Origin of the sequence: Algoriphagus sp. TR-M9 (assembly GCF_027594545.1) — a bacterium.
Taxonomy (GTDB): Bacteria; Bacteroidota; Bacteroidia; order Cytophagales; family Cyclobacteriaceae; genus Algoriphagus; species Algoriphagus halophytocola.
The window spans coordinates 1737745-2199117 of the sequence record NZ_CP115160.1 but is presented as its reverse complement, the minus strand read 5'-3'; the positions used below and the strand labels follow the sequence as shown (position 1 = coordinate 2199117).

The following is a 461373-nucleotide window of genomic DNA, read 5'->3' as shown; positions in this document are numbered from 1 at the left end:
GCGGTTTTTTTCATCTTCCTTGACTAAGGACCGATTGCCTTTTGAGATTAAGGAGGTGTAGAAGATTATTACTCAGGCAAGCGACTCCTCAGCATATTGATTTGTCCCATATGATTGGCCTGATGCTCCATCACATGAAACCAAGCCCAGTGATTACTGACCTTTTCACCTTCGATATTGGATGAAAACCAATCATCATCTTTGGTTTTTAGCAGTTCTTTGGTTTTAACCCGAACTTCTGTCCAGGCATCCAGATAGTAACTAATTGGTTTTCCTACAAACTCATTCCTAGCATCTTCGCCAAGATAAAGTGCCGTCTCCCACTTCGCTTTTTCCTCTTCATTAAAGGATCTTCTTTCGAAAGTGTATGCTTGGTAATAAACTTCCGTAGCTGCCAAGTGCATGATCATAGCACCGATTCGGTTTGCTTTTTCATCCAGCAAAAAGTCTGTTTGGGCTTGATTTAAACCTTCCGTGCTGCGGATTATCCTCGCCCTTAGGTCTTCCAGCATAGAAATCATATTTCCTATGTCATGATCATAGCCTTTAGCAGGAGATATAGTCAGCTGAGCGAAAGAGTATGTGGCTCCCTGAATCAGCATGAGAAGTATTAGCAATGACTGTTTCATTCTATTTAAAATAAGGTTTATTATAAATGTACTAAAATATAGCCTAGCGTTCTGCTGATAAATAAATGTCCACTTCAGCATTGGACCAGTCCTGGCTTCTTTGATCATAGATTTCGAAATCAAAGTGATAGGATCTCCCATAATCAGATTTCCAGATTTCGCGCCAGGCATTGGCCACACAGTCCGGCATTTTTCCACGCGCAGTTAGTTTTAAAAAGGAATCGGCTGGAATTGTCAAAGTCTCTAAACCAGGAGGACATGAAGTGGAATCCTCTACCGGGCATCCTATGAAGTAAGAATAAGGAGCAGTGTGATCGCCCTCATAATCAAAATAAACGGCATAAACCTCTTCGCGTAGTTTTGTTGGAATGGCAGCATAGACTTTCTCCTGTTCAAATCGCTGCCAAAGCGCTCCGCAGTCCTGCATGGCCTGTTCGTTTCGGTTGGTAGTTTTGGAAGGCAATTTTATACCTAGAAGTGTAATTTTGGGAAGAGACAGTTTTTTCATGGATGCAGTTCAAAAATTTAGGTTGAAAATAAGGTTAGTTCGGTAGGGTTTAAACCCGGCATCAAACCTTATATGTATTTATCCCTGCTAATTACAGCTAAAAATAGTATCATCGCAACTGGAATAAAATCAACCCAAATCAAATATGAAGAATAAGTTTATCCTTACTATGGCTGCGGCATTTGCTGCATCCATATCAGTCAGCCATGCTCAGGACAAACTCCAGTCCATGCCTGGCTATGAGCAATATCAAGAAATAGCGCCCCAAATCCGCGGTTCTGTAGAATCCGGAGCATTGAATACCAGCTGGAAAGAGGATGGAAGTGGATTTGAATATGTGAAGGATGGAAAAAAATATTATTACTCCCTAAAGTCAAAGTCAGCCACTGAGGTGGGCGAAGCAGAGCGTCCAGCCAGGAGGTCATGGAACAGGCCAGCGCGTGGTCGCCAGTATGAATCTGCGATTTCGCCAGATGGCAATGTGAAGGCTTACACCCAAGACAGAAACATGTACATCAGTAAGCCTGACGGGAGTGGCGTAGTAGCGATTACTACTGATGGAAATGAGGAAAACCAGGTAAAATACGGCATTGCTACCTGGGTCTATGGAGAGGAGCTCGGCCAGTCCACTGCCATGTGGTGGTCACCAGACAGTAAGAAAATTGCTTTTTACAGATTCGTAGAGAAAGATGTGAAGAAATACTATGTACTGTTGAATCAATTGAGTCTTTATGATTCTTTGGAAATCGAAGCTTATCCTAAGGTAGGCGAACCCAATCTCCCGGTGGATTTAATGGTTTATGACTTGGAAACCAAGGAAATGACTGAATTGGATATCAGAGATGGTAAGCCATATAGTGATGGGGATTTGGGTACCTACATTTACGATATTTCTTGGACTCCTGACGGCAAAGAGTTGCTTTACCATAGCACCAATAGAAGACAGAACATCATGGAACTTCGTGCTGCAGATCCGGAAACCGGAAAGAGCAGAACTGTAATCCGCGAAGAGTGGCTGCCAAGTTTTGTGGTAAATTCTCCGGAAATGAAAGTTTTGGAAGATGGAGAGCATTTCATCTGGGCATCTGAGCGCTCTGGTTTCAATAACTATTACTTGTACAATTTTGACGGGACTTTAGTAAATGCGATTACTACTCATCCTTTTGAAGTTGCCAATATTGTCAAGGTAGATGAGGAAGATGAAACGCTATATTACATGGCTAGATCTGGTGAAAATCACATGCTGATGCAATTGCACAGGGTGAACTTTGATGGTACCAAGGATACTAGATTGACTGATCCTACTTTGAATCACAGTGTGGATATATCTCCTGATGGAAAGTATTTTGTAGATGTAGCGCAAAAGCATGATGTAGCTCCCTTTACCAATTTGGTGAATGCAAAAGGAAAAGTGGTAGCCGAGCTGGAGAAAAGCGACATGAGTAAATTTGAAGAGCTGGGTCTGAAAAAAGTTGAAGTATTTACTTTTACTTCCAAAGATGGAGAAACAGCGCTTCATGGTATGATCCATTTCCCTTCTGATTTTGACCCGAATAAGAAATATCCGGTCATCCTGAGCAATTATGGAGGACCTGCTACCAATGCTTTCCGGGAAAATTTCACGTATCCTGACCCTTTGACTGAATACGGGTTCTTGGTGTTGAATATAGACGGCAGAAACGTGCGTGGCCGGGGTAAAAGACTATTGGACCAATTGTACGGGAATTTAGGTTTGGTAGAAATGGATGATTTTGCCGAAGGCATCAAGTCCCTGCATGACAGACCTTATTTTGACAAGGACCGAGTAGGAGTCTATGGTACTTCTTATGGAGGTACTACCGCTGCCACCATGCTTTTGAGGTTCCCGGATTTGATTCATGCTGCCGTCGCCAATTCATCTGTGACAGATTGGAGACTTTATGACAATATCTATACGGAGCGTTTCATGAGCACCTTGGACAATAATCTAGAAGGATATAACCGGTTTAGCTTGATGAATATGGCAGACCAGCTAGAAGGTGAACTTTTAGTTTTCTTTGGAACTGCGGATAATAATGTGCACCCTTCTAATTCACTTCAGTTGATCAAAGCTTTCCAGGATGCTGGTAAAAGCATAGAGGTTCAGATCGCTCCTGATGGTGGACACACCGCCCTGAATAGGGACAGAATGATGGAGTTCTTTATTGAACACCTAGTGACAGATTACAAAGAAGAGGTGAGGTAAACTAGCCTTGATTTCAATAAAAAACCCTGATTAGAACATTCCAATCAGGGTTTTTTTATGGCCTGGAATAGATCACTATTCATGTTTCTTGATGCGAATGGTATAATTTTTAGAAGAATCCGGCACGTAAGTACGCATGGCAAAATCACCCTGTGGTTCATAAATAGGCATTAAATCTACTTGTTCATCCTGAAGCTCTACTGGAGGTATCTCTCTTCTCAGGTCAAAGTATGAGCCCTTTGGAGCTGCAAACAGTTCTTGTTGATCTTTCAATGAATAGTTCAGCTTGCTATCGAACTCCAAAGTGTCCATGGTAATAGGGGCTTTGATATCAAACGGAATGGTGGGCTTCTCCAATGTCTCCAGGCTTTTAGGGAGGACTCCCTGAGCATAAGAGGAGGTGCCTGCCAGGGTAAAGATGAATAGCGCGAAAAGTAAAGTTCTCATTTTAATTTGCTTATGGTTAACAATCAATGCTACGTGATGCCTCCTAATTTAGTTGAAAAATTAGAGGAAGTGCTAACTTATTGATCACTCATTTGTTAAAAAATGCATAAAAAGAGGCTGTATCATAGTTAGGTTTTCTTGCCGCGCGGAGCGAAAGAGAAACCTTGTTTGCGCTAATTATGCCGAATTTGACTTCGTTCAATGTGACAAGTACGCGTTATGAGACAGCCTCTTTTTTGACTATGTGTTTACTGGAAGAGCATGGGGACAAACTGGGTCAGGTACACCCTCCAGTTTCTCCAAATATGCCCGCCTTCTGACTCTACGTATTCATAAGGCATACCCATTTCGTCAAGTTTAGCTCTGAATTCGGTATTGGCATCATAAAGAAAATCTGTTTTGCCAATGGCGATCCAGTAGAGTTCATAGCCATTGTCCATTTGAGTTTTCAGCGTGCCATCTATATCTGAATAAACCTTGCCTGTAGCATCTTCTCTAGGCATTATCGCCGCTGAGAACAGTCCCATATAATCAAAGGTGTTTGGATAATATCTTGATATATGCATGGTGTGGTAGCCACCCATGGATAGTCCAGCTATGGCTCGATTCGCTTTGTTGGCTTTTACCTGGTAGTTATTTTCTACGAATTTGACAATGTCCATGAAATTTGCTTCGTAGGTTCCGTCCATAGTCTTTGGTACCATGAAATTTGGTTTGTACATCCCTTCACTTCCTTCACCCGGAGCTGCATCTTGGATCACATTTCCATTCGGCATCACCACAATCATTGGTTTAGCTTTACCCTGAGCGATGAGGTTGTCCATGATTTGTGCGGTTCTGCCCAGAGCTATCCAGGCTTCTTCATCACCTCCAGCGCCATGAAGAAGGTAAAGAACCGGGAATTTTTCCTTTGATTGCTCATATCCTGGAGGAGTGTAAACGGTCAATCTGCGATCCATTCCTAGACCGGGTGAGTCGTACCAGCGTCTGCTTACAGATCCATGAGGGACATCTTTGACTTGATAAAGTGCGGCTTGACCTTCACCTACCAGAAAAACATTGGTAACAGAAGCTACATCCCGGATCAAAAATGGATTATTGGGATCAGTGGTCCGTAGTCCATCTACGATGAAGGAATAGGAGTAGAGTTCTGGACTTAAACTTTCTGTGGTAAATGACCATATACCTTGCTCATTTTTGATCAATTCCGCAGCGCCAGGCCCGTCCATTTCACCCATTGGAGTTTCCATTTTTACTGTAGGCAGGAAATCCCCGGTAACTTGTACATTTTCTGCATTAGGTGCTGAAATACGAAATGTCACCCGGGAATCATCATGGATTTCTGGTGAAGTGATCTGCTGTGCACCAAATAAGGCTTCTTGTGCTTTTGACTGAATTCCGATCAAACTTAGGGATAGGAATGTCAGTAGTAATTGTTTTCTCATAGATAGGTTTTTTTGGATTGGATTGAAAAGGTAGGGATTATTTTCTATTGTGTCATAATGACACTTATATAATTTTAAGACTTTGTTTTGAAATTAAGGAGGTAGGCTTCTTGTCAAAACCTACTATTCCAAAGCAGGTTTGTCCGCTTCTTTGCCTATCATCGGACGAAAAGTGTACGCAAGTGAACAAGAGTACAGCCTTTTTATTTTGGCACCCTAGGAAATACATGTTTTTTGAAATTAAATTTCCTTAACAATGCTGGAATGCCGCAACCTGAATTTTGGGGTAAAAACCATAAAAGTGTCCGCTGGCATAGCAATCGAACACTAGACTGACCGATAATTGTGCAGGTTTGGTTAAAAATCAATGAATTTTTCGGAATTAAATTCTGTGATTTCTTAATGACCTTATTTTTCTCAGGTTTTTCTCATCTTCCGGATTTTCAATTGGTATGAGCTTGGCAAGAGGAGAAGCATAACTCTAAACCAACAAATTATTATGAAGACTTTATTCACAGTAGCACTAGCAGGCGCATTATCTTTTGGCGCATTCGCAGCCGATGCAAGCGAAGATTTAAAAGAACTTTCAGCAGTGAATACCAATTTTAAAAAGGTAAATGTAACCTTGAAGGAAGGGGTAGGAATAGCGAGAATTTCTATTTTGACTCCTGAAGGAAAATACCTGAACAGCAGAAAGGTGAAGGTAAAAGATCAAAATGTGGTCGTGCCTTATGACCTGGCAAATCTTCCGGTAGGAGAGTATCAGATTAGAATCGAAACTGAAGACGAAGAGATTCAATACAAAGTTGAAACTAAGGAGCAGCCAAACCCTGCCGCGGCTTTGCCTCTGATGGCCTATGGTAAAATCATGAATGACCACACCATACGCTTATCTGTGGTAGGGCTGCTTGAGCCAGGCGTGCAGGTAAAAGTCTTTTCTGCCATCACAGACAAAGTAATCTATCAAGAGAAGGTAGATCAGCCAGAAGGCTTCGCCAAAAATTACTCTTTCAACGGAATTGGCGCTGATGAAATTTACATGGAACTGACTGACGCAAAAGGAAGAATGAAGACCTTGCACTTTTAAAACTTAAACACTTGTAAAGAAGCCCTGATTTTCGGATCGGGGCTTTTTTTATGGGGTCAATAGCTTTGCCGTAAAACTTGCCTTTTTCTCACTAGCCAAAAAGCCACCACCATATTTGGCACCCAGCAAAGCCAAGCCACCATACGGTAAGCAGGTATAAACTCCCCTTGATGCAAGGTGATAAGAATTGGAAGCCAGATTCTCAGGGTTACTGCCGCAAAACATGCCGCGTAGCTATAGATCATCCAATCCTCATGAGCATCAAAATTTAGACGTTTGGCGGTTACCCAGCCCATCATAGTGGTAAAGAGCCAGATGATTCCAAGAAAAACAAAGCCCATTATACTGACTATTCCCCCCGTGGCATATAGCCCAATATATATTCCGGCAAGGCTACTGAAGAATGCAAATGTGACATATGCCATACCGATTTTCTTGTGGATTTTTCGGTTTTTGTCCCGAAAGGCTTTGGGGAATTGGGTCCATCCAATCAACAAGGAAAGTCCTCCTAAAATGATGTGAGTATAGAAAGCTGCATTCCAAATAGGATTGAGTAATAGTTCTTCAGTTTTGGATTGGAGAAGTCCGAAGTTTCTATCTAGGATAAAATAAAGGGCAGGGTAGAGGCCAATAATGGTACAAAGGAATGCAAATATCCACCAGCCAAATTTCTTGAATATAGCTTTCATGAATGCTTTTAGGTTGAAAGAATTGAGTTTTGAGGTGGTTGAAATGTATTGATTTTTATTTGGAGAGATAGTTCTCTAATTGGTCAAAAGTGCCTCCAAACCCCTGTTCCATATTGCAAATATTCTCTTCGAATACCTGCTTGGAAGCTTCAGAAGCATTGTGAGCTAAAGAGACTAAATCAATTCTTGTTTTTCCAGCTTCTTCATAGAACTCTAGATCCACAATCATTTCCATTGGCCAATTCGGGCCAAAAGGAACTTCAGGAGCTTTGACTGTTTCACCTGCTTCATTAGAAAAGCTATTGATAAACTGAAGTTTGGAAGATTCTTCGATTTCCTGGATGATCCATTTGGCCCACATTTTATAGCCCTCCTTGTTCTTCAATACAAAGTGAACTCTGCCTTCAGGATAAAATTCAAAGGTTTTAACTTCCATTTCAAACCCTGTCGGTCCCCACCATTGCTTTAGGCTTTCGGCGGTAGTAAATGCTTGGTAAACTTCTTCTTTTGATTTGGAAAAGTATCTGGTGATTTCGAGTTGAGCAGACATATCTGGATTAGAATTTTAGAGGTCGATGGTTTTACTGACTGTAGATCCAGCCTTATTTCCTGTAGGTAAATCAAAATCAATGGTTTGATTATTGCCCTTTGAATTAATGCTCAGTGATACTTTGCCTGTTAGTTTTTGGGTAGGCTCGGCTAATGAAATTTTCAAGTGGGTATCCTGCTTTTGAATGAGCACAACAGCTGGCGCTGAGGATGAAATTCTGAGGTCTCCGCTTTCGAAAGCTCCCTTATCATAAAATACAAAACCTACCAGGCCATTCTTCTCATCCTCAACGGCTTGGACTTTTGAAGTGTTGCTGAGGATTTTAATAGTACTTGGGTTTTTGCTCAGGAGTGCTTCTCTATTCTCTACTCCAGGTAATATGACATATGCGTAGCTGTCGTTTTTTGGATTTACTTTATGATTGATCCAAAGTTTAAAAACATCCTGATTTATGGTTTTTTTAGATGAATTGGCATTAATTTCTGACCAGGAAGAAGCTTGATTTTTGGTTGAAAGCATTAGGTTGGAATTCTCTGGAAAATAGTATCCTATTTGGTCATGTAGTACATAGGATACTTTTTTTAGGTTGGATTCTGCACCTTGTGGGAAAATTTCAAAAGACTCTTTTTCAGCAATTTCCACCTCTCCTTTGAGTAGGGATTGATTGACTGTGGTCACTATGTTTTCCTCTCGGTCAGCTTCGATGCCAGCTCCTATACAGATGATTTTATCTTCAAAGAAAAACCAGGATTTGTTTGCTGTGGTTCGGTAAGCCTCCATAGCATAAACTGCGATACCGTTGAGCCCGTTGCTAACTCCTCCTACGAAGTCAGCGTTTCCAGAATCCGCTACCCAATTCGTACGTTTTCTTAATTTTTTGTTTTCAGGAGTAGTAGTACCGGGTATTTTATTCCATTCCCAGTTTGGAAAAATATTGAAATATTCGTTTCCATCTACCGCTATATTCATCCCCCCTTCGGTGAGAAATTGGCCATTTAAGTTTTCTCCATTTCCTGACTCAGTTCTTATCGTTCGGTTTGATGCTATATTCACACTTACCATAAATTCGGGTCTGTGATGAACAGTGTAGTCTGACCTCCAATAATGAATGTTTCTAGGAGTAATGCCGTGGGAGATCGGCTCTTTACCATCAACTCTAGCTATAGCTTTTCTATATTCATCCTGATGCTCTTCCAGGTCTATCTCCATGATTTGTTTGATCAAACCTGAATTGGTTCTGGTGGCATTATTTCTGGCAATGCCGCGGCCTATTACGCTGTAATCCACATATTTGCCTCGCATGCTTTGCAGGTAGCCATTTCTGGTAAAGTCTGAAATCAAAGCGATCTGTTCAGGCGTAAAGGAAAAACTGGTTCCCTTTATATAAACAGCGATATTTCGTATGCCTGAAAGAAATTCACGTCCATAGCCATGCATGTATAATTCAGGCCCATGGGCATGAAACGACATGTCGCTTTGGATACCGTCTTTTGAGCTGATTCTGATATTTGCTGAGGTGGCACTAACTGCCTGTTTTAAAAGGTCAGCGTTTTCCGTCAGTGCAGCTTGCATGATCATATGCTGCGCAATATCCGTGAGATTGGAACCGTCCTTTCCAGGTGATTTTGTGATAGAAGCTGTTTTGCTCATCCAGCTGATTAATTTTTCCTCCAAATCTGCCGGTACCCCAGGTTCTACCGTCCGCATTGCGATCAATAGCTGTCCAATTTCCTTTGGGACGCTAATACTCAGCCACCACCAATTTTTCGAACTTGGTTCAGGAGTTAAATTTGTCCAATAGTTCATGGCGTTGATAATGCGCTGATGTGTACTGGCGCTTAAGTAAAACTTGGTTCCTTTTCGGCTGTAGGCTTTGGCCATGATACCGATTCTCTTGATGTGCAGGTCCGGCTTCCAACCTGTCATGGATTTGTCAGCATAGTTGATGTCCGGCCAACTACCGTCTGGCTGAATTTCCTTTTGTACGGTATTCGCTTCCTTGTCCAGCTGAGCTGAGTTTGGAGAATTTTGATATTCTTGAAATACTCGGTTTCTGATAAGTTCGAAATCTGATACCTGATAGGCAAAAAGAAAATTGCTAGAAAATAGTAGGGAGATTAGGAGTAAAAAGCTAGATAAACGATACATGATTTTAAAATTACTTGGCACAGAATAGAAATATGTTTCTTATTAAAACATAAGATTATCTTTTTAAAAATAGTTGAATTTAAGTAAAAAGACTAGGCAAGTTTACCTAGTCTTCGCGTGTTGATAAGTGGTTTTATCAAAATTTAGTTTTTTAGTCAATAATCTTTTTGCTAGACACAGCCCTCCGCGTGATCCACCATTTTTCCATCCAAAGTCATATAGCCTCCCATCGCATCAGCTGTCATGCAGGAGTGGATTGGTAAAATCCCCAAGATATCGCCTACTTTCACTTGCTCCAGCAATTCATCGGTAGCTTTAATGAGACCGTGCTCCTGCGAGATACTCTTCACGAAAGATTTTTGCTCTGTAATGGTCCAGCCATTTTCATTTAATAAAACTACCTCGCCAAAGTTTTTCAGCCCATTTTCTCCTACTAAAACATCCTTGGCCAAATGTACCCCGCCACCATGGACAAGAATTTCTTTCTTATCCTTTTTGATATCGACCACAGGTACCGCTAAGCAAACTGCTACATCTTCACGATCGCAGCTACCTAAATCCACTTGCATCATATCATAAAACACAAAATTCCCAGGCCCCATCTCATCTATATCGCCAAAGTCCTCCATCACCGCACAGCCTGGGGTGTCGCCGGTTCGGGTGAGTAAATGCGGGTATTCAGAGTTGTATTTATGCTTCAGCATGCTAAGTGCATTTCTCGTTTGCTCATACAACTCAGGAATATCGGGCATGTAATAGGAATGTCCTGCATGCAAGTAAAAGCCCTTAAATTTCAATTTATCTGAATTCTTGGCGATGAGTAGGATTTCCTCGATCAGACCAAAATCACTCACTTCTACACCCGTTCTGCCATAGCCTGCGTCTATTTCTATGAAAAAACCTACGGTATGTTCCAATTGATCCGCAAGCATGCGCGCAGTATCAGCATTGATGAGCTGTACGGACATGGATTGGCGGGCTGCTATTTCGTTAAGTTTGGGGATCTCGAGGGGGTTGAATGGAAATGCGATATGAATATTTACCCAGCCCTGACCAGCATGATATTCGGCCATTTTTACTGAGGAAACCGTAATCTCTGTGATATTATATTCCTTGGACCAGTCGCCTATTTGGTTGGATTGCGCAGTTTTGAAATGCGGAACCAATTTCATGTCGTGTCTAGCGGCTTTGTCTGCCATGCGCTTGATGTTTGCCCGGCAGATTTTCTCGTCAAGAAGTAGGGTAGGAGAGGTTATTTTATCTAGGTAGCTCATTGGTGATTGTTGAGTTATTAAAAATTTTATTGAAAGTAAGAAAGATTTGCGAGGTGAGAAATATGAATTACGAGATTCCTGAGGATGGAGCTTGGGTTTTTTCTCGCGGCGACGCAGCGGAGCGGCGAAGGATAAAAGGTTCTTTCTTTGGCTTAATGGAATAAAAAATCTCCCGCAAGGGCGCAAAGGCGCAATTTCTATTTTCCTTTAGTGTTGAAGGAGGCTTGATTTTATAAATCATTTCAACTGCTCAAAAATCCCGTATATCGTATTTCGTAAATAATCACCTATTAGATTTTCACTAATCTCTTTTATCGCCGCGCCGTTGCGCCGCCGCGAGAAATTTTTTATGGGTTCCGCCCTTGCGGGAGATTTTCATAAGACAGAAATTCTCACCCTCATGCAGGTAACACCGTCAATTCTGTTAATTTTGTCCCCCAGTAAAATCGGCTGTAATTCGGCCTAAATAGCATTCTTAATTGCCTCAAAACCTTCATGGAAGCAAAGAAAATACGGAGCACCTTCATTGAGTTTTTCCAATCAAAGCAGCACCAATACGTTCCCTCATCACCGATTGTGGTCAAAAATGACCCTACTTTGATGTTTACCAACGCGGGAATGAATCAGTTTAAAGATGCATTTCTGGGAAATGAAATCGCCAAATTCCCAAGAGTAGCCAATTCTCAAAAATGCCTTCGTGTCAGTGGCAAGCATAACGATCTCGAAGAAGTAGGTGTAGATACCTATCACCATACCATGTTTGAGATGTTGGGTAATTGGTCTTTTGGAGATTACTTTAAAAAAGAGGCGATTACCTGGGCCTGGGAGTTATTGACCGAAGTTTATGGTTTGGACCAGGATAGACTCTATGTCTCGGTTTTTGAAGGGGATCAAGGTGATAACTTGGGAATGGACCAAGAGGCTTATGATTTCTGGAAGGCTATCGTGCCCGAAGACAGGATCATCATGGGCAACAAAAAGGATAATTTTTGGGAGATGGGTGATGTAGGGCCATGTGGACCATGTTCTGAAATTCACATTGACCTGAGACCTGATGCAGAGCGTGCTCAAATAGCAGGGAAAGATTTGGTGAATAATGATCACGAGCAAGTTATAGAAATCTGGAACCTGGTTTTCATGCAGTTCAACAGAGTTTCGGACGGATCTTTGAAAGCTCTTCCTGCTACACACGTAGATACAGGAATGGGTTTTGAGCGATTGGTGAGAGCTATTCAGCACAAATCCTCCAACTACGATACGGATTTATTTGCGCCTTTTTTGGACGCATTGGCTAAGAAATCGGGCAAAGTTTACGGCAAAGATTTGCCGACAGATATTGCGTTCCGCGTGATTGTAGATCATATCCGTGCAATTTCTTTTACCATCGCTGATGGGCAATTGCCATCCAATAACAAAGCCGGTTATGTGATACGCAGGATTTTGAGAAGAGCAGTTCGCTACGGATACACGTTCTTGGGTTTCCACGAACCGTTTTTATATGAGTTGACAAGTCTTATTGCAGACAATTTTGGAGATATTTTTCCTGAGGTTAGACAGCAGCAGGAGTTTATTGCGAAAGTGATTTTCGAAGAAGAGACATCCTTCCTTCGTACGCTGGACAATGGCCTGAAAATGCTGGATCAGATTAAAGCTGAATTAGCAGAAAAGGGAGAAAATGTAATTCCTGGCAAAACAGCGTTTGAGCTTTATGATACTTTTGGTTTTCCGCTAGATTTGACATCCTTGATTGCCCGCGAAAGCGGACTTTCGTTGGACGAAAAAGGCTTTACCAGGGAAATGGAAGAGCAAAAGTCCCGCTCCAGAGCTGCATCTGAATCAGAAACCGGTGACTGGGTGGTGGTGAATGAGGATGATGGAGTGGAGTTTGTCGGCTATGACTTTTTGGAAGCTGATTCTCGTATAATCAAATACCGTGTGATTTCCGATAAGAAAGGTGACAAGTACCAATTGGTTTTGGATAAAACACCATTCTATGCAGAAAGTGGCGGGCAAGTAGGAGATACAGGAATATTGATTTCTGATACTGAAACAATCAAAGTAATTGACACAAAGAAGGAGAACGACTTGATCGTTCATTTTGTAGAAAAGCTTCCTGCATATCCAGCAGCTAATTTTGGAGCTGAAGTTGACGCTGAAAAGCGGTTTTTGACTGAAAATAATCACACAGCTACACACTTACTTCAGGCTGCTTTGAAAGAAGTTCTTGGGGATCACATTCAGCAGCGCGGTTCCTTAGTGAATCAGAATTTGCTTCGCTTTGACTTTTCCCATTTTAGCAAATTGACGGATGCCGAAATTTCAAAAGTAGAGGATATCGTGAATGAGAAAATCAGACAGAATATTCCTTTAGTGGAACAAAGAAATGTTCCCATCGAAGAGGCGAAAAAACAAGGGGCTACTGCGCTATTTGGTGAAAAATATGGAGACTTTGTGCGGGTGGTTACATTCGATCGAGATTTCTCTGTAGAACTTTGCGGAGGTACACACGTACCCCAAACAAGCCAAATCGGTTTATTCAAAATCGTTTCCGAAGGTTCCAGCGCATCTGGTGTGAGAAGAATCGAAGCGGTAACTGCCGAGGCAGCAGAGCGGTATTATCGAGAGCAGGAAGAGCTTTTGAAGAAAGTTCAAGAAATCCTCAAAAACCCTAAAGATCTGACCAAGTCTCTGGAAGGATTGATCCAGGAAAGAAATGAGTTGAAAAAGGAATTAGAGGAGCTCCATCTGGAAAAGGCAGGAGCAGTGAAGGCAGAACTACTCAGAAAATTTGTGGAAGGTGAAGGGATGAATACCTTAATTGCCCAAGTGACCCTTCCGAACGCTGATTCACTGAAAAAGCTGGCTTACGAATTGAAAAATGAAGTGGAAAAAGCTTTTGTAATCCTAGCTGCAAATATTAGTGAGAAGCCTCAGATAGCTGTCATCATTGACGAAGAATTAGTTAAAAATAAAGCGCTAAATGCCGGTCAAATCGTGAGAGATTTGGCAAAAGAAATACAAGGAGGGGGCGGAGGACAGCCGTTTTTTGCCACTGCTGGTGGAAAAAATCTCGCTGGACTAGAAAATGTAGTAGCCAAAGCGAAGGAGTTGTACCTTTAACTGATCAGAAAAAGAAGCAAAATGCTAAGCGAGGAAATACGGAATAAATACCAATTGGTGATCGGGCTGGAAGTACATGCCCAGCTATTGACAGAAAGTAAAATGTTTGCTGCAGATGCCAATCTATACGGACAAGCTCCAAACACTCAGATTTCTGTCATTACCCTGGGGCACCCCGGTACTTTGCCTAAAGTAAATCGCAAAGCTATTGCCTATGCCATCAAGATGGGCTTGGCTTGTAATTCGCAGATTACACGTCACAATGTCTTTGCCAGGAAAAACTACTTTTACCCGGATCTTCCCAAAGGATATCAGCTCACTCAGGACAAAGGGCCGATTTGTGTAGGAGGAACGGTTCCCATAGAATTGGCAGATGGTACCAAAAAGGAAGTGCAGCTAAACCGGGTACACATGGAGGAGGATGCCGGTAAATCAATTCACTTGGCCGGAGAAGCAGATACCTTGGTAGATTTCAACAGAGCGGGCACTCCCCTCATAGAGATCGTCACCGAACCTGATTTGAATAGCCCGGAAGAAGCCTATGCATTCTTAGTGGAGGTGAAAAAGCTGGTGAAATACCTGGATATATGTGATGGAAATATGGAGGAAGGTTCGCTTCGCTGTGATGCCAATATTTCTGTAAGATTGAAAGAGGCTAGCGAACTGGGCAAGAAGGTAGAGGTGAAAAATATGAATTCCTTCAGAAATGTATTTCGGGCCATCGAACATGAACACGAACGCTTGATTGGATTAATAGAAGCGGGTGAGGAAGTAATTTCTGAAACCAGAACCTTTGATGCTGCTACAGGACTGACTTCGAGTATGCGCACCAAAGAAGACCTGAACGATTACCGGTATTTTCCCGAACCAGACCTCAGTCCGGTGGTGATCTCTGACGAATGGCTCAATGCCGTGAAATCCTCCATGCCGGTTTTGCCTAGAGATTTGCATAAAAAGTTTGTGGAAGAATACGGTTTACCGGCCTATGATGCGAGTTTTCTCACGGAGGCAAAAGAAGTAGCCCACTGGTTTGATGAACTATGTTCCAAAACAAATAATTACAAAGCTGCGTCCAATTGGATGATGGGACCGGTGAAGTCGGCTTTGAATGAACTTGCCCTTCAAATGGATGATTTCCCAGTAAGTAGCCAATCTTTGGCATCTCTGATCAGCCTGGTGGATGAAAACAAGGTGAGCCATACAGCCGCTTCGCAAAAGATATTTCCCGCACTGCTCCAATCTCCAAATGAAAGTCCTTTGGAAATAGCCCAGCGAATGAACCTGATTCAAGAAAGTGACGAGGGATCTCTTAAACCTATCATTGAAGCGGTTCTGGCGGAAAATGCAGCAAAGGTAAAACAGTATAAGTCAGGCAAAAAAGGGCTTATTGGGATGTTTATGGGACAAGTGATGCAGAAATCCAAAGGTAAAGCAGACCCGAAAGTTGCCACGAAATTATTGACCGAATTATTAGAGAATTAAACCCATGCTAAATCGAATTAATGCAATTGCCTTATTACTCATTTTTAGCTTTTCTGCCTGTTCAGAAAAGGAAGTTAAAAATGATGGCACAGTAACCATTTCCGGTACACTAGAAAATGCCCCTGGGGGGGATATTATTCTTTCTCAATTCACCGACACCCGACCGAAGGTTTTGGACACCTTAACGCTGGATGATAAGGGCAGTTTCGAATATCAGGTTTCTGTGGATACTCCTACATTTTATGAGTTGAATCTTTACGGTCAAAAGTCTGTAAGACTAGCACTTCTGAATGAGGATGTTCAGGTAAACTACGATTTCTCCTCTCCAGAAAGTCTGGTGATCGAAGGATCTAAAGATTCTCAGGAAATGGTCAAAATCGAAAAAATGATGGAAGCCTATCAGACCAAGGTCAATGCTTTGAATGAAGCATATTATGAGGCAATGAGTGAAAACGACTCGGAGCGCATCAAGGAAATCCAAGCTGAAGCCATGCTTCTAGAGAGCAATCAAGCTTCCGAAGTCAAAAATGTGATCAACAGCATGGGGGATAGTTTCGCTTCCTTAGCTGCCATAGGACTGATCAACCCGAAGAATGAATTTCAGTTCATCGATAGTCTGGTGGCTAAACTAGACGAAAAATATCCTGAGACGAAGTCTATCATTCAGTTGAAACAGCAATTGGACGAAATGCGGGCACTTTCCATGGGGCAGGTAGCACCTGAAATTGAATTGACAAATCCGCAGGGCGAACTGATCAAGCTATCGGATTTTCGGGGTAAATATGTGATGATAGATTTTTGGGCTGCTTGGTGCAAGCCTTGTAGAGAGGAAAACCCCAATGTGGTCAAACTTTACAATCAATATAAAGATCAAGGATTTGAAGTATTCGGTGTTTCGCTGGACCGTACCAAGGAAGCTTGGGTACAGGCTATAGAAGAAGACGGTTTGACATGGACCCAAGTGTCGGATTTGAAATACTTTAACTCCGTGGCTGCGGAGACTTATCAGATTAATGCTATTCCGGCTACCTATCTACTGGATCCGGACGGTAAGATCATCGCCAAGGATCTTCGTGGACCTAGTTTGCGCGCTAAATTGGAAGAAATTTTCAATTGATAGAAAATTAAATTCTTAAGCCTATCAGCTGCCTCAAGATCCTTGTTGGATACACTTGAGGCAGCTTTTTTTTGCTTACTTTTTCAGATTAAAAATCTTTTTGTGCTTTAGGCTTTCATCAAATTCAATCTTGGTATAGGGGCTGTTGGGGAATACCAATGAGGTCATGACTAATTCGCCCTCGTTGACAAATAGCTCTATAGATGAGGCATCCAGGAAAATTCGGATGTTTTCTGCCTGCCAGCTCATTGGAGCAGAGTGCATAGCTCCAAAGTTTTGCTGGAAATCTACTTTTCCTGAATTTCTCCTGTCTATACTGACCAAATTCGATTCTTTAGAAATTAGCACTTCATCACCTTCCTCGTTAGAGATGCTGATTGAAAATTGATCTGAGCCATCCAGCTCGGACAGGATTTCCACTGCTTCGGATGGCAAGTCGGAAGAGCTTCCATTGATTGGGTAAGCTTGAGCTCTAAGTTTTTCCAGTTCTTTGGCTGGAGCAGATTTCAGCAGTAAAGTACCAGATACGTCAAACAAGCTCAATTCCCGTGGAGTGGTCATGGCAGACCTCCAGGCTTTGGTTGGGACCACATTGCCATAAATCCAATTACTCATCCAGCCTATAAAAAGCGTTCTGTTTTGATCAGCAGGGAGGTTACTCCATGTTACTCCAGCATAATTATCCGGTCCATAGTCAATCCACCTAATCATGCTATCATCCGGGATGAATTGGCCGTCTTTAAAGTCCCCGATGAAATACTGCGTGGCAGATCCTTTTTGCGGTCCTCCAGGATTGATGCTAACCAGTAACACCCATTTTTCCTCCCCGGACGGTGTTTGAAAGGGAAGCAAATCTGGGCATTCCCATACACCTCCATGAGCACCTATATTTTTGCCAAACTCCCCTGAAAGCGTCCATTCTTTGAGGTCTGGTGAAGTGTAAAATCGTATATGATCCCAAACTGCCAATGTCATCACCCAAATTTTACTTCCGTCTTCATTGGAGATCTGGGAAACTTTCGGATCTCGGAAATCCCGGATTCCTGGGTTTTTCAATACTGGGTTTCCTACATATTTTGACCAGGTTCTGCCTTGATCGGTGGAGTAAGCCAAACTTTGATGTTGGAAAGTACTTGATCCAGATTCCGCTCCTTTGGGGTCGTGATGGGTGAATATAGCTACCAAAGGTGGACTGTCTGCTGTACCCAATCCAGAGCTGTTTTCGGCGTCATACACTGCACTTCCTGAGAAAATATAGCCTAGACTATCAGGATAAAGAGCAGTGGACAAATGCTCCCAATGGGTTAAATTAGCTGAAACTGCATGTCCCCAATGCATAGGCCCCCAAACCGTACTGTCTGGATAATACTGGTAGAATAGATGATATTCCCCATCTAAATAAACAAGTCCATTGGGGTCGTTCATCCAGCCGGTCATAGGGCTAAAGTGGTAAGCGGGGCGATATTCCTCTTTTACTTGGCTGGAAAACTGAACTTCAGGGCTAGATTCACAGCTCATGAGTAAGCCTGAAACTAGGAGGGCAAAAATTGTATTTGAATTTTTCATTTTCAGGTGATTCAATTTCTGTTGAGAACCAAATCCAGGACAAAGTTACGTGGTGCTTCCTGTTTCAGCTGATCAGAAATGGTTTTGGCAGTTGATTTATAAGTTGGGTTTTGCCAAAAGTCCAATAGAGCTCGCTCGAAATCTACCTCATCCAAATCATGAATACTAGGTCCCAATGGACCTAGTCCTCTCTTTACGATGATCCGATTCCAAAAATACTGGTCAATAATATGTGGCATAATCATTTGCACACATCCATGTGCTGCTCCGTGGTGAGTAGTGCCGGAACCGCCATGGTGTATGATACCATAAAGTTTAGGTAAAATCCATTCGTATGGAATCTGATCTACATAGAATATAGACTCATCAGTCCCCTCTATTTTTTCCAATCCTCCCCAGGACAAATTTACAATTGCGGGTATTTTGTGTTTTTGAAGCAAATGAATGATTGTAGCAGAGTGTTCTTTAGGTTTGGGATTTCCCATGGACCCAAAAGTGATCAAAATGGCCTTGGAGTACTTTTTCAACCATTTTTCTAGGTTTGGATCTGGAAGAAAGGATTTCATTTGATTTCTGAAAAAATAGCCTACTATGTGTGCGGATTTTGGCCAGTAACCCGGTTTTGGGAAAAGAGTAGGAGAGATAGTATACACCGTTTCCAATTTTTCCTCTTCAAATTTCCTTAAACTAGTGGAGTTTATTTTCAGATCGGGAAAGTCTGAGTAATGTTTCTTCAGGAACTTTTTCATGGTCAATCTTCTCGCACCATTCACCAGCCTGTAGGAAAATAAGTTGAGCTTTTTGCCGAATGGCTTCCATTTTCCTAGGCCGATATGCGGAAATTCCTCCGTGGGATGCGTCAAACAGGGTAGAGGAGTAAGGAAGGTGAATTGGTCTGGTCTTGCCATGGCTGCTACAAAATAGTATAGACACTTGGCGTGAAAAATTACACGGTCTGGCTTTTCTTCCAATAAAACATCCCGCTGCTGGTCAATCAGGATTTGCTGCAGACTCATGGAGCTTTTAGCCAGCTGAATGTAGTTTTTGAATTGATTCCAGGCGCTCCCTCCACCACCCATGATATTCTTACCACTTTGACTATCTATCAGTTCTAGAAACCTCCTGTCAAAACCGAGGAATTTGTAACCAAGCTGAGAGACTTTTTCCCGGAATTGCTCGGGAAACAAGCAGACGATTTCATGACCAGCTTCAGAAAAAATTTCGGCTTGAGACAGAAATGGTTCAATATCACCACGCGTTCCTAATGCTGAGAATACTATTTTCATTGCCTGTATGATTGAATGTTATTTGCATAAATTGACAAAAATGCCAATGGGGTAACACTTGCTTCTTCTGTACCGAAATTCATCCTTAAAATTTAATTTAGTATTTAAACTCCATACATTTGGATTCATTTTTGATAAAAGTTTTCACTAAATAGTTCTTTGCCTTTAAGAAACCGATGACAGTTTCGGAAGGATTTACACCTACAGATCTGAAATTCTTATCTTAATTTAAAAAGAATCAAAAAGTAAAGCAGCTTTTGAAAATCAAACTTTGACAAATGAAATCAAGAATGACTTTGGGTTCTTTATTAGGTTTGATTTTTAGTGGTTTGCTTATTCACTTAGCTCAGGAAGAAATATCTATAAATATATGAAATCGAGCATGTCGAAGATCGTCACACAGTGGGATGACTATAATTCTTGCGAAGATTCCATCCCGTTTCCTTCGTCACGGGACAGGTTATGGCCATTAAAAATCAAATTATAAACACATGAAATCAAGCATGACCCGAAGCGACACACAGAGGGATGATTATAATTCATGCGAAGATTCCATGTGACCTTAAAAAAAATTATAAACACATGAAAGGAATAATTTTGGCCGGTGGATCCGGTACTCGCCTTTATCCATTGACAATCTCTGTGAGTAAGCAGTTGATGCCGGTATATGATAAACCCATGATTTATTATCCATTGTCTGTTTTGATGATGGCTGGCATCAGGGAAATTCTGATTATCACCACTCCAGAGGACAGTGAGGCATTTCAGCGGCTTTTGGGTGATGGCTCACAGGTAGGCTGCAAGTTTCAATTTGCTGTGCAGCCTAGCCCGGATGGATTGGCACAGGCATTTATCATTGGAGAGGATTTTATAGGAGATGATGATGTAGCTCTAATATTGGGCGATAATATTTTCTATGGTTCGGGGCTACACAGAACTTTGCGCGAGCATACCAGTCCCAAAGGAGGAGTGGTATTTGCCTATCATGTCAATGATCCTGAGCGCTATGGTGTGGTAGAATTTGATGAAAGTCAGACTGCCATCAGCATAGAGGAAAAGCCGGCGGAGCCAAAGTCTAATTTTGCGGTGCCTGGGCTTTATTTCTATGACAATAGAGTGGTGGAGATTGCAAAGCAAATCAAGCCTAGCCCAAGAGGAGAGCTGGAAATCACTGATATCAATAACGAATACCTCAAATTGGGTGAGTTACAGGTGGCGATTCTCAACCGAGGGACTGCCTGGTTGGATACCGGTACCCACCAGTCTCTTTTGCAAGCGGGGCAGTTTGTAGAGGTGATAGAAGAACGCCAAGGATTGAAAATTGGCTGTATAGAAGAGGTAGCCTATAGATCTGGCTTTATCGGTAAGGAAGAATTGCTCAAGGCAGCTGATAAACTGGGGAAAAGTGGCTATGGTGTTTATCTCCGTCGTTTGATTAAATAAGCCTCTACCATATTGACTGTTTATTGGGTCATTTCTTGAGAAGCTGTGCTAAACTGGTTCTCATGATTTGGCCCATATTTTTGCAGGCCAGGAAGTCATCATTGTGGTAATACTTAGCCAGTTCCGTCTTGAGGGCTAGCACATTTTCTGGCAAGGCAATGGTGTCATGCTCCATGGCTCGAAGTATATCCTCAATGCCCTGTCTGGATGATTTAAGTCGGGTAGAAATCAGTGCACGCTCTTCCTTCTGATACTGTACCATAGATTCGGGCGTGATGTATTTCATTCCCAATTGGATCAAGGCATTGTTTTCCTTGAAATACTGAGGTAAGTAAATCGTTCTTTTGCCCTCATAGGACTGCTGGTCAAAGTCAATTGCACGGATTCTATAGTGTGTTTCTTCGAAGTCCGGAGTGACGTCTATTACAAAATTCGAAGAATGCATATCTCCCAGTAATCTTACAAAACACCTTTCATTAAACTTTACAAATTCCTTTGCCAAACGGATGGGATTAAGGTGCGGATCCTCCATGTGCAATCGCATAAATTTGTCACCGGGTATCCCGGCAATATGCTCCTCGATCAAGGTGTTTTGGTGAACCAGGTATGAAATTCTATTGGGTGAAAGTAAATGTTCAAGTTCGAGTCCATAAACTCTTGAAGCATCGGCATTTTTGACATAGAAATAGTCAAAGTTATCATTGATCCTATTCACGATTCTCACTCGGAATGGCTGGGTGTTTCCATACACGCAGAGATCGATTCTATCCACGTAAAGGTGTTCCATTACGGTCATATCACCGCCAGCTTTGAGCAGGGCATAGATTTTTTTGACGTTTAGGTGTATTTCTTCCCGGTCAGATTGATCATAGAAAACCGTTTCCCAGAGGGTGTCCTGCTCCTTGGAATCATAAAGCGCAATGGAATTGGAGTAGCGAAGCAGCTCATGATAGTGAATGGGAATATCTACTTCCCGGGAATACTTAATCAGGTAGCGCCTCAGTCCGTTGCTGATGGGGTAGATTCGCTTTTTTTTGCTGATCAGGGCCATGATTTAAAGGTCCACGTGCTGACTTTTCTTCAGATTTCTATCAAAAATAAATGGACCAAATGGAATAACTGCAGCAACTAGCGCAAAGAATGTTCTACTGAAAGTCCATTTTAACTTTCGGGCTGTAGGAAAAACAGTGATGATATAAATGATAAAAAGAGCACCATGAATGGAGCCGACGTAGGTGACTGCTAGCGGATAATCCCACATGTATTTTAAGGGCATGGCGATGAAGAATAGGACTAATGTAGATATACCTTCAATCAATGAAATCCAGCGAAAACGCTTTGCCCAGGTATGTTGTTGAGGAGTGAGGCTCATTATTATTTCGAAATGTTAAATAAGATTTTCAAGGTGTTCCAAAGTTTACCTTTTAAGATTTTGTCCTCTGCGATGCTGGAAAGCGCATCTGCAAATAGGTATTCTACACCGGCTTCATTATGAATATGATACTCGGTGGTTGGAATAGCGTTTACCGGGTGTTTGATTCGCCCAAATTTTAGGATAATATGAGGATTCAGTTCGTAGAGCTCTTCCAGTGATCTGCCTTCTACCTGTTCCGATGAAAGCATTCCTACACTTTTCATGGAGTGGCCTACTGCCCCAATCATTTTCACCAGCATTTCCATGACCGGCTCTGGCAGCTCTACTTCTTCATGTAGAACCAAAATACCCTTTTCAAATGCTCCCCTGACTTGGATAGGCGCGGGTTTTTCCTCGTGATCCGGAACTGGGCTTACTTTGAGCTCAGGTTTTGGTTCCTGTACCAGGTTACTTTGAGGTTCGGTGTCAACGGGTTTTTCAGGCTGTGAAACATCCGTTTTGAGATCTTCCTTGAAAAGAAAAAGGTCTTCGGTGATAATAAACTGGAGCTCTTGGCTGCTCATATTTTCCATGTCGGGAAATTGCCTAAAAATCCCCTTTTCGCAAAAAAAAGCGGGATAATATCGCTATCATCCCGCTTGTTTTATTTTTGAAGATCCAGATTGAAAATGGATTTGAGTTCCACTGCATCTTCAGGCTTCATCCGTTTGGCTAGCACCAAGCGAAGTTGTCTTCTTCGTAATGCTCCCTCAAAGTTTTCTATTTCCTCAGCGGTCTCAGGCACCAATTCCGGGATACGGGAGGGTTTTCCATGCTCGTCCACAGCTACAAAAGTGAAAAAAGCCCGGTGAGTAGTTACTTTTTTCTTAGCAGGAATATCCTCTGCAGTCACTTCGATGAATACCTCCATAGAGGAATTAAATGCTCTGGTAACCTGTGACCTGAGGGTGACTACATTACCCAAGGCGATGGGTTCTTTGAATGAAATATTATCTGCTGATGCCGTTACCACTATGCTGTTGGAGTGCTTTTGCGCAGCAATGGCAGCCACCACATCCATCCAATGCATCAATTTTCCCCCCATTAAATTGTTCAGGGTATTGGTGTCGTTTGGCAGAACCATCTCTGTCATGATCACAGCTGATTCTTTTGCAAATTTCTTCTCGCTCATAATTCTAAATTTCAACAAAATTAAAATTAAAATTCGGCTGTAAAACCATTTAATACAAAAAATCGAAATAATATTCTGAAAAACCCAGTTATATAAGCTTGGGTTGACTTTCTTTGAAAAGCTTATCCCCAGCCGTCCTTGCCCAGTAAGGGGACAAAGGCAAAACCATCAAATTCCTCCCTTGTCACTTTGCCATTCGCTTTTTTAGTCAACCGGAGCATGGTTTGCCGGCGGCGATCACCCACCGGGATTACTAAGATCCCACCTACTTTGAGTTGAGCTACCAAAGCTTCCGGAACAACGGGGGCACCGGCAGTTACGATTATTTTATCATAAGGCGCATAACTGGGCAATCCACCTGTACCATCCCCGTAAAAAAGGTGCATTTTGATGCCCAAGCGGCTTAAAAACCTCTGAGTGCCTTCAAATAATTTTCGCTGGTACTCAATGGTAAAGACTTCCGCTCCCAGTAGATGCAAAATACTACCCTGATAGCCCGACCCGGTACCGATTTCCAAAACCCGATCACCTTCTTTGATTTCCAAAAGTTCTGTTTGGAAAGCTACAGTGTAAGGCTGAGAGATAGTTTGTCCCTCGCCTATGGGAAAGGCCTTGTCTTCATAAGCATGGGAAATCAGTGCAGAGTCAAAGAAAAAATGCCGGGGCAAGGTGTTGATAGCCTGCAATACCCGCTCATTTCTTATTCCTTTTTCTCTCAATAAAGCAACCAGCGCTCTCCGTTTTCCTTTGTGCAGGTAAGTATCTTCGAGTTTGAGTAGGGGCATGGGTGAAATTTGATTCTGCGATCGAAGATAAAAGAATATTTGGCTTAATTTGAACTCTGAACAGGCATTTCTTGCTTAGTCATTGAAACATTGAACCTTAAATTTTCCACATGTTTACTGGTATTATTGAAAGCTTTGGCACCATCAAGGAGATCACTCAGGATGGTACAAATGTTCATTTTGATTTAGAATCCAATTTGGCTCCGGAACTGAAGATCGATCAATCACTAGCTCACGATGGAGTGTGCCTAACCGTGGTTCAGACTACGCCTCAGGAATATAGAGTTACAGCTATAGAAGAGACTATGCAGAAAACCAACCTAGCCAACTGGGGAGTAGGGAAGAAGGTCAATTTAGAGCGATGCATGCCCGCGAACGGTAGATTTGACGGACACATCGTGCAGGGTCATGTGGATCAAGTAGGGAAGATTAAAACCATTTCTAATCAGAACGGATCTTGGCTTTTTGACCTGGAATTTGACCCTGCCTCAGGCAATGTCACTGTGGAGAAGGGCTCTATTACCATCAATGGTACCAGTCTTACCTGTTTTAATTCCGGTCCGGGTAGGTTTTCTGTGGCCATCATTCCATACACTTACGAGCATACGAATTTCCATGAGCTTAAGCCCGGGGATTTGGTAAATCTGGAATTTGATATTTTAGGTAAATACATTCAGCGGATTATCCGTGGATATGAGTTGCCCTAGTGCAGGCTGAAAAACGAAAAAGGCAAGCCATTCCTGACTTGCCTCTTTTCACGCCATTGTCGTATTACTTACTTGCCAACGTTTTGTCTTCAGGATCTTTAACCAGCCTGAAACCTACATTGGAAGTTCCACTGTCAAATGCTTGTCCCTGTCTGGCAGATGGGCGGTAATTCACGCAATAATTATCCGCACAGAGGTATGAACCTCCCTTGATCACGCGCTCCATGGCATAAGGATTATTAGGCACATAGCACTGATTGACATTTGCGTCCAATTTCGGGGCTTGTCCCGCTAGTCTGGCATATTTCAGTGCGTCATACCAGTCATCAGTCAGCTCCCATACATTTCCGATCATGTCATACAATCCGAAGGTGTTCGGAGCAAAAGATTTCACCGGTGAGGTGCCTTCAAAACCGTCTAAGGACTCATTTCCATTTGGAAAATTGCCTTGGAAGGTATTGGCCAGGTATTGTCCATTTGGAGTAAGCTCGTCACCCCAGGCAAACCTTTTACCATTGGCTCCGCCACGTGCTGCAAATTCCCATTCGTTCTCGGTCGGGAGTCTTTTGCCAGCCCAGTCGGCGTAGGCTTTAGCATCTTCATAAGCGATGTGTACCACCGGATGGTTTTCTCTGCCTTCCAGATCAGATCCAGGTCCTTCCGGATGTCTCCAGTTGGCACCAGGGATCCAGGTCCACCACAGGGAGATATCCTGTAATGGTACGGCCTGAGCAGGAGGCGTGAATACCATGGAACCGGCTACCAGTACATCGTCGGCAGGCTTTGGAGTGTCTGGTGGCAATTGTTTTTTTAGATCTTCCCAAACTGGCTTCTTTTCGGCTAAAGTCACATAGCCAGTCTCTTCTACGAACTCAGAAAACTCGGCATTAGTAACTTCATGGGTATCCATCCAAAATCCGTCTACCTTTAATTCTACGGCTGGTTTCTCAGCCGGGTAGGCTTCTGTTTCGTTGGTACCCATGACGAACTCGCCGCCTGGGATCCATACCATCCCCTCTTCTTTGGTAGTAGGGGCGGGTTTGGTGGCGATCACCATTTTATCCTCATCAATTACTTTTTCTGAAGGTTTTTCTGAGCAGGAAGCTACTAGCAATCCTGCCAAGGAAAATCCTATCAGGGTATAAATTTTACTATTCATCATCACGGTTTCGATTGATCCTCTAAATTAATGGATTCTTTTCGCTATAAGAAAAAAATGAACGTCCAGTCAGGTTCATTCTTCAGGCTCTGGTAGTAATTTTATGAGCTCGTAGACTTTCTTACGCAGCTTATTGAAAAACTGCTTTCGTTCTTTTTCGCAGACCACGCTGATTTGAGTGGATTTTTTGATGAGGTTTTCCAGGTTTTTAAACATGGCATCGTTAAAAACCGGGTCAGAGGTTCCGTGAAAATAAATCACACTGTGGTTCAAATAGGTGACTTTATTTTCATCCATGGTGGCAAAGAAGGTATTATCACCGATGATAAATTCATTGACAAAAAAATTGAAATCTGCTCCTTCTATATCTGGGTGTTTAGGAATGATTTTTTTTCCTGTCTCGGCCATGTTTTCCAAATTGTCAATCACTTCCAGTACGCAGTTGTATAGAAATAGTGCATCTTCTGTGCTGGTCATGATGCCCATTTCGTGATAGAGGTCAATTTGCCGTAGTGTGGTGGTGATTCCTTCGATATTCCAGATTTCAGTACTCGGGATCTTATGATAGGCCTTGAGTATTTGCTCTGTTAGCTCAGCGTATTCATCGTAAATGTTGTCTGAAATGCTGAATTTTTTATCCTTTAAACTTTCATTGTACAGAATGGATTTCATCCAAAAAAAGAACTTGAATGCTGCCAATTCTTTATGGTAATAGTGATGGAAGGGCGGCATATCTTTTACCAGCCAGTAGATGTGTTTATTCGTAAAGCTGCTTACAAACTTGAGCTGGGCAAGCACATCTTCCATCCATTCTTTAAAGCTGGTTTCCTGGTAATTATTTTGGTGACCTTTGAACAATATACTGTCTGAATTGAGGCTAAAAAACCTATCCACGGACACATTGAATTTATTGCAAAGGATTTCTATTTCTTCAAAATCTAAAAGCTTTTCTCCTCGAATACGCCGGTAAGCACTGTCTATACTGATCTCTAAAATCTCTGCAATGACATCCACCAGCGAGGTGTAAGAGGGCATGGATGTTTTGATGGATTGGAAAAAAGCTACCTGGTTTTTATTAAATGCCATAGAAACTAGGAAATGAGGTAATTGAGTTAAGTAAATCTTGCATAATTTAAATCAAAGCCTGTGAAGTAAAAATCCTAATCGTACAAAACTTGACTTTTTTGAGAATAATTTGAAGTTAACTGTTTTTTACCCCCATAAAACCCGGTTCCTCATTCTGTTAAAAGCAAAAAAAAAACGATCCTAAGATCGCTTTTTCTTTAAAGATGATATTTGCTTTTATATATCCGCTTTTCTTCCAGTAATGAGGCTAAAGCAATAAAGCACATGTTAAACTTTAGAATTGAGGCCACTTCAGCCTGTCCCGCTCCTGCGGGAGTCTTCGGTCACTTGTACTGAGCGCAGTCGTAGTATCGGTCTTCCGACCAGATATGCGAAGGATCTAAGGTGACGGGCGTCATTGCGGATAATCATATTAACTATTAAGCTTGCTGCGGATGTGCAGCATCGTGGAGCTTGCCTAACTCCTGATCGATGGTCCAAAGTCCAACTCCTTCTTCACCTATAATATCAAATAGCTCCAGGGCTCTTCTGGACATGGTTTCTTCCTCTCTTTGTTCAGTCACATACCACTGCATGAAGCTGAAAGTCGCAAAGTCTTTTTTGGTAAAGGCGTGATCTACGATCAAGTTAATAGACTTAGTGACATTGATTTCGTGCTCCAGGATTAGTTCAAATACCTCGCGTAGTGAATTGAAGTTATGACGGATGTCACTGATCTCTGGCTGTATGGCGTGGCCTCCAGCCTCGTTGATGTATTGGAAGATTTTCATCATGTGCATTCTTTCCTCATCCGCATGGGTGTAGAGGTATTTTGCAGCATTTTCATAGCCCATCATGTGACACCAAGATGCCATAGAAAGGTAGTATGCAGAAGATTTACCTTCCATTGCGACCTGATTGTTCAGCAGTTTTTCTGTATCGACTAATAAGGAACGCTGAAGCGTTACAATTTCTTTAGTTTTCATAGTTTTCGTATTTGTATTATTAAACTAAATATAGTGATTACAGTTCCACATCTAATGCATTCCTGCTGAATTTGGAATGAGTATAATTTAAAATTGTCTGCATATCCAATGTGCTGCAAAGAACCTTTCTTTTGATTGAGTGGCGTGCATCAGGAAGAATTCCCTTACCTGGTCAAAGGTGTCGGGAATACAGCCAAACTCTCTGCACCGGATTCGGACACCGCCTGTACCGCAAAGAAATAGTTGTCTTTGGAATAAGGAACTGTCAAGCTGGTGTCTGTGGTGAAAAATTTCTTTTCCCACATAGGAGAGGAGGTTTCGCGCATGAGTACATAGTAACCCTTTACATTGCCTATTTGAGGTGCTTTCCAAAGCAAACTGGACTTATTGCTTAAGCTACGCACATCGATTCTTACCTCCTCTGGTAGGCTAGGTGAATTGGCAAGATTGGCCAAAGCGGCAAGATTCACTCCGGCTACTTTTCTGAGGTATTCAAAATCCATGAACTCGGGTAAATCGCCGTACTGCACACCATCTTCTACGCGTACATTTTCATGCTGATGAATGTAGTTTTCATTCATTTCGCTGATGCGAACTGCAGTAAAACCATTTCTGGCAAAGGGTGTCTGATCTCCTCCCCGAAGAAATCGATCACTTCTATAGATCAGCTTGATTTCAAATTGGTCTACGTAGCGCTCCCCGACTTCCTTTACATATCGCGCTAGCTGTCGGGATTTGCTGTCATTGTCAGCGTTAGTATATCTGCGTACCGCTGCTTCTCGCTCCGTCTCAGCTAGGGGAATGGTTTCTGAAAATACCCGCAGCTTCAAGTTATCCTTCAGCAAAGTTTCTGAGGATTCACTGTTGCCCACTATGTCATTATTCAGTATAGCAGCTAGGTTCCAATTATTTTCCTTGGCCTTTTCAGCCAGATAGGTGGCGCCTTTTAGCCCCTGTTCCTCTCCGGTAAATGCCACAAAAAGAATGGTCGCGGAGAATTCATGCGAGGCCATAACCCTGGCCAGCTCTATTACGGCAGCCGTGCCGCTTCCATCGTCATTTGCCCCCGGAGCAGGGTTTTCGGCATCCATTACATCTTTATTTCTAGAGTCCATATGCGCCGAAATAATAAAAATACGGTCATCGGCAGGATTTGTCCCCTTCAAAGTAGCGATTACATTGGCGCCGGGGGAGTCAACTTGGATTCTTCTGTCATCTGCTGGAATGGTGAAGGCTTCGATTTCCGCAGACATCCTTCCTCCGGATTGCTTCGCAAAGTGATTAAACTTGGACAAAACATAATTTTGCGCAGCGGGCATACCATTTACTTCATCTTGACTCAAGGTATGACGCGTGTTAAATGATGCCAGTTGCCGGACATGATGCTCTAGGGAATCAGCAGAAATTTCAGAGACCATCTCTTCAATTTCGGCATTTCTATGGATGATGGTTTGGCTGAATGAATTTTGGACCAAAGCCAAAAGCGCAATAATCAGTAATTTTTTAGTCATATTATGGTAGGGGTTTATACTTATGCTTTAAATTTATCACATACTTATTTAAGCGAAAGAATTATTACATGAAAACCATAGAACAACCGAAAGAAGGGGATTATTCAGCTTTTTTTTCGACTTACTTGAAACAAACTTCCGGTAATAATTACGAAGAGCAGCTTTTAGAACAAACAGATCATTTGGTTCAATTTTTCTCCTCCAAAGCTGACGGGTGGGTAGATCAGCCCTATGAGTTGGGTAAATGGACCCCCAAAGAAGTGCTGGGACACATTATAGATACAGAGCGGATCATGGCCTTTCGGGCACTCTGTATCGCAAGAGGGGAGAAAGCTTCCCTTCCAGGTTTTGATCAGGATCCCTATGTGGTGAATGGCAAATTTGGTAAGGTTTCTATAGCGGACCTTTTGGATAATTTTGTAGCTCAGCGTTTGTCATTGATCAGTATGCTGAAAATTCTTCCTGATGGAAGCCTGGATTTGGTTGGCAGTGCAGATGGTAACTCGATTACTCCGAGAGCATTGCTTTGGATCATTCCCGGTCATTTTGCCCATCACTTGCAAATTTTGAGAGCGCGCTATTAATTAAAAAAGTATGGACCAATTTGGGAAAGGTAAAAGACAGGTGAAGTATGTGGTGAATTCCTTCACCAATTATTGGCTGACTGATGCCAGTTTTTCTGTCCTGCTGTTGATCCTGGTGTTCACAGTTTTTGTACTGCCGATTCTGATCGAGTACGGTCATGTGCATGCGCTTTTCGTCAATTCAGCATTTCTGTTTTTGTTCTTTACCGGGATTTGGTCCTCCCGGAAAAAATGGCTAATTGCGCTGACAGCCGTGCTTTTCTTTACGCAACTTACGCTTAGAATTATCAGGTTTTCCAGCTATGATTTTGAATATTACTTGGCCGAAAGAGTAGTAGGTTTACTAAATATGATTGTTTTTATATCATTGAATATTAGGCTTTTGTTTCGGGATTATGAAGTAAATATTTACAGGATTATCGGAGCAATCAATGTGTATTTGCTGGTCGCCATTCTGGGTGCATTTTTGTTTGAAATTATCTATTTGACCACAGGATCAGGAATAGGAGGTGATATCGAGTTGACGGGGATAGACAAGGACTTTGCGCTTTATATTTATTTCAGCTTGGTATCCCTGACCACCGTGGGATTTGGGGATCTGTATCCCATTCAGATTATGGCCAAAATGCTTTCCGTGCTACTGTCTACTATTGGAATACTCTACCCGGCTGTGGTGATCGCCAGACTGGTTTCCGTCGGTAAAAGTTAAACAAGGAAGGCTCCATTGATGTAATAAATCATTTGAATTGAAATTCTAGTAGTAGTTTCAAATTCAGTACACATTAACCCCAACTTTATGAGAAAATTTAGTTTTACATTTCTATTTATGTTTTGTCTGGGATGGGTTCAAGCCCAGGTCGAGCGGCAGATCGAAATAGAGTCCAAAGTAGAAACCAGTCACGAGACGACTATCAAAGGCAAAAAAGTGCCTTACAAAGCAACAGCGGGCACTCAGCCGGTATGGGGCGAAGATGGCAAGCCAATCGCCTCCTTGTTTTACACCTACTATGAGCGTACGGATGTCTCCGACAAAAGCACCAGACCTTTGGTAATCTCCTTCAATGGCGGACCAGGATCGGCATCTATCTGGATGCATATCGCCTACACAGGACCGGTAGTTCTGAAAATCGATGATGAGGGCTATCCTTTACAGCCTTATGGTGTCAAGTCAAACCCACACTCCATCCTGGATGTAGCGGATATCCTGTACGTAGATCCGGTAAATACCGGGTATTCTAGGATTGTAGATCCGGAAGTGGACCGAAAGACTTTTTTTGGGATCAATTCGGATATCAGGTATCTGGCAGACTGGGTCAATACTTTCGTGACCAGGGCGGGTCGTTGGGCTTCGCCAAAGTACCTGATCGGTGAAAGCTACGGTACTACCCGTGTGGCTGGATTGGTCGCAAGACTTCAAAGTTCGCACTGGATGTATTTCAACGGAGTGATCTTGGTGTCACCTACAGAGCTGGGGATAGAGCGTGGGGATATCATTCATACCTCTAATTACCTTCCCTATTATGCCGCTACTGCCTGGTATCATGAGGCACTTGATGCTGACCTTCAAAATCAGGATTTAGATGAGTTTTTGCCGGAGGTAGAAGCTTTTACTATTAATGAACTAATACCTGCCGTAGTTAAGGGAGGAACCCTTTCTGCAGCAGAACGGGAGGAGATCGCTACGAAATATGCGCATTATTCCGGATTGAGCAAGCAGGTGGTTTTGGAGCACAATCTATTGATTCCGACTAATTTCTTTTGGAAGGAGCTACTTCGAGATGAGGGAATGACCATAGGCAGATTGGATAGCAGGTACAAGGGATTTGATTATGCCGGGACAGGTTCCAGACCAGATTTTGACCCTGCACTGACTTCTTGGAACCATGCATTTGCACCTTCATTTCAGATCTATGCCCGTGAGCATTTGAACTATGAAACTGACCTGACTTACAATCTCTTCGGGCCAGTGCATCCTTGGGATCGTTCTAATGAAAACACCGGTTACGATCTGGGTACGGCCATGCGTTCCAATCCCTATTTGCATGTGATGGTACAGTCTGGACTTTATGATGGAGGGACAGACTTTTTCAATGCCAAATACAACATGTGGCAGATTGATCCTACGGGGAGAATGTCAGATAGAATATCCTGGAAAGGCTACAGAAGCGGTCACATGATGTATCTGAGAGCTGAAGACCTGGAGACTTCCAATGAAGACATTCGTGAATTCATCCAAAACTCCATGGTAGCACCGGATATGCCGGCGAAGTATGATTAATGTTATCTTTAAATGGAAAGAAGCCGGCGAGAGTCGGCTTTTTTTAGTGAAAAGGACTAGTCATATTAAATATCCAACAGCTCTTTAAACTCACCATAGCTGGAAACCTGTTCTTTAGCTCCCATCATTTTTCCTAAAATCCGGTATAGGTCTGCAGGCTTTTTGCCTTCCTTTCGTAGAAACTGTATGGAAGTGTCCCCAGCAGATTTGGATAGCTTTTTGTTTTTGGCACCTTTTAATAGGGGGTGATGGTGAAAGGTACTTTCGTTAAATTTTGGCTGCTCCAGTGATCCTGAAAGCATCAGTTGAGCCAAGGTAGAACTCTGCAGATCCTTTCCCCGCACAATCAAATCAACCCCAAAATGCAGGTCATCGACCACAGAGCTCAGTTGGTAAGCGGGCAGTCCATCCCGCTTTCTCACCACAAAAAATGCGGTATCATGAGGCATGGTGTAGGATTTGGTTTCACCCGGGTAGGACTTCATTTTGATGAAATCCGTCTCAAAAGTATCCATTCTCCAAGAGGTGTTTTCTTTGTCCAGAGGAATGCGCAGCGTTTGGCAAAGCCCCAGGTAATAGCCTGAGGAATCGTATTGCTGGATTTTCTTCCGGCTGCATTCACAGGCAAATACTGCCCCTTTAGCACTTAGGATCTCCAATGCTTCCCGGTACTTATCCATTCTGTGGATTTGAGACCATTCCTTTTCAAATTCACTCAGGGTTTTTGGGCCCATATCATACCTGATCTCCATAAAATCCAACGTGTCAAAAATATCCTGAACATATGCTGCCTGATACCTTTCCCGATCCAGATCGTCTATTCTGAGCAGGATTTTAGCTCCGGTTTTTTCTGCCAGCGCCTGGGTAAGCAGAAAGGAATACAGGTTTCCCAAGTGTAAAAAACCACTGGGAGTGGGGGCTAGGCGAGTCAGTTGGTGGTTCATAAAGCAAAATTAGGCAGGATAATTTTGTGAGTAAACATACAAATTCGATTTGCTTAAGTTTCTTTAACTCCCCAGATTTTATCTGTAGCGTTTTCACTCCTAATTTTCAGACTTGATGAAATTTAAGTTACTACTCTTGCTATTCTTTGGCTTTGCGCAGGGAGCTTTGGCTCAGGCCACCTATTCAGGAAATGTGCTGGACTGGTCGGACAAGAATTATTTGGAAGGAGTTTTTGTACAGGTGATAGGCAAGGAATCTTCTGACTCTACGAATGTGCGCGGCTACTTTTCAGTGATTGCAGCGAAAGGGGATACCTTGAAACTGAGCTATCCCGGATTTTTTGATCAGAAACTGGTGCTGGGTGAGGAGCGATACCTACAGTTACAAATCCAGGATCAAGCCAGACTTTTGCCTACGTTTGAGGTGAAGTCTGAACCTTATTCATTTCGGTTCATAGATGGGAAATTAGTTGTCGTGAATCCTGAGGAGGAGCGTATAAAAGGCAATTCTTCAGGAATTACGGCAGGCTACTTAGATTCACCCAATGCCACCGGGGGAGTGGCTATTGCTGGAGTTCTCTCTTCACTCACCAAAAGAGCGCGACAGGAGCGGCAATATCAAAAGAAACTCGAGTGGGAAGCCCGAAGGGAAGGTTACTATGCTGTAGTGGAATCTGATTCTGTACGCAGAAACCTGATGGTGAAACATCAGCTGGGGCGGAAAGATTGGGACTACCTGATCATCCGATTCAATGAAGGAGCGAGTTCCCATGAATTTTTGGATTGGAGCTCTTCCAGGGTTTATGCTACACTGAATGAGTTTATAGCTCGTGAAAAACGCTGGATTCCTTAAGCCTTTCTTTTGAATGACCAGGTGACATAAAATTTCGCGACTTCCTCTCCCTGGGGATTTACTCCCGATGAAATCATGGTGAGTTTGTCTGCCTCTCCCACAGCCAAAGATTCCAGTAATTTTGCCAATTCCTGGCCTTGATTGCATGTAAAAATGATTTTGCTATTGGCTTTTTTGAAATATTCTGCCCGAAAATCTACTACAAGCATGGAGAATTTTCCTTTTCCGCTCATCGCCAATTGGCACAATGCACCTGTACTCAATTCACCTGCTCCTGCCATGGCAGCAAAGTAGATGGATTTGAAAGGATTCTGGGTCCGCCAGGAAAAGGGAAGGCTTACCGCACATTTCTCGGCATCCAGTTTCTTAATTCTCATTCTCCAAAAAACAGCCGAAGGGAGCTTCACCAGCATGGCAAACCAAAAAACAATCGGATTCAGCATCTTTTTTTGATAAGACAAAGCTGCTGAGCTTAAAGGGATTTGAGCATTTGATTCCTTCATTTTGAGTTTCGTTAAGGTTTCAAATTAGTGAAAAATGCTTTCTGGTATTTAATTTGGGTTTATTGTCTTAAAAAAATCCAACGATGAAAAAAATAGCGATACTTTTCTGTGCAGGCCTGATTGCCTATTCCTGCGCCAAAGTGCCTTTGACCGGCAGAAATCAATTAGCCTTAGTGTCCAATGAAGAAATCCAGCCCATGGTCAATGAGCAATACGATCAGGTGCTAAAAGAGGAAAAGGTTGTCACCAATACTGCCGATGGGCAAAAAGTGCTCAATGTGGGGAAACGCATGGCAGAAGCTGTAGAGTCTTATCTAACTGCCCAGGGCTATACCGACTTAGCCAATTCATTCGATTGGGAATTCAATCTTTTACAAAGCGATCAAGTCAATGCCTGGTGCATGCCTGGCGGGAAAGTAGCATTTTATACTGGAATCATGCCCTTGACTCAGGGTGAAACGGGTATCGCTGTGGTCATGGGCCATGAGATTGCCCACGCGGTGGCTTCACATTCCGCAGAGCGTATGTCCAATGGAATGATTGCAAATCTGGGCGTGAGTGTACTATCTACTGCCATAGGGCAAAACCCAACCATGACCCAACAGATATTCCTACAATCTGTGGGTATGGGTAGTGAGTTGGGAATGCTGAGTTTTTCCAGAAAGCATGAACTGGAGGCTGATGAATTGGGCTTGACTTTTATGGCTATTGCCGGGTATGATCCGCGGGAAGCACCGCTTTTCTGGGAAAGAATGCTAGCAAATGAAAATGGGCAAGCTCCGCCAGAGTTTCTATCTACCCACCCTGCTTCTCAAACTAGAATTGACAAGCTGAATAAGCATATGTCTGAAGCAATGAAGTACTATGAGGGAGATTAATTCTAGATTATGATTATCCGTAATGATGCCAGTAGTTAAAGAATGTGGCTGGATAGGTAGCAGATAATCGTCCACCGGAAACAGTCCACTGCCCACAGCACGTAGAAAGAAACCTTAACCCATAATTTCTCTCACTACTGGTAAGAAAGCGGATATCCATATTCTAGACCGTCAAAATCGAGACTTTAATGAAAACTGGAATAATCCTAACAAAAAACCCGACTTAATAAGTCGGGTTTTTTGTTATTGATTAAATCCTCTCAGTTTGATCTGAGTGAGTTTTCGCTTGGTATCCAGTGGGAAATCTCCCCGCATCATCCAGTCGTAATAGCCCGGCTCTTCTTTTAGCACCTGAGTGACCGGTTTTCCTTTTTGCTTTCCAAAATTGAAAACTTCCACTCCTTCTGAGTTAAAGACAAATCTTCCTGCCAGATCCACCATTTTTTCATTGAGTAGATCGTGGAGTTTTTTCATGTCATTTTCGAAAGTCCCCACTACATTGCCCTGTAGGTCTTCCATTTCTTCACCCAAGTAACGTTCTATTTGAGCTTTGAAAACATCCAGCGTGGCCAATGTATCGGCTTCTGCGCTGTGTGCATTTTCCAGTTTTTGACCACAGTAAAATTTGTACGCCGCAGTTAGGTTTCTTTTCTCCATCATGAAAAAGATTTTCTGGGCATCGAGTAGGTTTCTTTTGTCCAGGTCAAATTCAATTCCCGCACGCAGAAATTCCTCTACCAAAAGTGGGATATCGTACTTCAAGACATTAAATCCTGCTAGATCTGCCTGTCCTATAAACTGATAAATATCTCTTGCCAGATCCTTGAAAGTAGGTTCCTCACGTACATCCTTATCATATATTCCGTGAATCAAAGAGGATTCCAAGGGAATAGGGATAGTGGGGTTTACTTTTTTGGTGAAAATGGTCTGACCACCATCTGGTTGCACTTTTACAATGCTTATTTCTACGATTCGATCCGTGGATACATTGGTGCCGGTAGCTTCCAGGTCAAAAAATGCGATGGGGTTCTTTAAATTAAGTTTCATTTCAGTTGAATTTTGCTTTAATAGGCTCCAAGTCCATGTTGTCATACGAACCAGAACTCATCAAAAGTAAGTTTGTATTGCCGTAGTCTTGGGTTAATAGAAACTCCTTCAGGCTACTGCTATCTGTAAATAATTTCAAATCCGGACGCTTAAACCCTGATCTAAGCGTTTCCTCATCCATGAGCTCTAGTTTTTTTAGTGCCACTGCATGAGGATCCAGGTAAACCACAGCTACATCTGCAGCTTCCATAGCGTCAGCATAGTTAGGCAAAAAAGCTTTGTTAAGCGAAGAATAGGTGTGAAGTTCTTGTACTGCGATGAGTTTACGCTCGGGAAACTGGGCTTTCACCGCTGAGACGGTAGCTTTCAATTTGGACGGGGCGTGGGCAAAATCCCGGTACAAGGCTGCATCCCCGCGCGCTACTAATAATTCCTGACGCTTTGCTGCACCTTTGAAGGACTGTATGCTCTGATAGAATTGCTCCTCTGAAATCCCTAAAGCCAGACAAATATTCATAGCTCCCTGGAGGTTTTGCAAATTGTGCTCACCAAAGATCTGGATCGGAAGCAGGCCCTTGTTAGTTTCCAGAAAGGTTTTTCCATCTTGGATTACAGCAGGATGTGCTAGATAAGGTGTTTTCTTGGCGGAAATTTTAGCATTTTCCCCGGCTATTTTGACCAGAGGATCCGCTTCGCAATAAGTCAACTCTCCATCTTTTGGGGTCAGATCCATCAATTGGCTAAACTGATTTTTATAATTGTCAAAATCTGGGAATACATTATAATGATCCCAAGCAATGCCACTCACCAGCAAAATATCATGCTTATAATGGAAGAATTTGGGAGTTCTGTCCAATGGCGAAGTAAGGTATTCATCACCCTCAATAATTATCACAGGTGCGTCCGATAGTTTTACCATCAGGTCAAAACCTTCAATCTGCGCTCCCACCAGGTAGTCAAAGTCCACATTTTGATCTTTCAGGACATGCAGTATGGTAGAAGTAATGGAGGTTTTGCCATGTGATCCCGCGATCACTACGCGTTTTTTATCTTGACTTTGGTTATATATAAACTCCGGAAAAGAATATACGGGAATGCCTAACTCCTGCGCCTTAACCAATTCAGGATTGTCAATTCTAGCATGCATCCCCAGAATGATACCGTCCAGGTCAGAAGTGATTTTGTCGGGGAACCAGCCGTAGGTTTCGGGTAAAATCCCGGCTTGCTGTAGTCGGGTGCGGGATGGCTCGTAGATTTCATCATCTGAACCGGTGACCTGATAGACTTTTTCCACTAATGCAAGTGCTAGATTGTGCATGACTGCACCTCCAATGGCTATAAAATGATATCTCTTCATGAGGTTAGAAACTGGGGATTTACATGGAGGATCAAACTTAAAAATAATTATTGGCTGCGTAGAAGACTTGCTTTTATAATTGACAACATTTTTTCCACATGGGCGAAGAATTTCACTCAAAATGTAATTCTAGATTGAGACAGCTATAGAACTGAAGCACAATGAACAATGGGGTTTTGAAGCTTTAACAGGCGTTTTTTAATGTTTAATCAGCCTGGAAGCGGCTTGATTATTGAGGCTATGGATTGTTGATAAGTAGGGCAAAAGTTGTTTAAAACTCTTGTCTTTTTAGCAATACATTTGTTCCATGTCCGAAAAAAGCACCAACCAACGATTTACCAGAAATAAACCATCTCACACTCCTTCATCCAACCTTGGGAAAGTGCCACCGCAGGCCGTTGACCTGGAGGAAGCTGTGCTGGGAGCCTTGATGCTGGAAAAGGATGCCTTGACCAATGTCATCGATATTCTGAAGGAAGAAAGCTTTTACAAAGACTCCCACCAGGCTATATATAGAGCGATTTTGGATCTCTTTACGGAGAGCCAGCCTATAGATTTATTAACTGTCACTTCCCAGCTCAGGCGGAATGGTACCTTGGAAATTGCGGGTGGAGCTTTTTATGTGACCGAATTGACCTCAAAGGTAGCCTCTGCAGCCAATATTGAATATCACGCCAGAATCATCACAGAGCAATCCATCAAGCGGGAAATGATCAGGATTTCTTCGGATATTCAGCGGGATGCCTACGAGGAGACCACTGATGTATTTGAACTTTTGGACAAAATGGAGCAGAGTCTTTTTGAGATTTCTGAAAAAAACATCCGAAAGAATTATTCGGACATGAAATCCATCATGCGTGAAGCTATTTTGGAACTGGAATCCAAAAAGGATCAAAAGGATGGTTTGACAGGTGTTCCTTCAGGATTGACAGCTTTGGACAGAGTGACTTCAGGCTGGCAAAAGTCTGATCTGGTCATTATCGCTGCCCGTCCTGCGATGGGGAAAACGGCATTTGTTCTCTCAGTACTTCGTAATGCAGCAGTAGATCATAACCGTCCCGTTGCCATTTTTTCCTTGGAAATGTCCTCTGTACAGCTGGTGAATCGATTGATTTCCTCAGAAGCTGAACTGGATTCAGAAAAAATCAAAAAGGGTACGCTGGCAGAGCATGAGTGGGCACAGCTAGTACATAAAACCGCCAAACTATCCAAGGCACCGCTTTTCGTAGATGACACACCGGCACTTTCTATCCTAGAACTTCGAGCCAAATGTAGAAAGCTCAAAGCTCAACACGACATTCAAATGATCGTAATCGATTACTTGCAATTAATGTCCGGCGATACCAAGGGTGGTGGGGCCGGAAACAGGGAACAGGAGATTGCCAGTATTTCTCGTGCCTTGAAAAAAATCGCCAAGGAATTAGAAGTTCCAGTTATTGCACTATCGCAGCTTTCCAGGGCCGTGGAGACCAGAGGGGGTGATAAGAGACCACAGCTTTCGGATTTGAGAGAGTCCGGTGCCATCGAGCAGGATGCAGATATGGTGATGTTCCTATACCGGCCGGAGTACTACGGGATCACTGAGGACGAAGATCATAATTCCACGCAGGGCGTGGGAGAGGTGATTATTGCCAAGCATAGAAATGGTTCATTGGACAATGTGAAGCTCCGATTTATAGGTAGGTACACGAAGTTTCAGGATTTGGATGGCTTTGGTACTATGGAGGAGCCTCCAGGTGGGAATGCCATGTATAGGCCTACTTTTGGAGCTCAGTCTAGCGGTGTTTCTGACTTTGATTCAGGTAATACTATTAAGCTCCAAAGTAAAGCCAACTCCGATGATGGAGACGATTTGCTCAATAGAAACGACAGAACCCCAGAATTTTAAATTCAGATGAAAGCTTTAACCCTAGCAAGTTCTCAAGAATCCAAGCTGTTATTGACTCAAGTTCAAACAGGAGCTTTGAAAGCTCATGAAGTACAGATTAAAGTCAAAGCTGCAGCCCTTAATCACAGAGATGAGTGGTGTAGGCAGGGACTTTATCCGAATATTCAGGATGGAGTAATTTTGGGTTCAGATGGAGCCGGGGTAGTTACTGATCTTGGAGCTGAAGTTGATGCCAAATGGCTGGACCAGGAAGTGATTATTAATCCGGCCTTGAATTGGGGAGATGATCAGCGTGCTCAGGGCAAAGAATTTCAGATTTTGGGTATGCCAAGCAATGGTACCTTTGCAGAATTTATCAATGTCCCGGTAGATCGCCTGCATCCCAAGCCTAAGCATATGACTTGGGAGGAAGCGGCCGCACTTCCACTTGCTGGATTGACCGCCTATAGGGCGCTTAACTATAGAGGGAGATTACAAGCTGGCGAAAATCTATTAGTTACTGGTTTTGGCGGGGGAGTAGCTCAATTTGCTGCACAATTTGGTCTTGCTGCTCAGGCAAATGTTTTTGTAAGCAGCAGTAGCGAAGCAAAAATTTCCAAAGCTTTACAACTTGGCGCTAAAGCAGGGTACAATTATCAAAATGAAAACTGGACAGATCAAGCTTTAGCAGAAACCGGCGGATTTGACCTGATCATTGATGGCGCTGCCGGTGATGCCTTGAATGATTTGGTCAAAGTAGCCAAACCAGGTGGCAGGATTGTTTTTTACGGTGCTACATTGGGAAATCCGGGTGAATTGGCGGCTAGGAAAATATTCTGGAATCAGCTGAACATCATGGGCACCACTATGGGATCAGATTTGGATTTTGAAGAAATGTTAGCCTTTGTCAGCAAGCATCAAATAAAACCCTTAATCGATGAGGTCTATAATTTGGAAAATGCTTCAAAAGCTTTTGAAAAGATGAATAAGGGTAATCAACTGGGCAAGCTAGTTTTGGTGCCTTAAACCCGAATTATGCATTAGCAATTCTATTGCGGCCAGTAATTACTTCAAAATCAGTTACTACGTTGCAGTTTTCGACTTCACTATAGCGGTGCTATAGCTCGGTCTCCAAACAGCCTGATTTTATTGCAATTACTGCCCTCATAACGAAACCTAATGCAAAATCCGGGTTAAATCTCCTTATAAGTTTCTAAGAATTCCTTTTTTGCCACTCTGTAAATTTCATCTTTCTCGGGTGGAACTACCAAAAAATCACCTTCCCGGATGATCATGCTGTCTTTCCATGGAGCCTCAAAACGGACTTCTCCCGCTTTTGGGAAAGCCTCAAAATATTCCATTTTGGCCTCTAAGCCTATTATTCTACCTATAGGTTCATAGCAGCCCCAACCTTGCTCCAGGGATTGAAGCAGTCTGTATTTTTTGGCAAAAGTCTCGGCTTTGACCAGGTATTGCTCATTGGAACTAGTTTGGTTTTCCACCAGCCAATCTCCCTTTTCCGCAGTGTTTTTGGTCTCTATTCCATCGCTGGTTTTGGTGACCACCTGGAGTCCGGGCTGGGCTTTTTTTGCTTTGATTAGGCTCTTCTTTTGGTAGTTTCTCCCGCTTTTGTCAAAAATGGGAAGAAAATGTGCCAGCATTTCTTTCTGGGTGATCATGATACAAAAACGTATGAGTGAATATTTAAACTATCAAGATAATAAAATGGCAGGGATTCTTCCAGCCTTCGGTTAAAGATCATTAAGATTTATGCCATAGTTCAATTTTCATTGAAATTTATATTTGGTTCTACCCTGTATTTACTGCGAATAAAACCCGAGAAATAAATTTGCTATTGTCGTTTGGCCCCGCCAATTCAAACAGAACTCAATAAAATCACTGTGCTGCAATTTACTCATTGTAGGTTTGGATTGATTTATCCTTCGATATTTTTGAAGACTCCTTCTTTGGTGGAAGGTAAAAGTATCCACAAGTCTTGGGAATCGGGTTTTTCGTTCCGTTTATCTGGTTTGCTGCATTCTTGTAATTAGTTCAAAGTGGAATTTTGTTCGGCTATGCCACCCTAAAAATGAATCCTTCCATCCAATTAAACCAAGTCTAACAATACCTACTGGTTTATTTTACGACTTGTCCTATCGATACCCTGTCTACCGGTACGCTTGGGAACTGAGTCATTTATTTCCCAGGCTTCCAAACCAGTCCAAAACCGAAAATCCCGCTTTGCCCATCATACCAGATGCTTTTAGTCAAATTCGCTCATATAATAACCGATGGACTTATGCTAAGTACTGCTCTGCCCAATTCAAACACCTTCCTTAAACTCGATGTACTATCATTTATTGATGCTAGCTAATTTTTGATTTGAAGTTTATAGAAAGTCACTTTGTCCTCCTCTCCGAAATAGTCTTGATTTTTCAATGCAATGATCTCATCATTGTCATTTGAAACACCATTAAAAAGTAGTCCTTGAGGAAGTTGAATATCTTTTTGGATAAGAGAATCATTTTTGTCTAAAATCGCAGCGTATCGGGGTATTCCATTAATAAAACCCATCCATTCCTCAGTTTTCTGTGGATCATATCGATTGGATATTTCCTTTTTGACCCCTTTGGTATAGATGACTACGGTGTGTTCTGACAAGGGATAAAGCCCTTCAATTTTCCCAAAGATATTTGGTTCTGCCTGTTGATTGATTAGCTCTGGATTCTCGATTGGCACGCCTATTATGTCCACAGCATCGGTAATATTTAGATCTATAGTTTTGGAATAAATCAACTCATTCCCCTTTTCTTCATAGACATAGTATTTTCTTTCTGCCAAGAAAAAGAGATACCATTTCTCACCTGATTTTTTAACGTTCTGAAATAGCTTATGATAGAAATTTCCATCTTCATAAATAGTACCAGGAGGAATTGACATCGTGTTATATATTTCGCCAGTCTCAGGATCAAAAACTTCTAAAATCGGACTCTTGTAGATTCTCTGGTTAAATGCACTTGTATTGGAATAATCACTGAGGTCTCTTTCAGGTCTAATGTATGCATATTTATCACCTAGTTTGTAAGCTGAAAAATTTGAGTAGTTGAATAAAAAATACTCACTCGGTATATTTATTTTATGGCTTATATTCCCATTTTGATCATACTGGATTAAGCCATTTTGAAAATCCATTATTGTGTGCTTTCCTTCCAAAAAACTATTTGAAATAGCTTTAGTGATAGCATTTGGTCCATCATTCTTGTAATCATACTGATGGTCGGTGCCTCCTTGTTCTTTAAAAAGCATCACATGATTTAAATTTTGATCTATACCCAGATATAGCCCTGATTCTGGATCATAATCAAAAACATTTAGCTTACCCAAGTAATCAACTTGAATAGAATCTTTGATTTCAAGCGTATAAGAATTGGGTAAGTTTTTAGTAGAGTCACCTGGATTGCAACTGAGAAGAGCTCCTAAGGCAAGAATGAGCAATAGTTGTTTCATACTTTCAAGAACGGGCATTTTTCTAATCCTAAAAAGTTAAAAAAACAAAATTTGATTCAAGCTTCATTAGGGCCTATCTCAGTCCATATCATTTTCAAATAGAAAATTCTGGTATGCATTCTGTAATTCCTGCAGGGTTTTCAGCTCATTTTGGGATTTTGCCAAAGCAATACCTTTTTGAAAAATCTGATCTGCCAGTTCTATTTCTTCCAATTCTGCAAAAAAATGGGCTGCGGTGAAGTAAGTAGGTAAGTATTCGGCGTGCTCTGTTAACAACTTGTTGAATAAGGATTTAGCCAAACCCGCTTCACTTTCCTTGTATTCCAATGCCAAAGCATACCAGTTGAAGGGATTTTCGGGTTCTTCTTCGGTAAATTGCCTCAGCAGCTGAGTCCTGTCCAAATTGGCCATCAATAGTTTTTTTAATTAAGTCGTTACTGTTATTTTCACGAGAAATAAATCTAAAAAAATCTAACGCTAAACCAATGAAGATTCTTGTTTGTATCACCCATGTGCCCGATACTACGTCCAAGATTCAATTCACTTCGGATAATACCAAGTTTGATACGACGGGGGTTCAATATATCATAGGTCCATATGACGATTACGCACTTGCACGTGCAGTGGAGCTCAGAGACCAGACTTCAGGTAAACTTACCGTGTTGAATGTAGGGGAAGCCGAAACGGAGCCTACCTTAAGAAAAGCGCTTGCAATAGGTGCAGACGAGGCTATTCGTGTCAATGCAGCTCCCCAGGATTCTATGTATGTGGCTAAGCAAATCGCACATTATGCCAAAGAAGGTGCATATGATTTGATTTTGATGGGGAGAGAATCCATCGACTTCAATGGAGGTATGGTACACGGAATGGTAGGTGAGCTACTGGGAATTCCCTCATTTTCTCCTGTGATGAAACTGGATATTGATGGAGGTAAAGCCAAAATGGCCAGGGAAATAGAAGGTGGTAAGGAGCTTTTGGAAGCTGATCTACCTTTGGTAGCCGGGTGTCAGGAGCCTATCGCAGAATGGAAAATCCCAAATATGCGAGGAATTATGTCAGCGCGTACTAAGCCCTTGAACGTGGTGGAAGCAATCGCTCAGGAAACCCAGGTGGAAGCAGTCAAATATGAACTCCCTCCGGCAAAAGGTGCAGTGAAATTAGTCGACAAGGACAATGTATCTGAGCTGGTGAATTTGCTAAAAAATGAAGCAAAAGTACTTTAATTGAACCCAAACAACCTCCTTTAAATTAGAATATTATGTCCATATTAGTATATATAGAACATGCCGAAGGCAAAGTAAAAAAGACCAGCTTAGAGGCGGTTTCCTTTGCCCATGCTTTAGCCGCTCAGACCGGTGAAGGTGATGTGGTTGCCGTTGCGCTGGGAACCATCGCTGAAGAAGAGTTGGCCGCAGTAGGATCTGCAGGTGCTTCCAAAGTAATGCATGCCGCGGACAGTAAACTGGACGAAGGTGTGATCCAAGCTCATGCTTCAGCGTTAGCCCAAGCATACAAGCAAGTGGGAGCGAAGACGCTTGTCCTGGCCAAATCCTCTCTAGGTGATGCAGTTGCCGCTAGGCTGGCTGTAAAAGTAGGCGCCGGACTGGCTTCCAATGTGGTAGAGCTACCGAAAACGGATTCAGGATATACCGTAAAGAGAAGTATTTACACCGGAAAAGCATTTGCCTTCTCTACTATTACCACAGACGATAAGATCCTGGCTATCAAAAAGAACGCAATAGATCTGAAAACTGATGGTGAAGCTGCTCAAGTTGAGCAATTTGAGGCAGCGTTGAGTGAATCGGATTTTGCATCCATAATCACTTCTACAGAGCGTGCCACAGGGGATGTTTTGCTTCCAGAGGCAGACATTGTAGTTTCCGGTGGTCGTGGTCTGAAAGGTCCAGAAAACTGGGGAATGGTGGAAGATATGGCGAAAATACTAGGTGCAGCTACTGCTTGTTCTAAGCCAGTTTCCGACCTGGAGTGGAGACCACATCATGAGCACGTAGGGCAAACTGGGATAAAAGTCGCTCCATCTCTTTATATCGCAATAGGAATTTCAGGAGCTATTCAACATCTTGCAGGAGTCAACTCTTCAAAATGTATTGTAGTGATCAATAAAGATCCTGACGCGCCATTCTTTAAAGCTGCGGATTATGGAATTGTGGGAGATGCATTCGAAGTAGTACCAAAACTAAACGAAGCATTAAAAGCTGAATTATAAATTTTTGTGGAAAAACTCATTGAACTTGAGATTTTAGGACTTTCGTCCAATCATTCCCAATCCGGGTCATTTACCCTGGTATTGGGTGAAGTGGGAGGTGTCAGAAGACTGCCTATTGTGATCGGTATGTTTGAGGCACAGGCGATAGCTTTGGAAATCGAAAAAATAGTGCCTAACCGGCCTATGACCCATGATCTGTTTCGGTCATTTGCTACTGGATTCAATTATGAGATTGAGAAAATAGTGATTACGGATATGCAGGAAGGCGTGTTTTATGCCAAAATCCATTGTAAAAGCAGCCTAGCTGAAGTAGAAGTGGATGCAAGGCCTTCCGACGCTATTGCGATTGCTATTCGTTTTGGTAGCCCAGTTTATTGTACCGAAAAGGCAATGTCTGAGGGAGCCGTTGAACATTTTGAGGTGGAGAGTAAGGACGAAAAGGAACCACCTAAAAAACCTGCACAAAAATTTACAACCAAAAAAGAAGCTTCCCTGAAAGATTTCAGCTTGGATAAGCTTAACCAGATGCTGGACAAGGCCATTGCAAATGAAGATTATGAGCGAGCGGCTAGAATCCGAGATGAGATTAATAAGAGAAACTAGAAACTGATAAATCTAAGGCCCGAGCTAGCTCGGGTTTTTTTATTTTTTCACAGGGGAATACTGAGTTGTTCGCAGAGAGCGCAGTTCTCCTGCTTCCTAATTTAGTTTTAGGCTTCAGAGCTGCCTAGCGGCCAGGCAGGTCTGAGGATTTGAACCAAAATGTACTTTCTGAGACAGATCACTGTTCATAATTTATCTCTAATTTTCACATTATAGCTTAACCAACTAGCACATGATTGTTTTATGAACCAGCGTTCCTTATTTTTAGGCCTTAGCTGCAACTATTACTGAATGGATTATTTAAGAGGAGTTTTTGGACTGGCCGTCATCGTTTTGGTGGCTTTTCTTTTTTCATCTAACAGAAGAAAAATAGACTGGAGGTTAGTAGGAATTGGGATACTTCTGCAATTAGTATTTGGCATTTTAATCACCCAGGTACCTATAGTAGAAAGTGGATTTGCATCTGTTAGCCGTGGTTTTGTGAAGTTCCTGAGCTTTAGCCGTGACGGTGCAGAGTTTATTTTTGGGGATCTAGCCGGTGATAGCTTTGGGTTTATTTTCGCCTTTCAGGTACTTCCCACAATCATTTTCTTTTCCACGGTTTCAGCTGGTTTGTACTACCTTGGAATATTGCAGAAAGTGGTTTTCGGCATTGCCTGGGTGATGGCAAGAACGATGAGATTGTCCGGCCCGGAGAGCTTGTCAGCAGCTGGAAATATATTTTTGGGCCAAACTGAGGCACCATTGCTAGTAAGGCCTTTTATCCCGCAAATGAGTAAATCCGAATTGATGTGTCTGATGACCGGAGGCATGGCTACGATTGCTGGGGGTGTTTTGGCAGGTTATGTGGCTTTTTTGGGCGGAGATAGTTTGGAGGAGCAAAGTAAATTTGCAGCCTATTTATTGGGAGCAAGTATTATGAATGCCCCAGCGGCAATCGTGATGTCCAAGATGTTTATTCCTGAAGTGGAAAAGGAATTGGTTCAGGATAAGCTGGAAGTGAATGAGGAGGCGATGGGAGTGAACCTCATCGATGCGATGTCCATCGGAGCATCAGAAGGGTTGAAATTAGCGCTAAATGTTGGCGCTATGCTGCTGGCATTTATCGCTGTAATATCTGCAGTCAATTATCTGTTGATGGGAGTTTTCGGAGAATTTACCGGTCTGAATGGTTTTGTAGTCAGCAGTACCGGAGGACAGTTTCAGGGCTTTTCCTTGGAATATATTTTTGGGCAGGTGTTCCGCGTATTTGCTTGGGTGATAGGGGTGGAGTGGGCAGATGCTTTACAGGTAGGGTCACTTCTGGGACAAAAAACGGTGATCAACGAATTTGTGGCTTACCTCAGTCTTTCCGAAATGAAGGAAATAGGTAGTCTAAGCGCCAAATCTGTGGTGATCGCAACTTATGCACTTTGTGGTTTTTCTAACTTCAGTTCTATTGCAATTCAGCTGGGAGGAATCGCCATTATCGCTCCAAACCAGCAGGCAAATATTAGCCGTTTAGGACTAAAGTCACTGCTTGCTGCTTCACTTGCTTGTTTGATGACTGCTACGATTGCAGGGATGTTGTTTGGGTAATATTTTTGAGTAGTAAGAAGTTAGACGTAAGACATAAGATTCGAGAATCAAGAGTCTCGAACCAAGAAATGAAAGGTATGAGTTGGCTAAAAGAAATAAAAGAGTTCAAATCGTATATAGAATTTCAACAGTTTGTTAACTATTTGGATGATAGGTTAGCTGACCAGGAATTAAATGAAATTGAACCAAAACTTTACTTTCACAGCAAAAGCTAACTTGGTTTAGATAAGGATCTATGGTTCCAAGACAATTCGAGCCTTGAGGTATGGAGACTAGTTCCTCCTGCCTTTCCTTTCAAAGACCTTTTTGAGAAGGTTAACAATCTGAAAGAGAATTAGATAACTATAATTTTTAGTATTAATTGGGAGAAGTAGGAGGATATCTATTTCTATTTACCGATCGTGCCTTTGGCACTCCTAATCCTATTTTGATCTGATAAACCCCGAATTTCGCTTGGCTGTATTCGGGGTTTTTGCTGGAATTGCCTTTGGCAATTTTCCAGAATCAAAATGAGCCATAGATGAATGTGAAAAATGCAATAAAGATTTGGGGTTCGTCTTGTGCTGAAGGCACAATCTGTATCAGCCCAGAATAAAATTCTGGGTTCTAAATTAGTCGGAGATTTTCCAGAGTGCCAACGGCACGATCCGTAAAACAGTCTATAATCTATTAAAAGAGGTGGTAAATTGAATTCATCAGAACCCAACTTACCACCTCTCGCTTTTTTGCAAAAATTATGACTTACAAGCCAAAAGACTTATTTATCCCCATAAAGCTTTTTCCCTGCTTCTTCATATTTATCACCGGCAACCCACATTGGCTGATCTGCGGAGTTGGCGATATTTTGCGCAGCTAGGATGTAGGATTTCCAATACAACGTCACGTAATCCAGATCAAGGGAATCTACTTCATCTCCGGCTTTGTGATAGTACTTATTGATCTCATCATCAAATGCCGTGAAGCCTAAGCTGAAAGTAGGTGCAGGTATGCCATGAACGGCAAAGCTCACATTATCTGATCTATCATAAAGCCCTTGCTCAGGTGCAGGGTCTTCTACAGCTTCTAATCCAAATTCTGCCACTGCCTCAGCCACCAGGTTGTCCGCAGTAGTTCTACCCAAACCGATCACAGTAATAATAGAAGTGTCGTTATACCCTGCACCATCAATATTAAGGTTATATACAATCTGATTTAGCGGGATTAAAGGGTTGGAAGCGAAATACTTACTTCCTAGCAGGCCCTTTTCTTCAGCTGTCCAAAGTGCCAATAGTACGGAGCGTTTTGGACGTTTATTGGCAAAAAACTTCGCAGCATTGATCACGGCTACTGTACCCACGGCATTATCCCGTGCTCCATTGTAAATAGAGTCACCTTCTGCATCCGGACGACCAATTCCTACGTGGTCGTAGTGGGCAGAAAGCATCACGTACTCGTCTTTTAGGTTTTTGTCTGTTCCCTCTATGTAGGCCAGAATGTTTTTTCCTTCGATCAAAGTATTGTTTTTTCCTTCGATTTCAAGTTTGGCTTTTGGTGTATCTCCTGTGGCAATTACCTTGGGAAGTGCGTTTGCCAAGTCTTTCACCCAGATATAAGGGAGCTTGCTGGATTCGCCATTGTCCACACCCATCTGTGGTCGATTGAGGTAGTTGGAGACCAGCTGCCAAGGAATAGATGGAATATTAAAGCGTTCGATTACCGCGATGGCCCCAGCCTTTTTGGCATTTGCAGTTTTTTCTCTACCCAAGGAAAAAAGATCTGCCGGGCTCATTTTATTGGGAGCTCCTACGCTGCTTACCGCGATCTTACCTTTAAGGTCTTTTCCTTCAAAATCTGATTCCAGGCCAAAACCCACATCCACCAATTCAAAGGAACCACTCAGGGCTTCACCATCTAATACCAACAGGTTAACTCCTTGAGAATAAACGGAGTCTTCAATGCTAATCTGTCCTTTGGAAGGGGGGGTAGAAAGTCTGAAAGGGATGTTTTGAAAATATCCATCTGCACCAGGCAATGGCTTTGCTCCAGCCTCTTCCAACTGCATGGATATGTAATTATAGGCCATTTCCATCTCAGGATAGGAAGGATCGCGTCCTTTTAGTTCATCCGAAGTCAGATATGTTAAGTCAGCAATTGCCGATTTTTCATCAAATTTCTTTTCGATTTTCTTCTTCTGTGCTTCGGCAACAAAGGTCACCGACAGCAATAGGCCAAGGCCTACAAGTGATTTTTTCATAGGGATGTTCAATTATTCATTCTAAAGTAATTCAAATTTGGTAAAGTGCCGACTTTAATCCTGTAAATGGAGCTTTTCCCAACCTAGTTTGACTATGGTTTCTTGAAAATGGTTAGGTAAACTAGCTTCAACTAAGATTTCTTCTTTACCTATGGGGTGAGAAAAACGCAATGTCTTTGCGTGTAAAAGCAGGTTTTCCATTCCAAATTGCTTTTCGAAAAACTGGTTTTGTTTATTGTCCCCATGCTTTTTGTCCCCAATAATATAATGTCTCAAATGAGCTAAATGCCTTCTTATCTGATGAGTCCGGCCTGTTTCTGGTTTTACCTCCAGCAAACTATATCTACTGGTAGGATATCTTCCAGTGGTATCAAAAGGGATTTCTGCCTCAGCCAGCACGCTATATTAGGTCTGAGCTTCCTGTAGTCTTCCAGATCGCTCACTTTTAAGCGGGTAATCAATCATTCCTGCTTTTACAGTCGGAATTCCACGAACGATCGCCAAATACGTTTTCTTCACGGATCGCTCAGCAAATTGCTCCTTGAGTAGGGGCAGGATTTCTTCCTTCTTAGAGAAAAGCAAAACACCACTCGTCGGTCTGTCTAAGCGATGCACCGGAGAAACGTGCTGACCAATCTGATCACGCAGCATCTGTAAAGCAAAAACCGTCTCCTCTGCTGCAATGGAAGTTCTATGCACCAGCAAACCTGAGGGTTTGTTGATGGCGATGAGGTATTCGTCTTCGAAGAGAATTTCTAACACTGGGAGAATTTGATGTTGGTGGATTTGAAATCAATAATGTAGTAAAAAGAGGCTAGGGAATTGAACCAAAGTTTTCAATTACCACTAGCCCCGTAAATCGTAAATCGTAAATCGTAAATCGTAAATCCTAAAATATCGTCCCCGAACCTATACATTCCTCACCATCGTACCAAGCGACGAATTGACCGGAAGCCACTCCTTTTTGAGCTTGATCGAAGATAACGTAGAGCCCATTTTCTTTCTGGATCAGGGTCGCTCCGCTGAGTGGCTGTCGGTATCTGATGCGAGCTTCGTATTTTCTGGTCTCTCCCACATTTAGGGTTAAGTCTTCCCGGATCCAATGAACATCTTGATTTTTCACAAAAAGTCCATTTCTGAGTAACCCAGGGTGAGTTTCTCCTAAACCTGTGTATATCACATTTTCTTGAGTGTCTGTAGAAATTACAAATAGCGGTTTTCCAGTTCCTCCTACATGAAGCCCTTTTCTTTGGCCTACAGTGAAATAGTGTGCACCGTTATGTTCGCCCAGCACTTTTCCCTGATCAGCGGTATAGTGAGTAGGAAGAGAAATAGCATCCAAAGTCTCCTGATCGTAATCTTCTGGAGCAATTCCCGCAGGAACCTGTTGTTTTTGGTAGATAGGAAGCTCTTCAGGAATTTGGATGATTTTACCTTTTTTCGGCTTCAGCTGCTGCTGTAAGAAATCCGGAAGTCTAACTTTTCCGATAAAGCAAAGTCCCTGACTATCTTTTTTGTCGGCTGTGATCAAGTCCATTTCCTTTGCTTTGGCCCGTACTTCAGGTTTCTGCAAATGCCCGATTGGGAACAGGGCTTTTGCTAACTGACTTTGGTTCAATTGGCATAAGAAGTAACTCTGATCCTTGTTTGGGTCAGCTCCCGCAAGCATCTGATAGGCAGTTTTGCCATCAGCTCCCATGATTTCACCTTTTTGGCAGTAGTGACCTGTTGCCACAAAATCTGCTTTTAGCTTTTCTGCAGCTTTCAGAAAAATATCAAATTTGATTTCCCGGTTACAAAGAATATCCGGATTGGGCGTTCTGCCGGCCTCATACTCCGAAAACATGTAGTTTACAATTCTTTCTCGGTATTCTTCACTGAGATCTATAGCCTGAAAAGGAATCCCAAGTTTCTCTGCCACCAGCATGGCATCGGTGGAATCTTCCATCCAAGGGCATTCGTTAGAAATGGTAACAGATTCATCGTGCCAGTTTTTCATAAACATCCCGATGACTTCGTAGCCTTGCTCGATGAGTAAGTGAGCGGCGACGGAACTATCGACCCCTCCGGAGAGGCCGACTACTACTCTTGGTCTTTCTTTCATATGGTGTAATGATTAATGGATTCAAGGTCCATTAGGTTACAATGAATTGCAGAACATTATTTCGATTGAAATTGGTTCTGCTTAGCGCAAAGTTAATGAAATATAAGCTGGATTTTTTTATCGTTCGTGATGACACGAACGATGGACGTGGAGAGTATCCTAACCGCTATTGGTTCTGTTCAGAAGAAATTAATCTGAAAGTGGAGAAACTTTAAAACACGATAAATTCTTTAAATTTGAGAAAATCAAACTCTTTGAGGATGAACTTACTAAATAGAATTACGATAGATGCCGAGATATGTCATGGGAAACCCTGTGTACGAGGCATGAGGTGGCCAGTTGAGGTGATTTTAGACATGCTGGGTACTGGCATGAGTGTGGAAGAAATTTTAGATGATCATCCTGAATTGGAAAGACAAGATATATTAGCCTGCCTGCAGTACGCCAAACTTTCTCTTTCGGGAAATAACATCATGGATGTGGCTTGATGAAATTTCTCTGTGATGTTCATATATCGTATAAAATAGTTAATCATCTCAGATCTTTGGAATTTGAAACAGTTCATGTTAATGAAATCTTAGATAGATGGTTCACTAAGGATGGAGCAATTTGTGCCTATGCCGACACGAATGACTTTATAGTGATATCCAAGGATGCTGATTTTAAGAACAGTAAACTCATCAGCAATACGCCAAAAAAATTAGTGAAAGTTAATCTTGGCAATATTTCAAACTCAGTTTTAATAGATGCGATTACTAAAAACCTGGGTGCTATTCAAAAATTAAATGTAAAGGGCGATTTTTTGATTGAACTTGATCAGGTTTCGGCAACTTTCATCAAAAATTTAAAGTAAAATTCAATCCTTTCTTCGGACAAATGCCATCCTTAAATTTTTCTGGCAACTACTCAATTATCAATATATTCTTAATCAGTTTGTGGATACTGCAGGCTGGTATTTGCCATAAACAGCATCTTTAAACTTTTTGTGAAGCTTAATCTGATCGTAAGGAAAGAGCTGAACGAAAAGCACCGCAGTGATTTCATTGACTGGATCTACCCAGAAAAGTGTGCTGGCGGCTCCATCCCAAAAGAATTCCCCTACGATGCCATTCATCTCTTCAGCACTTTTAGGCGGAGCTACTCGTACTGCGAAATCAATTCCGAACCCTACATTGCCTTTAGTGGGAAGCCAAGATCGCTCTGTCACGGAATCCGGAAGATGATTGGTGCTCATGAGTTCTACCGTTTCGGGCTTGAGGACTCTGACTCCATCAAACTCCCCTTTATTTACCAGCATTCTGGCAAATGTCATGTAATCGTCTAGCGTGGAAGTCAAACCAAAACCCCCAGGTGTCAACGGATATTCGTTGATATTGAAATCATGTGCTTCCTCATCTGGCATTTGATCCAATTGACCTTCACCAGTTCTTCTGTACGAGGAAGACATTCTAGCTCTATCTTCTTCTGGGACAAAATACCGGGTTTGATCCATACCCAAAGGATCTAAAACATGAGTTTGAACATACTCTTTATAAGGAATTCCAGCAATTCGCTCTACCAAAAATGCCTGTACATCTACGGATTGTCCATATTCCCACTGTGTGCCTGGCTGAAACCAAAGAGGAATTTCCCCGATTCTCCTGGCCATTTCGTTCAAATCAATTTCAAAACTTCGTGGATCTTTTTCTTCCAAAATAGCACTTAAGCCCGGAATATCAGCCCGATTGGGAAAGCCTGCAGTATGACGTGTGATATCACGAATAGTTACGGGTCTTTCAGCAGCTACCAGTTTGAGTTCTCCATTTTCATCTACACCGTCATATACTTTCATATCTACGAATTCAGGAGCATACTTTGAAAGGGGATCATCCAACTGGAATTTTCCTTCCTCATAAAGCGTCATCAGTGCGGTACCTGTAATCGGTTTGGTCATGGAATAGATCTGCACAATCGTGTTTCTGTCCATTTTGATCTGATTCTCCCGATCAGCATAGCCATAAGCATTGTAATAAACCTCTTGGTTTTTTTCGTAGATCAATGCCGAGACTCCAGCTAAATTTCCACTTTCTACAAAACTCGATAGGGTAGAATCAATTCTAGCTTTGACTTGACTAGTGACTAGTAAATCCTTCGTAGTATCTTGCTTGGTATCGCAGCTGCCGAGAAAAATTATTACTGCATAGGCAGCAAGAAATAGCTTTTTCATAGGGATTAGATTGGGTATAGGTTTGTTTTGAATGGTGTTCAGATATCAATTCCAGCAGGTACTTCAAAAAATGAGAATAAAGGTTTCCATTCTAAAGCTTGAAATCCTCTTCCCAAAACTTAAAACCACCTTTAAATGCATTTTGGTTGGTTCCGAGCCTGCAGTCCTCCGGAACCTCGGTCAGTAACTTCGAATTGCCACCACCGAGCAGGATATCATCTGGCTGGAAGATTCTTCTGAAAATTTTGATGGTTTTTTGAACATTCTTTTCCCAGTGTTCAGGGCCTTTTTTGGCTAGGTACTCCTTGCTGATGTATTCTTCGAAAGTTTTTTTCTTAAATGGCAAATGTCCGCCTTCCATAGGGAGAATGGTATTATGGATCACCATAGCAGTGCCCAATCCTGTACCTAATCCCAAAAAAAGCAGTTTTTTACCCTCGTATCCTCCCAATGCCTGCATGGCGGCATCGTTGATGAATTTGATGGGAAGGTTAAAAGCGGCCTGAAAATCAAATTTATTCCAGCCTTTGCCCAGATTTACAGGCTCACTGATGATTCGATTTTCTTTCACTATTCCCGGAAAACCCATGGTAATCATATCGTATTCCCAATCTGAGGCATTTTCCTTAACTAGTTCTACCATTTCTTCGGGCTTAAAATCAGCTCCAGATGGTATTTTTATTCTTTCTTGAGCACCTGTAGCCAGGATTTTCACATTTGAGCCCCCGATATCTATGACCAGGATTTTCTTCTTGTTTTTTTCCATCCATTGAAACTAAATAGAAATGTTTACTTACAGAAGAAGAATTTGCACCAATTCATGATTTTTTGAAAAAATACAACTGGTACTATATCCTAAATAAACTGCTCTATTGGTATATTTCTTAAGCAAAAAGCTTTGATCCAAGCTGACTTACTTTAAATTACAACTCATATTAATAGCCCAAATACCCGATTGGTCTTCAAAAATTGTTGACTAGATGCTTTTATCAACCAGAATTTTTCCTTTTAGTCTATGTCTATTAAAGTAGCGATCCGGCATTATACCAAGTATGATTACGAAAAGCATATTAGTTTAAGCCCGCAGGTGATTCGCCTTCGGCCCGCACCACATTCACGCACACACATCAAGGGGTATTCTTTGAATATCAAGCCTGAAAACCATTTCATCAATTGGCAGCAGGATCCATTTGGAAATTACCTGGCCAGAGTGGTTTTTCCTGAGAAAGTCAAGTATTTCGAGATCGATGTGGAAGTGATTGCGGATATGGTGGTGCTTAATCCTTTTGATTTCTTTGTGGATGACTATGCTTCCACTTTTCCTTTTGAATATGAGGAAAGTCTCAAAATCCAACTAGGACCTTATTTGGACATCAAAGAAAAAGATCCTCTTCTGCTAAAATTGGTAGAAAAGGCTAAGTCCCTAATCACAAAGGATATCATCACCGTGGATTATCTGGTAGCCATTAATGCCATGATCAACCAAGAGCTGAAGTATCATGTGCGAATGGAGCCCGGTGTGCAGACCTGCGAAGAAACCCTGACTTTAGGATCAGGTTCTTGTCGTGATTTTGCCTGGCTATTTGTACAGGTTTTGAGGCATTTAGGCTTGGCTTCACGTTTTGCTTCTGGTTATTTGGTCCAGTTGACTGCTGACGAGAAATCTCTGGATGGACCATCAGGTCCAGAGGCTGATTTCACAGATCTTCATGCCTGGACAGAAGTTTATGTCCCGGGAGCTGGTTGGATAGGCTTGGACTCCACCTCCGGATTGTTTGCAGGAGAAGGGCATATCCCACTGGCCTGCACGCCTAGTCCACAGGATGCCGCTCCCATCTCCGGTATGGCCGAGCCAGCTGAGACCGAGTTTCATTTCGAAAACAAGGTGACCCGGATAAAAGAAACTCCGCGAGTGACCAAGCCATACAGCGATGAGCAATGGGAGAAAATCATTTCAGTAGGGGATCAGGTAGATCAGGATTTAGTAGATAATGATGTGCGGCTGACTATGGGAGGTGAACCCACCTTCGTAGCCGTGGACAATCAAGATGCTCCGGAATGGAACTCCGATGCTGATGGTGAACATAAGCGTAAGTTAGCCAATATACTGTTTCACAAACTCAAAGATGAATTTGGGAAAGGGGCGCTCATGCAATATGGACAAGGAAAATGGTATCCTGGTGAGCCTTTGCCCCGCTGGAAACTAGCCTGTTTCTGGAGAAAAGATGGGGTGCCGCTTTGGCACCATGATCATCTGATGGCAGACCTGTCTAAAGATTACAAATTGACCTCAGATGATGCGAAAAAGTTTGCTGCTGAGCTAGTAGAGCAGTTGAGTATAGATCCCAAAAATATTCGTCCACTATATGAGGACCCTTTCTACTTTATCTGGCAGGAAGGCAATATTCCTGTCAATGTGGATCCTTATAAGTATGACTTGAAGTCCCCTTTGGAGCGGCAGAAACTATCTCAGTTGCTCAATGAAGGCATGGACAAGCCAGTAGGATTTTCCATTCCATTGGAGTGGGAATATACCGAGCAGAGATGGATGAGTTGCAGGTGGGAATTCCGCCGAAAGGATATGTTTTTGATTCCGGGGAATTCTCCTGCAGGGTTAAGGTTGCCTTTGGACGCTATTGCTTTTACCCCTGCCAAAGAAGAACCCCTTAAGCCTGAGAGTGATCTATTTGCCCCAGTGGATGCGCTTCCTGAGTCTGAGAAGCCGGTAAAAAGGGACCCCATAAACTCTGAACGTGTATTTAAGACCTCTCTGGTGACGGAAGTTCGTGAAGGAAAGCTTTTTGTGTTCTTTCCTCCTGTTTCTTTTATAGCGCATTATCTAGACCTAGTGGCAGCTGTGGAGCGTACCGCTCTAAAACTAAATATGCCTATTCTCATCGAAGGGTATGACCCTCCTGCGGACAAACGGATTGAAAAAATGATGATTACACCAGACCCTGGTGTGATCGAGGTGAATATTCAACCTGCCAAATCCTGGAAGGAGGTTTTGAAAAATTACGGTACGCTTTACGAAAAGGCGCGGGAAACCCGTCTCATCAGCGAGAAATTTAATGTGGACGGAAAGCATACCGGTACCGGGGGAGGAAATCACATCACCCTAGGTGGAGATTCCCCGGAAAACAGCCCACTATTGAGAAGGCCAGATGTCCTGAGAAGTTTCATTACCTACTGGCAGCATCACCCTGCACTCTCTTATCTATTCTCTACCCAGTTCATAGGGCCTACTAGTCAAGCTCCTAGAGTAGATGAGGGCAGAGATGATATGTTGTATGAGTTGGAATTGGCTTTTCAGCAGGTTCCTGAGGGAAAGGAAAATGAAATTCCCTTTTGGATGGTGGATAGGATTTTCAGAAATCTCCTTGTGGATATTACTGGAAATACGCATAGAGCGGAGTTTTGCATTGATAAATTGCACTCTCCGGATTCCAGTAGTGGTAGATTAGGGATTTTAGAATTCAGAGGTTTCGATATGCCTCCTCATTTCCGAATGAGCATGGTGCAGCTACTTTTGATTCGGGCTTTGCTCAGCTGGTTTTGGAAAGAGCCCTACAAGCATAAATTGGTGAGGTGGGGGACTACTTTGCATGATAAGTTCCTGCTGCCACACTATTGTCAAAAGGATATGAAAGAGGTGGTAAATGATCTTAAAGGTGCTGGGTATGGTTTTGATATTTCATGGTTTGATCCATTTTTCAGCTTCCGCTTTCCTTTCATCGGGGAGCTACAAGCAGAAGATATTCATATAGATATGCGCATGGCGATTGAGCCCTGGCATGTACTGGGAGAGGAGATGTCCAGTACGGGTACAGCCAGGTATGTGGATTCTTCCCTGGAAAGACTGCAGGTGAAAATCTCGGGATTGACAGACTCTAGGTACTTTTTGCTTTGCAATGGTTACAGGATTCCACTGAAAAACACAGGAGTTCAAGGGGAGTTTGTAGCTGGTATTCGTTACCGAGCTTGGCAGCCTTATTCTGCGCTGCACCCCACCATAGGGATAGATACGCCCTTGGTGATAGACTTATATGACTCCTGGACCAAGAAATCTGTGGCTGCATGTCAATATCATGTGGTGCATCCTGGCGGAAGAAGTTATGATAACTTCCCGGTAAATAGCTATGAAGCGGAAGCCAGGCGAGTTTCACGCTTTTTTGATTATGGGCATACCATTTCCCAGCCTACCGTACCTTTAGCTCAGGAGCAAAATCAATCTGGGAGATATATTACCGAGACGAAAGCTGACACCGATTATACTGTACTAGTCGAAGAAGTCAACCCAGATTTCCCTTATACCATGGATCTGCGCAGATATAAAAAAAGAGAAATCTGATTAAAATGATGCGGAATTAGTTGATTTTTGGGCTATGATTGAGGCTTATCTTATTGAAAAAATGTTCAATAACGCGCCGTTTCTAGATGAAATGGCCACAGACCAAGGGAAGATCCAACCGCACTGGGAGCGCATCGCAAAATACTACGAACAGATCGGATCTGAGCGCATGGCTCAATTTCATGAAGAAGTAGGTAGACAGCTGCGAGAAAATGGTGTGACCTATAACGTCTATGGAGATCCAGACGGGATGAACCGACCCTGGATTTTGGATCCTGTTCCTATGGTTTTCAGTACCGAGGAGTGGGAAGGGATAGAGAAAGGATTGATTCAGAGAACACAGCTTTTAAATCTGATATTGAGGGATCTATATGGAGATCAGTCTCTGATCAAAGAAGGTCATATACCTTTTGAGTTGGTCTATAATCATAGGGGTTTTCTACGGCAGGCCCATCACATCAAGCTGGATGGCGAGCAGCAGTTGATCCAATATTCTTCTGATCTGGCCCGAGGGCCAAATGGCAAAATGTGGGTACTCCATGACCGCACAGACGCTCCCTCTGGAGCAGGCTATACCTTCGAAAACAGAGCTGCGATGACCCGGGTTTTTCCGGATTTGATCCGGGAAAATCATGTCAGTAAGATCACCTCGTATTATCAGACCTTCAAAAATACGCTTAGCCAGCTTACCACGAATAATAAGGAAAACCCTCGTGTGGTTCTTCTTTCTCCGGGTCCCACCAATGAGACCTTCTTTGAGCATGCCTATATTTCCTCATTTATGGGTTTTACCTTGGCTTTTGGTGAGGACCTGACGGTAAGTGATGGGTATGTTTGGCTGAAAACGATCAAAGGGCTAGAGAAAGTAGATGTGATCATCCGAAGGGTAGACGATGTCTTTTGCGATCCCTTGGAATTCCGAAGCGATTCTCATTTGGGAGTAGTGGGTTTGATGGAAGCGATCCGACAGCGAAAAGTTTTGGTGATCAATCCTTTAGGGTGTCGAGTGATGGAAAACCCTGGATTGATGGCATTTCTGCCCAAGATCTGTAAGTATCTGCTAGGTGAAGATTTGGCACTGCCCTCTGTAGCTACCTGGTGGTGTGGGCAACCCAAGGAGATGGCTTATGTTTTTGATCACATTGAAACCTTAGTCATTCGAAATATTTATAGAGGAACCAATCACAAGTCGATTTTCGGAGGAAATCTCACTAAGGTAGAGCTTGAAAAACTGAAGAAGGAGATTTTGCAAAGCCCATACATGTTTGTGGGACAGGAAATGGTAGAGTTTTCTACCACACCCTCTTGGATCAATCAAAAGTTAGAAGCAAGGAATGCAGTTTTTCGCAGTTATGTGGTGGCTGATTCTGAAAACAATAGCTATAAAGTCATGCCGGGTGGTTTGTCTAGAAGTTCCCCTGAGAAAGGGGCATTTTTGGTTTCCAACCAGACTGGAGGTATCAGTAAAGACACTTGGATATTAGGCAAAGCAAAAACTGCATTGCCTACATCAAAACCCATCAAAATACAGCCACTGGTTAGAAATGTACTGCCTAGCCGTACTGGAGAGCGGCTTTTCTGGCTGGGAAGATATCTGGAGCGGGCGGCTTATACGGTACGTTTGATGCGGATGACCCTACTGACTTATAATGAAGCCGATGAGGACATCCATTTGCATGAAAATCCAGTGCTCAGTACCCTGCTGAGAACGCTTACGGTGATGACGGATACTTTGCCGGGATTCACTGAACCCGAAAAATTGAAAAATCCAGAAGGAGAATTACTTTCTCTGGTTTATGATTCAGAAAAGTCCGGTAGTCTAGCCTTTTCCATACAATGTTTCCTGTCGAATGCCTTTGCGGTCCGGGATAGGTTGAGCTTAGATACCTGGAGGATTTTGGACAGCATCTCCGAAGAACTCCACATCATGAAAAAATCAAGTATCAACATGATGCAAGCCTACCAAAGTTTGGATAATATGGTGGTGAAACTGATGGCTTTCTATGGGTTGAATATTGATAACATGACCCGGGAACCAACTTGGCACCTGTTGAACATAGGAAGGTTTATAGAATCGGCGGCTAATAACTGCACTATTCTCCGCGAAATGTTAGCTACATCATATGATGTAGAGTCAAATAAGGAGCTAATGGAGGATACCTTGCGATGCAATGAAAGTTTGGTGACTTACCGTTATAGATACAGGTCCAACCTGGAGATGCATGGGGTATTGAGTCTATTGATTCTTCACGAGGATAACCCCAGGGCATTGGTTTTTCAATTGAAAGAAATTGATAAACACCTAAAAACCCTGGGTAGTCAGGACGAGCAGGAGCTTTTCAGTAATGAAAGAAAAAGCTTGCTAGATGCCATCACCAAAATCAGACTGTGTGACATGGATGAGCTATGCGCCCTACATCCGGAGCATCAAAAGTTTGAGCGATTAGTCCAGTTGATGGATGAAGTGATAGCGCTGCTGCACCAAACCTCGGATATTATTTATGAAAAATACTTTAGTCACACAGGTAGTGGCTATCAGATGATTCAAAGCTCCTTTATTCCTGAAATATGAAGTATCAGGTCACACATATTACAGACTATATTTATGAGTTTCCGGCCACACTCTGCCATAATCTGATGTTTCAGATTCCCGCAGATCTGGATTTCCAAACTGTAAATAGTACAGGCTATGACATAAGTCCAAAGCCTAGTTTTGAAGTAGAGCGAACAGATTTTTTCGGAAACAAGTATTTGTATTTTTCCATTGAGCGGTCTCATAAGAAGTTGACAGTCAAATCGAAAAGTACCGTCACCTTGAAGAGCCCGGAATGGATTAAGGCCAAACCCGAAGAAACAGAAGCTTGGGAAAAGGTGGTGAACTGGCTGCACAGTACAGCTGCGCCAAATGACACCCGCCAATATTATTTGGAATCACCTCATGTCCAACTGATAGAAGAGATTAAGGAATATGCGTTAAAATCCTTTACTCCCAATCGCCCTATCATGGATGCAGTATTGGATTTAAACAGCAGGATTTTTAAGGATTTTGCTTTTACTCCAGGGTTTACTGATATCAGCACTCCTTTGGTTAAGGTATTTGAGCATAAAAAAGGCGTTTGCCAGGATTTTGCTCATTTTTCTTTGGCTTGTTTGAGAGTTTTGGGTTTGGCAGCAAAGTATGTAAGTGGCTACATAGAAACCTTACCTCCACCGGGTAAACCGAAGTTGATAGGAGCAGATGCTTCCCATGCTTGGATAGCCGTCTTCATCCCAGATTTAGGCTGGGTAGAATTTGATGCTACTAATAATCTATTGGTCAACGATAAACACGTCAGGGTAGCCTATGGGAGGGATTTCAGTGATGTGACACCTCTGAAAGGCATAGTCTACAGTGGAAGTGAACAAGTCATGAAAGTAAGTGTGGATGTGAGGAATTTGAGTCATGTGGAAGATTGAAAGATTACCGCTAGTGAACTTCATTATTCATCATTTAACATTACTCATTCGATATTCAGCAAGACGCCGTAAATCCCAGATCGTCAGTCGTACATTTCGTTTCTAAAGTAGGTTTTGGATGAGTTTTATCAATGCCAATACTACTGATTAAAACACCACCTGTAGGCCTCCTGTCACACCGCCATAGCTTCTGTATATTCCCGTAGAATTGGTTTTTTCCAAAATATTCCAACCATCCGTGAAGTTTTCCTGACCCGGATCTAGGAAAGCAAAATTAAGACTTGGTCCTGCAAATAGTCTGAAGTGTTTGCCCAAGTTTACACCGGGCAATAATCTAAATGACTGTATATGGTTATTTACAGCGACAAAATCACTGGCAGTCATGGCTACGAACTCGGTGTCCAAGGAAAACCTACGAGAAGGAATCAAGTGAATTCCCATCCCTACCTCTAGTGCGTAGGGCGTATCCACCTCCCTGAGCTGGTAAGCCAAACCTACTATCCCGTACATTTTCCGGCCTCCGGATCTGAATCCAAAGTGAGTAAACCCAGATTCGTCAATCGCAAAAGTCAGATTCTTTTCACCGTTTTTGATAAAGTTCAATAGCCCGATGGGGTAGTCGCTCTGCTCTGCGGCATTGATGAGCGCAAATTGAAACCCGTTCACTGATTTTGCCCGGTTGAATATTCCGGAAATTTGGTGGTTGACTTCGCCTGAGCTACTGTTGCTTATCCCAGCCAGCTGAAAGCCGGCCTTTTCTCTACTATGATTAGCGATTCCTGCTATCTGCAAGACATCTGAAGCACTGGCCTGGTTCAAAATACCACCAATTTGTGCATCTGCCGAGCCCTTCACTCTGTTGTTAATTCCTCCGATTTGTAGCCCCTTTACATTGCCCTGTACCTGATTATAAATGCCACCCACCTGCAAGCCTTCCACATTTTTGTACACCAGATTATAGATTCCGCCTACCTGAAAACCTTTGGAACCACCGCCTACCATATTGAAAATCCCGGCGGCCTGAAAAGATTTCACATCCCTTTTGTTGATATTGAAAATCCCGGCTATTTCCATTCCCTCAATGCCAGCAGTGTAACCTCCGATAAGGTTTAGGGAAAAGTTACTAATGGTCTGGCTGTTGAAAATACCTTTGGAACTGATCCCCGGCACCAAGGACATTTGGAAGGGACTCTCTGCAAAAAAGCTTCCGACATTGATACCCTGGAGCCGCTGCCGGAAACCAATAAATAGCCTCCCCATAAAGCTTTCCTCAATGGATTGGGTGGTGCTGTCCCCAGGTAAATAGCGAAACCTTTTGTTTTCCTGATCAGCCACTATATCCACAGTGGGCAGCAGTAAAAAGGTGGTATCTCTGTAATTTTCTTTGCTAAGCGTTAGCCAGATCGAGGAATTGTCTTTCTTATATTTTAGTTCGAAATAGCCATTTTCGTCAGTAAGGGTAGATGCAAGCGTGTTTTTGTCATAAATACTGGCTTGATTGACACCTTCTTGGGTGCGGATATTGGTGATTTGACCTTTGATAGTTACCCTTCTGAATCGGGTTTGCATTTCTGCATCCAGGTCTAATTTTTCGGGAGCAAAACGGATGATAATGTAGCCGGGCAGTTCTTTGAACTCATATTGATCGCCGATTTCCGTTTCTAGAAAATTTCTGATGGTGCCTGAGTAGTTCGGTGTTTTCAATTCCTGCTTCAAATCCAGCAGGCTACTTTCGTAGGAGAAATAAAAGTCGTTTTCAGCAGAAAGTGTATCCAGCACCTGCTTGAGGTTTAAGTCCTCAGCAGCAGGCTTTAGACTGATTTTTTTTTCCAAAAACTGAGAAAAAGCAGTGGATTGGTAAAGCAAAAAAATCAAACCCAAAAATAGGCCTCGAGTAAATGAAACAGAGCTCGTCATTGAAGACTGATTATGAAATTCAAAGTTAACAAAATATAGACTATGCCAGGGATTAGGCATAGTCTATGAGTTTTAAAATCTACTGGTATAAAACCAATTTTCTATTTATTCAATCAGTATTTGATCAGCTGTACGGCTTACTTTAAGCTGTAGTGTTTCTTTCAAAACCTCCAGGTTCTGATCCAGTGATCCATATTCTAAGGTAGTCGTAATAGGCATGTTTTTCAGTTCCTCTCCTTGGATTTTGATATTAGTCCCGTAGGCTTCATTCAGACTGTAGACTAGTTCCTGCAGTGGAATACCTTCTGCCTGGAAGAGTTTGCTCACGTAGTAATTGTAAAGCTGATTTTCAGGAATACTCTTGGTCATTTTGCCAGATTCATGGCTTACAGTGACTTTCTCATTAGGCTTTAAGACTTCTTCTGATTCTCCTATTTGCACTTTTACCGAACCGGTAACCACTATTACTTCCGTAGCTATTTCATTGGTTTTGACATGAAAACTTGTACCCAAAACGGTGATTTCAACTTGCTCTGCGCGAATTTTAAATGGTTTAGCTTCATTCCTTTTTACTTCAAAAAAGGCTTCTCCACTGTCCATACTCACATTTCTTTCTTTTCCAAAGAGCTTTTGCGTATAGCTTAACTGCGTGTTTTTATTTAAAACTATAGCTGTGCCGTCCAAGAGTGGATAAGCCACAGGACTACTTTCTGACTGAAGTTCAACAGAACCAAAGTAGGCTTTCCCCGATTGCGGAAGGAAAAACGTGTAAACCCAAGTGCTGATAAGAATCAAGCTTACGGTAGCGGCTGCCCTGAACCAATTTGATTCCAGGAATCGCTGCTTCTGCTTGGGAATTGAAGCTGACTTTCGGGCTTTTAGCTTGTTGAATTTTTCCCAAGCAACTTGCTCATCTACTTCACTTTTTTCCAACAGAACCTTGCTGGAATTCCAAACCCACTTGATTTGATCAAATTCCTTCTGGTTTTTCTCGTCCGCAGCTATCCAATTTTCTACCGCTTTGGTCTCGTCCACATTGCTTTCGTCAAGCAGGTATTTTATCAATAGTTCTTCCTTCATGATTTCCATAGATTGATCAAAAACAATAAAAGCAATGGGAGAAACTCGGCAAGTTCTACTCGCAAAGTTTTCAATGCTTTACCCATATGGGCTTCCACGGTTTTGATGGAAATTCCCATTCTCTTTGCTATTTCCTGATATTTCAGTTCCTCAAATCTGCTCAGATGAAACACCATTCGGCATTTTTCCGGCAGTTTGCTCAGTGCCAGCTGAAAACGATCGTACAGCTCATTTTCTTGACCTTGGATGGTATCACCTACATTCTCAGGATTGCCCTGAGTCATTTCGTAGTGGGTATGATCCCAATGTTTGCGTTTCACTTTCTGATGGTTGATGTAGTTCAGACTTTCATTGTAAACAGCCCGGTAGAGGTATGCCTTCAGGGAACTGTTGATTTCCAAGTTCTCCCGTTTTTCCCAAAGCTTTAGAAATACGCTTTGGACGATTTCCTCAGCAGCTTCAGAATCTTTGAGAATTGCCTGAGCATAGGCATGTAAGGCTTTGAAGTAGGTTTTAAATACTTTTTCAAAGGCCTCCTCATCCATGCTCGTGAGGGGAGAAGAATGTAGTATATTCTCGGTCACTGGTGATTTTATGATGCTTTCATACTAATGACAAGCTGAACTGATTTTACCCTTAGTGAATCAGGTAAAAATATGAGATTATTATGAAAAGTCTTGGAAAGAGAGAGTTGAAGACCATCTAGTTACCTCATTCTGGGTGCATTTGAGTTTCTTGGGGCAATATTTTCCATGTTTATGCAATGCTTTCTACAAGTCTTAGAATTTAGCGCATAGCCGATGAGTTGAATTCTTACTGAAAGAGGCTAAGCAAGGGAGCTAGGAAATAGCCAATAAACCCTCACATGCCATTCTCCCGAGTACTTTGCCTTCTGATGAGAACTATCGCGCTTGGTAGAAGATCACAAAATTGGCTTGTTAGAATATTAGGTTCGGTTTTGGTATTTGCAGTGCTGTCAAATCATTGAATTACTATGGCGACTAACTTTCATTCTAATATTTTAGATACAATAGCTCAGACACCTTTGGTCCAGCTTTCCCGGCTAGGAACAGCTTTTCAGCTTTTTGCCAAGCTGGAGGCTTTCAATCCCGGAGGAAGTATCAAAGATCGAACAGCTTTGCAGCTGATCAGACATGCCATTACCCACTTTGGACTGAAAAAGGGAGACACAGTAGTGGAATCCAGTTCGGGAAACATGGCTATTGGTTTAGCCCAGGCCTGTAAATTTTTCGGAATGAAGCTGCAGGTAGTAGTGGATCCCATGGTCAATCAGCAAACACTGAAAATACTAAAAGCCTATGGTGCAGGAATTTCCCAGGTCACTCGGCCTGCTGAAGAAGGAGGGTTTTTGCAGGCAAGGCTGGATCGTGTTCAAGAGTTATTGGAGGAAAATCCGAGGAGCTTTTGGCCAAACCAATATGGAAACCCGCAAAATCCCGCAGCCCATGTGCAGACTATGCGGGAAATAACCAGGGATCTCGGGCAAGCTCCAGATTATCTCTTTGCGGCAACCAGCACCTGCGGTACATTGATGGGCTGTGCTGAGTATATTCGTACCAATCAGCTTCGCACTAAAGTGATAGGCGTTGATGCTGCTGGAAGTGCAATCTTCAGTTCGGCACCTAGAGAAAGGAAAATCCCCGGACATGGTGCTGGACGTAAGTCTCAATTTCTCAAAGAGGAATTAGTTCATGATGTAGTCCATGTAGATGATCAGGAGTGTGTCATTGGCTGCCATAGGTTAATGGATGCTGAAGCCATGCTCTGTGGGGGCTCTTCCGGAGCAGTAATCTCGGCATTGGAGAAATATTCTGATAAAATCCCCCGTAACTCCAAAGTAGCTATAATTCTCTGTGATCGGGGAGAGCGGTATCTGGATACTATCTACAATGAGGAATGGGTGAAAGAAAACATCTTAGAAAGTTGCTACGAGGTAGCCTAAGGTCAATTCCAATAACGATTATCCGCACTGCAGCCAATGACAAAAACAATTAAGGAAAAGAAGCGGCAAATCGTAGCTAGGACAAAGGTCAGAGGTTCGGTGCTCGTTTCTCAGCACTTCAATCCTTATTTCTTTAGGCTGCTGGTTAAAAACCGGAGAACTAATTTTCATATCTTCTGAAATTATACACTTTGATGAAAGAACGAGAGTCCTTTAAAATAGCAATAATAGGTAGTGGACCTAAAGGCCTATATGGCTTAGAACGGGCCCTTGCACATCTCAATTGCATTGAACGTAAACTACCTATTGAAATACATCTATTCAATAAAACTGACTCATTTGGTGCAGGCGACATTTACCGCACAGATCAACCGGAATACCTGCTGATGAACTATTCCAATGGATATATCAATATGTGGACAGAGCAGGAACCAAAATCTATAGTATCCAGGACCACAGGGTATTCTGACTGGCTAAAGATTAAATTTGATCATTGTTCATCCTGTAAGACTAGTGATTTTTCTCCGAGAGCACTGGTAGGACGGTATCTCAAAGATGGTTTTAGGAGATTGGTAGATGCTGCTCCTTCGAACTGTGAGATTTACTGCCATGAAGGAGAGGTTTTCGATCTGAAGGAAGAGCAGGGGGATTTTAGAATTCATTGGAAAGGGAAGGCTGGTTCAGATCAGTTTTTATCGGGTATTTCTACTGTTCTAATAGCTTCAGGTCACCCCAATCAAAACTCCGATCAGTATGTGAGTAAACTCGGCTACGTAGATTTTATCTATCCGGTCAGTTCAAAATTGAACAAGGTTCAATCTAATAAAAAAGTAATAATAAAGGGCATGGGGTTGACTTTCATCGATGCATGTTTGGCTTTGAGCGAAGGAAAAGGGGGGCAGTTTGAGCAAGCTGAGAATGGAATGCTGAACTACATTCCCTCTGGTAATGAACCCGAAACAATTTTCCCTTTTTCCAAATCAGGTTTGCCTATGATTCCGCGTGGCAATACTTATGGCCTGCCTGAGCCAAAGCTTTACTTTTTCAATGAGGAGCACATTCACATGGCTATTGCAAACGCAGAGAAAATAGATTTTGACCATGAATTGCTTCCACTGATTAGTTTAGAGTTTAAAGCTGCATATTACCGTGCCTTATTTCACAGCTATTCCCTAGACTTTAGTGAATGGGGAGATGTAGCAAAGTTGGAAGTAGTGATTGATGAGTTTCATGAAAGGTATCCAGAAGAATGCAGATTTGAATTTGAGCAATTTCTTCGTGAATTACCTAGCTCTGATTTGTCCAGAGATGCTCATCTACAGCAACTGATAGCGCAATACATAGCAGCAGCCGAAACCGGTCCAGAAAGCAATCCCATAGCAGCAGTTTCGGCTGTTTGGAGAAGTATGTGCGAGCTGTTTAATAAACTGTATAGATTTGGTCGATTGAAGCCCGAGTCGCATCAATTATTTGATGAAAAATACGCCGGGCACCTCAATAGGATTTCTTATGGCCCGCCTATTCAGAATATGAAAAAGATTTTGGCTTTGGCCAAAGCTGGAATTATAGATTTTTCCTTTTGCAAATGCCCAGAAATAGAATTTGAACCTGAATTCAAACTGAGTTCCAAGGATGGGAAATCCACTATTTCCGAGTATTTTATCGATGCCAGAATACCAAAATCCTGTTTGGTAGACTCCAGCAGCGAGCTCTATATGAATATGATGAAGCAGGGCCTAGTGAGGCCATATGTAAATCGTATGGTGGGCAAACTGGACTATAAGCCAGGATGTTTGGATATCAATGAGCAGGGACATCCCCTGGATGAAAAGGAATTGCCAAATCCAAAGCTGACCTTTATCGGCACACCTACTGAAGGACTTACTTATGATAATGATACCCTATCGAGGAACCGCAATGATTTTGTAAGTAACTGGGGCAAGGAAGTAAGCCAACTGTATATGGATTATTCACAAAGAATTACCCACTCCTCAAGCAAAACCCATTTTCATGAATCACTTACCTAAACTAAGTCCCAAAGTCGCACCCTGGATAAATGAGCTGGAAGCTCAACCTCAGCTTCTTCACCGGCTTTTGGAGAAATATGGTTCACCTGTGAATATCCATTTCCCAAAATCCATGGAGGAGAATTACCGGGATTTTCAACAGGTGTTTGATGAATACAGCATTAAGCATCAGGTGTTTTTTGCCAGAAAGGCCAATAAATCAAAAAACCTGGTGGAGCAAGCCCATAGTCTAGGAATGGGTATAGATACGGCCAGTTTGGGAGAGTTGAAAGACTGCTTGCAGATGGGGATAGCAGCTGAGAAACTGGTAGTCACGGCTGCAGTAAAAAACCGGGAATTGATTCGCCTAGCTGTGGAAAATCAGGTCTTGATTGTTTTGGACAATGCTGATGAATGCGAATTGGCGCAAGAGGTAGCCCGGGAGCTTGATCTACATGTCAATGTGGCCTTTCGCATCAGTGGATTTGAGGTAAAAGGTAAAAAGTTATATAGCAGATTTGGTTTTGATGTAGAAAAAATCAGCGAGTTTATTCTCAGGTATTTACTTCGGAAGAAGCGATTTGACTGTCTGAAATATAAGGGGTTACACTTTCACCTGAACGGCTATTCTACTCAGGAAAGAGCCCTGGCTATTAGTCATTGTCTGGATATTGCGAAGGAGCTAAAACCGCATGGTTTGGTTACGGAATTCGTAGATATTGGGGGAGGTTTTCTAGTGAACTATTTGGAAAGCCAGGAGGAATGGGTGCATTTTCGGGCTGAACTGGAAAAGGCTGTTTTAGGCAATAGAGCCGAGATCACCTTCGAAAATAACGGCCTGGGGCTCTCTAAAGTAAACCATGAGTTGCATGGAGAGTTAAAGATCTATCCATTTTGGAACTCAAAATCAAAAGGTGCTTTTTTGAAAGCAATACTATCTGCTGAGACCAGTCAAGGAAACATGCTCTCCGAACGGATACTAAAATCCGGGATTGAAGTCAGGATGGAGCCTGGAAGATCACTGCTAGACCAGGTGGGAGTTACTGTAGCCAGGGTTGCATTTAGGAAGAATGATTCCCGCAATGACTGGCTGGTGGGCTTGGAAATGAACATGACTCAGTTGCTCAGCGGAAGTGCCGATTTTTTGCTGGACCCCATACTTTTATACCAAAATCCGGATGTAGTGAAAGACCAGGAGGTGGCTGTATATTTTACTGGAGCTTATTGTCTAGAACGAGATGTGATTCTAAAACGAAAAATAGCACTCCCGAAACTTCCTGAAGTAGGAGATTTGGTGATCTTTGTCAATACAGCTGGGTACATGATGCATTTCTTTGAATCCAGTGCGCATCTGTTTCCATTGGCGGAGAATTTATATTGGAATAGAAAACAGGATAGGGTTGAATTTGCTGATTTTCAGACAGATTTATGAAATGTTTACATGGATATACGGAATGAAGCCATTAACGAATATTTCTCTGTTCAACCGGCCAGCAGACCGATACTACGACTTCGCTCAGTACAAGTGACCGAAGACTCCCCGCAGGAGGGTGACAGGCTGAAGTGGCCTCAATTCTTAAGTTTAACATATCCTATGCAGCTTTTGCCTCCTTACTGGCAGAAAAGCGGATTTGCATAACTGTATATTTACTATCGGAATAGCTAACTAGGTTTTACTAAATGCTTGCTATACCCCTTATTCTAATAGGCACTGAACAACTTGGGCTGGATGCAGGTTGCTTTATCAATCCAAACTATCTTTTCTGCTGATTCATGAATAGACCTGACCTTCTTATTTTTAATTCCAAGGGCATTTATTGTCCCAAAGCTCAGGTTTATTTGGATCCTTGGAAACCTGTAAAGAATGCTATTATTACCCATGGTCATTCGGACCATGCCAGAGCAGGGCATAAAAATTACCTGACACACCATTCCAATATTCCTATCATCAAGCATAGACTGGGTGCCATCAATGTGCAAGGGGTAAACTGGAACGAAAGTTTTCAAATTAACGGAGTGACTTTTAGTCTTCATCCGGCTGGACATATTTTGGGTTCTTCTCAGGTAAGAGTGGAGTACAAGGGAGAGGTTTGGGTATTCACGGGCGATTACAAGGACGAAGACGATGGGGTAGCTGTGCCATATTACCCTGTAAAGTGCCATACAATGATTACAGAATGCACATTTGGGTTACCGACTTTTAAATGGAAGCCTCAGTCAAAGGTTTTTGGTGAAATCAATCAGTGGTGGGAAAACAATAAAAAAGAAGGCAAAACCTCAGTTCTTTTTGGTTATTCCCTGGGAAAAGCCCAGCGAATACTCAAACACCTGGATTCTTCCATAGGAAAAATATACACACATGGCGCAATAGAAAATATGACTGAAGTAATCCGTCCGCAATTGGATTTGCCAGAGACCCAACTGGTTACTCGGGATACTACCGGAAAGGAGCTATTGGGGAATATGGTAGTGGCACCTCCGAGCGCACATGGTTCGCCCTGGATGAGGAAATTTGTTCCTTTTGAGACAGGTACCTGCAGTGGTTGGATGGCATTCAGAGGCGCCAGGGCCAGAAGATCAACGGACAAAGGTTTTGTGCTTTCTGATCACTGTGATTGGAAGGGGCTTTTGCAAAGTATCAAAGCCAGCGAGACTGAGCGAGTAATCTGTACGCATGGATACACGGATATTTTTAGTAAATACCTACGTGAAGTGGGCTATGAAGCAAGCGTGGAAAATACTGGTTATGAAGGAGAAAATGAAGATTCTGTCAATTCAGACCCATCGGAAAATTAATGAAGAGGTTTGCAAGTTTGATCGAGGAGCTGGACTCCACTACCAAAACCAATCAGAAAGTAGCGGCATTGGCAAGGTACTTTGAGCAGGCAGATGAGCAGGATAAACTCTGGACCATCGCCATACTTTCGCACAGGCGACCTCCGAGACCGGTGAATACCACCTTGCTCCGGCAATACGCAGCAGAACTGGCGGAAATTCCGCTTTGGCTATTCGAAGATAGCTACCACATCGTGGGTGATTTGGCAGAATCCATCGCACTGATAATTCCACAGGATGAGCATCTCAGTGATCAGTCACTTTCAGAGATTCTGGAAGAACTAATTTTGCTGAAGGCAAAGCCTGAAGAAGAAAAAAAAGCTTACGTACAAGGTATGTGGCTTCAGCTTGATTATTACGCCCGTTTTGTCTTCACCAAATTGCTCACAGGGTCTTTTCGTATAGGCATCAGTCAGAAGTTAATGACTAAGGCACTCTCCAAAGTTACAGCAGTTCCAGAGGATGAGCTTGCCTATAGACTGATGGGGGAGTGGAGTCCGGGCACTAGCAGTTTTGAAGAGTTAATATTTGGTAGAAATGAGCAGGCCTATGTTTCCAAACCCTATCCATTTTATTTGGCTTATGCGCTGGAAGATGAGCTCGAAGCGCTTGGGGAGGTATCGGAATGGGCTATTGAGCACAAATGGGATGGAATCCGGGGACAGGTGATTTGCAGGAAATCTGAGCTATTCATCTGGAGCAGAGGAGATGAATTGGTCACGGATAAATATCCTGAAATTTCCTCACTAGAGGATTTTCTTCCTGATGGGACTGTGATAGATGGGGAGATTTTGCCATTTATAGATGGGCAGATCGGTTTATTTAATGACCTGCAAACCAGGATTGGAAGAAAGAATTTGAGCAAAAGTATCCTGGCCAAAGTTCCTGTGATTTTCAAATCCTATGACCTACTGGAATTTCAGGGAAATGATATCAGAACTCTATCTTATTCGGAAAGAAGAAAACTTCTGGAGGGACTCGTTACAAAAACTAATCATCCTGTTTTACAGCTTTCAGCGCAAATTTCCCCAAATTCCTGGCAGGAAGTAGTAGAGGAAAGGGCACTGGCCAGAGAAAGAAGGAGTGAGGGCCTTATGTTAAAAAGAAAATCAGCAGCCTACCGCGTCGGAAGGAAAAAAGGGGATTGGTGGAAGTGGAAAACCGATCCATTGAGTATAGACGCTGTACTGACTTATGCCATGAGAGGACACGGAAGACGAACCAATTTATTCACTGATTACACCTTTGGGCTCTGGGAGAGGAATGAAAACGGAGAAAAGGAGTTGGTGACTTTTGCCAAAGCCTATTCAGGATTGACGGATAAGGAATTTGCCCAAGTGGATAACATCATTAAGCGCACCACGCTGGAGCGATTTGGTCCGGTCAGGAGTGTGGAACCTACCTTAGTTTTCGAGCTGGCATTTGAGGGGATCGCTTTCTCCAAGCGTCATAAAAGCGGGGTAGCGGTGAGATTCCCGAGAATTGTACGTTGGCGTAAGGATAAATCCATATACGATGCCGACACCTTAGATGACCTTAAAGCACTTATTCCAAAGTAATTCCATTCCTCTGCTGTTCGGCTGGATTATTTAGATTTTCCTTTGATTTTATTCCAGATTTGCTCCCCCCATTTACTCAGGAATCCTTGCTCATCGGGATCGTCTAGATCCTCCTCGCCGAGCGCATAGCCCAGAGGTTTTAAACCATCTGTAGCATCAAAAATGATCTTCATGATACCAGCCACAGGAATGCTAAGAATCATACCAGATATTCCCCAAATGGAACTGCCCAGTACTACGATGACTATGGTAACTAGAGGATTTAAATCAACTTTTTTACCCACCACGTAGGGTTCTAGAATATAAGATTCAACGAATTGTGCCAATCCGTAAGTGAGTGTAACTACGACCAGAGACCAGGTTTCGGCTCCGCCAAATACACTTAAACTTATGGCTAAAAGATAGCCAATGATATTCCCTATAAATGGGATAAGTGAAAGGAGGGACGCGATCACTGCAATCAATATGGCATTTTCTAATCCGGCAATGGACATCCCAATGCTATAGATGATAGCTAAAAATAAGATGAGTGTTAGTCTTCCCACCAAAAAATCTACAGAGAGTTGGATGGACTCTGCCATGACTTTTTTGGCTTTTTCTTTTTTCTCTTCACTGAAAAACCTCAGAATCGAGAGCTTTACCTTATGCCGGTAAAATAGGAGGAAAAAGAAATAGATAAAGGTGAGCGTGGCATTGCCCAGAAACCCAAAAAAATCCATGACTATCAGTCCTATTGTTTTTTTGGCATCTTCGGTAATCATCTCTGAGGATGCCTGTGTGCTTGAACTGGAAGGTGAAGCAGTACTGTCTGATTCGGCGTTTCCATAGATCATTTGCATCTGTTCTTGTGTACTGATTCCGGTTTTTTCTCGGATGAAATTTTGAGCTTTCTCCAGCCTAGGTTTTAATCTTTCTTGTGCTTCAGGCCACTTTTCGGCTACGTTACTGATTTGAGCTGAAACTACGACGAATATAGAAAGAAAAGCGACCAAGCTCAATATGACACAGAGAAACGAAGCAATACCTCTTCCCACCCCAAAATGCTCCAATTTTCTGGATAACGGGATGCAGATCAGGGTCAACATAGCTGCAAAAACCAAAGGAATAAGAAAGGCTGTAGCTGCCACTAAACCTTTGACCAGGAAGTATGATCCCAAGGTAAGAAGTACGAATATGAGCAGTAAATCCTTTGATTTCATGGGTGATCTTTGGTTTGTTTGTAATGAATTCCTTAGTCTTCCTAAATTTCACGTCACTAATTTGATGTGATTTTGAGACCATTAAGCTTTTCATTTAAGTAGCTGAGTTCGGACTGTTTGCTCAGGTACATTGGATTGAAATTTCAGTAAATTATTCCATACCTAATTTAAGGCATTGTTTTAAAGGAGGGATCCTAATTTCCTTTGTATTTGAATTCTTATAATAAGGAGAATTAGAACTAGGGGAGATGGAGAGAACTTTCACACGTTCACCTCAAAAGCATTTGTAGAAGAAAAAAACAGGTAGCTAAGCGTTTCTCAATGCCTGGATGAGTTCATCCTTTGACATTTTACTCCTTCCAGAGATTCCTACTTCCTTGGCTTTGTCATATAAGTCCTGTTTGCTTCTGTCTTCGTAATTCTCTGCTTTGCCACCTTTTTTGCCCGAATTGGGGTCATTTGCGATTCGTGCAGCTTTTTCCTTACTCATTCCTTCTCTTCGCAGTGCCTCGTATTGATCATCGTTTTTGATGCTTGGACCATGGTTTTTAGACATGATAGCTTGGTTTTTAGGGTTAAAGAATTGTTTTTCACTAGTTCAATGGACCTGTTCGGGTTAGATCCATTCCTTGCTAGGTAATTAGTCCAAAAAAAAAGCCGAGTTTGTTTAATTCAGGGAATTAGTTAAAAATACTTCAAGTGAATGCAAGAGAATATGAACCTTTACAAAACCGAAAATCCCGCACGGGCCGGCGTACCGGCAGATTTTAGTCAACTTCATTCATATCAGGTAATAGCAATAACTTAGAGTTCATTATTTCTAGGAACATAAAATTCACCATCTGTAATTTCTACTCTTCCTGTAAGTATACTTTGACCAGTAGTGGTATCGTAGGTTTTCCCGATTGCCGAAAATGTACCTTTCATACCTGTGGCATCTATCCTATCAAATTTGAAAGATGCAATTTCCCACATGGGAAATGCAGGATTGTTATTTGTTGCTAAATAGGTTTTGCCATCATTGTCAATGTAGGTTATTCCAAAAAATTGCGGTAAAACTGATGAAGGAGAAGATATGTTGGAATAGGTAATTCCTGTAGCAATATCTTCTGTATGAAATAGTTGAAGTACTACTGTATTTTGCTGAGGCTGAAAGATGTTTCTATGTCCGGATACCTGGATAATGTGAAGTTGATTCTCTTCATTATAGTATTTACCTCCAGTAAGGTTAATCTGAGTTTCTGGTTGATAGATGTATTCCTCTAAAATCCCATTTACTTTGAATCGAAAGTAGTATTCGGATTTGATTTTTTCGTCGGGTTTTTCATCGCCATCAGAACAGCCTGCCATTATAAAGAAAGTGCTCAGCAGGCAAAAAAGGATAAATGTGAAATTCTTCATACTTGTTTTCTTTTTGAGTTTTTCTCTAAATAATACCCAATGGTGCCACCTATAGCAGCACAAACCAGCATCGCCAAAATGATATTGCTAACTATATCCCAAGCACTGCCAACATAATTATGGTACTCTTCCAATATGCTTGGTAAACTGACCAAATAGCTGATTATTCCGCCGCTCCCTCTCCAGTTTTGTACCATTTCTGTTTGGAAGTAATAGCTCAGCGGTACTCCCAAAAGAGTGCCTGTAAGTGCTAAGTTGATTGCTTTGCTTTTTTTTGATACTATAGCCAAAAATAGAATCAGGTAACTCAGGATAGCTAATGGTATGAAAATGATGGTGAAAGCTATAAAACCTATCCTCAGGGCTAAGGATGGCATATTTGTCTTTATAGACAGGACTGCACAAACTCCAAGCAATAGTTTTTCGGGTTTAGATAAATAGCTTTGAATTTTTTGAGTGGACATTTTTTCTGCTTTTCCAATAAAATTAACTAGTGAATACACACCTGGAAATAGCTAATGATTTGATGTAATACTTAAATAATTTATCGGTTGACTTGACTTATTTTTTGTGCTAAAAGCATAATTTACATAACCTATTTATTTGCCATGAGCCTTTGTGTGATACTGACTATAATACTTCATTTTTTGGGAGATATTCCTCAAGGTTTTTTTGAGGGAAGGGGAGATACTTTAGCGGTAGATTCTGTGGATATCAGTGACCTTGACTCAACAATCATTGATCAGAGAAATGACTTCCTCAAAAAAGCTTTATTTGAAAATCCTGGAGATAGCAAATTGGAAATCTGGGGTTTGCAAACTCTTGAACTTGCTAAAATTCTGGATTATCCTAAAGGAATAATGGTGGCATATGAAAGACTGGGGTTGATCTATCAATACAGCTATTCCAATCCTTTTAAAGCACTGGACTATTATTATACAGCACTTGCCATAGCCGAGCAAAATTCGAAATTGGAAGCCTTCCAATGGAGCATAAAAGGTAATATCGCGACCATTTATTATGAGCAGGAGGAATATCAGAAGGCTTTAAGCTTGTTTGAAGAGGTAGCTACAAATAGCCAAAGTTCAGCATTGAATGCATCCCTGAACATAGCAAATATTTATGGTGCATTGGATCAAAATGATTCGGCTATTTATTACTTCAAAAAGGCTTTGGACTATGATCAGCTCAAGTCAAATCCACTTCAGCTTGCCAACCTGTACAGTAACCTTTCATTGATCTATGTGCAAAATGATCAGCCTGAGGAAGGGGTTAAAATGGCGGAAAAAAGTTTGAATTTGGTAGATTCTCTGGAAATTGATTTTGTTAAGCCCACGGCATACGCCAATGCCGCTATGGCATTTCTTGGAGTGGGAGACCTCGATAAGGCGGAGATTTTAGCAAAAGAATCTCTCCAATTGAGTGAAAATCAAGGAAATATATTTTTGCAGAAATCCGCATGGGGAACTTTGTCTGATGTGTTTGCTGCTAAAAGCGATTTCGAAGGGAGCTTAAAAGCTTACAAAAGATTTTCAGTGTTAAAGGATAGCTTAAACAACCAGAATCGAAGGGTAGCAGTAAGCAGAAAGCAAATGGCATTTGATTTTGATAAAGAACGTGCTCAGGCTCTTGCTGAACTTGAAAGAGAAAAAATAGTACGAAAATACAGCTTAATTCTAGCTAATTTGATTGTCTTGATCCTATTGTGCGGAGTGTATTTTTACAAGAAACGCAGAGATGCCCTAGCAGAAAAAAATGAAGCTGAATTTAGGGCATTGGTCTCGGAAACTGAGCTGAAAGCACTGAGAGCGCAAATGAATCCTCATTTTATTTTTAATTCGCTGAACTCGATCGGAGATTATATCCTCAAAAATGATCTTGATGATGCCCAGGATTATCTTTCCAGCTTCGGTAAACTGATGCGTTTGGTTCTTGAAAATTCAGTTCAAAAGGAAATATCCTTGAGTGATGATGTTGCCTTTTTAGAACTATATCTTCAAGTTGAGAATAAAAGACAACCTGCTAAATTCAACTATACCATCCATCTTGCTGAGAATTTAGAAGCCCAAAATATTTTGGTTCCGCCCATGCTATTACAGCCTTTTGTCGAAAACTGCATTTGGCATGCCTTTCCGGGAAGAGAGGAAAATGGAGAGATTAATATCAATTATCAAAAGCTAGGTGATTTCCTGCATTGCAAGGTAGAGGACAATGGGATTGGTAGAAAAGTAACAAGCTTAGGTTTGGGAAAAAAGTCAAAAGGGATTAGCATTACAGAAAGCAGAATTAGAATCCTCAATGAGCAGTCTGGACTTGAAGGAAAACTTCAGATCACTGATAAGCCGGAGGGTGCGGGGACAATTATTGAAATTATCATACCACTAAATTTAGCTTATTGACTATGGAAATGACTATAGCAATTGTCGAGGACGAACAGCACTGCACAGATAGGATTATGGCATTTTTAAAGCCTTATAGCGATAGAGTCCGGGTTATCTGCTTTAATTCTCTCGATTCAGCACTAGAGGGATTGGAAAGTGAACGGCCAGAAATTTTATTTTTAGATGTGATGATAGGAGAAAAGACAGGTTTTGACCTGCTTTCAAAAATTGCCAATCCGGATTTTTGTTTGATTTTCACTACCTCCTATGAGCAATATGCTTTGGATGCTTTTAAACTCTCTGCTATAGATTACCTGCTGAAACCTATTGATCGGATAGATTTTGATAAAGCTATCACTAAGGCTTTCGAAAAAATAGACCACAAGCAGCTGAAAGAGCGAGTAGGAGTATTGATGAACCACTTATCGCATATCCATACTTCTAAAAAAATCAGTATTCCTTCAAAGGAGGGTTATGTCTTTTTGACTATTCAGGATATTTTAAGGTGTGAAGCAGACGTGAATTATACCCATGTAATAACAGTGAATGCGAAAAAGTATACTGTATCCAAAACCTTGAAATACTTTGAGGCGCTGCTTAAAGACTTTGGCTTTTTTAGAATTCATAATTCCCACTTAATCAACCTCAAATGTGTGAATGGTTATTCTAAAAGTGGATATGTCACCCTGATGAATGGATTGGTGCTTGAAATATCGGTTCGCAGGAAAGATGCATTTGTCCATGCAATTGGAGCATATATGGTAGGCTAAAGTTTATTGTCAGAAGCAGCTGTTTGATTTCTATACGCTGAAACCCTTCCAATTCCGTTCATAGTGTAATGCATTGCCAGTTCCACAATTATTTCACATTATTGAGCCATTGCTACCACAGGACTCTGGGCTGAACTGGATTCCTTTAATTTTCATCATGAACAAAACATTCCTTATTCTCCTGCTCAGTATTTTTACTTATTCTGCCTCTGCACAAACTGCCATAGATGAGGACCAACTGGGTGCATGGTACATGTATTTTTACTCCATGAAGTTTAAAGAAAGTCAATTTGGGATGCAGGGTGATTTTCAATACCGCGCCTGGAATATGGCTAGCGACAAGGAACAGCTACTCCTGCGTTCCGGATTCACCTACTCTCCTCGTGAGGCAAATATTACTTTCACACTTGGGTATGCTTATATTTCTACAGGAGCTTTTGGGGAGTCGAGTGCCAATGTGCTTGAAAACAGAATCTATCAAGAAGCCTTACTTCCTCAGAAAGTGGGAGGTAGGTTTTATTTGACACATAGGTTTAGGTTTGAACAGCGATGGGTTGAGGGGCAAGATTTTAGAACCAGGTTTCGATATAATATTTTCATGAATATACCGCTCAATAAACCTAGTCTGCAAAAGGATGCGGTGTATTTAGCACTTTACAATGAGATCTTCATCAATGGGCAAAAGAATGTGAATGCAGGTAGCAGTGTGGAGCTTTTTGACCGTAACAGAACCTACCTTGGGCTAGGGTATGGCCTAAGGGATAATCTGAGAGTTCAGGCAGGATGGATGAAGCAAACTACCAACAGCTGGGCAAAAGGGCAACTACAGTTTAGCCTTCACCATAGCTTTTGAGGAGTTATGAAATAAAAATCCGGCTGTGGTCAACCCTAATTTGCAGCGTCTGCCAAATCTGGTATTAATGAATTGAAGAGGGGAGAGACTACCAGTATTTCAGCGTAGAAATAGCTCAATTATTGGCGTGATTTGGGTTCAAAGAAAAGATCCAGTATCTAAACAATTTATTGAATTCAGCGGTTGTCAATTCGTAGATATAAATTGACATAACTTTCTTACTTTGGTTTTGGGATTCATAGAATTCAAGCCATTTGATAAGGAAAGTTCATATTAATAATTGATCATGCAAAAAACAGGCTTAGTCATACTTGCCATAGTTATCCTTGGAGCCATTCTTGTCCTTACGTTGGTCTTGGAGATAATCGAATTTTTTTTGGGTGTGATTCTGTTTTTCCTAGCTTTAGTCGTGCTTTTTTATCTCTACACCAAAATCAAAAATAAGGTCTCCTGATCTACGACAAAAATTCCGGTTGTGCTGAGGTTATTGAACTTAGCAACTACCGGTGAAGATTTGCCCTAGAGTTTTGTTTAGCTCAGCCGGCATTTTGGTTCAAAGCATTTCGATAACCCTAAATGAAACAGTAAAATCACATGAGAAGGAAAAGTGAAGTTAAGCGTGTACCATTGCTGAGTTGGGATATCAGTAGTCCCTATTATCGGGTCAAGCAGCAAAAATCAGAGGAATTACAGTTGCTCATGAAGTTTGCAAGGGAGTATTCCTGGAGCATTGACTTGAGAAGGGAACTGTCCACTCCTTACGAGGCATTGGTTTTGACTGATCTGGATCAAAATATCGTTTATGTGAATCCTGGATTTCAGGCGATGACCGGATATTCACCTGATTTTGCTATTGGCAAAAAACCTACTTTCCTTCAGGGAAAATCAACTTCTTTGACTACCAGAAATCAAATCAGAGCGAAGCTTTCTGCTGAAATACCATTTTCGGGTTCCTTGGTTAATTATAGGAATAATGGGGAAGCATACTTATGTGAGATCTCCATTTTTCCCCTGCATAATAGCAGTCATGAATTGACTCATTTTTTAGCAATTGAAAAGGAGTTACCAGCTTTTGTCTCTCTTCAGTAAGCGTTTAGTTGATGCTGAATGGTTTGTAGGTATTAGTTCAGTTTTCGGATTTTCTCGTAAAGCACTTCAATTTTAGCTTGATTGAGTGGCTTGTGGAAATAATGGACCACTCTTTCGTATTGCAAAGCCTTGTTTTTGTCAGCAATATCTACAGAAGAACTATGCATAAAAACTTTAACGATGTTTTCAGGATCTATTTTACTGAGTTTTTCCAAAAACATCCAGCCGTCTATTTCCGGCATGCTGATATCTAGGAGCACGTAAAGTACCATAGGATTAGAATCCTCTTTTTGGTCCTCCTGCAAGTGTTTTTCAATTAGTTCCAACCCCACTTTGGGATCGCTGATTGCCTCGATAGATTTAAGGATTTCGGTAGGGAAATACTTTTCGATCAGCTTTTTGGCTATGAGAATGCATAGGGCATCATCGTCAACTATTATGATATTAATTTTCTTCATCAGGCAATTCTATAAATACTGCGGTTCCTTCCATAGGTTTCGAGGCCAGTCTGATAGTACCTCCCATGGAGTTGATTCTGACCTTGGAGAGGTAAAGCCCTGTTCCTTTGAAGTTGGTGGAGGGAGAAAGGGTATCGTACAGCTTAAAAATTCTGTTCTTGTACAAATTGAGGTCTATTCCGATTCCATTATCTCTAACTTCTATAACGGATTGGTTTTCAGTTCTTTTTGCTCGTATGCTTAACTTAAGCTTCTTGGCTGGATTTCTGAATTTTATTGCATTATTGATCAGTTCCTGTAATATGATTTCCAGGTAATCCTTATTGGTAGTCAGCGTAAATCCCTCCGGAATATCCAGGTCTATCTGTATAGCATGCTGGATCATTTCCTTCCAAAAGTCGGAGAGAATTTCATCTACCAGGTCTTCTAAATGTATGGTTGTTTTTTCATAATTGAAGTTATTCTGAATCGCCAATACCAAGGAAACTATATTTGTAATATTATTAAGGTTATTGACTGTAGTTTCCAGATGGTTGAAATATTCCATTTTCTCTTCTGGAGTCTGCATGAGATCCATAAGTTGGATAAGTCCTTGCAGATTAGCGACCTGCGAGCGTACATTATGGTTGACTATCTTGCCAAACTCCAGAGACCTTTCCTGCTGCTGGTAGATTTTTTCCACTAGCTGTTCGAGTTTTTCCTTACTCTTTTTCAGCTGGGTGATATCTATGCCTATGAGCAGTATGTCCTGTTTCGCATCTTCGCTTCCAATAGTACAGCAATCCCATTGCGTGAGTTTGTGTTCTCCTTTGCTGTCCACTCGATCCAAGTAGAGAGAAAATGAGGTTCCGGGCGCTTCCAAACACCTTGAGATAATGGATTTGATCTTGCTTCTGTTTTTTGCAGAGTAGCTTTCCAGTTCATTTTGACCAAATAACTCTTCCTCTGATTTTCCTTTGGCAAATACCTGATTGTAATGTTTATTGGAAAAAATCAACTTCCCCTCAGGCTGTAGCTGCAAAATGTAGATATTGTTATTGTTGATCAGGGATTTATAAAAACTCACCTGTTTTTCTACATTAGTCTTGAGGATAGAAACCAGCTCAAGTTGTGCTTTATCCTCGGTAATATCCTGAATTGTACCCACTATTCTATTGCAGGTTGAATCTATGAATATAGGTTTACCCTGAACCCTGAGGATCTTGTTTGGCTGGCCTGGAAGCTTAAAATTGTGATCGCCTGAATATTCAGTTTTGTTTAATACTGAATTTCTAAAACCATTTTTCAGTGCCTGGAAATCCTTGACTTTATGCTCCATATCGAGTGATTCTAGAGATGCCGTAGGTTTGGATGCGATATCTAGGATTTTTGCAGCATTTTTAGAAAATCTAAATCCGCTACTTTCCAAGTCAAATTCCCATCCTCCGATTTTTGAGATGGATTCTACCTCTTTCAGAAAACTTTTATTCTTGGAGTCCTGATGGGCCAGTTCCAAAAATCTACTCTCATTCTTAAAGAGCACATGGATGTGATCCCCGTTTCTTTGGTAGATCACGTTTAGGTGAAGGGGTTTTTGCAGTGCAAATTCTAAAGTGTAAAGTCTGGCGTGCTGCGTAAGTTTATCATTGCTGATCAAAGCCTGAAGGTCAATCATTAACTTAAACACATCTTTATTCGCTTTGAGTTGCTTGGAAAAAGTAGGGTTGATCAGATCATTAAACCTCGGGGACCAGCCCACTTTTAATTTCAGCAATTGATTGTTGACAGGATTCCAGATCAATTCATTGGAGCTGGTATTCAAATGAAAACCTCCAAAGTCATTAATGCTCGATACTTTTTGGATTATTCCTGTCTCATAAGGGGTGATCTGTGTCAAATCTTTGAAAGGGCCTTCGGTTTGGCAAAAGAGTTCCCCCACCTTTTTAGCAGTGGATTTCAGGTATTCGAGCTGTTTTTCGGATAGCTGGTGCGGTTTGGAGTCAAATACGCATAGTCCTCCTACCATAATTTCATTCTCCAGTACAATAGGAACCGAAACGAAGAATTTATTGCCTAAGGTGTTATGCAGATAGTGGTTTTTGTATTGCTCATTTTTGCTGAAATCCTCAATTACCAAGTAGGGAAGTTGATTTTCAGCCATTTCCAACGCGAGAGAATGTTCTGGGCTAATATGATCCACATAGATGCCATACCTGGATTTGAACCAAACCTTAGCTTGTGAAAATATAGAAATAGTAGCCCCATAAGCATCAAATTGCCTGGCGATTTCTTCGGTTATTCTATCATAAGTCAGCTCATGTGGAGAATCCACTAAATTGTATTTTTCAATCAGGCTGTATCTTTGTGATTCATTTAGCATTTTAGTTTTGCACTAAGAATTAGTATTTCATAAGAGGTTGGAGCCAAAGAAAAGGTATGAACGGTGGTCAAAATCTGTCATTGTTAGCAAATTTTGAACTGGTTTCTTTGAGCAAGAAGTACAGACTAATTCCTTAACTTTTTCTTTGAACAGATAAAAAACCAAGAATACAGGTTATGAAATTACCTGAATTTTCATTGGTGTTCCTATATAATTTTTCAAAGATAAAGCTTTGATATTCAGTTGCCAGTAACTTGCCTAAAATACGTGTTTCCACTTAGGTGGAGCCTGGAATTAATATGCAGAATATATAGTTTGAAATACATTATTAAACTATTGAAGTATATGCGAATTAGAATTGTTGACTTTTTTTTAAAGAAAAGAAGAGAATTTATTCCTTGAGAGGAAGAAAGCTTTGCTAGGGGAATTTTGAAATACATTGAAGAGCTAGTATAATTATAATGTGTAATTATCTCACTTATTATCAGGTGTTTAGATTAAATAATTTATCAGGATACAAAGGCTCTTTTCCTCCTTCTTCACTAAACCGTGCTTACAAGACAGTCGCTCAGCAAGTCTATAGTCTGTTCGGAATTGACCGATATCATCCCAACTATCGCGGAAAAGGGATGCCTATAGGATCTTTATGGAATGTCCTGATCTCAAGTGGAGCTTTTGGATGCCTTTTAAGCATTCCATTATCTAACTGAAGTCCAGGTTAGCCGTTTATTACATTCACTCGCTTAGCTTGCCTTCCAAGTCTGAAATGGATGCTTTGATCGAAAAATTACAGACGTTGATTAAAAGTTGGCTACAGTCTGAGAGAAGCAGTTTCTTTAAACCTGCGCAAAAAAAAGCCCGGCAGAGTTATGGTCCACTGGGCGCTAGTATAGTTCCTCTTTTTCTCTTTAAGCATTTCTATTTAAGATGACGAGGCAGGTCACCGTCCATTTTTTTCCACTCTTTGGTGAAAAATTTACGCACTAAAATTTTTGCAGAAACACCAACTGCAGCTGTAATCGCAGTGTAAAGGACCACCTTTCCAAAAGATGCCTCCTTAGATTCGGGGTTTTTGGGAGCAGGCTCTCCTGTGATTGCCTGATAACGGTTAGCTATAGCCGCTTTTGCCAGTGCAGCTACTCCTATGGAAAGAGCTGCCGATAGTATGGTGAATTTGTTTTCGCTTAGGTTCATAACATCTTTTTAAAGTATCTACAAACCCCATGCAGATTGGTTTATCAAAGCCAATTTTCTCCTGGTAATTCAGGTGATATTGCGATTTTATTCTTTAACGCTCTGCTTCAACAGCGCTAGCACCAGTTCCTCGGTAAGGGGTTTATTGTTCGCTTTTTCACGGATCGTAGCAAAAGCATACCTAAAGTCACATCCCTCTTTGTATGCACTGCATCCATATGCTGTTTTGCCCTTGATGATGTTACCTTTTTTACATAATGGGCATGAAATAATAGGAGGAGATTTTTTAGTGGCCAAAGGCTTGCTTCCTTTCTTCTCTTCCAATACAAGCTGAAATCTATCGTCGAATTGTACTATTCCTTCCTTGGTTCCGGTTTCGGATTTAAATCCTTTCAGGTTGACGGTAGCGCCTTTCTGAAGCAAACGCAAATATTGCTTATCTGAGATTTTTTTGCCTTCAAATGTAAAGGGAAGTAGAAAATCGCATCCATTTTTATAGGCGCTGCACCCGTAACTGGCTTTACCTTTCAGCAAAGTGCCAGTTTTACATTTTGGGCAAATGAAACCTACTATAGCAGGGCTTGGTTTTTTTTGGTTTGGAAGTTTTTCCTTTTCTGCAAGTTTGCTTTCTATATGCTGGGAAATTTTCGCGTGGTTTTCCTCTCGAAGCACTTCATAGACCAAATGCTGCACCATAAGTTTCATGTTTTTCACAAAAGAACCCGCATGAAAATTCCCTCTTTCGATCTCCTTCAATTGTTTTTCCCACTGTCCGGTCAATTCTGCAGAAGTCAGCAGGTTGTTTTGAATGATAGCTATTAGTTGCACACCTGTTTCGGTGGGCAAAATCTGCTTTTTGTTCCGTTCTATGTATTGCCTTTTGAAAAGTGTTTCAATGATACTTGCCCGGGTGGAGGGACGGCCTATACCATTTTCTTTCATTAACTCCCGCATTTCTTCGTCGTCCACCTGTTTACCGGCTGTTTCCATACCCCTCAGGAGAGTAGCCTCTGTGTAGTGCTTAGGAGCTTTGGTTTCTTTCTCTAGAAAAGTTGGTTCATGTGGTCCTTTTTCGCCCTTTTTGAATAGTGGGAGCTCATCTTTCTCCTTTTTATCTTTGCCCTCAGCAGTCTTAAAAACTATCCTCCAGCCTTTTTCTAAAATGACTTTACCTGTTGCTTTGAACGACACAGTAGCGACTTTTCCTAAAACGGTGGTATTGGCCACCACACATTCCTCATAAAACACTGCGATAAACCGCCTGACAATAATATCATATACTTTGAGGTGATTGCCATGGAGGCTACCCGTCAATCCTGTAGGGATGATGGCATGGTGGTCGGTTACCTTCTTATCATTGAACACCTTGGATGACTTTTTTAACTTTTTCCCCAAAAGGGGTTGGGTTAAATCCTGATAGTCTCTTAGGTTCTTGAGGATTCCTGGAGACTTAGGATACATGTCATTCGGCAGAAAAGTGGTGTCCACTCTGGGGTAGGTGATTACTTTTTGCTCGTAGAGTTGCTGCGCTATTTTGAGGGTCTCATCGGCAGAAAGTCCAAACTTATTATTACAATACACCTGTAATCCGGTTAAGTCAAAAAGTTTGGGTGCGTATTCCTTTCCTTTTTTCTTTTCGATGGATGTGACTTCAAACTCATGTTCTTTTACAGCATTTGCAAAAGTCTCCCCATCCTCTTTTTTTGAAAACTTTCCTTCCTCACAGTTAAAAGTGGTTTCTCTATAGACTGTTTGCAATTCCCAGTAGGGCTGTGGCTTAAAGTTTTGAATCTCCTTAAAACGGTTTACGATCATAGCCAGAGTGGGCGTTTGCACCCTACCTATGGATAGCACCTGTTTGTACCCTCCATATTTCACGGTATACAAGCGCGTGGCATTTATCCCTAAGAGCCAGTCGCCGATCGCCCTGGAATATCCTGCATAGTACAGGTTATCGTATTTGGTGGAAGGTTGGAGTTTTTCGAAGCCTTCCTTAATGGCTTCGGTGGTCAAAGAGGATATCCAAAGTCGTTTGACTTCCCCTTTGTACTCCGCTTGTTCTATTACCCATCGCTGGATCAGCTCTCCTTCTTGGCCGGCATCTCCACAGTTGATCACGAGTGTGGCTGTATCAAATAGCTTTTTTACAATCTCAAATTGCTTCTTGATCCCTTGATTATCAACGATTTTGGTTTTGAACTTTTCGGGAAGCATAGGGAGGTGGCTGATACTCCAGCCCTTCCAGTGCGGTTCATAATCGTAGGGTTCAAAGAGGGTACAAAAGTGTCCAAAAGTATAGGTTACGCTATATCCATTCCCTTCAAAGTATCCATCGTGTTTTGTATTCGCCCCTAGCACGGATGCGATTTCACGGGCTACACTTGGTTTCTCTGCAATACAAACTATCATCTGAAGCAAAAATAGTTAAAATAGCCTAAGCTCAGTAGGCTGAAAGGTTAGTAAAGTAGTGGAAAATGGATTAGAACAGCGAAATAATTCAGGTCTAATATGTATTCTGATGGCTTTCCTTGGCGGAGCACAAAACAGCTGAAGCGACTAAAGAAAAGGAATAAGAATCTGGAATGGGAATTACCGGATAAATCAAATCACCGAATAAGTTAGAAGAGCCAATCTCCCAATTTTTCCTTCAGTTTAGCGAATTGAGCGGGCACCATGGGTTTTTCCCAGAAATCTATCACCCTATCAAACTCTAAGGACCTATCCTTGTCCGACTTACTCAATGAGGAAGTCACGATTATAACCTTGATATCTAAAGTTATAGCATGTTTTTGAAGTAGGGTCAAAAATTCCCAGCCATTCATTTCGGGCATGTTCAGATCTAAAAAAATAAGGATTTTTTGGTCTTCGCCACCTAGTGAAAGGATAGCTTCCAAAGCTTTATTGGCATAGCTAAATACATGGATTTGGTCAAATACCCCTTGTTTTTTGACTTGTAGTTTGTGGAGTAAAAGTATTACTTGATCATCGTCGATAATATAGATTCTTGGCGGTTTATCCTTCATCGTTCTTGATATTTTCGGACTTTGAGTGCGTTTCCCGCACCACTTGATCCAATTCCTCCAGTGTCTGGAGTAGCTCTTTTTCCAACTCCTCTTTACTTAGTCCTATCTCCTGAAAAGATGAATATTGGTTCAACACCTGTGCTATTCCCATGGCTTTGGTGAGCGGAGCCCTGACCAAGTGGGACTGGAACCAGGTGATGTCCAGGAGTACTTTGTTTTTGCTTTCTATTTCACTCAATGCTTTTTTCAGTTGCGCGTTGGCATTGCTCAGTTCGGCAGTCCTTTGACTGACCATGCTTTCCAGTTGGCGCTTCATCCTAATATGAGAATAATATTTCACAATAAAGTAGATCAGGAGCCCAAAGGCCAGCAATATAAAGATTTTGAAAGCCAGAGTTTCAAACCAAATTGCCTCCACTCTGATAGGTAAGGAATTAACCTGTTCGAGATTTCCATGACGGTGAATTTTGACTTCCAGGGTGTATTTACCTGGTTTTAACCCTGTGAAATTCAGTAACCTTTGCTCATTGATAGGTTGCCATTGTTTTGATTTTGAATTGATCCGGTAGAAAAGGGAGTATTGATCCGGGTTATCAAAATCCACTAGACTGAAGGATACCTGAAACATTCCTACACCTTGGGGAATGACGATTTCATCTTGAATATCGGTTTTTTGATCACCTATTTGGAGATTGTCCCAAGTGAAAAGAAAGCGCTTATCCTGTTCTTTTTTCAAAGATGGGTCTGGTATGATACCAATACCTTCTACTGTAGGAATCCAGATTCTTCCCGTATAGTCTTTTAAAGCAGAAGGAAAGATCAGGCCATTGGCTTCTGAATTTGGCATCCCATGGTTTTCATTATAAAAGCTGTTGGCAATATGAAAATCCTCGTCTGTGGTGTTCTTAAATTTTTCCAGTTCCGAATGGGGGAAGTATTGAACACCAAAATTATGAGAAACCCATACCCCAGCACTATCACCTGGGATAATGGAGAAAACACTACGGGATTTTAACCCCTGATGCTTTCTCAAAATCTTAAAATTCCCCTGTTTTAAAAGCACTATACCGCCGTGTGTGGCAAACCAAAGGTCTCCGGCAGGATCTTCATACATGCTATATATGAGGTCTTCTCCAGGAGTCAGCGGCAAGGATTGTGTCTCAACCAATTGTTCACCGTTAAATCGGAAAAATCCCTGACTGATAGAGCCGATCAGTATTTCTTTGTTTTTCAGTTCAAGGATACTGATGAAGCCTGAATTGGAATACTTTTCAGGAAGTTCTACTTGCCTAAAATTTCCACTTTCATCGATATAGTGGATGCCACCCTTCTTGGTTAAGATCCAGAGCCAATTTTTTGAATCCCGGAAGATGGCATATACATAATTACTTCTCAAGCCATTATCCTTGGTCAGATATCCGGTGATTTGGCCGCTCTGCTGATCTATGATTGATATCCCGGCAATGCTACCCACGTAAACTTTTCCACGGGCAGAACCTATGGTATTGACGCGGTTTTGGAGTAAGCCATCTTCTTCCAGCCAGGAATTAATTTTTCCATGCTTGATTTGGTAAAGTCCATCCGATTTGGACCCTATCCAAATACTACTGTCCCTAGCTTGGTAAATGGGTTTGATGTTTTTCTGTTCCAGTACTCCAGTATTCAACTGCTTGATCTTAGCAGGCCTAACTACTGCCAGACCTTTTCCCAAGGTACCCAAGTAGATATTGTCATTTTCCTTGATGATCTTGCGAACGGTATAACTTTGAAGTTCTGGGTAAATAACCTCGCTGACCTTACCTTGGGACATTTTGATCAGCCCATTTTCAAGGGAACCGGCCCAGATGGTGTTTTCAGAATCTACGATGAGGCTGGATGGATTGACCCCATTTGACTGCTCAAAGGAATATATCATTTCCAGATGGTAATCCTCTTCTATGCGAAAAATTCCTTTATCTGGTCCATAGACGTAACGGTTCGAGGCATTGCCAAAAATTTTCAATGCAGAAAAACCCTGCTCGGTAACCCGCCTGGTTTGCTTTGTAGACAGGTTTAGTTCATATATCCCTTTGGAGGTGCCCACTAGCAGGATCGAGTTTCCTGTAGGATAGAAATTAAGGATTTCTAAGGAGGTTTCGGGATTCCAAAAGGGGAGGAGGCTAAAGGTCCCTTCATCCCAGGAGTAGATTTCACCTTTCTGAGTTCCGATAAGCAAACCACCGTTCTCATTTTCGGCAATTGCCCTGATCCAGGTTTGATCGGTTATTTCAGAGCAATCGATTACGGTTTTAAGGTTTTTGTCTATGAGGACTATGCTTCGGTCTCCTGTAGCCCAAATGCCTCCTTCGGTCTTAAAAAATATGTAATATGTTTGCTCGAGCATTTCTGGATAGTTGTCTTCGTCAAACACCTTAATTGTTTTTCCGTCAAATCTGACCAGTCCCTCTTCAGTTGCTGCCCATAAAAATCCAAAATTATCCTTCTCCAGTGCAAAGATGGCGTTTTGGGGTAAGCCTTTGGAGTTATCCCAAATTTCCATTACATAGTTTTGGGGAATTTTCAATTCATTAGTTAATTCGGTTTGCGTTTGTGGAAAGGCCGGTTCAGTTACCAAGCAAGTCAAAAAAATCAGGCTTAGGGAATTATAAAAAAACCAAATTGCAAACTTCGTCATATAAAATGCAAATTTTAGAGGGTATGGGAACCATCCTTTTCAAGCACTGCTTGAGCTGCGCTTAACTTACAAAAAAGACCCATGAAATACCTCATTTTTTCAGGCTGTTGATTGGTTGGGAATATAGGATCATTTTTTATGACTGTATGAACCTTACATAAAAAAAGCGGTTCTACCCTGTATTTAGTTAGGCTACTCCTTAAGACATCATTTTTCTATCGAAGAATGGCTCTCCTAATTCAAAAAAAAGCACATCTAACCTCTCTGTAGTTTAGTTAATTTCTTGGATCCGCGGGATATTTTATCCGTCGATACTCTTGAAAACTCCTCCTTTGGTGGACATAAAAAGTATCCAAAAGTCCTGGATCTCGGTCATTTCTTTTCGTTTAAATCGTTTTCTAAGTCCTTGCAATGGATGTAAACTGGAATTTTGTCCTGCTTTACCACCCTAAAAATGATTTCTCCCCTCCAACTGGTCCATGTCTAAAAATAGCCAGTGGGCATTCATCAATCCCTTTTCTTATACACAGTTACTCCCTCTTTGATGGTTTCCAAGACCTTTATATTCTTGATTTCCTCTACAGCTACCTTCAGGGGATTTTGATCCAAAACTACCAAATCAGCCAGTTTACCGGCTTCCAGGGTCCCTTTATTGGTTTCTTCAAAATGCTGGTAAGCACTCCATATAGTGATTGCCTGAAGTGCCTCATAGGGACTGAGACGTTCTGCTTCTCCTATAATTTCCCCAGATCTTGAACTCCTGCTTACGGCTGTCCAGATCACCCGCATCAAGTTTGGGAGTGCTACTGGCGCATCAGTATGAATGGTAATCGCCAAACCCTTGTTCAAGGCCGTTCTGGTAGGACTAATGAGGTTTCCCAAAGAATCCCCAATGATTTGCTTATGCCAATCTCCCCAGTAAAAAGTATGCAAGGGAAACAAGGAGGCTACTATTCTCATCTCCAGCAATTCGTCCAATTGGTCAAATCGTACATATTGTCCGTGGATCAGGACAAATCTTCGGTCTTCATTTCCGTATGTTTCGCTCAAAGGTTTCAAAGTCCGGATCATCTGATCTATAGCTGCGTCACCATTGGCATGTGTGAGGGTTTGCCAATCATTAACGAAGGCTTTTTTGTAAATTTCCGTTAGGGTAGAATCATTGGGAATAGCGGGATAACCTTGGTAATCGCTGGAAGCTCCATCTGGAGGGATCAAATAAGGCTGGGTTCTCCAGGCTGTTCTACCCTGGGGGGATCCATCTAGTGTCACTTTCATTCCTCCTATTCTGTAATGATTGGAATAGGATTTACTATTCCATTTGGAAGACATGAATTTGTCTACATATAGGTGATCTATATAACTGACCACATCTATTTTTATCTTGTTTTGTTCGGCCATTTTTGCCAGCAATAAATGATTGTCCATCGCACGACCTTCTTGGGCAGTGGTATATCCATAGGAAAGAGCCATGGCCTGTCCTGCATCGAAGAATTTTTGATTGGCCGCTTCAGATTGTGGAGTCATGGCTTTTACTAAATGAGGGATTGCGGCTAATTCCTCCAAAACTCCATTGGGCTCTTGGGAATTCATTTCCCTTCTGATTATGCCTCCCTCTGGATTGGGGGTCTCGGCGCTGATGCCTAAGATTTCAAGGCCTAAGGAATTCACCACGGCAAAATGCCCAGAAATATGCATAATCATTATTGGGAACTCGGTGCTGACTTGATCCAGGTCATGTTTAGTGGGAAATCGTTTTTCCTCCAATACAGAATCATCAAAGCCAGTTCCAAAAACCCAGCCTGTCAATGCTCTATTTTCTGGTGTATTCCAGGCTTTTAGGGTACTGATTAAGTCCGGAATAGTGTTCACTTGGGCATCTGGTGAGGGCAATAAAATAGCACCAATGGCCTGTACAGAAAAATTGGAAAAGTGTGCATGCCCATCTATAAAGCCAGGCAATAGCGTCTTTCCAGCTAGATCTATCTTCAGATGACCTGTGCCGGCTTTATCCTTTGCCTCATTGGTATTCCCTGTAAAGAGGATCTTGCCTTGCTTTATCACTAGCGCCTCTACATATTCAGGTTCATCTCCCGCCATGGTCACTATATCTCCACCATAATAAAGGGTCGCAGGATCTTCTGTATTAGTTGGTGAATTATTACAACTGGCTAAAAGCACTGCCAGCAGGAAAATAAATTGAATGTTTTTCATTGGATTTAAAGTGGTACCTGTATAAATATCCTACTTTTTATTCATTGAAAGTGTGGTTTTCGAAAACTTTCTACTATCGAGCAAATGAAGGTTAGAATTCATTTTCGCCAGCTTTGGATAGTTGAATGTCCTTCTTGGGTAATGAGTAGCATCAATAGCTAAATTGAGTGGTATTCCTTGTGGATATTTAAATCGCTATTCCGAAAAGCTTAAAGGTGGATTTAATAGAAAGTATTTTTAGCTTAGGTAGAAAATAGTAAGGGTATAAAACTATAGTTGATTTTACTTCTGATTATCCTGGACCTTATGTACTCGAGTCTGCCAATGGTGAGGGGTGAAGGATCTAATTTCTAACTGCTTTGATTTCGGCAGGGCCTTCTGACAAAAATAAATACCTGAAAATGTCTATACTCAAAAATATTGGAGCGATTTGGCTTGTACTGATTTCCTTTTCCTGTAAGCAATCGGAAAAAGAGGAGGTGACTGATGTGTTAATTTATGGCGGTACATCCGCTGCGGTTACTGCAGCGATTCAGGCAAAAAAAATGGGGAAAACAGTGATCTTGGTCTCCCCGGATTTACATCTGGGAGGTTTGAGTTCTGGGGGATTGGGCTGGACAGATACCGGCAAAAAAGAGGTGATCGGTGGTCTTGCTCGTACTTTTTACCAAACTGTCTACGATAAATATCAAGAAGAGAATGCCTGGAAATGGGAGGCGAAATCAGAATTTGGCAATAAGGGACAGGGGACTCCTGCGATAGACGGAGAATTTAGAACCATGTGGATATTTGAACCCCATGTGGCAGAGGAGGTTTTTGATGAGTGGGTAGCAGAATATGGGATCGAACTTTATCGGAATGAGAAATTGGATAGAATGGATGGAGTGACTGTTTCTAATTGGGAGATTTCTTCCATCAGGACTCTAAGCGGAATAGAGTTCAAAGCTAAAATGTTTATTGATGCAACATACGAAGGGGATTTGATGGCAGCAGCAGGGGTAAGTTACCATGTAGGAAGGGAAGCAAGCAGTGTGTATGGAGAGGAGTGGAATGGCATACAGACTGGGGTTTACCATCACCGACATCACTTTCAGGTATTAGACACCCCTATCGACCCTTATGTGATTCCTGGCGATCCTAGCTCCGGGCTGATACCAAAAATCAGTGATGAATCCCCAGGGATAAAAGGGGAGGGAGATCATAAGATCCAGGCTTATTGTTTTCGCACCTGCATGTCCAATCACCCTGATAATAGAGTTCCATTTCCCAGACCTGAGGATTACGATTCTACAGCGTATGAACTCCTGCTGAGAGTTTTTGATACTGGATGGAGGGAATGGTTTGATAAATTTGATAGGATTCCCAATAGGAAAACAGATACAAACAATCATGGTCCATTTAGCTCTGATAATATCGGGATGAACTACGATTACCCAGAAGCGAGTTACGAGCGCAGGGAAGCAATAGTCAAAGAGCATGAAAACTACCAAAAGGGGCTCTTATATTTTGTGGCAAATGACCCTAGGGTACCCAAGGAAATCCAGGAAGAGTTTCAGCAATGGGGACTGGCAAAAGATGAATTTCAGGAAAATGGAAACTGGCCGCATCAGATTTATGTACGCGAAGCCAGAAGAATGCTGGGGGATTATGTGATGACTGAGCATGAGCTACTTAGAAAAAGGCCCACTCCAGAGTCCATTGGTATGGGATCCTATACCATAGACTCCCATAATATTCAGAGATATGTGGATGAACATGGGCATGTTCAAAATGAAGGAGATATTGGGGTGGGACTTCCCGGCCCGTATGAAATAGCGCTAGGCTCTATTTTGCCCAAGAAGGAGGAGGTGAACAATTTGATAGTGCCTGTAGCTGTATCCGCCAGTCATATCGCATTTGGATCTATCCGTATGGAACCTGTATTTATGATCTTAGGGCAATCAGCCGCTACAGTTGCTGCCATGTCCATAGACCGGGAGATAGCTGTACAGGATCTTTCCTATGAGGTTTTGAAGGATCAATTGCTCCAAGATGGTCAGGTATTGACCATGAATGATCAGATCAAATAGTACTTTTAGATAAATGACCCTTTTAATATTCCGGCTCCAAATTCACTACTCTAAAGCAACAAAGCGCATTTTCTGCCTTCTTTGACTTACAGTCAAGAGAAGTTTGTTGCTTTTTGTTTTTTTAGGATTCCACAGCTTCGAATGCTTCAATGAAATTTTCTTCAAATGATAGAACAGGAAAAGTGTTAGAGGCTTAATGTATTATTTACCGATACAGTAAGTGTTACTCTGTTGATTTACAGTGTTATTGAGGTGGTAAGTTGTACAGAAGTTGTACAAAAAAAACCTTTTAAGGCTAATTAATCAATACTTCACAGATTACGATTGACATTTTAATGTTCTCCCTAATTTCGCCAGTGTTCTCCCTTTATTTTTATCAAAGTAAGCTCTGTTTTCCTAATTTCCTGACTTGATTTTCAATGGAAAGTCATTAGGCTTTCCGAGCACGGCTTTTGGCTTCTTCTAAAATCTCAGCCATGGATTTATGAGTTAGCCCACTTTCCTCACCTTTAATTAGCTCAGCTCTAACCAATTCTTTACCTGCATTCCTTTCACCTTTCCAAAAAAGCTTTTTCTACTTATTTCTTAAATGTTTAGCCCATTCACCAGAAACAGTTATATGTCCTTTTTTCTTGTGTGCCATAGTCCTGGGTTTTTATAATTCTTTTCTACTTGACTTTCCCGATTAATTACGATTCCTGTTCAGTACACTAATCACCAATTTTTTCACCGTGTCCATTTCTTCAGGTTTACTTGAAGCGATAAATAACGTTAAGCTGGCAAGTGCATCATTGCTAATGATCGCGATTCCCTCCATATTAAGCAGTAGATCGTTTAACTGCAAAAAGAGAAGAAAACAAGCTGCAGCAATTCTTTTGTTACCATCGACAAAACCATGATTCTTCACGATCAAGTAGAGTAGGGTAGCTGCTTTTTCTTCCAGGGTAGGATAGAAGTCTTCTTCACCGAAGCCTTTGCTGATTTGTGCAATTGCACTTTCAAAGCTTCCATCTTTTTCTTTTCCAAATACACCAGATTCAAAATCTGATCTCATGGATTTGATTACCTCTTGATATTCTGATAATTCAGGGTAGGTTGCTTTTCTTTTGCTTAATCCCTTTTTGTCCAGGTTCTCATGATCGTAATCATCCAGTAACTCCAATCCTTTTGCAAAGTAATTTAGCCATTCCAAATCCAAGTGTTGGTCTTCTTCTTTTTGCTGAATTGCCCTGCTTAAAATCCGAATACCATCCTTTAGGGTTTGGACTTCTTGTTGCTTTTGGGCTAGTCTATTTTCATTGATTGCATAGCCTTGGATAAGGTAGTCTTTTAACCGTTTGGTTGCCCAGATTCTGAATTTGGTACCTTGGTTCGATTTTACTCGATACCCAACTGAAATGATTACATCAAGGTTGTAGAAGTTTATTTTCCGGGTAACTTTTCTTTTACCCTCTTGCTGAACTGTCAAGGATTCCTTGACAGTTGCAGTTTTATCCAATTCTCCTTCCTTATAGCAGTTGTTGATATGTAAACTGATATTTTGCTTGGTTTGATTAAACAAGCTTGCCATTTGATCTTGAGAAAGCCAAACAGTTTCCTGTTCAAACTTCACCTCAATTTGAGTCTGGCCGTCACTTCCTTGATAGATTTCGATTTGGTTTTCCATTTTAAAATTTTTTGATACCATTATTTCGGAATCCCCGTAAAATATGCTTCGGATTTAATCCGTTTTTCAAGTCAATTATCTATTCAAATGATCCTTTCTAACAAAATTGGTTATTATGATAAAAGTGAAATTAATTTTTTAAATTCATCTATGAGAAAAATTGCATTTCTTTTTGGCTTATTCTCCTTGATTGGGTGTAGTAAGGAACTAGAAAAACCCCTCATGGATCCTTATGGTATTTATTCTGTGGAATCCATGTTTTCGTCTATTCCGGTTGATATCAGTGATACTGGCGAGCAAAGTACCGAGCACGCGGCTACTTTTTTAATGTGTGGACCAGGAGAATTTTCTATAGAATGGCGTTTAAATAAGCAAACTCCAATTATGGATTTTGATACATTCATGTTTTGGGATTGGTTCAACCCAAAAACAGAGGAGTGGGAAATTATAAAGGGATGTGGATTTTCACGTAGGATTGTGAATCAGAAAGAAAATGGCGAATTGGAATTGATGTTTTACGGGGGTGAAGGAGCTTATTCAACAAACCCAAAAAGTTTCCTTTATCAATTCGAAGTATTAAGCTTGGACTATTTTTCAGAGGATAAATCCATCCAGATGGTGACTCGCCAACAGGTGTATGACTTTTTTACAGAAGAATATGTTGAAACTGAAATTGACTATTTGTTTTCCTTTTCTAGCCCTGTTTTTCCAATACCAAATTAGGGGATATACCAACAAAGCATTCAATGATTTTCATACTTGATTTTTTTGTGAGCCATAGAAAGCTATTCTATAACTCATAATTTTCGTATTATTGAGCTATAGAAATAATTTCAATAGCTCATGCAATGGATTTGGGAGAGACCGGACTGGCCAAACTTTACATTTGACCCAGGCTCATTCACACATTTAGAACGCGAATTTCATCGAAATACTGGTTTGATTTTAGGTTCGCTTAGTTCTGTGTCGTCTGATGATATGGATGAATTGCGGGTGACCTTGTTGAGTAATGAAGCGATGGATACGTCAAAAATCGAAGGAGAAATATTGGACAGGGATTCCGTACAGTCATCCATACGTGGCCAGTTAGGGCTGCAAACTGATGGAAGGAGGTCTGGGCCTAAGGAAACAGGGGCTTCCCGTATGATGGTGGATCTCTACAAAAGTTACAGTGAGCCTCTTGATCAGGCGCGTCTATTCTCCTGGCATCAAATGGTGATGAATGGAAGGATTGATCTGGAAACCATTGGCGGTTATCGAGTTCACGAAGATCCAATGCAGATAGTATCGGGGAGATTGGATTTACCTCAAGTTTTCTATGAGGCTCTACCATCTCACCGAGTGCCAAAAGAGATGGAAAATTATCTTCTTTGGTTCAATCAAGCATTCAGTAAAGGAATGCCTACTTTGATTCATGCTGGATTGGCACACCTATATTTTGAATTGATTCACCCTTTTGAAGACGGTAATGGAAGAATCGGACGAGCCATTGCAGAAAAAGCCTTGACTATGGGAGCCAAACACCCCTTGATCAATTCACTGTCCAGTATCATAGAGCGAAATAAAAAGGCTTATTACCAGGCCTTGGAGCGTGCCAATGGCTCTTTGGAGGTAAACGAGTGGTTGGTTTATTTTTCCGGGGAGATCTTGAAAGCCCAAGTCCATGTTCAAAAACTGATTTTGTTTATAGTAGAAAAGGCTCGATACTTTGAAGACTTCCGGGATAAGCTGAATGAGCGTCAATCTAAAGTTGCGCTTCGGTTATTTCGAGAGGGACCAGCTGGTTTCCAAGGTGGGCTGAGTGCCGAGAACTATATCCGAATCAGCAAAACTTCCCCTGCTACTGCAACCAGAGATCTTACGGAAATGGTGGCTATTGGAGCCTTAAAAAAGACTGGAAAATTAAGGCATACACGCTACTACCTCCCCATGGTGGAAATTTCACAATGAGAATTTATTGTTTTGAATTGAATCCAAAAGTTGCAAGTTTATAAGCCTTTCACTGATTAGGAAGAAGTTAAAATTTGAAAGTTTCGGAAACCTAAAACAGTTGAACTACTCAGAAATATTAGGTAGTTGGAAATTGGTTGAATTCAGGTCAAATAAATTGGTAGCTCTATCGTTTCCTTGGCGAATCAATGGAACCGGAAACGATTTTTGCCACAAGCTGTGGCAAAATTGGAAACGGCGTATTTTCAGTCTGATCTTCAAAGTAGGTCTAATTTTTCGCCTAGTAGTTCATGTCATTTATATTGTGTTATTGAGCTATAGAAGTAATCGCACAGATTAAGGTTTTAGACCCTTCCTCTCTACATCTAAAAAATCTAACCTTCTGAAAAAATGATGGTTAGGGTTTTTTATTTTGAGACAGTAGCGAAATCAGTAGCGTTTTGGTCTTGTTTTGGCCATCAATTCATAGTTAACTTAATAATTTTTAAGGTTATTTTTAATTTTTTTCTTCGTCTTAAAGAATCATGTGAAACCAGATCCTCCCGCCAATATTCTGCAAGAGATAATATCCGAAGATGTATGTTGTTGAAATTGTCTCTTACTGCGAAATCCATCGTATGAAACATCTAGAGGAAGTTAGATAAGCTCGAGGCTTGGGGAGACGGTGGTGAATTGTCTTCTTTTACCATCTACTTAGAAGGAAGTGTATTTATTTGATTGTTTTGATTACTTCCCCACACGTGAGCATGGAAGGTCCAAAATATGGGTTGATTACTTTATCCTCCAAACTCAACCAATCCGCACCTCTGTTACTATCTGCCATAGGACAATGTTGAACATAGATTTTGGATGGATAGGGATGGAATTTCTTTGCAATTGATACCATTTCATCAGAAATATTAAGGAAGTTTTTTCTCACCTCATCAAGTGATTTTTGCTCAACAAACTTATCAAGATGGGTTTTAAGATTGTTTTCATATTTCATCCAACTCATATGGGATTCACCTTTGAATTTGCTCATGTTTACTTTTGAAATGATCGATTTCATTTTCCTTGCGGAGTTCAAAGAGGCTGTTAACTTATCTTGGGTCAAGGCATCTTTTAACTCAAAATAGCTATCAAAAAGAGGCTTTAACTCATTTTTAGCATCTTGAGATATGAATTCGGGATTTGCAGTAGCTGAGGTATTTGAAACAGGCATTGCAATACCGCCATGATTATGCCCAGACATTGCTGAACCTCCATCAGGACTCATCATGCTTGGTTTTCCTGCCAATTGGGCAGCGGCATCTATACTGAATGTGCCATTCACTGCTATTTCTTCTCCTGGCAACAATCCCGATTCTATTTGATAATGATCCCCCAGAGCCGGACCTAGAGTCACTTCTCTAAGTTGGAAGGTTACGGACTGATTTGTAGCTGTCTTAACGTATACTACTGAACGGGTTCCAGTCCACATTACCGCAGTTTTTGGCACCACAATGCTATTATCCTTTGAGGAACCTTCACTCTCAACTTTTCCTGAAACAAACATCTCGGGCTTGAACTTCAGGTTAGAATTGCTCAGTTCCAGCCTTGCTTTCGCAACTCTAGTCTGAGGATTGACCATGGGGTCTATGTAGCTAACCTTTCCTGTAAAAGTCTCTCCTGGAAGTGACTGCACAGTAAATTCAATCTCATCACCTTTATTAATCCATTGTAATTCTGACTCATAAACATCAAACAGCACCCAAACTTTGCTGAGATCAGCGATCTGATAAATAGGCTCTCCACGGTTTACATAATCACCCAGATTCACCATTTTCTCAGTCACGTATCCAGAAACATTAGCTAAAATTGGTACCTGTTCAGTTACTTTTCCTGTTGCCAGAATTTGATCAATTTGACCATCTGTTAATTTCCAGTTTTTCAGTTTTGATTTTGCAGCAGCGAAAAGTGCAGGCTGAGAATCCTTAATTTTCTGAGCCTGAAACAATTCCTCTTGAGCTGTAGCCAATTCCGGAGAATAGAGTTGTCCTAAAGTCTGACCTTTTTTTACATACTCTCCTGTAAAGTTGACTGTCAGATTTTCTATTCTCCCAGAAATATGGGCTGACTGGGTATAGTTTTGGCGTTCATCAGCTTGGATTTTTCCATTAAGTCTTATGGACTTATCACTTGAAGAATTGCCAACGACCAATGATTGGACTCCTGCCAATTGCATAGCAGTAGGAGACATAGTGATAGCCATGGGGTCAGCTTCTACATTTTCATTTTCCAGAGGGATTAAATCCATTCCACAGATAGGGCAATCACCAGGCTCGTTTTGTCTTATCTGAGGATGCATGGAGCATGTGTACGTAATAGGGATTCCTGCAATCGATTCTACATGATCATGTTCATCCACTTCCATGTTCGGAGCTGTATCTGGTTTAGTCAGCCAGCCTACAACTATTCCTACCACCAATACGGTGACAAGCATTACAAGCTTGTTGTTGAGTATATTTTTCATTTTTGCGATCTATTTTTTAATCTATCCAAGAGCCCCCTCCATATGTAGATTTTAGGGTTTTCAATTAATTCAGAGTTTTTAAATAAGTTGTAAGCTCATTCCGTTCAGAATCAGACAATATTGCATCTCTGTGAATCAGTGTATAAGAAGGGATAGGCATTTTTTCTTGCTCAATTTGTTTGATCATACTTTCCAATTTCATCTTTTTCATCCGCCCAAATAGACTACCAAATTCTGAGAAATTCAACTCTGCCATTCCCTCTCGGAAATGCTTATCTAATAGCCAACCTGCTGGCTGAAAATTACTGTACCAAGGGTAGTTGATCTGTTCACTATGACAGTTGTAGCACGATGTTTTAAGCATCTTTCCTATCTGAGCTGGGGTATTATTGAGAATCAGAAAGTCATCGGGGCCTGCAGGTATGTTTGGATTGTGGTTGGTGGGAATGAATTGAATTCCCACCAATACAATTATGAGTATAAACAAGGAAACCCAGATAACCTTTTTCACCCGACTTCAATTACTTTTTTAACAGAACCACAGGTTTGCATCTTTCCAGCGAACAAAGGATTAACAATTTCTTCTGAATCACTCAGCCACATACCCCCCTCATTATTATTGTACATTGGGCAGTATTGCTCATAAAGTTTTCTGTCCGAACCTACAATGGCCAGTAGATCTTCAAAATCCTTACCCATGGCCTGAAAATGTTCAATCTGATGATCCATTTCACTTTTAGCAATGTGTTCACTGTGTTCTTGAATAACTTCAAGAATTTCATTCACAGTTGTTTTATTATCAGCAGAAACCTTATCGAAAGAGATCGTTTTGGCATTTTCAGCAAGTTTGGTGGCTGCTTTGGCAGCATCCTCTTTGTTGTTGGCACTTAGAGCTTTCTTAATTTCCAAGTATTCGTTAATAAGTTCTGTCTTAGATGCAATTCCGGTCATGGTCATTTTTTGATCCATATTTTCCATCGTTTCAGACATAGCCTCATGGTCATGTTCTTCTGATCCTGCAGCGTGATCATCTTGTTTTTTCTCTCCACAGGCGATAAGGGAAATTGACAGTCCGGCAATGAGTGCCAGCGATAAAATTGATTTTTGAGTTTTCATAATTTTTGAGTTTTAAATTGGTTTCTTATTTGATTTAGTTGCTCATAGGGAGTTATAATCAAAGCACGTTCATTTAGGATTTAATTTGTCTTTTTAGTAATTGTGCGTTAAGTGCTACGATCACAGTACTGAGGCTCATCAAAGCGGCACCGATTGCTGGGCTAAGAATAATTCCTGCACCTGCCAATACTCCTGCAGCCAGAGGTACTGCCACGATATTGTAGCCTGCCGCCCACCAGATATTCTGCATCATTTTTCTGTAAGTGGCCGTCCCGAAAAGGATTAAATTGGCAATGTCTTTTGGGTTACTGTTAACCAAAATAATATCAGCTGTTTCAGCTGCTACGTCGGTTCCAGAGCCCACTGCGATTCCCACATCTGCCTGAGCCAAAGCAGGTGCATCATTCACTCCATCCCCCGTCATTGCGACGAATTCACCTTTCCCCTGTAATCCTTTGATTATCTTCTGCTTGTCTTCTGGCATTACTTCAGAATAATAGCCGTCCAGCCCGAGTGTTTCACTTACAGCCTTTGCAACTATTTCATTGTCCCCTGTTGCCATAAGAACTTTTATCCCTTGCTTTTTGAGGGTATCTATTGCCTCATTGGATTCCTCTCGAATTTCATCTGCCAATGCGATGAAGCCGATTAGTTTTTCATCCGAAAGAACAAAAACCACAGTTTCGTCTTCTGTTTTAAAAGCTCTTTCTGGTTGTTCGATTCCTTTTTGTTTTAATCCTCCAGGGCTTAAAATGCTGATTTCTTTTTCATTGAGATTAGCTTCTATACCCATTCCAGTGATATTCTGGAAGTTTTCAGCCTTGTCAAGTTTCAGATCTAGTTCTTTGGATTTCCTAACTATTCCAGCAGCTATAGGATGCTCAGAATTATTTTCAAGAGCAGCTGCGATGGCAAGTAATTCTTGATCGTCAGTTTCTGCATTTACACTTTTGAATCGAGTCACTCCAAATTCCCCTTTGGTCAAGGTTCCAGTCTTATCAAATATGATGGTGGTCAGTTTTCTAGAGTTTTCAAAAGCTGTCCTGTTTCGAATCAATAAGCCATGCTTGGCCGATACGGAGGTGGAAATCGCAACGACCAATGGTACTGCCAGTCCCAATGCGTGGGGACAGGAGATGATCATGACAGTTACCATTCGCTCTAGCGCATAATTGAAGTCTTTGCCCAAACCCAACCAAACGACCAGTGTGATAATCCCTGCTGCCAAAGCGATGTAAAACAACCACCCCGCTGCCTTGTCAGCCAGATTTTGAGTGTTAGACTTAGTTTTCTGTGCTTCTGTCACCAATCCGATTACCTTGGACAAATAGGAGTCTTCACCGGTATGCTTCACCTTGATTTTCAGTGCACCGTTGTCGTTGACTGACCCACCTATTACTTCATCGTCTTTTTGCTTTGCTACAGGCTTGGACTCCCCGGTAAGCATGGATTCATTTACATGACTGCTTCCTTCGAGAACCTGTCCGTCAGCTGGGATTTTCTCACCTGGCCTCACCAGAATGGTGTCTCCAGACTTTAGCTCTGCAATGGGTACATCTTCGGATTCTCCATTGTCCTTAATTCTCCTTGCTTCGGAGGGCATCATCTTTGCAAGTTCTTGCAAGGCATTTGATGCGCCCATAACAGATTTCATTTCTATCCAATGCCCCACCAACATGATGTCGATTAAACTGACGAGCTCCCAAAAGAACATTTTTCCTGATAAGCCAAATACCACTGCGGAGCTATAGAAGTAGGCTACCGAAATAGCCAATGCTACCAGGGTCATCATACCTGGTTTCCTCTTTTTCAATTCATCGACCATGCCGATTAAGAAAGGCCAGCCACCGTAAAAAAAGACTATTGATGAAAGTGCAAACTGTAGGTATCTATCACCGTCAAATCTGAATTCATACCCTACAAGGCTCTGAATCATCGGTGCAAGGACTACTATTGGTAAGGTGATCACTAATGAAATCCAAAATCGTTTTTTGAAATCTTCGATCATATGCATATGATGTATGCTGTGATCATGTCCTTCCATTCCTTTCATGCTTTCTCTTATGTGGAGAGGCATGTTGCGTACTGCTGTGATTTGAATGATCCATAGTAATTCTATTTTTCAGCCTCTAGTCTTTTGATCATATCCTGCATCTGGGCTATTTCACGCTTTTGAGCCTCAATGATATCTTGCGCCAGTTTCTGAGCCTCTGGATCTTGAAGATTCGCTTTTTGGCTAACCATGATTGCTGAAGAGTGATGTGGGATCATTGCTTTCATCCACTGCACATCTGCGATCAAAGTCTGATTTCTTAGCATAGTCAATGTGCCTATGAAGATGATCAGCGCGGAGCCTAGGATGATGTAATTGGCTTTTTTGTTTTCGTACATCCCCCACATAAATAACATCATAGAGATGGCCATGGGAGCCACCATCAAAATGGTCATGTAGGTTCTGGTGGTGCTGAGCATGACATGCTCGAAAAGATCTGCATTCAAAAACATGACTGCATACATAATGACGAATGAAACTGCCATCATTGCTGCGAATTTTACATAGCTTTTGCTTTTCATAATTAGTAGGTTTTAGCGGTTAGATAATTGATTTGTGCCAGGGAAGTCTTGTAAGTCACCATGGCTTTTAATTTCATTTTTTGGAATTCAAGTAATTGTTGTTGTACTCTCAATACCTCTTCGAAGTCTCTTCCAGAATTGCTGTAGCCATTGTAAAGCAACTCTAACGTTTGTTCCGAAGTCACCACTTGCTTGTCATAGAGGCTGATCAAATCTTCCTGGATTTGCATATCGGAAGAATAGCGGTAATAGGAGCCATAGAGCTTGTTGCTCAGCTCTTCCTTTTCCAGTTTGTAAGATTCCTGCATTAGTTCTGCCTCCTTCTGAGCTCCCTTGTATTTTGCTCTGAAAATCGGAAGACTCATCGTGATCATAGGCATCAAGACATTCTTGCCATTGTCCGCCATAACGACATCTGTTCTTTCTCCGACCAGGACATAATCCACTCCAGCTCCCAGCTTTGGCATTCCTTGTTTTTGGGCAACCAGCACAGAGGCTTCACTGGCTTGAATTTTCAGATCAACGCTCTCCAGCAATGGATTTGTGTGAATAGAATCAGGAGAAATCATCCTGTCAGCAGCCGATATTTCCAGCTTTTCTGAGATCTCTACTGGAGAATCATGAGACTTGGCAAGGAGGGAATTGAACCAGGAATTGCTTCCTTTTATTTTCATCTTAAGCACCTCTACGTTCGTCTTGGATGCCTGAATCATGATATCTACTCGTAGTGCATCGGCTAGCGAACCTTGTCCATTTTCTAATTTGGAAGTAGCAAGTGAATAGTAGGTTTCTAAAATTCTCAGATTTTCTTCCTCAATAGCTATTAACTCGTGGGTCTCAAGCAGGGGATAATAGACTGCCGCCAATTGATTGTATAGCTGGTTTTTAGCATCCAAGAATTCCTGATACTTCGCTTCAGCCATTAAGGATGCTACATCTTCTTGTGCACGTAAGGTGCCAAACCAAGGGAACATCTGAGTTAAGGAAAAACGGGCTTGTTGCGGGCCCACACGGGTTTCCACTGGTGATACAAAATATCCAAATGACAGATTAGGATCTTGTAATGACCCAAATTGTGATATTTTTTCCATGGCAGCTTCGAATGCCTTGTATTTGGCTTGAAGCCCCGGATTGTTTTCGGCGGCCACTAGAAAATAGTCTTCAAAGCTTTGCGAAGCAGCTGAGAAACTCATCCCCAGGAGCAAAAGAAAGGAAAGTGTGAAAGTTCTCATTTTCAGCTTTTTTTAAGTTTTCGTTCTTCTCGAATGGAGTAAAGAACTGGTACAATAAAGTAGGTGATAGCCGCTACGATCATTCCTCCAAAGGCTGGAATAGCCATAGGAATCATGATGTCCGATCCCCTTCCAGAAGAGGTTAAAATCGGAAGCAATGCAATGATTGTGGTAGCTGAAGTCATCACGGCGGGCTTGATTCTTCGCTGACCAGCTTCCACAATAGCCATTCGTATCCCTTGTGGAGTATCAGTTTTATTTCGTTCAAAACTTTGATCCAGATATGTGGCCATTAACACTCCATCATCAGTGGCAATACCAAATAGTGCAATGAATCCCACCCAGACTGCTACACTTAGATTTATCTGGTGAACTTGGAACAGGTCTCGCATATTGGTACCGAAGAGATCAAAATCAGCAAACCATCCTTGTCCATAAAACCAAAGTGTGATAAATGCACCACTGAATGCCATGGCTATTCCAGTGAATACCATCAGGGAAGTAGTGACTGATTTGAATTGGAAATACAGAATCAAAAAGATAATAGCCAATACTGCCGGAACGATGATACTCAGCCGTTTCTCAGCACGAACCTGATTTTCATAACTACCAGAAAACTTGTAGGTGATTCCTGCGGGCACATCCAGCTCCCCTGAATCAATTTTGCTTTGGATCAACTGTCGTGCATCTTCAACCACAGTCACCTCAGAATCCCCGTCTCTTTTGTCAAAAAGCACATAACCGACCAAGAAAGTCTCCTCGCTTTTGATGGCTTGAGGGCCACGTTTGTACTCAAAATCCACGAGTTGCCCTAAAGGGATTTGAGCTCCGGTAGGAGTTGGAACAAAGATCTTAGCCAAACTTTCAGGGTCATCGCGCAATTCTCTTGGATAGCGAACACGCACAGGAAAACGCTCTCTGCCTTCTACTGTAGTGGTTATGTTCATGCCACCAATAGCCGTTTCTATAGTTTGCTGCACATTTTCTATCGTCAGTCCAAATCGCGCGATTTTTTCTCGGTTGATATTTAGATGCAGATAAGGTTTTCCCACGATTCTATCTGCGAAAACTGCTTCCTCTTTGACTGATGGAACTTGCTTCAGGATGTTTTCCAGTTGAATACCAAAGTCCTCTATAGTTTGTAGATCAGGCCCATATACTTTAATACCCATTGGTGCTCGCATACCTGTTTGGAGCATGACCAATCTGGTTTCTATCGGTTGTAATTTAGGAGCGGAAGTGATTCCCGGTATTTTGGTAACTGCGATGATTTCTTTCCATATATCATCTGGAGATTTGATGTGTTCCCGCCAGTTTCGGAAATACATGCCTTCCTCGTCAGGAATTAAGTTTTTGGCAGGCTTATTTTGTGCGATTGCATCTTGGTTGGAAAGGGTATCTCCCGTGGAAAAAATGAATCGGTCTTCCTTGTCAGTTTTAAACCGCTGTTTATGGCCCTTTGCATTGAGAAGATATTCTGGTTTATAATTAATGATATTCTCATACATAGAGATCGGTGCCGGATCCAAAGCTGATTCAGCTCTACCAAGTTTTCCGACCGTGAGATCTACTTCAGGAATATTGGTCAGCAGCATATCCAGTTGGCCGATGATTTTTCTGTTATAAGCAATGCCGGAATGCGGCATGGCGGTTGGCATCAGCAGGAAGCTACCTTCATTCAGGGAAGGCATAAATTCCTTTTGCATACCTGGGAAAGTATGCGTTAGACTAGACCAAGGCTTACTGGATTGAATATCCCAGCCAACCAGATTGGTGGTCTTTGGGATTAATCCAAAAGTGGTATTAAACCCAAGCCAAACCGTAGCTCCAAAGAGAATCAAGACTGCCGGTATAGTCAGGAAGATTGCTTTGTGATCCAAGCACCAGGTTAATACACGTTTGTAATTGTATTCCAGCAAGGTAAATGCCCCCAATATCAAACTCACAAGAATAGCAACGAACAAGACATTGAAAAATAGAGAACGTGAAGCACCAAGTGGCAACCAATACGTCGCTAATAACCAAACCACACCACCTATTGCCAGAATAATTTCAAGTTGGTTATAAATAGGGCGTATGCGCTTTGGGATTTCTATCGCCTCTTTCTCTACATATAATTTGGCGAAGGAAATAATGCCAAATAGTAACAACATAATTCCTGCCCAAGTGTAGCCGTAAATCAGTGCGCCTACTCCTAGAATTAGTAATAATCCATTTCCTAGCAGCTTATATCGCTGATTTTTGATTTTGAAACCAAAGAACACATGAGCCAACATGGGCAGAATAAGCAAGGAAACGATCAATGCTGCTATAAGTGCAAAAGTCTTGGTATAGGCTAGAGGTCCAAATAATTTTCCCTCGGCAGCCTCCATTGTGAAAACCGGAATAAAACTCACAATAGTGGTGGACACAGCGGTAAGGATTGCAGTGGCTACTTCTGATGATCCTTTGTAAATGGTCGTGACCAACTTCTGCTCTGGAGGAGCTTCATCGATGTGCTTGATAATGTTTTCTGAAAGGATTATCCCCAAATCCACCATCGTACCGATGGCGATAGCTATTCCAGATAGAGCTACAATATTTGCATCTACCCCAAAATAGCGCATCGCTATAAAAACCATCAGAATTGCAATTGGTAATAAGCTTGAAATCAGAATAGATGCTCGCAGGTTATAGACCATCACAATCACAACCAGAATAGTAATCAGAATCTCCAAAGAAAGCGCCTCCTCCAAGGTGCCTAGGGTTTCCTGAATCAGTGTAGATCTATCGTAAAATGGAACAATGGTCAACTGGCTAATACGACCATCGGCTAAGGTCTTTTTTGGGAGGCCAGGAGCTATTTCTGTGATTTTCTCTTTCAGATTGTTGATGACCTGAAGAGGATTAGAGCCGTATCGCGCGACTACTACACCGCCGACTACCTCAGCTCCGTCTTTATCTAAAAGTCCTCTTCTGTTGGCTGGTCCTAGGCTTACCACGCCAATGTCTTTTATCCGGATCGGCACGTTTTGTTCCACGGCAACCACCGCCTCTTCTAAGTCCTCTACCTTTTTGATATAGCCCAAACCGCGCACTAAATATTCTGCTTGGTTGATTTCTATGGTTTTGGCACCTACGTCCCTATTGGATTGCTTAACTGCCTCCATGACTTTCATCAAGGGAATATTATAGGCTTTAAGCGCGTCGGGATTTACATCTACCTGATATTCCTGTACAAATCCACCGATTGAAGCCACTTCCGAAACGCCTTCCACGGCGTTTAAGCCATACTTAACAAAGAAGTCCTGAACAGTCCTTATCTCGTGAAGATCCCATCCTCCGGTCGGATTGCCTTGCTCATCTCTTCCTTCCAGTGTGTACCAATATACCTGGCCTAGAGCAGTGGCGTCAGGACCCAGTCCCGGCTGAACTGCCTCTGGAAGCAATCCTGCAGGTAATGAACTGAGTTTTTCCAGGATTCTTGATCTAGACCAATAGAATTCTGTGTCTTCATTGAAGATGATGTATATGCTGGAAAAGCCGAAAATAGAAGAGCTACGGATGGACTTTACTCCAGGAATTCCTAATAGATAGGTAGTAAGTGGGTAGGAGATTTGATCCTCAATATCCTGTGGAGATCTACCTGGCCATTGGGTGAAAATAATTTGTTGGTTTTCGCCAATGTCAGGAATGGCATCAACGGGGACAGGATCTGATGGAAGAGAACCTACTTTCCAACCGAAGGGAGCTGTCACAATTCCCCAAGCTATCAAAGCGATAAGCAAAAGAACTGTAACTAATTTGTTTTCAAGAAAATACTTGATAATTGAGTTAAGCATGAAATAATCCTAAGAAAATGGAATACTGGATAAACTTTGCTACAAGCAATTGAGCTCATAGAAAAAGGCGGTCTGTAAGACCTAAGTTTACCTATCCGGATTAAATCAAGAAAGATTGAAAAAAAACAGTATAGTCCTTATCAATCGCAGGGGGAGAAATAAATACGTTGGAATATTCAGTTATAGGAACTGGATCTATTCCAAAAATGAATGTTTGTGTGAAAGCTGCTACAAAAATAAGTTGGGCAGCGTCGAGGTTTATTACTTTAAGATTCTGATCACTGTCATTGTGAATGAGTTCAAAACTATTTTGGCAGCATTCATCAGCATTGCTTAAATCTCCTTGATCACTCGAAGGAGATTCCGATTGATGTTTCATTCCGCAATCCAAATTTTTTGCTGAAAGGCCAATTGCATTTAACATCTCAGATCCCATGCATATATGGCTGCTCTTCGCCAAACCGATGTTTGCGAAAAGAAGTAAGAATGCTAAAACTATGGAAAATGATTTCTTCACTATTACAATTATAGGCTTTTCACATGAGAATGAAAATAAATCCAATTGAATTCTAGGACACGTAATAATCCAGATAAGGTTTAAAGATTATTGTTATGGTGTAATAATTTTGTTGGATGCCAGGGAAATACCAGAAGACTAAGCTACCAAAATCTGTTTTAAAAAACGACCGTTTTATGAGACAAATTTTGGTAAGGGTACTTCCGCTGAAAAGACGCAATTTTCATTCTCATAAACTCATCTCTTTAATCAAGGTCTCAAATATCCATTTGCCCACCTTTTATGAGACGGCTAATGTGCATTCCGAAATGTTAAGCTAGAGTTTATTACCTGTCAACGGTAATCTTTAAGGTCATCACTTTTTTCTGGTTCCAAATCAGTTTCCATCTCACTAAATGAGCTGTTGGTTTTATACTTGATTTTCCCAGCTTGCATCGCCAAGGCTTCTTTGTAACCTTGGGAAATCATCTTTGTGATTTTTCTTGATTTTTTCATAGGTTCTATTTTATCACACCCCTGCAATATTACCTCTTAATCTGATAACTATTCTTTCCCGAGTTTATCTAAAGTTTATCTTTAAGAAATCTTGTGCTTCAAAAAAAAAACTTCCTAATTCGTCCCAATACCTATAAGTAAAGTTTATCTAAAAGTTTGTCTAAAAAATGTTTTTAATCAGTTAGTTAGATAAACTTTTTATCCAAACTGGTTTTCTGTTTGTTCCAGTATTTTCGATCTGGTGTTCCTTCTTAGAAAGGGCGTTCATTAGATTTCTGATTTTGTTGCTTTTTTGCTGCTCATTCAGAACATTCGGAAGCAGGTCGAAAAGTAATTTGTCGATATCTTCTTTTTTTGCCTTCCCATATTTGTCCAAAAATTCAAGAATGAGATTTTCGCTGACGATTTTTATCTGTCGGAAAGAAGGTTTTGCCTGTGTCCACCTAATCTCAGTGAAGGGGGGTAAATATATATACGTATATATCTATGGCCATATATCCATATATACCGATATATGGTCATATATGAAAAGTAGACTTATTAGCGCCCTATGCCTATATTTTTGTCTTCCTTCTTCTTTTTCCTTTTGCTGTCGTCATTTACATTCCCAGTAGTCGAAGCAGCAGCAAGCAGGTCACCAAGGCTAGCAATGGCACTAGGAGCGTGAAAAAAGCTATTTGTACTACCTTGATCACTTGACGGTAAATTTTCCGGTTCTCTATCATTCCCGAAATCAGTTTCTTTATTCGTGGATCTTGTTTCGAAGCTATGATTTGATGATTCGAACGGATTTGATCTTGAAGAATTTTTTGATTCTTCAAGATTTGATTCTGGTAGTTTCGCAGTTCTATTAGACATTCGATCAACTGTTGATTTTCCAGCTGAATAGTCATTTTCTCCCTTTGGGTATGCTGCTCTTGTTCGATGGTTTGCTTCGTCAATTGATTGAAGGTCTTTAGCTTGCTCATAGTGTAGTGTTTTGGATACCTGTCCCCATTTGAATTGATTTCCCAGTGCCTGGCCTTTAGCGACAAATCCGCCATAGCAGTAGGAGATGCCAGATACTCTGCCTGTACTGGCTTGGTTGAATAATACATAGACCCCGCTCTTTTCCAGATGGCCAATAAAGGAGGGGATGTTGTTACTTTTTTTCAAAGCTGCTCCCACCAACTCCTGTAGTACTATTCGTTGGGAGGCTTTACCAGTCCGCAAAGCCATTTCTATTTCATCCTTGTCGGGAGATTTTACCTTTGATTCTTGGCTTGATTTTACCTGTTCCAGATTATACTTAATCTCTAACTCCCTGGCGATTTGGTCGCTTCTTTGGTAGTTCCTGCTGTCTGAGACCACGGTTCCGTCAAATCGGTTGCGTAGCACTAGAATATGGCAATGTGGATGGCCGGTGTCATGATGCCGGAAGATGAAATAAGCATTATTGTCAAAGCCCATTTTCTTTATGTACTCTTCGGCGATGGTGAGCATTTTATCATTAGAAATCACCTCGTCCTTGCCAAAATTGAGGCTGGTGTGAAAGGTGTTTCGCTTCAATCTGGGATTTAAACTTTGCAATAAGCGCAGCTCATTCTTGATAGATTGTTGCTTGAGGCTAGCAAAATTAGTAGCAAGTAACTCAGCTTTTTGGGACTCGTCCTTGGAGTAAAGCTTTTGCAAATTGTAGTTCAACGCTCCCATGAAAGAAGTTCCTATGGATACCTTAGTGATCATTGACTAGAAGTTTGATTAGAAGATTTAGTTTTTCTTGTAAAGCCTGGAAAGCTGCAAGCTTATCAGATGGTACCGGAATATTTGAATTATAGTGTTTTGCGATTTGGTTGATGTTTGTTCCGATCTTCTTTAGCTCTAGATAGGTTTGCTTTTCCAGAATAGGTGTACGTGCTTTCGGTAGTCTGTTTTTGAAGACACAAGATCTGATCACTTCGGAAGCGCTGAGGTCGGAGTATTCACATAGTTTTGCCAATTGCTCATATTCCCCTTCGTCCATTTTGAAGGAAAACTTGATGCTCTTTTTTTCTTTTTGCGGTAGCTTAGGTCTTGCCATATCGGTAAATGAACGAAGTGAGTTTTTGATTTCTGAGCGGAGCGAAGCAAGCGTTTCGGTCTGGCCGAAACATAGCTTGCTTCGCAAAGCGACCCTCATCGAAGAAAGCCCAGTCGACCTTCATGAATTAGCATTTCATTATAGTCCTTGTATCCTGTATAGTCCAGACTTTTGTCTATGCAATGGGAGTGTTCCTTTAGTAGTTCTTTGGTATTTTTCTTTCCCTGATCGTCCCGATCAAGGTATAGCTCCACAGTTTTAAATTGCTCGAAATAGGAGGTGGCTTTTTTGGTATTTGCCAATGAGTTAAGTGACATTAAACAAGAGGGAATCTCCTGTAAATTGTTTCTTTGAAAGTAACTCATCAGGTCAAAAATCCCTTCGAATATTGCCAAGGTTGAATTACCGTTTCCTTTTGGATCTCCAAAAACACTGATACCCTGTCCCGTGCATCCTTTCCAGTATTTGTTGCGAAGAGACCAACCGTTGTTATTCTGGATTCCTACTCCAAAATATTTCTTTCCGTCCACCTCGAAGTACACTTCCTTGCAGAATTGTCGAGCCACGAACAAGGTTAACTCGCGAGATTCTATGTATTCGGAAATAGCATTGTTGGTACCAATTGGTTTGACTGCATACACATGGATTTTAGAACCGGCTTTCAAGTCATGGTGATTGTCTTGCTGTTGAAAAGAAAAAGACTCTAGGTTTCTTTGTGTGAGATGATTCAGGGCATCTTCAATCGAAAATGCAGGGTTTAATTTCAAGACTAGGTCGATCAGGGTTCCACCTTCATTGTCGTTCCCGAAATCGATCCAAAGATTGCTCCTGTGATCTACTTTGAAAGAAGGTGTTTTTTCTTCCCTGAAAGGAGAGAAGTATATGGAATAGCTTCCAAGGTTTTTCGCTGATTGGGTGCCAATTGCTGCGAGATATTCGAGAATGCTGATTTGATTGGCTTGCTTGCAGTTCATGATTGGTATAGTTTGTTAGTTAAAATTGTCAAAGTAGCTTACTACGTTACTACACTAGCTTTAATCGATAGAAAATCAATGTGTTATCTGTAGTCACGTTGCATTTTTATTGGCATTTTAAGCTTACTACGGTTACTACATTTCCGGTTTTGTAGTAAGGTGTAGTAACCTCGTTTGATTTAACCTTACTACAGGTAACTATCAGTATATCAATTATATATATTCATTGTAGTAAGGTAGTAAGTGGATTAGGGGTTTTTATATAATAGCCTTTTACGGGATAGGATTTGTCACCATAGCCTCTTTTGGCAATCCGTTCAAACCCGAGTCTTTTCAGGGCTTTTCCGATTTCCTCCCGGCTGATTTTGAGAAGTGATCCCTCTGCTTTATTCAGGTATTGGATGATGTCTGAGGGAGTCATGAATTCGTCCTTCTTATTTCCTGGCTCAAAGTGTTTCTGGATTAGCTCAAACTCCATGGTGATTGTGCTGAACTGGTTATTGGCCAGTTCGTTTTCCGTGATCTCCTCGGCAGTCATATTGTATTCAAAACCGCTTTTGTAAAGGCTATATGCCTGAGACCAGACTCGGTTGATATCAATCTCTTGTTTGTACTTCCAGTTGATTCCAATCAGGGTAAAGCAAAGCCAACGGACACTCCCTGTATCGTCTGTTAGAATTTCCGCCTTGTTGGTAGAACCAATAATGGATGCTCTACGGGGTTCCATGGTAGGCTTTCTATCATAGGGATGTCGGACTTTGATATAAGAGCGACTCATCAAGCTTTTTTGAGCATTGATTTCCTGTTTGTTGAGTGTTGACAATTCATCCTGGATTATCAGGAAGTTTTGACATAGCGCAATCAAACTGTCTTTATCAATAGAGATGTTTTCGGTCTGGTATTCGCTGAGATCTGGAGGGGTAAGAAATCTTGTCAGGGTCGACTTTCCGCTGTTTTGTTTGTCCTGGACTAAAATCAAGGCCTGCTTGTTGAAGTATTGGTCGTCTAGACTACAAGCGATGCAACGGACTAGCCATTTCTTGAACTGGACTTGGAACCTTTCCTGATCCAGCACTTGGATATAGTTGGTGATGTGGTCTATGTAATCACCATGTTTTTCTTGATTCCAGTGCTGTTTGTGGTGCTCAAAATAGACTTCCAAGGGATTTACCTTCGGAATAAAGTCACTACTCAAGAAGGAATTGATATCGGCAAGGGATGTGTTGTGTCCCGCTGATTTTGCCTCGATCAATAGGGTATGGGGATTGACCCGCAGGTAGTTGTTTTTTTCTTTTTCACTGGCAAAGACTTCGTAGACTACTACGTTGTTGATAAAGTCATATTTGCTTAGCAAGTATCGGATCATCTTTACCATGGGGGAATTGGAGTCATCATCCAATCGTTTGAAAGGATTTCTGTTTTTCATGGAGCTGCTTTAAGAGTTTGAAAAAGAATGCAGAACCAGTATCTTTACGCTGTCAGACGGAGATACTCTTTCCACATTATTAAAAGCGAATTCGAAAGGGTTCGCTTTATTTTTTTCTGGTGTACTGCAAAGCTTCCTTTCTTATTTCTGCTTCCGATTTACTTGGATTTTGCAATAGCCAATCATCAATCTTTTTGCGATCGAAGAAAAGTGCGCCATTATTAGGCTTGGAATAAGGGATTTTGGATTGGCTTACTAGTTTGTAGATGTAGGATACTTTGAAACCTGTATACTCACTAAGTTCCTCAGGATTCAAGATATCCTTAAGGCCAAACATAAATTTCTCAATGCGATTGAGTTTGTGTAGGATTTGTTCGTTTTCCATTGCTGCGTTTTTTTGATGTTGTCCAGCAAAGGAGAATAAAGGAGGCCTGAAAGGACAATAAAAATTAACTATTGTCAATGTTTTAGCGGGTTTCGTTAATGAATTTTTGAAAAAATACCGTCTATTTGATATTCAATTTCAGACTTGCTTCTGGAGTTTTTTGAAATGCTTTTTGAGCTTCGAAGAGATCCGGGTTTTATTGCTTTCCCATTTATGAGAAAAATTTTCGCCAATGTAGGATATGAAAGCCCATCAATCTTATTGTTTAGTTCATCGAAAAAGTAAACCGCATCAATCACAGGAATATTTAAGTCAAATAATGGGGTAGATGGAGTTGTACCCTTTCCAAAACAAACGACAAATTGCTCTCTATGAGATTTTTGTTTCTCAAGGTCTAAATATTCGATAAATCCATATTCCAATAATCCATCAAAAATTTTTTCTAACTGCCCTGATGTATAATGTGTTCTAAATTTCTTTTGGCTTTTATTTAAGGTGTTTTTTACCAGAGGTATATACCGATTTTCAAATCTTTTCTTCCATGTTAAATCTAGAATCAAAACACCAACGATGAATAGGAAAACGAACGGTGCAAAAAGCAAAACATCTTTCCAAAGAGTTCCTGTTGGATTAGAAACGCAAACAACGAAAGTACTTACGCACATCAATGGCCAGAAAATAGAATAAAAAAATATTCTGGGCTTTTCTACTTTTTTTCGAAATCCGGCCATCTTTTCATCAAACATGTAATCGGTATACCATATTGAATATCTTCTAATTAACTTCCATATATAAAATAATTGGATGAGAACCATACTGATTCCAGTTATCCAAACAAAAAGCGTGAAATTGAGATATAGGGTGATGCTAGTATAAAAAATGACAGGCAACAATATTAATAAAGTTGAAATAAAAATTTTGGTGGTTGATTTTTCCATTTTTAAAGTTTCAAATCCAAATTGAGCTTAGGAATTAAGAGGGCTGATTCTTTCATTTTTTTGTCAACCACCTTTGCATAAATAGATGTGGTTCGAATTTCCTTATGTCCGAGTCTTTTTTGGACGGTATACAAATCTGCGCCATTTTCAAGAAGTAAGACAGCGTTGGTATGCCTGGCACTGTGAAAAGTAATATGTTTGAATACCCCGGCTCGGTTGCACCATCGGACAATTTCATTATTGTACACTGCGCTATATTTCAAGCCAATAAAAACTCTGTCACGAGGAGAATGCCGTTCCCCGAGTAAATCTCTTGCCTGCTTTGAAATGTACAAATATTCGACTCCATCCGTTTTTTGCTGACGGAAGTTGACCCGGAAAACACCATCGTCTTCGTCTCTGACTTCTGACCAGGTTAGGGAGTTTATATCTGACCATCTTAGGCCTGTCAAGCATGAAAAAATAAAAGCCCTTTTTAATACCTCATATTTGCAGGGAGTGTCAATTAAACTTTGAAGCTCAGAAAAAGTTAGGTATTCTCGTTGGCTTTCTGCTTGTTCAAACGATTTAGCCCTTTCAGCGTAATTGATATTCAAATAGCCTTCGTTAAATGCGCTTCTCAAGCATGCCTTGAATTTATTGAAATAAGAATATTTGGAATTTAAAGAGAGGGGGAGGTTGCTTTTCGTTCTAGCCACCTCGTCAAAATGCTTTCTAACCCTTTTCAAAAAATGGTCATCAACTTCATCAAAAAGAAAATTTGGACTGATGCAATCCTTTAAATGGACATAGGCAGAAGTCCAGACCCCGTAGTTTTTTTCTGAATGGGATTTCTCTTCCATCTTCTCTTTATAAAAATCCAAAAAAGGTCTTTTGGACTTGCTGAGATTTTTGATGTCAAACTTTCCTTGGATGTATTCTGATTGCCGAATAGCCAGGATGTTTTCAGCCAGCCGAAGCTTTTCTTTATTCTCTTTTTTCTCAACAGCAGACTTGGGTTGATTTTCCAAGTAAATGTTCAGAAACTCAAAATCCCTCAAGTGGACGCGCTTACCATGTTCATTGGTGGTAGATCCTTTATAATACTCGAGGTATAGACTCAAGTTTCCGTTTTTCAGTTTCTTCTGTTTCAAAGAAATTTTCATGATGCTTTAGTTTACCACCTTGGTTGTACGGTTGTACAACCTTTTGTATTAAAGTTGTACTCAAGTTGGAACTAAAGTATAAATGAAAGATTATAAAGTCAAGCAAAAAAGTGCTAATATGTTGAAATTGAGCAGAAAGTAAACTAAAGGAAATCAAAGAAAAGTGTATTTATTTACCGATACAAAAATTCCGAAAAATATTTTCCAAAAGATCGTCCGTGGTAATTTCCCCTGTGATTTCACCCAAGAAATGTAAGGAGCGACGAATATCCATCGCCACAAAGTCATTGGTTACTTGGTTGTCTAAACCACCGAGAATATCCAATAAGGATTCACGGGTTTTGACTAGTGAATCGTAATGTCGTACGTTGGTCACCACCGTGTTGCCAGTCTTAAATTTATCCAGGTTTACCAGTTCGAGTATCTTGATTTTGAGTCCTTCTAAATTCTCTTTATTCCCGGCAGAGATAAAAATAGTATCAGGGTGTTTATCTTTTAACTCGTTAATTAATAGTGAATTAGATTTGTCAATCTTATTGGCTACTTTAAGAAAAGGAACACCTTGATTTTCCAGTTTGTTTACATCTCTATTGATCTCTACCATATCTGTATCGGTCAGATCAAAGAGGTACAAAATCAAGGAAGCAGACTTCATTTTCTCTTGGGTTCTGCTTACCCCAATGGCTTCGATGGTATCTGTTGTTTCCCGCAAACCTGCGGTATCGATAAAGCGGAAGATTACGCCTCCGATATTGATTTCATCCTCAATAAAATCCCGCGTAGTTCCGGCGATCTCAGAGACTATAGCTTTTTCCTCATTAAGTAGCGCATTGAGTAAGGTGGACTTTCCGGCATTTGGCTTTCCGGCGATCACGGTGGGCACACCATTTTTGATCACATTTCCCAGATCAAAGCTCAAAATTAATTCTTCAACTACCCGAAGTAAGCGCTCTACAAGCGCACGTAATTCTTCTCTACTGGCAAATTCCACATCTTCCTCGCCGAAGTCCAGCTCCAATTCTATCATTGAAGCGAAATGAATCAGCTTGCCCCTAAGTTCTTGGATTTCAGAGCTAAATCCACCTCGCATTTGGCTGAGTGCAGCTTGATGGGAAGTTTCGGAATCGGCATGAATCAAATCGGCAACGGCTTCAGCTTGCGCCAGATCAAATTGCCCATTCAGGAATGCACGCTGAGTAAATTCTCCAGGTTTAGCCGGTCTAGCTCCTTTGCGTATCAGTAACTTGAGAACCTGATTGATAATATAGGAAGATCCATGTGTGGAGATTTCCACTACATTTTCTTTGGTAAACGATTTGGGAGCGATGAAAAGGGACACCAGCACTTCATCGATGATCTTTTCCCCATCTCTGATCGTCCCGAAATGTATGGTATGAGAATCCTGTTTGGAGAGATTTTTACCATAAAAAACCTCATCTGTGAGGGTAATGGCATCCTTACCGGAAAGCCTGATTACTGCGATCGCTCCGACACCCTGAGGTGTAGCCAGCGCGATAATGGTGTCATTTTGTTCAGAAAGAGAAAAACTCATTTTGCGCCAAATCCATTTTCAATGATTTGTCCTAGCCCATCAAGGAACTCTGCAGGCTGTCTGTAGCCGGGAAGCTGGGTGATGTTTTTAAGTGTAGGATCTATAATGACAAAGTTTGGATAGGATCGCACACGCATAGTTGCAGCCATTTGGGCTTCACTATATTCCTTGCCTTTAAAGTCAAAAGTCCGTTTGGTATCCTCAGCATTCATTTTTACCGCATAGAAACGCTCGTTGATATATTGGATAACTGCTGGATCTGTAAATGTCTCCTTATCCATTTTTTTGCACCAGCCACACCAGTCCGTGTACACATCCACCAATAGCATTTTTGGATTGGCTTCCGTGGCAGCCACCGCCTCTTCAAACTTTAACCACTCGATTTTTTCCTGTGCTTTCGCAAAGTTCACTGTACACAGCAAAAGACCCAGAATCAGTATTTTTTTCATGCTCATAATTTTCATCTCTCCAACGGATTCACCGGGAGGGAAGTTCCGACTCCCAGCTTGGGCAATACATATTGCACAAATGCACTGCCAAGAAAGAGTAGGCCGCCCACCGTAACCATCATACCAGCGATAGAACTATCCACCAAATATGCCAAATAATATCCTGTAATGGAGATAAAAATACCCAATCCACAGGTAAGTTTGATTAAGGGTATTAATTTTTTGGTCCAGAGAAAGGCAGTAGCAGGAGGTACCACCAATAGCGCGACCACCAAAATGGCGCCTACAGCTTCGAAGCTACTTACTGTGGTATAGGATACCATACTCATCAAAGCTAAGTTAATCGCCCCAGCCGGAAGACCTATCACCATTCCAAAACTTTCATCGAAACTTGTTAGCTTTAACTCTTTGTATAACAGAAATATAAAGGTACTTACTAAAAGTAAATTGAGAATAGCTAAATAGGTGATTCTGGGCCCCATGCTAAAGCCTGCATCGGTGATCCAGAGATCTATAGGAAGATATGCGATTTCTCCATATAGCACACATTCCTGATCCAGATCTACCTTGTAAGCAAGAAGATTGATCAAGATTATTCCTATCGCAAAGAGTAGGGTAAAGGTGATTCCTATGGATGCATCCAGTTGAACTTTTGCTTTTGTCTTTAGCCAATTGATAATCAAGGTCGCGATGATACCGAGTATTCCTGCTCCTATAATCACTTCCAGGCCTCTTTGACTGCCGGATACAAAAAAACCGATGACAATCCCGGGTAGCACAGCATGGCTAATGGCGTCTCCGGTCATGGACATTTTGCGCAGCATCATAAATACACCTAGCAATCCGCACGAAATGGAAATGAGAGATGCGGTGAATATGATCAGAAAGGCATTTTGGTCAAAGCTCATCGTTGTCGCGGGGAATGGCCTCTTGGTGAGGGTCAAGTTTAGGATAATTCAATCTGCTTTCCAGCAATTCCTCCAATTCCGGAGTCAGTATATGCTCTAGTTTTTCGGCGGAATCGTGGACGTGATCTGGAGCGATATTCATGTACTCGTTGAGGTAAAGTTCCCAGAGTCGGTGTAGCCTGACTATTCGCTTTGCCTCTGATTTACCTGCTGAAGTGAAATTTATAATATTCTGATTCATAGTTACTAGACCACTATGTTTTAAATTATTAATAGCACGTCTGGTTTCCTGCTTTTTATGCGAAAAGGAGCCATAGATTTCTTCTATGGTCAAATCTCCTTTACCTTCTTCCTGGGCATGAAAAATAAACTTCAGCAGATGATCCCGCAAGGTGGATTTTAAATATTTTCTCCGGGCTAGGTATCTGGAAAGCACTCCGGTTTTGGGAGCCAAAAGAAAAGAAATCAATGCGAGAAGGGATAGGCTGACGACCACCCATGGGCCGGTGGGCATCTGGGGGATCACAAAGGAAATGTAGGTGCCAATGATACCCGAGATAGCCGAAAATGTACCAGCCAAGATAAGCAGTGGGCCTAGCTTATTGGTCCAAAATCTAGCCGCTGCTCCAGGTGTGATGAGCAAGGCGGCCATTAATACCACGCCGATTGCCTGAATTCCGATTACTACGGAAAGTATCATCAGTACATTGAATACTAGACGAATGCTGGTCATGGGGTAGCCCAGAGCCGATCCAAAATCAGGATTGAATACGAGCATATTAAATTCCTTGCGAAAAAGGCTGAGTGTGATAATGATCAAAATCGCCAGGCCTCCATACAGATAAAGGTCTTCCTCAAGTATGGCAATCGCATTTCCGAAGATAAATTGGTTGAGTCCTGCCATTTCTGGATTTCCGGATTTTTGGATGACGGTTAGCAATACCACCCCAAACCCAAAGAATATGGATAGGATGGATGCAATGATTGCGTCGTCACTCAACCGGGTTTTGCTTTTGAGCCAAGAGGTAAGGAAGGTAGCCAGGGCACCAGATAGGAATGCACCCGTCACGATATACAGGGGATTCTTTTCACCAGCCAGCATAAATCCCAAACAAATCCCAGGAAGTACAGCATGGGAAATGGCGTCACCTAGCAAGGCCTTTTTGTCTAGAAAACTGTAGGTACCCACATATGCTGAACCAATGCCCAAAAGGGTAATCCCTATCACCACAAATGCGATAGAGGAGTCCTGAAAGGTGAAGAAATAAGCGAAATCACTCATATCAACTCTTTAATGGGTTAAAATCCTTCTGTCGGATAATGTCCGTTACTTTTGTCAGTAGGTTGAGTTTGCCTCCGTAGGTTTTCCTAAGCAAATCTTCAGTGACCACTTCAGACTTAGGACCGGAGGCCACCAGGTGTAGATTTAGCATGATAATCCAATCAAAGTAATTCATAGCTGAGTGAATGTCATGATGTACCACAATGACCGTTTTTCCTTCTTTGGTCATTTCAAGCAAAAGATTAAAAATGGCGGTCTCTGTCGCCATGTCCACACCAGCGAATGGCTCATCCATCAAGTAAAGGTCTGCTTCTTGTGCCAAAGCCCTGGCGATAAATACGCGTTGCTGCTGGCCCCCGGAAAGCTCCGAAATCTGCCTGTTTACAAATGCCTGCATGCCTACTTTTTCCAGGCATCTTATGGCAGTTTCCTTTTCCTTTTTGCCAGGCCTGCGAAATAATCCCAGTTTGCCATAAGTACCCATCATGACTACGTCAAGCACGGATGCAGGAAAATTCCAATCCACTGATTCCCGCTGGGGCACATAGCTAATTCTTCTCCTTACATCGTTTAACTCGCGGTCAAAAACTTTTACATAGCCACCTGATAAGGGTACCAGGCCCATGATTGCTTTGATAAGTGTAGATTTTCCTGCCCCGTTGGGACCTAAAATTCCGATTAGTTTTCCCGAGGGTAGGCTTAGATCCACATTCCATAAAACCGGACTTTGATCGTAGCTGACTGTGAGGTCGTGAATTTCTAATATTGGTGATTCTACTTGTTTGATCATGGCTTTAAACTTTGGAAAATGATACTGACATTGGTTTCAACCATTCCTATATAAGTACCTGCAGATGAATCTGGATCTCCTAGGCTATCGGTATAGAGTGGACCTGCAAGAGAAATGTCATGGTTTTGATTGGCGCAGCCTGCCACCACAGCTTCTATGGCTTTTGGGGAGATGGTTTGCTCCGCAAAAACCGCATGGATATTTCGCTCTACTATAAAGCTAACCAAGCTGGTCAGGTCTCTCAGGCCGGGCTCACTCAAAGTGGACAGTCCCTGTAGGCCCAAGACCTCCAGGTCGTAAGCCTTGCCAAAGTAGGAGAAGGCATCATGAGCAGTGATCAGGGCTTGGTTTGCTTTGCGAAGCTCGGCTACTTTGGCGAGATTCTGTTGATGCAGATCTGCCAATTGCTTTAGGTAGATTTTTTCGTTTTCGGTTACTTCAGCTTTCCATTCGGGTTGCCATGCTATGATTTCATCAGCGGCATGAAATAAAGCTAGGGTCCAAAGCGACACATCAAACCATATATGCGGGTCAACACTGTGGGCTTCTGGACCTGAACGAATCAGAAGTTCTTCTGGAATAGTTTCAGATACATTGATGAGATTTTGGCTGAAAGCTAACTTTTCAAAAATCTCAGTCATTTTTCCCTCCAGGAAAAGCCCGTGGTAGACGACCAAATCAGCCTCCTGAAGCAAATCCAGGTCACGAACGGAGGCTTTGTAAAGATGTGGGTCTACACCGGCCGGCATGAGTGCCACCACTTCTGCATTGTCACCGACCAGGTTTCTTATGCCATCCGCGAGAATACTGGTAGTGGCTACGATTTTTGGCTTTATGCGTTCCTCCTTGCTTTCAAATTTGCAAGAAAACGAAAGGGACAAAAGGAGGGCTACTGTGAGGAGATTTCTCATGATTGAATAGCCAGAATATTTGCTGCGACATCCTTGGACATGAAGAGTGTTTTTTTCTGATCCACGAGAATTTCCATGGATCCATCAAACTCGACTTTATCCAATATTTTGATTCGGGCTCCGATGTAAGCGCCTACTTTATCGAGGTATTTTAGGAAGGCCGCCGAGCTGTCTTTTACTGCCACGATCTGGCCAGATTGGTCAATGTCCATTTCGATCAAAGCCAATCTAGGTCTGGCTCTCACGTCACCATATTCATCGGGAATCGGATCACCGTGTGGGTCAAATTTCGGATAGTTCAAAAACGCATCAAGACGCTGGATGAGTAGGGGAGATTGAATGTGTTCCAGCTCTTCTGCCACCTCATGGACCTCGTCCCATGCAAACTGTAATTTGTCCACCAAAAACACTTCCCAAAGCCTATGTTTTCGGATGGTCTGAAGTGCTCTTTTTTTGCCCTCTTCAGTGATGTTTACCCCATAGTATTTTCTGTACTCGATCACGGCTTTGTCTCCTAGTTTGCGGAGCATGTCCGAGACTGAGGCGGGCTTGGTTTTCATCTCCGCGGCCACGTCGTTTGTGGATACACTTTTGGTTCCGCCCTCTGATAGATGGTAGATGGCTTTGAGGTAATTCTCCTCAGCTGTGGTAAGCGTCATGACTGGTGCATTTTTCAATTACCCAAATATAAAAATTTATTTAGATATAGCTAAAAATATATTTTATATTGCCTAAAACCGCTGTGGATAAGTCGAAATTTTATGTGATCAAGGATTTAGAGATGACTAAAAATAAAATTTATACTGTCTAAAAAAGTGTGTAAGTTGTTTTATAACAATGTGTTGTAGATTTGAATACTAAAATAATGATAGGTGATTGGGTGTTTTTTCAGAGTTTCCATTTGGTGGAAATGAGTGTAAAATATAGGATGAGAGTGGATAAGTGTGGATAGCTATCCACATACCTCCTGGGTTTAAAGAGAAGCTATAGCTTGAATAAATTTTTTTTTCTGAGAATCCCAGAGTATGCTATCTGATGGAATTTGGGTAAAATATTCCATGCTTAAGGCAGCTTCGAAAGTTGCAATAGCACTACTTGGATTAGAAAAATCCACAGAAAACCCACCAGAAAAATCAGCTAAAAAATCCTCCCAAATTGGATTTGGACTAATCAAAACCGGCACTCCCAGCGCTGCAGATTCAAATAGTTTTGTGGGCATTTTGTCCCGGATCGCTGCATGATTTTGATAAGGCAAAAGTGCAAAATCTGCCTGCTTCATCGCCTCCAAAATCCTCGAATGGTCCACTGGATTTTCCTGAATATTCAAATGAATATTGGAGTGGTTTAAGCAGGCTTTTTCGAGCTCATTTTTAAACTTGGGCAGGGTGACATGTCCCAGTATTTCCAGGCTGGAATTTGGGAATTTTGCAGCAATTTCTTTGAACCATTTTACAGCTTCCAGACAGCCAAATGCTGGAGTAATAGTACCCGATAGTAAGAATCTAAAACTGCTTTGCCCACCAATATTGATAGGAGATTTCACATGGATTTTTCCAGAGAATTTATTTTCCAGAACCAAAAAAGGCTTCTTCTCTGGCATTTCTATTTGATAACATTTTTCTGCCAAAAGGTATAAATCTACCCCAGAGATTTGCTCAGCTTCTCGGATTAATGCCTTTGCTTTTGACTTTTTGGTTTCTGTCAATTCCGGATTCAGATCCAGGTTTTTGATGTAGTTTTCCTGCACATCGTAAAGTAAAGCATACCCGATTTTCCGCTTAAAAAAGCAGGCTATAGGAAGAAACTCGTAGGTACATACGATGAGGATTTTTGGTCTCACTTTGAGTAAAATTTTCAAAAATCTCAGCTGTGCGTATAGTCTTGCCCAGGTTGATTGGGTACGGGCTAGGGAAGCATAATGGATTTCACCTTCACAATTTTCAACGGGTTTTTGTGAAAATCCCATAAAATTTAAGGTGTATAGCCCTGTTTCTCGCAATGAAAGGCCAAGCTTTCCCCAAGCTCTTGTATCTTTGGCGGGCTTAAGGCTTGAGGCAATCAAGACTGGAATTCGAGAAACAAATTTTCCACTCATAAACGAAACTAACCAAAATAATGGAACTGAAAACAATCATTGAGCAGGCTTGGGAAAACCGAGAACTTTTAAAAGAAGATAACACCCAGCAGGCCATTAGAGCTGTAATCGCCGACTTAGATGAAGGTAAAATCCGAGTTGCTGAACCTACCGAGGACGGAAATTGGAAAGTAAATGACTGGGTGAAAAAGGCGGTAATCCTGTATTTCCCCATCCAAAAAATGGAAACCATAGAGGTAGGTCCTTTTGAGTTCCATGATAAAATGGCATTAAAAAGCGATTATGCTGCTAAAGGTGTGCGTGTAGTACCTCATGCAGTGGCTCGCTACGGGGCTTACCTGGCGTCTGGAGTAGTGATGATGCCAAGTTATGTTAATATTGGTGCTTATGTAGCAGGTGGCACGATGGTTGACACTTGGGCTACTGTCGGTTCTTGTGCGCAGATCGGCAAAGATGTTCATTTGAGTGGTGGAGTAGGGATTGGAGGAGTTTTAGAGCCTATTCAGGCAGCTCCGGTGATCATTGAAGATGGAGCATTCATAGGATCCAGAGCGATTATAGTAGAAGGCGTCAGAATAGGTAAGCAAGCGGTGATAGGAGCAGGAGTGACTTTGACTGCTAGTTCCAAAATCATAGATGTAACCGGAGCTGAGCCCAAAGAATATAAAGGATACGTACCAGAAAGATCGGTAGTGATTCCAGGGTCCATCTCTAAAAATTTTCCTGCTGGTACCTTCCAGGTGCCCTGCGCTTTGATCATCGGTCAAAGAAAAGCCTCTACTGATCTCAAAACATCACTGAATGATGCGCTCAGAGAAAATAATGTAGCAGTCTAATCCAATTAAAATGAAAACTAGTATCAAAGCTTTTTTGGCTTGCTTAATCTACATTTCCCTCTGGTCTTGTTCGGAAAAGAAAACCAGTACAGGAGATGTATATTTCAATCAAGGCGAATACGCCAAAGCAGCTGATGAATATTCTGAAGATTTAAAGTATAACCCCAACGATGTGCGTATGCTCTACAATAGAGGCAGAGCGCTGGAAGAGCAAGGTGATCTGGAAGCAGCTAAGGCTGACTATCAGAAAGCCTTAGAGACAGAACCTAATAACTTTCAGGTACTCCTCAGCTTGGCCAATGTAAACTATAATCAGCAGAACTATACCAATGCCCTGCTTTATTCTAATCAGGCAGCTGATATATCAGGAGCGCCGGCAATGGCTTCATTTATGAAAGCCAGGGCACTTCAGAAAATCGGAAAAACTGAGGAAGCACTCAAAGCTTATGGCAATGCTATTGCAGTAGACAAGGAGTTTGGGCAAGCTTACTTTAACAGAGGTTTATTAAAAATAGCTATGAAAAATATAGCTGGGGCTTGTGAGGATTTTCAATTGGCTTCTGCCCTCGAATACGAAGGTTCAGAAGAAGCACTGGCTAAGTATTGCAAATAAGTAAACCTGATAATCAGAAATGCTGACTTTCGCATTTTTAGATTCCACAGATGAAATTTTCATGTAAGCTTAAATGAAAAAACCGGCCTAGGCCGGTTTTTTTTGGTTTGGAGGTATAGGTTGTGGCGTAGAACAGCTAGTTCAACTTGTGGATTTAATGTTCATGCGCTTCTTCCAGATGATCGCAAAGCGCTTCTGACGAAAGTTTGCCACTTCCCCCGCAGGTTCGGCAGGAGCTTACTTCCTTTAGGCTCCCTTCACAGACCGGACAGGTCAATCTTCCTTTTCCTGCGCAGCGTTCACATTCAAAGTATTCCACGATATTAAAGATGTTTACCTTGGTGATCATGCCTGAACCACTGCATCGGCTACAACCTACTATGCCTTTGGCTTTGCAGTAATGACAATCCTGCTCCACTTGTCTCTTTCCGTCACAGGTAAAACAATTCTGGTATCTATAGCCTCGGCGATCACAGAGCTGACACTCCTGGATCTCCTGAAGTGGACCTGCCAGTTTTTCCTGCAGTTCCTGTGCACCTTGATAGTTTTGACCTTTAAAGCCGCTTAGCTCTAGGTATTTGTTTACAAAATTGGATGCGTTGTCATATTGCTTCAGGTGGTAGAGTGTTTCAGCAAAGTAATAAGGCATTTCTTCTGGCAACTGCTGACCGGAATCTATCATATTTCGGAAGATTCCATTTGCTGTCTCGTAGTCATTTCTTTCAATAGCTGCTTTGGCGCCTTTCATCCAATGATCCATTTGGCCAAGATTAGGGCCTAGCTGCGCCTTAGATAAGTTTGGCAAAACCAACATGAAGCAAAGGATAAGCAGGAGGCTGTAGGTAGTTTTCTTGTTCACAATTAGTCGTTTTCTCAGAGCAATTAAAGTAGAAGTTTCTGCAAGGTAAAGTTAATGTTTCCAAACGGGCAAATCTATCTTTAAACCCATGCTGATATTTTGGAAGTAAAAAAATGTCAGTATTTTGGGGAGATATTCGTTCGAAATATGCCAAGGCTGATTTTTAGAATGGGTATTAGTTTTAGTCAACACTTTAATCCTAAAATTTTAGAAAAATGGGAAAACCAATCACAATGATCGAAAGCATCGGTCCGGTAATGAAAGAAAAGCTTGCAGCTGCAGGAGTGTCCACAGTAGAAGGTTTATTGGAAAAAGGAGCCACAAAAGCAGGCAGAAAATCCATTGCAGATGCTTCTGGATTGGATGAAAGCAAAATTCTTGTTTGGGTGAATATGGCCGATTTGTTCAGAATTAATGGCATCGCCAGTCAGTTTGCTGAATTGCTGAAAGCCGCCGGAGTAGACACCGTCAAAGAACTTAGAAATAGAAATCCAGAAAACCTGCATGCGGCTTTGGTGCAAACCCAAGAGGAAAAGGGATTGACCAGAGTAGTGCCAGCTGCCTCTAAAGTGGCGGACTTTGTGGAGCAGGCCAAGGCTCTTGAGCCTATGGTAACCTATTAAAGACCCCAACTAGTAACTTTTTCATAGAAAACCTTTTTGCCATTGGCATCAAGGTTTTTTTTGTAGTTTGGTTCAGCAATTATTTTTGACATGAGTAAGAAAGAAGCATTTATCACCCATTTGGCCGAAGGCCAGAAGTACAAAAAAGACTCCATCATCCTTGGGACAGGAATATTGGAGGGCCAGCCCATCAATAGAGCGCAAGTCAGAGTGCCCTTGAAAACCATGAACCGGCATGGACTAATAGCGGGAGCTACAGGCACGGGCAAAACCAAAACCCTGCAAGTCATCGCCGAGCAATTGGCATTGAAAGGCGTACCCTCGGTGCTCATGGACTTAAAGGGGGACCTATCCGGTCTGGCAAAGCCTGGAGAGCTGAATGATTTCATCAAAAACCGATCTGAGGTTATAGGCGTGGAGTATGTTCCCATGGGATTACCGGTGGAGTTGATGTCTATTTCTGAGGAGAAAGGAGTGAAGTTAAAAGCCACAGTTTCTGAGTTTGGGCCTGTTTTGATTTCACAGATCCTGGAGCTGAATGCTACCCAACAGGGAGTCATAGCCGTTGTTTTCCGCTATTGTGACTTGAATCATTTGCCGCTTTTGGATCTCAAGGATTTGAAGCGGGTGCTGCAGTTTGTGACCAATGAGGGCAAGGAAGTCATCAAAAAGGAATTTGGACAGGTTTCCTCGGCTTCTGTAAATACCATCATGCGGAAAATCATAGAGCTGGAACAGCAGGGTGCAAATCGCTTTTTCGGAGAGAAATCTTTTGAGGTTGATGATTTCGTGCAGACCCAAGATGGGAAAGGGAAAATATCAGTCATCAGGTTGACTGATGTTCAAAGCAAGCCTAAGCTCTTTTCCACTTTTATGCTCAGTTTGCTTTCTGAGATTTACGAGACCTTTCCCGAGCAGGGAGATGATGACCAGCCAAAGCTTTGCCTATTTATAGACGAGGCGCATTTGGTCTTTTCCAATGCCAGTAAAGACTTGTTGGAAAAAATCGAAGCTATTGTCAAACTCATCCGTTCCAAAGGTGTGGGGGTCTATTTTTGTACTCAAACACCCACAGACGTTCATGATAGTATTCTGGGGCAATTGGGCCTGAAGGTTCAGCACGCACTCAGAGCTTTCACGGCCAAAGACAGAAAAGCCATTACCAAAACTGCCGAAAACTATCCTGAATCTGAGTTTTACGAGGTTTCTGAGACGCTGACTTCCATGGGCATAGGAGAGGCCTTGGTCACTGCGCTGAATGAAAAAGGTATCCCTACACCTTTGGCTCATACGCTCGTTCGCGCTCCCATTTCCAGGATGGATATACTGGAGAGCTCCGAAATAGATGAGCTAGTGAACGGATCCCAATTGGTCGCCAAATACAATGAGGATATGGATAGGGAGAGTGCTTTTGAGCTTTTGGAGGAAAAAATGAATCGGGTGGAGAAAGAACAGGAAAAGGCTGTTTTACCTGGCCCCAAACCCAGAACTGCCAGCAGAACCCCAAAAGAAGAATCACTATTGGAAGAACTCAGTAAAAACACCATGGTTCGCCAATTAGGCCGGACCATATTCAGAGAGCTCACCCGAGGCATTTTGGGTTCTTTCACTAGAAGAAGATAAGGGATACAACTAATTGTAAAACAGTAGATTAAATCCTTTGAAAATAGCAGTAATAGGAGGGGGAGCAGCAGGTTTTTTTGCGGCCATTCATGCCAGCTCGTCTGGGTGCGAAGTAGAGATTTTTGAGAAATCTTCGAAGGTACTTTCCAAGGTGAAAGTTTCTGGAGGTGGTCGGTGCAATGTCACTCATCAGCCTATGGAAATTTCCAAATTGGTCAAAAACTATCCCCGAGGAGAAAAATTCTTAAAGCGGGTGTTTAGAAAATTCAGCTCAGCACATACTATTTCTTGGTTTGAATCCCATGGCGTTCCGCTTAAAGTCGAAAAAGACGGAAGGATGTTTCCGGTTTCGGACTCCTCCCAGACGGTGATAGATGCACTTTTACGGGAAGTGCAGAAACTGAAAGTCGAAGTAAAGCTTTCCTGTGCAGTGGATGCTATTCGATTGATGGAGTCTGGATTTGAGCTGAAAACCAGTAAAGGAACCTTTGAATTTGACAGACTGATCATCGCCACAGGTGGCCATCCCAAACTTACCGGTTACGGGTTTCTAGCAGGTTTAAAACACCAGGTCTTAGCACCCATACCTTCGCTTTTTACTTTTAATACACCCAGGGAATCGCTCAAAGAACTTATGGGGCTATCCGTGGGGAACGGAATTGTGAAATTGGCCGGTACAAAATTCACCTACCAAGGACCGATTCTGGTGACCCACTGGGGGATCAGCGGCCCGGCGGTGCTAAAACTTTCAGCTTTTGGGGCCAAATGGCTTCAGGAAAGCGATTATCAGGCGACAGCCATTATCCAATGGAACGCAAATTTTGGAGAGGAAGCTTTGCAAAGCAATCTCAAGTCTTTTGCGCTCAAGCATCCAAATAAGAAAGTCAGTACCAATGCATTATTTGATATTCCCGGAAGATTATGGGAGCATTTTTGTCATAAAGCTGAAATAGATGCTGATCAGGTCTATGGCTCCCTGGGAAAAAAGCAACTCAATAAATTGGTGCAGAATTTATTTTGCTATAATTTGAAAGTCGAAGGTAAGACCACCTTTAAGGAGGAATTCGTTACTGCAGGCGGAGTTTCTCTAGAAGGCGTCAATCCAGAAACCATGGAAAGTAAATATCACCCAAATTTATACTTTGCAGGTGAGGTTTTGGACCTAGACGGAATCACTGGCGGCTTCAATTTTCAGGCAGCCTGGTCTACCGGTTTTCTTGCAGGCATATCTTCACCCAACTAAAAATTAATGGAAAAAGTGTACCCAGATCTCTCCTCACTCATCGAAGAAATGTCCGATGGAGATCAAGACTTCCAAAAGGAATTGACACAGGCTATTCTGCTTGGTTTGGAAGAGCTCAAAGTCAAATATGCAGCAGGTTTAGAGCAAAAAAACGAGAACATCATTCAGCAGATCAGGCATAAAATCAAACCAACTCTGGTGATGTTTGGCCTGGCACCCATCATAGACGAAATGCAGGTGGGAAAGGAGCTGCTAGAGCAAAAAGGCTTCGACACTGAATTTGAGCTACACTATCAAAAGCTGATGAAGGAAGTAGAAGTGGCGATCCAGTGTGTTACAGCATTGATAGATTAGGCAAAAAAAAGGAGCTGGCACCCGCCGCTCCACTTTTTTTAAACATTACCCTATGAAGAATTTTACGCTAGCAAAGGTATTCGATTCACCTCAGTCAGGCTTTAAGGGAAAATGAAGTTCCTGTAAACTTTTAATTTTGCAGCTATGCCCCTGATTCAATCCACCTATATGGGCCCTCCAGCCTACTTATTTAATGGTCATTTGGAGACTATTATTCCTAGTCTTTTCCGAAATGTGATGGATGTCAACTATTCCCGGGAAAAGATCCATACCACCGATGGGGATTTTCTAAACTTGGATTGGTCTAAGGTGGGAAGTGATCGCCTCCTGTTGATTTCTCATGGTTTGGAAGGGGATTCCCAGCGGCATTACGTGCGGGGAATGGTGAAGTTATTCAATTCACAAGGCATAGATGCTTTGGTTTGGAACAATAGAACCTGTGGTGGAGAAATCAACCTCAAACCGATTCTCTATCACCATGGGGCTAGTTATGACTTAGAAGATGTAGTAAATCATGTGTTGAAAACTCAGCAATACCGGGAGATTTATCTTTCCGGAATCAGCATGGGAGGCGCCCAAACGCTCAAATACCTGGGTGAAAAAGGAGCTGACCTGCCAGCTGAGATTACCAAAGCTGCAGTCTATTCCACTCCATGTAATCTTCCTTCTTCAGCTGCCACACTTAAATACCGGTCAAATCGGTTTTATAAAAATCGATTTCTGGGTAAACTCAAGAAAAAAATGGCTGCCAAAGCCCTTCAATACCCGGAACTTATAGATTTAGAGCTACTGAATACAGTAGAGGATTTTGATACTTTTGACACGTTTTTTACTGCCAAGCTGCACGGGTTTAAAGATGCGGCTGATTTTTATCAGGCTGTGAGTGCAGATCGATGGATGCCTCATATCAGCATTCCTACTCTGATCATCAATGCCACCAATGATCCCTTGCTAGGTCCAGCTTGCTATCCCATTGATCTGGCGGAGCGTAAATCAGAAATTACCCTGGAAATGCCAAAAAGGGGTGGACACACGGGATTTATCAAATATGGCGAGGAGTTCACCTGGGCCGAAAAAAGAGTGTTGGATTTTCTGGTCAATTCCTAGCCAGCCAACTCATATTACTATATTGTAAGCTCAACATCCAAAACAGATTATTATGAGGAAAATGTTCTTTGGGAGCTTGATCCTGCTGACCCTTCTTACCTTTTTTTTGATGTGGTATTTTCAGTTTGTGCAGTTCAAGTTTGGTTATTTTATTCTTGGCCTGTTGTTGGTGCTTTTTGCAATTGGGATATATGACATCACGCAGAAGAAACATGCTATTTTAAGGAATTTCCCGGTCATCGGGCACTTCAGGTACTTATTGGAAAAAATAAGTCCGGAGATCCAACAATATTTTATAGAAACCAATACCGACGGAACTCCCTTCAGCAGAAATATACGCTCGCTGGTTTACAGACGTGCAAAGGGAGTAAATGACACACATCCCTTTGGGACACAGAAAGACATCGGTGGGGAAGATTACATGGCTTTAAGACATTCCATTTATGCGATTCATAATATGGAGGAAGATCCACGGGTGATGATTGGAAATGAGCAATGTAAGCAGCCCTATTCCTCATCTATTTTTAATATATCAGCCATGAGCTTTGGGTCCCTGAGTTCCAATGCGGTAAAAGCCCTTAACATTGGGGCTAGAAAGGGAGGTTTCAGCCATAATACAGGAGAAGGGGGCATTTCTACACATCACAGGCAAGGCGGTGATTTGGTTTGGCAGATAGGTACCGGATACTTTGGCTGTAGAGATGAGCATGGCAATTTTGACCCGGAGAAGTTCAGGGAAAAAGCCAATTGGCCAGAGGTAAAAATGATTGAGATCAAAATCTCACAGGGTGCCAAACCCGGTCATGGAGGAGTGCTGCCCGGAGCTAAAAACACCGAAGAAATTGCTGAAATCCGTGGTGTGGTGAAGGGTACTACTATACTTTCACCTCCGGCACACAGTGCGTTCAGCTCTCCATCGCAGCTCATGGATTTTATCTCCAAGCTTCGGGACTTATCCGGAGGAAAACCAGTAGGCTTCAAGCTTTGTGTGGGTCGTACAGAGGAGTTTACCGCGATTTGCAAAGAAATGGTAGCCAAGAAAGTTTACCCTGATTTTATAACAATTGACGGGGCAGAAGGAGGAACAGGAGCTGCCCCTTTGGAATTTTCAGATAGTGTAGGGCTGCCCTTAGAGCCCGCGCTGATTTTTGTGAGAACTTCCCTGGAGAAATTCCAGATTCGTGATAAGATAAAAATCATTGCCTCCGGCAAAGCTATTTCGGCCTTCGCCATCATCAAAAACATCGCCATAGGTGCTGACCTCTGCAATTCAGCGAGAGGATTTATGTTCAGTGTAGGATGTATTCAGGCTTTGCGCTGCAATACCAACGAATGTCCTACAGGAGTAGCAACCCAAAAGGCCAACCTCGTTGGGGGCCTAGTCATTTCAGACAAGTCTGAGCGGGTGTATAAATTTCACAAAAACACCGTCCACGCCGTGCAGGAATTGCTGGGAGCATCTGGGCACAAGCATACCTCAGAACTCAGTGCGCATGATCTGGTGAAAGGTGATGAGATGATCAAGTTGGCAAATCGATACTTGCCTGATTCAGTGAATACTCAGGTTTAAGGCTATCTCCATACGACGTAAAGATGCTTAGATGGTTCATGACCTGCCTGACGGTAGGTAGGCTTGGACTACTACAGCAGTTTAAGAAAACCTCTTCAGTGCTAATTCAGCGACAGTTCCACCAATAGCCAGAGAACTGGTAGCTGCAGGAGAAGGGGCATTGAGTACATTGATAGCATGCGAGGACTCACGGATAGCAAAATCATCCAACAATCCTCCTGTTCGGTCACATGCCTGAGCACGCACACCTGCGCCTCCATCTGTGAGGTCTGATTCCTGGATTTCAGGAATCAATTCCTGAAGGGCTTTGGTGAAAGCAGCTTTGGAAAATGAACGGTACATCTCCCCAAAACCAGTTTTCCAGTATTTGGCAGCTACTTTCTGGAATCCAGGCCAGGCCAAAGATTCTGTGAGCTCTTGCAGGTTGATCTGGGATTTCTTATAACCTTCCCTGCGGAAAGCTAAAACAGCGTTGGGACCCGCTTCTACGCCTCCTTTCATCATTCGCGTGAAGTGTACTCCGAGAAATGGAAAATTCGGATCCGGGACAGGATAAATCAGGTTTTTTACCAAGTACTCTTTGTCCTTCTTCAGCTTATAGTATTCCCCTCGAAATGGGATAATCTTTACATCTAGAGGATCTGACTCATTCATCTGTGCCACCTTATCTGAGTAAAGTCCCGCACAGTTGATCACCAGTTTACTTTGGAAGCTTTTACTTGAAGTCTCTATATAATTGACTCCTTCTTTGTGCTTAATTTCCTGTACTTTATGTTTTAAAAAAATCTCTCCTCCTAGCTGTACTATCTTTCTCCCATAGGCTAATGCGACCTTGTAATAGTCCACGATTCCGGTCTGTGGCACGTGTATGGCAGCCACTCCCGCACAGTGCGGCTCGTATTCTTTCAGCTCTTCTATACTGATATATTTGGTGCCTTTCAGTCCATTCTGGAGCCCACGCTCATATAGATTGTTCAGCAGGGGTTTTTGCTCTTCGCGTGTAGCCACTACTACCTTGCCGGTGATTTCAAAGGGGATTTTTTCCTCTTGGCAAAAATTGATGAGTTCATGATAGCCATTGATGCAGTTGGTGGCTTTCAGGGAACCGGGTTTGTAATATAGCCCGGAGTGGATGACACCACTATTATTGCCGGTTTGGTGTTTTGCCAATTGGTCTTCTTTTTCCAATATGGCTAACTTAAGATCTGGGCGACTTTTTAGAATTTTAAGCCCTGTAGCTAATCCTACTATTCCTCCTCCGATTATAACTATATCGTAAACCATATATTCCTTTTTGAAAGCCCAAATATACCCATCAGTTTTACAAAATTCCTTTCAGGATAAGTATGCTTTTCGGCGAGTGGTAGGATTTTTTAACTGCATCCATGCAGATTTGATTAAGTATTGAATTTATTTTGCAGCAAATTGTTCTTTGTGCAATCTAGATTTCATGCTCCGAACCACCCTTATTGCCTTACTTTTTCTCATCAGCACCCATTCCTTTGCCCAGTTTATAGTCAAGGGCAAAGTGACTGATTCCGAAACAGGAGACCCTATTCCCTTTGCTTCTGTGATTTTAAAGGGGACTACCACCGGGATTTCCACTGACTTTGAAGGGTACTATCAAATCGAAGCCAGGAGTCTGACAGATAGTATTTCGGCGGCCTACCTCGGTTATATCTCAGCCAGCAAACTCCTGCAAAATGTGGCAGAACAAACGGTAAACTTTCAGCTCAAACCTTCGGATTTTGAAATGGAAGCCTTTGTTTTTGAAGCTGGGGAAAATCCGGCTTTTGAAATTATCCGACGGGCAGTAGACCGGAAAAAGGACTTTGACAAGCGCTCCTTAAGTGCTTATGAAACAAAGAACTATACTAAAATTGAAATTGACATAGATCATGTCTCAGAGGAGTTTACCCAGCGCAAGACCGTCCAGAAAGTGACTGCGGTTTTGGACTCCATCCAGCAACTGACCAATGACGAGGGAGAGAAAATCCTGCCTGTCTTTTTCTCCGAAACCCTCTCCAAATTTTACTACAGAAACAATCCGGAACTCAAGAAAGAGATCGTGGAGAAGTCAAAAATCACCGGAGTAGGGATCACGGATGGCTCGACGACTTCACAGATCACCGGTTCCGCCTTTCAGGAATACAATTTTTACAAAAACTGGCTGAATATCGTAGAAAAGGAATTTGTGTCACCCATCGCAGATGGCTGGAAAAACTTTTACGATTACGATCTGATGGATTCCGTGTTGGTGGGGAAGGACTCCTGCTATATTCTGCAGGTGTATCCGCTCAGGGAGCAGGATCTGGCGTTTTCCGGTACCATCTGGATCAATAAGGAAACGTATGCGCTCAAACAAGTGGACCTGTCTATTCCAAAGGAAGTGAACCTGAATTTCATCGAAAGAATCAAGATTCAACAGGAATTAGTGCCTACTTCTGCAGGACCGTTGATTCCGTCAAAATCAAGGGTACAGATCAAAATAGGCCAGGTAACTCCCAAAACTGCCGGCTTCCTGGCTAAGTTTTACACCTCGGCTGATAGTATCCGAGTAGGTGAACCCAAGCCTACTTCCTTTTTCAACCAGGCGGTAACCCTAAAGGAGGATTATAATATAGCCGACGAGGAATTTTGGGCGGCAAACCGACAGGATCCATTAAGCCAAGAGGAGCTGGCGGTCCTACAAATGGTGGATACCTTAAAGCGCATTCCGATAGTTCGCTTCTTTTCAGAAGGCCTAAAATTCTTTGGTACAGGCTATCTGAACGTGGGGAAAGCAGATATTGGACCCTGGCCAGGCTTTTTTAATTATAATAATATTGAAGGAGTTCGTCTGGGAATGGGTGGGAGAACCTCTTTGAAATTCAGCAATAAGTGGGAAATCAAGGCTTACGGAGCTTATGGATTTAAAGATGAAAAATTTAAATATTCCACGCAGGTTACCCGCATATTGGACCGTTTTCATTGGACTACTTTATCGCTCTCTGCACAGAAGGAAATCGATCAGGTAGGCCTGGAGATCGCAGAATTGCAGGATAACAGTATTTTTCTTGCGGCCAGTAGATTCGGAACCCTTCGAAGGCCATTTTTCAATACCAACCAAAAACTGGAATTCCAGCGGGAATTTTTCAAAGGCTTTCTGTTTTTCTCCAATTTCAAACTAAGTCAATTTGATCCCCTTTTTGACTTCTACTACCTGGAAAAAGGAACAGGGGAGTACAGGTCTGATTTTGAAACAACTGAGGCAAAAGTAGGGCTAAGATATGGCAGGGATGAGATCATTATTATCAATGACAATGAACGTTCCTCCTTTGGTCCTTCTAAATGGCCGATCCTGCAGGCCACATATGCCAAAGGTTTCCAATGGCTGGGAGGAGATATCAACTATTCTAAACTGACATTTTATCTCTATCAGCGACTGAATATGGGAATGCTGGGCGTGTCCAGGTATGAGCTGGATGCCGGGAAGATCTTTGGGGAAGTGCCTTATCCTATCCTCAAAAACCATCTGGGCAACGAGACCTTGTTTTATACCTCTGCTGCTTTCAATACAATGAATTTCAATGAATTTGCTTCAGATCAATATGCAAGTTTGAGGTATAGACATTTCTTTGAGGGGTTTCTCTTGAATAAAATCCCGCTGGTAAAAAAGCTGAAATGGCGCGCCGTGGCCAATGCCAATGTACTATTTGGATCTGTAAGCCAGAAAAATGTAGCTAATTCACCTACTGTGGATCCTTATGGCAATCCGCTGGAGACCTTTGGCCGGTTGGATCCCAAGACTCCGTATGTGGAGCTGGGGTATGGTATAGAGAATATCTTCAAATTCTTCAGAATTGATTTCTTTCATCGGATCACATATCTGGATCATACTGATGCTAAGCCTTTTGCGGTAAAAATTTCGGGACAGATTATACTGTAGTTACTGTTTTTTTTTATCTTAATCAGATGAAAACCTGTATCTATTCAATAATTCCCAAAATAATTTTTGTTTTAATCCTGATTTTTCCGGTTTCGCTTCATTGTTTAGCCCAAAGCGAAGCGGAGACCTTTACCGCAAGAAATGCGCTGTATTTGGAATTCGGGGGTAACTCTGGACGATATGCAGTAAACTACGGGAGAATTATCCATCAAAAGGAAAAGCTAAAGCTGAATGTAAGCGTTGGCTTTTCGATGTGGCGTCATGGGACTCGAAGATCTAACTATTGGTTGCCCGTAGTACCTATGGAAATTTCAGCCTTTTGGGGTAGATCCAATCATCATTTGGAAATAGGAGCCGGAGTTACCTCCATATTAGAACCTAGCCCCACTACAGATCCAGTGACTTCCGAGATTGATGATCAGATCGTATATAGTGCAGCAGTTATTTTCAGAGTGGGTTATCGCTATCAAAAACCGGAAGGAGGGTTCTTTTTCAGAGCAGGTTATACACCATATTTTAATTTTGCAGGGAAAGCTGATGGGAACCCCACATTCCAGGCGATATTGGGAGGTGCAAGTTTCGGATGGAGTTTTTAAGTGCAAAATGTCTATGAAGCCCAGAGATTTAAAGAACCTTTTTAACAAGCATTTAACCAATCAGGATATAATGAAGCAGACTTACACTTTATCGGTACTTTTTATGTGTTATATTTTTGTTTCCTGCTCATCAGGTGAAAAAGGGAATTCAGCTGCGGGAAATGATGAATTGGAAATCATCAAAGTCGACCTCTCAGAAGCGAGAGAGGGAAAACTCTCCGAATTCTTTGAGCCAGAGATCGAATACATCTGGCTGAAGGATGATTCTGAAGAGGCGCAATTGAATGCAGGTTTACATCAAATTAGCTTCTCGGAAGATAGAATTTTTACCTTGGATATTTTTGGTTGTAAGTGTATCAAAGTTTTTGACAGAAGTGGCAACTACTTAAATAACATCAAAGCATACGGGGAGGGGCCGGGGCAGTATTTGGATTTGGATAAGTTTATGGTAGTCATGGATGAAATCATAATTTCAGGTGTACATCCACCTAAGTTGATGTGGTTTGATGTTGAAGGAAATTTTATCCGTGAGGCAAAGCAGAAAATCCATATTTCATCGGTAGCCTATGACGAAAATGCCGAGAGATACTATTTTTTAAAGTCTATCCACGAAGCAGAAGATTTCATGGTAATGAGTTTAAATTCGGAATTTCAAGACACTTTATATATGGTTCCTAGATATCCAGATCAGTATTTTGGGAATTATTCCAGTAGAGATTATTTCATAAACAATCAGGACCATATTTATTTTTCCATGACATATCATGACACTATTTATAAAGTTCAGGAAGGTGAATTTATGCCACAATTGGTTTTGGATTTTGGAGAGTATGGTCAAGACCTTAATGAGTTTAGGAAAAAGATGGATGAATTGGAAGGCTTGGAAATGATGGATTTTATCAATAAAAAGACCAAACTTCAATTTGTCCCTAATTCTTGGTTTCTGAATGAAAACTACTTTTACTCAGTTTTTAAATACGAAGAAAAGTCCTATAATGTCTTTTTTGAAAGGGAAACTCAACAGACTTCTGTGATCGATTGGATTATCCAAGATGATATTGACAAGGGATACAACCCTTATTCTATAAATTATCATTTTGATCAGAATAAAGTTGGAAATAAAGTTTCCGGGAAGTCTCTTTACAAAGAACTACAGAAAAAGAAAGCCGAACTTGGTCAGGAGGGCTTCGAGGAATTTGTAAATGGTAAAGGGAAGAACTTTGCTGAAGCAGCTTTTGCGGCTAAGGACTCTGAAAATCCAGTGCTGATTGTTTATACAGTTAAAAAATAACCTCTCATTTCCATATTCCCTTCCCATATATTTTTTGATTGGAGCGCACTTGTGCATATTTGCAACTTAATCTTTATGCCCCTTTGTATGGGCAGAACTAATTTTACACATGTCACAACTAATTAGAATCACCCTTCCAGATGGCACTGTGAAGGAATTTGAAAAAGGGACTACCGGACTACAGATTGCTGCAAGTATCAGCGAGGGTTTAGCCAGGAATGTTCTAGCCGCAAAAGTAAACGGAGAGGTTTGGGACGCTACCCGACCTATCCATTCTGATGCTTCCATTCAATTATTAACCTGGAATGACGGAGAAGGTAAAAATACTTTTTGGCACTCTTCCGCTCACTTGCTTGCAGAAGCATTGGAAGCACTTCATCCAGGTATCAAATTCGGCATAGGACCTCCGATCGAAACAGGTTTCTACTACGATGTGGATTTCGGTGATAAGACACTGGACGGCTCGGAACTCGAAGCTATCGAGAAGAAAATGATCGAGCTGGCCAGGCAAAAGAATGAATTCATCCGTACTGATATTTCCAAAAAAGATGCAGTAGATTATTACCAGAAGAAGGGCGATGAGTACAAGCTGGATCTTTTGGAAGGCCTTGAAGACGGTTCCATTACTTTCTACCAGCAAGGTAACTTCACAGATCTCTGTAGAGGACCTCATATCCCAAATACGGGTTTTGTGAAGGCTGTAAAGCTCACCAATATCGCGGGGGCTTATTGGAGGGGAGATGAAAACCGAAAAATGCTTACCCGTATTTACGGTGTCACTTTCCCAAAAGCCAAGGAGCTGAATGAATACCTGGCAATGGTGGAAGAAGCCAAAAAGCGCGACCACAGAAAGTTGGGTAGGGAATTGGAGCTTTTCACCTTTTCAGAGAAAGTTGGCATGGGCTTACCTTTATGGCTTCCAAAAGGTACCTTGCTTCGTGAGCGTTTGGTTAATTTCCTGAAGAAAGCACAGGATAAGGCTGGATATCAGCAAGTAATTACTCCGCATATTGGGCACAAGGTGCTGTATGAGACTTCTGGTCACTACGAAAAGTACGGCAAGGATTCTTTTCAGCCTATTGCCACGCCACATGAGGGAGAGGAGTTTCTACTGAAACCAATGAACTGTCCGCATCACTGCGAGATTTATAAGCATAAGCCTCATTCTTATAAGGAGTTACCGATTCGCTATGCAGAATTTGGAACAGTTTACCGCTACGAGCAAAGTGGTGAGCTTCACGGCTTGACCCGTGTTCGAGGATTTACTCAGGATGATGCGCATATTTTCTGTAGACCCGATCAGGTGAAAGAAGAGTTTATCAAAGTGATAGACTTGGTGCTATATGTTTTCAAGGCTTTAGGTTTTGAGGATTATACAGCACAGATTTCCTTGCGAGATCCTGAAAACCCATCCAAGTATATAGGTGGAGACGAAGCTTGGGACAAGGCAGAATCTGCCATCATCGAAGCTGCTGAGGAAAAAGGTCTAGATACCGTAACCGAACTGGGAGAAGCAGCCTTCTACGGACCTAAGTTGGACTTTATGGTCAAGGATGCTTTGGGCAGAAAATGGCAGTTGGGAACTATCCAGGTAGATTATCAATTACCAGAACGGTTCCAATTGGAATACATAGGTTCCGATAATCAAAAGCACAGGCCGGTAATGATTCACCGGGCACCTTTTGGTTCATTGGAGCGGTTTGTAGCGGTATTGATAGAGCACTGCGGAGGTAACTTCCCGCTTTGGCTATCACCGGAGCAGATCAATATTTTACCTATTTCTGAGAAATTTGTAGATTATGCCGAGGAGATCAAGACCATTCTGGAAGAAGCCGGGATTACTGGGTCTATCGATAACAGAGACGAAAAAATCGGCCGTAAAATCCGTGATTCAGAGGTGAAGAAAGTTCCCTTTATGCTGATTGTAGGAGAGAAGGAGCAGGAAGAACGTAAGCTATCAGTGAGAAAACACGGGGAAGGCGATCAAGGTAACTTCTCACCGGAGGAGTTTATAAAGTACTTTCAGGACATTATTTCAGTTTCATTGAGCAAAGGGTAAAAGGTGTATTATTTGCACCGACTTTTCTTAATTGGAAATAATTCCGATATTTGCATCCAATTTCATAAAAACAATCAAAGCAAACTTGAGAAACAACAGACAACCGTATAGAGGTAGACAAGAAGAACCTTACAAAGTAAACCAGAAAATCAGAGCTCGCGAAGTGAGGGTAGTGGGTGACTTTGTAGAAGGAGGCAATCAGCTTCTTCCTACAGACAAAGCAATCAAACTCGCCAAAGAGCAGGATCTGGATCTGGTGGAGATTTCTCCGAATGTCGATCCTCCAGTTTGTAAAATTCTTGATTATGCGAAGTTTAAGTACGAGCAGAAAAAGAAGCAAAAGGAGATCAAGTCCAATGCTGCAAAGATTGTCCTGAAAGAAATCAGATTCGGACCGAATACTGATGATCATGATTTCAATTTCAAATTGAAGCACGCCATCAACTTCCTCAAAGAAGGGGCAAAAGTAAAAGCATACGTACACTTCGTAGGCCGGAGCATTGTCTTTAAAGAAAGAGGAGAGATGTTGTTGCTGAAATTTGCCCAGGCACTGGAAGACTATGGTGCAGTGGAGCAACTGCCAAAGTTGGAAGGAAAAAGAATGAACATCTTTATCGCACCGAAGGCGGGTAAAAAATAAATTTCAACTAAATAAATACAGCAAAATGCCAAAGGTAAAAACCAAATCAAGTGCAAAGAAGCGGTTCGCATTGACGGGAACCGGCAAAATCAAAAGGAAACACGCTTTCAAGAGCCACATCCTGACCAAGAAAGCTACCAAAAGGAAGCATAACTTGACCAAAACTGGTCTAGTACATGAGTCTGACGAAGGTAGAGTAAGAGACATGTTGAGAATCTGATTTTCGACTGTAGCTTAACAAATTAATTAATTAAGGTTTATTTATTCACCAGACGCCCAGGTATTAAAGATCCAGAGAAATCCGGACACCGAGTGTCAAAAAACAAAAAACTATGCCTAGATCGGTAAACGCAGTAGCGTCAAGAGCAAGAAGAAAAAAAGTGCTAAAGGCCACCAGAGGTTACTTCGGAAGAGGTAGCAATGTATGGACCGTAGCCAAAAACAAGTATGAGAAAGGTTTACAGTACGCGTACAGAGACCGTAAAGCGAAGAAAAGAGAATTCAGAGCTTTGTGGATTCAGCGTATCAACGCAGGTGCAAGAATGCACGGCGTATCTTACTCACAATTAATGGGATTATTGAAGAAAGCTGATATCGAGCTAAACCGTAAGGTTTTGGCAGATTTGGCTATGAATCACCCAGAAGCATTTAAAGCTGTTGTTGAAAAAGTAAAATAAGGTCGCACTACCTTGTTTTATAAAAGCCTTCCCTCGGGGAGGCTTTTTTGCTTTTGAGCTATAAATCAAATTTGTGAGTTGACCATCATCCACTACCTTCTTGACTGTGTGCTGGGGCGTAGCGGATATGATGCTGCATTTTATAGTGTAATGGTTTTGAATATTTCTGAAAGCTTTGGATGTAGCTCGGATGCCAAGGTATTTGATTTTTGATCCAATGGGGAAATTAATTCATCCGAATGCCTCAAGACCAGATACCGGGGAAATACGGTCATTTTTAGACAGGCGTATGCTGTAAAACAAAACTGAAAATGGCCTTGGGAGTTCATCGTCTGGTCGAAAGTAGTACTAAATTTTCTTTCGCTGATAGGATCACAATTTTGCACAAATGATTAGGGATTGATTAAATAGATATGTTTTATCTGATTATCCGCAATGATGCCAGTGGCCATATTTTCCTTGGTTTATTGGCTTGAAGACCGATGACGGATGACCGAAGTAGCCTCAATGCTAGTGTTGACCAAATCCTATAATGCTTTAGTCTCTTTACTGGCAGAAATGCGGATATACATATATTTTAAAATTATTTCACATTTGGCTGTATCTTTTTGCAAGAGTTGCATTATATAAATGTGTCTAACCATGAGTTACTTTTTATGCAAAGTGGAATTTCGACGAGTGAAGAATTTCTGATTAAGCAAGCTAAATCAGATCCCTCTCATTTTCGAGCACTTTATGATCTATATTTTGAAGAGATTTTTCGGTTTATTGTTAGACGGGTGGGAGAGCTGGAGATTTCAAAAGATATCACCCAGCAAGTGTTTCTCAAAGCACTGATAGGTTTGGAAAATTACACTTACAAAAACATCCCATTTTCTTCCTATTTATACCGCATAGCTACAAATGAGTGTAATCAGTTTTTCAGAGACAGCAGAAAAGTACGCTATGTATCCATTGATGCTCAGGACCAATCATCTCTTTTCACAAAAATAGAAACTGAAAAATCAATTAATGAAGACGATCTAACTAATCTCCAGGAGGCACTTGAAAAGCTGTCCAGTGAAGAGCTTTTAATGGTAGAGCTTAGGTTTTTTGAAAAAAGAAGTTTCAAAGAGATCGGGTTTATTCTCAATATCAGTGAGAACCTGGCCAAAGTAAGAACCTATAGGATTCTCAAGAAAATTAAAAAGGTACTAGAAAAAGAGTCATGAAAAACAAGGTCGAAATTATAGATTCAGTCTATCTCGAACAACTGGATATTGAAAAACATAAAGATTTTGATGCAATCCTCAGGGACTATAATGCAATGAAATCAAAGTCATTCAATTGGCGCGGCCCTTTCCTTTGGGCTTTGCTGGCACTAATCTTTTGCAGCATTACGGCATTATTGCTTTTAAACGGTACAGATCAAGACATAGAACAGGATGATAAAGTCTCTCAAAGTATGGATCCGCCTACAGATCTGCAGACTGACCATCAGCAAAAATCACGCTCAAGCAGAATAATGGTTGACTCAATAAGCCAAGAAAAGAACAAAAAACCAGAAAAAAGCCAACAAGATAGACAGCATCCATCCTCAACTAAAGCAACAGAAGAACCAGAAGATATAGTTATAGAAGTTCCTCCATTAGTATCTCCGGAAATTGAGATTCCTGAAGAATTATTGTTGGACATGCCTGATGAAACTGAAGTCAATACTTCAAAAGGAGGAGTAAAAAATCCAATGAATGCAGAAATCAAGCTGGAAGAAGCCTATCCAGTTGATGGATTTGAAAATTTATATACCTGGTTTGAGGCGAACATCACATACCCGGAAGAGTATAGAAAAGATGCTATAGAAGGTACTGTGAAAGTATCTTTTCTGCTCAATGAAGACAGCACTATTTCAGGCATCAGCGTATCCCAGTCCTTAGGAGATGCTTTTGATGGTGAAGCCATTCGGCTGATAGAAAACATGCCAAAATGGGTGCCAGCGAAACGAAACGGAATCCCGTTTTCTAAAAGATTTGTTTTACCGATTGGTTTCAAGGTGGAAAAACGGTGAGCAGGTTAACACTATATCTATTTATATTTTTTACGCTAGTAATCAATGCTCATGGACAAGTTTCCTCCAAGGGTTTTTCTGATTTCAAAGGGGAAACACTATCCAGAAATGAAAGGATCGCACTAGCAGAAGAATTCAAATCATGGAGTGCCAAACAAAACAATTTGGGAAGTAGCGCCGATTTGGAAGTTTGGACTGTCCCTATTGTCTTTCATGTTCTTCAGGAAGGAACCCCATCTATTTCAGTTTTTGAAAATGCCGTGAATGAACTCAATGATGCGTTTGCAAACCGGGGGAACTTCAATACCCCTCAGGGGGTGGATACTAGTATTCAATTTTGCTTGGTGGCTACAGCCCCAGATGGAGGAGCGACCACTGGAGTGAATCATATTCCGGGTGATTATCAGAACACCGATATGGATTTGGATCATGCCGGTGTGATTAGCCATTCTACTAAATGGGATGAGACCAGATACCTGAATGTGTGGCTGGTCAATGAAATCACGGGAGAAGCTGTAGCCTACTACGAAGGGAAAAATTGGTGGACAAGAATTGGTGTTGCGGGATATGCATCAGGTGATGGGGTAGTGGTAGAATCTGTCGGTGCTGGACTTTTGGCACATGAAATCGGGCATTATTTTGGCCTAAAACATACCTGGGAAGGAATGGATTGCAAAAATGATGATTGTCTGGTGGATGGAGATATGGTATGTGATACGCCGCCGGATAAAAGTGTATCAGTGCCCTGTGGCGACAATTCCTGCGATACAGATGTTTTGTCGAATTTCAGTAATCAGACATTTTTTACGGATGTCCCGGACATGAGCAGCAATTTTATGGATTATAGTCCCTGCCCAATAGATTTCACTTGGGGACAGGCAGAGCGGATGCGCTTTACCCTTGAAAGAAACTTCCCTTCATTATTTTCCAGGGGAACTTCACATCCACTGTGCGAATTGCCCTGCGACGATGATGCTAGTGTGCAATTCTTCCTTGATAATGAATATCCCAAGCCAGGAGAAAATGTTTTGTTTACCAGCGAACTTTCCGGTAATAGTATCAATCCGATTTACAAATGGTATGTGTCTGAAGATGATGGAGAATGGACAATGAATGATAATGGGTCCAGTGAGGTATCTGGATCAGCAGATTTGACATATTCCTTTCCTCAGGTAGGCTTATTTAAGGTGACACTTCAGGTTTGGGATGCCGACAATAGCTCATGTTTTGTGTCATTTTCCATGAATGTGGATGTCAGTTGCGGAGTGGATGCCAGATTCTATCCAGATAAGCGCTTGATCGCTTCCAAACAGCCGCATGCCTTGTTTACAGACTCTGTGTTATTCACGAACCGTTCTTATGGAGCAGATACCTATGAGTGGGTGGTTTCACATCAAAATTTCAACCCAGCTTATCAGAGCCTGCCTACTTTTTATTCCAACGAGACAGATTTGAGCTATTATTTCAGAGAACCTGGAAATTATCAAATCACTTTGATTGCAAGAAACGGAAACTGCGAAGATGTGAGCAATACTTTTCCGCTAAGAGTAGATGACCCCACCATAGACGGAAAGCCTGAAATAAGTGAGGTAAGCTGTATTAACGAAGATGCTTTTCAAGTTGCCTTTACACTTTACAACTATGGCTACGATACCATTAATGTCAACACACCCGTGGCATTTTACGATGCTGACCCCAGCCAATCCACAAGTGCAAACCTGCTTGGGGTATGGAACTTGCCAAAGATTGTATATGGATTCGACAAAGAGGATTTTTCTGCTTTTATAAATGCAGATATCCGTGCACTTTCGAAAATTTATATAGTGTTCAATGATACAGGTACAACTGAGCTGCCCATCGAGTTTCCGCCTGGAGATTTAAATCAACTTAGTGTAAATACTGTGTTTCCTCCATCAGGATATTCTGAGCTTGACTATGACAATAACTACAGTACGGATACGGTAAGTGTAGAAATTACTTCTCCTATAGAAGTAGCATACGAAGTGGATCAGCCCACCTGTGCAGAAAATGCAGATGGAGCGATCCGGATCAGTGTGAATGGAGGATCAGGAGTCTATAAGTTTGCTTGGGATCATGATCCGGAACTTACTTCAGGTTCTGTAATTGGCCTTGGTTCCGGTAATTATAGAGTCGAAGTAAGTGACGTCTCTTCCTGTGATTTTGAGATATTGGAGATTTTTTTAGAGAGTTCGCCACCCATGCAGGTGACTTTTGTTCAGAAAAACCCAAGTTGCCCAGATACGAGCGACGGAGAATTGGTCGCTGAAGTTACTGGTGGTGTAGCACCCATTAGTTATTTATGGGAAGATGGAAACACTACTAATACACGCACTGGGCTATCGTCTGGAACCTATTCATTGACAGTTACTGACTCTAATGGCTGTGTCATTTCTGCTATGGGTGAATTGGCCAAAGTTGCCCCTCAGGTAAGAATGCCAACTGGATTTCTTCCTCAAGATGGTCTTTATCTCCCTGTTTTTAACTGTGGGATATCTTTTCAACTGATGATCTGGAATAGGTGGGGGCAATTAGTGTTCTCCGGGTCAGAGGGCTGGGATGGACGGGTAAACGGGGAAGAGACTGCTGTGGGAAGCTTTGCCTACCTGCTCCGATATAATTACTCACAAAATGGAGCCATCCAACAGGATGAGAAGAGGGGAGCCTTTGTTTTGATCCGATAGGATCGATTTTGTTTATTCAGAAAATCCAAGTTTTCCATAAATATTTAAAAACAAAAAAAGGCTTCCGTTTCCGAAAGCCTTTGTAGCGAAGACGGGAGTTGAACCCGTGACCTCAGGGTTATGAATCCTGCGCTCTAACCAACTGAGCTACCTCGCCATTTTATAATTTCTTTTTAATATTTCAATTGGGAGATTTGAACTCCCGTCCGCCGTGGCGGATATGAATCCTGCTCCCGATAGCCATCGGGATACCTCGCCAAATAATATTTTAATAGACTGAATTCAAACTGTTTCCTTTTGGTCTGACTTTATTCAGGCATTGATTTTTGAAATTAATGCCTATATTAAAGCGCAGTCGAAAAACAATTCAAAATGGCTGATAATCGTATATCATCAACTCAGAAAACCTCCCTTTCGAATGGGAATGCAAATATGAGGTCTTGTAATGTGAAATGCAAGTTGACGTTCTTTAAAATTTGATTTTTTATCTAATGAAATTACCCAAATCATGGCCAAAAATAAGTTTGTAGCTGATTATCAAATCAATGCCTCCAAGAAAATAATTTTCCAATATTTAAGCACAGCAAGTGGATTGGGGGAGTGGTTTGCTGATGATGTCAGAATCAACGAGGATAAACACTATATTTTCGATTTTGACAATGAAAACCATTACGCTAAATTGGCATCGATCAGAACCAATTCCCACGTGAAGTTTGAGTTTTACGACCCCGGCTCACCCGATGAATCAGATCATGCATACATAGAATTCAAACTGGAGGAAAATGAACTCACCCAGACTATGTTTTTGAAAGTGATCGACTATTCAGATGGCTATGACGAAGAAGAGCTGATTGCCATCTGGGATGGACTGATCGGAAAACTGAAAGAAATAATTGGTGGGTAAATTCAATAGTATTCACCAAATTTGAACTCTGACTCTAGCTGTGACGTAATGCAGTAGGAGTAGTTTGAATAATGAAGAAACTTGATAAACTTATACTTGGGTCTTTTTTAGGCCCATTTTTATTGACCTTTATTGTCGTCGATTTCATCCTGTTGACCGTCAACATGCTGAAGTATTTCGATGAGATTTTTGGTAAAGGACTGAGTTTCTGGATTTACATGGAACTGATCGGTTATTTCGTGATCAGTATTTCTCCCATGGCACTTCCCCTAGCGGTGCTCTTATCCAGTTTGATGACCTTTGGTAACCTGGGAGAGCACTTCGAGCTTACAGCCATTAAAAGTAGCGGGATATCCCTGCTCAGAGCACTTCAGCCTATTGGGATTTTCGTGATCACCTTATCCTTTGCAGCCTACCTATCCAATAATTATCTGGTACCCAAGGTTAACCTGAAAACCTTTAGTCTGCTCTATGATATCCGCATGAAGTCACCTGCGCTGGACATCAAGGCTGGAGTCTTTTATGCAGGTATTCCGGGATATAGCATCAAGGTCAATGAGAAAGTAGGAGAGAATGGGCTGAAAGACATCCTCATTTACAACCACTCCAGTGGTAGGCAAGGTAACCTGAATGTAACTTTGGCAGATTCAGGAAGGATGGAGCCGTTTTTCAATGAAAACTACATGAAGCTGACCTTGTATCATGGTAAAAATTACGAGGAGGCCCGCCAGTCTAGGGGCATACGGGAAAAGCCTGTTGAATTCAATCGTACCACCTTTGATGTGAATGAAATTGTGTTCGACTTGAATTCATTTAAGTTAAATAGAACTGCCGAAGATGCCTGGTCTACCAATCGCTCCATCAAGAATATTTCCGAAATCAGAGTAGGCTTAGACTCCATCAATACTTTGGTCAATGATAAATTGCATCAAAGCTACCTTACAGCGGAAGGGATTTATCCATTTTTCACAAGAGATAGAAAGCTCAAGCCACTGCCACATATAGCAGCCAGAAAAGAGCGGGATGATTCCATAAGAGCCGAAAAGTCAAGGCGGGAAAAGGAGTTGCTCGAGAAAAACAGCCAAGAAGCCGAGGAGGATACTGTATTGGATACTTTGGAAAATGACAAACTCGATCCAGCAGAGAGGCGTCTAGCCGGCGGAATTTCAACTACTGAGCAAAGCCCGAATGCTGTAACTGCCGCTGCGGATGTACCCGTTACCGATTCGCTTTTCCAGGACGAGGATTTGACCACGCCTGAACGTACCGCTGCTGATTCTGCCAGGATAAAAAGAATTGCCGCAAACAAGAAAAAGCCAGAGCTAAGAACTGCCCCGCTCACTGCTGCTGAATATGCCACCCTTGATTCCATGGTGACCAGCAGGGAATATGAGCGTACGGCCATCAATATGGCATTGTCGAACTCCCGCAATTTGAAAAACACCTTTGCGATCAAAAAATCGGAAGTAGAGAATTACCAACGGGAGTTTAGAAGGTATGAGATTGCCTGGTTCCAAAAATACACCCAGGCCTTTGCTTGCTTTGCCATGTTCCTGATCGGAGCGCCTTTAGGGGCTATTATCAAAAAAGGGGGATTGGGCATGCCTGTATTGGTATCCATTATCTTTTTTATAGTGTATTACATGCTTACCATTACGGGAGAGAAATGGGCCAAAGAAGGAATGGTGGACTCTTTCTTTGGAACTGCATTTTCAAATCTCTGCTTATTGCCGTTTGGGTTGTTTTTTGTGAAACAAGCCAGAAAGGATGCCAGACTCTTTGAACCTGACTTTTATGTCAACATTTGGAACAGCATACGGAAGCGGGTAAAACTTCTTCAGTCAAAAGAGAAATAGGTTTTTATTATTTCAAATTTAACGCTACCTTTGTGGTTGTTTTATAAAATTTAGCTAAACATGTATTTATCCTCAGAGAAGAAACAAGAGTTATTCAAGAATCATGGACGGTTAAAATCTGCTACTGACACAGGATCTCCTGAGTCTCAGATTGCCCTCTTTTCACACAGAATCAAGCATTTGACTGAGCATTTGAAGTCAAATAAGAAGGATCACTCCTCAAGACTTGGTTTGTTGAAGCTGGTAGGTAAGAGAAGAAGCCTATTGGACTACCTTCACAAAAATGACATCGAGCGATACAGATCAATTATCGCCGAGCTAGGAATCAGAAAATAACCAATTTAGTAAGGTTCTCTTGATGGAGAACCTTACTTTTTTCATTTTTAAGGTTATCAGAATACTTTTATCACTAACGACGCAAAAACTAACAATTATTTATGTTACCGAATTTAATCACCAAGACCATCACGCTAGAAGATGGCAGAGAAATTACAATAGAAACTGGCGCCTTGGCTAAGCAGGCTGATGGTTCAGTAGTAGTGAAGATGGGCAAAGCTATGCTTTTGGCTACCGTGGTATCCAAAAAAGAAGCTGGAGAAGGGGTGGACTTTTTACCGATGTCTGTAGATTATCAGGAAAAATTTGCCTCCTCGGGTAAAATCCCTGGAGGATTTTTGAAAAGAGAAGGAAGACTTTCCGACTATGAAATTTTGATCAGCCGTATCGTAGATAGAGCGATACGACCTATTTTCCCAGATGATTACCATGCCGATACGCAGATCGCTATCACATTAGTATCAGGAGATGAAGATGTGCTTCCAGACGCATTGGCAGGGCTTGCAGCATCTGCAGCATTGGCCGTTTCCGACATTCCGTTCAATGGACCTATCTCTGAAGTGAGAGTAGCGAAGATCGACGGCAAACTGAAAATCAATCCTACTCCTACAGAGTTGGAAAATGCCTCTTTGGAATTTATCGTAGCAGGCTCCTTGGACTTTATCTTGATGGTAGAGGGTGAGGCCGACGAGATCCAAGAAGATGAAATGGTGGAAGCCATGCAATATGCTCATGAAGAGATCAAGAGACATTGCCAGGCTCAAATCGAGCTTACCAAAATGGTAGGTAAGGAAGTAAAAAGAGAATACAATCACGAGAAGTCTGATCCAGCACTTTTTGATAAAATGAAAGCTGAGCTTTATGACAAGCTTTATGACGTTGTAAGCAAGCAAATCCCGAATAAGTCAGAGCGTTCTGCATTGGTAAAAGAAATCAAAGAAGCTTTTGTAGAAAGCCTGGGAGAAGAGCATGAATATGAAGCAAGTCTAATTGGGCCATATTTCAGCAAAATCCATAAAGAAGCTGCGAGAAACCTGACACTGGACGAAAAGAAGCGACTAGATGGCAGAAAGCTAAATGAAGTACGTCCTATCTGGTCTGTAGTTGATTATTTGCCTTCCGCTCATGGTTCAGCAGTTTTCACCAGAGGAGAAACGCAGTCATTGACCACTTGTACACTTGGTACCAAGATGGATGAGATGATGGTAGATGGAGCTACAATCTCCGGATACAATAAATTCTATCTGCACTATAATTTCCCTGGATTTTCAACTGGTGAGGTAAAACCAAATAGAGGACCGGGTAGAAGAGAAGTAGGTCATGGCAACCTAGCCATGAGAGCTTTGAAAAAAGTGCTTCCGGCAGACACCGAGAACCCATACACCATTCGTATAGTTTCTGATATCCTGGAATCTAACGGATCTTCTTCCATGGCAACTGTTTGTGCTGGTTCACTGGCATTGATGGATGCTGGTATACCGATTAGATCTGCGGTGACTGGAATCGCGATGGGAATGATCTCCGATGCTAAGACCGGTAAGTATTCCATACTTTCGGATATTTTGGGAGACGAGGATCACCTAGGAGATATGGACTTTAAAGTAACAGGTACATCAAAAGGTATCACCGCCTGCCAGATGGACTTGAAAGTAGAAGGCTTAGATTATGCCGTGTTGAAGGAAGCTTTATATCAGGCCAAAGAAGGAAGACTTCATATTCTGGATGAAATTACCAAGACTCTGGCAGCTCCTAAACCTGACTTGAAACCTCATACCCCTAGATCATTCATCATGTATATTCCTAAGGAATTGATAGGTGCAGTGATCGGCCCAGGCGGAAAAGTAATTCAGGAAATCCAAAAGGATACCGGAGCAACTATCGTCATCGAAGAGATCGACAATCAAGGTAAAATCAATATATTCTCAGCCAATCAGGATAAACTTAACGCCGCACTTTCCCGTATCAAGGCGATCGTGGCGCAGCCTGAAATCGGAGAGACTTATACCGGAAAAGTGAAAAATATTCAACCTTTTGGCGCATTTGTGGAATTTATGCCGGGTAAGGATGGTTTACTTCATATCTCCGAGATCAAGCATGAGCGCGTAGAGTCTATGGACGGCGTGTTAGAGCCAGGAGAAGAAATTATGGTTAAATTGATCGATATCGATAAGAAAACTGGCAAATTCAAGCTTTCAAGAAAGGCTTTATTGCCAAAGCCGGAAAAACCTGCACCAAAAGCATAAGGTAATCCGAAACAATTGATTATTTTGATCTATTAAAAATATTAAATTTCACAAATCATTATCCTGAATGAGGCAGCTAAAAATTAGCAAACAGATTACCAACAGAGAAAGCCAGTCCCTTGATAAATACCTTCAAGAGATAGGAAAGGTAGACCTGTTGACAGCAGATGAAGAAGTAGTTTTGGCTAAGAGAATTAGAGAAGGTGACCAGTTGGCCCTTGAAAAACTCACCAAAGCCAACCTTCGTTTTGTAGTATCAGTTGCCAAGCAATACCAAAATCAAGGACTTTCCTTGGGAGATTTGATCAATGAAGGTAATCTAGGATTGATCAAAGCTGCGCAGCGATTTGATGAGACTCGTGGGTTTAAATTTATCTCCTATGCAGTATGGTGGATCAGACAATCCATCCTTCAGGCACTAGCCGAGCAATCCAGAATTGTACGTCTTCCGCTGAACAGAGTAGGATCCTTGAATAAAATCAGCAAAACATTTAGCGAATTAGAGCAAAAATTCGAGCGTGAGCCATCTCCAGAGGAACTTGCAGAAGTGCTTGAGGTGACTGCTAATGAAGTAGTGGACACCATGAAGATTTCTGGCCGTCACGTCTCCATGGATGCTCCATTTGTCCAAGGTGAAGAAAATAGCCTTTTGGATGTTTTGGAAAATGATGGGGATGAAAAGCCAGATGATGGGCTAATGAATGATTCTCTTCGTAGAGAAGTACAGCGCGCACTATCTACCTTGACCCAACGTGAAGCGGATGTAATCACACTTTACTTTGGCTTGAATGGGGAGCACGCGATGACCTTGGAAGAAATAGGAGAAAAATTCAACCTAACCAGAGAACGGGTAAGGCAAATCAAAGAAAAGGCCATTCGTCGACTTAGACACACATCTAGGAGTAAGACGCTGAAACCTTACCTTGGATAGAAATACTACATAAAAGGGGGTTTTTAACCCCCTTTTTTAGTTTTAAGCTATTTGGATAAAATAGCAAACCCGGATTCCTTAGGCTCCTAAGCTTAGGGAATTTTAACAACATGCAACTTTGTTACTAAAGCAGAAATCATAAAATTTGCCAGATTTAATTAATCATTATTAATGAAACCAGAAATCGAAAAAGTAAAGGTCTTAATTATAGGTTCAGGACCAGCAGGTTATACTGCAGCTATTTATGCTTCAAGAGCTGGCTTGTCACCAGTTTTATATACAGGAGGTCAGCCTGGCGGTCAGCTGACGATTACAAATGATGTAGAAAACTATCCTGGATACCCGGATGGTGTGATGGGGCCAGAGATGATGGAAGATTTCCGCAAACAGGCTGAGCGATTTGGTACCCAGGTCAGATATGGTTTGGCAACTTCAGTGGACTTCAGCACTACACCCCGTACAGTGGTAATAGATGAGCAAGTGACTATACATGCTGACACTGTGATTATTTCTACCGGTGCTTCGGCAAAATGGCTAGGTTTAGCCAGTGAAACTAGACTAAATGGCAAAGGAGTTTCTGCCTGCGCGGTTTGCGATGGATTCTTTTTTAGAGGTCAGGAAGTAGCCATAGTAGGAGCAGGGGATACAGCTTGTGAAGAAGCATCATACCTCTCCAATATCTGTAGCAAGGTCTACATGCTGGTACGAAGAGAAGAAATGAGAGCCTCTCAAATCATGCAAAAGCGTGTATTGAATAATCCAAAAATTGAGGTGCTTTGGAGTACTGAAACTGACGAAATACTAGGGGATGAAGAAGTAAATGGGGTGAGAATTTATAACAACAAAACCGGAGAAAAATCAGAAATCGCAATTTCTGGCTTCTTTGTTGCTATTGGACATCAGCCAAACACCGGTATCTTCCAAGATTACATTCACATGGACGATGCGGGTTATATCAAAACCATTCCAGGAAGTACCAAAACGAACGTTGAGGGTGTTTTTGCCTGTGGCGATGCCCAAGATAATATCTACAGACAAGCCGTCACAGCTGCAGGTACTGGCTGTATGGCTGCTCTGGATGCTGAGCGTTATTTGGCTGAGTGTGAGAATGACTAAAATCCGTAAATGAGGAATCTGATTCTAATAATTGTCTTTAGTTTAAACTTGAGCATTGGCGTATTGAATGCCAATGCTCAAATTTTTCCTAAGATAATTAAGAAAAATACTACTACTCAATCCACCACTACTAATCAGGACCGGAGGAATATTGAGCTGAGAGGTTTCGATCAGGATTCCTACTTGCAGACGCTTACTAGCAGAACTGACTCCATTATTTTTGATAATAATGTGAACCTGGGCAGAGTGCGGTCTATCATCAGTGAAGATCAGGACATCATGATCTGGGCACCTACCAATCAGCTGATCAAAGTGTCTGAGCAAATCCAGATCGATAGTATTTGGGTGACTGCCTATGAATATTATTCATCCTGGGATTCTAACAAAATAGACATTTATAACTTTGACCCAAAGACCTTTTCTGATACGGTGAATATTAGACTGTATGACGAATTTTTTGGGTATGACTGGAAGATGCCTTTAGAAACTACCCCTGTGACATCTGGATATGGATACAGATGGAGAAGGTGGCACTATGGTACAGACCTGGACTTACAGACGGGTGATCCTGTTTATAGTGGTTTTGACGGAATAGTGCGAGTGAAAAGTTTTGATCGCTATGGCTATGGTTATTACATAGTCATTCGGCATAAAAATGGACTTGAGACCTTATACGGACACCTTTCCAAACAATTAGTAGATGTGGGCGATGAAGTAAGAGCGGGGGATTTAATAGCTAAAGGAGGAAATACGGGAAGGAGCACAGGTTCTCATTTACATTATGAATTGAGATATAGAGGTCTGGCTTTTGATGCTGAAAAAGTATACGACTTCCCAGCTTACAAAATTCTAGGACCTACCTTTTCCATTACGCCGGATTTATTTGGCCACATAGTCAAAGCCAGGACAAGCGCATATCACCGCGTAAGAAAAGGAGAAAACCTAGGATCTATTGCCAGGAAATACGGAGTTTCTGTCAGTACTTTGACTAGGTTGAATGGAATCTCCACCAGATCCATCTTAAGAATAGGCCAAAACCTGAGAGTTAGGTAAAAGAATAAAATGAACAAATTAGATATTTTAGTATTTGCTGCGCATCCTGATGATGCAGAGTTAGGCTGTTCCGGAACCATTGCCGCACATGTAGCTAAAGGACATAAAGTGGGTATAGTGGATTTTACCCAAGGTGAAATGGGAACCCGAGGTACACCTGAGATTAGGCTCCAGGAAGCTCAAAAAGCAGGAGAAATTCTCCAGTTGTCAGCAAGAGAAAATCTAGGGTTTAAGGATATATTTTTTAAAAACGACCAAGAACATCAACTTGAGCTGATCAAGATGATCAGGAAATACAGACCTGAAGTCGTCCTAGCCAATGCAGTACAGGACAGGCACCCTGATCATGGTAAGGGTGGTAGTTTAGCTACCGATGCTTGTTTTATGAGCGGATTGCGAATGATCGAAACCGAGCTAGACGGTAAAGCTCAAGAAGCTTGGAGACCGAAGTTTGTTTACCACTACATTCAGAACAACTACATCGAGCCTGATTTTGTGATGGATATTACGCCTTTTTGGCAAACCAAAATCGATAGTATCATGGCTTACAAGTCGCAGTTTTACGATCCTAGCAGCAAAGAACCGAAGAGCTTTATTTCTGATCCTGATTTTCTACCATTTATCGAATCCAGAGCTCGAGAATTTGGACACAAAATATTGTGTACTTATGCAGAAGGGTTTACCGTGGAGCGAATGATCGGTACAGACGACCTGTTTGACCTCAAATAATTCAGGGAGCCAGAATAGAAATTTCCCAATTTTCTCCTTTAAGCTCGTACTTGACACGGTCGTGAAGTCTGCTCGGCCGGCCTTGCCAAAACTCAATTGAATGGGGTAAAAGCCTGTAGCCACCCCAATGTCTGGGTCGTTGCATAGGTTCATCCAAGAATTTTCGCTCTACTTCTATTTGCCTTAGACTTAATTCTTCCTTGGATGAAAGTACCCTGCTCTGTGGAGAAACCCAGGCACCTATCTGCGAGCCAAAAGGCCGGGAGAAGAAATATTTATCTGATTCTTCAGGACTCACTTTTTCTATTTTGCCCTTGATGCGGACCTGTCGTTCTAGTTCCGGCCAAAAAAACGTAATGGCGCCTGCATTGGATTGTTGGATTTCCTGGCCCTTTTCACTCTCATAATTGGTGAAAAACACAAAACCATGATCCAATTCTTTCAAAAGCACAATTCTGGCATTTGGGTTTCCGTCCAGTCCTAGGGTAGAAATGCACATGGCATTCACTTCCAATACTTGGGCTGCTACTGCCTCTTCAAACCAGGCCCTAAACTGATCAAGTGGATCAGTGTTTACATCACTGATATTTAGTGATTTAAGAGTGTAGTCTTTACGTATAGCTGAAATATCCATTGTGCCCGTGTCAAATTATTTTTCTTTGGGATAAAAATACCATTGGCATTGCATTTAAAAAATTATGATCTATATTTTTCAATCAATTAGAAATAAGCATGGATGAATAAAAACAAACTAAAAATTCCTAAAGCGGGCGACTTACTGATTTCTGAGCCTTTTTTACAAGATGAAAATTTTGTCAGGTCTGTTGTTCTACTCTGTGAACACTCAGAGGAAGGTAGTTTTGGTTTGGTGATTAACAAACCCTCCATTCTGAAACTCAATGAGCTCGTTCAAGCCCTGGATTTTCTGGAAAAGGAAGTCTTCGTAGGGGGGCCAGTAGAGCAAAATACACTTCACTTTATATATACAGGTGAGCAGGTTCTGGACGGTAGTGTTTCCCTGGGCGACCATATTTGGTGGGGAGGAGATTATGAATCCTTAGTGGATAAGCTCAAGTTGGGGCTGCTAGATCCTGATTCTGTGCGGTTTTTCCTAGGGTATTCTGGCTGGGGGACTGATCAGCTGAAAGAGGAACTTGACGATGAAACCTGGATAATCTGCCGAGAAAATCTAAACGAGCAGACGCTGAAATTGACTCCTGAGGAGCTCTGGAAAAGTTTACTTAAAAACATGGGGGGAGAGTTTAAAGTAATCGCAAATTATCCTTTGGACCCGAGATTAAATTAGGCAAAATCCCTACTTTTGTCCATATTGCCTTGAAATAGTACCGTTTTTTATGACTGAGAAAAGTAATGATTTATCCGACAAGGATAAGGTGACTCCAACTTCCCAATCAGCGGAAGAAAAGAGTATCGAAAAGAAAGAGAATGTAAACACCGAAAGCTCTGATTCTAAAGAGGAAGAGGTGGAAACTCCTGCATCAAAAAGCGCTGAACCCGAAGGGGATAACGCTGAATCGGCTCAAAAGGATGAAGCCACAGCTACCAACGATGAGGAGGTCCAAACTGAAGCTGAAACTGAAAAATCTGCTGCTCAGGAAGAAGACATTCACGATGATTCTTCCGATGAAGAGGAGGAGGATGAGGAGCATGAAGAAGAAATAGATCTTTCAGTCATGAGTAAAGTTGAGCTGCTCAGCCTACTGAAGAGTAAGGTAAAGGCTGATAAGCCTCAACGGGTAGATAAGCTTATTCATGATATCAAAGCAGCCTTTGATGAGTTTACCAATAAAGAAAAGGATGAAGCTTTAGAAAAATTTAAAGCTGAAGGTGGGGTAGAGGACGATTTTGACTTCCGTCCAAGTGAAGAAGAAAAGGAATTCAATGTTCACTATTACGAATTCAAAAAGCAGCTCAATACGCTGCGAAAAGAAGCTGAACAGCAAAAAGAGTCCAATCTCCAAGCTAAAACAGACTTGCTTAATAAACTGCGGGAACTAGTAGATGGTGAAGAGACTACGCTTAGCATGTCGGCTATCAAATCCATACAGGAAGAATGGAAAAGTATAGGCGCCGTACCTTCCTCCCAGAACAGAAGTCTTTGGGCTAGTTATAACGCCCTGATGGATAGGTTCTACGATAACCGTAGTATCTATTTTGAGCTAAAAGAGCTAGACAGAAAGAAGAATCTGGAGAGCAAATTAGAGTTAGTTGAAAAAGCAGAAGCCTTGAAGGAGGTAAAGGATCTGAAAGCGGCGATTAAAATGCTCAACGAACTGCACGAGGAGTTCAAACACATCGGTCCAGTACCTAGAGACGAGCAGGAAGCATTGTGGCAAAAGTTCAAAGCTGCTTCTGATGCAGTATATGATCGTAGAAAAGACTTCTATGAAGGTCAAAAAGAAGTTTATAAGGAGAACCAAGAAAAGAAAGAAGCCTTAATCGCCTCTTTGAGTGAGTTTGTAGAATTTAAAGCGAGCCGCATCAGAGACTGGAATAACAAAACCAAAGAGATTCTAGAGATTCAGAAGGCTTGGGAAAAAATAGGTCCGGTACCTCGGGAGTCAGGAAAAGAAATCAATAAATCTTTTTGGGCGGCTTTCAAGCAGTTTTTCCACAATAAAAACTTATTCTTCAAAGAGCTGGACGAAATCAGAGCTACTAATCAGACTAAAGCTGAGGAATTGATTGCCAAAGCTGAAGAACTGAAAAATAACACGGATTGGCAAAATACTGCCAACGCCTTGGTTAAACTACAGCAAGATTGGAAAAAACTTGGTCCTACACCTGAGAAGAGCAGGGATGCACTGTACCGGCAGTTTAAAGGAGCCTGTGATTTCTTCTTTGAGAATAGAAGGAATGCCAACAAGCAGTCTAATGCAGAATTTGAAGAGAACCTGGTGAAGAAGCAGGAGCTTTGTAAGAAAATAACTGAAGCAGCGTCAAAAGATGAGGTCAAAGAGGAGGAACTGACTGCTATGGTAGCGGAATTCAACGAGATTGGATTTGTGCCTAGGAAAGCCATGAAAGAGATTCAAGCGACTTTCAAAGAAGCCGTGGATGTGTACCTAGAGAAATTGGATCCACAGGGTGAAGGTAGAGAGGATTTCTTGTTCCGTTTGAACCTGAATAGAATCCAATCTGATCCTAATGCTGTGAAGACGCTAAATAAGAAGGAGCACGGGATCAGAAAGCAGATCACGGAATTGGAAAACAATATTACACTGTGGAAAAACAATCTGGAGTTTTTCGCTTCGTCGCGTACAGCCGATAAATTGAAAGATCAGTTTGATGTGAAGATTCAAAAGGCAGAAGAGGAAATCCAAAAACTAAAGAGCAAACTATCAATTCTGAGAGAGTTTTAAATTTTTCTCTCTCAGAATAAGGAAGATAGGATTTTTCTTTTCTGAGTGTTTGGAGTGAATAAAGTGAACCTCTATATTTGCATCACCAATACGGAATAAGCCTCCTTAGCTCAGCTGGTAGAGCAACTGACTTGTAATCAGTAGGTCATTGGTTCGATCCCGATAGGAGGCTCAAAAAGAGAAACAGAAATGTTTCTCTTTTTGCGTTTTGGGGTATTTTTTTCTTGGATCAGGGATCAGTCCTAAAAGTGAATCAGTCTTAATAGTTGGGGGAATTGATCGAATCTATCTTCTTTGCTGAAAAAAGAATTGGAAGAAAAAGACTACCTCAGATTACTTTTGCCTCAGGGCCTGCTTGAATTTTTCAAGGTTACTTCAGCGTCGCTCAAAGACTATGCTTACCAAATTTATCTGGAAGAGCTCAATATTCATCCCGAGCATCTTCAGGGTTCGAGACTTACCTCAAAGGGTTTTTATGATGAGGTAAGCATTGAAGATTTTCCGTTGCGCAGTAAAGCGTGTTTTCTGAACATTTAAAAAAGAAAGTGGTTCAAGGATTAAAAAGGTATAGATTCCCTGATTGGGTGCAAGAGTCGTAGGGTATTGCCTGGCTTTTTATAAGTTCTATCATATTGTGTCATCTCAAAACAATAATTATATTTAAGCGTACCAAACCCAAAATAAATGACATCAACCAAATTAATTTTAGCCGGTATCTTTTGCTTGCTTTCTGTAATGCTAGTCCAGGCCTCTTCACAACCTTCTGAAGCGTACTTTGAAGGTAAGTGGAATGTTCTAGTGACAGGAACCCCCAATGGTGACGCTACCATTCCTGTAAGGTTCGAAACCAAGGATGGGAAAACCTCAGGTTATTTTATGGAAGAAGGCGTCGCAGAAGAGAAAAAAATGAGTTCTGTGACCATCAATGGAGATGTGATCAACACTGCCTTTACGATCAGTGGCTATGATGTCACCCTTTCCCTTAAAAAAGTAGACGAAGATACGGTCAAAGGCGACTTAATGGGGATGTTCGATGCAGAAGGTACCCGAGTGAAATAAATCATTACCCAATCTATCTATAAAATAAAAAAAGTTGGCTGAACGTTCAGCCAACTTTTTTAGTCTTGTAACCCAATCTATTTTACTATTACTTGTTTTCTAAGGCCTGTTAAAGGCTCAAGATATATCTTACCATATCTTTTGCGTCTTCTTCGCTTAATGATGGGTGTGGAGCCATAGCTGCCTCTCCCCATACACCAGCACCACCGTTAATTACTTTTCCGGCAAGCTTGGTCACATTTTCATCCGTGTTTTCGTATTCAGCAGCGATGTCCAAAAATGATGGACCAATAACTTTTCGTTCCATAAGATGGCAGGACATACAATCTGAACTTTCCATTTTTGCCTTTCCTGGAAGGGCATTACTCTCCGCGCTTGCTACTGCTTCAGTACTTTCTTCTACAGGTTCTGGTTCAGGTGCAGGGGTCTGTACATCGGCAGGTTTAGTTGCCATTACGACTTCTTCACTGGAAGAATTTCCGCCACCGCCACATGAAAATAGCGCCACAGCCAATACTACGGTTGCTAACTTTGATAGGTTTGTAATTTTCATTCTATTCTGGTATTAATATCTAAACGGTAAATTTCATCAAAACTCGGTATCGTTTAGAAGATTAATCATGATTTTTCACATTATTTTGGATAAATGGGGATAGCAAAATGTACTACCCCCATTTTATTATAGCTGATTTTATTCTAGTGTGAATTCAGGCAACGGAATAATTTTTCCTCCGGCCATTGCAGATTCATGTGCCAAAATTCCAACGCAAGTAATGTTTGCTGACTGTTTGGCATCTGGGTAAGGTGCACGCTCCTCATGCAGTGCATTCAGAAATTCATTCACCAAATGCGGGTGAGATCCACCATGACCTGCTCCTTGGATGAAGGAAAGGTGCTGATTGTCATCTCCGTCATATACACCGGCAGTGGTGAATGGCGCGATTTCCTCAGGTAGCAAATGTGCATAATCCGGGATTTTCACTCGCTCTGGAGTCTCTCCGGTATGGATCACTGAATCTTCATGCTCAATCAGTGTCCATTCAAAGGACTTTTCAGATCCATAGACATCAAAACTCTCCCGGTACTGTCTTGCAGTATTGAAAAGAGATCTGGTCACCTCTGCTGCCAAATCAGAGTCTTTAAACTTGATGTGACAGGTTTCTATTGCAAATGGAGATCCATATTTCGGGATTAGTTTCTCATCAATTGTACCAGAGCCCAGGCAAGAAACATATTCTGCCTGTGCCTTTGGCAAAGCCAATACCGGCCCCACACAGTGTGTAGCGTAATGCATAGGAGGGAGGCCTTCCCAATAGCCTGGCCATCCGGCCATTTCCTGCTGATGCGAAGCACGCAAAAACTGGATTTTGCCCAGTTCCCCTTTTTCATACATCTCTTTCACGAAAAGGAATTCACGGCTATAGATCACCGTTTCCATCATCATATAAGTCAAACCTGTACGCTGTACTTCCTCTACGATTTTCTTACAATCCTCTACTGAAGTAGCCATAGGAACCGTACAGGCTACATGCTTTCCAGCTCTCAAAGCTTTCAGAGATTGCTCGGCGTGGTTTTGAATAGGAGTATTGATATGGACGGCATCGATTTCCGGATCTTTAAGTAGTTCATCGTAGTCGGTGTATACTTTTTCGATTCCAAATGCTTTCCCGATTTCCTCAGCTTTTTCTTTATTTCGCTGGCAGATCGCATACATATTCGCCAGCTTGTGCTTTTGATAAATCGGAATAAATTCAGCTCCAAATCCTAACCCAATGATGGCTATATTGATCGGTTTCTTACTCATGTTTTTAATATAAAGGGTTTAAAAAGGTTATTCTAGTTTGTTGTTTCTTAAGCTGGACTACTCAGCAGCCCACTTTTTCAGGAACTGTAATCCTTCCTTGGCAAATCCATCCTGAGATGGCACCAAGGGTTTCCAAATACATACAGCTCCAGCCAATTCTTTCACCTCAGGAGTGAAGCTTTCAATGGATATTACACCTTTGTAATTGATAGCCTCTAACCCGCGCTTGTAGGCATCCCACCGAGTTTGCCCGGTACCTGGAGTACCCCGGTAATTTTCTGAAACCTGCAAATGAATCAACTTGTCACCTGCTCGGCGAATGGCTGCTTCTACGTCAGGTTCCTCAATATTCATATGAAAACCGTCTAAGATTACCTTGGCTTCTGGCTCATTGATATCTGCGATCAGCTGCATGAGTTCTTCACAGGTATTGATTAGATCTGTTTCAAATCTGTTCAGGGTTTCCAATGCAATATCCAAACCTGATTTTCTCGCATTTTGGCAGACAATCCTCAGGTTACTTACTGCACGATCCCATTCCACCTTCTTTTGCTCTGCTGAGATCAAGCGGGCTTTGCCTACAGCAGAGTACATAGGGCCTGCCACAAACTTTGTCCCAAGCCCTGCCGCGATCTCGAAACAGGAATCCAGGTAGTCAAAGCTGGTTTTATGGAAACTTGGATCCTCATTGGTCAGGTCTCTGCTCGTGCCAAAGGCCCCACAGATAACGGCCTCTAGGCCATTATCTGTGAGTGCTTGCTTAACTTCATTTATGTTGATTAAAGCGGGATCTTCCACAGGAATTTCCACCACATCGTATCCAAATTCTTTGATCTTTGGAAGCAAGGATAGCGCTTCTTTTGAAAATGGGGATGTCCAAAGCCAAGTGCTTACCCCGAATTTTACCTCTAACGCCATACTTATATCACTTTCATTATTCCCTTCATAGACTTCCAGTGATTTGGAAGGGTGCAAACGAAAGGATAATCTCCTTTCTCAGAAGGAACAGTCATAATAATTGAATCTTCTGTATTTGGGAACACCAAACCAGTAGCAGCCAAAACCTCAGGGATTTCTGGGACAAAGCCCCTGTCCATCCCCGTCAGATCCTGAGCCATTTGTACAGAAGCATCAGTGATTTTCTCCAAAGATCCAACTGTACCTACGATCAGGTTATGCTGCACGTAGTCTGGATTTTTGAAATCCAAGATCAACTTGCTGCCAGCGTTTACCGCAAAGGTAGACTTGTCAAATCTCATTTCATGGGGTACAGCAGTCAGGGTAACTTTCCCGTCTTTTGCCATTTCTACTTCCTCGATAGCAGCTACAGCCCCAGCATCACCTGAAGAAGGTTTTTTCAAATCCAAACTTGAATCATTGCCTATACGGCCAGAAAATCTCCAGTTGCCTTCGTAGTCACCTACTTTGTTTCCTGAATCAAATTGTCCTACACGAACATTATTTGGTGATAGAGGAACAGTAAATAAACCTTTGGTTTTACCGCTGGCTACTTCACTGTCATTGATCTTCAGGCTCATATTGCCGCCTTCTTTTAGCGTGGCATTGATCGCAAATTTTTCATTTGGAAGATTTCTGCGCGAACTGATGATTTTCACATCTCCATCTTGTGCCACTGCAAAGTGTAATGCATCCTTATACACATACAAGCTATATCCGTTAGTGCCATTTCCTTGGGCCACGATCACCCCATCTAAGGCATCTCTGCCTGGCGTAATTTCCATATCTATGGTGATTTCCTTACCACTAGGATCAGGTGGGAATAAGAGTGCATTTCTTGGACTTAAGGAGTATAACTCAGACACCAAGCTCTTGGCCACTCTATCAGCAATTGCCATTTCCACTCCTTCGGCAGGAGCTTCAGGTACTGCTCTTCCTTCGAATGCGGATGGGTGAGTCAGGGCAGCTGCAAATATTGCCTGAGGCATGTATTCATCTGCTGCATTATCCGCATTTTCAGAGATTGCCAATAGCTTCTGAGAAACCTCATCAGATGTTGGCATTTCAGATACTGCCAAGGTCGCAAATTTCCTCACTTGAAGACTTGGATCCTCCAGCAGATTAGCTGCCATGATAGCGTCTAAGGCTTCTTGGTTTTTAGGAATTACTCTCGCTGCATTTTTTCTAACAGCAGCTGAAGGGTGGGAGAGTGCTTTTTCTACCACATCCTGAGCCTGGGCATTGTTTCCTTCGAGCTCGCCAAGTCCTTTCAAAGTCCAAAGGGCATTGATTGCTGGACCGTTGATTCCTGCTCCGTCTACTTCTTGAGAATTGATCAATTCATAAAGCCCGGCTAAGGTTTCCTTATTCTTGCTTTCTACGATCAATCGCTGCGCAGTAAGTCTCCAGAATAGGTTGTCACTTTTCATGGCATCTAGCAATTCACTCGCACTGGCATCCGTTAAGTCAAAAGTCTCTGAAGCCTCACCACCTTTATACGATAGTCGGTAGATTCTACCATGCTGGCTATCACGTAGGGGATTGATGTAAGCATTTCCTTCTCCGTTTTCAAAACCTCTAGGAGTAGGGTTGTGCTGGATAATAAAGTTGTACCAATCAGCAACCCATAGTGCACCATCAGGTCCAACTTCAGCATGTACTGGACTGAACCACTCGTCTGAACTAGCCAAAATATTGAAGGCGTTTTTCTCTCTGTAGCCGGATCCTTCTTCGATTAGTTGAGCATTATGAAGCACACGTCCAGTCGGCTCAGCCACAAAAGCCATTTTGTTCCAATATTCCTCTGGGAAGCTTCTCGCAGTATATACATTGTGTCCCGCAGCAGCGGTGTAACTTCCATGCCAGTCCACCTGTCTTAGGAAAGGAGTGAGGTGAGGCATGTCAAAGTGAGAGTCTATCCCGGTAGCAGTATTTGGAGTGCCTTTATAAACAGTTCGCTTTAGGTATTTATTGTCCATAGCTAGGTAAACAGAGTGCTGACCATTTGCTGTGGAAATGAAGGTTTCGAAATCTTCAGAGAATCCCAGTCCCCAAGTGTTATTACTGGTACGACCAAGGAATTCCATGTTTTCTCCTGCCGGATCAAATCTGTAAACACCCTGGCTGAAGTTGTGTTGCTGGCCACTCACGGTACCGTTGAATCCAGAGTAGCCTAAAACTCCCCATATTTTATTGTCAAATCCATATCTTAAATTGGACGGGCCGGCATGGGTATCATAGGTACCCCATCCTGTGATCACGGTTTCGCGCACATCTGCTACGTCATCTCCATCAGTGTCTTTGAAGAACACAAAATCAGGAGCCATAGATACCATCACACCGCCATTCACGGCTACTATAGAGGTAGGAATATTTAAGCCTTCGGCAAAAACAGTTGATTTATCCGCTTTACCATCTCCATCGGTATCTTCCAGGATTTTAATCACATCATCTCCGCTTTCTTTGCGGACTTCGTTGGGATAATCCACGGTCTCTAGCACAAATAATCTTCCCTTCTCATCCCAGGTGAACGCGATGGGATTAATAATCATAGGTTCAGAAGCGAATAGCTCCAATTCAAAACCTACGGGTACTTGTACCAGCTTCATTGACTCCTCAGGCGACAGTGGTAATTGATACCTTGGAGCTGGGTCCCTCTGCTCATAATTAGGAATATCTGCATCCTCAAACTGTGGCTGAGGAATATCATAAGCAATCAGCTGCTTGTTGACCTCATTTCCAACGGCCCAAAGTATACCATTAGCGATCAACTGCTGGAACTCATCTTTTTCCCAGGTTTTTTCATTATGACCATAAGCGGTATAGAATACCCGGCCTTTTCCTTCATCTCTTACCCAGGTGTAAGGCTCTCTGTGGTCACCTTCTACACGCTCCATCAATACCTGCATGTCTGGATTTACCTGTGAATGAACGTAGGTTTCATCCCATGTCTCGAATTCAGAAATCCCCTGCATAGCCGGATGATCCGCATCTACGATCTCAGCAGTGAAATCTCCTGTCTCATGTGTACTGAACTGACCACCTACGGCTTCTACAAACCAAGGTGAATTTCTAAAGCAAAAAGATGCACTATGAATAGGGATCAAAGCCTTACCACTCTGAATGTAATCCTTCAGTGCTGATTCTTGCTCTGGACTGATCTCATCATGATTGGCATAAATCATCAATCCGTCATAGTTATTTAATTTGGTTGAATTCAGGTCATTTACATCAGTAGTATAAGTGAGGTTGATACCCCGCTGAAACAAAGGAGTCTGCAGGTACATCATCAGTTTTTCTGAATTGTGATGCTCACTTTCATGACCTAGTACTAATATCTCAACTCGCCGTGGTTCGGTCGAGGAGAGGAAGTTCTTGCTCTTGTTGCCATTACAGGCTACGAGCATAGAAACGACCATCAAGAGCAAGAAAAAGCCTGCCCTTTGGGTTATTTGTTGGGTTTTAGAAAACATATAATGGGTTATAATTTTTGATCAATTAAAAGTCTAAATAATATTCTAGCTATTCTCCCTGTTTCAGCTTGAAAAATGACTGAATTATGATTAATTACGAGCAATATTGAGTTAAAGAATAAACTAAATCAGATAGAAATCATGAAGAAACCGCTTCAGAAATCCAAAATTCCGGAAAATAAGGTGTTCGTTATCAAGGAATTAAGGGAGCAGTATTTGGACAAATACTGGCATTCTCATGAAGAATATCAATTAAACGTAGTATTGAAAGGCAGAGGCACCCGGTACATAGGGGATCACATGAAACCTTTCAAAGAAGGTGATATGGTACTCACCGGGCCCAACCTTCCCCATGTTTGGCGGAGTGACAATATCTATTTTGATGTGGAAAACGGCCTTGAAACCCATGATATCGTAATTTACTTCCCCGAAAACTTTCTCGGCGAAAACGCCTTTATGAAAGAAGAGTATGAGGATATTGAAAAATTACTGTCCCGGGCTAACAGGGGCCTCGAGATCACTGGGCCTACCAATCGCCAAGTGACCAAGATGATGAAAGAGCTATTGGACAAACGAGGAACTTCCAGGATAGTAGGACTACTTCAGATTCTGGATCTCCTGGCTCACTCCTCAGATCTTTCGCCTATTACTCAACTCGGTTATAAAAATAACTACGCCGCAAATGAGAAAGATAAAATATCAGAGATTCTAGAATATGTCCTGAAAAACTTCAAGGATAAAATCACCCTGCAGGATGTAGCCGCCATGGCCAGCATGTCGGAAAGTGCCTTTAGTAGGTATTTTAAATCCAGAGTCAATAAATCCTTCTCAGATTTCTTAGGGGATGTCCGTATCAGCAATGCGCGTAAACTTCTGCATGATGAAGACTTGAACGTCAGTCAGGTTTGCTTTGAAAGTGGTTTTCCTACGCTCTCTAATTTCAATAAGCAGTTTAAAGACAGAACTGGAAAGACTCCCTTGGCCTATAAAAAGGAATACATGGACACATTTGAATAGTTCAGCGCTTTTCGAAGAAGCCTGCCACCTGGTCCATAAAGGAAAGACTCACGGGGAAATTTTGGTTTTCTGCGATCAGCTGATGCCTTTCTACCTTATCCACCAAAGCAGCATTGACTATATAGGAGCGATGGGTCCGGATAAAAGAGGAGGGTAGGGACTTTTCTATTTCTGCCAAGGTGACCCTACTGAGCACTTTTTCATTTCTCAGGTGAAAAGTCACATAGTTTCCTGTAGCCTCGCAGCAGAGTAGCTCGGAGAATTTGATCTTCTGCTGGCCTTCGGAAGTTTTCAGGTACATGAATAGAGATTCATTTCCTGGACGCAACTCGGACCATTCCTGGGCTTTTTGGCAAGCTTTCAGAAACCTACCCAAGTTGAAAGGTTTGAGTAGGTAATCGATAGCGTCCAGTTCAAACCCTTTCACCGCATAGTCAGAGTAGGCAGTGGTAAAGATTACCATAGTCTCACCCGGCACCAGGCCAGCAAAGTCAATTCCCGAAATATCCGGCATATTGATATCCAGAAAAATCAGATCTATCGCATGACACTTGAGGTACTCCAAAGCGTCAATAGCATCTGTAAAAACTTGTTCTAATTCCAAAAAGGGAACTTTGGAAGCGTGGGACTTGATCACTTCCAAGGCCATATTTTCATCGTCTATTGCGATTGCTTTCAGCATAGGTTAACTCAATTGAATAGCTAAATGTACAAAGTGTTCCGAATCATTTGCCACTAAGGTCAGGCTGTGCTTTTGAGGATAAGAGTGAGCTAAACGGTTTTTGACATTTTCCAGACCTATTCCGGACTCGTCCTTAGGATCCTCTGTGGTTTTTTTAGGGTGAATACTATTTACCACATCCAGATGCACAGATCCCTGCATGCAGCGTAAATTGATTTTAATCCAAGATTTGTTTTTGGTACTGATGCCATGTTTGAAAGCATTTTCCACAAAAGGAATCAGCAGCATAGGCGCAATGTCTCCTTTACAGTGCTCCTCACTTAGCTGGATAGTCACATCCAGGTGGTCTTCTTTTGCGAAGCGAAGCATCTGTAAATCCAGGTAGTTTTTCAGGTAATCAATTTCACGGGCCAGCGGGATTTTGTCCATTTGGTTTTCATGCAGCATAAATCGCATCATATCTCCTAGCTTTTGGATACCATCCGAGGTTTTTTCTGCATTTTCCATCAGTGCAGCGCCATACAGCGTATTGAGAGCGTTGAATAGAAAATGCGGATTGATCTGAGAGCGCAGGAAGCTCAGATTCGCCGAACTCTGATTGACTTGTGTAGAAAGGTCATCGATTCTACCGATATAATCCTCGTACTTTTTGAAAATCAGATTGGATAAGGGGAAAATCACAAATAACAAAAGTAGATCCACCCCAACTCCTATGAGCATGATCTCAGGTACATTTTCATCCAATGCGATAATCAGAAAGATGAATATAATAATGGACATCAAACCCCAGAGAAACCATCGGTAGGCTTTGATATTGCCTGTAAGCTTATTTCTATAGAGTAGATAGTAATTGTAAATCACGAAAATTACTATCCCGGGAATAATCATAAACAAAATGACAAATACTCCCACATTGACAAATAACTGAGCGGATACCAGAAAAACTGTCACAAACAACACTATCGTAAAGAGCCTGGCACCGTTGTAGAGGTGATAGTCTTTAAATGCCGGGGGCAGAAGCATTTTTTGAAGTAAAATGCAGGTAAGCAGGTAACCCGGATACAAGGCTAAAACTGAAAAGTAAAATCTGAAAAACTTTTCCGGATCTATGTCCATACCCGCTGCACAAACTCCTGCCAGCGCCATAGTCAGCAATGCTGTAAGTATGCTGAATAGTATTAATGGTAAAACTTTCTTGTCTTTCAGGTACTTGGGGATAATGACCAAATGCATCGCATAAAACCCCAGATACACAGCGATGGGCATGAAAACCGTCCCGAAAAATTTTTCAATCTGACTATACCGAATACCATCCATGATATTGGTAAGCACTATGACCAAAAACACAAAGCTGGCGATCCACCATTCTATTTCCCTAAATGCAAATCTTCTTGATTTCATATTTCGCTGTTAATTAATGGGTTAAACTACTCTTGCTCAATTAGATTTACTTTAAAGTTTAAGGTTGTCTTTTCTTCCTTCTGCTTATCCTGAGAGGGTGCAGAATACAGCAGTACCATATTGTAAATAACGGCCAAAAGGATTAGCAAATAAAAGACTTTCTTAGTGTTCATCAGTTCACTTTCTAATTGATGTACCAAGATTAGGGCAACTAGAAAGGCTTTTCAAAAGTATGGGACGAATTGCCTGATATATGTGATGAAATGTGGGGAAGCGGTACTGTGTCGAATCCAGGAGGTATAACTGAGGAATAATTTGGACTCGAAACCAATTAGAAATAAGGATAAACAATCCTATGCTACCACCAATAATTACCTTGTCTTTTTCAAAAAGGATTAGCCAACAAATCGATATCCCAAACCACTGGCAGAATAAAATACACCATCAATGTCACCAGAAAAACAGAAATAACGTTCAGCCAAAAACCCGCACGCACCATATCCTGCATTTTCAAAAATCCGGAGCCAAAAACTATCGCATTGGGCGGCGTAGCCACTGGTAGCATAAAGGCACAGGAAGCTGCCAAAGTAGCCCCAACCATTAAACCAAAGGGGTGAAGGTCTAATTTGAATGCTACTGAGGCCAATATCGGCAGCAGCATGGAGGCCGTCGCTACATTAGAAGTAACTTCCGTGAGGAAATTTACAGAAAGCACAATAACCAAGAGCAAAAGTACAAAGCTAACTCCTTCGATCAGCGTAAAGCGCTGTCCTATCCATTCAGCCAGACCCGTTTCTTTAAATCCTTCCGCTAGAGCTAATCCCCCTCCAAATAGAATCAAAACACCCCAAGGAATTTTTTCCGCTGTTTTCCAGTCCAAAATCCTTTTGGTATTGGTGGAATCCGGTATAAGAAAAAGCACTAAAACCCCAGTCAAAACTATGATGGTGTCATTGATTTCTGGGATAAACTTGGCTAAAAAAAAGCTTCTGCTGATCCAGGCTAAACATACCATTGAAAAGACAATAAGAACAGTTATCTCCTCATAACTCATTCTCCCCAGCTCTATTAACTTATTTTTCACGATGTTTTTGGCATTTTCCAGATCAAACTTTTTGGGAAGAGGATTGGCAAAATTCACCAAATAATACCAGCAAATAACAATCAAAACTAAAGAAAGTGGAAAGCCAAAAATCATCCATTCGTTAAAGCCGATTTGATAGTCATATAAGTCTGAAACTACGGCAGCCAATATGGTATTGGTAGGTGTCCCGATCAGCGTGGCCAGGCCACCTATAGAGGCACTGTAGGCTATTCCCAGCATGATATTCTTCCCCAGTTTTTCTCCCAGAGCCTGGTTTTCAGCTCCAAACTGACTTTGAAATTGCTTGACCACTGCTAGCCCTATAGGTAGCATCATCAGTGAAGTAGCAGAATTGGATATCCACATGGAGAGCAAACCGGTAGCGCAGATAAATCCTAATACAATAGTCCGAAGATCAGTTCCGATCAGATTGATGATGCCTAGTGCAATACGTCTATGCAGGTTCCACTTTTCTATACCAGTGGCCATCAAAAAACCGCCCATATACAGCATTACAGTTGGGTGCATATAGTTGGCAGACACATCCCCAATAGGTAAAATCTGCAGTGTGGGCATCAGGATTAAAGGCAAAAAAGCAGTAGCAGCTATAGGTATTGCTTCGGAAATCCACCAGATCGCCATCCATGCCGCCAGGGCCAGCATAGCTTTAGGAGCTGGCTCCAAGCTGGGAATTGGAACTAAATAGTAAATGCAAAAGAATGCCAAAGGCCCTAAAAATAACCCAAGCCAAGCGATTTTTTTTTCCATTGGGACCAAAGCTAAAAAAAATCAGCAAATCCTTTAGCTCCCTACACCATAAGAGTATCAAGCCTAGGCAAATGGTTGATTAAAAGGATGATTTTAGGCTTTCCCTAATCGTTTTTTGATTTCCAAAGTGACTTCATCTGCCAACTCCCTGATACTATCTTTTTCAAAAAAGGTCTGAATACTAATGTCTAGGTTTAACTTTTTACCTAATAATGAAACGATTCGGATTGCCGCGAGCGAATTTCCTCCTAAGGAAATAAAGGAGTCAGTCACGTCTATTGCTTCCAGTTTTAGCACTGCACTATAGGTATCATGGATCAGCTGCTCAATTTTGTTCTTGGGTTTTTGGACCACTTCAGTGTCACTTTTCGACAACTTTACGCGTTCTTTTACAAGGGCTTTTTTATCGACTTTTCCATTGGGAGATAAAGGAAAACTATCTACCTGCTGAAAATAGGAGGGGATCATCGTAGTAGGTAAATGTGACCGGAGATGACTGACTATTTGATCTATTTGTACTGATTGGTTGGCTTTGAAATAAGCCCGAAGTTCCTGGGAGTTTTCCCTAGGATCATAGCCGATTTCCTGCATCAGGTTTTTAATTTCCGCTATGCTCAGGTGATCATTGAGTTCATGAATGGTTTCCTCACGTTTTTTATGCCCTACCCGTACATCCCAGCTGTAAGGGAAAGCATAATTATGATAGCCTTTTCTCCGCTTATGCACATAGATCCCCAGGTCGTTGATGATGCAATTTGTACTTCTGCCGGTATCTTGCGGCCTTTTCCACCCAATATGGGATTCCAAATAAGCTATCAGCTCAGACAGACTCACATCGCTGAATCTGTAAAAATCCAAGAAAGCAACTTTGTCAAAAATCTCATCAGATTCAAACATGGAAACATCCAAATATTGACTGACAGCATCTTTGGTCCTGTGGTAGGATTTACGCGCTTCCAAAATAATCTGATCTATGTCTTTGGGATCAAAATTTTCCTTGATGAAAAGTTCTTCGGTAAGTCTGGTTTCGAAAAATTGTCCCCGAGATAAACCGGTCACAATCACCGGGATGTTTTTTTCCAAAGCCACTTGAGTACTTAGGGTATAAACTGTCTTGAAGCAGCCGTTGCACACATTCTGGTGTCGCTCTATGCTGTCCCGAAAAATCGCATTCATGGCTGAAGTCCTACCATAAATATGATCCACACCTAGTTTTTCCGTAGTATTCCGAATATTTTGTTTAGCATGATCGGAGATAAAACCATTATCCAGCGTGAAAGCCAAAATATTCAGTCCCAGTTCTTTCAGTTTAGCCAGTGCATAGCTGCTGTCTTTTCCACCACTGAGTAGCATCAGGCAATCGTATTTTGCGTCTCTGCCCTGGCCCAATGCTACTATTTCTGACTTCAGGCTATCGTAGGATTTGAAATAAGAGGAGACATTTCGCTGATAGTCCTCAAATGATTCACAAAGACTACAAATGCCATTCTCGTTGAAACTGGCGTCTGGATAGTTTGAAGGTAGGCCACAGTTTTTACAATAATATTCTGGATGATGATATTGATCTTCATTGCTGCGCGCCACTGCCAGATGGACCTCCTCGATTCCTGGTACCTCATTGAGTAATTTCTCTATTTCTCCGGATTCTATTCGCACCCCGTTGATTTTGAGTTGTTCATCCAAGCGGCCCAGATATTCAAAGTTACCAGAGGAATTTAATCTAGCCATGTCACCAGTTTTATACATGACTTGGCCGGCTTGGAAAGGATTTTCGAGAAAATAACTTTTAGTCAAATCAGGACGCTTAGCATATCCACGCGCCAATACCTTTCCCGACAGAAACAATTCTCCGGGAAGACCTTGGGAAACGGGTCTGAGGTTTCGGTCTAAAAGATAAGCTTCACAGCCTAAGATAGGCTTGCCTATAGGCACAGAGTGCAAAGCACTTTCTTTCTGGGTGTATTGGTGGACAATGCAGCCTACCGTTGCCTCTGTGGGACCATATTCGTTAAATATGCGAAGTCCCGGCGCAAAGGTCTGCTGGAGCTCTTCAGCAAGTTGGCTTTCTAGATTTTCTCCTCCCAAAATCAAGGTAGAAACCGCGGATTCTTTTAATTGGTAATCCAAAATCAACCTGGCGTGAGAGGGCGTCAGTTTGACTGTAGTCAAGTCTTTATTTTTAAATATTTCCAAAACTGCTAAGTCTGGACCTGTTTTCTTTTCTGGAAAAATCACTATTTCTCCTCCACAGACTAAGGGCAAAAAGAGGGAGGTAATGGTCAAATCAAAGCCTATGGAAGTAAAAAATGGCATCACCATCTTTTGCTCAACTTGATAAATCGACTTGGCTTGCGCGATGTAATTAGAAAGTGCGGGAAGGGAAACTTCCACCCCTTTTGGTTTGCCGGTGGATCCGGAAGTGAAAAGAATATAAGCCAATCGATCAGCAGCATGAGGTGATAATTCAGCGCTACTTTGAACCTCTACTGGTCGCGGAGATTCACTCCCGATAGTCAAATAACTATGAGCAAAGCCTAGCCCATTGGTAACAACTGCATCTGGTTTCAACTCTCCTAAAATTAACTCTATACGCTTTGGAGGGAGATCTACAGGAATCGGAACGAAGACAATACCTAAACGAATAGATGCCAAAACAGTAAGTAAAAACTCAACGGATCTAGGTTGGTGAATGGCCAAAATAGAACCCTCGCCCAAGCCCTGGTTGGCTAAAATATTGCATTGAGCTTTTATTTTATGCTCAAGTTGTGCATAGCTGAGGGTTTCATCCCCGCAGCGGATGGCTATATTTTTTGAATTTAACTCAAAGCCTTTTCGGAGCTGCAAGACCAGGCTTTCCGGCTGAAACTCTTCTGACTCAGGTTTTTCATGGAGCGTTTCCTGAATTTCCTGCTTTGTGATCAGGTTAATCTCATCTAAGGAGGATTGATCATTTGCCAAAAAAGCTTGAAGCAGGTTTTGAAAATGTAGGGGAATAAGGTTTGCCTGACTTTCAGTCAAATGCTCCTCATTGATCTCCAAATAATAATTTTTATTGGTAGCATCATTGAAATCAAAAATCTGCAAACGCATATGATGCACGGAGTCCAGTTGGTCAGGAAATAACCACTGCGTGTTACATTCAATGTCACCAAAGTTTCCAAAATGGAGCGGGATAAAATTGACCACAAAATGGATTCCCCTTGAGTTTTCAGGCGATTGGGCACCGGCTTGTCCATATTTGAAAAAGTCAAAAAGCTCATTTTTAACCTTTAGAAATAGGCTTTGAAAGGTTTCATTTTCATCTATAAATAGGTCCAGAGGCAATACTTCGATCAGGAGCCCAGCCGTTTGTTTGAACTTTTGTAGGTTCCGATTAGGATAGGGGCTTCCTAATCGAATTCTACTTTCTCCAGAAGTTTTGGCTATAAAGGCCGCAAATAAAGAGGTCCAAAGGGTGTATTGAGCTAAATCCTGATTGAATGCCCGGTAAGTCTCTGAGCTCAGCTTTTCCTGAAGTTGTTTTTTATCGGTTTCAGTGAGCAAAAGCTGAACCCTGCGGGCGCTTTTTTTCCCCTTATGAGCGCTGTTTCCATAAAGTTGAGGGGTGTTAACAGGCTCTTGGGCTTTCAAGTCCCAATAACTACCTGCTTCTTGTTTACTTTCATAAGCCCTGAATTCCTGAAAGGAAGCCGCTTGATAGGGTGCAAGGGGTATTTGATTCAGTAAAGCAAAGTAACGCCCAGCCATTTCATTAAATAGTACTTTGAACGTGCTGGCATCCGCTACAATGTGGTGCATGGATAAATACCAAATCCACCTATTTTCGTCAATCGCGATGAGTGAAGAATCAAAGCAACATCGGCTAAGGTCAAAGCTTTTATTGATTTGATTTTTTAGGTAAGAATCCAACTCACCTTCATTAATCCTAACCAATTCCAATTGATCAGAGGTAGTCTTCTGGATCTGTTGGATAACCTCCCCATCTTCATTTTCGAGAAAAACGGTTCTAAAAATTTCCTGGGACTGAATCAAACCCTGAAATGCATCTTTAAACAGAATAGGGTCAATTTTCCCTTTCAGTTCAAAGATGTGAGGAAGATTGTTTGCGCATGAATCCGGAGCCATTTTTTGGCCGGTCCAGATGGCAAGTTGACTTTGGGTTAAACTTTGGGAATCAAAGGTTGTAAATTCTGACATTTATAGTTTTGCCTTCAGTTGGGTGACATAATCGGAGATTGAATTGACGGTATTGAAATTCTCTATTACCATGTCTTGAGGGGGCACTTTCACCTGATATGTTTCTTCCAGATAGGCAATCACCTTCATGATAGTTATGCTATCAATCAGGCCAGTACTCAACAATTCTTCATCTGCCTGAATAGGCTGATCGATGGCTTTGGTGATATATTGAATAAGTTCTTGAGTCATGAATTAGGGGATAAAACGGCCTTATTTCTTTTGACCATATAGTCTGGTCTGGGATGTTCTACTTCCTGTATGTTTCGGATGGGATTAAATGTAAGCATCAGTAGCTTTCTGTCTAGATACCCCATGTTTTGATAGGAGGCATGTAGCACATTGCTATGGAAAAGCAATAAGTCTCCAGCTTTACCCAGGAGTGGGACTATGGGTTCATATTTCTCACACATGCTGGACAGCGTGGATGGGTGAATCATGTACTTGAGATTTTCATCGTGCACTCCTTCTGGATTGTTGAGATAGGAACTGACTTCACCTTCCTGATGAGTGCCCGGAATGAGCAATATTGGTCCATTGGCGATATCCACATCGGAAAGCAGCACAGCAGCAGTCACAGCATTTGCCTGCAACATTCCATCTTCTTTCCAAAACTTAAAATCCTGATGCCAGGTCCAAACCCCGGATTCCAGGCAGGCTTTGGTATTAAGCTTAGATTGGAACAGATAAAAATCCTCTCCCAGAATCTGGTAGATAATTTGTCTCAGTTCCAACTGGTTGATAAGCTTAGCGATGGTCTGGTCAAATTTTTCCGGAGCAAAGACTGTCCGGATTTTTCCGGAGTTTTTCTCTCTAAAAAACTCAGGCCCATCCAGTTTTTCTAGACGCTCTGTAGCTGTGATCAGGCTTGCCAAAACTTCCCCTTGGTACATCTTCGGGAGGATTAAATAGCCTTTACTAGAATAGTGCTTAAGTTGCTCTTTTGTAATCATAGATCGTTCGGCTACTTGGTTCAGGTCGAAAATATTTTTTCCAGTTCTCTGTAGTGAATCTTTCCATTATCTGACTGGGGAAGTGATTTCAGCTCAAAAATGTTTCTGGGAATGCAATGTTTGGCTAGGTTTTGCTTCAATTTACCTAGAACTTGAGCTTTATCGAATTTAGCTAAATCTGGGACCACAGCTGCGCAGAGTTCCTTCTTTCCGGCAAGGTTTATGGCGAAAACTGCTGCTTGTAATATTTCTTCCAGTTGAAGTAATTCCTGCTCTACTTCCTGAAGCTCCACACGTTTGCCGTCTATTTTTATTTGCCTGTCTTTTCGACCCACAAATACCAATAAATTCTCCTTGTTTTCATAAACAATATCACCGGTTCTATAATACTGAACCAATTCACCAGAATCACGCATTTCGGTAAGAAAAGCTTCTTGGTTCAGCTTTTCATTGTTCCAATATCCAGTCATCATGGTGAGAGAGTGAATCGCCAATTCGCCTTTTTCACCAGGCATCACATTCTTTCCATCCTCATCCAGGATTTGATAAGCGGTATTTTCCCAGACCTTACCAATTGGGATTTCTCCGTTGACCTGATCCGGATGAGAAAGATGGTAGTAAGTACATTGATTGACCTCAGCAGGCCCATAGACATTAGAAACTTTTGCATTCGGAACAGAGCGGAGTAGGTTTTGCAATTTCTTAGGCGGAAAACTTTCACCACCATATTTGATCCATCGGAGTGATGGGAAGTTTAGGTCAAAACCTCCGTCTAAGATGGAAACAAACAGGGATGGAACAGAATAAAGTATGCTGATGTCATGTTTAGCTATCGCAGCACAAAAGCTCCCCAGCATTACCAATTCTCCAGGGCTAAAGACATAGGTAGAACACCCAGCGTAGACTGACGCGAAATACCCAAAAGTACTTTGATCAAAATGCAGTGAAGCTACATTTCCGATCACATCCTCAGCTGTAACTTGGTACAAGCGGACCGATTGACGGGCATAGGCCAAGCCACTCCTATGTGTATGAACTATTCCTTTTGGTTCGCCTGTAGATCCTGACGTGTAGAGTATATAGGCCTGGTCCTGGGGTTCGATGTTTATAGGTGCAGGAGTAGGGGAGTCCATACTAAATAGTTCTTCCCAGGTAATTCCTGGTGAAGCTCCTAGTACTTTTAACCCTGAATGAATCAAATCGCCAATCAATCTCTGGTGGGCAGAAATGGTCAAAATCACTTCAATATTGCAATCCGATAAGATACGGTTCAGCTTTTGAGAAGGCTGCCCCGGGTCTAAGGTGACTAATACGGCTCCTGACTTGAGAATGCCATAAACAGCAAAAGCGGCAGTGCTATTTTTTTCAATCAAAATGCCTACACGATCACCTTTTTTGACTCCTACTGACTGTAGCCAGTGCGCTAGCTGATCGCTTTTTCGGTCCAGGTCCTTATAGCTGATCTTACTGTCACTTGAGATAAACGCTAACTTATCAGGATTTTTCTGCGCAGCGACTCTGAGCATATCGGGTAGTATGACTGTATTTTGATTCACAGTAATCCTTCTAGTTTAGCGATGATATTTCGCTGGATATCCGAAGTTCCTGAATAAATCAACCCGCCTAATCCATCTCTTAAATCACGTTCGATTTCAAATTCGGTCACTACACCTTTGGCCCCAAAAATCCGGATAAAATCCATACTGGACTCCACAAAAGCCTCGCTGATATAGAGCTTTGCCATTGCGGCTTCCTTCATTAAAGGTAGGTCATGATCATCGAGGTAGGCCACTTTGTATAGGTGCATTTTGCAGGTTTCCAGCCTTAGACGCATGTTGGCAATTCGATTGGAAATAGATTGAAAAGTACCGATAGTCTTTCCGAAAGATTTTCGGGAGTTGGCATATTCGACTGCTTTTTCTAATTGCTTTTCCATTCTTCCCACCTGGCTGGCAAAGATATACCCTCGCTCAGACTCCATAGCGGAAGAAAAGAGGCTAAGCCCAGCCCCTTCTTTTCCAAGTCGGTTAGATTCAGAGACGAAGCAGTCCTTAAAATATAAATTCCCCATGGGTGTGGTGCGCATTCCTACTTTTTCTCGCACCTCACTGACCGTAAAACCATCACAGGATCGATCCACAATGAAAGCGGTAATTCCCCATTTACCCAGTTTAGGATTTGTGGTGGCAAAAACTACGGCAATGTCACAAATGGGGGCCAGGGTGATGTAATGTTTTTCTCCATTTAAAACATATCCTCCATCCACTCTTTCAGCGCACATTTTAAGACTGTAAGTATCGGAGCCCGAATCTTCTTCTGTAATACCAAATGCACCTATTTTACCAGCTATCAAAGGCTTGAGGTACTTTTGTTTTTGCTCCTCCGTACCAAAGGCATTGATAGCCATCTGAGTACTCCACAGCTGAGAGTTAAGTGAAAAGGGGAGACCATTATCTTCACTTCCAAAGCCTAAACCCTCTAGCATCAAGATGCTGGTGGACATTTCATACCCAGCCCCGCCGTATTCCTTTGGAAAAGGCCATCCCAAGACGCCGAATTCAGCACACTTTTGCCATTCTTCCAAAGGAAAACTATTGGTCTGTTCCTTTTGGGAGACCTCACTATTCAGGTGCTTTAAAGCAAAATCCTTGGCTTTCTTCTTTAATTCTAATTGTGCTTCGCTCCAGCCGAAATTCATATATTAAAATGTAAACTTTACAAACCCTCTGAAATTGAATGGAGTACCTGGTGTAAAGTGAATCTCGCTAACAGGCTCGGGTTCTAACTGTCCATTTGCCAATCGAATGCGCGATTCAGTATCAAACTGTGCTTCCCTCCATTCTGAATTTAGGAGGTTTTCTATGAAAAACCCAAAGGTGAATGCATTAACCCTATAGTTAGCATTCAGGTCCAAAATGGTGTAACCTTCTGCGATTACACTGTTGTCCTCATTCGCTGGTCTATCCTGTAAATACCTCGCTCTAAGCGCTCCTGAAAGCCTATCCTTTTCAAAGCTCAGTCCACCTGTGGTAGTGATCCTCGGAGCTAAAGGAATGAAATTTTCTCCCTCAGCATCATCTATACTTCTGGCATAAGAATAAGTGAAATCCCCATCTAAATAAATCCAGTTATTGGCTTGCCATCTCAAGCCCAAGTCAACTCCTCTTCTTGAAGTTCTGCCACTCGGCTCTACTATGCCAGCATCACCCACATACACGAATTCCTGCTCCAGGCGAAGCACCCATAGCGCTGAATTCAGGATCAACCTGGGCATCAATTTGAAACTTCCTCCCAAATCGGCACCGAAGGCTCTGGGTAGTATAGATTCGTTATTTGGTCGTTCTAGAACTAGCCTGGTGTCATTGGAGTGAAAACCTATTCCCGACTTCAAAAACAGCTGAACGTTGTCCGAAGCTGTGTAGATGAAGTTAAGCTTGGGACTGACCACAGCGGCATTGAGTGATTTGGGGTCGTATGCAGGAGTCAGTTCGTCTTGATACAGGTAATTGAAATAATCTACACGCACTCCAGGGTTAATTCGTAACTTATCAAATGAGACATTCAAATTCAAATAGGTGTAGTAATTGGACTCTGTAATATCTCCCCGCTGAGTAACGAACCGTACACTATCCCGATTTTTGGTACCTGCTAACTCATTGTCCCGGATATCGTCATTTCTCAAGCCTACACCAAACTGCAGGTCATACTCCCCGCCGGAAAACAGCTTGCTATAAGTCAGCTGGGATTCTGCCCCAAAGATCGCTCTATTTTCACGCTGGCGAATTTGATCCCCATTCACGGAGTCTTCTAAAAAGAAGGTGAAATTGGAAAATAGTTCGAAGTCGTAATTGCTGTAATAAACATTGTTTTTGATAAACAGTCGATCGTTAATCTGTTTGGCATGTGTTAGTCCTAGATTTGTTCTGCTGGTGTACCCACCTTCAGTATCATCCAGCGCTCCAAATCTTGAAATTTGACCACTTTCCACAGCCCGAATAGGGATCTGACCAGAGGCATCCCACTTACTGGTAAAGTAAGAAGCGATCAAACTGATATCACTACCATCATCCAAACTCAATCCATACCTACCCATAAGGTTGATTCGGTTGAAATTTTGACTGGCTTCAAATGGCCCATCGCTGGCCAAATACTCAGCTGCTATGTAAGCATTGTTCTTTTTCTCATTGATCAAGTTAAAAAGTCCTACTGTCCTCACGGTGTTAAAACTACCACCCTGTACCGATACAGAGCTTTTGTCTAAGCCTCTTTTGGTCTGAAAATTCACATATCCTGCAGTAGCAAAATTACCTTTGTCAGCATTGTAAGGGCCTTTGTCAAAATCCACTCGCTCTACCGTCTCAGGTATTAAAAAGTGCAAATCGGAATAACCCTGGCCGTGGGCATGAGATACCATATTGACTGGCATCCCATCTACAGTAATATTAATATCCGTACCATGATCGATATCAAATCCCCTTAGAAAAATTTGCTCTGCTTTACCACCACCGGCATGCTGGCCTATAAATAGTCCAGGTACCTTCCTAAGTATATCTTGCGAAGTATTCACCGGATTGGTCCTCAGGTCTATCCTGGATAAGGTGTTCAGAGGATTTAAATCCTGACTAAATACCACTTCTCCCAGCTCAATCGCCGTTTCTCTCATTCTAATAGTGAACTCACGATCAAGTGCTTCTACTTTCAAATTTTGAGTTTCATAGCCCATGTGACTTACTTGAATAGAATCACCTATGGATACCCCCTGTAAAACAAAATAACCAGAGCCATTGGTATGGGCATGGTGCTCTGATCCGTTATGAATGACATAAGCCCCAATCACCGGGGAACTGGTTTGGTCTAAAATCCTTCCTTTGAGAGCTTGTGCTAGACTAGAATAACTAACTCCTAAAAGCAGGAAAATCGTGAATAGTAGCGTTTTTTTCATGGATTTGATTTAAAAATTTTAACTCAAGAATATTTATCAAATGATAATTTGTACTGATTCACAATGAAACTTAGTACAACTGTAATTGTTTGAAAGAAGTTGAAAACCATATTTATTTACTTTTGCAGCGATTTAGCAGAAGAATAAAGCATACCATATGGGTTCTTTTCATCGGCCGAGTAAGATTCCAGGTTCACTTTTTCTCCCAAACCCAATTTTTCCGCATAGTCCGCAAAAAGGTTGGCTACTACCAAATCCTCCAAAGCCCAGCCCGTAGAATCAAAAACACTCAAACATTTCTGGTAGGCGGTATGTGATTCTTTTGATTGCATCAATTTCACCCAGGAAGGTCCTATTTCCTCCGGAGCAAGTTGCTGGCATTCCCCTTCAACTACTGCTTGCTCCAAGAAATCCGGACAAACCTTTGCTTTCCTCAAAAACGAAAGCGGAAGCTCTATTTTACCCGGAAAATCTGCGCCTACGGCATTGATGTGCAGATGTGGTTTGCATTCGTAATGCTCGAATAGGGGACCCTTCTCAGGCGCGATAGAGGTAGCTGTGCAGACTATGTCCGAAGTAGCAATGATTTCGTCTATATCAGAAAACTCCAGATTGATAGGTAGATCGAGGGGAGCAATTCTAGCTTGCAGGCTCTTCATGGCTGATGGATCAGTATCAAAAATCCTGATTTCCTTCAGGTCAAATAGTCGAGACAAGGCATGGATCTGGGTGACCGACTGAGCTCCACAACCTATAATACCTAGCGAGGTAGAATCCGGATGAGCCATTAATTGAGAAGCCAAAGCAGAGGATGCGCCAGTACGAAGCGCTGTAAGCAATACTCCATCCACAATGAAATTTAAATGCCCGGTGTGCGAATCATAGGAAGATATGGTGGATAGTATGGTGGGGATTTTAAAAAGTTTAGGATTATCCGGGTGATATCCCACTACTTTGATGATTACTTCATGCCCTTTTTTCATCACAGGCATCCATTCTACTAATCCAAGAAATGGTTTTTTATAATTAAAGCCCGATCTAGCCGGAACTTCGATTTCTTTTTCTGAAAAATTGACCAATGATTCCCTTAGCTCGAAAATCAAATCTTCCATCACTTGATGTAAGCCTATAGTCTTGATGATCTGAATTATAGCATCGCTGTCTATAATTATAGTTTCTCTACTCTTGAACATTAATACTTTGAAATATAAAAATCACTAATTATGATTTAATGGACATTTTCACTTTTTTAGGTTGAAAGTCAAACATACCAAGCTTGTTTTTGTTATGCATTTTGTCAAAAATTCTAACCTTCACCCAATGAAAATAACCAATTTTAATCGTGCTTGCTTCTTATTTTTTTCCCTCTTTTTTCTTTCCCTGCTCCAGGCCGCCGCTCATAAACCTAACCAAAATTATATTTATCTCAGTATTTATGAGGGAGAAATGGACTGCCGTGTGGAGTTGAAAAAGACTGACATAGAAAAAGTTTTTGGATATTCTTATGCCCTGGGTGAGGTTCCTGATGAGAACAGCCCTGAGGTGCAAGCTATGGTAGCCTACATTTTAGATCAACTCAAATTCAGTTCAACGCTTGGGGAACATGCCTTGACTTTTGAAAACATTGACATTTTAAACTTAAAGGATGATGATTTTCTGCTCTTTAATTTTGGGATGAGCAATATGGATCCTGTTCCCTCAGAACTGGAAATATATGATCAGATATTCGTTAAGGAATTGGGTAATAACCATGAGTCTCTGCTACACATAGAGCGTAACTGGAAAACCGGTGTGCTGGCAAACGAATCTCTGCCATCCTTGATTTATGGCACTTCCAATCCTACTCAGACCCTGAATATTGAAGAGGGATCTGTCTTTACAGGTTTTATGGCCATGGTCAAATCCGGAATTTATCACATTTGGATTGGTCTAGATCATATTCTCTTTTTAATTGCCCTGCTGATTCCATCTGTAGTGGTGTATAACTCTAGCAACCCTAAAAAGAGATGGTTAGGGATCAAATACACAGATTTTGAACCCGAGCCTAGTTTTAAGGCCGCTTTTCTATCGGTGGTTAAAATCATCACGATTTTCACTTTGGCGCACTCGGTTACCTTAAGTTTAGCGGCGCTAGGAGTGATTAATTTACCTTCTAGACTGGTCGAGTCCATTATTGCCATTTCTATTGCAATGGCAGCTTTCCATAACATTGTCCCTTTTCTCAATAAACGCGAATGGCTGATTATTTTAATATTCGGACTATTCCATGGCTTTGGCTTTGCCTCAGTTTTAGCCGAGCAATCAAGAGGAGGGGAGTACCTTGTGTATTCCTTGGTAGGCTTTAATCTAGGAGTTGAAATCGGACAATTGGCCATCATCATTGTCGCATTTCCGGTGCTCTTTCTATTGAGTCGATTAAAGGCATACAACATCATCTTGGTAGGCTTTTCTATCTTGTTAATCTTAATTTCTACCTACTGGATCATTGAAAGAGCCTTTGGATATGATTTGACACTTCATACTTGGTTGCTTGAAAAAGGAATCCTTTAGTAGCTTTTCTTATGGAAGAAAATTCGGATGATCTTCTGGATCAGTGGCTTAATCTAAGTGAACCTGAACAAGCGGCTGATGAAAGTAATAAGGAGCAGATTCCTAGAGCTCCCCAGGCTTCCTATTATCCTTTATCGATTGCTCAGCAACGTCTTTGGTTTGTTTATCAAAAGAACCCGGAAAGCCCTGTTTATAACTACTCAGAAGTCTGGAAGTTTCAGGAAGGGGCCTTTCATCTGGAGACATTTACCAAAGCCCTAGACCGCCTTGTTGAAAAACACCGTGTTTTAGCCAGCAATTACATTATTCTTGAGGAAGAAGCCGTAATGGTCTTTCGGGATGAGAATAGTTTCAGCCTTCAGGTACACGATCAAGAGTTTAGTGTAGAGGAAGCTAGACAAAAACAAAAGGAATTAGCCAGCAAAGCCTTTAGACTAGAGTCAGATCCTTTAATTCGGATAGGAATTTTTCCATTGGAAAATGGGGAGTATTCCATAGGAATTACTTTTCATCACATCATCATAGATGCCTGGTCCATAGGGATTTTGAGGTCTGATTTTGCTGCTTTTTATAAGGAATTAAATGGTAAAGAGGAAAGTCAAAAAATTGAGTTAAGAAATACTGAGTTACAGTACTCGGATTATTCCCATTGGCTAAAGGAACAGCCAAAAGATATTGCTCTAGTGAATCCATCCCAAGATTTTATGGACTCTTTTTTGGAACTTCCTTTGGATTATGCTAGACCCGCTAGGCCGAGTTACCGAGGTCAATTGCTTCGGTTTTCACTGCCTAAAAGTCTTACTCCAAAAATTGGAGGGCTACTTAAAACCTTTCAAACCACAGATTTCAATTTATTTCTGGCTGCTTTTCAGGTTTTGCTTGGCCGATATGGGAAAAGTAAGAATGTGAATGTGGGCATTCCTGTTCTCAATAGAGATAGGGAAGAGTTTAAGTCCATGGTTGGCTATTTTGTAGATACTCAGGTGATTGCTGCTGAACTGAATGATTCAAAGAAATTTGATGAACTCATTGCCGAGGTAAAAACCGATGTACTGAAAGCCATTTCTTCACAAAAACCCAGCTATGAACAACTGTTACTAGCAAGTAAAGCATCAAAAGATCAGAGCTATAATCCAATCTTTCAAGCCATGTTCGTAGGGCATTCAAGCGGAGAAAATCCTTTCCAAGAGTTGGGTATCCCTGTTGATTTTGAAGTCCTGGATCTGGATGTTTCTAAGTTTGACTTGACTTTACATCATTTTGGGTTGAAAGATGGGGCTTATCAAATTGGGATAGAATTTAGCCAAGATTTGTTCTCCACCGTCTTTGCGGATCGTATGAATAGGCATTTTGCAACCCTCCTCAAGGAGATTTGTGATCATCCAGATTTGCCTATCCACGCTTATTCTCTGATCTCAGAAGAGGAAAGAAGCTTTTTAACTTCAGGTTTAAGCCCGGATTTTCATCCCGAAAATGAAGGAACGGTTTTAACAGCGATTCTTGATAACCTGCAAAATAAAAGAGATCAAGTCGCTGTGGTTTGCGGATCGGAGCGCTTGACTTATGGAGAATTGGGACATAGAAGTGCTATCATTTCCAAGGAACTTGAAAAGCTTAATCTAGACCCTGAGTTACCGATAGGAATCTATATGGAAAGGTCCGTTGATTTCCTTGTTTCCCTATTGGCAATTATGAAATTTGGAGGAGCATATTTGCCGCTGGATCCAGAATATCCTGACGATAGAATTATTCACTATTTGGCAGAATCCGGAGCCAAATATGTGCTTACTCACCGAGGATTATTAGCTTCCAAAACCTCTATAAAAGAGTCCATCCATTCTCTAGAAATTGATTCACTTGATTACAATCAAAATACTGTAAATCAAATTGATAAGAATATTTCTGAAAATAGAAATGCTTATCTTATTTTCACTTCGGGAAGTACAAATAAACCCAAAGGAGTTTACGTAAATCATCAAAATTTATATTCATCCGTTGCTGCTAGAAAAGCTTATTATCAAGAGTCTCCAGAAGCCTTTTTATTGTTGTCCTCCTTTTCATTTGATAGTTCGGTTGCGGGGATTTTTTGGTCACTCTGTACTGGAGGAAAATTGGTTATTTCTCAGGCCAATGAAACTCTGGATTCTACCGCACTTTCCACACTAATTAGTAGAGAAAAAGTAAGTCATACCCTAATGCTTCCTTCCCTGTATCAGGCATTGATGCAAGGGAGTGAAAATTCATGGGATTCTCTTAAAATAGTGATATTGGCAGGAGAGGAGTTCCCCAATGAATTGATTTCATCACATTTTGAAAAACAGCCGAAAACAAGGCTTTTTAATGAATATGGGCCTACCGAAGGAACGGTTTGGTGTACTGTTCAAGAGCTAAAAGCCGGTGAGTCATTTCATAAAGTGCCCATAGGTCTGGCAACTTCCAATGCTTTGGGCTACGTTTTGGATGAGCAGCAAAAGTTAAGTCCAGTAGGGATTTCGGGTGAACTTTGCATTGCCGGAGCAGGGTTGACAAAAGGCTATTTATCGAAAAGTGAAACCGATGAAAAATTCCTAAAAAACCCTTATTCAGAGGTTTGGGATAGGATTTATAGAACCGGAGACCTCGTTCGCATTCAGAAAGACGGCTTGATAGAATATCTGGGAAGAACCGATAATCAGGTAAAAATTCGGGGTCATCGAATCGAGTTGGGTGAAATACAGGAATTGGCGCTGCAATTCCCTACTGTCCAGACAGCAGTGGCTCTGGTTAGCACAGCTAAGGAACCTCAGCTAATTTTAGCTTACTCAACATCCGCGGGTTTAGAAGAAAGTGAGCTGAGCAGGTTTTTGCGTCAAAAGCTCCCCAACTATATGGTGCCGGAAATCTTTGTAGCATTGGATGATTGGCCGCGTTTGCCTAACGGGAAAGTGGATTTAGCCTCCATTCAAGAGCTTGCTCAATCCCAACCAAAAGCTGCTGAATCAGCCTTTAGAGGGCCATCTACCTACCTGGAACGCCAAGTTGCTGGTATCTGGGCAGATGTGATGGGAGTAGAGGAAGTGCCGGTCAACAGAGACTTTAATGACCTGGGAGGTAATTCTTTGCAAAGTATTCGCATTATTTCCAGGTGTAGAAACATAGGTATTAAGGTGACTCCTGCTCAATTTCTTCGCTATTCTACGGTGGAATCTCTAGTGAAATCCCTTCATCATGAGGAGTATGCGCGGCCAGAAAATTTGCTGGAGTTGGAGATATTAAAAGTTTGGGAGAAGTATTTAGGGCAGAAGTTGATCGGAGTTAAAGATAGTATCCAAAAAAATGGAGGGGCTGAATATGAATGGAAGTTGGTAGAAAAGGAACTAAATGATAGTTATGAATTCCAAAAGCCAATTCAACTAACGGATTCAATTCAGGATATTTCAAAGAAGATAGTAATTAAAAAAGAGTTAGTTGAATCCCTTTCCAAACCTATAAAAAGAATCATACCTGTTAAGACTACTGGAGATAAATTACCGGTTTTCTGCATACACAGCGAGTTTTACTATGAAACCGTATATAGTCAGTTAACCAGACATTTACCTGCTGAATACCCTGTTTATGGGGTTTTATCGGTTAGTCCGGAATTGGTGAAGGACTCTGTTCCGAGAAGCATAGAAGAGATCGCTGCGCTTTGTCTGGAAGAAATCAAATTGATTCAGAAGAATGGCCCTTATCGGATTTTATCTTATTCTATTGGGAATGTGGTGGCATTTGAGTTAGCTAAAAGACTAATGCAAGAAGGGGAGAAGGTCAATCTGGTGATGATAGACCCACCTCTGTTTTTCGATAAATCACGGGTGTTTGGTAAGGGAGGCTATAGAAAATTATTCAAGTATTTAGACTATTGGAATAAACCTTCAGTACTGATCAGTAAATTGATCAAAAAGGTAAAAAAAGATAAAAATCAGCCTGTATTGATCCGGGATACAGGTTTGTTGAAAAAGTATTTGCTCTCTTATAAACCTGAGAAAATTGACTGCGAAACCTTGCTTATTACCACGCCCAGGGAGTTTAAGCATGCTTTCGGCTGGGAGCCTTTGGTAAAGATCGTAGATCATGAGGAGATTTTGGGACCACACTTGAAATTGATGCGTGAGCCTTATACAGGGCAAATGAATGCTGCCATTGCCAGAAACCTGGAAAAATGGGATCAGATCAGATAAGTATGAGAGTAGAGCTATGGGTAGGTAATCTTTCGACTATTCCGGATACCAATCCTGAATATCTTTCAAATGATGAACTCAAAAGGCTGGAAAAATTGGTGTACCAAAAACACCGGGACTTATTTATTAAAAGGCGGACTATGCTGCGAAAACTAGCTGCATCATACCTAGACCTAAGCCCAAAGTCCATTCGTTTTGGTTATAGCCCATTGGGAAAACCATTTATTGCCTTCTCAAAGGAAAAACTCTATTTCAATTCCTCGCATTCCCGTGATCATGTAGCCATTGGTTTTTCCCGTGAGGGAAAACTGGGGGTGGACTGTGAATTTTTGGACCCCGAGGTGGAAGCAGAATTGATTTCTTCCCATTTTTTCGCGCCTGAAGAAATCTCAATCATCCAAAATTCCAGTGAAAAGAAGCTAAGCGAAGTTTTCTTTAAACACTGGTGTATAAAAGAAGCCCTGATAAAGTATCTGGGTAAAGGATTAAGTTTTCCACTTGATCAGGTTTTGGTTCGTTCTGTAAATCAAAATCCTTGGCTAGAGATTCGGGAACATAATTCAAAACCTCCTAAACAGATATACGCAGTAAAATACCTGAGTGCTATTCCTAATTACGGATTAGCCGTGGTGGGGGGAGCAGAAGAACTGAAAGTTGAGATAAAGGATTGGAAGGGGTAAAAATCATAAATCAGGAATAGTATTTAACATAATATAAATTATGTAACAACATTAGTGATTTGCGTAATACAAAGTATTATTCTTACCCTGCAAAACCTCTTCCTAATTCAGCTTGCTCATAAAAATGTTGAAAAACTACCTCAGATTTTTCGGTAAAAACCTTTCTCGTATAGCTATCTGGCAATGTTTGATCCAGAATTCTCATAATTTCCTGACGAACTATCTCCTGCGTATTCTTATCCTTATGCCATTCTTGAATTAAGATCCTATTCTTAGCATCGAAGAGAATTTTAAGCAAGCCACTAGCAGCCAGTTTTACACTCTTTTCTTCCTCCTTTGTTAGTTTTTCCTTTTTAAGAAGATCAAAGAGTTCCAATTCAGTTTCATCCATCTCATTTTTCGCAGCTCGCTCCAGCTCCTCGGATAAATCTTCTGCCTGTTTTATCAGCTCTTCATAAGCTTCTTCGATGGATAAACTGCCTGAATTATAATCTTCAATTACCTTTTCAAACCGTTCTAAAAATGAACCACGAGTTTTGTTTTGAGCAAGCATCTGCTTCAGCTTGATTTCCATCAATTCTCGCAAATCAGCAAACTGTATATTTTTATGTTTCTTTTCAGGGAATTCTGCTCTGAGTAGTTCAAAGTTCAGCTTACTTAAATCAATTTGCTTTCCTTGTTTTATGAGATAATTAACCTTAGGATCAGCAACTAAATCGCCCTTACCCAAGACGCTTGAATCTAATAAAGCATCTATTTTCTTCTTAGCTCGTTCTATTGCTTCATCCTGGTCTACATGCCTGTCAACTACTTTCTTCAGGTATTCGAATACGTCTCTTGACTTCTTAATATCCGGATAATTATAGATTTCAGGTTTTGCTGAATCATAAAGTGAAGCGATGGTGTTTACAAAAAGACCTAGCTGCTTACTGTAATCATCCTTTGTAAGAATGATATTGGCAAATTCCTGAAATAACTCAATTTCTTTAAAGCCTCTTTCACCAAGGTTGATAATTTCATCTATATCAGCACCAAGTTGCTTAAAATAGCTTTTTGCCTCAGATATCCCATTCTTTAACAATGTTAAGAGCTCTTCAAACTCCTTAACTGGAAATTCATCTGAGTCATCCTCTGTCGATTTCCCCTTGCTTCCCTCTGCATAAGCGGCAAGTGCTTTTTTAAGGTTTCTAAATACACCAAAGTAGTCAATGACTAATCCGTTTTTCTTACCCTCCATAACACGATTAGCCCGAGCGATGGTCTGCATCAAGGTATGGTTTTGAAGGGGCTTATCAAGGTACAATGTAGACACTGAAGGAGCATCAAATCCAGTAAGCCACATAGCAGTTACAAATACAATCCTATAGGTATTATTTGGGTCTTTGAAGTAATCTTCAATATTCCTCCCATCTTTATCGGGATAATCCATCAAATTACGATGAGGTGTAATGTTGAGCCCTTCTTTTTCAAATACCTCCTTTTCTTCTTTATCGGAACCCTCCTGACTGATTACAGCTGACATTCTGGTTTCCTCCATGAATGCAATTGCGCGTTTATAGCGTTCCTTTAGCTCAGGATTCTTTTCCTTTACAATCTTTTTGCGGAGTTCTTTAATTTCTTCTTTTTGAGCGGCTTGAACAAATTCAAACGTCCTGACTGCTGTAAATTTGTCAATACAAACCACCATGGCTTTCATAGGTTTGCGATGCTGGTTATCATCAAGCACATCAAGACGATACGGGTAATGCTGCACAATATGCTTAGCAATTTCCTGAAGCCTGTCTTCCCTCCTAACGACTTCAAATAACGTAGAATACTCTTTGTCTAATTTCTTTTTTTGTTCCTCACTTAGATTTTCTTCTTCCAGAATTTCAGCCGCATCACCTACCAAGTCTTCATTGACCTGCTCTACTCTTGGGACACTTTTCTTGTAGTACAATGGCACAGTGGCACCATCTTCTATACTTTGAGCAAAGTTGTACTCCGATACATAAGGACCAAACCAGTCTTTTGTTTGCTCATTTCTGAGTAATGGTGTCCCTGTAAAAGCAATGTATTGTGCATTTGGTATCGCTATGCGCATATTTTCTGCCAATCCCTTGTATTGCGTACGATGCGCCTCATCAACGATGACAATCCAATCTTCTCGGTCTGTCAGTTTTGGATAGGTCTTCCCTTTTTCTATTCCAAATTTATGAATCAAAGCAAAGGAATGTGTCAGGTTACTTTGCAGATCAAGTTTTAATTGGGCTCTGTTTTTGGGTCGGTATTTGTTCTTTTTGGGATTTTCGACTTTGGGGATGGCCTCAGTTTCTAAGAAATTCCTGAAAATTTGATCGTCTAAGTCTTTGCGGTCTGTAATAATTAGGAATGACCAATTTCCATTTACTTTGCGATGAATCTTTCTTGAAAAGAAGATCATTGAGTAGGATTTACCAGACCCTTGGGTATGCCAAAAAACGCCCAACTTCCCGCCTTTACCCTCGCGATTATTTAAGGAAACAATGGCATTATTAACTCCAAGGAATTGATGGTTCTTAGCTATGATTTTAACCTTGTTTTTGTGATACAAGACAAAATTTTCAAAGTAATCGAGTAAGTTATTCTTTTGACATAATCCACGCCCAAATAACTCAAGGCTTAAGCGGCTACTAGCATTTCTACTTTCAGCTTCTACCTCTTCCCTATTCATCTGGTTATGCGTCACCGCTGTGTCTTCCAGTTTGACCCACGAAAAGAAATGCCCCCAATCAGCATCAAAAGCGCCTACTCGTGTTTGAATTCCATTGGAAATGCAGACAAAACAATTGTACCAGAAAAGCTGGGGAATATCTCTACGATAGTCCTTGAGATTTTTGTCATAGCCCACCTTGACCTTTTCTGTGGCATTTTTCAACTCAATCATCACCAGCGGTAGCCCATTCACATAGAGCAGTAGATCCGGTCTACGTGTGATATTGTCTGTTTGCAAGTATGCTATGCTCAGCTGAGAAACAACAAGAAATTCGTTGTTTGCAGGTTCATCGACATCAATGACTTTTACGTAATCATTTTCTTCTCTGCCAGCTTTATTTAAGTAAGTAACCGGCACTCCACCTTTAATTAATTCATAGACTTCTTTATTGGCTAAAACAGGTGTCAGCGTTGCACGACTTTTACAAAGCTCTTGTACTGCATAATTGATGCTTTCCTCAGGAAGATGAGCATTGATTTCTGAAAGCTTAGCTCTTAAACGATTTTTCAGCACCACATCTTTAAGCGTATCTCTACCAACCAACTTCTTTTCCCAGGCATTGAGGTGTTCATAGCCCAGTATCAATTCGAAAAACTGGATATCTGCTTCTTCAATATGTGATTCGTTCAGAAAGGCCATTATTGCTCTAGTTCTTTTTCAATTTCTTCTACTGTTGGTAAGCTACTTTTAAGTGATTCGGGTAGTGTTTCTGTAAGCGCAAACTCACTTACGCCCATGGGTTGACTCATTCCTCGAAGGGCAAATTCTACCTCCAAATTGTTTTTGTCTCTGCAAAGTATGATTCCTATAGAGGGCTGATCAGCATCCGTTTTGAGTGCATCATCTATGGCAGACAAGTAAAAATTGAGTTTGCCGGCATACTCAGGAGTGAACTTGGTGTTTTTCAACTCGATGACCACATAACACTTGAGGACTACATGGTAAAAGAGCAGGTCCAAGTAATAATCCTGATCAGCAACAGTGAGGTGGTATTGCTTACCTATGAATGCAAATCCTTTGCCCAGCTCAAGCAAAAATTTAGAGACATGATTGACCAGTTGGTCTTCAATATCTTTTTCTCGAAAAGGCGCTGTGAGCGCCATAAAATCAAATACATAGGGGTCTTTGATGGTTTGCTGAGCCAAGTCTGACTGTGGGGTGGGCAAAGTAGAGTCAAAGTTGGTGATGGCTTTTCCCTGACGGTGGTATAGTTTGGATTTGACCTGCAAAAGCATGGTATCTCTGCTCCAGTTGTTTTTGGCCGTAGCTACGATATAGAAGATACGCTCTTCTTCGTCTTTGACCTTGGTGAGTAAGCTGATGTGGTGGTACCAGGGAATTTGTGCAAGCGACACTTGCATTTTCTCTTCGCTATTTTGTGCAAGTGGTACTTGCACAATTGGAAAGTCTGGATAGGCAACCGCAAAAGCCCGCATGTATTTCAAATTGCGGACAGAGAACCCTGTAGATGATGGAAAGCTTTTTTTAATGTGCTTGGCCAACTGATCGATGACTTGACTGCCCCAGCCTTTTTCTGCCTGCACTTTCAGTATGGAAGTACCTATTTCATAATAGAGCTGAAGCAGGTCCTTATTGATAGTAAGTGCAGTTTGCTGCTGGGCTTGTGCTATTTTGTGCTGAATAGCTTCAAACCAATCTTGCGCTGAGGTTATTTGATCATCTGCCATGCGTCTGTTCGGTTATCCATTTGATAAGTTCCTTCCGGCTCAGCAGCCATGCTCATATTTTCAGGTTCATTTATACCCAAATCTGATACATCCAGCTTGCCACTGATCAAACGTGGTAAGAGTAAGTCTCGGGTTTCTTGAAGGATTTGGTTTTTATTTTTCAATACACCTATTTCGGTGTAAAATGGATTAATCAAATTTTCAAATTTCTTTAAAAGCTCATTCTCAGGTAAATTCAGTTTAAGTCCCATAATATCCTTGGGATATACATGTGGCTGCGCTGATCCTTTTTGTAAATGAAAAACTTCCTTTTGTCTGACCCTTAGAGTTGAATAAAGAAAATAAAGGAGGTCAGTCATTTCAGAATCCACGTAGGAACAATCAGAAGCCCAAATGTCTTCATAGTAAAGATTTACATAACCTGAGTTAGCACCAGAAGCACTAACAGTAATAGTTGGTGATTTCGTATTTGGAGTGTCATGATAATAAGCTGGAGTTAGTCCTCCAGCAACAACTGGAACTTTCCCTTCTCGAATGGTTGAAGCTGTAATGTTCCGTCCCTTTTTTACCTCAACCAAATCACCAAACACACCATCCCTCCACCCCTCCGGCAAAGCACCTGGCGTTCCATGCGGCACTTCTTTACCCTCTTGATCAAAGAACTTACAATCCTGATAACCTGGCCTGCCTGCCGTGGCAGGGAAACGCATGCGTACAAACCACTCTTTGGAGATTTCCTCGGCCATTTCTTCCAACAGCTTGATGCGCTGGTTGTTGTTTTCGATCAGGTCGTCATAGGCGGAGAGAGTTGTTGTTATTTCATCTTGCTTTGATCGTGGAATATCCGGGATTTCAATTTTTGAAATGATTTCCTGATTTAAAGAACCCATTGTGGCTCCAAATGAGCCAAGGTTAATCATCCATTGCTGATGTGCATAAGTTCTGAAAAAATAAGAAATAAATTTGGGGTTAAATTCATCAGTAAGAATCCTTAATCTGATACAATCTGATCCTTGAATCCAGCCATTCTCATTTTCGGTTATAAATGAGTGTCTCTCTACAGCACCTTTTCTTCCAAAAACAATATCATCTTTTTTAAGTCGATGGGATTTTAACTCTAGAGCTTTTGAATCATTCAGGTATTCCAAATTATCAGAACGGACATCACCCATTCCAATATTTCTCACATTGATTACTGGAATTCCAAAATCAACATATTCAGAAGCTTTCAATTGCGTGCCAAAAGGTCCTGTCTGAGAATGTGCTTTTTTCTCACGAATCAACTGCCCTATTTTGATTCGCTTAAGCATTCAGAACTGATTTTAAAGAAGAGTAAATTTGTTTTTCTATTCCGTGGGATTTTTTATTTAAATCATCTAATTCAATAAGCTTACCAGTAACCTTCTTCCTAAATTCTTCTTCAGTCATATTGTCGGCCTCAATTTCAACACCAACATACCTTCCTGCATTCAAAGAATAATCCTGCTCCTCTGCATACTCTGATCGATCAGCCATTTTGCAGAGTCCGATCACATCCTGGTACTTGGCATCCGGGAATCGCTTTTGCAGCCAGTGGATATTTTCATACCAGTAGGTGGTTTGCGCTACGGCTTCTGAATAAGGTTCAAGCTTCGCTTCCAGTACTTTGTCAGCACGGATTAAGTCTTTGGTAGTCCATGCTTTATCATTCTTAAGCTTGGCGTGTTTATCGGCCAGTTTCCAGAGTTCACTGAGTGAATTCACATCCTTTTTTAAGGCATCCCCCTCATTTTTGTATTGTACAATGAGTGCTTTTAGGTACTCGCTTGCCTGATGTTGGGCTGCATTTTCTTGGGGCGTTTCTTCCAGTGGTTGGGAAAGAGCCTTTTGATTTATGTTTTCAGGTTTGCTTCGCTCCCATTCTGCCAGTTTGTTGTAAAAATCAGCTTCTTCCAGGGCTTGTTTTTTGGCTGGGGTGCGCTTTTCATTTTTTGTTTCCTCGGCATAGGCTTTCAATCCCTTGCTAAGTTTCTCCAATACCTTTTCCAGCTCGGCCTTTGCAGGGGATACCGCTTTGATGGCTTCATCAGCATCGATGATATAGTTGTGAATGAGTTCTAGAAAGCGATCTGTTTCCCCACGGTACAACCGTACAATAGCAGCTAGATTTTGCTGATGCTCCTCTGTCCACTCTCTGTGGGCTCGGTCAATTTGTCGGTAAACATTTCGCGCATCCAAAAACAAGATTTTGTCTTTGCGACCGGTATTCACCTTTTGCTTATCAAAAAACCAAAGGGTAGCGGGAAGGGTCACCGTAAAGAACATGTTGGAGGGCATACTGACCATGCAGTCCACTATGCCACTGTCAACTATCTTTTTCCTGATCTCATATTCAGAATTTCTGGCATCACTGGCAGAGTTGGGCATCACAAAACCTGCTCTGCCTGTTTTGTTTAATGAAGTGGCGAAAAGGGAAATCCAGAGATAATTGGCATCTGAGATTTTATCTTCTTTCTTCCCTTGGTTTTTGGGTAAACCATAGTGGTAGAAACGCTTGTCTCCCTTAACTGTACTTTCCTTTACCGACTTCACATTGAATGGCGGATTAGCCATCACATAGTCAAACTTCCCAAAGCTCTCATGTGGATCTTCCTCGTAAGAGTTGGTTTCTATGATCTCTCCCCTTAGGTTGTTAACCATGAGGTTCATTTTGGCCAATCGTACTGTTTCGCCCATATACTCTTGTCCACAGACGTAGATATCGCTGAGGTCATGATTCTCATGTTGCAAGAAATGAGCAGATTGTACGAACATACCACCAGAACCACAGGCAGGATCAAAGATTTTTCCCTTGTAAGGCTCAATGACTTCTACAATGAAACGTACCACTGATGTTGGCGTGAAGAATTCACCACCTTTCTGCCCCTCGCTCATGGCGAACTTGCCTAAGAAGTATTCGTAAATCTTCCCAAACACATCACCAGAAGCATCTTGAGGTATGTCGGAAAATGCCTTTAAAAGTTGCGGTAGGATGTCCTTCTTTTTCTTTTCAATATCAAAGTATGCCTCCTTCGGCAGTACATCCTGAAACTTAGCATCCTGATGCTTTTCTATGCCTTCCATGGCTTCCCGTAGTGCTTTGGCCATGCTATCCTCACCAGGCAGATTCAGCAAATAATTGAATCGAGCATTGTCAGGTAAGTAAAACCCACACTTGGCTAACGCAATCTTTTGAATCGGCTGCTCCATTCTGGTGCCTTTAGACTTTTGATATTCATCCAAAATATCAGATTCATACTGGCTGTATTTGTTTTCTGCAAACTTTAGGAATATCAATCCCAATACTGGCACAGCATAATCGGATGCCTTGAGTCCACCATATGCTCTCAAAGCATTGGCCGAATCCCATAACTTATCTTCTAATTCCTTGAGTTGTTCGTTTGTCATTACTTCTTTGTCTGCACCATTAATTCTCTCACATCAACATCTAGAATATCTGCGATCTTTATCAAATCATCTAGGCTTGGCTGCCTCCTATTCTGGACATAGCTATTTACCATGTTATAGCTCTTTTCCAGCTTTTCAGCTAACCAAGTTTGCTTTATTCCCTTTTCTTCTAAAACTGCTTTAATGCGGTTCATCTTCTCCAAAATTTTAAGAAGTCGAATATAACTAAATGAAAGGTATTTATCTCATGAAGTGAGATATAAATAAGACATCAAGTCAGTTGAAGAGCCTGCCAGCACAATTCGTTTCGGCAAAGCCAGATGCGGGGCTGGAAGGTTTTAAAACTGATATTGATTCTGCCGCAGGAACAAAGCTCTCCCATCATTATATTATCTTGCGAAAATTTTCAAAACAAGATCTTTTATCATGAGGCGAAAAATTCCTGAATCAACGCTACCCAAACTCAACCGCTCACAATTGATTACTCCTGAAGGCTTGCAAAAGTTAAAGGAAGAACATGATCACCTGTGGCGAGTGGAACGTCCAGACGTGACCGCTAAGGTGGCATGGGCCGCCAGTTTGGGAGATCGATCAGAAAATGCCGATTACCATTACAACAAAAAGCGTCTTCGTGAAATTGATAATCGCCTACGCTATTTGCGGAAGTGTATCGATGATTTTAAGGTGATTGATTACCACCCCAACCAGGAAGGGAAAGTGAATTTTGGTGCTTGGGTAGAAATTAAAAACGAAAAGAAAGGTCTTCAAAACCGTTTTCGTATTGTGGGTTACGAAGAACTCATCGGTAATAAGGATTATATCTCTATGGACTCCCCTATGGCGAAATCGCTTCTTGGTAAAGCCGTTGGAGATGAGGTGATAGTAAAAACCAAATTGGGTGATTTTGTATGGAAAATTCTTAAAATAGAGTATCAAAAATAGGATGGCCAAATTGGTCCCAGGTTTATCCCTAAATCCCCCTACTTCATTAGAGATGGCTTCTTGCCAGCAAATAAATCACACCTTGTTGATTTCAAATTTACGTACCGTGGCCTATGGACTGTCGACGATTATCCGCTTGTAAAGTCATTATTTAAGCCTCCTGGTAAAGTAGCGGATAATCACATCGATTTTTTATGTTAGCGAATTCAAAATACTTTTGCATTTCGTTTTTGACCCCAACCTATGTTTTTATCCATTGCCTCAGAGATCAGTACCACTTCATGGATTTTGAGTTTTTTAGCAGCTTTTGTTATCGGCCTGTCCAAAGCCGGAATCAAAGGCATCGCCATTATCAATGTGACTTTTATGGCGATTGCTTTCGAAGCTAAGCAATCTACCGGCATCGTACTGCCACTTTTGGTGGTGGCAGATGTGTTTGCGGTGATCTATTACAACAGACATACCCAATGGAAATACGTGGCCAAATTCCTTCCCTGGATGATTCTGGGTATACTTTTGGGCAGTTGGTTTGGGATGGATCTCCCTGAACAAGCCTTTAAAATCTGCATGGCCATCATCATCTTTCTGACCATAGCCTTTATCGTTTGGTGGGACAGTAAAAAAGTGAAAAAAGTACCTACCCACTGGGCTTTTGCAAGCGGTGTGGGGACTTTGGCAGGCTTTACCACCATGGTCGGCAACTTGGCCGGTCCCATCTCTAACATTTACTTTTTAGCTATGCGATTGCCGAAAAACCACTTTATAGGTACTGCAGCCTGGCTTTTTCTCATCATCAATGTGTTCAAATTACCCTTTCATTTCTTTATATGGAACACTATTTCCACCCAGACCCTCCTACTCGATCTGAAACTGATTCCTGGAATTATTCTCGGGTTTATTTTGGGAATCAAAATCGTCAAAATGATTAACGAGGCCTTTTTTAGAAAAATGATTTTGGTCCTGACGGCTCTGGGAGCTGTGATTATTCTGTTTAAGTAAGTGTTGTTGATTGCCTTTTGTGCAGCTTCTGGAGAAGCAGCATAACTTGAGTCTTTGCCTTATTGTGCTGCTTTTGGAAAAGCAGCATAACTTTAGGCTTTCCCTTATTTGTACTACTTCTGGAGAAGGAAAACAGTGTTTGAAATCAAAGCTTTGCTTCCCCCCTATAAAAAACATCCTGAATGGCCTCCCGAATCTTCAAACTATACAACTTTCGATGGTCTCTGGATGGATAAACCCGATTGGACAGAAAGATAAAAGTGAGTTTTTTCTCCGGATCGGCCCACACAAAAGTCCCCGTAAATCCAGAGTGACCAAAACTTGTTGGGCTGGCCAATGGTGAAGGATAAGCTTCCGCTAAGGGCAGCTCAGTATTATCCAAATAGGGCTTGTCAAATCCCAGTCCACGGCGGTTTTCGTTTGCAGGAAATTGTACTTCGGTAAACTCTTTCACCGTTTTGGCGGAGATAAGTTGCACTCCATCGACTTCGCCATAATTTTGGTAAAAGAGCATCAGTTTGGCTAGGTCATCAGCCGTGGCAAATAAACCTGCATTGCCCGAAACTCCTCCTTTTAAAGCAGCGTTTTCATCATGAACCCATCCTTTTACCAAGGTTTTTCTAAATAGGGAATCCACCTCGGTAGGCACAATGTGGTTTACATAATTTTTGCCCTGAGGTAAATACCCCAAGGTATGGGCACCTAGGGGCTGATAGAAATTCTCCTCCAAATAGCTTTGGTATGCTGTCCCAGTCAGTTGCTCGATCAAACTAGGAAAAATCAGGAATGTGAGGCCAGAGTACAGGTATTTCTTTTCATCCGATACTTTGGAGCGCTTGATGATCCTGTTCATTTTCCGTTCGAACTTATCCTTGATAAAAAGCCCGTCGTACACTTGTCTTTGGAATCTTTTGCCGGAAGATTGATGGACCAAGCGCTTTTTGATTTTGCCATTTTTCTTAACCACTTTATCCAGGAATACGATGTACGGAACCAATCCTGCCTGATGCGCCAAAATCTCCCGGAGACTTAGGTCTTTTTTGTCCTTTCGGTTTCTCCAGGGCTTCCAATAGTTGCTAAATGGTGCGTCTAGATCAAGCTTTCCTTCGTCCACTAACTTCATCAAAGCAGGCAATGGCCCGGCAATTTTGGTCACAGATGCCAAATCGTATAAGTCATTCAAAGCGACCGGCTGAAGCTTGTCGTAAGTATGGTATCCGTAAGCTTTGTGAAAAATTACCGTGTCGTTTTTTGCCACTAAAACCTGTGCTCCCGGAAATGCCAAACTGTCTATGCCCATTTGCATAATAGAATCCACCTTTAGGTTGATGTAATCTTCATCAAACCCTAAGGCAGATGGCTTGGCTTGGATCAGATCCTGCTTCGCAATACCTAGTGATATTACTGATGTAATGAGGAAAAACGAAAGGATTAATTTTTGCATGTTTGAGAATGGTTTATCCTTAAAATGTATAGCCGCTTTTCTGCCAATCTGAATTAGTTACTAGCTTCCTCTATTTTCGTCAGTAGTGCAAAAGGATGGTTTTGGATGGATTTTTTCTCCCGATTGGACTTTCTGATCTGCAACACTAAGTCTCCCAAGATGGGAATACCAGCCGCTGCTATTCCTTCCATTGCCCCTGCCAGTTGAACGCCCGCAAGTGCGGAAATTATAGAAGCCGTCAGGTTTTCTTTTTTTAGGAATACTTCCAGTATCCCGTCTTTATAACTGGCCCCGTGTTTCTTCAAACTGCTTTTGTAATCTTCCATATTACTCAGTATCAGATCCTGAGCGGCTGCAAAGCTTTTGGACTTCACCTCAGTATGAAACCAAACCCTCATTCTACGTACTTTTTCCAGACTTTCCTGGTCCTTTTTCAATTCGCTGATCACCTCCCAACTGGTATTACGGGCATCTAGCTGAGGTACATTTTCCATCAAAGCTGAAAAAGCCTCCATTGCATTTTCCTCCGGTAGCAAGTAATCCAATTCAGATCGATCATTCCAAGTAGGAACTACGGATAAGTGCTTGGAACTAGCTGCTTTATAGCAGGAATCTGAAATATCAGTTAAAGACTGTCTATGGCTTTCGATGAGCTTTCTAGCTTCGGCCTCGCTGTCAGGTCCATTAAAATAATCGGCTATGGAGCCGCCGGTTTCGAAATTTGGATTGCGGATTTGGTGAATAATCAGTTTGACCCCGGATTCATAAGGAATATACGGCACATCATGATCCAAAGGATCGTAATATAAATTGCTGAAATGGGACACATGTACCAGGACCACGTTGTCATAGAGCAAGGAGGCTGTTTTCACGGTGTCATTGGTAGCGAATCCTACAAAGCCTCTAGGCAAAGTGGACAGGACAGACTCGAAGACCTCTTCCAAAAAATTAATTCCTTTAATCCCGGAAAAATACCTGGGCCAAGATGGGTCCTGCCTGAAGATCATTCCTGAATGCTTATCCGGAGTTCTAAAAACCAATCTGGGAGGATCTATGTAAGTAGCGCACATTTTATAAAGTATTGGACTGTAAAGTGAAAAATAAACGGAGTTAAGGATACCCCCCAATGCCGATAGAGAATCATTGGACTCAAAATAAGAGGATCTGCTTAGATAAGCAATTGCCAATGTTCTATCTTTTTAGATTAGCATCAATATCCACTTCCTTGGAACGCTCTTTGCATTTTTTAGACTAATGCAATTCAAATACAAAATCTTAGCGGGAGCACTGACCTTACTATTAATAGGGCTGTTTTCATATTATATCAAAAACAGTTCATCTCCCGCCACCGACTCACCATCATTCTCTGAAGGAATAAACCAAAAAGTTAAAACGGCTTTCTTAAAAGTTTGGCAGAATTACTCGGAGCTCCATTCCTATAGTTTCGAACTGGTGCAGAAGCATCTCAGCGCATCCACTATGGAAGCTAGACCTGTGATAGATTTAGGCGACCTATTCAGCAATAAACGCAGGTATAGGATCAATGTAGCTGAGAAAGTACTGGATTCAGGTGATCTGTTGATCAGCGATTTGCCCGAGCGGGTCTTAGAGGGATGGTTTGCTCACGAACTCGGTCATATCATAGACTATGAAAACCACTCTAACTTGGGTATGGTAGTTTACGGAATACGTTATTCTCTTTCAGATGAATACAAAAGGCAGCGAGAACATGAAGCAGATAGCATTGCCATCAGGCATGGGTTTAGAGCGGAGATTGTCGCCACGAAGAAATACCTGCTCCACAATGATTTCATCTCCCCTACTTACCAGGCACAACTCAAGAAATATTACATGTCTGTACGCGGTGCCGAACTATGTCCAGATGAACGTATTCCGGTATTGCCTGAGGTTAACTTATAAAGTCAAGTAAGCTTCTCATCTTCTCAGGCTTCATGACCTTAGGAGTTTTAGTCTGCCCGCCTTTTTGGTTGGTTTGAGCCAAAAAAGCTGTGTATTGAGCCTTTGAGATGACTTTTACATCTATTCCTTTCAGGGCTTTTGTACGGGCTACAGCGTAATTTTTATTGGCAGACTTCAGTAGTTCATCCAATTGACCGGCCAAACCCTTTGACTCCAGGTCAGTCACCAACACCCATTGATGGATGTAATCTCCGGCCTCATTTTTCAAGGCGGAGACCATGTATTCATTGATGGTTTTACCCATTCTTTCTGCCAGTTCCAAAATGGCCGTATCCATCTTTTCTTCGGAAAGCTGAGACCCTACCACGTTCAGGAAGAATTTGGTCCTTCCGGTAATTTTGATTTGTGGCGGAGCCAAGCTTTCAAAGCGAATCACATCCCCGATCACATATCTCCAGGCACCTGCACAAGAACTCAGCACAAGCGCATATTCCTGCTCCAACTCTACCTCCTCTATGCCCAAGACCATCGGTTCGCTCAGCAGCTCTCCTCTTTCATTTACGCCACGATGGTCAAATGGAATAAATTCGAAAAAGTACCCATGGTGTAGTGCCAATTTCATAGCCATGGTTTCCGGCCTGCTTGTATAGGCTATAAATCCCTCAGAGGCCAAATAAGTATCCAGAATAGTTATTGGTTTTTGACATAGCGCTTCAAAGTCCTCCCGGTAAGTTTCAAAGGCAACTCCACCTGAGGCATAAACTTGAAAATTAGGCCAGATATCATGTATAGTCTGCAATTGATGCCGCTCGATGATGCGCTTTAGCATCAGTAAAACCCAGGAAGGAATCCCGGCAATAGCTCCAATATTCCACTCAGGAGCTTGCTCGGCAATGGCGTTTACTCGCTCATCCCAATCGGAAATGGCTGCGATGTCTTTTCCCGGTCTGTAGAAAATGTCATACCAATCGGGGAAATTACTCACGTTGATACCGGAGATTTCACCTTCCTCGAAACCCTGTTCGTTGTGTTCCAAACTAGCCGAACTACTCAGCATTAAAATTTCTGATTCAAATAGTGTCTCCGGGAAATCAAAATCATGCAAGGAATTGATCATGGATGTACCCACCGATTTCATGGACCCCAAAAACTCCTCCGTAATTGGAATTCGCTTGCTGCTTTTACCGGTAGTTCCACTGCTTCGTGCAAAGAAATCCGGCTTTCCGGGCCAAGTGATATCCGCTAGTTTTTCCTGCCTGCACCACCATTGCGCATGCATCTGCTCATAATTGAAAATGGGAACCTCTCTTCTGAAGGCTGAAACAGGATCATCAGCTTTCAGAATTTCTGCAAAACCATAATACTTCCCAAATGCAGTTTCTTTTGCCTGTTCCAAGAGTTCTCTCAACTGTTTTTCTTGCGAATGCTGCGGGCTTTCTTCCGCGGAAGTGAGGATTGAAGTAATGTCTAGTCCTGCTTTTACCAGCTTTCCTATGATGGCCATATATTCTTTTTACAGGGGAAAAGGCAAAGCCTGTGCCTCCTGCGGATTTATTAAGATACTACTTCAAAAGATTTAGCGGAATTGGCGATTCAGAATTAATAGTTTGACTTTGCCTAGCTGTGCTCGCCAAGGACATAAAATGGAAGTTACAGCAGCAGTTCAAAGCTCCTCCTTCTCCGCAATGTTGTAATCAGGTGCCTAGAAAAAGGAAAAGCAGATCTTCAGCTTTACGCTAGTGGAAAAAGCATTTTTAAATCATTCAATTTTGAAACCTTTCAATAAGCCTAGGCTGATTGCTTTTCAAGGCAATTGCCTTAATTTTGATTTTCAATTTTGACCTATGACTGAAGAACACGCCTCACTGAATTTTATAGAACAAATCATTGCTGATGACCTGGCTGCAGGTTTTGACCCGAACAAACTTCGATTCAGATTTCCACCTGAGCCCAACGGCTATCTGCATATAGGACATGCAGCTTCGATATGCCTGAATTTCGGCCTGGGCGAGCAGCACAATGCCCCGGTAAATCTTCGTTTTGATGATACCAACCCCAGCAAGGAAGAGCAGGAATATGTGGACGCTATCAAATATGATATCCAATGGCTAGGTTTTAAATGGGCCAAAGAATGCTATTCCTCAGACTACTTTCAGCAGATGTATGACTGGGCTATCCAGCTGATCAAAGAGGGAAAAGCCTATGTAGATGAGCAGTCTGCCGAAGCTATGGCTGAGCAAAAAGGCACCCCTACTACCCCAGGAGTTCCTAGCCCTTATAGGGATAGATCGGTGGAAGAAAATCTGGATCTTTTTGAGCGCATGAAGGAAGGGGAATTTGAGCAGGGTTCCTATGTGCTTCGGGCGAAAATAGACATGGCCTCTCCTAATATGCTAATGCGTGATCCGCTGATCTACAGGATTGTAAGAAAAGCACATCACCGTACCGGTACAGCGTGGTGCATTTACCCTATGTACGACTGGGCCCATGGAGAATCAGACTATATAGAGCAGGTTTCGCACTCCCTATGTACCTTGGAATTCAAGATGCACCGGGAGCTTTACGACTGGTTTTTAGATCAGATTTATGATCCTTCTTTGCTGCGACCAAAGCAAAGGGAATTTGCTCGTAGAAACCTAAGCTATACCGTGATGAGCAAAAGAAAACTGCTCGAATTAGTACAAAGTAAAACGGTCTCGGGCTGGGATGATCCACGCATGCCGACCATCTCCGGACTGAGAAGAAGGGGCTACACGCCAGAATCCATCCGTAAATTCTCAGAGGTTTCTGGGATCTCCAAGCGGGATTCTGTCACGGATGTCTCTCTGCTGGAATACTGCATCAGGGAGGACCTGAACAAAACTGCTACTCGGGTAATGGCTGTGCTGGATCCGGTGAAGCTGGTCATCACCAATTATCCGGCAGGGAAAACTGAGCTCTTAACTGCTGAAAATAACCCTGAGGATCCGAATTCGGGAACACATGAGTTGCCATTCAGTGGTGAACTATACATAGAAAGAGAAGACTTCAAAGAAGAGGCCGGAAACAAATTTTTCCGTTTGACACTGGGAAATGAGGTAAGACTGAAAAGTGCCTATATCATCAAAGGTGAATCAGTGGTAAAGGATGCTGCAGGAAATATCACCGAGATTCATTGTACAGCTGACTTGGATTCAAGATCTGGATCAGGGACAGAAGCAAGCACCAGAAAGGTAAAGGGAACATTGCACTGGGTTTCCATTCAGCACGCCATCAAGGCGGAAGTTCGAGAGTACGATCGTTTGTTTCTAGATGAAGCTCCGGACAGTCATGAGGACAAAAGCTTTATGGATTTTATAAACCCAGAATCCTTGAAAGTGATCAAAGAAGCTTATTTGGAGCCATTTCTGCAAGGTGCCTCCATGGAGGACAAGTTTCAGTTCCAACGCTTAGGCTACTTCACTTTGGATAAGGACTCCAAAGCTGAGCACCTGGTATTCAACAAAACCGTAGGATTAAGAGATTCATGGGCTAAGCAGCAGCCTGCTCCCGCCCAAAAGAATCAGGCCGCTAAACAACCCAACCAAGGCGGTGGACAGGCGCAGGGACAGCGAAGCGCCATCAATGAGATTCAAAAGATTGCCAAAAAGTACACCAATCTCTCTGGTGATAAACTAGCTGCCGCAAGAGCGACTATTGCCAAGCTAGCTGAAGAGGTGTCCTATGAAGAATTGGAGCCACTTTTCAATACGGCGGCCAAAAAGGTAGGTACGAGAATCGGGGTGATGATTGCCCTGGGGGTCTTACTGAGCAAAGGGCAGGAAAGAACTACTGAAGCGGAAGCCTTTATAGCGGCTGGTTTAGCGGATGGTAATGAAGAACTAGCAGGAGAAGCTGCAAAGCTTTGAAATCAATAGTTTGAAACTTAAGATTAACGCTCGTTGGACTATCCGGCGAGCGTTTTTTAGTGTAAACCTATCGAAATCCAACAAATCCCAGCATAATCCTAAAGTTGGATCCTTCCTTCTGAATACAAATCATACGCAGCAATCAAAGCTTCTGGTCCACGGGCATTGGGATATAACTCGTAACTGCTGATTTCATCCCGGGTTTCCACATAAACTGAATTATACTTTTCGTCATATACGTTCCAGACGATGAGCAAATAATGATAACCTATCACATGTGCCCTGCCTTCTTCCAGCCAGGATTCAAATAGTTCTTCTTTAATAGATTGAGGGTAATCCGGTCCGTCAAACATGGGGTAATTCGCTTTGCTAATGAGCCGGTAAAGGTAAAGATTAGATCCAGAATCAAAGTAAAAACCCCGCTCCCCTTTTTACTTCATTTCCCAATGTATCCGCAAATTCTGCCAAATAAATAATGGCGATATTCCGTGAGAAATACCGCCATTATTTTTAAGTGCTAAGCCAGTCCTACTTCCGGATCCTGTCCCGGAGGCAGTTCTTTCACATTTTCTTTTTCTCCCCCAGCAGCTAGTTCTATTATCTCACCCGCTAGGGATGTGATCAGTCCACCTGCACGTACCAATATCACAATCGCATAGTAGGGTTGCTTATTGATTGGCGGAATTCCCAGGCCTGCCGGTATGTAGTAAATCACTTTACCAATGTATTTTACATTGAAGAGCTTTTCCGGAAAAATCGCCATCAAAGGAATTATGGCTACCCCCATCAGGCTGTAGGCAATGGGTTTGACATATTTCAAACCAAACTCCAGGCCTTTTTTCAAGCCTCCCTGTCCGAAGCCCAACAGCCCAAATAAACTGAGGATCACCGCTACGTGTACAATAATCAGGGGAACCAGCAGCCATTTGATGATCAGAGGAATTTTTGCATTCCTATGATAAAGCATGCCTACTGAGCCTAAGATGGAAAGAACGCCCACCCCTGCCAATACCTTGGAGGCTGTTTTCAATACGCCCAAATCTGCTTCTGTAGCTTCAGCTACTTCCTCTATTGGAAATAACAATACTTCTAAACTGGTCAATCCCACACTAGTGAAGTCCAGGATTCTATCTATTTCATCTTCTACACTCATGATATTATTAGTTAAGATTTAATTGAAAAACTCGTTCACCAGATTTGACAAAGGCATCTCTTGTTTCCGAAGATTCAAAAGGAGCTTTTCCTTCTGCGATTTTGTAAAGAATGGTACTTGGAATGGCTACAAACAGACACATGACGTCTAGGAAGGTCAATGCATCTCCACCTGAAATCTGCTTGTACAATTGTGAAAGAATAGGGATTTGCCATTCCTTATTCAGTCCTACATAGGCAACTTCTACCAGGGCTTCCAGTGCTCTCATGATCACATCGATCAGCTGCTTGAGGAGGAAAAGCCCAGTTCCTGCTAGTTTTTGAAGTGCAAACTTGAGAAAGTCCCCGAAGGTAGTTTTTCCGTGAATCACCTTGGTAAATTCCTTCCCCACCAGTTCGATCTGACTTAAAAGTCCCACTCCGGTTTTCTCTAGGATAGGCTTTAGATCATTTATCAGGCTTTCAAAGACATTCGAAAACTCTGTGGGCATTTTCTTTTTAACTTCCCCTTCTTTGCCCTTGTCCAGGTAATCTTTCTTGGAATTGAGCCAATTGGCGCGGGGATCTGCCTGGGACTCCTTCGGAGAATCCGTCACATCTACCTTGTTCATTTGGTCGGGTATATTGACCAGTTCGGGGGAGAATTTTTCGATTTCCCGCTCCAAAGTTTCATCTATGAATTTTCTGATAGTACCTATTTCACTTTTCAAACCTTCCAGCGAATTGTTGACGAAACCCTTGTAGGCTTTTTTGGTAGCCAAAATCGAATCCCAGTCAAACAGAAATGCCAGGAATTCAAACAAATCCTTGAAAAACACCTTGATCGCTTCAAAGACTTTCTCTATAAAGCTGCCTATCTCATGGATGGTTTTCACGATCCAATTGAAAACCTGCTCCCCTATTTTGATGATAAATTTCACCCCATTTGCTACCTTCTCCATCACAAACTCAAAGGCTTCCTTGGCTTTGTCCCAGATGGAATGTAAAAAGTCACCTAAAGTATGCCCCGCATCTGCCAAGGAATGTAGACTGACTCCACTGGTCAAGGTAGTAGCAGATGCTGTCGCTCCTACCGTAAAAGCAGTATTGGCGAGAGAAACGGGCTTTTTGGCGCCCATATCTTTGGCCACACTCAGCATTTGGCTAATGCCCTCCTGGGCTCCTTTGACAGCTGATGGGTCTACACCGGCAGGCACAAGAGATTGTCCATTGGCTTTTTTGACTTTGTCTAGGCCCTTGGAGGCATTTACTCTCTCGTTCATCCGCTCCAGAACTTTGCCGCTGAGACTGACTAGCTTTTCTTCTTGAAGAAAATCAGCATTGATCCTGACCACGGAAGAACCCAGGCCTTTAACCGGGCAAATTATGGTAAATTCCGGAACCAATCCCAGCGGTATGGCCACCTGATGATCTGGTCCCAGGTGATAGCTCTGGCTATTGATGTACACAAAAAGGTTACTATCTGCACTGAGCATGACTTTTTGCCCTGCAAAGCTTTTCAGGCTGGTATCGGCATTGAAGCGAATCTGCGCGGAGTATGACTCTACCTCCTTTAGGCTATCCATATCCGATAAGGTGACCTGATGGGAATTCCACATGGTGGTGACCTCATCTTGCCAAAGGCGGGTCAGTTCGCTTCCATGACTGGTATTGACAGCAAACAGTTGATTTCGGGCTCCTTTTCCTTTTGCGCAGCTAAACTGCTCTGCCCCATCCACCATCAGCAAGGGAGCAGTCCATTTACCTACTTCAAAGGATTGGGAATTTTGGTCAAAAAACCTGTTGGTTTGGTAATGCAAACCCCGACTGTCCAATGCCCACACCGAATGTTCATTTTGATACGAGGCTGCCCGGATCTTAGTGATTTTATCCAAAGTACCCGGTAAGGTTTGGATGGCAAAGGTACTTCCATCCTCAGCGGCCTTGATTTCGTGAACCTGATTACCGGCTGCATACACGATGTCATTTCCATCCTCTGATTCCAATAATGCGAAGCTATTGATGGATTCACCAGGTTCAAATCTATACTGATCTACCTTGTTGTATTTGGGGTCAGGAAAAGACTGGTAAAGCATACCCTTTTCCTTTCCGATTTGATACAGGAAAAACACACCGTTGGAGTACAGAAAATTTCCCAGTTCAAAATGATAAATGACCTTGGCGTGTTCTGGCAAGGTGTAGGCCTTTGGGTTTAACTCCTCTAGGTCGGCGAGATAATAAAGTGCATCCTTTCCTGCCTCCGAAGTGGCAAATAGTAAGTGTTTGGTACCTATGGAAACTTTATCCACCTGCTCTTTATAGGACCCTGGGGTCACACCCGTCCAGGACAGGAGTTCACTCAACTTATCAAAGTCTGTACTGCCAATAGGCAAGCTCTGGGAAACCCAAACCTGATTGTCCTCTACTTTGGCGATTTGGAAGCTTTCCTCAGTTCTATTGTATTCAAACTCATAGGATTTGACAGCACCCTTAGATAGAGATATGTTCACCCATCCAGATTCAGATCCTTCCTTTCGTAGGAGGGCGTGAAGTTTGTCCTCCTTGTCCTGGTAGAAAACCAAAGGTTGATCGGGACCTATCATCAAAGTGCGGATTTCCTTACTGCCTTTAATACTGGATTCCGGGAAGTAATTACTCATCAATTCACTGTATGAATTGACTTGAACATTATCATCCCTGCTGATTTTATTTTCTTCTGATTGCATGATTTTGAGGTTTATTTTTCAACTACTATTGCGTAAGAGATATCATAAGCCACCATTGCCTTATCCTGCAGGAAGCGTAGATTTTTATAAGTATAAGTTTTACCCAAAGGCAGAATCACCTTATTGGTCTGATTGAGCACATCGAGGCTTCGCAACTCTTCTATTCTTTTGTTTTCCTGGGAAGTGGAGCTAGAGCCTAGATCTACAGCGATTTGATTGATGATGCCTTCCACAATCTTGATCGGCCATAAAAAAATGAAAGAAAGTATCTGTAACAACACTGTAAAAAAGTCCCCTCCTATGATTTGGGGATTGGAGTCAAAAGCTATTTTGGGGGCATCCAAGGAATGTTCCAGATCAAATCTTCCCTCTTTCCCATTCTTGATCAGGAACTTAAAACTGCCTACTTTACCCTTTTCCTTTATGTCATTATAGGTGTATTGACCAGCGGTGGATAGGTCAATTCGCTTGACCTCAAATTCTCCTATAATCTTAGCAATGATGTGGACTTCTATGTGAACATGAAATTCATACTCCACAGTAATTCCCAGTTCAGAATTTGAAATAGGTTTTCTGATCAAAGTATAAACGGTTTTGATCTTGTCATCTTTCCGCTTGCCATCATGACTGGCTTTCATAGTCCATTTTCCGTCCACATTTTGAAAGGATCCATTTTCCACAGTTACATCCGGCTTACTTTCAAATACTCCCACCAGGTAATCATCCAGGCTTTTGAGGTAATCTTCAAATTGCACCGACCCTATCGCAAAAACCCCATCTGTGGTAGCAGTGGTATCCTTCCCCAGTTCTATTAGACTGGACGGGAGAACTCCGGTGCTTTGGCTTTTCTCAGGAGAATCCCCATCCAGCATCATCATAAAGTTAAATGCACTGAATTGGCCTGGAAGCGGAGTTTTAGGATCAGTTTTGCTGCTGAATGAAGTGGAGTACTCCAAGGAGGTAGGCTGAAACATGGCCTTTGTACTTTTGATTTCCGGTCTGGTCACCCCATAGCCCAGCACGTAGGGGTTTTCACTTCCTGCTAGCATGAGGTTGAAGTAGCTTTCAATGGCGATCTGTAGGGGAAGTGTGGAGTTTTCAGGAAACCTGCTTCTGTCCTTGTCAAAGGTGGAAATATTCGCATTTTCGAAGTTCAGGAACAGACTTTCGATCCTAAAATCTGCCTCGCTGATCCCACTGTTTCTGATCAGGTTGCTCATTTCATTATCAGCCTCCATAATCATTTGATTCTTATTGATCTTAAGTCTACCAACTGGAGTAGTGAATGAATAAAGTGTGTCTTTGAGCGAAAAGATTTTAACCTCTGAGGTCTGCTCTGCCCTGTAATAGAGATTCCCACTGCTAAAGGACAAGTTGAAATACAGGTTGTGCGTGTCCTTACTGATAATTTCAACAGTTGGTGCTTCCAAAACAGCATCCCAGGCATAGTCAAAATTCAGTTTTTCTGCATTTAGCGTATCCACTAGTTTTCCTATGTCCGCCCATTTTCCTGCTTGCCTGGCTTCTGCAATTTGCTTTTGCAGGACTACCCATCTGTCGAGTTTGCCCTTAAACTGTGCATCCGTTGCTTCCTCATGAAAGGGTTTTTCGCCTTCAGGAGGGTTTAATACATTTCCTACCATTACAGACCACTTCCTTTTGATGAAGTTGCGCTGGTGGAGTTTCATGAACTGGTAATTGATCGTGTTTTGGGATAAGCCCAAAACCATATCAAAACCACCCAAATTTTGATTTTTTGACATGATTTTATTGGTTTTAGCTCCCAAATACCCTTGTCGAAAAAGTCAAAGTACTGCACTAGCTACCCGATGAACTAGAGGGATAAAACATTAGTGATGGAGTTTTATCCAAATAAAGGAATAGTGACTACCAGTACTTTAAATTAAACAATGGATATTCAGAAAAATTAAGAATGAATTGATGCTATAAAACTAGCTGGATCAACTAAGAATTGAAATACGTGTAAACACGTATTTTGTAGAGCAATCTGATTGATACTCAAATAGATCTTAAGTCTAACCTATGTTTATGTATCCCTTTGCCCACATCCATTTTCCAGTAAACCCGTTTGTGGTATCATATCTACAACTTTCAGCTTAAAATCATGACGAGATTTGCCAATGGATTTCTACTTGCTGTGCTCCTACTAGGAAGCATCTGGTATTTTTTGGATAGAAATGCGCAAAAAAATGAGCTACGTGCAGCCTCAAATATGATCCAGGAGCAAATCCAGCAAGTCGGCAAACTAATCGTCACAGAAGCTAACTACTCGCAGGTGTTCACCTACAAAAATTCCCAGAACCTCTTTCTTGACATGATCACCTCTGATAAAAAAGCGCTGGTCGTAACCCATGCAAAAGCAACGGTAGAATATGATCTGAGAGCTTTGGAAATAAGGCTAGACGAGAAAAACAAAACTGTAACCTTACTGAGCATTCCAGATCCGGAGATCAATATTTATCCTGAATTTGAGTATTACGATGTGAAGCAAGATTACTTCAATAAGTTTGAAGCAAAAGATTACAACAAAATCAAAAATAGCGTGACAGACTACTTTCGTAAAAAAGTAGAGAGTAGCAACCTGCGTGCTGAAGCTCAGGACAGATTGATGGAGGAGCTGTTGAATATCTATATTCTTACCAATTCTCTGGGTTGGACTTTGGTTTATAACGAACAGCCCATTACCGCCGCAGAGGAAATGGAGCGTTTAAAACAATAACTATCAGCTTACCGGAAAGTAAAGCATGATCTCAGTACCCACTCCCAATTCACCTTTTGCCTGAATATGACCTCCGTGATTGCGCATGATCTTTTTACATAGAGCTAGTCCCATGCCGGAGCCTGGATATTGGGATGCATGGTGGAGTTTGGTGAAGATATTGAAAATAGAATCTGCATATTTCTGCTCAAATCCTATCCCATTATCCTGAACTGAGATCACTTGATAAAGCGCATCTTCTTTCTCAAAAGGGAGTTTTTCATCCCATGCAGTAATTTCAATCCTAAGATGTACACCTTTCTTGGCATATTTGATGGAGTTTGATATCAGGTTGGAAAAAAGCTGCTGTATCAAAAATGGGACGCCTCGCAACACAGGGAGCTTGTCCCAGGAAATGTCCACAGCAGCCTCCGCATTTTCCAGTGCATTACGCTTGACCTGCTCCAAAATCACTCCCAGCTCAACTTCCTCAAATGGATCTTCCGAGGCATTTAACTTGCTATATTTCCTGATATCAGCCAGCAAAGTCTGCATTCTTTCTGCTGAAGCATTGAGTCGGTTAAGGGAGTGTTCAACGGCTGATGACACCTCTTCTTCGGCTAGTAAATGAGAAGAAATAAGCTGAATCTTTCTTAATGGTTCTTGAAGGTCATGCGAGCTGATCCAGTTGATATTTTCCAGTTCTGCATTCTTTTCTTTGAGCAATTCGGCCAGTTTTCTGTATTTCTCTTCTTCCTTAGTCAGTAATATCATATTCAACTGACGCTGAAGACTGTAAGAATAAGCAGCGCAAGCTTCAATTTCAGATTGATACCAGGGTTTACAGGTACATTCTACGATTTCTTTCCATAGCTCAAAAGACCTCCTTGGGGATAAGCCCTTTTTGTCTTTGATGATGGATTTGCTAGGGTCACCAGCCCATTTGACTTCAGTTTTGGTCTCAGGTCTATACCAAATGATACAGTTATTGGTATCCATATCCAATGCATGAAAAATCAATCCTGCTATTTCTCCACACAATTCAGCTCGGTGAGGAAGGTGATCTATGAGTTTCTCTGTTACAAAACTGCTGTTCTCAGTTTGCTCTGAAAAGTAGTCTGCCAAAAACAAAACCTCATCGTCTGCGGGTGCAAGTCCACTTTTGTACACCACCCCATCCACTACCAAAGAGACTCCAGCAGCATTGCAAAGCGTGATAAGTTCAGGAATCTTTACCAACTCTTCGAAGGATGCATTGTCCACGGTAAGGTCAAACATATCCACTTTATCAAATGATGCATTGACTTTTCGGGCTATTTCATATTCCTCCTGGGACTGACGCAAATCAATCTGTGAGGTAATAAAATGACCTTGCAACTGTGCCGCCAGCCTAATCTCTGGCGTCAGGTTTTTTGGGGAATAGTGATGGCATGCGATCAAGCCCCAAAGCCTGTTTTTATAAATCAAAGATATGGTCAGCGTAGCTCCTACGCCCATATTTTGTAAGTACTCCACGTGGATTGGAGAGGTGCTGCGCAAAATCGATAGACTTAAGTCCAGATTCTTCTCTTCCTGGTCATCTATGGTATAGATGGGAACAGGAGTATAATCTATATCTGTGATCAACCTCAGCAGGTTCTTCATGTAGAGATCCCTGGCCTGCGGAGGAATGTCTGTATGTGGATAATGTAAGCCCAGAAAAGGTTCTAAATCTGCCCGGCAACTTTCCGCGAAAACCTCACCATTATAGTTTCTATCAAACCGGTAAATCATTACCCTATCATAACCGGTGATTTCCCGGGTGCCTTCAGCCACTAGATGGCAGAGCTCCTTCAGGCTGTTGGTAGTATGTAGATAGGTTAAAAACTGTGAGGTATGGTCATACACTTCATGGGGCTGTTTTGCTTGATCATTGACAGGCTCTGCTTCTAAAATGTAGATAGTACCACTCTTATGCACTGTGCATAGAAATTCCTTATCGCTTAAGTTAAGTTTCAAAAGCAAGGAAGAAAGCATCTTATTATCAGCTATATAATCCAGAAGCTTAGCGAGAACCTGATCTCCAAAAACCTCATTTAGGGTTTTGCCAAGAAGCTTGGTATGAGACTGGGAAATGAATTCTTCTGTGTTTCCGCTGCAAAAATCAATACTAAAAGACTCTTGCTTCAGCCCCAATAGGAAACCATGTGGCTGAATACTACCGGGAATATGAATGGGCTCTTGCTCACAGTTGGTGAGGTTCACTATGTCCCGGTTTACGATGTCTTTTACTATCATGCAATCAAAAATGTGAATACGCTATAAAGTGCTGTTTGATCTGAGAAAAAGCATGATTGGCACCTGAGATAATCTCCTCCCCCTCAACACTCTTCTCCTCATAAGCGGTAAGTTCTGCAATAAATCTTTTCCAAAAAAGACCAGTTTGCGCTGCGTATCCAGAAAAATAGGATGCTCCAGATTCCGCGTCTAGGGCTAGGTTTTTTTGAACATGCGAGAAAATGACCTTTCCACCCAGAGTAGATCCTTCTATCACATATAGCATACCCATTGCGAAGCTTTTCGAGTAGCTTTTTTCCCAAAAATCAACCATAGCTCTAGGCTTAATTTTCGCGAAACCAAGTGCACGAAAATCATTGTTCAGGAGATGCGTCTTCTTTCGCTGAGCAATATCGGGGATTTCGGATGTCAGGACCGGAAATACAGACTGCTCCATGGCTAGATGCACATCATGCATTAGATCTAGATATAGCAAGTACTCACTTAACTGAAGATTTGGATCTAGAATCGCCTTGGATAAGGGAAGTTCTTCTAATTCTTGGTGAGCTTTGGAAGTGTATTCCTTAAGCCTCTTTGGGAAGGGAACACGGGCTGAAATACTACTCATGTAGCATTAATTACTGTTATACAGAAAATTATTTGGGTTTGGAATGAAAGTATTCCAGTTGATCTGAAGTGCATGCTCAATAGAATCCTGCAACTCCTTAAAACCAGATGATTTGGTCACATAATAGTTTGCTCCCAGTTCCAGGGTTTTCTGAATGATGGTGCCGTCATTGGTGGTAGATAGCATGATCACCGGCAGTTTTTTGAATTTCTCAGATTCACGTACTTTTTGGAGGATTTCCATCCCGTTCATTCCCGGCATATTGATATCCAGAAAGAGCACATAAGGATTGGGCGGTGGATTTTCCAAAGCATGCAAAAGCTGCGGTCCATCCATATGGGTGACCACGTCATATTCCGCACTGATTTTCCCCACTATGATTTTGAAAAACTCAAGATCATCGGGATCATCATCAGTATAGAATAAGGTTAATTTCTCGTTAGACATAGGTGGTGACTGTGGTTTAGCTTTCACAAATATACCTAAAATTACTGCCAAGCCCAGAACCGACCGTCTCCTGCTGAAAAATGGTTTTGAAAGGGGATTTATTGCTCTTCATCACATGTTTTAGCGATAGTGGTGGAGACAATCAGTCACCTATTCTTTTTTCGAGTTGAGTTACCCCAAAAACCATCTCTGACTGATGGGCCGCTGCGATAGCCTGGATTTCTGCTATGATTTCAGGGTTTTGCCCAGCCAGATCAAAGCGCTCGGAAGGATCTACGGAAAGATTGAACAAGGTTGGTTTTTCCAGTTTCTCCAGTTGCTCCGGATACCCTGCCGGATTGTTTTGGTAGAGATACATTTTGAAATCCCCTTTGCGCACAGCAAAAAGCCTGTCTCCATGATAGTAAAACATTTCCTCCCTTGGGGTTTCAGAATTGCCCTTAAAAACCGGGCTTAGGTCATAACCATCATAAACTCTATCTTGGGGCAGATTTCCACCAGACAAACTCAAAAACGTAGGGAGTAGATCCAGTGTGCTTCCCATTTTACTGACCACGCCTGGCTTTACATTTCCCGGTCCCCAGATTACAGTAGGTACACGCACGCCCCCCTCATAACTCGTGCCTTTCCCTCCAAACAATAGCCCGGAACTCCCCCCTTGCTCATTGTACACCAGCCAGGGGCCATTATCTGAAGTAAAAACCACATAAGTATGCTGCTCAAGACCTTGGGATTTCAAAGCTGATAGAATTTCTCCTACACTCCAATCTATCTCCTCTATCACGTCGCCATAGAGCCCCCGTTCACTCTGCCCCAGGAAATTTGTAGAAGCAAAAAGCGGGACATGTGGAAGGCTATGTGCCAAATACAGAAAGAAGGGCTGGTCCTTATTTTCCTGAATAAATTTAACAGCCTCTTCGGTGTAGCGCCTGGTGATGGTGTTTTGATCTGCTGGTCGCTCTATGATTTCCTCGTTTCGCATGAGTGGAACGTTGAAATATTCAAATTTGGGGTCTTGAAAAGCAGTTTTAGCATCTAGATCATTGACTCTGTCCATATCATTGCTGTAGGGAATTCCAAAGTAAGAATCAAAGCCATGACTGGTGGGGAGGTACTCAGGAAGGTGACCCAAATGCCATTTTCCAATGGCCGCCGTGGCGTACCCGGAGCTTTTTAGTAGCTTGGCAATGGTCAATTCATAGGCTGGCAAGCCACCATCCGAATCCGGAAATAAGACCCGACGCTTATTGCTATACATTCCGGTGCGGACAGGTAATCTACCCGTTAAAATAGCCGATCTGCTTGGGGTACACACATTGGCAGCTACGTAAAAGCTGGTCCATTTTTGCCCCTCTACTGCCATTTGATCTATATGGGGTGTTTTGATGGTAGGGTGACCAAAAGTGCCCAAATCACCATATCCCTGGTCGTCTGTGAAGATGATGATAAAGTTAGGCTTGGATTCCTGAGCGAAAAGTTGAACCGAAAAAACAAAAAATATGACCAAATTGAAGAGCTGCTTCATGGGTTACTTGGGTTGGATTTAGTGTTTAAGTCACTTTTATGACATGCTTAAAATTAAAGGATTATGAATCAGAAACAAGAATCAAAACCAATAGCTCAACTAGAGCTACAATTCTAAGTGTAAAATAGGATATGGTTTGCCTGTACCATCCAATTCAGATCTTCCAATGACCTTAAAACCAAATCTCTGATAAAAAGCCAATGCCTGAGGATTCTGCTCATTTACATCTACTTTTTTCACTTCTAATTCAGACACAGCATAGCTTAGCAAGCACCTACCAATGCCTTTCCCCATAGCATCTGGATGTACAAACAGCATCTCCAGATTTTGATCTGCTACTCCCAAAAAACCTAAAATCTCTCCAGTAGCTCCCTTTACACCTCGCAATGCTACCGCATCAAAGTAGGTATTTAATATAAGTGGCTTAAAATACATTATATCAGACTCTTGTAGAAAATCATGACTAGCCCGTACGGAAGCCTCCCATAGCTCCAGTAACTCCACATAATCATTTCTTTCTAAAGAATTTATCTGGTAAGTCATTTCAATTTCTGTGTTTAGTTTCCTTTAAGAATCCCATCAAACGTTCCATTGGAAGTACTACCTCCGGTGTCCCATCTTGAGTGATTTTTCCATTTTCCAGCAGAAGCACACGCTTGGACATTTTGGCTACTTCCAGTAAATCGTGGCTGATCAAAATGGTAGTCAAATTGAACTCCTTGTGGAATTTGAGGATATAATCCTGCATTTTGGACTGCATCTCCAGATCGAGAGCTGATAGCGGTTCGTCCAGCAACAATAATTTTGGCTTTCTCACCAAGGCTCGGGCTAGGGCTACGCGTTGTTTCTGTCCTCCGGACAGTAGATTAGGTTTAGTGTCTGCTAGCTGCCCAAGTTCAGCAAGCTCCAGCAATTCATCAATGATTTCCTTGCTTTGATTTTTCTCCAATGCATAAGCTAGATTTTCGCGCACATTCATATTGGGAAACAGGGAATAATCCTGGAATACCATTCCTATGTTTCGGTGTTGAGGTTTGACATGGATCTTTTTCGCTTTATCAAACCAGATCTCTTGCTCAAACTGAACCCTACCTGCATCTGGAGCCAACAATCCACATATCATCCTAAAGATGCTGGTTTTGCCAACTCCTGAGGCTCCATAGAGCGTGACCAGTTCCCCAGCCTCTATTTTGGCATCAAAGGAAAGCTGAAAAGTACCAGCAGCCCCCTGGAGCTTCTTTTGCAGTCCAATCTCTATCATCCTATGTAGTTTACTTTCAGCATGCGATGATTGAGCAGGTAAACTCCGATTAAAACCAAAAAGGAAAAAAGGAGTAAAATCCCCGCATATAGATTTGCCTGAGCGTAATTCATCGCTTCCACCTCGTTATAAATAGCCAGTGAAATCACTCGTGTTTCCCCTGGAATATTGCCCCCTACCATGAGTACCACTCCAAATTCCCCCATGGTATGGGCAAAAGCGAGAATACAAGCGGTAATCAGCGCATTTTTCATATTGGGAAGTAACACCCGGGTAAGGGTGGTCAGTTTGCTTTTGCCCAAAAGCATGGAGGTTTCGATCAGATTTTTGGGATTCATCACAAAACCTGATTGTAGAGGCTGCACCATAAATGGCAGGCTGTAAATCACAGATGCGATCACCAAACCCGGAAAGGAAAAAACAAGACGAACATCAAAATACTGATCCAAAAAACTACCGAACCAATTCTCCGGACTAAAAGCTAAGAGCAGATAAAACCCCAGCACAGAAGGAGGCAAAACCAATGGCAAGCCTACCAGGGCCTCGATGATGACCTTTCCTTTTGCCTTGCTAAATGCCAACCAATAGGCCAGCGGTATCCCAATCAAAAACAAGAACATGGTGGTCACCAGGGCCAGTTTAATAGTCAGGTAAAAAGGCTCAAAATCCATGTTTCCTATGGTTTGGTAAATCCATAATAACTCAATATATTCCCAGCTTCTTGTCCTTTGACGAAGTCCAAAAAGTCTACTCCGAGTTTTTTCCCTTGGCCAAACTTGGTGATGACTGCCCCTTGGACTAAGGGTTTGTGGCTTTCCGCCGGAATCAAATAGTAGTTTCCCCCCTGCTTTTGCATGTTGGGCGAAAGTGCTAAGGATAATGCAACAATCCCAATGTCAGCAGCTCCGGAGGTGACAAACTGGGCTGTTTGGGAGATGTTTTCTCCGAAAACCAACTTGGATTCTACTTCAGTCCACAATTTAAAGTGCAACAAGGCTTCTTCTGCGCGCATCCCGTAAGGCGCATGAGCAGGATTTGCAATGGCAATTTTTCTGATTCTCGAGTTCTTGAAAGCATGCATTTGCTCCTTGACTACAGCTATCTTTCGGCTCCAAATCACTATCCGCCCAAGCCCATAAGCATACACTTCAGAAGCTGCAAGGCCATTTTCGGCCAGTTTTTGTGGATATGCGATATCTGCGGAGAAGTAGAGGTCAAATGGCGCACCGTTGGATATTTGCTCGAAAAGCTTCCCCGATGAACCATAAATCACATCTACTTTAACCTGATGCCTTTGATTGAAAACCTGGATCACAGAATCCAGCGCAAATTGTAAGTCCGACGCCGCTGCAATTACCAACCTCCCTTGGGCATTGGCAAACGTTCCAACTAATAATAAGATTGGAAGCAATAAACTACATTTGGATTTGCTGGATAGGAACATGCTCAGGTAAGAAACCAAATATATCAAACGCCGATATATACCCAAATATATATCGAAATGCTATGATACGAAGATCTCAACTAGTTTTTCTAAAAACAGCACTTAAAGATTCTTCAGTAAATCTGTTTCCGACTCTTTAAGTGCATAGAGCTTTTCGGTAAATTGACGGTATTGCTTGAGCACAGATTCCCCATGTGCAGTCACCGCCGCTCCCCCTCCCTTTTCTCCTCCTTTGTGGGAAATCACATACGGCTCTTTGCCCCTGCTATTCAGGTCAGCCACGATATCCCAGGCTTTTTTATAGGACATTCCCATGGTTTTAGCGGCTTTGGCCAGGGATCCCTCCTCGGCTATCAGCTCCAATAGCTGCGCTGGCCCCGGCCCAAAAAATTTTCTTCCGTCCATTTCCACCCATACCCGTAATCTGATTTCCTTGTTTTCCATGATCTAAAAATAAGAATACTCCAATGGATTGAAATTGAAAAATGAATAGGAAAGCAAAGGGTCGAATTGATTATATTGGTGATAGATCAAGGTGAACACGAAATGCCCGAGTTATACGCCTTGCTTTGTCAGGTATTTTTCATCGAACTAACCTTTGCTTTTATTATGAATGCTTTTCAAAATCGAATCATAAATCTTCAAAAAGCCGTACAGGCAGCAGAAACTGGAGAATTTGACGCTCAAACTACCCTAGCCATTATGGATTTTCTGGACTTAAAACAGCCCACCGATGCAGATTTTTTAGAAAATAAAAAGACTCTCCAGCGATTTCTAGAATTTCGGGGAAATGATGTGGACGGAATTATGGGTTCTAGGACGCTTTCTAGGCTGGAAATGATCTTTAGCAAAGAACTTCCTAAAATCCCACCTGGAGCAAGTTTGATCGCTTCCAAAACATCTCTGGACATCATCGTGGAATTTGAAGTTTCGTCCAAATCCGTTTATCAAAGAAAGTATTCCCATCCTATTTTACCCGGAGAATACAGCGGAATCACCATTGGAATCGGTTATGATTTAGGCCATGTCAATGAGGCTACTTTTCACGAAGACTGGTCAGATTTGATTTCCCAAGAAGACTTTGATACTTTAAAACAAGCACTGGGCAAAACCAAAACAGCAGCCAGGGCCGCACTCCATGGTAAAATCCTAGAGGTGGATATTCCATGGGAAACGGCCATTGAGGTGTTTTATACCAGGTCTTTGCCCATTTGGGCCAGGCGCTGCATCAAAATTTATCCAGGTTTAGAAAAACTCCCCCCAGATGTTCAGGGCACCATGGTTTCTTTGGTTTACAACAGAGGTACCAGTTTATCAGCCTCAGATAGCAGAAGGGAAATGAGAAACCTGCAAAAACATATCGCAGATGCCAATCTTAGGGCAATGGCTGAGGAATTTCGTTCCATGAAAAGGCTTTGGCCAAATAGTGCAGGACTGAGAAGAAGACGGGACAAGGAAGCAGACCTGATCGAAAATGCCACTTATGTATTGAAGCCGGCAGATTATGTTTTTATCTAAATCGATTTTCTAAAGGCTAGGATTCCTCCATTTTTCTTGGGGCAGGATAGTCAAAACTATTTCTTTTGCTATTTTACGGGTTCTCCAAAGATCCATTAGAAACTACAGTTTTGTAAATGCATAAGTTTTATTCCTCTCCGTATTTCAAGTTTTTTATTCTCTGTGCTTTATTAATTAACCTGACTGCTCTTACCCCTCAGATGGAGCAAAAGCGCACCATCTACCTCATCGGTGACTCCACGGTCAGAAATGGAGGCGAAGGGAATTTGCAGCGTGGATGGGGCAATTTTTTGGAAGAATTCTTCGATACCACTCAGGTAAAAGTCAGTAATCAGGCTATGGCCGGCAGAAGCACCCGCACATTTATCAAAGAAGGACGCTGGGAAAAAGTAATGCAAAGCATCCAAGCTGGTGATTATGTCATCATGCAGTTTGGCCACAATGAAGGCAGTGTTCCGGACACCACCCGAGCAGGATATCGCGGAGTTCTTCGAGGTATGGGAGATGATACTAAGGAGTTGACCTGGCCTGATGGCAGTAAGGAGACGGTGCATACCTATGGGTGGTATTTGGAAAAATTCATACAGGATGCGAAGTCAAAGGGAGCAATTCCTATCGTGGCTTCCATGATCCCTAGAAACAAGTTTCAGGACAATGAAGTAGAAAGGGCCAACCAGGATTTTGGCAAATGGGCAAAAGATGCAGCAAGAAGGCAAGGTGCTTTTTTCATTGACCTAAATTCAATAGTAGCTGATCAATACGATAAATGGGGACCTGATGTAGTCAAAGGGCTTTTTGAGCGGGATCACACCCACACCAATGAAGCTGGGGCCCGGATCAATGCCTGGTCTGTTACTGAAGGAATCAGAAGTTTAAAGGAGTGTGATTTGAAGAATTACCTGAAGAAAGATAAGCCTACCTTATTTCTCATCGGAGACTCTACGGTAAAAAATGGTCAAGGTGACGGCGCAGGAGGACTTTGGGGATGGGGGGACTTCATCGCTCCCTATTTTGATTCAGAAAAAATCAAAGTACAAAACCATGCCCTAGGCGGCACCAGCAGCAGGACTTACCAAACCTACGGACTTTGGCAAAGAGTTATGGACAAAATGGAGCCTGGAGACTACCTCATCATGCAATTTGGGCACAATGACTCCAGTCCTCTGGACGATGAAGCCCGAGCTAGGGGTACTATCAAAAGTGCAGGTTTGGAGGCCAAAAACATTTACAATCCCATCACTAAAAGCCAGGAAACGGTATATTCCTATGGGCAGTACCTCCGGCAAATGATCCTAGCTGCCAAATCCAAAGGAGTGACCCCCATCGTTTGCTCCCTGATCCCAAGAAACAACTGGGAAAATGGAAAGGTCCTCACAGCTGAAAATGACTATGCCCTCTGGGCTAAACAAGTGGCCGAAGATACGGAAACGGCATTTATTGACCTGAATTCCATAGTTGCCCATCAATATGATGAACTGGGAGAAACCCATGTTAGAACCCATTTTTTCAACGAAACTGATCATACCCACACCATATTAGAAGGCGCAAAATTCAATGCAGAACTAGTGGTGGAAGCCATCAAAAAGTTAAATGAAAACCAGTTGAGTTCTTATCTAAAAGATTAGGATCTCCATCCAGAACTTAACTTAAACTACCCAAAATGAATAGAACCATTGCTTTCCGAATGAAGCTAATTCAAGGATTCGAAGAAGAATATGAGCGGCGGCACAATGAGATCTGGCCGGAATTAGCCCAACTGCTAAAAGACAGTGGGATAGTAGATTATCAGATTTTCTTAGACCAGGAGTCTTCTACCTTATTCGCTATTCAGGTGGTCAAAGGCGATGCCTCCTCACAGGACCTGGGCAATACCGAAATTGTCCAGCGCTGGTGGAAATACATGGCTGATATCATGGAAACAAACCCGGACTACTCTCCCACTTCTGTAGAACTCCAGAAAGTTTTTACGCTGAAATAACCTTAATACCATGCATTCAAAAACCTACTTAATCCTCTTGCTGATTCCTGTATTTCTATTTCTGGGATTTCAATCTCTAGAAGAAAAAGCTGCTCCAGCAGATCCTTGGCCAGAAATCACCCAGACTGCAAAACCCTGGACACGCTGGTGGTGGATGGGAAATGCCGTAGATGAGCCAAATCTATCCATGCTGCTCGACGAATATGCCCGTGCAGGTTTGGGAGGGGTGGAAATTGCCCCGATCTACGGAGCCAAGGGATATGAGGACCGTTACCTGGAGTTTCTTTCCGAAGACTGGTTGAACATGCTGGATTTTACGGTTCAAAAGGCTAATTCTCTGGGAATGGGTGTGGATATGACGCAGGGTACGGGATGGCCTTTTGGTGGGCCACAAGTAAGCGTAGAAAATGCAGCGACAAGTATGGTAATCCAGGATTACGAGAAGCGGAATGGTGTTCCGTTTACAGATCAGATCGCTTTCGAGAAAAGAAGAGAAAACCAACACAATGCTGAGTTAATAGCAGTAATGGCTTATGATCAGCAAAATCAAGCCGAGGAAATTACAGCTCATGTGGATAAGCAGGGCAAGCTCAACTGGGACAAAGAGGGAGACTGGAAGATCAAAGCCATTTTCTTGGACAAAACCGGGCAGATGGTCAAAAGAGCTGCTCCCGGAGGTGTAGGATTTACCTTGGACCATTTCAGCAAATCTGCCGTAAATGCCTACAATTCACATTTTGAACAAGCCCTTAGTGGAAAAGATTATGGGTTTCGGGCATTTTATAACGACAGCTTTGAGGTCTACGGAGCGGATTTTACGCGGGACTTTTTTGATGAATTTGAAAAAAGAAGAGGCTATGATCTCAAGGAATTCCTTCCTTTTCTGGAAAGTGAAGAAAATAACGAAAAGGTCCGCCGCATCAAATCAGACTATAGGGAAACTATCAATGACCTACTTCTTAACAACTTCACTGAAAACTGGACTGCCTGGGCCCATGAGCAGGGAAAACTGACCAAAAACCAAGCGCATGGCTCCCCGGGAAACCTTCTAGATCTATATGCAGCGGTGGATATTCCAGAATGTGAAACTTTCGGCTCCAGTTACTTTCCCATTCCGGGATTGAGAAGAGATAGTGCAGATATTCGGAACGTGGATCCGGATCCGGTCATGCTGAAGTTTGCTTCTTCAGCAGCTCATCTTACGGGAAAAAACCTGGTTTCTTCAGAAACCTTCACCTGGCTGGGTGAGCATTTTAAGTCTTCTTTTTCGCAAATGAAGCCTGAGGTTGAGCAGGCCTTTTTGGCAGGTGTAAATCACATCTTTTACCATGGAGTCACTTATAGCCCTGAAGATGTGCCTTACCCGGGCTGGCTTTTCTACGCCTCTTTAAACCTGACCCAGCAAAATAGTCTTTGGTCCCACTTTGATGGCTTCAATGACTTTATTACAAGATCCCAATCTATTCTTCAGGCAGGAAATGCCGATAATGAATTGTTGGTTTACTGGCCTGTTTACGATGTTTGGGCAGAGCCAAAAGGCAAAATGGAAATGATCACCGTGCATGCAGTGGATGAGTGGTTGCATCCCACAGCTTTTTACAAACAATCCAAAAAACTGATGGAACAGGGCTATTCCTTGGATTTCATTTCAGACGATATGATCCAAAATTCCAGGACTAAAGATGGACTGATTGCCACTTCAGATTCAAACCAAGCTAAGGTGCTGATCATTCCTGACACTGAATTTATGCCAGCAGAAACGCTGGGAAACATCTTGAAATTGGCAGAAGCCGGGGCTAAGGTGATCTTTCAATCCAAACCTCAATCCACGCCTGGGTTAAGTCCAAAGGGCTCTTCAGATACTGCCTTCCACCAACTTTGGGATACCATCGATTTCGTATCCGGGCAAGCCAAAGTGGGAAATGGCCAGGTAATTCTCTCCGAGGAAATTGATCAGGCTTTAATGGATTTAGGCATTTACAGAGAAACTTTAGTAGATACGGGTTTGGACTTTATCCGCAGAAAAACCGCTGATGCCACCTATTATTTTCTGGTCAACCATAGCGCAAACTCGATCTCGGATGAGCTTGTTTTGAATGCAAAAGGAAAGTCCGTAGTGGTCTTAGATCCGCTTACCGGTAAGGCAGGGGAAATTCACGCGCAAATTGAAAATCAAAAAACACGAATAAAGCTCCATCTGAAATCCGGTGAATCGCTTTTCCTCAAAGTAATGCACCATGAAGGGCAGGTTGAGCTTCCAGATTGGCCAGACTACCAGCAAGCATCTTCAGTGCTTGATATTTCATCAGATTGGAAATTGACTTTTGATAAAGGCCTACCTAAGCTTCCTGCTGCCCAAAATCTTAACAAAATCGCTCCATGGACCGCAAGCAAAGACCCAGACGCTGTTGATTTCTCGGGTACGGGCAGCTACACCAGTGAATTTCAGCTAGCAAAATCCGCTGCTAAACAGTATGTACTGCGAATAGATAAGGTGTACGAATCTGCCAAGGTTTGGGTAAACGGAGAATTTGCAGGAGCTATCTGGAGTATTCCTTACCGGCTGGATATCAGCAAGCACTTACAAAATGGTGAAAACACCATCAAAATTGAAGTGGCCAATTTGATGGCTAATAGTATCAGGTATTTAGACAGAGCTGGGATAGAGTGGAGAAATTACCATGAAATCAATTTTGTAAACATTGATTATAAGCCATTTGATGCAAGTAACTGGGAAACTATGCCATCTGGAATCGAAGGAAAAGTAGAGATTCTTGAATTCGATTGAATGTGAACACTTCGAATAATATGCCCCCAAACCCATATAGTACAGGATACTTCAAAAATTCCCTTGGTCTATTTTGAGAGTTCGCCCAAAGAAAAACCTATGAACCAAAAGCAAAATCTAAAGCAGCGCCTCGAAGCTGTCAATGAATACGAGCGTACCCCCATTCCCAAAAACAAACTCAAAGGCTGGAAAAGCTTTATAGGAACCTATGCAGGGGAGCATACCGCAGGAACAGAGTTTGTGTTAGGGCCACTTTTTGTAGCTCATGGAGCATCTGCCGGCGACTTGGTGAGTGGACTGATAGTCGGTAATATCCTGGCGATTCTCAGCTGGGCATTTTTCACGGGTAAAGTGGCGGTGAAAACCCGTACAACCCTTTACTATCAATTGGAGAAAATAGCCGGGAATAAGTTTACGATCATTTACAACTTGGTCAATGCGGCTTTGTTCTGCTTTTTGGCCGGTTCCATGATTGCGGTTTCAGCCACCGCTGTAGGCATTCCATTTAACATTCAGATGCCTTCTTTGACCGATGTTTACCCGAATAGTGTAGGATGGGTGATCACGGTTTTTTGTATAGGTACGATCACCACTCTAGTGGCCATGTTTGGTTTCAATGTGATCTCAAAGTTTGCAAATATTGCAGCTCTATGGATGATTATGGTGTTCATCGCGGCGGCTATCGGTGTTTTGCCAAGGTTAGGCATTACTTCTTTTTCGGAGTTTTGGCCTGTGGCCGAAAGTACCATTTGGAATGGAGTACCCCTGGAAGGGCAGAGTAAATTTACCTTTTGGCACATCATGTTCTTCTCCTGGTTTTGCAACATGGGAATGCACATAGGAATGGCTGACATGTCCATATTGCGCTACGCCAAAAAATGGACTTATGGATTTTCTGTCTCAGGAGGAGTGTTTTTGGGACATTTCATCGCTTGGATGGCCTCTGGGATTTTGTATTCACTGTTCCTTTTGGAGTCCAATGGAAGTCTGGTTTTCGCTCCTGGGCCTATAGCTTATGAAGCTGCAGGGATAACAGGTGCAGTTTGTGTGGTGATTGCAGGCTGGACCACGGCCAACCCTACCCTTTACCGTGCAGGACTAGCCATACAATCCATCAATCCCAAATGGAAAACCTGGAAGGTGACGCTTTTTGTTGGTCTGGTGACCACCATTGCGGCATGTTTTCCAGCGCTTGTGATGCAGCTTTTGGAGTTTGTAGCACTTTATGGATTGATTTTGATGCCTCTAGGTGCAGTGATATTCTTGGATGTATTCGTACTTCCTAAGCTGGGCCTAGCCAGTAATTATGCCGAGTTGACCAATTCCCGCTTCAATCCTGCTGTGGGTATCACTTGGGCTATAGCACTGGTCTTTTGCTTAGGTTTAAATATCTATGGAGGAATAGAAATCTTCTTCCTAGGTTTACCGGGTTGGTTTGTTGCTGTGCTGGTTTATTTGGCAGCTTCTAAAGCGATTCAAAAGAAAGTGGCTAACACCTCTACTGTATCACCATTAAACTATTGATTTTGAAAACCTTACTAAAACTCATTTCATTCCTTAGTCTAGCCCTGACGCTCCTTCCCTCCTTGCTGGTAATGAAAGAAATAATCAGCCCGGAGCTATCTAAAAACATCATGCTTATCGGCACGATCACTTGGTTTGTAAGCGCCTCTTTCTGGATGAATAAATCTGAAAAAGAGGAAGCTGAAGGTTAGGCTTTTCAAAGAAATTATAGCGAAAAGTAAAAGTCCAGCTGGCACAAAAGCAGGAACATGAAAACTAATACTAAACTTATTACCCCAAGCGGTTTATAAAACAAGACCATGAAATTATCTCTCGACCAAATTCAAGATCAAAACTTATCCCAGATTTCTGAACACGCTAGAAATTTCGAGTTTTTGGCTGAAAGCCTGGAGAAAGAAGGAATAAAAGTAGAGGAGTTAATCTCCAAGCTCCAAGAACTTCAGATTGCCATTCCCAGTTGGGCTCTGGGCACTGGAGGAACCCGTTTTGGCAGATTTTCTGGCGGAGGTGAACCGGCCACATTAATTCAGAAAATCCAGGACGTGGGCATTCTTCACGCACTCAATCAATCCTGCAATGCAGTTTCCCTGCATATTCCCTGGGACATCCCAAGCGACTTTCAAGCGATAAAAGACAGTGCTGCGGATGTTGGGATCGGGTTTGATGCGGTCAACTCCAATACCTTTCAAGACCAAGCAGAGCAAGCAAACAGTTACAAGTTCGGATCTCTGGCAAATTCTGATTCGTCCGTACGTGAGCTGGCCATTGCACATAACCAAGAGGTCATAGCAATCGGTGAAAAGCTAGGGTCCAAAGCTTTGACAGTTTGGCTGGCCGATGGTAGCAGCTTTCCCGGACAACACAGCATGCGGAAAGCACTGGAAAACACGCACCTTGCACTCCAAGAAATCTATCAGGCTGTGCCGGAAGACTGGAAGCTTCTCATCGAGTACAAGCCCTATGAGCCGTATTTTTACAGCACTGTGATTCAGGACTGGGGGACTTCCTTTTTGCTCGCAAATAAGCTTGGCAAAAAAGCCTATACGCTTGTGGATTTGGGACATCACTTACCCAATACCAACATAGAACAGATAGTCAGCACCTTGATGACAGAAGAGAAATTGGGCGGTTTTCACTTCAATGATTCCAAATATGGAGATGATGATTTGACAGTAGGCAGCATCAAACCCTATCAACTGTTTTTGATTTTCCAGGAACTGGTCAAAGGTTTCGAAGAAACCAAAAACCCTCAGCTGTCGTGGATGATTGATGCCAGCCACAATCTTAAAGACCCGATGGAGGACCTTTTGCAATCCGTACAGGCTATCAAACTGGCTTATGCCCAAGCCTTGCTGGTAGATAGCCAGGTCCTGCAACAAGCCCAGGAAATCCATGATATTACCGCTGCTCAGGAGATTTTACAAGATGCCTACCGGACAGACCTACGTCCTCTACTGGCTGAAGCTATGCGTAGAGCAGGCGGAGCTATCAACCCAGTCAAAACCTTCAGAAACTTGAAGGTAAGGGAAACTTTAATCCAAGAAAGAGGCTTGAAATCCATCGCATCGGGGTTATAGTTTTCATTTCAATAATCACCAAACCAAGAGCTGTTTAATCCTTAGACAGCTCTTTTTTTTATTTTTTTCTCACTCGACTAAGGGCAAAGCTAGCTATGGCTGTCATTATTCTAAGAACACAAAAATGACACTATGGGAAAATATAGCCAACTCAGAAAAATCACCCAGGTATTCAGCGAATACGGCATAGTATTGACCGGAGAGCGCAAGCACGATCACTTTCTATTTGACCTGCGCATGGACAAGATCTTCTTGAACGGATTAATCTACGAGCTGGAGTTTGCGCTAGATAAGGAACTCGAAGATCACAAAATCCTAGGGGTGAGTGCACCCTCCCAATTAATCGCATTGCTGCTCGATTAAGCTCAGCTCAACATTCAACATCATACCAATCAATCAGGAATAGTAGGGCTCGATGTCCTTCTCCTGATATCTCAATCTATCAAAATGAAAACATTAGAACTTAAACTTACTTTACTTACAATTCTGTTTTTCTCTCTGATTTCCAGCACTAAAGCTCAAGAGAAAAGCCCGGCACACATAGGATTCTTCTACCCTATTTCCACTCATGGAACCCAGGCAGAGAACTATAGCAATAATTTTAGTTTGCATGTGCTTACCGGTCTTTCAGGTGGTGAAAACGGATTGGCGATTTACGGCCTGGCTGGCCTGGTCAAGGGAAATATGAACGGGGCGCAGGTCTCTGGTCTTTGGAACAATGTATCCGGGGATGTGGATGGAGTGCAAGTGGCTGGTATACTCAATCAAAGTCAAGATGCGGCCCAAGCCTTGCAGGTTGCGGGAATCACCAACCTAAATCAAGGAGATGCAGCAGTACAGGTCAGTGGAATCTTCAATGCTGCGAAAAATGTACAAGGAGGCCAATTTTCAGGAATTACCTCCCTAGCAGCTGATCTAGACGGTATTCAGGTGTCTGGTGTAAGCAGTATAGCAGACAGTGTCAAGGGATTACAGACTTCGGGTATTATTAACATCGCAGAGGAAATTGATGGGGGTCAAATTTCAGGAATAACTAACGTAGCAGAAAATGTCAATGGCATGCAAATCTCAGGAATCTCAAACGTAGCGGAGCAGGTAGATGGGGTACAGATTTCTGCTTTGATCAATCGGGCAAAGTCAGTAAAAGGCTTACAACTAGGCCTAATCAATATCGCCGACAGTAGTGAAAATACCATTGGCCTGATCAATATCATCAAAAATGGAGATCATAGGATAGGCTTATCCATTGATGAAAACTATAACTCCTTTTTGACTTTGCGATCTGGAGGCAAGCGAGTGTACGGAATCTTTGGATTGGGCAGTAACTTTGAACTAGATGAACGAAGATATGGGCTTGAAGCAGGTTTGGGATTAGGCTTGGCCGAAAGCCGGGTGTTTCGTCTAGATGTGGAAATAGTGAGTAAGTATATGACGGATTTCGATTGCCATGATTACAGTAAATCCAGTTTCCAGTTGATTCCCAGCCTGAAAATCACCAATGGAATACACCTGTTTGCTGGCCCAAGTCTATCCTATTTGCATTCCTACGACTCCCCTTTAGGTGAAAGCATGGGATTAACCATTTGGGATGATATCTGGAGGGACAATTACCAGGCGATTATGTTGGGCTTCACCGCAGGGTTGAATGTGAGGTTTTAGTATGCATATATCTGATCATCGGTAGCCTGTGGGAGGAAAATGAACGTCTCTTTTCCTCCTGCTATCAGGTTGATGGATATCGTGAATCTTAAAAGATCTAAACGAAATTTGAAGTTCACTTGTCTTCCCGCATATTGGATACTCAAACCATAATTTAAAAATCATGAAGAGACTGCAAGTGCATTGGGCTAAGAAACATACCGCTGGGACTTCCATGGGTGAACTTCGTACTATAGGTGGAATCGACATACATGGCAATATCTGGAATATACAGGTGGAGGAGGCCATTGCCGGAATAAGAGCTGGCAAATGGGAATTTTACCTACAGGAAAACTACCTGGAAATACCCATTACCGTTCATTCACTGAATGAATCAGAAACTTTTCTACTTTCACAAGGCCATGGCTACCTCCCAAATTTGCTTGATGAATTGCCCGAGATTAGCTTTTAGTATTTGAATAAAAACTCCGCTCACTGAAAGCTCAATCTGTCTGCTTTATTGCCAGCTAGGGAATTCAACAAAACCATACCTATTCCACAAAGCCTGTAGCCATATCTCAGGATTTGACTTACTTTTGATAGTAAGAGATGAATTCAAATCCGAAGCTTACATTTTCTTTTTCACGCACTAAAATAGTGCTGTTTGCAGGCCTGTCCTTCCTTGGTTTGTACTGGATTCTTGGCTTTGACGGGATCACTTTCAGCGACGATGTGTACTACTTATTAGCTGGGAAGAAATTCTGGGAAGGCAATATGGAAGTTAATGACTATCACTTTTCCAGCAGATGGGGAGCTTATGTACCATCAGGCTTGATTGGGTTTTTATTGGGGTTTGATCCCCATACCATCTCTTTGATCTCCCTTTTGAGTTATGGTTTAAGTCTTTATTTATTGCTCAGAATTCTGCCAAAAGAGCAGCCAGCATGGGTGCTGGCGCTCTGGTTTTGTACGCAGGTTTATTTTCTTCACTTCCTTACCAAGGTTTATCCAGACAGTTTATTGGTGCTTTTTACCAGCATTGTGCCTACGGCGGCAATTTCCAGAAGGAGTAAACCTATACTTTCAGGATTTATACTATTTTTTAGTTTGTTTTGTGGTTTTCTGACTAAGGAAACCATCATTCTCTTAGCTCCATTTCCAGTCCTACTTTTTATATATGATCTCAAAAAAAACCAACTTAAAGGGGCATTTTACTATTCGATAGCATGTACTGGAGCTATTTTACTGGCTCTGTATTTAGGGTATTTCTGGATCAAATTTGGTGATGCATTCCATAGAATAAGCTCCATCAATTCGGGGCACTATATCTCTGAGTTTACTTATGCAGATAAGGGATTTTGGTCGGTGGTACGAAGACTTACGGTTTTGCCCATTGTCACTTTTGTAGAGCGGGCATACTGGGCCTGGATGGTTTTTGCGATGCCTGGAATCCTACTTGGGTGGAAATCCGGTAAAAAAGTTACGTTTGAATTTGCATTGGCTTTCCTTTCCCTCCTCTTTGGTTTCTGGTTTATGAGTTCTACGCTGGAATTCTACAATCCCATTTACCTCAATCCAAGGCATCTAATCATACTCATTCCCATGCTGGCAATGCTGATTACTTTGGGTTGGAAGTATTGGCAGGAAAACCTCAAGCTTAAGCGATGGATGATGGGATTTTTGCTCTTGGGAGTAGGTATAAGTTTGCTAGGGTTGGATCTGAAAATGGCCGCCTTCAATTTTGGAATGTTTATGCTGGTTCGGTTTTCCCAGTGGAAATTTCAACCTATCCTACTAGCGCTAATTTTGATAATACCAGCAGGATTGGCCATACCTTATCAGCAGAATCTGAAGCAATACCAAACTTTAATAGATACATTAACTCAAGAAACTCAACACACAGATAATCAGAATATTTTGCTTAGTAATAATTTTCTGGAGTTTAGTGAGCAAATACTCCTTTCTGAAGACAGCATGAAACAGAAAAGACTTCATGGATTGGAGTATTTCTTAAAGGAAGATAAAGTGGCTACAGATACAGTTACCTTATTGCTCTACACCTACTATGAGCATGCTTATCCACAGGAACAAAATGGAATTGACTCGGTGAGGCAAAAGCTTATGAAACTAAATTTTGAACTCGTGGAAGAACAAAGGGAAAAAGTGATATGGAAGCAGCTATTTGTAAAAAAATAGCAGTCAGGAGTCCTTTTTAAATCAATCTAAAAATACTTTCTGTCCAGGATTTCCTTCATAACTACCGCATCCCTGATGCCCTGCGGATTTTTAAGCATACGAGCATATTTACTGCTTGCTTGGTAGCTTTTCTCATCCTTTGCTTGCTTAGCAGTAGGAATTTCAGGTACTCCTTTAGAGGTTTTGCTCAGCTCAGATTTGGTTTGCTCAAAAGCCCCCGAGTAATACTGGATTTCATCATCTGCAGGTTCAGCTTCATAGATTGGTTTTTTCTTTTTCCACTCTTGCTGATATTTTTCCTCAGGCTCATCGTCTCTCCAGGGATATGACTCTTCTGGCTTAGGTTGCTCTATATTACGGGCAGGAGCCGGTTTTTTATGAGATTTAGGCTGCTGCGCCTCTCTGATTTCGCGTAATAAATCTTCAAAACTGGTTGGCTTACCCGATGACTCATCCGTCATAGGTTCACTATCCGGTTCTTGATTCCGCTTTTTACCCTTGGTAGCCTGATAGATAAAATATGCCAGAACGGCGACGATATAAACAATATTTCCTAAATCCACAGTCGTAAGATAATTGATTTGCTCAAGTAAAACATGTTTTTTTCCATAGAGTACACAGAGATTGCCAAAGCCCCTGTAAATTTTCTAGAAACTTGAAAATAGAACCTTGTATTTGACCACTGAGACTGAAAACTGAACAATGAATTCCTTGTACAATCTCTCAAATGATCTTATTTTGTTTGATTCATTTCATACAATTTCAAAAGGATGCTGCTCAGTAAGCTGGAGATCAAAGGGTTTAAGAGTTTTGGGGATAAAATGGTGATTAACTTCGACAAGGGAATCACCGGTGTAGTAGGGCCAAATGGCTGCGGTAAATCCAATGTAGTCGATGCAATCCGCTGGGTACTTGGTGAGCAAAAAACCCGCATGCTGCGCTCAGATAAGATGGAAAATGTCATCTTTAATGGGACTAAAAACAGGAAACCTTCCAATCTAGCGGAGGTGTCTTTGACTTTTGAAAACACCAAAAACCTACTCCCTACCGAATATACCCACGTCAGCATTACCAGAAGGTACTATAGATCCGGTGAAAGCGAATACCAGATCAACGGCGTGACCTGTAGATTGAAGGATATCACTAATCTCTTCATGGATACAGGGATCAATTCTAATTCTTACGCCATCATCGAACTCAAAATGATAGATGAGCTCCTGAATGACAAGAATAACTCCAGACGGGATCTATTCGAGGAAGCAGCCGGAATCTCTAAATTCAAGAAAAGAAAGAAAGAAACGCTACGTAAACTTCAGGATACTGATGATGACCTGGCCCGAGTGGAGGATGTGCTATACGAAATAGAGAAGAACCTAAAAAGCCTGGAAAAACAGGCCAAACAGGCATCCAAATACTTCGAAATCAAGAAAGATTACCGGGAAGCCAGTATCAACCTGGCCAAAAAAAGCATAGAAAAGTACAGTAAATCCTTGATCGAAGCCAATCAGAAGATTCAGCAAGAAGGCGATAAGAAACTGCAGATTCAAACTCAGGTAACGGATAAAGAAGCCCTGCTTAGCCAGCTGAAAACGGATTTGATCCAAAAAGAAAAACTGCTTGCCAGCAGGCAAAAAGCATTGAATGAGCATGTCAATAAGATCCGAGCATTCGAATCCGAAAAGAAAATCAAAAATGAAAGACTAAGGTTTCTGGAAGACCGGTCCCAAAAACTCAGGGAACAAATAGATACTGACCGAAAGTCAAATGATAGAGCAGGCTTCAGTATTCGTTCTTTACAGCAGGAAAAGGAGTCCGCGGAGAAGATGCTTGCAGAGAAAGAACTGATCGTAAATGAACTCCGAGAGGCCTACGAAAGCCAAAAGCTTATCCAAGCCGAAAAACAAAAAGCGCAGAAGGAAATCAACCACAATTTCGAAACCCTGAAAGAAAAGGTTTACCAACTGAGCAAAGACATAGAAATCAAGCAAATCCAGCTTTCTACACTAAAGCAGGAACTGGAGCGTACTTCTTCCGACGATTCCTCCCAGGAAGCCAATCTGGTGGATTTTGAAGAAAAAATCATTGAATTAAAAGCTGAACTAGACCAGGCTACTCAGGAATACCAGATATTAAAAACCAAGCAAGAGGATTTAGATCAAAAAATAGAAGACACCAATCGGGTGATCGAAATGATCCGCGAAGAACTCACCGCCTCATCCAGGAAACTGGACTCCAAAACCAATGAGTATAATCTCACCAAATCTCTGGTGGAGAACTTAGAAGGTTTCCCAGAGGCGATCAAATTCCTAAAGAAAAATAACTCCTGGGGAAAGGATGTACCCCTACTCTCCGACCTGCTTACCACCTCGGAAAAATACCGGGTTACCATAGAGAATTACCTGGACAGCTACATGAACTATTACGTGGTGGATACCGAGGCTCAGGCCATTGCAGCTATACAACTTCTGAGTGATTCTGCTAGGGGCAAGGCCAATTTCTTCGTTTTAGAGCATTTTGAGCGCTTCAAGTCCAGCCAGAATAAGCTTTTCTCCAATGCCATAGCGGCTACGGAGATTATAGAATTTGATGTCAAATATTCCCGTCTGATCAACTTCATTCTCGATAATGTATACATAGTTCAAGGAGAGCATCGGGATTTTCCGGAGGATACTGAAGCTGTTTTTATCTCTGAGAATGGCAAATACACCAAGCGTAAATTCAGTATTTCAGGTGGTTCTGTGGGCCTTTTCGAAGGAAAAAGAATAGGCAGGGCCAAAAATCTCGAAAAGCTAGACAAGGAAATCAAAGAACTGAATAAAAAAGTCAGCAGCACCAGAAATAACCTGGACAACAAGCTTTCCGAACTAATGAAGCTGAAAGAAATCAGCTATAAAAAGACCTTGGAAGAATGGCAAAACAAAATCAATGGAATCAATCAGGAGTTTGTTTCGGTGCGGACCAAGAAGGAGCAACTGGCAGAGCTATTGAGTTCCAACGCCAATAAACGAGAGGACATCCTGGAGCGGATCGCATCCATAGAGGAAAGTCTGAGCGAGACGCAGCCCCAGCTCTTTGAGGAGCGGGCGGAGTTTGAAGCCATGCATGAAGAGCTGGAAGAGCTAAACGAATCATACGAAAAGGAATCAGCCCTGCTTTCTGAAAAATCGCAAGCTTTCAATGCTGAAAACATTCTGTATCATCAGCATCTGAACCGGGTGAATAGTCTAGATCAGGAGATAGAATTTAAGCAATCCGCTTACGAAAGCAGCAAGGAAAGGATTGGAAAATCCCAAAGTGAACTTTCCAATTTGGATACTGAAGTCAAGTCTTTATTGGATAATAATGAGGTGAAAGATGATGAGCTGATTGAGCTTTATGCTGAAAAAGAAGGCATAGAAAAAGGCGTTCAGGAGGCAGAAAAGGATTATTATGCATCCAGAGGAAGCATAGATGACACAGATCAGCAAATCCGTAGCCTCCAAAAGTCCAAGGAAACCTATGATCAATTGGTTCATGAACTGGAAAATGCAGTGAATGAGATCAAGCTGAAGATGACCGGTATGAAGGAGAGGCTTAGCGTCGAGTTTGAACTGGATTTGGACGAACTGATGGCTGAAAATCCTGAGATTGCGGAGGAATTCAGGGATTTTGCTGAGGACAAATTGCGCGAGCTGGTTCAGAAGCAAAAAGAAAAACTGGATAAGATAGGCCCCATCAACCCAATGGCCATGGAGGCTTATGATGAGATCAAGGTTCGTTATGATTTTATTATCACGCAAAAAGAGGATCTGATCAAAGCCAAGGAGTCATTAGTCACTACCATCAAAGAAATCGATCAGGTAGCCAAAGACACCTTCCTGGAGGCTTTTGATAAGATCAAGGAGAACTTTGTGAAGGTGTTCCGCTCACTCTTTACTGAGCAGGATGACTGCGATCTGACTTTAGTGGATCCCAGTAATCCACTGGAGTCTGCCATAGAGATTATGGCTAAGCCAAAAGGAAAGCGACCACTTACCATCAATCAGCTTTCCGGAGGAGAAAAGACCCTGACAGCTACTTCCTTACTCTTTTCTATCTATCTGCTGAAACCTGCCCCTTTCTGTATTTTTGATGAGGTAGATGCTCCACTTGACGATGCGAACATCGACAAATTCAATCAGATTATTCAGAAATTCAGTGAAGAAAGCCAGTTCATCATCGTGACGCATAACAAGCGCACCATGGCCAGCACGGATATTATCTATGGTATTACCATGATAGAAGCTGGAGTATCAAGAGTGGTTCCGGTGGATTTACGGGAGTTAGCTTAGGTGCCGAATGTAGATGATAGAAATCAAAGTTTTAGCCTAGCCTTCTTGCACAGTTCCGAGATTGTTGTCCGAGTAGAACTTGTCTCTATACGCTTTAAACTCCTGTTCCAGTTCGATGACCAATACCAAATTGTTATTTACATTCTGCCACATTTTCGGCAATTTCTCTTCTAGCAGCTTCACTCCCAAATTAATATTATCTACCTCTATCTTGGAAATCTTATTTAAAACCGAGGTTTGACTATGCTTCAAATCGTCAAATTCCCGTAGAATTTTATCCATCAAATCCAATTTTTCTAGCTTATCCATGATTGTGTGATTTTGGTTTTTTAAATTGATAATCAGATAGAATATACAATAATTATCATTCAAATTAAAAATACCGGAATCTCACCTAAACTTTTTTTCTTCTTCACAACTAGCATGAAGCTTAGTCCCAATCCAAATAGTTCTGCCAAGGATGCTTTTCCTTGAAGCCCAGCATTTCACGGATTTTTCTATTAGAATACAACGCCTCATGCTCTCCCAGTTCCCGGGTAATCCGAACACCGGGGAAGAATCGTTCCGCCAGTTCCTTACTAGGGATTACGGCTCCATTTTGATCATTTGCCGCATTGAATACCTGAAATCCCAAGCTGTCTTTTTTCAGACATAAATCTACGATTTGCCCCAGATCCCGAGCATCTATGTAGTTAAAGGCATTTCTGCGTCGAACCTCAGGATGCTTGAAATAATGTGGAAAGAGCTCCTGGTACTCATGTGGCTCTACCACATTGCCTATGCGAAGTGCGTAAATATCAATTCCGGATCTACGCTGAAAACTTCTGGCGGTTTGCTCATTGACGACCTTGGACATGCCATAGCTATCCATAGGATTCACATCATAATCTTCTTCCAAGGGCAGAAAATCTGGATCAGCTTTTCCATCCGCAAAACAAAACCCATAAGTAGTTTCCGATGAAGCGATAATGACCTTTTTAATCCCCAGTTTCACAGCCGCCTCGATCACATTATAGGTACCAATGGTATTGACTCTAAAGGTTTCATTATCCGGATTGATCAGAATCCTGGGCACTGCTGCAAAATGCACCACGGCATCAAATTTTGGGACTCCATTGCCAGGTTCCAATTCCCCAAGATTAGCATAAGAACTCATGGCATTGAACATCTGCCCGGAATCTGTGATATCCGCGATGAGGTTATCTACCCCAGGGTGATCTAGGGGTTTGAGATCCACATTCATCACTTGATGTCCCTGATCTAAAAGGTACGGGATGACATGTTTACCTGCTTTGCCTGATCCTCCGGTAAAAAATACTCTTTGCTTATTCATTTCTATCTTGGATTGTATGTTTAGTTTCTAAGGAAATACAGTTGGCTTTGGCATAAAAACCCTGCTAGCTCAAATGCAACTCACCACTGGAAAATATGACGGCATCACTTCGAATACTCACTGAATTTGCTACTATTTCCACCTCCATACTACCCGTTCGTGAGGAGCATTGAAATGCGTTTAAAGTGTTTTTGCCCAATATCTCTGACCAGTATTTTGCTAAAAAACTCTGAACTCCACCGGTAACCGGGTCCTCATCTGCCCCAGACCAAGGGAAGAAATAGCGGTATTCGTAATCAAAGTCGGCCCGCGATGATTTTGCGGTCACCACTACCCCGTTGAGCGAGGTGTTGATAGTTTTGAGTTTGCTGAAATCAGGCTGTAGCTTTTCCAAATCCTCGCTACTTTCCATTTGCAGTAGCAACATATTGTGAAAAACATTATACCTGGAATCCTGCACCTCACCAATTCCCAAGGTCTCACTTAGCTCTGGATCATACCCGCAAGCTTCTGTGGGATGTAGTGGAAAACTCATTTCTATCTTCCCATTGCGCTGAACCACGGTCAGATCACCTGCCAGTTTGGTTTGGAATGTGATTTTGCTTAGTTCAGGAAACTCAAAGAAAAGCGCTTTGGAAGAAGCCATGGTTGCATGACCGCATAGGGGGATCTCTTGTACCGGTGAAAAATAGCGAATGGCAAATTCAGCAGTATCTTTTCTCATTACAAATGCAGTCTCCGAAAAGCCAAATTCCTTGGCTATAGACAACATAAGTGACTCTGAAAGTCCCATGGGTATTAGACATACTGCCGCTTGATTTCCTTTGAAAAGCTCCGCGGTAAAAGCGTCAATGATAAAGGTTTTTATGTGCATGTACTGTTCTTGTGGTGGATTGCCCCGGGTAAAAGGTAGCTGGAATGATTCTTTTGCAATTTAGTAAATGTACTAAGTCCTAAAATTACATGAAGCCATTTATTGATTTGGTTCGAATAAAGCTTTGGGTTCTATCTGTTTGCCAAATGCTAAAAAATCACAGGAAATCCCCAGAAGTACATTGCTGCTGGAGTTACTTTTCGTCTTTCAGGCCCTCCTTCTTTTCCTTCTTTATCTTTTTGATCCGGCTTCTAAAAACCAAATAAAGGATCAGGATAAGCAAGGGAATGGCTATGAAAATAACTTGGTTACTGGTATCCGAAAAGTCGATTGGCCCGCTGGGTTTGGGAATATTTTCTTGATACTGTGCAAAGGATAAGCTAGGTATCAGTAGCAAGAAAGTCAGGAGTAAATTCGAAATTATAGTATTTTTTCTTAGGAAAGTATTCATCATCAGTTGTTTAGTCAAGTTCAATTTTGTTCTGTCAATGGGATGACAATAAAATCGATCAAAGCCCCTTATTTTTTCAAGAAAGCCAGTAACAATGCATTCAATTCCGCCTTGTGAGTTAGGTTTAATCCATGTGGTGCATTGAAAATAAGGTGATATTCATTGTCCTGAATTCCTTGGGCAGCCTGTTTTGCCGAGGTTTGAAAGGGCACGATGTGATCTGCATCTCCGTGTACAATCAGGGTAGGTACATCTATATTTTTTAACTCAGATCGGAAATCTGTGTTGGCCCAAGCTTCCGCTGTTTTTAGAGTTGCTATAGGTGAGGCATGGCTGGCGATGGAAAAATCATAGTCGAGATTTGCCTGGGATACCCGATCTTTCAATTCCTGAAAATTATAGAAGTTCTCGTGGAAACCTTTCAGAAACCCAATGCGATCGGTTTTCAACTTAGCCATGATTTCATCTAGGTTCGATTGAGGAACTCCCCCTGGATTGTCATCTTTTTGAGCTACCAAAGGGATGATTGAGTCAATCAAAGCAGCTTTCACTACCCGGTCTCCTTCGTAATCTGTGAAATAACGAACCACTTCTCCTCCTCCCATACTGAAACCCACCAAAGTCACATTGCTCAGGTCGAGTTGCAGGATCAGTTCCCTCAAATCCTCAGTCAGTGAACTATAATCAAAATCGTTGAGCGGCTGTGAGGATTTACCAAATCCCCTTCTGTCATAGGCAATTACCCTATAACCTGCATCCACCAAAGTAGAGATTTGTCCTTCCCAGGCCTGATGACTCAGCGGCCAACCGTGAATTAGGATAACAGGATCTCCTTTTCCATAATCCTGGTAGTAAATTTTGACTTTTTCGTTTCCGTTTTGATGTTTTAAGAATGGCATAAGCGGTTGGGTTTTGTGGTTAGGTACCTCATAAACCCCAAAAGCAATGCCATGGAAATAAAAGGGCTATTTAAGCGAATTAGGCAGGAAACGTCATAAACTTTGCTTTGTTAAAGTTCTCTTTTCGGGAAGATAATTCCCTACTGTCCAAGAGCTTTCCTGACTGCAGGAGCTACTACATTACCATATAATTCTATAGCTTTCATCAACTTGTCATGAGGCATAGTGCCTACGCTCAAGTGTAACAGGTAGCGGGTCAAGCCCATCATTTCCTGCTGTGTCAGAATCTTGTCGATAACCTCTTGCGGATCTCCCAAAACCAGCGAACCTTCCTTTGATCTCATGGCATCATACTGCCCCCGGTTCATGGGAGGCCATCCTCTTTCTTTCCCCAATTGGGTCATCACCAAGGAATATGGACCGTAAAAGTCATCCGCTGCCTGCTGGGAATCTGTCCCTATAAAACCATGGGAATGAACAGCTATCTGTATGTCTTCAGGCTTTCTTCCCGCTTTGGCCCAGGTTTGTCTATATAAGTCTGTGAAATAAGTAAACCGCGCTGGACTTCCTCCTATAATAGCCAGTGCCAGCGGCAACCCTTTTTCGGCAGCTCGGATCACAGACTGGGGTGTACCTCCCACAGCCAGCCAAACTGGAATTTCTGCTTGGAAAGGTCTTGGGTAAACGCCTCTATTGGCGATGGCAGGTCGGAATTTTCCTCTCCAGGATATTTGCTCAGATTTGTTCACTTGCAAAAGCAAATCAAGTTTCTCAGCAAAGATCACATCGTAATCATTCAGATCCTGGCCAAAAAGCGGGAAGGATTCTATAAATGATCCTCGTCCAGCCATGATCTCTGCACGGCCTTCTGAGAGCAAATCCACATGAGCAAACTGCTGGAAAACACGAATTGGGTCCTCAGAGCCTAGAACCGTGACAGCTGAGGAAAGCTTAATATTTTTGGTAGTAACAGCCGCTGCAGCCAAAACGGTAGCCGGTGAGGAAACCACAAAATCCGGGCGGTGATGCTCTCCTATTGCATATATGTCCAAGCCCACCTGATCGGCCAGCTGGATTTCTTCCATCAGATTTTTCATGCGTTGGGCAGGGGAAAGCGTTTTTCCTGTGCTCGGATCTGGGGTGAGTTCGGCAAAAGTACTGATTCCTAATTCCATGTGTTTTGTGCTAAAATTTGAAGGGACAACAGGATTCTGGGGGTAAAAAGTTTGGTGGGTACAAAGATTTATGGAAGGCTTTTCCTGCCAGGGGGATCTACGATTGGAAGTCTAATGAGTTTTCACAGTAAAAAGTAGGCTTTGTCAAAATTGAATACGCTACTATCTTTAAGTTATGAATCCTCAACCCGAAGTCTGGCTGAGAGGGCCCCTACCCGATTACCCGTCAGCACTACAGCCAATTGCACATGCTATCCTGCAAGCTCAGGAAGAAATCCATCGATTGATGGAAGATTTCCCTTCAGAATTGCTTTGGGAAAAACCTGCTGGATTGGCATCACCTGCATTTCACCTTCAGCACATTGCAGGTGTACTGAATCGCATGGCTACCTATGCCAGAGCAGAGCCACTCACCGCGGTGCAGTTTGCCTACCTCAAAAGTGAAGGAGTGAAAAATCAGGAGTTTACAACTGCCGTGTTGATTCAAAACTTAGATCTGTACATCTCCCAATTCCTAGAGGTACTAAAGCAGACCAATCCTGACACATTAAATGAATTTAGAGGTGTTGGTAGAGCGAAACTACCCTCTACGGTTGGAGGCTTGTTATTTCATGCCGCAGAACATATGCAGCGGCATTTCGGTCAATTATTGGTCACTGTAAAGGTGATTTTATCCGAACAAAATAAGAGCAAGCCTATATCAAATTAACTTGCATTGATCACAAACTCCTTCTTCACATATTCACCCAAAAGAAAAACGTCTGTGTTTTTGTCTTTACACCTCTTCAAGTAAAGCGGAACTGTCCACTGATAATCAGGTAAATCCACACATTGAATGACCTGAGCTGCCCGATTGAAATCACCTAAATATCTAAACAACTCAGCCATCATGACCAATTGAAGCGGTTCCTTAGGATCTAATAAATCCAACAAGGCTTTGGTATTTTCCATCCAAATCGCCCATTCCTGCGGTCTGAGAAACATAGCTGAATCATTTCTGACCCTATCATTGAACCTCCAGCAGATTTGCTGACGCAAAAAAAGCTCGTCCGCGGGCTTGCTCATGAATTGTGAACGTACCACGTGGACTAACTCATCAATGGTAAGCTCGTTGGGTACCTGGGCATGAGTGAGATGACTGGGCAAACTAATCCGAAGCCAGGAACGCTCCGTCCAATAATGGTAGGTGCTACGGGCCAAAATCGGCGCAGTCTGCAGCCATAAATATTCTCTGCAGCACTGACAGGAAACCAGTACGTTAGTAGGATTATGAATGCCAACAGATTTCCCGTCAGAATAGAATTTAGCTTGGCTGTCATTCTCTTCCCCAGGAAGCAATTCTGCAATATGATGCTTGCAATAAATGCACTCACGAATATGTACTACACCTGTATTCATCTTGTAGGTATTAAAAAATGGACCTGAAAATTGACTGACCACATTCCTTTGCTTTTAGCTAAAAAGCACTGTCCAAAGCCCAGTCTACAAAAATTATACTTTTCTGTGTCAGAATCAAATCCCGGTCAAAAAATATTTAAGTATTTACTGACCTAAGTTCAATAATGATTTATATAATTGAATACAAGACACTTACAACTTAGTCTAAAAATATGCCTGGCAACTCCCCCTGCATGGATTATAGCTAGAATAACATGATAAACTTAGTTTCTTTACAAATAGGAAAAACTTATCTACCCTATAACTAAGTAGATAAGCATATGATTTCAGATCAAATTCCAGTCTAGTAATAGCCACAGCAACAGTTTTCCTAAGCTGTAATGTATTCTATACAAAAAGGCCTATTTTAAATTAGGTACGACTAATCATGTCCTGAGCGCTACTTTTATCATTAGGCTTCAAGCCAGCTAGGATTTTCACCTCCCCAGTGCTTAATTCTTGTATCTCTATGCGATGCGGGTCTAATGAAAAAACCTTAGGTGTAAATACATCCTGATTTGCTGGCACAGCATACTGCAGTTCCCCAGTCATCTCGTTAAAGACTGAAACCAGAGGATTCTGAAACGCTTTTAGATCCACAGGAGGAAGATATGCTTTGGCTTTTTTGGCAAAATTGTCCTGCTGGGAAACCGTAATTGGCCAGCCCTTATATTGACCATCTGGGTTTTCCAGAGGATGAACATTGCGTGGCCAGCATTCGATTTCCATGGTCCTCTCTTTTTTGTCAAACGTAATGATCCCATATCCTGTACCTCTATCATAAATTCTGGAGGGTTTAAACCCGGATTTATAAGGATTTGCCACAGCCATAACTGTCATTTTATTTCCAAAACCATCTTCAAAATCCCCGGTATTTTTGGCTGAGGTATTATATGGTTGATGTTCTGCAGAAATTGGTGGCCACCAGCGTCTCGGCCAGAGATTATTTAGGGCCGGTCCAGCAAAAGCAAAACCGGAATCCCGGAATTCTTCCACTCCATATTGAACCGTACTGGCCAGGTGTTGATCTCCAGCTATATGAAGTGCAAAAGCTTTTCGGATAATGCGAACGGCCTCATCCCTTCCTTTTTGCGGCCAGCCATTGCTATCCATATCGGTGGTAGGAGCATCACCAGTTACATATTCGCCTTTTTCCGGCGTTGGCAGACTAGGCACTATCCCATCGCTTATGCTTCCCTTGGGCAAAGTAGCTACCGTACAAAAGTTAGTCTGTGATAACACCGCCTTCATCTGCACATCTGGGTTCCAGTTGGAAGCCCAGTTTTCTAAAAAGTTGAGTTGTCTTTTACCTAGTAGTTCGGCTTCTATATGGTAGTGTTTTTTGATATCAAAATCTGGATTTTGGATAAATCCATTCTGAATTTTGGCTTCATCCGGCAACACATTTTTAGGAGCTGATTTGAATTTTCTGTCTTCTAAAATGGCAAAACTCACTCCACCATATTCCCAATCGGTGTAATAGACCTCAATTCCCTGCTTAACTGGAGTCGGGTCATAAGCATCGGGCAAATGGCTGGTCTGAGTGCGCTGGATCATGTTCACCCATTTAGGCGGCATTTTGTAGCCTCCCTGATCTTGGGCCACATAACCCCAACCCTCGTCAGATGGAGCGTGAGCCCCTCCTTCTCCCCACACATTACCATGATAGACATCATGATCATCCGGGATGATCGCTGCAGGGATGGTTCTGAAAATATCACGATACGACCAGCCAAACATATACCACTTGTGCAAATAGTCTAAATAGGACTTTTCTAGTGGGCTAGTCTGTATACCAAAACCACCTGTACCTTCGTAAAATTGATCCCCTAAAAACACCGCCATATCTGGCTGGTGGAGTTTAACATGAGTTACTACTTCTTGATCTGGAAATCCATGATCTGCATTGCAACTGAAAACGGCTACTTTAAGCTGCTCATCTGCTTTGGGCTGTCTGGCTATCTCCCCATAATAACTAAACTCATGAGGCTTGTTCTTTAGCGGCAATACGATATGTACCCGGTAAGGTACCATTTCTTCATGAAGCCAATTCTCAATTCTAAAGTTGGCAATTCTACCATCTGGATCTAAACCAACTTCTTGGATACTCTCCCAGCTATTTCCATTACGGATTTGCAGGGAGACTTTAAGGCCTTCGATCAGCTCTAGAGGAGCCAGTTGAGCAGTTAATTTCAGCGTGTTTTTATGTAGTGTGTATTGGGCAAAAACAATAGGCCCAAACTGCTGGGTTGGGTTTTCAGAAATTTTATCACCTTGAAAAACCCAATCTGAGAACGACACCATTGAATCGGTAGATGACTGATCTTTAGACACATGAGATATAAGTGCTAAATTTCCACTTAAATCTTTGGCATCCACTGAATTCAGACTCACAGAAACTTTGTTCTCTTCTGCTCCTATATTGAATCCTGAAAGCAGGATATTGTATTTACCTTGGGAATAGGTTGCCTGTAGATTTAGCTTCACGGGCTTGCTGAGGTCTAATTTGAATTCACTCACCAGCTCTCCTATCCTCACCTGCCCAGCTCCATTGATGCCAGCATCCAGCCCTTTACCAAAGACAGCCGCTGAACGGTAATCATCAAATATTCCTTTGGCTCCCAGCCTAAATCCGGTGTAGGCTGCCGGATTACCTATCAGCTTTTCATTTAGCCAATGGATGGAAACAGATTCTGTGAAGTCAAGTAACTCATCACCCAGCTGATGGGTTAAAACATGTAAGGCCCGATTGGGAGCAGAAATATTACAGAGGGCTTTGCCTTCTTTAATCTCCCAGTCCTGCAGTCTGTTTCCCCAAAATTCAGGTCCGATCCAGCGCATATCCGGCCAGTTTTCCCAATTACTTTTAAAGGAGGTTTCTGAAGAAGAAAACAGTTTATTGATGCTTGTAAAGCTTTGAGAAAATATAAATGGGGTTGAAAAGGTGGTCAATGCCATTGCCTTAACTGCAGATCTTCGCTTCATAGTATGGGTCAGAATTATAAAATTGAAGGACTAATATAAAAATTAGGTGATTGCCCTAATGAGTTTTATAGATAAACGGGGAATTTTTCTTCTAAGGATTTTATCCTAAATCGATTTCAGGGAAATTGTTTCCTACAAATTACATTTTCGGTATCTGCAATTCGACGCGAAAATTTTAATTTACCAGATTGAATACTTGATAGCTATGCGCAATAATTTCATTAATAACCCAAAGTCTTGCATGCGTAATTACCTAATAAACCTTTTATCCTTTGCAGCTGTAGTTGCGTCCATTTCCAGTTGCACCCCGGAAAAATCTCCCTTTGACATTTCCCCAGCAGATGCTTTGGACCCAAAACGCGCTCAGGAACCCTACCCTAATATAAGCCTTCCGGAGGATATAGATCTTGAGTCCCCTATTTGGAAAGGAATTGATTTGTCGCCTCAGCCGCCCGTGGTCCCACTTTCGGCAAATGAGCAATTAAAAACATTTGTGATGCAGCCTGGCTACCAGTTGGAACCTGTACTTTCCGAACCTCAAATCCGAGAGCCGGCAGCTATTCAATTTGACGGTAACGGCAGAATGTATGTGCTGGAATTAAGAACTTATATGCAGGATATTGATGCTAATGGTGAACTGATGCCTACCTCTAGAATCTCGCGCTGGGAAGACACTGATAACGACGGGGTTTATGATGCCAGTGTGATTTTCTTGGACAGTTTGGTATTTCCTAGGTATGTGGTTCCTTTTGGAAAGAACACCATCTTGTCCATGGAATCCAATGAGGACAATGTATACAAATACACCGATACCGATGGGGATGGCAAGGCAGATAAAAAAGAGCTTTTCGCTTCGGGCCTGGGAAGGTCTGGAAATGTAGAGCATCAAACCAGCTTTCTCACTTGGTCACTAGACAACTGGATGTATAGCACCTATAATTCCAGGAGAATACGCTGGACGCCGGATGGAGTGATACAGGAGCCAACTGGAAATCCATGGGGACAGTGGGGTGTCACTCAGGATAATTATGGACAAACCTGGTTTCAGGACGGGGCTGGCGGCGTGCCACAAAGTTTCCAATTTCCCCTGGTTTATGGCAATTTTGGGGTAAAAGGACAGTACAAAGACGGTTTCAGGGAGCCTTTTAGCTTAGTGAAACTGGCCGACTTTCAACCTGGTATGCGGGAAACAAAGCCTGATGGATCATTGAGCAATGTGACCGGGTCTGCTGGCAATGATGTATTTAGAGGAGATAGACTTCCAAAGGAAATCCAGAACAAATATTTCTATGGGGAACCTGTAGGAAGGATAGTAAGGCAGGTAGAAGTGGAAAAAACTGAAGGCTTGTCCTATATCCAAAATCCTTATCGAGACGCGCAGTCGGAGTTTATTCAGTCCACAGATCCGCTTTTTAGACCCGTGGATATGGCCACAGCTCCGGATGGCACCATGTACATTGTGGACATGTACAGAGGGATCATACAGCAGGGCAACTGGACGCAGGACGGAAGCTACCTACGGGCAAAAATCCAACAATACCAAATGGATGACATCATAGGAAATGGTAGAATCTGGAGATTGACTTATGAGGGAATGGAGAGAAATAAGGAAAAACCAAGAATGTATGAGGAAACCTCAGCTGAGTTGGTTTTGCACCTCAGTCATCCCAATGGATGGTGGAGAGATATGGCTCAGAAACTGATAATCCTAAACCAAGACAAATCAGTGGTTCCAGACTTGGAAAATATCGTGAAAACCTCAACTAATGAGCTCGAAAGGATCCATGCCTTATGGACTTTGGAAGGTTTAAATTCACTTCGAGTAGATTTGGTGAGGCAGCTCATGGGCGACTCTAATCCTGCCATACGAATGCAGGCATTACGAACGAGTGAAACACTATATAAATATGGAGACAAAAGCCTAGCCGATGATTATAAGGCCATGGTGAATGATTCGCACGTAGAAGTCGCACTTCAGGCCTTGCTCAGTGCTTACATTTTGGACATTGAGGGGCTGGAAGACTTGATCAAGAACAGCATACAGGCTAATCAAACTCAGGGTTTTCAGGTGATAGGTCCGCAACTCTTAGAAAAATTGGCCGAAAAGGAAAAACTATCCGAAACCCAATTTGAGCCTGAACAGCTTGCACTTTTCACCCAAGGCAAAACAATTTTTGACAGCTACTGCTCGACTTGCCATGGAGCGAAGGGGCTTGGTACTCCCACAGGAGGTGGTCAATTGATCGCACCTGCTTTCTCAGGTTCACCTCGCCTAATGGGCCACCCGGAATATGCAGTCAAAACGCTGCTTCATGGTCTCACTGGTGATTTGGATGGAAAAGAATATGAAGGTGTGATGATCGCCATGGACAGCAACGACGATGAGTATATTGCCGCTGTGCTCTCCTACATTAGAAATGATTTCGGGAATTCGGGAAGCTTTATCAGCCCTGAGTATGTTGCTGAGATAAGGGAAAAAACTGCGGGACGCGATGAAATGTATCAGTTTGATGAGCTGGTGCAAGAAGTGCCAAAAGCTATGATTTACCAAGATAACTGGAAGACTAGCGCAAGCAGTACGGCTTTACAAGGGGTAGGCTCTACCAAAGATCCATCCTACGCCTTTAGCTTTAAAGGCTGGAAAACAGATGGGGCTCAAGCACCTGGCATGTGGTACCAAGTGGAGCTTCCTCAGGCCAAAAAGGTAACTGAATTACAGTTTGATGCCGGGCGAAAAGAGTTTCCTATAAGTTACGCAGTTTCTATATCAAGTGACGGTGTGGATTGGCAGGAGGTCGCTACGGCTCAAGGTCACGAAGGCTTGAATACTGTTCAATGGGAAAGTGACAGCAACTCCAGATTCTTAAAGATTGAGTCAAAAGAAAATGGAGATGAGCCATGGGCCATGAAGCAATTGACACTATTTGCGCGCTAAGAAATGGGTTTCGGAAGGTTAGTGATAGTAAAGTTGAAAACTATAAAGACTGTAAATCCGAAAGATCCGAAGGAAACCTTAACAAATCCTTACCGCTCCGCTCTTCAAGCAGTGAATTGGAAAAACTGGTAAATTTTAGAATCAGGATCTGTAGCATAAAACCAGCGCATGGTTACCTTTAAGCTTACAATTATGAAACTGATGAAAACACGAATTTCCCTCCTGTTCTTAACTGTGCTTGCCTTAATTCAATTCTCGGCTAATCCCCTTTTTAGCCAGAGTGTTCAGGCTCTTTCCATTCCTCTTGGTGGAAATGCCTTTCAGAGTCAGGGAGCTAAGCAAGAGAAAATTAGTACAGATGGCATTGCAAGTTGGACAGAGAAGGATTCGGAGTTTTCCGTGTATTTCAAATCTTCAATAAGAGATTCCCTCACGCTAAATCTGGCACTAATGGCCCAAAGTCATGTCAGTACTATAGCCTTGGAATTGAACGGAAAATCCCAAGTTTTGGAAATCAATCCGGGTCAAGCTAGAATTGTTTCCGCCGGCAAATTTCAGATTATCGAGGGGTACAATACATTGAGGCTGAATGGACTGGAAAAATCAGGGGATAACTTTGCCAAAATCAAAAGCATAGAACTTTTGGGGGAAACTAACCTGGAACTTGACTTTGTGAAAGACAATGAAAACAACCGTTTTTACTGGGGACGCCGAGGCCCTTCTGTTCACTTGTCTTACCAGCTACCCGAGGACAGGGATTTTCAGTGGTTTTACAATGAAGTAACTGTACCTCAAGGCTTAGACCCCATAGGTTCTTACTTTATGGCAAACGGTTTTGCCGAAGGTTATTTCGGAATTCAGGTCAATTCGGCACAAGAACGAAGGATACTTTTTTCGGTCTGGAGCCCCTTCAAAACCGATAACCCAAAAGAAATCCCTGAAGCTGAAAAAATCAAACTGCTGAAAAAAGGCGAAAGAGTCTATACGGGTGAATTTGGAAATGAGGGCTCTGGAGGCCAAAGCTACCTGGTCTATCCCTGGAAAGCTGGTGAAACTTATAGTTTCCTGAATTCGGTGAAACCTGACGGACAGGGAAACACCATTTATACGGCATATTTTAAAGATCCAGATCTAGGGGAATGGATTTTGATCGCGAGCTTTTTACGTCCAAAAACAGATACCTGGTATCAAAGACCTCATTCATTTTTGGAAAACTTCATACCTGAATCCGGGCATTTGGAAAGGACAGCTAGGTATGCGAATCAATGGGCTAGAGATCGTGAAGGTAATTGGCTGGAGCTGACCGAAGCAAAATTCACCGGGGATGACATCGCGCGAAGGGGTTACCGACAAGATTATGAAGGAGGTGCAAAATCAGCTCAATTTTATCTGCGAAACGGGGGCTTTTTCAATAGATCCGAAGCGCTAAATAGCCTTCATAAACGGCCCGCGGTTGGAAAGCATCCAGAAATAGACTTTTCGAAATTGCCGTAAAATCACCCTGGTGGAGCGTTATATCACAATCACAAAATCATCAATGAATTATTCAATCCAATCCCCTGAGTTGATAGTTGAGATCAATCCAATAGGAATGGAAATTTCTTCCATCCGCTCAAAATCAACGCAAAGAGAGTACCTCTGGCAGGGAGATCCCACTTTCTGGACAGGACAAGCCCCAGTGCTTTTTCCTATTATAGGAGCTTTGAAAGAGGGCTACAGCATGATTTCCGGTAAAAAATACAAAATCCCAAAACATGGAATAGTACGAAATTCCACTAAGCCAAAATTGATCGAAAGCAGTGAAGATTCACTTAGATTTCGACTAAGCTGGGACGAGGAGACCTTGCTGGAATATCCTTTTCAGTTTCAGTTGGACCTGATCTTTTCTCTAAGTGGCAAATCTCTCAAAGTAGATCATGAGATTAGTAATTTGGGAGAAATTCCTATGCCCTACTCCCTAGGTGCACATCCAGCGTTCAATTGTCCACTGGAAGCAGGTGAAAAATATGAAGAATATAGAATAGAATTTCCGCTAGCAGAGACAGACTCGACCTGGATGGTTAATGCTGACGGCTTGATAGGAAATGAGCAGAAACCCTTATTGAAAGACAGTAAAATCATTCCTCTGACCAAAACCCTATTTGACGATGATGCTTTGATTTTTAAGCATTTAAATTCAAAAAAAGCCAGTCTTTCGCATGTGGAAAAAGGTGCGATCATCTCTGTAGACTTTGAAGATTTTACTTATCTGGGAATTTGGGCAAAGCCCAATGCGCCATTTGTCTGCATAGAACCCTGGCTGGGAATAGCGGACTCCTATGATTCAGACCATGACTTTGAGCATAAAGAAGGCATTAGGCTTTTGGCCCCAGGTGAAAAGGAAACAAAAAGCTATACGATCTCTGTTGAGCAGTAAATCTTAAATGCTGTCATGTCGGAAATGATAGTAGGATTTGGTGGAGGTTGTCACTGGTGCACGGAGGCTGTTTTTCAATCCTTGCTTGGAATAAATCAGGTGCGGCAGGGCTGGATAGCATCCTCGGGAGAGTATCAGGATTTCTCAGAAGCCGTGAAAGTGCACTTTGATCCTGAAATTATTACGCTCCAAACATTAATCGAAATACACTTGTTAACCCATTCCAGCCAGTCTGATCATAGCATGCGGGGCAAGTACAGATCGGCGGTTTACTTTGCGCAACACGCTGAAGAAGAGCCGGTAAGAAAAGCATTTTCCGAAGCAAAGAAAGCCTTAGCAGTAGAGACTATTTCGAAGATTCTACCCTTGGCTATATTCAAGGAAAATGAGGAGAGGTTCTTGAACTATTACCAAAATAAACCGGATGCTCCTTTTTGTGAAATTTACATTTCCCCTAAACTTAAGCTGTTGGGAGAGCGTTTTTCAGAGAATATTAAGTCACCAAACCAATAAAGTAATGCTTACCTGGAATGATATCATAAAATTTGCCAATAACGGAAATCCCACTCCACCGAAGAGAGTGGTCAAAACCGATGGAGAGTGGAAGGCTTTGCTGACGGCAGAAGAATACCACGTCACCCGGCAAAAAGGCACTGAGCGGGCTCACAGCTCAGAGATGTGCAGTTTATTTGAGCCAGGCTTATATGCTTGCAAATGCTGTGGAACACCGCTTTTTGATTCTCAGGAGAAATTTGAAAGCGGAACAGGATGGCCATCTTTCACTCAGCCTGTGACTGTGGAGCATGTAGCTTATCACAAAGACACCAGTTTTGGGATGATCAGAGTGGAAGCGCTTTGCAATGTCTGTGATGCTCACTTGGGACATGTCTTTCCGGACGGTCCCGCTCCTAGCGGCTTACGCTACTGCATGAATGCCGTTTCTTTAGAGAAAGTCTCAGAAGAATAACTACTTGCGTAAAATGGGATAAAAGTAAAGGCTAGCCGATTGAATCGGCTAGCCTTATTTGTTGTGGGGCAAGGCTTGACTCTTACAGTTTTCTTACCCAGATATTTCTGAAGCGAACAGGATTACCATGATCCTGAAGCTTAATAGGCAATTCCTCTGGATGTGCCTTATAGTTTGGTATACCAATATACTCAGTTGGACCACGAAGTACTACGTGATTTTGAACCAAAACTCCGTTCATCAAAACAGTAACTGTAGCTGGAGATGTAAGTATGCCATCTTTATTAAATCTAGGAGCTTTGAAAATTATGTCATAGTAATTCCACTCTCCCGGAGGACGAAGCGCCATAGCCAAAGGAGGAAATTGCTTGTAGATACTCCCCGCCTGTCCATTGGTGTAGGTTTTACTTTCATAGCTATCCAATACCTGTACTTCATATAGGCCCATCAAAAAGAACCCTGAATTACCTCTACCTTGGCCCTCACCTACTATTTCTGTAGGAGCAGACCATTCCACATGGTATTGTGCATCACCGAATGGAATTTTGGATTGGATATCGCCTTTGCCTCGGGTGACTACCAATTCTCCATTTTCTATGGTCCATTCTGCAGGACTACTTCCATCTCTTGCACTCACAAATCCATTCAGATTAGACCCATCAAAAAGAACGATCGCATCAGAAGGCGGTGCTGTATTATTGGCCCCAGGCGTGACTCTAGGTGGTACAGGAGTGTAAAATTCTGTAGCCTCAGGTTTCATAGGAGGAGGCGTTTTTTCTTGGGCTGTAGCCAAAGAACTTAACATCATTCCACTCGCTAAAAGCGCAAGTGTTAGATTTGTCTTTTTCATACAATAGACTTTAAGGATTTATTATTAAAGTGGGAAATTAATCCAAAACAGCTCAAAGGAAAAACCATTGATGGATTTTAAATCTGGTTTGGTCTGATTTCCAGCTTTCAGCTAATTGTTACTTTGCCCAAGCTTTAAAAGCCCGGTCTGGGTTATCCGCTGCCACCTGATCATTGGAATTGACTAGAATTCTATAGCTGAAAGTCGCAGATTCACCCTGAGCCAGCTTGAAATTAAGTTCTTCCTTACCATCACTAAGTGCTTTTTGGCCAAGTGGGTTTGCTGCAAACAAGCCATAACCTCTGGCATGCCAATAGGTAGGATAGCCAGGATTGGATGGTTTATCCAGAATAATAACTGAAATTTTCTCTCCTGCAATTTCCCCGCTGAGACTGGTCCATTCTCCTCTGGTGCCCCAGACATCGTTTCCTTGCTTACCATTGCTGCTGAGGTACATGCCGGTGACCCCTTCATTGTTCATAGTAGGTACATCGGTGGTTTTGCCGGAGGCATCAGTAAATATTTCGGGCTTTTCAGATGGGTGTTCCAATTGCCTTGCAGTTCTAAGACCCAGCATCCCCTCCTTATTATCAGTCAGTTTCACCTCACCATTTGGAGCGGTCAGGGTAGCTATTCGGTCGATGGTTCTTTGGTCATCTTTACCAGTGAATATAAAAGTGGTATTTTCTGTCAAAAGAACTTCATTCTTGCTATTCATCCAATCTAAGCTTACTTCCAGCCTGCCCTCATTTTCTCCGTTTTGGATGGAATTGACAGCTCGATGTACAATGTGTCCATAGTTGGTTTTGTCCTCTATATCAGATGAATTGTTCCAAAAGTCCAAGCCATTGACATCTCCATAATTAAACCAAAGTCCTAAATGATGCGGGTGATCCACTCGCTCGCCTGGCCTAGGTGCAATAGGCCAGCCCCTAGTGATGGCATTACCATTTGCGGTATGGATAGGGTATAAAACCGGTTTCTCCAGGGAATCGGCATACATGTATGTAGTGAACAATTTACCAGCAATGATTACATCCACTTTTTGGGCTTGTTCATCATGCACAAGCTCTACTTTAGCATTTTCAGTCACTGTCTGATCTTCAGTTTTGTCAGTTGATTCTTCGGAATTTGTGTTGCTACAGGCCGTGCCCGCCATCAGTATTGCTACTGCCAATCCACTTAATAATTTACTCTTCATAGGAGTCATTCTAGGTTTATTATAATTAAAGTATAATTTACACTAAACTACTTAATAGTTTGTATTACAAATAGATACAGCTAATTTTAATTTGTTAATTTATGAAAGATTCTTTTCTGCTCTTCCAAGGCCTTTACTCTATCGGCAGGAGCCGTACGAGCTTCCATTAAGATCCATCCCTCGTAGTTTATTGCATTAAATAACTTGAATAGTTCTGGATAAGGATAATCCCCCTCATCGAATTCGCGTACGTGAACGGTATCTCCAAACCATTTTTTGACCGAATGGAAATTGGCTTCCAGACCGGGAGGCAATAAATCTTCAGCATTGCAATTCCAACAGATTTTCACAGCAGGCTCAGTGACTTGCTCAAAAATCGCCTTCATGGTTGGAAGCTCCTGAGTCAGGTGCCCATGCACTTCCACACGAACCAACTGACCCAAATCTGCAGCATACTTTCCCACTTCATTGAATGATGCTGCAATCTGCGTGATAGTCTTCTCAGCTGGAACTCCTTCGGGAAGCGTATTTGGCTTGACCTTAATCCCTGTGGCGCCAATATCCTGGCAGAGCTTTAAGTAGGCTTTAGTTTCTTCAATATTCTTTCGCAAAACTTCCGCATCTGGACTATGGTATTCGTAATTACTCCCATACCCAATACAGGTGACCTGGCTATCCGCAAATCTCAGCTTTACGGCTTCCCGCTCGGCAGGGCTCAAGCTAGTCTCTACTCCATGTGCATGCTGGGTGCGAAGTTCCACCCCTAGCACGCCGGCTTTTTCACAGTTTGCTATCAAAGTGGGCAAATCCCAATCCCTTCCCCACTGGTAAGTGACTAAGCCAAATTTCATTTTGGACTTTCTCAAATCCATGGCCTGAAGAGATGCCGGCAAAGCCGCCAAGCCTAGACCTGCAGCCATGCTTTTTTGCACAAAACTTCTTCTTGATAAACTCATTTTGTCTTTTTTCACTTCAATCAAACGTTTTTAGGAACTGTATATGGATCTCTATATTTTCTGGTCAGCATTTTATCAGCCTCCTTGTCTTTGACAAATTGCTCAGTGCTTCCATCAAACCTTAATTCACGCCCGGTCAGGTAAGAGACATTGGCGATCAAGGGTAAAACCGAAGACTTGAAGCCCTCTTCTATGTCACAGTGCAGGGCTGAGTCATTTCCAGCTCTGATCGCGTCTAGGAAGTTGGCATAATGCTCGGCTCCTCCGGGTGCTGCCAGTACCTGATTGCTAGGTGCTGGAGCTGCTTCAGATTTGGATTGGGCGAAAGGTTCTTTTTCTCGTTCTCTGAAAGCCTTCCAAGTGCTTCCATTCAGTTCCAAATAGCCTTTTGTGCCATAGAAGACATTGCCAATGTGAATTCCCAAACTGGATTCCCCGTTCGTATATCTACCTCTGGTTTCAAACTCCAGCATAGTTCCATCAGCATATTTGAACACCGAATTTTGGGTATTTGGAGTTTCCTGAGAGCATTCATTGGGGTCAATGCCATAGATTCCACCCGTAGAATACACTGAGACTGGATGTTCATTTTTATTCATTCCCCAGCGCGCTACATCAAACTGGTGTGGTCCTTGGTTTCCGGTATCGCCATTACCTGTAGCCCAGTGCCAGTGCCAGTTGTAATGTACTTTTTTTTCATTGTATGGAATCATTTCAGCCGGTCCCCTCCAGTAATCGTAATGCAAGGATGCTGGCGGAGTGCTGTCCGGTACTTTGCCAAAGGAATCCCTTGGTTTGAAACAAGTGCCTCTTGCCATATACACTTCCCCTATTCCTCCTCCGTGTAAAAATTCCATTGCTTCCATCACATTTGCTATGGAACGATTTTGAAAGCCCACCTGTACTCTTCTATCGTATTTGCGGGCAGCTTCCACCATTTTCCTTCCTTCCCAAACGTTATGACTGGCTGGCTTTTCTACATACACATGCTTCCCCGCTTGGCAGGCCCAGATGGTTCCAAGCGCATGCCAGTGGTTTGGCACTGCAAATGAAACCGCGTCAATCTCCTGGTCATCAAATACCTTCCGCATATCCCATTCGGTCTCAGGAGTGATTCCGGTTTTCTCTATCACTTCTTTTGACTTGGGTTCGAAATATTGCTCATCTGCATCGCAGAGCGTCTTTAGCCTCACATTCCGATTGTCTTTCAGCGCGCACCATTGGTTGATATGATTGCTTCCTTGACCTCTGATTCCGATCACTGCCAGATTGATGCGCTCATTTGCCCCTAGGATAGAGGCATAGGACTTGGCACTCATACTCATCCCAGCCATCGCTATCCCGGCTGTACCCAGAATGCTTTTTTTGATAAATTCTCTTCTATGAGACATTGTTGATTTTGGTTAGGGTTTATTGGATTGAAATACTTATTCACTAAGAATGCCTATAATCTAACTATTCTGATTGTTAGTAACAACGCAAATTATTGGAATCCTTGGACAAGGAGCGCAAACGATTGCATATATGTTTATCTGCTTATGAATTCTACATAATGCTTATCACCATTTACAGTGATGTTTTAGACTATCACCATTTACAGTGATATTTTGAATTATCACCATTTACAGTGATATTTGAATTATGATTGCAATACTAACAGCGGACATTATCAATTCCCGGGACCTGGAGAACCAAAACCTTTGGATCAGCCCATTAAAGAATCTCTTGAGAACTTGGGGAAATACACCAAAACAATGGGAAATATTCCGTGGAGACAGTTTTCAACTGGAAATTACAGATCCAATGGAAAGCCTATTGGCAGCATTACAGATCAAGGCTCTGGTTAAAAGCCTGCCTTTATCTACTGGAAGCAAAAGAATATCTCCCATAGATGTGCGGATGGCGATTGGAATAGGTGAAAAAAATCATGATGCTGATAGAATTTCTGAAAGCAACGGGGAAGCGTTTATACGATCTGGTGAAAAGTTTGAACAGCTGAAAAGTGAAATGACTAATCTGGCAATCAATTCCCCCTGGAAAGAATGGAATACCGAAATAAACCTTTATTTAAAATTAGCAGGGATACAGATGGATAGCTGGTCGATTTCCTCCGGAGAAGTCATGTCTGAAATCCTCCACAACCCGGACCGCACACAGGCCCAGATCGGAAAAACTCTAAATATCAATCAAAACTCTGTAAGCAAAAGGTATAAAGCTGCCCATGGACAAAACATCCTGGAGCTGGAAAAACTGTTCAGAAAAAAACTCAGCCAACATCTCTAATGCTAATTCTAATTAAATTGATGTTTGCTAGCTGCCAAATCTGTTTTTAGATTTGGCGATCTAAAAAAAGCAAAAGAGCGAAAACTAACCGAATATATACTGATCGGAACCTTACTGAGTTTTGGCACAGCCATGATCTCAGGTCTGGTTTTCTTATCCATTTCCAATTAAATGAACCCAAGCAGCGAACTGGACTCCATCCAGCTGAATTTTTCTCCCAGTGACTTACTACTACTGAACCTGGCCCTGGCTCTGATCATGTATGGAGTGGCTTTGGATATTCGAGTTGAAGATTTCAAGTACCTGGCAAAAAACCCTAAAAGCTTTTTCCTGGGCGTTTTTTCCCAATTTCTTCTCTTGCCCTTCCTTACCTGGTGTCTGGTGTTGGCCATGAAGCCACCACCCTCAGTGGCCCTGGGAATGTTTTTGGTAGCTTCCTGCCCCGGCGGCAATGTTTCTAACTTCCTGTCAAATCTCGCTAAAGGCAACACCGCGCTCTCCGTCAGTCTCACTGGGTTTTCGAGCATACTATCCATAGTCAGTACACCATTGAACTTTGCCCTTTGGGCGGGGTTTTACCCTCCTACCTCCAAGCTGCTTCGCGAAATCAGCCTGGACTACGCAGATGCATTTGGTACGGTGGCATTGATCCTGGGCATACCTCTAGTACTGGGGATTCTCTCCCATAGGTATTTACCCGGCTTTGCGGAGAAGGCCTCCAAAATCCTCAAACCGCTGAGCATCCTGATCTTTGCGGCATTTGTGATCATAGCCTTTGCCGGAAACTTCGACTTGTTTGTCCAGTACATTTCCTTGATATTCTTATGGGTTTTGGCACATAATTTTATCGCTTTAGGCTCTGGGTTTTTGACAGGAAAACTCTTTAAAATGCCCCTGGCCGATGTTAAAACTCTGACCATTGAAACCGGAATCCAAAACTCAGGTTTGGGGCTGGTTCTGATTTTTACTTATTTTGATGGCCTTGGAGGAATGGCTATTATTACGGCCTGGTGGGGCATCTGGCACCTGATCTCAGGCATGACTGTCGCAAGTCTTTGGAAATCAAAAATCTGAAAAAATCGCATGACCAAAATGCAACTCAATACATGAAGTACCTATTCAACTTTATCCTCAGACTCTTAGTCAAAATAGCATTGAAGGGGTATTTCAAAAGCATCATTGTAGAAGGAAAAGAAAATATTCCCAAAAATGTGCCTGTAATCCTAGTGGCAAACCATCAGAATGCCCTCATCGATCCACTCCTCCTGGCCACGCATACTAGGCTCAACCCTTACTTTTTGACCCGGGCATCGGTTTTCAAAAAGTCATTTGTCGCCAAAATGCTGAATTTTATCCGCATGCTACCGGTATATCGGGTTCGGGACGGATTTTCTACCATACATCAAAATCAAGGCACCTTTGATCTGACCTATGAGGTGCTTCGCAAAAATGGAACCGTGATCATATTTGCCGAAGGCAGCCATTCCTTGATCAGAAACTTAAGACCATTGAGTAAGGGATTTACCCGAATAGCATTTGGGCTGAAAGAAAAATACCCGGACACCAAACCGGTGATCTTGCCGGTGGCATTGGATTTTTCTGCTCACAAACATTCAGGGAGTCGTGCCAGGTTGACTTTTGGGAAAATTATCCCGGTAGATATGCCAGCATCTAAATCCGGACTACTTACCAAATCAGTAGAAAAAGCGGTTAAAGAGCTCGTGGTAGAAATTCCACAGGAGACTTATGAACAGGATCTGGAGCGATTGATAGCCAATCATGTGGATCTGACCAGTAGCGCAGATGTAAAATTATTCCTGGAAACCGGAGAGGTCTCAAATCCGGTATCTGAACCTGCTGGATTTTGGAATAAGGTCATGAAAATATTCCATTTCCCGCTATACTGGTTATGGCTGGGTAAGAAACCATCCGTCAAGGATCCGGTATTTTCATCCACTTGGAAATTCCTTATAGGCTTTGCTTTAGGTCCGATTTATTACCTGGTGCTGATCTTGCTGGGACTTTATACACCCTTGGGGAGCTGGGCCTTTGCCTTTTTGCTTTTAGCTTGGGTTTCCTTGCTTTTCAATAAAAACCCGCAGGAATAAAGCCTACGCGGCCCAACTATTCTTTGGGATATTTTATAACTTTGGTTTTATAGAATTAACCCAAAAATAGCTTTAATATGAGTCAAGATTTTCTTCCCTTAAATGGGACAGACTACGTAGAACTGTACGTAGGAAATGCCAAGCAATCGGCACTTTACTATCAATACGCCTTTGGTTTTGAGTTGGTCGCCTACGCCGGACCAGAGACCGGCATCAAAGACCGGGCTTCTTATGTCCTCAAGCAAGACAAAATCAGGTTGGTTTTAACCACGCCCTTGCATCCTGAAGGGGAAATCTCAGCCCACATCAAAAAGCATGGGGATGGGGTGAAAGTACTGGCCCTCTGGGTAGATGATGCCGCAAAATCCTGGAAGGAAACTACCTCACGCGGAGCAGAATCTGCTCAGCAACCGACCAGCATAAAAGATGAATTTGGCGAAGCGGTGCTGGCCTCCATCAAAACTTACGGGGAAACCATTCATACTTTCGTAGAGCGAAAAAACTACTCAGGCCCCTTCCTTCCCGGTTACAAAGCCCGAAAAAGCGAGTATCAGGCTACCCCTATAGGGCTAAAGTACATAGATCACTGTGTAGGCAATGTAGAACTCGGAGCCATGAACCGATGGGTGGATTTTTATGAAAATGTCATGGGATTTAAGCTGCTCATCACTTTTGATGATGAGGACATTTCCACGGAATATTCTGCGCTGATGTCCAAGGTGGTTTCTAATGGCAACGGTTACATCAAATTCCCCATCAATGAACCCGCCGAAGGAAAAAAGAAATCCCAGATCGAAGAATACCTGGATTTCTACCAGGGGCCTGGAGTACAGCATATGGCTATTGCTACCGATGATATTATCCATACCGTCGCCGAACTGAGGAACCGAGGGGTTGAGTTTCTAGTAGTTCCTCCGGCTTATTATGACGATTTGCTGGATCGAGTGGGAGAAATCGACGAGGATATCCAGCCCCTGAAAGATCTGAATATTTTGGTAGATCGGGACGATGAAGGCTATTTGCTACAGATTTTCACAAAGCCCGTTCAGGACCGTCCTACGCTCTTTTTTGAAATTATCCAGAGAAAAGGAGCCAAATCATTTGGCAAAGGAAACTTCAAAGCCCTTTTTGAAGCCATAGAAAGAGAACAAGAACTCAGAGGAAACCTTTAGATACGGAGGCTGGCTACAGAGTCAGCCTTTTACTTTTTCATTTTTCGAAGAAAACCATTAATTTCTCTAAATTTTTAACCCCCTAAGAACATGCTTTCCATTATCAGTAATACCATCAAGGGAGGAATATTTTTCCTTTTTCCCATTGTGCTAATTCTCATATTTTTTGAGAAAATCATTCATGTTTTAAAACCCTTAGCCAGCAAAATCAGCGAAGCGCTGGGTCTGGAGAACAGCTTTTTTGATGCACCTTACCTTATCGCAATTATCATCATTCTGCTGTTTTGCTTCCTAGCTGGCACTGTTGCTAAGCTAGGCGCTGGAAAATGGATGGTTTCATGGATTGAAGATCACTTGCTGACCTTGTTTCCAGGATATCAGCTGATGAAAAACACCCTACAGGCCAATGCAGGTTTGGAAAGCGATAAGGATTTTCCCGTGGTCTTAGTCCCAATAGATGGATGGATGATCGCATTTCTGGTAGATACCTTACCAAATGGAGACCTGGTGGTCTTTGTCCCTTCTGCTCCGAATACCTGGGAGGGAAATGTAAATATTTTTCATAAAGAGCATGTAAAACCGTCAAACCTGACTCAGAAAGACGCTACTTTGATTATGCGAAGATTAGGTGTGGGAGCAGCAGAGCTCTTTGCAGCGCACCAAAACAGCAGCAAAGAGTGATACTTGCATGAGACTTGTAATGAAGTTGGAAATTACCTCCAACTCAAAAGTTTATGGTCACTGCCGCCGAACTCCCAAAAGGTCTCACCTATATTCGTGACACACAGCACGGTTTCATTCGCAAAAAGCGAGGCCGGGGATTTACATTTTTTGACCAAAACAAGCAAAAGCTGACCGATGAATCTCAATTGGAGAGAATTCGGAATTTAGTCATTCCTCCAGCCTGGAAAAACGTATGGATCAGTCCTAAAAAAAGCAGCTATCTGCAAGCCACAGGGATGGATGAAAAAGGCAGGAAACAGTACCTGTATCACGCAAAGTGGTCCGAATATTCCCAAAAACTCAAATTTGATGATCTTCTCAAATTTGGGCTTTATTTACCCAAACTGAGAGCGAGGTATAACCATGACCTGAGACAGAAAAGCTGGAATAAAAAGAAAGTTTTGGCTTTAGCTACTGCCCTATTGGATGAATTACACTTGAGAGTAGGGAATAAACAATATACCCAAGCCAATAAAACCCATGGCTTGACCACTCTTCGCCGTAAGCATCTGCACGAGGACGGGAGTAAGCTAATGATCAATTATACTGCGAAAAGCGGTAAGGAACGTTCTGTCTCACTCAGCAATAGAAAATTGATCCGTTTGCTCAAAGACTGCTCCCAGCTCCCCGGGTATGAGCTTTTCCGCTACCAGCAAGACCATGAATGGCACAATGTGAACTCTTCAGAACTCAATGAATATATCAGCTTGGAAACCACTGAAAGTGAATATTATACTGCAAAATATTTCAGAACCTGGGGAGCCAATTGCCTCTGCATACAGCAGGTAGAGCATGTAGAAAAGCTTTGTGAAGGAAACAGGAAGAAACCTGAAACTACTTTGATAAAATTAGTTGCGGAAAAAATGGGGCATACTCAGGCAGTTTGCAAAAACTCCTACTTGCACCCAGAAATACTTTCCTACTGCCTGGAAAAACAAGCGATTAAAAATTGCCTACCCAAGAATTTTTCCCCTGATCATTACAAAGCCGAGGAAGTAGAACTTCTCAAAATACTTTGTACCAAATTGAACTAGAAATGCCGCCAGCTCTTGGCATGCTTTTATGACTTTAAGAGGAAAAACTTAAGCATAATATGAGTATAGCTGAAATTTTCGGGTACGATACCCAAAAGATATTTTCAAAAATCACAGAGAAACTCAGCGGCTGGCTGGATATATTGGTAGAGAATCTCCCAAATTTCGTCCTGGCGGTAATTCTTTTGATTTGTACCATTTTTATTGCCAAATCAGTCAAAGGAATTTCGGCCAAATACATCAGCAAAGTAGGGACAAATGAGACCATCAGTCGTTTTCTCAGTCAGTTGATTTTTCTGGGGATTTTGGTATTGGGTATTATGCTGTCCCTTTCTGCGATGGACCTCACTAAGACCGTATCCTCCATCCTGGCTGGTCTGGGTATAATCGGATTGGCATTAGGATTTGCCTTTCAGGATACAGCTGCGAATTTCATTTCCGGAGTTTACATCACTTTTAACCAACCGTATAAAATCGGAGATATAATAGAGACGCATGACGGGCACGAAGGTGCTGTGATCGACATCAACTTGAGAGTCACCAAAATCAAAACGTATAACGGGCCCATTGTATATGTGCCCAATCGCTACCTCTTTCAGGAATGCTTCACCAACTACACTGAATTTGCCCAGCGAAGAGTACAAGTGGAGTGTGGGGTAAGCTATGGAGAGGATTTGGAGCAGGTGGAAAAGGTAGCTTTAGAATCGGCCAGAAATGTTTCCAGTCGATTAAAATCAGAGGAGCCAACTTTATTCTGGACAGGTTTTGGGGATAGCTCCATAAACTTCACACTGAACATTTGGTGTAGATTCAAGGGTAGTAACCTGGATTTTATTCCGGTAAGAAATGAAGCGATAATCTCCTTGAAAAAAGCTTTTGATGAAAACGATATCATGATTCCATTCCCAATTCGTACACTGGACTTTGGTATCAAAGGAGGCAATCAATTGAATCAGCAGCTCACAGACTTATCCATTTCTACCAAAAATGGATCTTCTGAAGATGCTGAAAGTTAATGGAAACTGAAATTAAGGACATGAATAAAATCACCCCTTCGAGGTTCAAAGTCACACATATCCCCAGCTTAATGGTGGAGAGTTTTAAGCAGTGGAACCATGCCGAGCCCTGGAGGCTAAGTGCCGTAATTGCATACTATGCTGTACTTTCACTGCCAGCCTTGATGGTAATCGTGATCAATACTGTGGGAGCTATTTGGGGCGTAGATATAGTCACTGGAAAACTCACAGACGAGATGGCTTCTGCATTGGGGCCGGAAACCGCAGAATTTCTCCAAAACATGGTAGCGCAAACCCAAACTAGTGGAAAATCTACCATTGCCTCCATTATAGGTATTGGCGTACTGATTTTCGGGGCCTCCGGAGTATTCTTCCATCTGAAAATTTCCATCAATGACATCTGGGGCCTGAAACAAACAGACACTGTAAAGTGGTATTACACCTTATGGGAACGTGCCGTAAGCTTCAGTTTTGTGCTTGTTTTGGGATTTTTGCTTTTGATCAGTTTTGTACTGACCGCCTTGCTCTCCATGTTTAGCGATTTTATCAGGAGTATCCTGCCGGAATTCGTAGTGGTGTTCGCCTTTATGGTTGATTTTATTATTTCCTACGGAGTAGTTGCAGTACTTTTCGCTTTGATTTTCAAATATTTACCTGATGCCAAAATCCGGTGGAAATCTGTTTGGATCGGCGCATTACTCACGGCCTTCCTTTTCTCTATATCAAAGTTCTTACTTGGAGTTTACTTTGGAGCCGCAGAACCGGGTTCCACTTATGGCGCTGCAGGTTCTATTATTTTGGTACTGCTTTGGGTATCGTATTCTTGTCTGATATTCTTCTATGGAGCTGAATTTACCAAGGTTTTCTCCATCAGATATGGTTATGGGATAATACCGAAAAAGCATTATTCAAGGGTTAAAAAAAAAGAATCAATAGAGCAGGGTGAACTCATTCCTCCCCCACAAGACCCGCTACCTGAAGGAGAAGAGGATGATTTGGAAGAAAGAGCTTAATTCCTCTGAAAAATATGGGAAAAAGAATATCGAAAACTAAACTGGAGTTTGGTAGCCTGACTGGTAAACCCATCAGAGAAATTCCTCCTGTTGATAAATATCACCTCTGCAGCACCTGTCACATTTGGAAATGGGTGGTACATTAAATTACCCGACACATAATCACCCCGTTGAAAAGCTGAAGGGATCAACTGATCTGTAAGCCTGGCATTTGAAACTGACCATCCAAAAGCGCTGGTCAGTTTCTCGCCCCAGGAATGGTTATAGTAGAGCACTACGCCAATTTGAGGCATGGCCACGCCTTCAAAAGGTCTGTCACTTGGGCCATCTGGATTGTCCACTACGCCAATATCTGCAGAAGCATCGTCCAGGTAACTTTGGAATGCCTCCCCACCTACCACCTGTCCTTTGATCACCCCAAAATCACCCACTTTGATATTCGTGCTTAGATTGATTCCCCATCCCCAGGCACTACCATTCAGATCAATACCATCCTCCTGATAATCATCCCAAACTATCCTTCTCACTATGCCTGCCACCTCTGCATAACCCCAGTCTCTACTCATGCGAAACTCGCCGGAAACATCGGGCATGGGAAAGCGGAACCTCACTCCTTCCAACTCCTGCCTATCTGCATAAATCCCTTCATCTGCACTGGCCCCTGGCCGCTCTATGGCGAAGGTCAATCTATTCCTGCCTTGAAGTGGCATATACCTAAACTGTACATTTCGAAATGCCACCACTCCGGATGGCCCCCAATATTCTACCGTATTGGGGAAAACATCTACATCTTGAAAAGGAGAATCTACCTGGCCTATGCCGAACTTGCCAAGCTGTAAATATGCGTAACGAAGGTGAAATGCTACCTCCCCTGCCATTTTACCCACACCGAAAAAATCAAAATCAACAAAGGTCATCAACTCCCCCAGCTTGGTGGGAGTCTTTACCTTAAAACCTAATTTGGTCTGTCGTATAGAAAAATAAACACTCCCATCTCCGCCGAATTCATTGGGGTAAGCCGGTAATTTAGATGGGCGCATTACATCAAACCAAAGCGGGTCAAGTTGACCAAAATTATATCCAATATCGGTCATGAACTGCCCATAAATCTCAAGTGATGGCTTCTCTTCAGTCTGAGCAAAAACCTTAATAGGCAAAAGCAAAAGCGTTAAAGCAAAAATCTTTTTGAACATACTGTCTAAAAATAGGTACCCTTTAAGTTAATTGAAAAATATTTTCATTCCCTAAATCTAAATCGAAAATGGTGCGAATTCACTAATTTTCAAAAGAACCTAAACCAAATGACGGTTTCCTCAACCTTTCTCGCTACTTCCTTAGACACACCATTCTCTTGGTTTTCAAAGCTAGATGTAGGTTCGATCCACAAGTCTAGGTTTTCGAATGCCCTGGAACTTTCTGCCAAATCCATTTTCTCCCTAGCCATATTCTGTAAACTTACTGCCAAGCCTTCAGTTTCTGTCCTGAGCTCTATTGTACTTCTATCACTTATCAACTGAAAAGCATGGATGTCGGGAAAATTGCCATAAGCCTTACTTTCCCATGGCAAGGAGGGTAAATTCAGATGTTGTGGGCTAGTGCTTTGCTGCCAAAGACCAAAATTAACACGTTGCTGGCTTGGCTCTGAAACTGGCAAGGGCCCATTTCCAATCCACTTAACTTCCTTCAAACCAGACACTTTATATCTAAAACCAAGCTTTGAAAAGCCAGAGTCTCCAAGCCCATAACCGGCCTTTAGCAAAACTTCCCCGCTAGGAAAAACGGTCCATGAATAATACGCTGAGGTCTCCGTATTCAGCGACAAAATCTTCACAGAACCATCGTCCTGTTGCTTCCAAGTGACTTCACGTTGAATCGATAGACCTTGACTTTCACCAACATACTGACTTAGGTAAATCAAATCTCGATTAATTTTGACCATTTGCAGTAAGCCATCAGTTTTCCCAAAGACGAACAAACGCTCTCCGACCGAAAACTGCAGATCTGTAGAAGATTCCCGAACTAATACCGCTTGCTCATCCCATACTGCTCGGCTTTTAAAATAGGCTGCATTTCCAGCCTGTGGCCTTCGCAGAGGGACGGACCAAGGATTGAATGCTTCAGCGTTTTCACTTGCAGGCGTGACACGGAGCAGATCTCCATCCCGCCAATTTGCCGGCAATTTCACATCCACCCAAACAGAATCTCCAGATTCTGTTTTTGGTAAAGTAAGGCTTCCAGAATACAAAGTTCTGCTTTGATCCCAAGCCTCTATTTTATCCACAGCCCAAAGAATTTGAGAAGTACTTAAGTCACTAAAGTGGAAATTATTTCGAACCAAGACTTTTGTTGAAGCATCATCTTTGAGGTCAAAATCTAAAATTTGGATCGGCGACCAGTTCGATTGATAAGAATAATATAAAGCGCTTTTACTTCTATATGGCCCCAGTAAAGCTGCCGGACTTGACTGCTCATCACAGTCCAAAACACCCCCTAAATCATCTCTGACCACCGCTTCGAAGGTTAGTTTTCCGGCATTTTCCATGCGAATGGAATTTAAGGATCTTCCTTCCAGGTCAAGCAAAGAGGGATTGAAATTGTTACTTTTAATCCCTGGAATTATCAACATACCAAGGGAATCGGCCAGGTCGAGAAAATACTCCTCCGCACCTATAAGCGGCATCACTACTGCGTTTGCGTTCATCGCTTTTAGCAGTTGGATATCCTCAAGAATATGCTGCTTGCTAAGTGTTCTTGCCGTAGTAGGATAAAAAGAGACCCTTTCAACTGCCTTTATTTTCAATGGTTTGCCATTGAAAATTACTTCATTTGATTCAGTCCAATTGAAAGTTTTAAAGCCTATAGTTTCGGATTGTTGATAGCGTATTTTACCTCCTTGTACCACTGAAAATCTAGCCTCATAAAGCTTGGGGTGCTCAGGACTCCAGGACACAATCCCACTGAAATTTTGATCAATAAAAACTGATTTTCCTGTTACTTGCTGTGAAGAACGGCCTATAGATTCACCTGATTTCAGGTCATAAAGCTCCAGCAGAACTTCAGCTGAATTTGAAGTATCAAAAAAATCAAGCTGTGCTTTCAGCGTACCCTCAGCCCGGGCTTCTAAGCTAGAAATTGAAAAGTGAAACTTTGGTAAAATCTCTAAATAAACTGGCCTATAAATCCCGCCAAAAATCCATTGACCCTTAGTGTTAAAATATTTTTTAATATACTGTTTATCAAAATATTTATAAACTTTTACCTCTAGTACATTTTCACTTCTGAGATCAATATTTTCAGAAATAGGATAAACGGTTTTTCCTAGGTTTTCAGAATAGGTAGGCACTAAGTTTTCTCCATTTAAAGTCACTTCAAATTCAGCTAGCACTCCTTCAAACACCAAGTTTATCTCTTTTCTTTTCCATGCTGAATTTGCAAAAAACCGATGTCTATATATCCCGGTCTCTTGCTCTGCATTTAGAGGGTTTTCGACTTCCCTTGAAGGAGGATGAAACTTCCCAAATCCCTGCATTTCCCAGTTGGAGGGTACCAGAATTTTTGACCAATCTCCACTTTTTCTACCACTAGAAACCTTAAAATCCCAATACACTTTAGTTTCAGCCCCTTGTCCACTGAGATAGAACCTATGAGCAGAAATATTTTTGGTTGGACTTTGTGCAGAAAGAAGGGTGAGCTGAAAAAAAATAAATAGGCCTAAAAGCCAAGTCCTGTGGGTTTGCATAGATGAATACTCCTGAAATGTGCTCAAAAATAGCTGAATCTCTACGCTAAAAAAATATTGCAGGGTATGTGAGCAAAGCTACTTAGCGAATAGACCTCCATAATTTATTCTCATCATTATCAGAAGCTCAGCAATTAACGGATGGCATATTTTATGAATTTATATATCTTAGAACTCAAACAATTTTTAAAACATGACAAGCATAGACCCTAGCATCTTAGCCAAAGCAAATTCATGGCTAAGTGGAAACATCGATCAGGACACAAAACTTGAAATTCAAAAACTGATTGATGAAAATCCTTCGGAACTCATTGACTCATTCTATCAAGACCTGGAATTTGGTACGGGTGGGCTCCGTGGCCTGATGGGCGTAGGGACAAACCGGATGAATGTGTACACCGTAGGGATGGCCACCCAAGGATTGGCAAATTACCTTTTGAAATGCTTCCCAGGAGAAACCATCCGTGTGGCAATCACCAATGACTGCCGTATTAACAATACGCTTTTTGCTACCACCACAGCAAATGTGTTGACAGCAAACGGTATTCATGTGATGTATTTCAAAGAAATGCGCCCCACCCCCATGCTTTCTTTTGCCGTGAGGCATTTTGACTGCAAAAGCGGGGTGATGATCACTGCATCTCACAATCCTAAAGAGTACAATGGCTACAAGGCCTATTGGGATGATGGGGCACAGGTGGTCGCTCCCCACGACAAAAACATCATTGATGAGGTTAAAAAAATCACCTCCTTTGATGATGTGAACTGGGACAAGAACGATGAGCTTTTTCACTTCATTGAAGAGGATTTTGACCAGATTTACCTGGATTTGGTCAAAGGATTAAGCCTTTCTCCGGAGGCTGTGCAGGCTCAAAATAGCATGCCTATTGTCTTCTCTCCGATTCATGGAGCTTCCGGCAAAATGGTACCAGCAGCACTGAAAACTTTTGGTTTTGAAAATGTAAACATAGTCAAAGAACAAGCGGAACCGGATGGGAATTTCCCTACTGTAATTTATCCCAATCCTGAAGAAGCCGAGGCACTCACACTCTCTCTTAAGTTAGGTAAAGAAGTCAATGCCGAACTGGTTTTGGCTTGTGATCCGGACGGAGATCGATATGCAGCAGCGGTGCCAAATGAATCAGGTGAGTTTGAGCTGCTGAACGGAAATCAAACGGGCTCCTTGCTGACCTATTATTTGCTTAGTAAGTGGAAAGAAGCCGGCAAATTGGATGGAAAGCAGTTTATGGTCAATACCATAGTGACCACAGAATTGATTGATAGAATTTGTGAAGGATTTGGAGTGAAATGTTTCTCCGTATTGACGGGCTTCAAGAATATAGCTGCCATCATCAAAGATCTAGAAGGCAAAGAAACCTTCATAGGTGGTGGCGAAGAGTCATACGGGTATTTGGTGGGAGACTTTGTCCGTGATAAGGACGGTGTAAGTGCCTGCGCCATGGTAGCTGAAGCTATAGCCTATTATAAAACCCAGGGAAAAACGGTTTTTGATGTACTGGCTGAAATCTATTCTCAATTTGGATTCTACAAAGAAGCACTGATTTCAGTAACCAAAAAAGGAAAAGACGGAGCCGAGCAAATTCAGGCACTGATGACAGATTTCCGCCACCATCCGCCTTCAGAAATGAACGGGGTAAAAGTGGTAAAAATCATGGATGTGAAAGAAAGCAGCATCAAAGACCTGCTTACTGGTAAATCTGAAAAGTTAGAAATGGATAAATCCAATGTCATCCAATTTTATTTGGCAGACGGCAGTAAAATTTCCGCCAGACCCTCTGGTACCGAACCAAAAATCAAGTATTACTTTTCAGTTAATGCTCCTCTGGCAAATACCTCAGACTATAGAAAGGTGGAAGCTGAATTGGTAGAAAGACTGGAAGGTTTAAAGCGATATTTCAGCTAAAACGCCTACAATTGAAAAAAATGAAAGCACTGAAAATTCAGTGCTTTCATTTTAATATGCAACAAAATATTTAGTCGGTGCGTACTATCCAGTAATTTAACTTTTATCAATTTTTTTAGCAAAACAAATTTGGCCCTATTGACCATGAAATTTTCTACTGGATTTTATCTCTTGTTGTGCCTGGCACTTTTTCAATATTGTAACACTAAAAATGAGACCGAAGTAGTAAAAGGCATCCATCAGATAGAAATCAGCAAAGAATTTTTGCTCGATCATGAAAATGATTTACAGTTTAAGGCAATAGACACTATCGATCTAGAACGCCCAGGTAATCCCCCAATTTCTTCAATACAGTATATTACTTTTGCAAAGGACTATATTTTCCTTTTGGATATGAAGCAAGGCCTTTTAAAGTTTGATCACGATGGGAATTTCATTCAGACTTTAGGAAAAAAAGGTGATGGTCCAGATGAATATAATGTTCCTACTTCCATTTACTTAGATGAAATTAATAGTAGAGTCCTACTTGCTGATTGGGAAAAAATGGTATTGAGTTCCTTTGATTTGGAAGGGGATTTTATAGCATCAAGTAAAAAATTACCCGGACGTCCAATTTCCATCTATAAGGAAAATGATAAGGTATTAGTAATTCAAGAAGGTATTGAATCTTATGGTAGTGGTGCACAAACGGTATTGCTAAGCTTCTTAGAGCCTACCACCCTGGAATTCAACTCACAGGAAACCCCACTCTATAGCTTTTATTCACGATTTTACAGAATCAACACTTTCCTTAAGCCATTTGGTAAAAAAAATGAAAACCTTCTCTTTTATATTCCGCGCGTTCGGTTCGAGGGAATGGTTGATCAAAAGGATACGATTTACCGGGTTGAGGAAGATCACCTAATCCCTGAATATCAACTTGACTTCACAGATTTCGGAAAGTCAGATACCATACGGACCCAGTCAGTGGAAATAAATGATGGAAATGCAAGCATACTCATAGGTTATAAAAAAGATTCCTATCACTTAATCCTTGATTTAAAGAACAGTGTTCCAACATTTAGTAGGCAACTGCCTCGGGAAAGTTACTCTCTTGAAGTTTTTCCAAAACATCTAACTAAGGATACCTATTATTCAATCATTAAAAATATGAAAGGTGCTGAAGAGAAAAACCCTAAAATAGTAATGTATGCGTTAACAAAAGAGTAGAGTAAGCTCGTGAAATTAATTGGGGAATAAATAATTTATTGAAAATCAATTATTTTTTCACCCACAGCACATCAGCAAAATATCCTTCGGAATCCATAAAGTTTTCCTTAACTTCAAAACCTCCTAAGGATGCTAAATGGCTGATTTCAGACAGGCTATACTTCTTGGAAATTTCAGTAAAGATTGACTCAAATTCCTCAAATTCAAATGTTTGATTTAGTGCACCAATAGTAACTTCCTGTGATTTTTGTGAAACCAAATAGCTTCTGCATTCCCCACTGACAGGATCATAGGTCGGCCAATGGCTAAAAGACTCCCGATCAAAATCCGCATCTAACTCCCTGTTAATTCTATCCAAAAGGTTCAAATTGAACTCCCGGGTTACTCCTTGTTTATCGTGATAGGCATTCAGAATAACCTGGGGATCTTTTTTCAGGTCAAAACCAATTAAAACAAAGTCTCCCTTTTTTGTTCCTACCCTTAGATGATCAATGATATTCTTAGCTTCATCGGCTCCAAAGTTTCCAAGATTTGCCCCCAAAAATAAAATCAGGTTTGGCTTTCCATTTTCCCAAACTTGCTTCTTGAGCGATTCTCTATACGTATCCTGGATAGGTTTTACTTCCAAAGCTGGGAATTCAAAAGACAGACTTTCCTCCAATTCCTCCAATACTGAACCGGAGAAATCCACTGGAAAATAAGTGAATTCGACTTCCATTTTGGCAAGATACCTCAATAGGATTTTTGTTTTCATACCATCTCCAGCTCCCAATTCCACCAAATTGAATGTTTTGTCTAAGGCAAGAATTTCAGCTAGAATTTGCTCGTGTTGGCCTTCTAAAACATCATATTCTTTCCGTGTGAGGTAATACTCCGGCAACGCCATAATCTTCTGAAACAGTTTGTCTCCTTTGGCGTCATAGAAATATTTTGAAGGTAAAGTTTTCGGAGTTGAATTAAGACCAAGCATTACATCCTGGGCAAAAGTCCCGAAATCCGTGTTTTTTGCGTTCATAAATTATAGTGATTTGGCTAGGCGGATGCCCATAAATTGCCATCTGTATTTTGGATGAAAAAAGTTTCTATAAGTCGGCCTTGAATGACCTTCAGAAGTGGCTACAGACGCGCCTCGAAGTACCATCTGATTAACCATAAATTTTCCATTGTATTCCCCAATTGCTCCTGGAGCTACTTTAAATCCAGGGTAAGGTAAATATGCCGAGTTAGTCCATTCCCACCTCTGCCCCCAGTCAAATTGATCCTGGGCTACTTCCCATTCAAATTCCGTTGGCAATCTCATTCCTTTCCAAGCAGCATAGGCTGAAGCTTCGTAGAAATTAACATGGGATAATGCTGCTTCAGGAGTGATAGACTTTAATCCATCCAACGTGTAATAAACCCAGGAGGCATCTTTCATCTCCCAATAAAGAGGAGCTTTTACCTGAAGTTCCTTAACCCAAGCCCAGCCCTCATCATGCCAATAGGTTGGGTTCTCATAGCCTCCGGCATTCATAAATTCCAAATACTCCTGATTTGTAACCAGAGCTGTAGAAATCGCAAAATCATTGAGGTAAACTTTATGAGGGTTTAATTCATTATCGTAGCAAAAGTCATTGCCCGTATATCCAATTTCATATACTCCAGCATCTACAGAAACCCACTTTGAATTTGGTTCAGAACCGTATTCCTGGATATCCATCACACTTGGATTCAGTGGATTAAACCAAAGGCTGTACTTTAAATCCGTAATCAATAACTCTTGATGTTGTTGCTCGTGGTTCAAACCTAGAGTTACCAATTCATTTATTTCAGCATTATTTTTCTGAATCAACTTCTGCATTGCGTCATCTACATATGCCCGGTAAACTTTCACTTCTTCCACCGAAGGTCGTGACATGAGCCCGCGCTGATTTCTGGCAGTTCGGGCACCGAGCGAATTGTAATAAGAATTGAACAGAAAGTTAAACTGGGGATGCTTGACCTCATAACTGGGATCTTTTGGTACCAAAATAAACTGCTCAAAAAACCAAGTAGTATGCGCCAAATGCCATTTTGGGGGACTGACTTCCTCAGAAGCCTGAAGGCTAAAATCCTCCGTAATCAGGTGGCTACAGAGGTGTAATGAATGTTTTCTTACTCGTTGGTACTTGGCTAAAACTGTCATATAAAAGGCTGATAAATAGCTTACAAGTTAAAGTTTTCGAATTTTTATTCCTTTCCTATGTGAACCAATGCGTCTCCAGTATTGATCACAGGCATGTTGTTCATCCCAATGATATGGCCATTTGTAGGAGCTTTCACTGGTATTTTTACTTGCCCATATGGATCCGAAATCCGTGCCAGTATCTGTCCTTTTTTTACCGACTCACCTACTTTCACGCTGGAATTAAAAATGCCTGAAGCCTTGGCTCGTACCCACCTGCTTTCCTTTAGGAAAACAGTATTTGGAGCATCCGGTACTTCTGCCAGCATTCCCAAATTCCCCAGTAATCGCTTGGTTCCATTGACTCCTTCTTCTATCCCATATTCGTCCAACCGCATAGATTCTCCGCCCTCATACACCAAAATATGCTTTTTGGCTTTGAACGCCTCCTTTCGGAAGGATTTCTCTATGTATTTGGAATTGACCACGTAGTGCGTACCAAAGGCTTTAGCCAGCTCCATAGCCACTTTATCTTTATAGTCCACCCGAATTTGCGGGAAATTGGTCAGCATTCTACCACCGGTATGAAAGTCTATCCCGTAGTCAATCTGAGGAATAATTTCATTGCTTAGGATAAAAGCTATGCTTGCAGCCAGGGATCCTTTTTTGCTTCCGGGAAAACTCCTGTTCAAATCCCTCCCATCGGGAAAGGTCCGGCTATTGGACAGAAAGCCATAAATATTCACCAAAGGCATAAATATTAAGGTTCCTTTTAGCAACTCTAGCCCTTCGTCCACCTCCTCTAGCAGGCGTTTTGCAGTGACTACACCATTGATCTCATCACCATGCACACCTCCGCTGATCAGGACTACAGGCCCTGGCTCCCTACTGGTGCGAATAAAAATAGGTAAATCAATTAAAGTATGAGTGGGAAGCTTTGCTATGGCAATGTCAATATTCATGGACTGTCCGGGACGTATTCTCACCCCGTTGATGACCAATTCTTTCATGCAGGACTTATCTAATGGCTAAATTGATTTCTTATTCGGTCAAAATCTTGCTTAATTCGCAAGGCATTTTAAGGTTATGAATATACAAGAAAACATTTCCCTCAAGCAATTCAATACTTTCGGAATAGACAAAAAGGCTAGATTTTTTACTGCCGTACAATCTGTTTCCGATCTCAAAATGGCCCTGACATGGGCTAAAGAAAAACACATCAACACACTGATTTTGGGAGGGGGAAGTAATATTCTTTTGACTCAAGACCAAGAGGCTTTAGTTATCAAGAATGAAATCACCGGGATAGAGCTAGTCAAAGAGGATGAGAAATACTACTGGGTAGAAGTAGGTGCAGGAGTGGTTTGGCATGATTTCGTACTCATTGCCATCCAAAATGAATGGGCCGGAGTAGAAAATTTATCCTTGATTCCAGGCACTGTTGGCGCCTCCCCTATGCAGAATATTGGAGCGTACGGAGTAGAGATCAAGGATGTATTCCATAGTTTGACCGCTTTGAGAAAATCAGATCTTAAGCTGGAAGATTTTGATGCTAAGAGCTGTGCTTTCGGGTATAGGGAAAGTGTTTTCAAACATGAACTGAAGGACAAATATGTCATTTGCTCCGTGATATTCAGACTCAATAAGGTGGCTGCATACCACACCGACTACGGCGCCATTAAAGCCACCCTTGCCCAAAACGGTATAGAGCACCTTAACCTAAAAAGCATCTCTGATGCGGTGATTCAAATACGGCAATCCAAACTTCCTAATCCAAAGGAAATAGGAAATGCAGGTTCATTTTTTAAAAACCCGAGTATCCCAGCTTCTCAATACGACTCTTTAAAAGCCGATTACCCGGAAATCCCCGGCTACCCTAATGATGAAGGGGTCAAAGTACCGGCAGCATGGCTGATCGAGCAGTGTGGCTGGAAAGGAAAACGATTGGGTGAAATAGGAGTCCATAGCAAACAGCCCCTGGTTTTGGTGAATTATGGAGCAGGCGATGGCAATGAAATCAAAAAACTGGCTGAGAAAATCCAGAAGTCAGTTTTGGAGAAATTCCAGATCGAGATCCACCCTGAAGTGAATTTTCTCTAAATCAACTCGTCGTGAACCTCTAGGTTTTTCTCATATTTATCTACTTTCACACCGAATTTTCTTAAAAAATCCACTCCCTCATCAGAACCTATTCCCTTATATTCTGCATAGGAATAGAGATAAATCACTCTGGAAATCCCCATGGAAAATATGATTCTGGAGCAGGCCAGACATGGAGACAAAGTCACATATAAGGTTGAGCCTTCCACGGCTGTATTGTTTTTCACAGCGTAAAGAATCGCGTTTTGCTCCGCATGAAGTGCCAAAGAGCAGCTTCCTTTGCTATCTCTAGCACAGCCAGACTGAGGAAACTCTACATCACAATTATGCGTGCCGGCAGGTGGGCCGTTATACCCTATGGAGATAATCCGGGTTTCCTTCGTCAAAACGGCACCCACATGCTTTTTAATACAGTGTGACCTACGGGCCAGGTTCACTGCCAATTCCATGAAAATATCGTCGAAATCTGGTTTGCTCATAACTTGTGCTTTCGCCAAAAGTAAGTAATCATCCTAATTCCAGCCCAAAGCAAAATGAATATTCCTCCTAAATTTACGTTTTATGTGTAAATTCTAACTTTCTATAAAGCTCTTCGTTTTTGAATGCGAAAGGAAAAAATCATGAATTACTCAAAATTAAAAACATTAGTTTATCTCTTAGTAGCAGGGTTTATACTAAGTTCGTGCAGCTCCATAGACATTTTTAAGGAAAATGTAGAGACCCCCGTCAATACTCCTTATGAATCATTTGTAATTATGAATAAAGAGGTGGGCGTCAATGGATTCAACTCCCAGTTTGTGGATCAACAGGTACAAATCCACATAGAAGAAGCCCTGCAAAACCGTGGCATGAGCTATGATAAGCTCAAGCCGGAGCTAGTAATCCGCTACACCTCCAATGAGGACAAGAGACAAAGAGAAATCAACAATAACTATAACCCTTACCCTTTTTGGGGATATCGTGTGTGGAATCCGTGGATGTACAGTCCGTATGGACCTAATTTCAACAACAACTCCAGAAGCTCCTCTTCCTACGAGCTTTTACAGGTGATCGTAGATTTTATTGATCCCAAAGAGGATAAGTTACTCATGACCCTGACTGGAGTCACAGAGGTGAGCAACCCGAAACATAAGAGCAAAAAAGTACTGGCCACTACCGACAAAATCATATCATTTTTTCTGGATGAATTAGAAAATGCAAGGAAATAGGAAACCTTCAGCTTACCAGCGAATTAAATAGCGTTCAAAAATTACTGATTTTAAAACACTTAGAAATTAAGGTAATCCTTTTGGTAAAATATTTGCATAAATTAAATTACATATTAATTTTGTAATACAATTATTGCTTTTTATCCACTTGTTTTTGCATTTTGATGCTGACTATAGTATTAATAGACGACGATCCAATCAGCACTTTCGTGACTGAAAAACTCATTTCTAGAAATGTCAAGGAGCCGTGTACTTTTTTTAAATACCAAAGTGCCAAAGATGCCCTCAAAGAAATCTACTCCATCAGACCCAATTACCTGTTTTTGGACCTGAATATGCCAGAGATGAATGGATGGGATTTTCTGGATAGTTTTAATTCTGAAAAAAATGAAGCTCAAATCTACATTTTGAGTAGTTCTGTGGACGAAAGGGACATCTCTAAAGCCAGTAATTACAGTGTGGTCAAAGATTACCTCTCTAAACCACTCATAAAAAAATACATCAAGTCGATTTTTAATTGATCCACCTTTTTTCGGTCTACCATTCTAACCGCTTAGAAAGAGTAGAGGTTAGTGAGAAAAGTTTTTTAGTCCATACACCTTGCCTACAGATGAGAAATTACCTTTTCATAGAGCGGTTCTGATCTGTCAGGAAAAATTTCAAGAAACACTTTTAGCCAAAGTCCTATAACTTTTTTCATCGAATAGGTATAGGTATGTAGCTACATCACAGGACACTGACTGTCAATAGGATAAGAAATTACAATATTTTTTTCCTGCGGATAATAATTGGAATTATTTTTTTGATTTAATTCGTACCGTTTACTAACTAAAACTCTTAATTCAGACCGTTATGGAGGATTTTGACAACGACTACGAAGAAGACGATGATTTCATCGACGAAGAATTCGAAAATGATTTTGAGGACGAATACGACCTTGATGAAAGCAATGAATTAATGGATGATACCATCCTTGATTTTGACGAAGATGAGTTTGACGAAGATGAAGAAGACTTCGAAGACGATCTATAGCTGGTAAAAAAGACTCATCCAAATGCTTTTTGGTAAAGTCAGCTGAAGAAATTATCTTCGGGCATCATTAGCTAATCAAATCATTGAACATGGTACTACTCGATATTTTCTCCTCCCCATTGGCCGGCGGAGCTCAGACATTTTTAATCATTGTATGTGTATTAATCGGTCTTGGTGCAGGAGTAACAGCAATTGACACCAGAAGTACTTTCACTAAAAAGAAGTAATCTGCTCAATTCGATTCTACCCCATTTAAAAGAGACTTCGGTCTCTTTTTTTATGCCTTTGGTACAATAACTAAAGATCACGAATTTTTTCCATTACCAAGTTGCGCAGATTTGTTCTAGCTTCCTGTAGGTAATTCTCTTGGGAAAAATCTAGGTCTTTCAGCTTCCAATGCTGATCAAAAACATCCCTCCCTTCATCTCCAGAGGTGATTAATGCTATTTTTTTTTCCTGTCTACGTACGATTTGCAGCAGTTCATGACTGGCTTTTCCTGCTTCACTCTGCGAATCGTATCGCCCTTCGCCTGTGATTACCCAATCAGCTTTTTTGACTGCATCCTCCAAGCCTGTTTTTTGGAAAAAGTATTGGGCTCCAAATTCAATCCTGGCATCGAAGAAAGCCGATAAACCCAGGGCAATCCCGCCAGCAGCACCAAAACCATCTTGATCTGTAAATGACTTTCCTGATTTGGCGTACAGCTTATGGGCTATTTGCTGACACTGCTTTTCATATTCTTCAAATAAATCCGGATTTAGACCCTTTTGCTGGCCAAAAACCGGTACGGCTCCTTTCGGACCAAAAAAGGTATTGCTGACGTCACATAAACAGCTGAATTTTATTTTGGGCAGATTAGGTTTAAGCTGGATATGCTTTATTCTCTTTGTAAAACCAGGTGAGAATAAGGCTAAAGCCCTTCCTTTTTCGTCTAAAAACTCCAGTCCTAAAGCCGCCAAAATTCCCAAGCCCAAATCTATGGTGGCACTTCCACCTAGGCCAAGAACAATATGTTTAGCTCCTAAATCAATCGCTTCTGAAATCAATATTCCTGTCCCAAATGTAGAAGCTATCTGCGGGTCTTTTTCTTCAGGCAAAAGATTACCAACACCTGAGGCAGTGGAAACATCAATATAAGCGGTGAGCGATTCATGGTCCCAGCCAAATTGGCCTGCTATAGGCCTGCCCAATGCATCCAAAGTCCAGGTTTCCTTTTTTTGATATCCTCCAATCTCAGTCAGGAGTTCGCAGGTACCATCTCCACCATCAGCTACAGGCAGTGACTGCGTAAAATAAGTAGGCTTCACTGCTTTGAGACAATGCTCGATAATGCCTGCAACTTCCTGAGCACTTAAGGTGCCTTTAAAGGCATTTGGAGCGACCAGTACATGCATGTCTAGGCATTTTTCATTCGCTGAAAATAATCCTTTGCTGCTGCTTTTACTTTGGGCGCTAGATAGAATGTAGATATCATTGTCGGAACGGCCATTATCGCATACATACCATCCACCAGACTAATGACTACCTCCAGGGATGTCACTGCGCCAGCTACTATGGTGATTAAATAAAAGTAATTGTAGTAGTCTGCTCTTTTAGCTCCAAAAAGATATCCAAAACACTTATGACCATAATAAGAATAGGTAAACATGGTAGAAAGCGCAAAAACCAACACCGCTATCATCAAAAGGTACCGCCCTATGCTAGGAAGCGCAGTATCAAAAGCGGCCAAGGTCAGTCTTACCCCGTCATTATCGGTCACTTTCCAAACACCAGTCAACATGATAACTAATGCGGTGAGTGTACAAACCACTATGGTGTCAATAAACGGCCCAAGCATGGCGATAAGTCCCTCTCTGATCGGTTCATTATTTTTAGAAGCTCCATGGACCATAGGTGCAGTTCCGATTCCTGCCTCATTGGAAAAAGCAGCTCTCCTAGCTCCTGTGATGATCACTGCCCCTACTGCCCCTCCAGCTACTGCCTCTCCTGTAAATGCATCTGTCACAATTTTCACTAGCATATCCGGAACAGCTCCAAGGTTTTTAAAAACAATTATTAGTACGGTGACAAAGTACAATGCTACCATAAAAGGTACCATCTTAGATGCTACTCCAGCTATTCGTTTGATTCCGCCGAGGATTACAATGGCGACCAAAATCATCATCGTAATTCCTATGATCCATCGCGTTTTTTGTCCTTCATCCAAACCTGCAGGCTCTAGAATCACTGTTCTTAAAACCGCTGTAAGCTGATTAGCTTGAAATATTGCCAAGAGCCCCAAGACTCCGGCTCCACAGAAAATCACAGAAAGAAACTTCCACTTCTTCCCCATCCCTTCTTGGATCACATACATCGGACCGCCCTGGATCTGTCCTTCTGAGTCTTTCCCTCTATACATGATAGCCAAACTACAGGTATAAAACTTAGTAGCCATTCCTACAAAAGCCGAAACCCACATCCAAAAAATCGCCCCCGGGCCGCCCATATTGATTGCGATAGCTACTCCGGAGATATTTCCTAATCCTACAGTGGCAGCAATAGCCGAAGATAAGGCCTGGAATGAGGTGATTTGACCTGGTGCTAAGTCATCGTCATATTTCCCGCTTAACAAACCTATGGCATGGCCGATTTTTCGGAATGGGACAAAACCTGAGTGGACCAATAAAATCAGCCCTCCCCCCATCAGCAGAACCAGCATTGGTGTTCCCCATATCCAATTAGCAAAAGAAATAATCAGCTCACCCATTAATAATTTGTTTTGAAATTCTACCTGAAAGTTAATTCAATTTAAAGCAGCATAATAGCCTGTATTTACCCATTTTCAAAGAATGAAAGTACAAGAATCAACAAAAAGCCCGGAACTAGCCGGGCTTCTCGTGATTCTATTTTCTTACCATTCCACTTTTGGTGATTTATAATAGCCAATGCCCCTTATATCCCATCTTTTCCCTTGGGCGGAGATTCGCTTGGCAAAATCATCCCAGTTGCGCTTGCTTTCTGGCGCCCAGGCAATCTCTGCGATGGCAGCTATTCTTGGAAATGCCATGTATTCCAAATCCGCTCTGTCTGTGATGGTTTCTGTCCAGATGGGTGCTTCTACCCCAAATATATCGGCCTTGGTAATCCCAGGATATGAACTCACAGGATCCCAATCGTAAGCCGCATCCAACTCTATGTAAGCCGCCCAGTGCAAGCCTATCCTAGTGGTAGAATCGTATTGCATATCCAAGTAGGCATACTTTGCTGGCGAGATCAACACCTGGTTACCCTGCTCTATGGCCAGTTCAGCATTTTCTTCTTTGGCCCAAAACTGTGAAACCGTACCAGGTAATAATTCGGCTGTTGCTATCTCATCCCATCCTATGGAGGTTTTGCCATGGCTCTTTACTATTTCCTGTACTCGCTCTATGAAAAAGATGTAATCATCCTTCTCCGTCACATGAGATTCATCCCCACCAATATGAAAGTATGGTCCGGGAGTTAATGCCGAAAGCTCTCTCACTACGTCATCCACAAATTCATAGGTTATCTCTTTATCCGTAGCGAACGTGGAGAACCCAACCTCTATACCGGTATACAATTCAGCAGGCTCCGGCTCTTTATCCAAAATATCAAAATCTATTTTTCCTTCGGTCATGGTAGAAAAATCTCCATCTGGCAAGTTTACACCTGGATTGAGTTCGGCATAGGATGCCAAAGCAGCATTGGTATGACCGGGCATATCGATTTCCGGCACTATGGTGATAAACTGGTTTGCTGCATAAGCCACCAATTCCGCATAATCTTCTTGAGTATAAAATCCTCCTTCGGTACCTCCTACTTCAGTTTGTCCGCCAATTTCTGTAAGTTTTGGCCAGGATTTGATTTCAATTCTCCAACCTTGATCATCCGTAAGGTGCAAATGCAGGTAGTTCATTTTCAGTCGAGCAATCTCATCTATGTAATGCTTGACCTCCTCTACTGAAAAGAAATGCCTTGCCACATCGAGCATTGCACCCCTGTAGGCATACTCGGGTTCATCTATTATGGTGCCACTGGGGAAAATCCAGTCACCAGCTACTTTTTCAGTACTTTCAATCTCGGCAGGGAGGGTTTGTAAGAGTGTCTGAACACCATAAAACAAGCCTGATGCACTACCAGAGCTGATTTTTACTTGATCAGAACTAATGTCAATCAGGTATTTTTCTGCTGGTTCACCAGTTTTCAGTTCTAAAATTATATTGCCGGATTCAGCTACAATTGGGATTTCAAGACCGGTAGCAGGTTGAATCTTTTGAGCTAGGTATTCGCCCACTTTTTTTAAATCTCCGGAAGCGCCTACAAGCTGAATACTTGCATCCGAATCCAATTCAAATCCTCCAGAGGAAGATGAAACACTGAGCGGTATAGGTAAAAAACTAACCTCAGTCAGAGGTGAGACTGCTTTTTGACAGGAACTTACCGTCACCCCCAGAGCTAGGGCAAGTATCCAAAGTGATTTTTTCATCTGTTAATTGTCGTTTTTAGGGTTTTAGGCAGGTACTATAATTGCCCAAGTCTAGCATATCACAGATTTACCTACATGGGTAGATTGCTATCATGAAGGATTGGCAAAGTAAACCTGAAGAGTAAACTTAATGTAAATTTTTAAAAATCTTTTTCTTCGAATTAAATTTTATTCAAAAACCAAAATTTCTGAATTTTGATAGAAATGACTAAACTAATTTCGATTTTTTACACCAGTGAATGCGCAGTTCTTTTCAGTTTTTCTAATTTCCCATTTGGAAAATAAAGTACCAGATAACCTATAATTTCAAATCTATCTCGAAATGGATAATAAACAGTCAACTTCAGGGAATTCTAGAAGGAAATTTCTGAAAGGATCTGCACTAGCTGCTGCAGGATTTTACATCGTACCAAGGCATGTTCTGGGAGGAGCTGGTTTTGTGGCACCAAGTGACAAACTACGAGTAGCCGGAATTGGTGTAGGAGGCATGGGAGGAAGTGATGTGCGAGGTATTACCCGAACGGAAAAAGCAGATTTTATCGCTCTTTGTGATGTAGATGATACCCGAGCGAAAGGAAGTCGGCAGCTACACCCAAAAGCCAAATACTACCATGATTTCCGCGAAATGCTGGAAAAGGAAGAAAATAACATTGACGCAGTTTCTGTTTCCACGCCCGACCACATGCATGCTGTAGCAGCTATGATGGCTATGAAGATGGGCAAACATGTTTACGTACAGAAGCCTATGGCCCATGATATTTATGAAGCAAGAATGCTCACCGAGGCAGCCGAAAAATACAAGGTAGTCACTCAAATGGGTAACCAAGGTGCCTCCGGAGATGGAGTGAGACAAATGGTGGAATGGTATGAAGCTGGCCTGATCGGAGAAGCGACTAAGGTATATTCTTGGACGGATAGACCGGTATGGCCTCAAGGCATAAAGTGGCCAACAGAGCCCGTTAAACCACCTATTGATCTGGATTGGGATCTTTGGCTGGGCACAGCACCTTACAAGGATTACGTTGGAAATCTTGTACCCTTCAATTGGAGAGGATGGTGGGATTATGGCACTGGAGCTTTAGGGGACATGGCTTGTCATATCATGGAACCTCCGTTTAGGGTATTAGGATTAGGTTATCCTACTTCTGCAGAGTGCTCTGTGGGCTCTGTCTATGTAGGCGAATTCCAAAGAGGCTACTTCCCGGACAGTTGTCCTCCTTCCTCTCATATTACTTTAAGATTTGACAGGCCTGGCAAAGATGAACTAGAATTTCACTGGATGGATGGGGGTATACAGCCCACAAGACCCGAAGAGTTGGCACCAAATGAACAAATGGGTGACGGAGGCAATGGAGTGATAATAGAGGGAACCAAGGGTAAAATGATGTGCTCAACTTATGGTAAAAACCCGCAACTTCTTCCTACTAGCAAGACCAAAGAAGCAAATGTACCTCAAACCCTTCGCAGAGTTCCAGGCGGAGATTCAGGACATTATAATAACTGGGTAGAAGCTTGTATTGCCGGTCATGGCTCAGAAGAATATCAAAACTTGAGCTCTCCGTTTTCAGTAGCGGGACCTTTGACAGAGTCTGTTTTGATGGGAAATCTAGCCATCAGAAGTTATGACTATAGAGAGCCCCGTGAAGGTAACAATTCACAGTTTGACTATCCAGGCAGAGGTATCAAACTCCTTTGGGATGGAGCCAACATGAAAATCACCAACTTCGAACCTGCCAATCAATTCGTAAAAAGGACTTACCGCGGTGATTATACACTGTAATAAAAAAGCAAAAAGCCTTTGGAAGCTAAATTCCAAAGGCTTTTTTCATTGAATTACCTCCAGTTCTACTCTCCGGTTTTTTGACCTTCCTACCTCAGTGGCGTTGGAGGCAATTGGTCTAGTTCCTCCCCAACCTGAAATCCTAATACTTTCGAATGGAACACCCTGCTCGATCAAAAAATCCCTTACACTTCCTGCCCGCTCAAAAGACAAAGCCTTATTTAAGCTTGGATCTCCTGCATTATCCGTATGGCCGTGAATTCTAAGTTTCATCTCTGGGTTTTCCAATAAAAACGTGGCCAAATCTTCAAGTGAGGCTTTTGTATCTAAACCTTCCAGTTCAGCAGTTCCCCGTTTGAAATTCACATTGTCCAGCAATACAATGCTACCCGATTCAGCTTTGGTCATCAGAACGACTGTCGGCTCACCTGATTTTATTTCATTGATAGATAGCTTTTTAGGAAAGTAACCTGTAGCTATTACTTTAATCTCATTCACTCCCTTGCTTCTCAATTGGGAGATAGTCAATTTCTCAGGACTAATGGAGTCTAATCCGGCCAATTCACCTGTCCATTCCAGCCCATACGGAACCAAGGTTTTATTCTTGGCATCCACCACAAACCAAGAAATGGGTTCCTCCTCTAATTCCACTTCTTTTTCTACCACCTTGATCTCAGGCACTCCTACTGAGGAAGAGGGATATATGGGCTCTATTGAACTAACTTTTTGTCTGGGTTTATCTTGAGGTTTTTCAGTTGCTGCCGGTTTTGCCAAAGCGAATTCTTGAGGGATGTCCAGAGGAACAGGGTTTTCAAATGTTAATAAGTCCGCAAATCCATCGCTGTTCTGAGTACTGGTCCATACTACCTCTTCTTTGCTCACAAAAGTCAGAGAAACATCTGATCCAGGAGAGCTCACTTGCTTCCAGATCATGGGTTTACTCCAAGTATTCCACCCCTCTCCCATTCTTTTGGCAATAAAAATATCCTTTCCCTGTGCTCCCTCATGCATGTTGGAAGAAAAGTACAACTCCTCCGTAGCGAGGTCAAAATATGGACTCATTTCCTGTCCGGGTGTATTGATAGCCGAACCCAGATTGACAGGTTTTGACCACGAAATCGGGCCAGTCTTTTCACTTACATAAATGTCTTCATTTCCTATGGTTTCACTTCCTATCCCGGAAAGCATGATGACCTTTCCTCCATTTGCCACCCTTCCGCTAAGCTGACCTTTCAGTTCTAATAGACCTGCAATGTTAACCTGCCGAAGGAAATTCCACTCAGTTCCAAATTTAGAATACTGGTAAATCCCATATCGCTCACCCCCACTGTGATACACCAGCATGGTAAGCAGATCTTCTAGTCCTAAAGCAAAGTCATAACCATCTGTACTCAAATCTGCTCTATGCACAGCCTCCAGCCATTCTCCTGTATCCGATTTTTGGGTCATCCAAATATCACCTGGATCGGAAATTCCGCCTAGGTTTTGGGGATGAAATGCACGGGTAAATATCAGAGTATTGTCCCCAATCCAGACTGGATTCATATCATCCTGAGGGGAATTGGCTCCTGATAGCGAAACTACCTGCTGAGCACTCACCTGATTAGAAATACAAAAAGCAAGCAGCAGGAAGCCACTTGCTTTTAGAAATACGTTCTTAAATTTTCTCATAGTTTACTGATCCAGCACAATGGCAAATACCAAAGGTGCTACGATCGTTGCATCTGACTCAATAATGTACTTTGGAGTATCTATTCCCAGCTTACCCCAAGTGATTTTTTCGTTTGGCACAGCTCCTGAATAAGAACCGTACGAAGTGGTCGAATCAGAGATCTGGCAGAAGTACCCCCAAAGCGGCACATTTTCACGCTGAAGATCCTGATGCAACATCGGCACCACACATATTGGGAAGTCTCCTGCAATTCCCCCGCCAATCTGGAAAAACCCGATAGTACTTTCATCTGTAGCAGTTTCAGTGTACCAATCTGCCAGATACATCATGTACTCTATTCCTGATCTCACCGTATGTACATTTTTCACATCTCCGGAGATCACATGACCGGCAAACATATTACCTAAAGTGGAATCTTCCCATCCTGGTACTATAATCGGTATGTTTTTCTTGGCAGCTTCCAGCAACCAACTGTCCTTTGGATCAATCTGATAAGAGCCTTCTAGTTTACCGGAAAGCAATATTTTGTAAAAAAACTCGTGCGGGAAGTAGGCTTCTCCAGCTTGATCAGCTTTGACCCATTCCTCCAAAATCACATCCTCAATTCTCCGCATCGCTTCCATTTCCGGAATGCATGTATCAGTCACGCGGTTCATATGACGCTCCACCAGGTCTTGCTCCTGCTGTGGAGAAAGGTCTCTGTAGTTTGGGATTCGCTCATAATAATCGTGGGCCACTAGGTTGAAAACATCTTCTTCCAAGTTGGCACCGGTACAGGTGATGATGTGGATTTTGTCCTGTCGGATCATTTCTGCCAAAGAAATCCCCAGTTCTGCTGTGGACATGGCGCCTGCAAGCGTCACCATCATTTTACCTCCATTATCCAGGTGACTTTTATACGCGTCTGCAGCATCTATCAATGCTGCTGCATTGAAATGACGATAATTATGTTTTAAAAATTCTGTGATTTTCATTCTTTAGCTTTTCGTTTGAGGCCTAAAATTACCAAATTTTTGGCACAAAAAAACCCGGCCTAAGCCAGGTTTAAGTATTCCTGTAGGAAAGTAAACTTACTTTGCTGTATCTGTAGGATTTGCATTGTATTCCTTGTTCAGACCCTCAATCACTGATTCAGTCAGGTCAATGGCATCATTTGCATACCAAACCGCACCGCCTCTGGTGTAGCTCAGGATGACATCCAGATTGTTTGCTTCCGCATAGGTTTCCAGGTATTTCTGCACGCGATCATACACTTCACTGTAAAGCGCCGCTTCGTCTGCTGACAATTCCTGCATCAAATTGTCACGGTAGGTCATCAGGTTCTGCTCTTTTTTGGCTAGTTCTTCCTGCTTAGCTCTCTGTTGGTTTACAGTCATATTGCCTCCAGTTTGCTGAAAAGCTTGCACTTCCTGCTGGAATCCGCTGGCACGACCCTGAAGATCTCCTTCAAATTTCTTCCCCTTCTCGGTCAATTCTTCAGACTTCATTTTGAAGTAGTCGTACTTATTGATCACACTGTCCGTAAAAACAAATGCCACATTTACCTCTGATTTCACTTCAGATGATGGCTGATCGTTAGATGCTGTTGTTGATGGCGTACCAGAATTGTTACAACCGTATAATAGCACAGAAGCCAAGCCTAGTGCACCAAGTAGATTTAATCCTCTTTTCACTGTATTGATGTTATTGATTACAAGGGCGCAAATATAAAGAAAGTATTGACTTTACAAGAAAGGAGTGTAAATCATCGGCTATTTTTTGATTCTAGGACTTTTAGAAGAACAACTCCTGAGCAGCCCTATACAGCTGAGTATGAGCATCTATGATAATTCGTATATCTTCGGAATATCCACCACCCATGCAGCACATAGTTGGAATATTTTGTGATTTTGCCAGATTAAGAACAAAATAGTCTCTTTCCTTCACTCCTTGCATACTCAAACCTAGCCTTCCCAGTTTATCCGAAGCAAGAATATCTACTCCTGATTGATAAATGATAAAGTCAGGCTGGAACTGCTCCAGTACATCCACCAAGTTTTTCTTCAAAACCTCAAGATAAACCTCGTCCTGAATCCCATCCACTAGGGGCAGATCCAAATCTGATTGCTCCTTTCGATGTGGGTAGTTTTTTTCACCATGCATGCTAAAGGTAAACACCCTCGGTTCCTGCTGAAAAATCTCTGCGGTCCCGTTGCCTTGGTGCACATCTAGATCTACGACCAGAACCCGGCTTGCAAGCTTTTGGTCCAAAAGATAATGGGCAGTCACTGCAATGTCATTCAATAAACAAAAACCCTCTCCCCGATCCGTAAAAGCATGGTGGGTACCGCCGGCGATATTCATCCCTATGCCAAACTCTAGTGCAAATTCTGCTGCCTGCACTGAGCCCTGCACTATGGTCGTTTCACGATCCACAAGGGCTTTGGAAAGCGGAAAACCTGTCGCACGGATTTCAGACTTGCTCAGGGATAGAGATCTTAGTTTATCCCAATATGATTTACTATGCGCCTTTAAAATCCATTTCTCAGCTATTTGCTCAGGCTGAAAAAAATTCTCCTGCGACACTATACCCTCGTACAAAAGTTGTCCCGGAAGCAGTTCATATTTCTCCATGGGAAATCTATGCCCTGCCGGCAAAGGGTGACAATAATTGGGTGCATAGGCAATTTTAAGCATTTTCTTTAGTTTGGAACTGCTCAGTAAACCGCTCTGGTCGCATCCTGTTTGTGCAATAGGGACAAAAAAAACGCCTGTCGGAAACAAGCGTCTGAAATTTCGAATTTCTAGTTTTTTTAGTCCTCAATATCTTCTTCTTCGGATTGAAAAGCATACAGCGTATCATCCAGTACCAAGGTATCATCATTAAAATCCTGAATGAATTTGGAAATAAACGCTGGCGTGATGGCTTCCACATTTAAGGCGGCGTCTAAGCCTATGCCAAAATCGTGATGTGTATCTATATCCACGAACTCCTGAACCTTCACCGTTTCCTCTTCTTCCATTTCCATGATTATCTCGGTAATGAACCAGCCGATTTCTTCTTCGGCACTGGTAAGCGGTTTCATATTCCCATTCTCATCTTCTTCATAGGAAATACCATTGAAATCAGGGAATTTCTGAGCAGCTTTGTGTTCAGCTATTTCATAGACCTCACTGGAGTGGTGCAGTCTCAGCGTGTAGAGCGCAGCATCATAGATCACTTCTCTGCCTTCATACATTCCTATGAAATAAAAATTTACAAACTCATCAGAGTTCTCATCGTCTGGGATTATTTTAAAGTTTTTCCCATGCTTAGCGAGCTCTTCCTTAAGCTCAGCTATGTGGTTTGGATCAAAACCTGGGTTGGAAAGTGACATAGGGCAAAAATTTTTAGATATACTTTTAAGTGATTAGCACCCCAATAGTACTAAATGAAGTAGTAATATAACATCAAAATCTAATCGATTTTAATTAAATCCACAATCCTTAATGAAGAAATTGTTAAAAAATTGATTAATTCCAAGATTTGCAGCGAGCTAGTAATCAGTAGTTAAGCTTATCACACCTGTCTCAATCCGTGGAATTTAAATTATTTCCAAAAAGGGAATTAATGATACTGACTACTATCGCAAAAAGCACGGCCCACCAAAATCCATCCAATTGAAAGCCGGGGATAAGCTCATCAGCCAAGAGAAACATACAGGCATTGATTATCAAAAGGAACAGACCCAAAGTGAGAAATGTGATCGGTAGCGTCAACAAGATCAAAATAGGCTTCAGAGTCATATTGATCAAAATGATCACTGCCGCCAGCAAAAACCCCGTAATCACAGAATCAATGTGCACTCCACTGATGAAATACTCCGCTATAAGCACCGAGATCCCTCCCAAAAGAATTTTGACCAGGATATTTAATGGTTTTGAATTATTTGCCATGTGGGTAAAAATATACAATTCGGTTAAATATTCTCAAAAACTGACTTTTATCAGGCAAATTATCCGTAAATGAGCTAAGCTGGCAATTCGTTAGTTGCCTCACATGCATTATATTTGCATTCCAACATTAAATCCTAGACCTAGTGATCATTATCCTTTTCTTTCTCCTTCACTGGTATTTCTCTTTGTTTTGCCAGAGTTTCTTCCTGCACCGCTACGCAGCCCACCAAATGTTCTATATGAACAAGTACTGGGAAAAATTCTTTTACATCTTCACCTGGATGTGGCAAGGTAGCTCTTATTTATCCCCAAGAGCTTATGCTATCCTGCACAGAATGCACCACGCCTATAGTGATACCCCCAAAGACCCGCACAGTCCGCATCATACAGAAAACCTCTTTACCATGATGTGGAAAACCAAAAACATTTATAATGAATATTTTTCTTTCAGACTTAAACCTGAAGAAAGATTCTCCAAGGATATCCCGGATTGGAATAGATTTGACAAGTTTGCAGATACCATGCTTGTGAGAGTAAGCTGGGGTTTATTATATGTAGCCATCTATGTATTGTGTATTTCTGTATTTGAGCTACCGGGTACACACTGGTGGATGTACTTTTTACTCCCTATTCACTTTTTGATGGGACCGGTTCATGGCGCTATCGTGAACTGGAGCGGCCACAAATACGGCTATGCAAACTTTGATAATAATGACAAATCGAAGAACAGTTTGCTGTTAGATGTGCTGATGCTGGGGGAGCTTTTCCAGAACAATCACCACAAACTACCAAACCGTCCAAACTTCGCCGTGAAATGGTATGAATTTGACCCAACGTACCCGATCGTAAAATTATTGCATGCTACTGGAATAATTAAACTACGTCCAGCGTAAGTACAAAAACCTCCTTAAGGCCTCATTAGAGGCCTTTTTTGATCTAAAACGGTAAAAAGATTATTTAAAAGCCGAAAGTCTGAGGATAAAAAATTTAAAACTAAAGCTGATTTTTTTTGCAAATAAGAAACTAAACGAATAATTTACTTGCATTATTAAACTTAACGCCTTTTTTATGAAACCATTAACAAGAGCAGAAGAAGAAATCATGCAAATCCTTTGGGATATCGAGCGGGGCTTTGTCAAGGATATCTTGGCTCCAATGACCACAGAGCCAAAACCAGCCTACAATACCGTCTCGACAATTGTAAGAATCCTAGAACGTAAGGGTTTCGTAAGTCACAAATCCTATGGTAAGAGCCATGAGTATTTCCCAATAGTATCTAAGGATGAATACCGATCTTTCATTATCAAAAAGATGCTTGACGGGTATTTTGAAAGTTCATTTGGGAAGCTAGCCGACTTCTTTAAAAATGATGAAACGTTGAACAAAAAGGAGTATCAGTAAAATTCATCAAAAGTAACCCACCAAATCAAAAAAGGGGAAATCCATCAATATGGGTCTCCCCTTTTTATTTTTATTGAATCCGCTTTTAATCCAAAATAATTGGTTGCCTTGCTTCCAGCAAATGGTAGGATGCGGCCTAGGGTACGGATAATATCTACCTAATGCTTTTACGCAATCCTTCTTTCCTTTCACAGACAAACCTATATTTGCACTTTGAAAAATCAACCTACAAGATGAACTCATTTATAGAAGAATTACGCTGGAGAGGAATGCTTCAGGATATGACCCCCGAAATCGAAGAACATTTGAATAAAGGAATGGCATCTGCCTATCTTGGTTTTGATCCTACAGCTGATTCTCTTCACATTGGGCACTTGGTAGGGGTAATGACCTTATTGCACTTTCAGCGTGCTGGTCACAAACCCTTTGCGCTGGTAGGCGGTGCCACAGGCATGATCGGAGACCCTTCCTTCAAGTCAGCAGAAAGAAACCTGCTGGACAAGGAAACCCTGGACCATAACGTAGCTTCTATACAGGCTCAGCTGGCTAAATTTCTAGACTTTTCTGAGTCAGGTGAGAACAAAGCAGAACTGGTGAACAATTATGACTGGATGTCTAAATTCAGCTTCTTAGATTTCATCAGAGATATTGGGAAGCACATCACAGTAAACTACATGATGTCCAAAGACTCTGTCAAAAGACGTCTGGAAGATGGAAACGGACTATCCTTCACAGAATTTACCTACCAGTTGATCCAAGGGTATGATTTCTACCACCTCTGGAAAAATGAAAACTGTACCGTACAGCTAGGAGGTTCGGATCAATGGGGAAATATAGTGACTGGAACCGAACTTATCCGAAGAATGGGCGGAGGCAGTGCATACGCCCTCACTGTGCCACTGATCACCAAGGCGGACGGTACCAAATTTGGTAAAACAGAAGGAGGGTCTGTATGGCTGGATCCAGAAAAAACATCCCCATACGCATTTTATCAGTTCTGGCTGAATGTTTCCGACGAAGATGCTTCCAAATACATCCGGATCTTCACAGTATTGGATCAGGAAACCATAGAGGGACTGGAAAACGAACATGCAGAAGCCCCGCACTTTAGGGTACTTCAGAAAGAAATCGCAAAGCAGATCACCATCATGGTACATGGGGAACCCAACTATGAAATGGCGGTGAAAGCTTCTCAAATCCTTTTTGGAAAATCTTCTACCGATGACTTGGCTGCGCTAGATGAGCGTACCTTTTTGCAGGTTTTTGATGGAGTGCCTCAAGTTCAGATAGAAAAATCCCAATTTGAATCACTCGTATCTATTTTAGACCTTTTTGGAGAAGCTACCCAGGGGGTGATTTTTGCTTCCAAAGGCGAAGCGAGAAAAATGATCCAAGGAGGAGGCGTAAGTATCAATAAGGAGAAGCTAAGCGATCCCAATGCAGATCTAAATTTGACCCTGCTTCAAAACAAATACCTTCTTATCCAAAAAGGCAAGAAAAACTACTTCATAGTAGAAGTAAGATAAGTCATCATAACTCCATAAAAAAGGCATCAGGATACTCCCTAATGCCTTTTTTTAGGTATTCTACTGAAAAACTAAATGACTTTGCACGATATTGACCGAAGTTTAATATCTTTAGGTTTTTAACAGATATTCCCAATAACATGGCTGGAGAGAAGAACAAAGAAAAGGTAATTTTAGACTCTGCTGTATCACTCTTTACCTCAAAAGGATATTTGGCTACGAGAATGGAAGATGTGGCCAAAAGTGCAGGAATCAGCAAGGGACTCACCTATTTCTACTATAAAAACAAAGAGGACCTGTTCATGGCTTTGACCAAAAAAGCTTTTGATCAATTCAAGGATGAATTCAGGGATATATATAGATCCAAGGGTAAATCTGGTCTGGAAATGGTTTCAGATCTGCTCGTAAGAATTGTGCAATTCGCCAGGACCAACCAGGTTTATTACGACTCCATATTGAACTTCCTAGACTTACTGAAAAAGTACAACAACCCAAAAACCAGAGCACAAATCGACCCTAAGATTCTAGAAAGTCAGCACTTTCAGAAGTTATTGGAAATCCACCATGAACCGGCAAAAATCGGCATTATGATGGTTAGCCAGGGCATCAAGGATGGTAGTATACGTCCACAGTTGCAGCCCGAAATCACATTTTATACCATTTGGAGTATGATTATTGGGTATGAGAAAATGCTAGGCCCTATAGAATACGAAGGCAAGGAAATGAAGATCCACGCCGAAAACTGGGAACCTGGATTTCTTCGCTTAATGCAGGAAATGCTCAAAGGAACCATCCAAGCCACAAAGCCGGCAACAGTACAGGGAAGCTTGTTCTAAATCAATGCCCCATATACGAAAAGAGGATGTTCAATATCAATTGAACAGCCTCTTTTCTTTACCAGAAAATGCTAAAGCTTAGTGCACATCCCCCATTAGCTTTTTAATAAATGGTCCTGCCAAAAGCACCAATAAGCCAGCTCCAATAGAGTACTTGGCAATAAGCAGAAAGCCTTCTGTATAGACATAAAGCGTATCAAAGCCTCCAATGTTTTTGTCCGTACTTTCAATGGAGAGCTGCTTTCCTATGAAACCTACTACCTGAAAGGCAAATGCTGAGGAAAGGAACCATACTCCCATCATAAATGCTACAATCCGCTTTGGTGACAAATCAGTGATTTTTGACAATCCAACAGGGGACATAAACAACTCCCCTACAGAAATCAAGAAATACATCAGTAATAGGTAGGCAAAAGGAACCAGTCCATCTTCATTGGCACTGCCTTCGGAAATAGAAAGTATGTAAAAACTAATACCTGCAAACAATAGTCCCATTCCAAACTTATAAGGAGTTCTAGGATTTAGGTTTTTCTTCGAGAGCGTAGTCCATAAGAGGGATATAGGAATAGCCAATATGATAATCCACATCGAGTTCAGTGAGTTAGTCTGCGAAGCAGTCATGACTCCGGCTAAATCTACGTTTCGGGCAGCAAATAAGGTGATGACACTTCCGGAAAGTTCATGAAAACCCCAGAAAATAGTCATAAAAACAGTAATTAAAACGGCTACAATCAGCTTCTTGCGTTCCTCCTTTGACGATTGGAAAATGATATAGCCAAGATATACTAGTATACTAACACCTATGATTTTGAAAATGATGTTAACGATATTCTGATCTGCAAAGAAACCATCCCCACTGCCAAGGGGCTTATAAGAAGACAATAAATAAGCGATCACGGGAACAGCTAAGAATGATACAGCAGGGATAAAGTACCGCTGCTTTACGCCCATGATTTTGTCATCTATTCCTCCATTTACAGGTGGCATGCCACGGTCGCCAAATACTCCGTTTCGGATACCTGACCAAAAGAAAATAAGTCCGGAAAGCATTCCAATACCAGCTAAGCCAAACCCATAATGCCAGCCATAAGCTACGGCTAACCAGCCACAAAGAAGCGGGGCTACCCATCCACCTATATTGATACCCATGTAGAAAATGGTAAATCCAGAATCTTTTCTAGGATCCCCATCTTTATAGAGGGTACCCACGAAAGTAGAGATATTAGGCTTGAAAAAGCCATTTCCTACAATGATCAGGGATAGAGCGAGGAAGAAGGCCACGTTGTTTTCTACCGCAAGCACAAAATGTCCCAGCGACATCAAAATGCCCCCCAGGAAGATAGAATTTCGCATACCCAGGACTTTATCAGATATTCTTCCCCCGATCACCGTGGAGGCATATACCAATGATCCATAGGATGCGTAAACCGCCGCAGTGGCATAATCTCTGTCACTTAATGCTTCAAAGATGACATCCACCATGTACAAGGTGAGCAATGCCCGCATGCCGTAGAAGCTGAATCGCTCCCAGAGTTCTGCAAAAAACAAGTAAAATAAGCCTTTGGGATGGCCAAATAGCATTGGCTCTTCAAATTCAGGAGTAAGGTCTTTTTCCAAGGATAGTTTTATTTGGGTGAATTTAATTTTACAATGATAAAGTATTTTATCTCTTGTTCCCAAAGTTAATACACAGCAAATCAAGCTGAATCAGCAAATACACTAAGAGGCTGTGCGCCTGTATTAATGGCTTTATTTCTCTTCCAGATGCCTCACCAAATAAAAGTCTGTTTTTTCTACGTAATCGATTGAATAGCCAAAAAAAGCACATTTTATTGATTTTATTAAATCAGTTTTGCTTAGTTTTGGGGAGACAATTTTCAGATTGTAAACCCAAATAACATATGCAGGAAATAGCGCTGGCTCCCCAGACCTCTGACCTGGCTTTTCTTGACTCAAATCAAAGCAGAAAAGTTCACTACAACCTTTCACCAGCCGAATTGATAGAAACGGCTTTGGCTCGAAAGGAAGGATTTCTCACCTCTACTGGTGCCTTCATGGCTGACACCGGCACTTTCACAGGGCGTTCGCCCAAAGACCGGTTTATCGTCATGGACCATAAAACCAGAGATAGTGTATGGTGGGGCGATATTAATATCCCCTTTGATCCGGAGAAATTCGAAGCACTCTATGCAAAAATGAAAAGCTTCCTGGCAGACAAGGAGCTTTTTGTCAGAGATGCCTTTGCTGGAGCTGACCCGAATCACCGCCTGAATTTAAAAATCGTAAACACCCTGGCTTGGCACAACCTGTTTTGTCACAACATGTTTCTGCGGCCTAATGAAGATGAAAAAGCTCAATTCAACGCTGATTTCACCATTATTTGTGCACCGGATTTTCAGGCAGATCCAGCAACCGATGGAACCCGAAGTGCAAACTTTGCCATCCTAAATCTGTCCAAGCGTATCATCTTGATCGGCGGGACTGGCTATGCAGGTGAAATGAAAAAGGGAATTTTCTCCGTGCTCAACTTCATTTTGCCCCATGACAAGCAGATTCTTTCCATGCACTGCTCTGCCAATGTGGGAAAAGATGGAGATGCAGCTATATTTTTCGGATTGTCGGGCACAGGCAAAACCACTCTTTCAGCAGATCCAAATCGAAATCTCATCGGTGATGACGAGCATGCGTGGACCGAACATGGCGTTTTCAATTTCGAAGGTGGGTGCTATGCCAAAGTAATCGATCTCAGCAGGGAAAAAGAACCTGAGATATGGGACGCTATTCGGTTTGGAGCTGTTGTAGAAAACACGAGATTCAAACCAAACACCAGAGAAGTGGACTACAGTAACAAAAGTGTTACAGAAAACACCAGGACGGCCTACCCTATTACGCACATCGATCACGCCATCATCCCTTCTATTGCAGGAATACCCAAAAATATATTCTTTCTGACCGCAGATGCTTTTGGGGTTATGCCCCCTATTTCCAAACTGAACAAAAATCAGGCGATGTATCATTTTATCTCTGGCTATACTGCCAAGGTAGCTGGAACAGAAATGGGCATCACGGAACCAAAGCTAACCTTTTCTGCCTGTTTCGGGGCAGCTTTTCTTCCCTTGCACCCTTCCGTTTATGCCAAATTATTGGGCCAGAAAATGGAACAGCACGATACCCATGTGTGGCTGGTCAACACCGGATGGACAGGAGGTGCTTATGGAGTAGGACAGCGTATGAAGCTTAGCCATACCAGAGCCATGATCAGTGCAGCTTTGAACGGCAGTCTGGCAAAAGTGGCATTCCAGAAACACCCAGTATTTGGATTCGAAGTACCGCTCACATGCCCAAATGTACCGCATAACATTCTGAACCCTCGGGATACCTGGGCTGATCCAAACCTGTATGATCAGAAAGCTGTAGAACTGGGAAAAGCTTTTGAGCAAAATTTCGAAAAATTTAAAGATCTCACCGCTGAAGAAATCCTTCGTGGAGCTCCTTTTCATTCATCCGGCAATGAAGAAATTTGATAAAATTTAAATTTCACAGGAATTGCAAACCGAAATATGGACATTTGTTCCATGAATTATGATATTTTTGCATTCCTAATTTTGTAATGCTCCCTAAATAATTGACCATGAGAACAGCAGAGATAGTAACAGAAAAAGGCGCCATGAAAGTGGAGTTTTATGACAATGACGCACCGATAGCTGTGCAAAATTTTATAGACTTAGCCAACAAAGGCTTTTATAACGGCCTTACATTTCATAGAGTAATCCCCAATTTTGTAATCCAAGGGGGCTGCCCCAAAGGTAATGGTACCGGAGGTCCTGGCTACCACATCAAATGTGAGCTAGATGGCGAAAATCAGTACCATGACCGAGGTGTACTTTCCATGGCCCATGCTGGAAGAAACACCGGTGGATCCCAGTTTTTCATCTGTCACAGCAGAGACAATACGGCTCATCTAGATAGAAATCATACTTGCTTTGGTAAAGTTGTGGAAGGATTAGATGTCATAGATGAGATCAAAGCTGGAGACAAAATCGAAAAAATCGTGGTATCTGAGTCTTAAGAAAACGAATTAACACTAACCATTGCCCTCATTTGCTACATGCTTTTGAGGGCTTTTTTATAGAAGTATATGGATTTCAATCCTAATTAACCTTGGGCTGAGTGCTAGCCTGAGATACCCCGGGCTTTTTTTAGCTCTGTTTCAATTTCGCTCAAATAAACTTTATCCGCTATGTGCGTGTATCCATCTAGCATAATCCTACCTTGTTTGTACATATCAATAGCCTTTTCCAAGTGAGCAATGTATTCACCTCGATGGTTTAATTCGCGATACACCATAGCGATATAGTACTGATTTTCAGCCAGGTCATTCTCTTTTTCTTGCTTGGTAAATAAATCCAATGCTTTTTCACATTCATCATTTTCTAGGTAAAGCACACCGAGATGCAGGTAATCATATTTCCCAACAAAATGCTCAGCATCGGCTAATTGTGTTTCAATAATCTCAATAGCTTTAGCCCTATGCCCAAGAGCTTTGTAAGATAATGCTCTGGCAATCTGTAAATGATAATCCCCGTTTGCGGATGTTCCAATATCATAGTTGATCAAGGAATCTAACCGTTCAATATCTTCTATAGCTCCTTCATAATCCCCAAAAAACTGATACCTGCACCAGCCACGATAGCCCAGATTCCCAACAGGATTGTACAATACTGCCTTATCTATCAGTTTTTTCCAAGTTAAAAAATCACCACTTTTTAAGTACCCCACAGATTTTGCCCGATAGGCATAATCATACGTTGAGTCGATGGCAAGAGCTTCATCTAAAACTTCTTGGAACTCTTTGCTAAACTGATAGAGGCCTGCAAGACGTTCAGTAACCAAGCACGCTTCATATTTCAAACTATCTCCATTGTAGAGGTAGGAATTGCAGTTTTGCTGGGCATGGATTTTCCCAAAGGCTGATATAACCAAAAGCGTAACAATCAATCTAATCTTCATGGTAAAATTTCAACAACATTACCCTTCTCAATTTTGAAAATGAGGTATTGGTAATAGTCCAGTGGTTCCTCTAAAGTTGGTAGAATCTTCCAGCCATCAAGTTGCTTGGTTATTTGTAGAAGCTGATTCGTAATACGCTCATCGAAAACCATCTCCTCATAGTTATTGTCCATAGCAATCACCCGAAATCTACCCGATTCTCCTTTACAGTTTACGAGGAATCGAATTCTAATTAGACCGCTGTCATCTACTCCAACAGGTTCGTAGCTGCTTTTGAACTCCTGAACCAGTGCTAATTTTTCTCCCTCATACTGAAAACCCTGACTAAAATTAAAATATTGCCTGGCATTCGAATCACCATGGCAGAGTTCAAATTCAGGATTATCAATAGCCGGATCAAATGGGATATCCCCCACCCATCGAAGGTATTCCTTATGTGTTGTAGAAACCTCCTTGGACTCGCAAGAAATGGCAGAGAAGCAAAGGGCAAAAAAAATAATCCTGATCATAGATTTGCAAAATGTAGCTTAGTAGGACTTTGTTAATCTCACGTGAATAGTAAAACTTTCCTGAAATGCTGTAAGTACGAAATTATTAAAACTGAACAATAATCCAATTCATCAACCTTGGAATGGTTATTGAACTGTGGTCATTTCTTTTGAAAATAACCTATGAAATCAAGCATGATCCATAGCGACACACAGAGGGATGATTATTATGCATCCGAGATTCCATCCCGTTTCCTTCGTCACGGGACAGGTTATGGCCTTTAAAAGACAAATTATAAACAGATGAAAGAACGCCTTACCCTACTCACCATCATATTTTTTGTCTCGCTCACCACTACCCAAGCTCAGCGCTATGGTACCGCGGTAGGTCTTAGATTTGGCAATAATAACCTATACAGGACAATTGGGCTAAGTGCGCAGCAGAGGATCACTAAAAGGCTTAGCATCGAAGGAATCATTCAATCAGACTTCAAACTCAATTCTACCTTTTCAGCTTTATTGGAAAAACACCACCCGATCCTATCCAAACGCTTCAATTATTATTACGGAGCTGGACCATCTTTTGGAATGGAAGAAAGCTTTGTAAAAGACGCTGAAAATCAGCAAATCATCCATACCTATGGCAATGCCACATTTGGTCTGGACTTACTCGCTGGACTAGAACTTACAGTGCTGAACACAGTAATTTCTCTGGATTATAAACCCAACATCAACTTAACGGGCAGACAGGAGTTTTACCGTGGACAAGTGGGGATTTCTGCACGAATGGTTTTGGTAAAAAGTAAGGAACAAAAAAAACGTCAGAGAAAAAGGCAAAGAGCCAAGAAGAACGCAGAGAAGACTCCTTTAACAGAGCAAATTCAGTCGATTTTTAATTCCGATAATTAAGCACTCACTGGGCAGAATCTACTCCTTCATAGACTTTAAGAAAGCTTTCTCATGCAGATCTGAGCGCTTTACTACCTGCCTATACCACTTCAAGCGGAGGATTTGTTTCTCTGTTTCTGATAAAAAATAATCTGGAAGCTCCTGTTCCTGGGCCTTTTTAACCAGCTCATATAAAATGATAGATGCGGAAACTGAAATATTAAAGCTTTCCGTAAAGCCCAGCATGGGGATGTGTACCAGGCCATCTACATTAGCTTTCACCTCTGCAGAAATCCCTTCATGCTCGTTGCCAAAAACCAAGGCACATGGCTCCGCTACTGGCAGATCATAGAGAGAGATGGATTGCGCAGAAGGGCTGGTCCCATAAATTTTATACTTTCTACGCCTCAACTCCGAAAAACAATCCTGGACCGCAGATCCGCTGGGATTATAATATTTGTGCAAATCTACCCATTGAGATGCACCCCTGGTCACATAGGGATTGATTTTGTACTGGTTTACCTTTTCAATGATATGCACATCCTGCACGCCAAAACAATCGCAGGTTCGTAAAACTGCACTGGCATTGTGCGGCTTAAAAATATCTTCCAAAACCACCGTAAAATGCCGGGTTCTGTTGGCAAGCACTTCTCCCATCACTTTTTTCTTGTGGTCAGTGATGTAAGCCGCCAGATAATCCAGCAATGCTTGGTCGATTATTTCAGCACTTTTTTCTTCAGACATAGGCAGAAAAGGAGCTTTTTAAAATAACCCCAATTGTTCTTCATCATCTTCATCTTTCTTGACCGACAAATCTATAGTAGTTCCCACGTCTAGGTCTTCATCATCTTTTTGCTCCTCTGCTTTACCCACCGGCTTTTTGTCCTTCACTGACTCAAGCAACTGGATAGATTTGACCTCATAGGTGGATAGTTTATTTCCTACCGCTCTCCAGCCTTTCACATCGATGAGCATATCCAGGTCATACTCCATTTCCTCTTCTTGCTTATTCTTCATCAAGAGCACTTTCACCTGAGGTTGTTTTTCAGAAGAAATCACCGCTAAATGGGAATTTCTATGATCAGAAATAAAGTTGAATTTCTTGTTCAGGGTAGTAGTTTCCACTTGGAATCTCTTTACATAATAGCTTTTACTAGCCCCGTCAAAGTAAATGGCTGATAGCACTTTATCGGGATCAAACTTCTCGATCAACAATACATTTGGTGCATCGTACCTATTGGTCAGCTCGAAACTGGTCAGCTCATAATCTCCACTCTTATAGCATACAATTACCCGGTCATCACCTAGGAAATTCCCTATTTTTTTACCTCGCTCTTCGGTATTCAGTCTGCCCACTACCGAGTCGTAATAGATGTCCAGACCTCCAAGTGTGGATACACCTTCCATTTTGAGTTGGATTTTGCGGACTGGATATCTGGTCATGATATTCCCACCTGCTCCACGTCCTTTGATATCTATGGAAGCAAAATCAAAATCAAAAACTTTCACCCTGGCTTTTGCCCCCTGGGTAAGATAAACAGTAACGATTTCTGCCTCTCCGTTTGAATTTGCAGTCAAGTAGAGCACTTTACTTCCTTTGGTTCCTTTGGTGAGCGGATACTCTTTATCCCGAGTCACTGCCAAAACCTGGAAACGCTTAACCATTGCTCTGCCCGTGGCTCCATCAAGGTAAATAAGGTTGTAAACCATTCGCTCGTCACCCTTGCGGAAAACTCCTACATAGAGAATATCCTTGCCCATGAAGTTCTTTTCCTGAATTTTGGATACCATACATACCCCGTCCTTTCGGATCACTATGATATCGTCCAGATCCGAGCAATCACTGACGAATTCTTCTTTCTTTAAAGCATAGCCCACAAAACCATCCTTACGATTGACGTAAAGCTTGGCGTTGTTTGCTGCTACTACATTGGCCTGTATGGTATCAAACTCTCTGATTTCAGTTTTACGCTCCCTGCCTTTGCCATACTTGGCTAGCAAATTCTGATAATAGAGAATCGCATAGTCCGTCAGGTGCCTCAAATGGTGATTGACTTCCTTGAGCTCGTCCTGAAGTTTTTTCATCAGCTCATCAGCCTTGAAAGCATCAAACTTGGATATTCTCTTTATCTTAATTTCAGTCAATCGAACCAGGTCGTCTGTGGTGATTTCCCTATAAAAATCAGGCTTATATGGATCTAGCCCCTTGTCTATGGCTTCCAGCACCTCTTCCCAAGTGGTACACTCTTCTATATCTCGGTAAATTCTGTTTTCAATGAATATTTTTTCCAGGGAAGAAAACAATAATTTCTCCATCAGTTCACCTTTACGGATCTCTAGCTCACGTTTCAGTAAGGCTTTGGTCTGCTTGGTGTTGTATTTCAGGATATCATTGACAGTCAGGAATACCGGCGTGTCTTTGACGATCACACAGGCATTGGGAGATATAGAGACCTCGCAATCCGTAAATGCATATAGGGCGTCAATAGTGACATTTGGGGAAGTACCCGATGCGAGCTGTATGGCAATCTCCACATCCTTGGCAGTATTGTCTACTACTTTTTTGATTTTGATCTTGCCTTTATCGTTTGCCTTCAGGATAGATTCTATCAAAGAATCTGTAGTAGTACCATAAGGTATCTCTTTGATCAATAAAGTCTTGCTATCCTCCTCTTCTATCCTTGCTCTAACCTTGATCTTACCGCCACGAAGTCCTTCATTATATTCAGAAAAATCTGCCAGCCCGCCTGTAATGAAATCCGGTAAAATATTGGTTTCATTTCCTTTCAATACCTCAATAGAAGCTTCGATCAACTCACAGAAGTTATGAGGTAGAATCTTGGTAGAAAGCCCCACAGCGATCCCTTCCACTCCCTGAGCTAGCAATAAGGGGAATTTTACCGGGAGGGTGACGGGTTCTCTTTTTCTTCCATCATAGGAAACCTGCCATTCAGTGGTCTGCGCATTGAAGAGGATTTCCAAAGCAAACTTTGAAAGCCTGGCCTCGATGTATCTTGCCGCTGCTGCACGGTCACCGGTGCGCACATCTCCCCAGTTACCCTGGGTTTCTATCAACAGTTCTTTTTGGCCCAGGTTCACGATGGCATCTCCAATGGAAGCATCTCCGTGCGGGTGATATTGCATGGATTGACCGATGATATTGGCCACCTTATTGAACCGGCCATCATCCATCTCCTTCATGGCATGCAAAATCCTGCGCTGCACTGGTTTCAATCCATCCTCTATCGCAGGTACTGCCCGCTCCAATATCACATAAGATGCATAGTCTAAAAACCACTCCTTATACATTCCCGTCACCGGGACTGCATTCTGCATCGCATCATCTGAATTTTCTGGTAATTCCTTTTCTTCACTCATCGTATAATCCAATAATTATAAAGCCGGAAAGTCAAAAAGACCAAGCCAGCCGAGATCATAATTCAAATAATTATTTATTTCACCTAAACCCGAAGCGCAATTACTGCAGCACCAGAGCATATTTATTAAGCCGCCTCATTCTCATCGCTTTCTCCTACATTATTTTTAGGATCATCCAGTGCCAAGTCCTTTTCGATCTTCAGATTCTTGATGATGAAATTCTGCCTGTTTGGTGTATTCTTACCCATATAAAAGGTCAAGAGATCTGCGATCTTGGTTTCCTTATTGAGGATAATCGGCTCCAGGCGGATATCTTCACCTATAAACCCGCCAAATTCCTCCGGCGAAATCTCTCCCAGCCCTTTAAATCGGGTAATCTCGGGTTTACCTCCCAGTTTGTGAATGGCACGCTGCCGCTCCTCATCCGAGTAGCAATAGATGGTTTCCTTCTTATTTCGCACTCTGAAAAGTGGGGTTTCCAGAATAAACAAATGACCATTTTTTACCAAGTCAGGAAAAAACTGTAGAAAATAGGTCATCACCAGCAGTCGAATATGCATTCCATCAACATCGGCATCCGTGGCAATCACAATTTTTCTATAGCGAAGATTTTCAATGCCATCTTCTATATTCAATGCATGCTGCAGAAGGTTGAATTCTTCATTTTCATATACCACTTTTTTGGTCATACCAAAACAGTTCAGTGGCTTTCCTCGCAGTGAAAATACCGCCTGAGTCTGTACATCACGGGATTTAGTAATGGAACCTGAGGCCGAATCTCCCTCGGTAAGGAAAAGCATGGTATTATTCTTTGCATCTTCATTTGCCTTCGGATCATCGTAGTGCACCCGGCAATCTCTCAGCTTTTTGTTATGTAGATTGGCTTTTTTAGCCCGCTCATTTGCCAGCTTTTTAATTCCCGAAATTTCCTTTCGTTCTCTTTCTGATTGTAAAATCCTTTTCAGGAGTGCATCTGCCACCGCCGGGTTTTTATGCAGGTAATTGTCCAGCTCCACCTTTAGGAAATCATTGACGAAAGTACGCACAGTAGGCCCATCAGGTCCTACAGATTGAGATCCTAATTTGGTCTTGGTCTGAGACTCAAAAACCGGCTCCTGAACTCGTATAGATATGGATGCTACTATACTCTGCCGAATGTCGGAGGCATCATAATCCTTTTTGAAAAACTCCCGAACGGTACGGACTACAGATTCCCTAAATGCCGCGAGGTGTGTACCACCCTGGGTGGTGTACTGCCCGTTGACAAAAGAATAATACTCTTCCCCATATTGATTGGAGTGAGTGATTGCGACTTCTATATCATTGCCTTTGAGGTGAATGATGGGATATCGCTGACTTTCCTCGTCTATTTTATTGGATAGTAAATCGTAAAGCCCTCTGTCCGAGAAATACTTTTTACCATTGAAATTTATGGTCAGACCTGCATTTAGATAAGCATAGTTCCAAATTTGGTTTTCCAGGTATTCTGGAATGAAGTGATAATTCTTAAAAATGCTTGCATCTGGGCTAAAAACCACCTTAGTCCCATTTCGGTCGGAGGTTTTGGTCACCGGGGCGTCATTTACCAGATTACCCTTTTCAAATTCTGCCACTTTGGTTTGCCCATCTCTGTACGCTTGTACTTTGAAAAAGTCGGACAGGGCATTCACAGCTTTTGTACCCACACCGTTTAGTCCTACTGACTTTTGGAATGCGCCGGAATCATACTTACCGCCGGTATTGATTTTAGACACACAGTCTATAACCTTCCCCAGAGGGATGCCACGGCCATAATCCCGTACTTCCACCTTATGCTCAGAGATTTTGACTTCTATGGTCCTGCCATACCCCATCATGTGTTCATCGATAGAATTGTCCAGAACCTCCTTGACCAATACGTAGATGCCATCATCCTGAGCACTTCCATCTCCAAGCTTACCGATATACATCCCTGGCCGCAGACGGATATGCTCCCTCCAATCGAGAGATTTGATACTATCTTCTGTATATTTTACTGAATCTGCCATAGTTAGTTAATCTCAGGTTTGACTTATGACTTATTTTTTACCTGTGTGAATTTGCCCACCAAAATGATGAAGAAACTGACCACCCAAACCGCAAAGAGAATAGGTATCAGGTAAAAAAACAGGTTGTATTCGCTGGCAGCGAGTTCTTCCTGATTGTTCAGCGCATGAGTATAAAACACCAAAAACGCCAAACTGAAGTTAATAATCCCCCCAAAAGAGTAAAACCAGGTAAGGAAATAATCGCGGTAATTGTCTCCCTTTGGAAAAACACTACTCAGACTTCTGTTACTTTTTGTCTCCAGCAACTTAGGCGGGAGTAGAACTGCCAGGTTAATGATAATAAAGGCCGCGATCATTCCATAGAAGAATGAACTCCTGCTGATCAGCTCAGCTCCACTGTCCAGGCTATAGCTTACCTTTTCCGGTAAAGCTGCATAGAAGTACAATAAGAAGAAAACAAATAAGGCAATGCTAAGAAAATAGAAGGATTTTCCGAATCGGTGATACATAATCGAAGGGTATTGAATGCGCTAATATAAAGGATTTGAGCAAACAGATTCGGACTATTCGTACATCCTTTTATCTTTATATTTGCCAATTAGCGTCAGAATAAAGCCCAAAATAATGAATCTCAGTCCAGTAGTAATTGCCATCCCCATGTATTTCATTTTGATGGCTATTGAAATGATCGCCCTGCGATTTCAAAAACATCCGGGTTACCGGCTAAATGATGCCATCACTAATATCAACTGCGGCGTACTCTCCCAGGTGACCGGAGTTTTTATCAAAGTCCTGTCCATAGGCATTTATACCTTGATTTTTGAAAAAGCAGCTCTTTTTCAAATTCCCAATACGATATGGACTTTCCTCCTCTTGTTCTTCCTTTATGACTTTTGCTATTATTGGGCACATAGGATGAGTCATGAAATTAACCTGTTCTGGGGAGGACACGTAGTTCATCACTCCAGCGAAGAGTATAATCTCTCTGTAGCCTTGCGGCAAAGTAGTACCCAGACCCTCTGGACCTTCTTCTTTTATTTTCCTCTAGCTTTTCTGGGTTTTGATCCGGTTATGTTGGTGTTGGCCTCTGGTATTAATTTGCTGTACCAATTCTGGATTCACACCGAAGCCATCGGCAAAATGGGTTTTCTGGAACACTTCCTCAACACGCCTTCTCATCACAGAGTGCATCATGGACGAAATCCTAAATACATAGATAAAAATCACGGTGGCACATTTATACTTTTCGACAAGTGGTTTGGTACATTTCAGAAAGAAGAGGAAACACCCACTTACGGAATCACCACTCCGGTCAACAGCTGGAACCCGGTATGGGTAAACCTGGCACACTATGCTACTATGAAGCAGGAGCTAAAGCAAATCAAAAACTGGTCTGACAAGGTAAAGTACCTGGTCAAGAAGCCGGGCTGGCTTCCAGAGTACCTTGGCGGATACCGTAGCCCAAAAGAAATAGAAAGCAATTACCAGAAATTTGACACCGTAGTGCCCAGCACGATGAACTGGTATGTACTTGTACAATATACCCTCCTACTGGTGCTCACTGGATATTTCCTTTTCGAAGTAAACAATTTCACCTGGCTGCCAAAGGTGCTCATCAGTGCCATCATCATTTGGACTACGGTAAGTTTCTCAGGTATATTCGAAAAGAGAAGCTGGTACTTTCCGCAGGAGGTTTTGCGAATTTTAGCTTTTGCAGGCATTGTGTTTTTCATCGGTCAAACTCTCCTACCTTTGCCAATTCTTTATCCTGCATTGGGTACCTTTGCAGCATTCTCTATCACCTGGCTGTGGAAAAACCAACAGCTCAATTCAAAAATCCCTTCGGCCTCGCTTTAAATTCATGCGCAGAATCAACTTCACCCTTCTAGTCATCAGTATGCTTTTTGCTTTTTCCTGCAGTTCCAAGCTGGAAACTGGAGCCATTAACATTTCCAACTGGAAAGCAGACCGCTATGGTTGCAAAGGCCTTAGACTACAGGATTTGGATGCTTTTGAAGAAATGAGGCATACTTTTCTGGGTGCAGATAACCAGGCTATCATCAAAACATTTGGTAGGCCAGACCGAGTGGAATTGGCTGACAAAAGCCAAAGCTTCTTTTTTTACTTCTTGGAGCCTAGCCAGACGTGTGAAGGGGTAGAAATAGAAAAAGAACCTCTGAAGGTTCTTTTTCGAATGAATTCATTGAGCAGGGTATCTGAGGTTACAGTTACAAACCTGAACCCATAAAACACAAAGCCGCAGCTCCAAGGGTGCCGGCATTGTTTTCTAAAGTTGCTTTTTTCAGTACCAAGTCTTTACCATAATACTGGGAAAGGTACTGCTTGATGGTCCGCTCTAGCGTAGGCATCATAAACTCCAATCCGGCGGATATCCCACCTCCAAAATACACGTCGGTGACATCCAGAATACGAATAGCAGAAACTATAGCCTCCCCCATGATCATTCCTACTTCCTCGAAAACCATCAAAGATACCGGGTTACCGGCCTTGGCAGTATCCACTAAGAGGTGAGTTCCTAGGGTTGCCCCCACCAGTTCTCCTGCTTTCTCAGGATAGGCTGCTATCATTCTGGACATGATATTCAGGATTCCCTGTCTACCGATCAGCGTCTCTAGTCGGGCACTGCCTTTGGAAAGCATGTGACCCATCTCCATGGCATTACCTCTGGAACCTTTGAACACCTGGCCATCTAAGACCAGGGCACTACCTATGCCGGTTCCCATAGTAATGAAAAGAAAATTTTCAGCTGGATCATCTTTCCCAAAATAAAACTCACCAATAGCTGCTGCAGCAGCATCGTTTTCCAATGAAAACTCATGATCTGGGTAAGCTTCTTCCAGTCCGCCTTTTAAATTGAAACCGTTTAAGTCTGGGATGGCAGGGATTTCAATGGCCGTGGTTCTGTCTTTGGAGATCATACCGGGCAGGCCGATCCCAATATTTTTGACTTGGGGATATTTCTTCAAGTATTTGCCTAAACCTTTAATAAAACACGGTCCAAAACCATCAGGATCATCACGGTAAGGAGTGGTATCCTCTTTTTCAAAGTCTAAAATATTTCCTTGCTTATCTACAAGTCCGATTTTCAAATGGGTTCCCCCCACGTCCACACCTAGGAAGTGCGCCTCCTGATTTTGCATAGTATTATTAATAGGTTTATGTCTTCAAAAAAGCAAAAGAAATATTTTACTTCCTATAATCCTTCCCAATCTGCTGGAAAATTTTGAAAACTGCAGGGCAAACAAGCGTATTTTTAAGCGTTAAAGTTAAAATTCCGTGCATTTTTTTACGATTGGTATGGGGATATTCTCTGCAGGCCTTGGGCCTATCCTCGTACACCAGGCATTTATTATCCTCATTCAAGAATGGACAGGGCGAAGAATTCAATACAAAATCCCCTTCTTCATCCCGGTGCAGATACTCCTCGATAAACCCACTGCTTTTCATCCTGAAGACCTTGGCCAATCTATCAATATCCGTATTCAGAAAAATAGGACTGGTAGTCTTGCAGCAATTAGCACAATCCAAACAGTCAATTTCCTCAAACACTTCGTCATTGAGCTGACTGAACTGCTCATCCAGCACCTTTGGTTTTACCTTTCTGAGACGGTTCTTCAATTTCTGATTAGAAGAATATTCTGACTTACTCTCTCTCCTGAAATTTTCAAGGTCTATTTCCAATTTTTCAGAATTTATTACTTTTTAAAAACTTAATTCCCAAAGGGAAATTTTGCATAATTGATAGACTTTCAGTAACTTATAATACACTAAATCACTCCAGCTATGAAAATCCATCCCTCAGAATTGTATTTCTATCATTCGCCGTCGCAGCCAGTAGATAAGCAGACTCTGGCATACGCCAAATCCATTGCGCCCTTTGTCAATTCCATTGATTTGTCCAAGGAAAAGCTCACACCCACCCAGTGGTATAGCCTCTTGCTCAAGCTGCAGCTGAGAGCGAAAGACCTGCTCAACCGTGCAGATCCGGAATACCAGCGAAATATCGCCGGCAAAAACTGGGACGAGGAAAGTTGGCTGAATATATTGGTGAAATCTCCCAATCTGGTGAAGGCACCTATCGCTTTACTACGAAATCACGCGATACTCTGTCTAACTCCCACGGATATACTCAAGCTCAATTCGATCCGTTCAAACTAATCCCATCTGGCTGAATCTGAATCATGCGGGCTTTATAAAGTTGGCCTATGCACTGTTTAAAATGCTTCTTACTCATCCCCAGTTCAGCCTTGATCGCCTCCGGATCAGACTTGTCATGCAAAGCCAAAAATCCTTTTGATTCCAAAATCGAAAGGATTTTTTCTGACCCCTCGTCATATTTTGCGCGGCCGGGAGCCAATAACTGTAAGTCCAGCTTTCCGTCCTCTCTGTTTTTCTTGATAAATAGCTTGCGCACCTCTCCCATTTCCAGTGGCTGAAATACTTCATTTTTATAAAGCAGCCCCTCAAACTCATTTTCCACCAGCACTTTAAAACCCAAATCCGTCTCTTCAAAAATCATCCCGCTCACTTCCTTGCCAGCCTCCCAGTCCAAAGGCGAAAGCCGGATAAAATCTCGGTACTTATTCACCCCGATCAGTCTATTGGTTTTATAGTCCAAGCAGACTTTTACCAGATATTTCTCCCCGACTTCCATGTTTTTGCCCATCTCTGAGTTGGGAACCAAGAGGTCTTTTGGCAAGCCCCAGTCTAAAAAAGCACCAAAGGAGGTCACTTCTTTCACTTCCAGAACCGCAAATTCATCCAATAAAACCTTAGGTTTTTGGGTCACAGCCACCGGCCGATCTTCGCTGTCTGTATAGACAAAAACTTCTACCTCATCCCCCTCTTTTTCCTCTCCCTTTAGATAGCCTTGGGGCAAAAGCACTTCTTCACCTGAACTTAAAGCTAAATAAGCCCCGAAATCCGTGAAGCGATTGATGGGTAATTTTGAAATTAAACCGAGTTCGTTCATAGCTCAAAGGTAGGTAATTCTATCAGTTTGAAAGGAATCTTTAAGCACATTGCCAAGCATTAATCCCACAGCAAAAAAATTGGAATTAGACATTTACGCCATTAGCTTTGGGCAGGTCTTCGGATCAGTTAAACCCAAATAAATCACTTTTCAACTCACGTACTTCATGATAAACAATATCTCAGTAATAGGTTCTGGTACCATGGGAAATGGCATTGCCCATGTTTTTGCACAGCACGGATACCAAGTCAATCTGATTGACCTCAAAGATGATTTCTTACAAAAAGCCCTCGCTACCATTAGCAAGAATCTGGATAGGCAAGTGAGTAAGGAAGTGCTTACCGAAACAGAAAAAATGCAAGCCCTGGACAGAATCAATACTTTCACTGACTTGGAAGCTGGCATACAAAACGCAGACCTAGTAGTAGAGGCGGCCACAGAAAGCATGGACATCAAGCTTGATTTATTTAGAAAAATAGATCAATTCTCCCCTGCTGCAGCCATTTTAGCGAGCAATACTTCCTCTATTTCCATTACTAAAATAGCTGCCGTCACCCAACGTCCAGCGCAGGTGATCGGCATGCACTTTATGAACCCAGTACCGGTGATGAAACTAGTGGAAGTGATAAGAGGGTACGCGACTTCTGATGAGGTTACCTCTACAATCATGCAGCTTGCCAAAGACCTTTCCAAAGAGCCGGTAGAAGTCAATGATTACCCGGGGTTTGTGGCAAATCGAATCCTTATGCCTATGATTAACGAGGCGATATATTCCCTCTATGAAGGTGTGGCCGGAATCCAGGAAATAGATACCGTGATGAAACTGGGCATGGCGCATCCTATGGGACCATTGCAACTGGCAGATTTTATAGGGCTGGACGTTTGTCTTTCTATCCTGCGCGTACTTCAGGAGGGTTTTGGTAATCCCAAATACGCCCCATGCCCCCTACTCGTGAATATGGTAACGGCAGGCTACAAAGGCGTAAAAACAGGCGAGGGATTCTACAAATACACCAAAGCAAGCAAAGAGTTAGTGGTCTCGGATAGATTCTTAAAGTAAAAGAAATGCACATAGCAGTATCTGGAAACATCGGCAGTGGTAAGACCACACTGACCGAAAAACTAGCCAAACATTATGGCTGGAAAGCTGAATTTGAAGCTGTAGATAACAACCCTTATCTTCCTGATTTTTATGAGGATATGAAAAGATGGGCTTTCCATTTGCAAGTTTATTTTCTGAATTCTAGATTCAACCAAATCAAAAAGATTCAGGATAGCGAAAACCCCACCATTCAGGATAGAACTATCTACGAGGATGCGTATATTTTTGCGGCCAATCTGCATAAAAGTAAGCTCATGACTGAGCGGGACTATGCCAATTACCTAAGTTTATTTGACAGTATGATCTCGCATGTAAAAGCACCCGACCTGCTGATCTACCTCAAAGCAGATATTCCTAAACTGGTCGGGCAAATAGAAAAGCGAGGAAGAAGCTATGAGACCACTATGCGGATCGATTACCTGAAAAACCTAAATAGCCACTATGAAGACTGGATCAATGGATATAAGGAGGGTAAACTACTGGTAATCGATGTGAACAATTTGGATTTTGTGGAGCGGGCAGACGATTTTGCTTTCGTAGTTGAGAAAGTGGACCGGGAGATCTTTGGTTTATTCGCTTAGGATTTGGGCCCATTCATGGGTTCCTACCATATTTTGACTGACCCTCACACCCATTTTCATGTTGTGAAAGAGAGATCAGTCTTGATACTTTCTATTAAACCAGTTCAATAGCATCACGCGCTGTTCTTCTTTGGGATTAATGAGCAACTGATCCAGTCGCTTTAGAGATCCACCTGTCATCAGGGTTTCGAAAGGAGTAATTCTATGCAACTTATAGCCATGAATTCTGGTTTGGAGATCCATTTGAGCGTCGTTATAAGCAAATAATTTCCAGCCTATAGCACCATTTCCTGAAAAGTCACCTGGCTCACTTCCGGCACCAAAACAGTGCTTGGCAATGGGAGGTCCATACCAAACCCTTTCTTGCATACCTACCTTGAGACACTCCTTTTCAAAGCTCCTACAAAGCCGTCGTTGAGCATCTACAAATTCAAAATTCAATTCATTATAGAGATCTGATCTAAAAGAAATTAGCCTATATCTATTAAAGTGGAGTTCATCGTCATAGAGGAAGAGGTTTCTGCCGATTTTGAAATCGAACCTAAACTTTTCCAACAAAGGTCCCCCTTTTTTTCCACCCAGGTCTTCATATATTTCTGCAAGCCAGTTTTTTCCTTTTTGGTCCAGAAAATCAGGCTTGGCTACTAACTCAAACTCACGCTCGAAATCCACCTCGCCTTCCCTTAGGATCAGGTCTAGCTGCCGAGTCATTAGATTGTCCATTTTACTTCTTTTTTCAGCTTTTGCTGCTGCTATTAATTCTTCTCTTCCTTTACTTCCGAACCTATTCTTTCTTCCAGGTTTCCTTTGGAGCCTGGGAAAGTAGTTCTTTGGGAAATGTCATATCCTATCCATAGCATGATCAACATGAACAGCACAAATAGTATCAGAAATATTTTCTTGTTCTTCTGCATCTCAGATTTCCTTTAAACCAGAATGGCGCAAAATTAACCATTCAGCGGTCTTTTTGTTGCTTTTATACTAATAATATCAAACTCTCCCCCGCTTAATTTATGCTTTTTGAAAAATGTGATTAATTTTAGAATAAGTGCCAAACAGACTTTTTCCTATTCATACCATTTTGTAAGCAATATGTACCAACTCATCAGTGAGCAAGCCATCTACCAGTACTTTGGAGAAGATGATCCGGAAATGATCCGGGAAATGATCCAAATCATACTCGACACCAACATTGTGGATCTTAAAGAGCTAGATGGATTTTACCAAGAAGAAGACTTTGCTTCCATCAAAAAACGCTGTCACAAAGCAAAACCCAGTATGAGCTACATAGGTGCCCTGCAAACCCGTAAATTATTGGAAGCTATTGAAAATGACTTAAGGAATTCGCAAGCTCTCAATGAGGAGCTTCAAAGTCAATTGCAACTCATCGAAAGCGAATTAGCAGCCTTTCTAGCTAAGATTTAAGAATATCAGCATAAAACCAAACCAACTAAATATGCAGCGAAAACTAATGTTTCTGCCTTTGCTTTTTATTGCCCTGTTTCAGGCCAAGGCACAGTCCGAATTGAGTGTAGAATACATCATGAGAGATCCCAGCTGGATGGGTACTTTCCCTTCCAGTGCATCATGGAGTGATGATTCTGAAACTATTTATTTTCGGTACAATCTGGATCAGGATCCGGCTGATTCCTTATACAAAATCCAGCTGAATCGGGACCAAAAAATCTCAAAAGTATCCTGGCTGGAACTACGGTCCAGAGAACGTGACGAGGCGAGCTATAATGCGGATAAAACCCTTCGTTTATATCAGATCGATGAAAAACTAATGTTAGAAGACCTATCTTCCGGCAACACTGAGGTACTGCTGGAGTGGCCAGAGAATTTTGCAGACCCCAAGTTTCTTGCCAATGAAGAAGAAATCGCCTTTAGCTCAAAGGCAAATATCTACATCTATAACCTATCCAGTAAAACCATACGCAAAGCCACCAATATTTCCACAAGTTCCAAACCAAAGGATAATTCAAAGGGAAATGCTACGGACTTACCTTGGCTGGAGTCGGAAAACCTAGAACTGCTCGCTGTAGTCCGTGAAAGAGAGGAAAAAAGTAAAATGAGAAAAGACTACCGGGAATCCTTTCAAGACGGGGAGGTAGAGGAGTTTGTGTATTACACAGAAGGAAAGTCCCCGGTAAACCTACAGCTTTCTCCGGATGGCAAATTTGCCAGTTTTACCATCTATAATTCCTCCAACAGTAAAAACACCAAAGTGCCCGACTATGTAGATGCATCAGGCTACACCGTGGATCTTAATGCCCGGGCAAAAGTGGGAACCTCTACTCCTGCCCAAGCGGAAATCGGAATCTACGATTTAGAGCAGGATACGGTCTATTTCCTGACCGCTTCGGAACTTCCTGGTATCAAAGACCTACCCGATTATGTATCCGATTACCCAGACAAAACCTGGGAGGAAAAAGAAAGAACAGTCAGTTTTTCCAGTCCATATTTTTCTCCAGATGGCAGCAGAGCAATTATCAATATTCGATCTACAGATAATAAAGACAGGTGGATAGCAGAAATTGACCTGAATTCAGGTAAACTTAAAACCCTTGATCGCCAGCGTGATGAGGCATGGATCGCCGGTCCGGGCATAGGCTGGTCATTTTCTGGGGGAACCATGGGATGGCTACCGGACAACAAGCACATTTATTTTCAATCTGAAGAAAGTGGTTATTCCCACCTGTATTTGCTGGATGTGAGCACTGGGGAAAAGAAAGCTTTGACCTCAGGAAAATATGAAGTCTTTGATCCTTTCCTCTCCAAAGACAAAAAATCCTGGTATTTCACCAGCTCAGAAGTAGATCCAGGCGAGCGTCATTTTTATCAAATGCCCTTGATGGGCGGTAAGGCGGTCAAGCTGACTTCCATGACTGGAAACAACGATGTAAGTCTTTCTCCAGATGAGAAAAAGCTCGCCATTGTATATTCTTATAGTAACAAGCCTGCAGAGCTTTACCTACAGGACAATAAAGCTGGTGCAAAGGCTGTTCAGCTCACAGCTGGTCAAAGCGATGAATTTAAAGCTTACAACTGGAGGGATCCGCAAATTGTAAGATTTACTGCTGAGGATGGCGCTCAGGTGCCTGCTAGACTGTACACGCCCGACCCAGCCAAAAAGAACGGTGCTGCAGTAGTCTTTGTCCATGGTGCCGGATATTTACAAAATGTCCATAAATGGTGGAGCAGTTACTTTAGAGAGTACATGTTTCATAATTTATTGACAGATTTAGGTTATACTGTTTTGGACATAGATTACCGTGGTTCTGCGGGATATGGGAGAGATTGGAGAACAGGCATCTACCGCCATATGGGTGGCAAAGACCTTTCTGACCAAGTGGATGGAGTGAAATATCTCATCGAAAATCACGGGGTAGATCCAGACCGCGTAGGCTTGTATGGAGGCAGCTATGGTGGTTTTATCACACTTATGGCACTTTTCAATGCTTCTGACACATTCAAGTCCGGAGCAGCACTCCGCTCAGTGACAGATTGGGCGCATTACAATCACGGCTACACCTCCAATATCCTGAACACACCCGAAGAGGACCCTATTGCTTACCGACGTTCCTCTCCTATTTACTTTGCCGAAGGACTTAAAGGAAACTTACTAATGGCGCATGGCATGGTAGATGTAAATGTTCATTTTCAGGACGTAGTGAGGCTATCCCAGCGGTTTATCGAGCTGGGAAAAGATAATTGGGAAATGGCGATTTATCCTGTGGAAGATCACGGATTCGTAGAGCCAAGTTCCTGGACAGATGAGTATAAACGGATTTTGAAGCTGTTCAATAACACCTTGCTGCAAGAGTAAAAATTGGTGTAATGCATAAAAAAAAGAGTCCCGGACACCCGGGACTCTTTTTAGTTTAGGTATGAGCAACCTTGCCCATACAGAACTTAACTCATCAACAATTCAATAATCTGTGCCGGGGCTTGTACTCCAGCTACTTTATCATCTTCCAGCTCTTTGTGAAGCTCATATTCCAACTCGAATATCAAGCCTGAAACGAACACCTTGTCCATCTGCAGATCGCCTTCAAATGATGCATATTTTCCTTTTCCAGTCAGGTCTATTCCATATTGGGTGAACACCTTGGAAATCTTACGGAGGTTAGCAATATTATTCATTGGGTATTTATTTTATCCGCTTACCGTATAAGTCCGGTAAGCGGGTTATTGTTTATTTATAGGTTAAACGTAAGCAGCAGCTTCAGATTCAAACTCCTCTACGTCAGTCTCTTCTAGCTCAATCTGTTTCTTTTCAGACTTCCCGATTTTGAACATAAACCGATCGAATAAGTAGTAAATCACCGGAACCACTACCAGCGTCAAAAACATAGACGAAAGTAGGCCCCCAATAATTACCCAAGCCAAGCTATTTTTCCATTCGGCACCTGCTCCAGTAGCCAATGCAATAGGCATCATACCTATCACCATCGCGATGGTAGTCATCAAAATCGGACGGAAACGAATCTTAACTGCCTTTTCCAAGGCGGTCTTGACTTCCACTCCTTCAGCTTTAAGCTGATTGGTGAAATCGACCAATAGAATCGCATTCTTTGCCACAAGTCCCATGAGCATAATCAACCCCATGATGGAAAAGATACTGAGCGTGCCTTTGGTGAGTGCCAAAGCCAATAAGGAACCGATCAATGCCATAGGAAGTGAGAACATCACCACCAATGGATAGACATAGGAATCATACAGGGCAACCATGATCAGGTAGATCAAAATGATAGATGCCAAAAGCGCAATTCCTAAGGAACCAAAACCTTCTGCCTGGTTTTTCATATCTCCATCATAGTTGATCTGCACTTGCTGGGGAAGGTCCATCGCCTCTATCGCAGCAGTCAATTCTGCCCCTACTGTTCCAGAAGGAACACCGGCTACCTGAGAAGTGATTTTCACAGAAGAAACACGGTCCCTTCTTTCCAGCTTGGTAGGGCCTTCCGACTGATTAACTGTCGCAAACTGCTCGAGTTTCACCAATTGACCGCTTCTATTCAGGAATGTAAGGTTCTGAACATCAGAGATTGACTTCCTGTCAAACTCATTCAGTTTTACCAGAATATCGTATTCGTAATCACCATCAGTATATTTCGAATCGTCGTTCCCGTTAAATGCTACTTGAAGTGCTCCGCCCACCATGTCCATGGAAAGCCCCAGCTCATTCATTTTATAGCGATCTACTTCCACACGGATTTCTGGGTTACCATCTTCCAGCGAGCTTTCTATCTTTCTTGTACCTTTTAATCCGGCTAGAATCCCTTCAATTTTTTCAGAAACTATACGAATAGAATCCTTATCCGGACCAGATACGATTACCTGAATCGGTGCATCATTCGCAGTACCCATGATAGATATAGGCACTCCGGTGTATTCTGCTCCTGTGATATTTTCTTCCAGATAGTTTTCAAGTTGTCTGGCATAATCAGGCCCGGTCATGCTTCTATGCTCTGGCCCAACTAGCTTCACCAAAATCTCAGATGTAAATGAAGAAGATTGGGAACCCGTAAACTGGCCAGAAGTCACACCTACTGTGGTAAACACCTCTGTGACCTCAGGAAGCGTTCTCAGGTAATCTTCTACCTCGCGAGTCTTGAAATTGGTTTGCTCCAATGTGGCATCCTTAGGGAGCTCCAGTCTAAGTAGGAATTCCCCTCTATCTCCTTCAGAAACGAATTCGGAACCTATAAATCCTTTGATCACCAAAAAGAAAGAGGAAATGAAAAGGACAAGGGTGATTCCTAATAAAGCGATTTTGTGTGCAAAACCCCATCTCAAAATCCCGATCAACCAATCCACAAATGCATCCAAACCTGCTTCAAACCCATAGACAATTTTGCCAAAGAATGAATCCTTATCCAAATGCTCCAGTTTGGAGAATCTAGAGGTCAAAAGAGGAATCAAAGTAAATGCGACTAACAGGGAAATCAGGGTAGCAGCAGCTACTGTAATACTGAACTGGGTCAAAATACCCGAAATCAAACCACCCGTCATCGCAAGAGGCACGAACACCACTACAATAACCAAGGTAATGGAAACCACCGTAGCTCCGATTTCGCGGATACCGTCATAGGAAGCCTGTGCGATATTTTTCCCCATTTCCAGGTGCCTGTAAATATTTTCTATCACCACGATGGCATCATCCACCAGGATACCTACCACCAGCGAAAGTGCCAGTAAGGACATCAGGTTCAGGGTAAAACCTGCCAGGAACATCACTGTAAATGTTGCTACTATGGAAGCCGGCACAGCTACCATTACGATGATCGCATTTCGTATACTGTGTAGGAACAGCAGCATGATCAGCGCCACCAATACTACCGCAATAACCAAATCCGTGATCACATGATTGGCTGCTTCCAATGTAAACTCAGATGTATTTTGGGAGATCTGGAAAGAAACGCCCTCAGCGGTATAGGTCTGCTCCAGGATTTGAAGCTCCTGCTCCAACACCTCCGAAACTTCTACTGCATTGGCATCAGACTGCTTTTGTACTGTTAAACCAATCGCCGATTTACCATTTAATCTGGTCAGGATTTCCTCGTCTTTAAAGGAATCCTGGACTTCAGCTACTTCTTTCAATTGTATAGGAGATTCGTCATTACGGTAAGCAATCACGAGGTTTTCTATATCCTGAATATTCTGAAATTTACCTGCAAGACGAATCAACACCTGTCCCTCATTATCTTTTAGCCTACCCGTGGGAAAATCCAGATTACTGGCATTGATAGTCTGAGCTACAGAAATCGGTGAAATACCGTAAGCGTCCAGTTTATTCCGGTCCAAGTTAACTTTGATTTCACGCTCGGTACCACCTAGCATATTCACTTGGGCCACACCTTTTATCTGAGCTAGAGATGGTTGGATTTTGTTTTTTACCAAATCATAGAACTCTGATGGATTTAAGTTGGAGTACACTGCCAGCTGCATGATAGGCAAATCATCTAAATCAAATTTGCCCAAACTCGGTGGATCTGCATCATCTGGCAAGTCGCCTAGGATGGCGTTGATTTTACGCTGTGCGTCCTGTAAGGAATAATCTACGTCTTCGCCTGCTTCCAATTCTATGGTGATAATGGAGATACTTTCCTGTGAAATGGAATTCATGGATTTTATCCCTTCCAAGGAAGCCACTGCATCCTCGATCTTCTTCGTCACTGAGGTTTCTACTTCCGTTGGTGCTGCTCCAGGATAAACCGTAGAGATGGTCACCACGTTGGTTTCCATTTTTGGCAAAAGCTCATAAGACAGCTGGGTGTAGGAGAAAATCCCCAGTAAAGTCAGTACGGTAAAGAGGACGACCACCATGGTCGACCGCTGAATGGATATTTTAGTGATTTGCATGGTTTACTGTACTTTGACTTTGGTTCCTTCTTTCACATTGATCAGACCTGAGGCGATCACTTCGTCTCCGGCTTTTAAGCCGTCCAAAATCTCCACCGTTCCATCATCCAAAGGGTTGATTTTTACTGGCTGGTAGACTGCTACCCCATTTTTGATCAGGTAAACACCCGGATCTTTTAGGCTTCCTGCGATAGACTTTCTATCGATTTTCAGCACTTTTTCATCCTGAGAAAATTTAAACTGAGCGGTACCAAACATACCTGGTTTGATCTGATCCTGATTTTTGCTGTTCATTACCAGCTCCACTTCGTATTTAAATGAAGCATCAGCCATATCAGAAATGAAATGCACTTTGCCGGTAAATTCCTGATTGGAGATCGCGTTTACTTTAACCGGGATTTCATCTCCGATTTTCACCTTAGAGATTTCGCTCTCGGTCACATTCACGCTAAGTTTAAGTGGCGATTTATTGATGATGTCTGCTAATGGCATTCCTGGACTTACCAAAGCACCCATTTCATAATAATCCTCATTGATAAAACCGGAGATTGGGGCGGTCACCTGAGTATCATCCAGCCTTTTTTGCAAGGCTGCCAACTGAGCATCAGCGATTTTGAAGGCCTTTTCATTTTCTTCCAATTGTTTTTTGGTGATGGCATCTGTATTTGCCAGATTTTCAAAGCGCTTCAGGTCTTTTTCAGCCTGGTCTCTATTCAGCTTGGCAATGGTATACTCGGAGCGGATCAGGCGGTCATCGATCTGCACGATCAAGTCGCCCCTTTTCACAAAGCTTCCTTTTTTCTTATAGATTTTAACTACTGCACCAGAGGTTTCGGACATCAGTTTCAGCTCCTGTGAAGGTTCAAATACTCCATTGGCCTCGAAGTTCCTGTTTACCGTCTTCTCTTCCACCTTTTGGACAGTCACCGAGATATACTCGCTGGATTTCATGGCCAGGGTGGCAGCTTCGTTCATTTCTTCTTTGTTTGTGTAGAGTGTGAAGGCCACTGCTCCTACTCCTACTAGAAGTAAGGCTATGATGATTAATTTTTTCATGGCTGGTATTAGTTTTCGATTATTGGATAAGGTTTTTGATTTTCCCGGTGGAATTAAGAATTTCCAACTGCGCTATTCTCACCTGAATGATTTGATTATTATAGTTGGTTTGTGCTTGCCGCTGGGTAGTCTCTGCATCCAGCAGATCAGTAAGCGGGCTGAGTCCTTCCTTATATAGCAAGGTGGTTTCGTCCAGCACATCTTCTGCCAGGGCTAGGTTGTCCTGAAGAGATTCCAAGGTGCTCAGCGAAGAGTAATATTTGTTTATCGCATTCTGATATTCCAGGGATGCAGCGTCTTCAGCTTGCAATCTATCCAGCTGAAGTTGGGAGGCTCTCACCTTAGACTGTGCCGCTTTGTTTTTGGTAGTGAATCCATCAAAAATCGGAATCTGAAGCTTTAAGCCTATCAAAAACCCCTGATACCATACCTTATTTTGGCTGATGAAATCAAAGTCCTGGGAAAAAGCATTTTTATTAAAATCTGCAAATCCAACCAAGGAAGGCTGATGCTCCGCTTTGATATTTTTGTATTCATACTCGTACAGCTGCTCCTGAACTCCCAAAATCTGAATATCCTTTCGGTCAAAAATATTAAAGTCCTGGATCTTAAAATCCTGTACTTTTTGATTCATATCAGCGATGGATCTATCCAGATTGATCGGAGTATCCACCGGAATTCCCATGACCAATTTCAGGTAACCTTCCCGCTGATAGATAGAGATCTCCAGGTTTTCCAACTCACTTTTGATGGAAGTCAGGTTGACCTTCACCCGATTTAAATCCACTTTTCTGGCCAGGTCATTTTCATACTGCGCCTGCAGGATTTTCTCCAAACTTTGCAGCTGATCTATATTTGCCAGAAGGTTTTCCTTTTGAAGTTCAGCCTGAATGGTGGCCAGGTAGTTCATGGAAATCTCATGAATCACATCCTCTTCGGACTGCTGCGCCAGCAAGCGGTAAAACTCCTCTCCTGTCTTGGCTGCTTTCAGGCCTATGAGGTAAGAATTACTGAAAATCAGCTGATTCAGTTCCAAACCCGCCTTAAGTGACTGGGGCACACCCAAAGAGATCACCTCTATATCCCCAGGGTCTCCACCGAAAATCCCCCCTGGCACAGCCTGAGGAAACACATCGATGAAATTATTGTATTGACCATAGGCGGATAATTGTGGCAGGCCAGCTCCACGGATCTCATTTCGCTGATACATGGCGGATTCTTCATCCAAGACCGCTTTTTTGAAATCCCGGTTATTTTTCAAACCGATCTGTATGCTTTCCTTCAGCGTCAAAGTGTCCGGTAATGCAAACTGCTCCGATTGATCCTGTGCAGACAGCGTGACAGGACCTAGAAGGAATGTAGAGTAAATTAGAAACTTTCGTAACATTCTATTTTGTAGTAGTTATTTTTGAAAATAATAGTTGGTTCTGTGTTTAAAGAACTTAAAATTCAAATTTTTTTAAGCTCTTTGTCTTTTAAATCTTTCGAAAAGAACGGGGATTTCTTTTTTGAAGAATGCCAGAAACTCCGAAAAATCCTTCATTTTACAGTTGAACTCAGGGGTTTTATCTGTTCTCACCTCCAAAACCTCATCGATGAATTTTTGAATTTCGGCGATATTCTCCAGCTCTTTTTCGAAATCGCTTCTCCAGTCACTCACCTTAAGCGCAAAGTACCTTTTTCGATCTCCGGGTCGGGTAGAATACACACATCTACCTTTTGCCTGTAAGAAGGTTAAAGCATTACTCACGGCGCTTTTACTTACCCCAAGCTGCTCTACGATTTCATCAAATGAAACCTCTCCTTCATCATGTACCAAAAGCAGTCCGATAATCCTTCCCACCAAAGGCTGCATTCCTTTATGCTCATGGAAGACTCCGATTCGCTCGATCAGCTCCTTATGTTTTTCTGTTAAAATCATCTACAATTAATTTGGGTCATGCAGGTACAACGGGACAAATATAGAGAAAGTTCAGTTAGTTCTGCAAATAGAGAACCGAATAATTTTTCAAATTGTCTAATTGAAGGAATAGATAACATAAAAATGAAAATATAGAGGCTACCCAAGGTGACTTTTATCTACTGGATGATGAACTAGACCTGCGCCAAAGATTTTTTGACGGTGTTTTTCTCCCCAGATATGAAGCGCAGAGATTACATCCTTAAGCGTCTCCCCATAGGGAGTCATGGTATATTCCACCGTCACAGGAAAGGTATCATAGACTTTCCGCTTCACCAGTTGATTTAATTCCAAATCCCGTAATTCCTTTGAAAGCATGCGGTCGGTAATGCCGGGAACCTGTCTGGAAATTTCAGAAAACCGCTTGTAGCCGTGAAGCAAAGCTACGATGATTGGAAGCTTCCACTTTCCACTTAATACATCCAATGCATCCTGAACCGGACGGATTATCCCGGTGCATTGGCTATGGTTTGACTTATCTGGTTTTTCCATATGGCAAATATTAGAAGTGAACTACTGAACTATACCAAAGTATAGCACTATACCAGAGTATAGTACTTACAAATGTATAGCTAATTACGATAAGTTTGTGCCAAATAATAACACTATGACTAATAAAATTATCTATTGGACTGCCACAGGCTTAATCTCACTCATGATGCTATTTAGCGCTTATGCTTATTTTGCCGACCCGAATGTTTCCGCAGGATTTACGGCTATGGGATTCAAGGATTTCTTCAGGATAGAACTAGGAATCGCAAAAATTCTGGGAGTCATCGTACTTCTAATCCCAGCTTTTCCAAAGTTGGTAAAGGAATGGGCTTATGCAGGTTTTGGCATCACATTTATCTCAGCATTCATTGCTCATGCTGCGAATGGGGATCCAGTTTCGGCTTTGATGATGCCGTTGGTAGCGTTGGGATTACTGGTCGTGTCCAGGATTTTCCTAGCAAGGATCAATGGTTAAACCTCTTATCCAAAAAGCATCCTATGAGGAATCCCAGGACGCTTTTTGGATTTTTTACGAGTAAAGGGTGAGAACTAAAATCGGAACAAATACATTTGATGTACGACTAATCCTTTGAATTATGGCTCTGATTTACGTTAAAAATATGGTTTGCCCTAGATGCATTGCATCTGTATCAGATACATTAGACCAACTTGAAATCACCTTTACCTCAGTTGATTTGGGGAAAATAAGGCTGGAATCTCCTTTAAATAGCAGACAAACGATCCAATTGGCTGAAACCTTAAAAAACCATGGTTTTGAACTCCTGGAGAACGGCAAGTCAACTTTAATTTCCCAGATCAAAAGTATCCTTATCGAGCGCATACAGCATTCTGATGAAAATAAATCTGAAAACTATTCAAGTTTTATCTCCGAAAGCCTAAACCATGAATACACTTATCTGAGCAGGCTATTTTCCCAAGTAGAAGGAATCACCATAGAGAAATACATCACTAAATTAAAGGTAGAGCGGATTAAGGAATTGATTTTTTATCAGGAAAAAACACTTTCTGAGATTGCTGACCTCTTGAATTACAGCAGCGTAGCTTACCTTTCTGCCCAGTTTAAAAAAGAAACAGGGATGAGTCCAAGCCAATTCAAAAAACAAGGCTTAGGTAAACGAAAAGGATTGGACGAAGTGTGAATGGAGTAATTTCCCAAATGTGTAAATCCAGTTTAAAGGCTTCTACAATGTTTACAAGTCAAATCACATGACATCCAGCATTTTTTTACAAATCAACTGCTGGATATGTAATTTTTATAGCAATTGTACACTTCAAAGACAAATCATTTTCTTCGCCACTTATCAATTATAAATTTTTATTGCCTTTAAAAATTCCTTTACTTGCTTTTTCAAATTAACTAACCCAAGATTAAATTGTCTTATTTTTATACAAATGCCCTAGAAGATAAATCTATCGAGAGCTTGTGGTCAGGCTTGCGCTCGGGAGACAAATCTGCCCTGGAGGCTATTTACAGGCAATTTATACACGATTTATTCAGCTTTGGCATGAGCCTACATGCAGATGAAACCTTGGTTAAGGATGCTATACAGGATGTGTTTATTGATATATGGAATTATAGAAGTAAACTTTGCCAGGATGCTAATGTCAAGCAGTATCTTTTTAAGGCTCTTTCCAATAGAATTCATAAGGAACTAGGTAAAAATGCCAAAAGAACGGCACTTCACTGGACTACAGACCAAGAATCACTGAGCGATTCTGCAGAGGAGATTTTGATCCAAAATCAACAGCAATCCGAAACCACTGCCAAAATGAAAGTAGCCATGGAGAAATTACCGATTCGGCAAAAAGAAGTATTGCAATACCTCTACTTCGAAAAGCTCAGCTACGAGGAAACTTCCAAACTTTTGGACATCAATATCCGCTCCACCTATACCTTGGCCTGGAAAGCTATCAATGCACTGAAAAAGGCTATTCTACTTTTAGTTATTTTTTTCTGAAATCTTTTTTTTAAAAACCTCGGAGAACGCAGAGAATGACACAGCGTACAAAGGTTTGCTAAAACCCAAATCTGCCTTGAGGTCATTTACGATTTACGCTTTCATCTGAACCACTACACTTATTATATGCGCCACATTGGACAAGTCCTTCTGATTTTGTTTTAGCAGAATTAGTGAGTTTGAGTTAAATATTCCTTTACGATTTATTCAAGACAAACCTAGATTTCATATCTATTCCGCAATCGATTGAGAGATTTATTGAAAAAGCCATAAAAGTTAAAAATTTTTAAAATTTTGAAGGATAACTTTTGCCTGTACTCTCCTTAATGTAGTGAATCGACTCATTATGGATAAATCAAATTTCTCAGTAGAAGATTTTGTCTTGGACACAGAATTCAGGGAATGGATCCTTTCCCCGAATAATAAGAGAAATCTTCAATGGGATGAATATATAAAAAACAACCCCCAGAGTTTAGAGCATATTCGCATCGCCAGAGAACTGGTACTGAACATGCCTTCTCCTTCTCGTCAACTTGGTAGTGTGAAAATAGACCAGCTCTGGGACAAAATAGATAAGAAACTGGATGGAAGAGAACAAAAGCAGGAAGCCAAAAGCTTCCCCATCCACGCTGAAGCGACTATTAATCATTATTCCCGACAAAAAAGCACCAAGCCAAGCCGGAAGATAAACTTCCAAATGGTAAAAGCTGCTGCCATTTTGCTTTTGGCATTCACCCTCGGCCTCATGTATTTCACTGCCCCGGAGCAAGAAGAAATACAAGAGCTTAAGTGGTTGACTTACTCTACCAAGCCAGGTGTAAAGTCAGCGATTACCCTGAGCGATGGCTCTGTGGTCAAGCTGAATGCAGGAAGCAGCATTCGCTATGTACAGAATTTTGTAGGTGATACGCGGGAGGTATATCTGGAAGGCGAAGCTTTTTTTGATGTGGCTCATAATGCGGACAAACCTTTTATAGTACATACTAAAGACATTACTACCAGAGCACTGGGCACCACCTTCAATATCAAAAGTGGAATAGGTGGAAAAATCGCAGTTTCCCTGATCACAGGAAAGGTGGAAGTTAAATCCGCACAAGTGCCGGAATTTATAGACTACCTGACTCCGGGGGAACAGATCAATACCTTGGCATCCGGCGAAGCCTGGGAGAAACGCGCATTTGATCCAGAAATGATTATGGCCTGGCTGGATCAGACCATAATTTTTGACAAGACCCCCCTACCCGAAGCCATTAAAATGTTGGAAAACTGGTTTGGTGTGAGCATTACGGTATTGAACTATAAGGACCAACACCTGACCCTATCTGGCAAATACAAAGGAGAGACTTTAAAAAACATTCTGGAAGGCTTGAGCTATACAGCCCGCTTCAAATACGAAATCGAAGGCAAAGAAATTCAAATCAATTTTCAACAATAACCCCCTCTTATCTATGCAAAAAAAACCCAAGAATGTAAATGTGCAAAAGACCAGAGATGCGTCAACATCTCCGGTCTGAGGTTGCAGCATGTTTCGTCAAAAACATGCTGGATTTTAGTATAAACCAATCCTAGTAGTTTAAACCAAATTTAAAGTTATGAAAAATGACAAAAGGTTACGCATTTTAACTATGTCTAAGAGATTTTTCCAAATAATCTTAGTGCAATGCCTCACCCTGTCCGTGCTGATGGCCGCTCCTGCAAAGGTTCAGGACAAGAGAATGGACGAGGTACACATGAGTATGCATTTAAGCAATGCAACTATTGAGGAAGCATTCAAAGCAATTGAAGTAGCTTCCGGATTTAACTTTGTCTACACCAATAAGGAAATCAAAGGGAATTCAAAAGTGGCACTTCAGGTCAATACCAATGTATTTGATGCTTTGGTGAATTTGTCCAGACAAACCAGACTTGAGTTCAGACAGATCAATGAGAATATTATCGTAAGGAAAAAGGCCGTTTATGTGCCTGAAACTGCGGTAGTCATAGAAGAAGCTGCTGCCATCACCGTAACAGGTACAGTAGTAGACGAATCTAACATGCCACTTCCTGGTGTGACTGTGATAGAAAAAGGAACCACCAATGGTACCGTGACTGATATCGACGGTAATTTTAACCTTGATGTCACCTCCGGGGAATCAGTGTTGACCTTTTCATTTATCGGCATGGAATCCATTGAAATGGCCGTCGGTGACAGAAGAACCTTCAACATCACCATGATGGACGATGTGCAATCGCTCAATGAGGTAGTGGTAATCGGCTATGGTACCCAGACTAAAAGAGAGATCACTTCTGCAGTGGCGAATGTATCCAGCGAAGAATTTGTACAGACTGGTGTTCGCTCTCCTATGGAATTGATCCAAGGTAAAGTAGCTGGTCTGAACATCATTAGAACTCAAGGTAGCAACCCGAATGCAGGCACAGATATCCAGCTAAGAGGTCTTACTTCAGTTTCCGGTACTACTCAGCCATTGATCGTGATTGACGGTATTCCAGGTGGTAACCTAGATCTATTGCAGCAGGATGACATCGCAACGTTTGACGTATTGAAAGATGGATCTGCGGCCGCTATCTATGGTACCAGAGGTAATGCAGGTGTAATCTTAATCACTACCAAAAAAGGGAAATCAGGTCAAGCAAGATTTGATTACTCTACTTACTTCCAAAGAGAATTTGTAGATAGAAGACCTGACAACCTAACTGCTGACGAGTACCGAGAGCTAATTGCGCAGGGATTGGTAGATGAGCAGAATGACTTTGGTTCTTCTACAGACCTTTATGATGAGCTTTTGAATAAGCAGAACCTGAGCCAGTATCACAACTTTGCTGCTTCAGGAGGAAGTGAAAACAGCAACTACCGCGTGTCTTTCTTCTTCAATGATGCAGAAGGTATTGCAAAAGAAAACAGCAGAAAGCAGTATGGTGGAAGAATGAGCTTTAGTCAAACAGGGCTTCAGGACAGGCTTACATTGGCTACAAATATGGCCGTAAACCTATTTGATGCCAATAGACTTGGTGGTGGCGGAGGTGACTTCGAACAAGCCATCCAACGGAACCCTACAGCTCCAATCTTCAACGAGGATGGTTCTTTCGTAGAAACTGAAGCTTACAATAACTACAATCCACTATCTAGATTTGCTAATAGAATCAGTGAGCGTAAGCAGCTCAACTTATCAGGTGATGTGAGGTTGACTTTGGAAATCATGGAAGGTTTGACTGCTTCAGTATTTGGGGCACATCAGAGAACTACCTATAACGATAGATACTATCAGTCTATGAATGACTTTGCCAATCGTCCTGCTTCTCAGTATCAAGGGACTGGCTATGCATCCAAATCCAACTACCTCAACTGGAACAACACCTTGGAAGCTACGGTAAATTACAAGAAGAACTTCAACATGGATCACAATCTAGATGTGATCGGAGGTTACAGTTACCAGTACTTCACTACGGAGACATTCAATGTGAACAACAGTGGTTTTACTACTGATGGCTTCTTGGATTGGAATCTAGGAGCAGGTTCTGCTATCAATAATACCTTACTTCCTAGACCAGGTATGGGGTCCTTTAAGGATGACAATACGTTGATCGCTTTCTTCGGTAGAGCAAGTTATTCTTACAAGGACAAGTATTTTGCTCAGGCTACTTTGAGAAGAGAGGGTTCTTCTAAGTTTGGGGCTAACCACAAGTGGGGTAATTTCCCAGCTGTATCCGTGGGTTGGGCACTGACAGAGGAAAGCTTCTTGAGCAGCAGTTCTACTATCAACAACCTAAAAATGAGATTAGGTTATGGTGTTACGGGTAACCAAGGAATCGGAAACTACCTATCCTTAGTAACGTTAGGCACAGGTGGGGTTTACCCACAAGAAGGCGTTTACTATCAGACTTATGGTGCAGCCAGAAACCCTAACCCAGACCTAAGATGGGAGAAAAAGAAAGAATGGAACCTAGGTTTTGACTTCTTGCTTTTCAACAATAAGTTGAACGGTTCATTGGACTTCTATACCAGAAATACAGAAGATCTTCTTTACAACTACACAGCTCAGCAGCCTGCTTTCGTAAAAGGCTCCCTGTTCACTAACGTAGGAACGATTAACAACCGAGGCGTGGAGTTATTCTTGAGCTCCATGATTATGGAAAGAGGAGACTTCTCTTGGCAGATGGATTTGACTGCTAATACGCAGATCAACGAAATCACTTCACTTTCAAATGACGTCTTTACCGTTTCTTGGATCGAGACAGGAGGGCTACCTAGCCCGGGTAACTTGGGTAATGCCATCCGTGTAGAAGAAGGTGGTGCTGTAGGTAACTTCTATGGTAAAAAATTCGCAGGATTCAATGAAGATGGCAAATGGTTGTTCTATAAAGCTGACGGGTCTACCGGTACAGCTGGTGAGATGAGCCAGGAAGATCTTACAATTATCGGTAATGGTGTACCTAAATACATGGCGTCTTGGAATAATGTCTTGAGATACAAAGGATGGGATTTCACCGTCTTCTTTAGAGGTAAATTCGACTTTGACATCTTGAACACTAAAGAAATGTATTTCGGAAACAAAAGATGGTTGCCAAACAACCTGCTTTCAAGTGCCATCGACAGACACGTAGAACTTGATGATGATCCTCAGTATTCGGATTACTACTTGGAGAATGGATCATTTGTAAAACTGGACAACATTACCCTTGGCTATACTTTTAAAGTAGGGGGTGAATATGTGAAAAACCTACGGGTATATGCTTCTGGACGTAACATCGCCACCTTCACAGGATATTCCGGATTGGACCCTGAACTTCAGGATGCTGGATTTACTACTGGTATAGATGGCAGAGGCTTCTACCCTCGTACCAAAAGCTTTACAGTAGGTCTAAATGTTGGATTTTAATTAAGGAAAATCATGAAAAAATATTTCAATAAACTATCCGCTGCACTCACTCCAGTTGCCCTTTTGGCTACGGTATCTTGTACCGACCTGGATGAGACGATCTATAGCGAATTATCGAAGGATAATTTCTACAACAGTAAGGTAGAAATCATGCAAGGAGTACTGAGACCATTTACCCACATGCAAGCTTGGCTGGCTCCTACCGGGCAAAGTGGCTATTACTACCACTCAGAGTCTGCTGCAGACCAGATTGCCTGGCCTCAAAAAGGACGTCACGGCTACGATGGAGGTGACCACGTACGTTTGCATCGTCACGAGTGGACTCCCCAGGAAAACCGCCTAAGAGGATCCTGGAGTCTGATGTGGGAAGGCTTGGGATATGTCAATGCACTTTTGGCCGATTTCGAGGAACTGGATTTTGAGGCAGCAGGCCTTACTCAGGCAGAGATGGAGTCCATTATCGCTGAAGTAAAGGTGATGCGTGCTTTCCACTACATGAAAATCATGGACATGTGGGGAAATGTGCCTATCGTAACTACTGTAGGTCAACCGACCAATCCGGAAACCCGACCTAGTGCTGAGGTATTCCAATTTGTAGAGCAAGAGCTTTTGGACAATGTGGAAAAACTACAGCCATTATCTCAGGCATTGGTGGGCAGAGTATCCAAAGCGGCAGGCTATGCCATGCTTTCTGAGCTTTACCTAAATGCTGAAGTTTGGTCTGGCACTCCTAGATACGATGACTGCATTACCTATTCAGACAAAGTGATCAATGGTGAAGGGGGAAGCTTGATGGGTGAAATGAGACTTGATCCTTCTATTTTGGGTCCATTCTCCAATCAAAACCAGTTCTCTCCTGAAAACATCTTCCAGTTTGCCTTTAGTCGTGATGGTGGATTTACCTTCAACTGGGCTGGTTTCTTCTTTGGCTACGGCAATATGTCCCGGGCTTTGAATGTAACCTACAGCGGTTGGAATGCCTTTGTGGTCACTCCTAATGCTTTCAGTTCATTTGAAGAAAATGATAATAGAAAGAGCGAGTGGTTTCTATTCGGGCCTCAGTATGACTACGAAACAGGAGAGCCGATTCTAGGAACTGAAGAGTGGGCAGATCAGCCTTTGGTGTATGTAAACAATATCCGCAGAAACTCTGAAGGTGCTACCGGAGAAGGTTCTATGACCGAAGGAGAAGAAAACTCCGGAGCTAGATTCCACAAGTACAGATCTGGAACCTCTGATGAAGAAGGCACCTACTGGGAAAATGATTATGTGATCTACAGGTTGACAGAAATCTATTTCAACAAAGCAGAAGCATTGATGAGAAAGAACGGTGGTACTGCTACTGCTGAAGCGGTAGCACTGATCAATGAATCTAGACAAAGAGCTTTTGACGATGAAGAATGGGCTTCTGAAGCTTATACCACAGGAACACTAACTATGGACGAACTCCTTGCAGAAAGAGGAAGAGAGTTTATCTTTGAGGGCAAAAGAAGAACTGACTTGATCAGATTCGGTGAATTCACTTCTGGTACTTGGTGGGACAAAGATACCTCCGAGCCTACTAGAGCACTATTCCCGATTCCTCACATTCACCTTTCTTTGAACCCTAATCTAGTTCAAAACCCTGGCTATTAATTTGAATTTAGTCCGATGATATGAAGAAGTTTTGTGGGAGGGCGTGTAGCTTCTCCTGCAAGACTTCTTCTTTTATTACCCCATCATAGCCTAGTAGTAATTAATTAACCCTAAAATCACATGATTTTGAAAAAACATGTTTGCTTGCTGACTGCCGCTCTGGCTCTACAGATCGGCTCCCTGCAGGCGCAGCAAAATCCTGTCAAGCTGGACCTGAGTGCCTTTGAAGGCAACAAAGGCAGCTGGTCAGAAGTAGGAAAGGTCTGGGCTGACCCTACCGTTCCTAATGAACTCCAATCTGCAGAAGGATCCGGAGTGATGGCAAATATCCCTGCTAAGAAAAAACCTGGGGCTGACATCATCACCAAAGAAAAATTCGGAGACATGGATCTTTCTTTGGAATTCATGGTCGCCCCTAATTCCAATTCGGGAGTTTACCTTCAAGGAAACTACGAAATCCAAATCCTAGACAGCTGGACTTCTACCACTACCAAGCCCGGTGAAAATGGAGGAATCTACCAGCGATGGGATGACAGCAAACCAGAAGGCCAAAAAGGCTATCAAGGCTATGCTCCCCGCCAAAATGTAAGCAAGGCTCCCGGTGTATGGCAGAAACTCGAGGTATCTTTTCAAGCCGCGAAATTTGACGCTGCGGGTAAAAAAATTGAAAATGCCCGCTTCCTTTCTGTAAGACTAAATGGCGTAACTATACACGAAAACCTAGAGGTCTTCGGCCCTACCCGTGGCGCAATGTCTGCTGAAGATGTGGCTTTAGGTCCATTGAGAATCCAGGGAGATCATGGAGCAGTGGCTTTTAGAAATATCCAGATCACCCCGTTTGAAGCCAAAGTTCCTACCATTTCGAATGTCTCCTACGAAACCTTCCAGGGTTCATTCAATAGCCTGGAAGATATAGCTGGCCAAACAGCGGTAGCCCAAGGCACTGTGACTTCCCTAGGTGATGTTCCGGCTTCCGTTTCTGATGTAAACCTTACCAAATACAGCGCAAATCTAAATGTGGAGAAGGCTGGTGAATACCAAATCATGCTTCAGGTTCCAGGAGGAATGTCCGGCTTAGCAGTAGGCGATGAAAGCGTGACTGAGCTATCCAGCAGAGGAGCACGCGTGAGCAAGCAATTGAATGCCGGTGATAACCCCATTCACATGGTGGCTTCTAAAAATAGAAATTGGTCTGTGGACGGATTCAATCTTTACATCTCAGGCCCCGGGCTGAGATCTACAGAACTATTGGTTTCCGAAGCTGGAGCTTATCAGGAAACTGACCCCATCTTGGTAGATGCGGATGAAACTCCTGTTTTGCGAAGCTTTAGGGATGTTCCTAATCACAAAAGACTGAGCCATGTAGTATCAGTAGCCAGCGAAGAGCAGGTGAACTATGCCTATGACATGGAAACAGGAACCTTGATCCAGCTATGGAGAGGTAAGTTCCTAGATGCTACCCCTATGTGGAATAGCCGTGGAAATGGTGTATCAGTCCCTTTAGGTGCTTTGATCAACTTAAGTGAGCCGGCTATTAATGCAGTTTCCGAAGACTACACCGCTTCTGAAGAGTTTAGAACAAAAGGATACCAATTGAAAAACGGATCTGAGGACATCGTATTCTCTTATTTGCTTGATGGTCAATCTGTAAAAGATGAGATCAAAGTATTGGAATCCGGAAAAGGCCTGAGCCGCTCTGTGTCCGGTTTAGGAAATGGTTACTACAAAGTAGCCGCAGGCGCTGAGATCCAAAAGGTGGACAAAGGCTACTATTTACTACCTGAGACCGGAGTATATCTGCAATACGATGAAGCCACTTATGGGGCTCCTGTGACGCATTCAGTTGATGGTACGGCTGGTATTTTCTTGCCTGCAAAGGGAAACATCGTTTACAATCTTCTCTTTTAAACTAAGGACAGCGCAAAGATGAAAACATTACTGAAAAATAAATTGACAAAAATTGCCTTTGGACTAGCAGCTGTGATCCAGCTGATACCGGGGCAAGTTGATGCACAGGAATCCCCCAAAGAGGAGGATTTCTTTAAAATCATGCGGGTAACAGCTCCGGAAGGAACGCTGTTGGAAGTGGGCGGACTGACTGTTTTGCCAAATGGCGACCTCGGTGTAGCTACCCGTAGAGGAGACGTATTTATCGTAGAAAACCCAACGAGCCCTAAGCCATTCTTCAGAAAGTTTGCTTCAGGTCTTCATGAGGTTTTGGGATTGGTATATGAAGATGGGGCTTTCTACCTTGCCCAGCGAGGTGAATTGACCAAATTGGTAGATACTGATCAGGATGGAAAGGCAGATTTATACGAAACCGTTTATGCCTGGCCGCTTTCTGCACACTATCATGAGTACAGCTTTGGCCCTAAAGTTGGTCCTGACGGCTCCTTCTTCGTATCTGCAAACGTTGCCTTTGGCGATCAGGAATGGTGGAGAGGCGAAAGCCGAGTACCGATGAGAGGCTGGATCATGAAGATCAACCGTGACGGCAGCATGGAACCCTATGCCACTGGGATGAGATCTCCGGCTGGTTTGGGCATGTTGGGCGATCAGTTAGTTTACACTGAAAACCAAGGTGATTACATGGGGTCTGGTGGACTTTGGTTTATCGACAAGGGAGACTTCACAGGACATCCAGCAGGACTGGCTTGGACTAGTCGACCTGATTCTCCGTTGAAGTTGACAGCTGAGGAATTCAACCAGGTAGTCGATCCTCAGAAGATTCCCAATGGACGCGGTGGTTTCCTCAAGCCTGAAAATGTGATCGACGCACCATACATAACTAACGCCCAAGCCAAGGAAAAACTTCCTGATTTGAAGCTTCCGGCTGTTTGGTTGCCTCATGGTATTCAGGGTATTTCCAATGCTGAACCGGTTTTGATTCCTGAAGGTCATTTCGGGCCGTTCGAAGGTCAGGTTTTGATTGGGGACCAAGGTCAAAGTAAAATCATGCGTGTGATCCTGGAAGAGGTGAATGGCCAAATGCAGGGTGCTTCCATAGATTTCAGATCTGGCTTCCAGTCCGGGATTTTGAGAATGGCCTGGGCACCGGATAAGTCATTGTTTATCGGAGAGACTAACAGGGGTTGGGGTTCTGCCGGTGAAGCAAATGAAGGATTGCAGCGTTTGGTTTGGAATCATAACATCCCGTTCGAAATGAGAACTGTTAAAGCTCAGCCTGACGGTTTCCTGATCGAATTCACCAAACCTGTGGACAAAGCTTCAGCGGAAAACCTGACTTCCTATGCCGTAGAAAGCTTTACGTATAAGTATCACCCTGTGTATGGTAGCCCTCCTGTTGACAGCAAGAACCTGAGAATTCTAGGTGTGGAAGTTGCTGCTGATGGCATGTCAGCGAGAATCGCAGTGGAAGGTTTGAGACCATATTATGTTCATAAAATCAGCTTGAATGGTGTGAGAGCAGTAGAGGGAAGTTTCTCATTGGTTCACCCGGATGCATACTATACCTTGAACAGCATTCCTTCTGGTGCCAAAATGGTCATCAAAGCTCCTCCTCCTGCTCCAAAGCCGGAAAAAGAAGTGGCGGCCAAACCAGCACCAGCTAAGCCTGCTGCAGAGAAAGCTCTGGCATCAGCAGTACCTACAGATGCTGAAATCAAGACTATTTTAGCAAAAAACACCTGTTCTGCCTGTCATCAAAAAGACAAAAAACTCATAGGCCCGGCTTATGCAGATGTAGCTAAAAGAAGGTACTCTGACGAAAGAATTGTAGAATTGATCTATAATCCTGAACCTCAGAACTGGCCAGAATATGCTACCGAAATGCCTCCAATGGCTCAAGTATCCAAAGAAGATGCGATGAAAATCGCGAAGTGGATTAATTCCTTAAGGTAATTTTGGCCGGCTGTCAAATGACAACAGTCAACAGCAATTTGGTATTCAGATTGTATTTACAAGTTCGGCTTCTGGAGAAGCAGGACAACTTAAAAGGCTTAGCGATCGTTTCGCTAAGCCTTTTTTTAGTTAGAGTCAAAGCCTTTGGGGAATTTAAAACCCCGTCTTCCAAATCTTATCAAACAATAAAAATCGTTCCGTAGGAACTACTCGTGAAATAATCACACCATGCGTTCCGACGCAACGCTACCAAAAGACTAAACAAATTGCTACAGACCAGATGTCTCTATGGCAAATAAAGTATAACTAAAGCATTGGATAACATCCACTTTTTTCTCTTTGTAGCCTCCATTTGCGGTTCAAAAATTTTCAATGAGCAATTTTCAAATACAATTATCAAAGCCAACAGCAATCCCCCTAACCTTTGTTGCCTTTGTGGCTTTGTGGTTGAAAAAGCACAAAACCAAGTCCTACTTCTGGAGAAGTAGCACAACATCAAAATTTTTCTCTCTGTGTCCTCCGCGTAATCCTTTGTGCTCTCTGCGGTTAATACACAAAATCTCATAACTTTTCCCCAAAATTCCATAACAACCCCCTCCCCTCAACTTCCTAAGTTTGTAATGTCAATCAAAGACAATACAAATGACTGATTCAACAAGAAAATTACATAAACAGACATTCCCGGTTACCGGGATGACCTGCGCTTCCTGCGCATCAAGTGTGGAAACTATATTGGCACATACCGACGGGGTTCAATCTGCCCAGGTAAATTTTGCATCCAGTACGGTTCTCGTGGAATATTCTGACGAAATTAACCCTGTAGAGCTGAATGAGGCGCTTTCTGCCATTGGATACGGACTGATTACAGAAACAGAAGATGCGGATGAAAGCTCTTCCAAGGATAAAGAGGAATATTATCGTCAGTTGAAACGCCAAACCTTAGGTGCGGCAGTTTTGACATTGCCCATTTTCATTATCGGGATGTTTTTCATGCATTGGAAACCAGGAACTTGGATTTCCCTGGCTCTTGCTATACCCGTTTTATCAATTTTCGGAAGGCGATTCTTTATCAGTGCCTGGAAGCAAGCCAAACATAAAAGTGTAAACATGGACACATTGGTGGCACTCAGCACCGGAATTGCCTTTATTTTCAGTGTATTCAATACTGTTTTTCCAGAGTTTTGGATCAGTCGGGGTTTTGAGCCACATGTGTACTTCGAAGCGGCCACGGTGATCATCACCTTTATCCTTTTTGGAAAAATGATGGAGGAAAAAGCAAAATCAAAAACCTCGACCGCTCTCAAAAAATTAATGGGATTACAGCCCAAAACTCTCAAAGCGATAGTGCAAGGGCAAGAAAAAGAAATCCCCATCTCTGAAGTTCAAATGGACTATGAGATCATCGTTCGTCCCGGTGAAAAAATCCCGGTAGATGGAAAGGTGATCTCAGGAAATTCCTTTGTAGATGAAAGTATGATCAGCGGTGAACCTCTCGCAATTGAGAAATCAGAAAACGACCAGGTATTTGCTGGGACTATCAATCAAAAAGGAAGTTTTCATTTCAAAGCAGAAAAAGTCGGAAGCGAAACCCTACTGTCCCAAATCATCAAGAGAGTGCAGGAAGCACAGGGATCCAAGGCGCCCGTTCAGAAGTTGGTGGATAAAATCGCGTCTATTTTCGTCCCTACAGTCATTGCGATAGCGGTCCTCACCTTTGCCGTATGGATGTTTATAGGTGGAGAGGATGCACTTTCCCACGCGATTCTAAATTCTGTTGCCGTCCTGGTCATCGCCTGTCCTTGTGCCTTGGGTTTGGCTACGCCTACGGCAATTATGGTGGGAATCGGAAAAGGCGCAGAAAACAATATCCTGATCAAGGATGCGGAAAGCCTGGAAATAGCACATAAAGTCAACGCCGTAATATTGGACAAAACCGGGACAATCACAGCAGGCACACCAACTGTAACCAATTTGCAATGGGAAAGTGAGGATATCAGAACTGAATTTGCTCCTATTCTACTAGCGATTGAATCCAAGTCAGAACATCCCCTCGCAAATGCAGTAAGCAAGAAATTAACCGAGGAAGGATTTAAATCAGATACAATCCAAAACTTTCAGAGCTTAACTGGTAAAGGTGTTGAAGCTGAAGGAAAAACCGGTGAATCCTTCTACATTGGAAATTCTAACCTTATTCAATCACATGGAATCAACCTGAAACCTGAATTGGATACTAAGGCAAATACCTGGAGTGATGAAGCCAAAACTGTGGTTTTCTTTGCTAATTCAGAAACAGTACTAGCAGTAATTGCCATAGCTGATCAAATCAAGCCTAGTTCTAAATCAGCCATCCAAAAACTGAAAAAGCAGGATATTTCAGTTTATATGCTGACTGGGGATAATCAGCAAACCGCTGCTGCTGTGGCCAGGGAAGTTGGGTTAACAGACTTCAAAGCCGAGGTAATGCCATCTGACAAATCAGACTTTGTCAAGGAACTTCAAGCCAAAGGAAAAGTAGTCGCGATGGTGGGTGACGGTATCAATGACTCAGAAGCTTTGGCACAGGCAGATATTAGCATCGCCATGGGACATGGTTCCGATATCGCTATGGATGTGGCGAAAATGACAATTATCTCTTCAGACTTGGAAGTAATTCCAAAAGCATTCAATTTATCTGCTATGACCGTACGAGGAATAAAAGAAAACCTCTTTTGGGCATTTATTTACAATTTAATCGGAATTCCAATCGCTGCAGGCCTGTTGTATCCCATCAATGGCTTCCTGCTGGACCCCATGATCGCCGGAGCAGCAATGGCCTTTAGTTCGGTGTCAGTTGTACTGAATAGCTTAAGGCTGAAGGGGAAAAGTATTTAGACGTAAGTAGTTAGACTTAAGTATCAAAACACAAGAATTAAGATTCTAGAACCAAGAATCTAGAGCCAAGAATCAAGAAATAACAGTCAAGATTTGAAATTATATGTTACGTATTAAGTACAAAGTCCGACGTAGCAAGTGTGGAAAATGAAGGAACCAAAACTTTACAACCAGTGTACTTTACAACTGTTCTAAATCTTCCAATATTTCAATTTTAAAATATTTAAATCTTTACCAAATGAAAACTCAAAAATTCAAAACCAACATCGCTTGTAGTAATTGCCTGGCAAAGGTCACTCCTATTCTAAACGCTGAACCAAAAATCAACTCCTGGGAAGTAGATTTACAAAGTGAGGACAGAATCCTGACCGTAGAATCAACCGACATGACTGAAGAAGAGGTTTTCAAAGCAGTTTTGAAGGCTGGGTTTATCGCCAAACCAGAATAATTGCTGAAATTTAGTGCATGAAGTTATTACTAAAACTCACCATCACTGCTGTATTCCTATGTATTTCTGGAGGAATTATGGCGCAACAAAACGCAGCTTTACCCATCGTGAAATCCAACATCAAAGGAATAAATATCTATGGAAAAACAGTGGACAACCAGACCCGATGTCAGCATTGGCATTCGGATCTGGATGTCATTGCCATCAAGTTCAAATGCTGCGAAAAGTACTACCCCTGCTTTTCCTGCCATGAAGAAGAGGCTGATCACAAACCTCAAGTTTGGCCAAAGTCAGAGTTTGACAGTAAGGCTATTCTCTGCGGAGTTTGTGGCTCGGAATTGACGATCGCGGAGTACCAAGCCAGTGGAAATACCTGTCCGAATTGCACCGCAGCTTTCAATCCAGGTTGTAGCAAGCATTACCATTTGTACTTTGAAACAGAGAATTAAAAATAAATAGGATTACTCGCAATGATGCCAGTAGTTAAAGAATGTGGCTAGATAGTAGCGGATAATTGTCCGCAGACGACAGTCCACTGCCAACAGCACGTAAAAAGAAGCCTTAACCCCTAATTTCTCTCGCTACTGGAAAGAAAGCGGATATACATAAAAAATTAATTTTCAATAATCAAATTCAATGATCAATGATCAATGATCAATGATCAAGGAAAACTATTAATTGCACCCTCCGCGTAATCCTCTGTGCACTCAGCGGTTAAAAAAACTAATTAGAAAGTGTAAACCTCACACCCAAAAATCCTCTAATCCCCTGATTTGGTGCAAAAACATAGGTGGGGTCAAAGGTTAGCCCTTTGGGATTGTTTGGGGTTGGCAAAACATTTCCATTAGGTCCAAAAACCACATCCTTATCGAAAGGATCAAAAGCTCGGGCAATGCTATTCGCCGGAGGCGTAAAGTTCAGGAGGTTTTTTACCCCACCATAGCACTCCCACTTCTCTCCCAATTTCTTTGTCAACTGTATATTTTGAATACTGTACCAGGGAGAAAATTCCGGTCTATCATCCAAAGGTCCAAGCAATGGTAATCGCATCGGGCTGTAAACATTTCCAGTATAATCCACCGTCAAACCCAAGCGGAAAAACTCATAGCCTAATGACCAAACTCCGGAAAATCGCTCCGTTAATAATTGTCGAGTTTTGACTCCTTCCTCTTCTATACTCACATCCATGAGCGTACCGCCAGCCGTGAGCGTGAAACCATTGGCCCAGGCCGCATCCAGATTAAGAGAGATCCCCTTTGAGACCGCCGAGCCATTCAGGTTAGCGTAAATAATCTGATTTGGATTAGTTTCATAGTCCGGGATGATACGGTTGGTGAAGTAGGTATAAAAAGCCGAACCGTCGAGTCCGATAAATGTCCCCTTATCCGTATAGATTTTCTTAACCAGATTGGCATTTACATTCCAACTTTGCTCTGGCTTCAGTTCTTCTGTAAAGATTACCTCCCTCGCACCTGTAAGTGCCGCATGATCTTCGGTGAATACATTGGCTACACGAAAACCATTTCCTGCGGAAAGCCTAAATACCGTGTTCTTGTCATCTGAGGATAGTTTGTAATTTATACGTGGAGAAAAAATTGACCCATGGATGGAATTGTAATCGTAACGTACCCCCAAAAGCAAACTCTGACTTGCAGTCAATTTGACCTCATCCTGAAGAAAAACTCCGGGCAAATGGATAATGGAAGGTTCATTTCTAGCTGAACCAGGATCGGCAGTTGCCGGAGTATTGTCATCGTAGTAAGTATAGCGATAGGCCAATCCAAGTAATAAACCGTGTTTTTCTGCGGTTTTAGCCCACGTGAATTGTCCAAATCCTATGTACTGATCAGCTTTAAATATTGTGGTCCCATAAACCGAGTTTTGATTGTGCCCATTGGCAGAAAACTGGAAGTTCATAGACTCCGCTGTTGGCAACTCCCATGTACCAAAAGTTTCCCAGCGACTGGTATAAATACTTTCACCATAAACCTCATCTCCTCCCCGGTCTTCTTTGCCCCAATTCATCTCTCCGCCCCAGCGATCCTCATACACATATCTTGCTGCCATGGTGAATAATCTATTTTCAGGTCGCTGAACATTGATTTTTTGGAAAAATGACAGGCGTTTAGACAAGGTTACGTCTATAAATCCGTCCTTATTTTTATCAATAGGATTATCATAATAAAAGGCATTTACGCCTGTCAATGACTGGATATTTTTGCCCCAGCTTGATCTCAGTCCTAAATCCAGATTCATCTCACCCCATCCTGTACCGAAAAAATCCGCTGATGCCAATGGTGCAGCATTTGGCTTTTTGGTAATTACATTGATCAAACCTCCCACCGCTTCCGATCCATAAAGCGTAGAGGCCGGCCCTTTCACCACTTCTACTCTATCGATCAAAGCCTGAGGTATCCCCGTCAAACCGTAAACCGTAGCCAAACCACTGACAATGGGCATTCCGTCTATCAATACCATGGTGTACGGCCCCTCCAGACCATTGATATGGATGTCACCCGTGTTGCAGACATTGCAGTTGATCTGTGGCCGTACTCCGTTTACATTTTGAAGGGATTCGAAGACCGAAGGAGTAGGATTGGCTTTGAAAAAATTGGCAGTGTAAACTTCTACTGGCACGGGACTGTCGAGTTTGGAAACTTCCTGCATGGTACCGCTGACCACCACTTCATCCAGTCCTCCATCCATTTCTTTCAGATGAAAAATCAATTCAATATCCTCTGAGCCTGGGATCCTCACTACTTGCTGTGCAGTCTGAAAGCCCACCATGGATACCTGAATTGTAAATGTTCCCTCTTCATCGATTTGGATCGCAAAGCTACCTGATGCATCCGAAACAGCTCCTTTCCCAATCCCCTTTACATAGACATTGGCAAATTCTACCGGCTCATTCTGAATGAGCACCTTGCCTCTCAACGTAACAGTCTGGGAAAAGCCTACTGTAGTCAGAAGAATGAAACACAAAAAAAACAGATACAACTGTCGCATGGTGAAGCTGGTGAATTAATATTAGATACGACAAATCTATATTGTTAGATCATTCTAACAAAATTGTTTTACAAAATATTTTATCATATTTGAATACTAAAGCAATAGGAAATGGCATCACCCACCGAAGAAAATTACCTGAAATCTCTTTTCAACCTGGCAAATGAAGATGGCGAGGTCAATGTCTCTGAGCTGGCCACGCAAATGCAGGTCAGCATGCCTACCGTAAACAGTATGGTCAAGACCTTACAAAAAAACGGTTGGTTGATCTACGAAAAGTATAAGCCTGTCACACTTACGCCAACTGGAAAAAAGGAGGCTGCATTGGTGATTCGAAAGCATAGGCTTACCGAAATGTTTTTGGTGAACAAAATGGGTTTTGGATGGGAAGAAGTACACGAAATCGCCGAGCAGGTAGAGCATATTCATGCCCCAAAATTCTTTGAGAGAATGGATGAAATGATGGGTTTTCCTACGATTGATCCGCATGGGTCCCCTATTCCGGATAAGCAAGGCAGGGTTCAGGAAAGAAACTATATTCCGCTGAGTAAGTGTACCAAAGGACAACAAGTCAAACTCGCAGCCCTCACTAATTCCTCAACAGAATTTCTGGAATTTTTAAATAGCCGAGCGCTAAGCTTAGGCACAGAACTAACGATCAAATCTGTAGAATCCTACGATCTGAGTATGGTGGTATCCTATGAGGGACATAGTTCAGAAACTCTAAGCGAGAAGGTATGCGAAAGACTGTTAGTAGGCGTGATAGGTTAAGAGTAAGCATGCAGTGATCCCCTATCCTTATCCCTTGAAAAAATAGTATCCACTTTTTATATCCCTTACTATTTCGAAAAAAAGCCCTAAAGCTTTACGTTTAGCTTTAGGGCAAGGACTTTAGAAGGAATAAAAGCTATTTGCTGGAGCTAGGATGATTTTTGAAAAAATGATCCGTGATGAAATGTACCAATTCATGTATTCCTTCCTTGATTAGATTCTTCTCCGCACTGAAAGGCGTATAATCAAAATACCTGGGAACTGTCCCAGGACTGGTAGGAGCTTGATGGTTTACGTCAATGGACTCCCTCCATCGCTCTGCATGCTCCGCCCATTCTTTCCTGTCCACTGCACCCGGATGGGTAAACCACACATTCCAGGTCAGGATATTCCCCGCCTGAAGCATATTACCAGAGGCCATATTGAAAAGTTTCATAACCAACTCATTGAATTCATTTACAAACTTATTTCCAGAATCCTTCACCTGACCGATTTCCACTTGAAGGTTAGCTACGGTCCAAGCTTCAGGATGCCTAGCAAATCCCGGACTTTCGAATTTATCAGTTTCGCCTTTTCGCAATGGAAAAATAGGTTGCTGGGCATTACCTGCCTCATAGGTGTGTAGCTGAATGGCATTTGCCTTACTAAATGGAAAAGGGACAAAGATCGCCAAGTCCTCAAACAAGGACCAAAGATGTTTCACCAGCTTATTATCATGGGAATCTTCGCTAAACCAGATTTTAGGCGACACGGTCAGGTCAGCTGCCAGTTCCTTGCTATCCTCATTGGCCCAGCCCCGCTGACCAGTCACGGTGACCTCTACATTCAAAGTCCCAAAACCAGGAATAAAAACACCCTGCTGGGGACAAATGATAGAATAAACCCTGCCCTTGTCCGTATAGCCCAACCTGGAAATATAAGGTGAAAACATCTGAAAGCAGCGATTGTGTTTGGATGGATTATTTGGATCTGCAGCGCTTTTCTCTGTGAGCCAGCTGAATTCCGGCCATTCCACTCCTAGCTGCCGCTGTAGAAGGTTGATGTGGTCCAGATTACCTAGCATAGGTAAGGAGCTCAGATCTGGATTTGGATAGGAAAATGCTGGATTTGATTGCTCAAATCCTCCTTCCCAGGAGGAATGGCAACTGGAATCTTGCTTACTTGACATAAAAGTTATGTTTATTGGTGAAAGAATGATGAGCATAAGCCCACCTTGACGTAATCGCAAAATGAAACAGAATACAGCAGATCGGCTCTGCCTATTATATGAACTAAAAATCACTGCTTCTGAAGGCAGCAAGTGTTTAAATATAAGTCAAAGCGCTCAAAAGACCTAAAGACACCCTGATAATCAACACAATAAAAACAAAATAGATTATCCGTAAAAATCCTCTCCGCCTTAAACTCTTTACTTATCTACACGGAAAAACTATGACCGAACAGGCATCGCTAAAAAAGTTTAGCATCTCCTACTTTGCTGGAGTCCGTTTACTCCTAGAAAAGTGGAAATCCATCAATTAAAATATAGCTTTAACTACAGGTATAGCTTTAACTACAGGTATAGCTTTAACTACAGGGAATCTAGTTACATAACAAAGCCTTCAGACTACAAAAAATTACTTCTCAAGCCCTCCTCGGATTTTCTCGGCAATCTCTGCAAATTCCTCTTTGGATAATTTCAATTTTGGTCTGGTGAAATTGATGTCATCCATGGTATTCAAGGGAACCAAATGAACATGAACATGTGGCACTTCCAGGCCAATTACTGCCACTCCTACCCGGGTGCATTTGATGGTATTGTCTATAGCCTTTGCTACCTGCTGGGCAAAAAGGTGTAAGCCGGACAGCACTTCCGGTTCCAGATCAAAAATATAATCTACTTCCTGCTTGGGAACTACCAACACATGTCCTTTTACCAAAGGCATAATATCTAAAAATGCAATGTAATTTTCATCCTCTGCTACGATCTGAGCGGGAATTTCTCGATTGATGATTTTGGTGAAAATAGATGCCATGCTTTCAAAAGTAAAAATCCCGACATAAGCCGGGATTGGATTTAAAATGTAATGTCTAAGATTTCGAATTGTAATTTACCTGCAGGCGCATTGATTTCAGCTATTTCGCCTACTTTTTTACCTACCAGACCTTTTCCAAAGGGAGAGCCCAGGGAAATCTTACCGGCTTTCAGATCAGCCTCTTCTTCAGACACCAGTGTATAACTCACGGTCATGCCGTTTTTCACATTTTTGATTTTCACAGTGCTGAGGATTCCTACTTTGGAAGTATCTAATTGTGAATTGTCCAAAACACGGGCATTACCTACCACAGCTTCCAATTTCGCAATTTTAAGCTCTAAGTGCCCTTGTGCATCTTTAGCAGCATCATACTCTGCATTCTCACTCAGGTCCCCCTTGTCTCTTGCCTCGGCGATTTGCTTCGCAATGTCCTGACGGCCTTTGGTCTTCAAGTTCTGAAGTTCATCCTTCAGCTTGCGTAATCCTTCTTCGGTATAATACTGAACTGTTCCCATAGTAATCATTTTTGAAAGCCTCAAAAAACAAAGTAACGGTCGCAAGACGTGACCGTTACCTTGAAATGAGTTCTTTATTTGATCTACAAAGATAATAATCCTTTGAATTAAAGCAAAAGTGCTTTTTGCCCAAAAATCATTTTAAAACAGCATTTCAGCTGCCAAATGCTTTCTTGATTCGCTTAGCCAAAACCTTATTTATTTTCTCATAAGACTCAAAAGTCCATCCGGCCACATGTGGACTAAACAGTACATTTTCCCGTGCGGCCAGCTGCTCAAATTCAGCCTTTTGAGCTGTGGTAAACTTCTGGAATTTTTCGATTTCAAGTACGTCCAGCAGCGCACCTCTGAGAATCCCCCTATCCAAAGCTTCATTCAAAGTTTTGAAACTGATCACCTCTCCCCTCGCCGTGTTGATCAGCCAAAATGGCTTTGCGAAGCTTTCCAGTTCTTTCAAGGTAAAAAAGCCTCTGGTCTCTTCTGTCAAAGGCACATGTATACTCAGAATATCCGCTTCTGCTTTCAGTTTTTCCCAAATCACCTCCTGCACATGATCATCCCCAAAGTCCATTTTATATTTATCATAGGCCATTACGTTGACTTTGAAACCTTTTAATCTATGGGCAAAGGATTTACCCATATTGCCAAAGCCCATGATCCCCACGGTTTTCCCCGCTAGCTCCACTCCACGGTTACCTTCTCGATCCCAAATCCCCTTTCTCACTTCCGAATCAGCTTTTTTCACATTGTTCAGCATAGCTAAGAGCATTCCCATGGCATGCTCAGCCACGGCGTCTCGGTTTCCTTTGGCTGCATGAAAAAGCTTCACCCCATGCTGCTCTAAGTAGTCCAGGTCGATTTTGTCCAGACCCGCTCCGGCTCTAGCGATAAACTTCAGTTTACTGGCCCGCTCTAGGAGTTCACGGTCCATGGGGGTCTTTGACCGGATGACCAGGCCATCATAGTCTACCACCTGCCTCATGATCTCAGCCCGGGTGATTTCAGGTGAATAGATGACCTCATGCCCCTGCTTCTCCAGCAAAGGCATAATGCTTTCATGCATTTCGTCAATAATCAGAATCTTCATGCGTAAATATTAAATGTGTAATAGAGACATGGCTACCAAAAAGTAAACTGCCAGCCCCAACAAGTCATTTGCTGTGGTGATAAAAGGCCCGGAGGCTAAAGCCGGGTTGATCCCAAACTTATCCAACACAATAGGGGTAATCGTACCCATGAATGAGGAGAGAAGAACCACTGAAAACAAAGCAATGGAAACGACCAGCGCAAAGGCCACATCACTATGGTAAAGCAATACTACCACCCCAAAAACAAATGTGGCCAGAATCAACCCATTTAGAATAGCTACCAAAAGCACTTTCAGAAACCTTTTGCCCAGTGAGTCATCAAAGATGGATTTGTTGGCCAGAGATTGAACTACTATGGAGGAAGACTGAATCCCTACATTTCCACCAGTAGCCGTGATCAAGGGAATAAAAAACGCCAAGGCGGTCACTTTGCTAAGTCCCTCTTCAAAAAAACCTATGAAACCCGCCCCCAACAATCCGCCGCAAATCCCAATCAAAAGCCAGGGAAGTCTCGCTTTGCTGAGCTTGACCACGCTGTCATATTCGTCCACCGTATCAGAGATACCGGTCATGGCCTGCATGTCCTCTTCTGCCTCCTCACGGATGACATCTAAAATATCATCTACTGTGATACGACCTACTAATTTGTTTTTTGCATTGATCACCGGCACTGACTCCAGGTCATATTTACGCATGATCTCAGCTACCTCCTCCTGATCCATATGCGTGGGCACTGAGATCACTTCTTCTTCATAGATATCTTCAATCTTGGTGTTTTCTGATGCCAAAATGATCCGCTTCAAGGATACCAAACCAAGGAGCTGTTGCTTATTGTCCACTACGAAAATGGAGAAGATCTTATTGACATTCTCCGCTTGACGTCTAATCTCGTTGATGGTCTGGACAACATTCCAGTTTTTATTGGCTCGGATATATTCTTTGGCCATGATCCCCCCGGCTGTATCCTCATCGTAGCGGAGCAGTTCCAGAATCTGATCAGACTTGAGCTTGTCCTGAAAGTGACTGATGATATCTTCCCTTTCCCTTTCCAGAAAAAGGTTCAAAATATCTGCCCCGTCATCTGAGTCCATTAACTCAATCAAGCTGGCCATTTCCTGTACTTCCAGCTCTTTCAGAACCCGGTGTTGGTTGGTGGCTTCCAGCTCAATAATAATATCTGCGGCAAGCTGCCCATCCAATACCCGAAGCACATAGATGGACTCCTCCATGGAAAGCTCATCGAGCAATGCCGCTATATCTGCCACATTGACCCCGTCCATGGACTCCCGGATGAAATCTATATCCTGGGCCTCTATGGCCAGACGTACGCTTTCTAAGTATTCTTTCGAAAGTTCAAACTGCTTAATGATTTCCACGGGAAGCTTCTATTGTTTGGGTCAAAAATATAAAATCGGCCACCTCCAATTGCTCTGCTCGCTGATCCAAAATAGGATGGGAATTAAATTCCGCCGGCAGGTTAAAAGGCTTCAGGCAGTTTCTCAAGGTTTTCCGTCGATTACCAAAACCGGCTTTCACCACTTTGGTAAACAACTTTTCGTCACAGTCCAACTTATCCACCGAATTCCTAGTCAGTCGGATTACTCCAGAGTTCACCTTAGGTGGAGGGTCAAACACATGGGGAGGAACAGTAAAAAGGTACTCTATATCGTAATAGGCCTGAAGCAATACCGATAAGATACCGTAAGATTTGTTCCCTTTCGGTGAGGCAATCCGCTCGGCCACCTCTTTCTGAAGCATACAGACGACCTCGCTCACCTGGTTTTTCACTTCTAGTATTTTGAAGAAAATCTGACTGGAAATGTTATATGGAAAATTACCGGCTATGGCAAACTTTTCTGCAAACAACTCTTCCAAATTCATTTTGAGAAAATCTCCCGCTATAATCTGCTCGTTCAAGGTGGGGTATTTCTTATGGAGATAGGCAACTGACTCTTTGTCAATATCTATGAGATAAAGTTCCAATTCACCCTCCAGCAGAAAATCAGTGAGCACTCCCATCCCCGGCCCGATCTCAAGGACTTTCTTCACCTCCATATGTCCTTTGACCGCTTGAGCTATTTGCTCCGCAATACTCAAATCGGTCAAAAAATGTTGTCCCAAGTGTTTCTTGGCTTTGACCTTTTCCATCGGTTAGCTCTGATAAATTTTTATAAATTGCAGCCTAAAATTAAGACAATATTCCTAAAGGACTAGCCAGATCCTTGAGCAATGCACAAGCAAGCTGACAAATCCATTTTACATTCCATATGAATCATAGAAAGATCAAACCCATTATAGGTATCAGTATAGGCGACCTCAACGGCATAGGTGTAGAAGTCACCATGAAAGCCCTGCTGGACAACAGAACCTATAAAACTTTTACCCCACTGATTTATGCTCATGGTAAAGCCCTGACTTTCTATAGGAAACAGTTGGAGCTGGAAGATTTCAATTTTGCCCAGATCAGAAACCTCGACGAAATCCAGCATAAGCGCATCAACGTCATCAATATCACGGAGGAATGTCCTGAAATCATCCCTGGTGTAGAAACCCAAGAAGCAGGAAAATTTGCATTGAAGTCTTTAGAGACCGCAGTTCAAGATCTGAAAGAAGGTAAAATCCAAGCTTTGGTCACTGCCCCTCTAAACAAAAACAATGTGAACACCCCGGAATTACCTTTTGTTGGGCATACCGAATACATCACTAATGCAGTGGACGCAAAAGACAGCCTGATGCTGATGGTGAGTGAGCAGCTTCGAGTAGGATTGGTAACTGGACATGTACCACTCTCAAAAGTACCGGAAAACGTCACCCAAGAAAGAATCGTACGCAAAGCAAAAATCCTTCTGGAGACGCTCAAAAAGGACTTTGGAATCACTAAACCAAAGGTGGCTATTTTGGGACTGAATCCACATGCAGGAGAAGATGGACTATTGGGTGAAGAAGAAGAGCAAATCATCAAGCCAGCCATTCATTCCTTAAAAGATCAGAACAAAATGGTTTTCGGTCCATACCCGGCTGACGGGTTTTTCGGAATGGCGCACCAGACTAAATTTGATGGCGTACTGGCCATGTACCACGATCAGGGATTGGTTCCCTTCAAGTCCATGGCATTCAGCACTGGAGTAAACTTCACAGCGGGCTTACCCGTAATCAGAACATCGCCAGATCATGGCACAGCCTATAATATTGCAGGCAAAAACATCGCCGATGAAGGCTCCATGAGAGCCGCCATTTTCTTGGCAGCAGACATAATTCAACAACACAACCCGCAGGATTCGGATGATTAATCGGAGGAAGCTCAGAGATTTGCGAAATAAACCAAAGAATATTTTACAAACTCTTTCATCCTTCTACAATTATTCCCTAAATTTGCGGACTTAAATCGAGAGGAGGTATCGTGAAATTCTGGAGAACATTTGATATTGAGGTCATTAAGTTCGTCGAAGGCATCCACGAGATAGACTTCGAAATTGACGATTCGTTTTTTCAACACTTTGAAGACAACGAACTAGTCAGAAAAGGAAACTTGGCCGTACGGGTCAAGATGAACAAAGGAGCAAATTTGATTGAAATGGACTTTCATATTGCAGGAGAGGTTACACTTACCTGCGATAGAAGCCTGGAGCCTTTTCAGCAGCCATTGGATCTACATGAACAGATGATCTATAAGTATGGCGCTGAGGAAAAGGAAATCAATGAAGACGTATACATGATCACCAGGGACACCCCTAAGATCAATGTAGCACAGTTGATATATGAATTCATTTTGCTTGGCTTACCAGCAAAGAAAATACATCCTGATTACAGGAATGAAATGGATGACGAGGAGTATGAAGGAGAAGGAATCTACGCTTATATAGATGGTGAAGATGACTTTGAAAAAGATCCAGACTCAGATTCCGAGGATAATAGTGAAGTAATCGATCCCAGATGGGAATTATTAAAAAAGTTAAAAAACAAGGAATAATCATAAACCACGCATAAAATGGCACATCCTAAACGAAAAATTTCGAAAACCAGAAGAGACAAAAGAAGAACTCATTACAAGTTAGAGGCTCCTGGTTTGGCTAAATGTCCTACTACTGGAGAAATGCACCTACCACACAGAGCTTTCTGGTTGGACGGTAAATTGTACTATAAAGGACAAGTAATCATCGAAAAAGAAATCCTGGCTTAATAAAATCAGCCATTTCAATACTAAATCCATTCGTTCATAGCGAGTGGATTTTTTATTTTATGTATATCCGCTTTCTTACCAGTAGCGAGAGAAATTAGGGGTTAAGGCTTCTTTCTACGTGCTGTGGGCAGTGGGCTGTCGTCGGTGGACGATTATCCCCTACTATCCAGCCACATTCTTTAACTACTGGCATCATTGCGGATAATCAAATTATATTTTAACCCCTGCCCTTTTCCCTCGCCAGCTACAGACAATGTGTTCCAATGATGGAAATGTTTTGGTGGAGACTGACAATTATAATATTTTTGCCTTCCTTACAGGATACAACACATCCATATCATACAGTAAGAGCAGGTCATTAGTGATACGCTCTACTTAAACCCAACAGAATGGACAAACTCAGAGCCATGATCACCGGAATCCAAGGATACGTTCCGGAATACAGGTTGACAAACAAAGAGCTTGAAAAGCTGGTCGAGACTAATGACGAATGGATAGTCTCCAGAACCGGAATCAAAGAAAGAAGAATTTTAAAAGGAGAAAACCAAGGAACCTCAGTACTGGGTGCTGAAGCTGTACGAGGACTTTTGGAAAAAACAGATACAGATCCCTTAGACATAGATTTGATCATCTGTGCCACTGTCACCCCAGACATGCCATTCCCCGCCACCGGCAATCTCATAGCCGATTTGGTAGGGGCTAAAAACAGCTATAGTTTCGATATAGGCGCGGCTTGCTCCGGTTTTCTTTATGCACTACAGATGGGCAGCCAGTTCATCCAGACCGGAACACATAAGAAAGTAATCGTGGTAGGCGCAGATAAAATGTCCTCCATCGTGAATTATGAAGACCGTACCACCTGCATTTTATTTGGTGATGGAGCTGGTGCAGTATTATTGGAGCCTACTACAGAAGAAACAGGGATTATGGACGCCATCCTCAGGGCTGACGGATCAGGTGCTCCTTACCTACATATGAAAGCGGGGGGCAGTCAGAAACCAGCTTCCCAGGCTACACTTGAAGCCAAAGAGCATTATGCTTACCAGGAAGGATCAACCGTATTTAAATTTGCCGTGACTAAAATGGCAGACGTAAGTGCTGAGATCATGGAGAGAAATGGATTGGTAGGCGACGATGTCGCCTGGCTAGTACCACATCAGGCCAATAAAAGAATCATTGATGCCACAGCAAATCGCATGGGAATTGGTTTTGACAAGGTAATGATGAATATTGAAAAATATGGCAACACTACCGCAGCTACCATTCCGCTTTGCCTTTGGGACTACGAAAAGCAACTTAAAAAAGGAGACAATCTTATCATGGCTGCCTTTGGCGGGGGCTTTACTTGGGGGGCTATCTACCTGAAGTGGGCTATTGATCCGAAATAATTAAAAAACTGAACATAAATACATAATGGCTAGTACTTCAGATTTTAAAAATGGACTCTGTCTGGTGATGAATAATGACATTTATTCCATCGTAGAGTTTCAGCACGTTAAGCCAGGCAAAGGCCCAGCATTCGTCAGAACCAAACTTAAAGGAATTACCTCTGGCAAAACCCTAGACAAAACATTCAGTGCAGGAGAAAAAGTAGAAACTGCCCGCGTAGAAAAAAGACCACATCAGTTCATCTATAAGGACGACATGGGGTACAACTTCATGGACACCACCACTTTTGAACAGATCCTAATCGAAGAGAAACTGATCGAGCGAGCAGATCTCATGAAAGAAGGGCAACTTTGTGATATTTTGATCCATGACGAAACAGAAACTCCGCTAGCTGTGGAGCTTCCGCCATTTGTGGAACTGATGATTACTTACACCGAGCCGGGCATCAAAGGAGACACTGCTACCAACGCGCTTAAGCCCGCTACCGTGGAAACCGGAGCTACAGTAATGGTTCCGCTTTTTGTAGAGCAGGACATTCTGATCAAAGTGGACACCCGCGATGGATCCTATTCCGAAAGAGTAAAATAAGTAGGTAAGCTGAGCGATTTTCTTAAATTACTCAGCTTTCCCTTTTATATAACTAACATAATTGCCTGAAGGCACCTTAAAATAAGAAACTTATGAAAGCAAAAGAGATTCAGGAATTGATAGATTATATCTCCAATTCTGGTTTGGCAGAAGTTAAAATCAAGACTGATGAGTTTGAACTTTCCATCAAAAAAGACTCACCGGCATCGAAAGTAGTGGAAGCAGCTCCTGCACCTGCCCCAGCTGCAGCCGCCGCGCCAGCTCCGGCAGCAGCTCCTAATCCTGCTCCAGCGCCTGCACCAGAAGCAGCAGCTTCCAGCAACTTAGTAGAAATCAAATCGCCTATGATAGGCACATTCTACATGACTGCAAATCCAGACGCAGATCCATTTGTGACTGAGGGAGATAGCATCAAAGCAGGCCAAACAGTTTGTATCATTGAAGCCATGAAGCTTTTTAACGAGATCGAGTCTGAAATCTCCGGTAAAATCGTCAAAGTCTTGGTAAGCAACTCTACCCCAGTAGAATACGATCAGCCACTTTTCCTAGTGGATCCAGCTGGTTAATTTTTCACTAAAAGTAAAATAGTTGTGTTCAATAAAATACTGATTGCCAATAGAGGGGAAATCGCACTGAGAATCATCCGTACCTGCAAGGAAATGGGGATTCAAACGGTAGCGGTTTACTCTACAGCAGACAAAGATAGTTTGCATGTCAGATTTGCTGATGAAGCAGTCTGCATAGGACCTGCACCCAGCAGAGATTCCTACCTAAATATCCCCAGAATAATCGCAGCAGCCGAAATCACCAATGCAGATGCCATTCACCCGGGCTACGGATTCCTCTCGGAGAATGCGGAATTTTCCAAAATCTGTGAAGAATACGGGATTAAATTTATAGGTGCCAGTGCAGACATGATCGACCGTATGGGAGACAAAGCCACTGCAAAAGCCACTATGAAAGCGGCAGGAGTGCCTACCATTCCGGGTTCTGAAGGTATCTTGGAATCCATGGAACAAGGCGTAAAACTTGCCAATGAAATGGGGTATCCAATCATCCTGAAAGCTACCGCAGGTGGCGGAGGACGCGGCATGCGTATCGTAAAGGAAGAAGCTGGTTTCAAAAAAGCTTGGGATGATGCCCGAATGGAATCAGGTGCAGCCTTTGGAAATGACGGGCTTTATCTGGAGAAATTCGTAGAAGAACCAAGACACATAGAAATCCAGGTAATCGGAGATAGCACCGGCAAAGCTTGTCATCTATCTGAGCGAGACTGCTCCATCCAGAGAAGACACCAGAAGTTAGTCGAAGAAACCCCATCTCCATTCATTACAGATGACCTGAGAGAAGCTATGGGCAAAGCAGCCATCAAAGGCGCTGAGGCCATAGGCTATGAGGGAGCCGGAACTATCGAATTTCTGGTGGATAAGCATAGAAATTTCTACTTCATGGAAATGAATACCCGTATCCAGGTCGAGCACCCCATTACCGAAGAAGTTACTGATTTTGATTTGATTAAAGAACAAATCAAAGTAGCTGCCGGAGACCCCATTTCGGGAAGAAACTATTATCCAAAGCTTTATGCAATGGAGTGCAGAATCAATGCAGAAGATCCAGCGAACGGTTTCCGACCTAGCCCGGGAAAAATCAACAATCTCCACATCCCAGGGGGTCGAGGAGTAAGAGTGGATTCCCATGTGTATGCAGGCTACATGATTCCGCCAAACTATGATTCCATGATTGCCAAACTGATTGTCAGTGGACAATCACGGGAGGAAGTGATCGTGAGAATGAAACGGGCACTTGAGGAATTTGTAATCGACGGGATCAAGACGACTATACCTTTCCATATCGCACTATTAGAAAACGAACAGTTCAAGGATGGTGATTTCACTACCAAATTCTTGGATGATTTTGATTTCTCCGTGATCAAAGGATAAAATTCACTATCAAATCTAATCTTCAAAAGCTACTCGGTTGAGTAGCTTTTTTTTGTTTTCATAGGCTATCAGAACCAATTTGATTACACCAACCAACTTAGAGTTTAAAGGATAGACTGCTTTCTATTGCACCTGCTAGAAAGAAATAATACCTAGCTTCGTTTATTCTACTTTTTACAAAAGATTATATGGTTCATGCATTTTTTCACATAAGCTATTTTTACTTTTATCAAATAAATCAGAAATTTAACAGGGATTCAGTATGGATTATTAGCTTTTTTTGACTAGGTTATCATACAAACAGCTAAGTACACGACCCAAAATGTCCATTTCTAAAACAATCCGGCTTCTACTGATCTGCGCCATACTGGCAAGTTGCTCTCATGAGCAAAGCCAAGAAATAACCTTAGCTGAAACTGAGCAGATCAGTTACAATTTTCACATACGCCCCATTCTTTCTGACAAATGCTTCGTTTGCCATGGGCCAGATGCCAATAAGCGGGAAGCAGACCTTCGCTTGGATACAGAAGCAGGTGCTTATGCGGCTTTGAAGGAGGATCCTGATCAATACGTGATCAAACCTGGAAGCCTGGAAGAGTCTACTGTTTATCATAGAATCACTTCTGAAGACCCCGGCGAACTTATGCCTCCTCCAGAGTCAAACTTGGCGCTCACCGAAGGAGAAATTAACCTGATCAAGGTCTGGATAGCAGAAGGGGCCAAATATGAACCGCATTGGGCTTTTGTAAAACCTGAAAAATCCAGCCCTCCTTCCGTAGGTGATTGGGCAACCAACGAAATCGATCAGTTTATACTGAAAAAGATGCAAAGTAAAGGTTTGGAACCTAATCCTGAAGCAGAACCGCATGAACTGATCAAAAGAGCGAGTTTAGACCTGACAGGCCTGCCTCCTAGCCCGGAGTTATTGGACAAGTATGGGGATTTTAACGGGGATGAGTCCTATGAAAACCTACTGGATGGGCTGATGGCTGATCCGGGTTTTGGGGAAAAAATGGCCATTCTTTGGATGGATATTTCCCGGTATTCGGACAGCTACGGATACCAAGATGACAATATCCGTACCCAGTGGCCTTACCGTGACTGGGTCATTCATGCTTTCAACCAAAACATGCCATACGATCAGTTCATCACCTGGCAGCTCGCCGGAGATCTTCTTCCCGATGCCAATAAAGAACAGATTCTAGCCACGGCTTTCAACAGAAACCATAAATACACTGAAGAAGGCGGAGTCATAGACGAGGAATACAGGATCGAATATGTGCTGGACAAAACCAATACGGTGAGCAAAGGGCTACTGGGAATCACTATGGAGTGCGCGCAATGCCATGATCATAAATATGACCCCTTCTCCCAGAAGGAGTACTTTGAGATGTTTGCATTTTTCAACAATACCCCAGAAAAAGGCTATGAGGGAGATGTAAGTGTTTCCAAACCTGCTAAAACTCCGATCCTTTGGGTAGACCAAAAAGATCTAAGCGGTGTGCTGGATTTTATTAATTATGCTGATAGCAGTAAACTCAGCATTTCAGTGATGGGAGAGCTGGAAGAAGCACGACCCACCTACATCTTAGATCGTGGGGTTTATGATGCACCTACTACCGAAGTGGAACCCTCTACACCGGCTTCCATAATGGAATTTCCTGAGGATATAGAAAAAAACAGACTTGGTCTGGCCAAATGGATGACAGCTAAGGAAAACCCTTTGACTGCCCGTGTTTTTGTGAATTTGATGTGGCAGGAGGTTTTTGGACAAGGCATAGTCAAGTCAGCCGGGGATTTTGGAATGCAAGGGGATCTACCCACCCACCCTGAGCTTCTGGACTGGCTGGCGGTGGATTTTATGGAAAATGGCTGGAATATTAAACGTCTCTTGAAGCAAATTATGAGCTCCTCGACTTACAGACAATCAGCGAGAATAAAGCAAAAACATTTGAAGGTAGATCCGGAGAATTTATACCTATCAAGGGCATCCAGACTTAGACTTCCTGCGGAAAATATCCAAGATCTGGTGCTCGCTTCCAGTGGACTGCTGGTACGGAAGCTGGGAGGTCCTAGCGTAAAACCATATATGCCAGAAGGGATTTGGGAAGCAGCTTCATCTGGCAGAGGAGAATTAGCCACTTACCAGCAGGACAAAGGCGATAAGCTCTATCGAAGAGGTTTATATAATTTCATCAAACTTACCGTACCGCCTCCGAAAGCCATCATTTTTGACTCCAGTAATAGAGATAGGTGTGAAGTAGGAAGAACTAGAACCAACACGCCTTTGCAGGCATTGGTGATGATGAATGATCCCATGGTCCTGGAAGCTTCCAGAGTTTTAGCCAGCAAGGTATTAGCTGATCATCAAACAGAGAAAGCCGCTTTGGCAGCAGCCTTCAAAAGAATCCTTTGCAGAAATATTACTGAAAAAGAAAGTGATATTCTGACTGCCTATTATGAAGACCAGTTGTATCGTTTTCAGGAACATACTGATCAAGTGAAAGCCGCTTTGGAAGTGGGAGAATACCCGCTGGAAGAAAAAGACATCAACTCCAAAACTGCCGCCATGATGCAGGTCATAGTGAGTATGTATAACCTGGAAGAAACCATTACCAAGAGTTAAGCATGGAAAAAGAAATATTAGAACAGGGTCTGAACAACAACAGGAGAAAATTCCTTTCCAAACTTAGTCTTGGAGTGGGCAGCTTAGCCCTTGGTTCCCTCTTGGTTCCTGACCTATTCTCAGGCAAATCCGAGGCAGAGGAAGCCATGATGAGCGCTTTGCCGCACTTTGCGCCCAAAGCCAAAAGAATCATATACCTATTCCAAAATGGAGCTCCCAGCCAGCTGGAATCCTTTGATTACAAACCCCTTTTGAATAAAAGAATGGGGGAAGAACTTCCAGAGTCTATTCGTGGAGGGCAGCGATTGACAGGAATGACCGCTGGTCAATCTTCCTTTCCTCTAGTGGGATCTTATTATAAATTTAACCAATATGGTGAGTCCCGGGCCTGGATTTCAGATGCCTTTCCACACACCTCCAAAATCGTGGATGACATCTGCATAGTCAAATCCATGCATACAGATGCCATAAATCATGACCCAGCTTTGACCTTTTTTCAGACAGGTGCGCAGGTGGGGAATCGCCCGAGTATGGGCTCCTGGCTCAGCTATGGACTAGGGAGCGAAAACAGCAATCTTCCAGCCTTTTCTGTGTTGCTCAGCCGAGGAAGAGGAAATGGGCAAGGTGTGTACTCCAAGCTTTGGAGCAACGGCTTCCTAGATGCTACACATCAGGGAGTGCAGTTTTCCAATTCAGAAGACCCTGTGCTCTACCTGAAGGATCCAGAGTCGATGAGCCGGGGTGAACGAAGAAAAATGATTGACCAGATCGCGGCGATGAATGAGTTGAATCTGAAGCAGTTCAATGACCCTGAAATAGCAGCCAAAGTCCAGCAATACGAAATGGCTTACCGCATGCAGACGGCTGTGCCGGAAATGACGGATGTCTCCAAAGAACCAGAAAGTATCATTAAACTCTATGGTCCGGACTGTTTGGTTCCGGGGACCTATGCTGCCAATTGTCTTTTGGCCAGAAAGCTTTCAGAAAGTGGGGTGCGCTTTGTGCAGCTCTACCACCAAGGCTGGGACCAGCATGGCAACCTTCCAAATGAGATGAAACTGCAAGCTGAAGATGTGGACCAGGCTTCAGCTGCATTGATTACAGATTTGAAACAACGTGGTCTATTGGACGAAACGTTGGTGATCTGGGGCGGAGAATTTGGCAGAACGAACTATTGCCAAGGCAAAATGGTAGTGGATAATTACGGTCGTGACCATCATCCCAGAGCATTCTCTATTTGGATGGCAGGTGGTGGAGTGAAGTCTGGAATGGTCTATGGAGAAACTGATGAATTCGGGTATAACATTACCGAAAACCCGGTGCATGTGCATGATTTCCAGGCCACTGTTTTGCATCTGATGGGAATTGACCACGAACGAATGACCTACAAGCATTTGGGAAGAAGGTATAGACTGACGGACGTTTCCGGAAAGGTTGTAAAAGATTTAATTGCTTGATTGGTTTATGATTACGCTATCAAAGCTCAGGTCAATCCTGGAAAATCTGCTCTTTGCCTGGATAGGCTTGGTCTTTATTTTCACTTTAGGAGGTGAGGCTTTATATACTCCTCAATGGATACAAGTCATAGGACGGGCTCATCCTCTGATCCTGCATTTTCCCATTGTCCTTTTACTAGTTGGCATGCTGTTTATATGGCTTCCAGATGTAGAAAGAAAACCTGAAGTCAAGGAAGTCATAGAGCTATTCTATTTGACTGGGTGTAACTTTGCAGGCATCACAGTTATTCTGGGATTGATTTTGGCACAGGAAGACTATTCAGGGGATTTACTTACCTGGCACAAATGGGGAGGAATTCTGCTTTTTACAGGTTGTACCCTACTCTATTTTATACGATCGAAAAAACAGTCCCTACTTAAAGTTGGAAGCCTAGTGTTGGCCATGACAATAATTCTAACCGGACATTGGGGAGCAGATTTGACCCATGGGGAGAATTACCTTTTGTCACCAATTTTAAAAAAGCAAGAAGAGAAGATAGCTCTTTCAGATGCAGAACTCTATCCCCACGTGATTCGGCCTATTTTGGAAGCCAAGTGCATCTCATGTCACAAGGAAGGCAAGATCAAAGGAGAACTACGTCTGGATCATTTGGACGGGATAAAAAAAGGTGGGAAATCAGGCCCATTCGTAGTCGAAGGAAAGCTACATGAATCCCTACTCATCGAGCGGATAAACCTTCCACTGGAAGAAGAAGAACACATGCCACCCAAAAACAAGGCTCAGCTGAGCGAGGAGGAAAAAGAGATTTTGAGCGCATGGGTGGCTTCAGGGGCTGACTTTGAGCAAAAGGTGGTGGAGCTTTCTCCGGACACCGAACTTTTCAAATTGACCTCAATTAAATTTGAAACAAATAAAAGTTACAATTTCGACCCAGCTGCTGATCAGGACATTGCTGATCTGAATAATGCCTTCAGAACGGTAAGCCCTAAATACCCGGAATCTCCTGCTCTGGAAGTATCCTATTTCGGGATCTCAGCCTTTCAGCCAGAATCACTTGCTGATCTCAAGCAAATCAAAGAGCAGCTCGTGCTTTTAAATCTAAATAAAATGCCCTTGGCAGAAGTAGATTTGAACTTTTTGATCAACTTTCCCAACCTGGAAGAATTGCAACTCAACTTCACTGATTTGACTCCAAAGCAGCTATCACTGATCTCCAAACTGGAATCTTTAGAAGTATTGGCTATCTCTGGCAACGAAGTTTCAAAGGAATCCTTAGCGGCTTTGGCACAAATGAAAAACCTGAAAAAGTTATACCTATGGAATACCGGATTGGACAGTTCCGATCAGGATTTCATTCAGGAATCACTACCAGAAACAACCATTGACTTTGGCTTCGATGGCAAAGGCATCACTTACGAATTGAACGCTCCCATTATTAAGCAAGAAAAAACCATCTACACGGATAGCCTAAAAATCGAGTTATCCCACCCTATCAAAACGGCTCAAATCAGATATACTTTAGATGGTACAGAACCGGATAGCCTTCAGAGTGCTGTTTATTCCCAGCCGATCTTTGTGAATCAAACCGGTAAAATTAACGCCCGGGCTTTTGCGAAGGAATGGGTAGGTTCTGAAACTGCCAAATCTGTATTCATTCATGCTGGAATTCAACCCAAATCCTATAGCCTGCAATTCCAGCCTGCAGAAAAGTATAGCGCAGCTGGAGCAGCTACCCTTTTTGATTTAGAGAAAGGATTGAACAGCAATTTTAGCCAGAAATGGCTAGGCTATCAGGATGATCCTATGGTACTGACACTTGATCTAGAAGAAGGAAAGCAGCCCAGTGAAGTATCGCTAAGTTTACTTTATCATGAGTCTCCTCACATTTTCCCTCCGGAAAGTGTGGAGATACAAGGCTTCTCTGAAGGGGTTTGGAGACTACTATCCCAAGCATCACCTGAAATGCCCAATGAAACCAAAACAGCGCGAAGCGAAATGATTACGCTCCGTATAGACGATCCGGATTTTGAAAAACTTAGAATAACAGTCAGACCACTCTCTAGACTACCAAAATGGCATCCCAATGCAGGCGATAAAGGATGGGTCTTTGTAGACGAGGTGATCCTGAATAAATAGGTCTAGTTTTCCGGCTTGCTCAGGATCTCCTTATACATCTCAATATTCCTTTTCACCTCATCATCCAACTGGGGTTCCTGTATAGCTTTAAGCTCTTTCACTTTCTCTAAAATTGCTTTGGCCACCAGCACTCTAGCCGTTTCCTTGTTGTCGGAAGGGATAATAAACCAAGGTGCGTGAGGTTTTGAGGTTTTATTGATCGCTTCCTCATAGCATCGCTGATAGTCATCCCAGCGCTCCCGCTCTTTGAGATCTCCCGGGGAAAATTTCCAGTTATGCTTTTCCTTATTTAACCTTCTCAAAAGTCTATGTCTTTGCTCCTCCTTGCCCAGGTGCAAAAAGAACTTCAGGATAATGGTACCGTTTTCGCTGATTTCCTTTTCGAAATTGTTGATTTGCTCGAAGCGCTTTTCCCAAAATCCCTCCTTAATATCATCTACAGTGTCAATTCCAGGAATATTTTCTCCCAAAATATATACGGGATGAACTCGGGTTACCAATACATTTTCGTAATGGGTTCTATTGAAAACCGCATATTTACCGCGTTCAGGAAGGCGGATATAATGCCTCCAAAGAAATCCATGTTCTAATTCTAAAGTGCTAGGTGTTTTGAAACTATGGACTACCACCCCACGAGGATTGAATTCCTTGAAAACCTCACGGATCAGGCTATCCTTACCCGCTGTATCCATGCCCTGCAGGCAAATCAATACGCTGTATTTGTTATGAGCATACATAGTGTCCTGATGATCGCTCAGCTTTTCTCTAAGTTTATTAAGCGCTTTAGCCTTTTTCTTTTCCGAAGCCTCCAGGTCCAGGGCGGTGGGAATATCTTTCAGGCTTATGGTTCCGGTTACTTTAAAATCATCAATTGCTATTTTTTTCATTTCCATGGAGATTTTTACGAGTATAAAAAGTAAGTTTTAAGGTAAAGAACAAGATAATATTTTATCTTAAGCCTACCGAAAACCCAATCTTTAAATCCCATCCCCCCAACCTTAAAATGACTCAAAATGTGATTTCTCCAGGCCTGAATAATCGATACCTGGCCTTAGACGTATTGCGTGGATTGACCATTGCATTTATGATTGTAGTGAACACAGCTGGAGACTGGAGTAATCTTTTTGCTCCGCTCGCCCATGCCAAATGGCATGGATTCACGCCTACAGATCTGGTTTTTCCCACTTTTCTATTTGTAGTGGGTAATGCCATGAGCTTTTCCATGAAAAAGCTACAACAGATGAGCCCAGGAGATTTCTTCAAAAAAGTGGGCAAGAGAACACTCCTGATCTTCCTGATAGGCTGGCTTTTAAACGCTTTCCCTTTCTATGAGACTACAGATTCAGGTGCGATTTCTCTGATAGATTTTACGCAGGTTAGATTATTTGGGGTACTACAGCGCATAGCCTTATGTTATTTCTTTGGTGCTGTGGTGCTGTATTATGGAGGGATCAGAGGCGCTTGGATCTTCAGTGGTCTTGCCCTTTTTGGGTATTGGCTGATCATGTACATTTTTGGTGATTCTACAGATCCTTATGGCCTGACCGGCAATGCAGCAATCAAACTTGACCTGGCAGTGATCGGAGCAGAAAGAATGTACGGTGGAGAAGGAATTCCTTTTGACCCGGAGGGTATTCTCAGCACCTTGCCCGGTATAGTCAATGTCATAGCCGGGTATTTGGTCGGCAAAATGATCCAGAACTTTGGCAACACCATAGAAACAATCAAAAGACTTTTGGTTGGGGGTTTGATTTTAATCGTATTGGCCTATATCTGGGACATATTTTTCCCTATCAATAAAAAAATCTGGACCAGCTCTTATGTGCTCCTCACTGTGGGTATAGATATGCTCTTGATCGGTGTGTTGATAGCAGCGATTGAAATCAAAAACTGGAGAGGATGGACTTATTTCTTTGAAGTATTTGGGAGAAATCCACTTATCCTTTATGTACATTCCGGGTTAGTGATAACACTTTTCTACATGATCCCTGTGGGAGAAACCAGCTTGAAAGGCTTTATTTATTCCAGTTTCTTTACCAGCTGGCTTGCGCCAAAAACAGCATCCTTTCTCTTTGCTTTCAGTTACATGCTACTCATTTGGCTGATCGGGCTGTGGATGGATAAGAGGAAAATTTACATCAAAGTGTAAACACTTGTTTGTAAGACATGTGAAGGAAAATTGTAAATTGAGGTTGCTTTTTATTTAACCTATATTTTTATGATTCTGAAAATTGGTGTGTACAATGTGGAGTGGATGCGTGATCTATTTGATGCTAATGGCATTCCTAAAACATCTGGAAAAGAACATGCGAAAAGTCTTCACCTGGCAGAAGTGATTCAAGCCATGGAACCGGATTTTCTAGGTATAGTAGAAGGACCTAATACCCTGGTGGACGGCTCCAAAACGGCTTCCCACCAAATGGAGGTTTGGACTCAGACCTATCTACCGGGCGCTAACTTCAAAGGAATCCATGGCTTCCCCTCTCCTGGTCAGCAAGAGCTCTGCGCTATTTACAACCCTGATAAAATCCGTGTTTTGTTTACTCCGGAGACTAAGGCAGGTAGGCGATTTGACGAACCTTTTTTGCAGGACACCACCAATCGTCTGATCAAGGAACAGTACAAGCATTACCGCCCACCTTTGGAGCTTAGTATCTTGGGAATTGACGATGCATTCATCACACGGGTAATCATAGCCCACACCAAATCCAAAGGTATTTTTGACATGGTGGACTATGCGCGATTTGAACAAATATCAGCTCGGGATCGGCTGAAGCTATTTGCAGAATGCATGTCCATACGCGAGCGATGCGATGAGTATTTGGAAAAAGACCAGCAAGTCATCGTTATGGGAGATATCAACGATGGGTTTGAAATGGACTTTTATGAAAATAAATTTTCCAAAAGTGCCGTAGAAATCCTGCTCGGTGACCTTTGGAAACCGGAGTTTGTATTGAAATCTGCTTTGCCCAAACCCAAACTCAACAGCTATGGCTACACTCCAAACTCCAGCAGATATACGGACCGGATCACCGGAGACAGCCTCAATGTACTGATCGATCATATTCTGGTCAGTCAAAAACTTCAAATCAAATCCGGCAAGGTGTGGAATCCTTATCTGGAAAAAGACAGCCCGGAAATCCAGGCTGTCAGAAACTCCCTGATCAGAGGTTCTGACCATTTCCCTATTCTCTGTGAAATCGAAACCAACCCCTAATACCATGGATCAAGCAAGTCAAACCATGATAGACAATCTGCAAAAAAACACCGGAAAGAGTCTGGATGATTGGATCAGTATAGTACGAAAGGAAAAGCTGCAAAAGCATGGTGACATCCTTAAATTTTTAAAAACTAACCATCAGTTCACCCACGGATTTGCAAACCTTGTGGCGCATAAAACCCTAAAATCAGATGCCGCCTCTGCTACGGATGAAAATGACCTGATCATGCAGCAGTACAAAGGCAAAGAGCATTTCTTACCCCTCTATCGAAAACTCAGGGCAGATATTGAAGCCATGGGCAAGGACATCGAGTTTGCACCAAAGAAATCCTACATCTCTGTACGCAGGAAAAAACAGTTTGCTATGCTCGTGCCAGCTACCAAAATCAGATATGAACTAGGCATCAATCTGAAAGGACAAGTACCCAGCGGGCTGCTCCTACCCGACACCAAATCCAGCGGAATGGTGACGCATCGAATCGTGGTCAATCATGAAGAACAGTATTCCAAAGAAGTCCTAGACTGGCTTAAAAAAGCCTACGATGCGGCTGGTTAAACCTATTGGTAACAAAAAAGCATCACTATCTATCAATGCCAAGCGTGTTTCTTAGTCTTTTTAGGAATAACTTGAATTTCAAAGTTGCCCTAGAAAATCATGTTCCCATTTACCTATTCCAAATCCTTCAGAAAAGCCTCATTAATTCTGCTATTCTCTATTTGTTACCCGGCAGTATATGCCCAGGTCACGGAGGAAACTTACCATAAGGCTGAATATTTTTTGAGTGGAAATCTCCAAAAAGAAATCTACCATCTGGAAGTAATCCCTCACTGGATCAAAGGTCAAAATGCCTTTTGGCATCAAACGTATACAGAAAATGGAAAGCGATTTTTCATCACAGATGTGGATGCTCAGCAGACACAGGAAGCTTTTGATCATTCCCTATTAGCAGAACTTTTAAGTGAGAAATCCGGACTGGAAAGTACTGCAGACGCCTTGCCTTTCAATTCCATTCAAATAGAATCTAATGAGCTCATCACATTTGAATGGAGCAATCAGAAATGGAAATTTAATTCTGCCGAGAAATCACTTTCCAAAGAAAAAATCCAGGAAAGACCTGAACGGAATTATGCCCTTTCCCCAGACGGAAAATGGAAAGCCTTCACCCGCAACTTTAATCTTTTTGTAGAAAATCTGGAAACTGGAGAAGAAACGCAGTTAAGTTTTGATGGTAAAAAAGACTATGAATATGCCTCTTTCTGGGGTTGGTCGGACATGATCCACGGAGAAAATGGGGAACGCCCCTATCATTTTACAGCTCGCTGGTCTCCGGATTCCAAATACCTTCAAACACAAATCGTAGATCTTCGCCTAGCCGAAAAGATGTATTTGTTGGATTTCAGTCAAGATTCAAAATTTCGCCCCGAACTGCTTTCCTACTATCGTGGATCGCCAGGTGACAGCACTGTCGTGAATTATACACCGGTTTTGTTTGAAATAGAATCTAAGGAAGAGACTAAGTTTCCAAGTTTGACACTCCCACATTTCATAGGCATGTATTTCAATTGGAGTCCAGATAGTAAATCTCTCAATGGCACCTATATCCAGCGAGGCTTTAAAAGTTTTAGTATCCTAGAAATAGATGCTGCTTCGAAAGCAATCCGAAAAGTCTACGCAGAAACCTCTCCCACCCATATCAATACTAACAACATCCTCAGAAGACTGGAAAACGGACAGTTCGTATTGGGCACCGAAAAATCAGGTTGGAACCATCTGTATCGCTACGATTGGAACACCGGGGAATTGGTAAATCAAATCACCAGTGGTGAATACCAGGTCAATAATATAATAACAATAGATGAGGAAAATGAAGTCATATATTTTGAAGCAAATGGAAAGGAAAATTCGGGTAACCCCTATTATTCAAAGGTTTACAAAGTAAATTTTGATGGTTCTGGCCTAGTATTGCTTACACCAGAAAATGCCTTTCATTCAGTAAGTTTTTCTGAGGGAAAGGAATATTTCATCGATAATTATTCCACTGTGGACCAACCGACCACCTCTGTTGTACGGGAATTAGAAACCGGAAAAATTCTGTTTGAGGTTTCCAAAGCAGACATTTCTAATCTGCTCGAGAGAGGCTATCAAAGCCCAAAACAGTTTACAGCCACGGCGAAGGATGGTAAAACTAAGATTTATGGCATATACTATTTGCCTACAGACTTTGATTCAGGCAGGCACTATCCTGTAGTAGATTACACCTATTCTGGTCCTCATACAGCGATCACACCGAAAACCTTCAAAGCTGGGTTATTTGGCTTACAACAACCCATGGCTGAATTGGGGTTTGTGGTAGTGACCGTGGATGGATTAGGTACCTCTGGCAGAGGAAAAGCATTTCGTGATGTATCCTACAATAACCTGGGAAATGGAACCACAGATCATGTACTGGCGATCAAAGAGTTGGCTTCCAAAAACAATTTTCTGGACATAGACAGAGTAGGTATTTTCGGTCATTCTGCGGGGGGATACGACGCCGGACGAGCTATGCTTTTACATCCGGATTTTTACAAAGTCGGTGTAGCTTCTGCAGGAGACCACGATCACAGAATGGAAAAGGCATGGTGGCCAGAAATGTACATGGGATATCCCAGCGGGGAATTTTACCATAATCAATCCAACGTCACCAGCGCAGCCAACCTGAAAGGCCACCTTCTTCTTGCCCACGGGGGAATAGATGAAAATGTGAACCCTTCTGCTACATATAAACTGGCAGAAGCACTGATTAATGCAGGAAAGGATTTTGACTTATTCATTTGGCCGAGCCGAAATCATAGTTTTGGAAGGACCAATGGAGATTACTTTACTAAAAAGCGCTGGGACTATTTCATAGAACACCTTCTGGGCGAAAAACCACTAAGGCACTACCAGATCCAAAACGGAGATTAAAAATTTGAGGTTTGAAATTTCAAATCACAAATTCTTTCACCCCTCTATTTCCGATACTAATTCTGCGTACCACGCTTCTCCATATTTGCGTATCAAAGCATCCTTCAGAAACTTGTAGATAGGCACTTTCAAGCTAGAGCCAAGTTGGCATGCAGGGTCACAAATATGCCAGCGGTCATAATTCAGCGCGTCAAACTGATCGTATTTTGTGACGCGTATGGGATACATGTGGCAGCTGATCGGCTTTTTCCAGGATATCTTTCCATCCAGGTAAGCCTGTTCTATTCCACATTTTAGAATTCCACGCTCATCATACAGGGCGTATGCGCATTCCCGGTTTTCACCAATGGTAGGCGTACCCTTATCGCCATCCTTATCAATCACCCAGGTTCCCTGCTCAGCTATCACTCTTCTTCCCTCCTCGGTGATATAATCTTTGACTATTGGATAAATATCCTCAATGATTTTGGTTTCCTCATCCTCCAGTGGAGCACCTGCATCTCCTTCCACACAGCAGGCTCCCTTACAAGCCTCTAGGTCGCAGACAAAAAAATTCTCCTTGATATCATCCGAAAGTACAGTATCCCCTACTATGATCATGCTTTTTTACGTTTGGGCACAAAGGTAAGCATTGCCCTGCAAAGGAGTACTCCTATTACCTCTGGATATTTGAGATGTCATCCTCTGATTTTTCCTTTTGTTTACACAAAGAGCAAAACTGATAACTAGAAATTACCGTACTTTGCAAAGTGCAAGTCGTCTTGTCGTCCCGATCCCGATTATTTCGAGGCTATCGGGGAGGAAAGTCCGGGCAACATAGAGCGCCATACTTCCTAACGGGAAGGAGGCTGACTGGAAACGGTCAGTTTACAGCTAGTGCCACAGAAAATATACCGCCATTAGACTTCGGGGCTAGCCCTGAGCTGGTCGAAGGGTAAGGGTGAAAAGGTGGGGTAAGAGCCCACCGTCCTGCTGGTGACATCAGGAGCATGGCAAACCTTATGGGTTGAAAGATCAAATAGGTTCCGCGTCGGATTCAGTTCCGAGAAAAGTGGCTCGCTTTTATGCGGAATGGGTAGATCGATGGACCCCGATTGTGAAGTCGGGGCTAGATAAATGACAAGAATCGGAGGCCGAAAAGCCAAGGATACAGAACCCGGCTTATAGACTTGCACTTTTTTATTTTATATTGAAACTATGGTAAAAATTCTGATTATCGATGACGAAAAAGTCATCCGGGCTACGTTAAGAGAAATTTTAGAATACGAAAAATACAATGTCACCGAGGCCCAAAACGGGGAAGAAGGATTGGCAAAACTTCAGGAAGAAGATTACGATTTGGTTCTCTGTGATGTAAAAATGCCGAAAATGGACGGAATAGAAGTTCTGGAAAAAGCCATGGAACTTCATAAGTCCCCACAGTTCATTATGATCTCCGCCCACGGAAGTATAGAAACCGCTGTGGAAGCCACCAAAAAAGGGGCATTTGACTTCATTCCAAAGCCTCCCGATCTGAACAGGCTTTTGCTTACCGTTAGAAATGCTTTGGATAAGAAAAACCTGGTCTCTGAAACCAAGGTGCTAAAAAAGAAACTTTCCAAAAAACTCGACATGGTGGGTGAATCTGCAGCCATACATCAGGTCAAGGAAACCATAGAAAAAGTAGCACCTACCGACGCAAGGGTCCTGATCACCGGCCCAAATGGCACCGGAAAAGAACTGGTCGCTCACTGGGTTCATGCTAAAAGCAACCGATCCTCTCAGCCCTTTGTAGCTGTGAACTGTGCCGCTATCCCTTCCGAGTTGATAGAAAGCGAACTTTTTGGTCATGAAAAGGGAGCTTTTACTTCTGCACATAAGCAGCGTCAGGGGAAGTTTGAACAGGCCCAAGGTGGTACTCTTTTCCTGGATGAAATAGGTGACATGTCCCTCTCAGCCCAGTCCAAAGTACTGCGGGCCTTACAGGAAAACCTGATCAATCGCGTAGGATCTGACAAGGATATCAAAGTGGATGTGCGGGTGTTAGCAGCTACCAATAAGGATTTAAAAAAGGAGATAGAAGAAAATAAATTTAGGGAGGATCTCTATCACAGATTGAGTGTGATTTTGATTCAAGTGCCTGCTTTGAAAGACAGAAAAGAGGATATTCCTTTGCTAGTCAATAAGTTTTTGGATGATATATCCCAAGAGAATGGCGGAGCTAGAAAAAGTATAAGTGACGCAGCTTTGGCCAAACTACAGGAATATCCCTGGACAGGTAATATTCGAGAGCTGCGAAATGTAGTGGAGAGATTAGTGATCCTAGGAGAGGCTGAGATTAGCCTAGAGGATATAAAAAAATACGCTGACTATTAAGTCAGCGTATTTTTTTAGCTATTTGCTTGCTGCGAAGCCGGCGCCTTGGCGTAAGCTGGGCAAGGCTTACTGGAAGCACAGGCTCCCAATGCTAAAATCCCGATTAATAATGCTGCAGTGGCTAATTTTTTCATGTGTTTATTATTTGTTATTAAAAGGCCTTTTGGAAACTTATTGGTGATTTTATCAAGCTTAAGTTCCCTCCTTCGAAATACTCGTTTTCAGTTTTTTCAGTTCAAATATGTCTATTTAATCTTAAGATAGCAATTACTGCACCAATAGATTACAGCCTCTCACTTCGCTGTTGTCAAATCTTCCCAATACCTCTAGCATTCCATGCTCATCCAATTTACCCAAATCCTGGGTTTCTATAAATGCACAAGAATGGAAATTGGCGAGATCAATTACATTAATCCCGCCCTGGGCTCTTGGCGAAGGAGAAAGCGGGTCATTCACATCCCGAAGTATAACGCGCATGGTTGGAGGCAAAGTATATTTTCCTGCCCCTTTTGAGTAAGCCTGAGACATGAGTTCTGTCATTCCATATTCCGAGTGAATTTCATCTACACCGAAAAACGGACGCAAAATATCATGCACTTCTTCGCGGATCATTTCCTTTCTTCTACCCTTCATCCCTCCGGTCTCCATGACCATGAGGTTTTCCGGAGGAATAAAATCCTTCCCAGACTCAGCTAGGTCCAGCAAGGCAAATGTTACGCCCAGCAACAAAATCTTTTTTTTGCTCTTTGCCAAAAGTTCCATTTTCTCCAACAGTTCATCTTGGTTGTAGAGGTAAAATCCAGAATGCTCCGAGTGGCTTTGCTTGATAAAATGATCAGCCATACTCACTAAACTGCTCCCCTTTCTCTCTAAGTAAGCCGGTAAAAGCGCCAATACATGAAAATCCTTCAAAGACCCGTAAAAACCCTCAAAAATCCGCTGGGCATGTGCCAAATACCATTGCTCAGACCAGATATAATGTCGGCTGGTAATCATACCAGTGGTACCACTGCTGGAGAAAAAATCTGAAAAATCATTGGGCTCTCCAGCTACCACCTGCTGATCCTTGAAAAACCGAATGGGTAAAAATGGAATTTGATCCAAAGTATGAATAGAACCCGTATCTATCTTTCTGGCGGCCAGGTATCGCTTGTAGATACCATTATGCTGCGCCTGAAAATGAAATAAGTCTAATGCAAGATTTTCAAATTCATCCGGTTTAAAACTTATAAGGCTGTTCGAAAAACTTTTAAAATCCTGCATCGTTTTATATTTTGCATCAATCCAACCAAAGTATTGGTTTATCTTGGTGGTAAATTTACTTTCGCCTTATGCGTATAAAAAGCTATTTGGGAATATTCTTTTCGATTCTGATTGTTTATGGTTGCATTAGTCCTCCGGACAATCTGCCAACAGTCCCCAGAATTGAGTTTAAAAGCTTAGAATTTGTCCCGGTTTCAGGTGCCTCAGATTCTCTGATTGTTACAGTGGATTTTGAAGATGGTGAAGGTGACCTGGGATTATCCCCTACTGATAATGATCCTCCTTTCAATGCACTGGAATTTCAACGCGACTCGAACGGCGAGCTAATCACCTATAGCAATAGACCAAGCAATGCCCCTCCCTATAATCCTATAGATTGGGTGGTGGATCCCATTGTTAATAATCAGACAGTGAAAGACACGGTGTGGGTGGTACAAAACCCCAATCAGTTCAATATTTTCGTCAAGTTTTTTATTAAGAGAAATGGGGAATTCACTGAATTCAGATGGCAAGATCCTCCATTTTATACCACTTTCAATGGCAGATTTCCTAGAATCTTGACCACCGAAGAAGGTCAGGCAGTGGAAGGCAGCATTCGTTATGGCATGCTTTCTTCAGGATGGCAATCCATATTCAGGACAGATACCTTAATGGTGGAAGTCGCGATTCAGGACCGAGCCTTGAACAGGAGCAATGAGGTCACCAGCTCAGAAGTGACTCTTAATCAAATCACACGAGCATCTAACTAAAAAAAGCCCAAAACTGGGCTTTTTACTTATATTCAAGTATTAAACTATCACTTTAAATAGAAGGGAATTTTTTAGGATTTACCTCATTCATCATCGCGTAGACTTTCTCTACTATATCTTCCTGACTAGGCTTAGAGAAGTAATCTCCATCCGAAGAATATGCTGGTCTATGTGCTTTGGCAGAAATAGTCTGAGGTTCTGAATCCAAATACCTGAATACTTGCTGCCCTTCTATCACTTGCTGCATCATAAACGCTGAACCAGCTCCCGGCACATCTTCGTCAGCAAATATGACTCTGTTGGTCTTTTTCACAGACTCTCCTATTATTCCTGATACATCAAACGGCAATAAAGTTTGCACATCTATCACCTCCATATCAATCCCAATTTCCGCAAGCTCCTCTGCAGCATCCATGGCTATTCTACACATAGATCCATAGGTAACAAAGGTAATATCCTTACCTTCTCTTAAGATCTCAGGCTTACCCATTGGTACTGTAAATTCGCCCAAATTGGACGGGAGTTTTTCCTTGAGCCTATACCCATTCAAGCACTCAATCACTATGGCCGGTTCATCTGATTTCAAAAGTGTCTTGTACATACCCGCAGCTCGGGTCATATCTCTAGGAACACAGACCACCATACCTCTAAGGGAAGAGAGAATCATTCCCATAGGCGATCCGGAATGCCAAACTCCTTCTAGTCTATGCCCACGGGTCCTTACTATCAAAGGTGCTTTTTGACCGCCTTTTGTTCTGTAATATAGACAGGCTAAATCATCCGAAAGTATTTGCAAAGCATAAAGCAAGTAATCCAGATACTGGATCTCGGCCATTGGACGAAGTCCCCTTAGTGCCGTGCCTATCCCTTGTCCAATTATAGTCGTTTCCCTGATGCCGGTATCAGACACCCTGTTTTCCCCATATTTAGCTTGAAGACCTGCAAATGCCTGATTGACATCTCCGATTTTCCCTACATCTTCCCCAAAAGTGAAAAACCTAGCATCATTTTCTAAGGTGTAATCAAAAAAGGCCTGCAATATCTCTCGCCCATCTATAGAGGGGGATTTCTCATCATAAGTGATCGGAACTTCCTTTTGCTTCAATACAGACCATTCTGATTCACTGTATAAATGACTATTGTATCTGTCGTGAATCTGTCCACTCTGATTTTCCAGCCAGGTCTTCAGTTCAGTTTTAGCTTTAGAATCATCCATCCGCATGGTCATCAAGACCTTTCTGACCGTGGAAACAACATCTTTCCGGATAGGATTTATAGTCTTGGCCAGCTCCTCGGCCATTTGATTAATAATGACTTTTCTAGGACTTTGCTGGGCCGCATTTCGTATTAAGCCTACAGCTTCTTGCAATTCTTTTTTAATCTCTCCAGAAAACAAGCTCCAAGCAGCATCCTTTTCCTTCTTCACCTGCACTTTTACTTCTGCTTCTATTTTGTCCAGCGCATCTGGAGTGGCTATCTCATTACTCAGGATGTATTCTCTGAATTTGTTGATACAGTCCCAGTCCTTTTCCCATTGCAAGCGCTCTTTGCTTTTGTATCGCTCATGAGAACCCGAAGTAGAATGCCCTTGGGGTTGGGTCATTTGCAGTACATGGATCAAAACAGGTACATGTTCTTTCCTGGAAAGCTGTCCAGCTTGGTGATAGGCGTTTAGCAAAGCCTCATAATCCCAGCCATTTACACGTATAATTTCTATTCCCTTTTGAGAATCTGTTCTTTCAAAACCCGCCAAAGCATCTGAAATACTGCCTTTAGTGGTGTGAAATTCATTGGGTACAGAAATTCCATATCCATCATCCCAAATCGAAACAACCATCGGCACCTGCATAACGCCAGCTGCATTGATGGTTTCGAAAAACATTCCTTCAGAAGTAGATGCATTTCCTATGGTACCCCAAGCCACTTCATTTCCCCCAAGTGAAAAATTCTTGAACTCTTTTAAGCCCTTATTCTGCCGATAAAGCTTAGATGCGTAGGCCAGCCCCAAAAGCTTCGGCATCTGCGCAGCCGTAGGGGAAATATCAGCTGCCGAATTATATTTTTTAGTCAGATCCTTCCAGCTTCCATCCTCATTCAGAGATCGGGTGGCAAAATGACCATTCATCAAGCGTCCGGCACTTGCAGGCTCTTCCTTGACATTGGTATAAGCATAAAGCTGGGAAAAATATTGCTTAACCGTCAGCTCACCCAGTGCAAACATAAAGGTCTGGTCACGGTAATAGCCTGATCTAAAATCACCCAATTGAAATGCATGAGCCATCGCTAACTGGGCCAGCTCCTTTCCATCACCGAAAATACCAAATTTTGCCTTGCCCATAAACACTTCCTTCCTTCCCATCAGAGAAGCATGCCTACTGAGCATGGCAATTCTAAAATCTTGAAGGATGGTCTCTTTGTCTGGAGCGGGCAAAGCTTGGTTGAGGGGCAAAGAATGAACTTCTGACATAAATCTTAATTTACTAAAGTTATCTGGGTTTGGGTAATAGATCTTAATGATTCACTCAAAAATAGTTAAATCCCTATTTTATACAAATTTCAGCTTGGAGAATATTCAATCAATAATTTTGATTGAAATAACTTTAATTCGATTTTAAAAAATTATATTCCGATAAAATCAGATAAACAAAAACAACCTCCTGATTTACAGCAAATCCAACCTGCTTTATAAGGCATTTTTTACATTGAATCCAACTCAAAATTATCCATGCTTTAAATCAATTTTTTAAAAGAAACATAAAGTAAAATTAATCCAACAGGATAAAATTTTGATTTTGATCTTTTTTCGAAATCATACCAAATACTATTTGCTTTATTGCATTCTGGATGAGCTTTGCTTTGTATCTTTGCCCCAGTAATTGTAATCCCAAATATTAATGCCATGATTATAGGTGTTCCTAAGGAAATTAAAAACAACGAAAACCGTGTAGCTCTTACCCCAGCTGGAGCTAAAGAACTGGTTAAAAGAGGTCATTCTGTGTACGTTCAGCATACTGCGGGCGAAGGTAGTGGCTTTCAGGATGAAGAGTATGAGGCCGCCGGTGCATCCATACTTCCTACCATTGAGGCTACGTACGCAGCAGCCGAGATGATCATGAAAGTAAAGGAACCCATAGAACCCGAGTATAAATTGATCAAGGAAGATCAACTCTTGTTTACCTATTTTCACTTCGCTTCCTATGAGCCCCTAACCAAGGCCATGGTTGAAAGCAAGTCCATTTGCCTGGCTTATGAAACAGTAGAAAAAGCCGACCGCAGTTTGCCTTTGCTGGTTCCTATGTCTGAAGTAGCAGGTAGAATGGCCGTGCAAAAAGGTGCCAATTACCTGGAAAAACCGCTGCAAGGGAAGGGAATCCTACTTGGAGGAGTGCCAGGTGTACTTCCTGCCAAAGTATTGATCCTAGGCGGAGGAATCGTAGGCACTCAGGCAGCCTGGATGGCAGCCGGCCTTGGAGCTGATGTCACTATCATGGATGTTTCACTACCTAGAATGAGATACTTGGCAGATGTGATGCCTGCCAATGTAAAAACCATGATGTCAAACGAATTCAACGTTCGTAAAATGATCACCAATCATGATCTGATCATTGGTGCTGTATTGATCCCTGGAGCTAAAGCTCCGCATCTCATTACCAGAGACATGCTTAAAGAAATGCAGCCTGGAACGGTACTAGTTGATGTGGCTGTGGACCAAGGTGGTTGTATAGAAACTTGCAAACCTACCACGCACCAGGATCCTACTTACATCATAGATGACGTCGTGCATTACTGCGTAGCAAACATGCCCGGAGCTGTACCTTACACCTCTACTTTGGCACTGACTAATGCTACATTGCCTTACGCTATTCAGTTGGCAGATAAAGGATGGAAAAAAGCCGCTCAGAACAATCCTGAACTTGTTCCCGGACTGAACATCATCAATGGAGACATCGTCTATCAGGCAGTAGCTGAAGCATTTGATATGGATTACACTCCAGTAGTAAAATATCTCGCAGACTAATTCCAATAATCCTGCTAAAAGGCCTCCGAAGAATACTTTGGAGGCCTTTTACTTTTAGCCCAGTTGCTTCAAAGCATTCAATAATTTATCCCGTACCTCCCCGGCCAAGGGTTCTATTTCAGGGTTTTCAACCGCTGCCATGGCAGCTGCTGGGTCCATTACAGCTACCTCATACTTCCCTTTTTCAATCTCCCTGATGGTCACATTACACGGCAACAAGGCACCAATATTTGGCTCCGCCTGTAGGACTTTATCAGCAAAAACAGGATTGCATGCGCCCAATATCAAATAAGGAGCATAGTGCTTATCCAGTTTCTTTTTCATGGTAGCCTGAATATCTATTTCTGTCAATATCCCAAACCCTTCCGCTTTCAGGGCAGATTCTACATGGGTTCTTAGCTCGGCAATGGAGTTTGACACAATGTCTTTCTTTTGAAAATAACTCATGGTTCGTTCTGGTTAATTTGAAGATTAAATTTACTTAATCATTCCCAGCATTTCTGTGAGAAATCACACACAAGCCTATCTCCCTACAGCCCACCAAAGCATACGAATTCCAAAAGCTATCATCAATAGGCCTACGCCCAGATTTAGTTTGGACATGACTTGAGGTGTAACTAAAGGTCTTAATTTCTTTGCGATCAAAGCTTTGATTAGATCTATGGTAAAAACAGTACCCAGAATACCACCGTAGTACACGGCTACATCAGATCTGGTGAAATGCTCTTTAACTTGGACTACACTCGCAATGGAAATCCAAAAAAGTAAAACAAAGGGATTGATTCCATTGATACTTAAACCTTTCAAAAAGGCCGTTTTCTTTCTCGCTTCAGAGAGCTGAATTCCTCCTGAGTTTGGTCTTTGTCTGGATATTTTTAAAAAACTCCCTAAACCAAACCCTATTAAAATCACCCCACCTACATAGCCTAAAACTTTTTCATAATTGGGCAAATCCGCTAAAAAAGTAACCCCGTAATAAGTGATCAAAACATACACAGAGTCCGAAACCAGTATCCCTAAAGCCAAAACCGCGGCATATCGAAAACCTTTCTCCAGACTTCCTTGGATTAATGAAAAAAACACCGGCCCCACCATGGCAGATAGCAGCAGCCCCATACTCATTCCCTCTAGCAGTGCTCCTATCAAACTTCAGATTGTTTAGACACATAACTTTGCCAAGAAGTGGCTTTCTCACCTTTCAATACTCTTGGAAACTTATTCTGCCCTCCTTCTTTGCCCTGCTCCTTCATCCACTCGTAAAATGTAGCTACTGGTAGTACAGTAAGTTTCACAGCCTTTAGGGCATGCTTCCGCTCTACAGCATAGTCATCATTCAAAACCTTGAGCGAGCTATCGATTTCTCTACCCAGCTTTTTAGGATTGACATCATCAGCAGTACCCACATACCAATGGTGGGCAAAGAGATTGGCATGCGGAACTCCTAGCACCGTAAACTCCCGAATGGTTACATTTAACTTCTCAGATGCCAGCTCAATGGCTTTGTTCATATTATCCACCGATAGGTGCTCCCCACATAGACTGAGATAATGTTTGGTCCTTCCGGTGATAATAATCTCTGATTCTTCCCGGGACACAAAACGGATCACATCTCCTATCAAATACCTCCAAGTACCTGCACAAGTACTGATTAGCAGTGCATAATCAACGCCTACTTCTACTTCGTCAATCTTTAGGGTTTTGGCCTCAGACTTGATATTTCCTTCCTCATCGAAATTCTCCTCAGTAAAAGGGACAAATTCATAGAAAATCCCATTGTTCAATACCAATCGCATGGATTTTCTATTGGGCAAAGCCTGAAAAGCCAAAAAGCCTTCCGAAGCCAGGTAGGTTTCCATGTAGATCAATGGTTTTCCCAAAAGCTTCTCAAAACCCTTTTTATACGGTTCGAAAGAAACACCTCCATGCACAAAAATCCGCAGGTTGGGCCAGATGTCATGGATATTATCTACCTCATATTTTGCTATGATTTTCTCAAGCAAAATCTGTAGCCAAGCCGGTACTCCCACTATTATACCTATATCCCACTTTTTCGCTTTATCTACAATCTGATCCAGCTTATCTCCCCAGTTTTTGTTTCTGGAAATATCCTTTCCCGGTTTGTAAAACCTTTGAAACCAAATAGGCAATCTACCTGCGGTAATCCCGCTCAAGTCTCCAGAAAAATAGGTACCGTTAAACTCTAAATCGGTACTGCCTCCCAGCATAAGAATGCCCTTGGTAAACAATGAGGCTGGAAGATCATACTTGGAAAGCGAAAGAATCTGCCTCACGCCAGTCCTTCTGATCGCCTTGATCATATCCTTAGTTATAGGAATATATTTAGACGAGGAGTCGGAAGTTCCACTACTCAGGGCAAAATGCATCACCTTTCCCGGCCAGGTGACATCTCGCTGTCCTTCTAGGAGTTTACACCACCACTCATCATAGATTTTGTTATAATCATAGATCGGGACCTGGGCCTTGTACCGCTCATAGAAACTATGATCTCCCCGCTTGGAAGCTTTCAGAATATCCACGAAATTATACTGCTTAGCAATCTCTGTATGAGCAGCTTGAATCATTAATTTCTTTAACTCCCTTCGCTGAAGTTCCAGTGGGCTGGTGTATTCCTGCTCCAAACTCTCACGGAGTCGTATGCCTTTCTTTAGCAAAGTACTGATGATCGCCATATCTTTGTCTGAGCCCTGAGGCTAAAAGTGTGCGCATAAAAATAGAAAATGGACATCAAAGCTAACCTTCAAAAAGTAAAAAAAACTTTTAAGAACCCAGATTGCTTGCTGGTGGCAGTCAGCAAAACCAAACCCCTGCATAATCTTAGAGAAGCCTATGACGCAGGTATCAGGGATTTTGGAGAAAACAAAGTGCAGGAACTGCAAGCCAAACAACCAGAAATGCCTGCCGATGTGCGCTGGCATATGATCGGTCACCTCCAAAGAAACAAGGTCAAATACATCGCACCCTACGTATATTTGATCCATGGAGTAGACTCCTATAAGCTGCTCAAGGAGATCAATAAGCAGGCAGAGAAAAATGACCGGGCCATCAAGGTTTTGCTGCAAATGCACATCGCCGAAGAGGAATCCAAATTTGGTTTTGATCAACAGGAATTGGAAGAAATGTTTTCCGATTCTGCGTTTAGCAAGCTAAACCATGTTCAAATCGTGGGACTGATGGGAATGGCTACTTTTACAGACCGTGAAGATCAGATAAGAAAAGAATTCCGTGGATTGAAGTCCCTCTTTGAGCAACTCCGTAGCAGAGACTTCCCTCCTTTTGTGCAGTGGAGTGAATTATCTATGGGAATGAGCGGTGATTACCTGATCGCTCAGGAAGAGGGCAGCACTATGGTCCGCATAGGTTCAGCTATTTTCGGATCAAGAAACTAGAATCAGACATTTTCTAGTTTAACATTTTGAACCATTAGACCATTAATCAATGAACGGAAAACAAATCATCCAACTAGCAGCAGTTCTTGGTGCTTGCGCAGTAGGAATAGGTGCATTTGGAGCACATGGATTGAAAGATCTACTGGCGGAAACCGGAAGAACTGAGACGTTTGAAACAGCAGTAAAATACCATTTCTATCATAGTTTGGCCGTATTCCTGATCGGGGTGCTAGCTTTAGTCAAACCAAAATGGAAAAAGCTCAGCACTGCGGCAATATTGATGACAATCGGGATTGTAGTATTTTCTGGCTCACTTTATTTACTGTCTCTCTCCAGTATTTCCTGGCTGGGAGCTATCACTCCACTAGGAGGAGTGGCATTCATTTTCGGCTGGGTATTGGTCTTCCTTTCCGCTAGAGCAAACTGAGCATGAGAAATAAAATACTTCTTACCATTCTTTTATGCTATACCAGCTCTGCACTTTTTGCGCAGCTGAATAGAGATCAATACCTTAAACTGGAAAATGCGCTAGGAGAAAGAAGTTTTTTCAATGGGCATCTCACCGGTTTTATGCTTTACGATCTGGATTCGCAGCTTGTGCTGTATGAGAAAAACAGCCATCAGCGTTTTATTCCAGCATCTACCACCAAGCTGTTTACGCTTTTCTCCTCATTGGTAGTACTCAATGATAGCACGCAGACTTTGCGGTATGTTACAGAGGGCAACACGATTCGAATCTGGGGAAGCGGAGACCCTAGTTGGAAGTACAAGGATTTTGTGCAGCCTGATATTAGTGCATTTCTGGCTCCTTACGAAAAGGTAATATTCTCCGACGCCAATATGATGTCACCGGCTTTTGGGTACGGCTGGCAGTGGGATGATTATTATTACAATTATTCTGCGGAGAGATCCTCATTGCCCATTTACGGCAACTTAGTTCAGGTGAAGAAAGTTGGTAACGCCCCTTCTGTATTTCCTACTATTTTTCAAGAATCTGTTTTCCCTACAAATCGAACCATTCGAGAGCTGGAGCGGGATTTTCACAGCAACCGATTTTACTATAACCCAAATAACTTCAGAGCCAGGGAAGAATTTATCCCCTTTATAGTTTCCCCTGAACTTTTGCTTGAACTGGCTTCCGAAGCCACCGGAAAAGAATGGACATACCAGCCGGACAGTTTACCGGTTATTCATGAGGAGTGGCGAGGGGCTCCCCTATTCCCCATACTCAAAGAGATGATGCTGGAAAGCGACAATTTCTTGGCAGAACAGCTAATGCTGATGGTTTCTGACCGATTATTTCAGCGTCTGGATACTGAGCGGGCCATAGAGTACATGCTGAAAACCTACCTCTATGATCTCCCTGACGAGCCCCAATGGGTGGATGGTTCAGGACTAAGTCGGCATGATTTGTTTACTCCCCGTAGTATGGTGGCACTTTTTGAAAAAATCTACCGAATGCTGCCGGATGAGCAATTATGGGAGCTGCTGCCCACTGGAGGTAGGTCAGGAACTTTAGAAAACAGCTATCGGGCCGAGGAGCCATATATTTTCGCTAAAACCGGAACCATGAGCAATAACCATAGTTTAGTGGGATTGATTCGGGGGAAAAGCGGTAGGTATTACTGCTTTGCCTTTATGAATTCTAATTATCCTCACAAAGCTTCTGAGGTTCGCAGGGAAATGGAAAAGGTAATGCTCATGCTAAGGGATATGCTTTAAAGCTTGAAGGTAAAGTCTATTTGAGGAGCAGGATTTCGGCAGCCCCCCAAAGAATTTACTAGGCTATGCCTCACAATTGATCATTTCATCCTTAGCCAAGCCGTGAAAAAACTGTATTTTCACATTTTAGAAAATCGCCAGACCAAGCATGCAAAAACGTACTTTCCTTAAATCCCTCGGACTACTTACAGCCACACTGCCTCTTGCCTCCTGGGCTGGAAATCGTTCAGATTTTGACCCGAAAATTATTTTACCCAAAGGCATCAATAAAGGAGAGACAGTAGGTCTGGTCAGTCCATCCGCAGCCACAGCAGATCGTATGCAATTTATATATGCAAAAGAAGCTTTGGAAGCGTTGGGTTTTCAAGTTAAGCTTGGAGAAAACCTCACTAATCGCTATGGGCACCTGGCCGGTACAGATGCACAGCGTGCCGGAGATTTGAATGCCATGTTTTCTGACCCAGAGGTCAAAGCTATAGTGAGCATCAGAGGAGGCTCGGGAGCAGCCAGAATTTTACCCCTGCTGGATTACCAGGCTATATCCAAAAACCCTAAGCCACTGCTCGGCTACTCCGATATTACGGCTCTTCACTGCGCTATACAAGCACAAACTGGGCTGCTGACCTTTCATGGCCCCATGGGTTCCGGTAGCTGGAACAGCTACAACGTTTCTCAATTTGAGCGAATGTTCTTTGAGCAAGAGCTCATCGAATACATCAATGAACAGCCCGAAAGTGATGATTTAGTTATCAAAACCAATAGAATACAGACACTGAAGGGTGGAAAGGCACAGGGTAAAATCCTAGGAGGAAACCTTACTGTGCTCACTGCTCTTTCCGGCACTCCTTACTATCCGGACTTTAAGGATGCGATTTTATTTTTGGAAGATATAGGTGAGGATCCATACAAGGTGGATCGTATGATGAGTACTTTAAAACTAAACGGCACATTGGATTCCATCAAGGGCTTTATTTTCGGACAGTGTACCGACTGCACTCCTGGCGGTGGCTATGGATCCTTAACTTTTGATCAGGTGATGGACGATTACATACTTCCGCTAAATATCCCTGCTTACACTGGCGCAATGTTTGGACACATTGCTAAACAGTTTATCATACCAGTAGGAGCCCAAGTAGCCATGGATGCCGATGCAGGCACCTTCAAACTGCTGGAACGGGTTTTCCAACCTTAACCAATCGACCATGAAATTAACCCTAATCAGCTTGGCACTTCTGAGTATTTTTTCCTGCTCCAGTACCAAGTCCATGCAACCTGATAACACCCCCGACCCGATGAATCCTGAAATTCCTGACACTTCAAATCAACTTACCTACCTGGCACTGGGCGACAGCTACACCATTGGTGAAGGGGTCAGTGAATCAGGCAGATATCCAAACCAACTCCTAGCAAGACTCAATGCCGAGAACCCTAAATCCTGGGCAGAGGCTAAAATCATCGCCCAAACCGGCTGGACAGTAGATGAGCTGGACAGAGGAATCAATGCCCAATCCATTGAGGGAGAAATCTACGACCTAGTGACCCTTTCCATAGGGGTCAATAACCAGTACCGAGGCCTAGCAGTGGAAGATTACCAAAAAGATTTTGAGCAAATGCTACTTCGTGCTATCCAATTTGCCGGGATTAACTCAAATCATGTGGTGGTATTATCCATCCCAGATTGGGGAATTACGCCTTTTGCTGACCAAAGTGGCAGAGACCAAAATCAGATTGCGGCAGAAATTGATGCATATAACCAAGCAAAAAAAGAAATTTGCGAAAAACATGAAGTAAAGTACATTGACATTACTGCCCAATACAGAAGTGTAGGTGCCCGACCAGAAATGCTCGCTGCGGATGGCCTGCACCCTAGTGCCGAACTCTATAAGCTTTGGACCGAAAAGCTATACGAACATATCCAAACGCTAAATTTCTAAGCCATGAAGTCAATATTTATTCTATTAATAGCAGTGAGTTTAGGGGCAATTTCCTGTCAAAATGAAAATGATGAACTGGTAGAAACCTGGTTTATAAATAGCGCAAAAGTTGATTGCACGGGGGCTGGCCCCATGAAATGCCTTCAAATACAGAAAGGGGAAGAAATCCAGTCTGGTGAGTGGATGTTTTTTTACGATTCCATTGAAGGGTTTGATTACGTTCCAGGCCATATCTACCAGATCAAAGTCAGAGTATCGGACAAGGAAGGAGAAATCCCAATGGATGCCAGCTCAAAGAAATACGAACTAGTGTAGGTTGTGGCTAAGAACCCTGACCCAAAATTGCGCCTGACCAACATTTGGAAAGTGCTTAAAGTAGGAAACATTGAAAACCCAAAAGATTACAAGAGTGGTGAGGCATTGGCTTTTGAATTTGATGCTAGCGCAAAGACCTACTTTGGCAATGCAGGCTGCAACACTATCCGGGGAGCAATCAAAGAAAATGATGGGGAACGCCTGCTTCTAGGGCCGGGCATGAGTACCATGATGGCCTGCCCAAACATGGAGGCTGAAAACGAAATTAAGCAGGCTTTAGAAGCCGCTCGTTCTTACCAGATCCAATCAAATACCCTAAGTCTTCAAGACAGCGTAGGAAATACTTTAATGACATTTCAAGCCATTGATTAATTTTGATTTTAAATGAAAATTATCTGCATAGGCCGTAATTATGCGGCACATATCGAAGAATTAAAAAATGAAACACCAGGCGATCCAGTGGTGTTTTTGAAGCCTGATACTGCACTGTTGAAAAACGGGATGCCTTTTTTCTATCCTGACTTTTCGAAGGACATTCATCACGAGGGAGAGTTGGTACTGAAAATCAGCAAAGAAGGAAAGTACATTCAAGAGAAATTTGCGCACCGGTATTTTGAAGAAATCGGCTTTGGCGTGGATTTTACAGCCAGAGACCTGCAAGCTCAGTGCAAAGCCAAAGGACTGCCTTGGGAGATTGCCAAGGGCTTCAATGGCGCTGCACCGATTGGGAAATTTAGGGCAGTAAGTGACTTTGAAGACCTTGGAAACATTGATTTTCATTTGAATATCAATGGAGAAACCCGTCAAAAGGGTAACACTTCGCTAATGCTCTTTGATTTTGGAACTATCATAGCGTATGTGTCACAGTTTTTTACCTTGAAAAAAGGTGACCTGATCTTTACCGGGACTCCGGCGGGAGTGGGACCTGTGCAGGTTGGTGACCAGTTGGAAGGATTTATCGGGACAGAAAAGCTGCTGGATTTTGAAGTTAAATAACCTACCCTACTCCTTTCTATTACTTTTTCTGGCCATTTCCACAGTTTCCCTGGCACAAGAGATTGATCATGATTACTTCAAATCACCGATCAAACCTGGAGGGAGAAATTACCTCTCTGGAAATTTTGCGGAATTGCGCCCAAACCACTTCCATACCGGGCTGGACTTCAAAACCGGAGGCCAGGAAGGTGAACCCATTCTCGCCGCTGCCGATGGCTGGGTACATAGAATCAAAGTATCCTCTTTCGGGTACGGAAACGTCATTTACCTGAAACACCCAAATGGTAAAATCACCCTCTATGGGCACCTTCGTAACTTTAATCAAGAGCTCAGTGCCTTCATGCGAAAGAAGATGTATGAAGCCAAGGTCAATGAACTGGAAGTGTACCCGGAACCAGGGGAATTACAGGTAAAACAAGGCGAAAGAATTGCTGATAGTGGGAACACCGGAGGTTCTGGAGGCCCCCACCTGCATTTTGAGATTCGGGACAGTTTGGATAGAGCAGTGGATGCACTTCCCTTTGGTTTTGAAGAGGTACTGGACCGCACTCCTCCCACCCCGCAATCCATCGCGATTGTACCGCTGGACATAGACTCCCGGGTAAATGGGAAATTTGAGCGACTGGAAATTACTCCCGTGTCCTCGGGACGAAATTACCGCCTCCCATCCACAGTGAAAATCACAGGGCGAGTAGGCTTAGAAATCCGCAGTTATGATCAACTGGACGGCGCCAGCAATAGAAATGGATATCCCTATTTTGAATTAGCAGATAGTACTGGGACTCTTTTTAAACTGCTGGTCGACAAGGTAGATTTTAACCTAAGCAGGCAGTTTTTACTGCACACTCATCAAAACCGATATACGAAACTGTACAAACAGGAAAACCTAAAATTTGAATTCTTACATCCGAATACACCAACCACGGGACACCTGGAATTGGCCCAGGGAGTGAGAAAAGACTACATACTGACTCTGAAAGATGCCAGGGGAAATAAGCGTGAGATCGGTATTTCCTTAGAGGGAGAAGAGCAGAGTTTTACGGCAAATGATGGCGTGGCACCCTCTAGGGCTAGCATTGACTACCTGGACAATATCCTGAAAATCCAGGCACCCATCAGTCCTAAAGGAGGCTTGGCCAAATTCTTTGTAGGGACCAATACCTTTGAGATGCTACCGGTCTACCAGGATGCAAATAGTAGAACTTACCTATGGGACATGGATTTTGGGATACCGGAGAAAGTGGATATATGTTCGGAGCTATTGACACTTGGGGTTCAGGCAAAGATTCCTGCAGGTAAGCAATATGCCTATGCAGATGAAAATGTGCAGATCCACTTTGGTCAGGAGACAGTCCTGGACGACCTATTCCTACGGGTTTCCCAGTCGGGAAGCTCCTCCGCTCCCACACTCCAAATCAACGATCGCTCGGAATACCTCTGGCGGTCCATGGAGATCAGCTGGAATCTCCCAGGCTACACCGGACCCAAGGATAGAGCTCATGCATATCTGGTCAACGGAAATTCCAAATCCTTTTTAGGTGGGACATGGAGCGGAAATCACCTGAATTTCAACAGCAGGTATTTTGGGGATTTCAAGATTTTGGAAGATCATGCAGCACCTAGTATTTCTGTTGTTCGGGTAAATAGCAGTGATTTACGCTTTGTGATTAGGGATAATTTGTCAGGGATTGATAGCTTTGAAGCTTATGTGGACGGAGAATGGGTTTTGATGCGCTATGAGCATAAGCAGGCCGTGATTTGGTCCGAAAAATTAGAAAATAAGCCTTTCAAAGGAGAAGTTTTGCTAAAAGTTCACGATAATGCTGGCAATACTGCCGAATGGAAGGGAACGATTGGTTAAATTAGACGCCTTAAATAAAACGATATGACATTAAAAGTAGGGGAATTGGCCCCAGATTTTGAAGCAAAAATCGAAACAGGAGAAACCATTAAACTAGCTGATTACAGAGGCAAAAAGGTGGTTTTGTATTTTTACCCTAAAGACAATACACCCGGCTGCACAGCAGAATCCTGTAATTTAAGAGACAATTATGATGCCCTGATCAAAGCCGGATACGTGGTACTCGGCGTCAGTTCTGACTCAGAAAAATCTCATCAGCGCTTTATAGAAAAGCAAAACTTACCCTTCTCTCTCATCGCAGATACTGACCTGAAAGTCCACGAGGCATTTGGCACCTGGCAAGAGAAAAAGAACTTCGGTAAAACCTACATGGGTACCGTAAGGACCACCTTTATCATAGATGAAGAAGGAAAGATCGAAGAGATCATCAGCAAAGTAAACACTAAAGAACATACCTCTCAAATACTCAAATAAACCTATTAAACATGGAAAAAAAATCGATCGAACAACTCGAGCAAATCGCATCTCAGGTGCGCCGGGACTGTCTACGCATGGTTCACGCCGTGCAATCTGGACATCCGGGTGCATCTCTAGGCTGTACAGAGTTTTTTACAGCTCTATACTTTGACCAGCTAAACCACAATTCTGATTTCAAAATGGAAGGAAAAGGTGAAGACCTGTTTTTCCTTTCCAATGGGCATATTTCGCCGGTATGGTATTCCGTATTATCCAGGTCAGGGTACTTTTCTCCAGAAGAAATGAAAACCTTCAGAAAACTGGACTCAAGATTACAGGGACACCCTGCCACAGAAGAAGGCCTTCCAGGCATACGCATCGCTTCCGGTTCTTTGGGACAGGGACTTTCTGTAGCTATAGGAGCAGCGCAGGCCAAAAAGATAGACGGTGATGACAGTACAGTATATGTACTGATGGGAGATGGTGAGCAAGAAGAAGGACAAATCTGGGAAGCAGCGATGTATGCAGCTCACTGGAAAGTGGATAATTTGATAGCCACTATAGATCTCAATAGACAACAAATCGATGGCCCTACAGAGAAGATCATGGATTTGATTGACCTGAGAGCAAAGTATGAATCTTTTGGATGGACTGTGATAGACACCCTGAAAGGAAACGACATGAAGTCCGTAGTAGAAGGTCTGGAAAAGGCTAAGAGCCTAACCGGAAATGGAAAACCGATTTTGAACCTGCTGCATACCGAAATGGGCTATGGAGTGGATTTCATGGTAGGCACACACAAATGGCACGGTGTAGCTCCAAGTGATGAGCAGCTCGCAGATGCTTTGGGACAGCTACCAGAAACCCTTGGTGATTACTAAATCGGATATTTTTAGACCCTTTATTCAAAAGAAAACATGGAAAACACATTGGATTTAAAATTCAACTATACAGAAAAAAAAGATACTCGTTCAGGTTTTGGTGATGGCTTTCTAGAAGCCGGCCGCAAAAACCCGAATGTGGTTGGGCTATGTGCCGATTTGATTGGCTCATTAAAAATGGGTGCTTTTCAAAAGGAATTCCCAGAGAGATTCTTCCAAACGGGAATAGCAGAAGCCAATATGATGGGGATTGCTGCAGGTATGACCATCAATGGCAAAATCCCTTTCACAGGTACTTTCGCAAACTTCTCAACAGGCCGAGTATATGACCAGATTCGTCAGTCTATTGCCTATTCGGGCAAGAACGTCAAAATCTGCGCATCTCATGCAGGATTGACTCTAGGGGAAGACGGTGCTACCCACCAGATCCTGGAAGATATGGGCATGATGAAAATGCTTCCCCATATGACCGTGATTAACCCTTGCGATTATAATCAGACAAAGGCTGCTACTATTGCCATTGCTGAGTATGAGGGACCTGTGTATCTTAGATTTGGACGACCATCCTGGCCGATATTCACTGATCCAGCACAGAAATTTGAGATCGGTAAAGCATGGAAAATGATAGAAGGCACCGATGTGACTATCTTTGCCACAGGACACTTGGTTTGGGAAGCGGTGGTTGCTGAAGCCATGTTGAGAGCTGAGGGCATCTCCGCAGAAGTAATCAACATCCACACCATCAAGCCACTGGACGAAGAGGCAATTCTGGATTCAGTAGCGAAAACCGGATGTGCTGTATGTGCCGAAGAACACCAGTACAATGGTGGCTTAGGTGACTCTGTAGCTCAGACTTTGGCCAGAAACAATCCTGCTCCAATGGAATATGTAGGTGTAAACGACAGCTTCGGTGAGTCCGGCACCCCTACTCAGCTACTAGACAAATACGGACTGGACGCTGCGAATATAGTAGCAGCAGCTAAGAAAGTACTGGCAAGAAAGTAAACAGATACCATGATTGCTGCTATAAAAGAAGGAGCATCATCTTTAAAACCACAGCTTGGAGGTAGGCTGTGGTTTTTTTATATCCAAAAGGCAAATTTCACTTCGGCTTTATTACCAGCAATCATTGGAGATAAAGTCTGAAGTTTTAGGAAAGGAGCAATGAACTATGGTCCATGTTCGCCACGGTGACGGACTGCGTGGACAATTATCCGTTGCTATTCATCCACATTTTGGTGTTACTGGCAGGACTGCGGATAACTATTTATAAAACAACCTACCTGTCCTCAGCTCCATTTACACGAAATACATTTTTAAAGATGTTAATTTCATTAACTCAGTGATTTTAACGATCTTAGATAGGGATTTAAGTTCAGATCCATCCATGGTTATGAGTTATAAACCATGGTGAATAACTTTTCTCAAGCTGACTTTTCACTTAATAGCATGATAGTTATGAAATCTCTCCTTTTTCAATTGGTTTTCGTGTTTCTATCTATGAATGTGATTTCCCAAGAAATCAAGCAATCATCACCAATCCTATTGATCTATGACGCCAGCGGCTCTATGTGGGCACAAATGGAAGGAAAAACCAGAGTTGAAATAGCCCGGGAGGTGCTTTCCACTTCCATTAACAAACTTCCAGATTCCCAACAAATCGGATTGATCGCTTATGGCCATAGGCAGAAAGGCGATTGTAAGGATGTGGAATACCTCGTACCTCTAGCTAACAGTGATAAAACTAAGGTTATAAATGAAATTCAAAAAGTCAACCCTTTAGGAATGACTCCTCTCGCCTACTCGGCAGCTATGGCGATCAATGAATTGAAAAAATCAGGAACCAAAGCTACTATTATCCTAGTGACAGATGGCATTGAATCTTGCGATGGAAATATCTGCCAGGTTATACAACAAGCAAAAGATGCAGGAATAGACTTTAAGCTTCATATTATAGGATTTGGTTTAAAAGAAGAAGAAACAACTGAACTAAGATGTGCTGCAAAATCCGGTGAAGGCCAATACTTTGATGCACTGAATTCTGACGGACTGTTGACAGCTTTAGATCAAGCTACCACTGAAACTGTAGATTTTCCGGCAGGAAACTATGGAATCAAAGTCAAGCTAAACGGGGAGTTAATAGATGCCTTGATCCAAGTCTTAGAGGCTGGAACACATACAAAAGTTTCCTTAAAAAGAACTTATAGAGATAGTGTATTGATTTCTTTGCCTGAAGGCATCTATGACCTGAAAATACAAGCACTAGAAAACACAAATTTACAACCAATTCTACTATCCGGTGTGTCAGCAGATCCTGATGAAATAGTATATAGAGAAATAAGTTTCGATGGAGGCAAGATGGTATGGACCACAACCAATAACGGAAAACCATGGGACTGCTCTATTAAAATTGTCGATTCGGAGACCCAAAGATCTGTAGCTGCTGGAAGAAGTTACGGTGAACCCAAGGAATTTGAAGTCAATCCAGGAACCTATGATGTGGTACTACTGGCATTGGGCATATCGGGTGAAAAAGAAGTTACCAAAGAAAAAGTAGTCATTCGGGCAGGTGAATCCCTAAGTCTTAACCATGATTTTCAAACTGGAACTGCTAAAATCGGGGCAGTGCATGGATCCGAACTCATAGATGCCACAGTTTATATCAAGGAGGCAACATCCAAAACAAATGTAGCTGGTATGAGAACCTACACTGCCCTGAGTAGCAATCATCGTGAGTTTATCCTCACTCCAGGAGATTATGAAGTTACGGTCACCCCGGTAGACAGAGCGTATGCAGGCAAAAAAGAAGTATTCCAAATGAAGGTGAGCCCCGGAAAAACAGTTGAAAAGACAGTTGAATTCTAGCCATGAATAAGTTTATCAAACCTTCAAGTTTTGCGTTCTACCTGCTGCTGTTTTTGCTGTCTTTTATCCTTGGGGCCGCAGGTGCTGGAATTGCAGGCGCCGCCGAAAACCAAGGATTAGCTGGAGGTGCCATTGTACTAGGATATGGGTTAATGACTGCGCTTGGTGGAGTTGTATTGGCATTGATAATCATCTCCAAAACAGAGGTAGAAAGAATCAAAAAGGCCAACTGGATTCTTTTGGGAATATTGCTTTGCATCTTTGCCATGTTAAGCTATAAATCCTATACCCGAGAGAAATCAAAGCAAAACAATCCCATAGATATTCAACCAAAGCGAGAGACAAATCCAGCTCCAACCCTGATGAGTCCAGTACATTATAAATCTGCTGGATCCAGAATGGGATTAGGACTTTTCTCTCCAAATTATCATGAAAACAAAGTTCTATATTTTTATGCGGTACAGCATTCTGACAAACCTATAGAAGATCAGCCTAAGCTGGACAGCATTACTTTTTCTCAAAATGAACATGGTAATTATACGATTGTGACAGCCCCGCCATGGCTAATGCCGGAGCACATGAAGCTCGACTATAATATTTTATACTTTAAGATTCTGCGGATTGGGAAAGACTACTTACAAATTGAAGGCAATACTGATACAAATCAGGCATTTTTCGTGTCCAAATGGAGTGGGGAAACCATTCTTTGGCCAGAATTTATTCTAAGTACTTTCATGTTGGAATTTCCTGAAGGAGAAAAACAACCCCTAAGGATCAAACCTTTAGATAATGCTTCAATCATACCGCATACATCTAGATATATGCGTGCAATTTCAATTCAGGATCATTGGGTAGAAGTAGAGGTATTAAATGAGCAGTGGAAGCCAATAGATTATGGATGGATCAAATGGAGAGATGAAAACAAGCTATTGATTCAATACACCTTACTCTCATAGCACTGGTTTTCATTACTTTATAAGTAATAATCTTAAAACAGCAATAACCTTAATTCTCAAAATCATCGTATATTCAAATGGCAAAACATGATACCATGAAAGAAAGTAAAAACATCAATTCACTGCTTAAGAAATTTAAAGAATCCACAAAATTCCATAGTGATAGAATCCATATTGTAGAAGTTGAAGACGGATGGTCTGCGAAGCGCGAAGGAGAGAAAAATGAAATCTTTACGGTTCCGACTAAAAATATAGCTATGGATGAGGTAATGAAACTCCCTCAGGTGAAAGGCATGGTAGTTCACCCTAAAAATGGAAAAATTGAATATATGGAATTTGAAAAATGAACAGCAAGCATGTTTTCATCAACTGCCCTTTTGACGACGCATATTACCCACTTTTAAAAGGGATATTTTTCACGTTGCTCTACCTGAATTTTAAGCCGAAGATAGCAGAGACCAGTGACTCTGGAGATATCAGGCTGATCAAAATTAAGGATCTGATGATGGACTCCAAGCTCTCAATACATGACCTTTCGCGGATAGATCCTCTTCACACCAACGAATACCCCAGAATGAATATGCCCTTTGAATGCGGAATAGATTTTGGGCTGAAACTATCTGGACTCAATGGCTACTCTGAAAAGAAATTCCTGATTTTAGAAAAAGAAACCTATAGGTACAGAAAAGTACTTTCCGATATTTCCGGAAATGATATCAGAGCACATCAGAATGACACCGAACAGGTAGTCAAAGCGGTGAGGGATTGGATTCGAGTTTTTTCAAATTCTATACCAAGACATCGAGAAATTTATTTAGCACTCAATGAATTCACCGGGTTTTACGAAGACACCTTAGAGAATGAAAACTATGATCCTTCGTCAATTACAGCGTTGACCTTCTCAGACACATTAGAAATAATGATGGATTGGATTAAAAAGTATAAAAAATTTAGATCTAATCCGTCCTGAATTTCCGAATAGGCTCATAAAATAGTATGTGACCCACATTTATTTCTTCGGCAGTCTGCTCCTATTAATCCCCCGACGTAAAATCTCAAAAAATAATTTTTGCAAGATCAGCTAAATTCATTTCTTTGAATAAGAATTAGCTATTCTCAAAGGCAGAAAATTGAAGTTCATTCTTACCCCATCACCTACCTATACCTATTCGAATGCTCAAACTAACTGAAGACCTTAGCATTATCAGGTTAAAACCTGAAGATCAGCCAGAATTATTGGAGCTTATGAAGGAAATATACATTCCTTCTTATAAGCACATTTGGTCTGATAATGGCCAGTGGTATTTGGAGCAGATGTACAATCCTCAGGCATTTCAGCAAGACCTGGCCAATCCAAACAGCCATTACTTTTTCATCATGTTTGAAGGCTGGAAAATAGGCATACTAAAGTATGATTTTCCGGAATCACCAGAATTGATCAATTTCCCAAATGCACTGAAACTTCACAGATTATACCTGAGCAAGGACTTTCAAGGCAGAGGAATAGCTGCCAAACTAATGAAATGGGTAGAGTCCGTCGCCAGAGAAAGAGGCCTGCAATACATGTGGCTAGAAGTGATGGACACCCAGCTTCAGGCACAGAAATTTTACAGAAAAGTCGGCTTTGAGTGGATTTTTACCTACCATCTGGATTATAAAAAAATGCTGACTAAATACAGAGGTATTCAGATCTGGAGGAAAGCTTTGAATTAACATTCGTTTCAAATGCTGGCTTTACTTCCGATTCTCGCTTAGAAATTTTATTTTCATGGATATACGCTTCCTTGCCAGTAAATATAAAGTACGACAGGTTTGAAGTTCAAATTTACGTACCGTGAACTGTCAACTCCGCACTGCCGACGATTATCCGCTGTGTAAAGTCATAAATTCAGCCTACTGGTAATATAGCGGTTCATCATGTTTATTTTTAGAAAAAGCTAAGCCATGTATAAATCTGTATTGTATTCCCTGATTACTGTGTTGGTGGTAACATCCTTGGTCCTGATTTTTTCCGAAGGATCTAGTAAAAACCTGAATTTAAACCCTGTTAATTCTTTCGAAACTGAAGACAAAAACACCTTGCCCGACCAGCAAAATACCAAAAAAGAGCAAGTAGGGGTATTTTATATGCCCAGCTGGAACACTTCTACAGATCCTGCTGTGGACACAGATAGCTTTTGGTCTTGCCTAATGGGTAGAGAGGAATGCTCCAGTATTCATAATCCAGCGATTTGGGGACCTAAAGGCAGAATTTATAATGCAAAATATCCTTATGAGGGGCCCTTTCTGGAAAGAAAGCCCATCAAGGAACTCAAGGGGTTTTACAAGCGTGACGATCCAGAAGTGATCAGAAAACAGCTGGAATATATGAAGGACTATGGGATTGACTTTTTCGCTTATGATTGGTTTTATGGTAGACATTACTACTATCACCTGAATTTTGGCCCCCAATCCAAAATCTATTATCCCAAAGGCTGGAAATCCGACCCGAATATAAGCGGAAGAGTAGCTGTACCGGGAATGGAAGAATGGGGAGATCAGCTTCAGGTACTGCTCAAAGTCAATGCCTCACTCCCGAAAGAAGAGCAACTCAAATGGGCTATCAACTGGTGCGATGACAGTCATGAGAAATGGATGCTTTGGCTGGGCATAGGTTCGCCGGATGCCAGGGCTCGAAAAGCAAACTATGAAGGAGAATACCCGGACAAAGCACTTTACCTGAAAGTCCATGAGAAAATCACCCGCTTATGGATAGACCAATATTTCAATAGGGCAGATTACCTGACTGACCCAAACGGTAGGCCAGTTGTATATTTTTACTTTCCGCAGGATGCAGAGTCCAGGGGTGCTTTTTATGGTTTGAAGCTAAAAGACCTGCTTGACCTCTCACAAGCTACCGCAAAAAAAGCAGGGTTTCCCGGTATAAAATTTATTGCAGTAAGTTCTGGTGCCATGCTGGAAAGAGAAAGAATGTATGGATTACCCACAGTCTGGAAAGCCTATGATCCTAATAAACCTTGGGAAGGAGGTGAATACCAAAACAGACAATTACTTCAGGAGTATGTCCCAAGGTTGAAAAGTATGGGATTCGAAGGCATGACTGCTTACGTATATCATAACTTTTTGGAAAAGGACAACAAATCCTATGCAGATATGCGGGAAACCTACAAAGGACACTGGAATATGTGGAGCGAAAAATTCAAGAATGATCCAAATTTCGAATACCAAGTACCGGCAGCGATGGGATGGGATATGCGACCGGCTGGAGGCACTTGGCCGCAGCCAAGCGGATTCCCCAGTGAACCTCAAAAAGACCAAGTTCACAGCACCAAATCCAGCTTCACCGCGATGCTCCTAGATGCACAGCAAACCTCCAGAAAGTACAGGTCCAGCAACGGAAACACTGTCATGATCTGCTGCTGGAACGAGTACCTAGAAGGAAACTACATAGAACCTACCGAAGGCCATGGCTTTGATTACCTAGAAGCCATTCGGGATGTTTTTGAGAAGTAGAAGGGCTAAGACTTGCCCTCAAAGGTTCTTTTAAGTGTTTCTATAGTCTTATAGATTGCTTTGAAGTTTTTAAATGGAACATCACCCTCTTCCTCCGGGTTTTTTAGTGTTTTCAAGAAGGAAATCAGTAGGTCCAAATGCTCAGTTTCGGCAGCTTTATGTCCAGCATGCCCCGCCTTGGTCCAAAGCATCAAATTGCTTTTTAGTGCTTTCTCATTGTTTTCTTCAGAGTATTCCAGCAAAAGGGAAGTCAAAGCCATGCTGGCTAAATGCGAAACACTCCAATAGTCATCAGTAGGACTTTGTCGCTTGACTGCTTCCTCTCTCAATTTATGTAGTGCTGCCACCCCGGCATTAACATCTGCTTTTCGCCTTGTGGATTTTCCCTCCTTCCACACTTTTAATTGGTAAATCGTCAACCAATTGCACAGGGGATAAGGGTCAGAATGATTGCATTTCTCACTGGCCTCTTGGTAGGCATTCATCGCTTTTTCCAGCGCTTCCATATCCACATCATTTCCAGATAGGCTAAATTGCAATCTTCTCTTGAAAGTGCTTCCCAGCAAAGAAATCCGCTCACTGGTTTCGCCTAGCAGCCGGTTCATATCCTGTAGATCGGAAATGACCTCGTTGATTTTCTTCAGTGTCTCTTCCCTCTTTAATTTCCCTTGGACCTGCTGCTGTATCGCAAATTTTGCCCTGATATTACAGTACTGCTCAAAGGCTCTGACAGAATAACCGGATTTCTCTTGCTCAAATAGTTTCTGATAGCTAGTGCAGGCTTTATCATAATTCATGACACCTGCATACACACTGGCTATCAGCTCTTTGATACGGGAGTTTGACCGTCCTCTTTCTTCCGAAAGTTTGTGTATGTTTTCTATCCTTTCACTCACATAAGCTATATCAAACTCATTGGCAGACATCATTTCCAGGAGATTTTCCAACTCGATTTCCAATTCCTCCCTACAAAGGTTGTGGTCTTGTACTTCCCCTTCTGATTTCTCCACCAATTTATAAAATGGATCTCCATAGCACTGAAATGCTCCCCATGTATTAGTCCTTTTGCTTTTCGGGCTATTGTAAATAAATGCCCTGGCACGTTTGACAGCCTCACCAAATCCATAACCATTGAACATATTTCTGTAAAACTCCATTGAAAAATCCAACGCAGCTGTATCATCCACAGCCCATCCCGCTACGATTACTGCCCTTGCCCCATTGTTGATCAACTGAGTACCGATATTTGCAGCAAACTTATTACTCTGTTGACTTCTCAGTTCAGCTTCATTGTCCATCTGACCCAGATAGCAGCAATTCACAAAAATCAGTTCCGCAGAAGAGCTCATACCCGCAATCTGACCCGGGGTCAAGAAAGTATTGTTTCCGATTACCATTCCGGTGGATTTTCGCTCACCATGCCTGAATACCCCATGTCCTGCCAGATGGATGATTTTATGATTTTTGGAAAACATGCCCAATAGAATATCCGTGGCTTTGGTATTTACTAAGCTAACTATATCGAAATCTTCTTTTCGCAGAACTTCACTTACTGCTAAAGCCTCTTGCTTGGCACCTGGCAGCTGTGGCATGTATTCTTCCAATACCGGATCTCCAATCACCAGAGCGGTAGATTCAGGTACCTTTGCGATTTTTCCCCTGGAATTACCGGTAGCCAACTGACGAACCATGCCTATATTGACGCAAAGCGGCGTAGAATCTACCGCATCCAAAAGCATTTCCCAAGGATAAGCTGCTGACGCGGTATCCAGCACCCAATTGATATTATTTAGCCGCTTGAGCTCTTCCTTAAAAGGTAAGGGCACCAAAAGCTCAAACATGGCTGTGGCAATCTCCGGGGAAAACTGATTGTCCACAGTCATCTGTTTCAACAGAATATCAAGCGTCTGATCGCTGGACGGGATACTTTCCACCTTTTCACTGGCTCCGTTTGTAGTAATAGACATGCGGAGTTTTTCCATAGTCCCTAACTCTTCCAGATGATCTTTAAAATGGCTCACATTGATTCTAGTCCACCAATCGGAAGAATAATCAAAAGGAACCCGGATCTGCTTACCCAGACTATACTTCAGTCCATTTCCTTTGAAATTAATATTATAGTCTTTTTGATTCTCATCATTCAGACGCTGTATGGTCTTAAGAATTGATAGCGCCCTATCGTTGTACAGTTCGATGATTTCGATTTCCTCTATGCCCTTTATTTTTCCCCCGTACGTTTTTTGAACATTTCTGTTGGCACGCTGCACTCCTGAAATGATGGCCCGGATCGAATTGTCCGTAGATAGGCCACCATAATTATTTGCAATGGCGATGACAGAAATTCCATTCAATTGAAGATCAACATCTACTCCCCCATCATTTTCATGATCCTTTTTGATCGTCAGGTATCTAGCCACCCCTTTTTCTACTGAGTTGATTAAATAATAGCCCGAAAGCTCTCCCTGAGTACCCAAACCAATTATAATCCCACCTTTGAAAGTAGTATTAGCATCAGATTCATTCAATACAATTTGATTGGAACCAATTTTACCCGGATAAAGTCCCAGCGAGTACAGTCTGCTCAGTTCTCCGCCCAATTGCTTATCTATAGCCGCCTCAGCATTTAAGATCACATCCTGCTCGAAATGCCCAGCGAGAACGGGGTACTGCGCATATTTCAAATCTCCATGGGTCACGACTACAGAGATTGGTTTTTCATTGTGCCAAAGCTCTTTTTCTTCATTAATCCCCAATAAGGTACCGAAGACATTTTCCTCTGAAATATCAAAAATTTCAGGCTGTACTGGCACGAATTCCTTCTCTACACCCCTGCTTACAGGAAGTCCATTTTGCAGTCGCTTGGTTTCGCCAAAAGCCAAAAGGTCCTCTATACCCTGAAACAGGGTTTTGTCTTTTGAAAGGCTACCATGGGTGACATTGGCGTAGTAGACGGACTTCTTTTCCCGCATACTTTTGGGGATTCCTGAAGCCCAGGTCACACTTTCATCGCCCTCGTTGGTGGCATAGAATACGAGCTTTTCATCTTCGATTTCCAGATTGGATATGGTAAAACTTTTCTTCCCACTTTGCCCTGCGATGTATGAAAAGTTCGAGAAATCAATTTGCTTTTCGTCCTTTTGCTTTTCAGCATTCCAAATCGCCTTTTGGTGCTCTCCAAATTCTTTCAACCGTTCTTTAGAAGGAATGGGCCAGGTATTGTCTCCATGGGCTATACGTAGATTTTCCCAGAGTTTTCGGTCTGAAAAGTCGTACGCCCCATTCTGATCTATAGGTAGTAGATTTAGAATTCCCGGGAAGTCGCAGAATATTTCCAAGAGCTCCTTAGTGGAGTGTTTGATATCAATTTTACCAAGCAATTTGATAATACCATCATGGCCAAATAGCACATAAGGAATGCGGAAAGAACCTCCCAACGGCGAGCCTAAAAACACCCCCTTAAATCCTTTAGATTCATTTAGTCTTTTCCAGGTATCCTTGTGGTAAACCATAAAATCACGCACCAAAACTCCCCCCATGCTATGCGCCACAATTTTGATAGGCTGATTTTTTTTCAAAAGCTGATCAACCTTTTTCTCAAAAATATCCGTGGCTTCTTTTAGCGGCTTTCTCCAGTCAAACTGAAAAGTGACAATATCATAGGTATTCGAAAGTCGTTCTCCCAGATTTTTGTAGGATGTTTTGATCAAAGAAGTGGCAGTGAGCCCTATTTCTTCATCTTTATTGAGATCCAGATTTTCTAAGTTTCCGGAGAAAAACTTCAGATAATTGATCCAAACCAACTTATCCTTATCATCTCCGCTCAGGCCTATATTCGACCCCATAATGCCAGGGATAAGAATCAGAATCGGTCTATCCCCAGTAACCTTATCCCTGGCATAAGATCCGTGCTCAATACCGAAGGCTCCACGGTCTTTGGTCTTGCTACGCAAAGTAAACTCTACCGGAATGCTACCCGATATGGCAGAAAGACCAGCAATTATAGCCTTCAGCGTAGCAGGCGTACAAAAATACTTGAAGTGATCTATTTTACCGCTTTCCTCAATATAAACCCCTACCTGATCATCCACTCTGGGAGATCCCCATTTCATACTCTCTGTATCCACCACCAGGTCATTTTTCCCTCTAAAGAAAAACTTACCCAAAAGCACCACCAGCGTCTTGAAACTTACACTAAGCTCTGCCGAACCACCCACTACGAGCAATGGGAATTTTATTTTGACCTTAGAATTCTGATTGTTCAGGGCCTTGATAAATGGAGACTCTGGGTTCATCGCTTCCAGACCAGGAAGCACATCTACATTATCCTTACAGGCGACAGCGCCCATCACAAATTCCTTGAAGGCAACATAAATGGGATTTCCCACATGCCCCACTGCCAAACCGATCAGGTTAAAAGTGACGTTCAAGTATATATTCAGTCGCTTCGAGGCCAAGGTGGTACCATTGGCAGGGCCGGCCACCCGCACCATGGAAGTTACTTTGATCTCCCTACCTTTTATGACTTCTGAGATTTCTTTGATTACACTCAGGTCCTTATCTCTTTCCGACTTGAGTAAAAGTGCTATCTCCGCATCATCAAAACCTACAGACAGGTCTTCTGAATCCGCACAGCAGCGGGCCAGTAATTCGGCCAAAAGCCCTCCACGCGACTGGCTCAGGAGATGCAGTTCTATACCTTTTGGCAAACTTTTCACTAAATCCAGAATATTCTCCAATGGGCTTGCCGTTAGAGACCTGTGCTGAAAAGCCAGAATATTTTCCTTTTTGAATTTGAAGGTCGGACTTTGAGCGTTGAAAAGATCCAACCATTCCCTGCTTTTTTTCAAATCACCAAAGGAATTCTGAGTGGATGAAGCTGTCCCGTGAAGCAGCAATAAGTAGGGAGCATCCGTCTTGAGTTTGGCTTTGCCATTACTGTCAAACTCCAATGTGCTGAGTTCTATTTGAGGGCTACACCTAGCCAATACCCCCGCATTCACTTGCTCATAATCTTCACCAGGAAATGCCAACTGTTTATTTTCCAGCTTAAAAGCCAGTTCGCGCATTTTGGGCTGAATGACTTTCTTTTTGACAAAAATCTTGACCAGTTTCAGGGCAATTTTCTTAAAAATGCCTCTTTCTTGAGTTTCAGACTCGATTTCATCCGGAAGGTAAAGTACATCACCATCGGCTGAGCGTGTTAATCCATCAGGAAAAATCGTTCGAATAGTCTCGCTATCCCCCATCCAAACGGTATCATCCTCAAACGCCAACTCCACAATGGTGTCATCATCCACTTCAATAATCTGCTCGGGCACATCTCCTCGCGTGGGGCTCAGCACTGTGTATGCCTTACTTAAATCATATAATTCAAAGCCGGCATCCTCCCCAGCCAAAAACGGTAAATGATCTTGCCCTTTTAATCTGATTTTCAAATTTGCCATGGTATAAAAATTTATAAGTTTCAGCTAACTATTCTCCCGAAAAAGATGTGCTTAGGATTTTTGGAGCCTTTGCCTACCAAAGGAGTCAAAGTATCTAATAAAAAAAGACATCAATGTATCCTAAAATGACTTGTTGACGTCATACACACAACAAACTTACCAAGAGAATCTTAGTCCTAAAATAAAGATTATTCAGGAGAAAAAAGTAAAGATGAACATCTAAATTCAGTATATAAAAAACGGAAAAACCATAACTAAAAGTGGCGAAAAACTGATTTATCCTAAAAGGTCAACTCAGCGCCTCACATAAGCTTCAATGAGCTTCTCTGCACATCTCTCTCCATCCATGGCGGCTGATACGATTCCTCCCGCATAGCCAGCACCTTCCCCACAAGGATACAGTCTTTTGATCTGAACATGTTCAAAACTTTCCCTGTCTCTAGGTATTCTGACTGGGGATGAAGTTCTGCTTTCTACTCCTATCAGTTGGGAATCATTGGTATAATACCCCTTCATTTTTTGTCCAAAAGACTTGAAGGCCATGGCAAGCCTCGCAGAAATAAAGTCAGGTAAAACTTCGTTCATATCCACGGAATTCAGCCCGGGTTGGTAGGAGGTGTCCAGCAGCTTGGTACTCACTTTTTGCTCCACAAAATCAACCATACGCTGGGCGGGCGCCACTTGGCTTTTTCCTCCCATTGCCCAGGCTTTCTGCTCTATATCTGCTTGGAAATGCATCGCTGCCAAGGGACCAAACTTACGGTACTTTGGAAGATCCTCCAGTTCCACAGAAACCACTATGCCTGAATTGGCAAATTTCCCATCTCTCCTGCTTGGACTCATACCATTCACCACCAACTCACCAGGAGAAGTGGCCGCTGGGACGATAAAGCCACCTGGACACATGCAAAAGCTAAAAACGCCTCGCTGCTTCTTATTAAACGCTGTCTGCTGCACCAAGGAATAGGCGGATGCTGGCAAATATGGTCCTCTGTCCAAGCCGCATTTATACTGAATGCTGTCGATTAAATTCTGGCTATGCTCGATTCGAACCCCCAGTGCAAAAGGCTTCGCTTCTATTACAATTTGCTTTCGTTGGAGCAATTCAAAAATATCCCTCGCCGAGTGGCCTGTAGCCAAAATCACACCTTCTCCGAGTATCTTATCTCCATTTTGGGTGATTACCCCCTTGAGTTCATTGCCTTCCAATACAAAGTCTTCCACTCGAGTATCAAATAAAACCTCACCACCAAAGGCCAGGATAGTTTCGCGAAGATCCTCCACTAGTTTCGGTAATTTATTGGTTCCGATATGGGGGTGTGCATCGACCAATATCTCTTCGGTGGCTCCATGGGCTACCAGAATCTCCATGATTCTCCTTACATCTCCCCGCTTTTTAGATCGGGTATAGAGTTTCCCATCCGAGTAAGTACCTGCTCCACCTTCCCCAAAACAATAATTGGAATCCGGATTTACAAGGTGCTCCTTATTGATCGCTGCAAGATCACGCCTTCTAGCTCTCACATCCTTACCTCTTTCGATTAGGATAGGTTTTATCCCTAGTTCTATGGCACGCAAAGCAGCAAATAGGCCTGCAGGACCCGCTCCTACAATAACTATAGGGTCTGACTGGTGCACATTCTTGTAACTGGGCTCATAGTCCAGGAGGGCACCCGGGGTTTCATTTACAAAAATTTCGGCCTGTACATTAATTTTGACATTTCTGCCTCTGGCATCAATGGATCTTTTGACTTGCCTTACAAAAACCTGGTCCTTATCCGAAGGGATTTGAGCAGTTCTCAAGGCCACTTCTTTAAAAAGTTCGGGAATATAGGCTACCTCAGGCGCCAGGGTAAGTTGGAGTTCTTTCTTCATGGTAAGGTAGTTATCCTTAAGTTTTACAAAGGTACTCTAATACTGAAATCAAAGTTTAAAATGAAATAGAAAAATGGGGTTTCTTATTCTATTTGCATCAATTCCCGTTTCACTGTAATTCAAAATGCACCAACAAAACACCAACATGATTAGAACCTACAAAAACAAAAATAGCACCGAGTCGAAACCCGATGCTAGCCAAATTTATCCTTAAAAACTATAACGTCTATTCAGGACTAGCCCTTAAGGCATCATCTTTTTTTCCACCGTCCAATCAGGTGATTTAGAAAGAGCGCTTGGATTTCCCTGAAACAATTTACCGGCTTCTTGGTCACCTTTCAATTGCCATAAATACCATGCTGTAGCTACTCTGGCAAACTCTCCTCCATGCTTTTGAGCATAGGTACCACCATGCCCCACATCCATATTTCCCACAAATACCGGAACGTGATTTATTCTATTAAAATCATCCATTCCATTGTTATAAGCTATATCAGATTCCCCACCGAGCAAGTACAAGGTAGGTGAATGTAACTTTTCTAAATGGTCCTTTTTAAGAGCGGGCATACCGGGCATACCCTGTCCGGGATTACCTAAAATACCGCTATTACAAACCACTACAGTGGTAATTCTAGGATCTGGCGCGGCTTCCAGCGTTTGCAAACCTCCGCATGACATGCCACTTACAGAAATTTTCGAAACATCTATTTTACCATAATAGGGACTGCTCGAATCTTCATTTGCGGCTATAGCCCAGTCTATGGCGTCGATCAGCTGAGATGATTTTGATCTATCCCTAGACCGCTCTCCCTCTTCAGGCATGGGACCAATCGCCACTACTAAAAATCCATGTGAAGCTACTTCACTCAGGAAATTCACATGTTCCCAAGGAGAATTTGCACAGGCTCCGTTTCCCCAGGCGATGATGGGAAGCTTTTCTGTTTCGCCAAAGGGAGTCAAGTCTTTTGGTCGGAAAATAGTGTGAGTGCGCAATGAAGGATCTGATTCCATAATAGCCGAATAGACTCCGGTACCACCATCCTCTACAGTCCGGGATTTATAATCCTGAGCTACTGCTACAGCTAAAACTAAGGCAAAGACTAATGAAGTTAAAAAGAACTTTTTCATAGGTTAAGATAGGTTTTTAGGTTTGAAGTGAATATAGGAATTTTACTAAAGCTTCCCATCATTCAGCTAAAGTCAACTCCTTTTTTTCAGACCCTTTGCACAGCTACCCATCCTGTCTTCACTCTCATTTCTGTGGAAGATCCACTATTCCATAATACTTATCGCGAAGCCAAAAAGACACCCGAACCAATAAAATTAATGCGGGAACCTCTACCAGGGGACCGATGACTCCGGTAAAAGCTTGGCCAGACTCCAGTCCAAAAACCGCTATCGCCACTGCTATCGCCAGTTCAAAGTTATTGCCAGCTGCAGTAAAGGCTATCGCAGCGTTTTTATCATAGCTGGCTCCCATTGCCTTGCTGAAGAAAAAACCTATGATAAACATCAGAGTGAAGTAGATCAGCAATGGAATTGCTATTCGCACCACATCCATAGGAATCTCTACGATCAGCTCTCCTTTCAGTGAGAACATGACCACTATAGTAAAAAGCAATGCCATCAGCGTCAAAGGGGAAATAGCTGGGATAAAGACAGTTTTATACCAGTCCTCACCTTTTATTTTCACCAAAACCACTCGACTCAATTGCCCAGCTAAGAATGGAATTCCTAGGTATATGGCCACACTCTCAGCGATAGTCCCTATAGATATGTCAACTATGGAGCCCTCATAACCAAAAAATGGCGGCAGAACCGTAATAAACAGCCAAGCATAAAAACTGTACATGAAAACCTGAAAAATACTATTTAATGCCACCAGCCCAGCGCCATATTCGCTGCTTCCTTCTGCCAAGTCATTCCACACCAAAACCATCGCAATACACCTGGCCAAACCTATCAGAATCAAGCCGACCATATATTCTGGATAATCATGCAAGAAAACCAATGCTAGCACAAACATTAAAACAGGACCGATTACCCAGTTCAGCACAAGGGAAATACTTAGGATTCTGACATTTTTAAAAACCTTTGGCAAAAGCTTATAATCTACCTTGGCCAAGGGGGGATACATCATCAAAATCAAGCCTATTGCAATGGGGATATTCGTGCTGCCTGTACTGAATGAATTGATAATACCGGAACTGGATGGAAATACATATCCAATCCCCACTCCCAGCCCCATGGCCAGGAAAATCCACCAGGTCAGGTTTTTATCCAGAAAACTTAACTTTCTTTCTTTAGTGGCCATGTTTACAGTTTTATTTGACTAAATACATGAAACATTTCTGAGGCGATCTGAAGCGAGCGTTCATCATACCTCGCTTGCTCCTCGGATGTATCGTCATACTTTTTTGGATCCTTATACCGAACGGGGATACGCTGCTCTGTGCCCGGAATAAAGGGACAGTTCTCATCGGCATGCGAACAGGTCATGACTGCCGCAAAACGTTCGACCTTGTTGATAGAATCATCAAAAAGCTTCGAAAAAGCCAGGATTGGTTTGGCACTAGCACTATGCCTGATCATATACCGCGGATTATCATCTCCATCTTTATTGACCTGAAAGCCACTTCTTTTGACGGAATCAACAGCTCTTTCATTAAATGCTGTCACCTCTACACCCCCTGAATAACAATTGACCGGGATATTAAAATAATCCGCTGCGGTTTGCGCCCAAATCTGGGAGAACTGGCTTCTCCGGGAATTGTGAGTACAAATAAAGTTCAAATTCACATCTGAACCCGAGTCAACTTTCTCTTGAATATAGGCTATCAAAACCTGAAGAACTTCTTTTCTGGATCCTTCAATAGGAAGAGATTTCGCTTTCTTGACTGTTTCGTTGAGTGGCTGATATAGTTGCATGACTTGCGAATTAAATGGGGGAAAAATTAACAGCAACCTGATCCAGGTGCACAGGAGGTTCCAGCCAGATCTGAAAGCCTAACCTTTGGTTTCTGAGCAGGAATTCCACATTTATCTTTAGCAAGGCAATCAGTCTGCTTGGTAGTCAAAACGAAATTCACCCCATCAAAATCCAACCCATATTTTCCAATGGTTTCTGACTGGTACTCCACCTCTACTTCCAAATCCTCCAGTCCCAATACTTTTTCTGAAAGCTCAATGATGCTGACCAGTTTTTCGGGATGCAGGCGGTGATTGTAATCGTCCGCATTCCAGAGTTGGAAATTAGCTACATTCTCCGTCCTCACCGTACCTCCACAATCAATGAAATGCTTGGAAACTTTCCCCACTTCGGTAACATGAAAATGGGTCGGCACTAATGAGCCATCTGGCAATTGGAATGCGATACTTTCTAGAGAATTTAAAGCGGATTTTACTTCTGAAATTTTCATAACTCAATATATTTATTGCAATAAAACGATTAAAAGGACCAAAATTTTTCTCTTAACAACAGCTTTTAGGATTAGGTAAAAATTGATCAAAAAGACCATTGAACAGTTGCTGAATTTGCATCCACTTTTCCGGATTGATACAGTAGCTCACTGAAACGCCTTCTATGGTTCCTTGAATGATCCCAACCTGCTTTAGCTCCCGAAGATGCTGACTGATCGTGGCTTGCGCTAGCCCCAGTTCCTGAACCAAATCTCCATTGATGCAGGTATTGCTGCGCAAAAGAAACTCAATAATGGCAACTCTAGCCGGATGTGCAAAAACTTTGGCTACCTGGGCCAATTCATTCTGCTCCTTTGTAAAAAGGTCTGCTTTTGTAACTCCCATAACAAATTATTTCATTGCAATATTACGATATATATTCTTGAAAATCCAATTCAGAATGTTTAAATATCATGCATTAACAGCGAGATTCCAGTGAGCAGAAATTTTTGCTCACCTGGTCAAAAAACCGAAACTGCCTAAATGCTAATGGTGTTAGGAAAATCTTTTTATACCTAGGACTCCTTATTGGTAATAAAGCGTATGACCCTATTAAATCGCCAAGTATCAAATCCTGAAAACTTGTACCCGCTAATATATAGGCTCCTTATTATTAATAATTTAAAGTAATCCACTTTAAGGAACTTGACTTTTACAGCTATGGAGAAAAATTCCCTCCTCATTTTACTAAATTAGAAAATTAAATAGTTCGATATGCCCAAATACACCCTTCAAATAAACGGTACCAGTCACACAGTAGAATCAGAACCTGACACTCCCCTGCTTTACGTATTACGAGATGAGTTAGAGCTAGCCGGACCAAAATTTGGCTGTGGTCTTTCCCAATGCGGTGCCTGCATGGTACTGATCGACGGGAGTGCCACTCCTAGCTGCGTACTCCCTGTTTCTTCTTCAGAAGATACTGAAATCACCACTTTGGAAGGTCTAGCAAAATCACCGAGCCAACTCCATCCCGTACAGCAAGCATTTGTAGATGAACAGGCCGCACAATGCGGCTATTGCCTCAATGGAATGGTCATGGCGACAGTTGGGCTGTTAAATGTAACTCCTAACCCAAGTCTTGATGAAATCAAAAATGGCTTAGAGCGAAACTTATGCAGATGCAGTGCACATTCCAGAATAATCAAAGCCGTACAGAAAGCTTCTAAAAACCTTTAAGGGAATGATTAAACTACCAAAAACCACGAGACGACACTTTCTCAAAAACATTAGCTACCTCAGCATAGGCTTCCCTCTATTCGGTTTCATTAGAATTTCTAAAAAAGAAAACAAAGCTCTAGGTATAATTGATAGCGCACCTGACCATTTAAAAAAGCTTCAGAATGTAAATGCTTGGCTTGAAATCTTGGAAGACGGAACAGTGAGGATTTTTTCAGGGAAAGTTGAGCTCGGACAGGGAATACGTACCGCTATTCGCCAAGTGGCAGCTGAGGAACTGGACCTAGCGCTTTCTCAAGTGGATGTTCACTTAGCAGAGACCGGAGTTACCCCAGATGAAGGCTATACCGCAGGCAGCAGTTCTATTCCCAATAGTGCCATGTCCGTTCGGTATGCCGCGGCTACCGCCAGACAAAAGCTACTAGAATTAGCAGCTGAGAAACTCAATACAACGACATCAAACCTGAAATTCTATAACGGACAGATTACCCATAAAACTACTGCACAAGCACTCAATTTCGCACAAGTACTGGACGGTGCCCAAATCAACATGGAGGTCAGCAAACCTGTACCCATTAAACAAAAGTCAGAAAGACGGTACGTGGGGAAGCCTATTCCTAGAAATGACATCGAACAAATGGTCCGGGGTGAAAAGCTTTACATCCAAGACATGCGTTTGCCTGGCATGGTGCACGCTCGGGTAGTCCGACCTCCTGCTTATCAATCCAAACTAGAGAGCATTGACCTTAGCGGAGTAAAAGCAAATGTGAAAGGAATATTAAAAACGGTGGTCAATGGTAGTTTTGTAGGTGTGATCACCGAAAAGGAATATCAAGCTGTGAAAGCTGAGAGGTATCTGAAGCAGCACTCAAAATGGTCTGCAGGCAAATCATTTCCTCTAGCAAAAGATTTATTCTCACATATTAAATCAATAGCCGAACCTGCAAAAAACATCAAAAACGATGGGGATTTTACCCAAGCGAATGTAAGCGGAACTACTTTCAAAGCATCTTACACCAAACCCTACATCAAGCATGGTTCCATAGGTCCCGGCTGCGGAATTGCACTTTTTGATGGAGAAATTTTACACATTTGGTCACACAGCCAGGGAATTTATCCCATGCGAAGAGCCATCTCTGGCATGCTAAATATTCCCGAAGAAAAAATTCACGTGACTTCAGTTCCAGGAGCTGGATGTTTTGGACACAGTACTGCAGACGATGCTGCTGCTGATGCCTCCATATTAGCGCTAGCCATGCCCAACAAACCTATTCGGGTACAATGGTCCCGCCAAGACGAAAACTGCTGGGAACCCTTTGGCTCAGCCATGATTATGGAACTGGAGGCCCGCCTGTCTAGCAATGGAAAGATTCAGGCCTGGAAATCGGAGGTTTGGACAGATTCACATAGCCTTCGTCCAGACAGAGATCCTGCTACCTTACTGGATACCCGATACCTAGAGCCAGCCCGATCGCTTAGAGGCAGAGGATACCTGGGCGGAGGACATAGAAATGCAGACCCTTATTACAGCATTCCCAATATGCAGGTGAATGCGCACTTCTTTGATGGACCACTGCGGGTTTCTTCCTTGCGCAGCCTAGGCTCCTATACCACTATTTTTTCCATAGAATCCTTTATGGATGAGTTGGCAGAAAAAGCGGGCAAAGACCCCTTGGAGTTTAGAATTGAGCATTTGGAGGATGAAAGAGCCAAAGCCGTAATCCGTAAAGTGCGCAATATGTGCAGCTCAGTACGCACTGGACCTCTAGAAGGAATAGGATATGCTTTTTCCCGGTATAAAAATTCTGCTGCCTATGCAGCAGTGGGCGCCAAAGTCCGGGTAGATGGTGAAAATGGGGAAGTGAAAGTGATCAGCATGTGGGCAGCTGCAGACGTAGGTGAAATCATCAACCTAGACGGAATCAAAAACCAAATCGAGGGTGGAATGCTACAAGCAGCATCTTGGACCCTACGAGAAGAGGTGACTTTCGAAGGCGATAAAATCACCAGTTCTGACTGGAGTAACTATCCCGTTTTTCGCTTTTCGGATATTCCTGAAGTGCAGGTAGAAATGATAGATAGGCCAGATCAGCCAGCTGAAGGAGGTGGAGAAGTGTCCATGCCTCCTACAGGAGCCGCTATAGCAAACGCAGTGTATGCTGCATCAGGGAAAAGGGTATATAGTTTACCCATCAATCCTGCCAAGTGAGCTATGGTTTATTCTTCCTCAGGATTTTAAGCACCTTATTGTAAACAATCTCGTGAACATTCCAGGCCAAGTCTCCACTTGTATTGACAAACTGCACCACTACAGCATCTAAGTCGGGATGATACCTAGCTATGCTTTGATAGCCTGGGAGAAGCCCAGTATGCCCGTACTCATAGACTGAGCTATAAATATCCTGTTCCGCTTGATTCAATAATGTTCCGTCATTCAATGCTCGGATAAAAACACCTGTTTCTTCTGCCGTAGACACCATGGACCCTCCCGGCGTAGTAAAATCATTACTCATCACATCTGGCCCATAGCCGATCACATAACCACTGGTCAGGTCCTTCACATCCACTTCACTAAGCAGACTGTAAGTGTGGTGTAGGTTAAGCGGTTCCAAAATCTCCTTTTTGATATAGCCGTGGTGGCTATAGCCTAAGGTTTTGTCTAGGATCTCACCTATCAAAAGGTAATTGGTATTGGAATAGGCAAATTTTTCATCCGGGGAAAAATCAGCCTGTCGATCTAGCACAAAAGTCAGCGTTTCTTGGTTGTCCTTGGGTAGATTATCCCAAGGAAAATCTTCCTGATCAGTAAAATTGGGAATGCCGGATCTATGGCGAAGCAGCATTCTCAGTGTGATACGCTCTGAATTTTCTATTCTTCCTTTCAAATCCGGTAAATAACTCGCCAAACTTCGATCTAACGAAAGCCGATCATTGGCCACCAATTTAGCAGCTGCCACTGCAATGTAAAGTTTACTGATACTTGCTATCTTAAACAAGGCCTGAGGATCCATAGGAACTTCACTTTCTTTGTTTTTCCAGCCTGCTGCATATAATTCCGGAGCTTTACCTCCCTGATCCACATACACGATGATACCGTCCAGCTTATAGTTCAGCGCATTATCCACTTGCTCCTGTACGGTATCCGGCAGTGGGGCCAGCCAGGCCCTTAGTAACAGCCAGGGGATAAAAATCGACGAGATGATAATGGAGAGACTAGGGATAAGTATGTTTATTAATCGTTTCTTATTTTTCATTTTCTTCAACCACTAGTGGTCCTATTTAATAGATTCAATGAAATGCCGTAGAATCTTGGTTTTTTTGATTTTCTACCGCAGTACCGGAAGTACCTACCTTCGCTCCATCCATCACAGTTTTAGCTTTCGGCGCCACCTTCAGCCCGAAAAAGGGCCTTAACAAGCTATTCCTTCTAATCAAAAGTTCATAAATCCCCAGACACCCTATTCCGGTAAATGCCACTATCAAGATAAACTTCAGGAATACTGGTATTTCTAGCGGCAAAATAAATAATCCTCCCGCATACAGCACCACCATGTGAATAATGTAAATGGGATAAGCTGCTTCACTTAGGTAATTTAGCACCTTGCTTGGCTGGTTCAAGTACTGATAGCCCATCCCAAAAATCGCCAAAATCCAGCAGTTTGACTCAATCGCCAACAAATAGGATGGGGATTGCAAGTTCAATACCTTCCATCTCACTAGGTAAAATGCCATTGCCAAAGCTAGGTAAAACCACTTCCACTCCATCACCGTTTTCCAGAAACTCTTCCCGCTGTAGACACATAGAAAACCGCAGAAAAAAGCCAGCAAGCCTAAAAAGAATCCATGCCAGGTCATTGCATATAATTCAAAAACCTGAGGTTGCACCACAATCGTTTCTAAAGCAAATAAGACTGAAAGTGAAAGTGGGCCTATCGGGTTGCTCATGAATTGAGACAAATAGTGCTGAACTCTCCCAGCTCTTTTCAAATAAAAAAACACAGGGAGTAAAACCGTAACGTAAATGAAAATATTACCTAGAAACCACAGATGGGCCGGATGAGGATAATATCCAATTGGTAATCCATAGTAGTGCTGGAAAACCAGAAAATGTAGTGGTACTATCGCGAGCATTCCAAACAGGAAGGGGATTAAAATCCGCCTTCCCCTTTCCTTCATCAGCTGTTTCCAGTTTCTTCGCTGTATAGCAAAGTACACGCCCATTCCAGAGACAAAAAACAGAAACGGTATTCTCCAGACGTTGAGTAAGGTCATAGGCATCCACAAATCCTCCATGAGCTCATTACTTTTAATGAAGCCCAAAAACATAGCCCAAGGCTGGAAAACTATGGCGATATGATAAATCAGCAGCAGGCCTATGGCGATTACGCGAAGCCAGTCTATGTCGTATCTTCTGTGAGTAGTCATTTTAGATTAGTTTCAAACCTGATCACTGTAGCATCATCGCGATTACTGGACGGCTTTTTTGAAGCTCTTCCATATCCAATTGAAAACCAAGCGGCCCAAGCTGCTCTTTCATCATTTCATAAAGCGGCTTCAGCTCCGCAAATGGTGCTACCACTGTTTCTCTTGGGGTAGCTCCGTAGTTGTTTTTGACTGTCTTATCAGCTTCTGCATCCAGCAGGAGTTGCACGATTTCTACCCTTCCAAAAAAGGCCGCTGAGTGTAAAGGGGTGGAACCATCGTTATTGCCTATTGAAGTGTCTGCACCAGCTGCTAGCAAGGCCTTGACAATTTCAGATTTCCCAAATGTAGCTGCAGAAACCAATGGAGTAGATCCATTGAAAGGTTCCTTGGAATTTATGTCCGTCCCGGCTTTGATATGTTGCTGCACTACTTCTAGATTGCCTGCCAATACTGCTGCATGAATATCCATATCCGGAGCTTCTGCTTTGGTTTCGGACTTTGATTTTTCCGTCGTTTGAGAGCATGCAGGTGTGAAGATGACTACAGAAGCTACAGCCACAAGCATTGCGAGAGATTGAATTTTTAAAGTTTTCATGAGTTGTTTTTTTTGAGTTGTACTTTTTGATTTTGTTTCCCACAAAGCTAGGTCAGGCCCTATTGCGGCATGTAGAAGGCAGGTTGCCAAAAACATAAAGTATCGTCAATGCATAAAAACTATGACGCAAGGATATAAACTATGGCGCAAAAGCAGCTTTTCTAATCCTTTTTTGAGGGTTTACCCAGGTGATGGCTTTGGATATTTTTTTATAAATTCAACATCCGAATTTTGTTATGCCAGAAAGCCCATCGAACAGAGAAGACTTCATCAGTCAAGCCACAGCTCTCATTGTAGAGAATGCCTCTAATGAACAATTCGGGGTATCTGAATTGGCAGATGCTATGAATATGAGCCGATCAAATCTGCTTCGCAAAATCAAAAGTGCCACCAGTCTTTCGGCAAGTCTTTTCATCCGGCAGATACGGCTGGAAATTGCCATGGATCTACTCAAAGAAGGTTCACACACAGTTTCTGAGGTCTCTTACCAGGTGGGATTTGGTTCATCATCTTATTTTATCAAATGCTTTAGGGAGCATTTTGGCTTTCCTCCTGGTGAAGTGGGAAAGCAGCAAAATCCCGTGAAGCCTGAACCATTACAGGAGTTAAAAGCCAAGCCAGAAAGCTGGCCAAAATCAGTGATTCTAGCCAGTGTTCTCGCCATTTTTATCATGGTTATCCTGGCTTTTTATTACCTGCCTTTGCAGGAAAGCAGGGAGATCCCCTCCGAAAAGTCTATCGCTGTACTCCCTTTCAAAAATGAAAGCTCTGATTCATCCAATCTTTACTTTGTGAATGGTCTGATGGAATCCACGCTAAACAATCTTCAAAAGATTAAGGATCTGCGGGTTATCAGTCGCTCTTCAGTCGATAAGTATAGAAACACCCAGAAGAGTTTAGCTGAAATTGCCGATGAATTACAGGTTTCCTATTTCGTTACCGGCAGCGGTCAAAAAGTAGGAGATCAGGTCTTACTCAATATACAGTTGATAGAAGCATCAGGTGATAGGCAGCTTTGGGCAGAGCAATACAATCGGGAGTTTGTGGATATTTTTTCCATTCAAAATGAAGTAGCTATGCAAATAGCAACATCCATAGAAGCCCTGGTCACTCCTACCGAACTGCAACAAATAGAAAAAAAACCTACTGAGGATCTCCTGGCTTATGATTATTACCTTCAAGGCTTAGATCCCTTTCTTTCCAGAACTACAGAAGGCCTAAACCAGGCCATTGGCTTATTTGAAAAAGCTATCGCTCAGGATCCTGAATTTGCCTTGGCTTATGCAGATATCGCCATTTCGTATTATCTGCTGGAAATGTTCCAAGCTGAAAAGCAGTATACGGAGCAGATCAATTCCTATGCAGACAAGGCTTTGCTTTATGATTCAAAATCAGCAGAAAGTCTCTGCGCCAAAGCTTTCTATTATATCCAAACCAAGGAGTACACACTCGCACAGCCCTACCTGAAAAAGGCACTGGAATACAATCCCAATTCTGCTTTGGCCATTCAGATGCTTGCTGATTTTTACTTTCGATTGGCTCCGGATACAGAAAAATACCTGGAGTATGCGCTAAAAGGCGTCAGGTTACAGGTAGTCGCCTCTGACTCCACCACACAAAGTTATAGCTATTTACAGCTTGCAAATGCCCTGGTATCAGCTGGTTTTGTGGATGAGGCGCTTATTTATATCAACCGGTCATTGGACTTTGATCCCAATAACTATTATGCTCCACATTTACGGGCTTTTATTCTCTTTGCTAAGGATGGGAATATTCCCAGAACTCAAAAGTTACTGAAGCAAGAACTGAAAAAAGACCCTAGCCGATTGGATATTTTACAGGATCTCGCAAAGCTTTATTATACTGAAGAAGAATATGATTCAGCATTTCAATACTTTCAAACTTTTGTACAAACCAGAGAAGCTGCAGGGCTGGATATTTACAGATCGGAAGACATCAAAATCGGAATGGTTTACGAAAAAGTAGGGCATCGGGAAGAAGCTGAGAAGCTCTATCAATCTTTTGACAAATTTTGCGAAACGGACCAGTCTGTATACAAAAACTTAAACCTAGCCATGAAATACACCCATAAGGGGGACTTAGAACAGGCGATGGATCACCTCAGACAATTTTCTGAAGAGGAAAATTACCTCTATTGGTTTTTACTCATAGGGCAAGACCCTATATTCCAACCCTTGACAAAACATCCTGACTTTGATAAAAACATTCAAAAAATCAAGGATAAATTCTGGGAAAAACAGGCTAGAATCGAAAAATCCTTAGAGGAAGAAGGGTTGATCTAGTCGGCAATCTTTTCGATAGTATTAGCTTTTTTACCTTTTAAAAAAAACAAAACCTGCCAGAGTAGTCCAGCAGGTTTTTAGGAGTGCAAATTGAGTTTTCTAAACCTGGTCGGGCACTTCAAATCCCGGTCTGTACTCCCGAGTAAGCATGGCGTCTGCTTCCGAGTCGTTCACAAATTTCTCCGTTTGAGGATCGAAATCCAGCACTCTGCCTAGCCTGTAAGCAATATTTCCTAAATGTGCCAAGCCCGATGACAAATGTGCTGTTTCCACTGGTCCGTTCAGAATGGATTTATCATGCTTACGAACGGCCTCTATGAAATTGGCAAAGTGAACATCCGTGCCTCCTGCCCCTCTATCCATGCCAGTAGCTGCCACTCCCCCGTCATCACCGGATTTACCTGGTGTTCGGTCTTCACCTAGAAATGTCTGGTACTTATCGTATCCATCTACCACCAAATAGCCCTTATCACCATAGAAAATATTTCCCACTGTAGCTCCACCTTCTGCATTGGTGTACCATGGTCGAACTTCAAACTGAATGATTTTATTTTCATCCGGATAATTGTAAACCGAAGTCAGCACTTCTGGAACTTCCTTACTGTCATTCCACAGGTACTTGCCGCCCATAGAGGTGATTTTAGTAGGAAAACCCACATCCAGCCCCCACATGCAGAGGTCGGTTTCATGGATGCCTTGATTGCCCACGTCACCATTGCCATAATCCCAATGCCAATGCCAGTTATAATGGACCAAATTACGGGTGAAGGGCACCTTAGGAGCGGGCCCCGTCCAAAGATCGTAATCCAGACCCTCAGGAACCGGAGAAACACCCTTATCTCCTATATCGCCTCGCATTCTAAATACCAAACCTCTGGCCATATATACTCTGCCGATGTAGCCATCCCTCATCAGTTCAATCGCTTCTTGTACTGCCGGAGAACTCCTGAGCTGCACGCCGTGCTGTACAATTCTGTCATATTTCTCCGCTGCCTCTATCATTTTGCGACCTTCGGATATATTGTGCGAGCCTGGTTTTTCCACATATACATCCTTCCCTGCCTGGCAGGCCCAGATCGTAGCCAAAGCATGCCAGTGATTTGGCGTAGCCAAACTTATCACATCAATATCTTTATTGTCCAGCACCTTGCGGATATCTTGCTCTAGTGCTACTTCTTGATTGTATTTTTCCTGAAAGCTTTTTTGGCCAGCTGTCAGCAAATTCATATCCGGATCACAAAGGGTAGTGACCTGCACATCCTTCTGCGACATAAAGCCCTGAATATGGCTTTTGCCCCTTCCGTTTATTCCCAAGACAGCAGCATTAATCCGGTCATTGGCTCCAAAAGCCGATGAAGGTATGAAGGTAGGCAGTACCATGGTGGCCGTACCTGCTATGGCAGACTTCTTGATAAAGCTTCTTCTAGATGATTCTTTACTCATTTTTTAGGGTTTTTAGGTTTATTATTTGACTAAATATATTGAAAAAACAGGTTTAATCCCCATATTCATTACATGTGTGGCCATTTTGTAATGAATTGCTTACGCAAAACCTCGAATACCACAACATATATTTGGAACAGGGCCATGCAAAGGCAAATAACAAAAGGTTCACTTCCATCTAATCCATTCAATTTCAGACCTTTTCTGTAGGGATTTAAAAAAACCAGTAAGTAAATACAATCAAGCTAGTCGAGAACTACAAACAGAGGGCTGATTATTTTCATGGCGCTATTTGCTCCCGTATCCTTCGTTACCAGACGGGATATGACCATAAAAAACAATTCTGAAAATATGAAATCGAGCATGTCGAAGATCGTCACACAGTGGGATGACTATAATGCTTGCGAAGATTCCATGTGGCCATTAAAAATCAAATTATAAACACATGAAACATGTGTCCTCATCCATCACGCTCGTACTGCTCCTGTTTTGCGCAGCTAATGCTCAAGAAAGTCCCAATAATACCACAGCTGCATTTGCAAACCTGGAAATAGAAGAGGCATTCCCTCAGCTCTCTTTTACCAGACCTGTAGATTTCCAACATGCTGGAGACGGAAGCGGGAAACTATACGTGGTGGAGCAAAGGGGAGTAATTTCAGTATTTGAGAATGAAAAAATGATTGGAGCCAAATCAGAATTTTTAAACATCGAGGCTCGAGTAGAAGACTCCTCCAACGAAGAAGGCTTACTGGGCCTGGCCTTTCATCCAAACTTTGAAGCTAATGGCTACTTTTACTTGAATTACACTGCTTCCAACCCGGACAGAACAGTTATCTCTCGGTTCACCGTTTCAAGTTCAAACCCGCTACAGGCAAATGCTGCCTCTGAACTGGTATTATTGGAATTTGAACAGCCTTACTCGAATCACAATGGAGGGCAAGTCGCTTTTGGGCCAGACGGGTACTTGTATATAGGTGTGGGTGATGGAGGTAGATTCGGGGATCCACATGAAAATTCGCAGAACTTGAAGACTTTTTTAGGAAGTATACTCAGGATAGATGTGGACGGTCAATCAGAGGGTAAATTTTACGGAATTCCTTCAGACAATCCTTTTGTGCACAATTCCGAGGGGTATAAAGAAGAGATCTATGCGTATGGACTGAGGAATCCTTGGCGATTTAGCTTTGACTCGCAGACAGGACAGCTGTGGCTAGGTGATGTGGGTCAGAATAAATATGAGGAAATTGACATCATCCAAAAAGGTGGGAATTACGGATGGAATATTATGGAAGCCGATGATTGCTACAAGGGCAGGAATTGCAAACAAGAAGGGCTGCAGCTGCCCGTTTGGCAATATGATCGTAGCCAAGGTGATGTTTCTATCACCGGGGGCTACGTTTATAGAGGAGATAAAATACCTGCACTAAAGGGGAAATACATTTACGCTGATTATGCTTCTGGGAGAATCTGGAGCCTGGATACTTCTAATCCAAACCAAGCCGTTAACACATTGTTGGTAGATGCGGACTTTCCCATTTCTTCTTTTGGGGTTGACCAAAATCAGGAACTGTTCATCTGCGCTTTTGACGATAAGATCTATAAATTCAAATAAATTGACCAGCTACTTTTCGGCAAAGGTGTATTTTGATCAGACGATTGTATGAAAACCGGAAGTAGCAACCTGAAACCAGAAGACCACCCAGTTGCTGTTATTTATAAACGTTTATTTCACTTTGGCACTGACAAAGAAATGCGTTGGCACATTTAACTCAATCAGATCAATTGCTTTGAAAATAATTGTGAAAATAGAGTAAGTGATACTGTACGGCATCCGCCCAGTAGTTCCAGGTATGCCCTCCAGGCCCTGTCATAAAAGTGTGCGGGATATTGTTATAGGTCAGCTCCTCATGTAATTTTAGATTCACTGGGTAGAAAAAATCTCCTGTTCCGCAGCTGACGATCAATGCAAGGTTGTTTTGGCTGAGAAGATGAAGCTGTCCCATTACAGAATAGGATTTCCATCGCTCCGGAAATTCTGCTTTAGCGCCCAGGTAATCTTTCATTTGCCAGTTTTCAGGAAAGGGCCCAATATCCACTCCGCCGCTCATGCTTCCCGCTGCACCAAACCTATCCTGATGCCGAAATGCCAAATAAAGCGCACCATGACCTCCCATACTCAAGCCTGTAATAGCCCGACCGGATCTAGAGGCTATGGTGCTGTATTGCTGATCTATAAAATCCACCAATTCCTCAGCCACATAAGTCTCATACTTTGATTGTGGATTGACCGGACTATCCCAGTACCAACTTCCGAAGTTTCCATCTGGAGTCACAATGATCAGCTCATACCTATTGGCGTAAGATTCAATCGAAGGCACCTTGGTAAACCAATCTTTATAGTTTCCGGAAAAACCGTGCAGCAAGTAAACTACCGGGTAATCCTTAGACTCATCATAAGAATCTGGGGTAATAACTAAGGCTTTGATTTCCTTCTTCATCGAGGCACTGTATGTAGTGACAGTATCGACTGACGCCTCTGCATTGGTGAAGGCAATAAAGGCTACAATAAAAACAATCAGGTGACCAACTTGGCTTCTGAGTGGAAATTTCATAATGGAAAATTATAAATCGTGAATATACGGTATGATGTCAATGACCAATAATTTTTTGCTCATCTGGACAGAAGAACTATGCTTCGACTTCGCTCAGCACAAGTGACGGATGATTCCCGCAGTAGCAGAACAAGCTGAAGCAAGGCAAATACCAGCGTGAAGCAAATCCTAGTATGCTTTAGCCCCATTACTGGAAAAAGTGCCTAATCCTATTGTAAATGGTCTTAAGCAAAAGAACTTATCAACCCATTTAACAATTTGAATGTCATTCTTTTATATGATAAACACCACTTCCTTTAGGCTAAAAAAGCACAGACCACTAGGTCTGTGCTTTTTTTGTTATTTCACTACTTTCAATGTCCCCTGCATGGTATAAAAGTGCCCGGGCACTGTACACACGTAAGTGTACTCGCCAGGCTCTGTAGGAGCCATAAAGTAAATGGTTTCGGAGGTATTCGGCTGTAGAAGAACCGTATTGGCCAGCACCTTCGAAGTATTAGGAATGTAATTTTTCTGTTGTCCTTCCAGACCCATTTTCATGGCCTGTTCTCCTACTTCAATAGCAGTCCCGGGCATCACGACTACTAGATTGTGAAGCATATCATCTACATTATTAAACACCAGTTTCACTTTACTACCTGCTTTGACCTGAACCTGCGCTGGGTCAAATTTCAATCCTGGCTTTGTGCCCATATTAATGGTAATATCTGCTTCTCCATTCCAAGCTGCTGGCATGGAAGTGGTATTTTTGGCCAATTTAGGAGCCACTGGCTTGGCGGCTGCGGCAGCTTTACGCTTGTCTTCAGCGGCCTTTGCTTTTGCTTCTAGTTCTGCTTGGGCTCTGGCAATACTATCCGCACGCATCATTTCCATGTGTTTCGCATGTCTTATTGCCAAAAATGGAGCTGGGTCTATCTTATCTCCCTCAGGAAGATTGTTCAAGGTATAGTATCCCACATTATGCAATAGCTTCTTTCCCGCTGTATTTTCTACACCTTCAGCTGTGATTTCATGGATGTACCCTAAGCGTAGATTGTCTACAAGCAAACGGGCCTTCATACCATCCTCAGAAACCACCACCCCTATTACATCACAAGCTTCATTATTAATCACCGGGCTTCCGTACGCCGCCTGATATTTGTATGAAAAACCTGTCACCTTATAGGAAGCCGGATCCTCTGCCAAGTCTTTATTGACAGGTTCGGTAAATTCAATTTCAAATCCATCGGGTTTAGCTTTGACCGTTTGCATTTCAAATGGCATTCTGCCGGTCCACACCAGCCGCTGCAGGCTAAACAGTTCCTTACCGGTGGAAGACCATCCCCTACTGGTCATCCCTACAAACATAGAAGCATCATTTCCCCAGACCATTCTCAAAATACCTGAAGAGAATCCTTCTCTAAAAGGGAAAACCACACCTTGGTATTCTCCATTTACTTTTTCGAAGTCTACGCGCATGATTTTACTTTGTCCTTGATCACCCACGAACACCTGATTGGCAAAAGGCCCGAAACCTCCTTCAGTATTGTCATTCAAAAACCCTGAAGTAGAAATACCAAGAATTCCATGTGGAAGCCAAACTGCCGGTGCTTTCAATTCTGGTACTCGCTGCGCTACGTCATACATAGGCTCACCAGTATTTGGCACTTCTTCTGGTTTCAAATCCAGAGGAGACCCTGGCAAATCAGTCCAAGCTAAGCTTTCTGCATTACCTAAGAAGTCACCTCGCTCTACATGCGAAATCCTACCAGAACCTACCCAGTCACCCTGATTTTCTGTATAAAAGAAATCACCTGCTGCATTCATTCCATAGCCTGCAGGAGAGCGCATACCGGCCGCATAAGGAGTCATTTCACCGTCAGGTGTAATCTCCAGGGTCCATCCTCTCCAGGGCACCAAGCTCACACCATGCCCAAGGCTATTGCTCCAGCCTACATTTAGAGTCACAAGCATATTTCCATTCGGCAAAAACGTAGGGCCATAAGAATACTCATGGTAATTGCCGGAAAGCGGCCAAGAGTAGATCTTCTCATAAACATCCGCCTGACCATCACCATTGGTATCTCGAAGTCTAGTCAATTCACTTCTCTGGGTCACATAGATGTCGCCGTCCTTATAGGCTAAGCCCAAAGGCTCATGCAGACCAGTGGCAAAGCGCTTAAAAACGGGCTTTTCCGTACCGGAAATATTTGGGCTGGAAACCACCCAAACCTCTCCCCGTCTTGTACAAATTGCCAAACTACCATCGGGTAAAGTAGCCATCCCACCCACTTCCAAAATCACATCTTCCGGAACGGGCAGCGAAATCATTTTATAAAAATCATCCTCGGTGTCCGGCACTCTCATGGATTGCTCCTGAGCCTGAGAAGGCTGAATCCCGGCCAGAAGGCCACAAAAACCTAAAACTGCTATATATTTTTTATTGAATTGAATCTTCATCTTGCTTCCTTTTAATTACCAAACGATTGAATACGAAACCAAACTTTGATTACCGTCCCATTTTAGAGGCAGTATCAATTCTTGCATCCCATTTCCCGAGCTTCGGATCACGGGAGATTCCTTTCCATTCAATTCAATGTAATAGGACTTATCATCTATAGCGTATAAGCTTTTGGACAGCTTTTCTATTTTAGATCCTGAAGCTAGTCTGCACCAGAATTCCTGACTGGTATCGGCTGAATTGACCTGGAGCTGGTGAACCAATTTTTTACCAGCATCTGCAGTGGAAACCTGCGATGAAATTCGCGCCGAACCAATGGAGTAATGAACCATGGGCTCCCCTTGCACATTGACTTTATAGCTTTCAAATGTATAATTAACACTGTCACTAGGCCAGGCTTGATTTTCATTTTCCAGCATCGCTACGCTTGGTCCATCTGTAAATTCTATCAGCGCTCCTTTTGGGAGCATTAATTGAGTTTCTCCTCTTCCGTACCACATAGGAGTAGTCTCCACAAACTCCCCTCTCCATATAGCAAGCAATGCGCCTGTACTCAAATCCATTACATAATTGGCTCCGCCAGGCTCACCTACCGCCACGGTATGCGTACGCTTGCTCCCCTTATGCATGAAAAAACCACGCTGCATCTCTGCCTGATCTTTGACTTGGACCGAGATTTCACCTACTGGATCGGCAGCTTTAATGGGCTTATTTAAAGCCATTTGCGCCACACCTTTTCCTTCTACAGTGAGTAGAATATCATTGCTCGGCGCATACCAGTGGCCAAAAACCTTGAAATAATTCAGGGTAAGTGTATGATCTCCTGCAGTTAATTGGGCGGAACCGTTGGCTTTTCCAGTAACTCCATCTACTTCTACGACTTCCTTGCCATCTATGAGCAAAACTCCTGCTCCATTGATCACACCTGGTGGTGTATCATCGGGAACCCAAGCTAAGTTTAAGTTAAAGAAATACTCGCCTGAAGATGGTATATTCAAGGTACCGGAAACAGAGCCGGCAAATTCATTTCTGCTAGCAGGAGCCAAATGTGCCAGCACATCAATATCCATGGTACCCTTTGGATTGGCTGTCGCAAAATCAGTGATTTTCTTGATGGAATCGTAAGAAGTCAATTTCATATCAGACAATACCACTTGCTCCGACCCGTAGGATTTATAATTGATATTTCTGATCGCCACTCCACCATGATCACCTTGAATCACCAATGGCCCCAATGGCGTCTCGTCCTCAAAGAATGCTGCCCGGGTAGGACCTGTAACTTCTACATTTTTCTGGACCAATACTCCATTTTGGTAAACCGAAACAAATTTGGCATTTGCGATCTTTTTCCCATTAGGATCAAATCTCGGCGCCCGAAATACAATCCTCAATGATTGCCAAAGACCTGGAGCTTTACTGACATTGAGCATAGGTGGATGCCCTTCGAAGCCTGCTCTTCCCGATCCACGTGATTCATCCCAACGCTGATAGATAGCACCTGCATCAGAAAAATCAGGGTTCTGCTTTCCCCATGAATCAAAAAGCTGCACCTCGTAGCGGCCTTGCAGGTAAATCCCAGAATTACTGCCTTTTGGCATCATAAACTCCAGTTCCAACTCAATATCCCCATGATCAAAGGCCGTCATTAAAGGCTGATTTTCGCCCTTCTGAAGCGTATTTAGCAGAATACCTGTACCGGATTCGATTTTTGCCTTCTTTCCTTCTAAATCATAAATAATATCGCCTACCACAGTCCAGTTTCCGGAGCTGGGCTGAAATGCGCTAAGATCATCTAGAGAGATTGGGTTAAATGGGACAGGGCTGTCCTGAGCTTTGCTGCTGAACACGTAAAATAGCAGACAAGAGCAAAATAGAATTAGTCTATTCTTCATTTTAGGTTTAATAGGTTAATACCCCCAAAGGTAACCTACTCTGAATTTTAAAAAAACAGGATTATTTGAAGAAAAAAATTAACTCCTTGGTAAATAAACAATAAAAAAGCAGGAGAAAATCTCCTGCCCTTTATTTGAAAACTAAACCAACTATTATTTAACTACCACAATGAATTCAAAAATAATACAATTCTAATCAAAACAAAATACCAAATAAAAATTTGTTTCGATTATTCCTTTTCAGGGAAGTTCCCTTGCTTAAATGCAATTCCCAATGCTAATCCCTGGCTAAATTGAATTTTGCTATCCTGATCCAGGTCATAAATGCTTAAACTGGTCAGGCTCACATTGACAAAATTGGAAACTTTGGCTGTCAAACCCACATCTAACCTATGGTCAATCGCGTCAAAGGCAAAGGTTTCATAATTAGCATACATCTGATACCTGAGCATCAGGGAAAGGTTTTCAGACAGCTTTTTATTATAATCAGCCAATATGCTCAAGGCTAACCACTCTGTACGGACTTTTTCTCCGATTTCTACCCCATAATTATTGGGTACATCCTGATACAACTCCGTATCGGTCACAAAGGTCCATCTAGGTGAAAAAGGAGAAATTCTAAGACTGAACTCATCATTTGGCTTATACTCCACACCCAAGGAGGTGGTCAGATATGCTGGATTTAGAAATTTTGAAATCATTATCCTCTCCTGATCCTCCGGGAACTCATAACCTGGAGCAAACTGGCTCAAGAAGTTAATTGCAAAGAAGTAGTTCCACTTATCATTGATCTGATAGCCTACCTTAGTATCCAAAAATATTCGGTCATTTGATTTCCTTCCCTCTTCGTCCTTATTTTTTACGATACCGTAAATAAAATCCATGGTGTTGTCCCAAGACCATTTGTCTTTTGCATAATTTGCTCTACCGTTAAGGTAAAATCCAAGGGCAATAGAATTGACACCACCACCTTGCCAATTGCCGCTGAAAGAAGCTTGGTTTAAGTTCATGCCGCCGCCTATTTCTTTAAGCCAATAACTGGTGTCAGCGGGAGTTGGGACTTCATCTACCTGGGCAAATAATTGCCCAGAGAACACAATAAACAGGAAAAGTGTAGAAATTCTTTTCATAAGTAAGAGATGTTGAATTATTTCAATATAAATAAATACCCTGCAAATATGGACAATGACTTGGAAAGAGAATTAATTATTAGAGATTATTTAGCCAGACAGCGTACTACTTTGGCAAATAAAAGGACCCTTTTGGCATTTGTCAGAACCTCGCTTTACTTTTTAGTATCAGGTACGGCACTATTTGAAGTGAAGGAGCTTACGCATGTACGCGAACTCGGATATCTGGCATTTGGCTTGAGTTTGACACTTCTTATAATAGGCTTTGTGAATTATTTCCGCATTCGCGCACGCTTGAAAAAAGGCAATTACCTTAAGATGTAAATTTATGACATTTGAAATCGGTTTGGTTTTCTGCATCATCGGGCTGGCAGTAATCTTATTTTTTACAGAGAAATTTACCATCGATACGGTTTCTATCGCAGTCATGGTGGCCTTTTTGCTCACGGGGATTTTAGATGTAGAAGAAGGACTTTCTGGTTTTTCTAATTCAGCGACAATCACTGTAGCCGCCATGTTTGTGGTCTCCGCCGCCATTTTCAACACAGGTTTGCTGGATAACTTTACCATGCGACTGGGTAAGCAAGCCAAAAAGAGCCAAAACCACCTCCTACTCACTTTGATGCTTTCTGCGGGATTTTTATCCGCTTTCATATCCGATACTGCAGTAGTGGCCCTACTCATGCCTGCTGTCATACGACTTCGCAAGTCCAACGATCTTTCCCCTTCCAAACTTCTCATGCCTTTATCTTTTGGAGCTTTGATGGGTGGCATCTGCACACTACTGGGTACCAGTACTAATATTTTGGTAAGTGGTATAGCTGAGGAGGCAGGTTTGCCAGGTTTTGGAGTGTTTGAGATGAGCAAAATGGGCTTAGTGTTCTTAGCCGTAGGGGTTTTATATATGCTTACCATTGGAAAATGGCTATCTCCAAACAGAGAGTTCAAATCCGGCTTTTCAGAAGGTATAGATTTGGGTAATTACATTTCAGAGCTGGTGATTCTGGATGATTTCGGACAGCTCAACGAACCCATTTTCAAGCAAAATATTTTCTCCAAATTAAATGCAGAAGCCCTCCAAATTATACGTACGGATGGTCGTCAAGTGAGAGTTTACCCCAATACGCCCATTGAGCAGGGAGACCTGATCAAAATCAGTTGTGACAAAGAGTCTCTGGAAAAAATAAAAACCACACCGGGAATAGAACTAAAAGCAGACCTCAAATGGAGCGAGGAAAATGTAACCACTGAAGATGAGCACATCTATGAAGCCTTGGTCACACCTCAATCTTTTTTAATCAATAAGAGTATTAAAAAACTGAATTTCAGAAAGTTATTTAATCAAATATTAGTAATCGGAATCAGAAACCGTACCGGCATGCTCAATGCGCTGATTTCCAAAACCAAGCTGAGAGCAGGAGATATTTTGCTGCTACGTGCTTCCGAAGATTCAATCCAGTCTTTGGAAAATTCAGAAGATTTACTCTTGATTTCGGAGTCCAAAGCCAAGGCATTGAACAAAACCAAAAGTGTTTTGACCTTGGTTGTCTTAGCTTTAATAATAGGGCTGGCTTCCTTTGAAGTCTTCCCCATAGTAGTCACCGCAGTGGCCGGAGCCATTGCTCTGATTATGCTTGGCTCCTTAAGCACCGAACAAGCCTATAAAGCGATAGATTGGAAAGTCATCTTGATGCTGGCAGGAGTGCTTTCCATGGGTTTAGCCTTAGAAAAAACTGGAGGTTCTGCATTAATTGCGAGCTCTATCGTGGATTCTCTGGGACAATATGGCCCCAGAGTGGTGATGAGTGCCTTGTTTGGATTGACCTTTATATTGACCAATGTGATGTCAAATAATGCTACAGCTGCACTATTGGCCCCTATTGCCATCAGTATCGCTAGTGCATTGGAGGTAGACTCTAGACCTATGCTTATGGCAGTTACCTTTGCCGCGAGCCTCAGTTTTATGACTCCTATGGGCTATCAGACTAATACGATGATCTTCACCCCTGGAAATTATAAATTCATTGATTACATCAGAGTAGGCACCCCACTGAACTTATTACTTTGGATAGTTGCTACCTTTGGAATCCCCTATTTTTTCCCTTTTTAAAAGGGCAGGGTTTCTATAAAAAAACGCCCCATACGGGGCGTTTGAGCTTTAGTCTACTAATTCGACTTGCAATACTTGATCTGCATCCAGATCGAAAAACTCCCTATGGACATTGAATTCCGGTTCATCTCCCACTGGCTTTTTAGCAATGTAAGTACCGTCCTCCTGCATGACATAGGCGTTGGTGTTGTCACGTAAATTATAATTTAGAATATTCATCAGCTGTTTTTCCAATAGCGGTGACTCCACCTTGAAGAGAGCCTCTAGTCTTTTGTCAAAACTTCGTACCATCATATCCGCACTCCCAGCATAGGTGCGGGTTTCACCATTGTTGTGGAAATAATAGATCCGTGAATGCTCCAGAAAATCGCCAACAATAGACAATACTTCTATGTTTTCACTCAAGCCTACCCTTCCTGGACGCAAGCAGCAAATACCTCTTACGATCAGTTTAATCGTCACTCCAGACTGTGAAGCCCGGTAGAGTGCATAGATGATCTCAGAATCCTCGAGAGAGTTAACCTTAATGAAAATCCCGCTTGGCAGTCCATTTCGGGCATTTTCAGCCTCTTGTTCTATGTATTCCACTAGCTGGTTTCTCATATCTCTTGGAGCCGTGATCAGATTTTTATACTGAGTAGGCATGGAGTGCCCTGTGATTACGTTGAAGAATTCTGAGACGTCATTGGCAATCACCTCATTGGTAGTCATCAAGCCAATATCAGTATATAGTCTGGCTGTATCTTCATTGTAATTACCAGAGCCGAGATGAACGAACCTGGTAATCTCTCTCCCATCACGCTTTACAATCAACAAGAGTTTAGTGTGCGTTTTCAAATGAGAAATTCCGTAAATCACAAAGCAGCCAGCCTTTTGAAGTTTTTTGGCTTCCCGTATATTGTTCTCCTCATCGAATCTGGCTTTGACCTCAAAAAGCACAGAGACGTGTTTGCCGTTTTCAGCGGCTTTCAGCAGGGCTTTGGTGATCCTACTTTCCTTAGCCAGGCGATAGATGGTCATTTTGATCGCCATTACATCCGGGTCTTCTGCGGCTTTCTCGACCAGGTCAAGAATAGAGTCGATATTATTGTAAGGATGGTGCAGGAGTATATCCTTTTCTTTCAACACATCGAAAATTTCTGCTACACCCTCTTCAGGATAACTAAGCGGCTTTACTGGGGCAGGTGTGTGTGGCAATCTCTCCCGGAATCTCTTGTTGCCTACGATTTGCCAAAGCCCTGTAAAATCCAGAAGACTATCTCGCTTGACCAGGAATACAGAATCCATTTTCAGATTCCATCTTTCCAGCAGGGAATTCATCATCCACTTACTGTACCCCTCTTCTATTTCTATTCGAACCACACGTCCCGACTTACGCTCCATAAGTTTGCGTTTGACTTCCTCCAGGAAGTTGGCGTCCATGTCTTCACTTTCCTCTAGCGTAAAATCCCCATTTCGTATGATTCTGAAAAGGGTGATCCCTTCGATTTCTACATTCCGGAAAAGCGAAACGATATTTTCCCGAATTACTTCTTCTATAGGAACTAGCAAAAGAGAATCTTCTCTTTCGATTTCGAAAAACCTCGGGATATTAGCCGGAATCTGCACAAAGCTCATTTTACGCATGTCTTTCCGATCACCCGGGCTATTCGTCACCACGCCAAATACCAGGAGCTTGTTCATCAAAATCGGGAAGGTTCTATACCCATCATAGACCATAGGTGTAAGCATAGGATAAACCACCTTCACAAAGTAATCATGGACTTTCTCCTGTTCCTTTTCTGTGAGCTTGGAGACGTTGCAAAGTGTCACGCCCTGAGAATGGAGTTCTGGCATCACTACTTGGGTGAACTGCTGGTGCTGATCGGCATGGAAAGACTGGCTCTCGTCCATCAGTTTGGATTTAAAAGGTTCCTCTCTCAATCCTGAATAATCGATTCTTTCCTTGTCGTAGTCCAAATAATTATAAAGTGAGCCCACACGGATCATAAAAAACTCATCCAAATTGGATGCAGTTATGGCGAGAAACTTCAATTTCTCGAATACATTCCGATGTTCTTTTTTGGATTGGTCCAGCACTCGTTCGTTGAATTTCAGCCAACTCAAATCCCGGCTCACCAAGTCACTTTGCTGTATAATTGAATCGTATTTATCTGCCACTGCCAATTTCATAGCGTTCTAGAAGGTTAAAATCGTAGGCAAGTTAAAACATGCGAGCCTACACTAAGTTTATCAATTTGTTAAAAATAAAAAAAAGGGACTAAAAAGCCCCTTTTAAATAATCAAGTATCGATTTTGGCGTATTTAGCGTTTTTCTCGATAAATTCTCGTCGTGGGGCGACTTCATCTCCCATCAGTACACTGAAGAGATGATCAGCTTCAGCGGCCGATTCAATGGTCACTTGCTTGATGGTACGCATCTCCGGATCCATGGTTGTAGTCCAAAGCTGCTCTGGGTTCATTTCACCAAGACCCTTGTATCGCTGTATCCCGACACTGTCTTCCTTGCCGTCTTTGGCCATTTCTGCCACTAGTTCCTTACGTTGATCTTCCGACCAGCAATAGCGCTCGTCTTTACCTTTTTTCAGCAAATACAAAGGAGGAAGTGCGATATAGACATAGCCATTTTCGATCAAGCTGCGCATGTATCTGAAAAACAAGGTTAAAATCAAGGTACGAATGTGAGATCCGTCAATATCGGCATCCGTCATGATGATGATTTTATGATAGCGAAGTCCGGTAAGGTCTAGTTCTTTGTCATCATTGGCAGTACCAAATTTAACTCCTAGCGCTGTCAGTATATTTTTGATCTCATCATTATCGTAGATTTTATGCTCATGTGCTTTTTCTACGTTTAGGATTTTTCCTTTCAAGGGCAAAATCGCCTGAAAATCACGATCTCTTCCTTGCTTGGCAGAACCTCCTGCGGAGTCCCCTTCCACCAGGTACAATTCACAAACCGTAGGATCACTATTTGCACAGTCGGCAAGTTTTCCCGGCAGGCCACCGCCTCCAAGTACATTTTTACGCTGCACCATTTCACGGGCCTTGCGGGCTGCATGTCTTGCCTGAGCAGCTAAAATCACTTTTCCTACAATGATTTTTGATTCTTTAGGGTGCTCTTCCAGCCAAGAAAGCAGGGTGTCTGAAACAGCAGAATCCACTGCACCGACTACATCAGAGTTACCCAGTTTAGTTTTGGTCTGACCTTCAAACTGAGGCTCAGCCACCTTAACGGAAATCACCGCAGTCAACCCTTCACGAAAATCATCCCCGGACACTTCCATTTTCAGCTTCTCCAGCATTCCAGACTTATCGGCATAGGACTTCAATGTTCTGGTCAATGCTCTTCTGAAACCGGTCACATGTGTACCGCCTTCGTAGGTATTGATGGTATTTACGTAGGACACCACATTTTCTGAATAGGAACTGTTGTAGCTCATGGCCACTTGTACAGGAACCCCATTTTGCTCAGATTCTATGTAAATAGGTGTCTCAATGATCTTCTCTTTGCTGACATCCAAATATTCTACAAATTCTACCAAGCCTCCTTCAGAGAAAAACTCATCAGACTTGAAGCTTCCATCATCTTCTTTTTCACGTAGATCTGTAAGAAATATGCGGATACCAGCATTCAAGAATGCCATTTCTCGTAGCCTGTTGGCTATGGTTTCGTACTTGTATTCAGTAACCGTGAATATACTTGCGTCCGGCTTGAAGGTGATAATGGTGCCTCGGCTATCAGTTTTACCAATTTGTCTGGCAGGATACTGAGGAACACCGATTTTGAATTCTTGTTCGGTGATTACACCATTTCGATGAACAGTAGCTTTGAGGTCGGTAGATAGTGCATTTACACAAGACACCCCTACGCCGTGCAGTCCACCGGAAACTTTATAGGTATCCTTATCGAATTTACCGCCAGCGTGGAGAACTGTCAATACCACTTCCAAAGCTGACTTCTTCTCCTTGGAGTGCATATCTGTAGGAATACCTCGTCCATTATCTTCTACAGTAATGGAATTATCCTCATTTACCGTCACTCGTATGGTATCACAATGACCCGCCAAGGCTTCATCGATGGAGTTATCCACCACTTCCCAGATCAGGTGATGAAGTCCTTTGACTCCTACGTCACCAATATACATAGCAGGTCTCTTACGAACTGCCTCAAGACCTTCTAATACCTGAATGTTGCCGGCGCCGTACTCTGCTGGATTCTTAGCTTTTTCTTCACTCATAAGTTTTGGAGAAAACCCTTATAAAGGGCCTAAAAAGGTGATTTTTTGTTCTTTTTAAGATGTGGCAAGATAGGCAAAAAATGTGACTTTGCACAGCTTTTCCCTAAACCCAAAACCAGAAAAAGTCAACAACACAACAGCCTGAAAAACAAGGCACTTAGACAAAAACTAGTATTGATTGGAACTGAGCATGACCAGTGTACAGGCTGGCAGCACTTCGATTCCTTTGGCTCGGGCAGCTGAGAAAAACGCCGGGTTTTCAGTACCAGGATTAAAAATGATCCGTTTGGGCTGTAAGCTGATCAGGTAATCCATCCACTCCGCCTGATGCACAGGCCCTATGTACATGGTGATGGTGTGTATATCTTTCAAGTCTGGCTTGCTGCGCAAATCAAGAATTTCCTTCCCAAACACCTCTCCCTTTTTAATCCCTATTGGAATAAAGTCTACACCTGCCTCTGAAAGGCGACTTGCCGCAAAATAAGCATAACGGGAAGGATTGGTGGTGGCACCAACAATGAGCGTAAGCTTATCAGACATCTCGGCTTCCGTAAGTTTTATCCCGCTCGAAAGTCCCCATGTGTCTATGCTTTTTGGTCTCATAGACATCCTCTAGAGTAATCAGTATCCCTGTTTCCTCTACCTCTCCGAATTCATCATTCAGCGCAGTACCAAACGTCATCATGGTAGGCGAAAGATTCATGTAGGTATTGATCAAAGGAGGGATATTTTCGCCGTAAGTTCTGATCCTACCGTTCAGTAATTTGTACCCCTCCTTGTATTCCAATCCTTCGAATGGATTTCCTTGATTGGGGAGCTCAGTTTCATAACCTAAAGCCAGTTCGGGTTTTGGATTTACCAATCCGTCCTTATCCGGAAAGTAATGGTTCATGAACATCAGCAAAAGATCTCTGGCTTCTCGATTAAAATGCGGATACATGGTGACCTTTCCGAAGAGATATTTGACTTCCGGGTTGAGCAAAACTACCGCGCCCAGACCGTCCCATAAGTTATCTAAGCTGAATATGCCTTTTCTATTGTCAAAAGCTGGCTGATATTTGGGCTGAACAAATGAACGTCCTAACTCAATAGTAAACGGAATATAATCCTTGACAAAACGCTCTGAAAAGTCAAATAGATGCGTGGTAGAAAGGTTTAGGCTACCGTCAGCTTTTACAGAATTTTTACAGTTAATAAGGCGATATCCAGCTACAATTTCCTCGTCCTCAGGATTCCAGGTGACCAATTGCTCGTAACAGTTTTCACAGGTATCGTTTTCATCCAAATCCAGCGCTAAGCCAGTACCACCTCCAGCAGCTCTAAAGGTGATTTCTCTGAGTCTACCTATTTCCTGAACCACATTTGGTGCATTGTGATGATTGACCAGGTAAACCAGATTGTCGCCATTATTGGTGTATCTCAAAAAACGTTCTGGCGTCAGTTCGGCTTTTAAAAGCTTTCTATCTAACGCTGGGATTATCTGTGCTTCTTTATCCATTCTTTTTACCAAGTTCATAGGTCACTTCCTTCAAATGATCCGCCCATTTTCCATCAGTTTTGCTGGAATCCAGAGATTCATGAGAGATCAGGTCACCCACCTTAATTACTACTGTTTGTCCTCTTTGCTTGTAGAGTTCATCTGCTAAATAGAACATTTCTATATTTGCCTGAATGCCTATTTTTTTTCTCCAATGCGCCAAATTGTAGAAAAATTTAGAATTTTTACCTTCAATAAAACAAGGTAAGATATCTTTTTTGTATTTCTTCGCTTTGGAGACAAAGCTCTTTTTCCACTGAAGGTCCCTGATTCCAGTTTCACTTTTCCTGGAAACTAACCCTGCCGGAAAAATCAAAACCGCATATTCCCCCGCATAAGCTTCATCCAGCGCATTCAGAGATGCAGCTGAATTTTTGCCATGCTTATTAATCGGGATAAAAAGCGGCTGAAAATTTTTAAACTGCATCAGCAGATCATTTACCAGAAACCTTTGATCGGTGCGAACCTCTCCTACTGCCTTCATCAATGCGATCCCGTCTATTCCACCCAATGGGTGATTGGCAGCAATGATAATTCCTCCGGTCTTTGGTATCCGGTCTGCTCCTTCCAGCACTACTTCTATCTCCAGTTCAGAAATCAAGGCATTGACAAATTCCATCCCCTTTAGGTGATGAACTCGTTCCATCACTTCATTCATCCAGGACTCATGAGTCACTCTTTTGATATAATTCAGCATAAAGCCAGGCATCCATCGGAGCAAATTGGGGTTTTTGGATCTTATGGCTTTTTCTATATCTATAAATTTCTCAGGCATACTAGGTGATTATGAAAGGGCAGGAAATACCATGCAGAAACCTACTTATCTTCTCTAAAATAAATCTAAAACTACGAAAAAACAGACTTTAGAATGCAATAGATAAGATTTAGGCTATTAGTACACTGATTACCAACAGACTTATTTTCAATGGAGCAAATCACGCAAGGGACAAACTATACAAGTCGCCTGTCTGAATTTTGATCTAGATCAAAAGCAAAAATTCCTCAATATACCCTTTGGAACTTTCCATATCTTTTATTCCTATACATATCATAAACCGATTCTACTGAGGAGCGAGTGCTTTGCCAGGCTTCTAAACTCATCAGGCTATTTACCCTAATCGACGATAAACAATTACCTTTGAAAAGTGGGGTTAAGCAAAAGCCTCACCTTCTTACCCCAAAATATATCAAGTCATGAATAACAGACAACTTTTTCTTCAACACCTCGCCCAAACCACTGATTTTCCTCTGCTGATTGAAATAGAAAAAGCCGAAGGTGTGTATATTTACGGGCCTGAAGGAGAAAAATACCTGGACTTGATCTCTGGAATCGGGGTAAGTAACATAGGTCATCGCCACCCCCGAGTGCTATCAGCAGTTCATGATCAGATGGATAAATACCTGCACTTGATGGTATATGGGGAATATGTACAAAGCCCACAAGCGCAACTCGCCAAGGCGCTTTGTGACACCTTACCAAGTAGCTTGGATAATGTCTATTTGGTCAATAGTGGAAGTGAGGCAGTCGAAGGTGCATTGAAGCTGGCAAAGAGATTTACCGGTAAAGCTAAGCTGGTTTCTTGCGAAAATGCCTACCACGGGAGTTCACATGGGGCTTTGAGTGTGGGCGGAAACGAAATATTCAAACGAGCCTACCGCCCCTTGCTACCGGGCGTTACCAACATTGCTTATAATGATATTTCCAGCCTTGAAGCAATAGATGAAGATACTGCAGCTGTGCTGGTCGAAACCATACAGGGAGAAGCTGGGATCCGGGTTGGATCTGCGGATTGGTTTCAGGCCCTGCGAAAAAAATGTAACGACACAGGCACATTGTTGATTTTGGATGAAATCCAATGCGGTTTTGGAAGAACCGGTAAATTCTGGGCATTCGAGCATTTCGGGATAGTACCGGATATCGTTGTCTGTGCCAAAGGGATGGGCGGCGGAATGCCTATCGGCGCGTTTATTTCCAATAAGGAGGTGATGAGTGTTTTCAAAAACAACCCGCTGCTGGGACACATCACCACATTTGGGGGACATCCGGTAAGTGCTGCGGCTTCTTTGGCGACTATACAGGTGCTAAAGGACGAAAAGCTTATCGCTCAAGTAGATGAAAAAGCCAACCTGTTTAAAACTTTGCTCGTACATCCTGAAATCAAGAGTATCAGAAACAAAGGGCTGATGATGGCTGTAGAATTTGATTCGTTTGCAATCCTAAAGCCTGTAATCGACCGGGCCATTGAATTGGGAGTCATTACAGATTGGTTTCTATTCTGCGACAATTCTATGCGAATAGCCCCGCCCTTGACCATCTCAAAGGAGGAAATCCGTGAGGCATGCTCAACCATCCTTCGGGCAATTGAAGAAGTCAAGAGCCTGGAAGTGTAAGAGGCTACAAGATTCCTTTTTCGGGATGCTTACCTGTGACTGTCCGACCAAATACTTTCAACTCTTCAATCTGGGCATCCATGTTACCATCTGGATTGATCACCGGACCTATACCGGCTTCCTTCTTCTTATAATCCAAATAACCCACCACCACTGGCACATTAGCCCCTAGCGCTATATGGTAAAACCCTGACTTCCATTTTTTCACCTGACTCCTGGTTCCTTCAGGAGTGACCATGATAACCAGTTCATCTCGTTCATTGAGCATGGACACCATTGATTCAGTATAGGTTTGCTTTCTACCTCCCGGTATACGTTTCCTGTCTATGGAAATAGCGCCCAAGCCTTTCAGCAACCAGCCTAAAGGGCCTACCATCACCTCCTTCTTAATGGTAAACCGCACCGGGATATCCATGAGAAAAAAAGCAGCGCGGGCATAGAGTATATCCCAGTTGGAAGTATGGGGAATGGCGATCAATACCGCTTTTTTCAGGCCTTTGGGCCATTGATCGTTTAAGCTCCATCCAGAAATCCAGAACACAAAACGTGACAAGGCTTTCATCATATCCTTATGACTTTATGGTATTTTTATCAACAGCTAATTCTAAAATAGAGGGATTCTCCTCAATATATTGGCAAGTATAATCATAACCTGCCTGAAATAATTCTGAAGCTTTTTTTATATCAAAAACTCCGTATTTCCCCAAACCTGGAGGTTCCAGGAAAAAATCACATTTCCCTTTGCGGCTATATACATTATAGTTCATGGCCATAATCACAGACCGCTCCACCAGGTTTTTCATATTTCTGATGTTACTTTCCTCTGGCAGCTGATTGCAGTTAATCCCGATGACAAAATCACAAATCCCCTCCAGAGGCTCCACAGGTAGGTTATTCAACACCCCACCATCTACGAGGTGCCTTTTCCCGATGATAATAGGGTCAAACATCCCGGGAATGCAAGAAGAGGCCATTATGGGACGGATCAGTTCTCCTTCAGAATAATAGCGAACTTTGCCTTTTTTGATATCGGTGGCGGCCACGGTAAGCGGGGTTTTTAGCTTTGCAAAGTCATCATGATCCAAGTAAAGCTTAAATAAAGTGCCTACGGTATCCATTTTAAGGATTCCCGTCCATGATATAGCCGGGCGAAGAAACTTGAAGTAATTTGTTTCTACTATGATCTTTAAAATCTCTGTAGGTGTATATCCTTGGCAAAACATTGCGCCGGCGATAGCTCCAGCTGAGGTTCCTGAAACTTTGGTCGGTACAATTCCGCTTTCTCCCAAAGCCTGAAGGGCTCCAAGATGCGATATTCCCCGCACTCCCCCTCCTGAAAGTGCAATGCCGATTTTCAAACTAGATTTCATCTAGTTTGAAGGTTTGATCCAAACGAACGCCTTTCTCGGTCATTTTCACTGTGCAGCACTCATGCTGCGCATCATGTTCGAGGAAAAGCACATATTTCTCCCTAGCGGCTTCCTCTAGAAATGCCGCTTTCTCATCCATGGTCACCAGAGGCCGCGTATCATAGCCCATCACATATGGCAAAGGGATATGGCCTACTGATGGCAGCAAATCTGCTACAAATACCAAGGTATGACCCTTGTACTGAATCTTCGGGAGCATCTGCTTGTCGGTATGTCCGTCTACAGTGAAAAATTCAAAGCCTGGTAAAAAACTTTTTTGCTTTAGATCCACAAAGTCCAGCTGTCCTAGTTCTTGCATAGGAAGTATGTTTTCCTCCAGAAATGAGGCTTTTTCCCTAGGATTAGGTGCTGTTGCCCACTTCCAGTGTTCCTGGTTTGACCAGTAAGTAGCCCTAGGAAAGGTCATTTCGTATTGTCCATGGGAGCCATATTTAACTCCACCTCCGCAGTGGTCAAAATGCAGATGGGTCAGAAAGTTATCTGTGATTTGATGAGCGCTTAAGCCTATTTTGCGCAAGCTTTTCTCCAGGGAATCTTCTCCATGTAAATAGTAATGGGAGAAAAATTTAGCATCCTGTTTATCCCCTATACCGTTGTCGATCAGCACTACTCTATTGCCATCAACGGCCAATAAGGAGCGCATCGCCCAGGTACACATGTTATTATCATCTGCTGGGTTGGTTCTGGACCAAAGTGTTTTGGGCACTACCCCAAACATGGCACCTCCGTCAAGTTTAAAAAAACCAGTATTGACAACGTATAATTCCATGATTTGAAAGAAAAAGCCCGGACTCGATAGCAAGTCCGGGGCTGTGATATATTTACTCTACTACTACACCCATCGAACAGAATTTTTCGATGCGCTGATCTATTCTTTTTTCCGGCTTGATTTTATCCAGATCCTTAAGAGTTTTGATCAAAGTTTCCTTGAGGGTGAGCGCCATTTGTTTCATATCCTTATGTGCTCCTCCCAGCGGCTCAGGGATGATATCATCTACTAAACCGTTTCCTTTCATGTCCAGAGCTGTCAATTTAAGAGATTCAGCTGCCTGCTCCTTATAATCCCAGCTTCTCCAAAGTATAGTGGAGCAGTTTTCGGGAGAAATCACAGAATACCAGCTATTTTCAAGCATCATAACCTTATCGCCTATCGCAATACCTAAGGCTCCACCAGAAGCACCTTCTCCTATGATCACACAGATCACTGGCACTTTCAGCATAAACATTTCCTTGATATTTCGGGCTATCGCCTCACCCTGGCCTCTTTCTTCAGCTTCCAAACCAGGAAATGCACCCGGGGTATCTATCAAAGTCACAATAGGCTTGCCGAACTTTTCCGCCATTTTCATGAGGCGAAGTGCTTTTCGGTAACCTTCAGGATTGGCCATGCCAAAGTTTCTCATCTGACGTTGCTTGGTGTTTCGGCCTTTTTGCTGTCCGATAAACATCACTGTACGTCCATCTAGATCTCCAAGCCCTCCTACCATGGCCTTGTCATCTGCTACCGTTCTGTCTCCATGAAGCTCGACAAAATCATTAGTCATTTCATAAATGTAGTCCAGAGAATAAGGTCTGTCAGCATGTCTGGAAAGCTGCACTCGCTGCCAGCGGGTGAGATTTTGAAAAGTTTCTTTTTTCAAAGCAAGAATTTTTTCTTCTAGAGAATGAATATCGGAACTTAAATCGATATTTCTTCCAGTAGCCAACTCCTTCATTTCCTGAAGCTTTTGTTCTAAATCAGCTATAGGTTTTTCGAATTCTAATACCATTTTGGTGATTTTTGGGAAAAACAAAGATAAGCATATACCCTTGGGATTTAAAAATTTTAACCTCAGTCTACATCAATCTTTCATTTTAGCTGCAGCACTTCATTAAGCCAAATCACTGTAAGAGGCAGATTTCACCTGAAGAGGCTAGAAAGGTCAGCTTTCTTTGAAAATTTATCTTGCTGAATTTTAAGTTTATACAGAAATGTAGCAGAAATATTCGAATCACTTTTTGCAATAACAAATCAAAAAACTACCTTTGCATCACTCAAAAACGAGGCAGTCAAATGAGATTTTCTCTTGAGTAAAAAAGGAGTGGTAGTTCAGCTGGTTAGAATGCCTGCCTGTCACGCAGGAGGTCGCGGGTTCGAGTCCCGTCCATTCCGCAAGAGTTTGACAAAAAGTTGTTAAACCATAAAATTCAAAGTACAAATATTGGAGTGGTAGTTCAGCTGGTTAGAATGCCTGCCTGTCACGCAGGAGGTCGCGGGTTCGAGTCCCGTCCATTCCGCTTAAAGCCTTAGAGAAATCTAAGGCTTTTTTGTTTTCAGGGGAATCCAAGGATTGCTACAATACATGCTCAAAATAAAGCCCCAGGAAAAGGGAGGATTTGAGCCCCAGCTAGTAACCACAACTTCGGCAATAAATCAGGGTATTTCGAACTCAAAGTACAAATATCGGAGTGGTAGTTCAGCTGGTTAGAAGCCTGTCCCGACACATCGGGAAGGTCGCGGGTTCGAGTCCCGTCTCCCGAATGATCGGAACAGGCTATTCCGCTTAGAGCCTTAGAGAAATCTAAGGCTTTTTTGTTTTCAGGGGAATCCAAGGATTGCTACAATAAATTCTAAACATTCAGACCCAGTAAATGATAGGATTCAAACCCCAACTAGTAATCACAACTTCGGCAGTAAAACAGGGTAATTCGAAACTCAAAGTACAAATATCGGAGTGGTAGTTCAGCTGGTTAGAATGCCTGTCCCGACACTTCGGGAAGGTCGCGGGTTCGAGTCCCGTCTCCCGAATGATCGGGACAGGCTATTCCGCTTAAAGCCTTAGAGAAATCTAAGGCTTTTTTGTTTTCAGGGAAATCCAAGGATTGCTACAATACATACTCAACATAAAGCCCCAGATGATGGTAGGGTTTGAGCCCCAACTAGTAACCACAACTTCGGCAATAAATCAGGGTAATTCGAAACTCAAAGTACAAATATTGGAGTGGTAGTTCAGCTGGTTAAATATACGAATCCCCCATACTATTCTAGATAGCCATTGTAATATTATTCCAGGCAATTTGATCAAACTAAATCTCTATCAATCAATAATTTAACTAATTCAACTTCAACTTGAATTTTTTCAAATAGCTCCAATACATCAGCATCATCAAAAACCTTCAAATGCTCCAGTTGAAATGCTAATTCAGATAAAGCTTTCATACCTCCTGAAGCAGCTGTACCATATAATTTATGTCCTGCTTCTTTAAGTGGTTTAAGTTCCTTTGCTTCCACTAGGTTGCTAATATTGGAAAGCGACTTTTCTAACTCCTCCTTCACTACTAGTAATATATTCTGAAACATCTCCATATCATGGTCTATGTAATTCAGAAGTTTAGAAGAATTATAATGTAGAATATTAGAATCATCAATCTCCGATGGATTGGTACTTACAGGAATTTCTGGCTCGAGTTCAAGCCATTTTTTAAAAATCATATTGATATTTTCCTCAACGACAGGCTTAACCAGGAAGTCATCCATACCGGCTGCTATACACTTTTCCCGCTCTCCTTTTACATTACCAGCTGTAAATGCGATAATCGGCACATGAGTGTGATAATCCAATGCCCTAATTTTGCCGGTAGCCTCATACCCATTCATCTCCGGCATCTGTACATCCATCAGGATGATATCAGGCATGTTGTATTGGCAATAATTCAAGGCCTCCTTGCCATTAGCAGCTTCTACAAAAGTGGCGTTAGGGGCAATTTTTGCGACAATAGTTTTAGCCAAAAGCATGTTTACAATATTGTCTTCAGCCACCAGCACAGTAAACGCCCTAAATGCCCCTTTGTCTTCTAATTGTTCTGTTCCTTCATATTTAAACCCACTACTATGGATATGTGACAAAGCGGTATAAAATTCCTGTATTTTCAAAGGTTTGATTAACCTATGCATCACACTATACTCCCTGCAAGCGGGGATAATCTTTTGGTCATCTGACGAACTATGCAAAAGCATAATTGGCAATTCTTCAGGGTCAGGCTGGATGGTTTCTCTTATTTTTTGAATGGTCTCCAACCCATCCATAAATGGCATATGGTAATCCATCAACACGACATCATACCGTTCTCCTGCGGCTAGTTTTTGCAGCGCTTCCAAACCATTCGCAGCCTCTAAAGATTGGATATTCTGCAGTAAAAGCATTTGACGAACAATCAAGCGATTATTATCATTATCATCCACAATCAGGACCTTTTTAATTTTACTGACGTCAAACCATTCTAACTTTTCCCCCTCCTCAGTATCCAAAACTATATCGAAATAAAACGTACTTCCTTTATCCACTTCTGAGGTAAGATTTAACTGACTCCCCATCATTTTTAAAAGACTATTGGAAATCGCCAATCCTAACCCAGTTCCTCCATATTTCTTGGTAGTAGAACTATCTTCTTGCGAAAAGGCCTCAAATATTTTGGACTGTTTTTCAGGTTTGATTCCTATTCCTGTATCGCGAACTGAAAACCGGATTTTATTTTTGTTCTCATAGGTTTCAAGATTTTCAATTTTTAGCTCGATCTCCCCCTTCTGTGTAAACTTGGAAGCGTTACCTAGTAAATTAACCAAGACTTGCTTTAAACGAACTGAATCTGCATAAATAAATCTAGGAAGTTCGGGAGCCACATTTAAAAGCATTTCCAGCCCCTTTTGCTGTATTTGATAGGTGATAATATCGGTCGCCTGGGACGAAATTTCATAGAGATCACATTTTTCCACATCTAACTCCAGCTTACCCGCCTCGATCTTAGAAAAATCAAGTATATCATTAATAATGCTCAGTAATGCATTTGCAGATTGATTTACTATGGTGAGGTATTGATTTTGAGTTTCATTCAGTCTGGTTTTCAAAACCAAATCTGTAAATCCTATCACTCCATTCAACGGTGTCCTGATTTCATGACTCATATTGGCCAGGAATTCTGATTTCGCACTACTTGCTTCCTCTGCTAGCTCTTTTGCTCTTTCCAACTCTTCCCGCTGCTTGACAAATCCTGTCACATTTTGAGTAGATATCATAATCCCTCCAATTTCCCCATCAAAAAGGTACCAAGGTCTCATTTCCCAACTTACATACCGCTTTGATGTTTCCCCCGGTAGTTTTACTACATCCTCCTCTTTTCTTTCAATTGCACCCTTCAACACCCGCTGATGCCGGGCTATTGCAGCCTCTGTCAATTCAGGAAAAAAGTCATAGTGAGATTTCCCGATAATATCGAGTTGTTGCATCGAATATTCTTTCTTCCATTGATTACTTGCATTGATATATTTCAAATCATGGTCCAGCATGGCAACTGCAGCTGGAGCATGTTGTACGAAGGCACTTAGTCTACTCTTTTCATTGATTAAGTCCATCTCAAATTTGACCTTCTCAGTGACATCGATCGCAATCCCCAGATATCCGATAATTTCATTTGATAAATCCCTCATCGTGGAAACCACTAGAGAAACAGATTTCTCCTGGCCACCTTTGGTTAAAAAAGTCCAGTTCTTCTGATCAAAACCATTTATATCAGCTCGAATTGTAAATATTTCATGCTGCTGTATTTCTCTGCCAAATTCCTGCTCGAGCTCCTTTACATGCGCTAAAACTTCTGATGGCTTATGTAGAAAATCAGGCTTACGCTTGCCGACTACTTCATCAGAAGTATACCCCAGCATCTTTTCTGCGCCCACATTAAAAACTGTAATTACCCCTTCCACATCCGTAGAGATTACGCAAACCTCAGAAGAGGCATTGATGACATTATCCAGCACCTTCCTGGTATGCTCAAGTTCTATCTCAGCCTTTTTACTTTCATCTATATCCTGAAAAGTACCGAAGACACGCACACATTCTCCATCTTTAAACTCTGCCTGCCCGATAGCCCGAACCCAAAGATCATTGCCTTTAAAAGTTACCAATTGAAGTTCTAGATCCCAGGGTTCCCCAAAATTCATGGCTCTTTCCACTGCTTTTGAAATCTTGGACCGGCTTTCTCCTTCTTTATAAAAATCTATACCAGTACTCACATCAGGGACAAAGTTCTCTGGAACTTCATGAATGGTTTTAGTCATTGGGCTCCAGGTGAGCTCATTTGCTTTTACATTGAGGCTCCACCCTCCCACTTTGGCTATTTTACCAGTTTCTTCCAGCAGTTTCCTGGCCTGTGTCAGTTCATTTTCTAAAGATATCCGCTGAGTAATATCAATCGCATTCCCAATCACATAGTCCACTTCTCCTGTTGGATCACGCTCTAGTACATTATTGTACATCCAAATCAAATATGACCCATCTCGATGACGGGTAACCATTTGTCCACTAGCCTTACCATTTTTCTTAATATCACTCAAATACTGATCAATGAACTCATGCCGGTGTACCGGAACTATATCGTATAGACTTCTTCCTACTACCTGATTCACTTGATAGCCAAGCCTACTTGATCCAGCTTCATTTACTGAAAGAAACACACCAGAAAGGTCATGCGTACACATTAGACCTTGAGAGCTCTCGAAAAACACCCGAAGTCTGTTTTCACTTTGTTCCAATCTGTGTTCCCTTGCTTTCGATTCAGTGGTATTTCGGGCTATGGCAAAAATATCCCCTGATTTGGACTCAGGAGTAGCTACCCATTCCAAATCTACATATTCACCGTCTTTACATACAAAGCGGTGAGAAAATTCAATGGATGACTCTCCCCTGCCCAACTTTTCAATCTCCTTTTTCGACTTTTCAAGATCATCTGGGTGGATCATTTCGAAAAATGAATGGGTAAGTAAAGTAGGCTCATCCCATCCAAGTTGCTTTGTAAAGGATGGGTTGACTTTTTTGAAGAAACCGTCCACGCTCGCTATGCAAATCAGGTCGTTGGAAAGGTTAAACAAGCGTTCTATCTGCGCATATTCAGAAATCAATAATCTTTCCTGAAGTACGACAGTTGCCTCAGCTCTGAGTAAAGCGATACCTCTTTCCTGACTATCGGAGTAAAAAATCTGTTTGGAGCTCAACAAGACTAAATGACCAAGAAAATCTCCAGATTTATTGACTAGGGGATAAAAGGAAAATGAATCCACTTCGTGCTTTTTCAAAAAATCCACTTGAGACTGATCTAGCTCAAAATCCATCAGGGAATTACAATGAAAGGTATCCTTGGAATAAACTGAATTCGAAATGAGGATGGATAATACTTCATGACACTCATCTTTAAATCCGAAATCAGCGGTATAGCAGACTTGAGACCCGTCACGATACAAAAGTGCAACTTTGGGAACTTGTGCTATCTGAGCCGTCAATTCGCAAATTCTGTACAAAGAAACATCTTTATCAGCATCAAGTTTATTAAAGTTATGTGGTGACATCTGGTGATCAGGCTTTAAAAAGCCCATGTTTTTATTCATATCTATTCTTGAAATAAGTCTATATAACCTCCTTCTTCCTAGAAATGTTTATTCTTTCCAAGATCTTCAAAATAGGATACTTTCCTTTCAAAAAGAAAAAATGATGCATAAGTACAAGTAGGATTTATCACTGTAGTACAGATTCACTTAAAAACATTAATCCTAGATACCAAAAAATGAAAATTGCACCTGATTTTTCGCTTCTCACATTTACACCTTATCTATTGAATTTTTTTCACAAATGGAGCCCCACTTTAAAAGTTCTTTTAATAAACAAAGCAGAGTAGTGAAGCCAAAAAAACAAATCCCCTCCAATGAAATTACTCATCAGGAGGGGAGTATTGCTTAAGCAAGATTGATAGGACTATTTAGGGATTAATTTGATAGCTGCCTCTGCCAGTTCCAGCTATCCCGCATGGAGTCTTCCAGCGAATAGCTCGGCTGCCACTTTAGTTTTTCATTGATCTTAGAAGTGTCTGCCCATATTTTCACAATGTCCCCGGGTCTTCTAGGCCCAATTTCATAATTGACTTTAATACCATTCACCTTTTCGAATGCTTTTATGACTTCCAAAACCGTATTGCCATTTCCTGTGCCTACATTAAATACATCATAGAAATTGTCCTCCTGCTTGCTCAGGTATTCAAAAGCCTTTAAATGCGCATCCGCCAGATCCATCACATGGATATAATCTCTAATGCATGAGCCGTCGGCGGTGTCATAATCCGCTCCAAAAACTGTCAGCTTCTCCCGAATGCCTGCTGCTGCCTGGGTTACAAAAGGAACCAAATTCGCAGGAACACCAATCGGCAATTCACCGATTTTTCCACTGGGATGGGCTCCTACAGGATTGAAATATCGTAATGAAATCACACGCAAACCAGACTTACTTTTAATAAAATCGATCAGAATATCCTCACAGATTTTCTTCGTGTTACCATATGGACTCTCCGCATCCTGTCTGGGAGTAGCTTCTGTCACCGGCAACTTATCAGGCTGTCCATAAACCGTACAGGAGGACGAGAAAACTAGATCTTTAATGTGATGATCCTGCATAAACTGCAGTAGAGTGACCAAGGACCCTACATTGTTTCTGTAATACTTCAAAGGGAGCTTGGTACTTTCTCCCACGGCTTTGAAAGCAGCAAAATGAATCACCCCGGAAAGTTCATGTTCTTTGGCTATTTGTTCAAGAAGCTGCCTATCGCCACAGTCACCCTTGTAAAAGCTGATTTCCTTGCCCAAAATCTCTTTTAACCTACCTAGTACTTTTTCTTCGGAATTCGATAGATCATCAATGATGATGGGCTCATAGCCGGATTGAACTAACTGTACTGCCGTATGTGAACCTATATATCCAGCTCCGCCGGTTATTAATATCTTCTTCATGTATTTTTAAAAGTTTGAAATGACAAAACTATCCATTTGCGGCAATAATGAAATCCTTTCTTATTGAATCAAGGTAAAACTTCCCCGCTGTTCAGCACTGTAGGTCTCTTGATCTATCTGATATTCATATTGCACCAAATACGTATAGACTCCGGCATTTACTTCATTGTTCAAAACACCATCCCAACCCTCAGTACCCGAATAAATCAATGCGCCCCAGCGATCGTAAATATTAAGTTGAAATGAGATGGAGCAGCTCGTAACCGGCTCATAATTGCCTGCTCTTGGATCAAATCCCGTTGGCATTCTTACTGCCGGAACAGCCTCAGTAATCTTTCCCGAAAGCGAAATCAAACAATTATTAGCATCCGAAATAGAAACTGAATATTCCCCTGGAAGTACATTTTGCAGGGTTTCTGAAGTAGAACCGTTTTCCCACTCAAAACGATATGGTGGAACACCTCCACTCACAGCAGCCTGCAAGCTACCGCTCATCTCATCACCACAGTTTGGACTATTCGAAATAAATGAAACTGCCAGTGGTTCAATCTGTATTAAAGTCGCATTTACTGTAGCAGAACAGCCATTGGCATCTACCAACATTAACTCATAGGTTCCTGCACTTAGACCACTCACCGTAAGCAATCCACTGTCCCATTGGCTGGCCCTACCTATAACTTCAAAAGGTGCCTCTCCACCAGCTACCTCTATCAAGACCTCACCTGAGAATTCCCCATTACAATCTGGATTACTAACTTCCAAAAGGCTTGCAATTACCGGACCTGGGTCTGTCAAAACCACTTCCACTGTTTTTTCCCCACATCCAAAAGCATCGCTTACAGTGATTTCATACGTACCAGCTGGCAGATCAGTGGCATGAGCTTCTTGAAGCGTTGGATCATGTGACCAAGAAAACTCAAAATCCCCGGTGCCGCCTTTTGCTTCTAGAAGTATCAATCCATCACTTGCTAGCGGGCAGGAAGGATTGACCTGATCCACTATTTCTATATCAATTTCCAGATCTTGCTGAATTTCTAATAACCCGGAAACTCCTTTACAGGTAGGGTAAGCTTCATCTTGTTCCTCGTAATAAACTGCCCACCTGGCAGCTGAGATATCCCATTCTATTTCCACTTGTGCGGTGCCTTGACCAGAAAGTAGCTTCCCTCCAGTGACATACCATTGATAGTCCATACCAGCCAAAGGAAGAGGAATCGTGTAAACACCGGATGTTTGATTGGCACAGATACCTTCAGGACCTTCTGGAATTGCAGCAGTATAATCACTGGCAACTTCTACACTAATTTCCAAAGCTCTTCCTTGACAACCATTTGGCGCAACAGGAATAGCACGGATCAAAGCGGAAGGATTGGAATTCCCCCAGTCTACTGTAAGTTGGAAGTCGGTTTCGGTTACAATATTCCCGCCATCAATTTCCCATATCGTAGAAGAATAATTAAGCGTATCGGTGATGGAATAAATTACTCCTTGCTGATTGGGGCAGACTGCCGATGGGCCTTCAAGCATTGCATCTACTTTATTGACTTGTACCTCAAATGTAAATTCCTCTTGGCTATCACATTCTGCTCCGCCGGTACTAGCAATTACTTTAACTTCAAATTCCCCTTCCGTTTCAAAGGTATGCTTCACTTCCTGTCCGATCACCAGACTGGATTGATCACCAAAATCCCAGGTAAAATCCGTAAAAGCAGGGTTGTCTGGAATAATTTCCCATGTACCCTCCTGCCCGAAGCAAGCCACCCGCTCTCCTATTACTTCAAAGTCATACTCCGAATCTGCCTCAAATTGTACGGCATTCATCCCCCCTCCTATGGCATATCCATAGGATTCAATGGTTCCATTGGCATAGAGGTATCCAAAAAAGCCATCAGGATTACTTACTTGATTTACCCCTTCAGGAACATTTATGCGGGCATAGGAAAAGCCAGAACCTGGCAATGGTGTAAACTCTCCGCCTATCGCCTGTCCATTGAGCGTGGTGAAGTTTTGGCTTCCTGTAGAAACTACCAAGTTTAGGGTATGTACCAGCTCCTGATTCTCATTTGAAACCAGCTGACCTGTGGAAAAATAAACCGATTGGGTGAATTGCGTTGTGGAGCTATAGGTAATCAAAAGCGGGTCACCCAAGTTTCCCCCAGCCGGGCCATTGCATTGTACACTCTTGGCCAAAACCGATACTGCAGATGGTTTAGAAGTCTCTATCAAAGAAACCTGATCATAGGGCATATCCAATTGCAGAAACTCTCCGGCATTCAGCGTACCCAAATTATCACCATCCACGTTCACGGTGGTATTGTCCTGTGAAGCGAGTACTTTCACAAAATCCCCAGAAACTCGTCCTTTTAGTGGTACATGTACGTAACTTTTCCCCCAGGTATCCAAAGGATAAGCTTGCTGGAAAAGATGCTCGCCTGTAGTTCCACATGGACCAACACTGGTCAATTTGTTTCCGGAAAAAACCGCCACTCGCTTACAGTCGTCAGGAGTGTCATTGATCACTTTGACGCGGGTCCCCGTAAGATCACCTACGCCTTTAATTTGATAGCTTTGACCCTTATCCAAACCCAATTCAATAGTAGATCCCTTAGGTACAGAACCGGTAGTACCGGCAGTTAAAGTGACCTCCACGCGGGTTTCATCTTCTACAGCCACGATCAAAAGTGTACTTTCAAAGTTCTCGTTATTACCAGGATCCAAACCTGGAGAAAATTTGTCATAGTGAGCGGTGATTAAGTATTCCTTACCAAGCGAAGAAACGGGTAAAACCACCGTACCATCTGTACTAAACTCCCTCCCATTGATGGCATGTACCGCAATATCTCCATCTGATAGAATATGCACTCCTCTATTTTCAATCACTCCTGCATTCCTATGAATGATATTACCAGAAGTGCCGTCAAACTCCCGAATGAATTGTTCTCCTGCTTTAAGATTAAAAGAAACGGTTTCCTGAAGGGTACGGATCTGTCCAGCGGCATCCTCATTGGCAGTGATCAGGATGATCGCCTTGTCTGGCTGGTTATCCCTTCGGTAATTGTCCATAAAGCCAAAATAAAATTCCCTGCCCACAGTGCTCTGCTGTGCATATGCTGGCAGCAGGCTTAGCAAGCTGATAATCAGAATACAAAATAGCTTAAGGAAGGTGTTCATAGGCTTAGAGACACCAATATAAACAGCAGAAAATTTCTTTCTCTCTAAAAGCCGAAAAACCAGCAGGAAAGCGGCAGAAACCAAGGGTTCTCCCCATGTCCTCAAAAATTAAATCCCTATCTTTGCGCCTCAAAAAAGAAGCAACACCTATATGATTTCAGTAGATAACTTATCCCTTAAGTTTGGCAAAAGAACCCTTTTCGATGAAGTATCGCTAAAGTTTACTCCGGGCAACTGCTACGGTGTAATCGGGGCGAATGGAGCAGGAAAGTCCACTTTTTTGAAAATCCTCTCCGGAGAAATGGACAGCACCAGTGGTTCGGTAAACATCACCCCCGGCCAAAGAATGGCTGTTCTAAGCCAAAACCACTTTGCCTTTGATGAGATAGAGGTGCTGAAAACGGTCCTAATGGGCCACAAAAAACTGTATTCCATCATGGAAGAAAAGGATGCCATCTACATGAAGGAGGATTTTTCTGAGGAAGATGGACTACGCGCTTCCCAGTTAGAAGCCGACTTTGCAGAAATGGACGGATGGAATGCAGAATCCGACGCCGCAGCCCTACTTTCAGGACTGGGAATCACCGAAGACCTGCATTACATGCCTATGAAGGATCTGGCAGGAAATCAAAAGGTACGTGTGCTTTTGGCTCAGGCACTTTTTGGAAACCCTGATATCCTGATCCTCGATGAGCCTACTAACGACCTAGATGCAGAAACCATTGAATGGCTGGAAAACTTCTTATTGGATTTTAAGAATCTGGTAATCGTGGTTTCTCACGACAGGCACTTTCTAGATGCAGTTTCCACGCATATCGTAGATATTGACTTTGGGAAAATCAAGATATTCTCTGGTAACTATACCTTCTGGTACGAGTCTTCCCAGCTTGCGCTGAAACAAAGATCGGATGCCAATAAAAAAGCGGAGGACAAGAAGAAGGAGTTACAGGCCTTTATCGATAGATTCTCTGCCAACGTGGCCAAGTCCAAGCAGGCTACAGCACGTAAAAAAATGATAGAAAAACTCAATATTGATGAGATTGAGCCTTCTATGCGAAAGTACCCGGGCATCATCTTCAAGCCTGAGCGGGAAGCTGGAGATCAGATTTTCATGACTGAAGGTTTGGAGCTCAAAGAGGATGGCGTTACCTATTTTACTGATGTCAATCTGATGGTGGATAAAGGTGATAAAATTGCTTTCATCTCCAAGACTAAACAAGCCGTCAACAAATTTTTCCAGACTATCATGGAAGAAATCCCGGTTCAAAAGGGCAGTATGAAATGGGGAGTCACCATCAACAAGGCCTATTTGCCCAATGATAATTCCGACTATTTCAACAATGGTCTTAACCTCATCGACTGGCTGAAGCAGTATTCTACCAATCAGGAAGAAGCTTACGTCAGAACCTTCCTTGGCAGAATGCTTTTCACGGGTGAAGAATCACTAAAGAAATGTTCGGTACTTTCCGGTGGAGAAAAAGTCCGCTGCATGATCTCCAAAATGATGCTTCAAAATCCAAACCTTTTGGTGATGGACGAACCGACCAACCACTTGGATCTGGAATCCATTACTGCATTTAACAATGCCGTGGTTGAGTTTACAGGCACCGTATTGATGTCTTCTTATGACCACGCTTTTGTGCAGTCATCCGCAAACAGAATCGTAGAATTCACCCCTAACGGAACCATAGATAGAAGAATGCCTTATGATGATTACCTGGAGAGCGAGGAGATCAAAGCTATCCGAGAGAAAATGTATTCCTAAAGCTAAACTTCAATACCAAGCATATAAGACTATTGTCAGCCAGCTAATTTTATCGAAGAAAAATTACTGATTGGGTAAAGGGGCCGAAAGTTTGCGTTAAAAGCACATTCGCTCCCTTTACTTTTATTTAGCCTAGTTTACCGGTCTAGTTCCAACTAGAGCAAATCTAGCTAAGGTATTTTCGAAGCTTTACAATTTCATACTATGGATTATCCTAAAATTATTCTTAAACGCGGCAAGGAAGTCTCACTGATCAGAAGACATCACTGGGTCTTTTCCGGGGCTATCTTCCAAAAGGACGCTTCCCTACAAACAGGGCAACTCGTAGCTGTATATTCCTCTAAAGAAGACCTTCTTGGCGTAGGGCATTATTCGGAAGGTTCCATCATGGTGCGGCTTATTTCATTCGAAAACCGGGAAATAAACCAAGATTTCTGGGATGATAAAATCGCCTCTGCTTTTGCTTTAAGAAAAACCATAGGACTCACAGATAATCAGAACACTAACGTGTACAGATTAGTCCATGGAGAAGGAGATTCCCTGCCCGGATTGATCCTGGACTATTACAATGGCACAGTGGTGATTCAAGCACATCACATTGGCATGCATCAGCATGTAAAAGAAATAGCCCAAGCTGTCAAAAAAATATATGGGGATAAGCTGGTTGCAGTTTTTGATAAGAGCGCAGAAACACTACCCAAAAGTGCCGGTGTTACTTCCAACGAGTGGATTCTCGGCCAGCCAAACACAGACTTGGTCCAGGAATACGGAGCTACCTATCAAATAGACTGGGAAAAGGGCCAGAAAACTGGCTTTTTCATCGATCAGCGAGAAAACAGAAAGCTTCTGGGCGACTATTCCAAAAACAAAAAAGTCCTCAACACTTTCTGCTATTCAGGTGGATTTTCGGTATCCGCCCTTTCGGAAGGTGCCGCAGAAGTGCATTCGGTGGACATTTCTCCCAAAGCCATAGAACTGACGGAGAAAAACCTCACTTTGAACCCGCAGCTTACAGGCAAGCATGAATCCAAAGTAGCAGATGTGGTGAAATACATACGGGAAATTGGTGATGACTATGATGTCATAGTACTGGACCCGCCTGCTTTTGCTAAAAACCTAAGAGCCAGACACAATGCTGTACAAGGTTACAAAAGACTGAATGCAGAAGCGCTAAGGAAAATCAAGCCCGGAGGGATCCTATTTACCTTCTCCTGTAGTCTGGTGGTGGACAAAGCCCTCTTCCGCAATACTATCCTTGCCGCCGCTTTGGAATGCGGCAGAAAAGTAAAAATCCTGCATCAACTCAGTCAGCCGGCAGATCACCCTGTGAATATTTTCCACCCGGAAAGTGAATACCTCAAGGGGCTGGTACTATTTGTAGAATAAAGCAGGTATTCTCCGCTCTTTTCCCCTATTTTCGCTTAGTCAATTTTCAATACTATGTACACAGGAATTCAACATTTACACTCAGGTATCGCATACCTGGCATTGCTCGCTCTAGTGGTGGTTATTATTTACATGCTCATCGGTTCACTTTCAGGTAGAGAGTTTACGGAGAAAGATCGAAAAATAGGCTTGATTGCTTTCATCCTTTGCCACATCCAATTGCTGGTAGGACTGATACTCTATTTCGTCAGTCCCTTGGGTTTTGCCATGCTGCAAACCGGCAATGCTATGTCAGATCCAGCGGCTAAATTATTGGCAGTAGAGCACCCCGTGATCAACATTATTGCTATTGTTCTGATTACTATTGGTTACAGCCGGGCAAAAAAACCGGGGCCTTCCAGAGGTAGATTCCGTAATATTTACATGATGTATGCCTTAGGATTGGTTTTACTTTTGAGCCGAATTCCATGGACACTCTGGCTAGGATAATCGGTAATAGCCTTTAAACTTACATTTCATTCAATACTCAAAACCTTCGTCAAGCATACTGGCGGAGGTTTTTTGCTTCCCCCATATGGAGTAATCGAATAAATGATTCTTCTGTTGAGTTAATTTCTTTTCCGGATTCTAAAATATAGAGGAGACTTCTTCGTGTTAAACTCTACCAGCACCGCTTGTTCTAAAAAAGAAGTCATTTTACCCCATACCTATCTCAGCTATGCCCGGGAGGTGGTCAGGTTATGGATGAATTCTCCTAGTCATAGAAAAAGCATTCTCAATCCACACTACATACAGCTGGGCTGTGGGGTTCAGGTTTATAGAAATCCTGACTTTCATGGCGTTCCATACCTCATCGGGGTACAGAATTTTGGAGGTAAAGCAGCTTACCGGACTGTAAATTGAATCTTGTTTTACTTGAAAAATCCAAAATATAATCCAAAACAGACTTTTTATGATTTTTTCCTGAGCATTTCATTGCAAAGCCATTTCATTTTTGAGAAATTGAATCAAACAAATTTTTCAAATCATGTTAGATCAATTATTAAAAATGGCTGACGGGCCTCTACAGGAAATGCTCGCAGGTATGAATCAGGACAGCAGTGGCGCTTCAGCTATCAAGGATTCTTTACAAAATAGCCTCCAAAAACGGGTAGCAGCTGGTGATACTGCAGCTATCCAGGAAATGTTTTCTGGAAAGGAAACTTCTCCAGACGCGCCCATCATCAACAACCTACAGGGAGATGTGTCGCAAGGGCTCATGGACAAGCTTGGGATTTCCAAAGAACAAGCCATGGGAATAGCAGCCGCAGCCCTACCGATGATCATGAATTTCTTTAACAAACGGGTAAATGATGCCCCGCAGGAAAATAATGACATCATGTCTTCCATTGTATCATCCCTACAGGGCGGACAAGGTAAAGTGGGAACTGCAGATCTACTGGGCTCACTCCTGGGCAATGGTGGAGGAAATGGCGGGATGGATTTGGGGGGATTGATGAATATGGGCAAAGGGCTATTTAAATGAAATGCAAAGTATCTCTTGACAACTTTAATTTATACAACTAGAAAACTGAATTGCCCTAGTGGCCAATTATGCAGCTTTTGAGTTGGATTCCATCCAAAACTTTAATTCGTACAAAATGAAAACAAAAGTAATATTCGCATTTACAGTGCTGCTACTAGCCATTGCTTGGCAAGTAGAGGCACAGACCATCAATCTCCCCTCTCCAGACTTCAAAAAAGACATGCTAGGGGCATTCAGTCCCGGTGATGACCTTGGAATTACAGATAAGCAAAAAGAGGAACTCAACGAAAAGAATTCCGGCTTTTTGGATTCAGTCGTGAATATCGCCGATGGAGATGAATCAGACGATCAAAAAATCGCCAAAATAACCGGACTGGCTAAGGATCAAAACTCTGTTTTTGAAGACATACTAGGAAAAGACACAGTAAAGAAGTACCGAAAGAAAATCAAAAAGCAAATGGGGCCACTACGTAGGAAATACAAGCTGGCTAGATTTATCATCTAAACAAACAGACTATTATTATGAATAAATTCAAAATCGTTTTAGGCCTAGGCTTACTGCTATTCTTATCGTCAAATGTAAATGCACAAGGGCTGAAGATCCCTAAAGTAGATCTTTCCTCTCAGGTATTGGGAATTTTGAATGATACTGACGGACTAGACTTGAATTCGGATCAAAAGGAAAAATTGACCAAAAACAACTCCAGTTTTGTGGATGAACTGACAAACATCAGTAAAAGCGGAAAATCCGACGACGACAAAAAAGCTGCTTTTTTAGGTCTAAAAAACAAGAGAACTAAGTTTCTGACGGATCTACTAGGAAGTGATCTTTTCAAAAAGTACTCTGGGCAGATTCTCAAATCCATCAATCCGCTCAAATCTAAATTAGGGTTGGCTGCTTTGGCGTTTTAGCGAGTCAAGCAATTTCTCTATACGCTATAAAACATAACAAAAGGCTAGTCAAATGATTGACTAGCCTTTTGTTTATAAGTTTTTTTTGAATTAAAATCCTAAGCCCAAGGCCATGGAAGTAGGCATAAAATTGAGGTCTGAAATTTTTGCTGCACTTCCGCTCATCAGGTTAACGGAGTACACTCCAGTGGCACCTCCTACTGTGAACACCCCATAAGCCATATTTGAAGTCCCGCCAATATCAAATCCATTATCATCTGTCAAGTCCATACCCAAGGGGCCGATTTCAACCAAGTCTCCGTCATTAGGAGGAGAAACCTGATACAACATGTCGGTTTGCGCATCGATCACAAATAAAGATGTACTCGTAGTTCCAGCAAAATTTTCCGAATACGCTGCAGCACTTGCCATAGGGGTACCTGGATTTAAACTTCCATCCACTGCTACTACAGTGCCCAAGTCTGGATGTAGCCTTAAGTTTTGACCTTGCTCGGTAATCAACCTGATTCTATCTACAGTAGGGTTAAAATCAAAACCTATGAATGAACCCATTGCCATTGGATCTAGTGGACTACCGACGGCAGTAAGGGCTCCACTCGATGGGTTCACCGAATACAATTGGCTCTTGTTAGACACAGCCAGAAGTTGACCATTCATAGGTCTAAAGTCAAGGCCTACAATCATTTCACCTTCGCCCAAACCAGACATTTCTACTGCAATTGGAGCTGGATTCACAGGGTCAAACCGGTACAAATTATTAGCTGCATCTGTCGCATAAGCGATTGGGTTGGTCTTGAATGCAATACTCACTACCGGTGCGGAAAATGTCCCTACCCACGTGGCAGTCCCAGACGAAAGGCTAATGGTATATAACCTGGATTCTTCATTCATTCTATTTACAGCCAAGGCAACAGAATTGTCCGGTAAAATATCCATATCACCAGGTCCTTCAAAATCCACTCCCAGTTCTCCTACCGCTTCTAATCCTCCATCGTTTGGTGGCACTTGCTTAAAAAGCATATCCTGCTCAAAATCTATATCAAAAAGAGTAGTGCTAGTTGTTCCCGAAAAGCTGTCAGAGTAGGCCACTGCTCCAATTCTAGGATTCATTCCTCCATTTATAGATCCATCAGTAGCCACCACGGTTCCCAGCTCTGGATGAAGACGTAAATTCTGCCCTGACTCAGTAACTAACCTTACTCTGTCTACCGTGGGATTAAAATCCAAAGAAGGATTAGCACCTTGATAAGCCGGTGTAAACGGCTCCATTCCAAGTGCTGTAGCTGCTCCGGTATTTTCATTGATATGATAAAGTCTACTAGAGGAGCTAAGCGCATATAGCTGCCCGGTTGCAGGACGGTAATCTATGGAAACCAGCATTTCACCCGAACCTAGACCTGAAATATCTACTGAGCTAATGGCAGATTTTAAGTCAGTAGCATCGAATTTCAGAATTTTATTATCTGAGGTCAAAGCAGTAAAAGACACGTCAGGTGCTGTACCCGGCATATCTATGCTAGGTTGCATGGTGTCATCTTCCTCGCAAGAAAAGAATATCATAGGTATAGCCATTAGGGCTAAATAAGTAGCTAAAATTCTAAAATTTTTCATGAGTTGAATAGTTGATGTGATGTCATTTACGACATAGCCTATTCATTCGGATTGACTGAAAAAACAAATTTTTTAATAGTATTGTACAAAACCTATCCAGTGCCTTTACCCTTTTTGTCTTACCGGACAGCAGACAGAAAAGGCCACTCGGGCAAGGAAATTAAAATTCCCCTGCCCGAACGGCCTGATGCGAAGTCTCTTGAAGGAAAAGCCCCTAAACTATTCGAAACACTAAAACAATTCTTTAGAAATAATATAAAGTGCCATCACGAGAACAAACCAGCCAAATCCTTTTTTCAGAACTTTTTCATTGATCTTCTTGGAAAGGGAGCTTCCTATAAATATACCTACTATTGAAAGCCCCGTGAAAATCAACAACATCTTCCAGTCTATGACTTGATTGGAAACATCTCCTAGAAAACCGATTAATGATTTTGCCGCAATGATCAACAAGGAGGTGCCTACAGCTTTTTTCATGGGGAGTTTGGCCAGTAATACCAGGGCGGGAATAATCAAAAACCCTCCTCCTGCTCCTACAATCCCAGTAATCGTTCCCACTACCAATCCTTCTATTGCGATAAGTGGAATGTTAAATTTCACTTTGGAATCCTCTTTCACATCCTTTTTGCCGTTTCCCTGGATCATAGATACCGACGCCGCAAACATAATGATGGCAAAAAACACCATAATGCCTATGTTTTTGGTCACTTCTAGAGATCCTAGGTCAAACATGTGCTCAGGAATAGCAGGTACTAGAAATTTCCTGGTTAGAAAAACTGCTATGAATGAAGGTATGGCAAAGACTAATGCCGTTTTGTAATCAACCAGCTCCTTTTTCATATAGGTAAATGACCCTACCAAAGAGGTACTGCCTACCACAAACAGAGAATAAGCCGTAGCCAAAACCGGGTCTATTCCTAAAATATAAACTAAAACTGGGACTGTGAGTATAGATCCTCCCCCTCCTATTAACCCTAAACTGACTCCTATAATAACTGCGGCAGCATAGCCGACTAGCACGATAACATCCATTATTATTTCTTAAACTTGACCCTACAAAAGTAGAGCCCCAGACTATGCAATGAAGTGACAAATGTTACACTTAAATCCACATGCTTCAAATCAATTTTGGGTTTTATGAAGATCCGTACCTGACCCCAGTGTTAAATATGGGCTTTGAGGATTTTGTGTATTCTTCCAGGAGGCAAGTTCACAGTAGGATAGCATTCAATTCTGCTTTTAATATTAGGGAAATTTGATCCCGGTCAAGAAAGTCAAAAGAAAGATTAACAGTTAAAAAAAAGTAACAACTCATTAAGATAACCTAGCTAACTCAAAGTTGATTTTAGCTTGAGTTCTGTAAAGGATTCAGTAAATTAATAAAAACAACCCCGAGCCATGAAAGTAGTTGTCGCTTTAGATTTCTCTGATATATCCCTCAACGCCCTGGATTTTGCAGTTGCACTGGCGGAAAAGAAAGATGGTGAAATCATCCTCGTCCATGTGATTGAAGCTGTATTTGACTTTGCTTCTCAAGCCAGTGTAGCACTGGAAAGCATGCACGCCGATGCTGAGAAATTGATGAAAAAGTCCATAGTTGGGCGAAAAAACACAGGCCTAAAATTCAGATCAGTGATCAAGGAGGGAACAGCTTCTATTTCAATTTCCAAGTTAGCGACTGAAGTGGGTGCCACCCTAATCGTCATGGGTACGCAAGGATCCAGCGGGATATTAAAGAGCCTCATGGGCAGCACGACCATTAATTTGATAAAAGAAGCCACTGTCCCAACTTTGGTAGTGCCAGCAGAGTCTGACCCTAGCTTCATCCAGAAGGTAGCTATTGCTATGGAATTTGCAGATGATGAGACTGATTTTATAGAATGGGTAATTGGTCTAAGCAAGCGCTGGGAAAGTGGATTGGAATTCGTACATGTACAGACAGGCCTGGAAAACAACGTAGATCAAAAAATCTCTGAACTGGTCAAATTCATGGAAACCAACTACCCTAAAACACCCACCAAAATCCATAAATTCTACGCAAAAACTGCAGTTGAGGGGCTTGACCAGTATTTGGAAGAAAATGAAAATGTAGTTTTGGTGATGAGCCACCACCATAAAAACGTCTGGGATCAGATCCTAAGCCGAAGCCAAACCATGAAAATGATTTTTCACTCCAAAGTCCCTATTCTGGTCATGCCCTGACTATTTGCCGATCAATTCCTCAAAATCGTCCCGGATATAAATTACATTTCGCCCCAATTCTATCCATTTCTTCTTTTCCAGTTGTTTTAATAATCTGGATATCACCTCACGTGAAGTCCCCAGCTCATTTGCAATTTCCTGGTGGGTAGTATGCAGTTCATTGGTTTTGTACTGTTTCATTTTGGTCACAATATACCGCATCAGGCGCTCATCCATTCTTTTGAAAGCCACTGCATCTAAGGCTACCAGCATCTCCTGAAAGCGGCTTTGATAAGTATTAGAGACAAAATCCTTCCATTGCTTGAATTCATTACTCCACTGCTCATGAGTGGCGATGGGAATTCCAACCAAGGTAGTTTCCTCTTCTACTATTGCTTTGATTTCACTGGGTTTGGAGGCACTGCAGCAAGTCAGAGAAAGTGCGCAGGTCTCACCCGCATCCAGGTAATACAAAAACAACTCTTTCCCGTCCTCGTCCATTCTCAAAATCTTGATGGATCCTTCCAAAACTATTGGCACCATTTTGACAAACTGCCCAGGTTCCATGAGGACTTTACCTGCTTCGAGGTGAAGGATTTGTCCTTTTTCCAAAATCCCTTCCAATAACTTGGGGTCTGTAAAGTTTGGCAACAATGCATTTAATTCTTCTTGGTTCATGTTTTGCTAAAAATCAAATTTAATCAAGTGCAAATAAGGGATAGGTGACAATAATCACAAACCTGGCACTATTTGCCTTTTAATAAAAAAACTCCCAGATAAATCCGGGAGTTCAACTTCAAAGTCCTTAGCAAGTAGGGCAGCATACGAATGGAACCTTCGTAAGCGGAGAGGTTCTCAGGATCCTGAAGTGTCCTAGCCCTCGACTTAAAGGCCTGATCTCCGAGACCAAGTTGGTGGCTGTTTTCTTTGCCTTTAATCCTTCTCTTACTTCATTGGCTACTGCTTCACCAGCCCGCATGTTTCTATATTGCGCCATATGATCGTGGATATTGGTAATGTTGCCAAAAACCTCCACTACCAAAACACTCAAAGGACTATCCTCGGGCAGCCCCATTGATTTCAGTTTATCTGCGATTTCTTGCGAAGTGACAGTAGCAGTCCCTACAGGATGCTGATCTTTGATCGAAGCTATTTGATTCCCGATTCTGATCATATTGGGATTTAGCGTAACGCTTCCTGTAGTATAATCACCAATAGTAGGTTTAAAATAAACCTGCTGCGTCAAATCATTGATTTCTTTTAGGCGTTTAGGATCCGTATTAATTCTAACTCCTATTTTCATTTCAATCTCTCCAAGCAGGATATTTCTATGATCCTTGCCATCGGCCTGAGCTACCTGAGCATACACCAGAGTCCAAAGACTTGTTCTTGGAGGTTTGGAGGTCACATTCTTTCCCTGATGAACCGCTTTGGCAAAAGGCGCACTGACGTATAAGTGATTTTTACTTCTGTTCAATGAGCAAAGCAAAGTAGGCGCCGGGTGCTGAATTCCAGTTACCCGCAATGGTCTACCATACCTACCTTGCGCTGTGGACCAGAGATTATCCTCGCGATCAGGCCAATGCCCATGCCCAACCCGGAATTCATAAGTGAAAAACCCGAACATCTCTGCACTTTCGGCATGCATGCCCGGAGGGATGGGTAGAATATAATGCGTTTCGCTATCGCTGGCCTTGATCATAGGCTGCATAGCTCCCATTCCTGCCTTGTCATCACTTTGCCCTGGTATTATCTGCCGTGTCAACTCAGGATCCAGACTGATTGGGGCTTCTTCTGGCGGTACCAGTTGATCGCCCTCGTTGCTTGCCAACAATTGATCAGGAGCATTTCCCAGCATTCGGCAATAATAGGTATCGTCAGGATTTTCTACAGGTTGATCAAATTCAACCCACAAATAGCGTTTTCTGGCTTCTGAAGAACTATAGTCCTCCGTTCTTTCATATGGAGAAAAAGCTATTCCCACACTCACTATTTTCGGCACCTGTGCAGGTGGTAAAACGGTAGGTAAGGTCAACTGATCTGTTTCCAGTTCCTCAGGTTGAGGATGGCCGACTCTCACCTTTGGTTTGATTTTGTATGTGGCCCACAATTCGTCAGGGAACCTAAGGTCACCGTTATTTTGCTTCAGTTCGTTCTTCGGGTCCAGGGCGTCTATATAAATGATGCGGGTGTAATTTCTGTTTACAGCATCAAATCTATCCGGCTGTAATGCCTCAAAAGAAACCGTATGCTTAAGCTCAATATCACCCAGATAGGAATTCTTCCTGGACTCTGAATTTAAATCCTTTCGAAATTTAAATTCCCTTTCTATGACAAATGACACATCGTCCAAAGAATCCCAAGCCCAATCTCTATTGAGTTTATAACTCAAAGTAGCCAACCATTGATTATAAAGATCGGATTTAGTTGCAAAGGTGATAGAGCTTCCGTCAGGAGCCAAAGTATGCCTAATTCTAGAACTACAGCCAAATGCTATGCGCTCTCCTTTCGGTGCCACTAGGGTCAACCCTT

382 protein-coding genes, 4 tRNA genes, 1 other RNA gene and 1 pseudogene (1 of these 388 only partly in view) are annotated in these 461373 nt (G+C 42.3%); 188 read left to right on the top strand and 200 right to left on the bottom strand.

The genetic code is table 11. The features are described from left to right. Positions 1–68: 68 nt before the first annotated feature. The gene (locus PBT90_RS09535; protein ID WP_264810192.1) at positions 69–629 is read right to left on the bottom strand and encodes a DinB family protein; all 561 of its coding nucleotides are present in this window, start codon (positions 627–629) and stop codon (positions 69–71) included. A gap of 43 nt (positions 630–672) precedes the next feature. Further along, positions 673–1137 carry a GyrI-like domain-containing protein gene (locus PBT90_RS09530; protein WP_264810191.1) on the bottom strand — a complete coding sequence of 155 codons (465 nt, stop codon included), beginning with the start codon at positions 1135–1137 and terminating at the stop codon, positions 673–675. Positions 1138–1282: 145 nt separating this feature from the next. Here PBT90_RS09530 and PBT90_RS09525 point away from each other — a divergent pair, with 145 nt between their 5' ends. Then, on the top strand, positions 1283–3361 hold the full coding sequence (locus PBT90_RS09525; protein WP_264810189.1) for a S9 family peptidase: 2079 nt from the start codon (positions 1283–1285) through the stop codon (positions 3359–3361). Between the two features lie 75 nt (positions 3362–3436). Here PBT90_RS09525 and PBT90_RS09520 read toward each other — a convergent pair whose 3' ends face one another. Together PBT90_RS09520 and PBT90_RS09515 are read right to left on the bottom strand one after the other, a co-directional pair. After that, the gene (locus PBT90_RS09520) at positions 3437–3808 is read right to left on the bottom strand and encodes a hypothetical protein (RefSeq protein ID WP_264810187.1); all 372 of its coding nucleotides are present in this window, start codon (positions 3806–3808) and stop codon (positions 3437–3439) included. A gap of 248 nt (positions 3809–4056) precedes the next feature. Further along, a complete protein-coding gene (locus tag PBT90_RS09515) occupies positions 4057–5253 on the bottom strand; it encodes an esterase (protein WP_264810186.1) in 1197 nt (398 codons plus the stop codon). Between the two features lie 499 nt (positions 5254–5752). On the opposite strand from PBT90_RS09515, the gene PBT90_RS09510 reads away from it, so the two are divergent. Beyond that, positions 5753–6340 (top strand): hypothetical protein, encoded by a 588-nt coding sequence (locus tag PBT90_RS09510; protein ID WP_264810184.1) that lies wholly within the window; start codon positions 5753–5755, stop codon positions 6338–6340. Positions 6341–6396: 56 nt separating this feature from the next. On the opposite strand, the gene PBT90_RS09505 is transcribed toward PBT90_RS09510, so the two are convergent. From PBT90_RS09505 to PBT90_RS09490, 4 genes are all read right to left on the bottom strand, one after another. Next, positions 6397–7029: a DUF2306 domain-containing protein gene (locus PBT90_RS09505; RefSeq protein ID WP_264810182.1), complete on the bottom strand. Its 633-nt coding sequence runs from the start codon at positions 7027–7029 to the stop codon at positions 6397–6399. A gap of 55 nt (positions 7030–7084) precedes the next feature. After that, a complete protein-coding gene (locus PBT90_RS09500; protein WP_264810181.1) occupies positions 7085–7579 on the bottom strand; it encodes an SRPBCC family protein in 495 nt (164 codons plus the stop codon). Positions 7580–7594: 15 nt separating this feature from the next. Next, a complete protein-coding gene (locus PBT90_RS09495; RefSeq protein WP_264810179.1) occupies positions 7595–9727 on the bottom strand; it encodes a polysaccharide lyase family 8 super-sandwich domain-containing protein in 2133 nt (710 codons plus the stop codon). 170 nt (positions 9728–9897) lie between these two features. Continuing rightward, positions 9898–11001 carry an alanine racemase gene (locus PBT90_RS09490; protein WP_264810178.1) on the bottom strand — a complete coding sequence of 368 codons (1104 nt, stop codon included), beginning with the start codon at positions 10999–11001 and terminating at the stop codon, positions 9898–9900. 495 nt (positions 11002–11496) lie between these two features. Here PBT90_RS09490 and alaS point away from each other — a divergent pair, with 495 nt between their 5' ends. The 3 genes from alaS to PBT90_RS09475 are packed head-to-tail and all read left to right on the top strand — an operon-like array spanning position 11497 to position 16720. After that, positions 11497–14121 (top strand): alanine--tRNA ligase, encoded by a 2625-nt coding sequence (alaS, locus tag PBT90_RS09485; RefSeq protein ID WP_264810177.1) that lies wholly within the window; start codon positions 11497–11499, stop codon positions 14119–14121. Between the two features lie 21 nt (positions 14122–14142). Then, on the top strand, positions 14143–15603 hold the full coding sequence (gene gatB / locus PBT90_RS09480; protein WP_264810176.1) for an Asp-tRNA(Asn)/Glu-tRNA(Gln) amidotransferase subunit GatB: 1461 nt from the start codon (positions 14143–14145) through the stop codon (positions 15601–15603). A 4-nt stretch (positions 15604–15607) separates the two neighbouring features. Then, positions 15608–16720, top strand: coding sequence for a TlpA disulfide reductase family protein (locus tag PBT90_RS09475; protein ID WP_264810175.1), 1113 nt, complete (start codon positions 15608–15610; stop codon positions 16718–16720). Positions 16721–16795: 75 nt separating this feature from the next. Here PBT90_RS09475 and PBT90_RS09470 read toward each other — a convergent pair whose 3' ends face one another. Together PBT90_RS09470 and PBT90_RS09465 are read right to left on the bottom strand one after the other, a co-directional pair. After that, positions 16796–18286, bottom strand: a complete 1491-nt coding sequence (locus PBT90_RS09470; RefSeq protein WP_264810172.1) for a glycoside hydrolase family 32 protein — start codon at positions 18284–18286, stop codon at positions 16796–16798. A gap of 11 nt (positions 18287–18297) precedes the next feature. Continuing rightward, positions 18298–19572, bottom strand: a complete 1275-nt coding sequence (locus PBT90_RS09465) for a glycosyltransferase (protein WP_264810171.1) — start codon at positions 19570–19572, stop codon at positions 18298–18300. 582 nt (positions 19573–20154) lie between these two features. On the opposite strand from PBT90_RS09465, the gene rfbA reads away from it, so the two are divergent. Then, positions 20155–21015: a glucose-1-phosphate thymidylyltransferase RfbA gene (rfbA, locus tag PBT90_RS09460; protein WP_264810169.1), complete on the top strand. Its 861-nt coding sequence runs from the start codon at positions 20155–20157 to the stop codon at positions 21013–21015. Between the two features lie 28 nt (positions 21016–21043). Here the strand turns inward: rfbA and PBT90_RS09455 are convergent, their stop codons facing one another. The 5 genes from PBT90_RS09455 to PBT90_RS09435 form a co-directional block, all read right to left on the bottom strand. After that, a complete protein-coding gene (locus PBT90_RS09455; protein ID WP_264810168.1) occupies positions 21044–22066 on the bottom strand; it encodes a hypothetical protein in 1023 nt (340 codons plus the stop codon). Between the two features lie 3 nt (positions 22067–22069). Then, positions 22070–22387 carry a DUF3817 domain-containing protein gene (locus tag PBT90_RS09450; protein ID WP_270132932.1) on the bottom strand — a complete coding sequence of 106 codons (318 nt, stop codon included), beginning with the start codon at positions 22385–22387 and terminating at the stop codon, positions 22070–22072. Between the two features lie 2 nt (positions 22388–22389). After that, entirely contained in the window at positions 22390–22953 is a 564-nt protein-coding gene (locus tag PBT90_RS09445; protein ID WP_270132927.1) for a hypothetical protein, read from the bottom strand. 80 nt (positions 22954–23033) lie between these two features. Continuing rightward, on the bottom strand, positions 23034–23561 hold the full coding sequence (locus PBT90_RS09440) for an acyl-CoA thioesterase (protein WP_264810165.1): 528 nt from the start codon (positions 23559–23561) through the stop codon (positions 23034–23036). A 122-nt stretch (positions 23562–23683) separates the two neighbouring features. After that, positions 23684–24346 carry a protein-L-isoaspartate(D-aspartate) O-methyltransferase gene (locus PBT90_RS09435; protein ID WP_270132923.1) on the bottom strand — a complete coding sequence of 221 codons (663 nt, stop codon included), beginning with the start codon at positions 24344–24346 and terminating at the stop codon, positions 23684–23686. A gap of 110 nt (positions 24347–24456) precedes the next feature. Between PBT90_RS09435 and PBT90_RS09430 the strand changes: the two genes are divergently transcribed. Then, complete coding sequence (locus PBT90_RS09430) at positions 24457–25053, top strand: riboflavin synthase (RefSeq protein WP_264810163.1); 597 nt, start codon at positions 24457–24459, stop codon at positions 25051–25053. Between the two features lie 64 nt (positions 25054–25117). Here the strand turns inward: PBT90_RS09430 and PBT90_RS09425 are convergent, their stop codons facing one another. From PBT90_RS09425 to PBT90_RS09410, 4 genes are all read right to left on the bottom strand, one after another. Beyond that, complete coding sequence (locus PBT90_RS09425; RefSeq protein WP_264810162.1) at positions 25118–26215, bottom strand: formylglycine-generating enzyme family protein; 1098 nt, start codon at positions 26213–26215, stop codon at positions 25118–25120. Between the two features lie 72 nt (positions 26216–26287). Beyond that, positions 26288–27298, bottom strand: coding sequence for a helix-turn-helix domain-containing protein (locus PBT90_RS09420; RefSeq protein ID WP_270132913.1), 1011 nt, complete (start codon positions 27296–27298; stop codon positions 26288–26290). A gap of 419 nt (positions 27299–27717) precedes the next feature. Then, entirely contained in the window at positions 27718–28263 is a 546-nt protein-coding gene (locus tag PBT90_RS09415; protein WP_264810160.1) for a ferritin, read from the bottom strand. Positions 28264–28427: 164 nt separating this feature from the next. Continuing rightward, positions 28428–29774, bottom strand: a complete 1347-nt coding sequence (locus PBT90_RS09410) for a M28 family metallopeptidase (RefSeq protein ID WP_270132910.1) — start codon at positions 29772–29774, stop codon at positions 28428–28430. A gap of 68 nt (positions 29775–29842) precedes the next feature. On the opposite strand from PBT90_RS09410, the gene PBT90_RS09405 reads away from it, so the two are divergent. From PBT90_RS09405 to PBT90_RS09395, 3 genes are all read left to right on the top strand, one after another. Then, entirely contained in the window at positions 29843–30358 is a 516-nt protein-coding gene (locus tag PBT90_RS09405; protein ID WP_264810158.1) for a DinB family protein, read from the top strand. 10 nt (positions 30359–30368) lie between these two features. After that, positions 30369–31067 carry a potassium channel family protein gene (locus PBT90_RS09400; protein ID WP_264810157.1) on the top strand — a complete coding sequence of 233 codons (699 nt, stop codon included), beginning with the start codon at positions 30369–30371 and terminating at the stop codon, positions 31065–31067. An 87-nt stretch (positions 31068–31154) separates the two neighbouring features. Next, positions 31155–32636: a S10 family peptidase gene (locus PBT90_RS09395; RefSeq protein ID WP_270132906.1), complete on the top strand. Its 1482-nt coding sequence runs from the start codon at positions 31155–31157 to the stop codon at positions 32634–32636. A gap of 65 nt (positions 32637–32701) precedes the next feature. Here PBT90_RS09395 and PBT90_RS09390 read toward each other — a convergent pair whose 3' ends face one another. Further along, a complete protein-coding gene (locus PBT90_RS09390) occupies positions 32702–33580 on the bottom strand; it encodes a glutamate--tRNA ligase family protein (protein WP_270132904.1) in 879 nt (292 codons plus the stop codon). A gap of 115 nt (positions 33581–33695) precedes the next feature. Here PBT90_RS09390 and PBT90_RS09385 point away from each other — a divergent pair, with 115 nt between their 5' ends. After that, the gene (locus PBT90_RS09385) at positions 33696–34433 is read left to right on the top strand and encodes a carboxypeptidase-like regulatory domain-containing protein (RefSeq protein WP_264810154.1); all 738 of its coding nucleotides are present in this window, start codon (positions 33696–33698) and stop codon (positions 34431–34433) included. On the opposite strand, the gene PBT90_RS09380 is transcribed toward PBT90_RS09385, so the two are convergent. After that, a complete protein-coding gene (locus PBT90_RS09380; protein ID WP_270132894.1) occupies positions 34430–34936 on the bottom strand; it encodes a PaaI family thioesterase in 507 nt (168 codons plus the stop codon). The genes PBT90_RS09385 and PBT90_RS09380 overlap by 4 nt on opposite strands. A gap of 83 nt (positions 34937–35019) precedes the next feature. Here PBT90_RS09380 and PBT90_RS09375 point away from each other — a divergent pair, with 83 nt between their 5' ends. After that, positions 35020–35814 carry a M48 family metallopeptidase gene (locus PBT90_RS09375; RefSeq protein WP_264810151.1) on the top strand — a complete coding sequence of 265 codons (795 nt, stop codon included), beginning with the start codon at positions 35020–35022 and terminating at the stop codon, positions 35812–35814. Positions 35815–36057: 243 nt separating this feature from the next. On the opposite strand, the gene PBT90_RS09370 is transcribed toward PBT90_RS09375, so the two are convergent. Both PBT90_RS09370 and PBT90_RS09365 read right to left on the bottom strand, forming a co-directional pair. Beyond that, positions 36058–36861 carry a 3'-5' exonuclease gene (locus PBT90_RS09370; protein WP_264810150.1) on the bottom strand — a complete coding sequence of 268 codons (804 nt, stop codon included), beginning with the start codon at positions 36859–36861 and terminating at the stop codon, positions 36058–36060. A 1-nt stretch (position 36862) separates the two neighbouring features. Beyond that, positions 36863–38218 (bottom strand): UDP-N-acetylmuramate--L-alanine ligase, encoded by a 1356-nt coding sequence (locus PBT90_RS09365; RefSeq protein WP_270132890.1) that lies wholly within the window; start codon positions 38216–38218, stop codon positions 36863–36865. Between the two features lie 307 nt (positions 38219–38525). On the opposite strand from PBT90_RS09365, the gene dnaB reads away from it, so the two are divergent. Together dnaB and PBT90_RS09355 are read left to right on the top strand one after the other, a co-directional pair. Continuing rightward, complete coding sequence (dnaB, locus tag PBT90_RS09360) at positions 38526–40106, top strand: replicative DNA helicase (RefSeq protein ID WP_264810148.1); 1581 nt, start codon at positions 38526–38528, stop codon at positions 40104–40106. A 6-nt stretch (positions 40107–40112) separates the two neighbouring features. After that, entirely contained in the window at positions 40113–41111 is a 999-nt protein-coding gene (locus PBT90_RS09355; protein ID WP_270132887.1) for a quinone oxidoreductase family protein, read from the top strand. Positions 41112–41278: 167 nt separating this feature from the next. On the opposite strand, the gene PBT90_RS09350 is transcribed toward PBT90_RS09355, so the two are convergent. The 3 genes from PBT90_RS09350 to PBT90_RS09340 all read right to left on the bottom strand — a co-directional run bounded on the left by PBT90_RS09350 (position 41279) and on the right by PBT90_RS09340 (position 44003). Beyond that, positions 41279–41764: a PGDYG domain-containing protein gene (locus PBT90_RS09350; RefSeq protein ID WP_264810145.1), complete on the bottom strand. Its 486-nt coding sequence runs from the start codon at positions 41762–41764 to the stop codon at positions 41279–41281. A gap of 691 nt (positions 41765–42455) precedes the next feature. Further along, entirely contained in the window at positions 42456–43592 is a 1137-nt protein-coding gene (locus PBT90_RS09345) for a hypothetical protein (RefSeq protein ID WP_270132884.1), read from the bottom strand. A gap of 78 nt (positions 43593–43670) precedes the next feature. After that, positions 43671–44003 (bottom strand): tetratricopeptide repeat protein, encoded by a 333-nt coding sequence (locus PBT90_RS09340; protein ID WP_264810141.1) that lies wholly within the window; start codon positions 44001–44003, stop codon positions 43671–43673. A 74-nt stretch (positions 44004–44077) separates the two neighbouring features. Here PBT90_RS09340 and PBT90_RS09335 point away from each other — a divergent pair, with 74 nt between their 5' ends. From PBT90_RS09335 to PBT90_RS09320, 4 genes are all read left to right on the top strand, one after another. Continuing rightward, a complete protein-coding gene (locus PBT90_RS09335; protein ID WP_270132881.1) occupies positions 44078–44815 on the top strand; it encodes an electron transfer flavoprotein subunit beta/FixA family protein in 738 nt (245 codons plus the stop codon). A gap of 35 nt (positions 44816–44850) precedes the next feature. Continuing rightward, positions 44851–45819: an electron transfer flavoprotein subunit alpha/FixB family protein gene (locus PBT90_RS09330; RefSeq protein WP_270132878.1), complete on the top strand. Its 969-nt coding sequence runs from the start codon at positions 44851–44853 to the stop codon at positions 45817–45819. 6 nt (positions 45820–45825) lie between these two features. Then, on the top strand, positions 45826–46422 hold the full coding sequence (locus PBT90_RS09325; RefSeq protein ID WP_264810138.1) for a bifunctional nuclease family protein: 597 nt from the start codon (positions 45826–45828) through the stop codon (positions 46420–46422). A 291-nt stretch (positions 46423–46713) separates the two neighbouring features. Next, positions 46714–48000: a NupC/NupG family nucleoside CNT transporter gene (locus tag PBT90_RS09320; RefSeq protein ID WP_270132874.1), complete on the top strand. Its 1287-nt coding sequence runs from the start codon at positions 46714–46716 to the stop codon at positions 47998–48000. A gap of 757 nt (positions 48001–48757) precedes the next feature. On the opposite strand, the gene PBT90_RS09315 is transcribed toward PBT90_RS09320, so the two are convergent. The 3 genes and pseudogenes from PBT90_RS09315 to mnmA form a co-directional block, all read right to left on the bottom strand. After that, positions 48758–50233 carry a M28 family peptidase gene (locus tag PBT90_RS09315; protein ID WP_264810135.1) on the bottom strand — a complete coding sequence of 492 codons (1476 nt, stop codon included), beginning with the start codon at positions 50231–50233 and terminating at the stop codon, positions 48758–48760. Positions 50234–50287: 54 nt separating this feature from the next. After that, positions 50288–50932, bottom strand: a pseudogene (locus tag PBT90_RS09310) (pseudouridine synthase). Between the two features lie 190 nt (positions 50933–51122). After that, entirely contained in the window at positions 51123–52337 is a 1215-nt protein-coding gene (gene mnmA, locus PBT90_RS09305; RefSeq protein WP_264810133.1) for a tRNA 2-thiouridine(34) synthase MnmA, read from the bottom strand. A gap of 260 nt (positions 52338–52597) precedes the next feature. Between mnmA and PBT90_RS09300 the strand changes: the two genes are divergently transcribed. Both PBT90_RS09300 and PBT90_RS09295 read left to right on the top strand, forming a co-directional pair. Then, the gene (locus tag PBT90_RS09300; protein WP_264810132.1) at positions 52598–52825 is read left to right on the top strand and encodes a DUF433 domain-containing protein; all 228 of its coding nucleotides are present in this window, start codon (positions 52598–52600) and stop codon (positions 52823–52825) included. Further along, entirely contained in the window at positions 52825–53190 is a 366-nt protein-coding gene (locus PBT90_RS09295) for a DUF5615 family PIN-like protein (RefSeq protein WP_264811430.1), read from the top strand. The genes PBT90_RS09300 and PBT90_RS09295 overlap by 1 nt, the downstream gene beginning before the upstream one ends. Positions 53191–53265: 75 nt before the next feature. Here the strand turns inward: PBT90_RS09295 and PBT90_RS09290 are convergent, their stop codons facing one another. Beyond that, positions 53266–54543 (bottom strand): serine hydrolase domain-containing protein, encoded by a 1278-nt coding sequence (locus PBT90_RS09290; RefSeq protein WP_264810131.1) that lies wholly within the window; start codon positions 54541–54543, stop codon positions 53266–53268. Between the two features lie 91 nt (positions 54544–54634). Next, a complete protein-coding gene (locus PBT90_RS09285; RefSeq protein WP_264810128.1) occupies positions 54635–55309 on the bottom strand; it encodes an ROK family protein in 675 nt (224 codons plus the stop codon). A 249-nt stretch (positions 55310–55558) separates the two neighbouring features. Here PBT90_RS09285 and PBT90_RS09280 point away from each other — a divergent pair, with 249 nt between their 5' ends. From PBT90_RS09280 to PBT90_RS09270, 3 genes are all read left to right on the top strand, one after another. Next, positions 55559–58894, top strand: a complete 3336-nt coding sequence (locus PBT90_RS09280) for a transglutaminase family protein (RefSeq protein ID WP_264810126.1) — start codon at positions 55559–55561, stop codon at positions 58892–58894. Positions 58895–58955: 61 nt separating this feature from the next. Continuing rightward, the gene (locus PBT90_RS09275) at positions 58956–61466 is read left to right on the top strand and encodes a circularly permuted type 2 ATP-grasp protein (protein ID WP_264810125.1); all 2511 of its coding nucleotides are present in this window, start codon (positions 58956–58958) and stop codon (positions 61464–61466) included. Next, a complete protein-coding gene (locus tag PBT90_RS09270) occupies positions 61463–62350 on the top strand; it encodes a transglutaminase family protein (RefSeq protein WP_264810123.1) in 888 nt (295 codons plus the stop codon). Before PBT90_RS09275 ends, PBT90_RS09270 begins: the two co-directional genes overlap by 4 nt. Positions 62351–62497: 147 nt before the next feature. Here the strand turns inward: PBT90_RS09270 and PBT90_RS09265 are convergent, their stop codons facing one another. The 3 genes from PBT90_RS09265 to PBT90_RS09255 form a co-directional block, all read right to left on the bottom strand. Next, on the bottom strand, positions 62498–64267 hold the full coding sequence (locus PBT90_RS09265) for a carboxypeptidase-like regulatory domain-containing protein (protein WP_264810122.1): 1770 nt from the start codon (positions 64265–64267) through the stop codon (positions 62498–62500). A gap of 105 nt (positions 64268–64372) precedes the next feature. Then, positions 64373–65347 carry a FecR family protein gene (locus tag PBT90_RS09260; RefSeq protein WP_264810121.1) on the bottom strand — a complete coding sequence of 325 codons (975 nt, stop codon included), beginning with the start codon at positions 65345–65347 and terminating at the stop codon, positions 64373–64375. Beyond that, a complete protein-coding gene (locus PBT90_RS09255) occupies positions 65344–65931 on the bottom strand; it encodes an RNA polymerase sigma-70 factor (RefSeq protein ID WP_264810120.1) in 588 nt (195 codons plus the stop codon). The genes PBT90_RS09260 and PBT90_RS09255 overlap by 4 nt, the downstream gene beginning before the upstream one ends. A gap of 410 nt (positions 65932–66341) precedes the next feature. Here PBT90_RS09255 and sbnA point away from each other — a divergent pair, with 410 nt between their 5' ends. From sbnA to PBT90_RS09230, 5 genes are all read left to right on the top strand, one after another. Beyond that, entirely contained in the window at positions 66342–67310 is a 969-nt protein-coding gene (gene sbnA, locus PBT90_RS09250) for a 2,3-diaminopropionate biosynthesis protein SbnA (protein ID WP_264810119.1), read from the top strand. A gap of 194 nt (positions 67311–67504) precedes the next feature. Continuing rightward, the gene (locus tag PBT90_RS09245; RefSeq protein WP_264810118.1) at positions 67505–69337 is read left to right on the top strand and encodes an FAD/NAD(P)-binding protein; all 1833 of its coding nucleotides are present in this window, start codon (positions 67505–67507) and stop codon (positions 69335–69337) included. Then, entirely contained in the window at positions 69321–70748 is a 1428-nt protein-coding gene (locus PBT90_RS09240) for a Y4yA family PLP-dependent enzyme (RefSeq protein ID WP_264810117.1), read from the top strand. Before PBT90_RS09245 ends, PBT90_RS09240 begins: the two co-directional genes overlap by 17 nt. Before the next feature lie 341 nt (positions 70749–71089). Further along, the gene (locus PBT90_RS09235) at positions 71090–72112 is read left to right on the top strand and encodes a ligase-associated DNA damage response exonuclease (RefSeq protein ID WP_264810116.1); all 1023 of its coding nucleotides are present in this window, start codon (positions 71090–71092) and stop codon (positions 72110–72112) included. Beyond that, positions 72112–73710, top strand: a complete 1599-nt coding sequence (locus tag PBT90_RS09230; protein WP_264810115.1) for an ATP-dependent DNA ligase — start codon at positions 72112–72114, stop codon at positions 73708–73710. The genes PBT90_RS09235 and PBT90_RS09230 overlap by 1 nt, the downstream gene beginning before the upstream one ends. 26 nt (positions 73711–73736) lie before the next feature. Here PBT90_RS09230 and PBT90_RS09225 read toward each other — a convergent pair whose 3' ends face one another. From PBT90_RS09225 to PBT90_RS09210, 4 genes are all read right to left on the bottom strand, one after another. Then, positions 73737–74909, bottom strand: coding sequence for an AI-2E family transporter (locus tag PBT90_RS09225; protein ID WP_264810113.1), 1173 nt, complete (start codon positions 74907–74909; stop codon positions 73737–73739). Positions 74910–75216: 307 nt separating this feature from the next. Continuing rightward, positions 75217–75465, bottom strand: a complete 249-nt coding sequence (locus tag PBT90_RS09220) for a DUF7218 family protein (protein ID WP_264810111.1) — start codon at positions 75463–75465, stop codon at positions 75217–75219. Positions 75466–75713: 248 nt separating this feature from the next. Next, positions 75714–76310 (bottom strand): hypothetical protein, encoded by a 597-nt coding sequence (locus PBT90_RS09215; protein WP_264810110.1) that lies wholly within the window; start codon positions 76308–76310, stop codon positions 75714–75716. Further along, entirely contained in the window at positions 76307–76774 is a 468-nt protein-coding gene (locus PBT90_RS09210) for a PspC domain-containing protein (RefSeq protein ID WP_264810109.1), read from the bottom strand. The genes PBT90_RS09215 and PBT90_RS09210 overlap by 4 nt, the downstream gene beginning before the upstream one ends. A gap of 144 nt (positions 76775–76918) precedes the next feature. Here PBT90_RS09210 and PBT90_RS09205 point away from each other — a divergent pair, with 144 nt between their 5' ends. From PBT90_RS09205 to PBT90_RS09190, 4 genes are all read left to right on the top strand, one after another. Continuing rightward, positions 76919–78709, top strand: a complete 1791-nt coding sequence (locus tag PBT90_RS09205) for a tetratricopeptide repeat-containing sensor histidine kinase (protein WP_270132864.1) — start codon at positions 76919–76921, stop codon at positions 78707–78709. A gap of 2 nt (positions 78710–78711) precedes the next feature. Then, positions 78712–79461: a LytR/AlgR family response regulator transcription factor gene (locus PBT90_RS09200; RefSeq protein WP_264810107.1), complete on the top strand. Its 750-nt coding sequence runs from the start codon at positions 78712–78714 to the stop codon at positions 79459–79461. Positions 79462–79618: 157 nt separating this feature from the next. Next, positions 79619–80314, top strand: coding sequence for a DUF2490 domain-containing protein (locus PBT90_RS09195; protein ID WP_264810106.1), 696 nt, complete (start codon positions 79619–79621; stop codon positions 80312–80314). A gap of 594 nt (positions 80315–80908) precedes the next feature. Then, positions 80909–81403, top strand: coding sequence for a PAS domain-containing protein (locus tag PBT90_RS09190; protein ID WP_264810105.1), 495 nt, complete (start codon positions 80909–80911; stop codon positions 81401–81403). A gap of 32 nt (positions 81404–81435) precedes the next feature. Here the strand turns inward: PBT90_RS09190 and PBT90_RS09185 are convergent, their stop codons facing one another. The 7 genes from PBT90_RS09185 to PBT90_RS09155 form a co-directional block, all read right to left on the bottom strand. Continuing rightward, complete coding sequence (locus tag PBT90_RS09185; protein WP_264810104.1) at positions 81436–81861, bottom strand: response regulator; 426 nt, start codon at positions 81859–81861, stop codon at positions 81436–81438. Further along, a complete protein-coding gene (locus PBT90_RS09180) occupies positions 81848–84220 on the bottom strand; it encodes a sensor histidine kinase (protein ID WP_264810103.1) in 2373 nt (790 codons plus the stop codon). The genes PBT90_RS09185 and PBT90_RS09180 overlap by 14 nt, the downstream gene beginning before the upstream one ends. 918 nt (positions 84221–85138) lie before the next feature. Beyond that, positions 85139–85414 carry a DUF4235 domain-containing protein gene (locus tag PBT90_RS09175; RefSeq protein ID WP_264810102.1) on the bottom strand — a complete coding sequence of 92 codons (276 nt, stop codon included), beginning with the start codon at positions 85412–85414 and terminating at the stop codon, positions 85139–85141. Positions 85415–85501: 87 nt separating this feature from the next. Beyond that, complete coding sequence (locus PBT90_RS09170; protein ID WP_264810101.1) at positions 85502–87823, bottom strand: type IA DNA topoisomerase; 2322 nt, start codon at positions 87821–87823, stop codon at positions 85502–85504. A gap of 209 nt (positions 87824–88032) precedes the next feature. Continuing rightward, positions 88033–88437 (bottom strand): response regulator, encoded by a 405-nt coding sequence (locus PBT90_RS09165; RefSeq protein ID WP_270132860.1) that lies wholly within the window; start codon positions 88435–88437, stop codon positions 88033–88035. Next, complete coding sequence (locus tag PBT90_RS09160; RefSeq protein WP_264810099.1) at positions 88427–90976, bottom strand: ligand-binding sensor domain-containing protein; 2550 nt, start codon at positions 90974–90976, stop codon at positions 88427–88429. Before PBT90_RS09160 ends, PBT90_RS09165 begins: the two co-directional genes overlap by 11 nt. A gap of 642 nt (positions 90977–91618) precedes the next feature. Continuing rightward, positions 91619–93325: an amidohydrolase gene (locus tag PBT90_RS09155; RefSeq protein ID WP_264810098.1), complete on the bottom strand. Its 1707-nt coding sequence runs from the start codon at positions 93323–93325 to the stop codon at positions 91619–91621. Positions 93326–93726: 401 nt separating this feature from the next. On the opposite strand from PBT90_RS09155, the gene PBT90_RS09150 reads away from it, so the two are divergent. Next, positions 93727–95394, top strand: coding sequence for an FAD-dependent oxidoreductase (locus PBT90_RS09150; RefSeq protein WP_270132857.1), 1668 nt, complete (start codon positions 93727–93729; stop codon positions 95392–95394). A 685-nt stretch (positions 95395–96079) separates the two neighbouring features. On the opposite strand, the gene rhuM is transcribed toward PBT90_RS09150, so the two are convergent. After that, entirely contained in the window at positions 96080–97060 is a 981-nt protein-coding gene (rhuM, locus tag PBT90_RS09145; RefSeq protein WP_264810096.1) for a RhuM family protein, read from the bottom strand. 87 nt (positions 97061–97147) lie between these two features. Here rhuM and PBT90_RS09140 point away from each other — a divergent pair, with 87 nt between their 5' ends. Next, complete coding sequence (locus tag PBT90_RS09140; RefSeq protein WP_264810095.1) at positions 97148–97783, top strand: hypothetical protein; 636 nt, start codon at positions 97148–97150, stop codon at positions 97781–97783. A gap of 120 nt (positions 97784–97903) precedes the next feature. Then, a complete protein-coding gene (locus PBT90_RS09135) occupies positions 97904–99010 on the top strand; it encodes a Fic family protein (RefSeq protein WP_264810094.1) in 1107 nt (368 codons plus the stop codon). 709 nt (positions 99011–99719) lie between these two features. Here the strand turns inward: PBT90_RS09135 and PBT90_RS09130 are convergent. From PBT90_RS09130 to PBT90_RS09015, 24 genes are all read right to left on the bottom strand, one after another. Continuing rightward, positions 99720–101501: an efflux RND transporter periplasmic adaptor subunit gene (locus PBT90_RS09130; RefSeq protein ID WP_270132851.1), complete on the bottom strand. Its 1782-nt coding sequence runs from the start codon at positions 101499–101501 to the stop codon at positions 99720–99722. A 64-nt stretch (positions 101502–101565) separates the two neighbouring features. Next, positions 101566–101988 (bottom strand): heme-binding domain-containing protein, encoded by a 423-nt coding sequence (locus PBT90_RS09125; RefSeq protein ID WP_270132849.1) that lies wholly within the window; start codon positions 101986–101988, stop codon positions 101566–101568. A gap of 20 nt (positions 101989–102008) precedes the next feature. Further along, positions 102009–102617, bottom strand: a complete 609-nt coding sequence (locus PBT90_RS09120) for a DUF3347 domain-containing protein (protein WP_270132844.1) — start codon at positions 102615–102617, stop codon at positions 102009–102011. A 73-nt stretch (positions 102618–102690) separates the two neighbouring features. Continuing rightward, positions 102691–104694 carry a copper-translocating P-type ATPase gene (locus PBT90_RS09115; RefSeq protein WP_270132842.1) on the bottom strand — a complete coding sequence of 668 codons (2004 nt, stop codon included), beginning with the start codon at positions 104692–104694 and terminating at the stop codon, positions 102691–102693. A 38-nt stretch (positions 104695–104732) separates the two neighbouring features. Further along, positions 104733–105191 carry a DUF305 domain-containing protein gene (locus tag PBT90_RS09110; RefSeq protein WP_264810089.1) on the bottom strand — a complete coding sequence of 153 codons (459 nt, stop codon included), beginning with the start codon at positions 105189–105191 and terminating at the stop codon, positions 104733–104735. A 2-nt stretch (positions 105192–105193) separates the two neighbouring features. Next, a complete protein-coding gene (locus PBT90_RS09105) occupies positions 105194–106423 on the bottom strand; it encodes a TolC family protein (RefSeq protein ID WP_264810088.1) in 1230 nt (409 codons plus the stop codon). A 2-nt stretch (positions 106424–106425) separates the two neighbouring features. Next, a complete protein-coding gene (locus PBT90_RS09100; RefSeq protein ID WP_264810087.1) occupies positions 106426–110244 on the bottom strand; it encodes an efflux RND transporter permease subunit in 3819 nt (1272 codons plus the stop codon). A gap of 100 nt (positions 110245–110344) precedes the next feature. Further along, entirely contained in the window at positions 110345–110761 is a 417-nt protein-coding gene (locus tag PBT90_RS09095; RefSeq protein ID WP_264810086.1) for an HYC_CC_PP family protein, read from the bottom strand. A gap of 333 nt (positions 110762–111094) precedes the next feature. Then, positions 111095–111256, bottom strand: a complete 162-nt coding sequence (locus tag PBT90_RS09090; RefSeq protein WP_264810085.1) for a hypothetical protein — start codon at positions 111254–111256, stop codon at positions 111095–111097. A gap of 540 nt (positions 111257–111796) precedes the next feature. Continuing rightward, positions 111797–112981: a relaxase/mobilization nuclease domain-containing protein gene (locus PBT90_RS09085; RefSeq protein WP_264810084.1), complete on the bottom strand. Its 1185-nt coding sequence runs from the start codon at positions 112979–112981 to the stop codon at positions 111797–111799. Continuing rightward, positions 112971–113315: a MobC family plasmid mobilization relaxosome protein gene (locus PBT90_RS09080; protein ID WP_264810083.1), complete on the bottom strand. Its 345-nt coding sequence runs from the start codon at positions 113313–113315 to the stop codon at positions 112971–112973. Before PBT90_RS09080 ends, PBT90_RS09085 begins: the two co-directional genes overlap by 11 nt. Before the next feature lie 95 nt (positions 113316–113410). Continuing rightward, positions 113411–114289, bottom strand: a complete 879-nt coding sequence (locus tag PBT90_RS09075) for a toprim domain-containing protein (protein WP_264810082.1) — start codon at positions 114287–114289, stop codon at positions 113411–113413. A gap of 223 nt (positions 114290–114512) precedes the next feature. After that, entirely contained in the window at positions 114513–115715 is a 1203-nt protein-coding gene (locus tag PBT90_RS09070; RefSeq protein WP_270132835.1) for a VapE domain-containing protein, read from the bottom strand. A gap of 106 nt (positions 115716–115821) precedes the next feature. Beyond that, positions 115822–116178, bottom strand: coding sequence for a helix-turn-helix transcriptional regulator (locus PBT90_RS09065; RefSeq protein ID WP_270132833.1), 357 nt, complete (start codon positions 116176–116178; stop codon positions 115822–115824). 17 nt (positions 116179–116195) lie between these two features. Next, positions 116196–117038, bottom strand: coding sequence for a hypothetical protein (locus PBT90_RS09060; RefSeq protein WP_264810079.1), 843 nt, complete (start codon positions 117036–117038; stop codon positions 116196–116198). A 2-nt stretch (positions 117039–117040) separates the two neighbouring features. Further along, the gene (locus tag PBT90_RS09055) at positions 117041–118183 is read right to left on the bottom strand and encodes a tyrosine-type recombinase/integrase (RefSeq protein ID WP_264810078.1); all 1143 of its coding nucleotides are present in this window, start codon (positions 118181–118183) and stop codon (positions 117041–117043) included. 169 nt (positions 118184–118352) lie between these two features. Further along, positions 118353–119735: a tRNA uridine-5-carboxymethylaminomethyl(34) synthesis GTPase MnmE gene (mnmE, locus tag PBT90_RS09050; protein WP_264810077.1), complete on the bottom strand. Its 1383-nt coding sequence runs from the start codon at positions 119733–119735 to the stop codon at positions 118353–118355. Continuing rightward, positions 119732–120184: a thioredoxin family protein gene (locus tag PBT90_RS09045; protein WP_264810076.1), complete on the bottom strand. Its 453-nt coding sequence runs from the start codon at positions 120182–120184 to the stop codon at positions 119732–119734. The genes mnmE and PBT90_RS09045 overlap by 4 nt, the downstream gene beginning before the upstream one ends. An 11-nt stretch (positions 120185–120195) precedes the next feature. Further along, a complete protein-coding gene (locus PBT90_RS09040; protein ID WP_264810075.1) occupies positions 120196–121092 on the bottom strand; it encodes a metal ABC transporter permease in 897 nt (298 codons plus the stop codon). Then, complete coding sequence (locus PBT90_RS09035) at positions 121082–122374, bottom strand: metal ABC transporter permease (protein WP_264810074.1); 1293 nt, start codon at positions 122372–122374, stop codon at positions 121082–121084. The genes PBT90_RS09040 and PBT90_RS09035 overlap by 11 nt, the downstream gene beginning before the upstream one ends. A gap of 1 nt (position 122375) precedes the next feature. Next, complete coding sequence (locus PBT90_RS09030) at positions 122376–123164, bottom strand: metal ABC transporter ATP-binding protein (RefSeq protein ID WP_264810073.1); 789 nt, start codon at positions 123162–123164, stop codon at positions 122376–122378. Continuing rightward, complete coding sequence (locus tag PBT90_RS09025) at positions 123161–124075, bottom strand: metal ABC transporter solute-binding protein, Zn/Mn family (protein WP_264810072.1); 915 nt, start codon at positions 124073–124075, stop codon at positions 123161–123163. Before PBT90_RS09025 ends, PBT90_RS09030 begins: the two co-directional genes overlap by 4 nt. After that, positions 124072–124734, bottom strand: coding sequence for a metal-dependent transcriptional regulator (locus PBT90_RS09020; RefSeq protein WP_264810071.1), 663 nt, complete (start codon positions 124732–124734; stop codon positions 124072–124074). The genes PBT90_RS09025 and PBT90_RS09020 overlap by 4 nt, the downstream gene beginning before the upstream one ends. 314 nt (positions 124735–125048) lie before the next feature. Then, positions 125049–126041 (bottom strand): glycosyltransferase, encoded by a 993-nt coding sequence (locus PBT90_RS09015; protein WP_264810070.1) that lies wholly within the window; start codon positions 126039–126041, stop codon positions 125049–125051. A gap of 149 nt (positions 126042–126190) precedes the next feature. On the opposite strand from PBT90_RS09015, the gene PBT90_RS09010 reads away from it, so the two are divergent. Together PBT90_RS09010 and PBT90_RS09005 are read left to right on the top strand one after the other, a co-directional pair. After that, positions 126191–127006 carry a 2,3,4,5-tetrahydropyridine-2,6-dicarboxylate N-succinyltransferase gene (locus PBT90_RS09010; RefSeq protein ID WP_264810069.1) on the top strand — a complete coding sequence of 272 codons (816 nt, stop codon included), beginning with the start codon at positions 126191–126193 and terminating at the stop codon, positions 127004–127006. Between the two features lie 10 nt (positions 127007–127016). Continuing rightward, positions 127017–127619, top strand: a complete 603-nt coding sequence (locus PBT90_RS09005; protein ID WP_264810068.1) for a tetratricopeptide repeat protein — start codon at positions 127017–127019, stop codon at positions 127617–127619. Between the two features lie 154 nt (positions 127620–127773). Here PBT90_RS09005 and PBT90_RS09000 read toward each other — a convergent pair whose 3' ends face one another. After that, entirely contained in the window at positions 127774–128478 is a 705-nt protein-coding gene (locus PBT90_RS09000) for a molecular chaperone DnaJ (RefSeq protein WP_264810067.1), read from the bottom strand. A 215-nt stretch (positions 128479–128693) separates the two neighbouring features. On the opposite strand from PBT90_RS09000, the gene PBT90_RS08995 reads away from it, so the two are divergent. The 6 genes from PBT90_RS08995 to PBT90_RS08970 all read left to right on the top strand — a co-directional run bounded on the left by PBT90_RS08995 (position 128694) and on the right by PBT90_RS08970 (position 134998). Continuing rightward, positions 128694–129101 (top strand): DUF4332 domain-containing protein, encoded by a 408-nt coding sequence (locus PBT90_RS08995; protein ID WP_264810066.1) that lies wholly within the window; start codon positions 128694–128696, stop codon positions 129099–129101. Positions 129102–129191: 90 nt separating this feature from the next. Then, positions 129192–130724 carry a DUF853 domain-containing protein gene (locus tag PBT90_RS08990; RefSeq protein ID WP_264810065.1) on the top strand — a complete coding sequence of 511 codons (1533 nt, stop codon included), beginning with the start codon at positions 129192–129194 and terminating at the stop codon, positions 130722–130724. Between the two features lie 37 nt (positions 130725–130761). Further along, complete coding sequence (locus PBT90_RS08985) at positions 130762–131967, top strand: BaiN/RdsA family NAD(P)/FAD-dependent oxidoreductase (protein WP_264810064.1); 1206 nt, start codon at positions 130762–130764, stop codon at positions 131965–131967. Positions 131968–131973: 6 nt separating this feature from the next. Further along, positions 131974–132321, top strand: coding sequence for a hypothetical protein (locus PBT90_RS08980; RefSeq protein WP_264810063.1), 348 nt, complete (start codon positions 131974–131976; stop codon positions 132319–132321). 144 nt (positions 132322–132465) lie between these two features. Next, positions 132466–133428, top strand: a complete 963-nt coding sequence (locus PBT90_RS08975; RefSeq protein ID WP_270132823.1) for a YheT family hydrolase — start codon at positions 132466–132468, stop codon at positions 133426–133428. 52 nt (positions 133429–133480) lie between these two features. After that, positions 133481–134998: an FMN-binding glutamate synthase family protein gene (locus tag PBT90_RS08970; RefSeq protein ID WP_270132821.1), complete on the top strand. Its 1518-nt coding sequence runs from the start codon at positions 133481–133483 to the stop codon at positions 134996–134998. A gap of 81 nt (positions 134999–135079) precedes the next feature. Here PBT90_RS08970 and lhgO read toward each other — a convergent pair whose 3' ends face one another. Next, a complete protein-coding gene (gene lhgO, locus PBT90_RS08965; RefSeq protein ID WP_264810060.1) occupies positions 135080–136282 on the bottom strand; it encodes an L-2-hydroxyglutarate oxidase in 1203 nt (400 codons plus the stop codon). 166 nt (positions 136283–136448) lie between these two features. Between lhgO and PBT90_RS08960 the strand changes: the two genes are divergently transcribed. The 10 genes from PBT90_RS08960 (at position 136449) to PBT90_RS08915 (ending at position 148935) form a co-directional block, all read left to right on the top strand. Then, entirely contained in the window at positions 136449–138926 is a 2478-nt protein-coding gene (locus PBT90_RS08960; protein ID WP_264810059.1) for a DUF5686 and carboxypeptidase-like regulatory domain-containing protein, read from the top strand. A 26-nt stretch (positions 138927–138952) separates the two neighbouring features. Continuing rightward, on the top strand, positions 138953–139522 hold the full coding sequence (locus PBT90_RS08955) for a hypothetical protein (protein ID WP_264810058.1): 570 nt from the start codon (positions 138953–138955) through the stop codon (positions 139520–139522). 70 nt (positions 139523–139592) lie between these two features. Further along, positions 139593–140813 carry a 6-bladed beta-propeller gene (locus PBT90_RS08950; protein WP_264810057.1) on the top strand — a complete coding sequence of 407 codons (1221 nt, stop codon included), beginning with the start codon at positions 139593–139595 and terminating at the stop codon, positions 140811–140813. Between the two features lie 109 nt (positions 140814–140922). Then, positions 140923–142872: a threonine--tRNA ligase gene (gene thrS, locus PBT90_RS08945; protein WP_264810056.1), complete on the top strand. Its 1950-nt coding sequence runs from the start codon at positions 140923–140925 to the stop codon at positions 142870–142872. Between the two features lie 85 nt (positions 142873–142957). After that, a complete protein-coding gene (gene infC, locus PBT90_RS08940) occupies positions 142958–143512 on the top strand; it encodes a translation initiation factor IF-3 (protein WP_264810055.1) in 555 nt (184 codons plus the stop codon). A gap of 25 nt (positions 143513–143537) precedes the next feature. After that, positions 143538–143732 carry a 50S ribosomal protein L35 gene (gene rpmI / locus PBT90_RS08935; RefSeq protein ID WP_057936298.1) on the top strand — a complete coding sequence of 65 codons (195 nt, stop codon included), beginning with the start codon at positions 143538–143540 and terminating at the stop codon, positions 143730–143732. A 112-nt stretch (positions 143733–143844) separates the two neighbouring features. Beyond that, the gene (rplT, locus tag PBT90_RS08930; RefSeq protein WP_264810054.1) at positions 143845–144189 is read left to right on the top strand and encodes a 50S ribosomal protein L20; all 345 of its coding nucleotides are present in this window, start codon (positions 143845–143847) and stop codon (positions 144187–144189) included. Positions 144190–144845: 656 nt separating this feature from the next. Beyond that, positions 144846–145400 (top strand): RNA polymerase sigma factor, encoded by a 555-nt coding sequence (locus tag PBT90_RS08925; protein WP_264810053.1) that lies wholly within the window; start codon positions 144846–144848, stop codon positions 145398–145400. Next, the gene (locus PBT90_RS08920; RefSeq protein ID WP_264810052.1) at positions 145397–146233 is read left to right on the top strand and encodes an energy transducer TonB; all 837 of its coding nucleotides are present in this window, start codon (positions 145397–145399) and stop codon (positions 146231–146233) included. The genes PBT90_RS08925 and PBT90_RS08920 overlap by 4 nt, the downstream gene beginning before the upstream one ends. Continuing rightward, a complete protein-coding gene (locus PBT90_RS08915) occupies positions 146230–148935 on the top strand; it encodes a M43 family zinc metalloprotease (protein ID WP_270132810.1) in 2706 nt (901 codons plus the stop codon). Before PBT90_RS08920 ends, PBT90_RS08915 begins: the two co-directional genes overlap by 4 nt. Before the next feature lie 83 nt (positions 148936–149018). Here PBT90_RS08915 and PBT90_RS08910 read toward each other — a convergent pair. Continuing rightward, positions 149019–149092: transfer RNA gene (locus PBT90_RS08910), tRNA-Met, on the bottom strand. A 351-nt stretch (positions 149093–149443) separates the two neighbouring features. On the opposite strand from PBT90_RS08910, the gene PBT90_RS08905 reads away from it, so the two are divergent. The 8 genes from PBT90_RS08905 to bshB1 all read left to right on the top strand — a co-directional run bounded on the left by PBT90_RS08905 (position 149444) and on the right by bshB1 (position 158103). Continuing rightward, on the top strand, positions 149444–149839 hold the full coding sequence (locus PBT90_RS08905; protein WP_264810050.1) for an START-like domain-containing protein: 396 nt from the start codon (positions 149444–149446) through the stop codon (positions 149837–149839). Positions 149840–149910: 71 nt separating this feature from the next. Continuing rightward, positions 149911–151695: an LptF/LptG family permease gene (locus PBT90_RS08900; RefSeq protein WP_264810049.1), complete on the top strand. Its 1785-nt coding sequence runs from the start codon at positions 149911–149913 to the stop codon at positions 151693–151695. 60 nt (positions 151696–151755) lie between these two features. Next, entirely contained in the window at positions 151756–152031 is a 276-nt protein-coding gene (gene rpsO, locus PBT90_RS08895) for a 30S ribosomal protein S15 (RefSeq protein WP_264810048.1), read from the top strand. A gap of 101 nt (positions 152032–152132) precedes the next feature. Next, complete coding sequence (pnp, locus tag PBT90_RS08890; RefSeq protein ID WP_264810047.1) at positions 152133–154274, top strand: polyribonucleotide nucleotidyltransferase; 2142 nt, start codon at positions 152133–152135, stop codon at positions 154272–154274. Positions 154275–154341: 67 nt separating this feature from the next. After that, positions 154342–155205: a sigma-70 family RNA polymerase sigma factor gene (locus PBT90_RS08885; protein ID WP_264810046.1), complete on the top strand. Its 864-nt coding sequence runs from the start codon at positions 154342–154344 to the stop codon at positions 155203–155205. A gap of 171 nt (positions 155206–155376) precedes the next feature. Next, complete coding sequence (trxB, locus tag PBT90_RS08880) at positions 155377–156321, top strand: thioredoxin-disulfide reductase (RefSeq protein ID WP_264810045.1); 945 nt, start codon at positions 155377–155379, stop codon at positions 156319–156321. A 9-nt stretch (positions 156322–156330) separates the two neighbouring features. Beyond that, positions 156331–157374, top strand: coding sequence for a M23 family metallopeptidase (locus tag PBT90_RS08875; RefSeq protein WP_264810044.1), 1044 nt, complete (start codon positions 156331–156333; stop codon positions 157372–157374). A 9-nt stretch (positions 157375–157383) separates the two neighbouring features. Continuing rightward, positions 157384–158103, top strand: coding sequence for a bacillithiol biosynthesis deacetylase BshB1 (gene bshB1, locus PBT90_RS08870; protein WP_264810043.1), 720 nt, complete (start codon positions 157384–157386; stop codon positions 158101–158103). A gap of 1 nt (position 158104) precedes the next feature. Here the strand turns inward: bshB1 and pdxH are convergent, their stop codons facing one another. Beyond that, entirely contained in the window at positions 158105–158737 is a 633-nt protein-coding gene (pdxH, locus tag PBT90_RS08865) for a pyridoxamine 5'-phosphate oxidase (RefSeq protein WP_264810042.1), read from the bottom strand. 102 nt (positions 158738–158839) lie between these two features. Here pdxH and PBT90_RS08860 point away from each other — a divergent pair, with 102 nt between their 5' ends. From PBT90_RS08860 to PBT90_RS08840, 5 genes are all read left to right on the top strand, one after another. Continuing rightward, a complete protein-coding gene (locus tag PBT90_RS08860) occupies positions 158840–159409 on the top strand; it encodes a YqgE/AlgH family protein (RefSeq protein ID WP_264810040.1) in 570 nt (189 codons plus the stop codon). 49 nt (positions 159410–159458) lie between these two features. Then, entirely contained in the window at positions 159459–161486 is a 2028-nt protein-coding gene (locus tag PBT90_RS08855; protein ID WP_264810038.1) for a DUF349 domain-containing protein, read from the top strand. Between the two features lie 99 nt (positions 161487–161585). Then, a tRNA-Thr gene (locus PBT90_RS08850) sits at positions 161586–161658 on the top strand. A 122-nt stretch (positions 161659–161780) separates the two neighbouring features. Continuing rightward, complete coding sequence (locus PBT90_RS08845) at positions 161781–162023, top strand: ISAon1 family transposase N-terminal region protein (RefSeq protein ID WP_264810037.1); 243 nt, start codon at positions 161781–161783, stop codon at positions 162021–162023. A 147-nt stretch (positions 162024–162170) separates the two neighbouring features. Further along, entirely contained in the window at positions 162171–162545 is a 375-nt protein-coding gene (locus PBT90_RS08840; RefSeq protein ID WP_264810036.1) for a hypothetical protein, read from the top strand. 109 nt (positions 162546–162654) lie between these two features. Here the strand turns inward: PBT90_RS08840 and PBT90_RS08835 are convergent, their stop codons facing one another. The 4 genes from PBT90_RS08835 to PBT90_RS08820 form a co-directional block, all read right to left on the bottom strand. Next, a complete protein-coding gene (locus PBT90_RS08835; protein ID WP_264810035.1) occupies positions 162655–163098 on the bottom strand; it encodes a c-type cytochrome in 444 nt (147 codons plus the stop codon). Between the two features lie 138 nt (positions 163099–163236). Beyond that, positions 163237–164349 (bottom strand): Gfo/Idh/MocA family protein, encoded by a 1113-nt coding sequence (locus tag PBT90_RS08830; protein WP_264810034.1) that lies wholly within the window; start codon positions 164347–164349, stop codon positions 163237–163239. Between the two features lie 57 nt (positions 164350–164406). Then, on the bottom strand, positions 164407–165267 hold the full coding sequence (locus PBT90_RS08825; protein ID WP_270132799.1) for a sugar phosphate isomerase/epimerase family protein: 861 nt from the start codon (positions 165265–165267) through the stop codon (positions 164407–164409). Between the two features lie 2 nt (positions 165268–165269). Continuing rightward, complete coding sequence (locus PBT90_RS08820) at positions 165270–168779, bottom strand: PVC-type heme-binding CxxCH protein (RefSeq protein WP_270132795.1); 3510 nt, start codon at positions 168777–168779, stop codon at positions 165270–165272. A gap of 141 nt (positions 168780–168920) precedes the next feature. Between PBT90_RS08820 and PBT90_RS08815 the strand changes: the two genes are divergently transcribed. Next, on the top strand, positions 168921–169796 hold the full coding sequence (locus tag PBT90_RS08815; RefSeq protein ID WP_264810031.1) for an AraC family transcriptional regulator: 876 nt from the start codon (positions 168921–168923) through the stop codon (positions 169794–169796). A gap of 1 nt (position 169797) precedes the next feature. Here PBT90_RS08815 and PBT90_RS08810 read toward each other — a convergent pair whose 3' ends face one another. The 10 genes from PBT90_RS08810 to PBT90_RS08765 all read right to left on the bottom strand — a co-directional run bounded on the left by PBT90_RS08810 (position 169798) and on the right by PBT90_RS08765 (position 185055). Beyond that, positions 169798–170478 (bottom strand): LytR/AlgR family response regulator transcription factor, encoded by a 681-nt coding sequence (locus PBT90_RS08810; RefSeq protein WP_264810030.1) that lies wholly within the window; start codon positions 170476–170478, stop codon positions 169798–169800. A 3-nt stretch (positions 170479–170481) separates the two neighbouring features. Next, a complete protein-coding gene (locus PBT90_RS08805) occupies positions 170482–171879 on the bottom strand; it encodes a sensor histidine kinase (protein WP_264810029.1) in 1398 nt (465 codons plus the stop codon). A gap of 385 nt (positions 171880–172264) precedes the next feature. Next, a complete protein-coding gene (locus tag PBT90_RS08800) occupies positions 172265–173731 on the bottom strand; it encodes an SLC13 family permease (RefSeq protein ID WP_264810028.1) in 1467 nt (488 codons plus the stop codon). 93 nt (positions 173732–173824) lie between these two features. Next, on the bottom strand, positions 173825–177928 hold the full coding sequence (locus tag PBT90_RS08795; protein ID WP_264810027.1) for an amino acid adenylation domain-containing protein: 4104 nt from the start codon (positions 177926–177928) through the stop codon (positions 173825–173827). Then, positions 177929–178159 carry an acyl carrier protein gene (locus PBT90_RS08790; protein WP_264810026.1) on the bottom strand — a complete coding sequence of 77 codons (231 nt, stop codon included), beginning with the start codon at positions 178157–178159 and terminating at the stop codon, positions 177929–177931. It abuts the gene before it with no gap. Next, positions 178156–178920 carry a phytanoyl-CoA dioxygenase family protein gene (locus tag PBT90_RS08785; protein ID WP_264810025.1) on the bottom strand — a complete coding sequence of 255 codons (765 nt, stop codon included), beginning with the start codon at positions 178918–178920 and terminating at the stop codon, positions 178156–178158. Before PBT90_RS08785 ends, PBT90_RS08790 begins: the two co-directional genes overlap by 4 nt. Before the next feature lie 20 nt (positions 178921–178940). Then, entirely contained in the window at positions 178941–180476 is a 1536-nt protein-coding gene (locus PBT90_RS08780; protein WP_264810024.1) for an amino acid adenylation domain-containing protein, read from the bottom strand. Further along, on the bottom strand, positions 180473–181618 hold the full coding sequence (locus PBT90_RS08775; RefSeq protein ID WP_264810023.1) for an acyl-CoA dehydrogenase family protein: 1146 nt from the start codon (positions 181616–181618) through the stop codon (positions 180473–180475). Before PBT90_RS08775 ends, PBT90_RS08780 begins: the two co-directional genes overlap by 4 nt. Positions 181619–181621: 3 nt before the next feature. Beyond that, a complete protein-coding gene (locus PBT90_RS08770) occupies positions 181622–183862 on the bottom strand; it encodes a TonB-dependent receptor (protein WP_270132788.1) in 2241 nt (746 codons plus the stop codon). Between the two features lie 116 nt (positions 183863–183978). Then, positions 183979–185055 (bottom strand): ornithine cyclodeaminase family protein, encoded by a 1077-nt coding sequence (locus PBT90_RS08765; protein WP_264810021.1) that lies wholly within the window; start codon positions 185053–185055, stop codon positions 183979–183981. A gap of 127 nt (positions 185056–185182) precedes the next feature. Here PBT90_RS08765 and PBT90_RS08760 point away from each other — a divergent pair, with 127 nt between their 5' ends. Genes PBT90_RS08760 through PBT90_RS08750 form a run of 3 tightly spaced genes read left to right on the top strand, consistent with a single transcriptional unit; the run spans position 185183 to position 191291 of the window. After that, positions 185183–186412, top strand: coding sequence for a HupE/UreJ family protein (locus PBT90_RS08760; protein WP_270132785.1), 1230 nt, complete (start codon positions 185183–185185; stop codon positions 186410–186412). Between the two features lie 11 nt (positions 186413–186423). Beyond that, positions 186424–190611 (top strand): non-ribosomal peptide synthetase, encoded by a 4188-nt coding sequence (locus PBT90_RS08755; protein WP_270132777.1) that lies wholly within the window; start codon positions 186424–186426, stop codon positions 190609–190611. A 2-nt stretch (positions 190612–190613) separates the two neighbouring features. Beyond that, positions 190614–191291: a 4'-phosphopantetheinyl transferase family protein gene (locus tag PBT90_RS08750; protein ID WP_264810018.1), complete on the top strand. Its 678-nt coding sequence runs from the start codon at positions 190614–190616 to the stop codon at positions 191289–191291. Between the two features lie 82 nt (positions 191292–191373). Here the strand turns inward: PBT90_RS08750 and PBT90_RS08745 are convergent, their stop codons facing one another. From PBT90_RS08745 to PBT90_RS08725, 5 genes are read right to left on the bottom strand one after another with little or no spacing between them, the layout of a single operon-like run. Next, positions 191374–194664 carry a type I restriction endonuclease subunit R gene (locus tag PBT90_RS08745; RefSeq protein ID WP_270132775.1) on the bottom strand — a complete coding sequence of 1097 codons (3291 nt, stop codon included), beginning with the start codon at positions 194662–194664 and terminating at the stop codon, positions 191374–191376. Continuing rightward, positions 194664–195713, bottom strand: coding sequence for a PDDEXK nuclease domain-containing protein (locus PBT90_RS08740; protein WP_264810016.1), 1050 nt, complete (start codon positions 195711–195713; stop codon positions 194664–194666). Before PBT90_RS08740 ends, PBT90_RS08745 begins: the two co-directional genes overlap by 1 nt. Beyond that, positions 195695–197023: a restriction endonuclease subunit S gene (locus PBT90_RS08735; RefSeq protein ID WP_270132772.1), complete on the bottom strand. Its 1329-nt coding sequence runs from the start codon at positions 197021–197023 to the stop codon at positions 195695–195697. Before PBT90_RS08735 ends, PBT90_RS08740 begins: the two co-directional genes overlap by 19 nt. Next, complete coding sequence (locus tag PBT90_RS08730; RefSeq protein ID WP_270132770.1) at positions 197016–199139, bottom strand: N-6 DNA methylase; 2124 nt, start codon at positions 199137–199139, stop codon at positions 197016–197018. The genes PBT90_RS08735 and PBT90_RS08730 overlap by 8 nt, the downstream gene beginning before the upstream one ends. Further along, positions 199139–199333 carry a helix-turn-helix domain-containing protein gene (locus PBT90_RS08725; RefSeq protein WP_264810012.1) on the bottom strand — a complete coding sequence of 65 codons (195 nt, stop codon included), beginning with the start codon at positions 199331–199333 and terminating at the stop codon, positions 199139–199141. The genes PBT90_RS08730 and PBT90_RS08725 overlap by 1 nt, the downstream gene beginning before the upstream one ends. Positions 199334–199565: 232 nt before the next feature. Between PBT90_RS08725 and greB the strand changes: the two genes are divergently transcribed. Both greB and PBT90_RS08715 read left to right on the top strand, forming a co-directional pair. Next, complete coding sequence (greB, locus tag PBT90_RS08720; protein WP_270132767.1) at positions 199566–200081, top strand: transcription elongation factor GreB; 516 nt, start codon at positions 199566–199568, stop codon at positions 200079–200081. 243 nt (positions 200082–200324) lie between these two features. Next, positions 200325–201080 carry a sulfite exporter TauE/SafE family protein gene (locus PBT90_RS08715; RefSeq protein WP_264810010.1) on the top strand — a complete coding sequence of 252 codons (756 nt, stop codon included), beginning with the start codon at positions 200325–200327 and terminating at the stop codon, positions 201078–201080. 145 nt (positions 201081–201225) lie between these two features. On the opposite strand, the gene PBT90_RS08710 is transcribed toward PBT90_RS08715, so the two are convergent. Together PBT90_RS08710 and PBT90_RS08705 are read right to left on the bottom strand one after the other, a co-directional pair. Continuing rightward, positions 201226–202524 carry a serine hydrolase domain-containing protein gene (locus tag PBT90_RS08710; protein ID WP_264810009.1) on the bottom strand — a complete coding sequence of 433 codons (1299 nt, stop codon included), beginning with the start codon at positions 202522–202524 and terminating at the stop codon, positions 201226–201228. Between the two features lie 53 nt (positions 202525–202577). After that, on the bottom strand, positions 202578–203594 hold the full coding sequence (locus PBT90_RS08705; RefSeq protein ID WP_264810008.1) for a hypothetical protein: 1017 nt from the start codon (positions 203592–203594) through the stop codon (positions 202578–202580). Between the two features lie 184 nt (positions 203595–203778). Here PBT90_RS08705 and PBT90_RS08700 point away from each other — a divergent pair, with 184 nt between their 5' ends. Next, a complete protein-coding gene (locus PBT90_RS08700; RefSeq protein WP_264810007.1) occupies positions 203779–204444 on the top strand; it encodes a M48 family metalloprotease in 666 nt (221 codons plus the stop codon). Here PBT90_RS08700 and PBT90_RS08695 read toward each other — a convergent pair. Beyond that, positions 204434–205948 carry a GH3 auxin-responsive promoter family protein gene (locus tag PBT90_RS08695; RefSeq protein ID WP_264810006.1) on the bottom strand — a complete coding sequence of 505 codons (1515 nt, stop codon included), beginning with the start codon at positions 205946–205948 and terminating at the stop codon, positions 204434–204436. The two genes, PBT90_RS08700 and PBT90_RS08695, sit on opposite strands and share 11 nt — an antisense overlap. A gap of 340 nt (positions 205949–206288) precedes the next feature. Between PBT90_RS08695 and PBT90_RS08690 the strand changes: the two genes are divergently transcribed. Next, complete coding sequence (locus PBT90_RS08690; RefSeq protein WP_264810005.1) at positions 206289–208331, top strand: glutamine--tRNA ligase/YqeY domain fusion protein; 2043 nt, start codon at positions 206289–206291, stop codon at positions 208329–208331. A 98-nt stretch (positions 208332–208429) separates the two neighbouring features. Here PBT90_RS08690 and PBT90_RS08685 read toward each other — a convergent pair whose 3' ends face one another. The 4 genes from PBT90_RS08685 to PBT90_RS08670 all read right to left on the bottom strand — a co-directional run bounded on the left by PBT90_RS08685 (position 208430) and on the right by PBT90_RS08670 (position 213951). Then, entirely contained in the window at positions 208430–208684 is a 255-nt protein-coding gene (locus PBT90_RS08685; protein ID WP_264810004.1) for a hypothetical protein, read from the bottom strand. A 164-nt stretch (positions 208685–208848) separates the two neighbouring features. Continuing rightward, the gene (locus PBT90_RS08680; protein WP_264810003.1) at positions 208849–209484 is read right to left on the bottom strand and encodes a hypothetical protein; all 636 of its coding nucleotides are present in this window, start codon (positions 209482–209484) and stop codon (positions 208849–208851) included. A gap of 7 nt (positions 209485–209491) precedes the next feature. After that, on the bottom strand, positions 209492–212188 hold the full coding sequence (locus PBT90_RS08675) for a hypothetical protein (protein WP_264810002.1): 2697 nt from the start codon (positions 212186–212188) through the stop codon (positions 209492–209494). A gap of 11 nt (positions 212189–212199) precedes the next feature. Beyond that, the gene (locus PBT90_RS08670) at positions 212200–213951 is read right to left on the bottom strand and encodes a hypothetical protein (protein WP_264810001.1); all 1752 of its coding nucleotides are present in this window, start codon (positions 213949–213951) and stop codon (positions 212200–212202) included. A gap of 362 nt (positions 213952–214313) precedes the next feature. Between PBT90_RS08670 and PBT90_RS08665 the strand changes: the two genes are divergently transcribed. Further along, the gene (locus PBT90_RS08665; RefSeq protein WP_264810000.1) at positions 214314–214928 is read left to right on the top strand and encodes a DUF4230 domain-containing protein; all 615 of its coding nucleotides are present in this window, start codon (positions 214314–214316) and stop codon (positions 214926–214928) included. Positions 214929–214931: 3 nt separating this feature from the next. Here PBT90_RS08665 and PBT90_RS08660 read toward each other — a convergent pair whose 3' ends face one another. From PBT90_RS08660 to PBT90_RS08620, 9 genes are all read right to left on the bottom strand, one after another. Further along, positions 214932–217184, bottom strand: coding sequence for an ATP-binding protein (locus PBT90_RS08660; RefSeq protein ID WP_270132760.1), 2253 nt, complete (start codon positions 217182–217184; stop codon positions 214932–214934). A 4-nt stretch (positions 217185–217188) separates the two neighbouring features. Then, positions 217189–217791, bottom strand: coding sequence for a biliverdin-producing heme oxygenase (locus tag PBT90_RS08655; RefSeq protein ID WP_264809998.1), 603 nt, complete (start codon positions 217789–217791; stop codon positions 217189–217191). 6 nt (positions 217792–217797) lie between these two features. Further along, positions 217798–218238: a response regulator gene (locus PBT90_RS08650; RefSeq protein ID WP_264809997.1), complete on the bottom strand. Its 441-nt coding sequence runs from the start codon at positions 218236–218238 to the stop codon at positions 217798–217800. A 142-nt stretch (positions 218239–218380) separates the two neighbouring features. Next, on the bottom strand, positions 218381–219763 hold the full coding sequence (locus PBT90_RS08645; RefSeq protein ID WP_270132756.1) for a sulfatase family protein: 1383 nt from the start codon (positions 219761–219763) through the stop codon (positions 218381–218383). A gap of 105 nt (positions 219764–219868) precedes the next feature. After that, positions 219869–220306, bottom strand: a complete 438-nt coding sequence (locus tag PBT90_RS08640; protein ID WP_270132754.1) for a GNAT family N-acetyltransferase — start codon at positions 220304–220306, stop codon at positions 219869–219871. Between the two features lies 1 nt (position 220307). Beyond that, entirely contained in the window at positions 220308–221024 is a 717-nt protein-coding gene (locus PBT90_RS08635) for an ABC transporter ATP-binding protein (protein ID WP_270132751.1), read from the bottom strand. Further along, positions 221021–221695, bottom strand: coding sequence for a molybdate ABC transporter permease subunit (gene modB / locus PBT90_RS08630; protein ID WP_270132747.1), 675 nt, complete (start codon positions 221693–221695; stop codon positions 221021–221023). Before modB ends, PBT90_RS08635 begins: the two co-directional genes overlap by 4 nt. Before the next feature lie 5 nt (positions 221696–221700). Beyond that, positions 221701–222435 carry a molybdate ABC transporter substrate-binding protein gene (gene modA, locus PBT90_RS08625; protein ID WP_270132745.1) on the bottom strand — a complete coding sequence of 245 codons (735 nt, stop codon included), beginning with the start codon at positions 222433–222435 and terminating at the stop codon, positions 221701–221703. Between the two features lie 135 nt (positions 222436–222570). Further along, the gene (locus PBT90_RS08620) at positions 222571–222912 is read right to left on the bottom strand and encodes a winged helix-turn-helix domain-containing protein (protein ID WP_270132743.1); all 342 of its coding nucleotides are present in this window, start codon (positions 222910–222912) and stop codon (positions 222571–222573) included. A gap of 165 nt (positions 222913–223077) precedes the next feature. Here PBT90_RS08620 and PBT90_RS08615 point away from each other — a divergent pair, with 165 nt between their 5' ends. The 11 genes from PBT90_RS08615 (at position 223078) to PBT90_RS08565 (ending at position 235687) form a co-directional block, all read left to right on the top strand. Then, entirely contained in the window at positions 223078–223986 is a 909-nt protein-coding gene (locus tag PBT90_RS08615) for a hypothetical protein (protein ID WP_270132741.1), read from the top strand. 116 nt (positions 223987–224102) lie between these two features. Continuing rightward, positions 224103–225611 (top strand): rhamnogalacturonan acetylesterase, encoded by a 1509-nt coding sequence (locus tag PBT90_RS08610; protein WP_270132739.1) that lies wholly within the window; start codon positions 224103–224105, stop codon positions 225609–225611. Positions 225612–225646: 35 nt separating this feature from the next. Next, the gene (gene rhaM / locus PBT90_RS08605; protein ID WP_270132737.1) at positions 225647–225964 is read left to right on the top strand and encodes an L-rhamnose mutarotase; all 318 of its coding nucleotides are present in this window, start codon (positions 225647–225649) and stop codon (positions 225962–225964) included. 10 nt (positions 225965–225974) lie between these two features. Continuing rightward, positions 225975–228752 (top strand): glycosyl hydrolase, encoded by a 2778-nt coding sequence (locus PBT90_RS08600; RefSeq protein WP_270132734.1) that lies wholly within the window; start codon positions 225975–225977, stop codon positions 228750–228752. Between the two features lie 99 nt (positions 228753–228851). Next, positions 228852–230276 carry a purine-cytosine permease family protein gene (locus tag PBT90_RS08595; protein WP_270132732.1) on the top strand — a complete coding sequence of 475 codons (1425 nt, stop codon included), beginning with the start codon at positions 228852–228854 and terminating at the stop codon, positions 230274–230276. Between the two features lie 2 nt (positions 230277–230278). Further along, positions 230279–230467 (top strand): hypothetical protein, encoded by a 189-nt coding sequence (locus tag PBT90_RS08590; RefSeq protein ID WP_270132730.1) that lies wholly within the window; start codon positions 230279–230281, stop codon positions 230465–230467. Positions 230468–230575: 108 nt separating this feature from the next. Then, on the top strand, positions 230576–231853 hold the full coding sequence (locus PBT90_RS08585) for a sugar isomerase (RefSeq protein ID WP_270132728.1): 1278 nt from the start codon (positions 230576–230578) through the stop codon (positions 231851–231853). Between the two features lie 132 nt (positions 231854–231985). Further along, positions 231986–232216, top strand: a complete 231-nt coding sequence (locus PBT90_RS08580) for an acyl carrier protein (RefSeq protein WP_264809983.1) — start codon at positions 231986–231988, stop codon at positions 232214–232216. A gap of 84 nt (positions 232217–232300) precedes the next feature. Next, positions 232301–233512, top strand: coding sequence for a hypothetical protein (locus PBT90_RS08575; RefSeq protein WP_270132725.1), 1212 nt, complete (start codon positions 232301–232303; stop codon positions 233510–233512). 163 nt (positions 233513–233675) lie between these two features. Then, positions 233676–233963: a hypothetical protein gene (locus tag PBT90_RS08570; RefSeq protein WP_270132722.1), complete on the top strand. Its 288-nt coding sequence runs from the start codon at positions 233676–233678 to the stop codon at positions 233961–233963. Between the two features lie 137 nt (positions 233964–234100). After that, positions 234101–235687 (top strand): hypothetical protein, encoded by a 1587-nt coding sequence (locus PBT90_RS08565; protein WP_270132720.1) that lies wholly within the window; start codon positions 234101–234103, stop codon positions 235685–235687. A gap of 26 nt (positions 235688–235713) precedes the next feature. On the opposite strand, the gene PBT90_RS08560 is transcribed toward PBT90_RS08565, so the two are convergent. Further along, positions 235714–236250 carry a hypothetical protein gene (locus PBT90_RS08560; RefSeq protein ID WP_270132717.1) on the bottom strand — a complete coding sequence of 179 codons (537 nt, stop codon included), beginning with the start codon at positions 236248–236250 and terminating at the stop codon, positions 235714–235716. Between the two features lie 207 nt (positions 236251–236457). On the opposite strand from PBT90_RS08560, the gene smc reads away from it, so the two are divergent. Continuing rightward, complete coding sequence (gene smc, locus PBT90_RS08555) at positions 236458–239997, top strand: chromosome segregation protein SMC (protein WP_270132713.1); 3540 nt, start codon at positions 236458–236460, stop codon at positions 239995–239997. Between the two features lie 36 nt (positions 239998–240033). Here smc and PBT90_RS08550 read toward each other — a convergent pair whose 3' ends face one another. The 5 genes from PBT90_RS08550 to PBT90_RS08530 form a co-directional block, all read right to left on the bottom strand. Then, positions 240034–240306: a hypothetical protein gene (locus PBT90_RS08550; RefSeq protein ID WP_264809977.1), complete on the bottom strand. Its 273-nt coding sequence runs from the start codon at positions 240304–240306 to the stop codon at positions 240034–240036. 121 nt (positions 240307–240427) lie between these two features. Next, on the bottom strand, positions 240428–241330 hold the full coding sequence (locus PBT90_RS08545) for an NAD-dependent epimerase/dehydratase family protein (RefSeq protein ID WP_270132710.1): 903 nt from the start codon (positions 241328–241330) through the stop codon (positions 240428–240430). A gap of 64 nt (positions 241331–241394) precedes the next feature. Next, a complete protein-coding gene (locus PBT90_RS08540; protein ID WP_270132707.1) occupies positions 241395–242204 on the bottom strand; it encodes a PhzF family phenazine biosynthesis protein in 810 nt (269 codons plus the stop codon). A 519-nt stretch (positions 242205–242723) separates the two neighbouring features. Beyond that, a complete protein-coding gene (locus PBT90_RS08535) occupies positions 242724–243554 on the bottom strand; it encodes an alpha/beta fold hydrolase (RefSeq protein WP_270132705.1) in 831 nt (276 codons plus the stop codon). A gap of 140 nt (positions 243555–243694) precedes the next feature. Next, complete coding sequence (locus PBT90_RS08530) at positions 243695–244729, bottom strand: LLM class flavin-dependent oxidoreductase (protein ID WP_264809973.1); 1035 nt, start codon at positions 244727–244729, stop codon at positions 243695–243697. A gap of 175 nt (positions 244730–244904) precedes the next feature. On the opposite strand from PBT90_RS08530, the gene PBT90_RS08525 reads away from it, so the two are divergent. After that, positions 244905–245438, top strand: coding sequence for a DinB family protein (locus PBT90_RS08525; protein WP_264809972.1), 534 nt, complete (start codon positions 244905–244907; stop codon positions 245436–245438). Here PBT90_RS08525 and PBT90_RS08520 read toward each other — a convergent pair. Beyond that, positions 245435–246127 carry a hypothetical protein gene (locus tag PBT90_RS08520; RefSeq protein WP_264809971.1) on the bottom strand — a complete coding sequence of 231 codons (693 nt, stop codon included), beginning with the start codon at positions 246125–246127 and terminating at the stop codon, positions 245435–245437. The genes PBT90_RS08525 and PBT90_RS08520 overlap by 4 nt on opposite strands. Positions 246128–246538: 411 nt before the next feature. Then, positions 246539–249151, bottom strand: a complete 2613-nt coding sequence (locus PBT90_RS08515) for an alkaline phosphatase D family protein (protein WP_270132700.1) — start codon at positions 249149–249151, stop codon at positions 246539–246541. A 241-nt stretch (positions 249152–249392) separates the two neighbouring features. On the opposite strand from PBT90_RS08515, the gene PBT90_RS08510 reads away from it, so the two are divergent. The 5 genes from PBT90_RS08510 (at position 249393) to msrB (ending at position 255469) form a co-directional block, all read left to right on the top strand. After that, complete coding sequence (locus PBT90_RS08510) at positions 249393–252086, top strand: DUF7133 domain-containing protein (RefSeq protein ID WP_270132698.1); 2694 nt, start codon at positions 249393–249395, stop codon at positions 252084–252086. A gap of 201 nt (positions 252087–252287) precedes the next feature. Then, positions 252288–253580 (top strand): DUF3472 domain-containing protein, encoded by a 1293-nt coding sequence (locus PBT90_RS08505; RefSeq protein ID WP_270132695.1) that lies wholly within the window; start codon positions 252288–252290, stop codon positions 253578–253580. Between the two features lie 43 nt (positions 253581–253623). After that, the gene (locus tag PBT90_RS08500) at positions 253624–254502 is read left to right on the top strand and encodes an aldose 1-epimerase family protein (RefSeq protein ID WP_270132692.1); all 879 of its coding nucleotides are present in this window, start codon (positions 253624–253626) and stop codon (positions 254500–254502) included. Positions 254503–254517: 15 nt separating this feature from the next. Next, complete coding sequence (locus PBT90_RS08495; RefSeq protein ID WP_270132689.1) at positions 254518–255015, top strand: peptide-methionine (S)-S-oxide reductase; 498 nt, start codon at positions 254518–254520, stop codon at positions 255013–255015. A gap of 4 nt (positions 255016–255019) precedes the next feature. Beyond that, positions 255020–255469 (top strand): peptide-methionine (R)-S-oxide reductase MsrB, encoded by a 450-nt coding sequence (msrB, locus tag PBT90_RS08490; protein ID WP_264809964.1) that lies wholly within the window; start codon positions 255020–255022, stop codon positions 255467–255469. Positions 255470–255551: 82 nt separating this feature from the next. Here msrB and PBT90_RS08485 read toward each other — a convergent pair whose 3' ends face one another. The 4 genes from PBT90_RS08485 to PBT90_RS08470 form a co-directional block, all read right to left on the bottom strand. Further along, the gene (locus PBT90_RS08485) at positions 255552–256319 is read right to left on the bottom strand and encodes a 3-keto-disaccharide hydrolase (protein ID WP_264809963.1); all 768 of its coding nucleotides are present in this window, start codon (positions 256317–256319) and stop codon (positions 255552–255554) included. 118 nt (positions 256320–256437) lie between these two features. Then, a complete protein-coding gene (locus tag PBT90_RS08480; protein WP_264809962.1) occupies positions 256438–257520 on the bottom strand; it encodes a DUF6807 domain-containing protein in 1083 nt (360 codons plus the stop codon). Positions 257521–257606: 86 nt separating this feature from the next. Further along, a complete protein-coding gene (locus PBT90_RS08475) occupies positions 257607–258476 on the bottom strand; it encodes a sugar phosphate isomerase/epimerase family protein (RefSeq protein ID WP_264809961.1) in 870 nt (289 codons plus the stop codon). A gap of 20 nt (positions 258477–258496) precedes the next feature. Next, the gene (locus PBT90_RS08470; protein ID WP_264809960.1) at positions 258497–259867 is read right to left on the bottom strand and encodes a Gfo/Idh/MocA family protein; all 1371 of its coding nucleotides are present in this window, start codon (positions 259865–259867) and stop codon (positions 258497–258499) included. 250 nt (positions 259868–260117) lie between these two features. Here PBT90_RS08470 and PBT90_RS08465 point away from each other — a divergent pair, with 250 nt between their 5' ends. From PBT90_RS08465 to PBT90_RS08430, 8 genes are all read left to right on the top strand, one after another. Then, on the top strand, positions 260118–260759 hold the full coding sequence (locus PBT90_RS08465) for a SatD family protein (RefSeq protein ID WP_264809958.1): 642 nt from the start codon (positions 260118–260120) through the stop codon (positions 260757–260759). 171 nt (positions 260760–260930) lie between these two features. Further along, entirely contained in the window at positions 260931–261833 is a 903-nt protein-coding gene (locus PBT90_RS08460; protein ID WP_264809957.1) for a bile acid:sodium symporter family protein, read from the top strand. A gap of 32 nt (positions 261834–261865) precedes the next feature. After that, entirely contained in the window at positions 261866–262867 is a 1002-nt protein-coding gene (locus PBT90_RS08455; RefSeq protein ID WP_264809955.1) for a 1-acyl-sn-glycerol-3-phosphate acyltransferase, read from the top strand. Between the two features lie 77 nt (positions 262868–262944). Further along, a complete protein-coding gene (gene hppD / locus PBT90_RS08450) occupies positions 262945–264039 on the top strand; it encodes a 4-hydroxyphenylpyruvate dioxygenase (RefSeq protein WP_264809954.1) in 1095 nt (364 codons plus the stop codon). Between the two features lie 90 nt (positions 264040–264129). After that, positions 264130–264720 (top strand): DUF502 domain-containing protein, encoded by a 591-nt coding sequence (locus PBT90_RS08445; RefSeq protein ID WP_264809953.1) that lies wholly within the window; start codon positions 264130–264132, stop codon positions 264718–264720. Positions 264721–264773: 53 nt separating this feature from the next. Further along, positions 264774–265796: a DNA topoisomerase IB gene (locus PBT90_RS08440; protein ID WP_264809952.1), complete on the top strand. Its 1023-nt coding sequence runs from the start codon at positions 264774–264776 to the stop codon at positions 265794–265796. Positions 265797–265855: 59 nt separating this feature from the next. Further along, positions 265856–266812, top strand: a complete 957-nt coding sequence (locus PBT90_RS08435; protein ID WP_264809951.1) for a mechanosensitive ion channel family protein — start codon at positions 265856–265858, stop codon at positions 266810–266812. Next, positions 266812–267825, top strand: a complete 1014-nt coding sequence (locus PBT90_RS08430) for a YihY/virulence factor BrkB family protein (RefSeq protein ID WP_264809950.1) — start codon at positions 266812–266814, stop codon at positions 267823–267825. The genes PBT90_RS08435 and PBT90_RS08430 overlap by 1 nt, the downstream gene beginning before the upstream one ends. On the opposite strand, the gene PBT90_RS08425 is transcribed toward PBT90_RS08430, so the two are convergent. Together PBT90_RS08425 and PBT90_RS08420 are read right to left on the bottom strand one after the other, a co-directional pair. Beyond that, on the bottom strand, positions 267822–269018 hold the full coding sequence (locus tag PBT90_RS08425; RefSeq protein WP_264809949.1) for a DcaP family trimeric outer membrane transporter: 1197 nt from the start codon (positions 269016–269018) through the stop codon (positions 267822–267824). The genes PBT90_RS08430 and PBT90_RS08425 overlap by 4 nt on opposite strands. An 89-nt stretch (positions 269019–269107) precedes the next feature. Next, positions 269108–271564: a glycoside hydrolase family 2 protein gene (locus tag PBT90_RS08420; RefSeq protein WP_264809948.1), complete on the bottom strand. Its 2457-nt coding sequence runs from the start codon at positions 271562–271564 to the stop codon at positions 269108–269110. Positions 271565–271757: 193 nt separating this feature from the next. Between PBT90_RS08420 and PBT90_RS08415 the strand changes: the two genes are divergently transcribed. Both PBT90_RS08415 and PBT90_RS08410 read left to right on the top strand, forming a co-directional pair. Next, on the top strand, positions 271758–273488 hold the full coding sequence (locus tag PBT90_RS08415) for a phospho-sugar mutase (RefSeq protein ID WP_264809946.1): 1731 nt from the start codon (positions 271758–271760) through the stop codon (positions 273486–273488). 144 nt (positions 273489–273632) lie between these two features. Continuing rightward, positions 273633–274697, top strand: a complete 1065-nt coding sequence (locus PBT90_RS08410; protein WP_264809945.1) for a 6-bladed beta-propeller — start codon at positions 273633–273635, stop codon at positions 274695–274697. Between the two features lie 49 nt (positions 274698–274746). Here the strand turns inward: PBT90_RS08410 and egtD are convergent, their stop codons facing one another. The 3 genes from egtD to PBT90_RS08395 are packed head-to-tail and all read right to left on the bottom strand — an operon-like array spanning position 274747 to position 277850. Next, complete coding sequence (egtD, locus tag PBT90_RS08405) at positions 274747–275712, bottom strand: L-histidine N(alpha)-methyltransferase (RefSeq protein WP_264809944.1); 966 nt, start codon at positions 275710–275712, stop codon at positions 274747–274749. Between the two features lie 3 nt (positions 275713–275715). Further along, positions 275716–276861 carry an ergothioneine biosynthesis protein EgtB gene (egtB, locus tag PBT90_RS08400; protein WP_264809943.1) on the bottom strand — a complete coding sequence of 382 codons (1146 nt, stop codon included), beginning with the start codon at positions 276859–276861 and terminating at the stop codon, positions 275716–275718. Positions 276862–276905: 44 nt separating this feature from the next. Further along, positions 276906–277850 (bottom strand): succinylglutamate desuccinylase/aspartoacylase family protein, encoded by a 945-nt coding sequence (locus PBT90_RS08395; protein ID WP_270132673.1) that lies wholly within the window; start codon positions 277848–277850, stop codon positions 276906–276908. A 76-nt stretch (positions 277851–277926) separates the two neighbouring features. On the opposite strand from PBT90_RS08395, the gene murB reads away from it, so the two are divergent. Then, positions 277927–278940, top strand: a complete 1014-nt coding sequence (gene murB, locus PBT90_RS08390; RefSeq protein WP_270132671.1) for a UDP-N-acetylmuramate dehydrogenase — start codon at positions 277927–277929, stop codon at positions 278938–278940. Here the strand turns inward: murB and PBT90_RS08385 are convergent. Further along, the gene (locus tag PBT90_RS08385) at positions 278937–279419 is read right to left on the bottom strand and encodes a deoxycytidylate deaminase (protein ID WP_270132668.1); all 483 of its coding nucleotides are present in this window, start codon (positions 279417–279419) and stop codon (positions 278937–278939) included. The two genes, murB and PBT90_RS08385, sit on opposite strands and share 4 nt — an antisense overlap. 141 nt (positions 279420–279560) lie before the next feature. On the opposite strand from PBT90_RS08385, the gene PBT90_RS08380 reads away from it, so the two are divergent. From PBT90_RS08380 to PBT90_RS08365, 4 genes are all read left to right on the top strand, one after another. Further along, complete coding sequence (locus tag PBT90_RS08380; RefSeq protein ID WP_270132665.1) at positions 279561–280148, top strand: DUF4136 domain-containing protein; 588 nt, start codon at positions 279561–279563, stop codon at positions 280146–280148. Positions 280149–280312: 164 nt separating this feature from the next. Beyond that, positions 280313–280669, top strand: coding sequence for a response regulator (locus PBT90_RS08375; RefSeq protein WP_264809938.1), 357 nt, complete (start codon positions 280313–280315; stop codon positions 280667–280669). 331 nt (positions 280670–281000) lie between these two features. Next, a complete protein-coding gene (locus PBT90_RS08370) occupies positions 281001–281180 on the top strand; it encodes a hypothetical protein (protein WP_264809937.1) in 180 nt (59 codons plus the stop codon). A gap of 89 nt (positions 281181–281269) precedes the next feature. Further along, positions 281270–281407, top strand: coding sequence for a hypothetical protein (locus PBT90_RS08365; RefSeq protein ID WP_264809936.1), 138 nt, complete (start codon positions 281270–281272; stop codon positions 281405–281407). Positions 281408–281477: 70 nt separating this feature from the next. Here the strand turns inward: PBT90_RS08365 and PBT90_RS08360 are convergent, their stop codons facing one another. From PBT90_RS08360 to PBT90_RS08350, 3 genes are all read right to left on the bottom strand, one after another. Further along, a complete protein-coding gene (locus PBT90_RS08360; RefSeq protein ID WP_270132659.1) occupies positions 281478–282575 on the bottom strand; it encodes a glycerate kinase family protein in 1098 nt (365 codons plus the stop codon). A 2-nt stretch (positions 282576–282577) separates the two neighbouring features. After that, the gene (locus tag PBT90_RS08355; protein WP_264809934.1) at positions 282578–283927 is read right to left on the bottom strand and encodes an alanine/glycine:cation symporter family protein; all 1350 of its coding nucleotides are present in this window, start codon (positions 283925–283927) and stop codon (positions 282578–282580) included. Between the two features lie 144 nt (positions 283928–284071). After that, entirely contained in the window at positions 284072–285667 is a 1596-nt protein-coding gene (locus PBT90_RS08350) for a family 20 glycosylhydrolase (RefSeq protein ID WP_270132657.1), read from the bottom strand. A 322-nt stretch (positions 285668–285989) separates the two neighbouring features. On the opposite strand from PBT90_RS08350, the gene PBT90_RS08345 reads away from it, so the two are divergent. Further along, the gene (locus PBT90_RS08345) at positions 285990–287447 is read left to right on the top strand and encodes a Gfo/Idh/MocA family protein (RefSeq protein ID WP_270132655.1); all 1458 of its coding nucleotides are present in this window, start codon (positions 285990–285992) and stop codon (positions 287445–287447) included. Between the two features lie 45 nt (positions 287448–287492). On the opposite strand, the gene PBT90_RS08340 is transcribed toward PBT90_RS08345, so the two are convergent. The 6 genes from PBT90_RS08340 to PBT90_RS08315 all read right to left on the bottom strand — a co-directional run bounded on the left by PBT90_RS08340 (position 287493) and on the right by PBT90_RS08315 (position 293034). Continuing rightward, a complete protein-coding gene (locus tag PBT90_RS08340) occupies positions 287493–289118 on the bottom strand; it encodes an OmpA family protein (protein ID WP_270132653.1) in 1626 nt (541 codons plus the stop codon). A gap of 3 nt (positions 289119–289121) precedes the next feature. Beyond that, a complete protein-coding gene (locus PBT90_RS08335; RefSeq protein ID WP_264809930.1) occupies positions 289122–290093 on the bottom strand; it encodes a deoxyhypusine synthase family protein in 972 nt (323 codons plus the stop codon). A 96-nt stretch (positions 290094–290189) separates the two neighbouring features. After that, complete coding sequence (locus PBT90_RS08330; protein WP_264809929.1) at positions 290190–290792, bottom strand: OmpH family outer membrane protein; 603 nt, start codon at positions 290790–290792, stop codon at positions 290190–290192. Between the two features lie 100 nt (positions 290793–290892). After that, positions 290893–291795, bottom strand: a complete 903-nt coding sequence (locus PBT90_RS08325; protein WP_270132651.1) for a histone deacetylase family protein — start codon at positions 291793–291795, stop codon at positions 290893–290895. A gap of 116 nt (positions 291796–291911) precedes the next feature. Next, entirely contained in the window at positions 291912–292475 is a 564-nt protein-coding gene (locus tag PBT90_RS08320) for a hypothetical protein (protein WP_264809927.1), read from the bottom strand. 193 nt (positions 292476–292668) lie between these two features. Continuing rightward, positions 292669–293034, bottom strand: a complete 366-nt coding sequence (locus PBT90_RS08315; protein ID WP_264809926.1) for a phage holin family protein — start codon at positions 293032–293034, stop codon at positions 292669–292671. Positions 293035–293177: 143 nt separating this feature from the next. Here PBT90_RS08315 and PBT90_RS08310 point away from each other — a divergent pair, with 143 nt between their 5' ends. The 4 genes from PBT90_RS08310 (at position 293178) to PBT90_RS08295 (ending at position 296797) form a co-directional block, all read left to right on the top strand. Then, on the top strand, positions 293178–293927 hold the full coding sequence (locus PBT90_RS08310) for an acyl-CoA desaturase (RefSeq protein WP_264809925.1): 750 nt from the start codon (positions 293178–293180) through the stop codon (positions 293925–293927). Between the two features lie 175 nt (positions 293928–294102). Continuing rightward, positions 294103–294435 (top strand): BlaI/MecI/CopY family transcriptional regulator, encoded by a 333-nt coding sequence (locus PBT90_RS08305; protein WP_264809924.1) that lies wholly within the window; start codon positions 294103–294105, stop codon positions 294433–294435. 233 nt (positions 294436–294668) lie between these two features. Further along, positions 294669–295961 carry a tyrosine--tRNA ligase gene (gene tyrS, locus PBT90_RS08300; RefSeq protein ID WP_264809923.1) on the top strand — a complete coding sequence of 431 codons (1293 nt, stop codon included), beginning with the start codon at positions 294669–294671 and terminating at the stop codon, positions 295959–295961. A 140-nt stretch (positions 295962–296101) separates the two neighbouring features. After that, on the top strand, positions 296102–296797 hold the full coding sequence (locus PBT90_RS08295; protein WP_270132644.1) for a TetR/AcrR family transcriptional regulator: 696 nt from the start codon (positions 296102–296104) through the stop codon (positions 296795–296797). 78 nt (positions 296798–296875) lie between these two features. Here the strand turns inward: PBT90_RS08295 and PBT90_RS08290 are convergent, their stop codons facing one another. Continuing rightward, entirely contained in the window at positions 296876–298414 is a 1539-nt protein-coding gene (locus tag PBT90_RS08290) for a peptide MFS transporter (RefSeq protein ID WP_264809921.1), read from the bottom strand. 284 nt (positions 298415–298698) lie between these two features. Here PBT90_RS08290 and pckA point away from each other — a divergent pair, with 284 nt between their 5' ends. Together pckA and PBT90_RS08280 are read left to right on the top strand one after the other, a co-directional pair. Beyond that, complete coding sequence (gene pckA / locus PBT90_RS08285; RefSeq protein WP_264809920.1) at positions 298699–300321, top strand: phosphoenolpyruvate carboxykinase (ATP); 1623 nt, start codon at positions 298699–298701, stop codon at positions 300319–300321. A gap of 107 nt (positions 300322–300428) precedes the next feature. Continuing rightward, positions 300429–300866, top strand: a complete 438-nt coding sequence (locus PBT90_RS08280; protein ID WP_264809919.1) for a peptidylprolyl isomerase — start codon at positions 300429–300431, stop codon at positions 300864–300866. 104 nt (positions 300867–300970) lie between these two features. Here PBT90_RS08280 and PBT90_RS08275 read toward each other — a convergent pair whose 3' ends face one another. Together PBT90_RS08275 and PBT90_RS08270 are read right to left on the bottom strand one after the other, a co-directional pair. Next, entirely contained in the window at positions 300971–301807 is an 837-nt protein-coding gene (locus PBT90_RS08275) for a tetratricopeptide repeat protein (protein WP_264809918.1), read from the bottom strand. Then, positions 301804–302316, bottom strand: a complete 513-nt coding sequence (locus PBT90_RS08270) for a hypothetical protein (RefSeq protein WP_270132639.1) — start codon at positions 302314–302316, stop codon at positions 301804–301806. The genes PBT90_RS08275 and PBT90_RS08270 overlap by 4 nt, the downstream gene beginning before the upstream one ends. A gap of 282 nt (positions 302317–302598) precedes the next feature. Between PBT90_RS08270 and PBT90_RS08265 the strand changes: the two genes are divergently transcribed. Further along, positions 302599–303204 carry a hypothetical protein gene (locus PBT90_RS08265; protein ID WP_270132636.1) on the top strand — a complete coding sequence of 202 codons (606 nt, stop codon included), beginning with the start codon at positions 302599–302601 and terminating at the stop codon, positions 303202–303204. Between the two features lie 18 nt (positions 303205–303222). Here PBT90_RS08265 and PBT90_RS08260 read toward each other — a convergent pair whose 3' ends face one another. From PBT90_RS08260 to PBT90_RS08245, 4 genes are all read right to left on the bottom strand, one after another. Continuing rightward, the gene (locus tag PBT90_RS08260; protein ID WP_264809915.1) at positions 303223–303927 is read right to left on the bottom strand and encodes a TrmH family RNA methyltransferase; all 705 of its coding nucleotides are present in this window, start codon (positions 303925–303927) and stop codon (positions 303223–303225) included. Between the two features lie 18 nt (positions 303928–303945). Beyond that, positions 303946–306561, bottom strand: coding sequence for a DNA gyrase/topoisomerase IV subunit A (locus tag PBT90_RS08255; RefSeq protein WP_264809914.1), 2616 nt, complete (start codon positions 306559–306561; stop codon positions 303946–303948). Between the two features lie 125 nt (positions 306562–306686). Next, positions 306687–308588 (bottom strand): DNA topoisomerase IV subunit B, encoded by a 1902-nt coding sequence (locus tag PBT90_RS08250; RefSeq protein ID WP_264809913.1) that lies wholly within the window; start codon positions 308586–308588, stop codon positions 306687–306689. Between the two features lie 23 nt (positions 308589–308611). Beyond that, positions 308612–309097 carry a DNA topoisomerase IV gene (locus PBT90_RS08245; protein ID WP_264809912.1) on the bottom strand — a complete coding sequence of 162 codons (486 nt, stop codon included), beginning with the start codon at positions 309095–309097 and terminating at the stop codon, positions 308612–308614. A gap of 115 nt (positions 309098–309212) precedes the next feature. On the opposite strand from PBT90_RS08245, the gene PBT90_RS08240 reads away from it, so the two are divergent. Further along, the gene (locus PBT90_RS08240) at positions 309213–310445 is read left to right on the top strand and encodes a sterol desaturase family protein (protein WP_264809911.1); all 1233 of its coding nucleotides are present in this window, start codon (positions 309213–309215) and stop codon (positions 310443–310445) included. Positions 310446–310449: 4 nt separating this feature from the next. Beyond that, the gene (locus PBT90_RS08235) at positions 310450–310836 is read left to right on the top strand and encodes a hypothetical protein (RefSeq protein WP_264809910.1); all 387 of its coding nucleotides are present in this window, start codon (positions 310450–310452) and stop codon (positions 310834–310836) included. Here the strand turns inward: PBT90_RS08235 and PBT90_RS08230 are convergent. Further along, on the bottom strand, positions 310817–311749 hold the full coding sequence (locus PBT90_RS08230) for an ROK family protein (RefSeq protein WP_264809909.1): 933 nt from the start codon (positions 311747–311749) through the stop codon (positions 310817–310819). The two genes, PBT90_RS08235 and PBT90_RS08230, sit on opposite strands and share 20 nt — an antisense overlap. A gap of 46 nt (positions 311750–311795) precedes the next feature. Next, on the bottom strand, positions 311796–312284 hold the full coding sequence (locus PBT90_RS08225; protein ID WP_264811428.1) for a YkgJ family cysteine cluster protein: 489 nt from the start codon (positions 312282–312284) through the stop codon (positions 311796–311798). Positions 312285–312392: 108 nt separating this feature from the next. Here PBT90_RS08225 and PBT90_RS08220 point away from each other — a divergent pair, with 108 nt between their 5' ends. Next, positions 312393–312767: an arsenate reductase family protein gene (locus PBT90_RS08220; protein WP_264809908.1), complete on the top strand. Its 375-nt coding sequence runs from the start codon at positions 312393–312395 to the stop codon at positions 312765–312767. Here PBT90_RS08220 and PBT90_RS08215 read toward each other — a convergent pair. After that, positions 312745–313581 (bottom strand): CvfB family protein, encoded by an 837-nt coding sequence (locus tag PBT90_RS08215; RefSeq protein WP_264809907.1) that lies wholly within the window; start codon positions 313579–313581, stop codon positions 312745–312747. The genes PBT90_RS08220 and PBT90_RS08215 overlap by 23 nt on opposite strands. A gap of 169 nt (positions 313582–313750) precedes the next feature. Here PBT90_RS08215 and PBT90_RS08210 point away from each other — a divergent pair, with 169 nt between their 5' ends. Together PBT90_RS08210 and PBT90_RS08205 are read left to right on the top strand one after the other, a co-directional pair. Further along, complete coding sequence (locus PBT90_RS08210; protein ID WP_264811427.1) at positions 313751–314641, top strand: 3-hydroxyacyl-CoA dehydrogenase family protein; 891 nt, start codon at positions 313751–313753, stop codon at positions 314639–314641. A gap of 5 nt (positions 314642–314646) precedes the next feature. Then, positions 314647–315264 (top strand): deoxynucleoside kinase, encoded by a 618-nt coding sequence (locus PBT90_RS08205; RefSeq protein WP_264809906.1) that lies wholly within the window; start codon positions 314647–314649, stop codon positions 315262–315264. Positions 315265–315339: 75 nt separating this feature from the next. Here the strand turns inward: PBT90_RS08205 and PBT90_RS08200 are convergent, their stop codons facing one another. Further along, positions 315340–315987 (bottom strand): DUF7255 family protein, encoded by a 648-nt coding sequence (locus tag PBT90_RS08200; RefSeq protein WP_264809905.1) that lies wholly within the window; start codon positions 315985–315987, stop codon positions 315340–315342. Between the two features lie 32 nt (positions 315988–316019). Then, positions 316020–316178 carry a hypothetical protein gene (locus PBT90_RS08195; protein ID WP_264809904.1) on the bottom strand — a complete coding sequence of 53 codons (159 nt, stop codon included), beginning with the start codon at positions 316176–316178 and terminating at the stop codon, positions 316020–316022. A gap of 178 nt (positions 316179–316356) precedes the next feature. On the opposite strand from PBT90_RS08195, the gene PBT90_RS08190 reads away from it, so the two are divergent. Together PBT90_RS08190 and PBT90_RS08185 are read left to right on the top strand one after the other, a co-directional pair. Next, a complete protein-coding gene (locus tag PBT90_RS08190; protein ID WP_264809903.1) occupies positions 316357–316689 on the top strand; it encodes an Hpt domain-containing protein in 333 nt (110 codons plus the stop codon). A 31-nt stretch (positions 316690–316720) separates the two neighbouring features. Beyond that, positions 316721–319093, top strand: a complete 2373-nt coding sequence (locus tag PBT90_RS08185; protein ID WP_264809902.1) for a S9 family peptidase — start codon at positions 316721–316723, stop codon at positions 319091–319093. Positions 319094–319179: 86 nt separating this feature from the next. On the opposite strand, the gene PBT90_RS08180 is transcribed toward PBT90_RS08185, so the two are convergent. From PBT90_RS08180 to PBT90_RS08155, 6 genes are all read right to left on the bottom strand, one after another. After that, a complete protein-coding gene (locus PBT90_RS08180) occupies positions 319180–319410 on the bottom strand; it encodes an acyl carrier protein (RefSeq protein ID WP_264809901.1) in 231 nt (76 codons plus the stop codon). Between the two features lie 63 nt (positions 319411–319473). Beyond that, positions 319474–322632, bottom strand: a complete 3159-nt coding sequence (locus PBT90_RS08175) for an efflux RND transporter permease subunit (protein ID WP_264809900.1) — start codon at positions 322630–322632, stop codon at positions 319474–319476. Positions 322633–322635: 3 nt separating this feature from the next. Then, on the bottom strand, positions 322636–323688 hold the full coding sequence (locus tag PBT90_RS08170; protein WP_264809899.1) for an efflux RND transporter periplasmic adaptor subunit: 1053 nt from the start codon (positions 323686–323688) through the stop codon (positions 322636–322638). A 19-nt stretch (positions 323689–323707) separates the two neighbouring features. After that, the gene (locus PBT90_RS08165; RefSeq protein ID WP_264809898.1) at positions 323708–325075 is read right to left on the bottom strand and encodes a TolC family protein; all 1368 of its coding nucleotides are present in this window, start codon (positions 325073–325075) and stop codon (positions 323708–323710) included. Between the two features lie 72 nt (positions 325076–325147). Beyond that, a complete protein-coding gene (locus PBT90_RS08160) occupies positions 325148–325609 on the bottom strand; it encodes a GbsR/MarR family transcriptional regulator (RefSeq protein WP_264809897.1) in 462 nt (153 codons plus the stop codon). A 138-nt stretch (positions 325610–325747) separates the two neighbouring features. Further along, the gene (locus tag PBT90_RS08155; RefSeq protein WP_264809896.1) at positions 325748–326140 is read right to left on the bottom strand and encodes a winged helix-turn-helix transcriptional regulator; all 393 of its coding nucleotides are present in this window, start codon (positions 326138–326140) and stop codon (positions 325748–325750) included. A 115-nt stretch (positions 326141–326255) separates the two neighbouring features. On the opposite strand from PBT90_RS08155, the gene PBT90_RS08150 reads away from it, so the two are divergent. The 11 genes from PBT90_RS08150 to PBT90_RS08100 all read left to right on the top strand — a co-directional run bounded on the left by PBT90_RS08150 (position 326256) and on the right by PBT90_RS08100 (position 342260). Then, a complete protein-coding gene (locus tag PBT90_RS08150; RefSeq protein ID WP_264809895.1) occupies positions 326256–326615 on the top strand; it encodes a DoxX family protein in 360 nt (119 codons plus the stop codon). A 121-nt stretch (positions 326616–326736) separates the two neighbouring features. Continuing rightward, positions 326737–327300 (top strand): helix-turn-helix domain-containing protein, encoded by a 564-nt coding sequence (locus PBT90_RS08145; RefSeq protein ID WP_264809894.1) that lies wholly within the window; start codon positions 326737–326739, stop codon positions 327298–327300. Between the two features lie 234 nt (positions 327301–327534). Continuing rightward, a complete protein-coding gene (locus tag PBT90_RS08140) occupies positions 327535–328119 on the top strand; it encodes an RNA polymerase sigma factor (protein WP_270132623.1) in 585 nt (194 codons plus the stop codon). A 346-nt stretch (positions 328120–328465) separates the two neighbouring features. Continuing rightward, complete coding sequence (locus tag PBT90_RS08135; protein ID WP_264809892.1) at positions 328466–329554, top strand: FecR family protein; 1089 nt, start codon at positions 328466–328468, stop codon at positions 329552–329554. Positions 329555–329744: 190 nt separating this feature from the next. Then, positions 329745–332996, top strand: a complete 3252-nt coding sequence (locus PBT90_RS08130; RefSeq protein ID WP_270132620.1) for a TonB-dependent receptor — start codon at positions 329745–329747, stop codon at positions 332994–332996. 12 nt (positions 332997–333008) lie between these two features. Beyond that, entirely contained in the window at positions 333009–334631 is a 1623-nt protein-coding gene (locus PBT90_RS08125) for a RagB/SusD family nutrient uptake outer membrane protein (RefSeq protein WP_264809890.1), read from the top strand. Between the two features lie 120 nt (positions 334632–334751). Next, positions 334752–336539 (top strand): 3-keto-disaccharide hydrolase, encoded by a 1788-nt coding sequence (locus tag PBT90_RS08120; RefSeq protein ID WP_264809889.1) that lies wholly within the window; start codon positions 334752–334754, stop codon positions 336537–336539. 18 nt (positions 336540–336557) lie between these two features. Next, positions 336558–338492 carry a c-type cytochrome gene (locus tag PBT90_RS08115; protein WP_264809888.1) on the top strand — a complete coding sequence of 645 codons (1935 nt, stop codon included), beginning with the start codon at positions 336558–336560 and terminating at the stop codon, positions 338490–338492. A 642-nt stretch (positions 338493–339134) separates the two neighbouring features. Continuing rightward, a complete protein-coding gene (locus PBT90_RS08110) occupies positions 339135–341363 on the top strand; it encodes a heavy metal translocating P-type ATPase (RefSeq protein WP_264809887.1) in 2229 nt (742 codons plus the stop codon). A 238-nt stretch (positions 341364–341601) separates the two neighbouring features. Further along, positions 341602–341811 carry a heavy-metal-associated domain-containing protein gene (locus PBT90_RS08105; RefSeq protein ID WP_264809886.1) on the top strand — a complete coding sequence of 70 codons (210 nt, stop codon included), beginning with the start codon at positions 341602–341604 and terminating at the stop codon, positions 341809–341811. Between the two features lie 17 nt (positions 341812–341828). Further along, on the top strand, positions 341829–342260 hold the full coding sequence (locus PBT90_RS08100; protein WP_264809885.1) for a CHY zinc finger protein: 432 nt from the start codon (positions 341829–341831) through the stop codon (positions 342258–342260). Positions 342261–342534: 274 nt separating this feature from the next. Here PBT90_RS08100 and PBT90_RS08095 read toward each other — a convergent pair whose 3' ends face one another. Further along, on the bottom strand, positions 342535–344817 hold the full coding sequence (locus PBT90_RS08095) for a TonB-dependent receptor (RefSeq protein ID WP_264809884.1): 2283 nt from the start codon (positions 344815–344817) through the stop codon (positions 342535–342537). A 111-nt stretch (positions 344818–344928) separates the two neighbouring features. Here PBT90_RS08095 and PBT90_RS08090 point away from each other — a divergent pair, with 111 nt between their 5' ends. Next, a complete protein-coding gene (locus PBT90_RS08090) occupies positions 344929–345588 on the top strand; it encodes a metal-dependent transcriptional regulator (RefSeq protein WP_264809883.1) in 660 nt (219 codons plus the stop codon). A 136-nt stretch (positions 345589–345724) separates the two neighbouring features. On the opposite strand, the gene PBT90_RS08085 is transcribed toward PBT90_RS08090, so the two are convergent. The 6 genes from PBT90_RS08085 to rsmA form a co-directional block, all read right to left on the bottom strand. Continuing rightward, positions 345725–346756, bottom strand: a complete 1032-nt coding sequence (locus tag PBT90_RS08085; RefSeq protein WP_264809882.1) for a hypothetical protein — start codon at positions 346754–346756, stop codon at positions 345725–345727. 448 nt (positions 346757–347204) lie between these two features. Next, the gene (locus PBT90_RS08080; protein ID WP_264809881.1) at positions 347205–347603 is read right to left on the bottom strand and encodes an HIT family protein; all 399 of its coding nucleotides are present in this window, start codon (positions 347601–347603) and stop codon (positions 347205–347207) included. Positions 347604–347644: 41 nt separating this feature from the next. Further along, on the bottom strand, positions 347645–348118 hold the full coding sequence (greA, locus tag PBT90_RS08075) for a transcription elongation factor GreA (protein ID WP_264809880.1): 474 nt from the start codon (positions 348116–348118) through the stop codon (positions 347645–347647). A 154-nt stretch (positions 348119–348272) separates the two neighbouring features. After that, positions 348273–349205 (bottom strand): NAD(P)-dependent oxidoreductase, encoded by a 933-nt coding sequence (locus PBT90_RS08070; RefSeq protein ID WP_264809879.1) that lies wholly within the window; start codon positions 349203–349205, stop codon positions 348273–348275. A 9-nt stretch (positions 349206–349214) separates the two neighbouring features. Then, a complete protein-coding gene (gene mgtE, locus PBT90_RS08065) occupies positions 349215–350582 on the bottom strand; it encodes a magnesium transporter (RefSeq protein ID WP_264809878.1) in 1368 nt (455 codons plus the stop codon). Then, complete coding sequence (gene rsmA / locus PBT90_RS08060) at positions 350569–351354, bottom strand: 16S rRNA (adenine(1518)-N(6)/adenine(1519)-N(6))-dimethyltransferase RsmA (protein WP_264809877.1); 786 nt, start codon at positions 351352–351354, stop codon at positions 350569–350571. The genes mgtE and rsmA overlap by 14 nt, the downstream gene beginning before the upstream one ends. A 119-nt stretch (positions 351355–351473) precedes the next feature. On the opposite strand from rsmA, the gene pdxA reads away from it, so the two are divergent. From pdxA to PBT90_RS08010, 10 genes are all read left to right on the top strand, one after another. Continuing rightward, a complete protein-coding gene (pdxA, locus tag PBT90_RS08055; RefSeq protein WP_264809876.1) occupies positions 351474–352496 on the top strand; it encodes a 4-hydroxythreonine-4-phosphate dehydrogenase PdxA in 1023 nt (340 codons plus the stop codon). Positions 352497–352606: 110 nt separating this feature from the next. Further along, on the top strand, positions 352607–353176 hold the full coding sequence (locus PBT90_RS08050) for a YceD family protein (RefSeq protein ID WP_264809875.1): 570 nt from the start codon (positions 352607–352609) through the stop codon (positions 353174–353176). A gap of 18 nt (positions 353177–353194) precedes the next feature. Further along, the gene (rpmF, locus tag PBT90_RS08045; protein WP_057938136.1) at positions 353195–353386 is read left to right on the top strand and encodes a 50S ribosomal protein L32; all 192 of its coding nucleotides are present in this window, start codon (positions 353195–353197) and stop codon (positions 353384–353386) included. A 389-nt stretch (positions 353387–353775) separates the two neighbouring features. Further along, positions 353776–354774, top strand: a complete 999-nt coding sequence (locus PBT90_RS08040) for a beta-ketoacyl-ACP synthase III (RefSeq protein ID WP_264809874.1) — start codon at positions 353776–353778, stop codon at positions 354772–354774. A gap of 25 nt (positions 354775–354799) precedes the next feature. Continuing rightward, on the top strand, positions 354800–355363 hold the full coding sequence (gene efp / locus PBT90_RS08035; protein WP_264809873.1) for an elongation factor P: 564 nt from the start codon (positions 354800–354802) through the stop codon (positions 355361–355363). Between the two features lie 92 nt (positions 355364–355455). Further along, positions 355456–355929, top strand: coding sequence for an acetyl-CoA carboxylase biotin carboxyl carrier protein (accB, locus tag PBT90_RS08030; protein ID WP_264809872.1), 474 nt, complete (start codon positions 355456–355458; stop codon positions 355927–355929). Positions 355930–355953: 24 nt separating this feature from the next. Continuing rightward, positions 355954–357303: an acetyl-CoA carboxylase biotin carboxylase subunit gene (gene accC / locus PBT90_RS08025; protein ID WP_264809871.1), complete on the top strand. Its 1350-nt coding sequence runs from the start codon at positions 355954–355956 to the stop codon at positions 357301–357303. A gap of 322 nt (positions 357304–357625) precedes the next feature. After that, complete coding sequence (locus PBT90_RS08020) at positions 357626–359929, top strand: PSD1 and planctomycete cytochrome C domain-containing protein (protein ID WP_264809870.1); 2304 nt, start codon at positions 357626–357628, stop codon at positions 359927–359929. Positions 359930–359931: 2 nt separating this feature from the next. Beyond that, positions 359932–361386 carry a DUF1501 domain-containing protein gene (locus PBT90_RS08015; RefSeq protein WP_264809869.1) on the top strand — a complete coding sequence of 485 codons (1455 nt, stop codon included), beginning with the start codon at positions 359932–359934 and terminating at the stop codon, positions 361384–361386. 7 nt (positions 361387–361393) lie between these two features. Beyond that, positions 361394–363523, top strand: a complete 2130-nt coding sequence (locus tag PBT90_RS08010) for a c-type cytochrome domain-containing protein (RefSeq protein WP_264809868.1) — start codon at positions 361394–361396, stop codon at positions 363521–363523. A gap of 2 nt (positions 363524–363525) precedes the next feature. Here the strand turns inward: PBT90_RS08010 and PBT90_RS08005 are convergent, their stop codons facing one another. After that, the gene (locus PBT90_RS08005) at positions 363526–364410 is read right to left on the bottom strand and encodes a PPK2 family polyphosphate kinase (protein ID WP_264809867.1); all 885 of its coding nucleotides are present in this window, start codon (positions 364408–364410) and stop codon (positions 363526–363528) included. 116 nt (positions 364411–364526) lie between these two features. Here PBT90_RS08005 and PBT90_RS08000 point away from each other — a divergent pair, with 116 nt between their 5' ends. The 4 genes from PBT90_RS08000 to PBT90_RS07985 all read left to right on the top strand — a co-directional run bounded on the left by PBT90_RS08000 (position 364527) and on the right by PBT90_RS07985 (position 369690). Next, a complete protein-coding gene (locus tag PBT90_RS08000; protein ID WP_270132603.1) occupies positions 364527–365672 on the top strand; it encodes an acyltransferase family protein in 1146 nt (381 codons plus the stop codon). A 69-nt stretch (positions 365673–365741) separates the two neighbouring features. Continuing rightward, positions 365742–366740: an endonuclease/exonuclease/phosphatase family protein gene (locus PBT90_RS07995; RefSeq protein WP_264809865.1), complete on the top strand. Its 999-nt coding sequence runs from the start codon at positions 365742–365744 to the stop codon at positions 366738–366740. A 4-nt stretch (positions 366741–366744) separates the two neighbouring features. Continuing rightward, on the top strand, positions 366745–367299 hold the full coding sequence (locus tag PBT90_RS07990) for a DUF4287 domain-containing protein (protein WP_264809864.1): 555 nt from the start codon (positions 366745–366747) through the stop codon (positions 367297–367299). 99 nt (positions 367300–367398) lie between these two features. Continuing rightward, complete coding sequence (locus tag PBT90_RS07985; RefSeq protein WP_264809863.1) at positions 367399–369690, top strand: S9 family peptidase; 2292 nt, start codon at positions 367399–367401, stop codon at positions 369688–369690. A 36-nt stretch (positions 369691–369726) separates the two neighbouring features. Here the strand turns inward: PBT90_RS07985 and PBT90_RS07980 are convergent, their stop codons facing one another. Beyond that, positions 369727–370290 (bottom strand): DUF3109 family protein, encoded by a 564-nt coding sequence (locus PBT90_RS07980; RefSeq protein ID WP_264809862.1) that lies wholly within the window; start codon positions 370288–370290, stop codon positions 369727–369729. Positions 370291–370438: 148 nt separating this feature from the next. Between PBT90_RS07980 and rnpB the strand changes: the two genes are divergently transcribed. Continuing rightward, an RNA gene (gene rnpB, locus PBT90_RS07975) (RNase P RNA component class A) lies at positions 370439–370870 on the top strand. Between the two features lie 17 nt (positions 370871–370887). Continuing rightward, a complete protein-coding gene (locus PBT90_RS07970) occupies positions 370888–372045 on the top strand; it encodes a sigma-54-dependent transcriptional regulator (protein ID WP_264809861.1) in 1158 nt (385 codons plus the stop codon). 267 nt (positions 372046–372312) lie between these two features. On the opposite strand, the gene PBT90_RS07965 is transcribed toward PBT90_RS07970, so the two are convergent. Then, a complete protein-coding gene (locus tag PBT90_RS07965) occupies positions 372313–373308 on the bottom strand; it encodes a LuxE/PaaK family acyltransferase (RefSeq protein WP_264809860.1) in 996 nt (331 codons plus the stop codon). A 68-nt stretch (positions 373309–373376) separates the two neighbouring features. Here PBT90_RS07965 and PBT90_RS07960 point away from each other — a divergent pair, with 68 nt between their 5' ends. Next, positions 373377–374057, top strand: a complete 681-nt coding sequence (locus PBT90_RS07960) for a hypothetical protein (RefSeq protein WP_264809859.1) — start codon at positions 373377–373379, stop codon at positions 374055–374057. 52 nt (positions 374058–374109) lie between these two features. Here the strand turns inward: PBT90_RS07960 and PBT90_RS07955 are convergent, their stop codons facing one another. Both PBT90_RS07955 and PBT90_RS07950 read right to left on the bottom strand, forming a co-directional pair. Further along, positions 374110–376524 (bottom strand): alpha-ketoacid dehydrogenase subunit alpha/beta, encoded by a 2415-nt coding sequence (locus PBT90_RS07955; RefSeq protein ID WP_264809858.1) that lies wholly within the window; start codon positions 376522–376524, stop codon positions 374110–374112. 263 nt (positions 376525–376787) lie between these two features. After that, positions 376788–376958 carry a hypothetical protein gene (locus PBT90_RS07950; protein ID WP_264809857.1) on the bottom strand — a complete coding sequence of 57 codons (171 nt, stop codon included), beginning with the start codon at positions 376956–376958 and terminating at the stop codon, positions 376788–376790. Here PBT90_RS07950 and ald point away from each other — a divergent pair. Further along, a complete protein-coding gene (gene ald / locus PBT90_RS07945; RefSeq protein ID WP_264809856.1) occupies positions 376957–378075 on the top strand; it encodes an alanine dehydrogenase in 1119 nt (372 codons plus the stop codon). The genes PBT90_RS07950 and ald overlap by 2 nt on opposite strands. Positions 378076–378129: 54 nt before the next feature. On the opposite strand, the gene PBT90_RS07940 is transcribed toward ald, so the two are convergent. The 3 genes from PBT90_RS07940 to PBT90_RS07930 all read right to left on the bottom strand — a co-directional run bounded on the left by PBT90_RS07940 (position 378130) and on the right by PBT90_RS07930 (position 380765). Next, a complete protein-coding gene (locus tag PBT90_RS07940) occupies positions 378130–378522 on the bottom strand; it encodes a DUF302 domain-containing protein (protein WP_264809855.1) in 393 nt (130 codons plus the stop codon). A gap of 75 nt (positions 378523–378597) precedes the next feature. Next, positions 378598–379221: a LysE family translocator gene (locus tag PBT90_RS07935; RefSeq protein ID WP_264809854.1), complete on the bottom strand. Its 624-nt coding sequence runs from the start codon at positions 379219–379221 to the stop codon at positions 378598–378600. Further along, positions 379218–380765, bottom strand: a complete 1548-nt coding sequence (locus PBT90_RS07930) for a GH3 auxin-responsive promoter family protein (protein ID WP_264809853.1) — start codon at positions 380763–380765, stop codon at positions 379218–379220. Before PBT90_RS07930 ends, PBT90_RS07935 begins: the two co-directional genes overlap by 4 nt. A gap of 48 nt (positions 380766–380813) precedes the next feature. Between PBT90_RS07930 and PBT90_RS07925 the strand changes: the two genes are divergently transcribed. The 18 genes from PBT90_RS07925 (at position 380814) to PBT90_RS07840 (ending at position 396981) form a co-directional block, all read left to right on the top strand. Continuing rightward, positions 380814–381482, top strand: a complete 669-nt coding sequence (locus PBT90_RS07925) for a YggS family pyridoxal phosphate-dependent enzyme (RefSeq protein WP_264809852.1) — start codon at positions 380814–380816, stop codon at positions 381480–381482. A gap of 49 nt (positions 381483–381531) precedes the next feature. Next, positions 381532–381909, top strand: a complete 378-nt coding sequence (locus PBT90_RS07920) for a DUF423 domain-containing protein (protein WP_264809851.1) — start codon at positions 381532–381534, stop codon at positions 381907–381909. Between the two features lie 2 nt (positions 381910–381911). Continuing rightward, a complete protein-coding gene (locus PBT90_RS07915) occupies positions 381912–383204 on the top strand; it encodes a D-alanyl-D-alanine carboxypeptidase (protein WP_270132592.1) in 1293 nt (430 codons plus the stop codon). A gap of 148 nt (positions 383205–383352) precedes the next feature. Then, a complete protein-coding gene (locus PBT90_RS07910) occupies positions 383353–384396 on the top strand; it encodes a S66 peptidase family protein (protein ID WP_264809849.1) in 1044 nt (347 codons plus the stop codon). Between the two features lie 10 nt (positions 384397–384406). Continuing rightward, positions 384407–385138, top strand: coding sequence for an SGNH/GDSL hydrolase family protein (locus tag PBT90_RS07905; RefSeq protein ID WP_264809848.1), 732 nt, complete (start codon positions 384407–384409; stop codon positions 385136–385138). Positions 385139–385141: 3 nt separating this feature from the next. Next, positions 385142–385453 carry a DUF4377 domain-containing protein gene (locus tag PBT90_RS07900; RefSeq protein ID WP_270132589.1) on the top strand — a complete coding sequence of 104 codons (312 nt, stop codon included), beginning with the start codon at positions 385142–385144 and terminating at the stop codon, positions 385451–385453. 3 nt (positions 385454–385456) lie between these two features. Then, complete coding sequence (locus PBT90_RS07895) at positions 385457–385825, top strand: META domain-containing protein (RefSeq protein ID WP_270132587.1); 369 nt, start codon at positions 385457–385459, stop codon at positions 385823–385825. A 12-nt stretch (positions 385826–385837) separates the two neighbouring features. Beyond that, positions 385838–386449, top strand: a complete 612-nt coding sequence (locus PBT90_RS07890; protein ID WP_264809846.1) for a fumarylacetoacetate hydrolase family protein — start codon at positions 385838–385840, stop codon at positions 386447–386449. Continuing rightward, positions 386436–388310: a M23 family metallopeptidase gene (locus tag PBT90_RS07885; protein ID WP_270132583.1), complete on the top strand. Its 1875-nt coding sequence runs from the start codon at positions 386436–386438 to the stop codon at positions 388308–388310. The genes PBT90_RS07890 and PBT90_RS07885 overlap by 14 nt, the downstream gene beginning before the upstream one ends. Positions 388311–388334: 24 nt before the next feature. Then, a complete protein-coding gene (gene bcp, locus PBT90_RS07880) occupies positions 388335–388784 on the top strand; it encodes a thioredoxin-dependent thiol peroxidase (RefSeq protein WP_264809844.1) in 450 nt (149 codons plus the stop codon). 11 nt (positions 388785–388795) lie between these two features. Continuing rightward, positions 388796–389647, top strand: a complete 852-nt coding sequence (locus PBT90_RS07875) for a transketolase (RefSeq protein WP_264809843.1) — start codon at positions 388796–388798, stop codon at positions 389645–389647. Positions 389648–389683: 36 nt separating this feature from the next. Then, positions 389684–390652, top strand: a complete 969-nt coding sequence (locus tag PBT90_RS07870; protein ID WP_270132578.1) for a transketolase family protein — start codon at positions 389684–389686, stop codon at positions 390650–390652. A 453-nt stretch (positions 390653–391105) separates the two neighbouring features. Next, the gene (locus PBT90_RS07865; protein WP_270132576.1) at positions 391106–392512 is read left to right on the top strand and encodes a vWA domain-containing protein; all 1407 of its coding nucleotides are present in this window, start codon (positions 391106–391108) and stop codon (positions 392510–392512) included. Between the two features lie 2 nt (positions 392513–392514). After that, complete coding sequence (locus PBT90_RS07860) at positions 392515–393468, top strand: hypothetical protein (RefSeq protein WP_270132574.1); 954 nt, start codon at positions 392515–392517, stop codon at positions 393466–393468. 95 nt (positions 393469–393563) lie between these two features. After that, the gene (locus tag PBT90_RS07855) at positions 393564–393815 is read left to right on the top strand and encodes a hypothetical protein (protein WP_270132572.1); all 252 of its coding nucleotides are present in this window, start codon (positions 393564–393566) and stop codon (positions 393813–393815) included. Beyond that, positions 393812–394438 carry a hypothetical protein gene (locus tag PBT90_RS07850; protein ID WP_264809838.1) on the top strand — a complete coding sequence of 209 codons (627 nt, stop codon included), beginning with the start codon at positions 393812–393814 and terminating at the stop codon, positions 394436–394438. Before PBT90_RS07855 ends, PBT90_RS07850 begins: the two co-directional genes overlap by 4 nt. A gap of 203 nt (positions 394439–394641) precedes the next feature. Beyond that, complete coding sequence (locus tag PBT90_RS07845) at positions 394642–395181, top strand: GNAT family N-acetyltransferase (protein ID WP_264809837.1); 540 nt, start codon at positions 394642–394644, stop codon at positions 395179–395181. Positions 395182–395412: 231 nt separating this feature from the next. Beyond that, complete coding sequence (locus PBT90_RS07840; protein WP_270132567.1) at positions 395413–396981, top strand: glycoside hydrolase family 99-like domain-containing protein; 1569 nt, start codon at positions 395413–395415, stop codon at positions 396979–396981. 5 nt (positions 396982–396986) lie between these two features. Here the strand turns inward: PBT90_RS07840 and PBT90_RS07835 are convergent, their stop codons facing one another. The 7 genes from PBT90_RS07835 to PBT90_RS07805 form a co-directional block, all read right to left on the bottom strand. Further along, complete coding sequence (locus PBT90_RS07835) at positions 396987–402425, bottom strand: CHAT domain-containing protein (protein WP_270132565.1); 5439 nt, start codon at positions 402423–402425, stop codon at positions 396987–396989. 294 nt (positions 402426–402719) lie between these two features. Beyond that, the gene (locus PBT90_RS07830) at positions 402720–404300 is read right to left on the bottom strand and encodes an NAD(P)/FAD-dependent oxidoreductase (protein ID WP_264809834.1); all 1581 of its coding nucleotides are present in this window, start codon (positions 404298–404300) and stop codon (positions 402720–402722) included. Positions 404301–404543: 243 nt separating this feature from the next. Next, complete coding sequence (locus tag PBT90_RS07825; RefSeq protein ID WP_264809833.1) at positions 404544–405428, bottom strand: poly(ethylene terephthalate) hydrolase family protein; 885 nt, start codon at positions 405426–405428, stop codon at positions 404544–404546. A gap of 124 nt (positions 405429–405552) precedes the next feature. Further along, positions 405553–406614 carry an ACR3 family arsenite efflux transporter gene (arsB, locus tag PBT90_RS07820; protein ID WP_264809832.1) on the bottom strand — a complete coding sequence of 354 codons (1062 nt, stop codon included), beginning with the start codon at positions 406612–406614 and terminating at the stop codon, positions 405553–405555. Positions 406615–406616: 2 nt separating this feature from the next. Further along, the gene (locus PBT90_RS07815; RefSeq protein ID WP_264809831.1) at positions 406617–407228 is read right to left on the bottom strand and encodes a low molecular weight phosphatase family protein; all 612 of its coding nucleotides are present in this window, start codon (positions 407226–407228) and stop codon (positions 406617–406619) included. Between the two features lie 26 nt (positions 407229–407254). Continuing rightward, on the bottom strand, positions 407255–407719 hold the full coding sequence (locus tag PBT90_RS07810) for a DUF6428 family protein (protein WP_264809830.1): 465 nt from the start codon (positions 407717–407719) through the stop codon (positions 407255–407257). 52 nt (positions 407720–407771) lie between these two features. Continuing rightward, positions 407772–408104 carry an ArsR/SmtB family transcription factor gene (locus PBT90_RS07805; RefSeq protein ID WP_264809829.1) on the bottom strand — a complete coding sequence of 111 codons (333 nt, stop codon included), beginning with the start codon at positions 408102–408104 and terminating at the stop codon, positions 407772–407774. A gap of 369 nt (positions 408105–408473) precedes the next feature. On the opposite strand from PBT90_RS07805, the gene PBT90_RS07800 reads away from it, so the two are divergent. Both PBT90_RS07800 and PBT90_RS07795 read left to right on the top strand, forming a co-directional pair. After that, positions 408474–408938 (top strand): (2Fe-2S)-binding protein, encoded by a 465-nt coding sequence (locus tag PBT90_RS07800; RefSeq protein WP_270132561.1) that lies wholly within the window; start codon positions 408474–408476, stop codon positions 408936–408938. Between the two features lie 4 nt (positions 408939–408942). Then, positions 408943–411147 (top strand): xanthine dehydrogenase family protein molybdopterin-binding subunit, encoded by a 2205-nt coding sequence (locus PBT90_RS07795; protein ID WP_270132559.1) that lies wholly within the window; start codon positions 408943–408945, stop codon positions 411145–411147. 1 nt (position 411148) lies between these two features. Here the strand turns inward: PBT90_RS07795 and PBT90_RS07790 are convergent, their stop codons facing one another. From PBT90_RS07790 to PBT90_RS07780, 3 genes are read right to left on the bottom strand one after another with little or no spacing between them, the layout of a single operon-like run. Next, a complete protein-coding gene (locus PBT90_RS07790; protein WP_270132555.1) occupies positions 411149–412192 on the bottom strand; it encodes a serine hydrolase domain-containing protein in 1044 nt (347 codons plus the stop codon). A gap of 34 nt (positions 412193–412226) precedes the next feature. Then, the gene (locus PBT90_RS07785) at positions 412227–413363 is read right to left on the bottom strand and encodes an acyltransferase family protein (protein ID WP_270132553.1); all 1137 of its coding nucleotides are present in this window, start codon (positions 413361–413363) and stop codon (positions 412227–412229) included. Positions 413364–413385: 22 nt separating this feature from the next. Beyond that, positions 413386–413958 carry an ankyrin repeat domain-containing protein gene (locus PBT90_RS07780; protein WP_270132551.1) on the bottom strand — a complete coding sequence of 191 codons (573 nt, stop codon included), beginning with the start codon at positions 413956–413958 and terminating at the stop codon, positions 413386–413388. A gap of 236 nt (positions 413959–414194) precedes the next feature. Between PBT90_RS07780 and PBT90_RS07775 the strand changes: the two genes are divergently transcribed. Next, on the top strand, positions 414195–416261 hold the full coding sequence (locus tag PBT90_RS07775; protein WP_270132549.1) for a helix-turn-helix domain-containing protein: 2067 nt from the start codon (positions 414195–414197) through the stop codon (positions 416259–416261). A gap of 99 nt (positions 416262–416360) precedes the next feature. Here PBT90_RS07775 and PBT90_RS07770 read toward each other — a convergent pair whose 3' ends face one another. Then, complete coding sequence (locus PBT90_RS07770) at positions 416361–417704, bottom strand: Gfo/Idh/MocA family protein (RefSeq protein ID WP_264809822.1); 1344 nt, start codon at positions 417702–417704, stop codon at positions 416361–416363. A 445-nt stretch (positions 417705–418149) separates the two neighbouring features. Between PBT90_RS07770 and PBT90_RS07765 the strand changes: the two genes are divergently transcribed. Beyond that, positions 418150–419316 carry a PQQ-dependent sugar dehydrogenase gene (locus PBT90_RS07765; RefSeq protein ID WP_264809821.1) on the top strand — a complete coding sequence of 389 codons (1167 nt, stop codon included), beginning with the start codon at positions 418150–418152 and terminating at the stop codon, positions 419314–419316. A 166-nt stretch (positions 419317–419482) separates the two neighbouring features. On the opposite strand, the gene PBT90_RS07760 is transcribed toward PBT90_RS07765, so the two are convergent. The 4 genes from PBT90_RS07760 to PBT90_RS07745 all read right to left on the bottom strand — a co-directional run bounded on the left by PBT90_RS07760 (position 419483) and on the right by PBT90_RS07745 (position 425778). Further along, positions 419483–420316 (bottom strand): alpha/beta hydrolase, encoded by an 834-nt coding sequence (locus tag PBT90_RS07760; RefSeq protein ID WP_264809820.1) that lies wholly within the window; start codon positions 420314–420316, stop codon positions 419483–419485. Positions 420317–420655: 339 nt separating this feature from the next. Continuing rightward, complete coding sequence (locus tag PBT90_RS07755; protein WP_264809819.1) at positions 420656–422755, bottom strand: plastocyanin/azurin family copper-binding protein; 2100 nt, start codon at positions 422753–422755, stop codon at positions 420656–420658. Positions 422756–422770: 15 nt separating this feature from the next. Further along, positions 422771–424648, bottom strand: coding sequence for a 3-keto-disaccharide hydrolase (locus tag PBT90_RS07750; protein WP_270132545.1), 1878 nt, complete (start codon positions 424646–424648; stop codon positions 422771–422773). A 230-nt stretch (positions 424649–424878) separates the two neighbouring features. Then, positions 424879–425778, bottom strand: a complete 900-nt coding sequence (locus PBT90_RS07745) for a DUF3078 domain-containing protein (RefSeq protein WP_264809817.1) — start codon at positions 425776–425778, stop codon at positions 424879–424881. 48 nt (positions 425779–425826) lie between these two features. Here PBT90_RS07745 and PBT90_RS07740 point away from each other — a divergent pair, with 48 nt between their 5' ends. Beyond that, positions 425827–426102, top strand: a complete 276-nt coding sequence (locus tag PBT90_RS07740; RefSeq protein ID WP_264809816.1) for a DUF202 domain-containing protein — start codon at positions 425827–425829, stop codon at positions 426100–426102. 4 nt (positions 426103–426106) lie between these two features. Beyond that, positions 426107–427888, top strand: coding sequence for an SLC13 family permease (locus tag PBT90_RS07735; protein WP_264809815.1), 1782 nt, complete (start codon positions 426107–426109; stop codon positions 427886–427888). A gap of 48 nt (positions 427889–427936) precedes the next feature. On the opposite strand, the gene ppk1 is transcribed toward PBT90_RS07735, so the two are convergent. The 5 genes from ppk1 to PBT90_RS07710 all read right to left on the bottom strand — a co-directional run bounded on the left by ppk1 (position 427937) and on the right by PBT90_RS07710 (position 434441). Further along, a complete protein-coding gene (gene ppk1, locus PBT90_RS07730; protein ID WP_270132542.1) occupies positions 427937–430060 on the bottom strand; it encodes a polyphosphate kinase 1 in 2124 nt (707 codons plus the stop codon). 110 nt (positions 430061–430170) lie between these two features. Then, positions 430171–432129 carry a DNA topoisomerase (ATP-hydrolyzing) subunit B gene (gene gyrB, locus PBT90_RS07725; RefSeq protein ID WP_264809813.1) on the bottom strand — a complete coding sequence of 653 codons (1959 nt, stop codon included), beginning with the start codon at positions 432127–432129 and terminating at the stop codon, positions 430171–430173. A 168-nt stretch (positions 432130–432297) separates the two neighbouring features. Further along, the gene (locus PBT90_RS07720; RefSeq protein WP_264809812.1) at positions 432298–432669 is read right to left on the bottom strand and encodes a CoA-binding protein; all 372 of its coding nucleotides are present in this window, start codon (positions 432667–432669) and stop codon (positions 432298–432300) included. Further along, entirely contained in the window at positions 432662–433627 is a 966-nt protein-coding gene (locus PBT90_RS07715) for a GNAT family N-acetyltransferase (RefSeq protein ID WP_264809811.1), read from the bottom strand. Before PBT90_RS07715 ends, PBT90_RS07720 begins: the two co-directional genes overlap by 8 nt. Beyond that, positions 433620–434441, bottom strand: coding sequence for a 1-acyl-sn-glycerol-3-phosphate acyltransferase (locus PBT90_RS07710; RefSeq protein ID WP_264809810.1), 822 nt, complete (start codon positions 434439–434441; stop codon positions 433620–433622). Before PBT90_RS07710 ends, PBT90_RS07715 begins: the two co-directional genes overlap by 8 nt. A 419-nt stretch (positions 434442–434860) precedes the next feature. Between PBT90_RS07710 and PBT90_RS07705 the strand changes: the two genes are divergently transcribed. After that, positions 434861–436057, top strand: coding sequence for an aspartate aminotransferase family protein (locus tag PBT90_RS07705; protein ID WP_264809809.1), 1197 nt, complete (start codon positions 434861–434863; stop codon positions 436055–436057). A 4-nt stretch (positions 436058–436061) separates the two neighbouring features. Here PBT90_RS07705 and PBT90_RS07700 read toward each other — a convergent pair whose 3' ends face one another. The 4 genes from PBT90_RS07700 to PBT90_RS07685 are packed head-to-tail and all read right to left on the bottom strand — an operon-like array spanning position 436062 to position 439256. Then, the gene (locus PBT90_RS07700; RefSeq protein ID WP_264809808.1) at positions 436062–436622 is read right to left on the bottom strand and encodes a 1-acyl-sn-glycerol-3-phosphate acyltransferase; all 561 of its coding nucleotides are present in this window, start codon (positions 436620–436622) and stop codon (positions 436062–436064) included. Positions 436623–436626: 4 nt separating this feature from the next. Beyond that, positions 436627–437427 (bottom strand): patatin-like phospholipase family protein, encoded by an 801-nt coding sequence (locus PBT90_RS07695; protein ID WP_264809807.1) that lies wholly within the window; start codon positions 437425–437427, stop codon positions 436627–436629. Beyond that, positions 437417–438256, bottom strand: coding sequence for an MBL fold metallo-hydrolase (locus tag PBT90_RS07690; protein ID WP_264809806.1), 840 nt, complete (start codon positions 438254–438256; stop codon positions 437417–437419). The genes PBT90_RS07695 and PBT90_RS07690 overlap by 11 nt, the downstream gene beginning before the upstream one ends. 52 nt (positions 438257–438308) lie before the next feature. Continuing rightward, positions 438309–439256: an acetyl-CoA carboxylase carboxyltransferase subunit alpha gene (locus tag PBT90_RS07685; protein ID WP_264809805.1), complete on the bottom strand. Its 948-nt coding sequence runs from the start codon at positions 439254–439256 to the stop codon at positions 438309–438311. Positions 439257–439565: 309 nt separating this feature from the next. On the opposite strand from PBT90_RS07685, the gene PBT90_RS07680 reads away from it, so the two are divergent. Together PBT90_RS07680 and PBT90_RS07675 are read left to right on the top strand one after the other, a co-directional pair. After that, a tRNA-Asp gene (locus PBT90_RS07680) sits at positions 439566–439639 on the top strand. A gap of 51 nt (positions 439640–439690) precedes the next feature. Next, positions 439691–439764 (top strand) — tRNA-Asp (locus PBT90_RS07675). A gap of 784 nt (positions 439765–440548) precedes the next feature. Here PBT90_RS07675 and PBT90_RS07670 read toward each other — a convergent pair. The 3 genes from PBT90_RS07670 to PBT90_RS07660 form a co-directional block, all read right to left on the bottom strand. Beyond that, a complete protein-coding gene (locus tag PBT90_RS07670) occupies positions 440549–444862 on the bottom strand; it encodes a PAS domain S-box protein (RefSeq protein ID WP_264809804.1) in 4314 nt (1437 codons plus the stop codon). A 414-nt stretch (positions 444863–445276) separates the two neighbouring features. Further along, positions 445277–446290: a UDP-glucose 4-epimerase GalE gene (gene galE, locus PBT90_RS07665; protein WP_270132534.1), complete on the bottom strand. Its 1014-nt coding sequence runs from the start codon at positions 446288–446290 to the stop codon at positions 445277–445279. 60 nt (positions 446291–446350) lie between these two features. Next, positions 446351–449461 (bottom strand): PKD domain-containing protein, encoded by a 3111-nt coding sequence (locus PBT90_RS07660; protein WP_270132531.1) that lies wholly within the window; start codon positions 449459–449461, stop codon positions 446351–446353. Positions 449462–449612: 151 nt separating this feature from the next. Here PBT90_RS07660 and PBT90_RS07655 point away from each other — a divergent pair, with 151 nt between their 5' ends. From PBT90_RS07655 to PBT90_RS07625, 7 genes are all read left to right on the top strand, one after another. Beyond that, a complete protein-coding gene (locus tag PBT90_RS07655) occupies positions 449613–451226 on the top strand; it encodes an ABC-F family ATP-binding cassette domain-containing protein (RefSeq protein WP_264809801.1) in 1614 nt (537 codons plus the stop codon). 204 nt (positions 451227–451430) lie between these two features. Beyond that, on the top strand, positions 451431–452612 hold the full coding sequence (locus tag PBT90_RS07650) for a class I SAM-dependent rRNA methyltransferase (protein ID WP_270132529.1): 1182 nt from the start codon (positions 451431–451433) through the stop codon (positions 452610–452612). Positions 452613–452666: 54 nt separating this feature from the next. Next, positions 452667–453101, top strand: a complete 435-nt coding sequence (locus tag PBT90_RS07645; protein ID WP_270132526.1) for a hypothetical protein — start codon at positions 452667–452669, stop codon at positions 453099–453101. Between the two features lie 162 nt (positions 453102–453263). Beyond that, the gene (locus PBT90_RS07640; protein ID WP_270132524.1) at positions 453264–453515 is read left to right on the top strand and encodes a CAP domain-containing protein; all 252 of its coding nucleotides are present in this window, start codon (positions 453264–453266) and stop codon (positions 453513–453515) included. Between the two features lie 124 nt (positions 453516–453639). Next, on the top strand, positions 453640–454137 hold the full coding sequence (locus tag PBT90_RS07635) for a DUF937 domain-containing protein (protein ID WP_270132521.1): 498 nt from the start codon (positions 453640–453642) through the stop codon (positions 454135–454137). A gap of 115 nt (positions 454138–454252) precedes the next feature. Further along, positions 454253–454642, top strand: a complete 390-nt coding sequence (locus PBT90_RS07630; protein ID WP_270132519.1) for a hypothetical protein — start codon at positions 454253–454255, stop codon at positions 454640–454642. Between the two features lie 17 nt (positions 454643–454659). Then, on the top strand, positions 454660–455049 hold the full coding sequence (locus PBT90_RS07625; protein WP_264809795.1) for a hypothetical protein: 390 nt from the start codon (positions 454660–454662) through the stop codon (positions 455047–455049). A gap of 90 nt (positions 455050–455139) precedes the next feature. On the opposite strand, the gene PBT90_RS07620 is transcribed toward PBT90_RS07625, so the two are convergent. Further along, positions 455140–456660 (bottom strand): DUF4394 domain-containing protein, encoded by a 1521-nt coding sequence (locus PBT90_RS07620; RefSeq protein WP_270132517.1) that lies wholly within the window; start codon positions 456658–456660, stop codon positions 455140–455142. Between the two features lie 231 nt (positions 456661–456891). Next, positions 456892–457692, bottom strand: a complete 801-nt coding sequence (locus PBT90_RS07615; protein WP_264809793.1) for a sulfite exporter TauE/SafE family protein — start codon at positions 457690–457692, stop codon at positions 456892–456894. A 366-nt stretch (positions 457693–458058) separates the two neighbouring features. Here PBT90_RS07615 and PBT90_RS07610 point away from each other — a divergent pair, with 366 nt between their 5' ends. Continuing rightward, on the top strand, positions 458059–458862 hold the full coding sequence (locus PBT90_RS07610; RefSeq protein WP_270132510.1) for a universal stress protein: 804 nt from the start codon (positions 458059–458061) through the stop codon (positions 458860–458862). Here PBT90_RS07610 and PBT90_RS07605 read toward each other — a convergent pair whose 3' ends face one another. Both PBT90_RS07605 and PBT90_RS07600 read right to left on the bottom strand, forming a co-directional pair. After that, positions 458863–459519: a Crp/Fnr family transcriptional regulator gene (locus PBT90_RS07605; RefSeq protein WP_264809791.1), complete on the bottom strand. Its 657-nt coding sequence runs from the start codon at positions 459517–459519 to the stop codon at positions 458863–458865. 127 nt (positions 459520–459646) lie between these two features. Continuing rightward, positions 459647–461373 carry the 3' end of a hypothetical protein gene (locus PBT90_RS07600; protein ID WP_270132507.1) on the bottom strand. Its footprint extends 2398 nt past the window's final position, so 1727 of the gene's 4125 nt are visible here — the last part of the coding sequence; the start codon falls outside the window, past its right edge; its stop codon occupies positions 459647–459649.

Excerpts from the sequence above, each read along its gene's own strand:
- PBT90_RS09535 (WP_264810192.1), bottom strand. The coding sequence starts at position 629 with ATGAAACAGTCATTGCTAATACTTCTCATGCTGATTCAGGGAGCCACA.
- PBT90_RS09530 (WP_264810191.1), bottom strand. The coding sequence starts at position 1,137 with ATGAAAAAACTGTCTCTTCCCAAAATTACACTTCTAGGTATAAAATTG.
- PBT90_RS09525 (WP_264810189.1), top strand. The coding sequence starts at position 1,283 with ATGAAGAATAAGTTTATCCTTACTATGGCTGCGGCATTTGCTGCATCC.
- PBT90_RS09520 (WP_264810187.1), bottom strand. The coding sequence starts at position 3,808 with ATGAGAACTTTACTTTTCGCGCTATTCATCTTTACCCTGGCAGGCACC.
- PBT90_RS09515 (WP_264810186.1), bottom strand. The coding sequence starts at position 5,253 with ATGAGAAAACAATTACTACTGACATTCCTATCCCTAAGTTTGATCGGA.
- PBT90_RS09510 (WP_264810184.1), top strand. The coding sequence starts at position 5,753 with ATGAAGACTTTATTCACAGTAGCACTAGCAGGCGCATTATCTTTTGGC.
- PBT90_RS09505 (WP_264810182.1), bottom strand. The coding sequence starts at position 7,029 with ATGAAAGCTATATTCAAGAAATTTGGCTGGTGGATATTTGCATTCCTT.
- PBT90_RS09500 (WP_264810181.1), bottom strand. The coding sequence starts at position 7,579 with ATGTCTGCTCAACTCGAAATCACCAGATACTTTTCCAAATCAAAAGAA.
- PBT90_RS09495 (WP_264810179.1), bottom strand. The coding sequence starts at position 9,727 with ATGTATCGTTTATCTAGCTTTTTACTCCTAATCTCCCTACTATTTTCT.
- PBT90_RS09490 (WP_264810178.1), bottom strand. The coding sequence starts at position 11,001 with ATGAGCTACCTAGATAAAATAACCTCTCCTACCCTACTTCTTGACGAG.
- alaS (WP_264810177.1), top strand. The coding sequence starts at position 11,497 with ATGGAAGCAAAGAAAATACGGAGCACCTTCATTGAGTTTTTCCAATCA.
- gatB (WP_264810176.1), top strand. The coding sequence starts at position 14,143 with ATGCTAAGCGAGGAAATACGGAATAAATACCAATTGGTGATCGGGCTG.
- PBT90_RS09475 (WP_264810175.1), top strand. The coding sequence starts at position 15,608 with ATGCTAAATCGAATTAATGCAATTGCCTTATTACTCATTTTTAGCTTT.
- PBT90_RS09470 (WP_264810172.1), bottom strand. The coding sequence starts at position 18,286 with ATGAAAAATTCAAATACAATTTTTGCCCTCCTAGTTTCAGGCTTACTC.
- PBT90_RS09465 (WP_264810171.1), bottom strand. The coding sequence starts at position 19,572 with ATGAAAATAGTATTCTCAGCATTAGGAACGCGTGGTGATATTGAACCA.
- rfbA (WP_264810169.1), top strand. The coding sequence starts at position 20,155 with ATGAAAGGAATAATTTTGGCCGGTGGATCCGGTACTCGCCTTTATCCA.
- PBT90_RS09455 (WP_264810168.1), bottom strand. The coding sequence starts at position 22,066 with ATGGCCCTGATCAGCAAAAAAAAGCGAATCTACCCCATCAGCAACGGA.
- PBT90_RS09450 (WP_270132932.1), bottom strand. The coding sequence starts at position 22,387 with ATGAGCCTCACTCCTCAACAACATACCTGGGCAAAGCGTTTTCGCTGG.
- PBT90_RS09445 (WP_270132927.1), bottom strand. The coding sequence starts at position 22,953 with ATGAGCAGCCAAGAGCTCCAGTTTATTATCACCGAAGACCTTTTTCTT.
- PBT90_RS09440 (WP_264810165.1), bottom strand. The coding sequence starts at position 23,561 with ATGAGCGAGAAGAAATTTGCAAAAGAATCAGCTGTGATCATGACAGAG.
- PBT90_RS09435 (WP_270132923.1), bottom strand. The coding sequence starts at position 24,346 with ATGCCCCTACTCAAACTCGAAGATACTTACCTGCACAAAGGAAAACGG.
- PBT90_RS09430 (WP_264810163.1), top strand. The coding sequence starts at position 24,457 with ATGTTTACTGGTATTATTGAAAGCTTTGGCACCATCAAGGAGATCACT.
- PBT90_RS09425 (WP_264810162.1), bottom strand. The coding sequence starts at position 26,215 with ATGATGAATAGTAAAATTTATACCCTGATAGGATTTTCCTTGGCAGGA.
- PBT90_RS09420 (WP_270132913.1), bottom strand. The coding sequence starts at position 27,298 with ATGGCATTTAATAAAAACCAGGTAGCTTTTTTCCAATCCATCAAAACA.
- PBT90_RS09415 (WP_264810160.1), bottom strand. The coding sequence starts at position 28,263 with ATGAAAACTAAAGAAATTGTAACGCTTCAGCGTTCCTTATTAGTCGAT.
- PBT90_RS09410 (WP_270132910.1), bottom strand. The coding sequence starts at position 29,774 with ATGACTAAAAAATTACTGATTATTGCGCTTTTGGCTTTGGTCCAAAAT.
- PBT90_RS09405 (WP_264810158.1), top strand. The coding sequence starts at position 29,843 with ATGAAAACCATAGAACAACCGAAAGAAGGGGATTATTCAGCTTTTTTT.
- PBT90_RS09400 (WP_264810157.1), top strand. The coding sequence starts at position 30,369 with ATGGACCAATTTGGGAAAGGTAAAAGACAGGTGAAGTATGTGGTGAAT.
- PBT90_RS09395 (WP_270132906.1), top strand. The coding sequence starts at position 31,155 with ATGAGAAAATTTAGTTTTACATTTCTATTTATGTTTTGTCTGGGATGG.
- PBT90_RS09390 (WP_270132904.1), bottom strand. The coding sequence starts at position 33,580 with ATGAACCACCAACTGACTCGCCTAGCCCCCACTCCCAGTGGTTTTTTA.
- PBT90_RS09385 (WP_264810154.1), top strand. The coding sequence starts at position 33,696 with ATGAAATTTAAGTTACTACTCTTGCTATTCTTTGGCTTTGCGCAGGGA.
- PBT90_RS09380 (WP_270132894.1), bottom strand. The coding sequence starts at position 34,936 with ATGAAGGAATCAAATGCTCAAATCCCTTTAAGCTCAGCAGCTTTGTCT.
- PBT90_RS09375 (WP_264810151.1), top strand. The coding sequence starts at position 35,020 with ATGAAAAAAATAGCGATACTTTTCTGTGCAGGCCTGATTGCCTATTCC.
- PBT90_RS09370 (WP_264810150.1), bottom strand. The coding sequence starts at position 36,861 with ATGAAACTTAATTTAAAGAACCCCATCGCATTTTTTGACCTGGAAGCT.
- PBT90_RS09365 (WP_270132890.1), bottom strand. The coding sequence starts at position 38,218 with ATGAAGAGATATCATTTTATAGCCATTGGAGGTGCAGTCATGCACAAT.
- dnaB (WP_264810148.1), top strand. The coding sequence starts at position 38,526 with ATGTCCGAAAAAAGCACCAACCAACGATTTACCAGAAATAAACCATCT.
- PBT90_RS09355 (WP_270132887.1), top strand. The coding sequence starts at position 40,113 with ATGAAAGCTTTAACCCTAGCAAGTTCTCAAGAATCCAAGCTGTTATTG.
- PBT90_RS09350 (WP_264810145.1), bottom strand. The coding sequence starts at position 41,764 with ATGATCACCCAGAAAGAAATGCTGGCACATTTTCTTCCCATTTTTGAC.
- PBT90_RS09345 (WP_270132884.1), bottom strand. The coding sequence starts at position 43,592 with ATGAAACAACTATTGCTCATTCTTGCCTTAGGAGCTCTTCTCAGTTGC.
- PBT90_RS09340 (WP_264810141.1), bottom strand. The coding sequence starts at position 44,003 with ATGGCCAATTTGGACAGGACTCAGCTGCTGAGGCAATTTACCGAAGAA.
- PBT90_RS09335 (WP_270132881.1), top strand. The coding sequence starts at position 44,078 with ATGAAGATTCTTGTTTGTATCACCCATGTGCCCGATACTACGTCCAAG.
- PBT90_RS09330 (WP_270132878.1), top strand. The coding sequence starts at position 44,851 with ATGTCCATATTAGTATATATAGAACATGCCGAAGGCAAAGTAAAAAAG.
- PBT90_RS09320 (WP_270132874.1), top strand. The coding sequence starts at position 46,714 with ATGGATTATTTAAGAGGAGTTTTTGGACTGGCCGTCATCGTTTTGGTG.
- PBT90_RS09315 (WP_264810135.1), bottom strand. The coding sequence starts at position 50,233 with ATGAAAAAATCACTTGTAGGCCTTGGCCTATTGCTGTCGGTGACCTTT.
- mnmA (WP_264810133.1), bottom strand. The coding sequence starts at position 52,337 with ATGAAAGAAAGACCAAGAGTAGTAGTCGGCCTCTCCGGAGGGGTCGAT.
- PBT90_RS09300 (WP_264810132.1), top strand. The coding sequence starts at position 52,598 with ATGAACTTACTAAATAGAATTACGATAGATGCCGAGATATGTCATGGG.
- PBT90_RS09295 (WP_264811430.1), top strand. The coding sequence starts at position 52,825 with ATGAAATTTCTCTGTGATGTTCATATATCGTATAAAATAGTTAATCAT.
- PBT90_RS09290 (WP_264810131.1), bottom strand. The coding sequence starts at position 54,543 with ATGAAAAAGCTATTTCTTGCTGCCTATGCAGTAATAATTTTTCTCGGC.
- PBT90_RS09285 (WP_264810128.1), bottom strand. The coding sequence starts at position 55,309 with ATGGAAAAAAACAAGAAGAAAATCCTGGTCATAGATATCGGGGGCTCA.
- PBT90_RS09280 (WP_264810126.1), top strand. The coding sequence starts at position 55,559 with ATGTCTATTAAAGTAGCGATCCGGCATTATACCAAGTATGATTACGAA.
- PBT90_RS09275 (WP_264810125.1), top strand. The coding sequence starts at position 58,956 with ATGTTCAATAACGCGCCGTTTCTAGATGAAATGGCCACAGACCAAGGG.
- PBT90_RS09270 (WP_264810123.1), top strand. The coding sequence starts at position 61,463 with ATGAAGTATCAGGTCACACATATTACAGACTATATTTATGAGTTTCCG.
- PBT90_RS09265 (WP_264810122.1), bottom strand. The coding sequence starts at position 64,267 with ATGACGAGCTCTGTTTCATTTACTCGAGGCCTATTTTTGGGTTTGATT.
- PBT90_RS09260 (WP_264810121.1), bottom strand. The coding sequence starts at position 65,347 with ATGAAGGAAGAACTATTGATAAAATACCTGCTTGACGAAAGCAATGTG.
- sbnA (WP_264810119.1), top strand. The coding sequence starts at position 66,342 with ATGGCGACTAACTTTCATTCTAATATTTTAGATACAATAGCTCAGACA.
- PBT90_RS09245 (WP_264810118.1), top strand. The coding sequence starts at position 67,505 with ATGAAAGAACGAGAGTCCTTTAAAATAGCAATAATAGGTAGTGGACCT.
- PBT90_RS09240 (WP_264810117.1), top strand. The coding sequence starts at position 69,321 with ATGAATCACTTACCTAAACTAAGTCCCAAAGTCGCACCCTGGATAAAT.
- PBT90_RS09235 (WP_264810116.1), top strand. The coding sequence starts at position 71,090 with ATGAATAGACCTGACCTTCTTATTTTTAATTCCAAGGGCATTTATTGT.
- PBT90_RS09230 (WP_264810115.1), top strand. The coding sequence starts at position 72,112 with ATGAAGAGGTTTGCAAGTTTGATCGAGGAGCTGGACTCCACTACCAAA.
- PBT90_RS09225 (WP_264810113.1), bottom strand. The coding sequence starts at position 74,909 with ATGAAATCAAAGGATTTACTGCTCATATTCGTACTTCTTACCTTGGGA.
- PBT90_RS09220 (WP_264810111.1), bottom strand. The coding sequence starts at position 75,465 with ATGTCTAAAAACCATGGTCCAAGCATCAAAAACGATGATCAATACGAG.
- PBT90_RS09215 (WP_264810110.1), bottom strand. The coding sequence starts at position 76,310 with ATGAAGAATTTCACATTTATCCTTTTTTGCCTGCTGAGCACTTTCTTT.
- PBT90_RS09210 (WP_264810109.1), bottom strand. The coding sequence starts at position 76,774 with ATGTCCACTCAAAAAATTCAAAGCTATTTATCTAAACCCGAAAAACTA.
- PBT90_RS09205 (WP_270132864.1), top strand. The coding sequence starts at position 76,919 with ATGAGCCTTTGTGTGATACTGACTATAATACTTCATTTTTTGGGAGAT.
- PBT90_RS09200 (WP_264810107.1), top strand. The coding sequence starts at position 78,712 with ATGGAAATGACTATAGCAATTGTCGAGGACGAACAGCACTGCACAGAT.
- PBT90_RS09195 (WP_264810106.1), top strand. The coding sequence starts at position 79,619 with ATGAACAAAACATTCCTTATTCTCCTGCTCAGTATTTTTACTTATTCT.
- PBT90_RS09190 (WP_264810105.1), top strand. The coding sequence starts at position 80,909 with ATGAGAAGGAAAAGTGAAGTTAAGCGTGTACCATTGCTGAGTTGGGAT.
- PBT90_RS09185 (WP_264810104.1), bottom strand. The coding sequence starts at position 81,861 with ATGAAGAAAATTAATATCATAATAGTTGACGATGATGCCCTATGCATT.
- PBT90_RS09180 (WP_264810103.1), bottom strand. The coding sequence starts at position 84,220 with ATGCTAAATGAATCACAAAGATACAGCCTGATTGAAAAATACAATTTA.
- PBT90_RS09175 (WP_264810102.1), bottom strand. The coding sequence starts at position 85,414 with ATGAACCTAAGCGAAAACAAATTCACCATACTATCGGCAGCTCTTTCC.
- PBT90_RS09170 (WP_264810101.1), bottom strand. The coding sequence starts at position 87,823 with ATGATAGTTTGTATTGCAGAGAAACCAAGTGTAGCCCGTGAAATCGCA.
- PBT90_RS09165 (WP_270132860.1), bottom strand. The coding sequence starts at position 88,437 with ATGAAGGATAAACCGCCAAGAATCTATATTATCGACGATGATCAAGTA.
- PBT90_RS09160 (WP_264810099.1), bottom strand. The coding sequence starts at position 90,976 with ATGGAAATTTGGGATAACTCCAAAGGCTTACCCCAAAACGCCATCTTT.
- PBT90_RS09155 (WP_264810098.1), bottom strand. The coding sequence starts at position 93,325 with ATGAAAAACATTCAATTTATTTTCCTGCTGGCAGTGCTTTTAGCCAGT.
- PBT90_RS09150 (WP_270132857.1), top strand. The coding sequence starts at position 93,727 with ATGTCTATACTCAAAAATATTGGAGCGATTTGGCTTGTACTGATTTCC.
- rhuM (WP_264810096.1), bottom strand. The coding sequence starts at position 97,060 with ATGGAAAACCAAATCGAAATCTATCAAGGAAGTGACGGCCAGACTCAA.
- PBT90_RS09140 (WP_264810095.1), top strand. The coding sequence starts at position 97,148 with ATGATCCTTTCTAACAAAATTGGTTATTATGATAAAAGTGAAATTAAT.
- PBT90_RS09135 (WP_264810094.1), top strand. The coding sequence starts at position 97,904 with ATGCAATGGATTTGGGAGAGACCGGACTGGCCAAACTTTACATTTGAC.
- PBT90_RS09130 (WP_270132851.1), bottom strand. The coding sequence starts at position 101,501 with ATGAAAAATATACTCAACAACAAGCTTGTAATGCTTGTCACCGTATTG.
- PBT90_RS09120 (WP_270132844.1), bottom strand. The coding sequence starts at position 102,617 with ATGAAAACTCAAAAATCAATTTTATCGCTGGCACTCATTGCCGGACTG.
- PBT90_RS09115 (WP_270132842.1), bottom strand. The coding sequence starts at position 104,694 with ATGCCTCTCCACATAAGAGAAAGCATGAAAGGAATGGAAGGACATGAT.
- PBT90_RS09110 (WP_264810089.1), bottom strand. The coding sequence starts at position 105,191 with ATGAAAAGCAAAAGCTATGTAAAATTCGCAGCAATGATGGCAGTTTCA.
- PBT90_RS09105 (WP_264810088.1), bottom strand. The coding sequence starts at position 106,423 with ATGAGAACTTTCACACTTTCCTTTCTTTTGCTCCTGGGGATGAGTTTC.
- PBT90_RS09100 (WP_264810087.1), bottom strand. The coding sequence starts at position 110,244 with ATGCTTAACTCAATTATCAAGTATTTTCTTGAAAACAAATTAGTTACA.
- PBT90_RS09090 (WP_264810085.1), bottom strand. The coding sequence starts at position 111,256 with ATGAAAAAATCAAGAAAAATCACAAAGATGATTTCCCAAGGTTACAAA.
- PBT90_RS09085 (WP_264810084.1), bottom strand. The coding sequence starts at position 112,981 with ATGATCACTAAGGTATCCATAGGAACTTCTTTCATGGGAGCGTTGAAC.
- PBT90_RS09080 (WP_264810083.1), bottom strand. The coding sequence starts at position 113,315 with ATGGCAAGACCTAAGCTACCGCAAAAAGAAAAAAAGAGCATCAAGTTT.
- PBT90_RS09075 (WP_264810082.1), bottom strand. The coding sequence starts at position 114,289 with ATGAACTGCAAGCAAGCCAATCAAATCAGCATTCTCGAATATCTCGCA.
- PBT90_RS09070 (WP_270132835.1), bottom strand. The coding sequence starts at position 115,715 with ATGAAAAACAGAAATCCTTTCAAACGATTGGATGATGACTCCAATTCC.
- PBT90_RS09060 (WP_264810079.1), bottom strand. The coding sequence starts at position 117,038 with ATGGAAAAATCAACCACCAAAATTTTTATTTCAACTTTATTAATATTG.
- PBT90_RS09055 (WP_264810078.1), bottom strand. The coding sequence starts at position 118,183 with ATGAAAATTTCTTTGAAACAGAAGAAACTGAAAAACGGAAACTTGAGT.
- mnmE (WP_264810077.1), bottom strand. The coding sequence starts at position 119,735 with ATGAGTTTTTCTCTTTCTGAACAAAATGACACCATTATCGCGCTGGCT.
- PBT90_RS09045 (WP_264810076.1), bottom strand. The coding sequence starts at position 120,184 with ATGAAAAAAATACTGATTCTGGGTCTTTTGCTGTGTACAGTGAACTTT.
- PBT90_RS09040 (WP_264810075.1), bottom strand. The coding sequence starts at position 121,092 with ATGAGCTTTGACCAAAATGCCTTTCTGATCATATTCACCGCATCTCTC.
- PBT90_RS09035 (WP_264810074.1), bottom strand. The coding sequence starts at position 122,374 with ATGAGTGATTTCGCTTATTTCTTCACCTTTCAGGACTCCTCTATCGCA.
- PBT90_RS09030 (WP_264810073.1), bottom strand. The coding sequence starts at position 123,164 with ATGATCAAACAAGTAGAATCACCAATATTAGAAATTCACGACCTCACA.
- PBT90_RS09025 (WP_264810072.1), bottom strand. The coding sequence starts at position 124,075 with ATGAGAAATCTCCTCACAGTAGCCCTCCTTTTGTCCCTTTCGTTTTCT.
- PBT90_RS09020 (WP_264810071.1), bottom strand. The coding sequence starts at position 124,734 with ATGACGCTTACCACAGCTGAGGAGAATTACCTCAAAGCCATCTACCAT.
- PBT90_RS09015 (WP_264810070.1), bottom strand. The coding sequence starts at position 126,041 with ATGGGATTTTCACAAAAACCCGTTGAAAATTGTGAAGGTGAAATCCAT.
- PBT90_RS09010 (WP_264810069.1), top strand. The coding sequence starts at position 126,191 with ATGGAACTGAAAACAATCATTGAGCAGGCTTGGGAAAACCGAGAACTT.
- PBT90_RS09005 (WP_264810068.1), top strand. The coding sequence starts at position 127,017 with ATGAAAACTAGTATCAAAGCTTTTTTGGCTTGCTTAATCTACATTTCC.
- PBT90_RS08995 (WP_264810066.1), top strand. The coding sequence starts at position 128,694 with ATGGGAAAACCAATCACAATGATCGAAAGCATCGGTCCGGTAATGAAA.
- PBT90_RS08990 (WP_264810065.1), top strand. The coding sequence starts at position 129,192 with ATGAGTAAGAAAGAAGCATTTATCACCCATTTGGCCGAAGGCCAGAAG.
- PBT90_RS08980 (WP_264810063.1), top strand. The coding sequence starts at position 131,974 with ATGGAAAAAGTGTACCCAGATCTCTCCTCACTCATCGAAGAAATGTCC.
- PBT90_RS08975 (WP_270132823.1), top strand. The coding sequence starts at position 132,466 with ATGCCCCTGATTCAATCCACCTATATGGGCCCTCCAGCCTACTTATTT.
- PBT90_RS08970 (WP_270132821.1), top strand. The coding sequence starts at position 133,481 with ATGAGGAAAATGTTCTTTGGGAGCTTGATCCTGCTGACCCTTCTTACC.
- lhgO (WP_264810060.1), bottom strand. The coding sequence starts at position 136,282 with ATGGTTTACGATATAGTTATAATCGGAGGAGGAATAGTAGGATTAGCT.
- PBT90_RS08960 (WP_264810059.1), top strand. The coding sequence starts at position 136,449 with ATGCTCCGAACCACCCTTATTGCCTTACTTTTTCTCATCAGCACCCAT.
- PBT90_RS08955 (WP_264810058.1), top strand. The coding sequence starts at position 138,953 with ATGAAAACCTGTATCTATTCAATAATTCCCAAAATAATTTTTGTTTTA.
- PBT90_RS08950 (WP_264810057.1), top strand. The coding sequence starts at position 139,593 with ATGAAGCAGACTTACACTTTATCGGTACTTTTTATGTGTTATATTTTT.
- thrS (WP_264810056.1), top strand. The coding sequence starts at position 140,923 with ATGTCACAACTAATTAGAATCACCCTTCCAGATGGCACTGTGAAGGAA.
- rpmI (WP_057936298.1), top strand. The coding sequence starts at position 143,538 with ATGCCAAAGGTAAAAACCAAATCAAGTGCAAAGAAGCGGTTCGCATTG.
- rplT (WP_264810054.1), top strand. The coding sequence starts at position 143,845 with ATGCCTAGATCGGTAAACGCAGTAGCGTCAAGAGCAAGAAGAAAAAAA.
- PBT90_RS08925 (WP_264810053.1), top strand. The coding sequence starts at position 144,846 with ATGCAAAGTGGAATTTCGACGAGTGAAGAATTTCTGATTAAGCAAGCT.
- PBT90_RS08920 (WP_264810052.1), top strand. The coding sequence starts at position 145,397 with ATGAAAAACAAGGTCGAAATTATAGATTCAGTCTATCTCGAACAACTG.
- PBT90_RS08905 (WP_264810050.1), top strand. The coding sequence starts at position 149,444 with ATGGCCAAAAATAAGTTTGTAGCTGATTATCAAATCAATGCCTCCAAG.
- PBT90_RS08900 (WP_264810049.1), top strand. The coding sequence starts at position 149,911 with ATGAAGAAACTTGATAAACTTATACTTGGGTCTTTTTTAGGCCCATTT.
- rpsO (WP_264810048.1), top strand. The coding sequence starts at position 151,756 with ATGTATTTATCCTCAGAGAAGAAACAAGAGTTATTCAAGAATCATGGA.
- pnp (WP_264810047.1), top strand. The coding sequence starts at position 152,133 with ATGTTACCGAATTTAATCACCAAGACCATCACGCTAGAAGATGGCAGA.
- PBT90_RS08885 (WP_264810046.1), top strand. The coding sequence starts at position 154,342 with ATGAGGCAGCTAAAAATTAGCAAACAGATTACCAACAGAGAAAGCCAG.
- trxB (WP_264810045.1), top strand. The coding sequence starts at position 155,377 with ATGAAACCAGAAATCGAAAAAGTAAAGGTCTTAATTATAGGTTCAGGA.
- PBT90_RS08875 (WP_264810044.1), top strand. The coding sequence starts at position 156,331 with ATGAGGAATCTGATTCTAATAATTGTCTTTAGTTTAAACTTGAGCATT.
- bshB1 (WP_264810043.1), top strand. The coding sequence starts at position 157,384 with ATGAACAAATTAGATATTTTAGTATTTGCTGCGCATCCTGATGATGCA.
- pdxH (WP_264810042.1), bottom strand. The coding sequence starts at position 158,737 with ATGGATATTTCAGCTATACGTAAAGACTACACTCTTAAATCACTAAAT.
- PBT90_RS08860 (WP_264810040.1), top strand. The coding sequence starts at position 158,840 with ATGAATAAAAACAAACTAAAAATTCCTAAAGCGGGCGACTTACTGATT.
- PBT90_RS08855 (WP_264810038.1), top strand. The coding sequence starts at position 159,459 with ATGACTGAGAAAAGTAATGATTTATCCGACAAGGATAAGGTGACTCCA.
- PBT90_RS08840 (WP_264810036.1), top strand. The coding sequence starts at position 162,171 with ATGACATCAACCAAATTAATTTTAGCCGGTATCTTTTGCTTGCTTTCT.
- PBT90_RS08835 (WP_264810035.1), bottom strand. The coding sequence starts at position 163,098 with ATGAAAATTACAAACCTATCAAAGTTAGCAACCGTAGTATTGGCTGTG.
- PBT90_RS08830 (WP_264810034.1), bottom strand. The coding sequence starts at position 164,349 with ATGAGTAAGAAACCGATCAATATAGCCATCATTGGGTTAGGATTTGGA.
- PBT90_RS08825 (WP_270132799.1), bottom strand. The coding sequence starts at position 165,267 with ATGGCGTTAGAGGTAAAATTCGGGGTAAGCACTTGGCTTTGGACATCC.
- PBT90_RS08820 (WP_270132795.1), bottom strand. The coding sequence starts at position 168,779 with ATGTTTTCTAAAACCCAACAAATAACCCAAAGGGCAGGCTTTTTCTTG.
- PBT90_RS08815 (WP_264810031.1), top strand. The coding sequence starts at position 168,921 with ATGAAGAAACCGCTTCAGAAATCCAAAATTCCGGAAAATAAGGTGTTC.
- PBT90_RS08810 (WP_264810030.1), bottom strand. The coding sequence starts at position 170,478 with ATGCTGAAAGCAATCGCAATAGACGATGAAAATATGGCCTTGGAAGTG.
- PBT90_RS08805 (WP_264810029.1), bottom strand. The coding sequence starts at position 171,879 with ATGAAATCAAGAAGATTTGCATTTAGGGAAATAGAATGGTGGATCGCC.
- PBT90_RS08800 (WP_264810028.1), bottom strand. The coding sequence starts at position 173,731 with ATGGAAAAAAAAATCGCTTGGCTTGGGTTATTTTTAGGGCCTTTGGCA.
- PBT90_RS08795 (WP_264810027.1), bottom strand. The coding sequence starts at position 177,928 with ATGTCAGAATTTACAACCTTTGATTCCCAAAGTTTAACCCAAAGTCAA.
- PBT90_RS08790 (WP_264810026.1), bottom strand. The coding sequence starts at position 178,159 with ATGACTCAAGAACTTATTCAATATATCACCAAAGCCATCGATCAGCCT.
- PBT90_RS08785 (WP_264810025.1), bottom strand. The coding sequence starts at position 178,920 with ATGATTACAAAAGAGCAACTTAAGCACTATTCTAGTAAAGGCTATTTA.
- PBT90_RS08775 (WP_264810023.1), bottom strand. The coding sequence starts at position 181,618 with ATGAATTTCGGCTGGAGCGAAGCACAATTAGAATTAAAGAAGAAAGCC.
- PBT90_RS08770 (WP_270132788.1), bottom strand. The coding sequence starts at position 183,862 with ATGAAAAAAACGCTACTATTCACGATTTTCCTGCTTTTAGGAGTTAGT.
- PBT90_RS08765 (WP_264810021.1), bottom strand. The coding sequence starts at position 185,055 with ATGTTCAAGAGTAGAGAAACTATAATTATAGACAGCGATGCTATAATT.
- PBT90_RS08760 (WP_270132785.1), top strand. The coding sequence starts at position 185,183 with ATGAAAATAACCAATTTTAATCGTGCTTGCTTCTTATTTTTTTCCCTC.
- PBT90_RS08755 (WP_270132777.1), top strand. The coding sequence starts at position 186,424 with ATGGAAGAAAATTCGGATGATCTTCTGGATCAGTGGCTTAATCTAAGT.
- PBT90_RS08750 (WP_264810018.1), top strand. The coding sequence starts at position 190,614 with ATGAGAGTAGAGCTATGGGTAGGTAATCTTTCGACTATTCCGGATACC.
- PBT90_RS08745 (WP_270132775.1), bottom strand. The coding sequence starts at position 194,664 with ATGGCCTTTCTGAACGAATCACATATTGAAGAAGCAGATATCCAGTTT.
- PBT90_RS08740 (WP_264810016.1), bottom strand. The coding sequence starts at position 195,713 with ATGGCAGATGATCAAATAACCTCAGCGCAAGATTGGTTTGAAGCTATT.
- PBT90_RS08735 (WP_270132772.1), bottom strand. The coding sequence starts at position 197,023 with ATGCTTAAGCGAATCAAAATAGGGCAGTTGATTCGTGAGAAAAAAGCA.
- PBT90_RS08730 (WP_270132770.1), bottom strand. The coding sequence starts at position 199,139 with ATGACAAACGAACAACTCAAGGAATTAGAAGATAAGTTATGGGATTCG.
- PBT90_RS08725 (WP_264810012.1), bottom strand. The coding sequence starts at position 199,333 with ATGAACCGCATTAAAGCAGTTTTAGAAGAAAAGGGAATAAAGCAAACT.
- greB (WP_270132767.1), top strand. The coding sequence starts at position 199,566 with ATGAGGCGAAAAATTCCTGAATCAACGCTACCCAAACTCAACCGCTCA.
- PBT90_RS08715 (WP_264810010.1), top strand. The coding sequence starts at position 200,325 with ATGTTTTTATCCATTGCCTCAGAGATCAGTACCACTTCATGGATTTTG.
- PBT90_RS08710 (WP_264810009.1), bottom strand. The coding sequence starts at position 202,524 with ATGCAAAAATTAATCCTTTCGTTTTTCCTCATTACATCAGTAATATCA.
- PBT90_RS08705 (WP_264810008.1), bottom strand. The coding sequence starts at position 203,594 with ATGTGCGCTACTTACATAGATCCTCCCAGATTGGTTTTTAGAACTCCG.
- PBT90_RS08700 (WP_264810007.1), top strand. The coding sequence starts at position 203,779 with ATGCAATTCAAATACAAAATCTTAGCGGGAGCACTGACCTTACTATTA.
- PBT90_RS08695 (WP_264810006.1), bottom strand. The coding sequence starts at position 205,948 with ATGGCCATCATAGGAAAGCTGGTAAAAGCAGGACTAGACATTACTTCA.
- PBT90_RS08690 (WP_264810005.1), top strand. The coding sequence starts at position 206,289 with ATGACTGAAGAACACGCCTCACTGAATTTTATAGAACAAATCATTGCT.
- PBT90_RS08685 (WP_264810004.1), bottom strand. The coding sequence starts at position 208,684 with ATGTTTGACGGACCGGATTACCCTCAATCTATTAAAGAAGAACTATTT.
- PBT90_RS08680 (WP_264810003.1), bottom strand. The coding sequence starts at position 209,484 with ATGAGTGTAGAAGATGAAATAGATAGAATCCTGGACTTCACTAGTGTG.
- PBT90_RS08675 (WP_264810002.1), bottom strand. The coding sequence starts at position 212,188 with ATGCAATCAGAAGAAAATAAAATCAGCAGGGATGATAATGTTCAAGTC.
- PBT90_RS08670 (WP_264810001.1), bottom strand. The coding sequence starts at position 213,951 with ATGTCAAAAAATCAAAATTTGGGTGGTTTTGATATGGTTTTGGGCTTA.
- PBT90_RS08665 (WP_264810000.1), top strand. The coding sequence starts at position 214,314 with ATGACGAGATTTGCCAATGGATTTCTACTTGCTGTGCTCCTACTAGGA.
- PBT90_RS08660 (WP_270132760.1), bottom strand. The coding sequence starts at position 217,184 with ATGATAGTAAAAGACATCGTAAACCGGGACATAGTGAACCTCACCAAC.
- PBT90_RS08655 (WP_264809998.1), bottom strand. The coding sequence starts at position 217,791 with ATGAGTAGTATTTCAGCCCGTGTTCCCTTCCCAAAGAGGCTTAAGGAA.
- PBT90_RS08650 (WP_264809997.1), bottom strand. The coding sequence starts at position 218,238 with ATGTCTAACGAGAAATTAACCTTATTCTATACTGATGATGATCCCGAT.
- PBT90_RS08645 (WP_270132756.1), bottom strand. The coding sequence starts at position 219,763 with ATGAAGCAGCTCTTCAATTTGGTCATATTTTTTGTTTTTTCGGTTCAA.
- PBT90_RS08640 (WP_270132754.1), bottom strand. The coding sequence starts at position 220,306 with ATGACTTACCAGATAAATTCTTTAGAAAGAAATGATTATGTGGAGTTA.
- PBT90_RS08635 (WP_270132751.1), bottom strand. The coding sequence starts at position 221,024 with ATGATAGAGATTGGACTGCAAAAGAAGCTCCAGGGGGCTGCTGGTACT.
- modB (WP_270132747.1), bottom strand. The coding sequence starts at position 221,695 with ATGGATTTTGAGCCTTTTTACCTGACTATTAAACTGGCCCTGGTGACC.
- PBT90_RS08620 (WP_270132743.1), bottom strand. The coding sequence starts at position 222,912 with ATGGAAAACAAGGAAATCAGATTACGGGTATGGGTGGAAATGGACGGA.
- PBT90_RS08615 (WP_270132741.1), top strand. The coding sequence starts at position 223,078 with ATGAATGCTTTTCAAAATCGAATCATAAATCTTCAAAAAGCCGTACAG.
- PBT90_RS08610 (WP_270132739.1), top strand. The coding sequence starts at position 224,103 with ATGCATAAGTTTTATTCCTCTCCGTATTTCAAGTTTTTTATTCTCTGT.
- rhaM (WP_270132737.1), top strand. The coding sequence starts at position 225,647 with ATGAATAGAACCATTGCTTTCCGAATGAAGCTAATTCAAGGATTCGAA.
- PBT90_RS08600 (WP_270132734.1), top strand. The coding sequence starts at position 225,975 with ATGCATTCAAAAACCTACTTAATCCTCTTGCTGATTCCTGTATTTCTA.
- PBT90_RS08595 (WP_270132732.1), top strand. The coding sequence starts at position 228,852 with ATGAACCAAAAGCAAAATCTAAAGCAGCGCCTCGAAGCTGTCAATGAA.
- PBT90_RS08585 (WP_270132728.1), top strand. The coding sequence starts at position 230,576 with ATGAAATTATCTCTCGACCAAATTCAAGATCAAAACTTATCCCAGATT.
- PBT90_RS08580 (WP_264809983.1), top strand. The coding sequence starts at position 231,986 with ATGGGAAAATATAGCCAACTCAGAAAAATCACCCAGGTATTCAGCGAA.
- PBT90_RS08575 (WP_270132725.1), top strand. The coding sequence starts at position 232,301 with ATGAAAACATTAGAACTTAAACTTACTTTACTTACAATTCTGTTTTTC.
- PBT90_RS08570 (WP_270132722.1), top strand. The coding sequence starts at position 233,676 with ATGAAGAGACTGCAAGTGCATTGGGCTAAGAAACATACCGCTGGGACT.
- PBT90_RS08565 (WP_270132720.1), top strand. The coding sequence starts at position 234,101 with ATGAATTCAAATCCGAAGCTTACATTTTCTTTTTCACGCACTAAAATA.
- smc (WP_270132713.1), top strand. The coding sequence starts at position 236,458 with ATGCTGCTCAGTAAGCTGGAGATCAAAGGGTTTAAGAGTTTTGGGGAT.
- PBT90_RS08550 (WP_264809977.1), bottom strand. The coding sequence starts at position 240,306 with ATGGATAAGCTAGAAAAATTGGATTTGATGGATAAAATTCTACGGGAA.
- PBT90_RS08545 (WP_270132710.1), bottom strand. The coding sequence starts at position 241,330 with ATGAATAAGCAAAGAGTATTTTTTACCGGAGGATCAGGCAAAGCAGGT.
- PBT90_RS08540 (WP_270132707.1), bottom strand. The coding sequence starts at position 242,204 with ATGCACATAAAAACCTTTATCATTGACGCTTTTACCGCGGAGCTTTTC.
- PBT90_RS08535 (WP_270132705.1), bottom strand. The coding sequence starts at position 243,554 with ATGCCATTCTTAAAACATCAAAACGGAAACGAAAAAGTCAAAATTTAC.
- PBT90_RS08530 (WP_264809973.1), bottom strand. The coding sequence starts at position 244,729 with ATGGAATTAGGAATCAGTACTTTTGCCGAACTCACCCCAGATCCGAGC.
- PBT90_RS08525 (WP_264809972.1), top strand. The coding sequence starts at position 244,905 with ATGAATCCTCAACCCGAAGTCTGGCTGAGAGGGCCCCTACCCGATTAC.
- PBT90_RS08520 (WP_264809971.1), bottom strand. The coding sequence starts at position 246,127 with ATGAATACAGGTGTAGTACATATTCGTGAGTGCATTTATTGCAAGCAT.
- PBT90_RS08515 (WP_270132700.1), bottom strand. The coding sequence starts at position 249,151 with ATGAAGCGAAGATCTGCAGTTAAGGCAATGGCATTGACCACCTTTTCA.
- PBT90_RS08510 (WP_270132698.1), top strand. The coding sequence starts at position 249,393 with ATGCGTAATTACCTAATAAACCTTTTATCCTTTGCAGCTGTAGTTGCG.
- PBT90_RS08505 (WP_270132695.1), top strand. The coding sequence starts at position 252,288 with ATGAAAACACGAATTTCCCTCCTGTTCTTAACTGTGCTTGCCTTAATT.
- PBT90_RS08500 (WP_270132692.1), top strand. The coding sequence starts at position 253,624 with ATGAATTATTCAATCCAATCCCCTGAGTTGATAGTTGAGATCAATCCA.
- PBT90_RS08495 (WP_270132689.1), top strand. The coding sequence starts at position 254,518 with ATGTCGGAAATGATAGTAGGATTTGGTGGAGGTTGTCACTGGTGCACG.
- msrB (WP_264809964.1), top strand. The coding sequence starts at position 255,020 with ATGCTTACCTGGAATGATATCATAAAATTTGCCAATAACGGAAATCCC.
- PBT90_RS08485 (WP_264809963.1), bottom strand. The coding sequence starts at position 256,319 with ATGAAAAAGACAAATCTAACACTTGCGCTTTTAGCGAGTGGAATGATG.
- PBT90_RS08480 (WP_264809962.1), bottom strand. The coding sequence starts at position 257,520 with ATGAAGAGTAAATTATTAAGTGGATTGGCAGTAGCAATACTGATGGCG.
- PBT90_RS08475 (WP_264809961.1), bottom strand. The coding sequence starts at position 258,476 with ATGAGTTTATCAAGAAGAAGTTTTGTGCAAAAAAGCATGGCTGCAGGT.
- PBT90_RS08470 (WP_264809960.1), bottom strand. The coding sequence starts at position 259,867 with ATGTCTCATAGAAGAGAATTTATCAAAAAAAGCATTCTGGGTACAGCC.
- PBT90_RS08465 (WP_264809958.1), top strand. The coding sequence starts at position 260,118 with ATGATTGCAATACTAACAGCGGACATTATCAATTCCCGGGACCTGGAG.
- PBT90_RS08460 (WP_264809957.1), top strand. The coding sequence starts at position 260,931 with ATGAACCCAAGCAGCGAACTGGACTCCATCCAGCTGAATTTTTCTCCC.
- PBT90_RS08455 (WP_264809955.1), top strand. The coding sequence starts at position 261,866 with ATGAAGTACCTATTCAACTTTATCCTCAGACTCTTAGTCAAAATAGCA.
- hppD (WP_264809954.1), top strand. The coding sequence starts at position 262,945 with ATGAGTCAAGATTTTCTTCCCTTAAATGGGACAGACTACGTAGAACTG.
- PBT90_RS08445 (WP_264809953.1), top strand. The coding sequence starts at position 264,130 with ATGCTTTCCATTATCAGTAATACCATCAAGGGAGGAATATTTTTCCTT.
- PBT90_RS08440 (WP_264809952.1), top strand. The coding sequence starts at position 264,774 with ATGGTCACTGCCGCCGAACTCCCAAAAGGTCTCACCTATATTCGTGAC.
- PBT90_RS08435 (WP_264809951.1), top strand. The coding sequence starts at position 265,856 with ATGAGTATAGCTGAAATTTTCGGGTACGATACCCAAAAGATATTTTCA.
- PBT90_RS08430 (WP_264809950.1), top strand. The coding sequence starts at position 266,812 with ATGGAAACTGAAATTAAGGACATGAATAAAATCACCCCTTCGAGGTTC.
- PBT90_RS08425 (WP_264809949.1), bottom strand. The coding sequence starts at position 269,018 with ATGTTCAAAAAGATTTTTGCTTTAACGCTTTTGCTTTTGCCTATTAAG.
- PBT90_RS08420 (WP_264809948.1), bottom strand. The coding sequence starts at position 271,564 with ATGCAAACCCACAGGACTTGGCTTTTAGGCCTATTTATTTTTTTTCAG.
- PBT90_RS08415 (WP_264809946.1), top strand. The coding sequence starts at position 271,758 with ATGACAAGCATAGACCCTAGCATCTTAGCCAAAGCAAATTCATGGCTA.
- PBT90_RS08410 (WP_264809945.1), top strand. The coding sequence starts at position 273,633 with ATGAAATTTTCTACTGGATTTTATCTCTTGTTGTGCCTGGCACTTTTT.
- egtD (WP_264809944.1), bottom strand. The coding sequence starts at position 275,712 with ATGAACGCAAAAAACACGGATTTCGGGACTTTTGCCCAGGATGTAATG.
- egtB (WP_264809943.1), bottom strand. The coding sequence starts at position 276,861 with ATGACAGTTTTAGCCAAGTACCAACGAGTAAGAAAACATTCATTACAC.
- PBT90_RS08395 (WP_270132673.1), bottom strand. The coding sequence starts at position 277,850 with ATGAAAGAATTGGTCATCAACGGGGTGAGAATACGTCCCGGACAGTCC.
- murB (WP_270132671.1), top strand. The coding sequence starts at position 277,927 with ATGAATATACAAGAAAACATTTCCCTCAAGCAATTCAATACTTTCGGA.
- PBT90_RS08385 (WP_270132668.1), bottom strand. The coding sequence starts at position 279,419 with ATGAGCAAACCAGATTTCGACGATATTTTCATGGAATTGGCAGTGAAC.
- PBT90_RS08380 (WP_270132665.1), top strand. The coding sequence starts at position 279,561 with ATGAATTACTCAAAATTAAAAACATTAGTTTATCTCTTAGTAGCAGGG.
- PBT90_RS08375 (WP_264809938.1), top strand. The coding sequence starts at position 280,313 with ATGCTGACTATAGTATTAATAGACGACGATCCAATCAGCACTTTCGTG.
- PBT90_RS08370 (WP_264809937.1), top strand. The coding sequence starts at position 281,001 with ATGGAGGATTTTGACAACGACTACGAAGAAGACGATGATTTCATCGAC.
- PBT90_RS08365 (WP_264809936.1), top strand. The coding sequence starts at position 281,270 with ATGGTACTACTCGATATTTTCTCCTCCCCATTGGCCGGCGGAGCTCAG.
- PBT90_RS08360 (WP_270132659.1), bottom strand. The coding sequence starts at position 282,575 with ATGCATGTACTGGTCGCTCCAAATGCCTTTAAAGGCACCTTAAGTGCT.
- PBT90_RS08355 (WP_264809934.1), bottom strand. The coding sequence starts at position 283,927 with ATGGGTGAGCTGATTATTTCTTTTGCTAATTGGATATGGGGAACACCA.
- PBT90_RS08350 (WP_270132657.1), bottom strand. The coding sequence starts at position 285,667 with ATGAAAAAATCACTTTGGATACTTGCCCTAGCTCTGGGGGTGACGGTA.
- PBT90_RS08345 (WP_270132655.1), top strand. The coding sequence starts at position 285,990 with ATGGATAATAAACAGTCAACTTCAGGGAATTCTAGAAGGAAATTTCTG.
- PBT90_RS08340 (WP_270132653.1), bottom strand. The coding sequence starts at position 289,118 with ATGAGAAAATTTAAGAACGTATTTCTAAAAGCAAGTGGCTTCCTGCTG.
- PBT90_RS08335 (WP_264809930.1), bottom strand. The coding sequence starts at position 290,093 with ATGAAAATCACAGAATTTTTAAAACATAATTATCGTCATTTCAATGCA.
- PBT90_RS08325 (WP_270132651.1), bottom strand. The coding sequence starts at position 291,795 with ATGCTTAAAATTGCCTATGCACCCAATTATTGTCACCCTTTGCCGGCA.
- PBT90_RS08320 (WP_264809927.1), bottom strand. The coding sequence starts at position 292,475 with ATGTCACTTTCCAACCCAGGTTTTGATCCAAACCACATAGCTGAGCTT.
- PBT90_RS08315 (WP_264809926.1), bottom strand. The coding sequence starts at position 293,034 with ATGGCAAATAATTCAAAACCATTAAATATCCTGGTCAAAATTCTTTTG.
- PBT90_RS08305 (WP_264809924.1), top strand. The coding sequence starts at position 294,103 with ATGAAACCATTAACAAGAGCAGAAGAAGAAATCATGCAAATCCTTTGG.
- tyrS (WP_264809923.1), top strand. The coding sequence starts at position 294,669 with ATGAACTCATTTATAGAAGAATTACGCTGGAGAGGAATGCTTCAGGAT.
- PBT90_RS08295 (WP_270132644.1), top strand. The coding sequence starts at position 296,102 with ATGGCTGGAGAGAAGAACAAAGAAAAGGTAATTTTAGACTCTGCTGTA.
- pckA (WP_264809920.1), top strand. The coding sequence starts at position 298,699 with ATGCAGGAAATAGCGCTGGCTCCCCAGACCTCTGACCTGGCTTTTCTT.
- PBT90_RS08280 (WP_264809919.1), top strand. The coding sequence starts at position 300,429 with ATGAGAACAGCAGAGATAGTAACAGAAAAAGGCGCCATGAAAGTGGAG.
- PBT90_RS08275 (WP_264809918.1), bottom strand. The coding sequence starts at position 301,807 with ATGAAGATTAGATTGATTGTTACGCTTTTGGTTATATCAGCCTTTGGG.
- PBT90_RS08270 (WP_270132639.1), bottom strand. The coding sequence starts at position 302,316 with ATGATCAGGATTATTTTTTTTGCCCTTTGCTTCTCTGCCATTTCTTGC.
- PBT90_RS08265 (WP_270132636.1), top strand. The coding sequence starts at position 302,599 with ATGAAAGAACGCCTTACCCTACTCACCATCATATTTTTTGTCTCGCTC.
- PBT90_RS08260 (WP_264809915.1), bottom strand. The coding sequence starts at position 303,927 with ATGTCTGAAGAAAAAAGTGCTGAAATAATCGACCAAGCATTGCTGGAT.
- PBT90_RS08255 (WP_264809914.1), bottom strand. The coding sequence starts at position 306,561 with ATGAGTGAAGAAAAGGAATTACCAGAAAATTCAGATGATGCGATGCAG.
- PBT90_RS08250 (WP_264809913.1), bottom strand. The coding sequence starts at position 308,588 with ATGGCAGATTCAGTAAAATATACAGAAGATAGTATCAAATCTCTCGAT.
- PBT90_RS08245 (WP_264809912.1), bottom strand. The coding sequence starts at position 309,097 with ATGTATCACCGATTCGGAAAATCCTTCTATTTTCTTAGCATTGCCTTA.
- PBT90_RS08240 (WP_264809911.1), top strand. The coding sequence starts at position 309,213 with ATGAATCTCAGTCCAGTAGTAATTGCCATCCCCATGTATTTCATTTTG.
- PBT90_RS08235 (WP_264809910.1), top strand. The coding sequence starts at position 310,450 with ATGCGCAGAATCAACTTCACCCTTCTAGTCATCAGTATGCTTTTTGCT.
- PBT90_RS08230 (WP_264809909.1), bottom strand. The coding sequence starts at position 311,749 with ATGCAAAATCAGGAGGCGCACTTCCTAGGTGTGGACGTGGGGGGAACC.
- PBT90_RS08220 (WP_264809908.1), top strand. The coding sequence starts at position 312,393 with ATGAAAATCCATCCCTCAGAATTGTATTTCTATCATTCGCCGTCGCAG.
- PBT90_RS08215 (WP_264809907.1), bottom strand. The coding sequence starts at position 313,581 with ATGAACGAACTCGGTTTAATTTCAAAATTACCCATCAATCGCTTCACG.
- PBT90_RS08205 (WP_264809906.1), top strand. The coding sequence starts at position 314,647 with ATGCACATAGCAGTATCTGGAAACATCGGCAGTGGTAAGACCACACTG.
- PBT90_RS08200 (WP_264809905.1), bottom strand. The coding sequence starts at position 315,987 with ATGGACAATCTAATGACTCGGCAGCTAGACCTGATCCTAAGGGAAGGC.
- PBT90_RS08195 (WP_264809904.1), bottom strand. The coding sequence starts at position 316,178 with ATGCAGAAGAACAAGAAAATATTTCTGATACTATTTGTGCTGTTCATG.
- PBT90_RS08190 (WP_264809903.1), top strand. The coding sequence starts at position 316,357 with ATGTACCAACTCATCAGTGAGCAAGCCATCTACCAGTACTTTGGAGAA.
- PBT90_RS08185 (WP_264809902.1), top strand. The coding sequence starts at position 316,721 with ATGCAGCGAAAACTAATGTTTCTGCCTTTGCTTTTTATTGCCCTGTTT.
- PBT90_RS08180 (WP_264809901.1), bottom strand. The coding sequence starts at position 319,410 with ATGAATAATATTGCTAACCTCCGTAAGATTTCCAAGGTGTTCACCCAA.
- PBT90_RS08175 (WP_264809900.1), bottom strand. The coding sequence starts at position 322,632 with ATGCAAATCACTAAAATATCCATTCAGCGGTCGACCATGGTGGTCGTC.
- PBT90_RS08170 (WP_264809899.1), bottom strand. The coding sequence starts at position 323,688 with ATGAAAAAATTAATCATCATAGCCTTACTTCTAGTAGGAGTAGGAGCA.
- PBT90_RS08165 (WP_264809898.1), bottom strand. The coding sequence starts at position 325,075 with ATGTTACGAAAGTTTCTAATTTACTCTACATTCCTTCTAGGTCCTGTC.
- PBT90_RS08160 (WP_264809897.1), bottom strand. The coding sequence starts at position 325,609 with ATGATTTTAACAGAAAAACATAAGGAGCTGATCGAGCGAATCGGAGTC.
- PBT90_RS08155 (WP_264809896.1), bottom strand. The coding sequence starts at position 326,140 with ATGGAAAAACCAGATAAGTCAAACCATAGCCAATGCACCGGGATAATC.
- PBT90_RS08150 (WP_264809895.1), top strand. The coding sequence starts at position 326,256 with ATGACTAATAAAATTATCTATTGGACTGCCACAGGCTTAATCTCACTC.
- PBT90_RS08145 (WP_264809894.1), top strand. The coding sequence starts at position 326,737 with ATGGCTCTGATTTACGTTAAAAATATGGTTTGCCCTAGATGCATTGCA.
- PBT90_RS08135 (WP_264809892.1), top strand. The coding sequence starts at position 328,466 with ATGGATAAATCAAATTTCTCAGTAGAAGATTTTGTCTTGGACACAGAA.
- PBT90_RS08130 (WP_270132620.1), top strand. The coding sequence starts at position 329,745 with ATGTCTAAGAGATTTTTCCAAATAATCTTAGTGCAATGCCTCACCCTG.
- PBT90_RS08125 (WP_264809890.1), top strand. The coding sequence starts at position 333,009 with ATGAAAAAATATTTCAATAAACTATCCGCTGCACTCACTCCAGTTGCC.
- PBT90_RS08120 (WP_264809889.1), top strand. The coding sequence starts at position 334,752 with ATGATTTTGAAAAAACATGTTTGCTTGCTGACTGCCGCTCTGGCTCTA.
- PBT90_RS08115 (WP_264809888.1), top strand. The coding sequence starts at position 336,558 with ATGAAAACATTACTGAAAAATAAATTGACAAAAATTGCCTTTGGACTA.
- PBT90_RS08110 (WP_264809887.1), top strand. The coding sequence starts at position 339,135 with ATGACTGATTCAACAAGAAAATTACATAAACAGACATTCCCGGTTACC.
- PBT90_RS08105 (WP_264809886.1), top strand. The coding sequence starts at position 341,602 with ATGAAAACTCAAAAATTCAAAACCAACATCGCTTGTAGTAATTGCCTG.
- PBT90_RS08100 (WP_264809885.1), top strand. The coding sequence starts at position 341,829 with ATGAAGTTATTACTAAAACTCACCATCACTGCTGTATTCCTATGTATT.
- PBT90_RS08095 (WP_264809884.1), bottom strand. The coding sequence starts at position 344,817 with ATGCGACAGTTGTATCTGTTTTTTTTGTGTTTCATTCTTCTGACTACA.
- PBT90_RS08090 (WP_264809883.1), top strand. The coding sequence starts at position 344,929 with ATGGCATCACCCACCGAAGAAAATTACCTGAAATCTCTTTTCAACCTG.
- PBT90_RS08085 (WP_264809882.1), bottom strand. The coding sequence starts at position 346,756 with ATGTCAAGTAAGCAAGATTCCAGTTGCCATTCCTCCTGGGAAGGAGGA.
- PBT90_RS08080 (WP_264809881.1), bottom strand. The coding sequence starts at position 347,603 with ATGGCATCTATTTTCACCAAAATCATCAATCGAGAAATTCCCGCTCAG.
- greA (WP_264809880.1), bottom strand. The coding sequence starts at position 348,118 with ATGGGAACAGTTCAGTATTATACCGAAGAAGGATTACGCAAGCTGAAG.
- PBT90_RS08070 (WP_264809879.1), bottom strand. The coding sequence starts at position 349,205 with ATGAAGATTCTGATTATTGACGAAATGCATGAAAGCATTATGCCTTTG.
- rsmA (WP_264809877.1), bottom strand. The coding sequence starts at position 351,354 with ATGGAAAAGGTCAAAGCCAAGAAACACTTGGGACAACATTTTTTGACC.
- pdxA (WP_264809876.1), top strand. The coding sequence starts at position 351,474 with ATGAATCATAGAAAGATCAAACCCATTATAGGTATCAGTATAGGCGAC.
- rpmF (WP_057938136.1), top strand. The coding sequence starts at position 353,195 with ATGGCACATCCTAAACGAAAAATTTCGAAAACCAGAAGAGACAAAAGA.
- PBT90_RS08040 (WP_264809874.1), top strand. The coding sequence starts at position 353,776 with ATGGACAAACTCAGAGCCATGATCACCGGAATCCAAGGATACGTTCCG.
- efp (WP_264809873.1), top strand. The coding sequence starts at position 354,800 with ATGGCTAGTACTTCAGATTTTAAAAATGGACTCTGTCTGGTGATGAAT.
- accB (WP_264809872.1), top strand. The coding sequence starts at position 355,456 with ATGAAAGCAAAAGAGATTCAGGAATTGATAGATTATATCTCCAATTCT.
- PBT90_RS08020 (WP_264809870.1), top strand. The coding sequence starts at position 357,626 with ATGTCCATTTCTAAAACAATCCGGCTTCTACTGATCTGCGCCATACTG.
- PBT90_RS08015 (WP_264809869.1), top strand. The coding sequence starts at position 359,932 with ATGGAAAAAGAAATATTAGAACAGGGTCTGAACAACAACAGGAGAAAA.
- PBT90_RS08010 (WP_264809868.1), top strand. The coding sequence starts at position 361,394 with ATGATTACGCTATCAAAGCTCAGGTCAATCCTGGAAAATCTGCTCTTT.
- PBT90_RS08005 (WP_264809867.1), bottom strand. The coding sequence starts at position 364,410 with ATGAAAAAAATAGCAATTGATGATTTTAAAGTAACCGGAACCATAAGC.
- PBT90_RS08000 (WP_270132603.1), top strand. The coding sequence starts at position 364,527 with ATGACTCAAAATGTGATTTCTCCAGGCCTGAATAATCGATACCTGGCC.
- PBT90_RS07995 (WP_264809865.1), top strand. The coding sequence starts at position 365,742 with ATGATTCTGAAAATTGGTGTGTACAATGTGGAGTGGATGCGTGATCTA.
- PBT90_RS07990 (WP_264809864.1), top strand. The coding sequence starts at position 366,745 with ATGGATCAAGCAAGTCAAACCATGATAGACAATCTGCAAAAAAACACC.
- PBT90_RS07985 (WP_264809863.1), top strand. The coding sequence starts at position 367,399 with ATGTTCCCATTTACCTATTCCAAATCCTTCAGAAAAGCCTCATTAATT.
- PBT90_RS07980 (WP_264809862.1), bottom strand. The coding sequence starts at position 370,290 with ATGATCATAGTAGGGGATACTGTACTTTCGGATGATATCAAGGAGAAT.
- PBT90_RS07970 (WP_264809861.1), top strand. The coding sequence starts at position 370,888 with ATGGTAAAAATTCTGATTATCGATGACGAAAAAGTCATCCGGGCTACG.
- PBT90_RS07965 (WP_264809860.1), bottom strand. The coding sequence starts at position 373,308 with ATGCAGGATTTTAAAAGTTTTTCGAACAGCCTTATAAGTTTTAAACCG.
- PBT90_RS07960 (WP_264809859.1), top strand. The coding sequence starts at position 373,377 with ATGCGTATAAAAAGCTATTTGGGAATATTCTTTTCGATTCTGATTGTT.
- PBT90_RS07955 (WP_264809858.1), bottom strand. The coding sequence starts at position 376,524 with ATGTCAGAAGTTCATTCTTTGCCCCTCAACCAAGCTTTGCCCGCTCCA.
- ald (WP_264809856.1), top strand. The coding sequence starts at position 376,957 with ATGATTATAGGTGTTCCTAAGGAAATTAAAAACAACGAAAACCGTGTA.
- PBT90_RS07950 (WP_264809857.1), bottom strand. The coding sequence starts at position 376,958 with ATGGCATTAATATTTGGGATTACAATTACTGGGGCAAAGATACAAAGC.
- PBT90_RS07940 (WP_264809855.1), bottom strand. The coding sequence starts at position 378,522 with ATGAGTTATTTTCAAAAGAAAGACATTGTGTCAAACTCCATTGCCGAG.
- PBT90_RS07930 (WP_264809853.1), bottom strand. The coding sequence starts at position 380,765 with ATGGCGATCATCAGTACTTTGCTAAAGAAAGGCATACGACTCCGTGAG.
- PBT90_RS07925 (WP_264809852.1), top strand. The coding sequence starts at position 380,814 with ATGGACATCAAAGCTAACCTTCAAAAAGTAAAAAAAACTTTTAAGAAC.
- PBT90_RS07920 (WP_264809851.1), top strand. The coding sequence starts at position 381,532 with ATGAACGGAAAACAAATCATCCAACTAGCAGCAGTTCTTGGTGCTTGC.
- PBT90_RS07915 (WP_270132592.1), top strand. The coding sequence starts at position 381,912 with ATGAGAAATAAAATACTTCTTACCATTCTTTTATGCTATACCAGCTCT.
- PBT90_RS07910 (WP_264809849.1), top strand. The coding sequence starts at position 383,353 with ATGCAAAAACGTACTTTCCTTAAATCCCTCGGACTACTTACAGCCACA.
- PBT90_RS07905 (WP_264809848.1), top strand. The coding sequence starts at position 384,407 with ATGAAATTAACCCTAATCAGCTTGGCACTTCTGAGTATTTTTTCCTGC.
- PBT90_RS07900 (WP_270132589.1), top strand. The coding sequence starts at position 385,142 with ATGAAGTCAATATTTATTCTATTAATAGCAGTGAGTTTAGGGGCAATT.
- PBT90_RS07890 (WP_264809846.1), top strand. The coding sequence starts at position 385,838 with ATGAAAATTATCTGCATAGGCCGTAATTATGCGGCACATATCGAAGAA.
- bcp (WP_264809844.1), top strand. The coding sequence starts at position 388,335 with ATGACATTAAAAGTAGGGGAATTGGCCCCAGATTTTGAAGCAAAAATC.
- PBT90_RS07875 (WP_264809843.1), top strand. The coding sequence starts at position 388,796 with ATGGAAAAAAAATCGATCGAACAACTCGAGCAAATCGCATCTCAGGTG.
- PBT90_RS07870 (WP_270132578.1), top strand. The coding sequence starts at position 389,684 with ATGGAAAACACATTGGATTTAAAATTCAACTATACAGAAAAAAAAGAT.
- PBT90_RS07865 (WP_270132576.1), top strand. The coding sequence starts at position 391,106 with ATGAAATCTCTCCTTTTTCAATTGGTTTTCGTGTTTCTATCTATGAAT.
- PBT90_RS07860 (WP_270132574.1), top strand. The coding sequence starts at position 392,515 with ATGAATAAGTTTATCAAACCTTCAAGTTTTGCGTTCTACCTGCTGCTG.
- PBT90_RS07855 (WP_270132572.1), top strand. The coding sequence starts at position 393,564 with ATGAAAGAAAGTAAAAACATCAATTCACTGCTTAAGAAATTTAAAGAA.
- PBT90_RS07850 (WP_264809838.1), top strand. The coding sequence starts at position 393,812 with ATGAACAGCAAGCATGTTTTCATCAACTGCCCTTTTGACGACGCATAT.
- PBT90_RS07845 (WP_264809837.1), top strand. The coding sequence starts at position 394,642 with ATGCTCAAACTAACTGAAGACCTTAGCATTATCAGGTTAAAACCTGAA.
- PBT90_RS07840 (WP_270132567.1), top strand. The coding sequence starts at position 395,413 with ATGTATAAATCTGTATTGTATTCCCTGATTACTGTGTTGGTGGTAACA.
- PBT90_RS07835 (WP_270132565.1), bottom strand. The coding sequence starts at position 402,425 with ATGGCAAATTTGAAAATCAGATTAAAAGGGCAAGATCATTTACCGTTT.
- PBT90_RS07830 (WP_264809834.1), bottom strand. The coding sequence starts at position 404,300 with ATGAAGAAAGAACTCCAACTTACCCTGGCGCCTGAGGTAGCCTATATT.
- PBT90_RS07825 (WP_264809833.1), bottom strand. The coding sequence starts at position 405,428 with ATGAAAAAGTTCTTTTTAACTTCATTAGTCTTTGCCTTAGTTTTAGCT.
- arsB (WP_264809832.1), bottom strand. The coding sequence starts at position 406,614 with ATGGCCACTAAAGAAAGAAAGTTAAGTTTTCTGGATAAAAACCTGACC.
- PBT90_RS07815 (WP_264809831.1), bottom strand. The coding sequence starts at position 407,228 with ATGCAACTATATCAGCCACTCAACGAAACAGTCAAGAAAGCGAAATCT.
- PBT90_RS07810 (WP_264809830.1), bottom strand. The coding sequence starts at position 407,719 with ATGAAAATTTCAGAAGTAAAATCCGCTTTAAATTCTCTAGAAAGTATC.
- PBT90_RS07805 (WP_264809829.1), bottom strand. The coding sequence starts at position 408,104 with ATGGGAGTTACAAAAGCAGACCTTTTTACAAAGGAGCAGAATGAATTG.
- PBT90_RS07800 (WP_270132561.1), top strand. The coding sequence starts at position 408,474 with ATGCCCAAATACACCCTTCAAATAAACGGTACCAGTCACACAGTAGAA.
- PBT90_RS07795 (WP_270132559.1), top strand. The coding sequence starts at position 408,943 with ATGATTAAACTACCAAAAACCACGAGACGACACTTTCTCAAAAACATT.
- PBT90_RS07790 (WP_270132555.1), bottom strand. The coding sequence starts at position 412,192 with ATGAAAAATAAGAAACGATTAATAAACATACTTATCCCTAGTCTCTCC.
- PBT90_RS07785 (WP_270132553.1), bottom strand. The coding sequence starts at position 413,363 with ATGACTACTCACAGAAGATACGACATAGACTGGCTTCGCGTAATCGCC.
- PBT90_RS07780 (WP_270132551.1), bottom strand. The coding sequence starts at position 413,958 with ATGAAAACTTTAAAAATTCAATCTCTCGCAATGCTTGTGGCTGTAGCT.
- PBT90_RS07775 (WP_270132549.1), top strand. The coding sequence starts at position 414,195 with ATGCCAGAAAGCCCATCGAACAGAGAAGACTTCATCAGTCAAGCCACA.
- PBT90_RS07770 (WP_264809822.1), bottom strand. The coding sequence starts at position 417,704 with ATGAGTAAAGAATCATCTAGAAGAAGCTTTATCAAGAAGTCTGCCATA.
- PBT90_RS07765 (WP_264809821.1), top strand. The coding sequence starts at position 418,150 with ATGAAACATGTGTCCTCATCCATCACGCTCGTACTGCTCCTGTTTTGC.
- PBT90_RS07760 (WP_264809820.1), bottom strand. The coding sequence starts at position 420,316 with ATGAAATTTCCACTCAGAAGCCAAGTTGGTCACCTGATTGTTTTTATT.
- PBT90_RS07755 (WP_264809819.1), bottom strand. The coding sequence starts at position 422,755 with ATGAAGATTCAATTCAATAAAAAATATATAGCAGTTTTAGGTTTTTGT.
- PBT90_RS07750 (WP_270132545.1), bottom strand. The coding sequence starts at position 424,648 with ATGAAGAATAGACTAATTCTATTTTGCTCTTGTCTGCTATTTTACGTG.
- PBT90_RS07745 (WP_264809817.1), bottom strand. The coding sequence starts at position 425,778 with ATGAAAAGAATTTCTACACTTTTCCTGTTTATTGTGTTCTCTGGGCAA.
- PBT90_RS07740 (WP_264809816.1), top strand. The coding sequence starts at position 425,827 with ATGGACAATGACTTGGAAAGAGAATTAATTATTAGAGATTATTTAGCC.
- PBT90_RS07735 (WP_264809815.1), top strand. The coding sequence starts at position 426,107 with ATGACATTTGAAATCGGTTTGGTTTTCTGCATCATCGGGCTGGCAGTA.
- ppk1 (WP_270132542.1), bottom strand. The coding sequence starts at position 430,060 with ATGAAATTGGCAGTGGCAGATAAATACGATTCAATTATACAGCAAAGT.
- gyrB (WP_264809813.1), bottom strand. The coding sequence starts at position 432,129 with ATGAGTGAAGAAAAAGCTAAGAATCCAGCAGAGTACGGCGCCGGCAAC.
- PBT90_RS07720 (WP_264809812.1), bottom strand. The coding sequence starts at position 432,669 with ATGTCTGATAAGCTTACGCTCATTGTTGGTGCCACCACCAATCCTTCC.
- PBT90_RS07715 (WP_264809811.1), bottom strand. The coding sequence starts at position 433,627 with ATGGATAAAGAAGCACAGATAATCCCAGCGTTAGATAGAAAGCTTTTA.
- PBT90_RS07710 (WP_264809810.1), bottom strand. The coding sequence starts at position 434,441 with ATGCCTGAGAAATTTATAGATATAGAAAAAGCCATAAGATCCAAAAAC.
- PBT90_RS07705 (WP_264809809.1), top strand. The coding sequence starts at position 434,861 with ATGAATAACAGACAACTTTTTCTTCAACACCTCGCCCAAACCACTGAT.
- PBT90_RS07700 (WP_264809808.1), bottom strand. The coding sequence starts at position 436,622 with ATGATGAAAGCCTTGTCACGTTTTGTGTTCTGGATTTCTGGATGGAGC.
- PBT90_RS07695 (WP_264809807.1), bottom strand. The coding sequence starts at position 437,427 with ATGAAATCTAGTTTGAAAATCGGCATTGCACTTTCAGGAGGGGGAGTG.
- PBT90_RS07690 (WP_264809806.1), bottom strand. The coding sequence starts at position 438,256 with ATGGAATTATACGTTGTCAATACTGGTTTTTTTAAACTTGACGGAGGT.
- PBT90_RS07685 (WP_264809805.1), bottom strand. The coding sequence starts at position 439,256 with ATGGTATTAGAATTCGAAAAACCTATAGCTGATTTAGAACAAAAGCTT.
- PBT90_RS07670 (WP_264809804.1), bottom strand. The coding sequence starts at position 444,862 with ATGTCACCACATAACTTTAATAAACTTGATGCTGATAAAGATGTTTCT.
- galE (WP_270132534.1), bottom strand. The coding sequence starts at position 446,290 with ATGAAGAAGATATTAATAACCGGCGGAGCTGGATATATAGGTTCACAT.
- PBT90_RS07660 (WP_270132531.1), bottom strand. The coding sequence starts at position 449,461 with ATGAACACCTTCCTTAAGCTATTTTGTATTCTGATTATCAGCTTGCTA.
- PBT90_RS07655 (WP_264809801.1), top strand. The coding sequence starts at position 449,613 with ATGATTTCAGTAGATAACTTATCCCTTAAGTTTGGCAAAAGAACCCTT.
- PBT90_RS07650 (WP_270132529.1), top strand. The coding sequence starts at position 451,431 with ATGGATTATCCTAAAATTATTCTTAAACGCGGCAAGGAAGTCTCACTG.
- PBT90_RS07645 (WP_270132526.1), top strand. The coding sequence starts at position 452,667 with ATGTACACAGGAATTCAACATTTACACTCAGGTATCGCATACCTGGCA.
- PBT90_RS07635 (WP_270132521.1), top strand. The coding sequence starts at position 453,640 with ATGTTAGATCAATTATTAAAAATGGCTGACGGGCCTCTACAGGAAATG.
- PBT90_RS07630 (WP_270132519.1), top strand. The coding sequence starts at position 454,253 with ATGAAAACAAAAGTAATATTCGCATTTACAGTGCTGCTACTAGCCATT.
- PBT90_RS07625 (WP_264809795.1), top strand. The coding sequence starts at position 454,660 with ATGAATAAATTCAAAATCGTTTTAGGCCTAGGCTTACTGCTATTCTTA.
- PBT90_RS07620 (WP_270132517.1), bottom strand. The coding sequence starts at position 456,660 with ATGAAAAATTTTAGAATTTTAGCTACTTATTTAGCCCTAATGGCTATA.
- PBT90_RS07615 (WP_264809793.1), bottom strand. The coding sequence starts at position 457,692 with ATGGATGTTATCGTGCTAGTCGGCTATGCTGCCGCAGTTATTATAGGA.
- PBT90_RS07610 (WP_270132510.1), top strand. The coding sequence starts at position 458,059 with ATGAAAGTAGTTGTCGCTTTAGATTTCTCTGATATATCCCTCAACGCC.
- PBT90_RS07605 (WP_264809791.1), bottom strand. The coding sequence starts at position 459,519 with ATGAACCAAGAAGAATTAAATGCATTGTTGCCAAACTTTACAGACCCC.